This window comes from Prochlorococcus sp. MIT 1304 (assembly GCF_047305015.1).
GTDB classification, from domain to species: Bacteria; Cyanobacteriota; Cyanobacteriia; order PCC-6307; family Cyanobiaceae; genus Prochlorococcus_A; species Prochlorococcus_A marinus_E.
The window spans coordinates 804,592-1,257,900 of sequence record NZ_CP138974.1; the positions used below are offsets into that span (position 1 = coordinate 804,592).

The 453,309-nt window shown below is 31.5% G+C and carries 527 protein-coding genes, 10 tRNA genes, 3 rRNA genes, 1 other RNA gene and 4 pseudogenes (2 of these 545 cut by a window edge); 272 read left to right on the forward strand and 273 right to left on the reverse strand.

Annotated features, from left to right (window positions below; genetic code table 11):
* Positions 1-411: the 3' portion of a hypothetical protein gene (locus tag SIB45_RS04410; RefSeq protein ID WP_011862346.1), read on the forward strand. It extends 9 nt beyond the left edge of the window; only the last 411 of its 420 coding nucleotides appear in the window; its start codon lies beyond the left edge, outside the window; it ends in the stop codon at positions 409-411.
* 87 nt (positions 412-498) lie between these two features.
* On the opposite strand, the gene SIB45_RS04415 is transcribed toward SIB45_RS04410, so the two are convergent.
* From SIB45_RS04415 to psbB, 7 genes are all read right to left on the reverse strand, one after another.
* Positions 499-571 (reverse strand) — tRNA-Phe (locus tag SIB45_RS04415).
* Positions 572-662: 91 nt separating this feature from the next.
* Positions 663-1,892 (reverse strand): FGGY-family carbohydrate kinase, encoded by a 1,230-nt coding sequence (locus tag SIB45_RS04420; RefSeq protein WP_011862347.1) that lies wholly within the window; start codon positions 1,890-1,892, stop codon positions 663-665.
* A gap of 12 nt (positions 1,893-1,904) precedes the next feature.
* Complete coding sequence (gene metK / locus SIB45_RS04425; RefSeq protein WP_413682146.1) at positions 1,905-3,146, reverse strand: methionine adenosyltransferase; 1,242 nt, start codon at positions 3,144-3,146, stop codon at positions 1,905-1,907.
* Between the two features lie 134 nt (positions 3,147-3,280).
* Positions 3,281-4,372: a 30S ribosomal protein S1 gene (locus SIB45_RS04430; protein ID WP_011862349.1), complete on the reverse strand. Its 1,092-nt coding sequence runs from the start codon at positions 4,370-4,372 to the stop codon at positions 3,281-3,283.
* Between the two features lie 108 nt (positions 4,373-4,480).
* On the reverse strand, positions 4,481-4,960 hold the full coding sequence (gene nrdR / locus SIB45_RS04435) for a transcriptional regulator NrdR (RefSeq protein ID WP_011862350.1): 480 nt from the start codon (positions 4,958-4,960) through the stop codon (positions 4,481-4,483).
* A 99-nt stretch (positions 4,961-5,059) separates the two neighbouring features.
* Entirely contained in the window at positions 5,060-5,158 is a 99-nt protein-coding gene (locus SIB45_RS04440) for a photosystem II reaction center protein T (RefSeq protein ID WP_011131951.1), read from the reverse strand.
* Between the two features lie 23 nt (positions 5,159-5,181).
* A complete protein-coding gene (gene psbB / locus SIB45_RS04445) occupies positions 5,182-6,705 on the reverse strand; it encodes a photosystem II chlorophyll-binding protein CP47 (protein ID WP_011862351.1) in 1,524 nt (507 codons plus the stop codon).
* A 222-nt stretch (positions 6,706-6,927) separates the two neighbouring features.
* Between psbB and SIB45_RS04450 the strand changes: the two genes are divergently transcribed.
* The 4 genes from SIB45_RS04450 (at position 6,928) to SIB45_RS04465 (ending at position 9,033) form a co-directional block, all read left to right on the forward strand.
* Positions 6,928-7,290 (forward strand): 2Fe-2S iron-sulfur cluster-binding protein, encoded by a 363-nt coding sequence (locus SIB45_RS04450; protein ID WP_011862352.1) that lies wholly within the window; start codon positions 6,928-6,930, stop codon positions 7,288-7,290.
* Positions 7,291-7,394: 104 nt separating this feature from the next.
* Positions 7,395-7,547, forward strand: a complete 153-nt coding sequence (psbM, locus tag SIB45_RS04455; RefSeq protein WP_011817804.1) for a photosystem II reaction center protein PsbM — start codon at positions 7,395-7,397, stop codon at positions 7,545-7,547.
* An 11-nt stretch (positions 7,548-7,558) separates the two neighbouring features.
* Positions 7,559-8,428: a peptide chain release factor N(5)-glutamine methyltransferase gene (gene prmC, locus SIB45_RS04460; RefSeq protein ID WP_011862353.1), complete on the forward strand. Its 870-nt coding sequence runs from the start codon at positions 7,559-7,561 to the stop codon at positions 8,426-8,428.
* A gap of 23 nt (positions 8,429-8,451) precedes the next feature.
* A complete protein-coding gene (locus SIB45_RS04465; RefSeq protein ID WP_011862354.1) occupies positions 8,452-9,033 on the forward strand; it encodes an L-threonylcarbamoyladenylate synthase in 582 nt (193 codons plus the stop codon).
* 178 nt (positions 9,034-9,211) lie between these two features.
* Here the strand turns inward: SIB45_RS04465 and SIB45_RS04470 are convergent.
* The 6 genes from SIB45_RS04470 to ctpZ form a co-directional block, all read right to left on the reverse strand.
* Positions 9,212-9,283, reverse strand: a tRNA-Thr gene (locus SIB45_RS04470).
* A gap of 65 nt (positions 9,284-9,348) precedes the next feature.
* The gene (gene minE / locus SIB45_RS04475; RefSeq protein ID WP_011862356.1) at positions 9,349-9,684 is read right to left on the reverse strand and encodes a cell division topological specificity factor MinE; all 336 of its coding nucleotides are present in this window, start codon (positions 9,682-9,684) and stop codon (positions 9,349-9,351) included.
* A gap of 1 nt (position 9,685) precedes the next feature.
* On the reverse strand, positions 9,686-10,501 hold the full coding sequence (gene minD / locus SIB45_RS04480; protein ID WP_011862357.1) for a septum site-determining protein MinD: 816 nt from the start codon (positions 10,499-10,501) through the stop codon (positions 9,686-9,688).
* A gap of 111 nt (positions 10,502-10,612) precedes the next feature.
* Positions 10,613-11,275 carry a septum site-determining protein MinC gene (locus tag SIB45_RS04485; protein WP_011862358.1) on the reverse strand — a complete coding sequence of 221 codons (663 nt, stop codon included), beginning with the start codon at positions 11,273-11,275 and terminating at the stop codon, positions 10,613-10,615.
* 10 nt (positions 11,276-11,285) lie between these two features.
* Positions 11,286-12,542, reverse strand: coding sequence for an HD domain-containing protein (locus SIB45_RS04490; protein ID WP_011862359.1), 1,257 nt, complete (start codon positions 12,540-12,542; stop codon positions 11,286-11,288).
* A gap of 36 nt (positions 12,543-12,578) precedes the next feature.
* Positions 12,579-13,865, reverse strand: coding sequence for a carboxyl-terminal processing protease CtpZ (gene ctpZ, locus SIB45_RS04495; RefSeq protein WP_011862360.1), 1,287 nt, complete (start codon positions 13,863-13,865; stop codon positions 12,579-12,581).
* A gap of 70 nt (positions 13,866-13,935) precedes the next feature.
* On the opposite strand from ctpZ, the gene petB reads away from it, so the two are divergent.
* Positions 13,936-14,592 carry a cytochrome b6 gene (petB, locus tag SIB45_RS04500; RefSeq protein ID WP_011817812.1) on the forward strand — a complete coding sequence of 219 codons (657 nt, stop codon included), beginning with the start codon at positions 13,936-13,938 and terminating at the stop codon, positions 14,590-14,592.
* Between the two features lie 32 nt (positions 14,593-14,624).
* On the forward strand, positions 14,625-15,107 hold the full coding sequence (gene petD / locus SIB45_RS04505) for a cytochrome b6-f complex subunit IV (protein ID WP_002808353.1): 483 nt from the start codon (positions 14,625-14,627) through the stop codon (positions 15,105-15,107).
* Positions 15,108-15,109: 2 nt separating this feature from the next.
* Here petD and SIB45_RS04510 read toward each other — a convergent pair whose 3' ends face one another.
* Positions 15,110-16,549, reverse strand: a complete 1,440-nt coding sequence (locus SIB45_RS04510; protein WP_011862361.1) for a glycoside hydrolase 100 family protein — start codon at positions 16,547-16,549, stop codon at positions 15,110-15,112.
* A gap of 601 nt (positions 16,550-17,150) precedes the next feature.
* Here SIB45_RS04510 and SIB45_RS04515 point away from each other — a divergent pair.
* The 5 genes from SIB45_RS04515 (at position 17,151) to rrf (ending at position 22,234) form a co-directional block, all read left to right on the forward strand.
* A 16S ribosomal RNA gene (locus SIB45_RS04515) occupies positions 17,151-18,635 on the forward strand.
* Positions 18,636-18,760: 125 nt separating this feature from the next.
* Positions 18,761-18,834, forward strand: a tRNA-Ile gene (locus tag SIB45_RS04520).
* 12 nt (positions 18,835-18,846) lie between these two features.
* Positions 18,847-18,919 (forward strand) — tRNA-Ala (locus SIB45_RS04525).
* A 258-nt stretch (positions 18,920-19,177) separates the two neighbouring features.
* Positions 19,178-22,053 (forward strand): 23S ribosomal RNA (locus tag SIB45_RS04530).
* 64 nt (positions 22,054-22,117) lie between these two features.
* Positions 22,118-22,234 (forward strand): 5S ribosomal RNA (rrf, locus tag SIB45_RS04535).
* The 16S, 23S and 5S rRNA genes sit together here with 2 tRNA genes alongside, the layout of an rRNA operon.
* Positions 22,235-22,276: 42 nt before the next feature.
* On the opposite strand, the gene SIB45_RS04540 is transcribed toward rrf, so the two are convergent.
* From SIB45_RS04540 to SIB45_RS04555, 4 genes are all read right to left on the reverse strand, one after another.
* Entirely contained in the window at positions 22,277-23,155 is an 879-nt protein-coding gene (locus SIB45_RS04540; RefSeq protein WP_011862363.1) for a DNA-formamidopyrimidine glycosylase, read from the reverse strand.
* A 4-nt stretch (positions 23,156-23,159) separates the two neighbouring features.
* Positions 23,160-23,369, reverse strand: coding sequence for a photosystem I reaction center subunit IV (locus tag SIB45_RS04545; protein WP_011817817.1), 210 nt, complete (start codon positions 23,367-23,369; stop codon positions 23,160-23,162).
* An 80-nt stretch (positions 23,370-23,449) separates the two neighbouring features.
* A complete protein-coding gene (locus tag SIB45_RS04550) occupies positions 23,450-24,211 on the reverse strand; it encodes a LysM peptidoglycan-binding domain-containing protein (protein WP_011862364.1) in 762 nt (253 codons plus the stop codon).
* Positions 24,212-24,283: 72 nt separating this feature from the next.
* Positions 24,284-25,675 carry an aldehyde dehydrogenase family protein gene (locus SIB45_RS04555; protein WP_011862365.1) on the reverse strand — a complete coding sequence of 464 codons (1,392 nt, stop codon included), beginning with the start codon at positions 25,673-25,675 and terminating at the stop codon, positions 24,284-24,286.
* Positions 25,676-25,832: 157 nt separating this feature from the next.
* Here SIB45_RS04555 and SIB45_RS04560 point away from each other — a divergent pair, with 157 nt between their 5' ends.
* Positions 25,833-26,723: a GNAT family N-acetyltransferase gene (locus SIB45_RS04560; RefSeq protein ID WP_011862366.1), complete on the forward strand. Its 891-nt coding sequence runs from the start codon at positions 25,833-25,835 to the stop codon at positions 26,721-26,723.
* A gap of 71 nt (positions 26,724-26,794) precedes the next feature.
* Here SIB45_RS04560 and SIB45_RS04565 read toward each other — a convergent pair whose 3' ends face one another.
* Both SIB45_RS04565 and SIB45_RS04570 read right to left on the reverse strand, forming a co-directional pair.
* Complete coding sequence (locus tag SIB45_RS04565; RefSeq protein ID WP_041484658.1) at positions 26,795-27,043, reverse strand: DUF3104 domain-containing protein; 249 nt, start codon at positions 27,041-27,043, stop codon at positions 26,795-26,797.
* Positions 27,044-27,504: 461 nt separating this feature from the next.
* Positions 27,505-27,642, reverse strand: a complete 138-nt coding sequence (locus SIB45_RS04570; protein WP_011862368.1) for a hypothetical protein — start codon at positions 27,640-27,642, stop codon at positions 27,505-27,507.
* A gap of 364 nt (positions 27,643-28,006) precedes the next feature.
* Here SIB45_RS04570 and SIB45_RS04575 point away from each other — a divergent pair, with 364 nt between their 5' ends.
* Positions 28,007-28,441 (forward strand): hypothetical protein, encoded by a 435-nt coding sequence (locus SIB45_RS04575; RefSeq protein ID WP_011862369.1) that lies wholly within the window; start codon positions 28,007-28,009, stop codon positions 28,439-28,441.
* On the opposite strand, the gene SIB45_RS04580 is transcribed toward SIB45_RS04575, so the two are convergent.
* Positions 28,438-28,947 (reverse strand): alternative oxidase, encoded by a 510-nt coding sequence (locus SIB45_RS04580; RefSeq protein WP_011862370.1) that lies wholly within the window; start codon positions 28,945-28,947, stop codon positions 28,438-28,440. The genes SIB45_RS04575 and SIB45_RS04580 overlap by 4 nt on opposite strands.
* Before the next feature lie 155 nt (positions 28,948-29,102).
* Here SIB45_RS04580 and SIB45_RS04585 point away from each other — a divergent pair, with 155 nt between their 5' ends.
* On the forward strand, positions 29,103-29,243 hold the full coding sequence (locus SIB45_RS04585; RefSeq protein ID WP_011862371.1) for a hypothetical protein: 141 nt from the start codon (positions 29,103-29,105) through the stop codon (positions 29,241-29,243).
* A gap of 273 nt (positions 29,244-29,516) precedes the next feature.
* On the opposite strand, the gene SIB45_RS04590 is transcribed toward SIB45_RS04585, so the two are convergent.
* The gene (locus SIB45_RS04590) at positions 29,517-29,825 is read right to left on the reverse strand and encodes a hypothetical protein (RefSeq protein ID WP_011862372.1); all 309 of its coding nucleotides are present in this window, start codon (positions 29,823-29,825) and stop codon (positions 29,517-29,519) included.
* A 300-nt stretch (positions 29,826-30,125) separates the two neighbouring features.
* On the opposite strand from SIB45_RS04590, the gene SIB45_RS04595 reads away from it, so the two are divergent.
* Together SIB45_RS04595 and SIB45_RS04600 are read left to right on the forward strand one after the other, a co-directional pair.
* On the forward strand, positions 30,126-30,332 hold the full coding sequence (locus SIB45_RS04595) for a hypothetical protein (RefSeq protein ID WP_011862373.1): 207 nt from the start codon (positions 30,126-30,128) through the stop codon (positions 30,330-30,332).
* 90 nt (positions 30,333-30,422) lie between these two features.
* Entirely contained in the window at positions 30,423-30,713 is a 291-nt protein-coding gene (locus tag SIB45_RS04600; protein WP_011862374.1) for a TIGR03894 family protein, read from the forward strand.
* 11 nt (positions 30,714-30,724) lie between these two features.
* Here the strand turns inward: SIB45_RS04600 and SIB45_RS04605 are convergent, their stop codons facing one another.
* A complete protein-coding gene (locus tag SIB45_RS04605) occupies positions 30,725-30,928 on the reverse strand; it encodes a hypothetical protein (RefSeq protein WP_011862375.1) in 204 nt (67 codons plus the stop codon).
* A 115-nt stretch (positions 30,929-31,043) separates the two neighbouring features.
* Entirely contained in the window at positions 31,044-32,573 is a 1,530-nt protein-coding gene (locus SIB45_RS04610; RefSeq protein ID WP_413682106.1) for a phytoene desaturase family protein, read from the reverse strand.
* Between the two features lie 323 nt (positions 32,574-32,896).
* Between SIB45_RS04610 and SIB45_RS04615 the strand changes: the two genes are divergently transcribed.
* Positions 32,897-33,382, forward strand: coding sequence for a hypothetical protein (locus SIB45_RS04615; RefSeq protein ID WP_011862378.1), 486 nt, complete (start codon positions 32,897-32,899; stop codon positions 33,380-33,382).
* Between the two features lies 1 nt (position 33,383).
* On the opposite strand, the gene SIB45_RS04620 is transcribed toward SIB45_RS04615, so the two are convergent.
* Positions 33,384-33,563: a Nif11-like leader peptide family natural product precursor gene (locus tag SIB45_RS04620; protein WP_413682107.1), complete on the reverse strand. Its 180-nt coding sequence runs from the start codon at positions 33,561-33,563 to the stop codon at positions 33,384-33,386.
* A gap of 127 nt (positions 33,564-33,690) precedes the next feature.
* Between SIB45_RS04620 and SIB45_RS04625 the strand changes: the two genes are divergently transcribed.
* Complete coding sequence (locus tag SIB45_RS04625) at positions 33,691-34,008, forward strand: hypothetical protein (protein ID WP_011862380.1); 318 nt, start codon at positions 33,691-33,693, stop codon at positions 34,006-34,008.
* Position 34,009: 1 nt separating this feature from the next.
* Here the strand turns inward: SIB45_RS04625 and SIB45_RS04630 are convergent, their stop codons facing one another.
* Positions 34,010-34,402 (reverse strand): hypothetical protein, encoded by a 393-nt coding sequence (locus tag SIB45_RS04630; RefSeq protein WP_011862381.1) that lies wholly within the window; start codon positions 34,400-34,402, stop codon positions 34,010-34,012.
* A 4-nt stretch (positions 34,403-34,406) separates the two neighbouring features.
* On the reverse strand, positions 34,407-34,673 hold the full coding sequence (locus SIB45_RS04635) for a TatA/E family twin arginine-targeting protein translocase (protein ID WP_011862382.1): 267 nt from the start codon (positions 34,671-34,673) through the stop codon (positions 34,407-34,409).
* A gap of 473 nt (positions 34,674-35,146) precedes the next feature.
* On the opposite strand from SIB45_RS04635, the gene SIB45_RS04640 reads away from it, so the two are divergent.
* From SIB45_RS04640 to SIB45_RS04650, 3 genes are all read left to right on the forward strand, one after another.
* The gene (locus tag SIB45_RS04640) at positions 35,147-35,317 is read left to right on the forward strand and encodes a hypothetical protein (RefSeq protein ID WP_011862384.1); all 171 of its coding nucleotides are present in this window, start codon (positions 35,147-35,149) and stop codon (positions 35,315-35,317) included.
* 316 nt (positions 35,318-35,633) lie between these two features.
* Positions 35,634-36,083, forward strand: coding sequence for a peroxiredoxin (locus SIB45_RS04645; protein ID WP_011862386.1), 450 nt, complete (start codon positions 35,634-35,636; stop codon positions 36,081-36,083).
* Between the two features lie 68 nt (positions 36,084-36,151).
* A complete protein-coding gene (locus tag SIB45_RS04650; protein WP_041484661.1) occupies positions 36,152-36,424 on the forward strand; it encodes a DUF4090 family protein in 273 nt (90 codons plus the stop codon).
* Positions 36,425-36,522: 98 nt separating this feature from the next.
* Here the strand turns inward: SIB45_RS04650 and SIB45_RS04655 are convergent, their stop codons facing one another.
* Together SIB45_RS04655 and SIB45_RS04660 are read right to left on the reverse strand one after the other, a co-directional pair.
* The gene (locus tag SIB45_RS04655) at positions 36,523-36,867 is read right to left on the reverse strand and encodes a hypothetical protein (protein WP_011862388.1); all 345 of its coding nucleotides are present in this window, start codon (positions 36,865-36,867) and stop codon (positions 36,523-36,525) included.
* 229 nt (positions 36,868-37,096) lie between these two features.
* Positions 37,097-37,447, reverse strand: a complete 351-nt coding sequence (locus tag SIB45_RS04660; protein ID WP_011862389.1) for a hypothetical protein — start codon at positions 37,445-37,447, stop codon at positions 37,097-37,099.
* 90 nt (positions 37,448-37,537) lie between these two features.
* Between SIB45_RS04660 and arfB the strand changes: the two genes are divergently transcribed.
* The gene (gene arfB, locus SIB45_RS04665) at positions 37,538-37,966 is read left to right on the forward strand and encodes an alternative ribosome rescue aminoacyl-tRNA hydrolase ArfB (protein ID WP_011862390.1); all 429 of its coding nucleotides are present in this window, start codon (positions 37,538-37,540) and stop codon (positions 37,964-37,966) included.
* Between the two features lie 71 nt (positions 37,967-38,037).
* Positions 38,038-38,286 (forward strand): DUF1651 domain-containing protein, encoded by a 249-nt coding sequence (locus tag SIB45_RS04670; RefSeq protein WP_041484662.1) that lies wholly within the window; start codon positions 38,038-38,040, stop codon positions 38,284-38,286.
* Between the two features lie 254 nt (positions 38,287-38,540).
* On the opposite strand, the gene SIB45_RS04675 is transcribed toward SIB45_RS04670, so the two are convergent.
* Positions 38,541-39,389 (reverse strand): CPBP family intramembrane glutamic endopeptidase, encoded by an 849-nt coding sequence (locus tag SIB45_RS04675; protein ID WP_225866355.1) that lies wholly within the window; start codon positions 39,387-39,389, stop codon positions 38,541-38,543.
* A gap of 29 nt (positions 39,390-39,418) precedes the next feature.
* A complete protein-coding gene (locus SIB45_RS04680) occupies positions 39,419-39,616 on the reverse strand; it encodes a hypothetical protein (protein WP_011862394.1) in 198 nt (65 codons plus the stop codon).
* A gap of 1,209 nt (positions 39,617-40,825) precedes the next feature.
* Here SIB45_RS04680 and pip point away from each other — a divergent pair.
* The gene (pip, locus tag SIB45_RS04685; RefSeq protein WP_011862396.1) at positions 40,826-41,776 is read left to right on the forward strand and encodes a prolyl aminopeptidase; all 951 of its coding nucleotides are present in this window, start codon (positions 40,826-40,828) and stop codon (positions 41,774-41,776) included.
* Between the two features lie 23 nt (positions 41,777-41,799).
* On the opposite strand, the gene SIB45_RS04690 is transcribed toward pip, so the two are convergent.
* On the reverse strand, positions 41,800-41,973 hold the full coding sequence (locus tag SIB45_RS04690) for a hypothetical protein (protein WP_011862397.1): 174 nt from the start codon (positions 41,971-41,973) through the stop codon (positions 41,800-41,802).
* Positions 41,974-42,100: 127 nt separating this feature from the next.
* Positions 42,101-43,597, reverse strand: coding sequence for an FAD-binding domain-containing protein (locus SIB45_RS04695; RefSeq protein WP_011862398.1), 1,497 nt, complete (start codon positions 43,595-43,597; stop codon positions 42,101-42,103).
* Positions 43,598-43,683: 86 nt separating this feature from the next.
* Between SIB45_RS04695 and SIB45_RS04700 the strand changes: the two genes are divergently transcribed.
* Together SIB45_RS04700 and thiD are read left to right on the forward strand one after the other, a co-directional pair.
* Positions 43,684-44,307 (forward strand): TenA family protein, encoded by a 624-nt coding sequence (locus SIB45_RS04700; RefSeq protein WP_011862399.1) that lies wholly within the window; start codon positions 43,684-43,686, stop codon positions 44,305-44,307.
* A gap of 49 nt (positions 44,308-44,356) precedes the next feature.
* Positions 44,357-45,136, forward strand: coding sequence for a bifunctional hydroxymethylpyrimidine kinase/phosphomethylpyrimidine kinase (gene thiD / locus SIB45_RS04705; protein WP_011862400.1), 780 nt, complete (start codon positions 44,357-44,359; stop codon positions 45,134-45,136).
* Between the two features lie 18 nt (positions 45,137-45,154).
* On the opposite strand, the gene SIB45_RS04710 is transcribed toward thiD, so the two are convergent.
* On the reverse strand, positions 45,155-45,340 hold the full coding sequence (locus SIB45_RS04710) for a hypothetical protein (RefSeq protein WP_032515599.1): 186 nt from the start codon (positions 45,338-45,340) through the stop codon (positions 45,155-45,157).
* A gap of 182 nt (positions 45,341-45,522) precedes the next feature.
* On the opposite strand from SIB45_RS04710, the gene SIB45_RS04715 reads away from it, so the two are divergent.
* The 7 genes from SIB45_RS04715 to SIB45_RS04745 all read left to right on the forward strand — a co-directional run bounded on the left by SIB45_RS04715 (position 45,523) and on the right by SIB45_RS04745 (position 48,964).
* Positions 45,523-45,666 (forward strand): hypothetical protein, encoded by a 144-nt coding sequence (locus SIB45_RS04715; protein ID WP_011862401.1) that lies wholly within the window; start codon positions 45,523-45,525, stop codon positions 45,664-45,666.
* An 81-nt stretch (positions 45,667-45,747) separates the two neighbouring features.
* Positions 45,748-46,215 carry a cupin domain-containing protein gene (locus SIB45_RS04720; RefSeq protein WP_011862402.1) on the forward strand — a complete coding sequence of 156 codons (468 nt, stop codon included), beginning with the start codon at positions 45,748-45,750 and terminating at the stop codon, positions 46,213-46,215.
* A 70-nt stretch (positions 46,216-46,285) separates the two neighbouring features.
* Positions 46,286-46,663 carry a hypothetical protein gene (locus tag SIB45_RS04725; protein ID WP_011862403.1) on the forward strand — a complete coding sequence of 126 codons (378 nt, stop codon included), beginning with the start codon at positions 46,286-46,288 and terminating at the stop codon, positions 46,661-46,663.
* Positions 46,664-47,082: 419 nt separating this feature from the next.
* Positions 47,083-47,376, forward strand: a complete 294-nt coding sequence (locus SIB45_RS04730; RefSeq protein ID WP_144038812.1) for a hypothetical protein — start codon at positions 47,083-47,085, stop codon at positions 47,374-47,376.
* A gap of 130 nt (positions 47,377-47,506) precedes the next feature.
* On the forward strand, positions 47,507-47,854 hold the full coding sequence (locus SIB45_RS04735) for a hypothetical protein (protein WP_011862406.1): 348 nt from the start codon (positions 47,507-47,509) through the stop codon (positions 47,852-47,854).
* A gap of 44 nt (positions 47,855-47,898) precedes the next feature.
* Positions 47,899-48,183 carry a DUF3764 family protein gene (locus SIB45_RS04740; RefSeq protein WP_011862407.1) on the forward strand — a complete coding sequence of 95 codons (285 nt, stop codon included), beginning with the start codon at positions 47,899-47,901 and terminating at the stop codon, positions 48,181-48,183.
* A 478-nt stretch (positions 48,184-48,661) separates the two neighbouring features.
* Positions 48,662-48,964, forward strand: coding sequence for a hypothetical protein (locus tag SIB45_RS04745; RefSeq protein ID WP_011862408.1), 303 nt, complete (start codon positions 48,662-48,664; stop codon positions 48,962-48,964).
* On the opposite strand, the gene SIB45_RS04750 is transcribed toward SIB45_RS04745, so the two are convergent.
* The 5 genes from SIB45_RS04750 to SIB45_RS04770 all read right to left on the reverse strand — a co-directional run bounded on the left by SIB45_RS04750 (position 48,961) and on the right by SIB45_RS04770 (position 49,980).
* Positions 48,961-49,146 carry a hypothetical protein gene (locus SIB45_RS04750; RefSeq protein WP_011862409.1) on the reverse strand — a complete coding sequence of 62 codons (186 nt, stop codon included), beginning with the start codon at positions 49,144-49,146 and terminating at the stop codon, positions 48,961-48,963. The genes SIB45_RS04745 and SIB45_RS04750 overlap by 4 nt on opposite strands.
* Positions 49,147-49,173: 27 nt before the next feature.
* Positions 49,174-49,311 carry a hypothetical protein gene (locus tag SIB45_RS04755; protein WP_011862410.1) on the reverse strand — a complete coding sequence of 46 codons (138 nt, stop codon included), beginning with the start codon at positions 49,309-49,311 and terminating at the stop codon, positions 49,174-49,176.
* 225 nt (positions 49,312-49,536) lie between these two features.
* Positions 49,537-49,728 carry a hypothetical protein gene (locus tag SIB45_RS04760; RefSeq protein ID WP_025887487.1) on the reverse strand — a complete coding sequence of 64 codons (192 nt, stop codon included), beginning with the start codon at positions 49,726-49,728 and terminating at the stop codon, positions 49,537-49,539.
* Positions 49,729-49,816: 88 nt separating this feature from the next.
* Positions 49,817-49,888 (reverse strand) — tRNA-Thr (locus SIB45_RS04765).
* A 10-nt stretch (positions 49,889-49,898) separates the two neighbouring features.
* Positions 49,899-49,980, reverse strand: a tRNA-Tyr gene (locus SIB45_RS04770).
* Positions 49,981-50,082: 102 nt separating this feature from the next.
* On the opposite strand from SIB45_RS04770, the gene aroQ reads away from it, so the two are divergent.
* The 10 genes from aroQ to proC all read left to right on the forward strand — a co-directional run bounded on the left by aroQ (position 50,083) and on the right by proC (position 57,221).
* The gene (aroQ, locus tag SIB45_RS04775; RefSeq protein ID WP_025971782.1) at positions 50,083-50,523 is read left to right on the forward strand and encodes a type II 3-dehydroquinate dehydratase; all 441 of its coding nucleotides are present in this window, start codon (positions 50,083-50,085) and stop codon (positions 50,521-50,523) included.
* Positions 50,524-51,132: a tRNA-(ms[2]io[6]A)-hydroxylase gene (locus SIB45_RS04780; RefSeq protein WP_011862413.1), complete on the forward strand. Its 609-nt coding sequence runs from the start codon at positions 50,524-50,526 to the stop codon at positions 51,130-51,132. It begins immediately after the preceding gene.
* A 16-nt stretch (positions 51,133-51,148) separates the two neighbouring features.
* Entirely contained in the window at positions 51,149-51,904 is a 756-nt protein-coding gene (gene cobI / locus SIB45_RS04785; protein ID WP_011862414.1) for a precorrin-2 C(20)-methyltransferase, read from the forward strand.
* Complete coding sequence (locus SIB45_RS04790; protein WP_011862415.1) at positions 51,904-52,389, forward strand: DUF1823 family protein; 486 nt, start codon at positions 51,904-51,906, stop codon at positions 52,387-52,389. Before cobI ends, SIB45_RS04790 begins: the two co-directional genes overlap by 1 nt.
* Before the next feature lie 74 nt (positions 52,390-52,463).
* Entirely contained in the window at positions 52,464-53,837 is a 1,374-nt protein-coding gene (gene der / locus SIB45_RS04795; protein ID WP_011862416.1) for a ribosome biogenesis GTPase Der, read from the forward strand.
* A complete protein-coding gene (locus SIB45_RS04800) occupies positions 53,837-54,751 on the forward strand; it encodes an energy-coupling factor transporter transmembrane component T family protein (protein WP_011862417.1) in 915 nt (304 codons plus the stop codon). Before der ends, SIB45_RS04800 begins: the two co-directional genes overlap by 1 nt.
* Before the next feature lie 18 nt (positions 54,752-54,769).
* A complete protein-coding gene (locus SIB45_RS04805) occupies positions 54,770-55,036 on the forward strand; it encodes a PII-interacting protein PipX family protein (protein ID WP_011862418.1) in 267 nt (88 codons plus the stop codon).
* 3 nt (positions 55,037-55,039) lie between these two features.
* Positions 55,040-55,675 (forward strand): YggS family pyridoxal phosphate-dependent enzyme, encoded by a 636-nt coding sequence (locus SIB45_RS04810; RefSeq protein WP_011862419.1) that lies wholly within the window; start codon positions 55,040-55,042, stop codon positions 55,673-55,675.
* A 150-nt stretch (positions 55,676-55,825) separates the two neighbouring features.
* Complete coding sequence (locus SIB45_RS04815) at positions 55,826-56,401, forward strand: cell division protein SepF (protein WP_011862420.1); 576 nt, start codon at positions 55,826-55,828, stop codon at positions 56,399-56,401.
* A gap of 7 nt (positions 56,402-56,408) precedes the next feature.
* A complete protein-coding gene (proC, locus tag SIB45_RS04820; RefSeq protein WP_011862421.1) occupies positions 56,409-57,221 on the forward strand; it encodes a pyrroline-5-carboxylate reductase in 813 nt (270 codons plus the stop codon).
* On the opposite strand, the gene SIB45_RS04825 is transcribed toward proC, so the two are convergent.
* The 4 genes from SIB45_RS04825 to hpf form a co-directional block, all read right to left on the reverse strand.
* Positions 57,218-58,384: a glycosyltransferase family 4 protein gene (locus SIB45_RS04825; RefSeq protein WP_011862422.1), complete on the reverse strand. Its 1,167-nt coding sequence runs from the start codon at positions 58,382-58,384 to the stop codon at positions 57,218-57,220. The genes proC and SIB45_RS04825 overlap by 4 nt on opposite strands.
* A gap of 84 nt (positions 58,385-58,468) precedes the next feature.
* A complete protein-coding gene (gene recO / locus SIB45_RS04830; RefSeq protein ID WP_011862423.1) occupies positions 58,469-59,254 on the reverse strand; it encodes a DNA repair protein RecO in 786 nt (261 codons plus the stop codon).
* Positions 59,255-59,914, reverse strand: coding sequence for a deoxyribose-phosphate aldolase (locus SIB45_RS04835; protein ID WP_011862424.1), 660 nt, complete (start codon positions 59,912-59,914; stop codon positions 59,255-59,257). It abuts the gene before it with no gap.
* Positions 59,915-59,921: 7 nt separating this feature from the next.
* The gene (hpf, locus tag SIB45_RS04840) at positions 59,922-60,506 is read right to left on the reverse strand and encodes a ribosome hibernation-promoting factor, HPF/YfiA family (protein ID WP_011862425.1); all 585 of its coding nucleotides are present in this window, start codon (positions 60,504-60,506) and stop codon (positions 59,922-59,924) included.
* 44 nt (positions 60,507-60,550) lie between these two features.
* On the opposite strand from hpf, the gene lipB reads away from it, so the two are divergent.
* The 5 genes and pseudogenes from lipB to queA all read left to right on the forward strand — a co-directional run bounded on the left by lipB (position 60,551) and on the right by queA (position 66,370).
* Positions 60,551-61,201, forward strand: a complete 651-nt coding sequence (gene lipB / locus SIB45_RS04845; protein ID WP_011862426.1) for a lipoyl(octanoyl) transferase LipB — start codon at positions 60,551-60,553, stop codon at positions 61,199-61,201.
* A gap of 27 nt (positions 61,202-61,228) precedes the next feature.
* Positions 61,229-63,172, forward strand: a complete 1,944-nt coding sequence (locus tag SIB45_RS04850) for an AMP-binding protein (RefSeq protein ID WP_011862427.1) — start codon at positions 61,229-61,231, stop codon at positions 63,170-63,172.
* Between the two features lie 38 nt (positions 63,173-63,210).
* Positions 63,211-63,654: a YlqD family protein gene (locus SIB45_RS04855; protein WP_011862428.1), complete on the forward strand. Its 444-nt coding sequence runs from the start codon at positions 63,211-63,213 to the stop codon at positions 63,652-63,654.
* A 218-nt stretch (positions 63,655-63,872) separates the two neighbouring features.
* Positions 63,873-65,240 carry a dihydrolipoamide acetyltransferase family protein gene (locus SIB45_RS04860; protein ID WP_011862429.1) on the forward strand — a complete coding sequence of 456 codons (1,368 nt, stop codon included), beginning with the start codon at positions 63,873-63,875 and terminating at the stop codon, positions 65,238-65,240.
* Positions 65,241-65,246: 6 nt separating this feature from the next.
* Positions 65,247-66,370: pseudogene (gene queA / locus SIB45_RS04865) on the forward strand (tRNA preQ1(34) S-adenosylmethionine ribosyltransferase-isomerase QueA).
* Positions 66,371-66,372: 2 nt separating this feature from the next.
* Here queA and cysK read toward each other — a convergent pair.
* The 4 genes from cysK to rpsD form a co-directional block, all read right to left on the reverse strand.
* Positions 66,373-67,359, reverse strand: coding sequence for a cysteine synthase A (gene cysK / locus SIB45_RS04870; protein WP_002805805.1), 987 nt, complete (start codon positions 67,357-67,359; stop codon positions 66,373-66,375).
* 84 nt (positions 67,360-67,443) lie between these two features.
* A complete protein-coding gene (locus tag SIB45_RS04875; protein WP_011862431.1) occupies positions 67,444-68,913 on the reverse strand; it encodes a PLP-dependent transferase in 1,470 nt (489 codons plus the stop codon).
* Positions 68,914-68,916: 3 nt separating this feature from the next.
* A complete protein-coding gene (locus SIB45_RS04880; RefSeq protein WP_011862432.1) occupies positions 68,917-70,080 on the reverse strand; it encodes a trans-sulfuration enzyme family protein in 1,164 nt (387 codons plus the stop codon).
* A gap of 77 nt (positions 70,081-70,157) precedes the next feature.
* Positions 70,158-70,766 carry a 30S ribosomal protein S4 gene (gene rpsD / locus SIB45_RS04885; RefSeq protein WP_011817920.1) on the reverse strand — a complete coding sequence of 203 codons (609 nt, stop codon included), beginning with the start codon at positions 70,764-70,766 and terminating at the stop codon, positions 70,158-70,160.
* 95 nt (positions 70,767-70,861) lie between these two features.
* Here rpsD and yidD point away from each other — a divergent pair, with 95 nt between their 5' ends.
* From yidD to SIB45_RS04905, 4 genes are all read left to right on the forward strand, one after another.
* Complete coding sequence (gene yidD, locus SIB45_RS04890; RefSeq protein WP_011862433.1) at positions 70,862-71,098, forward strand: membrane protein insertion efficiency factor YidD; 237 nt, start codon at positions 70,862-70,864, stop codon at positions 71,096-71,098.
* A gap of 4 nt (positions 71,099-71,102) precedes the next feature.
* Entirely contained in the window at positions 71,103-71,405 is a 303-nt protein-coding gene (locus tag SIB45_RS04895; RefSeq protein ID WP_011862434.1) for a glutaredoxin family protein, read from the forward strand.
* Positions 71,406-71,414: 9 nt separating this feature from the next.
* Entirely contained in the window at positions 71,415-72,950 is a 1,536-nt protein-coding gene (locus tag SIB45_RS04900) for a UDP-N-acetylmuramoyl-L-alanyl-D-glutamate--2,6-diaminopimelate ligase (RefSeq protein ID WP_011862435.1), read from the forward strand.
* Between the two features lie 82 nt (positions 72,951-73,032).
* Positions 73,033-73,737 carry an SDR family NAD(P)-dependent oxidoreductase gene (locus SIB45_RS04905; RefSeq protein ID WP_011862436.1) on the forward strand — a complete coding sequence of 235 codons (705 nt, stop codon included), beginning with the start codon at positions 73,033-73,035 and terminating at the stop codon, positions 73,735-73,737.
* Positions 73,738-73,761: 24 nt separating this feature from the next.
* Here SIB45_RS04905 and SIB45_RS04910 read toward each other — a convergent pair whose 3' ends face one another.
* The 3 genes from SIB45_RS04910 to SIB45_RS04920 all read right to left on the reverse strand — a co-directional run bounded on the left by SIB45_RS04910 (position 73,762) and on the right by SIB45_RS04920 (position 76,016).
* Entirely contained in the window at positions 73,762-74,934 is a 1,173-nt protein-coding gene (locus tag SIB45_RS04910) for an aminotransferase class V-fold PLP-dependent enzyme (RefSeq protein WP_011862437.1), read from the reverse strand.
* 36 nt (positions 74,935-74,970) lie between these two features.
* The gene (locus SIB45_RS04915; protein WP_011862438.1) at positions 74,971-75,765 is read right to left on the reverse strand and encodes a methyltransferase domain-containing protein; all 795 of its coding nucleotides are present in this window, start codon (positions 75,763-75,765) and stop codon (positions 74,971-74,973) included.
* A gap of 77 nt (positions 75,766-75,842) precedes the next feature.
* Positions 75,843-76,016 (reverse strand): DUF4278 domain-containing protein, encoded by a 174-nt coding sequence (locus SIB45_RS04920; RefSeq protein ID WP_071813219.1) that lies wholly within the window; start codon positions 76,014-76,016, stop codon positions 75,843-75,845.
* A gap of 255 nt (positions 76,017-76,271) precedes the next feature.
* Between SIB45_RS04920 and SIB45_RS04925 the strand changes: the two genes are divergently transcribed.
* Positions 76,272-76,529, forward strand: coding sequence for a hypothetical protein (locus SIB45_RS04925; RefSeq protein ID WP_011375974.1), 258 nt, complete (start codon positions 76,272-76,274; stop codon positions 76,527-76,529).
* A gap of 20 nt (positions 76,530-76,549) precedes the next feature.
* Here SIB45_RS04925 and SIB45_RS04930 read toward each other — a convergent pair whose 3' ends face one another.
* On the reverse strand, positions 76,550-76,795 hold the full coding sequence (locus tag SIB45_RS04930) for a NifU family protein (protein WP_002805305.1): 246 nt from the start codon (positions 76,793-76,795) through the stop codon (positions 76,550-76,552).
* 70 nt (positions 76,796-76,865) lie between these two features.
* Between SIB45_RS04930 and SIB45_RS04935 the strand changes: the two genes are divergently transcribed.
* The 3 genes from SIB45_RS04935 (at position 76,866) to SIB45_RS04945 (ending at position 81,150) form a co-directional block, all read left to right on the forward strand.
* Positions 76,866-78,362, forward strand: a complete 1,497-nt coding sequence (locus tag SIB45_RS04935) for a malate:quinone oxidoreductase (RefSeq protein ID WP_011862439.1) — start codon at positions 76,866-76,868, stop codon at positions 78,360-78,362.
* Positions 78,363-78,417: 55 nt separating this feature from the next.
* Positions 78,418-80,226 (forward strand): translation elongation factor 4, encoded by a 1,809-nt coding sequence (gene lepA, locus SIB45_RS04940; protein WP_011862440.1) that lies wholly within the window; start codon positions 78,418-78,420, stop codon positions 80,224-80,226.
* A 168-nt stretch (positions 80,227-80,394) separates the two neighbouring features.
* A complete protein-coding gene (locus tag SIB45_RS04945) occupies positions 80,395-81,150 on the forward strand; it encodes an ABC transporter permease (protein WP_011862441.1) in 756 nt (251 codons plus the stop codon).
* Between the two features lie 2 nt (positions 81,151-81,152).
* On the opposite strand, the gene trmH is transcribed toward SIB45_RS04945, so the two are convergent.
* Positions 81,153-81,824 (reverse strand): tRNA (guanosine(18)-2'-O)-methyltransferase TrmH, encoded by a 672-nt coding sequence (gene trmH, locus SIB45_RS04950; protein ID WP_011862442.1) that lies wholly within the window; start codon positions 81,822-81,824, stop codon positions 81,153-81,155.
* A gap of 96 nt (positions 81,825-81,920) precedes the next feature.
* On the opposite strand from trmH, the gene SIB45_RS04955 reads away from it, so the two are divergent.
* The 7 genes and pseudogenes from SIB45_RS04955 to SIB45_RS04985 all read left to right on the forward strand — a co-directional run bounded on the left by SIB45_RS04955 (position 81,921) and on the right by SIB45_RS04985 (position 86,369).
* Complete coding sequence (locus SIB45_RS04955; protein WP_011862443.1) at positions 81,921-82,124, forward strand: hypothetical protein; 204 nt, start codon at positions 81,921-81,923, stop codon at positions 82,122-82,124.
* Positions 82,125-82,301: 177 nt separating this feature from the next.
* Positions 82,302-82,694: a thiol-disulfide oxidoreductase DCC family protein gene (locus tag SIB45_RS04960; protein WP_011862444.1), complete on the forward strand. Its 393-nt coding sequence runs from the start codon at positions 82,302-82,304 to the stop codon at positions 82,692-82,694.
* 2 nt (positions 82,695-82,696) lie between these two features.
* Positions 82,697-82,933, forward strand: coding sequence for a TIGR03643 family protein (locus SIB45_RS04965; protein WP_011862445.1), 237 nt, complete (start codon positions 82,697-82,699; stop codon positions 82,931-82,933).
* 3 nt (positions 82,934-82,936) lie between these two features.
* Complete coding sequence (locus tag SIB45_RS04970; RefSeq protein WP_071813202.1) at positions 82,937-83,068, forward strand: DUF2256 domain-containing protein; 132 nt, start codon at positions 82,937-82,939, stop codon at positions 83,066-83,068.
* The gene (locus SIB45_RS04975) at positions 83,065-84,555 is read left to right on the forward strand and encodes a cryptochrome/photolyase family protein (protein ID WP_011862447.1); all 1,491 of its coding nucleotides are present in this window, start codon (positions 83,065-83,067) and stop codon (positions 84,553-84,555) included. Before SIB45_RS04970 ends, SIB45_RS04975 begins: the two co-directional genes overlap by 4 nt.
* A gap of 105 nt (positions 84,556-84,660) precedes the next feature.
* Positions 84,661-84,840 (forward strand): hypothetical protein, encoded by a 180-nt coding sequence (locus tag SIB45_RS04980; RefSeq protein WP_011862448.1) that lies wholly within the window; start codon positions 84,661-84,663, stop codon positions 84,838-84,840.
* A gap of 213 nt (positions 84,841-85,053) precedes the next feature.
* Positions 85,054-86,369, forward strand: a pseudogene (locus tag SIB45_RS04985) (16S rRNA (cytosine(967)-C(5))-methyltransferase).
* 9 nt (positions 86,370-86,378) lie between these two features.
* Here SIB45_RS04985 and SIB45_RS04990 read toward each other — a convergent pair.
* From SIB45_RS04990 to SIB45_RS05000, 3 genes are read right to left on the reverse strand one after another with little or no spacing between them, the layout of a single operon-like run.
* The gene (locus SIB45_RS04990) at positions 86,379-88,148 is read right to left on the reverse strand and encodes a transglycosylase domain-containing protein (protein WP_011862451.1); all 1,770 of its coding nucleotides are present in this window, start codon (positions 88,146-88,148) and stop codon (positions 86,379-86,381) included.
* 1 nt (position 88,149) lies between these two features.
* Positions 88,150-89,097 carry a chlorophyll synthase ChlG gene (gene chlG / locus SIB45_RS04995; protein WP_011817939.1) on the reverse strand — a complete coding sequence of 316 codons (948 nt, stop codon included), beginning with the start codon at positions 89,095-89,097 and terminating at the stop codon, positions 88,150-88,152.
* Between the two features lie 8 nt (positions 89,098-89,105).
* Positions 89,106-89,330, reverse strand: a complete 225-nt coding sequence (locus tag SIB45_RS05000) for a DUF2862 domain-containing protein (protein ID WP_011375988.1) — start codon at positions 89,328-89,330, stop codon at positions 89,106-89,108.
* A 59-nt stretch (positions 89,331-89,389) separates the two neighbouring features.
* Here SIB45_RS05000 and hisF point away from each other — a divergent pair, with 59 nt between their 5' ends.
* On the forward strand, positions 89,390-90,160 hold the full coding sequence (gene hisF / locus SIB45_RS05005) for an imidazole glycerol phosphate synthase subunit HisF (protein WP_011862452.1): 771 nt from the start codon (positions 89,390-89,392) through the stop codon (positions 90,158-90,160).
* Between the two features lie 45 nt (positions 90,161-90,205).
* Positions 90,206-90,907 (forward strand): bifunctional demethylmenaquinone methyltransferase/2-methoxy-6-polyprenyl-1,4-benzoquinol methylase UbiE, encoded by a 702-nt coding sequence (ubiE, locus tag SIB45_RS05010; protein WP_011862453.1) that lies wholly within the window; start codon positions 90,206-90,208, stop codon positions 90,905-90,907.
* A gap of 5 nt (positions 90,908-90,912) precedes the next feature.
* Here ubiE and SIB45_RS05015 read toward each other — a convergent pair whose 3' ends face one another.
* Positions 90,913-91,374: a DUF721 domain-containing protein gene (locus SIB45_RS05015; RefSeq protein WP_011862454.1), complete on the reverse strand. Its 462-nt coding sequence runs from the start codon at positions 91,372-91,374 to the stop codon at positions 90,913-90,915.
* Positions 91,375-91,473: 99 nt separating this feature from the next.
* On the opposite strand from SIB45_RS05015, the gene SIB45_RS05020 reads away from it, so the two are divergent.
* Positions 91,474-92,223, forward strand: a complete 750-nt coding sequence (locus tag SIB45_RS05020) for a biotin--[acetyl-CoA-carboxylase] ligase (RefSeq protein ID WP_011862455.1) — start codon at positions 91,474-91,476, stop codon at positions 92,221-92,223.
* Between the two features lie 2 nt (positions 92,224-92,225).
* Here the strand turns inward: SIB45_RS05020 and SIB45_RS05025 are convergent, their stop codons facing one another.
* Positions 92,226-92,912: an ABC transporter ATP-binding protein gene (locus tag SIB45_RS05025; RefSeq protein ID WP_011862456.1), complete on the reverse strand. Its 687-nt coding sequence runs from the start codon at positions 92,910-92,912 to the stop codon at positions 92,226-92,228.
* A gap of 16 nt (positions 92,913-92,928) precedes the next feature.
* The gene (locus SIB45_RS05030) at positions 92,929-94,449 is read right to left on the reverse strand and encodes an NAD(P)H-quinone oxidoreductase subunit N (protein ID WP_011862457.1); all 1,521 of its coding nucleotides are present in this window, start codon (positions 94,447-94,449) and stop codon (positions 92,929-92,931) included.
* A gap of 176 nt (positions 94,450-94,625) precedes the next feature.
* Here SIB45_RS05030 and topA point away from each other — a divergent pair, with 176 nt between their 5' ends.
* Genes topA through SIB45_RS05055 form a run of 5 tightly spaced genes read left to right on the forward strand, consistent with a single transcriptional unit; the run spans position 94,626 to position 100,669 of the window.
* The gene (gene topA / locus SIB45_RS05035) at positions 94,626-97,232 is read left to right on the forward strand and encodes a type I DNA topoisomerase (RefSeq protein ID WP_011862458.1); all 2,607 of its coding nucleotides are present in this window, start codon (positions 94,626-94,628) and stop codon (positions 97,230-97,232) included.
* 7 nt (positions 97,233-97,239) lie between these two features.
* Positions 97,240-97,842 (forward strand): hypothetical protein, encoded by a 603-nt coding sequence (locus SIB45_RS05040; protein WP_011862459.1) that lies wholly within the window; start codon positions 97,240-97,242, stop codon positions 97,840-97,842.
* 20 nt (positions 97,843-97,862) lie between these two features.
* Positions 97,863-98,501, forward strand: a complete 639-nt coding sequence (locus SIB45_RS05045; protein WP_011862460.1) for a DUF2232 domain-containing protein — start codon at positions 97,863-97,865, stop codon at positions 98,499-98,501.
* Between the two features lie 11 nt (positions 98,502-98,512).
* Positions 98,513-99,670, forward strand: a complete 1,158-nt coding sequence (gene cobT / locus SIB45_RS05050) for a nicotinate mononucleotide-dependent phosphoribosyltransferase CobT (RefSeq protein WP_011862461.1) — start codon at positions 98,513-98,515, stop codon at positions 99,668-99,670.
* Positions 99,671-100,669, forward strand: coding sequence for a hypothetical protein (locus SIB45_RS05055; RefSeq protein ID WP_011862462.1), 999 nt, complete (start codon positions 99,671-99,673; stop codon positions 100,667-100,669). It begins immediately after the preceding gene.
* On the opposite strand, the gene SIB45_RS05060 is transcribed toward SIB45_RS05055, so the two are convergent.
* The gene (locus SIB45_RS05060) at positions 100,658-101,800 is read right to left on the reverse strand and encodes an aldo/keto reductase (RefSeq protein WP_011862463.1); all 1,143 of its coding nucleotides are present in this window, start codon (positions 101,798-101,800) and stop codon (positions 100,658-100,660) included. The genes SIB45_RS05055 and SIB45_RS05060 overlap by 12 nt on opposite strands.
* Positions 101,801-101,910: 110 nt before the next feature.
* Between SIB45_RS05060 and SIB45_RS05065 the strand changes: the two genes are divergently transcribed.
* Complete coding sequence (locus SIB45_RS05065; RefSeq protein ID WP_011862464.1) at positions 101,911-102,564, forward strand: riboflavin synthase; 654 nt, start codon at positions 101,911-101,913, stop codon at positions 102,562-102,564.
* Between the two features lie 10 nt (positions 102,565-102,574).
* Here SIB45_RS05065 and SIB45_RS05070 read toward each other — a convergent pair whose 3' ends face one another.
* The 4 genes from SIB45_RS05070 to coxB form a co-directional block, all read right to left on the reverse strand.
* Positions 102,575-102,928 carry an AbrB family transcriptional regulator gene (locus tag SIB45_RS05070; protein WP_011862465.1) on the reverse strand — a complete coding sequence of 118 codons (354 nt, stop codon included), beginning with the start codon at positions 102,926-102,928 and terminating at the stop codon, positions 102,575-102,577.
* 97 nt (positions 102,929-103,025) lie between these two features.
* Complete coding sequence (locus tag SIB45_RS05075; protein WP_011862466.1) at positions 103,026-103,628, reverse strand: heme-copper oxidase subunit III; 603 nt, start codon at positions 103,626-103,628, stop codon at positions 103,026-103,028.
* 6 nt (positions 103,629-103,634) lie between these two features.
* A complete protein-coding gene (ctaD, locus tag SIB45_RS05080) occupies positions 103,635-105,260 on the reverse strand; it encodes a cytochrome c oxidase subunit I (protein WP_011862467.1) in 1,626 nt (541 codons plus the stop codon).
* Entirely contained in the window at positions 105,257-106,060 is an 804-nt protein-coding gene (gene coxB / locus SIB45_RS05085) for a cytochrome c oxidase subunit II (protein WP_011862468.1), read from the reverse strand. Before coxB ends, ctaD begins: the two co-directional genes overlap by 4 nt.
* A gap of 263 nt (positions 106,061-106,323) precedes the next feature.
* Between coxB and SIB45_RS05090 the strand changes: the two genes are divergently transcribed.
* From SIB45_RS05090 to SIB45_RS05110, 5 genes are read left to right on the forward strand one after another with little or no spacing between them, the layout of a single operon-like run.
* Positions 106,324-107,250: a COX15/CtaA family protein gene (locus SIB45_RS05090; RefSeq protein WP_011862469.1), complete on the forward strand. Its 927-nt coding sequence runs from the start codon at positions 106,324-106,326 to the stop codon at positions 107,248-107,250.
* Complete coding sequence (locus SIB45_RS05095) at positions 107,247-108,248, forward strand: heme o synthase (RefSeq protein WP_011862470.1); 1,002 nt, start codon at positions 107,247-107,249, stop codon at positions 108,246-108,248. Before SIB45_RS05090 ends, SIB45_RS05095 begins: the two co-directional genes overlap by 4 nt.
* 39 nt (positions 108,249-108,287) lie before the next feature.
* Positions 108,288-109,304: an ATP-binding cassette domain-containing protein gene (locus SIB45_RS05100; RefSeq protein WP_011862471.1), complete on the forward strand. Its 1,017-nt coding sequence runs from the start codon at positions 108,288-108,290 to the stop codon at positions 109,302-109,304.
* A gap of 49 nt (positions 109,305-109,353) precedes the next feature.
* Positions 109,354-110,178 carry an ABC transporter permease gene (locus SIB45_RS05105; RefSeq protein ID WP_011862472.1) on the forward strand — a complete coding sequence of 275 codons (825 nt, stop codon included), beginning with the start codon at positions 109,354-109,356 and terminating at the stop codon, positions 110,176-110,178.
* A 7-nt stretch (positions 110,179-110,185) separates the two neighbouring features.
* Positions 110,186-110,743 (forward strand): hypothetical protein, encoded by a 558-nt coding sequence (locus SIB45_RS05110; RefSeq protein WP_011862473.1) that lies wholly within the window; start codon positions 110,186-110,188, stop codon positions 110,741-110,743.
* Positions 110,744-110,746: 3 nt separating this feature from the next.
* On the opposite strand, the gene groL is transcribed toward SIB45_RS05110, so the two are convergent.
* Entirely contained in the window at positions 110,747-112,492 is a 1,746-nt protein-coding gene (groL, locus tag SIB45_RS05115) for a chaperonin GroEL (protein WP_011862474.1), read from the reverse strand.
* Between the two features lie 132 nt (positions 112,493-112,624).
* On the opposite strand from groL, the gene SIB45_RS05120 reads away from it, so the two are divergent.
* Positions 112,625-112,804: a hypothetical protein gene (locus SIB45_RS05120; RefSeq protein WP_011862475.1), complete on the forward strand. Its 180-nt coding sequence runs from the start codon at positions 112,625-112,627 to the stop codon at positions 112,802-112,804.
* On the opposite strand, the gene fabG is transcribed toward SIB45_RS05120, so the two are convergent.
* Positions 112,805-113,554 carry a 3-oxoacyl-[acyl-carrier-protein] reductase gene (gene fabG, locus SIB45_RS05125; protein WP_011862476.1) on the reverse strand — a complete coding sequence of 250 codons (750 nt, stop codon included), beginning with the start codon at positions 113,552-113,554 and terminating at the stop codon, positions 112,805-112,807.
* A 92-nt stretch (positions 113,555-113,646) separates the two neighbouring features.
* Between fabG and ispD the strand changes: the two genes are divergently transcribed.
* Positions 113,647-114,318 carry a 2-C-methyl-D-erythritol 4-phosphate cytidylyltransferase gene (gene ispD / locus SIB45_RS05130; protein ID WP_011862477.1) on the forward strand — a complete coding sequence of 224 codons (672 nt, stop codon included), beginning with the start codon at positions 113,647-113,649 and terminating at the stop codon, positions 114,316-114,318.
* Here ispD and SIB45_RS05135 read toward each other — a convergent pair whose 3' ends face one another.
* Positions 114,319-115,188, reverse strand: a complete 870-nt coding sequence (locus SIB45_RS05135) for an LD-carboxypeptidase (protein WP_011862478.1) — start codon at positions 115,186-115,188, stop codon at positions 114,319-114,321.
* 9 nt (positions 115,189-115,197) lie between these two features.
* Complete coding sequence (locus tag SIB45_RS05140) at positions 115,198-116,106, reverse strand: 4-hydroxybenzoate polyprenyltransferase (protein ID WP_011862479.1); 909 nt, start codon at positions 116,104-116,106, stop codon at positions 115,198-115,200.
* 104 nt (positions 116,107-116,210) lie between these two features.
* Between SIB45_RS05140 and SIB45_RS05145 the strand changes: the two genes are divergently transcribed.
* Positions 116,211-117,806, forward strand: a complete 1,596-nt coding sequence (locus SIB45_RS05145) for a Ppx/GppA phosphatase family protein (protein ID WP_011862480.1) — start codon at positions 116,211-116,213, stop codon at positions 117,804-117,806.
* On the opposite strand, the gene SIB45_RS05150 is transcribed toward SIB45_RS05145, so the two are convergent.
* Genes SIB45_RS05150 through petC form a run of 5 tightly spaced genes read right to left on the reverse strand, consistent with a single transcriptional unit; the run spans position 117,799 to position 121,495 of the window.
* Positions 117,799-118,293, reverse strand: a complete 495-nt coding sequence (locus SIB45_RS05150; RefSeq protein ID WP_011862481.1) for a helix-turn-helix domain-containing protein — start codon at positions 118,291-118,293, stop codon at positions 117,799-117,801. The genes SIB45_RS05145 and SIB45_RS05150 overlap by 8 nt on opposite strands.
* 55 nt (positions 118,294-118,348) lie before the next feature.
* Positions 118,349-119,104, reverse strand: coding sequence for a precorrin-4 C(11)-methyltransferase (gene cobM, locus SIB45_RS05155; protein ID WP_011862482.1), 756 nt, complete (start codon positions 119,102-119,104; stop codon positions 118,349-118,351).
* Entirely contained in the window at positions 119,097-119,990 is an 894-nt protein-coding gene (lgt, locus tag SIB45_RS05160; RefSeq protein WP_011862483.1) for a prolipoprotein diacylglyceryl transferase, read from the reverse strand. Before lgt ends, cobM begins: the two co-directional genes overlap by 8 nt.
* Before the next feature lie 10 nt (positions 119,991-120,000).
* Complete coding sequence (gene petA, locus SIB45_RS05165) at positions 120,001-120,930, reverse strand: cytochrome f (protein ID WP_225866365.1); 930 nt, start codon at positions 120,928-120,930, stop codon at positions 120,001-120,003.
* Positions 120,931-120,958: 28 nt separating this feature from the next.
* Complete coding sequence (gene petC / locus SIB45_RS05170; protein ID WP_011862485.1) at positions 120,959-121,495, reverse strand: cytochrome b6-f complex iron-sulfur subunit; 537 nt, start codon at positions 121,493-121,495, stop codon at positions 120,959-120,961.
* 123 nt (positions 121,496-121,618) lie between these two features.
* Here petC and SIB45_RS05175 point away from each other — a divergent pair, with 123 nt between their 5' ends.
* Positions 121,619-121,936, forward strand: a complete 318-nt coding sequence (locus tag SIB45_RS05175) for a DUF3067 family protein (RefSeq protein ID WP_011862486.1) — start codon at positions 121,619-121,621, stop codon at positions 121,934-121,936.
* Here the strand turns inward: SIB45_RS05175 and tatC are convergent.
* The 3 genes from tatC to SIB45_RS05190 all read right to left on the reverse strand — a co-directional run bounded on the left by tatC (position 121,905) and on the right by SIB45_RS05190 (position 124,731).
* Positions 121,905-122,663 carry a twin-arginine translocase subunit TatC gene (gene tatC / locus SIB45_RS05180; protein ID WP_011862487.1) on the reverse strand — a complete coding sequence of 253 codons (759 nt, stop codon included), beginning with the start codon at positions 122,661-122,663 and terminating at the stop codon, positions 121,905-121,907. The two genes, SIB45_RS05175 and tatC, sit on opposite strands and share 32 nt — an antisense overlap.
* 77 nt (positions 122,664-122,740) lie before the next feature.
* Positions 122,741-123,001, reverse strand: coding sequence for a hypothetical protein (locus SIB45_RS05185; protein WP_011376025.1), 261 nt, complete (start codon positions 122,999-123,001; stop codon positions 122,741-122,743).
* A gap of 29 nt (positions 123,002-123,030) precedes the next feature.
* A complete protein-coding gene (locus SIB45_RS05190) occupies positions 123,031-124,731 on the reverse strand; it encodes an NFACT family protein (RefSeq protein WP_011862488.1) in 1,701 nt (566 codons plus the stop codon).
* A gap of 73 nt (positions 124,732-124,804) precedes the next feature.
* Between SIB45_RS05190 and gmk the strand changes: the two genes are divergently transcribed.
* The gene (gene gmk / locus SIB45_RS05195; RefSeq protein WP_011862489.1) at positions 124,805-125,359 is read left to right on the forward strand and encodes a guanylate kinase; all 555 of its coding nucleotides are present in this window, start codon (positions 124,805-124,807) and stop codon (positions 125,357-125,359) included.
* A gap of 14 nt (positions 125,360-125,373) precedes the next feature.
* Here gmk and psaJ read toward each other — a convergent pair whose 3' ends face one another.
* Positions 125,374-125,508 (reverse strand): photosystem I reaction center subunit IX, encoded by a 135-nt coding sequence (gene psaJ / locus SIB45_RS05200; RefSeq protein WP_011862490.1) that lies wholly within the window; start codon positions 125,506-125,508, stop codon positions 125,374-125,376.
* 28 nt (positions 125,509-125,536) lie between these two features.
* Positions 125,537-126,091 (reverse strand): photosystem I PsaF protein (subunit III), encoded by a 555-nt coding sequence (locus tag SIB45_RS05205; protein WP_011817979.1) that lies wholly within the window; start codon positions 126,089-126,091, stop codon positions 125,537-125,539.
* Between the two features lie 74 nt (positions 126,092-126,165).
* On the opposite strand from SIB45_RS05205, the gene tsaD reads away from it, so the two are divergent.
* From tsaD to SIB45_RS05220, 3 genes are all read left to right on the forward strand, one after another.
* Entirely contained in the window at positions 126,166-127,236 is a 1,071-nt protein-coding gene (gene tsaD / locus SIB45_RS05210; RefSeq protein WP_011862491.1) for a tRNA (adenosine(37)-N6)-threonylcarbamoyltransferase complex transferase subunit TsaD, read from the forward strand.
* 5 nt (positions 127,237-127,241) lie between these two features.
* Positions 127,242-127,421: a high light inducible protein gene (locus tag SIB45_RS05215; RefSeq protein WP_011862492.1), complete on the forward strand. Its 180-nt coding sequence runs from the start codon at positions 127,242-127,244 to the stop codon at positions 127,419-127,421.
* A 162-nt stretch (positions 127,422-127,583) separates the two neighbouring features.
* The gene (locus tag SIB45_RS05220) at positions 127,584-128,789 is read left to right on the forward strand and encodes a cation:proton antiporter (RefSeq protein ID WP_011862493.1); all 1,206 of its coding nucleotides are present in this window, start codon (positions 127,584-127,586) and stop codon (positions 128,787-128,789) included.
* On the opposite strand, the gene gltX is transcribed toward SIB45_RS05220, so the two are convergent.
* The 6 genes from gltX to SIB45_RS05250 all read right to left on the reverse strand — a co-directional run bounded on the left by gltX (position 128,790) and on the right by SIB45_RS05250 (position 131,628).
* A complete protein-coding gene (gene gltX, locus SIB45_RS05225; RefSeq protein WP_011862494.1) occupies positions 128,790-130,220 on the reverse strand; it encodes a glutamate--tRNA ligase in 1,431 nt (476 codons plus the stop codon).
* Positions 130,221-130,237: 17 nt separating this feature from the next.
* Positions 130,238-130,311, reverse strand: a tRNA-Asp gene (locus tag SIB45_RS05230).
* Between the two features lie 149 nt (positions 130,312-130,460).
* Positions 130,461-130,655 carry a hypothetical protein gene (locus SIB45_RS05235; RefSeq protein ID WP_002807701.1) on the reverse strand — a complete coding sequence of 65 codons (195 nt, stop codon included), beginning with the start codon at positions 130,653-130,655 and terminating at the stop codon, positions 130,461-130,463.
* A gap of 35 nt (positions 130,656-130,690) precedes the next feature.
* Positions 130,691-130,763, reverse strand: a tRNA-Trp gene (locus tag SIB45_RS05240).
* 53 nt (positions 130,764-130,816) lie between these two features.
* Positions 130,817-131,296 (reverse strand): 50S ribosomal protein L19, encoded by a 480-nt coding sequence (rplS, locus tag SIB45_RS05245; protein WP_011862495.1) that lies wholly within the window; start codon positions 131,294-131,296, stop codon positions 130,817-130,819.
* Between the two features lie 23 nt (positions 131,297-131,319).
* Entirely contained in the window at positions 131,320-131,628 is a 309-nt protein-coding gene (locus SIB45_RS05250; protein WP_011862496.1) for a PepSY domain-containing protein, read from the reverse strand.
* Between the two features lie 95 nt (positions 131,629-131,723).
* On the opposite strand from SIB45_RS05250, the gene map reads away from it, so the two are divergent.
* Positions 131,724-132,563 carry a type I methionyl aminopeptidase gene (gene map / locus SIB45_RS05255; RefSeq protein WP_011862497.1) on the forward strand — a complete coding sequence of 280 codons (840 nt, stop codon included), beginning with the start codon at positions 131,724-131,726 and terminating at the stop codon, positions 132,561-132,563.
* Positions 132,564-132,566: 3 nt separating this feature from the next.
* Here map and SIB45_RS05260 read toward each other — a convergent pair whose 3' ends face one another.
* A complete protein-coding gene (locus SIB45_RS05260; protein ID WP_011862498.1) occupies positions 132,567-133,286 on the reverse strand; it encodes an SDR family oxidoreductase in 720 nt (239 codons plus the stop codon).
* 154 nt (positions 133,287-133,440) lie between these two features.
* Between SIB45_RS05260 and SIB45_RS05265 the strand changes: the two genes are divergently transcribed.
* The 5 genes from SIB45_RS05265 (at position 133,441) to SIB45_RS05285 (ending at position 136,803) form a co-directional block, all read left to right on the forward strand.
* The gene (locus SIB45_RS05265; RefSeq protein WP_011862499.1) at positions 133,441-134,550 is read left to right on the forward strand and encodes a phosphotransacetylase family protein; all 1,110 of its coding nucleotides are present in this window, start codon (positions 133,441-133,443) and stop codon (positions 134,548-134,550) included.
* A 25-nt stretch (positions 134,551-134,575) separates the two neighbouring features.
* Positions 134,576-135,088, forward strand: a complete 513-nt coding sequence (locus tag SIB45_RS05270; protein WP_011862500.1) for a hypothetical protein — start codon at positions 134,576-134,578, stop codon at positions 135,086-135,088.
* A gap of 66 nt (positions 135,089-135,154) precedes the next feature.
* Positions 135,155-135,652 (forward strand): YajQ family cyclic di-GMP-binding protein, encoded by a 498-nt coding sequence (locus SIB45_RS05275; protein ID WP_011862501.1) that lies wholly within the window; start codon positions 135,155-135,157, stop codon positions 135,650-135,652.
* A 27-nt stretch (positions 135,653-135,679) separates the two neighbouring features.
* Positions 135,680-135,889 carry a hypothetical protein gene (locus SIB45_RS05280; protein ID WP_011862502.1) on the forward strand — a complete coding sequence of 70 codons (210 nt, stop codon included), beginning with the start codon at positions 135,680-135,682 and terminating at the stop codon, positions 135,887-135,889.
* Between the two features lie 110 nt (positions 135,890-135,999).
* Complete coding sequence (locus tag SIB45_RS05285; protein WP_011817992.1) at positions 136,000-136,803, forward strand: prohibitin family protein; 804 nt, start codon at positions 136,000-136,002, stop codon at positions 136,801-136,803.
* Between the two features lie 75 nt (positions 136,804-136,878).
* On the opposite strand, the gene hemL is transcribed toward SIB45_RS05285, so the two are convergent.
* Positions 136,879-138,180 (reverse strand): glutamate-1-semialdehyde 2,1-aminomutase, encoded by a 1,302-nt coding sequence (hemL, locus tag SIB45_RS05290; protein ID WP_011862504.1) that lies wholly within the window; start codon positions 138,178-138,180, stop codon positions 136,879-136,881.
* Between the two features lie 229 nt (positions 138,181-138,409).
* Positions 138,410-139,255 carry an exodeoxyribonuclease III gene (xth, locus tag SIB45_RS05295; protein ID WP_011862505.1) on the reverse strand — a complete coding sequence of 282 codons (846 nt, stop codon included), beginning with the start codon at positions 139,253-139,255 and terminating at the stop codon, positions 138,410-138,412.
* Positions 139,256-139,326: 71 nt separating this feature from the next.
* Between xth and SIB45_RS05300 the strand changes: the two genes are divergently transcribed.
* The 4 genes from SIB45_RS05300 to SIB45_RS05315 are packed head-to-tail and all read left to right on the forward strand — an operon-like array spanning position 139,327 to position 142,489.
* A complete protein-coding gene (locus SIB45_RS05300; RefSeq protein ID WP_011862506.1) occupies positions 139,327-139,611 on the forward strand; it encodes a hypothetical protein in 285 nt (94 codons plus the stop codon).
* A 40-nt stretch (positions 139,612-139,651) separates the two neighbouring features.
* On the forward strand, positions 139,652-140,251 hold the full coding sequence (locus SIB45_RS05305; RefSeq protein WP_011862507.1) for a hypothetical protein: 600 nt from the start codon (positions 139,652-139,654) through the stop codon (positions 140,249-140,251).
* 52 nt (positions 140,252-140,303) lie between these two features.
* Entirely contained in the window at positions 140,304-141,536 is a 1,233-nt protein-coding gene (gene larC / locus SIB45_RS05310; protein ID WP_011862508.1) for a nickel pincer cofactor biosynthesis protein LarC, read from the forward strand.
* Positions 141,533-142,489, forward strand: coding sequence for a hypothetical protein (locus SIB45_RS05315; RefSeq protein ID WP_041484664.1), 957 nt, complete (start codon positions 141,533-141,535; stop codon positions 142,487-142,489). Before larC ends, SIB45_RS05315 begins: the two co-directional genes overlap by 4 nt.
* Here SIB45_RS05315 and SIB45_RS05320 read toward each other — a convergent pair.
* The 4 genes from SIB45_RS05320 to SIB45_RS05335 are packed head-to-tail and all read right to left on the reverse strand — an operon-like array spanning position 142,486 to position 145,949.
* Positions 142,486-144,021: an ABC transporter permease gene (locus SIB45_RS05320; RefSeq protein WP_041484665.1), complete on the reverse strand. Its 1,536-nt coding sequence runs from the start codon at positions 144,019-144,021 to the stop codon at positions 142,486-142,488. The genes SIB45_RS05315 and SIB45_RS05320 overlap by 4 nt on opposite strands.
* Before the next feature lie 26 nt (positions 144,022-144,047).
* A complete protein-coding gene (locus tag SIB45_RS05325; protein ID WP_011862511.1) occupies positions 144,048-145,136 on the reverse strand; it encodes a CobW family GTP-binding protein in 1,089 nt (362 codons plus the stop codon).
* Positions 145,137-145,166: 30 nt separating this feature from the next.
* Positions 145,167-145,457 carry a 4a-hydroxytetrahydrobiopterin dehydratase gene (locus tag SIB45_RS05330; RefSeq protein WP_011818001.1) on the reverse strand — a complete coding sequence of 97 codons (291 nt, stop codon included), beginning with the start codon at positions 145,455-145,457 and terminating at the stop codon, positions 145,167-145,169.
* Positions 145,458-145,493: 36 nt separating this feature from the next.
* The gene (locus SIB45_RS05335) at positions 145,494-145,949 is read right to left on the reverse strand and encodes a secondary thiamine-phosphate synthase enzyme YjbQ (RefSeq protein WP_011862512.1); all 456 of its coding nucleotides are present in this window, start codon (positions 145,947-145,949) and stop codon (positions 145,494-145,496) included.
* 108 nt (positions 145,950-146,057) lie between these two features.
* On the opposite strand from SIB45_RS05335, the gene SIB45_RS05340 reads away from it, so the two are divergent.
* Positions 146,058-147,563: a carboxypeptidase M32 gene (locus SIB45_RS05340; protein ID WP_011862513.1), complete on the forward strand. Its 1,506-nt coding sequence runs from the start codon at positions 146,058-146,060 to the stop codon at positions 147,561-147,563.
* A 63-nt stretch (positions 147,564-147,626) separates the two neighbouring features.
* Entirely contained in the window at positions 147,627-148,214 is a 588-nt protein-coding gene (locus SIB45_RS05345) for an inorganic diphosphatase (RefSeq protein ID WP_011862514.1), read from the forward strand.
* Between the two features lie 6 nt (positions 148,215-148,220).
* Here SIB45_RS05345 and hemC read toward each other — a convergent pair whose 3' ends face one another.
* Together hemC and rpoD are read right to left on the reverse strand one after the other, a co-directional pair.
* A complete protein-coding gene (gene hemC, locus SIB45_RS05350) occupies positions 148,221-149,171 on the reverse strand; it encodes a hydroxymethylbilane synthase (RefSeq protein WP_011862515.1) in 951 nt (316 codons plus the stop codon).
* A 97-nt stretch (positions 149,172-149,268) separates the two neighbouring features.
* On the reverse strand, positions 149,269-150,453 hold the full coding sequence (gene rpoD / locus SIB45_RS05355; RefSeq protein ID WP_011862516.1) for an RNA polymerase sigma factor RpoD: 1,185 nt from the start codon (positions 150,451-150,453) through the stop codon (positions 149,269-149,271).
* A 323-nt stretch (positions 150,454-150,776) separates the two neighbouring features.
* Here rpoD and priA point away from each other — a divergent pair, with 323 nt between their 5' ends.
* Positions 150,777-153,053: a primosomal protein N' gene (gene priA, locus SIB45_RS05360; RefSeq protein ID WP_011862517.1), complete on the forward strand. Its 2,277-nt coding sequence runs from the start codon at positions 150,777-150,779 to the stop codon at positions 153,051-153,053.
* On the opposite strand, the gene SIB45_RS05365 is transcribed toward priA, so the two are convergent.
* The 3 genes from SIB45_RS05365 to SIB45_RS05375 all read right to left on the reverse strand — a co-directional run bounded on the left by SIB45_RS05365 (position 153,054) and on the right by SIB45_RS05375 (position 155,613).
* Positions 153,054-154,163 carry a DUF3153 domain-containing protein gene (locus SIB45_RS05365; protein ID WP_011862518.1) on the reverse strand — a complete coding sequence of 370 codons (1,110 nt, stop codon included), beginning with the start codon at positions 154,161-154,163 and terminating at the stop codon, positions 153,054-153,056.
* A gap of 3 nt (positions 154,164-154,166) precedes the next feature.
* Positions 154,167-155,018, reverse strand: a complete 852-nt coding sequence (gene argB / locus SIB45_RS05370) for an acetylglutamate kinase (protein ID WP_011862519.1) — start codon at positions 155,016-155,018, stop codon at positions 154,167-154,169.
* Between the two features lie 64 nt (positions 155,019-155,082).
* Entirely contained in the window at positions 155,083-155,613 is a 531-nt protein-coding gene (locus SIB45_RS05375; RefSeq protein WP_011862520.1) for a DUF2854 domain-containing protein, read from the reverse strand.
* Between the two features lie 40 nt (positions 155,614-155,653).
* On the opposite strand from SIB45_RS05375, the gene SIB45_RS05380 reads away from it, so the two are divergent.
* Positions 155,654-155,836: a hypothetical protein gene (locus SIB45_RS05380; protein ID WP_041484744.1), complete on the forward strand. Its 183-nt coding sequence runs from the start codon at positions 155,654-155,656 to the stop codon at positions 155,834-155,836.
* A 1-nt stretch (position 155,837) separates the two neighbouring features.
* On the opposite strand, the gene SIB45_RS05385 is transcribed toward SIB45_RS05380, so the two are convergent.
* On the reverse strand, positions 155,838-156,263 hold the full coding sequence (locus SIB45_RS05385; RefSeq protein WP_011862522.1) for a single-stranded DNA-binding protein: 426 nt from the start codon (positions 156,261-156,263) through the stop codon (positions 155,838-155,840).
* A 28-nt stretch (positions 156,264-156,291) separates the two neighbouring features.
* On the opposite strand from SIB45_RS05385, the gene cobK reads away from it, so the two are divergent.
* Both cobK and cutA read left to right on the forward strand, forming a co-directional pair.
* Positions 156,292-157,083 (forward strand): precorrin-6A reductase, encoded by a 792-nt coding sequence (gene cobK / locus SIB45_RS05390; protein ID WP_011862523.1) that lies wholly within the window; start codon positions 156,292-156,294, stop codon positions 157,081-157,083.
* A 13-nt stretch (positions 157,084-157,096) separates the two neighbouring features.
* The gene (gene cutA / locus SIB45_RS05395; RefSeq protein ID WP_041484666.1) at positions 157,097-157,402 is read left to right on the forward strand and encodes a divalent-cation tolerance protein CutA; all 306 of its coding nucleotides are present in this window, start codon (positions 157,097-157,099) and stop codon (positions 157,400-157,402) included.
* Positions 157,403-157,408: 6 nt separating this feature from the next.
* Here the strand turns inward: cutA and SIB45_RS05400 are convergent, their stop codons facing one another.
* The 4 genes from SIB45_RS05400 to SIB45_RS05415 form a co-directional block, all read right to left on the reverse strand.
* Positions 157,409-158,410, reverse strand: coding sequence for an adenosine kinase (locus tag SIB45_RS05400; RefSeq protein ID WP_011862525.1), 1,002 nt, complete (start codon positions 158,408-158,410; stop codon positions 157,409-157,411).
* A gap of 15 nt (positions 158,411-158,425) precedes the next feature.
* Positions 158,426-159,736, reverse strand: a complete 1,311-nt coding sequence (locus SIB45_RS05405) for an adenylosuccinate synthase (protein ID WP_011862526.1) — start codon at positions 159,734-159,736, stop codon at positions 158,426-158,428.
* An 81-nt stretch (positions 159,737-159,817) separates the two neighbouring features.
* Positions 159,818-160,255, reverse strand: a complete 438-nt coding sequence (gene psb27 / locus SIB45_RS05410) for a photosystem II protein Psb27 (RefSeq protein ID WP_011862527.1) — start codon at positions 160,253-160,255, stop codon at positions 159,818-159,820.
* A gap of 26 nt (positions 160,256-160,281) precedes the next feature.
* The gene (locus tag SIB45_RS05415) at positions 160,282-162,084 is read right to left on the reverse strand and encodes a proline--tRNA ligase (protein ID WP_011862528.1); all 1,803 of its coding nucleotides are present in this window, start codon (positions 162,082-162,084) and stop codon (positions 160,282-160,284) included.
* 173 nt (positions 162,085-162,257) lie between these two features.
* On the opposite strand from SIB45_RS05415, the gene SIB45_RS05420 reads away from it, so the two are divergent.
* From SIB45_RS05420 to lepB (SIB45_RS05440), 5 genes are all read left to right on the forward strand, one after another.
* A complete protein-coding gene (locus SIB45_RS05420) occupies positions 162,258-162,608 on the forward strand; it encodes a hypothetical protein (protein WP_011862529.1) in 351 nt (116 codons plus the stop codon).
* 96 nt (positions 162,609-162,704) lie between these two features.
* The gene (locus SIB45_RS05425; RefSeq protein WP_011862530.1) at positions 162,705-162,959 is read left to right on the forward strand and encodes a hypothetical protein; all 255 of its coding nucleotides are present in this window, start codon (positions 162,705-162,707) and stop codon (positions 162,957-162,959) included.
* Positions 162,949-163,503, forward strand: coding sequence for an inorganic diphosphatase (locus SIB45_RS05430; RefSeq protein ID WP_011862531.1), 555 nt, complete (start codon positions 162,949-162,951; stop codon positions 163,501-163,503). The genes SIB45_RS05425 and SIB45_RS05430 overlap by 11 nt, the downstream gene beginning before the upstream one ends.
* Complete coding sequence (locus SIB45_RS05435) at positions 163,500-163,853, forward strand: Spx/MgsR family RNA polymerase-binding regulatory protein (protein ID WP_413682108.1); 354 nt, start codon at positions 163,500-163,502, stop codon at positions 163,851-163,853. The genes SIB45_RS05430 and SIB45_RS05435 overlap by 4 nt, the downstream gene beginning before the upstream one ends.
* A 29-nt stretch (positions 163,854-163,882) precedes the next feature.
* Positions 163,883-164,542 (forward strand): signal peptidase I, encoded by a 660-nt coding sequence (gene lepB / locus SIB45_RS05440; protein WP_011862533.1) that lies wholly within the window; start codon positions 163,883-163,885, stop codon positions 164,540-164,542.
* Positions 164,543-164,595: 53 nt separating this feature from the next.
* Here lepB (SIB45_RS05440) and SIB45_RS05445 read toward each other — a convergent pair whose 3' ends face one another.
* Positions 164,596-165,924 (reverse strand): histidine phosphatase family protein, encoded by a 1,329-nt coding sequence (locus SIB45_RS05445; RefSeq protein ID WP_011862534.1) that lies wholly within the window; start codon positions 165,922-165,924, stop codon positions 164,596-164,598.
* A gap of 115 nt (positions 165,925-166,039) precedes the next feature.
* On the opposite strand from SIB45_RS05445, the gene SIB45_RS05450 reads away from it, so the two are divergent.
* The 4 genes from SIB45_RS05450 to tal all read left to right on the forward strand — a co-directional run bounded on the left by SIB45_RS05450 (position 166,040) and on the right by tal (position 170,756).
* Positions 166,040-167,401, forward strand: a complete 1,362-nt coding sequence (locus SIB45_RS05450; RefSeq protein ID WP_413682109.1) for a CPBP family intramembrane glutamic endopeptidase — start codon at positions 166,040-166,042, stop codon at positions 167,399-167,401.
* A gap of 85 nt (positions 167,402-167,486) precedes the next feature.
* Positions 167,487-167,915 carry a hypothetical protein gene (locus SIB45_RS05455; RefSeq protein ID WP_041484667.1) on the forward strand — a complete coding sequence of 143 codons (429 nt, stop codon included), beginning with the start codon at positions 167,487-167,489 and terminating at the stop codon, positions 167,913-167,915.
* Entirely contained in the window at positions 167,915-169,666 is a 1,752-nt protein-coding gene (locus SIB45_RS05460) for a peptidoglycan D,D-transpeptidase FtsI family protein (protein ID WP_011862537.1), read from the forward strand. Before SIB45_RS05455 ends, SIB45_RS05460 begins: the two co-directional genes overlap by 1 nt.
* A gap of 88 nt (positions 169,667-169,754) precedes the next feature.
* Positions 169,755-170,756, forward strand: coding sequence for a transaldolase (gene tal, locus SIB45_RS05465; protein WP_011862538.1), 1,002 nt, complete (start codon positions 169,755-169,757; stop codon positions 170,754-170,756).
* A gap of 24 nt (positions 170,757-170,780) precedes the next feature.
* Here the strand turns inward: tal and SIB45_RS05470 are convergent, their stop codons facing one another.
* The 5 genes from SIB45_RS05470 to SIB45_RS05490 all read right to left on the reverse strand — a co-directional run bounded on the left by SIB45_RS05470 (position 170,781) and on the right by SIB45_RS05490 (position 175,210).
* On the reverse strand, positions 170,781-171,914 hold the full coding sequence (locus tag SIB45_RS05470; RefSeq protein ID WP_011862539.1) for an NAD(P)/FAD-dependent oxidoreductase: 1,134 nt from the start codon (positions 171,912-171,914) through the stop codon (positions 170,781-170,783).
* Entirely contained in the window at positions 171,911-172,459 is a 549-nt protein-coding gene (gene frr / locus SIB45_RS05475; RefSeq protein ID WP_025954016.1) for a ribosome recycling factor, read from the reverse strand. The genes SIB45_RS05470 and frr overlap by 4 nt, the downstream gene beginning before the upstream one ends.
* Before the next feature lie 22 nt (positions 172,460-172,481).
* Positions 172,482-173,186 (reverse strand): UMP kinase, encoded by a 705-nt coding sequence (gene pyrH / locus SIB45_RS05480; RefSeq protein ID WP_011862541.1) that lies wholly within the window; start codon positions 173,184-173,186, stop codon positions 172,482-172,484.
* Positions 173,187-173,314: 128 nt separating this feature from the next.
* On the reverse strand, positions 173,315-174,007 hold the full coding sequence (gene cobO, locus SIB45_RS05485; RefSeq protein WP_011862542.1) for a cob(I)yrinic acid a,c-diamide adenosyltransferase: 693 nt from the start codon (positions 174,005-174,007) through the stop codon (positions 173,315-173,317).
* A gap of 33 nt (positions 174,008-174,040) precedes the next feature.
* Positions 174,041-175,210: a site-specific integrase gene (locus tag SIB45_RS05490; RefSeq protein WP_011862543.1), complete on the reverse strand. Its 1,170-nt coding sequence runs from the start codon at positions 175,208-175,210 to the stop codon at positions 174,041-174,043.
* A gap of 65 nt (positions 175,211-175,275) precedes the next feature.
* On the opposite strand from SIB45_RS05490, the gene hemH reads away from it, so the two are divergent.
* From hemH to SIB45_RS05505, 3 genes are all read left to right on the forward strand, one after another.
* The gene (gene hemH, locus SIB45_RS05495) at positions 175,276-176,451 is read left to right on the forward strand and encodes a ferrochelatase (RefSeq protein ID WP_011862544.1); all 1,176 of its coding nucleotides are present in this window, start codon (positions 175,276-175,278) and stop codon (positions 176,449-176,451) included.
* A gap of 137 nt (positions 176,452-176,588) precedes the next feature.
* A complete protein-coding gene (ilvB, locus tag SIB45_RS05500) occupies positions 176,589-178,352 on the forward strand; it encodes a biosynthetic-type acetolactate synthase large subunit (RefSeq protein ID WP_011862545.1) in 1,764 nt (587 codons plus the stop codon).
* A 67-nt stretch (positions 178,353-178,419) separates the two neighbouring features.
* The gene (locus SIB45_RS05505; protein WP_011862546.1) at positions 178,420-178,770 is read left to right on the forward strand and encodes a hypothetical protein; all 351 of its coding nucleotides are present in this window, start codon (positions 178,420-178,422) and stop codon (positions 178,768-178,770) included.
* A 6-nt stretch (positions 178,771-178,776) separates the two neighbouring features.
* Here the strand turns inward: SIB45_RS05505 and pgeF are convergent, their stop codons facing one another.
* The 3 genes from pgeF to SIB45_RS05520 are packed head-to-tail and all read right to left on the reverse strand — an operon-like array spanning position 178,777 to position 181,689.
* On the reverse strand, positions 178,777-179,559 hold the full coding sequence (gene pgeF / locus SIB45_RS05510; RefSeq protein WP_343287542.1) for a peptidoglycan editing factor PgeF: 783 nt from the start codon (positions 179,557-179,559) through the stop codon (positions 178,777-178,779).
* A gap of 22 nt (positions 179,560-179,581) precedes the next feature.
* Positions 179,582-180,487, reverse strand: a complete 906-nt coding sequence (locus SIB45_RS05515; protein ID WP_011862548.1) for a Tab2 family RNA-binding protein — start codon at positions 180,485-180,487, stop codon at positions 179,582-179,584.
* A complete protein-coding gene (locus SIB45_RS05520; protein WP_011862549.1) occupies positions 180,484-181,689 on the reverse strand; it encodes a S1 RNA-binding domain-containing protein in 1,206 nt (401 codons plus the stop codon). The genes SIB45_RS05515 and SIB45_RS05520 overlap by 4 nt, the downstream gene beginning before the upstream one ends.
* A gap of 66 nt (positions 181,690-181,755) precedes the next feature.
* Between SIB45_RS05520 and SIB45_RS05525 the strand changes: the two genes are divergently transcribed.
* From SIB45_RS05525 to folE, 6 genes are all read left to right on the forward strand, one after another.
* Positions 181,756-182,550 carry a creatininase family protein gene (locus tag SIB45_RS05525; protein WP_011862550.1) on the forward strand — a complete coding sequence of 265 codons (795 nt, stop codon included), beginning with the start codon at positions 181,756-181,758 and terminating at the stop codon, positions 182,548-182,550.
* A gap of 111 nt (positions 182,551-182,661) precedes the next feature.
* Positions 182,662-183,390, forward strand: coding sequence for an aldehyde oxygenase (deformylating) (locus SIB45_RS05530; RefSeq protein WP_041484747.1), 729 nt, complete (start codon positions 182,662-182,664; stop codon positions 183,388-183,390).
* A gap of 108 nt (positions 183,391-183,498) precedes the next feature.
* Entirely contained in the window at positions 183,499-184,539 is a 1,041-nt protein-coding gene (locus SIB45_RS05535) for a long-chain acyl-[acyl-carrier-protein] reductase (RefSeq protein ID WP_413682110.1), read from the forward strand.
* A gap of 4 nt (positions 184,540-184,543) precedes the next feature.
* On the forward strand, positions 184,544-185,551 hold the full coding sequence (locus tag SIB45_RS05540; RefSeq protein ID WP_011862553.1) for an acetyl-CoA carboxylase carboxyltransferase subunit alpha: 1,008 nt from the start codon (positions 184,544-184,546) through the stop codon (positions 185,549-185,551).
* Positions 185,526-186,260 carry an SDR family oxidoreductase gene (locus tag SIB45_RS05545; protein ID WP_011862554.1) on the forward strand — a complete coding sequence of 245 codons (735 nt, stop codon included), beginning with the start codon at positions 185,526-185,528 and terminating at the stop codon, positions 186,258-186,260. The genes SIB45_RS05540 and SIB45_RS05545 overlap by 26 nt, the downstream gene beginning before the upstream one ends.
* Positions 186,261-186,412: 152 nt before the next feature.
* The gene (gene folE / locus SIB45_RS05550; RefSeq protein WP_011862555.1) at positions 186,413-187,153 is read left to right on the forward strand and encodes a GTP cyclohydrolase I; all 741 of its coding nucleotides are present in this window, start codon (positions 186,413-186,415) and stop codon (positions 187,151-187,153) included.
* Here folE and SIB45_RS05555 read toward each other — a convergent pair.
* Positions 187,150-187,806, reverse strand: coding sequence for a phosphoribosylanthranilate isomerase (locus SIB45_RS05555; RefSeq protein WP_011862556.1), 657 nt, complete (start codon positions 187,804-187,806; stop codon positions 187,150-187,152). The two genes, folE and SIB45_RS05555, sit on opposite strands and share 4 nt — an antisense overlap.
* A 55-nt stretch (positions 187,807-187,861) precedes the next feature.
* On the opposite strand from SIB45_RS05555, the gene SIB45_RS05560 reads away from it, so the two are divergent.
* On the forward strand, positions 187,862-189,085 hold the full coding sequence (locus SIB45_RS05560; protein ID WP_011862557.1) for a site-2 protease family protein: 1,224 nt from the start codon (positions 187,862-187,864) through the stop codon (positions 189,083-189,085).
* Here SIB45_RS05560 and SIB45_RS05565 read toward each other — a convergent pair.
* On the reverse strand, positions 189,082-189,834 hold the full coding sequence (locus SIB45_RS05565; protein ID WP_011862558.1) for a lipoyl protein ligase domain-containing protein: 753 nt from the start codon (positions 189,832-189,834) through the stop codon (positions 189,082-189,084). The two genes, SIB45_RS05560 and SIB45_RS05565, sit on opposite strands and share 4 nt — an antisense overlap.
* A gap of 101 nt (positions 189,835-189,935) precedes the next feature.
* Here SIB45_RS05565 and psaM point away from each other — a divergent pair, with 101 nt between their 5' ends.
* The 3 genes from psaM (at position 189,936) to SIB45_RS05580 (ending at position 191,531) form a co-directional block, all read left to right on the forward strand.
* Positions 189,936-190,040, forward strand: coding sequence for a photosystem I reaction center subunit XII (psaM, locus tag SIB45_RS05570; RefSeq protein WP_025887817.1), 105 nt, complete (start codon positions 189,936-189,938; stop codon positions 190,038-190,040).
* 84 nt (positions 190,041-190,124) lie between these two features.
* Positions 190,125-190,472, forward strand: a complete 348-nt coding sequence (locus SIB45_RS05575) for a hypothetical protein (RefSeq protein ID WP_011862560.1) — start codon at positions 190,125-190,127, stop codon at positions 190,470-190,472.
* Positions 190,473-190,526: 54 nt separating this feature from the next.
* On the forward strand, positions 190,527-191,531 hold the full coding sequence (locus tag SIB45_RS05580) for an SDR family NAD(P)-dependent oxidoreductase (protein ID WP_011862561.1): 1,005 nt from the start codon (positions 190,527-190,529) through the stop codon (positions 191,529-191,531).
* 6 nt (positions 191,532-191,537) lie between these two features.
* Here the strand turns inward: SIB45_RS05580 and bchL are convergent, their stop codons facing one another.
* From bchL to SIB45_RS05600, 4 genes are all read right to left on the reverse strand, one after another.
* Positions 191,538-192,425 (reverse strand): ferredoxin:protochlorophyllide reductase (ATP-dependent) iron-sulfur ATP-binding protein, encoded by an 888-nt coding sequence (gene bchL, locus SIB45_RS05585; protein WP_011862562.1) that lies wholly within the window; start codon positions 192,423-192,425, stop codon positions 191,538-191,540.
* A gap of 189 nt (positions 192,426-192,614) precedes the next feature.
* The gene (locus SIB45_RS05590; protein WP_011862563.1) at positions 192,615-194,186 is read right to left on the reverse strand and encodes a ferredoxin:protochlorophyllide reductase (ATP-dependent) subunit B; all 1,572 of its coding nucleotides are present in this window, start codon (positions 194,184-194,186) and stop codon (positions 192,615-192,617) included.
* A 6-nt stretch (positions 194,187-194,192) separates the two neighbouring features.
* The gene (locus SIB45_RS05595; protein WP_011862564.1) at positions 194,193-195,449 is read right to left on the reverse strand and encodes a ferredoxin:protochlorophyllide reductase (ATP-dependent) subunit N; all 1,257 of its coding nucleotides are present in this window, start codon (positions 195,447-195,449) and stop codon (positions 194,193-194,195) included.
* Between the two features lie 157 nt (positions 195,450-195,606).
* A complete protein-coding gene (locus tag SIB45_RS05600; RefSeq protein WP_011862565.1) occupies positions 195,607-195,975 on the reverse strand; it encodes a hypothetical protein in 369 nt (122 codons plus the stop codon).
* Between the two features lie 97 nt (positions 195,976-196,072).
* Between SIB45_RS05600 and SIB45_RS05605 the strand changes: the two genes are divergently transcribed.
* Positions 196,073-196,843, forward strand: a complete 771-nt coding sequence (locus SIB45_RS05605; protein ID WP_011818055.1) for a hypothetical protein — start codon at positions 196,073-196,075, stop codon at positions 196,841-196,843.
* A gap of 24 nt (positions 196,844-196,867) precedes the next feature.
* Here the strand turns inward: SIB45_RS05605 and rdgB are convergent, their stop codons facing one another.
* Positions 196,868-197,452, reverse strand: coding sequence for an RdgB/HAM1 family non-canonical purine NTP pyrophosphatase (rdgB, locus tag SIB45_RS05610; RefSeq protein ID WP_011862566.1), 585 nt, complete (start codon positions 197,450-197,452; stop codon positions 196,868-196,870).
* 330 nt (positions 197,453-197,782) lie between these two features.
* On the opposite strand from rdgB, the gene SIB45_RS05615 reads away from it, so the two are divergent.
* The 8 genes from SIB45_RS05615 to SIB45_RS05650 all read left to right on the forward strand — a co-directional run bounded on the left by SIB45_RS05615 (position 197,783) and on the right by SIB45_RS05650 (position 204,768).
* Positions 197,783-198,094, forward strand: a complete 312-nt coding sequence (locus SIB45_RS05615) for a BMC domain-containing protein (protein ID WP_002807869.1) — start codon at positions 197,783-197,785, stop codon at positions 198,092-198,094.
* Positions 198,095-198,163: 69 nt separating this feature from the next.
* The gene (locus SIB45_RS05620) at positions 198,164-199,579 is read left to right on the forward strand and encodes a form I ribulose bisphosphate carboxylase large subunit (RefSeq protein ID WP_011862567.1); all 1,416 of its coding nucleotides are present in this window, start codon (positions 198,164-198,166) and stop codon (positions 199,577-199,579) included.
* 89 nt (positions 199,580-199,668) lie between these two features.
* Entirely contained in the window at positions 199,669-200,010 is a 342-nt protein-coding gene (locus tag SIB45_RS05625) for a ribulose bisphosphate carboxylase small subunit (RefSeq protein WP_011862568.1), read from the forward strand.
* 91 nt (positions 200,011-200,101) lie between these two features.
* The gene (locus SIB45_RS05630) at positions 200,102-202,396 is read left to right on the forward strand and encodes a CsoS2 family carboxysome shell protein (RefSeq protein ID WP_011862569.1); all 2,295 of its coding nucleotides are present in this window, start codon (positions 200,102-200,104) and stop codon (positions 202,394-202,396) included.
* A gap of 7 nt (positions 202,397-202,403) precedes the next feature.
* Positions 202,404-203,933, forward strand: a complete 1,530-nt coding sequence (locus tag SIB45_RS05635) for a carboxysome shell carbonic anhydrase (RefSeq protein ID WP_011862570.1) — start codon at positions 202,404-202,406, stop codon at positions 203,931-203,933.
* Between the two features lie 2 nt (positions 203,934-203,935).
* A complete protein-coding gene (locus SIB45_RS05640; RefSeq protein ID WP_002805244.1) occupies positions 203,936-204,187 on the forward strand; it encodes a carboxysome peptide A in 252 nt (83 codons plus the stop codon).
* Between the two features lie 17 nt (positions 204,188-204,204).
* Positions 204,205-204,453, forward strand: a complete 249-nt coding sequence (locus SIB45_RS05645; RefSeq protein ID WP_011862571.1) for a carboxysome peptide B — start codon at positions 204,205-204,207, stop codon at positions 204,451-204,453.
* A 75-nt stretch (positions 204,454-204,528) separates the two neighbouring features.
* On the forward strand, positions 204,529-204,768 hold the full coding sequence (locus tag SIB45_RS05650; protein WP_011862572.1) for a 4a-hydroxytetrahydrobiopterin dehydratase: 240 nt from the start codon (positions 204,529-204,531) through the stop codon (positions 204,766-204,768).
* Between the two features lie 6 nt (positions 204,769-204,774).
* Here SIB45_RS05650 and SIB45_RS05655 read toward each other — a convergent pair whose 3' ends face one another.
* The 3 genes from SIB45_RS05655 to gloB all read right to left on the reverse strand — a co-directional run bounded on the left by SIB45_RS05655 (position 204,775) and on the right by gloB (position 206,245).
* Complete coding sequence (locus SIB45_RS05655; RefSeq protein WP_011862573.1) at positions 204,775-205,002, reverse strand: DUF3136 domain-containing protein; 228 nt, start codon at positions 205,000-205,002, stop codon at positions 204,775-204,777.
* Positions 205,003-205,087: 85 nt separating this feature from the next.
* Positions 205,088-205,480, reverse strand: a complete 393-nt coding sequence (locus SIB45_RS05660) for a Rid family detoxifying hydrolase (protein WP_011862574.1) — start codon at positions 205,478-205,480, stop codon at positions 205,088-205,090.
* A gap of 24 nt (positions 205,481-205,504) precedes the next feature.
* A complete protein-coding gene (gene gloB, locus SIB45_RS05665; RefSeq protein ID WP_041484668.1) occupies positions 205,505-206,245 on the reverse strand; it encodes a hydroxyacylglutathione hydrolase in 741 nt (246 codons plus the stop codon).
* A gap of 40 nt (positions 206,246-206,285) precedes the next feature.
* On the opposite strand from gloB, the gene hisG reads away from it, so the two are divergent.
* The 3 genes from hisG to SIB45_RS05680 are packed head-to-tail and all read left to right on the forward strand — an operon-like array spanning position 206,286 to position 209,258.
* A complete protein-coding gene (gene hisG / locus SIB45_RS05670) occupies positions 206,286-206,924 on the forward strand; it encodes an ATP phosphoribosyltransferase (RefSeq protein ID WP_011862576.1) in 639 nt (212 codons plus the stop codon).
* A 10-nt stretch (positions 206,925-206,934) separates the two neighbouring features.
* The gene (locus SIB45_RS05675) at positions 206,935-208,728 is read left to right on the forward strand and encodes an ABC transporter ATP-binding protein (RefSeq protein WP_011862577.1); all 1,794 of its coding nucleotides are present in this window, start codon (positions 206,935-206,937) and stop codon (positions 208,726-208,728) included.
* Positions 208,728-209,258 (forward strand): GNAT family N-acetyltransferase, encoded by a 531-nt coding sequence (locus SIB45_RS05680; RefSeq protein WP_011862578.1) that lies wholly within the window; start codon positions 208,728-208,730, stop codon positions 209,256-209,258. The genes SIB45_RS05675 and SIB45_RS05680 overlap by 1 nt, the downstream gene beginning before the upstream one ends.
* Here the strand turns inward: SIB45_RS05680 and SIB45_RS05685 are convergent.
* Entirely contained in the window at positions 209,255-209,941 is a 687-nt protein-coding gene (locus SIB45_RS05685) for a TIGR04283 family arsenosugar biosynthesis glycosyltransferase (RefSeq protein ID WP_011862579.1), read from the reverse strand. The genes SIB45_RS05680 and SIB45_RS05685 overlap by 4 nt on opposite strands.
* A 5-nt stretch (positions 209,942-209,946) precedes the next feature.
* The gene (locus SIB45_RS05690) at positions 209,947-210,558 is read right to left on the reverse strand and encodes a TIGR04282 family arsenosugar biosynthesis glycosyltransferase (protein WP_011862580.1); all 612 of its coding nucleotides are present in this window, start codon (positions 210,556-210,558) and stop codon (positions 209,947-209,949) included.
* A gap of 188 nt (positions 210,559-210,746) precedes the next feature.
* On the opposite strand from SIB45_RS05690, the gene dnaA reads away from it, so the two are divergent.
* Complete coding sequence (dnaA, locus tag SIB45_RS05695) at positions 210,747-212,141, forward strand: chromosomal replication initiator protein DnaA (protein ID WP_011862581.1); 1,395 nt, start codon at positions 210,747-210,749, stop codon at positions 212,139-212,141.
* A 7-nt stretch (positions 212,142-212,148) separates the two neighbouring features.
* Here dnaA and SIB45_RS05700 read toward each other — a convergent pair whose 3' ends face one another.
* Positions 212,149-213,378, reverse strand: coding sequence for a glutathione S-transferase (locus SIB45_RS05700; protein ID WP_011862582.1), 1,230 nt, complete (start codon positions 213,376-213,378; stop codon positions 212,149-212,151).
* 52 nt (positions 213,379-213,430) lie between these two features.
* Here SIB45_RS05700 and gorA point away from each other — a divergent pair, with 52 nt between their 5' ends.
* A complete protein-coding gene (gorA, locus tag SIB45_RS05705) occupies positions 213,431-214,795 on the forward strand; it encodes a glutathione-disulfide reductase (protein ID WP_011862583.1) in 1,365 nt (454 codons plus the stop codon).
* 2 nt (positions 214,796-214,797) lie between these two features.
* On the opposite strand, the gene SIB45_RS05710 is transcribed toward gorA, so the two are convergent.
* On the reverse strand, positions 214,798-215,877 hold the full coding sequence (locus SIB45_RS05710; protein WP_011862584.1) for a calcium/sodium antiporter: 1,080 nt from the start codon (positions 215,875-215,877) through the stop codon (positions 214,798-214,800).
* 130 nt (positions 215,878-216,007) lie between these two features.
* Between SIB45_RS05710 and pyrC the strand changes: the two genes are divergently transcribed.
* The 5 genes from pyrC to trpA all read left to right on the forward strand — a co-directional run bounded on the left by pyrC (position 216,008) and on the right by trpA (position 218,750).
* Positions 216,008-217,057: a dihydroorotase gene (pyrC, locus tag SIB45_RS05715; RefSeq protein WP_011862585.1), complete on the forward strand. Its 1,050-nt coding sequence runs from the start codon at positions 216,008-216,010 to the stop codon at positions 217,055-217,057.
* Positions 217,058-217,156: 99 nt separating this feature from the next.
* Positions 217,157-217,242 (forward strand) — tRNA-Leu (locus SIB45_RS05720).
* A 78-nt stretch (positions 217,243-217,320) separates the two neighbouring features.
* Positions 217,321-217,554, forward strand: coding sequence for an NAD(P)H-quinone oxidoreductase subunit L (locus SIB45_RS05725; protein ID WP_011862586.1), 234 nt, complete (start codon positions 217,321-217,323; stop codon positions 217,552-217,554).
* Positions 217,555-217,558: 4 nt separating this feature from the next.
* Complete coding sequence (locus tag SIB45_RS05730) at positions 217,559-217,879, forward strand: DUF3007 family protein (protein WP_011862587.1); 321 nt, start codon at positions 217,559-217,561, stop codon at positions 217,877-217,879.
* Positions 217,880-217,907: 28 nt separating this feature from the next.
* Positions 217,908-218,750, forward strand: a complete 843-nt coding sequence (gene trpA / locus SIB45_RS05735; RefSeq protein ID WP_011862588.1) for a tryptophan synthase subunit alpha — start codon at positions 217,908-217,910, stop codon at positions 218,748-218,750.
* 82 nt (positions 218,751-218,832) lie between these two features.
* Here trpA and SIB45_RS05740 read toward each other — a convergent pair.
* Positions 218,833-219,190, reverse strand: a pseudogene (locus SIB45_RS05740) (AbrB family transcriptional regulator).
* 97 nt (positions 219,191-219,287) lie between these two features.
* On the opposite strand from SIB45_RS05740, the gene SIB45_RS05745 reads away from it, so the two are divergent.
* Positions 219,288-219,557 carry a YciI family protein gene (locus SIB45_RS05745; RefSeq protein ID WP_011862590.1) on the forward strand — a complete coding sequence of 90 codons (270 nt, stop codon included), beginning with the start codon at positions 219,288-219,290 and terminating at the stop codon, positions 219,555-219,557.
* A 196-nt stretch (positions 219,558-219,753) separates the two neighbouring features.
* Here the strand turns inward: SIB45_RS05745 and SIB45_RS05750 are convergent, their stop codons facing one another.
* The 4 genes from SIB45_RS05750 to hisIE all read right to left on the reverse strand — a co-directional run bounded on the left by SIB45_RS05750 (position 219,754) and on the right by hisIE (position 222,219).
* A complete protein-coding gene (locus SIB45_RS05750; RefSeq protein ID WP_011862591.1) occupies positions 219,754-220,074 on the reverse strand; it encodes a hypothetical protein in 321 nt (106 codons plus the stop codon).
* A complete protein-coding gene (locus tag SIB45_RS05755; protein WP_011862592.1) occupies positions 220,075-220,443 on the reverse strand; it encodes a YkvA family protein in 369 nt (122 codons plus the stop codon).
* A 35-nt stretch (positions 220,444-220,478) separates the two neighbouring features.
* Positions 220,479-221,402: a sigma-70 family RNA polymerase sigma factor gene (locus SIB45_RS05760; RefSeq protein WP_011862593.1), complete on the reverse strand. Its 924-nt coding sequence runs from the start codon at positions 221,400-221,402 to the stop codon at positions 220,479-220,481.
* A gap of 154 nt (positions 221,403-221,556) precedes the next feature.
* Positions 221,557-222,219 (reverse strand): bifunctional phosphoribosyl-AMP cyclohydrolase/phosphoribosyl-ATP diphosphatase HisIE, encoded by a 663-nt coding sequence (gene hisIE, locus SIB45_RS05765; protein WP_011862594.1) that lies wholly within the window; start codon positions 222,217-222,219, stop codon positions 221,557-221,559.
* 63 nt (positions 222,220-222,282) lie between these two features.
* On the opposite strand from hisIE, the gene SIB45_RS05770 reads away from it, so the two are divergent.
* Positions 222,283-222,753 carry a 6-carboxytetrahydropterin synthase gene (locus SIB45_RS05770; RefSeq protein ID WP_011862595.1) on the forward strand — a complete coding sequence of 157 codons (471 nt, stop codon included), beginning with the start codon at positions 222,283-222,285 and terminating at the stop codon, positions 222,751-222,753.
* A gap of 48 nt (positions 222,754-222,801) precedes the next feature.
* On the opposite strand, the gene SIB45_RS05775 is transcribed toward SIB45_RS05770, so the two are convergent.
* From SIB45_RS05775 to SIB45_RS05810, 8 genes are all read right to left on the reverse strand, one after another.
* A complete protein-coding gene (locus SIB45_RS05775; protein ID WP_011862596.1) occupies positions 222,802-225,384 on the reverse strand; it encodes an ATP-dependent Clp protease ATP-binding subunit in 2,583 nt (860 codons plus the stop codon).
* Positions 225,385-225,458: 74 nt separating this feature from the next.
* Positions 225,459-225,809, reverse strand: coding sequence for a plastocyanin (petE, locus tag SIB45_RS05780; RefSeq protein ID WP_011862597.1), 351 nt, complete (start codon positions 225,807-225,809; stop codon positions 225,459-225,461).
* Between the two features lie 60 nt (positions 225,810-225,869).
* A complete protein-coding gene (locus tag SIB45_RS05785) occupies positions 225,870-226,853 on the reverse strand; it encodes an NAD-dependent epimerase/dehydratase family protein (RefSeq protein ID WP_011862598.1) in 984 nt (327 codons plus the stop codon).
* 8 nt (positions 226,854-226,861) lie between these two features.
* Positions 226,862-227,902, reverse strand: coding sequence for a uroporphyrinogen decarboxylase (gene hemE / locus SIB45_RS05790; RefSeq protein WP_011862599.1), 1,041 nt, complete (start codon positions 227,900-227,902; stop codon positions 226,862-226,864).
* 125 nt (positions 227,903-228,027) lie between these two features.
* Positions 228,028-230,292 carry a 1,4-alpha-glucan branching protein GlgB gene (gene glgB, locus SIB45_RS05795; protein WP_011862600.1) on the reverse strand — a complete coding sequence of 755 codons (2,265 nt, stop codon included), beginning with the start codon at positions 230,290-230,292 and terminating at the stop codon, positions 228,028-228,030.
* Between the two features lie 59 nt (positions 230,293-230,351).
* On the reverse strand, positions 230,352-231,926 hold the full coding sequence (locus SIB45_RS05800) for a CocE/NonD family hydrolase (RefSeq protein WP_011862601.1): 1,575 nt from the start codon (positions 231,924-231,926) through the stop codon (positions 230,352-230,354).
* A 314-nt stretch (positions 231,927-232,240) separates the two neighbouring features.
* Complete coding sequence (locus SIB45_RS05805; protein WP_011862603.1) at positions 232,241-232,660, reverse strand: DUF4332 domain-containing protein; 420 nt, start codon at positions 232,658-232,660, stop codon at positions 232,241-232,243.
* An 11-nt stretch (positions 232,661-232,671) separates the two neighbouring features.
* A complete protein-coding gene (locus tag SIB45_RS05810) occupies positions 232,672-233,115 on the reverse strand; it encodes a DUF2518 family protein (protein WP_011862604.1) in 444 nt (147 codons plus the stop codon).
* Positions 233,116-233,230: 115 nt separating this feature from the next.
* Here SIB45_RS05810 and SIB45_RS05815 point away from each other — a divergent pair, with 115 nt between their 5' ends.
* The 4 genes from SIB45_RS05815 to SIB45_RS05830 all read left to right on the forward strand — a co-directional run bounded on the left by SIB45_RS05815 (position 233,231) and on the right by SIB45_RS05830 (position 239,468).
* A complete protein-coding gene (locus SIB45_RS05815) occupies positions 233,231-237,121 on the forward strand; it encodes a translocation/assembly module TamB domain-containing protein (protein ID WP_011862605.1) in 3,891 nt (1,296 codons plus the stop codon).
* Positions 237,122-237,185: 64 nt separating this feature from the next.
* Positions 237,186-238,496: a glutamate-5-semialdehyde dehydrogenase gene (locus SIB45_RS05820; RefSeq protein WP_011862606.1), complete on the forward strand. Its 1,311-nt coding sequence runs from the start codon at positions 237,186-237,188 to the stop codon at positions 238,494-238,496.
* 11 nt (positions 238,497-238,507) lie between these two features.
* Positions 238,508-238,870, forward strand: coding sequence for a dihydroneopterin aldolase (gene folB / locus SIB45_RS05825; RefSeq protein ID WP_011862607.1), 363 nt, complete (start codon positions 238,508-238,510; stop codon positions 238,868-238,870).
* A gap of 4 nt (positions 238,871-238,874) precedes the next feature.
* Positions 238,875-239,468 (forward strand): esterase/lipase family protein, encoded by a 594-nt coding sequence (locus tag SIB45_RS05830; protein ID WP_041484748.1) that lies wholly within the window; start codon positions 238,875-238,877, stop codon positions 239,466-239,468.
* Here SIB45_RS05830 and SIB45_RS05835 read toward each other — a convergent pair.
* From SIB45_RS05835 to SIB45_RS05865, 7 genes are all read right to left on the reverse strand, one after another.
* Positions 239,461-241,548, reverse strand: coding sequence for a M3 family metallopeptidase (locus SIB45_RS05835; RefSeq protein WP_011862609.1), 2,088 nt, complete (start codon positions 241,546-241,548; stop codon positions 239,461-239,463). The two genes, SIB45_RS05830 and SIB45_RS05835, sit on opposite strands and share 8 nt — an antisense overlap.
* A 13-nt stretch (positions 241,549-241,561) precedes the next feature.
* On the reverse strand, positions 241,562-243,103 hold the full coding sequence (locus SIB45_RS05840; protein ID WP_011862610.1) for an NAD(P)H-quinone oxidoreductase subunit 4: 1,542 nt from the start codon (positions 243,101-243,103) through the stop codon (positions 241,562-241,564).
* 79 nt (positions 243,104-243,182) lie between these two features.
* Positions 243,183-244,130: a homoserine kinase gene (gene thrB / locus SIB45_RS05845; RefSeq protein WP_011862611.1), complete on the reverse strand. Its 948-nt coding sequence runs from the start codon at positions 244,128-244,130 to the stop codon at positions 243,183-243,185.
* A 9-nt stretch (positions 244,131-244,139) separates the two neighbouring features.
* Positions 244,140-245,174 (reverse strand): glucokinase, encoded by a 1,035-nt coding sequence (locus SIB45_RS05850; protein ID WP_011862612.1) that lies wholly within the window; start codon positions 245,172-245,174, stop codon positions 244,140-244,142.
* Positions 245,175-245,184: 10 nt separating this feature from the next.
* Positions 245,185-247,101: a threonine--tRNA ligase gene (thrS, locus tag SIB45_RS05855; RefSeq protein WP_011862613.1), complete on the reverse strand. Its 1,917-nt coding sequence runs from the start codon at positions 247,099-247,101 to the stop codon at positions 245,185-245,187.
* Positions 247,102-247,104: 3 nt separating this feature from the next.
* Positions 247,105-248,121 (reverse strand): tryptophan--tRNA ligase, encoded by a 1,017-nt coding sequence (gene trpS, locus SIB45_RS05860; protein ID WP_011862614.1) that lies wholly within the window; start codon positions 248,119-248,121, stop codon positions 247,105-247,107.
* Positions 248,111-248,533: a hypothetical protein gene (locus tag SIB45_RS05865; RefSeq protein ID WP_011862615.1), complete on the reverse strand. Its 423-nt coding sequence runs from the start codon at positions 248,531-248,533 to the stop codon at positions 248,111-248,113. Before SIB45_RS05865 ends, trpS begins: the two co-directional genes overlap by 11 nt.
* A gap of 166 nt (positions 248,534-248,699) precedes the next feature.
* On the opposite strand from SIB45_RS05865, the gene SIB45_RS05870 reads away from it, so the two are divergent.
* From SIB45_RS05870 to SIB45_RS05890, 5 genes are read left to right on the forward strand one after another with little or no spacing between them, the layout of a single operon-like run.
* A complete protein-coding gene (locus SIB45_RS05870) occupies positions 248,700-250,034 on the forward strand; it encodes a YcjF family protein (protein WP_011862616.1) in 1,335 nt (444 codons plus the stop codon).
* 20 nt (positions 250,035-250,054) lie between these two features.
* Positions 250,055-250,954, forward strand: coding sequence for a metal ABC transporter substrate-binding protein (locus tag SIB45_RS05875; protein WP_041484749.1), 900 nt, complete (start codon positions 250,055-250,057; stop codon positions 250,952-250,954).
* Between the two features lie 3 nt (positions 250,955-250,957).
* A complete protein-coding gene (locus SIB45_RS05880; RefSeq protein WP_011862618.1) occupies positions 250,958-251,722 on the forward strand; it encodes a metal ABC transporter ATP-binding protein in 765 nt (254 codons plus the stop codon).
* A 12-nt stretch (positions 251,723-251,734) separates the two neighbouring features.
* Positions 251,735-252,607, forward strand: coding sequence for a metal ABC transporter permease (locus SIB45_RS05885; RefSeq protein ID WP_011862619.1), 873 nt, complete (start codon positions 251,735-251,737; stop codon positions 252,605-252,607).
* Complete coding sequence (locus tag SIB45_RS05890; RefSeq protein ID WP_011862620.1) at positions 252,604-253,776, forward strand: DUF4336 domain-containing protein; 1,173 nt, start codon at positions 252,604-252,606, stop codon at positions 253,774-253,776. Before SIB45_RS05885 ends, SIB45_RS05890 begins: the two co-directional genes overlap by 4 nt.
* Positions 253,777-253,782: 6 nt before the next feature.
* On the opposite strand, the gene SIB45_RS05895 is transcribed toward SIB45_RS05890, so the two are convergent.
* The gene (locus SIB45_RS05895) at positions 253,783-254,118 is read right to left on the reverse strand and encodes a DUF760 domain-containing protein (RefSeq protein ID WP_011862621.1); all 336 of its coding nucleotides are present in this window, start codon (positions 254,116-254,118) and stop codon (positions 253,783-253,785) included.
* Positions 254,119-254,163: 45 nt separating this feature from the next.
* Entirely contained in the window at positions 254,164-254,748 is a 585-nt protein-coding gene (gene lepB / locus SIB45_RS05900; protein ID WP_011862622.1) for a signal peptidase I, read from the reverse strand.
* A gap of 50 nt (positions 254,749-254,798) precedes the next feature.
* On the opposite strand from lepB (SIB45_RS05900), the gene menD reads away from it, so the two are divergent.
* From menD to SIB45_RS05920, 4 genes are read left to right on the forward strand one after another with little or no spacing between them, the layout of a single operon-like run.
* Positions 254,799-256,562, forward strand: a complete 1,764-nt coding sequence (gene menD / locus SIB45_RS05905) for a 2-succinyl-5-enolpyruvyl-6-hydroxy-3-cyclohexene-1-carboxylic-acid synthase (protein WP_011862623.1) — start codon at positions 254,799-254,801, stop codon at positions 256,560-256,562.
* 35 nt (positions 256,563-256,597) lie between these two features.
* On the forward strand, positions 256,598-257,455 hold the full coding sequence (menB, locus tag SIB45_RS05910; protein ID WP_011862624.1) for a 1,4-dihydroxy-2-naphthoyl-CoA synthase: 858 nt from the start codon (positions 256,598-256,600) through the stop codon (positions 257,453-257,455).
* A gap of 35 nt (positions 257,456-257,490) precedes the next feature.
* The gene (glgA, locus tag SIB45_RS05915) at positions 257,491-258,942 is read left to right on the forward strand and encodes a glycogen synthase GlgA (protein ID WP_011862625.1); all 1,452 of its coding nucleotides are present in this window, start codon (positions 257,491-257,493) and stop codon (positions 258,940-258,942) included.
* A 12-nt stretch (positions 258,943-258,954) separates the two neighbouring features.
* Complete coding sequence (locus SIB45_RS05920) at positions 258,955-260,328, forward strand: UDP-N-acetylmuramoyl-tripeptide--D-alanyl-D-alanine ligase (protein WP_011862626.1); 1,374 nt, start codon at positions 258,955-258,957, stop codon at positions 260,326-260,328.
* A gap of 1 nt (position 260,329) precedes the next feature.
* Here SIB45_RS05920 and glmU read toward each other — a convergent pair whose 3' ends face one another.
* Genes glmU through aroA form a run of 3 tightly spaced genes read right to left on the reverse strand, consistent with a single transcriptional unit; the run spans position 260,330 to position 263,939 of the window.
* Entirely contained in the window at positions 260,330-261,679 is a 1,350-nt protein-coding gene (gene glmU, locus SIB45_RS05925) for a bifunctional UDP-N-acetylglucosamine diphosphorylase/glucosamine-1-phosphate N-acetyltransferase GlmU (protein WP_011862627.1), read from the reverse strand.
* A 19-nt stretch (positions 261,680-261,698) separates the two neighbouring features.
* Positions 261,699-262,610, reverse strand: coding sequence for a tRNA (5-methylaminomethyl-2-thiouridine)(34)-methyltransferase MnmD (locus SIB45_RS05930; RefSeq protein ID WP_011862628.1), 912 nt, complete (start codon positions 262,608-262,610; stop codon positions 261,699-261,701).
* 12 nt (positions 262,611-262,622) lie between these two features.
* Positions 262,623-263,939, reverse strand: a complete 1,317-nt coding sequence (gene aroA / locus SIB45_RS05935) for a 3-phosphoshikimate 1-carboxyvinyltransferase (RefSeq protein WP_187146063.1) — start codon at positions 263,937-263,939, stop codon at positions 262,623-262,625.
* A 126-nt stretch (positions 263,940-264,065) separates the two neighbouring features.
* Between aroA and SIB45_RS05940 the strand changes: the two genes are divergently transcribed.
* The 6 genes from SIB45_RS05940 (at position 264,066) to acs (ending at position 270,604) form a co-directional block, all read left to right on the forward strand.
* Positions 264,066-264,794, forward strand: a complete 729-nt coding sequence (locus SIB45_RS05940) for a 2-phosphosulfolactate phosphatase family protein (protein ID WP_041484670.1) — start codon at positions 264,066-264,068, stop codon at positions 264,792-264,794.
* A gap of 30 nt (positions 264,795-264,824) precedes the next feature.
* Positions 264,825-265,652 (forward strand): carbon-nitrogen hydrolase family protein, encoded by an 828-nt coding sequence (locus SIB45_RS05945; protein WP_413682111.1) that lies wholly within the window; start codon positions 264,825-264,827, stop codon positions 265,650-265,652.
* Positions 265,652-266,737, forward strand: coding sequence for an N-acetylmuramoyl-L-alanine amidase (locus SIB45_RS05950; RefSeq protein WP_011862632.1), 1,086 nt, complete (start codon positions 265,652-265,654; stop codon positions 266,735-266,737). The genes SIB45_RS05945 and SIB45_RS05950 overlap by 1 nt, the downstream gene beginning before the upstream one ends.
* The gene (gene murI, locus SIB45_RS05955) at positions 266,734-267,528 is read left to right on the forward strand and encodes a glutamate racemase (protein WP_011862633.1); all 795 of its coding nucleotides are present in this window, start codon (positions 266,734-266,736) and stop codon (positions 267,526-267,528) included. Before SIB45_RS05950 ends, murI begins: the two co-directional genes overlap by 4 nt.
* A gap of 27 nt (positions 267,529-267,555) precedes the next feature.
* A complete protein-coding gene (gene sds, locus SIB45_RS05960) occupies positions 267,556-268,527 on the forward strand; it encodes a solanesyl diphosphate synthase (protein WP_011862634.1) in 972 nt (323 codons plus the stop codon).
* 94 nt (positions 268,528-268,621) lie between these two features.
* On the forward strand, positions 268,622-270,604 hold the full coding sequence (acs, locus tag SIB45_RS05965; protein WP_011862635.1) for an acetate--CoA ligase: 1,983 nt from the start codon (positions 268,622-268,624) through the stop codon (positions 270,602-270,604).
* Here acs and SIB45_RS05970 read toward each other — a convergent pair.
* Positions 270,601-271,323 (reverse strand): DUF1350 family protein, encoded by a 723-nt coding sequence (locus tag SIB45_RS05970; RefSeq protein ID WP_011862636.1) that lies wholly within the window; start codon positions 271,321-271,323, stop codon positions 270,601-270,603. The two genes, acs and SIB45_RS05970, sit on opposite strands and share 4 nt — an antisense overlap.
* 117 nt (positions 271,324-271,440) lie before the next feature.
* Between SIB45_RS05970 and SIB45_RS05975 the strand changes: the two genes are divergently transcribed.
* Positions 271,441-272,220 (forward strand): 3'-5' exonuclease, encoded by a 780-nt coding sequence (locus SIB45_RS05975; RefSeq protein WP_011862637.1) that lies wholly within the window; start codon positions 271,441-271,443, stop codon positions 272,218-272,220.
* Positions 272,221-272,250: 30 nt separating this feature from the next.
* Here SIB45_RS05975 and SIB45_RS05980 read toward each other — a convergent pair whose 3' ends face one another.
* Entirely contained in the window at positions 272,251-272,661 is a 411-nt protein-coding gene (locus SIB45_RS05980) for a hypothetical protein (RefSeq protein ID WP_011862638.1), read from the reverse strand.
* 98 nt (positions 272,662-272,759) lie between these two features.
* Here SIB45_RS05980 and hisS point away from each other — a divergent pair, with 98 nt between their 5' ends.
* The 4 genes from hisS (at position 272,760) to SIB45_RS06000 (ending at position 275,002) form a co-directional block, all read left to right on the forward strand.
* The gene (gene hisS / locus SIB45_RS05985; protein ID WP_011862639.1) at positions 272,760-274,040 is read left to right on the forward strand and encodes a histidine--tRNA ligase; all 1,281 of its coding nucleotides are present in this window, start codon (positions 272,760-272,762) and stop codon (positions 274,038-274,040) included.
* Positions 274,041-274,180: 140 nt separating this feature from the next.
* Complete coding sequence (locus SIB45_RS05990; RefSeq protein WP_225866356.1) at positions 274,181-274,330, forward strand: hypothetical protein; 150 nt, start codon at positions 274,181-274,183, stop codon at positions 274,328-274,330.
* A 2-nt stretch (positions 274,331-274,332) separates the two neighbouring features.
* Positions 274,333-274,632: a TIGR02450 family Trp-rich protein gene (locus tag SIB45_RS05995; protein WP_011862641.1), complete on the forward strand. Its 300-nt coding sequence runs from the start codon at positions 274,333-274,335 to the stop codon at positions 274,630-274,632.
* Between the two features lie 136 nt (positions 274,633-274,768).
* Positions 274,769-275,002 (forward strand): hypothetical protein, encoded by a 234-nt coding sequence (locus SIB45_RS06000; protein ID WP_011862642.1) that lies wholly within the window; start codon positions 274,769-274,771, stop codon positions 275,000-275,002.
* 47 nt (positions 275,003-275,049) lie between these two features.
* On the opposite strand, the gene SIB45_RS06005 is transcribed toward SIB45_RS06000, so the two are convergent.
* Positions 275,050-275,226, reverse strand: a complete 177-nt coding sequence (locus SIB45_RS06005) for a hypothetical protein (RefSeq protein WP_011862643.1) — start codon at positions 275,224-275,226, stop codon at positions 275,050-275,052.
* Between the two features lie 331 nt (positions 275,227-275,557).
* On the opposite strand from SIB45_RS06005, the gene SIB45_RS06010 reads away from it, so the two are divergent.
* From SIB45_RS06010 to SIB45_RS06020, 3 genes are all read left to right on the forward strand, one after another.
* Positions 275,558-276,616, forward strand: coding sequence for a chlorophyll a/b binding light-harvesting protein (locus SIB45_RS06010; RefSeq protein WP_011818131.1), 1,059 nt, complete (start codon positions 275,558-275,560; stop codon positions 276,614-276,616).
* Between the two features lie 93 nt (positions 276,617-276,709).
* On the forward strand, positions 276,710-278,098 hold the full coding sequence (locus SIB45_RS06015) for a sodium:solute symporter (protein WP_011862644.1): 1,389 nt from the start codon (positions 276,710-276,712) through the stop codon (positions 278,096-278,098).
* 36 nt (positions 278,099-278,134) lie between these two features.
* Positions 278,135-278,392, forward strand: a complete 258-nt coding sequence (locus tag SIB45_RS06020; RefSeq protein ID WP_011862645.1) for a hypothetical protein — start codon at positions 278,135-278,137, stop codon at positions 278,390-278,392.
* On the opposite strand, the gene SIB45_RS06025 is transcribed toward SIB45_RS06020, so the two are convergent.
* Positions 278,389-279,048 (reverse strand): glutathione S-transferase, encoded by a 660-nt coding sequence (locus SIB45_RS06025; protein WP_011862646.1) that lies wholly within the window; start codon positions 279,046-279,048, stop codon positions 278,389-278,391. The two genes, SIB45_RS06020 and SIB45_RS06025, sit on opposite strands and share 4 nt — an antisense overlap.
* 74 nt (positions 279,049-279,122) lie before the next feature.
* On the opposite strand from SIB45_RS06025, the gene SIB45_RS06030 reads away from it, so the two are divergent.
* Entirely contained in the window at positions 279,123-279,665 is a 543-nt protein-coding gene (locus SIB45_RS06030) for a GIY-YIG nuclease family protein (protein WP_011862647.1), read from the forward strand.
* On the opposite strand, the gene SIB45_RS06035 is transcribed toward SIB45_RS06030, so the two are convergent.
* Positions 279,662-280,369, reverse strand: a complete 708-nt coding sequence (locus SIB45_RS06035) for an SDR family NAD(P)-dependent oxidoreductase (RefSeq protein WP_011862648.1) — start codon at positions 280,367-280,369, stop codon at positions 279,662-279,664. The genes SIB45_RS06030 and SIB45_RS06035 overlap by 4 nt on opposite strands.
* A 5-nt stretch (positions 280,370-280,374) precedes the next feature.
* Positions 280,375-281,658 (reverse strand): lycopene beta cyclase, encoded by a 1,284-nt coding sequence (crtL, locus tag SIB45_RS06040; RefSeq protein WP_011862649.1) that lies wholly within the window; start codon positions 281,656-281,658, stop codon positions 280,375-280,377.
* Between the two features lie 225 nt (positions 281,659-281,883).
* Between crtL and SIB45_RS06045 the strand changes: the two genes are divergently transcribed.
* Positions 281,884-282,885: an SDR family NAD(P)-dependent oxidoreductase gene (locus SIB45_RS06045; protein ID WP_011862650.1), complete on the forward strand. Its 1,002-nt coding sequence runs from the start codon at positions 281,884-281,886 to the stop codon at positions 282,883-282,885.
* Here the strand turns inward: SIB45_RS06045 and SIB45_RS06050 are convergent.
* Both SIB45_RS06050 and SIB45_RS06055 read right to left on the reverse strand, forming a co-directional pair.
* Positions 282,856-283,887 (reverse strand): mechanosensitive ion channel family protein, encoded by a 1,032-nt coding sequence (locus tag SIB45_RS06050; protein WP_011862651.1) that lies wholly within the window; start codon positions 283,885-283,887, stop codon positions 282,856-282,858. The two genes, SIB45_RS06045 and SIB45_RS06050, sit on opposite strands and share 30 nt — an antisense overlap.
* A 78-nt stretch (positions 283,888-283,965) precedes the next feature.
* Positions 283,966-284,535, reverse strand: coding sequence for an isochorismatase family protein (locus SIB45_RS06055; RefSeq protein WP_011862652.1), 570 nt, complete (start codon positions 284,533-284,535; stop codon positions 283,966-283,968).
* A gap of 116 nt (positions 284,536-284,651) precedes the next feature.
* Here SIB45_RS06055 and SIB45_RS06060 point away from each other — a divergent pair, with 116 nt between their 5' ends.
* Positions 284,652-285,104 (forward strand): Fur family transcriptional regulator, encoded by a 453-nt coding sequence (locus SIB45_RS06060; RefSeq protein WP_011862653.1) that lies wholly within the window; start codon positions 284,652-284,654, stop codon positions 285,102-285,104.
* A gap of 6 nt (positions 285,105-285,110) precedes the next feature.
* Here the strand turns inward: SIB45_RS06060 and arsS are convergent, their stop codons facing one another.
* Both arsS and stpA read right to left on the reverse strand, forming a co-directional pair.
* Entirely contained in the window at positions 285,111-286,043 is a 933-nt protein-coding gene (gene arsS / locus SIB45_RS06065) for an arsenosugar biosynthesis radical SAM (seleno)protein ArsS (protein ID WP_011862654.1), read from the reverse strand.
* Positions 286,044-286,083: 40 nt separating this feature from the next.
* Positions 286,084-287,305 (reverse strand): annotated as a pseudogene (gene stpA / locus SIB45_RS06070) (glucosylglycerol 3-phosphatase).
* Between the two features lie 154 nt (positions 287,306-287,459).
* Between stpA and SIB45_RS06075 the strand changes: the two are divergent.
* From SIB45_RS06075 to SIB45_RS06090, 4 genes are all read left to right on the forward strand, one after another.
* Positions 287,460-288,968 carry a hypothetical protein gene (locus SIB45_RS06075; protein WP_041484750.1) on the forward strand — a complete coding sequence of 503 codons (1,509 nt, stop codon included), beginning with the start codon at positions 287,460-287,462 and terminating at the stop codon, positions 288,966-288,968.
* Positions 288,969-289,061: 93 nt separating this feature from the next.
* Positions 289,062-289,721 carry a hypothetical protein gene (locus tag SIB45_RS06080; RefSeq protein WP_011862657.1) on the forward strand — a complete coding sequence of 220 codons (660 nt, stop codon included), beginning with the start codon at positions 289,062-289,064 and terminating at the stop codon, positions 289,719-289,721.
* Positions 289,722-289,793: 72 nt separating this feature from the next.
* Positions 289,794-291,122 (forward strand): O-acetylhomoserine aminocarboxypropyltransferase/cysteine synthase family protein, encoded by a 1,329-nt coding sequence (locus tag SIB45_RS06085; RefSeq protein ID WP_011862658.1) that lies wholly within the window; start codon positions 289,794-289,796, stop codon positions 291,120-291,122.
* Positions 291,123-291,135: 13 nt separating this feature from the next.
* Positions 291,136-292,026 carry a homoserine O-succinyltransferase gene (locus tag SIB45_RS06090; RefSeq protein WP_041484751.1) on the forward strand — a complete coding sequence of 297 codons (891 nt, stop codon included), beginning with the start codon at positions 291,136-291,138 and terminating at the stop codon, positions 292,024-292,026.
* 5 nt (positions 292,027-292,031) lie between these two features.
* On the opposite strand, the gene SIB45_RS06095 is transcribed toward SIB45_RS06090, so the two are convergent.
* A complete protein-coding gene (locus SIB45_RS06095) occupies positions 292,032-293,597 on the reverse strand; it encodes a SulP family inorganic anion transporter (RefSeq protein WP_011862660.1) in 1,566 nt (521 codons plus the stop codon).
* A gap of 30 nt (positions 293,598-293,627) precedes the next feature.
* Positions 293,628-294,908 (reverse strand): FAD-binding protein, encoded by a 1,281-nt coding sequence (locus SIB45_RS06100; RefSeq protein WP_011862661.1) that lies wholly within the window; start codon positions 294,906-294,908, stop codon positions 293,628-293,630.
* Here SIB45_RS06100 and SIB45_RS06105 point away from each other — a divergent pair.
* Complete coding sequence (locus SIB45_RS06105) at positions 294,875-296,080, forward strand: sirohydrochlorin chelatase (RefSeq protein ID WP_011862662.1); 1,206 nt, start codon at positions 294,875-294,877, stop codon at positions 296,078-296,080. The two genes, SIB45_RS06100 and SIB45_RS06105, sit on opposite strands and share 34 nt — an antisense overlap.
* Before the next feature lie 379 nt (positions 296,081-296,459).
* Positions 296,460-296,717, forward strand: a complete 258-nt coding sequence (locus SIB45_RS06110; protein WP_011862663.1) for a DUF2811 domain-containing protein — start codon at positions 296,460-296,462, stop codon at positions 296,715-296,717.
* Here the strand turns inward: SIB45_RS06110 and SIB45_RS06115 are convergent.
* On the reverse strand, positions 296,704-298,344 hold the full coding sequence (locus SIB45_RS06115) for a GMC oxidoreductase (protein ID WP_011862664.1): 1,641 nt from the start codon (positions 298,342-298,344) through the stop codon (positions 296,704-296,706). The two genes, SIB45_RS06110 and SIB45_RS06115, sit on opposite strands and share 14 nt — an antisense overlap.
* Before the next feature lie 107 nt (positions 298,345-298,451).
* On the opposite strand from SIB45_RS06115, the gene SIB45_RS06120 reads away from it, so the two are divergent.
* Positions 298,452-298,925, forward strand: coding sequence for a pentapeptide repeat-containing protein (locus tag SIB45_RS06120; RefSeq protein ID WP_011862665.1), 474 nt, complete (start codon positions 298,452-298,454; stop codon positions 298,923-298,925).
* A 2-nt stretch (positions 298,926-298,927) separates the two neighbouring features.
* On the opposite strand, the gene SIB45_RS06125 is transcribed toward SIB45_RS06120, so the two are convergent.
* The 3 genes from SIB45_RS06125 to gloA all read right to left on the reverse strand — a co-directional run bounded on the left by SIB45_RS06125 (position 298,928) and on the right by gloA (position 300,476).
* Positions 298,928-299,320 (reverse strand): hypothetical protein, encoded by a 393-nt coding sequence (locus SIB45_RS06125; RefSeq protein WP_011862666.1) that lies wholly within the window; start codon positions 299,318-299,320, stop codon positions 298,928-298,930.
* Positions 299,321-299,322: 2 nt separating this feature from the next.
* Positions 299,323-299,820, reverse strand: a complete 498-nt coding sequence (locus SIB45_RS06130; RefSeq protein ID WP_011862667.1) for a VHS domain-containing protein — start codon at positions 299,818-299,820, stop codon at positions 299,323-299,325.
* Between the two features lie 266 nt (positions 299,821-300,086).
* Positions 300,087-300,476 carry a lactoylglutathione lyase gene (gloA, locus tag SIB45_RS06135; RefSeq protein WP_011862668.1) on the reverse strand — a complete coding sequence of 130 codons (390 nt, stop codon included), beginning with the start codon at positions 300,474-300,476 and terminating at the stop codon, positions 300,087-300,089.
* A gap of 133 nt (positions 300,477-300,609) precedes the next feature.
* On the opposite strand from gloA, the gene SIB45_RS06140 reads away from it, so the two are divergent.
* Complete coding sequence (locus tag SIB45_RS06140; RefSeq protein WP_011862669.1) at positions 300,610-301,044, forward strand: Tic20 family protein; 435 nt, start codon at positions 300,610-300,612, stop codon at positions 301,042-301,044.
* Positions 301,045-301,071: 27 nt separating this feature from the next.
* Here the strand turns inward: SIB45_RS06140 and SIB45_RS06145 are convergent, their stop codons facing one another.
* The 8 genes from SIB45_RS06145 to SIB45_RS06180 all read right to left on the reverse strand — a co-directional run bounded on the left by SIB45_RS06145 (position 301,072) and on the right by SIB45_RS06180 (position 304,795).
* A complete protein-coding gene (locus SIB45_RS06145; RefSeq protein ID WP_011862670.1) occupies positions 301,072-301,401 on the reverse strand; it encodes a hypothetical protein in 330 nt (109 codons plus the stop codon).
* Between the two features lie 7 nt (positions 301,402-301,408).
* Entirely contained in the window at positions 301,409-301,993 is a 585-nt protein-coding gene (locus SIB45_RS06150; RefSeq protein WP_011862671.1) for a hypothetical protein, read from the reverse strand.
* Between the two features lie 56 nt (positions 301,994-302,049).
* Positions 302,050-302,250, reverse strand: coding sequence for a hypothetical protein (locus SIB45_RS06155; RefSeq protein ID WP_011862672.1), 201 nt, complete (start codon positions 302,248-302,250; stop codon positions 302,050-302,052).
* A 226-nt stretch (positions 302,251-302,476) separates the two neighbouring features.
* Complete coding sequence (locus tag SIB45_RS06160) at positions 302,477-302,956, reverse strand: hypothetical protein (RefSeq protein WP_041484672.1); 480 nt, start codon at positions 302,954-302,956, stop codon at positions 302,477-302,479.
* A 26-nt stretch (positions 302,957-302,982) separates the two neighbouring features.
* Positions 302,983-303,366 (reverse strand): hypothetical protein, encoded by a 384-nt coding sequence (locus SIB45_RS06165; RefSeq protein WP_011862674.1) that lies wholly within the window; start codon positions 303,364-303,366, stop codon positions 302,983-302,985.
* Complete coding sequence (locus SIB45_RS06170; protein ID WP_011862675.1) at positions 303,366-303,962, reverse strand: hypothetical protein; 597 nt, start codon at positions 303,960-303,962, stop codon at positions 303,366-303,368. The genes SIB45_RS06165 and SIB45_RS06170 overlap by 1 nt, the downstream gene beginning before the upstream one ends.
* Positions 303,959-304,489, reverse strand: a complete 531-nt coding sequence (locus tag SIB45_RS06175; protein WP_011862676.1) for a hypothetical protein — start codon at positions 304,487-304,489, stop codon at positions 303,959-303,961. The genes SIB45_RS06170 and SIB45_RS06175 overlap by 4 nt, the downstream gene beginning before the upstream one ends.
* Positions 304,490-304,708: 219 nt before the next feature.
* A tRNA-Ser gene (locus tag SIB45_RS06180) sits at positions 304,709-304,795 on the reverse strand.
* A 362-nt stretch (positions 304,796-305,157) separates the two neighbouring features.
* On the opposite strand from SIB45_RS06180, the gene SIB45_RS06185 reads away from it, so the two are divergent.
* Positions 305,158-305,961, forward strand: a complete 804-nt coding sequence (locus tag SIB45_RS06185) for a prepilin peptidase (protein ID WP_011862677.1) — start codon at positions 305,158-305,160, stop codon at positions 305,959-305,961.
* A gap of 13 nt (positions 305,962-305,974) precedes the next feature.
* Here the strand turns inward: SIB45_RS06185 and SIB45_RS06190 are convergent, their stop codons facing one another.
* The 3 genes from SIB45_RS06190 to SIB45_RS06200 are packed head-to-tail and all read right to left on the reverse strand — an operon-like array spanning position 305,975 to position 310,145.
* Entirely contained in the window at positions 305,975-307,336 is a 1,362-nt protein-coding gene (locus SIB45_RS06190) for a type II secretion system F family protein (RefSeq protein ID WP_011862678.1), read from the reverse strand.
* 32 nt (positions 307,337-307,368) lie between these two features.
* Positions 307,369-308,442, reverse strand: coding sequence for a type IV pilus twitching motility protein PilT (locus SIB45_RS06195; RefSeq protein ID WP_011862679.1), 1,074 nt, complete (start codon positions 308,440-308,442; stop codon positions 307,369-307,371).
* On the reverse strand, positions 308,439-310,145 hold the full coding sequence (locus tag SIB45_RS06200; RefSeq protein WP_413682112.1) for a GspE/PulE family protein: 1,707 nt from the start codon (positions 310,143-310,145) through the stop codon (positions 308,439-308,441). The genes SIB45_RS06195 and SIB45_RS06200 overlap by 4 nt, the downstream gene beginning before the upstream one ends.
* A 170-nt stretch (positions 310,146-310,315) precedes the next feature.
* Here SIB45_RS06200 and SIB45_RS06205 point away from each other — a divergent pair, with 170 nt between their 5' ends.
* The 5 genes from SIB45_RS06205 to SIB45_RS06225 all read left to right on the forward strand — a co-directional run bounded on the left by SIB45_RS06205 (position 310,316) and on the right by SIB45_RS06225 (position 315,598).
* Positions 310,316-310,801 (forward strand): hypothetical protein, encoded by a 486-nt coding sequence (locus tag SIB45_RS06205; RefSeq protein WP_011862681.1) that lies wholly within the window; start codon positions 310,316-310,318, stop codon positions 310,799-310,801.
* A complete protein-coding gene (locus SIB45_RS06210) occupies positions 310,798-312,183 on the forward strand; it encodes a hypothetical protein (protein ID WP_011862682.1) in 1,386 nt (461 codons plus the stop codon). The genes SIB45_RS06205 and SIB45_RS06210 overlap by 4 nt, the downstream gene beginning before the upstream one ends.
* Entirely contained in the window at positions 312,174-312,899 is a 726-nt protein-coding gene (locus tag SIB45_RS06215; protein ID WP_011862683.1) for a hypothetical protein, read from the forward strand. The genes SIB45_RS06210 and SIB45_RS06215 overlap by 10 nt, the downstream gene beginning before the upstream one ends.
* 5 nt (positions 312,900-312,904) lie before the next feature.
* On the forward strand, positions 312,905-313,771 hold the full coding sequence (locus tag SIB45_RS06220) for a hypothetical protein (protein WP_011862684.1): 867 nt from the start codon (positions 312,905-312,907) through the stop codon (positions 313,769-313,771).
* A gap of 108 nt (positions 313,772-313,879) precedes the next feature.
* On the forward strand, positions 313,880-315,598 hold the full coding sequence (locus SIB45_RS06225) for a type II secretion system protein GspD (RefSeq protein WP_011862685.1): 1,719 nt from the start codon (positions 313,880-313,882) through the stop codon (positions 315,596-315,598).
* Positions 315,599-315,613: 15 nt separating this feature from the next.
* On the opposite strand, the gene SIB45_RS06230 is transcribed toward SIB45_RS06225, so the two are convergent.
* The 5 genes from SIB45_RS06230 to SIB45_RS06250 form a co-directional block, all read right to left on the reverse strand.
* Entirely contained in the window at positions 315,614-317,107 is a 1,494-nt protein-coding gene (locus SIB45_RS06230; RefSeq protein ID WP_011862686.1) for a type II secretion system protein J, read from the reverse strand.
* Positions 317,108-317,713 (reverse strand): Tfp pilus assembly protein FimT/FimU, encoded by a 606-nt coding sequence (locus SIB45_RS06235; RefSeq protein ID WP_011862687.1) that lies wholly within the window; start codon positions 317,711-317,713, stop codon positions 317,108-317,110.
* A 2-nt stretch (positions 317,714-317,715) separates the two neighbouring features.
* Complete coding sequence (locus SIB45_RS06240) at positions 317,716-318,291, reverse strand: hypothetical protein (RefSeq protein WP_011862688.1); 576 nt, start codon at positions 318,289-318,291, stop codon at positions 317,716-317,718.
* The gene (locus tag SIB45_RS06245) at positions 318,292-320,409 is read right to left on the reverse strand and encodes a hypothetical protein (protein WP_011862689.1); all 2,118 of its coding nucleotides are present in this window, start codon (positions 320,407-320,409) and stop codon (positions 318,292-318,294) included. It abuts the gene before it with no gap.
* A 68-nt stretch (positions 320,410-320,477) separates the two neighbouring features.
* On the reverse strand, positions 320,478-321,104 hold the full coding sequence (locus SIB45_RS06250) for a type II secretion system protein (protein WP_413682113.1): 627 nt from the start codon (positions 321,102-321,104) through the stop codon (positions 320,478-320,480).
* 301 nt (positions 321,105-321,405) lie between these two features.
* On the opposite strand from SIB45_RS06250, the gene SIB45_RS06255 reads away from it, so the two are divergent.
* Positions 321,406-321,843 carry a Tfp pilus assembly protein FimT/FimU gene (locus tag SIB45_RS06255; RefSeq protein WP_011862691.1) on the forward strand — a complete coding sequence of 146 codons (438 nt, stop codon included), beginning with the start codon at positions 321,406-321,408 and terminating at the stop codon, positions 321,841-321,843.
* A gap of 47 nt (positions 321,844-321,890) precedes the next feature.
* Here SIB45_RS06255 and SIB45_RS06260 read toward each other — a convergent pair whose 3' ends face one another.
* Genes SIB45_RS06260 through SIB45_RS06275 form a run of 4 tightly spaced genes read right to left on the reverse strand, consistent with a single transcriptional unit; the run spans position 321,891 to position 324,897 of the window.
* Positions 321,891-323,279: a hypothetical protein gene (locus SIB45_RS06260; RefSeq protein WP_413682114.1), complete on the reverse strand. Its 1,389-nt coding sequence runs from the start codon at positions 323,277-323,279 to the stop codon at positions 321,891-321,893.
* 4 nt (positions 323,280-323,283) lie between these two features.
* Positions 323,284-324,105: a hypothetical protein gene (locus tag SIB45_RS06265; protein WP_011862694.1), complete on the reverse strand. Its 822-nt coding sequence runs from the start codon at positions 324,103-324,105 to the stop codon at positions 323,284-323,286.
* A 52-nt stretch (positions 324,106-324,157) separates the two neighbouring features.
* Positions 324,158-324,643, reverse strand: coding sequence for a hypothetical protein (locus tag SIB45_RS06270; protein WP_011862695.1), 486 nt, complete (start codon positions 324,641-324,643; stop codon positions 324,158-324,160).
* Positions 324,644-324,663: 20 nt separating this feature from the next.
* Complete coding sequence (locus SIB45_RS06275) at positions 324,664-324,897, reverse strand: hypothetical protein (RefSeq protein WP_041484676.1); 234 nt, start codon at positions 324,895-324,897, stop codon at positions 324,664-324,666.
* A 191-nt stretch (positions 324,898-325,088) separates the two neighbouring features.
* On the opposite strand from SIB45_RS06275, the gene SIB45_RS06280 reads away from it, so the two are divergent.
* Positions 325,089-325,940: a hypothetical protein gene (locus SIB45_RS06280; protein ID WP_011862697.1), complete on the forward strand. Its 852-nt coding sequence runs from the start codon at positions 325,089-325,091 to the stop codon at positions 325,938-325,940.
* A gap of 28 nt (positions 325,941-325,968) precedes the next feature.
* Here the strand turns inward: SIB45_RS06280 and SIB45_RS06285 are convergent, their stop codons facing one another.
* The 3 genes from SIB45_RS06285 to SIB45_RS06295 all read right to left on the reverse strand — a co-directional run bounded on the left by SIB45_RS06285 (position 325,969) and on the right by SIB45_RS06295 (position 327,304).
* Positions 325,969-326,760 carry a type II secretion system protein gene (locus SIB45_RS06285; RefSeq protein ID WP_011862698.1) on the reverse strand — a complete coding sequence of 264 codons (792 nt, stop codon included), beginning with the start codon at positions 326,758-326,760 and terminating at the stop codon, positions 325,969-325,971.
* Positions 326,761-326,918: 158 nt separating this feature from the next.
* Positions 326,919-327,068, reverse strand: coding sequence for a hypothetical protein (locus SIB45_RS06290; RefSeq protein WP_011862699.1), 150 nt, complete (start codon positions 327,066-327,068; stop codon positions 326,919-326,921).
* 134 nt (positions 327,069-327,202) lie between these two features.
* On the reverse strand, positions 327,203-327,304 hold the full coding sequence (locus tag SIB45_RS06295) for a DUF4278 domain-containing protein (protein WP_011862700.1): 102 nt from the start codon (positions 327,302-327,304) through the stop codon (positions 327,203-327,205).
* 306 nt (positions 327,305-327,610) lie between these two features.
* Here SIB45_RS06295 and SIB45_RS06300 point away from each other — a divergent pair, with 306 nt between their 5' ends.
* Positions 327,611-327,805, forward strand: a complete 195-nt coding sequence (locus SIB45_RS06300; protein WP_011818162.1) for a hypothetical protein — start codon at positions 327,611-327,613, stop codon at positions 327,803-327,805.
* 5 nt (positions 327,806-327,810) lie between these two features.
* On the opposite strand, the gene SIB45_RS06305 is transcribed toward SIB45_RS06300, so the two are convergent.
* Together SIB45_RS06305 and nrdJ are read right to left on the reverse strand one after the other, a co-directional pair.
* Complete coding sequence (locus SIB45_RS06305; RefSeq protein ID WP_011862701.1) at positions 327,811-328,068, reverse strand: RNA recognition motif-containing protein; 258 nt, start codon at positions 328,066-328,068, stop codon at positions 327,811-327,813.
* Positions 328,069-328,156: 88 nt separating this feature from the next.
* Entirely contained in the window at positions 328,157-330,490 is a 2,334-nt protein-coding gene (gene nrdJ, locus SIB45_RS06310; RefSeq protein WP_011862702.1) for a ribonucleoside-triphosphate reductase, adenosylcobalamin-dependent, read from the reverse strand.
* Positions 330,491-330,623: 133 nt separating this feature from the next.
* On the opposite strand from nrdJ, the gene SIB45_RS06315 reads away from it, so the two are divergent.
* Genes SIB45_RS06315 through SIB45_RS06325 form a run of 3 tightly spaced genes read left to right on the forward strand, consistent with a single transcriptional unit; the run spans position 330,624 to position 333,715 of the window.
* Positions 330,624-331,331, forward strand: a complete 708-nt coding sequence (locus SIB45_RS06315) for a class I SAM-dependent methyltransferase (protein ID WP_011862703.1) — start codon at positions 330,624-330,626, stop codon at positions 331,329-331,331.
* Positions 331,332-331,351: 20 nt separating this feature from the next.
* Entirely contained in the window at positions 331,352-332,989 is a 1,638-nt protein-coding gene (locus tag SIB45_RS06320; RefSeq protein ID WP_011862704.1) for a peptide chain release factor 3, read from the forward strand.
* 51 nt (positions 332,990-333,040) lie between these two features.
* Complete coding sequence (locus SIB45_RS06325; protein ID WP_011862705.1) at positions 333,041-333,715, forward strand: CPP1-like family protein; 675 nt, start codon at positions 333,041-333,043, stop codon at positions 333,713-333,715.
* On the opposite strand, the gene hslO is transcribed toward SIB45_RS06325, so the two are convergent.
* Both hslO and SIB45_RS06335 read right to left on the reverse strand, forming a co-directional pair.
* Positions 333,710-334,618, reverse strand: coding sequence for an Hsp33 family molecular chaperone HslO (gene hslO, locus SIB45_RS06330; RefSeq protein ID WP_011862706.1), 909 nt, complete (start codon positions 334,616-334,618; stop codon positions 333,710-333,712). The genes SIB45_RS06325 and hslO overlap by 6 nt on opposite strands.
* The gene (locus SIB45_RS06335) at positions 334,608-335,255 is read right to left on the reverse strand and encodes an ABC transporter ATP-binding protein (RefSeq protein WP_011862707.1); all 648 of its coding nucleotides are present in this window, start codon (positions 335,253-335,255) and stop codon (positions 334,608-334,610) included. The genes hslO and SIB45_RS06335 overlap by 11 nt, the downstream gene beginning before the upstream one ends.
* Before the next feature lie 83 nt (positions 335,256-335,338).
* On the opposite strand from SIB45_RS06335, the gene SIB45_RS06340 reads away from it, so the two are divergent.
* From SIB45_RS06340 to SIB45_RS06350, 3 genes are read left to right on the forward strand one after another with little or no spacing between them, the layout of a single operon-like run.
* Positions 335,339-335,782: a DUF3531 family protein gene (locus SIB45_RS06340; protein ID WP_011862708.1), complete on the forward strand. Its 444-nt coding sequence runs from the start codon at positions 335,339-335,341 to the stop codon at positions 335,780-335,782.
* A 9-nt stretch (positions 335,783-335,791) separates the two neighbouring features.
* Complete coding sequence (locus tag SIB45_RS06345; protein WP_011862709.1) at positions 335,792-336,565, forward strand: 16S rRNA (uracil(1498)-N(3))-methyltransferase; 774 nt, start codon at positions 335,792-335,794, stop codon at positions 336,563-336,565.
* A gap of 6 nt (positions 336,566-336,571) precedes the next feature.
* Complete coding sequence (locus tag SIB45_RS06350; RefSeq protein ID WP_011862710.1) at positions 336,572-337,315, forward strand: TIGR00297 family protein; 744 nt, start codon at positions 336,572-336,574, stop codon at positions 337,313-337,315.
* A gap of 16 nt (positions 337,316-337,331) precedes the next feature.
* On the opposite strand, the gene SIB45_RS06355 is transcribed toward SIB45_RS06350, so the two are convergent.
* Positions 337,332-337,976: a GDSL-type esterase/lipase family protein gene (locus SIB45_RS06355; RefSeq protein WP_011862711.1), complete on the reverse strand. Its 645-nt coding sequence runs from the start codon at positions 337,974-337,976 to the stop codon at positions 337,332-337,334.
* Between the two features lie 49 nt (positions 337,977-338,025).
* Entirely contained in the window at positions 338,026-338,304 is a 279-nt protein-coding gene (locus SIB45_RS06360) for a hypothetical protein (protein WP_233119166.1), read from the reverse strand.
* Between the two features lie 16 nt (positions 338,305-338,320).
* Between SIB45_RS06360 and SIB45_RS06365 the strand changes: the two genes are divergently transcribed.
* A complete protein-coding gene (locus SIB45_RS06365) occupies positions 338,321-338,686 on the forward strand; it encodes a hypothetical protein (RefSeq protein ID WP_413682115.1) in 366 nt (121 codons plus the stop codon).
* A 28-nt stretch (positions 338,687-338,714) separates the two neighbouring features.
* On the opposite strand, the gene SIB45_RS06370 is transcribed toward SIB45_RS06365, so the two are convergent.
* From SIB45_RS06370 to SIB45_RS06385, 4 genes are read right to left on the reverse strand one after another with little or no spacing between them, the layout of a single operon-like run.
* Positions 338,715-339,527, reverse strand: a complete 813-nt coding sequence (locus tag SIB45_RS06370; RefSeq protein WP_413682116.1) for a PhnE/PtxC family ABC transporter permease — start codon at positions 339,525-339,527, stop codon at positions 338,715-338,717.
* 4 nt (positions 339,528-339,531) lie between these two features.
* Positions 339,532-340,272 (reverse strand): ATP-binding cassette domain-containing protein, encoded by a 741-nt coding sequence (locus tag SIB45_RS06375; RefSeq protein ID WP_011862713.1) that lies wholly within the window; start codon positions 340,270-340,272, stop codon positions 339,532-339,534.
* Positions 340,269-341,162, reverse strand: coding sequence for a putative selenate ABC transporter substrate-binding protein (locus tag SIB45_RS06380; protein ID WP_011862714.1), 894 nt, complete (start codon positions 341,160-341,162; stop codon positions 340,269-340,271). Before SIB45_RS06380 ends, SIB45_RS06375 begins: the two co-directional genes overlap by 4 nt.
* 12 nt (positions 341,163-341,174) lie before the next feature.
* Positions 341,175-342,353, reverse strand: coding sequence for a pyridoxal phosphate-dependent aminotransferase (locus SIB45_RS06385; protein WP_011862715.1), 1,179 nt, complete (start codon positions 342,351-342,353; stop codon positions 341,175-341,177).
* Between the two features lie 161 nt (positions 342,354-342,514).
* Here SIB45_RS06385 and SIB45_RS06390 point away from each other — a divergent pair, with 161 nt between their 5' ends.
* The 3 genes from SIB45_RS06390 to SIB45_RS06400 all read left to right on the forward strand — a co-directional run bounded on the left by SIB45_RS06390 (position 342,515) and on the right by SIB45_RS06400 (position 345,667).
* Positions 342,515-343,018 carry a uracil-DNA glycosylase gene (locus SIB45_RS06390; RefSeq protein ID WP_011862716.1) on the forward strand — a complete coding sequence of 168 codons (504 nt, stop codon included), beginning with the start codon at positions 342,515-342,517 and terminating at the stop codon, positions 343,016-343,018.
* A gap of 35 nt (positions 343,019-343,053) precedes the next feature.
* On the forward strand, positions 343,054-344,271 hold the full coding sequence (ispG, locus tag SIB45_RS06395) for a (E)-4-hydroxy-3-methylbut-2-enyl-diphosphate synthase (protein WP_011862717.1): 1,218 nt from the start codon (positions 343,054-343,056) through the stop codon (positions 344,269-344,271).
* A gap of 61 nt (positions 344,272-344,332) precedes the next feature.
* Positions 344,333-345,667 carry a S41 family peptidase gene (locus tag SIB45_RS06400; protein ID WP_011862718.1) on the forward strand — a complete coding sequence of 445 codons (1,335 nt, stop codon included), beginning with the start codon at positions 344,333-344,335 and terminating at the stop codon, positions 345,665-345,667.
* On the opposite strand, the gene nadA is transcribed toward SIB45_RS06400, so the two are convergent.
* A complete protein-coding gene (gene nadA, locus SIB45_RS06405; RefSeq protein ID WP_011862719.1) occupies positions 345,664-346,578 on the reverse strand; it encodes a quinolinate synthase NadA in 915 nt (304 codons plus the stop codon). The genes SIB45_RS06400 and nadA overlap by 4 nt on opposite strands.
* 163 nt (positions 346,579-346,741) lie before the next feature.
* Here nadA and SIB45_RS06410 point away from each other — a divergent pair, with 163 nt between their 5' ends.
* On the forward strand, positions 346,742-347,515 hold the full coding sequence (locus SIB45_RS06410) for a TIGR04168 family protein (RefSeq protein WP_011862720.1): 774 nt from the start codon (positions 346,742-346,744) through the stop codon (positions 347,513-347,515).
* 23 nt (positions 347,516-347,538) lie between these two features.
* Here SIB45_RS06410 and SIB45_RS06415 read toward each other — a convergent pair whose 3' ends face one another.
* On the reverse strand, positions 347,539-348,336 hold the full coding sequence (locus SIB45_RS06415) for a hypothetical protein (RefSeq protein WP_011862721.1): 798 nt from the start codon (positions 348,334-348,336) through the stop codon (positions 347,539-347,541).
* Between the two features lie 31 nt (positions 348,337-348,367).
* Between SIB45_RS06415 and SIB45_RS06420 the strand changes: the two genes are divergently transcribed.
* Positions 348,368-349,558, forward strand: a complete 1,191-nt coding sequence (locus SIB45_RS06420) for an SAM-dependent methyltransferase (RefSeq protein ID WP_011862722.1) — start codon at positions 348,368-348,370, stop codon at positions 349,556-349,558.
* Here the strand turns inward: SIB45_RS06420 and aroB are convergent.
* Positions 349,555-350,646, reverse strand: coding sequence for a 3-dehydroquinate synthase (aroB, locus tag SIB45_RS06425; RefSeq protein WP_011862723.1), 1,092 nt, complete (start codon positions 350,644-350,646; stop codon positions 349,555-349,557). The genes SIB45_RS06420 and aroB overlap by 4 nt on opposite strands.
* A gap of 125 nt (positions 350,647-350,771) precedes the next feature.
* On the opposite strand from aroB, the gene SIB45_RS06430 reads away from it, so the two are divergent.
* The 5 genes from SIB45_RS06430 to SIB45_RS06450 all read left to right on the forward strand — a co-directional run bounded on the left by SIB45_RS06430 (position 350,772) and on the right by SIB45_RS06450 (position 352,905).
* Positions 350,772-351,962: a 5-(carboxyamino)imidazole ribonucleotide synthase gene (locus SIB45_RS06430; protein ID WP_011862724.1), complete on the forward strand. Its 1,191-nt coding sequence runs from the start codon at positions 350,772-350,774 to the stop codon at positions 351,960-351,962.
* 17 nt (positions 351,963-351,979) lie between these two features.
* A non-coding RNA gene (ssrS, locus tag SIB45_RS06435) (6S RNA) lies at positions 351,980-352,164 on the forward strand.
* Between the two features lie 162 nt (positions 352,165-352,326).
* Positions 352,327-352,626, forward strand: a complete 300-nt coding sequence (locus tag SIB45_RS06440) for a DUF1651 domain-containing protein (protein WP_011862725.1) — start codon at positions 352,327-352,329, stop codon at positions 352,624-352,626.
* Positions 352,623-352,763: a hypothetical protein gene (locus tag SIB45_RS06445; RefSeq protein WP_011862726.1), complete on the forward strand. Its 141-nt coding sequence runs from the start codon at positions 352,623-352,625 to the stop codon at positions 352,761-352,763. The genes SIB45_RS06440 and SIB45_RS06445 overlap by 4 nt, the downstream gene beginning before the upstream one ends.
* Positions 352,753-352,905 (forward strand): hypothetical protein, encoded by a 153-nt coding sequence (locus SIB45_RS06450; RefSeq protein ID WP_011862727.1) that lies wholly within the window; start codon positions 352,753-352,755, stop codon positions 352,903-352,905. Before SIB45_RS06445 ends, SIB45_RS06450 begins: the two co-directional genes overlap by 11 nt.
* Positions 352,906-353,027: 122 nt before the next feature.
* Here the strand turns inward: SIB45_RS06450 and SIB45_RS06455 are convergent, their stop codons facing one another.
* From SIB45_RS06455 to SIB45_RS06470, 4 genes are all read right to left on the reverse strand, one after another.
* The gene (locus SIB45_RS06455) at positions 353,028-353,777 is read right to left on the reverse strand and encodes an NAD-dependent DNA ligase (RefSeq protein ID WP_011862729.1); all 750 of its coding nucleotides are present in this window, start codon (positions 353,775-353,777) and stop codon (positions 353,028-353,030) included.
* Positions 353,778-353,972, reverse strand: coding sequence for a hypothetical protein (locus SIB45_RS06460; protein WP_225866358.1), 195 nt, complete (start codon positions 353,970-353,972; stop codon positions 353,778-353,780).
* A gap of 42 nt (positions 353,973-354,014) precedes the next feature.
* Positions 354,015-354,272: a hypothetical protein gene (locus SIB45_RS06465; protein ID WP_025890613.1), complete on the reverse strand. Its 258-nt coding sequence runs from the start codon at positions 354,270-354,272 to the stop codon at positions 354,015-354,017.
* Between the two features lie 69 nt (positions 354,273-354,341).
* Entirely contained in the window at positions 354,342-354,578 is a 237-nt protein-coding gene (locus SIB45_RS06470) for a hypothetical protein (protein ID WP_011862731.1), read from the reverse strand.
* A gap of 193 nt (positions 354,579-354,771) precedes the next feature.
* Between SIB45_RS06470 and SIB45_RS06475 the strand changes: the two genes are divergently transcribed.
* Both SIB45_RS06475 and SIB45_RS06480 read left to right on the forward strand, forming a co-directional pair.
* The gene (locus SIB45_RS06475; protein WP_011862732.1) at positions 354,772-355,062 is read left to right on the forward strand and encodes a DUF1651 domain-containing protein; all 291 of its coding nucleotides are present in this window, start codon (positions 354,772-354,774) and stop codon (positions 355,060-355,062) included.
* A 2-nt stretch (positions 355,063-355,064) separates the two neighbouring features.
* Positions 355,065-355,298 carry a hypothetical protein gene (locus SIB45_RS06480; protein WP_071813378.1) on the forward strand — a complete coding sequence of 78 codons (234 nt, stop codon included), beginning with the start codon at positions 355,065-355,067 and terminating at the stop codon, positions 355,296-355,298.
* Between the two features lie 495 nt (positions 355,299-355,793).
* Here the strand turns inward: SIB45_RS06480 and SIB45_RS06485 are convergent, their stop codons facing one another.
* From SIB45_RS06485 to SIB45_RS06520, 8 genes are all read right to left on the reverse strand, one after another.
* Positions 355,794-355,976, reverse strand: coding sequence for a hypothetical protein (locus SIB45_RS06485; RefSeq protein ID WP_011862733.1), 183 nt, complete (start codon positions 355,974-355,976; stop codon positions 355,794-355,796).
* A 6-nt stretch (positions 355,977-355,982) separates the two neighbouring features.
* On the reverse strand, positions 355,983-356,180 hold the full coding sequence (locus tag SIB45_RS06490) for a hypothetical protein (RefSeq protein ID WP_011818197.1): 198 nt from the start codon (positions 356,178-356,180) through the stop codon (positions 355,983-355,985).
* Positions 356,181-356,279: 99 nt separating this feature from the next.
* Positions 356,280-356,534 carry a chlorophyll a/b-binding protein gene (locus SIB45_RS06495; protein WP_011862734.1) on the reverse strand — a complete coding sequence of 85 codons (255 nt, stop codon included), beginning with the start codon at positions 356,532-356,534 and terminating at the stop codon, positions 356,280-356,282.
* Between the two features lie 518 nt (positions 356,535-357,052).
* A complete protein-coding gene (locus SIB45_RS06500; RefSeq protein WP_187146064.1) occupies positions 357,053-357,226 on the reverse strand; it encodes a hypothetical protein in 174 nt (57 codons plus the stop codon).
* 96 nt (positions 357,227-357,322) lie between these two features.
* A complete protein-coding gene (locus SIB45_RS06505) occupies positions 357,323-357,535 on the reverse strand; it encodes a TIGR02450 family Trp-rich protein (RefSeq protein WP_011862736.1) in 213 nt (70 codons plus the stop codon).
* A gap of 181 nt (positions 357,536-357,716) precedes the next feature.
* Positions 357,717-357,926 (reverse strand): hypothetical protein, encoded by a 210-nt coding sequence (locus SIB45_RS06510; RefSeq protein ID WP_041484755.1) that lies wholly within the window; start codon positions 357,924-357,926, stop codon positions 357,717-357,719.
* A gap of 10 nt (positions 357,927-357,936) precedes the next feature.
* Positions 357,937-358,107: a hypothetical protein gene (locus SIB45_RS06515; RefSeq protein ID WP_011862738.1), complete on the reverse strand. Its 171-nt coding sequence runs from the start codon at positions 358,105-358,107 to the stop codon at positions 357,937-357,939.
* A gap of 60 nt (positions 358,108-358,167) precedes the next feature.
* Complete coding sequence (locus tag SIB45_RS06520; protein ID WP_011862739.1) at positions 358,168-358,374, reverse strand: hypothetical protein; 207 nt, start codon at positions 358,372-358,374, stop codon at positions 358,168-358,170.
* Between the two features lie 174 nt (positions 358,375-358,548).
* Between SIB45_RS06520 and SIB45_RS06525 the strand changes: the two genes are divergently transcribed.
* Positions 358,549-359,214 (forward strand): SDR family oxidoreductase, encoded by a 666-nt coding sequence (locus tag SIB45_RS06525; protein WP_011862740.1) that lies wholly within the window; start codon positions 358,549-358,551, stop codon positions 359,212-359,214.
* A gap of 533 nt (positions 359,215-359,747) precedes the next feature.
* Here the strand turns inward: SIB45_RS06525 and SIB45_RS06530 are convergent.
* The 5 genes from SIB45_RS06530 to SIB45_RS06550 all read right to left on the reverse strand — a co-directional run bounded on the left by SIB45_RS06530 (position 359,748) and on the right by SIB45_RS06550 (position 361,158).
* A complete protein-coding gene (locus SIB45_RS06530; RefSeq protein WP_011862742.1) occupies positions 359,748-360,002 on the reverse strand; it encodes a hypothetical protein in 255 nt (84 codons plus the stop codon).
* The gene (locus SIB45_RS06535) at positions 360,002-360,229 is read right to left on the reverse strand and encodes a hypothetical protein (protein ID WP_011862743.1); all 228 of its coding nucleotides are present in this window, start codon (positions 360,227-360,229) and stop codon (positions 360,002-360,004) included. Before SIB45_RS06535 ends, SIB45_RS06530 begins: the two co-directional genes overlap by 1 nt.
* 90 nt (positions 360,230-360,319) lie before the next feature.
* Positions 360,320-360,475: a hypothetical protein gene (locus tag SIB45_RS06540; RefSeq protein WP_011862744.1), complete on the reverse strand. Its 156-nt coding sequence runs from the start codon at positions 360,473-360,475 to the stop codon at positions 360,320-360,322.
* 16 nt (positions 360,476-360,491) lie between these two features.
* The gene (locus tag SIB45_RS06545) at positions 360,492-360,743 is read right to left on the reverse strand and encodes a hypothetical protein (RefSeq protein WP_011862745.1); all 252 of its coding nucleotides are present in this window, start codon (positions 360,741-360,743) and stop codon (positions 360,492-360,494) included.
* Positions 360,744-361,032: 289 nt separating this feature from the next.
* Entirely contained in the window at positions 361,033-361,158 is a 126-nt protein-coding gene (locus SIB45_RS06550; RefSeq protein WP_011862746.1) for a hypothetical protein, read from the reverse strand.
* Between the two features lie 535 nt (positions 361,159-361,693).
* On the opposite strand from SIB45_RS06550, the gene SIB45_RS06555 reads away from it, so the two are divergent.
* Together SIB45_RS06555 and SIB45_RS06560 are read left to right on the forward strand one after the other, a co-directional pair.
* Positions 361,694-361,930 (forward strand): hypothetical protein, encoded by a 237-nt coding sequence (locus SIB45_RS06555; RefSeq protein ID WP_011862747.1) that lies wholly within the window; start codon positions 361,694-361,696, stop codon positions 361,928-361,930.
* Positions 361,931-361,952: 22 nt separating this feature from the next.
* Complete coding sequence (locus tag SIB45_RS06560; RefSeq protein ID WP_011862748.1) at positions 361,953-362,195, forward strand: hypothetical protein; 243 nt, start codon at positions 361,953-361,955, stop codon at positions 362,193-362,195.
* Positions 362,196-362,215: 20 nt separating this feature from the next.
* Here the strand turns inward: SIB45_RS06560 and SIB45_RS06565 are convergent, their stop codons facing one another.
* Together SIB45_RS06565 and SIB45_RS06570 are read right to left on the reverse strand one after the other, a co-directional pair.
* A complete protein-coding gene (locus SIB45_RS06565; protein ID WP_011862749.1) occupies positions 362,216-362,407 on the reverse strand; it encodes a hypothetical protein in 192 nt (63 codons plus the stop codon).
* Between the two features lie 98 nt (positions 362,408-362,505).
* A complete protein-coding gene (locus tag SIB45_RS06570; RefSeq protein WP_011376267.1) occupies positions 362,506-362,817 on the reverse strand; it encodes a DUF3303 domain-containing protein in 312 nt (103 codons plus the stop codon).
* A 282-nt stretch (positions 362,818-363,099) separates the two neighbouring features.
* On the opposite strand from SIB45_RS06570, the gene SIB45_RS06575 reads away from it, so the two are divergent.
* From SIB45_RS06575 to SIB45_RS06630, 12 genes are all read left to right on the forward strand, one after another.
* A complete protein-coding gene (locus SIB45_RS06575) occupies positions 363,100-363,483 on the forward strand; it encodes a hypothetical protein (RefSeq protein WP_011862750.1) in 384 nt (127 codons plus the stop codon).
* A gap of 96 nt (positions 363,484-363,579) precedes the next feature.
* Positions 363,580-363,717, forward strand: a complete 138-nt coding sequence (locus tag SIB45_RS06580) for a hypothetical protein (protein WP_011862751.1) — start codon at positions 363,580-363,582, stop codon at positions 363,715-363,717.
* Positions 363,718-363,838: 121 nt separating this feature from the next.
* Positions 363,839-364,192, forward strand: coding sequence for a DUF1499 domain-containing protein (locus SIB45_RS06585; RefSeq protein ID WP_011862752.1), 354 nt, complete (start codon positions 363,839-363,841; stop codon positions 364,190-364,192).
* Between the two features lie 76 nt (positions 364,193-364,268).
* Complete coding sequence (locus SIB45_RS06590; RefSeq protein WP_011818220.1) at positions 364,269-364,400, forward strand: hypothetical protein; 132 nt, start codon at positions 364,269-364,271, stop codon at positions 364,398-364,400.
* Positions 364,401-364,583: 183 nt separating this feature from the next.
* Positions 364,584-365,639, forward strand: a complete 1,056-nt coding sequence (locus SIB45_RS06595; protein WP_011376270.1) for a potassium channel family protein — start codon at positions 364,584-364,586, stop codon at positions 365,637-365,639.
* A 54-nt stretch (positions 365,640-365,693) separates the two neighbouring features.
* Positions 365,694-366,047: a c-type cytochrome gene (locus tag SIB45_RS06600; RefSeq protein WP_011862753.1), complete on the forward strand. Its 354-nt coding sequence runs from the start codon at positions 365,694-365,696 to the stop codon at positions 366,045-366,047.
* The gene (locus SIB45_RS06605) at positions 366,048-366,200 is read left to right on the forward strand and encodes a hypothetical protein (protein WP_011862754.1); all 153 of its coding nucleotides are present in this window, start codon (positions 366,048-366,050) and stop codon (positions 366,198-366,200) included.
* A gap of 371 nt (positions 366,201-366,571) precedes the next feature.
* Positions 366,572-367,543 carry a phosphate ABC transporter substrate-binding protein PstS gene (gene pstS, locus SIB45_RS06610; protein ID WP_011862755.1) on the forward strand — a complete coding sequence of 324 codons (972 nt, stop codon included), beginning with the start codon at positions 366,572-366,574 and terminating at the stop codon, positions 367,541-367,543.
* 105 nt (positions 367,544-367,648) lie between these two features.
* Positions 367,649-368,596, forward strand: a complete 948-nt coding sequence (pstC, locus tag SIB45_RS06615) for a phosphate ABC transporter permease subunit PstC (protein ID WP_011862756.1) — start codon at positions 367,649-367,651, stop codon at positions 368,594-368,596.
* A gap of 6 nt (positions 368,597-368,602) precedes the next feature.
* Positions 368,603-369,496 (forward strand): phosphate ABC transporter permease PstA, encoded by an 894-nt coding sequence (gene pstA, locus SIB45_RS06620; RefSeq protein ID WP_413682117.1) that lies wholly within the window; start codon positions 368,603-368,605, stop codon positions 369,494-369,496.
* Positions 369,497-370,306, forward strand: a complete 810-nt coding sequence (pstB, locus tag SIB45_RS06625) for a phosphate ABC transporter ATP-binding protein PstB (RefSeq protein WP_011862758.1) — start codon at positions 369,497-369,499, stop codon at positions 370,304-370,306.
* Positions 370,307-370,699: 393 nt separating this feature from the next.
* Complete coding sequence (locus SIB45_RS06630) at positions 370,700-370,846, forward strand: hypothetical protein (protein ID WP_002808068.1); 147 nt, start codon at positions 370,700-370,702, stop codon at positions 370,844-370,846.
* Positions 370,847-371,032: 186 nt separating this feature from the next.
* Here the strand turns inward: SIB45_RS06630 and SIB45_RS06635 are convergent, their stop codons facing one another.
* The 9 genes from SIB45_RS06635 to SIB45_RS06675 form a co-directional block, all read right to left on the reverse strand.
* Positions 371,033-371,335 carry a hypothetical protein gene (locus SIB45_RS06635; protein WP_011862760.1) on the reverse strand — a complete coding sequence of 101 codons (303 nt, stop codon included), beginning with the start codon at positions 371,333-371,335 and terminating at the stop codon, positions 371,033-371,035.
* A 203-nt stretch (positions 371,336-371,538) separates the two neighbouring features.
* Positions 371,539-372,189: a ligase-associated DNA damage response endonuclease PdeM gene (gene pdeM / locus SIB45_RS06640; RefSeq protein ID WP_011862761.1), complete on the reverse strand. Its 651-nt coding sequence runs from the start codon at positions 372,187-372,189 to the stop codon at positions 371,539-371,541.
* Positions 372,190-374,676: a ligase-associated DNA damage response DEXH box helicase gene (locus tag SIB45_RS06645; protein WP_011862762.1), complete on the reverse strand. Its 2,487-nt coding sequence runs from the start codon at positions 374,674-374,676 to the stop codon at positions 372,190-372,192.
* Positions 374,673-376,313, reverse strand: coding sequence for an ATP-dependent DNA ligase (locus SIB45_RS06650; protein ID WP_011862763.1), 1,641 nt, complete (start codon positions 376,311-376,313; stop codon positions 374,673-374,675). The genes SIB45_RS06645 and SIB45_RS06650 overlap by 4 nt, the downstream gene beginning before the upstream one ends.
* Positions 376,314-376,315: 2 nt before the next feature.
* Positions 376,316-377,302 (reverse strand): ligase-associated DNA damage response exonuclease, encoded by a 987-nt coding sequence (locus SIB45_RS06655; RefSeq protein WP_011862764.1) that lies wholly within the window; start codon positions 377,300-377,302, stop codon positions 376,316-376,318.
* Between the two features lie 36 nt (positions 377,303-377,338).
* Positions 377,339-377,752: a hypothetical protein gene (locus tag SIB45_RS06660; protein WP_011862765.1), complete on the reverse strand. Its 414-nt coding sequence runs from the start codon at positions 377,750-377,752 to the stop codon at positions 377,339-377,341.
* Between the two features lie 84 nt (positions 377,753-377,836).
* Positions 377,837-378,118, reverse strand: a complete 282-nt coding sequence (locus SIB45_RS06665) for a translation initiation factor IF-2 N-terminal domain-containing protein (RefSeq protein ID WP_011862766.1) — start codon at positions 378,116-378,118, stop codon at positions 377,837-377,839.
* Positions 378,119-378,215: 97 nt separating this feature from the next.
* Positions 378,216-379,535, reverse strand: a complete 1,320-nt coding sequence (locus tag SIB45_RS06670) for a DUF2130 domain-containing protein (protein WP_011862767.1) — start codon at positions 379,533-379,535, stop codon at positions 378,216-378,218.
* Between the two features lie 131 nt (positions 379,536-379,666).
* Positions 379,667-380,035, reverse strand: a complete 369-nt coding sequence (locus SIB45_RS06675) for a hypothetical protein (protein WP_011862768.1) — start codon at positions 380,033-380,035, stop codon at positions 379,667-379,669.
* A 228-nt stretch (positions 380,036-380,263) separates the two neighbouring features.
* Between SIB45_RS06675 and SIB45_RS06680 the strand changes: the two genes are divergently transcribed.
* On the forward strand, positions 380,264-380,467 hold the full coding sequence (locus tag SIB45_RS06680) for a hypothetical protein (protein WP_011862769.1): 204 nt from the start codon (positions 380,264-380,266) through the stop codon (positions 380,465-380,467).
* A gap of 56 nt (positions 380,468-380,523) precedes the next feature.
* On the opposite strand, the gene SIB45_RS06685 is transcribed toward SIB45_RS06680, so the two are convergent.
* Positions 380,524-380,697, reverse strand: a complete 174-nt coding sequence (locus SIB45_RS06685; RefSeq protein WP_187146065.1) for a hypothetical protein — start codon at positions 380,695-380,697, stop codon at positions 380,524-380,526.
* A 138-nt stretch (positions 380,698-380,835) separates the two neighbouring features.
* On the opposite strand from SIB45_RS06685, the gene SIB45_RS06690 reads away from it, so the two are divergent.
* On the forward strand, positions 380,836-381,033 hold the full coding sequence (locus SIB45_RS06690; protein WP_011862771.1) for a hypothetical protein: 198 nt from the start codon (positions 380,836-380,838) through the stop codon (positions 381,031-381,033).
* Between the two features lie 22 nt (positions 381,034-381,055).
* On the opposite strand, the gene SIB45_RS06695 is transcribed toward SIB45_RS06690, so the two are convergent.
* On the reverse strand, positions 381,056-381,250 hold the full coding sequence (locus SIB45_RS06695) for a hypothetical protein (RefSeq protein ID WP_011862772.1): 195 nt from the start codon (positions 381,248-381,250) through the stop codon (positions 381,056-381,058).
* A 142-nt stretch (positions 381,251-381,392) separates the two neighbouring features.
* On the opposite strand from SIB45_RS06695, the gene SIB45_RS06700 reads away from it, so the two are divergent.
* Positions 381,393-381,575 carry a hypothetical protein gene (locus SIB45_RS06700; protein ID WP_011862773.1) on the forward strand — a complete coding sequence of 61 codons (183 nt, stop codon included), beginning with the start codon at positions 381,393-381,395 and terminating at the stop codon, positions 381,573-381,575.
* Between the two features lie 313 nt (positions 381,576-381,888).
* Here SIB45_RS06700 and SIB45_RS06705 read toward each other — a convergent pair whose 3' ends face one another.
* The 3 genes from SIB45_RS06705 to SIB45_RS06715 form a co-directional block, all read right to left on the reverse strand.
* Complete coding sequence (locus tag SIB45_RS06705) at positions 381,889-382,239, reverse strand: hypothetical protein (protein ID WP_041484756.1); 351 nt, start codon at positions 382,237-382,239, stop codon at positions 381,889-381,891.
* Positions 382,240-382,271: 32 nt separating this feature from the next.
* Positions 382,272-382,448 (reverse strand): hypothetical protein, encoded by a 177-nt coding sequence (locus tag SIB45_RS06710; protein ID WP_011862776.1) that lies wholly within the window; start codon positions 382,446-382,448, stop codon positions 382,272-382,274.
* A gap of 81 nt (positions 382,449-382,529) precedes the next feature.
* On the reverse strand, positions 382,530-382,967 hold the full coding sequence (locus tag SIB45_RS06715) for a hypothetical protein (RefSeq protein ID WP_011862777.1): 438 nt from the start codon (positions 382,965-382,967) through the stop codon (positions 382,530-382,532).
* 128 nt (positions 382,968-383,095) lie between these two features.
* Between SIB45_RS06715 and SIB45_RS06720 the strand changes: the two genes are divergently transcribed.
* On the forward strand, positions 383,096-383,365 hold the full coding sequence (locus tag SIB45_RS06720; RefSeq protein WP_011862778.1) for a hypothetical protein: 270 nt from the start codon (positions 383,096-383,098) through the stop codon (positions 383,363-383,365).
* Positions 383,366-383,625: 260 nt separating this feature from the next.
* Here the strand turns inward: SIB45_RS06720 and SIB45_RS06725 are convergent, their stop codons facing one another.
* The gene (locus tag SIB45_RS06725) at positions 383,626-383,904 is read right to left on the reverse strand and encodes a DUF2103 domain-containing protein (RefSeq protein ID WP_011862779.1); all 279 of its coding nucleotides are present in this window, start codon (positions 383,902-383,904) and stop codon (positions 383,626-383,628) included.
* 116 nt (positions 383,905-384,020) lie between these two features.
* Here SIB45_RS06725 and petN point away from each other — a divergent pair, with 116 nt between their 5' ends.
* Entirely contained in the window at positions 384,021-384,122 is a 102-nt protein-coding gene (petN, locus tag SIB45_RS06730) for a cytochrome b6-f complex subunit PetN (protein WP_011376303.1), read from the forward strand.
* A 143-nt stretch (positions 384,123-384,265) separates the two neighbouring features.
* Here the strand turns inward: petN and psb29 are convergent, their stop codons facing one another.
* Positions 384,266-384,919: a photosystem II biogenesis protein Psp29 gene (gene psb29 / locus SIB45_RS06735; protein WP_011862780.1), complete on the reverse strand. Its 654-nt coding sequence runs from the start codon at positions 384,917-384,919 to the stop codon at positions 384,266-384,268.
* 35 nt (positions 384,920-384,954) lie between these two features.
* Between psb29 and clpP the strand changes: the two genes are divergently transcribed.
* A complete protein-coding gene (clpP, locus tag SIB45_RS06740) occupies positions 384,955-385,542 on the forward strand; it encodes an ATP-dependent Clp endopeptidase proteolytic subunit ClpP (protein ID WP_011862781.1) in 588 nt (195 codons plus the stop codon).
* On the opposite strand, the gene ftsH is transcribed toward clpP, so the two are convergent.
* Entirely contained in the window at positions 385,539-387,452 is a 1,914-nt protein-coding gene (gene ftsH / locus SIB45_RS06745) for an ATP-dependent zinc metalloprotease FtsH (RefSeq protein WP_011862782.1), read from the reverse strand. The genes clpP and ftsH overlap by 4 nt on opposite strands.
* Before the next feature lie 107 nt (positions 387,453-387,559).
* On the opposite strand from ftsH, the gene SIB45_RS06750 reads away from it, so the two are divergent.
* On the forward strand, positions 387,560-387,769 hold the full coding sequence (locus SIB45_RS06750; protein ID WP_011862783.1) for an NAD(P)H dehydrogenase assembly family protein: 210 nt from the start codon (positions 387,560-387,562) through the stop codon (positions 387,767-387,769).
* A 1-nt stretch (position 387,770) separates the two neighbouring features.
* Here the strand turns inward: SIB45_RS06750 and SIB45_RS06755 are convergent, their stop codons facing one another.
* Entirely contained in the window at positions 387,771-388,988 is a 1,218-nt protein-coding gene (locus tag SIB45_RS06755) for a M16 family metallopeptidase (protein WP_011862784.1), read from the reverse strand.
* Entirely contained in the window at positions 388,988-390,232 is a 1,245-nt protein-coding gene (locus tag SIB45_RS06760; RefSeq protein WP_011862785.1) for a M16 family metallopeptidase, read from the reverse strand. Before SIB45_RS06760 ends, SIB45_RS06755 begins: the two co-directional genes overlap by 1 nt.
* A 41-nt stretch (positions 390,233-390,273) precedes the next feature.
* Here SIB45_RS06760 and SIB45_RS06765 point away from each other — a divergent pair, with 41 nt between their 5' ends.
* From SIB45_RS06765 to SIB45_RS06815, 11 genes are all read left to right on the forward strand, one after another.
* Complete coding sequence (locus SIB45_RS06765; RefSeq protein ID WP_011862786.1) at positions 390,274-390,999, forward strand: phycocyanobilin:ferredoxin oxidoreductase; 726 nt, start codon at positions 390,274-390,276, stop codon at positions 390,997-390,999.
* The gene (locus SIB45_RS06770; RefSeq protein WP_011862787.1) at positions 390,999-391,913 is read left to right on the forward strand and encodes an HlyD family efflux transporter periplasmic adaptor subunit; all 915 of its coding nucleotides are present in this window, start codon (positions 390,999-391,001) and stop codon (positions 391,911-391,913) included. The genes SIB45_RS06765 and SIB45_RS06770 overlap by 1 nt, the downstream gene beginning before the upstream one ends.
* Complete coding sequence (devC, locus tag SIB45_RS06775; RefSeq protein WP_011862788.1) at positions 391,913-393,085, forward strand: ABC transporter permease DevC; 1,173 nt, start codon at positions 391,913-391,915, stop codon at positions 393,083-393,085. Before SIB45_RS06770 ends, devC begins: the two co-directional genes overlap by 1 nt.
* A gap of 13 nt (positions 393,086-393,098) precedes the next feature.
* The gene (locus SIB45_RS06780; RefSeq protein ID WP_011862789.1) at positions 393,099-393,827 is read left to right on the forward strand and encodes a DevA family ABC transporter ATP-binding protein; all 729 of its coding nucleotides are present in this window, start codon (positions 393,099-393,101) and stop codon (positions 393,825-393,827) included.
* 18 nt (positions 393,828-393,845) lie between these two features.
* On the forward strand, positions 393,846-393,995 hold the full coding sequence (locus SIB45_RS06785) for a hypothetical protein (protein ID WP_011376314.1): 150 nt from the start codon (positions 393,846-393,848) through the stop codon (positions 393,993-393,995).
* Between the two features lie 61 nt (positions 393,996-394,056).
* The gene (locus SIB45_RS06790) at positions 394,057-394,968 is read left to right on the forward strand and encodes a glycosyltransferase family 2 protein (protein ID WP_011862790.1); all 912 of its coding nucleotides are present in this window, start codon (positions 394,057-394,059) and stop codon (positions 394,966-394,968) included.
* Positions 394,969-395,095: 127 nt separating this feature from the next.
* Positions 395,096-395,800 (forward strand): 30S ribosomal protein S2, encoded by a 705-nt coding sequence (gene rpsB, locus SIB45_RS06795; RefSeq protein ID WP_011818259.1) that lies wholly within the window; start codon positions 395,096-395,098, stop codon positions 395,798-395,800.
* Between the two features lie 44 nt (positions 395,801-395,844).
* Positions 395,845-396,501: a translation elongation factor Ts gene (gene tsf / locus SIB45_RS06800; protein WP_011862791.1), complete on the forward strand. Its 657-nt coding sequence runs from the start codon at positions 395,845-395,847 to the stop codon at positions 396,499-396,501.
* Positions 396,437-397,588, forward strand: coding sequence for a hypothetical protein (locus SIB45_RS06805; RefSeq protein ID WP_011862792.1), 1,152 nt, complete (start codon positions 396,437-396,439; stop codon positions 397,586-397,588). Before tsf ends, SIB45_RS06805 begins: the two co-directional genes overlap by 65 nt.
* Positions 397,589-397,609: 21 nt before the next feature.
* Entirely contained in the window at positions 397,610-400,066 is a 2,457-nt protein-coding gene (recG, locus tag SIB45_RS06810; protein WP_011862793.1) for an ATP-dependent DNA helicase RecG, read from the forward strand.
* A gap of 57 nt (positions 400,067-400,123) precedes the next feature.
* A complete protein-coding gene (locus SIB45_RS06815; protein ID WP_011862794.1) occupies positions 400,124-400,807 on the forward strand; it encodes a M15 family metallopeptidase in 684 nt (227 codons plus the stop codon).
* A gap of 3 nt (positions 400,808-400,810) precedes the next feature.
* Here SIB45_RS06815 and SIB45_RS06820 read toward each other — a convergent pair whose 3' ends face one another.
* On the reverse strand, positions 400,811-402,598 hold the full coding sequence (locus SIB45_RS06820) for an NADPH-dependent assimilatory sulfite reductase hemoprotein subunit (RefSeq protein WP_011862795.1): 1,788 nt from the start codon (positions 402,596-402,598) through the stop codon (positions 400,811-400,813).
* 87 nt (positions 402,599-402,685) lie between these two features.
* On the opposite strand from SIB45_RS06820, the gene glyS reads away from it, so the two are divergent.
* Positions 402,686-404,848: a glycine--tRNA ligase subunit beta gene (gene glyS / locus SIB45_RS06825; RefSeq protein ID WP_011862796.1), complete on the forward strand. Its 2,163-nt coding sequence runs from the start codon at positions 402,686-402,688 to the stop codon at positions 404,846-404,848.
* On the opposite strand, the gene chlP is transcribed toward glyS, so the two are convergent.
* On the reverse strand, positions 404,829-406,169 hold the full coding sequence (chlP, locus tag SIB45_RS06830) for a geranylgeranyl reductase (protein ID WP_011862797.1): 1,341 nt from the start codon (positions 406,167-406,169) through the stop codon (positions 404,829-404,831). The genes glyS and chlP overlap by 20 nt on opposite strands.
* A 113-nt stretch (positions 406,170-406,282) precedes the next feature.
* Here chlP and SIB45_RS06835 point away from each other — a divergent pair, with 113 nt between their 5' ends.
* From SIB45_RS06835 to ccsB, 5 genes are all read left to right on the forward strand, one after another.
* The gene (locus SIB45_RS06835; protein ID WP_041484680.1) at positions 406,283-406,996 is read left to right on the forward strand and encodes a D-alanyl-D-alanine carboxypeptidase family protein; all 714 of its coding nucleotides are present in this window, start codon (positions 406,283-406,285) and stop codon (positions 406,994-406,996) included.
* 129 nt (positions 406,997-407,125) lie between these two features.
* Positions 407,126-408,922, forward strand: a complete 1,797-nt coding sequence (gene typA, locus SIB45_RS06840) for a translational GTPase TypA (RefSeq protein ID WP_011862799.1) — start codon at positions 407,126-407,128, stop codon at positions 408,920-408,922.
* An 11-nt stretch (positions 408,923-408,933) separates the two neighbouring features.
* Entirely contained in the window at positions 408,934-409,302 is a 369-nt protein-coding gene (locus SIB45_RS06845; protein WP_011862800.1) for a DUF309 domain-containing protein, read from the forward strand.
* Between the two features lie 85 nt (positions 409,303-409,387).
* Positions 409,388-410,116, forward strand: coding sequence for an LPS export ABC transporter ATP-binding protein (lptB, locus tag SIB45_RS06850; protein ID WP_187146068.1), 729 nt, complete (start codon positions 409,388-409,390; stop codon positions 410,114-410,116).
* Between the two features lie 111 nt (positions 410,117-410,227).
* Positions 410,228-411,157: a c-type cytochrome biogenesis protein CcsB gene (ccsB, locus tag SIB45_RS06855; protein ID WP_011862802.1), complete on the forward strand. Its 930-nt coding sequence runs from the start codon at positions 410,228-410,230 to the stop codon at positions 411,155-411,157.
* Positions 411,158-411,178: 21 nt separating this feature from the next.
* On the opposite strand, the gene rpe is transcribed toward ccsB, so the two are convergent.
* A complete protein-coding gene (rpe, locus tag SIB45_RS06860) occupies positions 411,179-411,937 on the reverse strand; it encodes a ribulose-phosphate 3-epimerase (RefSeq protein WP_011862803.1) in 759 nt (252 codons plus the stop codon).
* 187 nt (positions 411,938-412,124) lie between these two features.
* Here rpe and glpX point away from each other — a divergent pair, with 187 nt between their 5' ends.
* The 7 genes from glpX (at position 412,125) to SIB45_RS06895 (ending at position 419,075) form a co-directional block, all read left to right on the forward strand.
* A complete protein-coding gene (gene glpX / locus SIB45_RS06865; protein ID WP_011862804.1) occupies positions 412,125-413,126 on the forward strand; it encodes a class II fructose-bisphosphatase in 1,002 nt (333 codons plus the stop codon).
* A gap of 18 nt (positions 413,127-413,144) precedes the next feature.
* A complete protein-coding gene (locus SIB45_RS06870) occupies positions 413,145-414,455 on the forward strand; it encodes a glutamyl-tRNA reductase (protein ID WP_011862805.1) in 1,311 nt (436 codons plus the stop codon).
* Positions 414,456-414,585: 130 nt separating this feature from the next.
* On the forward strand, positions 414,586-415,881 hold the full coding sequence (locus SIB45_RS06875) for a glucose-1-phosphate adenylyltransferase (protein ID WP_011862806.1): 1,296 nt from the start codon (positions 414,586-414,588) through the stop codon (positions 415,879-415,881).
* A gap of 95 nt (positions 415,882-415,976) precedes the next feature.
* Positions 415,977-417,395, forward strand: a complete 1,419-nt coding sequence (gndA, locus tag SIB45_RS06880; protein WP_011862807.1) for an NADP-dependent phosphogluconate dehydrogenase — start codon at positions 415,977-415,979, stop codon at positions 417,393-417,395.
* A complete protein-coding gene (gene pgl / locus SIB45_RS06885; protein ID WP_011862808.1) occupies positions 417,383-418,120 on the forward strand; it encodes a 6-phosphogluconolactonase in 738 nt (245 codons plus the stop codon). The genes gndA and pgl overlap by 13 nt, the downstream gene beginning before the upstream one ends.
* 30 nt (positions 418,121-418,150) lie before the next feature.
* The gene (locus tag SIB45_RS06890; RefSeq protein WP_011862809.1) at positions 418,151-418,699 is read left to right on the forward strand and encodes a CIA30 family protein; all 549 of its coding nucleotides are present in this window, start codon (positions 418,151-418,153) and stop codon (positions 418,697-418,699) included.
* Positions 418,689-419,075, forward strand: coding sequence for a hypothetical protein (locus SIB45_RS06895; RefSeq protein WP_011862810.1), 387 nt, complete (start codon positions 418,689-418,691; stop codon positions 419,073-419,075). Before SIB45_RS06890 ends, SIB45_RS06895 begins: the two co-directional genes overlap by 11 nt.
* Before the next feature lie 21 nt (positions 419,076-419,096).
* Here the strand turns inward: SIB45_RS06895 and ilvD are convergent, their stop codons facing one another.
* Genes ilvD through SIB45_RS06910 form a run of 3 tightly spaced genes read right to left on the reverse strand, consistent with a single transcriptional unit; the run spans position 419,097 to position 421,731 of the window.
* On the reverse strand, positions 419,097-420,770 hold the full coding sequence (gene ilvD, locus SIB45_RS06900) for a dihydroxy-acid dehydratase (RefSeq protein ID WP_011862811.1): 1,674 nt from the start codon (positions 420,768-420,770) through the stop codon (positions 419,097-419,099).
* A 23-nt stretch (positions 420,771-420,793) separates the two neighbouring features.
* A complete protein-coding gene (locus SIB45_RS06905) occupies positions 420,794-421,084 on the reverse strand; it encodes a hypothetical protein (protein WP_011376338.1) in 291 nt (96 codons plus the stop codon).
* A 29-nt stretch (positions 421,085-421,113) separates the two neighbouring features.
* Positions 421,114-421,731 carry a uracil phosphoribosyltransferase gene (locus tag SIB45_RS06910; protein WP_011862812.1) on the reverse strand — a complete coding sequence of 206 codons (618 nt, stop codon included), beginning with the start codon at positions 421,729-421,731 and terminating at the stop codon, positions 421,114-421,116.
* A 63-nt stretch (positions 421,732-421,794) separates the two neighbouring features.
* On the opposite strand from SIB45_RS06910, the gene SIB45_RS06915 reads away from it, so the two are divergent.
* The 5 genes from SIB45_RS06915 (at position 421,795) to purQ (ending at position 424,613) form a co-directional block, all read left to right on the forward strand.
* The gene (locus SIB45_RS06915) at positions 421,795-422,307 is read left to right on the forward strand and encodes a pentapeptide repeat-containing protein (RefSeq protein ID WP_011862813.1); all 513 of its coding nucleotides are present in this window, start codon (positions 421,795-421,797) and stop codon (positions 422,305-422,307) included.
* A 9-nt stretch (positions 422,308-422,316) separates the two neighbouring features.
* Positions 422,317-423,381: a GTP-binding protein gene (locus tag SIB45_RS06920; protein WP_011862814.1), complete on the forward strand. Its 1,065-nt coding sequence runs from the start codon at positions 422,317-422,319 to the stop codon at positions 423,379-423,381.
* Between the two features lie 46 nt (positions 423,382-423,427).
* The gene (locus SIB45_RS06925) at positions 423,428-423,592 is read left to right on the forward strand and encodes a hypothetical protein (RefSeq protein ID WP_011862815.1); all 165 of its coding nucleotides are present in this window, start codon (positions 423,428-423,430) and stop codon (positions 423,590-423,592) included.
* A 99-nt stretch (positions 423,593-423,691) separates the two neighbouring features.
* Positions 423,692-423,946: a phosphoribosylformylglycinamidine synthase subunit PurS gene (gene purS, locus SIB45_RS06930; RefSeq protein ID WP_011862816.1), complete on the forward strand. Its 255-nt coding sequence runs from the start codon at positions 423,692-423,694 to the stop codon at positions 423,944-423,946.
* Position 423,947: 1 nt separating this feature from the next.
* Positions 423,948-424,613 (forward strand): phosphoribosylformylglycinamidine synthase subunit PurQ, encoded by a 666-nt coding sequence (gene purQ / locus SIB45_RS06935; protein WP_011862817.1) that lies wholly within the window; start codon positions 423,948-423,950, stop codon positions 424,611-424,613.
* Between the two features lie 48 nt (positions 424,614-424,661).
* Here the strand turns inward: purQ and fba are convergent, their stop codons facing one another.
* From fba to hisA, 16 genes are all read right to left on the reverse strand, one after another.
* Positions 424,662-425,735, reverse strand: coding sequence for a class II fructose-bisphosphate aldolase (fba, locus tag SIB45_RS06940; protein WP_011376344.1), 1,074 nt, complete (start codon positions 425,733-425,735; stop codon positions 424,662-424,664).
* 92 nt (positions 425,736-425,827) lie between these two features.
* Positions 425,828-426,925, reverse strand: coding sequence for a Gfo/Idh/MocA family protein (locus SIB45_RS06945; protein WP_011862818.1), 1,098 nt, complete (start codon positions 426,923-426,925; stop codon positions 425,828-425,830).
* Positions 426,926-426,927: 2 nt separating this feature from the next.
* Positions 426,928-427,323, reverse strand: a complete 396-nt coding sequence (locus tag SIB45_RS06950) for a hypothetical protein (RefSeq protein ID WP_011862819.1) — start codon at positions 427,321-427,323, stop codon at positions 426,928-426,930.
* 1 nt (position 427,324) lies between these two features.
* Complete coding sequence (gene accD, locus SIB45_RS06955; protein WP_413682118.1) at positions 427,325-428,206, reverse strand: acetyl-CoA carboxylase, carboxyltransferase subunit beta; 882 nt, start codon at positions 428,204-428,206, stop codon at positions 427,325-427,327.
* Positions 428,207-428,346: 140 nt separating this feature from the next.
* Positions 428,347-429,243 carry a phosphoribulokinase gene (locus tag SIB45_RS06960; protein ID WP_011818291.1) on the reverse strand — a complete coding sequence of 299 codons (897 nt, stop codon included), beginning with the start codon at positions 429,241-429,243 and terminating at the stop codon, positions 428,347-428,349.
* 89 nt (positions 429,244-429,332) lie between these two features.
* Entirely contained in the window at positions 429,333-430,406 is a 1,074-nt protein-coding gene (gene leuB, locus SIB45_RS06965; protein ID WP_011862821.1) for a 3-isopropylmalate dehydrogenase, read from the reverse strand.
* Between the two features lie 28 nt (positions 430,407-430,434).
* On the reverse strand, positions 430,435-431,469 hold the full coding sequence (gene lpxD, locus SIB45_RS06970; RefSeq protein WP_011862822.1) for a UDP-3-O-(3-hydroxymyristoyl)glucosamine N-acyltransferase: 1,035 nt from the start codon (positions 431,467-431,469) through the stop codon (positions 430,435-430,437).
* A 19-nt stretch (positions 431,470-431,488) separates the two neighbouring features.
* Positions 431,489-432,571 carry a glutamate 5-kinase gene (gene proB, locus SIB45_RS06975; RefSeq protein ID WP_011862823.1) on the reverse strand — a complete coding sequence of 361 codons (1,083 nt, stop codon included), beginning with the start codon at positions 432,569-432,571 and terminating at the stop codon, positions 431,489-431,491.
* Positions 432,568-433,062 (reverse strand): YqeG family HAD IIIA-type phosphatase, encoded by a 495-nt coding sequence (locus SIB45_RS06980; RefSeq protein WP_011818295.1) that lies wholly within the window; start codon positions 433,060-433,062, stop codon positions 432,568-432,570. The genes proB and SIB45_RS06980 overlap by 4 nt, the downstream gene beginning before the upstream one ends.
* 5 nt (positions 433,063-433,067) lie before the next feature.
* The gene (locus SIB45_RS06985; RefSeq protein WP_011862824.1) at positions 433,068-433,604 is read right to left on the reverse strand and encodes a DUF3727 domain-containing protein; all 537 of its coding nucleotides are present in this window, start codon (positions 433,602-433,604) and stop codon (positions 433,068-433,070) included.
* A gap of 26 nt (positions 433,605-433,630) precedes the next feature.
* Positions 433,631-434,092 (reverse strand): Holliday junction resolvase RuvX, encoded by a 462-nt coding sequence (gene ruvX / locus SIB45_RS06990; RefSeq protein WP_011862825.1) that lies wholly within the window; start codon positions 434,090-434,092, stop codon positions 433,631-433,633.
* Positions 434,089-435,144 (reverse strand): hypothetical protein, encoded by a 1,056-nt coding sequence (locus tag SIB45_RS06995; RefSeq protein WP_011862826.1) that lies wholly within the window; start codon positions 435,142-435,144, stop codon positions 434,089-434,091. The genes ruvX and SIB45_RS06995 overlap by 4 nt, the downstream gene beginning before the upstream one ends.
* The gene (locus SIB45_RS07000; RefSeq protein ID WP_011862827.1) at positions 435,145-436,311 is read right to left on the reverse strand and encodes a hypothetical protein; all 1,167 of its coding nucleotides are present in this window, start codon (positions 436,309-436,311) and stop codon (positions 435,145-435,147) included.
* 10 nt (positions 436,312-436,321) lie between these two features.
* Positions 436,322-436,870, reverse strand: a complete 549-nt coding sequence (locus tag SIB45_RS07005) for a thylakoid membrane photosystem I accumulation factor (RefSeq protein WP_011862828.1) — start codon at positions 436,868-436,870, stop codon at positions 436,322-436,324.
* Between the two features lie 14 nt (positions 436,871-436,884).
* Complete coding sequence (locus tag SIB45_RS07010) at positions 436,885-438,501, reverse strand: DUF3685 domain-containing protein (protein WP_011862829.1); 1,617 nt, start codon at positions 438,499-438,501, stop codon at positions 436,885-436,887.
* A gap of 79 nt (positions 438,502-438,580) precedes the next feature.
* A complete protein-coding gene (hisA, locus tag SIB45_RS07015) occupies positions 438,581-439,348 on the reverse strand; it encodes a 1-(5-phosphoribosyl)-5-[(5-phosphoribosylamino)methylideneamino]imidazole-4-carboxamide isomerase (RefSeq protein ID WP_011862830.1) in 768 nt (255 codons plus the stop codon).
* A 92-nt stretch (positions 439,349-439,440) separates the two neighbouring features.
* Between hisA and SIB45_RS07020 the strand changes: the two genes are divergently transcribed.
* Complete coding sequence (locus tag SIB45_RS07020; RefSeq protein WP_011862831.1) at positions 439,441-440,361, forward strand: NAD-dependent epimerase/dehydratase family protein; 921 nt, start codon at positions 439,441-439,443, stop codon at positions 440,359-440,361.
* Here SIB45_RS07020 and SIB45_RS07025 read toward each other — a convergent pair.
* Entirely contained in the window at positions 440,335-440,874 is a 540-nt protein-coding gene (locus SIB45_RS07025) for a CDP-alcohol phosphatidyltransferase family protein (protein WP_011862832.1), read from the reverse strand. The two genes, SIB45_RS07020 and SIB45_RS07025, sit on opposite strands and share 27 nt — an antisense overlap.
* Positions 440,875-441,058: 184 nt before the next feature.
* On the opposite strand from SIB45_RS07025, the gene SIB45_RS07030 reads away from it, so the two are divergent.
* Positions 441,059-441,670 carry a PCC domain-containing protein gene (locus SIB45_RS07030; RefSeq protein ID WP_011862833.1) on the forward strand — a complete coding sequence of 204 codons (612 nt, stop codon included), beginning with the start codon at positions 441,059-441,061 and terminating at the stop codon, positions 441,668-441,670.
* A gap of 10 nt (positions 441,671-441,680) precedes the next feature.
* Here the strand turns inward: SIB45_RS07030 and SIB45_RS07035 are convergent, their stop codons facing one another.
* From SIB45_RS07035 to nth, 3 genes are read right to left on the reverse strand one after another with little or no spacing between them, the layout of a single operon-like run.
* Positions 441,681-441,869 carry a hypothetical protein gene (locus tag SIB45_RS07035; RefSeq protein WP_002805798.1) on the reverse strand — a complete coding sequence of 63 codons (189 nt, stop codon included), beginning with the start codon at positions 441,867-441,869 and terminating at the stop codon, positions 441,681-441,683.
* A gap of 26 nt (positions 441,870-441,895) precedes the next feature.
* Positions 441,896-442,555 (reverse strand): SDR family oxidoreductase, encoded by a 660-nt coding sequence (locus tag SIB45_RS07040; protein ID WP_011862834.1) that lies wholly within the window; start codon positions 442,553-442,555, stop codon positions 441,896-441,898.
* A 36-nt stretch (positions 442,556-442,591) separates the two neighbouring features.
* Entirely contained in the window at positions 442,592-443,245 is a 654-nt protein-coding gene (nth, locus tag SIB45_RS07045; protein WP_011862835.1) for an endonuclease III, read from the reverse strand.
* 95 nt (positions 443,246-443,340) lie between these two features.
* Between nth and SIB45_RS07050 the strand changes: the two genes are divergently transcribed.
* Positions 443,341-444,399, forward strand: coding sequence for an ABC transporter ATP-binding protein (locus SIB45_RS07050; protein WP_011862836.1), 1,059 nt, complete (start codon positions 443,341-443,343; stop codon positions 444,397-444,399).
* Between the two features lie 243 nt (positions 444,400-444,642).
* The gene (locus tag SIB45_RS07055; protein ID WP_011862837.1) at positions 444,643-445,197 is read left to right on the forward strand and encodes a ferritin; all 555 of its coding nucleotides are present in this window, start codon (positions 444,643-444,645) and stop codon (positions 445,195-445,197) included.
* Here SIB45_RS07055 and SIB45_RS07060 read toward each other — a convergent pair.
* Together SIB45_RS07060 and SIB45_RS07065 are read right to left on the reverse strand one after the other, a co-directional pair.
* Positions 445,183-445,473 (reverse strand): hypothetical protein, encoded by a 291-nt coding sequence (locus SIB45_RS07060; RefSeq protein WP_041484681.1) that lies wholly within the window; start codon positions 445,471-445,473, stop codon positions 445,183-445,185. The two genes, SIB45_RS07055 and SIB45_RS07060, sit on opposite strands and share 15 nt — an antisense overlap.
* Positions 445,474-445,477: 4 nt before the next feature.
* The gene (locus SIB45_RS07065) at positions 445,478-446,065 is read right to left on the reverse strand and encodes a Crp/Fnr family transcriptional regulator (protein WP_011862839.1); all 588 of its coding nucleotides are present in this window, start codon (positions 446,063-446,065) and stop codon (positions 445,478-445,480) included.
* A gap of 151 nt (positions 446,066-446,216) precedes the next feature.
* On the opposite strand from SIB45_RS07065, the gene SIB45_RS07070 reads away from it, so the two are divergent.
* Positions 446,217-446,405: a hypothetical protein gene (locus tag SIB45_RS07070; protein ID WP_041484682.1), complete on the forward strand. Its 189-nt coding sequence runs from the start codon at positions 446,217-446,219 to the stop codon at positions 446,403-446,405.
* On the opposite strand, the gene SIB45_RS07075 is transcribed toward SIB45_RS07070, so the two are convergent.
* From SIB45_RS07075 to SIB45_RS07085, 3 genes are all read right to left on the reverse strand, one after another.
* A complete protein-coding gene (locus SIB45_RS07075) occupies positions 446,398-447,186 on the reverse strand; it encodes an ABC transporter ATP-binding protein (protein ID WP_011862840.1) in 789 nt (262 codons plus the stop codon). The two genes, SIB45_RS07070 and SIB45_RS07075, sit on opposite strands and share 8 nt — an antisense overlap.
* Positions 447,187-447,290: 104 nt before the next feature.
* Entirely contained in the window at positions 447,291-448,613 is a 1,323-nt protein-coding gene (locus SIB45_RS07080) for a Rieske (2Fe-2S) protein (RefSeq protein WP_011862841.1), read from the reverse strand.
* Between the two features lie 157 nt (positions 448,614-448,770).
* Complete coding sequence (locus SIB45_RS07085; RefSeq protein WP_011862843.1) at positions 448,771-448,965, reverse strand: hypothetical protein; 195 nt, start codon at positions 448,963-448,965, stop codon at positions 448,771-448,773.
* Between the two features lie 367 nt (positions 448,966-449,332).
* On the opposite strand from SIB45_RS07085, the gene SIB45_RS07090 reads away from it, so the two are divergent.
* The gene (locus SIB45_RS07090; protein ID WP_011862844.1) at positions 449,333-449,674 is read left to right on the forward strand and encodes a hypothetical protein; all 342 of its coding nucleotides are present in this window, start codon (positions 449,333-449,335) and stop codon (positions 449,672-449,674) included.
* A 22-nt stretch (positions 449,675-449,696) separates the two neighbouring features.
* Here SIB45_RS07090 and SIB45_RS07095 read toward each other — a convergent pair whose 3' ends face one another.
* From SIB45_RS07095 to SIB45_RS07105, 3 genes are all read right to left on the reverse strand, one after another.
* Complete coding sequence (locus SIB45_RS07095; RefSeq protein ID WP_011862845.1) at positions 449,697-449,879, reverse strand: hypothetical protein; 183 nt, start codon at positions 449,877-449,879, stop codon at positions 449,697-449,699.
* Between the two features lie 334 nt (positions 449,880-450,213).
* A complete protein-coding gene (locus SIB45_RS07100) occupies positions 450,214-450,510 on the reverse strand; it encodes a hypothetical protein (protein ID WP_011862847.1) in 297 nt (98 codons plus the stop codon).
* A gap of 93 nt (positions 450,511-450,603) precedes the next feature.
* Positions 450,604-450,753 (reverse strand): hypothetical protein, encoded by a 150-nt coding sequence (locus SIB45_RS07105; protein ID WP_011862848.1) that lies wholly within the window; start codon positions 450,751-450,753, stop codon positions 450,604-450,606.
* A 76-nt stretch (positions 450,754-450,829) separates the two neighbouring features.
* Here SIB45_RS07105 and SIB45_RS07110 point away from each other — a divergent pair, with 76 nt between their 5' ends.
* The 4 genes from SIB45_RS07110 to SIB45_RS07125 all read left to right on the forward strand — a co-directional run bounded on the left by SIB45_RS07110 (position 450,830) and on the right by SIB45_RS07125 (position 452,695).
* Complete coding sequence (locus tag SIB45_RS07110) at positions 450,830-451,237, forward strand: hypothetical protein (protein WP_011862849.1); 408 nt, start codon at positions 450,830-450,832, stop codon at positions 451,235-451,237.
* A gap of 127 nt (positions 451,238-451,364) precedes the next feature.
* A complete protein-coding gene (locus SIB45_RS07115; RefSeq protein WP_011862850.1) occupies positions 451,365-451,679 on the forward strand; it encodes a hypothetical protein in 315 nt (104 codons plus the stop codon).
* A 404-nt stretch (positions 451,680-452,083) separates the two neighbouring features.
* On the forward strand, positions 452,084-452,257 hold the full coding sequence (locus SIB45_RS07120) for a hypothetical protein (protein ID WP_011862851.1): 174 nt from the start codon (positions 452,084-452,086) through the stop codon (positions 452,255-452,257).
* A 258-nt stretch (positions 452,258-452,515) separates the two neighbouring features.
* Entirely contained in the window at positions 452,516-452,695 is a 180-nt protein-coding gene (locus SIB45_RS07125) for a hypothetical protein (RefSeq protein WP_011862853.1), read from the forward strand.
* A 32-nt stretch (positions 452,696-452,727) separates the two neighbouring features.
* Here SIB45_RS07125 and urtE read toward each other — a convergent pair whose 3' ends face one another.
* A protein-coding gene (gene urtE / locus SIB45_RS07130) for an urea ABC transporter ATP-binding subunit UrtE (protein ID WP_011862854.1) crosses the window boundary here: on the reverse strand, positions 452,728-453,309 show its 3' portion. The gene runs 129 nt beyond the window's last position; the window shows 582 of its 711 coding nt (coding positions 130-711); the start codon falls outside the window, past its right edge; its stop codon occupies positions 452,728-452,730.

Sequence of the window (453,309 nt, forward strand, 5' to 3'; positions counted from 1 at the left end):
TATAAGAATAAAGTTAATTTAATATTTATTCGAAATAGCTTTGGTTTAGTTCTTTCGATAATCGTTTCTTTGAGTATCTCAATAAAACAATCAAATGCTTTGCCTCATGAATGGGTTGGAGTTCCTAAAAGTGAATATGGAGAACAGTTATGGGATAGACGAAGTATTAAAAGAAATGAGGATGGTTCTGTGAGAGTATTGAGTAAATTTATTCCCAAAACAAAAAGTGAAATTACTAAGGATATACTCTATACAATGGATATAAATTGTTTTGAAAAATCATTTAGAGATGTTGATGTCTCCATAGATGAAATGAATAGTAATTTCAATGATTTGGCTGATTGGCAAGATCCAAATGGAGATAAACTGATTTTGGGTGTTATAGGTCAAGTCTGCAGAGTAGAAAACTAAAAATTTCAAATTGTAAAAATAAAATAAAAAATGAAGTTTCTACATACCTAGAAAACATAAAACCCTTCTTAGAAATGTTTTTAAAGGTGCCAGGACCCAGATTTGAACTGGGGACACGGCGATTTTCAGTCGCCTGCTCTACCAACTGAGCTATCCCGGCTCTAACCTATATACTTTAAATTACGATGTGTAGTTTGTGAAACCCTTTTCATTAAAAATTTTATATCTTCATCAAATATCCCCAAAAACTATTATTTTGCATTGATCGCTAATAAGGCAGTTCCAAATGAAGTAGTTTTATTACATGAAACTATTGGTATATTTATAATTTTTTCTCTTATTTTCCTCCATTGTGGGTTTTTTGAACCTCCTCCAATAGTAATAATTTTTTTTGGAAGTGAACCTGTTAGTTCGCCTAGTTTTTCCCATCCTTTCAGTTCGATCTTGGCTAGCCCCTCGAATAATGCATGTAAATAAAGTGAGTCGCTTACTGGCCTTGGATCAAGTATCGGCTCTAAATTAGCATTATTAACAGGAAATCTATCTCCTTTACTATTAAGAGGTAAAAGATTTAAAGAAGTATTTTTCGATGGATTAATTTGTCGACTAAGTTCCTTTATTTCTAAATCAGAAAAGAACTTAGACAAGACACCGCATCCAGCATTTGATGCTCCTCCACATATCCAATCATCGTTAACTCTATGGATTGTAATGCCCTGTTTTTTTATAGGGTTATCAATAATTTTTTTTATCACAATTGTTGTTCCTAAAACTGTGAGGCCATCTTCTTTACCTAACCCTGCGGCTATTAAAGCTGCATTAGAGTCAGTGGTGCCTGAAGTTAATATTAATTTTTTATTTAAATTAAATCTCTCTGCTAAATCAGAGTTTACTTGTCCAATAATTTTTCCACTTTTTATTATTTGAGGTAGACATTTTTGCCATGAAGTATTGAGATAGCTCTTTGGCCACGATTCTTTTTTTAGATCCCAACCAAGTTTTAGATTATTACCTTCTTCTCCATGAGTCCAATCTTTTAATAACCAACCAGTGATCCAATCAGATTGATGTCGTAAAAGTATATTTGTCCCATATTTATCTAATAGTTTTAATGCTTTAGCAAGACTACTGTATGGAGTTCGCAGGTGATCTTCTCCAGAAGTTAAGGATTCAAGAATGATCTTATGTTCAATACATGCTTGGTAGTAAGGTATTGCTTCTCCTATCGGATCTCCTCGCAAATTGGATGCAATTAAAGTTCCTGAGGTGCCGGAAATAGCCAATTTATTAAGGTTAATTTTTATCTCAATAGGTAAACTAATTAAGAGATTTTCACAAGAATTTATCCAAGAATCTGGATTTTCAAAGCTGTATGAATAAGGAACTGAATTTGAATATACTAATTTCTTATGACGATTAATTATTGATATTCTTGCACCACTCGTTCCAAAATCTAACCCTCCATAAAAATTATCAGGCATAGAAAAAAATATTTATAAAAAGATTTTGGAAGCCTCTGCTAATTTGGCTGCTTTTTCTTCTACATTTTCCCAAGGTAGCTCAAGATCTCTTCTGCCAAAATGCCCATAGGATGCAGTCTTTCTAAAAAATTTTCCTCCCATTTTTTTTGGTAGATTTCTTAAATTAAATTCTTTTATTATTGCTGCAGGTCTTAAATCAAAGTGCTCTTTAATTAGCTCAGTCAAATTATTTTGTGAAATAACACCAGTATCAAAAGTTTCTACGAGAATGGAAATTGGTTTTGCTACTCCAATTGCATAACTTAATTGTACTTCTGCTTTTTTTGCTAATTTTGCCTTAACTATACTTTTAGCTACATAACGTGCTGCATAAGCGGCTGATCTATCTACTTTTGTGGGGTCTTTACCAGAAAATGCCCCTCCTCCGTGTCTTGCATATCCGCCATAAGTATCTACAATAATTTTTCTGCCAGTCAGCCCAGCATCTCCTTGAGGCCCGCCTACGACAAATTTTCCCGTGGGGTTTACTAGAAATCTTGTTTTACTAATATTTGGTTTAATTTCTAAATCTTCAGTAGCAGGAATTACAACATTCTTCCATAAATCTTCTTTTATTCTTTGACGAATTTCTTCTTCATTTGTTACGCCATCAATCTCAGAATTATGTTGAGTTGAAATTAAAATCGTATTAATAGAGACTGGTAACCCTTTTTCATAATTAATGCTTACTTGAGTTTTCCCATCAGGGAGTAGATAATTAAGGACTTCTTCATGCCTTACTTTGGCAAGTTGAATAGCTAATCTATGAGCTAGGCTAATAGGTAAGGGCATTAATTCAGGCGTCTCATCGCACGCATAGCCAAACATTATGCCTTGGTCACCAGCTCCGGTATTATCTTCCAAATCATCGTTAATATCATCTGCGTCGTTTACGCCTTGTGAAATATCTGGTGATTGCTCGTCAAGTGCTACTAAAACAGCACAACTATTTGCATCAAAACCACCCGCTCTATAGCCTTCATATCCAATTTCTTTAATTACATTTCTAACAAGTTTTATGTAATCGACTTTTGCTTTTGAAGTTATTTCTCCAGTAAGTAGACAAAGACCAGTGTTAACGACAGTTTCGCATGCAACTCTGCTTTCTGGATCTTCTGTCAATAAAGCATCTAAAACTGCGTCACTAATTTGATCACATATTTTGTCAGGATGACCTTCAGTTACGGATTCAGAAGTGAAAATGAAATCACTCATTTGCAATTAATTTTAAAAATTAGATTTCATCTTAAATTAAACTATCGTAACAAATCAATTATTGTAAATTAGAAAATTGTATAAAATAATGAGACTTTAGTTCCGATATTTGTGAACAAAAGAAATAAGTGAATTTATTCTGCTTCATTTGACGCTGTGGGAATCTCTTCAATATCGTCAGTTTGTTCAAATAACATTTGTTTGTATTTCGCAGCCATTTCTTCAGCTTTACTAAAAACTTTTTGAGGGTCAGTTAGCATATCTCCTGGTTCAGGCTCAAGTGCTTTAGTAGATAATGAAATACGTCCTCTTTCTGAATCAAGGTCAATTATCATAACTTTCATTTGGTCATTCACATTTAAAACATTATGAGGAGTCTCAATATGTTCATGACTAATCTCAGAAATGTGCAATAGACCACTAACTCCACCAATATCAATGAAAGCTCCATAAGGTTTAATACCTTTTACATTACCAACAACAACTTCTCCTACCTCAAGTCGGTTCATCTTTTTCTCAACCAAAGCTCTTCTATGACTTAGTACTAATCTATTTCTCTCTTCATCAACTTCAAGAAACTTTAAAGGTAAATATTCACCTTCTAAGTCATCTTTGATTTTTCGAGCACTTATATGTGAGCCTGGGATAAAACCTCTCAAACCTTCTACCCTAACAAGTGCCCCGCCTCTGTTTGTTGCAAAAACTTCAGAATAGATAGTGGCATCTTCTTTTTGGAGTTGTCTAACCCTTTCCCATGCTCTTTGATATTCAATTCTTCTAATGGAGAGAGCTAATTGGCCATCTTCATTTTCTTCGCTCATTATGAAAAATTCTCTACTTTCAGAAGGCTGCAAAACATCATTAAGTCCTTCAACTCTATTTATTGAAACCTCCTGAACAGGCATAAAAGCAGCTGTTTTTGCCCCTATATCTATCATGGCCCCTTTGGGTTCTAGAGCAAAAACGGTGCCTTTAACTAGATCGCCAGGCTTAAAGTTATAGTCATACTTACCCAAAAGTGATGCAAATTCTTCTTGTGTAAATCCTGCATTGTCAAAGTCAGTATTTGTTCTGCTAGAGGAAGAATCTGCTGAAGGTATATCGCTCTTTTCGAATGATAAATCCTCCTCATTTTGAGAGGCTGCATCATTATCTAACTCAGACGAATTTTTAATTTCTTGATTCTCAGAAAGTTCTTTAATGGTTTGAGAAGAATTTTCGTTCATTTGTTGTATCGCAGACTACCTAAGGTAGTTAGAAAGGAATGCTACTAGCCTGCAAACCAATAGCATAAGCATTTGTGATATGTATTCTACACTTTAAGATGCTGAATTTTATGAAATTGAAGCTAATTGGTTTTTTGAACTTCCTTTTAAAGATTCAAGAGTAGAAATAAAATCTTTTACCCCATTAAATTTTCGGTATACTGAAGCATACCTTATATAGGCGACTTCATTCTCTTTCCTAAGATTTTTAAGTATAAGTTCTCCTATTTGTGAAGATTTAATATCTTTGTTAGTGTCTTGAACGATTTGAGATTCAATTCCATCTACGAAATTAATAATCGCTTCACTACTGAAGTTAGTCTTTTCGCAAGCTCTTGAGATTCCAGTAAATAATTTTTGTTTATCAAATAATTCTCTACTACCATCTTTCTTTAAAACCGAAACTGGCATCGATTCAACTCTTTCATAAGTTGTAAATCTAAAGCTGCAGTTTAAGCACTCTCTTCTTCTTCGAACACTTTTACCACTATCAGCAGATCTTGATTCCAAAACTCTGCTATCTGTGTTTTGACAGGTAGGACACTGCATGTGGTGAAATAAGCTGCACTTTAACTCTAATAGTAGAGTAATATCTTAATTATGAAAAGTAAAAAAAAACCTCTTTAACAAGAGGTTTTTTTTCAGAGTTCATTTTCTATCGAATTTAGGTGGGTCTCTAAAGGCGACAGCAAAGAACAAGGTAACAACTGCGAGAGTTAGAATAAGAACGTAAGCAAAAGCTTCCATAAGATTAAGTAATTAAGTTTAGTTTAAACCCTTCCTGGGATTCTTCTTGTGGTTTCGTCACCAAGTTTCTTGAATAAACCAAATTCAACTTGGTCTCCAATCTCAGCATCAATACCAGCAAAGGAATTTCTGTAAAGAGTTCTTGAAGCATGCCACCAGTGACCAAATAAGAATAGCAATCCGAAACATAAATGTGCATATGTAAACCAGGCTCTTGGAGAACTTCGGAATACGCCATCAGATTTATATGTTTCTCTGTCAAACTTGAATGCTTCTCCAAGTTGAGCTTTTCTAGCTAACCTTTTAACTACTGCAGGGTCTGTAAATGTTTGTCCATCTAGGTCTCCTCCATAGATAGTTGCAGTTATACCAGTCTGTTCGAATGAATACTTTGCTTCAGCTCTTCTAAATGGGATATCTGCTCTTACATTACCTTCTTTGTCTTCAAGAATGACAGGGAAGTTTTCAAAGAAATTAGGAATTCTTCTAACTTCTAATTCGTTACCTTCCTTATCTTGAAAAGCAATGTGACCTTGCCAACCAGTTGGTAATCCATCACCATTAACAAGAGCTCCAACTCTAAATAGTCCTCCTTTAGCTGGACTATTTCCAACGTAATCGTAGAAGGCTAATTTTTCTGGAATCGATGCATATGCCTCTGATTTAGTGGCACCATCATCTATAGCAGCTTGCACTCTTCTATTGATTTCAGTTTTGAAATAGCCTGAATCCCATTGATATCTGGTAGGACCAAAAAGCTCTACCGGAGTTGTTGCTGAACCGTACCACATTGTTCCGGAAACAACGAAAGAAACAAATAATACAGCAGCCAAAGCACTAGCTAGAACTCCCTCGAGACTTCCAAGTTTTAGTGCTCTATAAAGTCTTTCTCCAGGTCTATTGGTGATATGAAAAATACCTCCAATAATACCCATAAGTCCTGCTGCAATATGGTTCGCCACTATACCTCCAGGATTAAAAGGATTAAATCCTTCTACTCCCCAGGATGGAGCCACAGGTTCTACGTGACCAGTTAAGCCATAAGGGTCAGAAACCCAAATCCCAACGTTTGCACAATGAAAAGCTCCAAAACCAAAACAGGTTAGTCCTGCTAGAAGGAGGTGAATCCCGAAAATTCTTGGCAAGTCAAGAGCAGGTTCACCAGTTCTTGAATCTTCCCACAAATCTAAGTCCCAGTATGTCCAGTGCCAAATAGAGGCCAACATTAATAGACCACTAAATACTATGTGAGCTGCGGCAACCCCTTCGAAACTCCAGAATCCAGGATCAACTCCAGTAGCACCGGTAATATCCCATCCGTTCCAACTACTTGTGATACCTAGTCTTGCCATAAAAGGCATAACGTACATCCCCTGTCTCCACATTGGATTGAGAACAGCATCAGAAGGATCAAAAATGGCTAATTCGTAAAGAGCCATTGAACCGGCCCAGCCGGCTAATAATGCAGTATGCATAAGATGCACAGCAAGTAGTCGACCTGGGTCATTAATAACTACTGTGTGAACTCGATACCAAGGCAATCCCATCGGTTAATTTCTAGTAACTATGCTGTATAAACAGCTAAACATCACGATAGTAAGGGTTTTTTAGTCTTTGAGGGATTTTTGTAAATAAATTTATTTTCTTGCAAAAATTGGGCAAATCAATTAGCAGAACTAAGTTTATAAGGAATTTTTGGCTAAAAACTGTTAATATTTTGGTCACAATTCTCAAAGTAAAACGCCAAAATAAGAAAAATAACTAAAAAAATGGCAACTATCAGATTTATTCGTGAGGATTTAGAGGTCCAATGCAATCCGGGTGAAAATTTAAGGGAACTTGTTATGAGAGAGAATTTACAGCTTTATGGATTAAAAGGTATTTTAGGTAATTGTGGAGGTGCTGGACAATGCAGTACTTGTTTTATTTCTGTTGAAGGTGGAAATAAAAATTCTTTGAGCCCTCTTACATCTGTTGAAGAAGAAAAACTCAAAAACAGACCAGAAAATTGGCGCCTTGCTTGCCAAACATTAATAAAATCATCCACAGTAATCTTAACAAAACCACAATCCCCCCCCTCAAATTTGGAAGAATTAAAAAAAATTAGTGAAAATAAAAAATTACCTCGCTAAATTGTTTAAGACTGTTAATCAGTTTATGAAATTTGTTTATTTTTCCACTTTATACCGAGTTATACGTCTATAGTCTTATTACTCAATATAGAACTACCAACTAAATGGAAACAACTAATTTTGGATTCGTAGCTAGTCTTTTATTTGTAGGGGTGCCAACAATATTCCTAATAGGTTTATTTATTTCTACACAAGATGGAGAAAAATCAAGCTTTTACTCTGACTCTAGTAAAGGTAGACTTGGACCAAAACGCTAATGCTTTTATAAATGCTTTGCATTTCTGTAAAAGAATTTTTATTTTGGAAAAAAAAGCAACTTTCTAAAGGAGGTGATCAACAATCCTTTGCTGTTTTACTTGATTGTATAGGCGGTGTACCGATTAGTGATCTAAACTTGATAACTATAAATCCTAGTGGAAATTTACATTTAAAAAAAAATTTAGAATTTTTAGAATCTGTTTGGGATGATCATTTATTAAAATCATGTCCAATTCAATATCTCTGTGGAATAACTTTTTGGAGAGACTTAAAGTTGAAAGTTACAAACAAAGTACTCATTCCTAGAGCGGAAACAGAGCTAATAGTTGATATCGTCTTCAATATATTTCAAAAGAAATCGGAAAAATTATTTTTTGCTGAATTAGGAACTGGTTCAGGTGCCATTAGTATTGCTTTGGCATTGGCATATCCACTAAGCGAGGTAGTAGCAACGGACATAGATCAAGATGCATTAGAAATAGCCACTAAAAATTTTATAAATTCTTCTAAACAATCAAATTTGAAATTTTATTGTGGAAATTGGTGGTCACCTCTTGAATGTTTTAAAGGAAAAATAGACCTCGCTATTTCAAACCCGCCATATATTCCTAGAGATACTTATGAAAAATTACCCAAAGAAGTTAAAAATTTCGAACCTAAAGTTGCTTTATTAGGCGGCGAAGATGGTTTAGAACATTTCAGGGAAATAATACAAAAAGCACCATTGTTCTTAAAAGATAATGGTTGGCTAATTTTAGAGAATCATTTTGATCAAAGTGAAAAAGTGAAACAACTACTTATTAAAAATAAATTTACATCAATAGAAATTGTGAAAGATCTATCAGGTATTGGTAGGTTTACCATTGGAAGATATAAATAAATTAATAAGGGTTCATAATCTAAATGAATTTAGTAGACTGCAAATCTGCCTTGAAGACGCTTAATAGTGGTTTGCCTATAATTTTTCCAACAGATACTTTACCCGCAATTGGTTGTTTACCAAAATTTTCAAATATTATTTATAAGTTTAAAAAAAGAGATAGAAACAAACCCTTAATTCTTATGGGATCAGAATATAAACATTTAATTGATTATGTTCACGAATCAGCTAAAAAAGATTACGAAAATATAGCTTCAAAATATTGGCCTGGGGCTCTTACAATTGTTGTCCCTGCTTCAGAAAAACAGACTGTAAACCTCACCAGCAATGATCTTACTATTGGGTTGAGAATCCCAAATTCTTGTATAGCAAAGTCTCTTTTGAGAGAAACAGGACCATTGTTAACTTCAAGTGCAAATATTTCAGGTTTTAAAGGATCAATTACAGCTGAAGGTATTGCTCTAGACTTCCCTTCTGTAAAAATTTATGGCCCTATCCCCTGGGAAAAAAGTAGTGGAAAAGCTAGTACAATTATATTTTGGAAGAAAAGTGGAAATTGGAGACTAATTAGAGAGGGAGAAGTATTAGTTAAGGAATTACATTAAATGTTTGTATTATTATTTTTTGTTTTATTAATTCAATTTTTAACTTATTGGATATTTGAACCACTTGGATCTTTTTTAGAGTATTTTCTCGAAATAAGATTGTTGCCTATAATTGCTCTGATAGGTTTGATTTTTTTATTTTCAGCAAAGAATATTGAACAGAATTAAATTAATAAAATGCCGGCTAACAGATTTGAACTGATGACCTTCGCTTTACAAAAGCGCTGCTCTACCACTGAGCTAAGCCGGCGATCTCTTCATCTTACAATTAGGGAGGGTCAATTATCAGTATTTTTTTAGCTTTTTTTAAATTTATTACTTTTTGATATCTTTATTAGCTTTATCAGTTTTATCAGTTTTTTTAAACTTTATTTCTCCGTCAATAGTTCTTTTGATTGGTAAATTTGCTACTAGTGCAGTCATTCTGTCTTCAGTTTCTAAACTTACTGCCACCTCTTCAAAATCAATCTCAACATATTTAGCGACAACATCGAGAATTTCTTTTCTCATTTTATCCAAAAGATCAGTTGTTAAAGAACTCATATCAACTCTGTCGTGAGCAAGTACAAGTTGTAATCGTTCTCTTGCTGTGTTGGCGCTAGCCGTTTCTCTGCCTAATAATTTGTTTATAAGATCTCTGAGTGTCATCATTTTAAAAAACCTTTGTTTGCATTAATCTCATGAATTTATCTTTTAGACTTTTACCTTCATTTTTTGGGTCAATAATTGGTACATCCTTTCCTGTCAGTCTTTGAGAAACATTCAAATAACATTTTTTTGCAGGAGATCTACCATCTGTAAGTGTCAGTGGTTCTCCTCTATTTGTACTTATAATTACTTGCTCATCTTCTAGAACAATACCTAACAAAGGTAAAGAAAGTATTCCCTGGACATCATCGATAGATAGCATCTCTTGGCTAGCCATCATGTTGGGACGAACTCTGTTTATTACAAGCTGAATAGGCTTAATATCAGAAGTATTGAGAATTCCTATTACTCTATCGGCGTCGCGTACTGCAGATAATTCTGGGTTAGTAACCACAATGGCTTCTTTGCAAGCTGCAAGAGCGTTTTTAAAGCCATCTTCGACGCCAGCAGGACAATCTACTAAGACAAAATCAAATTTCTCACTAAGCAGTTCACTAATTTTCTTCATATCTTCGGGCTTCATCCAATCCAACATCCTTGGATCTCCAGCGGGTAGAAGAGCAAGATTAGGTTCCTTTTTATGTCTAACCAGCGCTTGGTCAAGACGACAATTCTTGTCAAGAACATCTTGAGCTGTATAAATGATGCGATTTTCTAATCCAAGAAGAAGATCTAAATTTCTCAAGCCAAAATCAGCATCTAATACAGCGGTTGTGGCTCCGCTATTAGCAAGAGCTATGCCTAGATTTGCAGTTAAAGTGGTTTTACCAACCCCTCCTTTACCTGAACAGATTAATATTGTGCGAGTATTTTTCCCCACGGTTTTTAGGATTTTACAAATAATAAGGCCACTTGCAGAAAGTTAAATATTTTAAAGATTAAGTAATTCTTAAATTTATAACTTTTAAATTAATTTATTGCAAATCATTGATTAATTTTTAGTTTTGATTATAAGTGGTTTGATCAATATGGTTTGTTTTTCTATGACTGCAATTTCTGGGTAAAAATTATTGGGCTTATCCTTTGGTCCAATAGCTATTACATCTGCAATTCTTAATTGTAAGGGATTTAAATAAAGTGATGAAATAGAGGCACTTTTATTTCCACTTTTCCCCGCGAATGCGACCCCTAGTAGTTTACCCCAAACGTAAATGTTTTTTTTGGCGGAAACTATTGCTCCTGGATTAACGTCTCCAATTATGCATAGGTTTCCATTTGAAGATATTCTTTCACCCGATCGAACTGTTCCTTCGTGAAGAATTTCGTCTTTGTTTTTTAACTTAAATAAAATTAACTTATTTTGAATCTCTTGCTCTTTACAAAAAGTTGAATCTATTTTTAAAGACTTTCCACTTAATATTGTATCTCTATTATTTGAGTAAATATTTAGGGAACTAATGTTAATTTTGTCAAAATGATTTTTTAATTTAGATAGTTGTTGAGCACTTATTGATTCATTGACTGCGAAAATATTTACTTCTAAAGGTTCCTTGATGGAAGAAAAACTTTTGAAAGTTTCATGGATATTATCTAAATCTAATAAAGAAAAAATTTTTAAATATTTACTGCTCCTATTTTTTAAGACAATTTCCATGGAATTAAATCTAGGAGTTGTTTTTCATTAATGAAATTTCATTTTCAATTTCATTTTTGATCATACCTGGATAAATAATTAAAGAGCTTTCCTCAGATCTCATTAAAGTTTTTATTAATGCCGAACTATTCTCTAATGCACTTTGATAAGTGCCGTCCCATATTTTTAATGCATTATTAGATTCAAAGCCTTTAAAAGACCTTTCTTTAATTCCGCAAAATATTTTTGAATCAAAACCATTCTTATCGCATAATTTTGTAGCAAATGCAAGGATTTTTAATCTATCCATTTTACATAAAAAACTTATGTCTGATGCCTTTAATAAATCTCTGTCAATAAACATTTTGCATAGTGTAGAAAGTGGCTCAAAAGATTCATCTTTCCATCTAATCAAATGATAATAAAAGGTTACATCATCATTTCTTATGAAATCATCAAAATCAACCTTTGAAGGTGAAAAAATCCATTTATGTAAATAATCATCTAACCAAATTTTCTTTTCATCATTATCTTTTACTGTGTGTAATATTTTTTCCAGAATCCATGTTGATATTTCGTTTATCCTGTGATTATAAATTGTTCTATACATTAAGTTTCTTAGTACAAGGAAATGCTCAATAGCGATCACTCCTTTTGGTTTGATTCCGATATTTCCATCAGGTGAAAAGGTAAGAGCTGAAATAATTCTTTCTAAATCTACTAACCCATAATTAATACCTGTGTTGTAACTATCGCGTAAAAGATAATCGAGACGATCGCAATCTATCTCACTACTTATCAATGTTTTTAAAGGTTTTGAGAATAATTGCTTTGATTGAAATAATTCACCAATTTTTCTCGGTAATTCGTTGTCATACTTTTTGAGGATTGAATTTATTGGATTATATTTTGTAACTAAGTTTTCAGACCATTGTTCGTGATTATGTTTGAATATTGTTTCACTGGTATGGCTTAAAGGTCCATGACCTAAATCATGTAATAGAGCTGCTCCATAAAGCACAAATTTATTTTCACAAAATGAAGATTTACTTTCAATTAGTCTCTCATAAATTTTTCTAGCTATACAAAAAACACCAATTGAGTGAGTAAATCTACTCGATTCTGCACCATGAAAAAGTAATGATGCAGCTCCTAGTTGTTTTATTCTTCTAAGTCTTTGAAAAGCCACTGTATCAATTAATTCCATAATCATTAATTCTTCTGGCTTTCCTGCATCAAATACTATTTCTTTATGAATTGGGTCATGAAAAACTCTTTTAATACTCATATTTTTAAGATTTTTTATTTTTAATCTTTATCCATTTCAAGATTTAATTTCTTCATTATTTAATTCAATAGTTTGAACTGAAACTTCTTCTTTTTCTAGAAGCGACCCCAAAAATAATTCTGCATTTTTCACCCATTTATCATCAGTACTTCCATAATCATTTGCATCAGGGAGATCTAGTAATTTGTCAGGAGTCATACCCTGGCCTTGAATATTATTACCTTTGGGGGTTAAGTAACTGGCTACTGTTATTGCAATACCACTATCTTCTCCCAAACTTTTTAGGGATTGAATTAAACCTTTGCCATAAGTTTGCTCTCCCATAAGAATAGATCTCTCATTATCTTGTAAAGAACCAGCAAGTATTTCACTGGCACTTGCAGTACCTTTATTTACTAAAGTCACCATTGGTCCATCAAAATATGTCTCTTTTTGAGAAATAATTGCATCTTTAATTCCATTTCTATCTTTTGTCTCGACTACAGGTTTCTCACTTAATAATGAGTCTGCAACTGCTATACCAGAGCTTACTAGTCCCCCTGAATTATTTCTAAGATCCAAGATTAAGCCCTCAACATCTTTCTCTTTCAACTCTTGAAGTGCCTCTTCAACTTTTTTGGGTACGCTTTCGCTGAATTGAGTTATCCTTAAATATCCTATTGTGTGAGAATCGTCTCTTAATCTTTTTGTTCTAACTGGTCTTAGATCTACTGACCTCCTCTCTAGATCAACTTCCCTAATTTCTCCTGATTCAGAAGATAATTCAACTAAAACTTTTGTCCCTGATTCACCTCTTAACCTAGAGGCAGTGCCCGCAAGCCCTAATTTTTCTGATGAGATTCCGTCAACTGTCTCTATCAAGTCCCCGCTTATTATCCCAGCTTCTTCAGCTGGGGAACCCCCAAGAGTAGAGATTACTTTAACTCTATTGTCATCATCTTCACCTAATTGAAGCCCAACCCCATTAATTTCACTACCAAAATTACTTGATTTCAGTAGCTCATAATCTTTTGGGCGTAAAACTCTGGTGTAGGGATCGTCTAGAGGTCTTAACATGTCTTCAATTGCGGAATAAGCCTCTTCACTTGTTTCAATTTGTTTCTGTAATGTTTTTTGTCTAATTCTTTTCCATTGGATTTCATCAAACTTTTCTGGATCATAAAACCCTTCGTTTACTAAGGTCCAAGCATCAAGTACTAATTGCCTGCTGTCACTGAGAGCATTCACTCTTTCAACCAATAAGAGATTGATAGAAAAAACGATGATCATTAATGCAGTGATGAAAGTTTTGAATGTTAAAAGTTTGTTAAAAGATGCATTCATTGGGTTAAGTGTTAACACCAAGTATAAGAATTTTAAGTAAGCTCTTTATATCAAAGCTAATTTTTTTTGGATGGCTAATTCTTCATCTGTTTATGATTGGTTTCAAGAAAGGCTTGAAATCCAGGACATAACTGACGACGTAACTTCCAAGTACGTACCCCCTCACGTAAATATTTTTTATTGTTTAGGAGGCATAACTTTAGTATGCTTCTTAATTCAATTTGCAACAGGTTTTGCAATGACTTTTTACTATAAGCCAACAGTTACACAAGCTTATAGTTCAGTAAGTTATTTAATGACAGATGTAAGTTTTGGATGGTTAATAAGATCTGTACATAGATGGAGTGCATCAATGATGGTTTTGATGTTAATCCTTCATGTCTTTAGGGTTTATCTTACTGGGGGTTTTAAAAGGCCAAGAGAATTAACTTGGGTTACAGGAGTTGTAATGGCAGTCATAACTGTCGCTTTTGGAGTTACAGGTTACTCTCTTCCTTGGGATCAGGTAGGTTATTGGGCAGTTAAGATTGTTTCAGGTGTTCCCGCTGCAATACCAGTTATTGGCGACTTTATGGTTGAACTTCTTAGGGGAGGAGAAAGTGTTGGCCAATCCACTTTAACCAGATTTTACAGTCTTCACACTTTTGTATTGCCATGGTCATTAGCTGTTTTCATGTTGATGCATTTTTTAATGATTCGTAAACAGGGTATTTCAGGTCCCTTATAAACTTTTATACTTAAAACATTACAGGCTTACTTATGTCTACGTTAAAAAAACCAGATTTATCTGATCCAAAATTAAGAGCAAAATTAGCGAAAGGTATGGGTCATAATTATTATGGTGAGCCAGCTTGGCCAAACGATTTACTATATATTTTTCCAGTTGTTATTCTAGGTACGATTGCTTGTGTAGTGGGATTAGCAGTTCTTGACCCTGCAATGCTAGGAGATAAAGCAAACCCATTCGCCACCCCTTTAGAAATACTCCCCGAATGGTATCTTTACCCAGTTTTCCAAATACTAAGGGTAGTCCCTAACAAACTTTTGGGTATTGCACTGCAAACCTTAATCCCACTTGGATTGATGATTTTACCCTTTATCGAAAACGTTAATAAATTTTCTAATCCATTCAGAAGACCAATAGCAATGTCCGTTTTCTTGTTCGGAACTTTTTTAACTATATACCTTGGTATTGGAGCATGTTTGCCAATTGATAAATCACTGACACTAGGATTATTTTAGGCTTAAATCTTAAACATATCCAGATCGTTATAATCATTCCTTAAAAAATGATTCATTAATAAAAATCCAACTATTGTCCAGGTTTGATAAGTTCTTGATTGTTGTCCAACCCAAGTTCCTGTAGGCCCATCAAAATATTCTGCCCATTCTTGCTTAGGCAATTGATTAAGTTGACACCAGTAGGATTCTTCTATTAAAGATTTCATCTCTTCCATGAGAATCACATCATCAGAACCGTAATTTTTTTGATGCAATAGAACGGCTGCACCAAAAAACCAAAGTAAACTTGGCCAATGACCACCATTATGGTAACTCCAAGGCCAATTCTTTGGATCCGATCCGGTTTTATTTTGCCATTCTTCAACATCCATATGAGGATGACAAATTCTCATGGGCATTTGAGCCATCAAATGCTGTCTGTTATGCAAAACTAATCTAAATAAAGCTCTTTGTTCCTCGGGAGGCAGTACTCCGAACATACATGCTAGAGAATTACCTAAACTGTAAAATCGAAAGTCAGGTCTTCCTGTCCTAATATTTCCTATTAAGTAGCCACCTCTATTCTCTAACCAATCTTGTAGCCATGATGGAACTACTTGAGGTTGAACGTTAAATTCATTGAAGTGTTGATCATCTCCATACTGCTCAGTTGGCCTTCTTCTTAAAATTTGCATTGTTTGGCTGGTAACCCAATAATGCTTTAAAAGAAAACCTCCTAAATCTTTAACCCATTGATTTGTGAGAATTAGTCTTTGGTCTAAAAGTCTACTGACATGATCTGCTCTACTTAATTCCATAAGGTTTATGCAACTTTTTAAACATCCATGAAGTAAAACTTCAACTTCTAAAGGTGCCCCCCATACATCCATAGGTCTATCGATCATAAATGCGCAATCTGGAACAAAAAGTACTGGAGTACCCTCAAATGTTGGATGTAGAACTAGATCTAGTAGAAGTTGAATACCTCTTTGAACACTTTGACTTTTTCCGAAGGCATAATCGCCGCTTTTATTGACATAATACCAACATAAAATGGGCCACCATAAACTTGCATCTGCTGAAGTAATCCTCCCGATTGACCTTTGACCATAGTCTCCAATGAGCTTTCCATTTTCTTCAACGAAACTAGTAGGAAATACACCACGTGTTTGATAATTAGTGCTTTGTAACTCTAGACATAAACTGAGGAATTTTTTGACAATTTCATAACGCTTTTGTGTAATGAGATAAATCATTACAGGAACATTATCTCTTAAAAATATTTCTCCATAATTTAACTTTTTATTTTTTGTTGGGTGTTCCAGTGCAGCAACACTTCCCACTAACTCACCTGATATTTCAACTAAAGTCTTTTCGAAGTGTTTTTTTGCATTTGTTACAATTTTCTCCTCATCAGAACTTGGTCTTACTCTTAAATTTTTTTGACTAAATCTCTCTGCCATTTCATTTATATCCCTTTATTTAAGCCTAGTTGTTTAAGGAGACTTTGAACAAATAAAAAATTAATAAAAAATTTTTGTATAAAAGGTTGCACAATTACAGTGGGATGGTTTAGTATTTTCTTCTGGGCAAAAATATTGTTTTTGCATTATTCAAGCAACTACCTTAAATCTGATTTTTGGTAAATGAGTGAGTTTTTTGAAAATTTGATTTCGATCATTATTTTCAGCCAGAAGAAGGGTTTATCCTTCTAAATGAGTTATACACTTGTTGTTTAACTCTGCACCTAGAAAATTTAAAAACTTAGGAACTGATGCTTTTATTGCGTCAAAGATAACTAAATTTGTTTTAGTTGTCTCAAGATGTATATGCAATAAAGGTGTGAGGTCCCGTCAAGAATATATTTAAATGTCATCAATTGCTAACTTTTGGCTTTGATGCAAACGGATCTGAGATCTTGGAAAGTCACTTTAGAAATATTTTTAATGTGCACTCAATGTAATCCTTAGAATTTAAGGAGGCTGAATCTGAATATAAAAAAGAAGTTTTTATTTGGATAAAGCAATTCAATTTGAGTAGATTTATCTACAAAAGGATTTGAACACAACGGAGAGTTTGATCCTGGCTCAGGATGAACGCTGGCGGCGTGCTTAACACATGCAAGTCGAACGAACCTTCGGGTTAGTGGCGGACGGGTGAGTAACGCGTGAGAATCTGCCCTCAGGAGGGGGATAACGGTTGGAAACGACCGCTAATACCCCATATGCCTACTGGTGAAATGAATTTCGCCTGAGGATGAGCTCGCGTCTGATTAGCTAGTTGGTGAGGTAATGGCTCACCAAGGCTTCGATCAGTAGCTGGTCTGAGAGGATGATCAGCCACACTGGGACTGAGACACGGCCCAGACTCCTACGGGAGGCAGCAGTGGGGAATTTTCCGCAATGGGCGAAAGCCTGACGGAGCAACGCCGCGTGAGGGACGAAGGCCTCTGGGCTGTAAACCTCTTTTCTCAAGGAAGAAGATATGACGGTACTTGAGGAATAAGCCACGGCTAATTCCGTGCCAGCAGCCGCGGTAATACGGGAGTGGCAAGCGTTACCCGGAATTATTGGGCGTAAAGCGTCCGCAGGCGGCTTTTCAAGTCTGCTGTTAAAGCGTGGAGCTTAACTCCATCATGGCAGTGGAAACTGAAAGGCTTGAGTATGGTAGGGGCAGAGGGAATTCCCGGTGTAGCGGTGAAATGCGTAGATATCGGGAAGAACACCAGTGGCGAAGGCGCTCTGCTGGGCCATTACTGACGCTCATGGACGAAAGCCAGGGGAGCGAAAGGGATTAGATACCCCTGTAGTCCTGGCCGTAAACGATGAACACTAGGTGTCGGGGGAATCGACCCCTTCGGTGTCGTAGCTAACGCGTTAAGTGTTCCGCCTGGGGAGTACGCACGCAAGTGTGAAACTCAAAGGAATTGACGGGGGCCCGCACAAGCGGTGGAGTATGTGGTTTAATTCGATGCAACGCGAAGAACCTTACCAGGGTTTGACATCCTGCGAACCTCTTAGAAATTTGAGGGTGCCTTCGGGAATGCAGTGACAGGTGGTGCATGGCTGTCGTCAGCTCGTGTCGTGAGATGTTGGGTTAAGTCCCGCAACGAGCGCAACCCACGTTTTTAGTTGCCAGCATTTAGTTGGGCACTCTAGAAAGACCGCCGGTGATAAACCGGAGGAAGGTGTGGATGACGTCAAGTCATCATGCCCCTTACACCCTGGGCTACACACGTACTACAATGCTACGGACAAAGGGCAGCAAACTCGCGAGAGCTAGCAAATCCCATAAACCGTGGCTCAGTTCAGATCGTAGGCTGCAACTCGCCTACGTGAAGTAGGAATCGCTAGTAATCGCAGGTCAGCATACTGCGGTGAATACGTTCCCGGGCCTTGTACACACCGCCCGTCACACCATGGAAGTTGGCCATGCCCGAAGTCGTTACTCCAACCCTTGTGGAGGAGGACGCCGAAGGTGGGGCTAATGACTGGGGTGAAGTCGTAACAAGGTAGCCGTACCGGAAGGTGCGGCTGGATCACCTCCTAACAGGGAGACAACAAAATGTTTAATATTATTATTTTGTCACCTTAGGTCGATCGGTATCTCACGTTTTTAATTTATTAAGAATTTCATTTCCTAAGTTTTTCTAGGTCACACCCATTATTTTTCCTGGGCCATTAGCTCAGGTGGTTAGAGCGCACCCCTGATAAGGGTGAGGTCCCTGGTTCAAGTCCAGGATGGCCCATATCTCTATGTTGGGGGTATAGCTCAGTTGGTAGAGCGCCTGCTTTGCAAGCAGGATGTCAGCGGTTCGAGTCCGCTTACCTCCACTGATTACCACCTCTTCCATAACCGGTAGAAAGGAAATGTTTTGAGTTGTGATCAAATTCTGAAAGAATCTAGCTTCCTAATGAAATCATTAAGATGCTGGACTCATTGAATTAATTTCATTGTTTTCAGAGAACCTTGACAACTGCATAGATTATTTTTAAAGACAATAAGCATCTTTAATGATGCAGATTTATTATTTGTGCGAATGCATTAAATAACAATTCTATTAAGCTGATGCTTCAATTTTTGAAGTTATTGGTCAAGCTACAAAGGGCTCACGGAGGATACCTAGGCACACAGAGGCGATGAAGGACGTGGTTACCTGCGATAAGTCTCGGGGAGTTGGAAGCACACTTTGATCCGGGAATTTCCGAATGGGGCAACCCCATGTACGGCCAACTGAATATATAGGTTGGTGCGAGCTAACCCAGCGAACTGAAACATCTTAGTAGCTGGAGGAAGAGAAAGTAAATAACGACTCCCTCAGTAGCGGCGAGCGAACGGGGAAAAGCCCAAACCGATAGTCTTGACTATCGGGGTTGTGGGACAGCAATATGGATCAACAAGTCTAGAAGAAACGTTTGAATGGCGTGCCACAGAGGGTGAAAGCCCCGTAATCGAAAGATAAGTTGACCTAGCTGTATCCCGAGTAGCACGGAGCACGTGGAATTCCGTGTGAATCTGCGAGGACCACCTCGTAAGGCTAAGTACTACTGTGTGACCGATAGTGAAACAGTACCGCGAGGGAAAGGTGAAAAGAACCCCGGGAGGGGAGTGAAATAGAACATGAAACCGTGAGCTTACAAGCAATGGGAGCCCGACTAATCGGGTGACCGTGTGCCTGTTGAAGAATGAGCCGGCGACTTATAGGCACTGGCGGGTTAAACCGGAAATGGTGGAGCCACAGCGAAAGCGAGTCTTAATAGGGCGTTTGTCAGTGTTTATAGACCCGAACCCTGGTGATCTAACCATGGCCAGGATGAAGCTTGGGTGATACCAAGTGGAGGTCCGAACCGACTGAAGTTGAAAATTCAGCGGATGAGCTGTGGTTAGGGGTGAAATGCCAATCGAACCAGGAGCTAGCTGGTTCTCCCCGAAATACGTTGAGGCGTAGCGTCTAGTGCTCCAGCAGGGGGGTAAAGCAACCATTTCGGTGCGGGCTGCGAAAGCGGTACCAAATCGATATGAACTCTGAATACCCTGTGTGTAACTAGGCAGTCAGACTGTGGGGGATAAGCTCCATAGTCAAGAGGGAAACAGCCCAGACCGCCAGCTAAGGTCCCAAAATTAACGCTAAGTGATAAAGGAGGTGGGATTGCCCAGACAACCAGGAGGTTTGCCTAGAAGCAGCCATCCTCAAAGGAGTGCGTAATAGCTCACTGGTCGAGCGATCCTGCGCCGAAAATGAACGGGGCTAAGCGTTATACCGAAGCTGCGGATAAATTTATTTATGGTAGGGGAGCGTTCTATGTAGGGTGAAGCGTTAGCGTAAGCGGACGTGGACAGCATAGAAGTGAGAATGTCGGCTTGAGTAGCGAAAACATGGGTGAGAATCCCATGCCCCGAAACCCTAAGGGTTCCTCCGGCAGGCTCGTCCGCGGAGGGTTAGTCTGGACCTAAGGCGAGGCCGAAAGGCGTAGTCGATGGATAACAGGTCAATATTCCTGTACCAGATGTGTTTTGAGAAGGGGGACGGAGAAGGCTAACCAGGCCAGATGTTGGTTACTGGTTCAAGCGTTCGAGGCTTTGAGAGATGGAGAAAACATCTTGAGCTAAGGCGTGAGTACGAGCTGCTACGGCAGCGAAGTTGGTGATGTCATGCTTCCAAGAAAAGCCCTATACTCGTTAAGACACAAATGCCAGTACCCGAAACCGACACAGGTGGGGTGGTAGAGAATACCGAGGGGCGCGAGATAACTCTCTCTAAGGAACTCGGCAAAATGGCCCCGTAACTTCGGGAGAAGGGGTGCCAGCGAGAGCTGGTCGCAGTGAAGAGGCGCAAGCGACTGTTTACCAAAAACACAGGTCTCCGCTAAGTCGCAAGACGATGTATGGGGGCTGACACCTGCCCAGTGCCGGAAGGTTAAGGAAGCTGGTTAGCTTTTAGTGAAGCTGGCGACTGAAGCCCCGGTGAACGGCGGCCGTAACTATAACGGTCCTAAGGTAGCGAAATTCCTTGTCGGGTAAGTTCCGACCCGCACGAAAGGTGTAACGATTTGCGCGCTGTCTCGGAGAGAGGCTCGGCGAAATAGAATTGTCTGTGAAGATGCGGACTACATACACCCGGACAGAAAGACCCTATGAAGCTTTACTGTAGTTTGATATTGTGCTCGGGCTCTGAATGCGCAGAATAGGTGGGAGACGTTGAAATAGTGCTTGTGGGTACTATTGAGTCATCGGTGAGATACCACTCTTTTAGAGCTAGGGTTCTAACGCTTACCCGTTATCCGGGAAGCGGACAGTATCTGATGGGCAGTTTGACTGGGGCGGTCGCCTCCTAAAAGGTAACGGAGGCGCACAAAGGTTCCCTCAGGCTGGTTGGAAATCAGTCGTTGAGTGCAAAAGCAGAAGGGAGCTTGACTGTGAGACCTACAAGTCGAACAGGGACGAAAGTCGGTTTTAGTGATCCGACGGTTCTGCGTGGAAGGGCCGTCGCTCAACGGATAAAAGTTACTCTAGGGATAACAGGCTGATCTCCCCCAAGAGTTCACATCGACGGGGAGGTTTGGCACCTCGATGTCGGCTCATCGCAACCTGGGGCTGAAGTCGGTCCCAAGGGTTGGGCTGTTCGCCCATTAAAGCGGTACGCGAGCTGGGTTCAGAACGTCGTGAGACAGTTCGGTCCATATCCGGTGTATGCGCAGGAATATTGAGAGGATTTCTCCCTAGTACGAGAGGACCGGGAGGAACGCACCTCTGGTGTGCCAGTTATCGTGCCAACGGTAAACGCTGGGTAGCCATGTGCGGAGTGGATAACCGCTGAAAGCATCTAAGTGGGAAGCCCACCTCAAGATGAGTATTGCCATGGCTTAAGCCAGTAAGGTCACGGGAAGAACACCCGTTGATAGGCTCTACGTGGAAGCTTGGTAACAAGTGCAGCGGAGGAGTACTAATAGACCGAGGGCTTGACCAAATAAACTTAATTTATTGTTTTTAATTTATAGAGTATTCTATGCAGTTTTCAAGGTTCACACTATCCTGGTGTTCATGGCGATGTGGAACCACTCCGATCCATCTCGAACTCGGTTGTGAAACGCTTCAGCGGCGAAAATATTTAGGGGGTAGCCCCTTGAGAAAATAGCTCAATGCCAGGTAAAATATTTAAAAGGGTTTACTCTTCTTGAGTAAGCCCTTTTTTATTTTTGGCAATTAGGACACCAATGGGTACTTCTTCCAGTAATTTTTTGTCTCTCAATTAAATTTCCACATTTACGACATTCTCTTCCAGTTCTCCGATAGACATTTGTCTGCAAACCAAAATTCCCATTCTCTCCTTCCAAGTCCCTAAAATCGCTAAATGTCGTCCCGCCAGAACCTATACTTTTTTTTAATACAATTACAATTGATTTTTTGAGCTTGATTAATTCATTCTTCTTTATTGTGCGAGCTTCCCTAAAAGGTGAGATGCCAGCAGAGTATAAACTTTCATCAGCATAAATATTACCTATGCCTGCAACTATTGTTTGATCTAATAAAATAGCTTTTATAGATTTTGTTCTTTTTGAAATAGCTTCCTTAAGATAATTTGCATTAAAGTCTTTAGAAAATGGTTCTGGTCCTAATGAACCTAATCCTTTAATTACTTTGTTTATGGATAGGTCTTTATTAATCCACCACATTTGACCAAAACTTCTTACGTCAACGTACCTAAGCTCATTATTATTTTTATCAAAAAATCTTATTCTTGTATGTTTACAAGGATGAGTTGAGTTTTCAATAAATTTGAAGTATCCAGTCATTCTTAGATGAACTACAAGAAATCCATTATTTTGTGAATTTTCTAGAGGAAATTCAGTATTCTCATTTTGAACTTCTTTTAATTGAGCAATTAAATATTTTCCTCTTCTATCCCATTTATAAATAAGTGAGTTCTTAAGTCCTTTAATGAATTCTTCTTTGTTTGATGGGTATGCGACAGTTGAATCCCTACAAACTTCTACTTTTTTAATAATAAAATTATTAAGTTTTTGCTCTAAACCTCTGCGAACAGTTTCTACTTCAGGTAATTCAGGCAATTATTTAAGCTTTCTCTAATTCACTTTCAGCGAAATTATTTGTATTTGCTCCACCGTCTGTTCCGCTTATTCCAGCGTAATTTACTTTATCGAATCTGACTACACAGTTATATTTAATACCTGAGGTGTCAACTGAAGCAACTTTACCTATTTCATTGTACCAATATGATTCTGGTCTTTTTACTCTTACGAGATCACCTCTTGAAATTGCCATTACTATTAATTTAACTTTTTGTAGAATAGCTCATCATTAATATTCTTAGACAAATTATTCACACATATTAATTAAAAGTTTTAACAAAAATCATTTATTAAATTATTTTCGAATTCTTCTTTAGCAGGCTTACTTCCCCTCCATTTTCTGCCAGGTATTCTTACATCTAATTCATTGGCATCACAATTGATTGAAAGAATCAGTTTTTTATTTTCTTGATTTAGTACGTTTAAAACTTTTCTACCTTTTATATCTTTATATGATTTACTTTGAGTAATTATAGGACCATAAATTTTTTTATCTGACTCAAGATATTCACTATTTTTTTTATTTTCGGTTGTTTTATAATTTTCTGAATTATTTGTGTTCTTTTTTATTATTATGAGCTTTTGACCAACCTTTATTGAATCAGGATTGTTGAGATTATTAAGCTCTATAAGATCTATTACTTTTAAATCATATTTGTTTGATATCTCAGTAAGATTTTCACCGATTTGAACAATATGATAATTATTTATTAAATCTGATTGTTTTGTAAGATTTTCAGTAGATTCGGAGATAATAAGATTTTGGCCAACAAAGATGTAATTTTCATCTTTTAAGTTATTCAATTTAATAATTAAATCTTTATTTATTGAATAGAATTTTGAAATACTTGATAATGTATCTCCACTTTTTACAACATGAATTTTTTTTATTTCATTTTCTTCTTCAGAAATTGATTCTTTTTTAGCAATATTCTCAATTTTATTTTTTGCTGAAAATATCTGGTCTTCTGATTTTATCAATGAGTGATTAAAAAAATTAATAAATATGGCAATAATTAAAAATGCAAATTTCATAAAACTCACTATTTATTTAAAGATAATCTTTAAATTTAAAATCGCTAGGTTTTTGAAAACAATTTAAGTAATTTAAATCTGAAAAATAAACTTTAAAAATTTCTTTACTCTTTTGTAGGGAGGATACCGCAGATTTGAATCAAATAAAAAACCCTTAAAAGTAATAGATTTCTGATTTGAAAAATTTCGAAATCCCTCTTCTCCATGAAATTTACCAATACCACTTTGCCCAACCCCTCCAAACGGTAAATTTGGAATAAGGACTGGTAACATTACATCATTTATACAAATTGTTCCTGAGCTAGTTACTTTTGAAATATGATTATGGATTTTTTTATTTCCTCCAAATAAGTAGATTGCTAATGGTTTTGATGTTTGACTAATCTGTTTTAAAACTAATTCCCTATCATTGATTCCAATTACTGGAAGTAGTGAACTGAATAATTCTTTTTGCAAAATATCTGTTTCGTTTAATTTAGTTCTCAAGATTGTAGGAGATATTTTCAAATTTTTTTTACTAAAAGTCCCTCCGAATAAAATTCTTTTTTCTTTTTTATATTGTTTGAGAATTTCTACAGTTGAAGTAAATTGCTTTTTCTCTAATTTTGATAAGTTTTCGGAAATAATTGGATTATCTCCGTAAAAACTTACTATGCATTTCTTTAATTTTTCTATAAAAATATTTTCAATTTCTTTATCTACAAAGATATGATTCGGAGCCATGCAGGATTGACCAGAATTAAAAAATTTGCCCCATACAATTCTTTTAGCAGCCACTTCTAAATTTGCATTCTTGAAGATAATTACAGGATTTGTTCCGCTTAACTCAAGAGTAAGTGGAGTTAAGTTTTTTGAAGCTAATTTCATTATAGATTTTCCAGTTTCAGTACTTCCTGTAAAAAAAATGTGGTCAAAATTTTGTTCAATTAATTTTATGGATTGCTTATAATCACCTTCTACTGTCATGAGGACATCTTTACGAAAATATTTAATAGTAAGCCTTTTAATAAGTTTTGAGGTAGCAGGACATTTCTCTGATGGTTTTATAACTGCAGTATTTCCTGCTGAGAAAATATTTACCAATGGCTTTAAAACATAAAGTAATGGATAATTATAAGGACCAAGAATTAAGACACACCCAAGAGGTTCATAAATAACTTTGGAGGATGATGGAAATAGATAAAAAGGTGTATCAATCTTTTTTGGCCGCATCCAAGAATTGAGTTTCTTTTTTATGAGTGAAATTTCTTCTTTCACTAAAAGGATTTCTGAAAGCCCTTCGATTTCAGATTTACCTAGATCAACAAAAAGTGATTTTATTATCTCTTTTTTATTTTCATCCAGAAGTTTAGAAACTATATTGATATGTTTGATCCGCCATTTTATATCTTCAGTTTTACCAGTCAGAACTGTTTTTTTTAATTGATAAATGTCTTCTAAATGAAATTTATCAGAAATTTTCATTTTATACCTTTGAATATTATTAAATATATCAGAGGATAAATTGTAAATAATTAAGGTTTTTAGCCAATTAAATCAAAGTGAATATTTTATGAGAAAAAATCAAATTTATTAATATTGCCTTTTAAAAATTCAATTTTTTCTTGGTTAGTATATTTCTATGAGGGAAAAATTTTCAATTAGATTGATATCTAAAAACGAAATACCAGAAGTCACAAACTGGGCAAGATTAGAAGGATTTTCCCCTGGAATGGATGACGTAACAATCTATAGAAACACAGATAAACAAGGGATATGGGTAGCTTGTCTCGACAATAATCCTGTAGGTTCTATTGCGTGTATAAAATATAATTCCTCTTATGGTTTTATAGGCTTATTTATCGTTAAAAAAGAATTCCGAAATAATGGATATGGAGTGAGGTTATGGAAACATGCACTCGAATATTTGAAAAATGTTGATTGTATTGGTCTTGAGGCTGCCCCAGATAGATTGAATGATTACGCAAAGTGGGGGTTTAGAAAATCTTCTATTACAAATCGATGGAAATTAAATGGTTCTCAAGATTTGCCATCGAGAAATTTCTATAAAGATCAATTTCATTCTTTTAAAGTTGTCCCGAGTAATAAAATTTCCTCTGAAGCGGTCTTAATTTATGATGATCAAAGAGAACCTAGTCCCAGACCACATTTTTTAAATGACTGGTTGAAAAATTCTCATGGTAATGTCAGTGCAATTGTCGATAATAATGGAATGTGCCATGGATTTGGCAGAATAAGACCTTGTGTATTGGAGAATAATGAGCAAGGCTGGAGAATAGGACCTCTTTTAGCGGATACTCCACCACTTGCTGAATTGTTAATAAGGGAGTTGGTTGGTGATTTAGATGCCCAAATTTTATTGGATTGCTCTAATCTAAATCCGTATGCAAATTATCTTTTATCAAGTTTGGGATTTGAGGAAATATCAAAAACTTACAGAATGTATAAAGGCATTCAACCTCCCTGCCCGATGAATCAAGTATACGGACTTGCCTGTTTGGAACTGGGTTAATTCCATTAAAGCGAGCATTTTGCCCTTTGTTTTTGTAATACTGGAGAAAGTTTGCTTGATTATCCATAAGCTTAACTTTCAGAGGGTTTCAAAATTTTTTCTACAATATCAGCGTTGATTATAGTGATCTCTCCATTATCAATATTGGCAACTTGAAACAAGGTCCATGAATTTGGATTTCTAGCTCCTCCAATACAGTCGATAACATGACCGACCCAGTAATTTTTATTCTTTTCATTAGTATTTTCGCAATTTTCTTTTTTAATTGCGACATAATCACCAGGCTTAACGAAAAGAAACTCAGGAGTCGCTGAGCTCATAATAAATAAATTATAGTACATAAGTACTATAGTAAGTTATTAGCTTTGTTGCCGAGCTTTGAGTTATTTAGCAAACTAGGTTAAATTCAAAAATAAAATGGAATCAACTGAAATTGCTATATTTTCAACATTATTGGGGTTAATTTTAGCTTTAACTGACGCTTATATAGAAAGAAATATTCCTGGATAATACTTCAAATACTTTTTTAAATCAAATAAGATTTAAGCTGATCTAGTATGTCGGCACGGTTGGAAACCAATTTTGTAAAAACTAAATATATTAACCCTCCCATCGCGAGTCTTCCGTTGAATTTCTCTAACTGCTTAAGTTTCCTGAACAAATTACTTTTGCGGTTAAACAAAATTTAAAGGGTATTGGGAATAAAAAAGTATTGATTACTTCAAAATTAAAAAAATTTTTAAAAAATTAATAGAAATATTATTTCAAGTAAGAATTAAATTTAAAGCCAAGCTTCTTTCATCTCAAGATAAAGTCTCTCGCTCTCAGCAGAATTAATTTTGCTGTCTGAATAGGATTGCTGCTGCTGCTGCTGCTGCTGCTGAGCTGAATTAGTATTAGAATCTTGGACTTGGCTCATTAGAGGGACTAAATATTTGTGTTTATTCTCTCATATTTAGAGCTTTTTTTGTCAACTTAAATTCTTAAATTTTATTTAAATTTTCTGTGTTTTTAATTTCCCTGTTTTGAGTGAAGTTATTTCGCTACAGTAGTTTTGTTATACAGGAATTTAACTTCCCAATATACAATTCCTAGAAAGATAGCACTTGCAATAATAATTTCAGAAATGGCTAACATTTTATCTCTCAATAACTAATTTAATTTTGGTATCAATTTACACAAAATGCAATAGGTACTAATTACATTTAAGATTTTAAAAAATCTGATTTAATAAAATAACGCGTCGAAATAATATAAAATTTAAGTTAGATAAAATTCATTTTGTGGGAAATTTCATAAATCATACAACTCTTATACCTTTAATACCTTTAGTAACCTCTATATTTATTTTTATTTTATTGGTAAGTTTTAACAGAACAACTAACAGGTTAACAAAACCAATTACTGCACTGGTTTCATTATCTTTATTAAGTTCTGCTTTTATAAGTTCATTTGACTATTTTAAGAAAATAGAAGAAGAACTAGTTTTATCTGAATTTCTCAAATTTTTTGAAGAAAAAAATTTAGTTATACATCTCAATTTAGTAAATGAAAAAATTATAATTTTTTTCTCATTCATAATGATATTAATTATTGGAATATCTTTTTATAAATTGCCTAGAAAAAAAGGTTATGTCTCATTAATGATTAGTTTAGGATTAATATCTTCCTCTGTGATGCTCTCAATATTGCTAATAGATTTCTCAGCACTAATCTAAACGGTAGTAAGCATTGACAAGGCTTCGTTAAGTTCTTGAACATGATTTAATTCATCTTGAGCAATTTCTTTTATTTTTTGATCATTTGGATTATCTATTAAATATTTGGAATAAGTTTCAAATGCATGTTCTTCGATTTTTATGTTGACATCATAAGCATTAGCCGGAGAGATGAAATAATAAAAAACCATTATCCAGTAATAGACAAGCACAAGGTGTCTCGCAAAAAATCTATCAATCCAGAACCTATCTCCTCCTCTTTTCTCCATTTCTTTAAGATGCTCAGTTTCGTTAATAGCTTGATAAAAATGTTCTTTCATTAAAATCATTGTTTTTTCATTTTTAATTCCTAGGGATTCCTTAAAATGCAGAACTGAAAGGAATGCAAAATAAGGTGATCTAGCTATTACTTCTAAAACCCAAAATCTTTGTAAAGATCTACCAGAGTATATGAAATCTAAGAATTTAACAGTACCGTTCAAAATCAAAGAATTTAATTTCTTCATGAATTTTGTTTTTCTTTAAGTATAATTACTTAGCTACTTGGTGGCCATAATGTATTGAAGTAATTAACCAAAAATTAATATTTATAGTCTAAAAATTGTTTCCTCCATTGAAATAATTTTTTTTCATGCATTAATTGGATAGATAAAAATTTTATATGACAACTACTGAAAAAATTGCAAATGCCAAAAAGAGGATTGATGAATTAGAAAGGCTTATAAAATATTGGAATGATTTAGACCATGATGAGGCAAAAATGGTAAATTTTACAAGGAAGATTGAAAATAAAGTTGCTTAGATCGTGATGATTAAGGGTTATTAACTTTATCTACTTAAAGTGATTTAATATATTTGAGGTTCAGAATATTACTGAATTTATAAGTAGAGCAATTAAACCTATTCTCAAAAACGGCAAAGAGGAAATAATCTAAAAGAAAAATTTAGATGAAAACCTTTTCAAAAAAATATTTAGTTCCGATTAAATTTATACCATGGATGTTTTGGGTATTCATATCTTTTATGAGTATATATTTGTGTAAGATAGCCTGGGTAAATTGAATAATGATTGAAACTAGCTTCTCCTTAGCCAACCAGGAGCACCGCCAAACCAATCCGATATATCATCTTCATTTGGTTTGAAATGATTTTCTTTATCTAGTCCATCTATCCCAAATGATTGTAAGAGGTTATCAATACCTCCATCATTTTTTGTACCATTCCTTCTAAAGCTGTTAGCTTTTTTCAGCCAAAGAGAAATTGTCGAATTATGGTGTGCGTATTTCTCCACATATATCCTTTCTTCTAATGTAATTGATTTATCTTGAGCAATTCTTTTAATTATTCCTTGGATCTTTAGTCTTTTTTCATTACTAAGGAGCATTTTTTATTAATTAATTATTCTTTTTATAGGAAGGATTGCTGAATATATCTTGTCAATGTTAATTTCAACAAATTAACTATTCTAAAAGGTATTTAAGCGAGAAAAGTCTTAAGACACTAAAAAAAAGGATCAATAAGTTACTAATGATACGTTTATTCATTTATCAAACTTATAATTCCTGCAAAATAGATAAATAAAATTAATCCAATCATAAGGAAACTTTGAAATTAAGATAAGTGGATCAAGCTGTTGCATTATAGTAAAATTGTACTATTATTAGTACAGATGTATTATTAAGATATGAAAGTGATTTCATCTTCTCCTTATGCCCCTTTTAATTCCAAAGAGTGGAATTCTTTAATAAGCAAAAATGCAAAGTTTGAAAATACTCCAATAAAGATTCAAAAAAAATTTTATCGAACTTTTACCCTAAAAAAGATTAAAAAAGATCAACTTTTGCAAGAGAAGAATGATTTGCATCAGCAAATGCAACTTGTATTCGGATAGAAAAATATTAACTAACAATCTTTTTATTGAATATTATTTTACGAGATCCAATTTTTTGTTAGATTAGTAGAAATACAAGAAGGATTTAATTTGGCTCTAGATCGAGAACTTTTAAAAGAAGTTACCCAAGAACTTTGGAATACCGTAAAAAAACTAAGACCTGAAATAGATCGGCAAACTCGACTTCAATTAGTTTTAAAGGCCTTATTAACTATTGGAGATTTGCCAGATCAAATGCAAGCTGCCATGGTCGTAGGTGTTTGCGCAGAAATGGATAAGAGTGATATTGCTAATGATGAAACTAATTCACAAACTAAAGATTCAAGCGTAGTTGATAACCCCACAGGCAGAAAAGTTGTTAGAAGAAGTTCAGCTAAATAAACCTTAAACGATCAGCCTTTAATTTTCTTTGATTCGTTTTTATTAAGTCTATTGAATATGTAATATGAAATTACAAGTAAGAGGGGAACGAATATTGAATGTAAAGTCATCATTAATTCTGTTTGGCCCATTCCTATAAGATTTGACTCGTTTGGAAGTTGTTCTGACCAAGTGCCAACTAAATGCCATGCTTGAGGAATTGATAAGAAAAACATATAGGAGCTATAAGTTAAGTTTATGTTCAGATAAAGATTATCATTATTGAACGTTTTTGCTTTCTTTATTCTTATTTCTTAACTAAGTGATCTAGAGTTATAAAACGAAATTGATTCATAAATTTATTTTCTTAATAAGAGTTTTAAATTCTTTTTTACCAATAATTTTTTCAGCTGCGTAAGCACCACTTGCTGAAACGGCAGGAATTCCAATACCTGGAAATGTACTTGCACCGCAAGTAAATAAATTTTTCACTGGAGTTTTGCAGCCTGGGAAAAGACCTTTTGCTGCAGATATTGCAGGACCGTAACTACCGCAATGGGTATTGGTGAATTTTTTATGGGTTATTGGGGTTCCTAGCATCTTTAAATCAATCCTTTCATCTATGTCAGGAATGAATTTTCGCACCGCATTAAGGAATATTGAACATCTTTCTTCTTTCAAATTTCTATATTCTAATTCCTTCGGATTTAGGTTTTCCCAAATTTCCCATGGTTCATTTGCGGGAGTATAGCCATGAAGAACATGTTTCCCTTTAGGAGCCATATTCTTATCTAAAACAGATGGGATTGAAAATACAGCTATATTTCTTTCTGCGGTTATACCTTTTTCCCATTTATCAACATGTATTGCATGTATTGGCAAATCTTCAAGACCATCAGCATCAAAACCTAGATGTATATGAAGGAAAGAATCACATTTATTAGGGTTCAAAACTTTTGTATTCCATTTTTTTGAAATTTCATTTGGAATTAACTTTTTTAAATTCCAAACATCAGTATTCGTGACAACAGAATTACAACTATAGCTAGACCCATTATCGAGAGCTATACCTGTCGCAAAATTTTTATTGAAGTTAATTGTCTTTACTTTCGAAGAGAGAATTAATTCTCCTCCATTTTTTTTAAATCCATTAATTAAGGCTTTTACGATAGATTCACTACCTCCTTTAGGGTATTCAAGGCATGAATTTGGTTCAAACCATTCGTTAAATAAAGTAGCCATCGCTGCTGTATTTGTATCATGCATTGACATACCACTTATCAAAAAGCTCAATAAATCAACCCAATTTCTCAGAAAAGGATCCTCTAGATGATTATTTACTAATTTCCCAAAGCCCTTATTAATTTTTGGTATTTGCTTGATATTAGGTAAAAATTTTGAGGTTAAATTTATTAGATCTAAGAAATTTATTGATTCGGGACAAAATGAGAGTAAAGGTATTTCATTTATTATTTGGCTAAGAGGTTTTATTCCGGAAATAAATGATTCCCATTCTTTAACAGATTTCTCACCTCTTAAAGTTTTAATTGTTTGTTTAAAGGGTTCTTCCCCCACATTAAGATTAAAATTACCTTCTGGGACAATTACTCTCCAGCCTTTGTATTGAAATAGTTCAACTTCTTCATCAAGTAATTTAAGAATTTGCCCTAAGGGATTAGTCGTCGGCCACTTACCTATTCCACTCCACAATGAAGGACCTGATTCGAAAGTGTAACCTTTCCTTTGGAAACTGTGGGCAACACCTCCCGGTCGGGTATGTGCTTCACATATAAGTACCTTTTTACCTGATAAAGCGAGAATCGAACCGCAACATAATCCTCCTATTCCACTACCAACTATTACAACATCATACATTTCCATTAAATATTTGCTTTACTCTTCTAGAAAACTAATTTTTTTTAAACAAATGTATTAGTTGAAGTTGTAATACTTAGTACAACAGCTAGGAAGAATATGTAAGGAACTGCTTTAAGAGGTATGTATCCTTGACTTTTAGAAATAAAATCCATTAACTTAGTTACTTTATGTAAACATAATAACGAGATCTTGTTCCTTATGTGTGCCAAAAAATTATTTTCTTGGAAATATATTGAAACAAAGAAATCTTTTTGGAGAGATTTTTTTAATTAAGAACATTTTTTGTGAAGTTATCTTAGTATTTGATACTCAGATTAAAATCTATTATGAGAAACTTTCCTGATATTAATGAAATAAAGCTATTAGAAAAAAATTCTCAAAAAAATGGTAGCGGAATAGTACATGAGGAATTGTTAGGAATATGGAAGTTCAAGTATGTATGGGGGAAGGAGTCAGATGAAATCAAAAATATACCTAGTTCGATTCTCCAAGTATTGTCGGCAACACTCGAATTAAAAAGTAAAAATAAAGAGGATCAAATAAATTTTGAAATAAAAAATTCAATTAATTTCGGATTATTAAATATTACCTTTATAGGGAGGGCAGAATTAAAAGGGCTTAGACCTCTATTGGCGTTTTATTTTGAAGAATTGAAAATTAGTATTAGTAATCTACCAATATTTAATAAGAAACTAAAAAAACCAGAAGATAAAAAAATGCCTTTTTTCTCACTTGTAGGAATTAGCACTAAAGATAATTGGTTATGTGCTAGAGGCAGGGGTGGAGGGCTTGCAATATGGGTTAAGTCTTAATTTAGTGGTATTCTCCTGGATGATCTACCTTTCTTACAGTAACTTTTTCAACTTTTTGTCCATTAAATCTTAAAAGATCATCTCCTGAAAAGTCATAACCTAAGCGTTGTCCTAACAGGGCTACATCATCTGCTGTAGATAATGAAGTAACCTTCATTTTTAAGTCTTCATCGGATTGCATCTTAATTAAAAATTTTCTTATTTCAGAAAAACTCATTACTAGAATTTGATTGATTGATGTGAAAAAATTTTATAAAATCTTTTTCTTAGTAAGAACGAGATAAATAGATAATCATTATACTATTTTTATGACTTACTTATTCCTCTATATAGTTGGTGTAATTTTAATATGGTGGACATATCGTGTTGGTTGGCTTGAGGCGGTCAAAACAGTAGTTAAAGTTATAGTTCCCTCAGTGCTTATTATTTTATTTAACATTAAAGCCGGAAGATTACTTTTCAAAAGTCCTTTAGTCGGTTTATTAAGCGCTTTGCCTACTTCTATTTTTATTTTTAGAGGTTCATTGCCTTTAGTTAGTTATATTAATAACTGGATTGAAAATAAAGTGAATAATTATGATGATTCGGAGGTTATAGATACTGATTCCGTACCCTTAGATGATTAATTTAATCAAATCCAAGAAATAATTCTTTGTGTACAACAAGTACATCAAATAAAGTTGTTCCATGAATAGGACTTAATGGGATCTTATCTATATTCAATGCTTCTGCACAAATTAAATGAGCATCCCATTTTGTATCGTGATCACTTATTTCAATTGACCACTCAATTACTTTTTTGAAATGATCTGGCATCTCTGAACCAATTTTTCTGCAAATTTGACATAGAACTGACAAAAGAGGAGGTTTTGATGGCCTTTTTAAATCTTTAATAAGACTTGGTTGTGTAAAAACACTTGTATAGCGGATGTAGTCTATTAATTCATATTCTTCTTTAGTAAGAGCTGCTTTATCTAATGCTCTTTCAAATTCGTATATGGGGGTTATGGGCCTATCCAAGATATTAGTTGTTGCTGTTTTCTGAATCTATTTTTTCTTGATTAATTTCATTGCTTTGATTGCTTTCTATAGATTTAGGAGATTCATCTTTATCTTCTTCTTTCATAACTTGATCGATTTCATTTTGAAATTCATTCGACGCTTTTTTAAGACTTTTCAAAGTTTTACCAAGCTGTTTTCCTAATTCTGGAAGCTTTTTTGGACCAAAAATTAAAAGAGCTAAGATAAGTATTACAGTAACTTCAGGTAAACCTACACCAAAAATATTCATAGCTGATAACTATTTAACTAATTAGGAAATATACTTTTAAATATAGTCAAATCATGTAAAAATTTCATTCTCTGAATAGCTTTATTAATATTAAAAAATTTTGAAAAATATTATTGTTATTAATACTCCTTTAAAGAAAACTAACCAAAGTAATTGATAATCACTCAATTTAAATTTTTTTTGGTACCAATTTATAAAAGTTTTATGTTTATCTATTAATTTTTTCATTTTCACCGAGATTATTTATTACTATCACTAATTTTATCTTAATTTCTTTTATTGTTATTTTATAGAAATCCTAGATCCAACTCAAATTGGATTATTCTATTAAAGTTTAATCTTTTTCTGCATTAATTTTTTCTAAATTATTGAACTATTCGCTAAATATCTACTATTTTAAAAAAATGAAGTACTTGTTTATTGTTTTTTACCTAATTTTTCTTATTTATCCAGCTGAAGCCGTTACCACAAAAATGTTTAAAGTATTGGATACGTGTGCGAGATATCGACTCGGTGAGGTTAATGCTAAAGAGGCTATAGAAAAACTAAAATTAAAATTAACTAATTCTTCCACTAGTCAGCCAAAGGACTTAGTAAAAAAATATTGCTCAGTATTTACTCCAAATGAAAAAATTGAATTTTAATCTTAGCAATACATATTTAATTATTCTTTCTTTGAATAATCTTTAGCTTTGTTTCTTATTTCTTTGACTTTTTTAAAATTAGTTATTTTTAAGTTAAAAATAACTCCCAAAAAAAGGATAAGAAATAAAAAAATATAAATTATTAATTCCATATTATTGAATTAATAAATTCACCATAGTTCAATTCACCATAGTTTATTTCAATAATTTTTTAGTATCTTTTAAAACAAAAAAACTTACTTTAATATCAGTTATTTACTTAATGGCCACAAAAAAAACATATTAACCTCTAATATGGAACTTTATAAGAATCATTGTGCAGATTGGAGATAAAATTCCAGAATTTTCTTTACTGGATCAAAATGGAGTTAAAAGATCAAATAGGGGTTTAAAAAATCCCCTTGTTTTGTTTTTTTATCCAAAAGATGATACTCCTGGTTGCACTATAGAAGTTTGCGGATTTAGAGATAAATATGACTTATTTAAAGTATTAGGTGCACAAGTTTGGGGAGTAAGTAATGGAAGTACTTCAAGTCATTTGGCATTTGCTAATAAAAATAAATTACAATATCCATTACTTTGTGATACGAATGACTCTCTTAGGAAAACTTTTAAAGTTCCTAAAGTACTAGGTTTTATGGATGGTAGGGTAACTTACGTTATTGATCGCAAAGGGACAGTTAGGCATATTTTTAGAGATTTATTGAATGGTCCTGAACACATTAAAGAGGCTATTAGAGTACTTAAGGAAATTCAAAATCAATAAATTATTATTCTAATAATTTTAGATTAATAAGTTTTGTTTTATTATAGTTTCAGCTTTTTTTTAAATATATGAAGAAAATGGGAATGCAGGCTGTTGATCTTGCTATTCAAAATGGAGTGGATCTTGACGGTACTCCAATCCCTCAAAAAATGCTAGATCTATACAATAGAATTATGGATGAGGAGAATAAAAGACAAAGGAGTGGTGTTAAAAAATCAATGAGAAATAGATGCGTTAAAACGGGTTCTAAGCATTTTAATAAAGAAACATTGAATCAATTATTAATAGACTCGGGATGGGAAGGTCTCAAGGAAAAGGAAATTTTATTTTTTTATGACTAAAAAAATTTTTAAATTATCTTAGGATATATATGGTAAATTTTATTTAAATTAAAAAACTGAGAAATAATAAAATATTTTTTTAGATCTAATTTTTTGAATTATTTAAACCATCCTTTTTTGTTAGTGGATATTATTTTCTCTTTTTCAGCTTTTGTTTTATTACTTGCTTTTTTGAAAGCCAAGTTGGCTTCTATAACTGTGACTATTGATATGAAAAAAAGACCAGAAATTCCAATTATTTGTTCAAATTGAGAAGGTTCTGAAGCACCTTGTAAAAAAATACCTGAAGCGAACCATACAGTACTAGCAGTGATGGTAAAAAAATAGGGTTTCCATCTTCTTTGATATAAGTAACCCGATCCTAAACCAGGAAAAAAATTTAAAAAAGATGCTACCCACCCTTTTGAAGATGCAAGTATTTCGTCTCTTGAGGGATAAGACATCTATGTTAGGTATTTATTAAATGTGAATTAATATAAGCAAAAGATATTGCTGCACAAATTAACCAACTAAAGGGTAAGAACATTCTTATTTTTTCTTTATTGTTGTTCATTTTTTAATTATGGAAAATATTTTTAAAATCTGTGGATTTAATAGATACTTTAAAACTATAAGAATTAAAAAAGACGGTTTTTAACCGTCTTTGAAAAAAGTAATTTCTCTAAAAATAAATTATTTATCTTTTGAGGCTGAGAGTACTTTAAGTTCTTTTTTTACTTCTTTTTCTCTCTCTTCAAGATGTTTTAGTTGAGCTTTAAAAGCATCTTCAAGTCTTACTTTTTGTGTTGTAATTTCATTAAGCTCTTCTTGATGTTGGCTTTTCTTTAACTCCTTCATTTCACTATCAGAAATAACATATACAGGGCGATATGAAGGTGTTTCAAAAAGAAGATCAAACATTGAATACATAAGTGACCTCTGAATTAGTACAAATTCAATATCTAATAATTCTTTGGAATATGAAAGGATAAATACCGAAGATATTGATACGGCAAATACACCGAATTTCGGTTTACCTAACATAACCGCCCAGTATTTACCGATCGAATTTTAAGGTATGTTTTAAAGTAATAATGAAATTATTCTAAAAATCCAAATCCCAAAGAACTAAAAATGGATTTAAAAATTACTAAAACGTTAGTAATCCCATCCAATGAAATTAAGTGGCGATTTTCCAGATCCTCCGGTCCTGGAGGACAAAACGTAAATAAAATTGAAAGTAGAGTAGAGATTATTTTTGATTTAGATGATTCCAAAGTATTAAATGATTATCAGAAAGAAATTCTTAAGAGAAACTTGAAAAATAAATTAGTAAATAATAGCTTGCGTTTAGCGGTTCAAGAACACAGAAATCAATTATTAAATAGGCAGTTAGCTTTAATAAAATTTAGTTCAATCATAAAAAATGCCTTAAATAAATCATTAAAATTAAGAAAATCTACACAACCAACTAAAGCATCACAAAAGAAAAGAGTTGAGGTTAAGAAAAAACGTGGTGCATTGAAAAAAAGTAGACAAAAAGAAAAAATATATCAAATATGAATCAACTAAATAAATATTTTTCTCGCAGATTTTAATCAAACATGTGATAAATTTAATTTTATTTTGGTTTATTGAATTCAACTAATGATTTCTGGTTAATTGACTCCAATTTTGTAGGTGTGATGCGTTTCTACAAAGATAAAGATCATTCAGATAAATCTATTGATTATATGTTTATTGAAGAAGGAATTATTATGGGAATTCATGGAGAAAATCCTCCATTAATGAAAACTAGAAAAAAAATTATCATAGAAGAAGCAAGATTATTGTGGCAAAAATTGTTAAATGAAGGTTGGCAAAAAACTAATAAAAAATGGTGAGTAAATTCTACAAAAACTTTTTTAATTTCAGAAAATAAATGACCCTTTAGGGTATAGCCTGGAAATTTTTTCTTGTTGTAAATATTTCTTTTTTTTGATGTCTTTTTCATATCTTCTCAACATCATTAGATAGTTTGTAACTCCAAAAATTATTAAAAATACAATAAATCTTATTCCTGCCTCAAAGTTCATATGAGTATTAAGCTTTATTTTAATCTGACAATTACTAATCAAAAATCAATCGGTATTTATATCTAATTTAAGCGTCTATTAAAAATCTTTATTGATTTTAATGTGTAAAAAAAACACAACAAAAGTAATATTAAAATTGCACTAAAGCTTCCGATTGGGTTTGGAATATTTTGTGTAAAAGGCCCTGCTAAAAAAGAAGGTGTATTTTCTTTGAATTCTATTAATCCGTTATTTAATAAAAACCAAATACCAACAAGTCCTCCATGAATTCCGATGGAATTCCATAAAGAACCTTTATCTCTAATTTTTACTAATGATAGAAATATCCCAAGTAAAATAAATCCCAAACGTAATCCTACTATGTTCCAAAATACCTCATTTGATAAATTATGAACGAAGCTAAAAATTATAGCTTGTAAAGATATTGATATTTTTGTGCTATATTCAAATTTTAATTCTTCTAGTAACCAGCCTCTAAAAATTATTTCTTCTGCGAATCCAACACCTAATCCCAGGACAATAGAATTTAACAATATTATTGGTGAGAATTCACCTATCCAAGAAATATAATTTTTTTGCAATAGTGGTACCAGAATTAGAATTATTAAAACTAAAGCAAATAAAATACCTTGAGAAAAATTGAAAAAGTTTTTTAAGAATTTGTCTTTTGTTATCCCAAGAAGTATCCAAGCACTAGATTTGTTTCGTTTGATATAAAACCAATATGGGAGTAAAAAGATAAAAAGTAAGAAAGTAATAATAGTACCAATTAAGGATAAATTTTCTTTTTCAAAATTAAACAATAAAAGTGGCTGAGACAAAGCCCAGCCAATGCCATAAAGAATAGGAATAAAAAATATAGTGGATAAAATTCTTGGTCTTAATAGAAAAAAACTTCTAATTAGCATCATTACATTTTTCATTTTAGTTTGAATATTAATTAACCCCAGCCATTGTCTCTTATTATTCTAACTACTTGTTCAAAAAGTTTTAGCTTTTTCTTTTTACTATACTTTATGTTTTTTGAAAGATTAGATAAATCTTTATAAAATTGCCGAGTTATTTTATCTTCTTTATCACTAGGCCATAGTAAGTCTGAGCCCGCTTCATATTCTTCTTTATATCTTTCTTTAATCAAATGTTTTTTTTATATCCTAATAATTTAAATTTTACTTATTGCAAATGCTTAAAAGTGATGTTTATTAAATTTGTGTATTTATTTAAAATTTATGCTGATTAATCTTTCAACTTTAATTTTTACATTATTATCTCCATTGCTTATTTTTGCAGTAATAGTATCTGTTTACTTATTTCATTAGGAAGTATTTATCAAATAAACTTAATTAATTTAAGGGTGTATTATGCCAACTTTTTCTAATACAAATGATAAAACTGCAATTACTGTCATTAGTGTTAAGATCTTGTTCTTTTTGATGAAATCCATAATGAATATTAATAATCTATTTATTAAATTCTTATATAGAATAATAAATATTTAAAATCATTATATCAATTACGATGGAGCCAATATATTAGGGAGATTTAATTCCCTCAATTGCTTCTTCTAAAAAGATTATTGAAAAATATTATAAAGGAAAAAGAAGGGGAATTTTATAAAGAACTTATTGGCCTAGATTTTAATTATCCTGATTGGTAAATATGCTTACTAAAAATAACTTTTGCCTTGGCAGATTGGATTAGAGAGTGGCGTAAGTGCAGTTATAACAATCATTCTATTTATGAGTGTGTAAAATTTGTTGAGTGGAAAGTGGAAGATTATAAACTTTCTGATATTGATAAAGTAATATTTGAATTTATTTTGCTTTAGGAATCTGAATGAATAAGGATTATAGACTTTAATTTTTATATTTATCTTTTAAAAACAAAGGGTCATTAATATCCTCTTACAAATTAAGAAAAAAGTAAATCAGCATATTTACGGATTTACTGAAAATATAAAAAGGAGTAATTTATAAATGTTGAGTTCGGAGGCAATCTAAATGATTGATAGTCCGCCTGAAATTTAGCAAATTCCAAAATATAGGAAGCGTATTCCTGAGAATGGGATTATTCGAAAATTCAAGTTCAATCAATTAGTCTGATAAGACTTCGCTTTATAATTACTAGCGACAAAAGGGACTGAAATTATCGAGAGAAATCCCCGAATTCACGTATTCTAGGTTTATGAGTAAATAGACTTTAAAATATGTAATTTTATATCCTGTTAGAAGGAAATCAAATATCAAAAAGGACTGTATCCCCAGTCCTTTTTTTTTAATAAATTACTTCTAAACTAGACTTTTTTTTCGATAGTATGGATTTATTAAGTGTTTAAAAATATTTCACAATGAAAGATCAAGTCTTGTTTCCTAAAATTGAAGTTCGTGAAAAGGGTTTTTTACAAGTAAGTGATATTCATACGATTTATTGGGAAAGATCAGGCAACCCAAATGGTAAAAAAATACTAGTTATTCATGGAGGCCCAGGAGGAGGAAGTCAACCAAGATATAGAAGATACTTTGATCCAGATAAATTCGATATTATTCAATTTGACCAAAGAGGTTGCGGTTCTTCAACTCCTTTCTCAGAATTAAAAGAAAATTCGACTAATCATTTAGTTGAGGATATTGAGAAATTAAGGATTTTATTAAAAATAGATAGTTGGCATTTGTTTGGTGGATCTTGGGGCTCAACACTTTCACTTATATATGCAATTAAAAATCCCTCTAGAGTTATAAGCTTAACTTTGCGAGGAATATTTTTATGTAGAAAGTTTGAATTATTGTGGTTCTATCAATATGGTGCAAGTGAGATATTCCCTGATGAATTTGAAGAATATATTTCTGTGATACCAAAACAAGAAAGAAATGATTTGATAACTTCTTTTTATAAATATCTAACATCATCAGATGTAAATCTTAGATCAAAAGCAGCAGCAGCTTGGACAAAATGGGAACTCTCAACAAGTCATTTAATAAATAAAAAATTTGATTTTGATAAGTCTGAAGTTAATTCTTTTTCAGATGCCTTTGCAAGAATCGAATGTCATTATTTTATTAATAATATTTTCTTAGAGGATGATTTTATTTTGAAAAATATAAAAACAATAGAATCGATTCCAACAAAAATAATTCAGGGTAGGTATGACGTTGTGTGTCCTGTTAGGAGTGCTTGGGATCTAAATAAAAAATTAAAGAATTCTGAATTAATTATTGTTGATGATGCTGGTCATTCAATGAGTGAAAAGGGCATTACTAAAGAATTAATAAAAGCTATAAAAGGAATTCAAAATCTCTAAAAGAGAAAATATTCCTTTAAAAATTAAAGGCCATTATCTTCAATATTTTGTGCAATACTCCTAAGAAGTTCGACGATATCAGAATCTTCGCATTGAGTATCTTCTTTGAGCAAAATGCATTCATCTCTAATACTTACATTAGTACTCCACCATATACCAGAACTATTGGTATCGTCCCATTGAAATCTTTCAGACATAATTAATAAAATCTAATAAATACATTAAAGCTTGCATTAGTTCATCGTGGAATTATTTATTTAATTTCAAAATTTAAAAAACTTTCCTAGGCGATAAAAGGAAACTGGAAATTTCTGACAATAAAATTTAGAAATCTAATTTCAGTTCGTATTGTTTTTCCTTTTCCTTAGAAACATTTTTTTTATTATTTATGTTTTTTCTAGGCCTTTTTCTTGAGCCATGCTTTAAATAAATTTCTTTTGAGATATCCCAATATCCATCCTTTTTAGTGATTTCCTGAATTTTCTTCTTTGCAGTTCTAGTGCTAATTGGGATGTCAATTATTGGTCTTATGTAATTAATTTTTTCATATTCTTCTTGATTAAATATAGATAGTAGCCATGGTTCATGAATGAAATTAAGTGATATATCTTTTAATTCTGGTATCCATTTTTTTATAAATTTACCTTGAGGATCATGATCTTTTCCCTGCTTAATAGGATTATAAATTCTATTCGTATTTATAGACGTAGTTCCAGATTGCATTTGGCATTGGTTCCAATGTATTCCAGGCTCATAATCTACAAATTTATTTGCTAATTCAGAACCTGAATCTTGCCATGGTAGCCATAAATTATAGCTAGCAAAAGACATTAACATCGCTCGCATCCTGAAGTTAATCCATCCATTGAAATTTAATGAACGCATACATGCATCTATAAAAGGAAAGCCCGTATTACCTGAACTCCATGAATAAAGTAATTCATTATTTTTTTCTCTAATATTTTTAAAAAAAGGATGGTATTCCCTAAACTCTAGTTCTGGTTCACTTTCAAGTTTCTGAATAAAATGACAATGCCAAGTTAATCTGCTTTTTAACATCCTAGAATTATTGTTTTTTGATATATTTGCCCTTTTAAAAATTTCTTTTAATGAAATGCATCCCCAACAAATATATGGGGATAGTCTTGTACAACTATCAAATGATTTTTCTGGGCTAGATATATCTTTTGAATAAGAATCTAATTTATTACTAAAGAAGTATTGCATTCTCTCTAAACCTTTCTTTCTTCCACCTTGCATTCTTCCTGGACAAGTTTCTTTTTTAAAGGAAAAAATTTTGTCTGAGGGTATTTCTCCAATATTTAAGTTAATAGAATTAATTCTTAATGGTGCTTTAAGTAAGTTTTTTTCAGAATTTTTTTGCCACTTTTTAGACCAATTATTCCTATCTAAATTTCCTCTGAAAACTGAAAATTGTAGAAATTCCTTCCAAATAATATTTTTACTTAAAGCCCATTCCCTTACTTTTTGATCTCTTTTATAAGTAAGCCAATCTCCGGTTTCTTGATGGCTATATAAACCTTTGATCTTAAATTTTGAACTAATTTCATCAAATATATTAATAACATTCCCAGTCCTAATAATTAATGGTTGTCCAATCTCAGCAAGTGCATTTCTTAAATCTATTAAACTTTCTTTGCAAAATTGCCATTGTCTATCTGAATGAGTATTTTGGTTCCAAATATCTAACTCAATAATATAAATAGGTAAAATATCATTATCTTTTATAGCCTCACAGAGAGCTTCGTTATCAAAAATTCTTAAATCTTTCTTAAACCATAAGATATTTATTCCTTTCATAATTTTTTCTTTTAATCCTAGAAAAATAAGATTAAGTTTGTAGGTAAAAAATATAAAAAATTTTAGAATAACTAAAAATCAAAAAAATGAAAATAACAAAAAAACTTTGGGAGGATAATTATGAGATTGCTTTACTAAGTTTAAATACAAAATTTGTTCAAGGTTTAAAGAATGGAAATCTCCCTAAAAATATATTTCAAGAATATTTAGCTCAAGATTATTTCTTTTTAGAGACTTTTGCTAAGGCTTATGGTCTTGCTGTTTCCAAATCAAAAGATAAGTACTCAATAAGGAAGTTAAGTGAACTGTTAATGGGCGTTTCAGAGGAGTTAATACTTCATGAAACGTATGCAAAAGAATGGGATATTGATTTCTCTAATAACTATATAAAAAAAGCTACTAAAAATTATACAGATTTTCTTGATGATACTTCCAAAAGACTCAGCTCCGTTGAAATAATGTTTGCAATGACTCCATGTATGCGACTTTATTCTTGGATAGGAAAAAGTTTGTATGAGGAGGATTTTGACATTAAATATAAAAAATGGATAATTACTTATTCTGATGAGAGCTTTGAAAAGCTAGCAGATTCACTAGAAAATCTTATTGAGACTAATAAAGAAACATATGATATTAAACAGGCCAAATATTTATACAGGAGAGCTATGGAATTGGAGTTAGATTTTTTTAATGCATATTCAGATTTCTGATTTAAATTTAAATGTACTTATAGTACTTTCAAAAACAAGTTAATAAATTATGTATTCTAAAATTGCACTTTCAATAGGCGGTAGTGACTCCGGGGGTGGAGCAGGCATACAGGCTGACTTGAGAACTTTTATGGCCCTCAAAGTACATGGATGTTCTGCTATTACATGTATTACCGCACAAAATAGTATAGAGGTTACATGCGTTCAACCAGTAGAGAAGAATACTTTATTAAATCAGTTAGATACTTTATTTGCTGATTTTGGTATTGATGCCTTAAAAACTGGAATGTTATTAAATGAAAGTATAATTAATGATACTGCTTCAAAATTAAATACATACAAAATAACCAAAATTATTGACCCAGTAATGGTGACAAGAACTGGTTCTAAATTACTGGAAGATTCTGCTATTAATGCTTATAAAAAACTCTTATTACCAATTGCTGATTTGGTAACTCCAAATATTTATGAAGCAAATCTACTGTCTGGTTTAGAAATAAGGAGTAAAGAAGATATCGAAAATTCAGCGAGAAAAATTATTGGTCTTGGAGCTAAAGCGGTACTTATAAAAGGTGGCGGTTTAAAAGATATGAAAGGGAAGGATTTTTTCCTTGACTTAAATGGTAGAAAAGAGTGGCTATTTAATAATTTTATAAATACAAAAAATACCCACGGTAGCGGCTGTACTTTGAGTGCTGCTATTTGTGGTTACAAGGCTTTAGGTTTTGATCTATTTGATTCCATACAAAAAGCGAAATTATTTGTTGAGAAATCTTTAGACAATTCTTATAAAATAGGCTCTGGCCCTGGTCCCTTAGGCCATCATTAATTATTTATAGAAGTGGAGTTAGAACCACCATTTTCTGTAGGGCTTTTTTAAAAATAAGATTTCTTCAGTCTCCCATCCTCCCTCCAACCACTCAAGATGCTCAAGTAATAAAGACTCACTCTCCCTTTTGCTTAGTTGCCCAATTCTATTAGCAATACCATCGAACCTTACTTTCATCAATTCCTCAATCTTGATGTTATTCATAGGTTAAATAATAAATTTTTTCTACTCTTACTTGTATACATTTTCTTGTCAACGATTTAATTTTATTTGTTTACTAGCAGTTCTTAAATATGTATTAAAGATAACTTTTTAAAATAGATAGTAATTAAGACTTATTCACATAGATTTAATTAAAGACTAATTTATATAAAAATACTTTAACTATGAATAAAGAAGAAACATCAAAGCAAAAAACTATTTTAAATGTAGGCTATTGTGAAACGACCTCTGAATGGCTCAATAGAATCATTACTGAATTGGCAGATGAAAATAAAAATTTTGTAGATTTGTCAGTTATTTGTGCTTAATTTTTTAGAAAATATAGTTTATTTTCATTTTTTTTCAGTTAGCTTTTAAGTATAAGAGAAATTTAAAAGATATTTTTTGATGTGAATTCTAATAAAAAAAATATAGAAATAATTAAACAATTCAATTTATCTCCTCATCCTGAGGGTGGATGGTTTAGAGAGATAGTAAGGAGTGAGAATTCTCTAATAAGAGAAGATGGCCAAAGTAGAAACTTTATTACGGGAATTTATTATCTTTTGGAGAGAGATGCAAAAAGTGCTTGGCACAGAGTAAAAAATGCTGATGAAATTTGGATTTATTTAAGGGGCGATCCTCTGAATTTATGGTGCCTAGATAATGATAATAAGTTAATAAGAAATTTAATTTTAGATTCCAATAATCCAGTAGAAATGATCCCATCTGGATATTGGCAAGCTGCAAAAAGTACAGGCGAATTTACTTTAGTGAGTTGTTGTGTTGGCCCTGGCTTTGATTTTAAGGATTTTGAATTACTCAGAAATACAAATCATACTTCTAGATTGGATAAAGCAATTAATGATCTTATTTGAGACATTTTTTTGTTTATATTTTTGAAATTATCCTCTAGATTTATAAGGCTACTCAATCAATCTATATTTAATGAATCAAAATTCTGTCAAAACAATTGGTATTTATGATGAACCAAGGAAAGATTCATACTTAGTGTATGTAAATCAGGCTGATGGATTAAAAGGCATCCTTAATAGGGATTTTGATGAATGGTCGAATTTTGATAGTTGGGAAAGTATTTCAGTTCAGCAATGGATTTTTTCAAGAGCTTTAGAGGTTTTCAGAGGTAAGAAAATTGATATTAAATGCGACTGTTGTGAACATAATGATTTAATCCCAAATGATTTTGAGAGTATTAAAAAAGAAAAATGTTTTGGCAAAAAAAGTGCTTTCATGATTGAAAAAGTTGTAGATGAAATTGTATTAGCTAAGGCAAGAAGAGAAAGTGATGGAACATATTCTGCGTAAGATTCATAAATATCTATGGAGTGAAAAATCTTTTATTTAAAAGTGAAAATTATCAGAAGAGCCAATCGTTAAATTTCTAGTGGACATCTTATGGAACTTATAGTGTACCGAATCACTGAACTCCTTTTCATCTGAGTAATTCACAAGATCCACTGGGTCGATGTTTTCATCGAACCATGCATCATATTCAATATGGTTTGGTTCAGCAAAATAACTCATATCCAATTAATAGCTTTCAAAAAACATATAAACGGTACAAGCGATACCAAATTAACATTCTTAATTTTTAGATAATTCATATTTTTAACTTTTTCATAAAGATTAGTTGCTAGAAAGATAGAAGAAATATCTATAAATTAATGTCTCTAGATACAACCATGGTTTCTATCCATCCCCACTTCACAATCAAGGATGGGAAGATGGACCAGTGCATAGCTCTTTTAGAAGAAATTTTGGTACTGACAAAAGCTAATGAACCTGACTGTCTTTTTTTTAATATCACTTCTTGCGGTTCAAATAAGGCTTATGTAAGAGAGGCATATAAAGATGGTGCCGCCGCTTTATTTCATCTCAAAAATATGGGACATATGATTCCCAAGCTTTTTGAAGTGTCAGATATTACTGTGCAGGTCCAAGGCCCCGCCAAGGAGATTGAACCCTTGAAGGAAATACTGCCAGACGCTGATTTCTACGAAGCAATATCTGGATTCTGATTTAGGTTGTATACATTGACAGTCGATCGCTAGGGGCTTTTAGCCCCCTTTTTATTTAGGAATTCAAAATAAATTAATCTTCCCTTTACTTATATCAAGTAACTATATTATCAGCTCAAATATTATTTTTATGGCATCAACTTTTTATATTGTTCATCATGAATTTAAGGCAGGAAAAGCCGAAAAATGGTGGGATACAGCTTATGCGGCAATGTCACCAGGTGGTGGATGGGATGATGCGGTAGCAGCTAATAAAGAAAAAGGATTTTTTAACCATTCTGCAAATGCCGTAACTAAAACTGGTCCTGTATATTGTTTTTGGGAAGTAAAAGAGGGTATTTCAGCTGAGGAGTTTCAAGAGTTTATAGACGGCCCCTCTGGACCAGGTTTCGGACAAGATGCTCTGATGAATATCTGTAAACCAATTGACATATCATTAATGAATGGACAAACACCTTATCCACCAGTTTTTTCTTGATTATTGACAGTCGATCTAAGATAAGAAGAAATTAGCCTTTTGTTATGACTATTGAAACTACTGTTTTCACCTTTAAACTTTCAAATACATTTGAGGAGTGGGTAAAAATGTTTGATAGTCCAGAGATAGATGAATTTCATAAAACGGTAGGACTTACTCCTCTATATCGTGGCAAAAGTTTAATTGATCCAAAAGAAGTTATTGTTATTCATCAAGCTGAAGAAGGTGTGGCTAAGCATGTTTTTTCAGATCCTGAAACCATTAAGAATATAGAATCTGGAGGACATATTTATAGCACAACGAAAATCACAAGTTGGGTTTCTGATTAGTCGAAAAAGTAACTATGCAAATTTATACAAGTTTAATGCGGAACAGGAGTCCCATATAAGATCTTTAAAAACTAAATTAGGATATAGCTGATTTTAGGATAAGAGTATTAAGTAATTAGTTCGACTAAATTATTAATAAGAGTCTGAGTGCAAGCGGTAACCACAAGCATAGAAGAAGCATTAGTAAAAGAGTAATAGCATGGATATTTGGAATGTAATGCTCTTTTAAAATTTGTGTTTTCATAATTTATCTCGCCTTCTTAAGTTTGATTTCTCTTCTGATAAGCAACGCTATTACCACAACACACATGTTCATTAGAAATACGTCTAATGGCATTTTCTAAAAAAGTCTCTATTTAATTAATAGCAAGATTATTGATCTACGAATCAAGAGATGATTACAAATGTTTATTGGCTTAATAAAAAGGAATTTAAAATTAAATTTATGCTTAAATATCTCAATTCACATAACTATTAAATGGCTTATTCAGAAACAAGAATAGTAATAGGCGGTCTAGCTCATGTACCTGTTCTTATTTTTATAGCCAATTTTGTTAAAGGTAAGTTTGGGATTAAAACTGAAGAGACAAAAGATACTGTAGTCAAAGGAGAGCCAGTTAAAATTATTGGGGTAAAAGATACTGTAGTTAAAGAAGGAAAAGCAGAAGCTATAAAAGAAATCTCTAGTAAGCTGGACAGTATCGAAAAGAAGGCTGATAAACTTTATGAAAAGGTAAAGAAGAAAAAAAAGGATAAGAAGAAGAAAAAAAAGAATAACTAGATTGAGATCCTATCAAGCACTAATATGTCTTGAGCTTGGATTGTATCTCTCTTATCTTCATCTTCGGGATCTTTATAAGATTCAATTTCAGCTTGAATTTTTCTCTTGTAAACTCCTTTGATATAGTCCATTTCTCTTTTGTCTTTGTCCAGAATTGAGAATGGTGATCTTTTTAAGTTCATAACTTTCTCCTAAAAAAATAAATTTAATCAGCTCCAGTTTTTATCAGATTCAACAAAGCTATCCAATGTTTGCTGATTCCTGATTTCTTCTTCAAGAAGTTCTTCTTCTGATCTTTCTTCAATCTCAGATTTATAATCTTCTTTTAGTGTGGATTTCGTAGACATTTGCTCATGACGACTACATCTATGTTCTAACTAGTTAGAGAAGCCATTCGACTAATAAATATGTACGGTTTGAGGTACTCCCATATACGGATAAAAGATCAACAATTTAATTTAAATATGGATAAAAAGTATGAAATTTTGATCAATTTTTGCCTTTAAGAATCATCAATAAAGGTAGACCAATAAGCATCAAACTCCCATCAATTAATAAAAAAGTATTCAGGTTCATTTATCCATTCCTTCTGGGGTATCCCAATTTAGAAAAATCCCTTTTTTAATTGGTTGTCTTTTCATATCATCCATCTCTTTTCTGATTTTGTTGTAGTAGGCCAACTCCTCTGGATCATCAGAACCAAGACCATAATTCATGATTGCTGCAATATATATTTTGTGCATCCGGTATGACGATAGTGGCATTACTAAAAGCAAATTATTTTAAATATATTTGAATTCTAGTTAAAATGCTTATCTACGAGATCTCAGTTATATTAATCAATTGCTCAAGTGCCCTCGTCGGGACTTGAACCCGAGACCTCTCCCTTACCAAGGGAGTGCTCTACCGCTGAGCTACAAGGGCAATTTTAAAGTGGGCCGGGTTGGATTTGAACCAACGTAGGCAGAGCCAGCGGATTTACAGTCCGCCCCCTTTAACCACTCGGGCACCGACCCCCACTATTTGAACTTATCAGTTAATGGACACTTTGTGTGAAATTGTTTTGGTTTTTTTGTTTCTTTCTAGATAGCATTTGTAAAGAAAAGACTTTATTGATGATGAATATTTTATTGATAAATGGACCAAATCTTAATCTTTTGGGCACTAGAGAACCTGAAATATATGGTAATAAAACATTGAGTGATATAGAAAAAGATTTAACTAAAGTTGCTAAAGAAAAAAGTATTAATCTTGAATGTTTTCAAAGTAATCACGAAGGAGAAATAGTAGATAAAATTCAGGAGTCTGTAAAAAGTATCCAAGGTATTCTTATAAATGCTGGTGCTTTTACTCATACCTCGATTTCTATTCGTGATGCTTTAATTGGATCGAAAATTCCTTTTGTAGAGTTACATATTTCAAATATTTTCAGTAGAGAAGATTTTCGTAAAGAATCTTTTCTTACAGATAAAGCTATAGGAATTATTAGTGGATTCGGCATATCAAGTTATTCCTTAGCTCTTGAAGGAATTATTGGATATTTGAGTATTAAAGATTAAATGCTAGTCGATTTTAAAAGGCCCACTTCTCATATTAAATATTTATCGTCATTTACCTCAGATGAGTGGATCAAACTCGCATTATCTAATCCAATAGATATTCTTATTGACCATGCTCATTGTGAAAGAAAAGCAGCAGGAGTAGCTATTCAATTGATGTTTAGATATCCATCAGAACCAAATCTGGCAGAAGTTTTAAGTCCAATAGCGAGAGAGGAACTAGAGCATTTTGAAAAAATACTTTATTTTTTAAAGGATCTTGGACATTCTCTTGAGTCCTTAAAACCGCCACCATATGGAGCTGAGTTGTCCAAGAATATAAGAAAGGAAGAGCCCAATAGAATGCTTGATAGTTTCTTAATAGCAGGACTTATTGAAGCAAGAAGTCATGAAAGATTAAGCTTGCTTGCGTTGAATTATGAAGATAAATCGTTTAAATCCCTTTATGAGTCTCTGCTAGAGAGTGAGGCAAGGCATTTTGGAGTTTACTGGAAACTAGCGCAAACTAAATTCTCTAAAGATCAAACTTTCAAAAGGTTAGAGGAATTGTCTGAAATTGAGTCAGCAATACTGGCTGAAACTTTTATATTGCCAAGGGTACATAGCTAAAGTTAATAAAATAAAAATGATAATAAAAAAGTTCTTAAGTTTACTTAATCCATATAAAACTGATTTACCAACATTCACCATCGTTGGTGTAGGTCCTGGAGATCCATCGCTTTTAACAATTGCTGCTGTAGATGCAATAAAAAAAGCGAAAGTTATATTTTTTCCAATAGCAGATGATAATAAAAAGAGTTTTGCTGCGGAAATAGTCAAGAAATACACCAAATTTAAAAAAAATATCCCTGTCATCTTTCCAATGGCTAGGAAGGATTTTGATCCTGATGAAATATGGTCTAATGCTGTAGAAAAAATTGTGAAATCCATACAAAATGGCGAATCAGTTGTTTTACTTTGTCTTGGAGATACTTCACTATTTGCAAGTTCTTCTAATATCTTGAGGTTAATAAAAAATAATCATGCTGAAATTATTACCAAAACAATACCTGGTATTTCCTCTATTTCAGCGGCAGCAGCTTTGAATGATTTTGATTTGGTAAAAAAAGGCGAGACATTGATCATCAAAGAATGCCCTTCTTCAGAATCTGAATTAACAACCCTAATTAGGGAAAGTAAGGAAAAAAAAATGGTATTGGCCATTATGAAAGTTGGCAAAAGATGGAATTTAGTAAGGGAAATTTTAAAAAAAGAGGATATCATCAATACGACATTAATAGCTTTAAGTGTTGGAATGCCTGATCAAATTATTCAATATGCATCACAATATAATAAGGAATTTATGCCTTATTTTTCTTTGATTTTGATAAGGTTCGATTAATGTATAAAAAAGAAAAATTAGTTGAAAATAAATTTACATGGCCAATATGTAAGGATCTATTATTTCTTGTTCTCGAAGATAGGGTTAGTGATGTTTTTGTTTGTGAATTGGTTTGGGAAAGACTTTTTTATACTAAAGAACTATCTATAAATGATTGGGCCTTTAGCGCATTAACTCCTTCTTATTGGTCAGAAAAATTTGAAAAAGCTCCTCAAATCATTTCAGAGCGACCAGCCTCAATACATTTGACTCGATCAATTCCAAAAGAATATAAACAGGGATTGAAAAATTTTCTCAATTTTAAAGGTTATAGGATTAATGAACTTTATCCAAGAAGAACTAGAAGAGCGACGGCTGTAAATTGGTTGATTTATTGGGCGATTGAAAATGATTGTTTTTCAAAAGATAGTGGATTAATGCCAAGTCCTAGTTCACCCCCTGTTAATCCAGTTAAGGGACATTTTGGCGATCCACAAATTAAATAAGTTTTTTTGAAAAAGGTAAATGATTCTATTAAAGGTATAGTTGTAATAGATACTACTTTCTTTGGAGAGAAGAATTGATTCTTCCTACAATAGCAATTATCGGAAGACCTAACGTTGGGAAATCTACCTTAGTTAATCGTCTTTGCCAAAGTAATGATGCAATAGTATTTGATAAGCCAGGTGTTACAAGAGATAGAACTTATCAAAATGCTTCATGGGGAGGTAAGGAATTTCAAATAGTTGATACTGGAGGTTTAGTTTTTGATGATGATAGTGAATTTCTCCCAGAGATAAGGACACAAGTTTTCTTAGCTCTAGAAGAGGCTTCACTCGCGTTACTGGTGGTAGATGGGAATCAAGGCGTTACTGATGGTGATTTATCAATAGCAAAATGGTTAAGAAACTCAAGTTGTAAAACAATTGTTGCTGTTAATAAATGTGAATCGACTACTCTAGGAATATCCCTAGCTTCAGAGTTCTGGAAATTAGGATTGGGCGAACCTAACCCTGTTTCAGCTATTCATGGCTCAGGTACTGGAGATCTTTTAGATCTCGTTATTGGCGAACTTCCTGAAAATAATATCCAGGATGATGAAGAAAAGATAATGATGTCTATTATTGGTAGGCCTAATGTTGGTAAATCTAGTTTGTTAAATTCAATCTGTGGGGAAAAAAGAGCAATAGTTAGTGATATTAGTGGTACGACAACTGATTCAATAGATACGCTCATTAAAAAAGGTGATAATCATTGGAAAATTATTGATACTGCAGGGATTAGAAGAAAGAAAAATGTTAAATATGGGACTGAATTTTTTGGTATTAATAGGGCTTTTAAATCTATAGATAGAAGTGATGTTTGTGTTTTAGTTATAGATGCTATTGATGGAGTAACTGATCAAGACCAGAAGCTGGCTGGGCGCATAGAAGAACAAGGCAGAGCTTGCATAATTGTTGTTAATAAATGGGATCTTGTAGAAAAAAATAGTTCAACAATTTACCAAGTAGAAAAAGAACTTAGATCTAAACTTTATTTTTTACATTGGTCAAAAATGATTTTTATATCTGCCCTAACTGGTCAAAGGGTTGATAATATTTTTGAGCATGCTCTTAATGCTGTAAATCAACATAGAAGAAGAGTTACAACATCTGTAGTTAATGAAGTACTTAAAGAATCAATCAGTTGGAAAAGTCCTCCAACGAAGAGAAGCGGCAAGCAAGGTAGGCTTTATTACGGTACTCAAGTAAAGAACAAACCTCCCACTTTTACTCTTTTTGTAAATGACCCTAAATTATTTGGAATAACTTATAGAAGATATATTGAAAAACAAATTAGAGTAAATTTAGGCTTTGAAGGCACACCCCTCATTTTACTTTGGAGAGGAAAACAGCAAAGAGCTTTAAATAAAGAAGTCGAAAGAGAAAATATTGAGTTAATTCAAAAAGATTAATGAATTTGCTAACCAAATTTTCTGTTGGTCAATACGTTCATGGTAATAGAAGTTGGCTAAGAATTATAGATAGTAGATTAAAAATAATTATTGTAATGATATTTTTAATCACTCCAATCTGGGCAGGTCCAATATGGAGATTAAGTTTAGTTGGTTTTTTACTATTAGTTACTTTTTTAAGTTTATTGCCATCTAGAGTATGGTGGCGATCATTATTTTTTCTCTCATGCTTGTCACTTTTAATTGGATGTATATCAATTCTTGCCTCTTCTGATATTCAATCTCTTGATGGCTATTTGAGAAATCCCAATGAGTTGCAAGTAGTACTGGAGACCCAAAAAGAATGGAATATTTTGCAAATTCCTTCGCAGAAGATATGGTTTATTAATTTTGGTCCCTATAACTTATCAAGAAAAGCCTTTGAACTAGGAATAAAAACCTCCACTTTGATATTTACCGTTATTCATAGTGTGAATTTGATGCTTTTGACCACATTGCAGGAAGACATTGTATGGGGATTAAGTTGGTTTATGTATCCCTTAAGAAAGATTGGATTGCCAACTAGTAAGTGGCTGTTTCAGTTGTTAATTGCATTACGTTTTATTCCTCTAGTGCAGGAAGAACTTCAAAATATCATTAAATCAGTGTCAGTTAGATCAATAAATTTTCGTAATTTAGGATTAAAGAAATCTTTTAATGTTTTGTTAATCTTAGTGGAGAGGTTATTTCAAAATATTTTTCTGAGAATCGATCATGGAGCAGAATCATTACTTTCAAAAAAAAATATTATTATTAAAACCAACAGATTTAGAACTCTTTATCCTTCAAAATCACTCAATGTAATTGTTAATACATTATCGATTTGTTTTATTTGCATAGCAATTTTTCTTAGAAAACTGTATGGTGCATTATAAATAACACAATATTTAGGTTTGAGTTCTGAGCGTTATTTAAACCATCCAACATTTGGTATGTTATACCAAGTCTCTCCTGAAAATGATGGGAGAGATATTTATGCGACTTTATATGCTCAAAAAATGTTTTTTTTGGTAGAAGTTAGACAGAGAGAAGTTTTTTTTGAAGTTATACCTTACTTAGATGCTCGTAATCAGGCGGAATTAAACCTTCAAAAAGCTAGAAGAAAAGGATCTGAAGAACTATCTAAATGGGATAATTTATTTACGCAAACTTTCTTATAAAATGTGAACCCTGCAAATTATTTAGAAATAAAAAATAAAATTCCTTCAAATGTAAATATTCTTGCGGTAAGTAAAGGATTTAAAAGTCAAGAAATCAAGACTATTCAAAATATAGGTCAGAACGATTTTGGTGAAAGTAAGGTTCAAGAGGCGCTTGAAAAACAATTAACCTTAAAAGATCATAAACAAATAAATTGGCACTTTATTGGAAGAATACAAAGTAATAAAATAAGAAAAATAGTTCAAAATTTTAAATACATTCATTCAGTAGATTCATTTGAAAAATTGCAAAAGATTTCTAATATTTCACGTGAAGAGAAGAAAAATCCATTAATAATGTTGCAGGTTAAGTTGAGTGATGACCCTACCAAAGGAGGCTTTAATCCTGAATTTTTAATAATGAAATGGAGGGAAATTCAAGAGTTGAAAAATATTTCATTAACCGGTTTGATGACTATCAATCCTAAAGGACTTAGCTCTAAAGAAAATTCAGGCTTGTTCAAAAAATGTCGTGCTCTCGCTGATTCACTGCAACTACCAGATTGTTCAATGGGGATGTCTGGTGATTGGGAGGAAGCTATTGACGCTGGATCTACTTGGTTAAGATTAGGATCATTGATTTTTGGAGGTAGATTCTAATTAGTTATTTTTTTATAAAAATCTTATCTATAAACTTGCAGTTAAGTTCAACTAACGTTATTTAAGTATAGGTAGTTTATTCATTTAAAAAATGGATCTATTACTTAAGGTTCTTAAACCTTAGTAATCAATTTCAAGAGGATTTAAAAGGTGTCACTTATTTCTAGATTAAAGGCAGTTGTTGCAGGGGATGAGTATCTCGAGGATGATTTTGATGAGTTGGATTATGCTTCAGAGGATGAATTAAATGATATTAATAATTTCAAACAAAATCCAAAGAATGCAAATGCCCTTGCAAATTCCAATCCATTCGATTTTATGAATAACAACAGATCATCAAAAGTAGTTGGTATGCCTGGAATCTCAAATTCATCCTCAGAAGTAAGCTTAATGGAACCAAGAAGTTTTGATGAGATGCCTCAAGCGATACAAGCATTAAGAGAAAGAAAAACTGTAATACTAAATTTAACTATGATGGATCCTGATCAAGCTCAAAGAGCGGTTGATTTTATTGCTGGGGGCACATATGCAATTGATGGACATCAAGAGAGAGTCGGTGAAAGTATTTTCCTTTTTGCTCCAAGTTGTGTAAATGTAACTAGTTCTTCCCCAGAAGAAGCTTCTCCTTCTTCTGTATCTACGGAAAAAACACCACAATATAGTTTGGGCAAAAATACAACCCCTGAACCAGCATGGGGTAATTCTAAATTAAGTGCTTATTCATGATTAATCTGTGACAGATAAAATTGCGGTAATTGGTTTTGGAAATATTGCAAGTGCTATAGTTACCCCTCTATTAGATAAAAAATTAATTCAGCCAGAAAATGTTTTTTGTGTTGTAAATACTGAAAAAAGTTTAGAAAAAATAAAAAATAATTATAAACATAATATAAACGTTTATAAATCAGGTTCTAAAGAGTCAAAAATAATTTGGGATTGTCAATATAAACTTCTTTCGATAAAACCCCAACAATTAAATTACATAAGTGAGGCCTATCATATAAAAAATAAGGACAATTTAATAGTTTCTATTCTTGCCGGAGTTTCAATAAATAGACTTGCTCAAAAGTTTCCTAATCATAAATGTGTGAGAGTGGTTACAAATATTCCAATAACTATTGGAAAAGGTTTAACAGGGATTTCTTGGGGTAAAGAAATCACAGAAGATCAGAAACAATTTACAAAAAAATTATTTGAAAATACTAGTAAGATTTATGAATTTACTGAAGATTACCTTGATATATTTTTAGCTTTAACTTCATCAGGTCCTGCAATTATTGCTTTAATTATAGAAGCATTAAGTGATGGAGGATTAAGCGGGGGATTACCAAAAATAATTTCAGAGGAACTTGTTATGGAAATGATACTAGGGACTATTTGTCTAATAAAGGAAAAAAAACTTACTACTTCTGAGCTTAAAAATTTAGTAACCTCTCCGGGTGGAACAACTATTTCTGCTTTAAGGGTTTTAGAAAAAAAGAGTGTAAGGTCAGCATTAATTGAATCAATAGTTTCAGCTAGTAATAGAAGTAAAGAGTTTCGTTAGGTTTTATAATTATCTTTTAAGTTTGTATAAACTTTTTCAAGTGAATTTATATTTTTAGTAATTGTATATCTCTCAAGTACTCGTTCTCTAGCTTTTTCACCAAGATCTTTTGTAAATGACGGATGTTCCACAAGAATTGGGATTATAGTTTTCAATTGTGCAGCCACATTATCAGTTGAAATTACTATTCCTGCTCCTTTATCTAAAACTTCGCCATCAGCTCCGGCATCGGTAGCTACACAAGCTGTACCAGCAGACATTGCCTCTAAAAGTGATAATGATAAACCTTCTACTAAGCTTGGTAAGAAAAACACCTCTGCTATTTGCATTATTGCTATCCTAGTTTCTAAATCTAATTCGGCACCCCACCAAATTAATTTCTCATTACCCAGGTTAGAAAAACTATTTTGAAGTGTTGGCTTCATTGGTCCATCACCAACAATAACTAATTTGCAATTATGAGTTTTTGTTTGGCGCCAAGATCTTAAAAGTGCCTCAATATTTTTCTCATTTGCAATCCTTCCCATATATAAAAAGATTCTTTCGTTTCCAAGTTTGTTTTTTACTTGAGCATATTTTTTACTTTTTTCGTAAAAAGGTTTCCAAATATTTTCATCAACGCCGTTTGGAATAATTATTTGTTTTTCTTTAGGTACTCCTAATTTCTCAAGAACATTTTTTTGAGGTTCAGAAAAAATAATTATTTTATCGAACTTTGCTAAAGAGGGAGCATAAAGTTGATATGTTAATTGTTGAGTGCTCGCAGTTAGATTTCTATTTTTTGCATCAAATGGTGGATGAAATGTTCCTATAAGAGGAACATTAATTTCATTACAAAGCTCTGGAAGTCTAAAGTCTAAAGGAGATAAAGTTAGGCTTGCATGTACTATGTCAGGTTTTAATCTTTCCAATGATAGCCTTAGCTCTTTTTCTGCCCTTGGCGAGGGTATTGTATAAACTTGAGATTTAATTAAATACGGGAGACTTACATCAGGATCATTTGCAAGAAATAATGGGTTTGATGAATTTGAACTAGAGGGATTGTCGAAATGAATAAAACTAATTTTATGCCCTCTGGCCTTTAATTCCTTAGTAGTTGAATTACCGTAAGTTACATTTCCACAAAAAGGGGATTTTTTCCCTAACCAGGCAATATGAACCACACTAATTGAATTAACTATTTATTAAGTTAACAGGCAAAGGCGCCATGATCATATTTTTTAAATTTTTAATGCTTCATGAAAATGCTAACTATATATTTCTCTCAACATTTTTAGTGAAGATAGCTCCTTCTCTAATTGAGTAGAGATCCATGTCTCAATAATAAATAATATTTTAAGCCAGACTTTTTTGGGACCCAACAACTCTCCATTAGATTTTATTGGTAATTCTGGGAACAGAAGTCTCTGTAATAGAGCAACTTCAGATGCATTTATTTTAAGATTACTTTGGGGATCTTCTATGAATGAAAACCCTTCACTTGGTAAAAAATAACAACTCCATTCCCAATTTCCTATAGGTGGAATAATAGGTTCTCCAGTTTTACAACAATGATGAATTGGTAAATTAATACCCCCGATGGCTAATAGATGGATTAAAGATTGAATACTCATTGAGAGCATTTTAATATCTTCTTCTTGAGACTCTTTAAATAAATAAATCCTATCAAGATGTGCAAGAACACAAGATAAATAGTCTTGTTGCTTGTCATTATTACCTACTAATAGAAATGTTAATTCAGTTATTGCTTGTGCGGCTGCAAGACATTCAATATTTTTCCCTAGACCAGAATAGCTTTTTAATATTTTAATTTGACGTACAGATTTAAGATTTCTTTTCCCAAAAATCTGCAGACCTAAATATGTTAAAGGAGTAGCTGCGGCTAGACTACTTTTAGGACGCCTAGCACCAGGTACAGCTAATCTAACAATCCCTTGCTCATCAGTAAGGATAGTTATTAATCTATCATTCTCGCCTAATGGAGAAGCTTTAATACAGAGACCTTTTAGTCTGCACTCACCAGAACCAGACATTTAAATAATTTTTACTTCTTCAAAAATTTCAGAAAAATTGGAAGTTCCCACGCAACTAATTCCATTATCAAACAAATCAATTACTTGCGTCAGTTTTTTTATGCCACCTACAACTTTGATTTGATTTTGAGAGCCTGTTATTTTTAGTATTTCGCGGACATCATTGGATGTAAGAGGAGATCCAAACCCGTCCCCGAATTGAAAATTTTTTATTCCTAATTCCAAACATATTTCTATCGCATTAATAAAAACTTCTTCTTGTAGTTTTGATTTATTTATGATTATTGAAACTGGTAATCCGGATAATTTAACTTGCTCAATTTCAGCAGCGAAAGTTTCTAAATTTTTTTTGGATAAATTGATAAAGTTTGGGATATATTCAATCCCTTTTGCACCCTTATCTTTTGCAAAACAAACTAATTCTTCAATAAATGAAACTGGTAAATCTGCTAAAGGGTAAGAAATAAGTGCGTTTATATCCGCACTGTAATTGTCCAAACAGTTTTTAAGATCAGTTAAATAATTTAGTGAAGTAGAAATATTTTTGATATTGTATTTTCTTATTAAATCGCAATTCACAGAGAAATCTTCCCATGATAAATAAGGGTTAATAATAATCGCATGAATTTTCTTGTTTAATTCATATTCAATATTGGGCATTTAAAACTTATTTAGATTGAATCAGTCCATAACCTCCATGATTCCTTTTATATATAACTTGAAGTTCATTATTTTTCTTGTTTCGAAAAACATAAAAATCATGATCAATTAGATCTAATTGTTTTCTTGCTTCGTCTGATGAAATTGGGGTCATTTCAAAGTATTTATTTTTTATAGATGGTTCAGGCAGACTTGCTTCAGTTCCTTCTTTAAAAAAAGCTTTATCTAAAAAATTTGATTCCATACTTTCAATTGGTAAAGAATCTTTATTTTTAAATTGTTTATTATGAATTGTTTTATTGTTTCTTTCTTTGTATTTGCGTAATTTTCTACAAAGTTTATTTGAAACTAAATCAATGCTTGAGTATAGATTTTCAGTTTTTTCTTCAGCTCTAATTACGGTACCATTTGCAAAAATAGTAACTTCCGCAGTTTGGAACGAGACTCTTGGATTCTTTTCAATTGAAAGGTGTATGTCAGCTTCTTTAACGATATCCTTATAGTGATGTGTTGCTTTTTCTATCTTTGCCTCAGTATATTCTTTTAATGCTCCAGTGAGCTCAAGATTCTTTCCATGGATTAAAATTTTCATAACAAATCTAAAAATATTTACTTACTTTCTAAATCTACTTAAATATGGATAATAGAACAGCAATAATTAAACAACCTGATAATATTTCTTCTTTTCATGATGTTTATAAATTACAAAAAGAATATCAGGAGGCATTGATTTTAGATAATTCTAACCCTGATTTTATTTGGATAGGGGAGCATCAACTTTGTTATACATTGGGGAGAGGATCTAATTACGATAATTTACTATTTTCTCTAAATGATGCTAAATATGATGTTTTTAAGATTGATAGAGGCGGTGAGGTAACTTGTCATATGCCAGGACAATTAGTAACGTATTTGGTTTTAGATTTGAAAAATTTTAATAAAGATTTAAATTGGTACTTAAGAAAAATTGAAGAAATTATTATAAAAATCCTTGGAGCTTTTAATATAGATTGTCACTCTAGAAAAGGGTTTACTGGTGTTTGGATAGGAAATAAGAAAATCGCATCAATTGGAATTGGGTGTAAAAAATGGATTACGATAAATGGATTTTCAATCAATATTGACTGCGAATTAGAAAACTTTAATAAGATTGTTCCTTGCGGAATAGAAAATTGTCTTATGGCAAATATGATTGATTACAACAAAAATTTAAATATTCAAGAAGTCAAGAGAATTGTTAAAAAAACCATCGAGGAAGAATTTAATTTTGATTTTATATCAAAATAGAAATTAAAATTTCAAAATCAATTTAATATGGGTGATTTAGCGTATTGGCCTGCAGCCAAACCACTTTCCAAAAAAAATACATTTGCCAAAAATAGAGATTTTATTAAGAACCTTGATCATATAGATCAAATTTGGGAAAAATTAAAATTTAAATGTGCTGATACTTTAGCTGTTTGCGATTTAAGAGGGAAATACAAAGAAAAATTTTCTTATTCTGAGCTGGCTGATTTAATAACAAAAGTCTCTTTTTCTTTCGAAAATTATGGTTTAAAAAAGGGGGATGTAGTTACTGTAATATCTGAAAATTCTCCAAGATGGCTAGCAGTAGATCAAGGCTTAATGCGTTTAGGAGCTATAAATGCAGTGCGAGGTATTAATTCTCCTTCAGTAGAATTAGACTATATTATTGGGCACTCTAATTCAGTCGGACTAATAGTTCAATCTAAGGAAATTTGGCTAAAGTTAAACAACAAAGAAGAATTAAAAAAAAGACTGAAATTTATAATCAATTTAGAAGATGAACAATTTGAAAGTTTAATAAGTTGGAGTACATTCATAAGTTCAGTAGAAAAAGAAAATTCACAAAATAATAATCTTGAAAAATTTAATCCAGAAATTGATGACGTCGCTACCATTCTTTACACTTCTGGGACGACTGGAAAACCTAAAGGTGTGCCTTTAACTCATGCAAATTTTTTACATCAAATAATCAATTTAGCCTATATCGCTGATCCAGAACCAGGGACCTCTGTATTAAGCGTTTTGCCTATCTGGCATTCTTATGAGAGAAGTGCTGAATACTTCTTTTTTTCATGCGGTTGTACTCAATACTATACAATTCCAAAATTTCTTAAAGATGATATTACACAAATAAAACCCGTTGTCATGGCTACTGTACCGAGACTATGGGAAGCAATACATGATGGTTTTTTTCAGGCTTTGAAAAAAATGCCTTCCAAAAAGCAAAAACTTATTAAGTTTTTGATAAGTAATAGTTCGGTTTTTAAAAGAAGTCTTAGAAAGATAAGAAATATAGATATAAATCAAATAACTTTTAAATCAAAAATCCCCTTACTGGGTTCTGTTATTAGCCGATACCCTTTACATAAATTGTCTACTATTTTTTTATGGCCGAATATTCTTAGACAACTATGCGGAGAAAAACTGAAATTTCCTATTAATGGTGGAGGTGCATTGCCAGAACATGTAGATCTTTTTTTTGAATCTTTAGGTGTAGATGTTTTGGTGGGATATGGACTCACAGAAACTAGTCCAGTTTTAACTTGCAGGAGAAGAGAATTAAATGTTAGAGGATCATCTGGGCAGCCTCTTTCATTTACTGAAATCAAAATAGTGAATGATGATAAAAAAAAGATTCTGAAGTTCAGAGAAGTCGGGAAAATTCTTGTTAGGGGGCCGCAAGTAATGAGAGGTTATCTTAATAATGAAATAGCTACAAATGATGTTTTATCCAAGGATGGTTGGTTTGATACTGGTGATTTAGGTTTTCTAATACCAAATGGTTCTCTCTTTATAACCGGAAGAGCCAAGGATACAATAGTGCTATCAAGTGGTGAAAATATAGAACCGAATCCCCTAGAGACTGAAATTCTTAGTTCAGAATTTATTAATCAGATTCAATTAGTAGGACAAGATAAGAAATGTTTAACAGCTCTCGTAGTTCCTAATGTTGAATTGGTTAAAAGCAAGTTTTTGGAAGAAGACCTTTCAAAATTAAACCTGAATAAGAAAATTGGTACATTTTTCAAATCACAAATTAATAATTTGCTTAAAAGTCGTTTAGGAGCAAGATCAGAAGAACAAATATTAGATTGTTATTTTGTTGATGCCTTTACTCTAGAAAATGGGTTATTAACACAAACTCTTAAACAAAAAAGAAAAGAAATAGAAAAAAAGTATTCATTACAAATAGAAAATATGTATGAAAACAAATTTAGTAAGAAAATTTGATTTGTTCTATCTATATTGAAAAGGTAATTTAATTTTTTATGGAAACAAAAAACTCAATATCTATAAAGCGCTCAATAGCTATTAAAGCTGTAGTTACACCAACTTGGAAGGAAGATGCTGAAAAAGAATTAAGTAAAGCAATTTCAAACATTGATCAGCAATTATCGCAACTGGAGCAAGAGGGGCAGCAAATAGTAAATAATATTAGAACCCAATCGGTTAATCCCCTAGATCCAAGAGTTCAAGAACAGGTTAGTCAGGTGCAACAACAAGTCGCAGCAAAACGAAATGAAATTGAAGAACAAAAAAGAAATCTTCTTCAACAACAGAGTCAAGTTCGCGAATTAAAAATGGACGAAATTGTTGATCAAGGGCAAGTGGATAGTTTCTGTGATGTCACTGTGGGAGACAATCTTATTGAAAAAATGCAAGTATCGATTACGGTTAAGGATGGAGTTATTCAATCTATAGATAATAATTAAAGAGAAGATTTAGTATTTTTGATAAATATAAGTAAATCTTAATTTCGAAAAGTTTTAAATTCTAATCGACCTAAATTATTACTTTCTTAAGTTTTAAGAGTTCCCACTGTGAACATGATTTCGTATAATTAAAACAAGAGTTTAAAGGGTTCTTAACCATAAAAACTTTAGGAAGTTTGGTAGAAATCCCTTGAAACTTATGCAATAACAATTTTCTTATGTCTCACGAAATATTCATGCCTGCCTTGAGTTCTACTATGACGGAGGGCAAGATTGTGGAATGGTTGAAAAATCCAGGAGATAAAGTTGAAAGAGGTGAATCTGTCTTGGTTGTTGAATCTGACAAGGCAGATATGGATGTTGAATCTTTTCAAGATGGATATCTTGCGGCTGTTTTAATGCCTGCTGGCAGCACTGCACCAGTGGGAGAGACTATTGGCCTTATCGTAGAAAATGAGGATGAGATAGCTTCTGTTCAAGAACAAAATAAAGGAAATCAACCCGAAGTTTCTAGTTCGGATCAACTTGAATTGGTAAGCAATAAAACTGAAGAAAAACCTGTAGTTCAAAGTGAAATTGTTGAAAAACAAGAAAAAGAAGTCGTATTAATGAATGAAAAGGCAGCATCATCTTTTAACAGTGATCAAATAAATGCTGCTACGAGTAATGTTTCTTCGAGGGTGATTGCATCTCCAAGAGCTAAAAAACTTGCCTCTCAAATGGGTGTTGATTTAGCAAAGGTTCATGGATCCGGACCTCACGGAAGGATTCAAGCCGATGATATTTTAAAAGCTAATGGCCAACCAGTCTCTATACCATGGATAGGTGAAGGTGGTTCTCCTGCAAGTATACCTGGTGCAAATTTGGGAGTTGAAAGTAAACCAGAAACTTCAGGAAATAGTTTTGGTAATCCCGGAGAAATAGTTCAATTTAATACTCTTCAAAAAGCGGTAAATAAAAATATGGAATCTAGTTTAGATGTGCCATGTTTTAGGGTGGGTTATTCCATTAACACAGATAAATTAGATAATTTCTACAAAAAAGTAAAACAGAACGGAGTTACTATGACTGCTTTACTAGTAAAGGCAGTTGCAAAGACACTAAAGAAACATCCTCAAGTTAACTCAAGTTTTTCAGAGAATGGAATTTCTTATCCAGAAAATATAAATATTGCTGTTGCTGTTGCGATGGAAGATGGTGGACTAATAACTCCAGTTTTAAAAGAACCATGCAATACTGATTTATTTGAATTGTCTAGGGAATGGAAAGATCTCGTAAAAAGATCAAGATCAAAACAATTAGAACCTGATGAGTACTCTACGGGAACCTTCACTTTATCTAACCTTGGGATGTTTGGAGTTGATAGATTTGACGCAATTCTTCCTCCAGGTACCGGTGCAATTTTAGCCATAGCTTCATCGAAACCAACCGTTGTTGCTAATAGTGATGGTTCAATATCTGTTAAAAAAATAATGCAAGTAAATCTAACAGCTGATCATAGAGTGATCTATGGAGCTGATGGAGCTTCATTCTTAAAAGACTTGGCTTCCCTAATTGAAGATGAGCCAGAGACTCTTGTCTCCTAAATTTAATTGATTTCTCAAATTAATAATGAAGAAAGAGATTATAAGCTTGAAGCTTATGATTATTTACTTGATCCTTCATTAATTGCTAGTAAACCTTCTGCAATTAGGCATGAATCAAGATTGATGATAGTTAGAAATAGTTTTTTAGAAGAAGACTGTTTAACTAATAAATTTACCAAGAATCTTTTAGATGAATTTAGAGAAGGGGATCTTGTAATTGTAAATAATACTAAAGTTATGAAAGCTAGGTTAAAGGTTGAATTAGAAAATAAGACATTAGTCGAATTATTAGTTTTAGAAAGATCCCATGAATGTATTTGGTTATGTCTGGCAAAGCCAGCAAAAAAGTTAAAAATAAATAGAAAATTAAAATTAAAATCTCCATTAGCACAAGATATTAATTTGATTGTTGATGGAGTTGATGAAGAAACTGGAGGGAGATTTATTAAATTTCCGGAAAATATAACTTGTCTCAATTCAATGAATGAACTTCTTGATAAATACGGAGAAATCCCTCTTCCTCCTTATATAAAAAATTCCGAAGAAGAATCTTTTCATGAGAAAAGTTATCAAACTGAGTATGCAACAAATCCGGGGGCAGTTGCTGCACCAACAGCTGGTTTACACTTAAGCAAAAGTCTTATTTCCAATCTAAAAAAAAAGGCGTAATAATTTTACCGATAACTTTGCACGTGGGTTATGGAACATTCAAACCAATTGATCAAGAAGATTTAAGTAACTTAAAACTTCACAAAGAATGGGTAAGTGTTAATAAGGAAGTAGTGGAGGAAATAAAAAGAATAAAGAAAACAGATAGAAAAATAATTGCTATTGGTACAACTAGCGTAAGAGCTCTTGAAAGTTGTTATTCTCACGAAATTAATGACTTTATTCCCATAGCTAAATACGTAGATTTAGTAATTAAGCCAGGTTATGAATTTAAGGTAGTTGATGGATTATTAACTAATTTTCATCTCCCTAAAAGTTCATTATTACTTTTAGTAAGTGCAATGATTGGTAGAGAAAGATTATTAGATCTGTATAAAAAAGCCATAAAAGAAAAATTTAGATTCTTCTCTTATGGCGATGCGATGTATATTTCACCAGATTCACTACTGGAGAAAAAATAGATTTAGGCTTTGACTGGTTCTTGAATGATTCCGCTTGGAACTTCAGTAAACATAATTGATGATAAATACCTCTCTGCTAAATCAGGTAGAACAACTACAATTGTCTTCCCCGCATATTCATCTTGTTCAGCTAATCTAACAGCGGCAGCAGCGGCAGCCCCACAAGATATTCCTACTAATAGACCCTCCTCTTTAGCTAACCTAAGAGCCATCTCAATTGATTCGTCATTTGTTACTTGTTCGACCTTATCAACAATTGATAAGTCAAGGTTCTTAGGAATAAATCCTGCTCCAATTCCTTGGATTTTATGTGGTCCGGATTTAACCTCTTCTCCATTCATTGTCTGTGTAATAACAGGACTGTGTGATGGTTCTACTGCTACAGAAGTAATATTCTTACCCTTCTCTTGCTTAATGTATCTTGAAACTCCTGTAATTGTGCCGCCAGTTCCAACCCCTGCAACTAGGACATCAATTTCACCATCGCAATCATCCCAGATTTCTGGCCCAGTAGTTTTGAAATGAATTTCAGGGTTTGCTGGATTATCAAATTGACCTGGCATGAAATATTGAGAAGGATTACTTTCTGCAATTTCTTTAGCCTTAGCTATTGCTCCAGGCATACCTTTAGATGCCTCTGTTAAAACAATTTCAGCACCCAACACTGCCATAACCCTTCTTCTTTCAATTGACATGGATTCTGGCATTGTAAGGATTAGTTTATAACCTCTTGCTGAAGCAGTAAAAGCTAGAGCTATGCCTGTATTTCCAGAAGTTGGCTCAACAATAGTTTTGTCTTTTGTAAGTTTCCCACTTTTCTCGGCATCCCAGATCATGTTTGCGCCGATCCTACATTTGACACTATAAGCGGGGTTTCTACCTTCAATTTTTGCAAGTACTGTAGCTTTCGCGTTTTTAGTAACTGATTTTAATTTTACTAATGGAGTGTTTCCAATAGCAAAACTGTTGTCCTCATAAATTTTTGCCATTTATATATTGAGAAAATATATTTTAATACTAACTATTATTCAGAAAAAGAGTATATAAGTTTCTATACGGTAAATACTAGGAATTTAGAAATTATTTAGTGCTTCAGAAAAGGTTTTCCATAATTGATCTTGGTCTTCTAATCCAACTGATACTCTAATAAGGTGCGAGGGTATACCAAAACTTTCAGCCCAATCCAACTCGTCATAATGAGCTAGTAAAACATAAGGACAAACTAGAGTAAATTTTGTACCTAAACTAGGTCCTTTAGATACTTTTAGAGAATCATAAAAATTTTTAGCTTTGTTCAATCCTCCATTTAATTCAAACGATAATAAGCAGCCGTATCCCCCATTAGAAGTAAGTAAAGAATTAAAATTTGGACAATTTTCAGGATGGAAAATATTTTTAATCTCGCTATGATTCTCTAATCTTTTTTTTAATTCTAAACATGCTTTATTTTGTTCAAAAACTCTTTGATTTACATCTCTACTAACTTTCTCTAGATAAACTATATCTCCATCGGAAAGTATTGGAATATTAATCTCGTTTAATGCATTTCTAAACTGATCAATCCATTTGCTTTTTGGATTTAGTATTAATGATCCGGCAAGAATATCACCACTACCTGAAAAAATTTTTGTAAGTGAAGTAAAAACTATATCTGCATGTTCTGTGGAATTTATATTTAAATTCGAACCAATTGTATCGTCAACAATTAAAGGAATATTTAGCTTTTTTGCAATTTTTGAAATTTTTTTAATGTTTACACATTTGAGCATTGGATTACTTGGAAGTTCAATAATTAATGCTGATGGATTTATTCTTTTGATTTCTAATTCAATATCCGCGCAATTTTCTTCTGTAATTAACTTTGCTCCGTGAAAGATTTTCATTGGTAATTTAAGTACATCTACATATGGAAAACCAACTTGGAGTGTTGGTTTAGCTGGAAATAATTTATATATGATTTCTAATGATGTATGCAATGCAGACATTCCAGATGAAGTTAAGTGAATATCATTAGAGTCAATTTTTGTAGATTTAGAAATTCTATTTTTTATTATTTGAGAACATTCATTTACGTAAGATTTTGGAGGGCAATCTTCAAGACCTAGTTCTATAGCGGCAGCTCTTGAAGATAGACCAAGACCAGTATGTTGCCAAAAATATTTTGCATAAATACTTCCTTCTTTTTCAGTTATTAAGAAAGCTAAATTATTTCTTTTTTCTATTAACGAGAATTGTTCAGAAGTATTTCTATCAATGTATTTTTTAGCTTTAAAAGCTATTCTTTCATTCGGATATGGCCAGATACTTTTATTGTTGTAGTAATTTTGTTTTTTTACCTTTTCGCATAATCTTTTCACTATGGGGTTTAGCCCGAATCGTGGGTAAATGGACTTCAATAAATTTATGCATTCTTGATCTTTTTCCTCGTAATTTATTACATCATTCCAAGTTGGTAATGCTACAGAAACAGCATGAATACTATCAGGAATTGCATATCCCAACTCTAAATTTTTCCATATAGGTTTTTTAAGTAAATCTCTCAATTTTCAGAATTTATTTAAAGCAAATAAAATGTCCGAGATTAAATCGTCTGTATCTTCACATCCAATTGATAATCTGATAAGAGCATCATCTATCCCTAGTAGATTTTTTGTTTTGTCATCAACAGAAGCATGAGTCATCGTTGCAGGGTGACAAATTAAACTTTCAACTCCTCCAAGGCTTTCTGCTAGAGAGAAATATTTGAGAGATTTGCAAAATTTAAAAGTATCCTCTTTATTTAAGTTTAATTTTAGGGTGATCATTGAACCTCCAGATTTCATTTGCGATTTTGCTAAATTAAATTGCGGATGTTCTTGATTAAAAGGGTAAATTACTTTACTAATAATTTTATGATTACCTAATTCTTCAGAAATAAATTCTGCACTTTTAGTTTGTTGTTCGATTCTTAAAGGAAGAGTTTTTACTCCTCTCGTAATGAGCCAACTATCAAAAGGAGATGGTTGAAGCCCTAGAGCTTTTTGAGAGAAAAGCATCTTACTATTCCATTCCTCATTATTTGTAAGTACTGCTCCGCCAAGTGCGTCACTATGTCCATTAATGAATTTTGTGGTGCTTACAAGCGATAGTGTTGCACCAAGGTCCAATGGTTTTTGAATAAGAGCTGTAGAAAATGTGTTGTCTACAACTACTGGTATTTCGAGTTTATTCGCTTCATCACAAATCGCCTTAATATCGAGTACCTTCAAAAGTGGATTAGTTGGACTTTCTAGCCATATCAAGTTTGGCTCCAATTTTGAAATCTTTTTGACGTTATTTTCGTTTGTAAAATCTGTGTATAAAACTTCTAGTCCAAATTTCTTGAAAACTTTTTCGAACATCCTCACTGTACAACCATAGAGATTTGACTCGCAGAGTACCTTGTCACCTGATTTCAGTGTTGATGAAATTGCAGTTACCGCGCTAATTCCAGATCCAAAAACTGTACAGTATTTAGATTCTTCTATTAATTTAAGGATGTTTTCTAGAATTCTAAAGTTTGGATTGCCTGATCTTGTGTAGTCGAAATTATCTTTATTTCCATGTTTGAAAGTAGATGTAGAAAAAATAGGAGGCATAACGCATCCAGTTTCTTCTGCAAATGTTTTCCCATGGTGAATAGATAAGGTCTTAACACCTGGCTTTTCTATATTATTTTCCTTATTTCCCATTATTTTTAAAAATAAGAATTAAATTAAATCTCTCTTTTTTTTTAAAGAGAGATTTAATAATCCAAAGAAAAGTAGTATTAAACTTTTCTTGAATAATATTCAACAACTAGTAGTTCGTTTATTTCAAGAGCTACCCACTCTCTATCGCATTTCCCATTTATTTTTCCCGTTAATTTAGGCTTGTCTAAATCAAGATGAGGTGGGACATTTGCTAAGCCAGGGAATTCTATATTACCTTCTACAAGTTTTTTGCTTGCTTTGTTTTCTTTAATTCCGATTACATCGCCTGATTTGCATTGATAACCAGCAATATCAAGAACCTTTCCATTAACGGTTACATGGCCATGATTTACTAATTGTCTTGAGCCTGGAATGGTACCTCCAAAACCTAATCTAAAACAAACATTATCAAGTCTGTTTTCTAAAAGTCTTAGTAGGTTAGTACCTGTAGATCCTTCTTGAGCTCTAGCTTTTTTCACATAGCGTACTAGTTGTTTTTCAGAAACTCCATAATTAAACCTAAGTTTCTGCTTTTCTTCTAGACGAATTGCATATTCTGATCGCTTGCGACGGGCTTGGCCGTGCTGACCTGGAGGATTAGACTTCTTTGAAGCTTTCCTGGTGAGACCTGGTAGTTCTCCCAAGCGACGCGTAACCCTTAATCTGGGGCCGCGGTATCTTGACATAATTTTAAATTAAATAGAAAATTGCAATAAATTGGATAATTGATTAAATTCAATTAAACTAATTACTACTGGAATTATTATTTTACATCATTAAAGTGTTCAAAACTATTAATAAATCAATTACTTCTATACTTCTTTTATTGATTTCGTTTTATCAAAAGTGGTTTTCTCCTTTTTTTGGACCAAGATGCAGATTTATTCCAAGTTGCAGCTCTTATGGATATGAGGCAATAACTAGACATGGTCCTTGGAAGGGAGGGTGGTTAACTTTAAAAAGATTAAGCAGATGTCATCCTTTAACTCCCTGTGGATGTGACCCTGTGCCTGACTAAATGAATGAAAATATTTATTTTTGTTAGGCAGGGATGTTGCCTTTGTGATTCATTAAAAAACAAACTGGCAAAAATAAATCTTAATGAGTTATTCCCTAATCTAGAGGAGCTTGAAGAAATTGATATTGATAGGGTCGATTTATATAAAGATAAATATAAAAGATATAATTATGAAGTACCTGTTATTGCAGTTGAAAGAATTAGGTCCGAGGAGATCATAGAATTGCCTCGCATTTCTCCAAGATTAAAAGATGATCAATTAAAGAATTGGTTTCAAAAAAATATTAGTAACATTCTGGAGAAATAATTTTTTTATATGAGATCTATAAAATTATTTAAACTTTTAAATTTGGTAGGAATTATTCCTTCGTTAAATCTTATCGATCAAGAAATCAATAATATTTCTTTTAACTCTAAAGAAGTACAAAAAGGAACTTTATTTTTAGGAATGCCTGGTTTAAATGTTGATGGAGGAAAATTTTGCATTGAGGCAATTGAAAATGGCGCGGAGGCTGCCATTATTGGGTCTGCTGCAAAAGAGAAAATTGGATCTTTTGATCGAGAAAGGATTTTGGTTATTGAGGATAATTTAGATTATATTTTTGGTCAAATTGTCGCTGAGTTTTGGAATAGGCCTTCAAGAAAACTTAAACTTATTGGTGTTACTGGTACAAATGGAAAAACGACAATTACTTTCTTATTGGAATATCTTTTAAAAAAATCAGGGAAAAAGACTGCATTATTTGGGACCTTATTTAATAGATGGCCTGGCTTCTCAGAAGTGGCTTCTCATACAACTGATTTCGCCGATAAACTTCAAAAGAAATTAAATGCTGCTGTTGAGGCAGAATCTGAATTCGCGATATTAGAGGTAAGTTCTCATTCTATTGCTCAAAAGAGGATATCAGGTTGCGAATTTGAGGGGGCTATTTTTACTAATTTAACTCAAGATCATCTTGATTATCACTCAGATATGGAATCTTATTTTCAAACAAAAAGAAAATTGTTTTTCCCACCTTATTTAATAGAAAAGGATGGAATTTCTGTATTAAATCACGATGACCCTTGGATATCTAAATTATCATCTGATATTGAAAAAAGATCTTCATTAGTGTCTACAAAGATTACTGAAAGTGAATTTGAAAATGATGATTTTTTTTTCGTAACAGATAAAAAATTTACTGAAAATGGCTCAACCTGCATTTTTCATACACCCAAGGAAAAAATTCAACTTTTTGTTCCACTTGTTGGTGAATTTAATTTAATGAATGCGATTCAAGCAATAACAATTTTGTATAAACTTAATTTTTCTTTAAAAGATCTATCAAAGTTAATACGATCTTTCCCGGGCGCTCCTGGGCGAATGGAGAAAATAGAAATTGATAATGATGACGTTGCAAGATCACTTCCAACAGTAATTGTTGATTATGCCCACACGCCTGATGGATTGAAAAAAGTTTTGCAATCAATTAAAAAACTTTGTAAGGGGAAACTTATTACTGTTTTTGGCTGTGGCGGAGATCGAGATCTTGGTAAAAGGCCTTTAATGGGATCAATAGCTGAAGAGTTTTCTGATCAACTTTTTATAACTTCAGATAATCCAAGATCAGAAGAACCCCAAAAGATAGTAAATGATATTTTGATGGGTATAAAAAAAAGAGAAAAAATAACAATTGAAATTGATAGATTTAAAGCAATAAATGAATCTATTAAATTTGCCAATAAAAAAGATATTGTTTTAATTGCAGGAAAAGGACATGAAGACTACCAAATTCTCAATGATAAAGTTATTAATTTTGATGATAGAAAAATAGCTTATAAATTATTAAAAGAAAAAAATAAATCTCAATAAAATTTCCTAATCAAATAAGAAAGATCTTTACGCAAATCAAAAGAAAAGTTTCTTAGAATTAATGGAGTTATTTTTAAAAAAAATGAAAGGCTTAGCCTTAGTTGTAGGGGCAGGTGGAATTGGAACACAATTAGCTAGAGATCTGAATGAAAGTGAAAAAGATTTAGATGTTGTTTTGTGTGGAAGAAAAAGTGAATTTAATCCTTTTTGGGAATTAGATATAGAGGATTCTCAATCCCTTTTGCAGTTAAAAAATAAAATATCAAATCATCCTTCAAAATTAAGGCTAGTTGTTAATGCTACAGGTAGACTTCATACTGATTCTCTTCAACCAGAAAAAAGATTACAACATCTTGATAAAAAAAATATGATGGAAAGTTTTTCAATAAATGCCTTTTCTCCTATTTTATTAGCGAAAGCGATTGAAGAATTTATACCAAAAGATGTTGAGTTTAATTTTGCAAGTATAAGTGCAAGAGTTGGTAGCATTGGAGATAATCAAACTGGAGGATGGTATTCATATAGAGCTGCAAAATCTGCGCAAAATCAGTTTTTTAAATCTTTAAGTATTGAATGGGCTAGACGTTTCCCAAAGGCTACTATCACATTGCTTCATCCAGGAACAGTAGATACTGATTTGTCTAGACCTTTTCATAAATTTGTTCCAGAACATAAATTATTTAGTAAAGAAAAATCTTCCCAATTCTTGATCAATATTATTAAAAATCAATCACCAGAATCTACAGGCAAATTTATTGCATGGGACAGCTCGGAGATACCTTGGTAAACTAAATTTTTTATCAAAAGATCTTTAAGTCAAATTTTTTATTTCTCTAGCAAGTAAATCAATCTCAGCTTCTGTAGTCATTTGATGTACGCATGCTCTAAACCATTTTGGATCTTCTAAAACTCTTATCCAAATTTTTTTTCCTCCTAGTTCCTTCACGAATTTATCCTTATCTTTAATATTTTCGATATTAAAACTAACAATACCATTTAAATATTTTTTTTCTAAAACTAATTCAACACCCTTTGATTGATTTAATTCATCCCAAAGTTTTCCACTTAATCTTTTGATATTTTTGTTTTTTTCTTTTTCATGGCAGTCTTTATCCAAAAGATCTAAAGAATTCCGGAGTCCAGCAAGTAAAGGAATACAAGAGGTAGCTATTTCAAATTTCCTTGCATCATCATGAAAAAGATTATCTGAAGGCTCATAAATGCCTTGTTCTTTTTTTAATGATTTCCAACCAATTATTGTTGGATCTGTTTCATGAATAAATCTATCTGAGACATAAATGGCACCAAGTCCTTCTGGTCCACATGCCCATTTATGAGAAGTTATTGAATATAAATCAGAATAAAAAACTTCTTTTTCAATATTTATGTGCCCAAAGGTTTGAGCACCATCAACAAGTAAATAAGAGTCTTCTCGATTATTTTTTAATTCGATAGAAATTTCTTTTAAAGGAATTTTATATCCAAAGTTCCATAAGATATGAGAAATAATAAGGATCTTAGTCTTACTATTTAGATTTTTCAAAATCTCTAAAATTATATTTTCGTCGTTTAGATTTTTAATTTTTTGGATTGGAAAAATTTTGAATGTTAATTTATTTCTTCTGCAAAATTCTCGACTTGCAGCCACTACTCCAGGATGTTCACAGTCACTTATTAACAACTCTTCTCCCTCTTTCACTTTTATTCCCCAAAAGGGCAAAATCATACCGGAAGAGATGTTTTCGGTAAAAGCTACATTCTTTGAATTGACACCTAATTTTTGCGCAATGATTCTTTTTGTGGTCAATATTTCTTTGTAAATAAAAGGCCACATATTATTGGTAAATGGTCCTAAATCTTGGATAATCTCCCAAGTTTTAACTATTGCGTCTAGAGAAGATTTTGGTAATGGTCCTTGACCGCCATAGTTGAAATAATACTTATTTTTTAATGCGGGTATTTGATCTCTTAGATTATTTATCATGGAAATTTATATTATATTTTCAACTCTTGAATTTTTTTAAATATTGCCCACTAAAGTTACTGTTCTAAATTCAATATCCTCAATTACTTTCCAAGGTTCAGCACTCCTCTCTACAAATTTTAAATTTTTAAATCCTAGTTCTTTAAAATCACTTATAAACTCTGGCTCATACCATGCTCCACTAATACATCCTGTCCATAAATCGTGATCATTTTGCAATCTTAAAGGAACTTTTTTGTTAGAGACGATATCGCTAATTGCAATTCTTCCATTATCGTTTAACACTCTTTTTATGTTATTTAGTAGGTTATTTCTAGATTCTGGACTTACCAAGTTTAAAACGCAATTACTTAAAATAATATCAACTGATTTATCTGCGATTAATGGATTTAAATTTTTATCTAACTCATCAAGTTTTTCAATTGAACCTTCTAGAAATTCTGTATTGTTGAAACCTATATTTTTTGTAACTTCTTTAGAGGCTGATCTTGATAAAGAAAGCATGTCAGGATTCTGATCAACTCCAATAACTTTCCCTTCTTTCCCAACAATTTGGGCACAAATGAAAGCATTTTTGCCGCTACCACTCCCAAGATCTAAGACTATATCATTTTTTTGAACATATTTTGTTGGATCACCACACCCATAGTCTCTTTCTATAACCTCTTGAGGAATTGCTTCAAGTAAAACGGGATTAAACCCAACTGGTGTACAAAGACAACTTTCTTTTTCTTGTGCGGCTGAACCATATCTTTCTTGAATCGCATCTTTATGATCGAATTGATTAGATGCTTTATTCGATGTGTTTGTATTACAGCAACTTTCAGACATATTTTTTAAAGGACTCTTGATAAATATAGCCAAAAAAAAAGCCCCTGAAAAAGGGGCTTTTAATTTGTTTAATTAAATTATTTAGTGTAATTAACACCTCTGTAATTTAATTCTGCTTTTTCATTACTTGAAGAAGCGTCATCCATTCTGTTGGTGTATACGTTTCTTCTGTAGGTAAGTTCAACAAGTTGCTTTTTAGCAGCTTCTTTGTTTTGAACGTAGTTTTTACCTCTGTAAGTTAAAGTAGTCATGTTTCGATGTGACAACACGGCCATCCCCCGTTCCATGGTATGACTCGAACTGCGCCCTCAAATGAGGGTGAACGAAAAAGTAGCAATTGCTACCAAATTATTATAAGCGTATTTTTAACTGCATGTCTATCTTTTACAAATAGAAACGAAGATTTAATGTTTTTTTAATTATTATCTTAGGTAAATTTTTTTATAAATAGTCTCTAAAAAGGATTATGTTTATATTTGGTTTAATCTTCATTTAACTATTTATTTATGACAGGTTTTTTATATTTCTTGGGAAATACTTTAAGGTGGCCAGTGTTAAAGCCAAAAGAATTTTTTTCACTACATGCTTATTTTTCAATTATTTATTTGATAACTTTTACTTTAAGTAAATATGATGTAAGCCAATCAAATTTAGTTTTTACTTTAGGAATTCTTGCACCTCTTTTAATCGCTATTGGTCAAGGACTTCCAATTGATTGCCTTGATATGGAATCATCTTTGTTGAAGGAATTAAAAACTAAATAATATATTTCAGTTAAAAATTTTTATAAAACTTGGACAACTTCGCTTATTTCAGGAATCATTTCTTTTAACTTTCTTTCAATACCCATTTTGAGAGTCATAGTGCTGCTTGGGCAACTACCACATGCTCCTTGAAGTCTGACTTTGACAATTGGACCATCTATCTCTGCAATCTCTACATTACCTCCATCAGAAATTAAAAAAGGTCTTAGCTCGTCAAGGACTTTTTCTACATTTTCGTTTGTCAGCGAGAGTGTTTCAGTACTCATAATTTTGGATTAACTTTATAATAAGCCTAGAAAGAAATCTGATTAATTGCAAAAAAGATAATTTTCTGTTGTGACTTCATCTAAAAATCCCACTAATGACAATAGCTACTTTGATGCAGTCTTAGTAGGAGGAGGGATAATGAGTAGTACTTTAGCCCTCCTGATTTCAGAAGTTTTACCAGATATAAAATTTCTTATTATAGAAAAATTAAATGCTCCAGGAAGTGAAAGTACTGGCGCTTTTAATAATGCAGGTACAGGACATGCGGCTAATTGCGAATTAAACTATACCCCTTTAGATGAAAAAGGAAATTTAAAAATAGATAAAGCGCTCTCAATAAATCGTTCTTTTGAAACATCCATGTCTTTATGGGCATCATTGTATGAAGCAGGGAAAATTGATATTAAGAAGTTTCTAAAATTTATTCCTCATATTAGCTTTGTGTCTGGTCAGGATAATATTTCTTTTTTAAAAAAAAGATTTCAGAAAATGACCGAAAATCCTGAATTTATCGATATGGAATTTTCTTCATCTTTTGATGAAATTTCATCATGGGCTCCTCTAATAACAAAAGATAGAAATCCATCTACTCAAATTGCAGCTACCAGAATAGGAAGAGGAACTGATATTAATTTTGAGGCTTTAACTAAAGAGTATTTGTCTTTAGTTTCCTTAAACAAAAATGTTGAAATTAGATACAAAACAGAATTAGTAGATTTAAAGAAAATTGATAAAAAACAATGGGAACTAGAAATTAGTTCTGAAGGTAGAAAAACTTCAATTAGAACTGGCTATGTTTTTCTTGGTGCTGGTGGAAAAACAATTAATTATTTACAAAAATCAAAAATTCCAGAAGCAAAAAGTTATGGTGGATTTCCTGTTAGTGGGAAATGGCTTATTTGCGAGAAAAAAGATCTAACAGAAAAACATAACTCAAAAGTTTATGGTAAAGCTGATATTGGATCGCCACCAATGTCTGTACCTCATCTAGACACTAGATGGATTGATAATAAAAAACTTCTTTTATATGGACCTTTTGCTGGATTTACAACGAAATTTTTAAAACAAAGTTCATATTTTGACTTATTTAGTTCAATTAAAAAGAATAATATTTTTTCTATGTTAGACGTTGGTTTCAAGAATAATGATTTAATTAATTACTTAATATCACAATCATTAAAGAACCATAACTCAAGAGTTGAAAATTTAAAGAATATGATGCCTTCAGCTAATTCGTCTGATTGGTATTTAAAGAATGCTGGGCAAAGAGTCCAAATAATTAAAAAAACTGAAGCTGGTGGTTCTTTGAAATTTGGAACTGAGATTGTGAATTCATCTGATGGATCATTATCTGCTTTGTTAGGGGCATCTCCCGGAGCAAGTACTGCGGTCTCAATTATGGTTAAGGTTCTAGAAAAATCTGTCTTTTTTTTAAACGACAAGCATAATCTTCAGAAAAAAATAAATGACTTAATCTATCCAGAACTATCGGACTCTGAAAATAATAGTACCTTCATAAAAGACATCAAAAAAAGAAATAATTCCATTTTTGGTTTCCATCCATAATTCTAATTAGCTAGTATTAATCAAGATGTAATAAGAGGAGAATTTTTCTTTCTATATGACTGATATATCGGTTTCAAAAATTAGAAATTTCTGCATAATTGCTCATATTGACCATGGTAAATCTACCCTTGCAGATAGGTTGCTCCAAGATACTGGTACTGTGCAGCAAAGGGATATGCAAGAACAATTTTTGGACAGTATGGATCTTGAAAGAGAGAGAGGAATTACTATCAAGTTACAAGCCGCTAGGATGAAATATAAAGCTGATGATTCTCAAGAATATGTTTTGAACTTAATAGATACTCCAGGGCATGTTGATTTCTCTTATGAGGTTAGTAGATCTCTTCAAGCTTGTGAAGGCGCCTTACTTGTTGTTGATGCAAGTCAAGGAGTAGAAGCTCAAACCTTAGCTAATGTTTATCTTGCCTTAGAAAATAATCTTGAAATAATTCCTGTTTTAAATAAAGTAGATTTGCCAGGGGCTGATGCTGAAAAAATAAAACAAGAAATTGAGGAAATTATTGGACTTGATACATCTAATGCAATAAATTGTTCAGCAAAAACTGGAGTTGGTATTAAAGATATTTTGGAAGCAATCGTAAGAAGAGTACCTCCTCCTCAAGATGAAATTAAACTACCTACGAAGGCACTGATTTTTGATTCTTATTATGATCCTTACAGGGGAGTTATTGTTTATTTCAGGGTGATATCTGGGTCTCTAAATAAGAGAGAAAAAATATTATTAATGGCAAGTAAGAAAAATTACGAACTAGATGAGATAGGAATAATGGCGCCTGATCAGCAGCAAGTTGATGAATTACATGCAGGAGAAGTTGGTTATTTAGCTGCTTCTATAAAATCAGTTGCTGATGCGAGAGTGGGAGATACGATTACTCTTTTAAATTCACCTGCCAATGATCCTTTGCCTGGATATAAGACAGCAAATCCTATGGTTTTTTGTGGCTTATTCCCGACTGATGCTGATCAATTCCCAGATTTAAGAGTATCACTAGAAAAATTACAATTATCTGATGCAGCTTTAAAATATGAGCCCGAAACTAGTAGCGCAATGGGCTTCGGATTTAGGTGCGGATTCCTAGGACTTCTTCATATGGAGATTGTTCAAGAAAGGTTAGAAAGAGAATATGACTTGGATCTAATCGTAACGGCACCATCAGTTATCTATAAAGTTAATTTAAATCATCAGGAACATATCTTTATTGATAATCCTTCTACAATTCCTGATCCACAACTTAGAGAATCAATAGAAGAGCCTTATGTGAAAATGGAAATTTATGCTCCCAATGAATTTAATGGAACATTAATGGGTTTATGTCAGGAAAGAAGGGGAGTATTTATAGATATGAAATACATAACAACAGATCGAGTTACCTTGATTTATGAAATTCCATTAGCAGAAGTTGTTACAGATTTCTTTGATCAAATGAAAAGTAGAACCCAAGGTTATGCATCAATGGAATATCATTTGATGGGCTATAGAAAAAATGACCTTGTTAGATTAGATGTTCTAATAAACTCAGAAAGAGCAGATCCATTAACTTCGATTGTTCATAAAGATAAGGCTTACGGAATTGGCAGAAGTTTAGTTGAGAAATTAAAAGAACTTATTCCAAAACAACAATTTAAAATACCTATTCAAGCATCAATCGGTAGCAGGATTATTGCAAGTGAAAGCATAAGTGCTTTGCGAAAAGATGTTTTATCTAAATGTTATGGAGGGGATATTTCTAGGAAAAAGAAACTTTTAAAGAAACAAGCCAAAGGTAAAAAGAGGATGAAGGCAATGGGTAAAGTTGAAGTCCCTCAAGAAGCTTTTATGGCAGTCTTGAAATTAAACCAGTAATTTCTTTTAATTTAAAATTTATAGCTATTTATTTTTTAAAGAATTGGGTATATTTCATTTATATCTTTAAAAAAGATTTTGGATATTAACTCATTTTATCGTGTCGGCTCAAATATCAGAAAAGCTGGGTTTCTAATTGTACTTTTTTATCTTCTTGTCGTTTTAATAATGAAATTTTTAGAGGCCAATAATTTTTTTGGCTATTCATTTTCAATGTTAAGCAATGATATCTTTGCCCCTCCTTCTCTTAATCATTTTTGTGGCACAGATAGATTAGGAAGAGATGTTTGCTTAAGAACTTTGCAAGGATCATCATTAGCGATAGAAGTTGTATTCTTAGCTATTCTTTTTTCATTAAGTTTGGGTTTGCCATTGGGATTATTAAGTGGATATTTTGGAGGTTTTTTTGATAAATGCTTATCACTAATAATGGATACAATTTTTTCAATACCTGTAATTTTGCTTTCAGTTGTTGTCGCTTTTGTATTGGGTAAGGGTATCCTTAACGCGGCTTTGGCATTGTGTATTGTTTACTCTCCTCAGTATTTTAGATTAATCAGAAATCAGACAATATTGGTTAAATCCGAAACTTATGTGGAGGCAGCTCAAGTTGCAGGAGCTGATGTTAAAAAAATTATTTTTAAATATATTCTCCCAAATGTAATAACACCGTTGCCTATTCTGCTTACCCTAAATGCTGCAGATGCTGTTTTGGTATTAGGAAGTTTAGGATTTTTAGGCCTTGGCGTTCCTGCAGATGTCCCAGAGTGGGGAGGTGATTTAAATCTGGCTCTTGCCGCTTTACCTACAGGTATCTGGTGGACGGCTTTGTTCCCAGGTTTGGCAATGTTTTTTTTAGTTTTAGGTCTTTCTTTTATAGGAGAGGACCTTGAAGAAATTTTCGATAGTCAAAATTCTGAATAAATTTAGTTATCTGTAATAGGATCAAGTTCTCCGTTATCATTCAACTTTGGATATTCTTTAGCTGATTTTTTATACACTGCAGCTAATTCTGGGTAACACCATTCAAAAAGTGTTTTTTGATATTCATCCATGTTTAATCCTTCTCCATTAGCTGGCAATATACCTTTATTTTTTCTTTGGCGAACAGCTTCAAATAATAATATTGAAGCAGCAACTGAAACATTCAGAGATTGAACCATACCTCTCATTGGTATAAAAATTGATTGATCAACCATTGATTTAAGTTCATTACTTAGTCCCCATTTTTCTGCTCCTAAAACAAAACATGTATTTTGAGAATAATCAAAATTTCTATAATCTACTGATTCACTATTAAGAGTTGTTCCATATAATTTAAAACCCTTATTCTTTAAATCAGATATTGCCGTGATAGTGTTTTCATGATTATTCAGTTTTACCCATTTTTGACTTCCTTGAGCGGTACTATTAAAAGTCTTAACGGCATTCGTTTTGCTAATAAAATTTGCTTCGAAAACTCCTGCTGCATCACATGTCCTTAATATCGCAGATAAATTATGTGGTTTATTGACATCCTCAACTAAAACAGTCAAGTTTTTCATTCTGCAATCTAAAACACTTTTGATTCGTTCAAATCTTCTTGGCAAAATTGACATTTATAATTTTTTCACACTTTAAAATTATATTCAAAAAATATTGATTACCTATTAAATCTCTTGGTTTATAATATTTTGGTAGTTTAAATTAACTCAATGGCATACATAGAATGGGACTATACAGTAATAACAAGTATGGTAGAAAAACAAGGGTGGGATTTACCTGATCGTGAATCGGAAGAATGGAATAAATTTAAAGATGAATTAGGAGAAAAAATGAGAGGTGTTGGACTTATTTTTGAAAAATATTGTAAATTTACTCCTGACGTAGGTGAAGGAGTTCATCTTCTAGATGATTGATCATAAATAATTTTAAACCATTGATGTATCCCTTAATCAATGGCTTATTAATTAATAAGATAATATAATTTCACTAAATTAGAACTGGCAAATATTAAGGCTTTATAAAGCTTGTATTCAAAAAAAAATTTTTTATTCCACAAAAAAGTTATTTAATTTCTATATTTGAATAAAAATATGAAAAATAAATTAACCTTCTTATTCGATGGTGGTTGTCCACTTTGTTTGAGAGAAACAAATTTTCTTAAAAAAAGAGATACCTCAAATCAAATTGCATTTGTAGATATTAATAGTAAAGATTATGATCAAAGTCTTTTTAATAACATCTCATATTCAGAAGCTATGTCAAACCTGCATGGGATTACTGAAAATGATGAAATTATTAGGGGATTAGACGTACTTGCATATTCTTATGAATTAGTTGGTTTAGGCTGGGTTTATTATCCCTTGAAGATTAAGCTCTTATCTCCATTATTGAGATTGGTTTACAGATATTGGGCAAAATATAGACTTCAAATTACAGGTAGATCCGATATTGAAAAACTTTGTACCTCACAATGTGAACAATAAATATGGAAAGTATCGATATAGACAGAGTAATAGAAATGTGCTGGGAAGATAGAACACCCTTTGAAGCTATCGAGTATCAATTTGGTTTAAAAGAGGAAGATGCGATAAAAATTATGCGTCAAAATCTTAAACCCAAATCTTTCAAAGTCTGGAGAAAGAGAGTTTCGGGAAGAAATACAAAACATATGGCCCTTAAAGATTCAACTAGATTTAAATCTACTCATAAAAGAAAATTATAAATTTTGAAAAATCTTTCTACTAAAACTTGTCCTGTTTGCAATAGGCCGTTTGAGTGGCGTAAAAAATGGAAAAACTGTTGGGATGATGTTATCTACTGTTCAAAAAGGTGTAGTAACAGGAAGTCGCAAAGATGAAACAAGTATCAATTATTTTCCCGAATCAACTTTTTAGAGAAAGCCCAATCTTAAAAATAAATTGTGAAGTTTTGATTTTGGAAGACTCATTATTTTTTGGAAATGATAAATTTCATAAATTAATTAATCATAAAAATAAGTTGGTTTTTCATAGAGCATCTATGCTCGCTTATAAAAATTATTTAGAAATATCTGGCTTTAAAGTTTTATATATCGAAAACAAGAATAATGTTTCTACAGTTGATTACTTATCGGAATTTATTAAAAATAAATATCAGAAAATAAATCTCATTGACCCTCATGATTTTTTAATATTGAAGAGGATTAATAATTTTGTCGAAAGTAATAATTTAGATTTAAATATTTTACCTTCTCCTATGTTTATGAGCCGTGAAGATTTAAAAGATTTATTTGTATCAAATGCAAAAAAACCTCTTATGGGGAGATTTTATGAGAATCAAAGAAAGAGCCAAAAGATATTAGTTAATCCTGATGATACACCTGAAGGTGGTAAATGGAGTTTCGATGAAATGAACAGAAAAAAATTACCAAAAAAAATAAATATACCCGATACACCTAAATTACAAAAAAATAAATTTGTAGTTAATGCAGAAAGGTCATTAGCCAATTTTGATATTGAGTTTATTGGTGAAAGCAATAACTTTTTATATCCAACTAATTTTGAAGAGGCAGATGAATGGTTAAATGATTTTTTTAAACATAGATTTTTTTTATTTGGAGATTATGAGGATGCTATTTCTAAGGAAAATTCTTTTTTATGGCACAGTTTACTTTCTCCTCTTTTAAATAGCGGCTTATTAACACCAGATGTAGTAGTAAATAAAGCATTACTTTTTGCAAAAAATAATAATGTTCCTATCAACTCTTTAGAGGGTTTTATTCGTCAAATTATTGGATGGAGAGAATTTATTTGCCTCGTCTATAAAAAGTACGGAACAAAGATGCGAAACAGTAATTTTTGGAATTTTGAAGAGAAGCCAATTCCAAAATCTTTTTATCAAGGAAATACAGGAATTGAACCTGTAGACGTTGTTATAAAAAATATTATTAAATTTGGTTATTGTCATCATATTGAGCGGCTAATGATTGTTGGCAACTTTATGCTTTTATGTAGAATTCACCCCAACCAAGTTTATAAATGGTTTATGGAAATGTTTATTGATTCGTATGATTGGGTTATGGTCCCAAATGTTTACGGAATGAGTCAGTTTAGTGATGGTGGAATCTTTTCAACAAAGCCATATATATCAAGCTCTAATTATGTAAAAAAAATGTCTAATTTTAAAAGCGGCCCATGGTGTGAAATATGGGATGGCTTATTTTGGAAATTCATTAAAGATAATGAAAGCTTTTTTAGAAAGCAATATCGTCTGGCAATGTTAACTAGAAATCTCGATAAAATGTCAGAGGAAAAATTAAATAATCACCTAAAAACGGCCGATAAATTTTTAAGAGATATTCAATAAATTAAGGGTAATCATCTACAGTTGGCTTTGAAAAATTAAAAGAATATTATGTTATGAAGAAATATTAAGTACGGATGTTAGCTTAGAAAAAATTAGATTTATCTAATGGAAATTGGAACACTTTTTTTAAAAAGTAATTCGACGGGAATTATCACTTTTTCTGAATTAGATTGGATAACTACCCATCAATCTAATTTTACTAGGTTGGAGGAAGCCATAGCAATTAAATTAGGCAGAAAGCTTGATGCAGGATCTATCAATATTGGTTTCCGTTTGAAATCCTGAATAAGTTTTTATTTTAATAATGAAGTATCAAAAAGAGAAAAAAATATTTTTTCGGGAAAGAATCCATTCTTTAAATATCTTTCTTTTTTTAGGATTTAATCTTTCACTTATTTCTATCTTAGGTTTTATTTGGTTTAATTCTGTAATTGAAAAAGTAGTTTAAATTTTTAAATTTTTTGTATATTAAAGTTATCTTTAAAAATTAATTATATTTTGAGCATAGGATATTTACAAAGAAAGGCAGCTTGGGAAATTTTATTAAAAGTTAGTTCTGGTGATTTTTCTGATCATGCTCTTGAAAAGGTTTTAAAAAATTATCAATTTAATCCTCTTGATATAGCTTTTATTACGGAATTATCTTTTGGATGCATAAGGTATAGAAAATTTCTTGATCTTTGGACGGATCACACATCAAAAATTACTCATAAAAAGCAGCCTCCAAAGTTAAGATGGCTTCTACATATAGGTTTGTATCAACTATTGAAAATGGATAAAATCCCATTTCCTGCTGCTATTTCTACCACTGTAGAAGTAGCTAAAAAAACTGATTTAAATGGTTTAGCGGGAACTGTAAATGCGATATTGAGAAATGCATCAAGAAAATTAGAACAAAAAATCTTTCCGGAATTATCTTCTGATAGAAAAGAAAGAATTTCATATCTTGAATCATTTCCATTATGGCTTGTAAAGGATCTTTATAAATGGGTCGGCAATAGCGAGGGTGAAAATATCATTAAGGCATTAAATAAAAAACCATCAATTGATTTGAGAATTAACAAATTAAAAACTAATTTAGATAACTTTTTGAAAGTACTTCATGAAAATAAAATTGATGCTGAAATTATTAAAGATTTACATAATGGAATTACTTTAAAATCTAATCCAAGATCTATAAAAAATTTACCAGGATATAGTGATGGACTTTGGACAATTCAAGATAGATCTTCTCAGTGGATAGCTCCTCTCTTGAATCCAAAACAAGGTGAAAAGATTTTAGATGCTTGTGCAGCTCCAGGAAGTAAGTCTACCCACCTTGCAGAATTAACAAATGATAGTTCTGAAATCATTGCCGTAGATAGATCGGCAAAAAGATTGAAAATACTGCAATCAAATTTAGAAAGGTTAAATTTGAAATCTGTTAATACCCTTAAGGCTGATGCTACGAGTTTGATTGAATTAAATCCTAAGTTTATATCTTATTTTGATAAGATTTTATTAGATGCTCCATGTTCAGGCATTGGAACTCTTTCCAGGAATCCAGATTCTAGATGGTCTTTAAGTAAAGAAAAAATAAAATCTTTAACTTTATTGCAGGAAAAACTTTTGGACAGTATTTTCCCTCTTTTGAAAAAAGATGGTACTTTAGTTTATTCAACTTGTACAATTTGTCCCGATGAAAATAATCTATTAATTGAACGATTTATTGAAAAAACAAAACTTTAAAATTGGTTAGCGAAAAGCAAATTTTACCTAGCTTGGATTACCCTGGCGATGGATTTTATTCTGCAATAATTTCTTATAAATCTTAAAAATATAATTTATTTTTTAATTGGAATTTTATAAATTTCAGATATGAACTTCTTCCATAAATAAGCTGCATTCCCACTAGATAATTCAGATTCCTTGTTATCGTCGTAACCTATCCAGATCCCTGTTGTAAGGTTATCAATGGAACCAATAAACCAGAGATCTTTATTTCCATCAGATGTTCCTGTTTTCCCATAAATTTTCTTTCCTTTAATAGAGGCTGCTTTTGAAGTGCCTTCCTTTACAGAATTTTGTAGAAGTTTATTTAATTTCTTGTTTATTTTTAAATCTAATATTTTCTTGGAAATAGATTTATTTTCCCAAATAGGTTGTTTTTTAAATGATTCTATTTTTTCTATGATTTCAGGGCTTTGAATTTTCCCATTATTGTTTATTGCAGAATATGCATTTGTGATGTTTAAAAGATTATCTCCGTAGGCGCCAATAGCTAATGCTGGGAATTCCTCAAACTCTTGCTCGTATCCTAGTCCAAATGAATTCGCTAAATTAATAATATTTTTTAAGCCGATTTTTTTTGTTATTGATATTGGAACGATATTTGAGGAACTTTTAAATGATTCAATCAAAGATATTGAACCTCTATAGTCTTCTGAAAAATTTTTTGGACAATAACTTTCCCAGCATGTTGGTAAGTCTTCAAATTTATCGCTTAATTTTATTCCTTCTATTAATGCAGCAGCATAAGGAATTATTTTAAAAGTAGAAGCTAAAGGTCTTACAGATGTAATCACTCTATTGTATTCATTAATTGCTGGATTTTTGCTGGTTATCATTGTCCTGATTAGTCCTGTGTTTGATTCGATAGATAACAGACCAAATTCAAGTTCTTTAGGACCTGCGTACCTTGATATTTTTTGGCCTTTTTCTTGCCAATCTTTGTTGATAGAAGATTTAATTCTTAAAAACTTATAATCATTTTTACTTCCAATTTTTTTATCTGTTTCCTGAAGAATAAAGTTTATTAGTAATTTATCATCTAAAAAATTATCAGCTGTTTGATAATTTAACTTTATTTTTTCTTTAATAGCCTTATTCTTATTTGTATGAGAAATATATCCATCAACATACATTGATTCAAGAACTTTATTTCTATTTTCAATAGCTAGTTCTAAATTTTGATAAGGTGAATAAATTGATGGAGCTGGAGCTAATCCTGCAATTAATGCGATCTCTGATAATGTCAATTCTTCTATAAATTTTCCAAAATAAACTTGGGCAGCCTCGTCTACCCCGTATGCTCCTGATCCTAGATAAATATTATTTAAATATAATTTTAAAATTTGATTTTTGTTATATCTAAATTCAAGTATGAGTGATATAAATATTTCTTTGATTTTTCTTTGAAAACTTAGATCATTATTTAGAAAAAGTAATCTAGCAACTTGTTGTGTAATCGTACTTCCTCCCTCTTTGACATAACCACTTCTAATATTTTGGAAAAGGGCACGTGAAATACTTTTTAAATCTATTCCATTATGTTTATAAAATCTTTTATCCTCAGAAGATATAAAAGAATGTTTAATAAAAAATGGAATTTTATGATGATTATTATCTATTTCAAATTTGCGGCTTAATTTGCTTAGTATCTTATTATCAGAAGATGATATTACGTAAGAATATTTGGTTTCCCGAGACTTTTTATTTTTAGAAACGTCAAATTTTAAGGTACTAAATATTAAACTAAAAAAATAAAAAGATATTCCAGAAAAAATTAATATTGGAATTATTAAAACAAAAGATTTGAATTTAATCTTTTGCACCTTAAGCAACTAAAAAACTATGTCCTATTGCTAAGGCTGTAACTAACATTCCAGTTATAAGGAATGGTTGGGCACTTGCTTGATATTTGACATCAAACTTTAGAGGATCTCTTAGTAACCACATATCTTGAAATGTAATTTGTGGAATTACCAATAAAACCAAAATTACAGAGGCTAAATGTTGTCCAATAATGACTAATACGACAACCATTGCTAATTGAAAAATATCAATCAGTCCTGCACTTATTCTACTTGCATTTTTAATCCCAAATACTACTGGTAGAGAATTCAAGCCTAGCTTTGAGTCTCCTTCAACACTTTTGAAATCATTAATAACAGCAATCCCAAGTCCTGAGAGGCTATAAGCAAGTGTTAGTATCGCTGTCACGATGGTTAATTTCCCAAACAAGGCTTGTCCTGCCCACCAAGGTAAAGCTATATAAGATGCTCCTAATGCATAATTTCCAAGCCAACCATTCTGTTTTAATTTGAGTGGTGGAGCAGAATATATATAACTAACAAAGGAACCTCCTAATGCCAAAAGTAAGACGGAGGGGAAGCTGTGCTTAGCATATAAATCTAATAGAAAAGCAACTATTAAACCCGCTATAAGTAATACCCAGATTTGTATTTTTACATCTTTAATTGAAATTTTCCCAGAAGGAATTGGTCTATTTGGTTCATTAATTGCATCAATTTCTTTATCAAAAAAATCATTTATGGTTTGGGTATAACCAGCCAGAAGAGGTCCACTCATCAACATACATGCTAAGGAAGCTAGAACATTACTAAATGTCCATTCAAAATTCCCACTTGCAGCTGCTCCACAAATAACTCCCCATATCAAAGGGATCCACGTTATGGGTTTCATTAACTGTATACGGAGTTTCCATATACTTGATGTTTCAGAGGCACCCTTAATTCCTAAGAGTTGTTTTGGATCATTCACTTTATTCTTTAACCTTTCTCAATTTCTTCTGGGAAAAACCAATTTTGCTCACCATTCTGAAATTTTGCGGTGATTCCAATACTTCTGCCGTCTGTCATTTTATAGCCTGTTATTACGGCTTTAGGATTCGAGGATATTTGATCGATTAATTTAGCTGGTAATCTATCTTTTACTTTGTTAATGTTAATTTTTATTTTACTACCGATTTTGGGTAATAATTTTGTTTCAGCCATAAGAGGTAAAATGGAAGCTATTATGCAAGATTAACAGCATTTGGACAATTTTTACTAAAATGGTAGCTCTTCGTTTAATTCCTTGTTTAGATGTCGCCCATGGCAGAGTGGTTAAAGGTGTAAATTTTGTTAACTTGAGAGACTCAGGCGATCCTGTTGAATTGGCTTGTAGGTATTCTGATGAGGGCGCAGATGAATTAGTATTCTTAGATATAAGAGCTAGTGTAGAAAATAGAAATACATTAGTTGACCTTGTCTCTAGGACCGCAAAATCAGTAAAAATCCCATTTACAGTAGGTGGAGGAATAGATTCTGTTGCTTCAATTAATGATCTTTTAAGAGCTGGCGCGGACAAAGTGAGTTTGAATTCTTCTGCTGTTAGAAATCCAGATTTAGTTTCTAAAAGTTCTAGAGAATTTGGTAATCAATGTATTGTGATAGCAATTGATGCGAAAAGAAAAATTAACAAGACTGATGAATGGGAGGTATATGTAAAAGGAGGGAGAGAAAATACTGGAATAGATGTATTAAGTTGGGCAAAGAAAGTTGAGGAGTTAGGCGCAGGGGAAATTTTGCTTACTTCAATGGATGGTGATGGTACGCAGAATGGATACGATTTACATCTGACTAAATCTGTTGCCAATATTGTTAATCTCCCAGTGATTGCTTCTGGAGGAGCGGGTTGTTTAGAAGATATCTATGATGTTTTTATTGAAGGCAGGGCATCTGCCGCACTTTTGGCATCATTACTTCATGATAGGAAACTTTCTTTAAGAGAAATAAAGACTTTCCTCCTCGACAAAAAACTTCCAATTAGACCATGTGAATAAAAAATTTAATTTAATACCAAAAAGAAATAATTTAAAAATTTAAAAATGAAATTCACAAAAACTATCGAAGTCAAAAATATATTTAATAAAATTTCTTATAAATATGACTTTTTAAATAATCTATTAAGTTTTGGGCTGCACAGATTATGGAAAAGGAAATTAGTTAATTTATTGGAACCTTTGAATGGTGAAGATTGGGCTGATTTATGCTGTGGAACTGGAGATTTAGCATTCTTAATTTCTGAGAGAGTTAGTCCAAGGGGTTCAATTACTGGGATTGACAGTGCAGATGATATCTTAAATATTGCAAAAAATAAATCACAGTTTAAAAACAATAAATTTATTAAGTGGGAAATTCAAGATGTATTGGAAATTAATGATTATTCAAAAAAATTTGATGGGATTTGCATGTCATATGGACTTAGAAACTTGAATAATGTTGAAGAAGGAATAAAAAAAGTTTTTGATCTTTTGAAGGATAAGGGAAGGGCAGGATTTTTGGATTTTAATCACTCAACAAGAAATTCTTTATCCAATATTTTTCAGAAAATTTATTTGAGATTAATAGTAGTAACCATTTCGCGGCTTTTTAATTTAGGTCCAGAGTACGCATATATTGAAAAAAGTATTAGTAATTTTCCAAAGAAAAATGAACTTATAAATATTGCTAGGGAAGTTGGATTTAAAAAAGCTGAATATAGGACTATTTGGGGGGGGCAAATGGGAATACTAATTTTAACTAAATAAAGAATTTAGTTTTTTATTTTTCTCCAACAAAAAGAACACTTTCCCCATCTTTTGATTTCGCCCTCAGGAGTAGGGGAATTACAAAGAGTACAAATACACATATTATTTTGATTGATTCTGCTTGGATGCTTTGCCCAAACTATCTTTGCATTAGTAGCTTTGATATTTTTATTTTTAGTTTCATAATTTTGTATTATTTTTATTTCATTCAAAGTTATTCCAATTTTCTCGATTCTTTCTTTTAATTTATGCTTGTTATAGATTAAAGCTTGACGCCACTGTGGATGATTTACTGCAATAGTAAGTATTTTTTTTTCAATATTTAATGGTTTGCATTCTTGAAATAGTTCTAGGCCTATTAGGTTCTTCCAGTTTTCATTGATTTTAGAGAGTTTATCTAAGTCTCCGCAGGATTTTTTGAAATTATCAAGACAATTTTTTAATGGATGTGGATTCCTTCTATTCACTATTGGCAAATACTTTTTGTCCAATTTGTAAAATTTGCTTATTAAGACTAAAGTTAATCTAATCTTTAAAAAGATGCTCGTTGTTTTAATAAAGAATTTGTGAAAGTTATTGGACCTGCAGCTAAGACAGTTTTTTATTTAAAAAAAATTCAGGGTCAACATCCAACCTGGACACTTCATTACAAAATAAAATGTAAAAGTACCGAGGATGAACTGACAAACTTGCTTGAATATTCTGAAATAAAGAAAAACCAGCCAGTAGCGATAATTGCAAGAGAACAGTTCTCAGGGTTTGGCCAAAATTCAAAAACTTGGGTTTCTCCAAAAGGCGGGATTTGGTTAAGTGCAGCTTACCCACTATTTTCAAAGGAATTTGAATGTCAAATATTTAATTTGTCTTTAGGAATTAAGTTATGTGAAATGCTTAGACAAGAGAATATAAATGTTTGTTTGAAATGGCCAAATGATATTTTTTTTGGTTCAAAAAAGTTGATTGGATTTTTACCAAGGGTGGTAACAAGGGGCAAAAAAATTATCTATGTAAGATTAGGACTTGGCATGAATGTTTTAAATTTCACCCCATCAGAAGGTATTTCATTATCAAAAGTACTTCAAACTAAGAATATTAATCAACACTATTGGACAGCCAAAGTTCTTAAGGCTTTTTATGATTCAATTGAATGTAACAAGAAAAAAGAATATGTAATTAAATCTGCAAATAAGTTTCTTACTAAAAGTTTTTTACCTAGTGGTTATTGTCCTGATTCATGGAAAATTAAAGATATTGATTCGAATGGGAATTTAAGAATTAAAAATGAAACTCAAATGAAGGTAATTAGAAGGTTTTGAATTTAATTAACTTTTAATTCAACTATTCTTCCATCCTTAAATTTGGCAATTTTTTTTGCGCGATTTGCAACTTCATCTTCATGCGTAACTAAAACTATAGTTATTCCAGATTCATGCAGTTTGTCAAAAAGATCTAATACATCTTCAGTGGTTTTTGAATCTAGTGCTCCAGTAGGTTCGTCTGCTAACAAAATTGCGGGGTTATTGATAATAGCCCTCGCAATAGCAACTCGTTGTTGTTGACCTCCGGATAATTGGTTTGGGCGATTATTCATTCTTTCTGAAAGGCCAACTTTTTTTAGGGCATTCTTACCTCGCATTAATCTTTGCTCAGGTTCAATACCAGCATAAATCATTGGCAAAATTACGTTCTCAAGTGCAGTTGCATCTGAAAGAAGATGAAATTGTTGAAAAACGAAGCCTAATTTTTGGTTACGTATTTCGGCTAACTCATCATCAGATAAATTCTCAACAGGGATACCATTTAATTTGTAAACACCTTCAGAGGGTCTATCTAGACATCCAATAATATTCATGGCTGTACTTTTGCCTGAGCCACTTGCTCCCATTACAGCTAAATAATCACCTTTATAAATTTCTAAATTTATACTGTCTAAGGCTTTAACAGTTAGATCATCTTTTCCATATGTTTTAGATATTTTTTCTAAACTTGCGACTTTCTTAGACATTTATTGAAAAATTCTTCTAGGAAATATTATTTGCTGCAGCAATAACATCTTGTAGGAAAGGAGTTTCTGAAACTGCTGTGTTAGCTAATTTAAAAAGAGGATTAGAGAGGATTCCTCCAAGAGCAGTTACCGCAACGCAAGTATAAAGTGCAACTCTCAAGGGAGGCAGCCCCGCAATTCCCCAATTAACTTCAGGATATGATTTGACTATTTCAGAAGCTTCCTGTGGTTCTTTAACTACCATCATTTTGATCACTGAAATGTAGTAATAAATGGATATAACTGAAGTTACTAATCCAACGATTACCAATAGATACTGATGATTTGCCCAACCTGCAAAGAACAAATATATCTTGCCAAAAAATCCTAACATTGGAGGTAAACCTCCAAGAGATAGAAGACAAAGGCTTAAGCCTAATGTAATGAGAGGATCTTTTTGGTAAAGTCCTGAGTAATCAAGAATCCTATCAGAACCAGTTCTTAAAGAGAAAAGTATTACACATGAAAATGCCCCCAAATTCATAAACAAATATGCTGCCAAATATAATACAGCAGCTGATAAACCATCTTGTGTTCCAGATACTATTCCAATCATTACGAATCCAGCTTGACCAATAGAACTGTAAGCTAGCATCCTTTTCATTGAGGTTTGAGCTAGAGCTACAACATTTCCTAGAGCCATGCTCAAAATGGCCAAAATAGTAAATAAAAGTTTCCATTCCTCATCGAAAGAAGAGAAAGTAGTGCTTAATATTCTTATTGCGAATGCAAACCCTGCTGTTTTCGAACCAACAGATAAAAAAGCAACTACAGGTGTAGGTGATCCCTCATATACATCAGGAGTCCATTGATGAAAAGGAACAGCAGCTATTTTAAATGCAACAGTTGATAAAACAAATACAAGAGCTAAAGAGGTAATGAATGAAGGCTTATTGATAATCTCTAAACCAATTGTTGTTAAGTTTGTTGAACCACTTAATCCATACAGAAAAGAGGAGCCATACAAATAGACTGCAGCTGCAGCTGAACCAACAAGTAAGTATTTTAAAGCTGCTTCTGAACTTCTTGGATCTCTTTTGAGATAACCAGAAAGTAAATAGCTCGCTACTGATAGAGTCTCAAGAGATATAAATACACTTATAAGGTCAGTAGATCCACACAGAAGCATTGCCCCAAGAGTTGCCGAAAGAACTATTGCTGCGAACTCTCCAATAGGGCTTCCACTTTGCTCTGTATAACGCCAGCTTATGAGTAAAGAAACTAAAGTTGATAAAGCTATTATTGCTCTAAATGCTATCGCTAAATTATCTGAATTAAAGGACCCAAGGAATGCGCTTTCTACAGGATTATTCCATTGCAAGGTCAAACTAAGAAGAGAGCTCCCAATTGATAAATAGCAAATTGATGGGGCCCATTTTGATGCAGTTTTTTCTCCAGCTAAATCTACAAGAAGTGTTCCAACAATACCTAGTAAAATAAAAGCCTCTGGAATTATGGCTTGAGCATTTAAATTAATTGTAAAGATTTCGTTGGGCACTTTATTAAATTGGATTAAATTAGATGTTTGATTGTAAGGGTCTAAGAGTTAATCTTAACTTGATTATAATTTGTGGGTATGATTTTTGAAATTTTTCAAAAGAAATTACTTGAAAAAGCTTCAAATAATCATAATATGCCTTAACTGAACTAAAACACCAATTTTTGAAATAAACCTTGGATCACACACTTGTTATTGTTGAAAGTCCCACCAAAGCAAAAACTATAAGAAAGTTTTTGCCTTCTAACTATGAAGTTCTCGCTTCAATGGGACACGTAAGAGATCTTCCAAAAGGAGCTGCTGAAATACCTGCTGCGGTTAAAAAGGAAAAATGGTCAAGGATAGGAGTTAATACAACAGAAGATTTTGAACCACTTTACATAGTTCCTAAAGATAAGAAAAAGGTTGTTAAAGAGCTGAAAGATGCTTTGAAAGGTGCTACCCAACTATTACTGGCAACTGATGAAGATAGAGAGGGAGAGAGTATTAGCTGGCATCTTCTGCAAATACTGAAGCCTAAAATACCAACTAAGAGAATGGTTTTTCATGAAATTACAAAAAAGGCAATTAATAAAGCTTTAGATCAAACAAGAGAAATTGATATGGAACTTGTTCAGGCTCAAGAAACCAGAAGAATCTTGGACAGGCTTTTTGGATATGAATTATCTCCTTTACTTTGGAAGAAGGTAGCCCCCAGATTATCTGCTGGTCGGGTTCAATCAGTTTCTGTAAGGCTTCTTGTTAGAAGAGAGAGAGAAAGAAGATCCTTTAAAAAAGCTAGTTACTGGGGAATTAAAGCTTCCCTAGTAAAAGATAATATAACTTTTGAAACTAAATTATTCAGTTTAAACGGTCAACGAATTTCTAACGGTTCCGATTTCGACGAACAAACCGGTAAATTAAAAGAAGGGAACAAATCTTTAATAATTGGAGAAGAACAAGTAAATGACTTATTGAAGACTTTTTCCTCTGAGGATTGGTTAGTCTCAAAAATCGAAAAAAAGCCATCCACTCGTAAGCCAGTTCCTCCATTTACAACAAGCACATTACAACAAGAAGCAAATAGGAAGCTTCGTTTGTCTGCAAGAGAAACTATGAGATGTGCGCAAGGGCTATATGAGAGAGGTTTTATAACGTATATGAGAACTGATTCAGTTCATCTCTCCGAACAAGCCACAAGAGCTGCTAGAGAATGTGTTAGTTCTATGTATGGAAAAGAATATTTATCTAACTCACCAAGACAATTTAATTCAACTGCAAGAAATGCTCAAGAAGCTCACGAAGCTATTAGGCCTGCAGGTGAGGTATTTAAAACACCAAAGGAAACTAATCTAACTGGTAGAGATTTATCACTTTACGATTTAATTTGGAAAAGAACTGTAGCTAGTCAAATGGCTGAAGCTAGGCTAACAATGATTAATGCTGAAATTAGCGTAGGGGATGGAATATTTAAATCGAGTGGGAAAAGTATTGATTTCGCAGGATTCTTCAGAGCTTATGTCGAGGGAAGTGATGATCCAAGTTCATCCCTTGAACAACAAGAAATTATTCTCCCAAACTTAACAACTGGAACATGTCTTGATGTTACGAAGAAGGAATCTACTTTTCATGAAACTAAACCTCCTGCAAGATATACAGAGGCCGCATTAGTTAAAGTTCTTGAAAAAGAAGGGATTGGAAGACCTTCTACCTATGCCAGTATTATTGGGACCATAGTTGATAGAGGTTATGCGAATATATCTTCCAATACTTTGGCTCCAACTTTTACAGCTTTTGCTGTTACTGCTCTATTAGAAGAACATTTTCCTGATCTTGTTGATACTACTTTTACTGCAAAAATGGAATCTTCATTGGATGAAATATCTTCAGGAAATCTTGAGTGGCTGCCATACCTAGAAACTTTCTATAAAGGTAAAAATGGTTTGGAGGTAAAGGTTCAGAAAACAGAGGGTGATATTGATGGTAAAGCTTATAGACAAGTTGATTTCGAAGACCTTCCTTGTGTAGTAAGAATAGGCTCTAACGGACCTTGGCTAGAAGGTACAAAAATTGATGAATCTGGTAATGAAATTCAGGCGAAAGGTAATCTTCCAATGGATATTACTCCTGGAGATTTAGACATAAAGCAAGTTGATCAAATTTTAAGTGGCCCATCGGATCTTGGCACTGATCCAAAAACTGGGGAAAAAGTCTTTTTAAGATTTGGACCTTATGGACCTTACGTACAATTGGGAAATAATGATCAAAATAAAGCTAAACCAAGAAGAGCTTCATTACCTAAAGAGTTGAAAACTGATGATCTAACTCTAGATGAGGCTCTTGTACTTTTAAGCTTGCCTAGATTGTTAGGAGTTCATCCTGAAGGAGGAGTTGTCGAGGCTGATAGAGGAAGATTTGGCCCCTATATCAAATGGATTAAAAATGAAAATGAATCTGAAAACAGATCCTTAAAGAAAGAGGATGATGTTTTTACAGTTGATATAGAACGAGCATTAGAAATTCTTGCGATGCCAAAAATGGGTAGAGGTGGTCAAGAGGTACTTAAAGACTTTGGAAAACCGAAAGAATTTAAAGAAAAAATTCAAATATTAAATGGAAGATATGGGGTCTATTTAAAATGTGGTAAAACCAATGTTTCGATTGCCAAAGATACTGACATAGAAAAATTTACCATAGATGACGCAGTATCTCTTTTAGAAGAAAAACTAAAAGATAAAAAAGGTTCAATTTTAAAAAAAACAAAGATTAGTAATAAAAAAACTACCAGGAAAAAGAAAAGTTAGAAAAAATATGATTTTAAAAAAAAAAGAATTTTTTTTATTAATTTTTTTAATTTTCTTGCAATCATGTTCTGGAGGGAGGATTGGAAATTTTCTTGAGAGTAGTTTTAATGATTTAGAAAAAACAAGCAAAAATGAAGATTTACAAAATAACTTATTAAATAAAAATGATATAAATTTAGAAAAAGAAAACAAAAAATTTGATGATAAAAAAGATAAAAAAATTAAAAGGGTAGAAAAGCCAAAAAATGTTCCAGAAAATAAAAACGATATAAATTTAGAAAAAGAAAACAAAAAATTTGATGATAAAAAAGATAAAAAAATTAAAAGGGTAGAAAAGCCAAAAAATGTTCCAGAAAATAAAAACGATTTAAATTTAGAAAAAGAAAACAAAAAATTTGATGATAAAAAAGATAAAAAAATTAATAATCTTTCAAAAAAAAGAAAAATTGAGCTTCAATCTTACAAAATAATATTGATTTTAAAAGATGTAGATCCAAAAGATCCCACGGAAGAGTTGAGTTCCATATTGAGTAATTCTGAGGTAAATTTTGAAATAGAAAAGATTGAACGTATCTTAGATTCCAAAAAAAAAAGTATGAATAAAAATTAATTAAAAATATTCAACAAAAAATGAAAATAACAACAAAAACTGAAGCATTAAATATTGTCGAGACCTCTTATTTAGCATCTCTTTCGTCTTTATTATGGGTTGCACTATATTATCTGCCAATTGGGGGAGCTTTATTAAGGTTGATTTTACCCCTCCCAATGATTTTATTGCACTTGAGAAGAGGAACTAAAATTGCATTGGAAGGACTTTTAATACAATTTCTACTTTTATTCATAATTATGGGTCCTGTTAGAGGAACTTTATTTTTATTTCCTTATGGGATTTTGGCTTTTTGGTTAGGTTGGTGTTGGGTTAAAGAAAAGAGTTGGAAACTTAGTTTAACTGGGGGAGTTGTTACAGGAACCCTTGGCTTTTTAATAAGAGTAATAGCATTATCTACGTTGGTTGGAGATAATCTTTGGGTGTTAATTACTAGAGCGAGTTATGGTCTAATAGAAAAGTTAATTGGATTATTTAATTTACCTTTATATCCTTCAATTTTGAGTATACAACTAGGTGCAATTTTATTAATAATTTTTCAAGAAATAGTTTATGTTTTAACTGTACATGTAGTTGCCTATTCTCTGTTTCCTAGATTTAAATTAACCATCCCAGAGCCTCCAAGATTGTTAAACAGCTTAGTTGATTTTAATAATTAAAAAAAGTAAGAATGTACAGTACAGAATTAGGGATAAATTTTTTTGGTAATGAATCCAATAAAAAAAGACAACTCAATAAGATAGAAATACTAAAAAAGAATATTAAAAATTTAAAAATATTTCTTATAATCGCTGGGACTAATACATCTCAAATTCCAGGAATTTCCGCAGCAGGTATTAATCCAAAATCGAGGAGAACAACTGCGCTCGCAGATGCTGAATTTTTGCTTGAGGGTGCTTCAAAAGGTCATAAATATAAATTGCCTCTTCTCAATGCAGGAGTAACTCCGGCCCTAATCAGTCATGTTTGTTCAAAGCTTATAAATGCTTATCCAGTTATTGTTCCTCTGGGAATAGGAGTAAAGCCTTATTTTAATCATTTGGTTGTAGAAGATAGAAATTTGGGCCCATCAAATTGTCTTACTACTGGTAAATCGATGACTAAAGAGAGAGTTTTAAATCTCTATGAAAAAGGTCTTGCTATAGGAAAATCCTTAAAACAACCAGTTTTAATTTCTGAGTCTGTACCGGGGGGCACTACAACTGCTCAGGCAGTAATGGAAGCTTTTGGTTTGCAGGTATCTAATTTAGTAGGGAGTAGTTTATTTAAAGCTCCAAGAGAACTAAGAAGACAAGTAATTAAAAGAGGACTTTTAAATGCGCATTTCAAGGCTGATTCCGACTCTTTTGATGTTGTCGCGGCAGTAGGTGATCCTTTCCAAGCTTTTTCAATGGGTCTATTAATTGGTGCCAGGTTAGCAAAACAACCTGTAATATTGTCTGGAGGAAGTCAGATGTTAGCAGTCATTCTGCTTGTATTAGAATTTTTAGGTGAAAAAAATAAAGATGAATTTATTGAAGATGTTTTTATTGCGACAACTGGGTGGCTTGTGAAAGATAATTCTCTAAATGATTTAGTAAATCTAATTAATGAAAAATATGATGTCAAATTATTAGGTTTAGCCAGTCCTTTAAATTTCAAATCTTCAAAATACAAAGAATTGAAGGATTATGAATTAGGTCATGTAAAAGAAGGTGTAGGTGCTGGTGGAATATCATTGCTTGCTTTCTTAGATGGATTTAAAAATGAAGAAATAGTTTCATTGTGTCAACAAAATCTGGAAATGATGAAGGGCCTAGGTCAAATTTCTTTAGAGAAGGATTGCTGAATGTTTTCAAAATTTCCAACCAGAAGAGAATTTTTAAAATGTGGTAAGCTTTCGCTTTTATTTTTCTTATACTCTTGCAGTAATCTACCTAATAAAGTAAAAATTGCATTACAAAATTCTTTTTATCCAGAATCTTTTAAAGATACGATTCCAAAAGATTGGAAGCAGGAAAAAATTAATTTTGAAAATATTCAGCTACAAAAAAATAGAAACACAATTTTCAATTCTGACTTTACTTTAATAAATGATGGATGGATTTCTAGTATAGATTTTTCAGAATTTGAAAAAATAAATGAATATGCACTGTTCGAAAATTTGGATAAGAGATCGATAGATTTTTTGGGAAGTTTTGATCAAAATCTGAGGAGTAAATTATTTCCTATTGGCGTAGTACCCTATACAATCATCATTAAAAATAATAAAGAATTAATAACTTCAGCAAGAACATCTTGGGATTTTCTTCTTTCTGAAAAATTAACTGGGAAAATTATTTTTCCTCAAAGTCCCAGAATAATATTGTCAATTGCTCAAAAAATTAATTCATCTAATTCTTTAAAAAAACTCAAAAGCCAAGCTATGTTATTTGATGATAAAAATATGCTCAATTGGTTGATTAATTCTGATGCTATTGTCGCAATAGTTCCTTATAGTCTTTGTTCAAAATATTTAAAAATAGACCCAAGGCTTTCTTTAGTTTTCCCTAGCCAAGGCGTACCTTTGATGTGGCATTTTCTACTTAGTCGATCAAATCTAAATAATGCAATATTAATGAAATGGATTAAATCTTTAGAAAATAAATCAATTGTAGATAAATTAGTAAGCCAGGGTTGGTTTCTTCCATTCAATAGTGATTATTTGCAAAGTAAATATAAAACTGAAATGCTCCCCATCTCAGGACCTTCTGAGAAATGTTGGGAAAATAGTTGGTCTTTCCCTGTTTTAACAAATGAACAAAAAATTAATCTTAAAAATATCTGGAATGAGTCCTTATCCCCATAATCTTTTTGAAGGATTTTCAATTAATAAGTTATGAGTTTCCTTTAATAAATTTGGTATATCTAATTTACTAGGACATTTAGGAACACATTTATTACATTCTTGACAAAATGAGGAATTTTTTTCTTCCCACCAGTGGCCAGCTTTTCCTATTAAATTGTATCTTTCTTTTGCAAATTCTAATTGGCCATAACCAACAGATATATTTCTTAAACGAAGTATTTCAGGAATAGGCACTTCATTTGGACATGGAAGACAAGATCTACATTGTTCACATTTGGTTGAGTTTAATCTTTCATTAGAAACTTCCTCAATTTTATTAAGGGCGCTTTTTTCAAGTTTTGTAAGCTTCTCGAATGAGTTTCTAAGTTTATGCGCAAATTCAAAATCTTTTTTGTTTGTCGCCCCCAAGGATAAAGTAGTAATGCCTTTTGCGAGAAGAAATCGATACGCTAATTCTAATGGATGAAAAGGCTTAGAGGCCTCTATCAAAATATCACTTGGAGAATACAATCTACCGCCTTTATCTGCAGGTGATATTGCTAAAACTCCCATACCTTTTTTTATAGCTTCCTCTGCTAAAGCAATCTTAGATTGATCTAAATAATGTAAATGAAGACTACAAAAAGTAAAAACTTCACAGTTAATTGCATCTTTAATTAGTGAATAACTTCCGTGAGAACTAAAACCGACTTGATCAACTAGTTCCTTTTCAAGTATCCAAGAAATGAATTTCTTACCCTCTCCAGAAAGAACCCAATCTAGATGTTGTTTTAAGTTGAGTCCGTGAATTGCAAGATTATTAATTTTCTCGCGATTTAAATTTTTAAGAGACTTTTTAAAATTATTTTTTAAAAAGTCAAAATCACCCTTTGGTAAAACTTTGGAAGTAATCACCCAATTTTTTTCTTTTATATTCTCTTCTATTGCTAATTTTTTTATTGAATTTCCAATAAGTGATTCAGCATCACCATAAGAGGGTGCTGTTTCTATGTGGTTAATTCCTACATAATATGCATTTTTTATTATGCTATACATTTTTTCGAGACTTTCAGTTGATCGCATTGTCCCCAAAGTGAATAAGCTCACTTTCGCCCCTCTACCAAATGATCTTTTTTGTGAATTAATAATCATCTAAATATGATCAATTTCTTTTTTTTACTCTTTAATTTATTTATAGTTGAAAATGATTTAAAGTAAATTAAAGTAAATACAAAATTTTGCATAAATATTTTTTTTAAACTATGTTTACAGGAATAATTCAATCAATTGGAAAACTAAGACAAGAAAAAAATATTTTAGAAATTGAAATTCTAGATAATTTATTTGATATGGCAATTGGTGACAGCATAGCTGTTGATGGAATTTGTTTGACAGTTAAAGAGATTTTTCAAAATAAATTTACTGTTGATGTTAGTGAGGAGACATTAAAAAAAACAACTTTAGGAGTAAAGTCTAACCTAAATCAGATTGTTAATTTGGAGCCCGCTCTTAGGGTGTCTGACCGTCTAGGAGGGCATATAGTCAGCGGACATGTTGATGGCCTTGGAATAGTTGAGAATATAGAAAAATTAGAGAAATCTTGGCTCTTATCAATAAAGTGGAAAAATAATAATTTTTCAAAATATGTAGTTAATAAAGGTAGTATTTGTGTAAATGGTATAAGTCTTACGATTGCAAAATATGAGCAGGAAGGAGCAATATTTACTATTGCGATAATTCCTCATACTTGGCATAAAACAAATCTGAATAAATTAAATATCGGTGACAGCGTAAACCTTGAGGCAGACGCATTAATTAAATATGTAGAGAAATTACTTTTATTTAATAAAAATAGTAATCAAGATCTATCTTCTAATAATATTTCTTCCGAGTGGCTTAAAGAAAACGGTTGGTAAAATATATTTTTTAATTTAATGGAATCAGATAAATTGTTTTTGATTCTTTTTTAAGATCGATTTTAAATTCTTGACCAGGTTCTAGACCTAATTTTTTGGTGTAGGCATGACCAATTAATAGATTCCCATTGCCATGAACTTTAGTTTTGAATTCCGTCTGTCTGCCTCTTGAAGCTCTATTACCATTTTTACCCTGACGACCATTTCCTATTTTGTAACCCTTAGCTTCAATAAGCGCCCTATAAAAACTTTTTCTTAAGATTCTTCCACTAGGACCTACGTACCCACAACTTTTGGCAATCTCATCTTCAGATTTTTTACTTAATAATTTTGCTTTTTCAAGAAGTTCTTTTCCTTCTAGCATTATCTGACAAATTTCTAATTATATATTCTTACTAAAAAGGAGAACTGTGGCAATACAAATTAATAAAAAATATATTTAATTTTTAAAATATATTTTTTTATAAAAGATACAAAATAATAAATAAAATAACCCATATTCCATCTACAAAATGCCAGTACAATTCAACAGCTTCCAAAGGGAACATATTTTGACTTGTTAATCTTCCGCTCTTGATTCTCGATTGCCAAGCAATAATTAAAATCATTAAAGTTCCTAAAGTGACGTGTAATCCATGAAAACCAGTAAGAGCATAAAAAGTACTTGCAAATAAATTATCGGTTAATCCAAAAGGTAAATGAAAATATTCAAATAATTGACATATTAAAAATATAATTCCAAGAAAAGCAGTAAAAAATAACCATTTTTGGGATTCAGAGTTTTTATCTTTTAAAAGTGCTTTGCCGGCTTTATGGAAAGTTGCACTACTAACAAGTAACAAAATTGTATTGAGTGTAGGTATTGGGAGTTCTAATTCATAAATAGCACCATCAGGTAATGGATTTACTGCTTTGTATGTTAAATAAGCAGCAAAGAATCCAGCAAAAGTCATTCCATCCGCAATTAGGAAAGTTATAAGACCAAACATTCTGAAGTCTTCATGTGTTTCGTTGACTTCAGAATTATTTTTTTGAATTTCTTTTGAGCTATCAAGAGTTGTCATATGTTTTTATTTTAGTTCAGAAATTTCCTTACCATAACCATAGGGTTCTTCAACTAATGGAGCTTCTCCTTCCCAATTTTCAACTGGAGGTGGAGAAGATGTTAACCACTCAGGTGTAAGAGCATTCCAAGGGTTATCTCCAGCATCTTTTCCATTTCTCACACTAAGGAATACATTAATTAAAAAAGGAATTGTACTTATAGCCATCAAAAGAGCCCCAAGGCTACTAATTTGATTAACGAACTGGAATTGAGGATCATATTCTGCAACTCTTCTTGGCATTCCATTTAAACCAAGCCAATGTTGAGGAGCAAAGCACAAGTTAAATCCAATAAAAGTAATGATAAAATGTAAAATTCCTAATTTTTCATTGAGCATTTTTCCAGTTACTTTGGGGAACCAATGATAAATTGAAGAGAAAATAATGAAGACAGTCCCTCCATAAACTATGTAATGAAAATGGGCGACAACAAAATAGGTATCATGTACGTGAATATCGAAAGGTACCTGTGCCAAAGCAACTCCTGTAATACCTCCAAAAACGAAATTTATAATAAATCCACAAGAGAATAACATTGCACTATTTATGGAAATTTTTCCTCCCCATAATGTTGCAACCCAATTAAAAAATTTTATACCCGTTGGAACAGCGATAAATGCTGTGGCAATTGTAAAGAACAATCTCATCCAAGGGGGCGTTCCACTTGTAAACATGTGATGCGCCCAAACAACTAGACCTAAAACTACTATCCCCATTATTGAAAAAACCATTGTTGTATATCCGAAAAGTGGTTTTCTAGCATGTACAGGAAGTATTTCACTAACTAAACCAAAGGCTGGAAGGACCATAATGTATACAGCTGGATGAGAATAAAACCAAAATAAATGCTGATAAACTACGACATTGCCTCCTAAAACAGGATTGAAAAACCCAGTATTAGCAATGATATCGAAGCTAAGAAGAATTAAAGTGCCTGCTAAAACAGGAGTTGACAAAACAACTAATAGACTTGTTCCAAGCATTGCCCAACAATACATTGGCAATTGCATTAGTTTTAATCCTGGCCTTCTTAATTTGATAATGGTGGCTATAAAGTTTATTCCACCAAATATAGAACTGCCTCCAAGTAATAGAACGCTCAGAATCCAAATAATTTGTCCAGATTGAGGAGTAGTTATGCTTAAAGGTGGATAAGCCGTCCATCCAGCCTGAGCAGCACCCTCAACAAAATAGCTTGCTACCAACATCAAACCTGAAGGAGGAATTAACCAAAAAGCTACGGCATTTAATCTTGGGAATGCCATATCTCTCGCGCCTACATAAAATGGAATTAAATAATTTCCAAAAGCACCGTTTACTACTGGCACTATCCAAAGGAATATCATTATTGTTCCGTGTAAAGTTAAAACTTGGTTATAAACATCTCTTGGCATGAAATCAGACATTGGACTGGCTAGTTCAATTCTTATAGCGCTCGCTAAGCTTCCTCCTATTAAATAGAAGAGGAAACCACAAACCAAATATTGTATCCCAATTACTTTATGATCAAGGCTAAAACTAAAGTATCTAAGCCAGCCTTTAGGTTGAAGGCTTTCATTATTAGTTTTTTGTGGATCAATTGATATTGTCATAAATTTACCTCAGGTTTTTTATTTTTGTTAAACCATTCGTTGTAATCAGATTCTTCTTCAACAATTATGGAGGCTCTCATCCCTCCATGATATGGGCCACATAATTCTGCGCAAATTATCGGATATTTTCCTACTTTTGTAGGAGTGAAATTTAGAATAGTAGGTTGCCCAGGAATAATATCCTGTTTAATTCTGAACTCTGGCACCCAAAAAGCATGAATGACATCTTTGGATTCCATCTTCATTGATACTTTTTGATCAACAGGAACGTGTAGTTCTCCTGATATGAAATTGCCCTTGGGATAATTGAATAGAAATGCAAATTGCATAGCTGAAACTTCAATTGATAAATTATTTATTGCTATTTCATTATCAGAAGTTTGACTTATTCCAGCCCATATTTTTTCAGAATTAGAACTCATCATTTCGTGGTTATGATTTAGTTCTTTCATACCTCCCATTCGATCGTAGATGTTGTAGCTATATAAACCTATTAACAAAACAATTATTGAAGGAATAATTGTCCATACAATTTCTAAGCTTAAATTTCCCTCTAAAGCTATACCATCACCTATCTGATCATTTCTTTTCCTAAATCTAAATAAGCTATAAATAACAGCTATTGTCATTCCTATAAAAATAATTAATCCAATGATGAAAAGAATTTTAAAAAGTTCATCGTAAATTGGTGCATTAATACTTGCTTCCGTTGGGAGCAAATTTACATTAAAACCAATCCAAAAAGATATAGCAAAAACAAGTGAAATAGTTAGTATTAAATAAATGTTTTTATTTAACAATTGATCTCAAAAAATATGTTTTTATATTTTCAAGATATTCAATTTTTTTAATCCTGCATCCTTTGTTAATAGAAAAACATTTAAATTCACAACTTCTTAAGATTTAGGAAATAAAAGACGTATTATTAATAACTTTTTAGAGTTAATTGTCAGGGAAAAAAGATTAAATTAGAAAATTATTTTTTAAATTAAACATATTAATTTTTAATTAATGTTTGGTTTTTGAATCTAATTTATTATGCAAAATAATAGGTTTTATCCATTTGATTAATAACCAATTATATAAATCAAAATATCTGACAATTTTTAAAAGGTTGGGAAGTCATAGTGTATTTGCACTTATCGCACTAATCGTAATTGGAGGTGCTACGAGAGTCATGGAGGCAGGACTTGCCTGTCCAGATTGGCCATTATGTTATGGATCTTTTTTGCCTTTTAAACATATGAACCTAAGAGTATTTCTAGAGTGGTTTCATCGTCTAGATGCTTTTCTGGTTGGAATATTAATTCTTTTTAAATTTACGCTTTCAATTATTTGGAAAAATGAAATTCCAAATTGGTTACCTAAAACTTATTCATTATTACTTTTTCTCGTTATTGTCCAAGGATCCTTTGGAGCTTTAACAGTAATAAATCTGCTTGATTCATATACTGTTACTGGCCATCTCTTAATAGCTTTTCTACTTCTCATTACAACAATTTCAATAAATCAAAATTTAGAAAATGACTACATTGAAGAGCCTTTAATTTGGTGGAGATTATTATTTTTTGTTCCTCTTTTACTTACTCTGATTCAATCTTTTATTGGCGTAAGGCTTTCATCAACCTGGTCAGCGCACATTTGCTTATCTTTTAATAAACAATGTCTAATTCTAAATACACATAAATTATTTGCTTTTCCAATTGCTTTCTCAATTTTATTGATTATTGCTATTGCAATTTATAAGAGAAGTTTGCTTGATGAAAATTGGAAATATCTCACAACACTTATTTTTCTCTTGTTTTCCCAAATTACTTTGGGTGTTTTAAGTCTTAAAACAAATTTAAATGAACCTATTTTTATTATCGGTCATCAACTTAACGCCTCTTTATTTATTGCGATATTAACAACATTAATTTTTAGAAATCCTTTTACCAAAAAAAGTCCAAACCACTCCCTTAATCCCCAAACGGTTGGTATCAACTCATGAACAGTAGTAACTTAGAAAACTTGAACTATAAATCTTCAATTAGGGATGAAGTTGTACCTTCAAGAAAAAGATTAACTTTGCCGCCCTGGCTTGAAGTAGCGAAACCTAGATTAATCCCACTTTTACTGGCTACAACTTTGGGAGGAATGGCTTTAACAGAAGAATGGCCTTTGTCTTCCCCAAAACTTATCTGCACTTTGGGAGGGGGCGCTTTGGCAGCAGCAGCAGCAGGAGCTCTTAATTGCTTGTGGGAAATGGAATTAGATAAGCGTATGACAAGAACTAGCAAAAGAGCCTTACCAGCAGGAAAGTTGTCATCTCAGACTGTATTTTTAGCCGCTGTATCATGTACTTTGGCAGCTTCGATGCTTTTAGTAAGTGGTGTAAATTATTTGGCTGCGGGTTTAACTCTTCTTGGTTTATTTAGCTACGTAATTTTATATACAGTTATTTTGAAACCTCGTACAACAAAAAATATTGTTTTCGGAGGAGTTGCTGGTGCGATACCGCCCTTAGTTGGAGCGTCTGCTGCCACAGGGCATGTAGGACTTAGTGGTTGGTGGTTGTTTGGTTTAGTAATGTTATGGACCCCAGCTCATTTTTGGGCACTTGCAATTTTGTTGAAGGATGATTATGCATCTGTTGGTATTCCTATGCTTCCTTCTGTTAAAGGATCTGTTTTTACTGCTAAAGCTATTTCTCGTTACGGATGGGCAACAGTTTTAATGAGTATTATGGGAGTCTTTGCTTTACCTGAAGGGGGTCTCTTATACGGAATTATGTTATTGCCGTTTAATGGAAGACTTTTGCAATTAATAAATGAATTAAAGAAATCTCCTGATGATCTTTCAAGAGCAAAGTCTCTTTTTAGGTGGTCTATTCTCTACATGTTTGGCATTTGTCTTTTGTTATTAATTTCCAGGACCCAACTATCCGTAGAATTTGAGCAGCAATCTATGCAAATATTTTTATCTATTGTATCCCTGCTTAGTAATTAAATTAGATGTAAAATGTTTTTTAAGTAAATAGTAAGTTTGATGAATTATATAAAAGTTAAAGGGCTCTCAAAATCTTATTCAGATATCAATGCATTAAAAAATTTATCAATGGAAATTCAAGCTGGCACATTATTCGGAATACTAGGTCCAAATGGTGCTGGCAAATCAACACTAATAAAAATACTCGCTACTTTAATAGAGCCTGATAGTGGAGAAGTTTTTATAAATAATATTAATCTGATAAAAAATTCCAGGAAAATTAGAGAATTAATTGGTTATGTTGCCCAAGACATTGCACTTGATAAAATATTAACTGGACGAGAGCTTTTGGACTTTCAATCAGATTTATATCACATCAACAAAAATAAAAAATTTGAGAGGATAAATCAATTAATAGATCAATTAGAAATGAATGATTGGATTGATCGTAAGTGTGGAACTTACTCAGGGGGAATGAAAAGAAGAATAGATCTGGCAGCTGGACTTTTACATTTACCCCAAGTATTAATTTTGGATGAACCTACAGTTGGTTTAGATATTGAAAGTAGAAATATTATATGGCAACTTTTGAAAGATTTGAGAAATAATGGAATGACCATTATTTTAAGTAGTCACTATCTTGATGAAATAGATAAATTGGCTGACAGATTAGTGATAATTGATGATGGAAGAGTTATAGCAAAAGGGACTCCTGCAGAGCTCAAAAATAAATTAGGAGGAGATAGAGTAACTTTGAAAGTAAGAGAATTTAGTAATCAGGAAGAAGCAAAAAATATATGTAAAATTTTATCTTCAATAGATGGAATTAGTCAGATTATCATAAATGAAGCTCAAGGTTTCTCGATAAATTTCGTAGCAAATAAGCAAAAAGATTTACTTACGAAGCTAAAAGTGGAATTGGCCTTCTCAAAGTTTGAAATTTTTTCTCTTACCCAAAGTCAGCCAAGCTTGGATGATGTATATCTTCAGGCAACTGGGAAAACATTATTGGACGCTGAAATTTCTATGGCAGGGAAAAGAGACTTTAAAAAAGAATCAAAGCAATCCATGCGATAAAAAAAACTTTTGGTTAACTAACTATAATGAATAGTAATTACTGCTAATTATGGAATTACAACCGTATAATTTATTTTTTTTATATCAAGAAACATTTGCCTTAACAAAGAGATTATTTATTCAATTAAAAAGGAGACCATCAACTCTTTTAGCAGGAATATTACAACCAATAATTTGGCTTTTTTTATTTGGGGCATTATTTTCTAAAGCTCCTGAAGGTTTTTTACCAGGAGTTGATTCTTATGGGAATTTTTTAGGAGCAGGACTTATTGTTTTTACTGCTTTTAGCGGAGCCCTAAACTCTGGTCTTCCTTTAATGTTTGATAGAGAGTTTGGATTTCTTAATAGATTACTTGTGGCTCCTTTAACCAGTAGATTATCCATAGTTTTATCTTCTTTTTTTTACATAACAATTTTGAGCTTTGTTCAGAGTATTGTAATAATGATTGTTTCATACATTTTGGGTTATGGATGGCCTAACCTATATGGTTTAGGAATTGTATTTACAACACTAATTTTATTAGTTCTTTTTGTGACATCAATAAGTTTATGTTTAGCGTTTGTTTTGCCTGGACATATTGAACTAATCGCTCTTATATTCGTAATAAATTTACCTCTTTTATTTGCGAGTACTGCTTTAGCTCCAATCTCTTTTATGCCAAATTGGCTGGGCTGGTTGGCTTCATTAAATCCATTAACTTTTGCTATTGAACCTATTAGGACTGCCTATACACAAACTATGGATTTAGAATTAGTGGCTTTACATGCCCCATATGGTGATTTAACTTGTAAGAGTTGTATCTCGATTTTATTTTCTTTAACAGTTTTTTCCTTGATTATTATAAGGCCTCTGTTAAATAGAAAGTTAAATTAGAAATTTTATGCTTTTAAAAAATCATTTAATAGAAGTTTTTAAACAAGCTTCTTTAGAAAATAATTTTTTGCTTAAAGAAAATGTTGTTCTTAAGTGGGTCCATAGATTTGGGATTGATTCATTAAATGATTTATTAATCCATAGTTCACTACAAAAAGAAAATCAGCGTGAAGAAGAAAATCAAGAACATATATCCTTAATTGACGAAGTGCATGAAGAAAATCAAGAACATATATCTTTAATTGATGAAGTGCATGAAGAAAATCAAGAACATATATCCTTAATTGACGAAGTGCATGAAGAAAATCAAGAACATATATCTTTAATTGATGAAGTGCATGAAGAAAATCAAGAACAAATTAAGCTTGAATTATCAAAAACTTTTGAAAATATTGAAGAAAAAAAGAGGGAATTAAATGACTTGGGAACCGCTAGCATCAATGAAATATCAAGCAAAAATCAAAATTCTAATAAAATAAATCAATTTACTGAAAATCCAAAATTACCCCTACCTTATATTAAAAATTTAAGAAAGTGGATTAACAACGATAAAAAAGCTAGTTAGCTTCTACATCATACCTGGCATTCCCATGCCACCCATACCTGGCATTCCCATGCCACCCATACCTGGCATTCCCATGCCACCCATACCTGGCATTCCCATGCCACCCATACCTGGCATTCCCATGCCACCCATTCCTCCCATTGGATCTGCACCTGGTCCTCCAGGGCCTGCGGCTTCAGGCTCTGGAATGTCTGCCATCGCAACTTCTGTTGTGAGGAGCATAGCTGCAATAGATACTGAATCTTGAAGAGCTAATCTTATTACTTTGGTTGGATCTAATATCCCTGAATCTTTTAAGTCCTCATATTTTCCTGAATTAGCATTAAAGCCTTTGTTAAGTCTTTTAATTTCAGCGACAACTACATCTCCATTAAAACCAGCATTTTTTGCTATTTGTTTGGTGGGTTCCAAGAGGGCTTCTTTGACTATATTTATCCCTGTTCTTAAATCATCTGTAGATGTTTTACTTAAATTTAAAAGGTCATCTGATATTTCAATTAGAGTTTGTCCTCCTCCAGAAACAACACCCTCTTCAATAGCAGCTTTCGTAGCATTAAGGGAATCTTCGATTCTCAATTTTTTATACTTCATCTCTGTTTCTGTGGCAGCTCCTACTTTGATAAGAGCTACTCCTCCAGCTAGTTTGGCTATCCTTTCATTGATTTTATCTTGATCATACTCAGATTCAGTTATATTAACTTCTCTCTTTAATTTCTCTACTCTCCCTTTAACTAAATCTTTAGTGTCTTCGAAGGCAACAATTGTAGTTTTGTCCTTTGTGATAGTTATTTTTTTTGCTTTACCTAAATCGTTAATCGATACTTTATCAAGTGTCATCGATTTATCTTCGCTAATTAACTTAGCCCCTGTAAGAATTGCAATATCTTCGAGGGCAGCTTTTCTTCTCTCACCAAATAATGGAGCCCTTACGGAAGCAACATTTAAAACCCCACTATTCTTATTTAAAACTAGAGTAGTTAAAGCCTCTCCTTCGATATCTTCAGCAAGAATTAGAAAAGGTGAGCCTGACTTCTGAATTTCTTCAAGTATTGGAACTAGATCAACTAAAGTTGAGATTTTTTGATCAGTTATTAATATTTTTGGATTTTCAAGTTCACAAACTTGTCTTTCTTGGTCCGTTACAAAATATGGAGAACTATAACCTCTATCAAAAGACATACCTTCAGTTATATCTAATTCTGTTTCTAATGATTGCGATTCTTCGACAGTTATTACACCATCTGAAGTAACAATATCCATTGCTTTCGAAATTATAGATCCAATTTCTTCATCACCTCCAGCACTAACTGTTGCAACTTTTTGGATGTCAGAACCACTTAATGAAATACTTTTGGAACTTAATTTTTCTAAGACAAAAGATAGGCCTGCCTCCATACCTTTTTTTAACTCCATAGGGTTTGCGCCAGAGGCAATATTTTTCAAACCCTCCTGAACCATCTTCTGAGTCAAAATGGTTGCTGTTGTTGTTCCATCACCAGCACTCTCTTTTGTCTTGGATGCAACTTGTTCTATTAATTTCGCACCTAAATTAGAGATGGGGTTTTCAATCTCGATCTCTTTAGCAACTGTAGATCCATCTCTTACTATATCTGGCGAACCAAATTTCTTCTCTATTACAACGTTTTTTGCTTTTGGCCCAATAGTAACCTTTACTGCATTAGCTACGAAATTCACACCTTTTTCTAGCGCTTCTCTTGACTCATTAGAAAAACTTAACTGTTTGGCCATGTTTACTCGATCTTTATTCCTATTCTAATCTCCCATAGAATCATTTTTAAGGGATATTTAATTAAGTGGGGAAAGCCGAATTTCTTTTTAATGAGACATACAAATTAACTCAAATAAGAGTATCTTTAAGTTATGGAAGAAACAAATAATCTTATTTTTACTCTTACCGCAATCCTCGCGATTGCTATGACACTAATATATTTTCCTTTAAGATTTTTCTTGACATTAACTGCTAGAAGTAGAAGGCTAAAACTTTTACAAAAAATTAGAAGGTTAAGAGATGAATTGGGCCAGCCTTACGAAAGTACATAATTAAATACTCATACCTCCGTCTATACTGATTGTCTGACCTGTAATGTACCTTCCTGCATCACTTGAAACTAAAAATGAAACTAAGTTTGCAATTTGAGTACAACTTCCTAATTTCCCTAAAGGAATAACTTTAAGTATCTCTTCAGTATTAAGTTTTTCAGTCATTTCTGTTTCTATAAAGCCTGGAGCTATTGCATTTACGTTTATACCTCTTGAAGCAAATTCTTTAGCGCAAGTTTTGGTGAATCCAATAACGCCAGCTTTGGCTGCAGAATAATTTGCTTGACCGGGATTACCAATTATTCCAACAACAGATGAAATATTTACGATACTACCACTCCTTTTTTTCATCATAAATTTTGAAGCATATTTTGTACAAAGAAAAACCCCTTTTAAGTTTGTATTTAATACATCATCCCATTGTTCCGATTTCATTCTCATCAATAGTCCATCTCGAGTAATACCAGCATTGTTAATAAGAATATCAATGGAGCCATTAACTTTTATGATTTCTTCAAAAGCTGAACTGACAGAATCCTCTCTTGAAACATCGAATTTTAATTTATGAGCTTTACCTCCTGAATTTTTTATTGAATTTACGACTTCTTCAGCTTTTTCATCAGAAGAAGAGTAATTAATAAAAACTTCTGCTCCAAAGCGACTTAGTTCTAAAGCAATTTCTTTACCAATTCCTCTGCTAGCTCCAGTGATTAAAGCAACTTTGCCTGATAATGAATCTGTATTGGACATTATGAAATTTAATAATTTTCAATCGTAGTACTATTTGTGTAAAGATATTGCTTTTATTTATAATTGTCTAGAAAATATTAAGACCTTCTATTGTGCACTTTTTAATACCAGCTGCAGGGAGCGGTAGCAGAATGAAAGCTGGAAAAAATAAATTACTTATTGATTTAGAGGGAGAGTCTTTGATTTATTGGACACTTAAATCTGTATTTTCTGCAAGCTCAACAAATTGGGTTGGAATAATTGGGCAACCGAAAGATAAGAATTTATTATTAAATTCAACAAAGGATTTTGCCCATAAAGTTCATTGGATTAATGGTGGTGACACTAGACAACAGTCAGTTTTTAATGGGTTAAAAGCGCTGCCAAAAGATGCTGAAAAAGTGTTGATACATGATGGTGCTAGATGTCTAATTAATCCTGAATTGATAGACCTTTGTGCCAAGCAATTAGATGAAAATGAAGCAGTAATTTTGGCTACTAAGGTAACTGACACAATAAAGATTGTTGATAATGAAGGTTTTATTAAAGAAACACCAGATAGAAATTATTTATGGGCAGCGCAAACTCCTCAGGGCTTTTTAGTAGATAGATTAAAAAAAGCTCATAAGATGGCAATTGATAAAAACTGGAATGTCACAGATGATGCCTCACTATTCGAAATGCTTAATTGGAAAGTGAAGATTATTGAAGGAACTTATTCAAATATAAAGATTACATCTCCTATAGATTTAAAAATAGCAAAACTTTTTGTGAAGAACCCCTAGTTAAAAAGGTGAATCGATACTAAGAATGCCATCATCACCATTTAAGGTGGCTTCGTATCCTAAAGGAATGCAAGCATTTCCCGATCTGTGGCCTATTGGGAGGTCAAAAAGAATAGGAAAGTCAAACTCTTGGAGTCTTTCAATAATGCAGTTTTTTAGTAAATCTTTCCATTCAAGGTCGCTGGAATCATTAGAAAAACTTCCGAATCCAATGCCAGCAATTTCAGTAAGTGTTTTAGTCATTCTGAGGTAAGTCAACATGCGATCAATTTTATAAATATCTTCATTAATATCTTCAAAAATTATTATTTTCCCTTTGCAATCTGGAAAGTGATCAGTACCAATTAAAAAAGTAGCAATAGTTAAGTTAGAAACTATAATTTCTCCTTTAGCTTTCCCACCTCTTAAAGGAATTCCTCGTATGTCCGCAACATATCCCTCAAAAAGTAAATTTCTTAATCTTTCAAGACTCCACTCTGGCTCTTTGAAAAGGCCAGTAACCATGGGACCATGAATAGAACCTATAAATCCTTGAGAATATTTAGATAGTAGTAAAGAACATGTATCTGAGAATCCAAGCATTAAACCATGTTGCCAAGAAGGGTTTTTTTCTAATAGTCTTGATGAACCCCACCCACCTTTTGCAAAAATGATTAGCTTACTATTTTGTGCTTTTTCCAGTTCTTCGAATCTAGTTAAATCATCACCAGCAAAATAACCAAATTTTTTTGATAGAGAATTATTTTCATTAATTTCTAAGCCCCAGTTTTTTAAGATTTCTATACCTTTTTGAAAATTTTCGTCTTCATCAATAAAGGAGCCCGGAGCTAAAATATCTATTAGATCTCCTTTTTTTAATCTAAAAAACATATTTAGAATTTATGAGGCAATAATAATTCCTAATAAAAGGACCCCTCCATAAATTGATTGATTTTTGAAGTGATTCCCAATATTTTTTATTGATTGCTTTTCCTCAGGAAATACTTTCAGTATATCTCTCTGCATTAAGATTGACGTTGTAAGCCAAATTGGCCAAAAAATAAAATCCATTTGATTAATAAATCCGCATAATGCGAGAAAACAAGAAGTTAAAAAATAGCAAATTTGAATAGTTATTCTTGTATTGTTCTGGAGGTTAACAGCGGAACTATTTATTCCAATTTTGATATCATATTTTTTATCTGCTAAAGCATAAATCGTGTCGAAGCCAAAAGTCCAAAAAATGGTAGCTAGCCAGCAAAATAATAAAACAATACTATTTAAATTGCCTTCATTTGCGGCCCAGGGAATTAAGACTGCAAAACCCCAGCATATGGATAAGATTAATTGAGGATATTTAAACCATCTTTTGGCAGAAGGATAAATTAAGATAATTGGTAAAGCTACAAAAGCAAGTGAAATAGAAAGGGTTCTTCCAGGCTGAGGTAGTGACAAAGTTAAAAAGAAGCTACATAAAATTAAAAAGAAAAGAATTGAATAAGCTGTTTTAAGACCGATTTTATTTGCAGCTAGAGGTCTATTTTTTGTCCTAACAACTCTTTGATCAATTTTTTTGTCCCAAATATCGTTAACCACGCAGCCTAATCCACTTACTAGTAGTCCTCCCAGTATTATTCTTAGCAACATTAAAAATTTTGGATTTGCTTCTGGGGTTAAATATAAACTCCATCCAGCAGGAATAAGTAAGATCATTCTGCCAGTCGGCTTATTCCACCTTAATAATTCAAAAAAAGTACTTAATTTAATTTGTCGATTTTTGTTTTGCATATGATCTATTGTATATTTCATAACTTTAAATAATCTTACTAGGATTAAATGATTTCTATTATTTAATAATCAATGTTGGGTATATTTATTAATGGATTAAAGATATCTTCGTCTTATAAAAAGAAATGATACTAAAACAAGATTTAAGATATTTTCAAGAAAAACAAATATTAGTAGCTTCTATTGACATTGGAACTAACTCTACACATCTCTTAGTAGCAGAAATTAATCTAGAATTAAAATCATTTTCAATAAAATTTACCGATAAATCAACCACTCGTCTTGGAGAAAGAGATGAGGATGGTAATCTTACTGAAGAATCAATCCAAAGGGCATTAGTTACTCTTAAGCGATTTAAGGAATATTGTAAAAGTAATGGAGTAAAACAAATAGTAACAGCTGCAACAAGTGCAGTTAGGGAAGCTCCAAACGGTCAAGATTTTATTAGAAGAGTTCTTGATGAAACTGATATTCAAATAGAAATGATAAGTGGTTCCGAGGAAGCCAGATTAATTTACCTTGGTGTTCTTTCTGGTATGTCTTTTGAAGATCAGTCTTTTGTAATCATAGATATTGGAGGAGGATCTACAGAATTAATACTTGCAGATAAAAAAGATGCTATAGCTCTTACCAGTTCGAGAATTGGTGCTGTAAGACTTAAAAATAATTTTTTAAATAAAGGGTCTATAACTTCAGAAAGATCGAGTTTTTTAACAACTTTTATTAAAGGATCTTTAGAACCATCTGTTCGAAAAATAAAGAGTAGATCTAAGGGAGATAAGCCTTTATCTATGATTGCAACCAGTGGCACTGCAACCTCATTGGGAAATTTGATTTCAGATGATTTGGGAGAATCTAAACAAAAGTTGCATGGTTATAAATTTAAAAGGGAAAATTTACAAAATGTATTGGAAAAACTAATTAAATTGCCAGTTTCGGAAATCAAAAAAATACCTTCATTAAGTGAGAGAAGAGCAGAAATAATTGTTCCAGGAGCATTGATATTAAACACGGCAATGGAGATGTTGAACTTTAATGAATTAACCATAAGTGAGAGGGCGCTTAGAGAGGGTTTGGTTGTTGATTGGATGCTTCGTAAAGGGATAATAAAAAACGAGTTAAATATTCAAAGCAATATTAGAAAAACAACAATAGTTCATCAGGCCAGAAAGTTTGGCGTAGATAATACAAGAGCTGATAAAGTTATCGATATTGCCTTTCAAATCTACGATCAGACTAAAAATATCTTTCATAGCGATAATGACCCTAAAGCTAAAGAACTTCTTTGGGCAGCTTCTAATCTCTATAATTGTGGGAAATACGTGAATGTTGGTTCATATCACAAACACTCTTGGTACTTAATAAAAAATTGTGAGTTGTTGGGATATTCTGAAGCAGAAACAAATATTATTGCTTCAATTGCTAGATACCATAGAAAGACCCTACCAAAGAAAAGACATGAGTCTTGGCAAAATTTAATATCCAAAGAAGATAAAACATTAGTTCTCGAAATGTCATTGATTTTGAGACTAGCAGCATCTCTTGATCAAAGACCTGACAAGGCGATCTCCTCAGTTCAAATAAAATTGCAGGGAAATATTCTTACATTTGAACTTTTACCTTTAAATAGAGACCATGATCTTCTTCTTGAAAAATGGAACTTAGGATTATGCCGTAATGTAGTAAAAGAACTAAAGAATTTGGATTTAAAAGTTATTTAGTTTTTTTAATAATTTCTTGTTTTGGAGTTTGATTCTGTGAAGACTCTGAAAATAAATTGAAAATTAAGGACGAGGCGAAAAGTCCTAGAAGGCCTGAAATTACAATAAATGTCCAAAACCCTACTGGACTTAGATCCTTAGATTGTCTAGTTTTATTCGTTTTTTTAGCAACTTCTTCAACTATTTCGTCAATTTTTATCTCTTGCTTTTCTGTCTTGAATTCATTCATTATAAATTCTGTATCAAGTTTCAGCTTCTGTGAAATTCTACGAACCATTGCTTTGACAAATACTTCTTCAGGTAGTTCTTCTTCATTACCTTCTTCAATGGCTTTAAGTTGATGAGATCCAATTTTTAAATCAGAAGCCAATTCTTCAACAGATTGCTCCCTACTTAACCTTGCCTCTTTAATAAAATTTCCAATTCTCTTTAAAGAGGATTGTTTTCTTTTGGTATTGTCTTCTGGGTTAGATTTTATTTCTTTCAAAGTTATTAAATTTTTACTAATTATAGTAATTAATATTTTTCTATCAACTTTAAGATTATTTATTCCTAAAGAGATGCTTATAAGATGGATTATAAAGATTAGATCTTTTTTGAGAATTATTAATTGCTGGGCTAATTATGTAAATGGTTGTTCTAATTAGTTTTTTCTCAATAGAAAATTTTTCCATATCTTTTAATTCTATTAATGATGTCCAACCATCATCCCAAGATACTCTAAATCCAACAATCACTTTAGTCTCTGGAGGGTAAAACTCTAGTAAAGTTTCTTGAGATCTTTTCACATGCCTAGCACTTAGATAAAGACATATAGAGGAATTGTGTTTCGCAAGATCTTTCAGAGATTCTTTTTCGGGCATGCCTGTTCGCCCTCCTGCTCTAGTTAAAATTATTGTTTGTGTTACGTCAGGGATTGTTAATTCAGCCTTATGATATGCTGCAGCAACTTGAAAAGCACTTACTCCAGGAACAACCTCGATTTCAATTTTTTCGGTTTCTAAAATTTCTATTTGCTCTCTAATTGCTCCAAAAAGGCAAGGGTCTCCATCATGCAACCTTACAACAGTTTTCCCTGCCTGAAATTTTTCTATCATAATTGAGGTGATCTGCTCTAAGTTGAGCGAACTCGTTTTTATTTTTTCAGAACCTTCTTTCGAAAAATCTAAAATCTTTTCAGGTATTAGAGAATCAGTCCAAATAATGACATCTGCAATTTTTATCTTTTTTAATGCTTTTAAAGTTAATAATTCTGGATCGCCTGGACCAACACCAATAAAGGAAATTTTATTATCCATTCTTTCTATTTTTCCCAATATATGTTCTCAATCTTAAAAAAAATATTCCAATTAATCCAGAAGAAAATAGAAAAATACTTATAAATTGAGCCATCCTAATACCTCCATCACAGAAAGGCGGAAGTCCACCAATGCATAGTGGGTCAGTTCTTAAACCTTCAATCCAGAATCTTCCAAAGCTATAACATATCAAATAAAGACAGCTAATAAAGCCAGGCCTGAAAAAATCTGTTTTATTTTGTTTATTAAAAATTAAAATAAGGAAGATGAAAACTAAGAGATTCCACAATGACTCATAGAGAAAAGTAGGATGAAAAAATTCGTAATTAATAAATTCTAAAGGCCTATTTTGGATAGGAATAAATAATTTCCAAGGCAAATTTGTCGGGATACCAAAGGCTTCATTATTGAAAAAATTGCCCCACCTTCCTATGGATTGTCCAAGAATAATTGAGGGTATTAAAATATCTATAAAAGTTTTTAAATGAATTTTTTTTGACTTGCAAAAAAAGATAATAGATATTAAACCTCCAATTAGACCTCCATGAATTGCTATGCCTCCTTCCCAAACTGCAAGAAAAGAAGGTATTTTTATGGCGTTATTAAATAGTTCTAAAGAAGTAAAAAAGTTCTCTCCACTATATTGCCTCCACTCAAAAATTACGTAATAAGCTCTCGCTCCAATTATTGAAAAGATTATTAATGATGGAAGTATTTCACTAATGTACTCTGGGTTAATATTCCTTGCCTTTGCAAGTTTTTTAGAAATAAATAGACCTATTAAGACTGAAACCGAAATAAGTAATCCATACCATCTAATAGTTATAAAGCCTAAATTTAAAAAAGTTTCTCCTGGAGATTGTATAAAAGCTTGAAATGTAAGCATCTAAGGAAAGTTAGATACCCTCTGCTGCTTGCACTTTTTCTACTTGTTTTTTCTTCAATACTAAAAGTATTTGTGTTAGTCCTACACCAATGAAGAATGCAATCAATCCAATAACTCTATAAGGGCTCTGAAGTACAACCTCAGCATCTAATTGTCCGAAGCCGCCAACGTTGGGATCATTAGTAAGAGGGTCACCTGCATTAATTTTGTCTTGTGCTTTTACTATAAGTTGAGGACCAACAGGTACTGCTTCAGTAGTTATCTCACCATTCTCTTTTTCTATATTGACCTTATAACTACCATCTTCAATTGTTTCTATTGAATTTATAGTTCCTGAGGAGGAAGAAGTGAAAACTACATTATTGCTTTTGTCTCCAGTTGGATATACCTGACCTCTACCTCTATTGCCTCCAATATGTAAAGAGTATTTCCCATAGTGATATTCTTTATTAGTGGATGGATCAGGGGAAAGTACAGGAAAAACGATTTCTTTATTAGTATCGCCAGGTAGAGGTCCGACAACAATAATATTATCTTTCTCTTCACTGTAATTAGTGAAATAAACCCCTTCTGTCTCCTTTTTGATTTCTTCAGTCCATCTTTCTTGTGGAGCAAGTTTAAACCCATCAGGCAGCATTACAACAGCGCCAACTTGTAATGGGACTTCAGAACCATCAGCACCGATCTCTTTTAAGTCATTTTTGTAGGGTATTTTGACAACAGCTTTGAAAACACTGTCTGCTCCAACAGATTGTGGAACCTCTGCAATTGTAGGCATCTGAGCTAGATGACAATTTGCACAGACTATCTTACCTGTTGCTTCTCTTGGAGATTCGTAGTTTTGCTGAGCCCAAAATGGATAAGCAAAAGTGATCTTTGGATGAAATACAATGCTCGAAATGAACAGCAGAGTGCAGATAAATAAACTTGTTTTTTTCATGATTTGATTTTTAAGACCTTTCATTTTTTTATGCCCACCATGGATTTTCATTAGTTCTAAAGTCAGTTTCTGACCATTGTTTGACGAGTACAGCATCATCTTCAATATCGACATGCGCTAGAGCTAAAGATAAAGGAGCAGGCCCTCTTACTACTTTCCCATTTGTATCGTACTGACTGCCATGGCAAGGGCATATAAATTTATTAGCACCACTATCCCATGGGACAACGCAACCTAAATGAGTACAAATTGCATTTAAACCAAATTCTCCTATTTCCCCAACCTCATTAACTATTAAGTAAGTTGGATCGCCCTTGAGACCCTGCACCAGACTTCTGTCACCTGCTTGATGGGTTGCTAACCAGCCTGTCTTAGTTATCGGATTCCCTAATTCATCTTTAGCAGAAGTTCCACCACCACCACCACCTGCTCTTAAAGGCATGAAATAATTTGCTACGGGGTAAAGGGCTCCTAACGCTACACCAGTTGCAGTACCAAATGTAAGAAGATTCATAAATTGCCTTCGCCCCATTGAAGGGACATCATTGGAACTTAATTGAGTCATTCGCTACTTGGTTCTGTTATTTATTAGTTATTATGAAGCAAATTGTTCAATTTCTGTTGTAAATAGATAGGACTTTTAATAATTTAAAGTAAAAATTTAGGAAGTCTTAATTAATTGATTTATATGAACCCATTGCAAGTAGATGAAGTTATCCATTATTTGATTCATCGCTGGGGAAAAAAATATGATTTTAGACTCTTTAGAAGAGGAAAATTTGTTTATTTTCAAATGATGTGGGGATTTCTTGGGCAGGAATCATTTCCTTTAAGTGAAGATGAATATAAAAAATCGATAGCTGATAAAATCGAGATTTTAAATAGATGTGGTTATTCAGAAGAAGTAAGGGAATGGCTAAAGAAAGTCAATGCTAAGCCAAGGTTAGGTAGAGCTGTCAGCTTGCAATTAAATCTTAATGAGAAGATGAAAGAGTTTTTGACTTAAGATTTTCTGATAAGTAAGTTAATCCAGTACCCACAAAAAATAAAAAAACAATCGATATAGAAAGCAATGACATTGTCAATGGGTCTGTTGAAGGGGTAATCACTGCAGATAAGATTGCGGAGGAGATTACAACTACCTTCCAATTCGAAATCATTTTTTCTGTTGTGATTATTCCAAGAGAACCAAGAATAAATTGTAATACTGGCAATTGAAAAGCTATTGCAGTGCTAGACATTAATAAAAGAACAAAATCAAAATATCTTTCTATAGACCAAGTTGGTTCAACAATATCAGCACCGAAACTAATGAAGAAATTTATTGCTGCAGGGACTAATATCCACCATGAAAAAATCAATCCTAAAAAAAATAGAAGACCTGAACCAAAAACTGCAGGCAAAATAAGGCTTTTTTCTTGTTTTGTTAAACCAGGGGAAATGAATAATATTATTTGATAAAAGATATAAGGCATAGAAACTATCAATCCACTGTAACCTGCAACTTTAATAGCGACAAATAAAAACTCTCCTGGAGCAAGTTGTAGTAAATGAATATCACCAGCTGGAATTTCTAAAAAAGATATTAATGGCTTTATAATTAGAAGACTAAAAAATATTGAAATCAGTATTGAATAAATTGAATTTAGTATCCTTTGACGAAGCTCCTCTAAATGATCACTAAAAGTCATCGAATCTGATAATTTTTTTTCACTTTGACCTGTATCTCTCATTAATATTTGAAAATTGTTTAAGAAAAAGGTTTAAAACTAGTATTGTCAAAGTACAATTTATTTTTCGATAAATTTAATTATTTGCTTAATTTAGGATTTGTTGGATCTGGTAATAAGAAAGGAGGGGCATCATTTAAAGATGATTCACCATAAGTTTCATATTCTCTATATCCACCCATTTTCCCATTCGTTTTCATTAAAGCGCTTACGAAGGCAAGTAGTAAGAAAACAGTAGGAGCTCCAATTATTAATGCAGCACCAAATAGATATCCAACAATAAATTCTGGAAAACTATGATTTCCTAAAAATTCATGAGTGCCTAAAAGAAAATCAAACATTTAGATTTAAAAATTTTTTTTATTATAAACTAAATTACTGTTTTAAGATTTTTTTTAATGTAATCTTCTCCTCTTGTAGGATTTCCCCAAATAATTTCTCCATTTTTAAAGGAAACGCAACCTGGTCCTCCGTTTTTGATTTTTTGTAAATCTTTAATCCTTACTAAATTAATTGGAACTTTAATGTTTCTTTTTGCCTTACTAAATAAAGCAGCTAAATCTGCAGCTATTTGAAGATCTTGTTCAGATGCTACTTGAGATGAAGACTTCAAAACTACATGACTGCCTGGTGATTCCTGTGCATGAAACCATAAATCGCCTTTTTTTGAGAATTTAAAGCTTATTAAATCATTTTGCCTCATATTTCGCCCTACCTGAAGCTTTAATCCTGTGGGAGTGTCAACTTGAATTGGTGAAGACTCTATCTCATATGTACTTTTCTGATCTTCTCTTTGCTTCTTGATATTGATATTAAACTCGTTACAAATTTCTTCCATAATTTCTTCTAGAAGTTTGATTCTCATAGAAAGTTTTTCATGATTTAAAGAATTTAAATTTTCTAGAAGCGTTGTGAATTCGTCTAATCTCTCTATATTTGTTTTGTAAATACTTAATCTTTCTTTTATTAATTCTCTAGATCTCTTTAGTTTTTTTGATTTTTTATATAGTTTTTGTCCCTTTATAATGTCTTGTTTTTTAATTTCATGTGAGGCAAATATATTATCAGCTTTTTCTTTATATTTCTCGTAGTTTTCTGATTTTGTCAGAAGATCAGATTGAATATTTAAATTCTTTTTCTCAGTATTGGACTGTTTAAAAATTATCCCTTCAATTTTCTTTTCCAATAATTCAAGTTTTTTTTGTTTCAGATGATAATCATAATAATTTTCTAAGCTTGTGCATAAATCTTTTTTATTTTCGAAATTAATTTCCTTATCAAAAAACCAAACGCAATAAAAATCTTTGTTGAATATAGAAAAATTAAAGTTATTGTTTTTAAACCTGTTTATCCAAATCTTCCAATTTTTAAATATCTCCTTTAAGTCTGAGTTGCTAATGAAATCAATATTTTTTCCCATTATTCCTGAATTAACAGTTGCGCTAACAAACTCTAATTGTTTTGTGAGGATAGGGCTTACTCCTTGATAGGTATTTATTAAACAGTATTTCAAAGACTCAGGTACTATTGAAATTGAGTCTTTCCATGATTGAAAAGACTCATCTTCTCTAGGTTGTTTTTTGAGATTGACTGGAGGGCCAGAATAAATTGATCCTGTTGAAATTGTTCTAAAACTAGATTGACTTGATTTAATTTGTTTACCAACGGCAATTATTTTATGTTTATTATCCAGATAAAAAATATTACTATGTTTTCCCATTAATTCAAAAATTAAATACTTATTAATTTCATCTCCAGGTTTTTTCGCAAAACTAAATTTAATAACTCTCTCGAAATCATCTTGATCAATCGAAATTAAAGCCATATACTTTAATCCGTATCTTATTTGTTTAGAAAGTGTGCTTTCTCTCCCAATCTTTTCTGGCTTATTTATCTTTAGTATTCTTGGGGAGTCTCCATTCCATGAAACTTCTAACCATGTTTGAGAATCAACTCCTCTAAAACATAATTGAATTGTATTAGGCTCTGGTTGTTGGGCAGTCTCAAACTTTGTAGGTAAGATGTTCTTTGTCAAATAATGCAAGACAGATCTAATAGATGTAATATCCATTATCTGTGGAACACCTTTCTGCATTATTCCTTTTTAATTCACAAGAAGTTTATTTTACTGTAAAAAATTTCATATGAAAAATCAAAAAAAACTTATTATCCTTACTGGACCCAGCGGGGTAGGTAAAGGAACAGTTGTTAAAGAAATATTATGTAAAGAAAAAAATTTTTGGCTTTCTATATCTGCAACTACTAGAGAACCTAGAGAGGGAGAGAAAGACGGAGAAAATTATTATTTCTTAAACCAAGAAAAGTTTAAAGAAATGATTGAACAAAACCTTTTCCTTGAATGGGCTCAATTTGCTGGAAACTACTATGGAACGCCTTTGTCTTCAGTTAATGAGAAAATAAAAAAGGGATTTACCGTACTTCTTGAAATTGAAGTAGAGGGTGCAAGGCAAATAAAAAATAAGTTTCCTAATTCACAGTCAATATTTTTGCTTCCTCCGGATAAAGAAGAGTTAGAGAGAAGAATAAGAAATAGAGGTACAGAAAAAGAAGAGGCAATTAAAAAAAGACTCTCAAGGGCTAATTATGAGATTTCAGCATCAAATGAATTTGATTTTGCATTAACAAATCACAATGTTGATGAAACAGCAAAAAAAATAATCAAGTTAATAAAAACTTGATTATTTTCTATTTATCAACTCATTGGATGGAATAATAAATCTGGGAAAAACCTATTAAATTCAATAATTATTCCAGCTGTAAGGCTTAGCCAAATTGCTGCTACGACTGGAGCAGATCTGACAAATTTTGTGTTTAGAATTTTGAACATTTGTTTTATGAAAGTTTTTTAAGGATGTTTAGCGAGGACCATTAAGTGTAATGTTGTTATCTTTCTCTCTTAAATCTCCATTTCTACCTTGTTTATTAGCAAGAAGAGGCCATTGGGCTCCTTTTACAAGACATTTTCTGGCTAAGTCCAGATCAATAATGATCTCAAGATCTGCTGGATTCTTAGTCTTTTTTGATTCAATGAGATACTCTCTTCCTGACCAACCTATAATTCCAGCAATGTAAATGAATAATACTCCCGGAATAAGTAAATCTCCTTCATGACCTCTATTTAGAAGGGCCCCCCATGGCTCAAGAGGAGGTCCAATTATTAAATGAGGAAGACCATCATCTCCGCATGATGCTTTTCCATATCTTTCAAATCTTGCTATGTCTTTTTGAGTAGTTGCAGAATTTGCTCTCTCAATGAATTTAGGATTTTCAGAGCATTTTGTGAGGGCTGAAGCGGTATATTCTGTGCTAGCTCTATCTGCGTTTAAGGCAGGACCATTTGCAGCTAGAGCAATTGGAGTAATTCCGAGGAACAGAAAAACTGAGGTTATGATTGAAAAAAAGAATTTCATAAGTTGCAATCTTTAATTCCTTATAGTGTATTAAGTAAGAAATTAATATTAAAATAGAACAAGTTGAATCAAAAATGCATAAAGTTTTAGCTATTGAAACAAGTTGTGATGAGACATCTGTCTCAATAGTTTCTAATATTGGCGATACTTTCAGAATACATTCAAATATAATTGCCTCTCAAATTGAAGATCATTCAAAATGGGGAGGAGTTGTGCCTGAACTTGCAGCTAGAAAGCATTTAGAATTATTACCTTTTGTTTTAGAGAAGGCTCTAGAACAAGCAAAAATTAAAATTGAGGAAGTCGATTATATTGCGTCAACTGTAGCTCCTGGATTAGTTGGTTGTTTACGAGTTGGATCTATAACCGCAAGATCACTTTGCATGTTACATTCAAAACCATTTTTGGGAATTCATCATTTGGAGGGTCATTTATCTTCAATTCTATTTTCAGAAAACTATCCAAAGAAATCTTTTCTTACATTACTTGTTAGCGGCGGGCATACTGAATTGATAAAGGTAGATGATAATAGGGGGATGCAAAGACTTGGGAAAAGTTTTGATGATGCTGCTGGAGAAGCCTTTGATAAAGTTGGCAGACTATTAGGTCTTGGTTATCCAGGAGGACCGGCAATTGAAAAGATTGCTAAAAATGGGGACCCAATGAAATTTAATCTACCAAAATGTAGAATCTCTGATAAAAAAGGTGGATTTCTTAAATATGATTTCTCTTTTAGTGGTTTAAAAACTGCCGTATTAAGATTAGTTGAGAGAATAAATTTGGCTGGGAAGACCGTTCCAATTCCAGATATTGCTGCAAGTTTTGAGAGAGTTGTGGCAGAGGTCTTGGTAGAGAGAACAATAAAATGCGCAGAAGATCATAGATTGGATAATGTAGTTGTGGTTGGGGGAGTGGCTGCTAACAATACATTAAGAAAAATGATGATTAGTGAAGCTAGTAAAAAATCTATTAAAGTTCATTTAGCTCCTCTTGATCTTTGTACAGATAATGCGGCAATGATTGGAGCGGCGGCTTTGTTCAGAATCAAATTTAAGGATCATTTAAGTAACCTTAAATTAGGTGTCGCAGGAAGACTATCAATTGAACAAGCAAATACCCTTTATGAAGAAAACCCTCCTTTCTAATTTCAATGAACAAACAACCTCCTAAAATCGAGATTAAAGAGACAAAAAACTTAGTTGATAAAAAGGAATTGAATTTGTGGAAAAGAGGTTTTACCCCTCAAGCTGAAATATGGAATGGAAGGATGGCAACTGTTGGTATAGGAATTATTTTCATAATTATTGCTTTGATAAGCCAGTTTTCTTAATAAAAATAAAATTAATTTTCTTAAAAGTATTTTTGAAATAATTTTTTAAAATACTCTTGTTAAATCGATGAATTAAATTAAAAACTATTGTTTTTATTGGACTAGAGATAAGATTATTGATTTAATCAAAATAATAAATGTTTTTATTATTTGTAATTTTATATGACGCCTGAAAGGCTTGGATTACTTTGGGGGATAACTGTATTTGCAGGGGCTTGCGCTCGATTATTTTCTTCTTTTACAGGATTCCCAAGTGTTGTTCTTTTATTGCTTTCTGGATTATTAATTGGAAGATCAGGATTGGGACTTGTTGAACCTTTAGATCTCGGGCAAGGACTTGAAACTATTGTGGGACTCTTGGTCTGTTTGGTTCTTTTTGAAGGGGGATTGAATTTAAAACTGCCTGAGGGGAATATAAGAAATACTGTTTTAAAAATTTCATTGGTAAGACTTTTTATTTCATTATCAGCGGGAATTTTCATTGCTCATTGGCTGGCTGGCCTCTCATGGCAGGTCGCAGGAATATATAGTGCCATAGTTCTAGCTACTGGACCAACAGTTGTCTCTCCATTAGTGGAACAAATAAAATTAGCTTCCCCACTCTCGGAAGTTTTAAAAGCTGAAGGGTTGCTGCTTGAACCAATTGGTGCAGTACTAGCATTACTGCTTTTAGAATTGACTTTAGGGGATCTTCGTGGGATTAACGATGTATTTATAGCATTAATGCAAAGATTAGGGGGAGGAGTTTTAATCGGATTAAGTGCAGGATGGTTACTATCAGAAATTTTAAAAAAAATAAAAAATGAAGCCTCATTTGGTATAGAGCTTCAAGTTACCCTTGGATTTATTTTCCTTGTGTATGGAATTTGCGAATATTTTTTACCAGAATCAGGCTTGCCGGCTTCAGTCGCGGCAGGTTTTATTGTAGGCAAAAGAGAAGTTATAGATAAGGAGAGATTGGATAATCTAATAGGTGAATTAGCTCAATTAGCAATAACAGTTCTTTTCCCTCTTTTGGCCGCTGACGTTTCTTGGGGTGAATTAAGTCCGCTAGGCTGGGGAGGGGTTGTTTGCGTTTTTATGTTGATGGTAATTGTTCGCCCTATCTCTATCTGGATAGCAACAATAGGGAGAGACTTGAACTTAAAAGAAAAAATATTTTTAGCCTGGTTAGCCCCAAGAGGTATTGTTACTGCGGCTGTAGCTTCTCTTTTTTCTATCAGATTAGAGCAGGCTGGTATCCTTGGGGCTGGCCGTCTACAAGGTTTAGTTTTTCTTACTATTTTGATGACAGTAGGAATACAAGGACTTTCAGCTAAACCTTTGGTAAATAGACTTAAATTAGGCCAAAAAAATAATTTTGATTGATTAAAGACATCTTTCAATTCGAGTTCTATCAGTTTTACTTTCTGCGAAAAGCTCCCAACTTTGAATTAAATCTGGCCCACTGAGAGATCCAAAAAAGGCTACTCTTAGTGATTTCATTAATATCCCTTTTTTAATATTATGCTTTTTTGAGATTTCGTTTATTATTTCTTTGGCTTTCTCTTTATTTAGTTTTATAGTATTTTTCTCAATTAAATAATTTAAGATTAGTTTTAAAGATAATTTGCTTTCCCGGATTTCCAGAAAATCTTGACCTTCTTTTTGAATTGTAGGTATCAAGAAAAATGGTTTTGATTGATCAATTGAATCTTTTAAAAGAGTCATAGAGTCTCTAATCAAAATTGCTAATTTATTAGCCCATTCTTCAGATGGCGGCTTCCAACCATTGTCGTCCCAGTATTTTCTCATGATCTCAATTAACTTAATTGATTCAATATTTTTTATATATTGAGAATTAATCCAGTTGAGTTTTTCCCAACTAAATTTGGCTCCAGCTTTATTTATTTCTGATAAGTCAAAAATTTTAGATATCTCTTCAAGAGAAAGTATTTCTCTGTCGGCAGATTTTGGAGACCAACCTAAAAATGCCATATAGTTCGATAGGGCCTCAGGTAAATATCCCATTTCTCTAAATTCGTCGATTGAAGTAACGCAATCTCTCTTAGATAATTTTTTCCCTTCGCTATTCAGTATTAAGGGTGTATGCGAAAAAGTTGGTAAATTAAAATTTAATGCTTTATAAATCAATATTTGTTTTGCAGTGTTCGAGATATGGTCTTCACCCCTTACAACGTGAGTAATATTCATGAAATTATCATCAACTACTACTGCAAGATTATACAAAGGATCACCAATCTCATATCCCTTAGCCCTTCTTGATAAAACTAAATCACCGCCCAAATCCTTACCTTGCCATTTGATTTCGCCTCTTATCTGATCTATCCATTTAATTTCAATTTTTTCATCAATCTTAAATCTTATTACCGAAGTCCGCCCTTGGGATATGAATGTTTCTATTTCTTCTTTTGAAAGACTTCTGTGTCTATTATCATGCTTTGGAGGTAATCCTTTCTTTTTTTGTTCTTCTCTTAATTCAGATATTTCATCTTCTGATGTAAAGCACCTATATGCAGCTCCACATTCCAATAGTTTTTTGATATAACTTTTGTGAATCGAAATTCGGTCACTTTGCTTTATAGGTTCTTCATCCCATTTAAGCCCAAGCCATTTCAAGCCTTCTAATATATTTTTTGTATATTCAGATTTAGATCGAAGAAAATCTGTATCTTCTATTCTGATAAGAAATTTTCCACCTATTTTTTGTGCATACAACCAATTGAATAGTGCTGTTCGTGCTGTCCCAATATGAAATAAACCCGTTGGACTCGGGGCTAGTCTTAAACGTTTTTCCAAATTTCTTTTAGAAAAAACGGGACCGACGGGATTCGAACCCGCAACTTCCGCCGTGACAGGGCGGTGCTCTAACCAGTTGAACTACGGTCCCAGAGTTTTGTTCTAAATTTATTTAGAACTTCATTCTTAAAATTATCAGATCATAATACTTAATTTATGGGGTTGTAATAAAAAAAATTTATTAATTTGAGGATTTACAGAAATAATTAGTCTTTTAACTGCCTTAGTGTAAACAACTATTTATTTCTGAGGTCTAAAACCAGCAGGTTCTATCAACCTAACTTGATTGCCTCTAGCAGTAAATTCTCTGCCTTGGTCACTTTGTACGACAACTCTCCCACCAGACTTAACTCTGATAACTCTTGCACGAACCCATCCTAAAGCCGCTGATTCGAGGACTTTAACTACGTCCCCGGGTTGAAGATCTAACTCCATCTTATGAAAAAATGATTTACATAATGTTGATCAAACGCGTCGTGGAGGACTTGAACCCCCGACATCAGGTTTTGGAGACCTGCGTTCTACCAACTGAACTAACGACGCATTTAAATAATTATAAGCGTCTTTGTGACCAATAAGTTGATTAATTTACAACTTTATCGATCAAAGCGTTGTTTTACGCGAGTAGCTTTTCCTACTCTATCTCTCAGATAGAATAACTTAGCTCTTCTTACTTTACCTCTACGTTCAACTTTTAGAGAGGCAACCTGTGGACTATGTAGCATAAATACTCTTTCAACACCTATACCCTGAAAAATTCTTCTAACTGTAATAGTCTGGTTAATTCCTCCATGTCTTTTTGCTATGACAACGCCTTCATAAGGTTGGACTCTTTCTTTATTACCTTCTGTAATTTTCACACCAACTTTAACAGTGTCCCCAACATAAATTTCAGGTAATTCTTTTTTTAATTGTTCGTTCTCAAATTCCTTAATAAGATTGGATGCGCTTAAGGTTTGCGTAGTCTCAGAAACCGTATTTTTTTCTTTTTGTTCAACTGCCACATCAACTGATGCTCCAGCTTTAATACCGGTTTCTAAATCCTTCTCTTGTTTCTCTTTGGCCATTTTGGTCATTATTATCCTACAAGTTCTATATCTTAACCTTTTGACTCGCCTTTAGTAACCTTTTTGGTAAATGAAATTGTTTTTGAAAACATTTGGAATCCTGTGACGAGCATCCATAAAACTCCAAGGGAATTAAATATTACGTATATAAGTTCTCCATTATCTCCAAGCCATTCGCCCTCATGGAGAGACATTAACCAATGAACTTGTTCTCTAGAGTAACCCAGTAAATCTTTTGAAACCCTATAAAGAAGACCTGTAATTGAAGATATAAATAAGGGAAGAAAAATCCAGGGCGCCAAAGCCTTATGAAATTGCCTAGAATTAAATAAAGTTTTCATTTTCGTTTCTTTCCCATTGTTATTGATAGATTTAAGATAGCCAAGATCATAAAGGCTATTTTGAAGATATTTACCTATTACTATTATTTATTCCAATGAGACATTTTGCAGATCTTTTGTTAAATAAAAATAATTCCAAAGCTAATGATCAAGTCCCCTTTATTCAGAGGAGAAGAGGAATTGAAATAAAGTCGTCACGGGAAATAAATTTGATGAAAAAATCTAGCAGAATTGTAGCTACTGTTTTGAGAGAAATTAATGACTTAATTAAACCTGGAATGAGTACAAAAGATTTAGATGATTTCGCAGAAAAGAGGATAAAAAGTTTTGGAGCTGTCCCAAGTTTCAAGGGCTACCATGGTTTCCCTTCTAGTATTTGTTCTAGTATTAATAATGAGGTTGTACATGGTATTCCAAGTAAAAATAAAATAATTAAAAATGGTGACTTGGTTAAAATTGATACAGGGGCATATTTAGATGGTTTCCATGGAGATAGTTGTATATCAATTTGTGTAGGAGAAGTTAGTCCAAAGGCTCAAAAACTTAGTGATATAGCTTTTAAAGCATTGTATGCGGGGCTTTCGAAAATCAAGGCAGGTAATACACTTCTAGATGTGGCTGGGGAAATCGAAGACGTTGTTGTAAAAAATGGCTTTAGTGTTGTAGAAGACTATACAGGTCATGGTGTTGGACGAAATCTTCATGAAGAACCATCGGTATTTAATTTTCGGACCAAAGAATTGCCTAACGTTGTCCTTCGCGAAGGAATGACATTAGCGGTTGAACCCATTGTTAATGAAGGGACTAAATTTTGCAAAACACTAAATGATAGATGGACCGTAATAACAAAAGATGGAAAACTATCAGCCCAATGGGAGCATACAATAGTTGTTTTAAAAGATGGTATTGAAATATTGACAGATCGAGATTTTTAGGAACTAAGATTTATATTTATAGATAATTTGGCAATATAAAAAATTAAAAAATTCTTTCAATGGGAAAATTACATAAGTTAAAGGGTTTGGACTAATTATTACTAAATAATTTTTTGAATTGGCTAAATCATAAATTTTTTTTGAAACAAATTTGGGACTCATTATTCCTAGAGGATTTAATTCTGATTTAAAAGGCCCTAAGATAATTTTTTTAATTATTAATTTTTTCTTTGTATTTTTGTCCAGTAGATTTTTTTTGAAAGAAACTAATTGACCAATAAGGGATTTACTAATCTCATATGACGGATTTAGGGCGGGTAATATTTCTGCTTCAGATGTATTTATCCAAATCTCTTTTTTTATTTGTGAATCATTGCTTAGAGCAATATCTTCAAATAAATTTAGAAATTTGAATTTGCTTAATGCATTTATCTCAATTGAGTTTTCATAATTAGAATTTTCTCTACTCAAATCATATACACCATGGTTCAAAATTAAAATGTCTATATTCTCTAATTGTTTTTTTAATGACGACTCCTTCCCACATTCCCATTTAATCCATTCATTTGGAGATTCAAGATTTATTTCATAATTATTTTTACTATGAGTAAATCCAATCACTTTATACCCTTTTTGACGAAACAACTTTGTCAATTCTTTCCCTAGCGCACCTGAGGCTCCAGTAATCCCTATGGTTTTTTTGTTTTTGGTTGGATTTATCATTTTGCTTGATTTTTATGAGATACCAAAGAATTAAAATAAATTTACCAAAAAAAGATTATTTATTTTTTTATTTGATTAAAACTCATAAATAAATATTTGTTTAGTTCTGAAAAAAATATTATCTTAAACCTATTAATAAATAATTTACTAAATTATGAGCGATATATTATTAATTGGCTCATGTGAGCCATTTAGTGGTAAGTCTGCAATGGTTCTTGGGATAGCAAAAAAACTTTTACAGAAGAAAAAAAAAGTACGCATTGGAAAACCTTTAGCAACGTGTATTGAACTTACAAATCTTCCCTCAATGTCTTATGAAGGATTAATAGATGATGATGTGAAGTTTATTGGATCAACTTTAAATATCGAAGAGGAGAATTTAATTTCTTCAGTAGGGTTATTGGATAATATCTCAGCTGAAAAAAGAATCTTCAATAAAGACTTACTCCCAGGAAAAGGTTTTGATCAGATTGAAGGATTGGTCAATGATGATTTTGAAGGTCTTAATATTTTAGAGGCAGCAGGAAGTCTTCATGAGGGTATGATTTATGGCTTAAGTCTCCCGCAACTAGCTAGGGATTTAGATGCGAAAGTTCTAATTGTGAATTTATGGGAAGATTGTAAAAGTGTGGATGCATTACTTGATGCGAAAAAACAATTAGGTGAAAAATTGGCTGGAGTTGTATTAAATGGAGTTTTGACGCAAGAACTCGAAAAAGTAAAAAATGAAATAATACCCTCTCTTAAAGATCTGGATATTGAAGTGTTTGGAGTGATGCCTAAATCACCACTTCTTAGAAGTGTCACTGTAGGTGAGCTTGTAAGAAGACTAGATGCCCAAGTAATTTGTTGCCCCGAAAAAGATCAATTGCTTGTTGAAACATTAAGTATTGGTGCAATGGGGGTAAATTCTGCAATGGAATTTTTCAGGAGAAGACGTAATATGGCTGTAGTTACTGGAGCTGATAGAACTGATATCCAACTTGCTGCTTTGGAGGCTTCGACTCAATGCCTTATTTTAACTGGTTTAGGAGATCCTTTGTCACAATTAATTCATAGAGCGGAGGAATTAGAGGTGCCAATTTTAAAAGTGGAATTAGATACTCTTTCCACAGTAGAAATTATTGAACAAGCTTTTGGTCATGTCAGAATACATGAATCAATTAAAGCTTCTTATGCTATTCAATTAGTTCAAGAGAATGTAAATCTAAAAAGAATTCTCGAAAAGATAGATTTTCCCTGCAATTTTTCAGATAAATGCTAATTTCAAATATAGGAACTTTATTATTTTGAGTCGCTCTTTAGATCTACCAGCAACTGAAGGAGTTGATACCTTAGCTCAAGAACTTGCAAAACTCCAAGATAATGGGAAAAGGAAAATTGCTTTTTTGGGTAGTAGGCACGTACCGGTTGTCGATATTCACTTAATTGAGTTGATAGCAAGGTCCTTAGCAGAAGAAGGTCATAATATCCTAACTTCTGGATCTCAAGGTGTTAATGCAGCTGTTATTCGAGCTGTCTTAGATATTAATCCATCATTATTAACTGTTTTATTACCCCAAAGTCTTGATAGACAAATACCTGAAATAAAGGATCAACTTGAGAGGGTTATGCATTTGGTTGAAAAAAGTGAAAATGATGAATTACCTCTGCCACTAGCAAGTAGTCTTTGTAATCAAGAAATTATTTCTAGGTGTGATCAATTAATATGCTTTGCCTTCCACGATAGTGAAACTTTGCTAAATAGTTGTAGATGCGCGGAAGAAATGGGCAAAGTGGTTAGTTTGTTATTTTTTGATTAAATTAACCAATTTCCCCTTATAAAAAGATGATTTATGCTAATAATATTTAGCATTTAAAAATTTACTATGGCAGAAAGTTTTTCATTTGATGTAGTTTCTGATTTTGATAGGCAAGAATTAGTCAATACTTTGGATCAAGTTAAAAGGGAAATTTCTCAGCGTTATGATCTGAAGGACACAGACACTTTGGTTGATTTAGATAAGGAAAATATTTTTATAATCACTAATAGTGAGCTAACGTTAAATGCTGTCAATGACATAATTAGACAAAAGGCAATAAAAAGAAACTTATCCTTAAAAATATTTGACTATGGGGATATTGAAATAGTGAGTGGTAATAAAATTAAACAGACAATTTTATTAAAACAAGGAATTAAACAAGAAATTGCAAAAAAAATCAGTAAAAATATTAGAGATCAAATTAAAAAAATTAATGTCAGCATCAATGGAGAAACACTCAGAGTTGCTAGTAAGAGCAAAAATGATCTTCAATTGGCAATTAAGATTGTTAGTGAGTTAGAGGAGTCTTTGAATATTCCTCTAAAAGCTAATAACTTTAGATAAGATCTTTAGTAAGGATATTTTAAAAATATGGCAGATTATTCAGATTCTCTCATTAACTCATTGATTAAGAATGTAAAAGAGTACCCTCGTTTTTCAAAAGAAGAAATAGAGAAATTTTGTTGGATGGCGGTCCATGAGCATAAGCATGGTGTATTACCCTCCGAATATGATATCAGGGAGATAGATGAAGATCTTTATTTGGAACTTTTGCAAGAATTTAAATCAAATATCCATTAATTAAAATCTATATTTAAACTTACAATTATTAAAAAAATATTTTAATTAAATGTCTTACTAATGCACTAATTAGTCTATTTAAATATGATTGATTAAAAGAATAAAATTTAATGTCAACATCCTTTAAAAATGTTACACCAACAGGTCCTGGTGGGACAGCAACACTACTGATTGTACTCTCTTTTACTGGCTTTCTTTTGCTCACCCAATCATTATTTGTTGTACCTTCTGGACAAGTTGCAGTTGTTACAACACTAGGGAAAGTAAGTGGCCCCTCTAGGAGAGCTGGTTTAAACTTTAAACTTCCATTTATTCAGTCTGTATATCCATTTGATATAAAAACTCAAGTTCAACCAGAAAAATTTGAAACGCTAACCAAAGATCTTCAAGTTATTAGAGCTACGGCTACTGTTAAGTATTCAGTAAAACCTAATGAGGCAGGAAGGATCTTCGCAACAATTGCAAGCAGAAATAGCGATGTTTATCAGAAAATTGTTCAGCCATCTTTGCTAAAAGCTCTAAAATCAGTCTTTTCTCAATATGAGCTGGAAACAATTGCTACTGAATTCGCAGTAATTTCTGAAAAAGTTGGCGACACCGTTGCACAAGAATTAAATTCATTCGATTATGTAGATGTTAAGAGTTTAGATCTTACTGGATTAGAGATTGCTGAAGAATATAGAGCTGCGATTGAACAAAAGCAAATAGCTGGTCAGCAATTACTAAGAGCAAAGACTGAAGTTGAAATCGCTGAACAAGAAGCTCTTAGATATGAAACATTAAATAGAAGTCTCGACGATCAGGTCCTTTTTAAATTATTTCTCGACAAATGGGATGGTAGTACACAAGTTGTTCCTGGCCTACCAGGTTCAGAGGGAGGTAGTCCTCCAGTAATAGTTGGTGGTAGGAGATAATTACTTAAAAATAATCTTTGTATAAGTTTTAATCATTTATTTATTTTTCTTTCTTTAATGAGTATGAGTAAATGACTATTTTTTTATCTCATTGAAAGATTCGTCAAAAGCCTCGATAGTTTTATCAATTTCTTCTTCGCTGTGAGCTAATGATGTGAAGCCGGCTTCGAAAGGACTTGGAGCTAAGTAAATTCCTCTTCGGAGCATTTCTCTGTGCAACTTACCAAAAAGTTCGGCATCATTTGTTTTAGCTTCATTAAAGTTTCTAACTGGCCCATCACATAAGAAAAAACCAAACATAGCACTTACACTTCCACCATTAATAGCTATACCGTTATTTTCTGCAGATTGAATTATTCCTTCAATTAATCTAGAAGTTAATGAATCAAGTTTGTCGTATGTACCTTCTTGTTTGAGTAATTCAAGAGTTTTTATCCCAGCAGTCATTGCGAGTGGATTACCGCTCAAAGTACCTGCTTGGTAAACCGGTCCTGCAGGAGCCACCATTGACATTATTTCTTTTTTACCTCCGTATGCACCAACAGGTAGGCCTCCACCAATTACTTTCCCGAGGGTGGTTAAATCAGGAGTTACACCAAACTTTTCTTGTGCGCCTCCATAACTTATTCTGAATCCAGTCATTACTTCGTCAAAAACTAATAAGGACCCATTCTCAGTTGTTAATTCTCTTAATCCTTCCAAGAATCCAGGTTCCGGAGTAATAAATCCAGCATTACCAACGATAGGCTCAAGGATAACCCCCGAAATGGCATCAGGATTTTCAGAAAATAATTTTTTTACTGCTTCAAGGTCATTGTAGGGAGCAGTAAGTGTGTTAGCAGTTGTCGTCCTTGGAACACCTGGAGAATCTGGTAAACCTAGAGTGGCTACACCTGATCCTGCCTTCACCAAAAACATATCTGCATGACCGTGATAGCAACCATCAAATTTAATAACTTTATCTCTTCCAGTAAATGCTCGCATAAGTCTCAAAACTGCCATGCATGCTTCAGTTCCACTATTAACAAATCTAACCATTTCTACGGAAGGTACTGCATCAATGACCATTTCAGCAAGTTTGTTCTCTAGAACGCATGGAGCACCAAAGCTAGTACCTTTCTCAATTGCTTCATGTAATGCTGTTATAACTTCAGGGTGGGCATGTCCACATATAGCCGGTCCCCAACTACCTATATAGTCAATATATCTATTTCCATCAATATCCCAAGCGAAGGGACCTTTGACTCTATCAAAAACAATTGGCTGGCCTCCTACAGACTTAAAGGCTCTTACTGGAGAGCTTACTCCTCCAGGCATTAGTTCTTGGGCAGCAGAAAAAATTTCTTCTGATTTGGTGTAATTTAATATGTCAGTCACGATTTAGCTAAATGATGTTTTGAGAAAAATCTTGTCATGTTCTAAATTAGAAATAAGTAAAAATTTTGTCAATCAGATTGAAATTCTACATTATGATATTTTTATTGCGATAGTTTGGATTGTAAATTATTAATTTCAAAAGAAAACTCTATAAAAACATATTCTATTTTAGATAACTCTTTATTAATAAGCGTTTCCATGCATTTAAGAAGAGATTAAATTTATTTTTTTATATTTCGAAAAAATTATCCTCATCCTCAAAAAAATCTTCATTTATACCGTTTAAGTTAAGTTCTATCATTACAGGGGCATGATCGCTTGGGCGTAAATTACCTCTTGGTGAGCAGTCTATGACACAACTTTTAAGTTTTGATGTCAGTTCTTTGCTGATATATATATGGTCTATTCTCCAACCCTTATTTAATTCAAATCCGTTATTACGGTAATCCCACCAACTCCAATGGCCTGTATTTTGTTCAAAAATTCTGAAAGAATCTATTAATCTTTTTTTCAATACATTTTTTAGTGCATTTCTCTCTATCTCAGATGCCATAATTCCTCCTTCATATTTCTTTGGATCATGAATATCCAAGTTAGATGGAGCAACATTAAAATCACCCATTAGACAAATTAATTCTCCTTTTTTTTCTTGTTCATCCAAAAATGAAGATAAACAATTTAACCAATTAATTTTGTAGGCGAACTTACTAGAATCTAGAGAGGAGCCGTTTGGAACATAGACATTTATTATTTTTATCCCATTAATATCAGCAGAAATTAATCTTTTTTGATCTAGGAAAATTTCGGAATTTTGATTAGACTCTGTACAACCGTTGAATCCTTTTTTGACATTTTCTGGCTTTATTTTTGAAATAATAGCCACACCGTTGTATGATTTTTGTCCGTAGATCTCTAATGAATAACCTAATTTTTCAAAAGGTTCAACCGGGAAATTATCATCCATCACTTTTGTTTCTTGCAAACATAGAATATCTGGATTTACTTGATTAATCCAATCAATGATTTGTGAAAGTCTGGTTCTTATTGAGTTAACATTCCAAGTTGCTATTAACAAATTTCTACCAAATTATGTAAAATTAAGTTAGCAGAAAATTTTGACATTAAAGAATTTTGAAATTAAATAAAATGAAAAATAATGTATGCAAAAGCCTGCAAATACCAATAACTTTCGTAATATCTTTTATTTTGTTAACTTCCTTAAAGGGTGATTACCTAAATGCAGAAGATTTATTTGGAAAATTAGAAATTGAAAACTCAACTAAAACCGATGAGGATAGTTTAGGTCTTCCAACCAATCCTTTTGAAATCGTAGAAATGATTCGAAGACAAAATAGTATGAATGATGCGACTAATCCTTCTGATGCTATTGACGATGCGTTAAAGTCTTTCAATAGTTTGGAGGAAGAATAAAAATTCTAATACGATAAATTATTATTTTCAAAATTTTAATATGTTAAAAAACCCTATACCAAAAGTTACTAACCAATTACAGCACAGAGCAATCGGTATTATTAATGGTAAATTTACACCTCATGTTAGTGAGCAACTAAATAGAGGCTTTTTGATTGACAATAAAGGCGAAAAAATTGAAACAGTAGTACTAGGTAAAGCATTATCACTTTTAAAAAAGCATATTGATTTAAAGAAAAGCTATTATTGGATTGTTTATCCAAAGAATAAAAATACTCAAAACTTACATTTACAGGTTGCAGGTATCTGGGATCCCTATCAATTGAATGACTTCCCAAATGATTCTTCAAAAACTAACTTCTCTAAATTACTAGAAGAATTAGATCTAAAAGATAATTATTTTTCTGTTCGAGGAGAATTAGTTTTTGTCAACACTCAAAAGAAAGAAATTGTTATTAAGATCAGCCCAGTTCTAAAGTTAAAAAAATTAAAAAACAAAAATTTTAAATTAGTCATTAAAGGAGAACTTTCTCTTGAACTTCTTCATAGCTTTGTAAGTCTAGATATCAACAGAGATGGGAATTCTTTGAATTTAATAAATTACGAAGTGATTGAAAAAAATCTTTCTGAAAAAAACTAGAATGAAAGTTTATTATTCAGCATAATTTTACCAGTCAAGAAATCTTTAATTTATGGAAGATGTTTTTATTGAATGTTCTCCTGGTATATCTGGAGATATGTTGTTAGGAGCTTTTTATGATTTAGGGGTGCCTAAAGAAGTTATTGAACAACCACTTATTGATCTTGGATTAAAGGATTTATATCAAATAGACTTTAAGGAATCAAAAAGTTGTTCAATCCGAGGCATAAAAACAAAGGTTGAGAGTATTGATTGTAGTCCTATCAAAAGAACTTGGAAGAGTATTAAGGAACTTATATTAAATGGCCACTTGGAAGAAAATTTAAAAAAAATAATTTATGGAGTATTTGAATCTTTAGCAATTGCCGAAGGAAAAGTTCATGGCATTAAATCTGATGATGTCCATTTTCATGAAATTGGAGCTATAGACTCATTGGTGGATGTCATTGGAGTATGTGCTGCATTGAATTACTTAAATCCCAAGAAGGTCTATTGTAATGAACCAATTTTGGGGAAAGGCTTTGTTCAGACTGAACATGGTAAATTATCTGTACCAGCTCCTGCTGTAATAGAGCTAGTAAGACAAAAAAATATCAAGGTCTTATCACACTGTAACTCAATAGAGGGCGAACTCTCAACACCAACTGGCATCGCTTTACTTGTTAATCTAGTCGACTACCCAGAACCTCCTTCAAGGTATTCTATTAACTCTTACGGAGTAGGTATTGGGAACCTAAAATTTCCATTCCCTAATTTGGTAAGAGTTTATAAAATTACCTCATTTAATAATGCTTCTTTTAACGATAATGAACAAATTAGTCCAAAGCGTGAAGAGATAATTATTCAAGAAGCATGGATTGATGACCAAACGCCCGAAGATATATCTAATTTTGTCGAGAAACTTAGAAACGAGGGAGCTTATGACGTTTCTTACCAAGCTATTAATATGAAAAAAAATAGAATTGGATTTTCTATTCAAGCAATCTTGCCCATAGAGAAAAAAGAATTTTTTAGGCGATTATGGTTTGATTATTCCAATACTATTGGGGTTCGTGAAAGGACACAATATAGATGGATATTACTTAGACGAAGAGGAGAATGTTCAACGATTTTTGGAAATATAAAAGTAAAACAAACTTTGAAACCAGACGGATCAATTATTATGAAACCAGAAAATGATGAGGTCTTAAGATTAAATTTAGAACATAAAATATCAACTTACGAAATAAGAAAAATAATAAAAGAATCAAGTAAAAAATTTAGAGCATTTGAAAATTGGAAATGAGATTCAATATAAGTAAGCAACTACAATTGAAATTCATTAAAAAAATTAATTTTGGAAATTTAAAGAGTATTTTCTTTATTTCAAGCTTGTTATATTTTTGCATCTATTTTTTTGATAATATGGATCAAATTTCGTTTGGTATCAATTTAGAAAGAAATGGAATTAATCTTTTCTTATCATTTTTATTTTGTGTTTTAAGTATTTACTTGAACGCTTATGCATGGAAATATATTGTTAAATGGTTCGGGAAAGAATTTAAAAGTAATAACCTTATCTCTTTTTATGTTTTAACCAATATTCTTAAATATGTTCCAGGAGGGATTTGGCATTTTGTTGAAAGATTTAATTTTATAAAAAAAATAAGTAATCCACAGATTGCTTTATATTCGACGCTCATAGAACCTTATTTTATGTTGAGTGGATCTTTTCTCTTGGCATCGCTTGGATTGATTTTTTCACCACTTTATTTTTTTTTAATTTTTCCTTTAGTATTCTTAAATAGGAAATTAATTTATCTTATTTTAAAAAGAATAGGGTTTCTTAAGGGAAAAGTATTTGAGGTTCTGAGACTTCCAAATTCAAAGAACTTTTATGCAAAGAGAATAAATATAATTTCTTTTTTCCCTACTAGAGCTTTATTACTTGAAATTGGTTTTGTTTTATCTAAATTTGTTGGTTTTTATATTTGCTTAAATACTTTTTATACAACTAATAATCTGAACAGTATATTTTTGTTAGTAATTTTTTCTTTGTCATGGTCTTTAGGCTTGGTAGTCCCAACAGCTCCAGGAGGAGTTGGAGTTTTTGAGGCTTGTCTCCTTTTTTTGGTTGGTAAAAGTATTCCACAAAATATAATTCTCATTAGCTTAATTTATTTTAGAGTTATATCAACCTCTGCGGATTTGTTGTTAAGCTTGCCTTTTTTAATAAGAAAACTCTCCAAAAAAATTTAGTTTTTTTCTAAACTTGGTACCAATATAATTGATGCAATAAGGCCTAAAGTCATTATAAAAATGGCTGGTAATATTGCCTCTACCATTCTTTCATCTCCAGCATATTGATATATTCTCACAGATAATGTATCAAAATCGAATGGCCTTAAAATAAAGGTTATGGGTAATTCTTTTATAGTGTCTACAAAAACTAAAAGTGAGCCTACAAAAATTGGTCCCTGGAGAAGTGGTAGATGAATTCTTTTGATAACTCCCAGCCAATCCTCTCCTAATCCAAGTGCTGCTTCATCTAGACTAGGGGAGATTCTCTCAAGACTTGAATCAATTGAACCCTTTGAAATAGTTAGAAATCTGACAAGATAACCCCAAACTAATAAGCAAATAGCAATGAAATTAAATTTTGAAGAAGAAATGCTTATTAAAGATAAAGCTAATACAGTTCCTGGGATTGCGTAACCTATCCCTGCAAGATTTGTTATTAGTCCTAGTAAAAAGCTTTTATTTGGACGTCTGGCTAGTGAAATCATTAAGGAGAATAGCATCGTTATTAATGCAGTAAAAAATCCTAGACTTATGGTCCTGAATGATAGGGTAAGCAATTCTATAGACAACCCTTTTTGAATTTGATCTATATTGAGCAGAACCCAAAAACATGGAATTCCAAAAGAGAAAATTGGAGGAAATAAAGATAAGGTTATTGCTAAAAGAGCTCTAGTTTTTTTTAATTCCCACCCTTGAGAATCTCTTGATGCAGGATTCTCACTCCACCTCTTTGATTTTCTTCTAGAGAATTTTTCAAAAATAATTAATGTAAAAATTATAAATAAGGCTACCAAAGATAGTCCAATAGCACTTTTTGGATTTCCATCAATTATCCAATTTTCAGCTATACCTGTTGAAATACTTGGAATGTTTAGTAATGCAAATGTACCTAACTCATTCATTACTTCCATACACATTAAACTAATTCCTGTTATGAGCGCTGGTAACGCCATTGGAAAAGCGATTTTAAAGAAGCTTCTCCAGGGCCCAACTCCCAATCCTCTACTAGCATTGATTTGATTTACTCCAAATTTATTAAAACTTTCGTTGGCAAGAATAAATACATATGGATAAGTAGAAATTGAAAGTATTAATACCCCCCACCATAAACCTGTTACTTGATACCCAAAGATACTTCCTAAATCCTGTAAAACAGCTGTTATTAGGTAGGCTGGGGCAGCTAAAGGAATTAGCTGACAAATACGGAGAACTTTTCTGAACTTAAAATCGCAATTTGAAAGCAACCATCCATTTAAAGTGCCTAATCCTCCTCCAAAAAAACTTGTGAGTACCAAAACTTTTAAAGTTTCTAATACCTCTTCTCCTCCAGCAATACCCAATGAAAAATTCCCACTTATAACATTTAAAAATCCTTCAAGAAGAAAATTCGAGATTGGAATGATTACTAAGAGTGCAACAAAAAACGAAGTAAAATAAAATAGTTTTAATTCAGTTAATGCTTTTTTAAATCCTTTAATAAGTACTTTCAAAAATTAATAAATCCTAATACGAAAATTTAATCTGAGCTAAATCTACACGATGAAAGTTGATTCTTAATAGTTTGATGATCTAAGTTTCTTCCAATTAATACTATCTTATTAGATTTTTCTTTTGTCCATTCTTCATCATCTAGAGAAAATCTTTTTCCAGATAGGTGAAAAATATGTTTTCTTTCACTTTCTATAAACCATAATATTCCTTTTGCCCTAAATACATTTTGTGAGATTTGATTATCTAAAAAATATTGAAACTTCCTTAAGGAAAATGGTTCATATGTTTCATAAGAAACTGATGTAAACCCCTCTATACTATTAATCAAATCGTGAGAATGAGAAGAGTGATCGTGAGAATGAGAAGAGTGATCGTGAGAATGAGAAGAGTGATCGTGAGAATGAGAAGAGTGATCGTGAGAATGAGAAGAGTGATCGTGAGAATGAGAAGATTGGTCGTGTGAGTTTTCTTTTACATCTTCTTTATCCTTATCGGATTGAAAATTATCTGTTTCAAATAGACCTACACTCATTATTGTTTGTAATCCAACTTCACTATTGGTTGATCTCAATATCCTTGGTTCTTTTTTTATTTTATTTATAAATTTTTCGATTTTCTTTAATTTTTCTTCATTGACTAAATCACATTTATTTAGAAGAAGGATATCTCCGTATAAAATCTGAGAATAGGCGACACTTGAATTATTAATTTCAAAATCAAAATTTTCTCCATCAATGACAGTGATTATCGAATCTAATCTTACTTTTTCTCTAAGATCACCAGCCGCAAAAGTCATAGCTACTGGCAATGGATCTGCTAATCCAGTTGTTTCAACAATCAAATAGTCTAATTTTTCAGCTCTTTCTAAAACTTTGGATACGGTATTTAATAATTCGCCATTGATAGAGCAACATATACATCCATTATTTAATTCGATCATATCTTCTGAGCCTTCTATTATTAAGTCATTATCTATTCCGATCTCTCCAAATTCGTTGACTAAAACAGCTGTTTTAATACCAACTTGATTTTTTAAAATATGATTCAGAAGTGTAGTTTTGCCAGAACCCAAAAATCCACTAATAATAGTAACTGGCAATAAATTTTTAGACATTTTGAATAGTTTGAAAACAAGTTTATATTTTTATTGATCGAAAATTTTGTTGATTTCCGAAGCTAATGTTTGATCCAGATTCGTAATACCTCCTAGATCATGTGTATTTAATTTAATTATTACTTTTGCATAAACATTCTCCCAGTTAGGATGATGATTATATTTTTCACAGATTAAGGCAACCTTAGTCATAAAAGCAAAGGCTTCAATGAAATTAGCGAAGTTAAATTCTCTTTGGATTTGTTTAGATTTAATTTCCCAGCCAGGTATTTTGACAACTAATTCGTTCAATTCTTCATCTTGCAAAATGTAGGGTTCCATTAAATAAGAAATCTGACTTATTACATTATAAATATCTTACTTTTTCTCACCAATTATATGTACATTTATGATTCTTTCCTTTTGATCAAATCGATGTTCCCATAAATAAACTGCTTGCCATGTGCCAAGCATAATTTTGCCGTCTTGAAAACTCAAAGATAAACAAGTGTTAGTTAGGGATGTTTTAATATGTGCTGGCATATCGTCAGCCCCTTCTTGATAATGTTTATAGGATATTTCTTCTCTATTTTTTGATAAGGTTAAGTAGGAATCATAGGGAACTATCGATTGCATATACTTTTTTAGGTCCTTCAGTACATTTGGATCTGCGTTCTCATTAATAGTTAAACTGCAACTTGTATGAAGTGAAGTAAGATTTAAAATTCCTGAATGAAAATTATTTTTTTCAACACATAAATTTAAATCATGCGTGATATCAATAAAACCCTCTCCATGGGTTATGAATTTTAATTTTGAAAATATTTGTTCCATATAAGTTAAAACTTAATTAATCAATATCCTATTATGGATAAAGATACATGTTTTACTGCAGACATTAAAATTTTTATCTTAAGATAAATTTAATTTCCATTTAAATCTTTGGCTGAAACTCATTGGAAAAAGCTGGGTGCTTACCTTAAAGAAACACAAATATTAGGTTCAATCCAAAATACACTTTATTGGGATCAGAATACTGGAATGCCAAAAAAAGGGGCTTATTGGAGGTCTGAACAACTTACTTATATTGCAAAAGTATTGCATGAAAGAAATTCTTCCGAGGAATTTTCTAATCTGATACAATCTGCAAAAAATGAACTAGCAGATATTGAAAGAAATTCCGATAATCAACTTTTCATAAAAGATAAAGAAAGAAATATTAGTCTTTTATTGAAGGAATTTAATAGAGAAAGAAATTTAGATCCTAAATTAGTTGAGTCTTTAGCAAAGGCAAAATCTAAAGGATATGAAAGCTGGCAAGAAGCTAAGGAAAAATCAGATTTTAAAATTTTTCTTCCTTTCTTTGAAGAATTAGTTAAATTGCGGATTGAAGAGGCAAAGCAAATATCTATTAAATGTTCACCTTGGGAGACATTAGCCCAACCCTTTGAGCCTGAATTAAATTTGAAATGGTTGAACAAAATTTTTCAACCTTTGAAAGAAACCATCCCAGGCTTGATTAGAGGACTTAACAAGTCCCAAAAAAATCAATGGGATTTAAGTCCAGAATCTCAAAAAAAATTATGTTCTAAATTACTTGACGAGTTTGGAAGAGATAGAGATCTCGTAGTTGTTGGACAATCTCCCCATCCTTTTTCGATTACATTAGGGCCAAATGATTTTAGGATCACTACAAGAATTGTTGAAGGTGAACCATTATCAAGTTTTTTAGCAACCGCGCATGAGTGGGGGCATTCTATTTATGAGCAGGGTTTGCCATCACAAAGTCATCAATGGTTTGCTTGGCCTTTAGGTCAAGCAACATCTATGGGTATTCATGAAAGTCAATCTTTATTTTGGGAAAATAGAATAGTTAAATCCAAATCTTTTTCAAAAAGATTTTTTAAAAAATTTGTTTCGGCTGGATGTTCTCTTAATAATTATTTAGAACTATGGAAATCTATTAATCATTTGGAAGCAGGATTAAATAGGGTGGAAGCGGATGAATTGACTTATGGCTTACACATATTAATAAGAACCGAACTTGAAATAGATTTAATTGAAAGAGGGTTACCTGCTGAAGATATTCCAACAGAATGGAATAAAAGATATGGTGAACTCCTAGGAATTAAACCATCTAATGATTCAGAAGGTTGTCTTCAAGATGTTCATTGGAGTGAAGGGGCGTTTGGATATTTCCCCTCATATTTGTTAGGACATGTTATAAGTGCGCAAATATCTTCTCAAATGGAAAGAGAAATAGGTTTGATTGACAACTTAATTGAAAATGGTGAATATCAAAAGATCATCTTTTGGTTAAAAAATAATATACATAAATATGGCAGATCTGTTAATTGTATGGAGTTGGTAAGAGCTGTAACTAATGAAGAACTATCGCCAAACTATTTTATTAATCATTTAAGGTCTAAAATAAATGATTTTTGCTGAAACATTACTTTTAAAGAATTTGGTTAGGTGTGAGGATGTAAGATAAACAAAAATAATTTCTTGATGGCAAATCTAAATCAGCCCCCAAGCAGGGTTACCCCAAATTTATTGCACATACTAAATGCTTTCACTGATAGCTCAAATACAATAATAAACTCTATTGTTGAATTGAACTCCAATACCATAAATAAATATGAATTAATTACAGAAACGGGCCATCTTAAACTTGATAGGGTAGGTTATTCATCACTTGCGTATCCTTTCGCTTATGGATGTATTCCAAGGACATGGGATGAAGATGGAGATCCACTTGATGTAGAAATTGTTGGAGTAACTGAGCCTTTGATACCGGGATCTATTGTGGAAGCAAGGATTATTGGGGTGATGAAATTTGATGACGGTGGAGAGGTCGATGATAAGGTAATAGCGGTTCTCGCAGATGATAAAAGAATGGATCATATCTCAAGTTATGAAGACCTTGGAGATCATTGGTTAAAAGAAACGAAGTATTATTGGGAGCACTACAAAGATTTAAAAAAACCAGGAACATGTACTGTCAATGGTTTTTTTGGGATAGAAGAAGCTGTTAAAGTGATTAAAGATTGTGAAGAGAGATACAAAAAAGAAATTGATCCTAAATTAGTAAATTAACTAATTTTATTTTTCTCTAAATTTTTCAAATATTTCGCTTAGTATTTCTTCGGCACCTTGCTGCTTTAATTTTTTAGCTAGTTCTTTTCCTATTTCTTCGGGATCATTAATATTGCCAATATGTTGATCTTTAATAAGCCTTTCTCCATCCAGAGATGCAACCATACCAGTAAGGCAAAGTTTTTCATTCTGAATATTACTATTCACACCTATTGGGACTTGGCATCCACCTTCAAGCTCTCTTAAAAAAGCCCTTTCTGCTAGACATCTTTGACTGGTGGGTTTATCTTCTAAAATATTTATAATTTCTAAAACTTTTTTATCATCAGATTTACATTCAATGCCTAGTGCTCCTTGGCCAACGGCATGAAGGGAAATTTCGCTTGGGATAATCTGGTGAATTCTTGATTCAAAGCCTAATCTCTTTAAGCCAGCGGCCGCGAGAATTATACAATCAAATTCTCCTGCATCTAATTTTTCAATTCTTGTAATAACATTACCCCTGATGTCTTTGAAAATAAGATGTGGGTACTTATTTCTTAATTGTGCAAGTCTTCTTAGAGAGCTTGTTCCAACAATCGAACCTTCAGGTAAGGTTTCTAATTTATAACAGTCATTTTTTTTGTTTACTACTAAAGCATCTGCAGGATCCTCCCTTTTTGTAATGCATCCTAATTTAAGGCCATTGGGCAAATTGGTTGGTAAATCTTTCAGAGAATGTACTGCTATATCAGCATGGCCCACGAGCATTTGTGCTTCAAGTTCTTTTGTAAATAAGCCTTTGTCGCCTATTTTTGCTAGGGCTACATCAAGGATTTTGTCACCTTGAGTTGCCATAGCTTCTATAGATACCTCTAAATTGGGAATATTCCTTTCTAGTTGATCTTTAACCCATAAAGTTTGAACCATTGCTAGCTTACTTCTTCTACTAGCTATTTTTAGCTTAAAATTAGTCATTAAATATTGTTTTGAGTTTGAATAAAAAATTAAGTCGACTGTATTTTAAGCTATTACTTTGCCAGTTTTAAAAGCTGAATAATATACTTAACTTTTTTTATTTTATATATTCTTTTAAAACCCCATTTCGATTTGGATGTCTAAGTTTTCTTAGGGCTTTTGCCTCTATTTGTCTAATTCTTTCTCTCGTCACATCAAAAATTTGGCCAATTTCTTCAAGAGTTTTCATTCTTCCATCATCAATTCCATATCTCAATCTGAGAACATCTCTTTCTCTTGGACTAAGAGTGGCTAATACTCCTTCCAAATCTTCTCTTAGTAAAGTTTTAGATACATCTTGCTCTGGATTTTCTATATCAGCCTCTATAAAGTCTCCTAGTCTTGAGTCTTCTTCTTTCCCTATTGGAGTTTCTAAAGAAATAGGAAGTTGCGCACTTTTAGCTATAAATCTTAATTTTTCGATTGTCATTTCCATACTCTCAGCGATTTCTTCTTCACTAGGTTTCCTGCCAAATTCTTGACTAAGAACTTTTGTGGTTTTTTTAATTCTGGATATTGTCTCGTATAAGTGAACTGGCAATCTAATAGTTCTACTTTGATCCGCAATTGCTCTTGTAATAGCTTGGCGAATCCACCAAGTTGCATATGTAGAGAACTTATAACCTTTTTCATGGTCGAATTTTTCCGCTGCTCTAATTAGACCCAAACTTCCTTCTTGGATTAAATCTTGAAATGATAAACCTCTGTTCATATATTTTTTAGCAATTGAAACAACTAATCTTAAATTTGATTGAACCATTTTTTCTTTTGCTCTCCGCCCTAGGAGCAGTCTTCTTCTAAATTTGGGAAGAGGCATATCTATTAACTCGGCCCATTCTCTTACAGATGGGAAATGCCCTTTTTCTGACTCATATTGAGTTGCTAGCTCTTCTAATTGGAGTAAGTCAGCAATTTTTCTTGCAAGCTCAATTTCTTCATCTGGTCTTAAAAGTCTAATTCTTCCGATTTCTTGGAGATAAACTCTTATTGAATCTTCAGTATAGATACCTTTTGGCCCAAGTTTTATATTCCCGAGCCCTTTATCTTCTTCTTCAGAATCACTAAATTCATTATTGTTATTTTCAATACTGCTTTCGTTTAACTCAGCAGATGTTTTTAAGGGTTGGCTATTTTTATTACTATCTTCTTCAACTACGGTTTCTAAATTTGTATTAATTTTTTTATTGATCTTTTTTTTGGAACTGGGCTTGGAATTCTTTGATTCTGCTGCGACTGGACACATAATAGACTCCTTTCTACGGTGAATTTAACTAGATAAAATTTTATTTAGGGCTAATTTGAACATTTAGTAGTAAAGTTCCCCTTAGTTTTTAAAAAACATTTTCACAAAATGAGAATAAGAAAAGTTTTCTAAATTGTTGAAAAATTTAAATAGTGCTATAGATTACCTAAAGTAAAAAGTCTTGGGATTTCTCAGACAGGCAGACCATTTTTTGAATTTTCAGTCAATGATCAAAGCTTCATGTCTCCCTTAAGAGCAGGATACTTACAATGTGCAAAAAACACTTTGTGGAATGTTCAACAATCCAATACTAAGAAAAAGTTTTGAAGCCGGCAAGTAATCAATTATTAAATATCTCCTACAAATTGGAAATTTTGCTTGATATAGGTAGTAGTAATGAAAACTTTTACTATTTAGATGGAAATAATCTTGGCGCAGAAGTTGGAGATATTGTAAGCGTGAGACTAAGAGGGAGATTATTGAATGGGTTGGTGATTTCGAAAAAAGGCTTTTCGACAATCAATAATGATGAAGCAAATATTACCGGAGGTAAAAGTATAAAATATTTGTTTGTTGAAAGTATTTTGCATAAAAAAATAATTGATGAATCTTGGAGAGAATGGATAGATTCCCTAGCTTCTTTTTATATGGTTAGTAATTTAAAAATGTTTAAAACTGCATTTCCTCCTGGTTGGATTGGTAAATATAAGAATTTTTCTAAAGGTTTAAAAGATCAAATATGGATTGAAACTAAAAAAGAATTTGATATTAAGAAAAATGGATTAACCAAAAAAGAATTTTTTTTAATGAATACTTTGTCTGAAAAAGGTAATTGGCAAAGTGAACTAATAAAGTCTGGTTTTAATTACACGCTAATTAATTCAATGGTCAGTAAAAACTATCTTGTTAAATCTAAAAGAAAAAAAAATATAAATAGTAAATTAAATTCCTTTTTAAATGATCATATTGCAACTAAAAAACCAAATCTTACAAATGAGCAAAAAATTGCATTTCAAGAATTTCTAACAATGGAACCAGGAGATGTATTACTTCTATGGGGCGAAACAGGTTCAGGTAAAACAGAAGTTTATATGAGAATTACTGAAGATCAATTTCTTAAGAAAAAAAGTTGTTTGTTATTAGCCCCCGAAATTGGACTAATTCCTCAACTTATTGATAGGTTTAGTCGGCGATTTAATAATGTCGTTTACGAATATCATAGTAATTGTTCTCCCAATCATAGAACTTTAGTTTGGAAGAAAATTATTAATGCTAATGAACCATTAATAGTAATAGGAACAAGGTCGGCAGTATTTCTTCCAATCAAAAATCTAGGTTTAATAATAATGGATGAAGAACATGATGTTTCTTATAAACAAGATAGTCCTATGCCTTGTTATGACGCGAGAGAAATTGCTATTGAAAAAGTAAAAAGGAATTCTGCAAAGTTAATTTTTGGGAGTGCAACCCCATCAATGAAGACTTGGAAAAAGTGTATTTTTGGAAGGGATTTTAAATTGGTAAGAATGATTGAGAGGATATCCAGTAATAAGACTCCTGAAATAAAAATTATTGATATGCGGGATGAGTTCAAGAAGGGAAATATAAAAATATTTTCCAATGAATTATTACAATTGCTTCCTCAATTACGGTTAAAAAAAGAGCAAGCAATAATTTTGATCCCTAGGAGGGGGCATAGTGGATTTTTAAGTTGTAGAAATTGCGGATATTTAATAAATTGTCCCAACTGTGACGTTCCTTTATCAGTTCATCTCGGATCACAAGGAAAAAAATGGTTACGCTGTCATTGGTGTGATCATAAATCGAGATTGATCAATCGTTGCCCAGATTGTCATTCAACTGCTTTTAAACCTTTTGGAATTGGGACACAAAGGGTAATAGAGTTTTTAAATGAAGAATTTCCTGACTTAAGAGTACTTCGCTTTGATAGAGATACAACCTCAGGAAAGGATGGACATAGAGATATTCTTTCAAAGTTTTCTAAAGGCGATGCTGATATTCTTGTAGGAACTCAGATGTTGGCAAAAGGTATTGACATTCCCAATATTACTCTTTCAGTAGTTATCGCAGCAGATGGATTGCTTCACCGCCCAGATATTTCGGCAGAAGAAAAATCATTACAATTGTTTTTGCAAGTAGCTGGAAGGGCAGGCAGGGCTGAAAAAAAAGGAAAAGTAATTTTTCAAACATATAAACCTAACCACCCGGTGATTTCGTATCTTCAGAAAAGAGATTATGAAAGATTCTTAATTGAAAACTCGAGATTGAGAAAGGAAGCCAATTTATTTCCATTTTGCACGATTTGCCTTCTTAAATTATCAGGTGATAATTATGAATTAACTGAATCAATTGCAATAAAATTAGCGAAATACCTACTCAATTTTTGTGAGAAAAAGAACTGGAAATTAATTGGTCCCGCTCCTAGTTTAATTGCTAAAGTCGGTAAAAAATTTAGATGGCAGATATTAATACATGGTCCGGAAGGAACAAAGATACCTTTGCCTGATAGATCAATATTATGGAAACTTATTCCAAAAAATGTTTTTTTAACAATTGATGTTAATCCAGCAGAGTTGTAATTACTTTGATGGAAGTTGAGGCAAATCTGTACCTAATTTAAATCTATAGAATCTTAATAAATAAGCTAATACTGTAATCATTAAAATAGTAGATATCCCAATCAAAAGTTTGTTCATGTTCCAGAAAGAAAATTCAAGACTATTTATCTGCCCTTGATTTAAATTCCAAATTATTAGATTTTTGGTGATTTCTAAATTTAAATTATTTTTATTAGTAAGGGTAACTTTATTAGGGTGAACAATTTTGAAAATGAGTTCTAAATTTTCAACACCTTGGATAGAAGTTAGATCCAAATCTAACCTGTAAAAGTATTTTTTAAAAAATATGAAGTTTTTTTGATTAGTATTAATATCTATATTTGTTGATCCTCCTGCTAACTCTCCAGCTGTGTTTTGGGTGATTTTAAGTACTTGCTTTGTATCTTCTAGATTGAGATTTTTATGTTTCAAAGAAAAGGCTGATTCGTCTTGTTTAATTTCTGCGTCAGGGAAAATATCTTTCATCTTCTCTTCAAATTTTAATTGCCAAGGAAATTTCTTTATGTATTTACTTTCTATCACTAAATTATTGGTTATTGAATCAAGTTCGCTAAGATCAAGGGTATCCTCAACTTTAACGCAGCCACTTAAAAGGGGAATCAATAATAATAGTATTAAAACAATGATCAGTGAAAAACCTTTTTGAAAGGGTTTTGTTTCACCAGTAGGAGTCTCAGTTACATTAATAAATTTCTTTTTCTTGAATACTTCTTTTTTTTTGCGTAGTGAGTTAAGAGATTTTTTATTAAGTGATGGGTTGCTTTCAAACTGAACGTTCCAATTCTCTGGCTTTTTAATGTCAGGAGAGTCTATAACTTCCATCAAATATTTTGCATTTTCTCTCGTCTTATTATCGTAAGATTTTAGAAGTTCTTTACAAAGTTTTTTAGCTTCCTCCTTTTTATTGATACCACAAAGAGCAGTAATTAAGATTGTTCTTAAATTCACTCCCTCTTTACTTGACAAAGGAAATGATTCGATTAAAGGTAAAAGAAATTCAATACAATAATGATACTCACCTTTTGCTAAAGCAAGTTCTACTGTTTCTAAAACTTGCTCATAAGTTTTCATAGTTTAAGCGACTATCATTGTCCCTATTCCGGTATTTGTAAAAATTTCAAGAAGTAACGAATGTTGTACTCTTCCATCAATGATGTGAGCAGCTTTGACTCCTTGAGCTAAAGCCCTAATGCAGCATTCTGTCTTTGGAATCATACCTTCAGTCACAATTTTTTTATCAATTAAATCTCTTGCCTCTTTGAGATTCGTTTTTTCGACAAGACTATTTTTATTATCTTTTTCTTTTAAAATCCCTTGAGTATCAGTAAGAAGAATAAGTTTTTCCGCACTTATTGCAGCAGCAATTTCTCCAGCAACAAAATCTGCATTAATGTTATGTGAAATCCCCTCCACTGTTGATCCAATACTTGAAATAATAGGGATATATCCTTTAGAAATAAGAGGATCTAATATTTCAGGATTGATTTTTGTGACCTCACCCACTAACCCATGGCTCCCATCTCCTAGTTCTCTTGATTGAATTAAGTTGCCATCAAGACCTGATATTCCCACTGCTAAGGATCCAGTTTTATTAATGCCTTTTACAATTTGTTTGTTAACTCTACCCATTAGAACCATCTCGACAATTTCCATTGTTTTTTGATCAGTAATTCTTAATCCATTTTCAAATTTAGGAGATATTTCTAATTTCTTTAACCAATTATTAATCTCGGGTCCACCTCCATGAATTACTATCGGACAAACCCCCACAGTTGATAAAAGTGCTATATCTCTAAAAAAAGCATTTTTTAAATCATCATCCTCCATAACAGAACCGCCATACTTGATAACAATTTTTCTGCCTGAGAAACTTTGTATATATGGAAGTGCTTCACTTAATATTGATACTCTTTGAGAATCATTCATTATTAAAAATCATTAAAACTTGATTGAATTGAGAAGTTAGGTTTTTACAAATATATCCCTATATTCAATAAAAGAGAATAAAATCAAATTCTTTTTTATTATCGTCGATAATAAATTCTGATTCAAGACCTTTGACGAAAAACCTGTTTAGTCTTTCTTGTTTTTCAATCCATTTTTCTAGAGGGACAGCATTTAATTCGAAACGCATTCTGAGACCATTTTTTTCTTCTTTTGTAATTTCTTCTATTTCTTTAAGTTGAGGGGGATTATCCTCGTCCCACAAATTTAACGACTCTAATGACGATTCAAGATGAGCTTTTATCCCATATCTCCATCTTGTAACATCTTTAACTAGTGCTGTTAGTTCTGTTGGTCTATTAAATTTATTTGTCGCAAAATTTGTCTTGTCAAACAACTCCACAGGAGGTATTTCGGAAGTCTTTAAACCTAATCCAATTAGAAAAATAGGTACTCCATAAAAGAAAGTAGGTACACTTAAATTTACTGAGTCTGTAAAATAAGCAGTCATGCCAACAAAAGCTAATATACCCCCAACTGTTACGATTAAGTTTCCAGGCGATAGGTATTTCTTCATTTGAATTAGTAAAATGAGTTTGTATGGTCTAACAAGTATTATGCAAGATCCTAACACTGCAAATCAAGAAGATTTAATTTTTAAACTTGATCAAGATAGAGCGTGGCTATTAGAAAATCTTGATAAGGGTCAATGGCCAGAAATTAGAAAGGAACTTGCCGCGCTTGAAAGAAAATTAAGCAAATTTATTATAAGTGTTCAAGAAAATAATGTTGATGTTTGATTTAAAAAGGTATTTCGTCAACTTCGGGTACTAAAGGTGAGCTATCCCAACTGGAGTTTTTAGTGCTTTCTTTATTTTCAAATGACTCATTATTTTCTTTTTTATCAGACTTAGAAAAATCAACTGTCGATATTTGATGAATCTTTGAAGCTGTTAGTTCTGGTTGCTTTTCTTTCGTTCCGTCTTTTCTAGTAACAGAATTCATCTTTAGACGTCCCTCAATAACAATATTTTGCCCCTCCTTTAGTTCATTCACCATTTCTTGGGCAATATTTCCCCATCCTACGATCTTGAGATCTCTTGTTGGATCTTCACTACGTAATCCTTTAAAATTAACAATCATTTCTGCAATTGGAGTTTGGTTTTCTTTGGTATACCTCATTTGGGGAGCGCTATTAATGACCGCCTGAATTAAACAATGATTCATTACTTACTATTTAATTAAAGACATACTGATGCAGAATCAAGGAAATTGCTATAAAAATGTTTGGATCCTATCAGGAACTTCGGATGGACCTATAATAGCTAATAGGCTTCTTGAACTTAATTATTCAGTCTTTGCAAGTGTTTTAACTTATAAAGCAGGGCAAGCTTATATTGAGAATCCAAAGTTACATATCATTACGGGGAAATTAAATAATAAAGATCAAATAATTAATTTCATAAATAAAAATAAAATCACATGCGTTGTCGATGCTACTCATCCGTTTGCCGTAATAATTTCTAAAAATCTTAATAATGCATGTAAAGAGATTAATACACCGCTTTTACTATTTGAGAGGAAATCTCTAATAAATAACACTAATAATTTTTCTTATATTAATGATTTAAAGGATATAAATAACGTTGATAATAAGAATATTCTTCTTGCAATAGGATCAAGATTCCTTAACGATACAGCTAATTATTATATGAATTGTAAAGCAAATGTATTTACAAGGGTACTTCCAACTTATGAAAGTATAACTAAAGCTTTTGGATCATGTATAAAAAATTCAAACATAGCGATACTTGAACCGAGTAAAAATAATAAAGGCATTTTAGAAAAAAAACTTTGTGATTTTTGGGAGATAGATTATGTTTTATGCAGAGAATCTGGAAGTTATTCTCAGAAAAACTGGGAGAGTATAGTTTCTGGAAGTAAAATGAAGTTATTTTTGGTTAAGAGGCCGAAAGTTAAAAATGATTATTCTTACTCTTTTGATCAATATCACAATTTGATAAATCACATAATTAAAAAATATTGATGTTTAATTCATTATGGAAGCATTAGTTATGATCACAACTGAATCAAGTAAAGGAAATGCTTTGCGAATGGCTAAATTACTAATACAAAATAAACTTGCAGCTTGTGTTTCGATAAAGCAAATTTTTTCAATTTATATGTGGGATGATGAAATTGAAGAAACTAAAGAGTTTGAAATCACAATAAAAAGTAAACTAGAATTTAAAGATCGTTTAATTGATTTCGTAAATAAAAATTCCACATATGATGTCCCTCAAATTATTTACAAAAAATACCAAGCTGAGTTGAAATATTATGATTGGTTGAATAAGACTATTTGATTAAAACTATTTTATTAACTCTTTAAGATCAATATCCGATCTAGATCCTAATTGCGTAATTATTTGCCCCGCACAAATTGAAGCTATCTCTCCGCATTTTTTGAGGGACCAATTGTTTATTAATCCATGGATAAATCCTCCCGCATAGATATCTCCTGCTCCTGTAGTATCAATAATCTTGCCTTTCGTTATTGACTCTATTATTTCAACATTATTTTTGTTAACTATGAGAGAACCATTGCTTCCAAGAGTTACTATGACTAATTCACATAAGGAAGAAAGGTCTTCTTGGCAGTTTGCTAATTTATCATTTTTAAATAGACTTAACACCTCGGATTCATTACAAAAAACAATATCTACATATTCATAAATTAATTCCAAGAAACTCTCACGATGTCTATCTACACAAAACGAATCAGACAAAGAAAGTATTATTTTTGTATTAGATTGTTTTGCAATTTGGGCGGCTTTAATAAAAGCTTTTTTAGCTAATTCGCTGTCCCATAAATATCCTTCTAAATATAAGTATTTACTTTCCTTAATTACAGTAAAGTCAATATCTTTTGGTTCAAACTCTACAGATGCTCCTAGGTAAGTGCACATAGTTCTTTGTGCATCAGGTGTAACCAAAATGATTGAATGAGCTGTTGGAGCACCTTCAATAGTTGGTGGAGTATTAAATAAAGTTTTACTTTTTTTTATATCGTCAGAAAAGAAATTCCCAAATTGATCATTTTTTACTCTTCCTATAAACTGCACATAATTGCCCAATTCTGCTAAAGAAACAACGGTATTTGCTGAGGACCCACCTGAAATTTGTTTGCTCACTTTGCAATTTTCTAACAATCTCTGAGATTCATCAGAATTAATTAGATTCATTGATCCTTTATCAAGATTATTTATCTCAAGAAACTTATCTTCAATATTTACAATAATATCTACTATTGCGTTGCCCAGACCAATGAGATCAACTTTTTTATGTTCAGAATGTCTAAAGGATTCCTTCATTAATTTGGAACTAAATTACCTTAGCAGTGCTCTTTTAGGACCATGTATAGGGTCTTCAATTACTATAGTTTGATCTCTATTCGCCCCCAACGAGACAATGGCAATTGGAACCTCCATTAATTCAGCTAAAAATCTTAGATAATTCATGGCATTCTCTGGGAGATCAGATAGTTTTCTGCAATCTGCAGTTGAACATTGCCAACCTTTTAATTTTTTGAAGATTGGCTTACATTTTTTTAATTCATCTGAATTTGTAGGAAAGTAGTCTATTTTCTCTCCATCGAGATCATATGCAATGCAAACCTGAATCTCATCTAATTCATCTAACACATCAAGTTTCGTAACGGCTAAACAATCAAGACCATTCACAGATACAGCATATTTACCAATAACTCCATCAAACCACCCACATCTTCTCCTTCTCCCAGTAGTGGTTCCAAATTCACTGCCTCTATCGCAGAGTTGATCATTAATACTTCCTTGTAATTCAGTTGGGAATGGCCCTTCACCTACTCTTGTGGTATAAGCTTTTGCGACACCTATGACTCTATCAATTAAAGTTGGACCAACTCCAGCTCCAATACATGCCCCACCTGATATAGGGTTTGATGAGGTAACAAAAGGATAAGTCCCATGGTCTAAGTCAAGTAGAGTCCCTTGAGCGCCTTCGAAAAGAATATTCTTCTTGTTTTTTGAGGCTGCATGGATAGTCCTCGTACAGTCAACAACATGTTTTGATAATCTTTCCCCATAGTCAAGATATTCTTCAACAATATCTTCTAATTTAAGTGGTTTAATGCCATAGATTTTTTCTAGTAGACCGTTTTTTTCTCTTAATGGAATTTCAATCACATCACTTAGCCTTTCCTTATTGAGCAAGTCTCTTATCCTAATGCCATTTCTTTGTGATTTATCCGCATAAGTTGGGCCAATCCCACGACCTGTTGTCCCTATTTTGTTTGAACCTCTATCAGCCTCCATCGCTTCATCTAATATTCGGTGGTAGGGCATTGTTACATGTGATGTTGATGAAATTTTTAACCCTGAGATATCAATACCATTATCAATTAACATGTCAATTTCTTTAAGCAAGATTTTTGGATCTACAACAGTTCCCGAACCAATCAGACAAGAAGTATTTTTATAAAGTATCCCTGAGGGAATTAAATGTAATTTTAAGACTTTATCGTCTACGACTATCGTATGACCTGCATTTACTCCACCTTGATAGCGAACGACAACATCGGCCGAACGACTAAGTAAATCCGTTATTTTACCTTTTCCCTCGTCACCCCATTGGGCGCCGATTACAACAACATTGGCCAATTTTAGAAGAGCATTATTTTTGTGCGAATATTTAATATATTCAAAAATCTTGTTTTACTTTTAAAAAGTAAATGAATTGTATCAACTTTCTCTTAGAACCATTTTTTCAGCAAGAGAAAATTCTTTGCTTAAACGCTCCTTAAGTTTATCTGGTAAAGGTCTACTTGCAAAGTTTTTGTAATGACCTGCCATAGCATTTAATGCTGTTTGCATTGTGGTAAATGATTGCGTTTTATTCACCATCCCTCTATTTCTATATCTGGAAATATAGTCAGTTATGAGTGTAAGAGCCTCACTCCTTATTTCATCTTTGTTTGGAGAATCTTTCGGAGTATCAACAGCTGATTGTAATGTTTTAACAACTGAAATTGTATCTTTTGTGTAGTCACCTGTCATAGCGGTTTTTGCAGCTATAGAAGGGGAACTAAATAGTGTAAACACAACAATTAAGGATATTGCAAAAGATATAGCTTTGGAAAGATTCTTAAAAAATAATTTTGATGTCCATTTCAGTAACATAACTTTGCTCCCAAAAAAAATAAGCCTCAAGACTTTTTATTGTACATTATTTCAGATTCGGAAATAAATGTTTCTAACAATTTATCAGTACTAATTTTAATCTTAGTATTATTTGTTCTGCAAAAAAGTTCTACTTCTTTATTAATAGAATCTCTGCCAATAATTACCTGAAAAGGAATACCAATTAATTCCGCATCTTTAAATTTCACTCCAGCCCTATCGTTTCTATCATCTAGAAGGACATCAATTTTATTAATTAAAAAGTTGTTGTAGATTTGCTCAGTAAGATCACTTTGAATAGGATCTTTTAGGTTTGTTGGGATAATAATCACTTCAAAAGGAGAAATCTGGATAGGCCAGCAAATTCCTTTTTGATCATGATTCTGTTCGATAGCAGCTTGAGCTATTCTTGTCACTCCTATTCCGTAACAACCCATCCATAAATTTTTTAACTGACCGTCCTTATCAGAGAACTTTGCATTTAATTTTTCACTATATTTCTGACCTAGTTGGAAAATATGTCCAATCTCGATACCCTTTTTTTCTTTAAGTTCTTCATCATCATCAATGCTTATTTTATCTCCTTTTTTTGCATTTCTTATATCCCCAATTAGATAGTTTTTTGAATTAAAAGAAAATTCTTGAAAAACTTTATGGAAATTAACTTTATTCCCACCACTTATAAACTTTGAAAGGTCACTTGCAGAATGGTCAATTATTCTTGTCCATTTTTTCTCCCAATTAGAACTAGCTTTAATAGTTTTATTATCTAAATCTGGCCCAATAAAACCTAAGGGTAAATCAACTAGATTTTTTTCGATAGTATTTTTGTCTTCAATCTTTTTAAGATTAAGGAGATTGAAGTGATGAAGTTTATTGATTAAGTTAAAAAGCTTTACTTCATTAATGTGTTGATCGCCTCTTACGCATGCAAGAATTGGGGCATTAAATTCATTTTCGAACTGTGCAAGTAATATTACTACTTTAATAATCTGACTTGGGTCTAAATTGTTATTATCACAAACTTCTTGGATTGTTTTTTGATTAGGCGTTTCCAACCACTCTGCAATATTATCTTTTAGTGGAATAGGTTGAGAGGGTAGAGAAACAGCTTTTTCGATATTGGCAGCATAAGAACCACTTTGAGTGAACAAAATAGAATCTTCCCCAGCATCAGCAGTGACCATAAATTCTTTAGATGAAGCACCGCCAATTGCTCCACTATCAGCATCAACCCCTACTGTCTGCAGTCCACAAGATTCAAAAATATTTTCATAAGCATTGCCCACCTTTTCATAGAAAGAAGCTAGATCGTTTTCTGAAGAATGAAAAGAATAGCCATCTTTCATTATGAATTCTCTACTTCTCATCAATCCAAACCTTGGCCTTATTTCATCTCTAAATTTTGTCTGAATTTGGTAAAAACATTGAGGTAATTGCTTATAGGAGTTGATGGTCTCTGATGCAATACTCGTGATCACCTCTTCGTGAGTTGGTGCTAAACCAAATTCTTTACCTTGTCTATCTTTGAGATTAAACATTATTCCTTCACCTGCGGTATATCCTTCCCACCTTTCACTTTTTTTCCATAAATCTGCAGGATGAAGTTGAGGTAATAGCAATTTTGTACAACCAATACTATTAAGTTCTTTCTCTATTATTGCGGATATTTTTTCAACAACTCTAAGCATTAGTGGCATGTATGCATAAATACCACTGTTAACTCTGCGAATATACCCAGCTTTTAAGAGTAATTGATGTGAAATAATCTCAGCTTCAGAAGGTGTGTCACGAAGTGTCCCCAGAGGAAATGAGGTTGTCACGCGCATACAGAAAAATCCTTAATAAAATTAATTTTATCAATTAAGGTGAAAAAATAATTTAAAGTGTCTTGAGTCCCTCAACACGGCTAGTCTAAGAATATTCTTTCTGCTAACTTCTTCAGTAATGAAGTTCAAACTCTTTAAAAAGTTCATTACAACTTAATCATTTTCTTAAGTTTATGGAAAATATAGATTCCAATATTTCTAGTGAAGAGGAATTAGTAGGTATTGATGAAGTTCAAAAATTCCTTAATAGATCAAGAGCTTCTGTCTATAGGTATACAAATACAGATTTAAGAAATCTAAACCCTAGTTTTAATCCAAGAAAATTAAATCCCGAATTTAGGACTGATCAAAAAGACCCTCTCAAATTCCATCCTAATGAAGTTGCAAGATTTGCAAAAGATATTTTAAGAATAAAGGAAGTCACTGTAGAGGTCTTTAATACACCTTCATCCGCTGCTCAAAATATACTGGCGCAAATATTAGACGAACTAAAATCTATTAGGTCTTTGCTAGAAAAAGAGTAATTAAAAAGTCGCCAATCAATGTTTTGATTTATTGACATTTTGAATGTAGGATAATGTTGTTTAATTATCTCCTTAATCTTTACTAATTAAGAGTTCTTGAGTTACACGAAATCAAAGCAGTTTATTCAAAGTAAATCAAGCGAAGAATCCTCCAATGGTTCTGCTCGAAATGATTTTGAAAGAGATGATGATGACCCCTTAAGTATAAGGAGTTTATCCATAACATCTTTAGGTATGATTTTTGCCTTTTTGACAATTTTTTTACCTTCAATAAGCATTTTAATTGGTAGACCTTTATCTCAAGGTAACGAGATAATTCATAATCACGATTTTAAAAAAGATGGACCTTAGTTCAATACCTCCATCTCCAATGAAGGGAATAGTGAATATTGTTGTTGAAATACCTGCAGGTAGTAGGAATAAATATGAATATTGCTCTGAAGCAGGAATAATGGCCCTAGACAGAGTATTACATTCTTCAGTGAGGTACCCTTTTGATTATGGTTTTATCCCAAATACCCTTGCTGATGATGGAGCTCCCCTTGATGCAATGGTGATAATGGACGAACCTACTTTTGCAGGTTGTCTAATAAAAGCTAGACCTATTGGAGTTTTGGATATGCATGATTGTGGAGCATATGATGGAAAACTTTTATGTGTGCCTATGGCTAATCCTAGGCAGGCTAATATAGTGAGTATTAATCAAATTGCTCCTAATCAGCTTGAGGATGTTGCAGAATTTTTTAGAACAAGTAAGGGACTCGATGGAAGAACAGTTCAAATTGATGGTTGGAGGGATTTTGATGTAGTTGAAAATTTGTTGAAAAGTTGTATGCCTCTAAAAAAGAAAAACTTTAAAGTACTTAAGAAATCAAATATTAGTAAATTAAATTGAAAAAGATAATTTTTTATAGTTATTTAAAATGCTCTACGTGCCGAAAAGCTGCAAAGTGGCTTGAAAGCAAAGATTTTGAATTTCAGTTAATTGATACTGTAAAAGAACCGCCACTTGTTAATTATTTAAATCTAGCCTTAGAACAATACTCTGACGATAAGAAAAGGATTTTTAATACAAGGGGTAAAGCCTTTAAAACTCTTAATCTTGATATTGATCGTTTGTCAAAAGAAATTATTCAACTTCTTTTAAGTGATGGTAAATTAATAAAAAGACCATTTTTAATTTACGAAGGAAAAAAAGTAATTTTAGGTTTTAACGAAATTGAATATGCAAAAGATTTTATATAAGTTTAGAAAATCAAGCTTTTATTAATCCTATGACTGGTTCCATAAAAAGTTTTTTAAAAGAATGGGGTCTACTAATTTTATTAACTTTTTTTGTTTCTTCTTGTAGATCATTTTTTGCAGAACCACGTTATATCCCTTCTGGTTCAATGCTCCCAGAATTACAAATAAATGATAGGTTAATTATTGAAAAATTTTCGCTAAGAAACTCTTTACCAAAAAGAGGAGATATTGTTGTTTTTAACTCACCTTACTCGTTTGACAAAAAATTAATTTCATCAAGAGCTAAGCCCTTACCAAAAAAAAGATATTGTTTTTTTATGAGTTTTCCCCCAATGTCGTTTATTCCTGGTTTAAGGGATCAAGCTTGCGATGCCTATATTAAAAGAGTGGTAGCAATTCCAGGAGAAATTGTAAGTGTAAACTCTAATGGTGAATTAATAATAAATAATAAATTAATTCCTGAACCCTATGTCTCTTATAAGTGCTCATTATCCCTTTTTAATAAATGTGGTGAATTTGAAAATATAAAGGTGCCAGAAGATCATTTTTTAGTTTTAGGTGATAATAGGGCAAATAGCTGGGATGGAAGATATTGGCCTGGAAGTAAATTTCTTCATAAAAAAGAGATAATTGGTAAAGCATATTTCAGATTTTGGCCTCTTAATCAAGTTGGCTTTTTCAGTAAATAAAGCCTTTTTTCTGACTCTGACTTCATCAAAATAAATTTTTAACAAGGCTTATTTTAAAGTGCCCCTGAAGCAGTTGAATCAAGTATTCCCCCTAGGTGTGTTGTAATGTTAAGAGCGCTAATTACAGGAGGCTTATTGGGATCATTAAAAAGGTCAATTATAGTTATGCCGCCATTACCCTGTTTTATCATCCAAATATTTGAATAATTAATCCCAAGGATTTTGCAAATTAAAGTTTTATTGACTGCATCATGAGCAACCAGAAGGCTAAGATCATTATCCTTTTGAGAAAAACAAATCTTTTCAAAAGCTTCTACGGACCTTTCTGATACATCTTTTATAGATTCACCTTCAGGCATAATTACTTTTTCAGGTTTATCATGCCAATTTTTTAATAAAACGGGCCACTGTTCTCTGATTTCTGCTTCCAGTTTACCCTCCCATAATCCATGACTAATTTCTACAAGTGAATCTATTCTTTCTATTTTTAAATCTTTCCTATTTTGAAGGATTATTTGTGCAGTCTCATAAGGTCTTTCCATTGAACTTGAAAATGCCTTATTGAAAGAAATATTTCTCAAATATTCAAAAGTCTTTCTAGCTTGGTCTTTCCCGTTTTCATTTAAAGGAATATCAATTTGGCCTTGAAATCTACCTTCTTTGTTCCAGTTAGTTTCACCATGCCTTATTAGAAATATTCTGGAATCTCCAATTTGATTCGGAATATTTTTATTCAGATGGGAAGTTTGATTTAAGCATTCAATTTGGGTCTTAAAAGAGTTATCTTCCTTTGAAATATTGAGTATAGATAAAGAGGCATTTTCTAATCTTATTTTCCTAAAACCTTGCTTAGGCTTTCCTAATAAAGAGAGGATTAAACATCTGAGAATCGCATTATGTCCTACAACTAAAATATTTGCACCATCTTTATCTTGATAAATTTTTAAGATATTTTCTACAAAATTTGTTGCTTGAAAAAATAACTCTTGAATTGGTTTATAAGTTTTATTGTCTTTTCTTTTTAAGATTAGATTTTCCGGATCACTTTTCCATATAGGGTAAATTTCTGGAAATTTCTTTTTTATTTCATCAATTTTTAGACCAGACCATTCACTAAGATCTACCTCTAGCAAATTATCATCGAATACAATATCTTGGTCTTTAGTGAAAGTCTTTTTAATTGTTTTTGCAGTCTCCGCCGCTCTCACAAGTGGAGAGGAATAGATTTTATCGAAGTTTATTTTTGATAATGCTTTTCCTGCTTTTCGGGCTTGTTCGTATCCTTCATCAGTTAATAATGAATCGTCTGTTCTTCCTTGAATTAATCCTTTTGCATTGAAACTGCTTAGTCCATGCCTAACTAAAACTAATCGTATAGCCATTATATAAATTTGAAGATTAAGATAATTTAATCATCTCATGGCGTGATTAAAATAGATACAAAATATAAGGAACTTCAATGATAACTAAGTATAGTTTCAATAATATAATTTATTTATGATCTTTAAAAATATTTCTAAGTCAAAACTCACTTTAGCTTTTATTTCTATAGTCATAACTTTTTTTGTATGGCAACAAGGCTTAAGAGATAGTTTAAATAGACCATCTGTCACATTTGATATTAGTCAAAAAGAGCAAGAAATTGCTGAATTATCTCTCCAATCAATACCTGTAAATCTAAAAAAAATTTTTATCATTAATGATCCTGTTGATCAAATAAATAAATCACTCTCTGATGTCTCATTTGAAGAGCTAACAGAAAGGAATAAATTAATTCGAATAATTACTTCAGAATTAAATGATCCTAAAATCTATAAAAATATATCCAAAGATTTTGAAAATAAAAACTTTAAATTTCTTATTGATGAGATAGAAAAAAAATCTAATAATAATTCATATAAACCGAGTCCTGATACATTTGATTTATTTAAAGGTGATAGATTTTTATATCACCTTTTAAGCCGGAAATTTGATTTTGACGATAGTGCATTAATAACAAAATCATTTTCAAGCAAAATGTTTTTAAAGATATTAGCCATAAGACTGATACCACTTTTTACAATACTTATTGGCTCTATTCTGGCTTTAAAAATATTATGGACAACCATAGCTTTGAAAAAGTTTGGTTGGAAAGAAATTAAATACTTAGATTTAGAATTAATAGATATGGTTTTACTAATTGCAGGTGGATTTGTTGTTTTAGGAGAAGTGGTATCACCTTTGTTTTCGATCAGTTTGGTTGAACTTTTCTCTAGAAATATCTCTAATGAATTGTCTCAATCCTTAAAAATTTTCTTTGGATATCTTTTCATGGCTATTCCTCCATCAGGGATAGTTTATTATCAAATAAAATCTTTGAATGGTGAATTTAATTTTAAAAAGGATTATTTACAGTTCAATTTCTTGCCCATAAAATATGCAATTATTCAGGGTATTAAAGGTTGGTTAACAATTGTTCCTTTTGTTTTATTGATCTCTCTAATTATGAATAGTCTGATCGATAATCAAAATGGTAGTAACCCTTTGCTGGAAATTGTTCTTAATAATAATAATTACTTATCATTTTTTCTATTATTTTTAACAACAACTCTTCTAGCTCCTCTATTTGAGGAGATTATATTTCGCGGTATTTTACTACCAACTCTCTCAAGAAATTTTGGAGTAATTTCGGGCATCATAATTTCAGCCTTTATCTTTGCATTAGCCCATTTAAGTTTGGGAGAAATGCCGCCACTATTTGTTCTAGGAATTGGATTAGGAATCACAAGAATTGCTTCAGGGAGTTTGTTCTCTTCAGTGATTATGCATTCTTTATGGAATGGATTGACCTTCTTAAATTTGTTCTTATTGAGGACATAAAGAATTTAATTTTTTACTTGCGAATCACACAAAAAGATGTTTATTTAATTAGTAATACTCTTTTCATTTAAAAAATAAATCATTGATGAAACCTTATGGGAATCAACTTAATTTAAAAAAAAAAGTTCCATATGAAGGTAAAAAAGATTCCGAAAAAATATCAATAATTAATATCAAATTAGTACATCAAATTTTCGACACCATTAATATCTCTCTATTGGTATTAATTTTTGCCTTATTTTTCTTATCTTTTGATAGCCAAAGGAAATGGTCAAATACATATAAAATCTTATCTAAAACAAGAGCTATCAATAATAATCTCATTGATTATATTTCTAAAATTGAGGAATTTTATATTAGTGAACTTGAGTCTCTCAACATTTATAGAAAAACCAAACCTGAAGATTTAATTTATATAGATAAACTTACTGAAAAAAAAGAAAGTACATTTAAGAAAAATTTAAATACCTTCATTGAAGGTTTTAGTGATAGCAAATATCAGAGGGGATATTGATGAAAAAATACAAAAAAATTGTTCGTCTAATTCCCCTTGATCAAAGAAGATTTAAATTTCTCTATATTTTTAGCTTACTGTTAATTTTTTGTTTGTTTGGTAGGTTAGTTAAATTGCAAGTCTTTAACGCCTCTGATTTGCAAAGGAAAGCTAGATTAATACAATCTTCTAAAACTAACTCCTTAAAAAAAAGGAGATCAATCGTTGATAGAAATAATAGAGTAATTGCCTACGATAAACCGCTCTATAAATTATGGGCCCATCCAAAATATTTTAATTTTCCTGGTGATTCAATTAACAGAGTTCGCAGTATTGAAGAAGTTACAGAAAAATTGTCACCTATATTGGGTATTAATGATGAAATACTCTTGAGGAAATTTAATAATAAAATGAGTGGTATCAAACTTTTGGATAAAATTGCGGAAGAAAAGGCAGAAGAAATCAAGAACCTTCAAATAAGCGGAATTGATTTGTTTAAATATTCTCAGAGATATTATCCACAAGGGGAACTTTACTCTAATATTGTCGGTTTTGTTAATGATGAGAATGTAGCTTCAGCAGGTTTAGAACTACATTTAGATAATCAAATTAAAGTTTTCAATAAAAGTAATTTAATAAAAAGAGGAGGAGATGGAACTCCTCTACCGGATAATTCAGCACCAGGTGATTTTATTTCTGATTACAAAAGTTTAGGCCTAACTATAGATTCAAGATTGCAGAAAGCTTCATACAATGCTTTATCAAAGCAAATAAGCAAATGGAAAGCAAAGAAGGGATTTGCAATAGTTATGGATGTTAATGATGGTCGGATTCTCTCTTTGGTTACAGTCCCATCATATGATCCAAATAAATTTTGGCAGTATGATTCTGAACTCTTTAGGGGGTGGTATTCTCAAGATTTATTTGAGCCAGGCTCAACTTTTAAACCTATTAATCTTGCCTTAGCTTTAGAAGAAAAAGTCATCCAGAGAGATGGAGTAGTTGAAGATACTGGAGAGATTAATGTTGGAGGATGGACACTTTCTAATTGGGATAAAAAAGGTAATGGATACATTGACTATCCAAAAGTTTTGCAGGTTTCAAGTAATGTTGCGATGGTAAAAATAATGCAAAATTTAGACCCCACAATTTATTGGGATTGGCTAAAAAATTTAGGTATAAATAAAAATTTAGAGACTGACTTATTTGAATCAACTGCTGGCCAACTTAAGAGAAAAGATTTATTTGTAAATCAATCAATTGAGCCTGCTGTCACTTCTTTTGGTAAAGGTTTCTCAATCTCGCCACTTAAATTGATTCAACTTCATGCGGCTCTTGCAAATGGAGGTTTTGAAGTGACGCCTCATGTGACCTCAACTTTCAAAGAAAGATTTAATAAAAATCCAAAAAAACAATTTTTTTCAGGCGAGGTTACTAAAACTGTTCTTGAATGGATGGAGAGCGTAGTCGATAAAGGAAGTGGATCTGGAGTAAAAATCGAAGGTTATAGGATAGCGGGGAAAACGGGCACTTCTCAAAAAGCCTTAAATGGTTCGTATACAAGCAAAAAAGTTTGTAGTTTTGTCGCAACCTTACCAGTTAATGATCCAAAATATGCTGTCCTTGTAGTCGTTGATGAGCCATCTAAATCATATGCATATGGTTCAACTGTTGCAGTACCAGTTGCGAAAGAAATTATCGAGACTTTGATAGTAATTGAAAAAATACCTCCTAAGATTAAAGATCATGGAATGATTGTTAAAAAACCCTAAAATTTTCCAATTTTATAAATTTTTAATTCACTATCTGATGAATTCATGAGGAATTAAAGCTAGTTTGTATATATATGACTACCTAGACATGAAATCAATTTTAGAACAATTGTCCTCAATGACCGTTGTTGTTGCTGATACTGGAGATTTAGATTCTATAAAAAAATTCCAGCCAAGAGATGCCACCACGAATCCATCGCTGATACTTGCTGCTGCTAAGAATCCTGATTATGTGAAATTAATTGATAAATCTTTAGAAAGTTCAGAAAATGCATTGCCCCAAGGATTCACCGAAATTGACTTAATTAAAGAAACAGTTGATCAAGTTTCAGTATTTTTTGGAAAAGAAATATTGAAAATTATTTCAGGGCGTGTATCTACAGAAGTTGATGCAAGACTGAGCTTTGACACCCAAGCTACGGTAGAAAAAGCGAGAAAATTGATCAATCTTTACAAAAATTTTGGAATTGAAAAGGAAAGAATTTTGATCAAGATTGCTGCAACTTGGGAGGGAATTAAGGCAGCTGAAATTTTGGAAAAAGAGGGTATTAAGTGCAACTTAACTTTACTTTTTAACTTCTGCCAAGCGGTAACTTGTGCCAATGCAAAGATAACTCTAATTTCTCCTTTCGTTGGCCGTATATTGGATTGGCATAAAGCAAAAACTGGCAAAACTAGTTTTGTTGGCGCTGAAGACCCTGGTGTTATTTCGGTTACGCAAATATATAAGTACTTTAAAGAAAAGGGATTCAAGACAGAAGTGATGGGAGCAAGTTTTAGAAATCTTGATGAAATAAAAGAATTAGCAGGTTGCGATCTTTTAACAATTGCACCAAAATTTCTTGAGGAGCTGAAAAAAGAAAAAGGAGAGTTAGTTAGAAAATTAGATGTAAGTACCCAAATAAATCATTCCATTGACTACGAATTTGAAGAAAAAGATTTCAGATTAAGCATGTTAGAAGATCAAATGGCAAGTGAAAAGCTTAGTGAAGGCATCACTGGATTCAGTAAGGCTATAGAAGAATTGGAAGAGCTGCTACTAAAGAGATATTCAGAAATTAAAAATCATAAATTGATTTCTGCTAACTAAATTTAAGTTTGAATTGAAAAAGAATTAAGACTCACTTTTTGTTAAAAGTCTTTTGATAACTCTTTTTGCGATATCTTCATAACTAATTTCACCTGATAATATTTGAGCAATACGTTTAGGTGCTGTTTTTCTTTTGACACCTAATTGGTATCCAGTTCTGGGAAATCTATAAAATACCTGGGCTATTCTCCTCCCCCAAGCCATAGATTTCCCCCAAATGTTGTTAATTTTTTTCGTATAAAGATTTAAATTGTCCTCTTTTCCTGATAGGCACTGATCTATATATTCTGCAGCATAAAAACTACTAATCAAAGATGGTCTAATTCCTTCAGCTAAAAATGGATCACATAGAGATGCTGCATCTCCAACCGCTAGAACTTTGTCACCATTAATTGAGTGGAAGCCATTCCATATTCTCAGTTTCTTACTAATGACTTTATTAGGAAAATCATCAAAACCGAAGCTTCTGATTACTTGTTTATTTATAGCCTGATTTTCTAGGAGACCATTATTTATAAAAGTACCCAAACCAATATTTAAGCTTTCTCTTAGGGGGAATGCCCATGCAAAACCATATTTTATAAATCCAAACTCAAATCTAACTGCATCTCTAGGTATTTCACCTAGCCCTTTCAATCTTAATGAGATTGTGTTCGCAAATTTCGGTTTTCTTGGCCCTAAATGCAAATGACTAGCCCATTTCGATTGGGACCCATCTGCAATCACAAGAAATTCTGCAATATATTTTATTTTGTTGTTGCAAGTAATTTCCCATTTATCATTTTTTTTTATGATTTTTTCTATCAATAATGGTCTTATTATATGAGCTCCATTACTCAAGGACTCATCAAGTAATAATTGATCGAGCTTCTCTCTTTTAATAATCCAAAATGGGGATTCACCAGTAAGATCAGCAGTTACATTATCTGAAGCCTTCCATCTGAATTCAACATTCTTAATTTTTGATTCTATGGAATCTTTTATATCTAAAGGAAGAAACCTTTGCATTGAAGACGCCATCCCGCCTGCACATGCTTTGTAATCTTGAAATTTTTCTTTCTCGATAATTAAAACTGAATATCCTTTCTTTGATAGGTTAAGAGCGGTGGAAGATCCTGATAAACCTCCACCAATTATTACGACGTCAAATCCGATCAAACTTTTAGAATTTCCTTTTCTTTTTCAGACAATTTAGTTTCTATTAAGGCAATATATTTATCAGTAATTTTCTGAATTTCAGATTGATTATCTCTCGATTCGTCAATTGAAATAAGACCATCTTTTTCGTCTTTTTTCTCTTTATCAACAGCATCTCTTCTGATATTTCTCAAAGCTACTTTCCCTTCCTCTGCATATTTAGAGGCCAATTTACAGAATTCTTTTCTTCTTTCCTCTGTTAAGGGAGGAACATTTATTCTTATTACTTTACCATCGTTATTTGGAGTAATACCTAAATCACTCATGGAAATAGATTTCTCAATCGCTTGTAAACATGAAATATCAAATGGTTGTATTGAAATCGTTTGTGAGTCAACAGTGCTTATTGTGGCAAGTGATTTAATTGGTGTTTCTGCTCCATAATACTCAACACTTACTCTGTCTAGCAATGAAGCATTAGCTCTGCCAGTCCTAATTGTATTAAAGTTTCTTTGAGTGGCTTCAATACTTTTATTCATATTTTCTTGAATTTCTTGTTCTTTCATAATAAAAAAAATTAAATAAGCTTTAACTAATTAATGAACCTATAGGATCCCCATCAACAGCTTTAGAAATGTTCCCTTTTTTGAATATATCAAATACCATGATAGGAATATTGTTATCTTTGCATAGTGCAATTGCAGTACTATCCATTACTGCAATTTCATCGCTAAGAACTTGCTGATAACTAAGAGAGGAATATTTTTTTGCATCTTTAAATTTATTAGGATCACAATTATATACTCCATCAACTTTGGTCGCCTTCATAACAACTTCAGCATTTATCTCCGCTGCCCTAAGAGCCGCTGTAGTATCAGTTGTGAAAAATGGATTTCCGCATCCACCTCCGAAGACCACAACTCTCCCTTTTTCAAGGTGTCTCATAGCTCTTCTTCTGATATAGGGTTCGGCAATTTCCTGCATTTCTATTGCAGTTTGAACTCTGGTTGCAACTCCTACCCTTTCTAAGCCATCTTGAAGTGAAATAGCATTCATTACTGTCGCAAGCATTCCAACATAATCAGCTGTAGCTCTATCCATGCCATCTGCAGACCCTTTAAGCCCCCTAAAAATATTCCCGCCCCCAACAACTATTGCAAGTTGCACATTATTTTCGACTACTTTTGAAACATCCTCTGCAATTGACTGGACTATAGCAGGATCAATACCATAAGGTTTTTCACCCATTAGTGCTTCACCACTAAGTTTTAAGAGAACTCTTTTGTAAGCCATTCAATGATTGTACTTTTAAGACCTTAGCAAGTAAATGCACCAAATTTATTTTTTGTTCAGAGATTGCTTGCGTCTTTAAACATTTCTAAACTTGCCTAAAGAAAATTTTAAAAAATAATTTACTTCAACTAAAATTCAACACACTTTTGTGCTTTTATTCCTTGTTCTTTAAATGGATGTCTTATTAGTTTCATCTCTGTAACTAGATCAGCGTAATTGATAATTGAATCAGATGCTCCCCTTCCAGTTAAAACAATATGATTTTTTCTATTATTTAAGCTTTTTAAAAAAGTGATTATTTCTTCGGGTGCAAGATAACCAAGTTTTGTCGCAATATTAATTTCATCAAGAATGATAAGTTTATAAGATTCGTTTTGGATGTATTTTTTGGCTAATTGCCACGCCTCTTGAACTAATTTTTCATCTCTTATTCTGTCTTGAGTTTCCCAAGTAAATCCCTCTCCTAATGAATGCCAAGATAGGTTTGAAGAAAAGATTTTTAGTGCTTTTTCTTCTCCAGTGGTCCAGCCTCCTTTGATAAATTGAATTATTGCTACTTTATAGCCATGCCCTATCGTCCTTAGAGCCATACCTAAAGATGCAGTTGTTTTGCCCTTGCCATTCCCTGTAAAAACAATCAATAACCCTTTTTTTGTTTTTCTAATTTGTAGTCTCTCTGATTGAATATCTTTTCTTTGCTGCATTCTTTTTTTATATGAGCTCTCATCGCTATCCGGTGATAATTTACCTCCCATTCCAAGTTTATTTGCTTGATTATCGAGGTTAAATATTTTCTCGGAAGATGAAGGTTTTTCTTGCATATGACCCTTAATTTATTTAATTATTATAAATCTTTAAATATTTTTAACTCTTTTCACTTTTAAAAGTGCATTATTTACTGCCTGTTGTTGATCTCTTTTTGTAATCCAGTGATGATAAGTTTGAGTATGTAAACTAACCGAATGTCCCATCATTCTGGCAGCCACCGTATCAGGTAAATCATAAAAAATTGTTCTTACTGCCCAAGCATGCCTTAGATCATAAGGTTTTATTTGCAATGAGTAACGCTTAAACTGATCTGTAATTTTTTTTCCAATATTTTGTAAGGTTGTAACTTTAAGGTCTTTATTAATGTTTGGTAAAAGTTCTGGATTATCCCCAAGTTTTGATAATTCGAACTTTTCCACCCATTCAGGATGAAATGGCCAAACTTGATGTTCTCCAGTTTTAGTCGTAGGCAAAACTCTTATAATTTTGTCCCCAAAATTAGTAAGAGAACTTAAATCACAAAAAAATACTTCATGATTCCTTAATCCATATGTAGCCATCAGACCAAAAACAAATTTCCAAGACTCGTTTGGTATCCTCTCCCACAGTTTCTCTATTAATTCGTCTTTAGGAAGATCCCTAAATCCTGCTTTGTTCAGACCATATCCTCTAGAATTTAATTTCCAATCTTCTGGTAGTTTAATGTCCAAAAACTTAGCCAAAACACTTAAAGAAGTAGCGCATTGTTTCCTACTTCTGGTACCTTCCTTATAACTTTCAAGTGTTTTTTGAAATATTTTTTCTAAAGCTGCATTCTCATAGTCATTGTAAATATTTAAAATTCTTTTCATATATGGTTTGTAAGAACTTCTCCAAGTAGTTTTTCTAGTGCTTGTTCGAAAATCACTTTTATTTTCTTTAAAAAAAAATTCCTCAAATTGATTTAATCTTTTTGGGAATTCAAAACCATCTTTTTTTTCCTTTTTATAAGGTTTGCCTATCCAATTAATCCAATCAAATTGATTCAATTCCAATTGCAAATTGATTAATTGTAATTTTTTTTTAGCTTCCTCTAATCCTGAAATATCAGCCTTTAAGCCAAGAGATATTCTTTGAATTTTAAAGTTATTGTTATCTTCTTTGGAGGGTAATGAACCACGAATATTTAATTTCTCTCCTCTTTTCTCAATTTTAAGCTTGCTGCCTTGAGTAGCAAATTTATCATTGACATTATTAATTTCCTGAATTACGTTCATTTACTTATATAATTGACCATATAATGACGTTTTTAATGTTGATTTTCAATCTCCATAAATCTTAAATGGTTAAAATAGGCGTCTTACTAATGAATTTAGGAGGGCCTGAACGCATTACTGATGTCGGCCCATTCTTATACAATCTTTTTTCTGATCCAGAAATTATCAGGACACCTTTCCCTGTTTTTCAAAAGCCCCTAGCTTGGTTAATTAGCACGCTTAGGAGTACTACATCACAACAGGCCTACCTTTCCATAGGTGGAGGTTCACCTATCAGAAGGATAACTGAACAACAAGCAAGAGAATTACAATCTAAATTAAGGGAAAAGGGATTTAATGCTACTACCTACATTGCTATGAGGTATTGGCATCCTTTTACCGAATCAGCAATTGCTGATATGAAAGCAGATGGCATAGATCAAGTTGTTGTAATACCCTTGTATCCGCATTTTTCGATAAGTACTAGTGGTTCGAGCTTTAGAGAATTAAAAAAATTGAGAGATTCTGATGATGAATTTAAGAAGGTTCCAATGAGATGTGTAAGGAGTTGGTTCAGTCAATCAGGTTATTTAAAGTCTATGGTTGAATTAATTTCTGAACAAATTTCACTTTGTGAATCACCTTCAAAAGCCCATATATTTTTCACTGCTCATGGAGTTCCTAAGAGTTACGTAGAGGAAGCTGGAGACCCTTACAAACAACAAATTGAAGATTGTTCCTTATTAATAATAAATGAGTTGGAAAAATGTTTAGGGTATAGTAACCCTCATACTCTCTCTTACCAGAGTAGAGTTGGTCCTGTTGAATGGTTGAAACCTTATACAGAAGAGGTATTGGCGGATCTTGGAAGGTCAAATGTTAATGATCTAGTTGTGGTTCCTATAAGTTTCGTTGGAGAGCATATCGAAACGTTGCAAGAAATTGATATTGAATATAAAGAAATTGCTGAAAAAGCTGGTATTAAAAACTTTCGGAGAGTTAAGGCTCTTAATACCCATCCTACTTTTATTGAAGGTCTTAGTGATCTAGTGATTTCCTGCTTGGAAGGGCCTCTAGTTAATATTGAGGAGGCTTCTCAGTTGCCTGAAAAAGTTAAACTTTATCCTCAGGAGAAGTGGCAATGGGGTTGGAATAATAGTTCAGAGGTGTGGAACGGAAGGGTTGCAATGATTATTTTTCTTGTGCTTTTTATTGAACTTATTTCAGGCTCTGGACCTCTACATAAATTAGGCATCTTATAAGGAAAAATTGATATTCATTTGAAAATTTTAAATTTTTTAAAAGATTTTTTTTGAATATATTTCTGACATTACATTTCTAAATGAGGCAAAAGTATTTAATTGAGTTTAATATTTATATTAAATATTGAATTTCTTTAGTGACCCTTACTTCGAGATCCTTTTCACAGGGTAGTTCAAAACATGAAAATCCAGTTTGGATAACTGGTGCAGATGCACTAATGGATTCTTTAAAAATTCATGGAGTAAAAGTTATATTTGGATATCCTGGCGGAGCCATATTACCAATATACGACGCTGTTCATAAGGCAGAACAAGATGGTTGGTTAAAACACTATATGGTTCGGCATGAACAAGGTGGTTCACATGCGGCTGATGGATATGCAAGATCTACTGGTGAAGTAGGAGTATGTTTTGGAACCTCAGGCCCAGGTGCAACAAATTTGGTAACTGGAATTGCTACTGCGCAAATGGATTCAGTCCCTCTAGTTGTAGTTACAGGTCAAGTCCCAAGACCTGCTATAGGAACAGATGCTTTTCAAGAAACTGATATTTTTGGTATAACTCTTCCAATAGTGAAACATTCATGGGTAATAAGGGATCCTTCAGATATCGCGAAAGTAGTTTCTGAAGCTTTTTTTATAGCCTCATCTGGAAGGCCTGGCCCTGTTTTAATTGATATACCCAAAGATGTAGGTCAGGAGTTCTTTAATTACCAAAGAGTTTTGCCAGGTGAGATTATTCCAAAAGGATTTAAAAGGAATGGAGAAATTAATGATTGCGATATCAACAAAGCAATTAAATTAATAGAAGATTCTAAAAGACCTCTTCTATACGTAGGAGGTGGGGCTATATCTTCAGGAGCTCATGATGAAATAAAAACTTTGGCAAAGAATTATCAAATACCAGTTACCACAACCTTAATGGGAAAGGGTGCTTTCGATGAAAAAGATAATTTATCAGTAGGAATGTTAGGAATGCATGGAACTGCTTATGCAAATTTTGCTGTTACAGAATGCGATCTTTTAATTGCTATTGGAGCTAGATTCGATGATAGGGTGACAGGTAAATTAGATACTTTTGCACCTAATGCAAAGGTGATTCATATAGATATTGACCCGGCAGAAGTTAATAAAAATAGGCGTGTAGATGTTGCAATTGTTGCTGATGTTTCAAAAGCTGTTCTGAAAATTAATGAACAATCTCTAAAAAACAAATTTACTTGCCAGACGAAAAACTGGTTAGAAAAAATTGATTTTTGGAAACATAAACACCCTTTATATGACCCGCCTAAAGAAGGAGAAATTTATCCTCAGGAAGTTCTTTTAAAAGTGAGGGAACTTTTACCAGAAGCTTATATAACTACAGATGTAGGACAACATCAAATGTGGGCTGCTCAATATCTTAGGAATTCTCCAAGAAAATGGATTAGTAGTGCAGGCTTAGGAACTATGGGTTTTGGATTGCCAGCGGCAATTGGAGTAAAAGCAGCCTTACCTAATTCAGATGTAATTTGTATTGCAGGAGATGCAAGTGTCTTAATGAATATTCAAGAATTGGGAACCTTATCTCAATACGGTCTAAAGGTGAAATTGATTATTATTAATAATCGCTGGCAAGGGATGGTAAGACAATGGCAAGAAAGTTTCTATGATGAAAGATATTCCTCATCTGATATGAGTTGTGGAGAACCTGATTTTGTAAAACTTGCTGAGTCTTTTGGGGTTAAAGGATACCTAATTTCTGATAGAAAAGAATTACAAAATGACTTAAAAAATGCGTTTGATCATGACGGACCTGCCTTGATTAATATCCTTGTCAGAAGAGGTGAAAATTGTTATCCAATGGTTCCTCCTGGGAAAAGTAATGCTCAAATGGTTGGATATGTTAATTGTGAAGACTAATTTTTTTAAAATTCATCATTTTAAAAAATTAACTTTAAGATAATTTAAAAACTTAGATATTTCTGAATTGAAAAAATTATCAAAAATTTTAATTATAATCTCTTTGATTGTTTTTAATCCTTTAATAGTAAACTCGGCCGAAATTCTTCAAATTAAAAGTTCAAATACTATTTTGGTTGGGGATCAAAATAGAAATTTAACTATTGGATTATTTTGTGTAGATGTAAATGAAAATGATGAGATTGAAGCAACTAATCTACTTAAGAGTGAATTCCCAAGGGGGAGTAAAGTGAAAATAAAGCCTTTTGGTTTCAAAGAGAATGTTTTGTTAGCCAAAGTTTTTAATATTAAAGGTACTAAGGAGATGACGGAATTATTGGTCGCTAAAAACTTAAGTAGTGAAATTTGTCCAAGTTAATTATCTTTATGAGCAAATAAGATTCCATTGTCTCGAGATTGTTTTGCTCCTTCTATAGGAATAAAATTCATTATTGAATTTGTACGTGCATAAATTTGAGATGTCTATATTTGTATGAGGGATGTTCTCATTTAAAAGTTGTCTATAGGCAGTTCTTTTTAGATCAAGTTGATTTAAATTTTGCTCTCTGAAGTGATTTGAATCACTAAAACAATGATCATTTTTAATTTTAGTCAAGTTGACAGTTATGTTTTTGTTTTCGGCCTTTCTATAAAATTCTTGGAGTGTAATTTTATCAACTAGATAATGTTCCTTAGAAATCGCTGGTCCTATCGCAACAAGTAAGTTATCTCTAGATGTCCCAAAAGAATCGAAAATTTTTACCAGATTTTTTATTATTTTTTTTTCTAAACCTTTTCTTCCGCAATGCAAGGTGGCTACATTTCTTGTACTTTTATCGGCAAAAAATATTGGCATACAATCAGCTGTGTAAACCCATAAGTTTTGCCTGCATTTGTTGCCAATAAGACCGTCTGCATCAGTCTTAGTTCCTTTTTGCGAATGAGATCCAAACACTATTGCATTACTGTGAATTTGATTGGAAAAACAAGTTATTGAATTTTCATTAAAGTGATCCCCTAATAATTGAAGAAATTTCTCAGAGCAAGACTTTGTGAAGTATGCATGTTTGAAATTATTTTGTCTAAGAATAGGTGATGAATAATACTCAAATTTTTTGTTTTGAATATAAATTTCATCTTTTGAGAAATATATTTCTTTGTAAGGAATTGTTCCCGCTCCTAAGCTGAATTTATGAAATTAATTCAATATCTCTTAAGATCCAGAATCCTGCAAATTTTTCGATAAACGGCGTTGACTGTATGGAAATAAATTGATAACCAAAAGAATTTTTTTTATTCTCTAAAAACTTTGTATTTAAAATGTTTGCATCTTTTTCTGGTAAATCAGTTACAAGCCACTTATCATCTTCTGAAGCTTCAAGTATGAGTTGGTTCTTATTTACGACTAATTTAATAGGTTCTAAACAACTAAACCATGCAGAAAGTGCCAAAGATCTATCTTTGCTAAAAAGTCTTAATCCTGGAATTAAGTAATTATCATCTATGTCTTGCTGAATTGGGAAAATATCTCCAAATTCCATAGGCCAATTTTGTGCTGATTTTAATTCACCAATGGATATTTCAGAGATAGTCAAAGCATCACCCCTTACTGCTTCTGGTAAAGGTGTGGGAGGGTTTTCCATTTTAGAAGTAAAAGTGGGAGCTAATACACCTCTTACATAACCTTTTTCCTTTGGATAAATCTCTTTTTCAAGAAATTCGATTCTATCTAATAAATTGTAAGTTCTTCTACTTACAATAGCCTCAATACTTACGGCATCTAGAGATTTCTTAATGATCGATTTCATTGACGACCTCCAGAATCGAACTATAGAAGGCTTCTCCCACCCTTGTTTTTTTGCTTCACTTATTGCTTCATTTAGCGCCCTTGTAAGCCACACTGAATTAACTTCATTGGCAGGGCATTTTTTATTCCAAAGAAAAACATCTTCTGTCTTATAACTTCTTGTAGAGCAAATAATTAATTCCCACCTTTTTTTTCCATTTGATTCAATAATCGGCCTTGAGTAAAAGTCTAATTCCCAATCTGAAATTTTTGATTTAAGACCTGACTCCATTTTTTTTTTAATGTTCATTTATCTTGTTCTTTTTTATCGAAGAGTGCTTTAGTTTTTAGTGCTCTCTCTGTGGCTTCTTGCATAACTTTTTGCTTATCAATAATTAATTCTCCCGCAGAGTTTTCTAAGAGTGCTGTATTGAGACCAATACGACCTTTTTCGAGGTCTATTTCAGATATTAAAGCTTTTATCATTTCCCCTTCTCTAAAAACTTCTCTTAGAGAACGAATCGATCCATTTGTTAGTGAAGATTGATGAAGAAGTCCACTAGCTCCGCCTAAATCTATAAAGAAGCCATATGGTTTTACTGCTAAAACTTCTCCTTCAATTAATTGACCTAATTCTAAACTTGTAAGTTTAGAGACTAATGATGCTTTCTTTTCAGAGAGAACTAATTTTCTGGATTCTGGATTCACCTCAAGAAACGCTACTTTTAGAGTTTTGCCAACAAAAGATTGATAATCTTGACCATCTTCAAGTTGAGATCTTGGAATGAATCCTCTTAATCCATCTACATCACACGTAAGCCCACCTCTATTAAATCCATTAATTAAAACGTTAATTAATTCTCCATTTTTTGCGGAACTTGATACTTTCTCCCAACTTTGCCTGAGAATTAATGCCCGAGCGCTCACTGTTACCATCCCATCAGCATTTTGTTCTTTGATAACCAAAACTTCCATTTCAAGGCCTATAGAAAACTTTTCTTTAAAGTTAGTAATGACACCCAAACCACATTCTTTTTTGGGCATATAACCAGGTGCTTTTCCGCCAATGTCAATATATAGTCCATCACTTTCGATTGCTATAACCTTACCTGAAATTGTTTCTCCTGTAGCCCCGATTGGCTCATTTGCATTTAAAGCCTCCAAAAAAGCACTTTCATCAAAATCGAATTCATCAACTGTTCTTTCTGAATGAAAATCTGGGTTTTGCTCAGAAAAATTAAGGGGTCTATTTAAGTCTTGTTGAGTTGAATTTTGTAGAGAAATATCAAAATCCTTGGTGTTTTCATAATTCTCCTCAATTTTTTTTACTGAATCATTTTTAATGATTTGCGGTTTGATTGCGATATCTTCTTTTTTAATTTCTTCTTGCGAATTGGAGTGCTCAATATCTATTTTTTGAGTATCTTTCTTGCTTATGTGAAGTACCTGAAGAGGTTTTTTATTGCCCTTTGGTTCGATATTATCTTGGGCATTTTTATTACTGACTCCCATCGTAGGTAAAATAAGAATAATTAATTATTAACATACTCTAAATGTTAGTACTCAAAATTAAAATTAATGAACTTTAAACCAATACCTAATAAATTTGAATATTTAAATTGGCAAGAAATTGAGTGTGTTGCAAAAAACAAAAGATCAACTGTGATTTGGCCATTCGGCGCTGTTGAGCAACATGGGCCGCATTTGCCTCTTGCAACAGACAGTATTTTTGTTGATGAAATTATCAGTGAAGTTTTTAAATTATTTTCTGCCGATATTCCATTAAAAAAACTTCCAACTCAATATATTGGTTTTTCTCCAGAACATAAGGGTTTTGCTGGGACAATTTCACTTTCCTCAAATTTAATAACTTCAATGATAAAGGAAGTCGGAAGTCAATTATCTGAAATGGGTTTTAAAAGATTGATACTAATTAATGGACATGGAGGGCAAATTTCACTATTAAATACAGCTGCAAGAGAGTTAAGAAGTGTCGCACCAGGGATGGCGGTTTTTCCCTGTTTCTTATGGAGTGGTGTGAATGGATTGAGTGAATTGTTAACAAAAACTGAGATTGAGGATGGGCTTCATGCTTCTTTAGCTGAAACAAGTTTGATGCTGGCTTTGAAACCAGAACTAGTAGGTGATGACCGCCCAAATGAGGGAAATAAAGTAGAGATCCCTAAAGGTTGGAGTCTAGAGGGCAATGCGCCTACCGCTTGGCTTACTGACGACTTCAGTAAATCAGGGGTTATTGGAGATAGTAGAGGGGCAAATGAGTCTTTAGGGAAAAATTTAAAGGAATTATTGATTAATCACTGGTCCGAATTGATTATGAATCTGATGCAATCAGATTGGCCAAACAATTCTTAAATCATCTTAAGTAAAAAAAGTGACTTAACAATTGAAACTATTTTCATGATATTTAAATAAATTCTCTATAATCGTGTAATATTCATGCATAATGAGCTAAAGATTACTGACATGCAAACTCTAGAATCAAATAAAAAAACTATTGAAGAATCGACTAATTCGATTTCTTTAGATTTGCCCGACTTCACTACAGATTCTTATAAGGATGCATACAGCAGAATAAATGCAATTGTTATTGAGGGAGAGCAAGAGGCTCATGATAATTACATTTCAATAGCAACTTTAATTCCAAATGAGTTAGAGGAGTTAACTAAATTGGCGAGAATGGAAATGAAGCATAAAAAAGGCTTTACTGCATGTGGAAGAAATTTAGATGTAGTAGCTGATATGGAATTTGCAAAAAAATTCTTTTCTAAATTGCATGGTAATTTTCAAGTTGCTCTTAAAAAAGGAAATGTAACAACATGTCTTTTAATACAAGCTATATTAATTGAAGCATTTGCAATTTCTGCTTATAACGTCTACATAAGAGTTGCGGATCCTTTTGCAAAAAAAATAACAGAGGGAGTAGTTAAAGATGAATATCTCCATTTAAATTATGGTCAACAGTGGCTTAAAGAGAATTTATCTACTTGTAAAGATGAATTAATGGAAGCAAATAAGGTTAATCTTCCCTTAATCAAAAAGATGTTAGATGAAGTAGCAGATGACGCTTCAGTTTTAGCTATGGACAGAGAAGAATTAATGGAAGAATTTATGATTGCTTATCAAGATACATTGATGGAAATAGGTTTAGATAATAGAGAAATTGCAAGAATGGCTATGGCAGCTATCGTCTAATTACCTTTCAAATTAATTAAGGATTTTAATAATTAATCAATACTATTTAAGTAGTTACCTCTGTGCTATTGTTCATAACATCGTATAGAAACCATTTATAAATTTTAAATGTTTGGGTTAATAGGCCACTCAACCAGTTTTGAAGATGCAAAAAGAAAGGCTTCGATGCTAGGATTCGATCATATTGCTGATGGAGACTTGGATGTTTGGTGTACTGCTCCTCCTCAGCTTGTTGAAAATGTAGAAGTAAAGAGTGCTACTGGAATATCTATCGAAGGTTCTTATATAGATTCGTGCTTTGTTCCTGAAATGCTTTCTAGGTTTAAAACCGCCAGAAGAAAAGTTCTCAATGCTATGGAACTAGCTCAGAAAAAAGGGATTAACATTACCGCTTTAGGAGGATTTACTTCTATTATTTTCGAGAATTTTAATCTTCTTCAGCATAAACAAATTAGAAATACATCATTAGAGTGGGAAAGGTTTACTACTGGAAATACTCATACCGCCTGGGTTATTTGTAAGCAACTAGAGATAAATGCGCCTCGCATTGGGATTGACCTCAAAAAAGCAACTGTTGCTGTAATTGGTGCTACAGGTGATATTGGTAGTGCTGTTTGTAGGTGGCTTATCAATAAAACTGGGATTTCAGAACTTCTTATGGTAGCAAGACAACAAGAACCACTAGCTTTGTTACAAAAAGAATTAGATGGTGGCACCATAACAAGTTTAGATGAGGCATTGCCTCAGGCTGATATTGTTGTGTGGGTTGCAAGTATGCCTAAAACCATTGAGATTGACACTGATAATTTAAAAAAACCATGTTTAATGATTGATGGTGGATATCCCAAAAATCTTGATGAGAAATTTCAGGGTGAAAATATTTATGTTTTAAAAGGAGGGATAGTAGAGTTTTTCAATAATATTGGTTGGAATATGATGGAACTTGCGGAAATGCAAAACCCTCAGCGAGAAATGTTTGCTTGCTTTGCAGAAGCTATGATTTTAGAATTTGAAAAGTGTCATACAAACTTCAGTTGGGGAAGAAATAACATTTCCCTTGAAAAGATGGAATTTATTGGAGCAGCTTCTTTAAAGCATGGTTTTTCAGCAATTGGACTTGATAAACAGCCTAAAGTATTAACTGTCTAAAATTATGGCTAAACGTTACCTCCTCGATTTTGAAAAGCCTCTTGTTGAACTTGAGAAGCAGATAGAGCAAATTAAAGAACTAGCTCGAGATTCGGAGGTAGATGTTAGTCAACAGCTTCTACAGCTTGAAACCCTAGCGGCTAGAAGAAGAGAAGAAATCTTTAAATCTCTCACACCTGCTCAAAAGATTCAGGTAGCTAGACATCCTCAAAGGCCAAGTACTTTGGACTTTGTTCAAATGTTTTGTGATGATTGGATCGAATTACATGGAGACAGAAATGGTGGCGATGATATGGCACTAATTGGGGGGATAGGTTCGATAAATAATAGACCAGTATTGATGTTAGGACATCAGAAAGGAAGGGACACAAAAGAAAATGTAGTAAGAAACTTTGGGATGGCAAAACCAGGAGGTTACAGAAAAGCTCTTAGATTAATGCAGCATGCTAATAGATTCTCTTTGCCAATTCTTACATTTATTGATACTCCTGGAGCCTATGCTGGTTTAAAAGCTGAAGAACATGGTCAAGGGGAAGCGATTGCAAGAAACCTTCGAGAGATGTTTGGATTGAAAGTCCCAATTGTGGCTACTGTCATTGGAGAAGGAGGTTCAGGAGGCGCACTTGGAATAGGTGTTGCAGATAGGTTACTAATGTTCGAACACAGTGTTTACACAGTTGCTAGTCCTGAAGCATGTGCATCAATTTTGTGGAGAGATGCTGCGAAGGCACCAGAAGCTGCATCAGCACTTAAAATTACAGGTAAAGACTTACTCAAATTGGGGATTATAGATGAGGTATTACCAGAACCTTCTGGTGGGAATAATTGGGCTCCTTTAGATGCTGGCAACACACTAAAAGAGGCTATTGAGAAACACCTTAACGCTTTACTGAAAATGCCTGAAGACGAATTAATTGAGGAAAGATACAAAAAGTTTAGGGTTTTAGGTAAATTTATCGAAGCAAATAATATTGAAGAGATTTATAGTGAAATCCCCCAAAAAACTGAATAAATTGAAACTAGCTTTTATAACGGGTGCTACGAAAGGTATTGGTAAATCTACCGCAATTACTTTTGCTAATGCTGGCTGGGATTTAATTTTACTTTCCAGGAATATGGATTTAATGGAGAAACTAAAGAGCGAACTATTGAATACTAAATCAAAAATTAACCTAATTAAATGTGATTTATCTAATTCTCTAGAAATAGAGCATTGTGTTAAAGAAGCAATTGAGAAATATGGGTGCCCTTCAGTTTTGATAAATAATGCCGGTTGCGCATTTAATAGCCCTTTAGTTGAAATGGATTTAGGTCAATGGGAAAAAACTATTCAAATAAACCTCACAAGTGTTTTTCAAATTTGCAGCGCAATAATCCCTCAAATGAGAAAGAATGGTGGTTTAGTGATTAATGTTAGTAGTCATGCCTCATATAATGCATTCCCCCAATGGGGAGCTTATTGTATTTCAAAATCTGCATTAGCGATGTTTACTAAATGCCTGAGGGAAGAGGAGAGATCTAATTCAATAAGAGCTTGCACAATAACTTTAGGTTCAGTAAATACTCCTCTTTGGGACTCGGAATCTATCAATGCTGATTTTGATAGAACTTCTATGCTCTCCTCAAGCGAAGTATCAGATACTATTCTCTATATGGCTCAACAACCTGAGTCACAACTGATTGAAGACTTAACTTTAATGCCCTCTGGTGGAGCCTTTTAAACATTCTGTTTATTTGCTTAATCTTAAAATAGTGATTTTTTTTAGTGCTATTTCAACCCGATTGAACAAGAGAATGTGATATAGTATATGAGCAATTAAGCTTTGGAAGATACAGTAAATTAAGTTGCATACAATTTTCTGTTTAAAATTTTATGACCTCTACATTACCCAACGATAATATTAGAAACTTTGACGACCAGATTACTAATAAACTAATTTCTGAAATTATAAGAGACAGAATTAAGAATTCTGGGAAAAGATTCAGTGCCAATGATAATATTTCTGACTTTATAAATCCGGGTGAATTAGAAATTTTAGAAAAAGAAGTAGCCTCAAGAGTCAAAGACTTACTTAAGTCCCTCGTAATTGATGTCGAAAATGATCATAATACTCAAGAAACTGCTGAAAGAGTTTCAAAAATGTATTTAAATGAAGTTTTTAAAGGTAGATATCATGAACAACCTAAAGTTACAAGTTTCCCAAATGACAAAAATCTTGATGAAATTTATACAGTTGGCCCAATTTCTGTCAGATCTGCATGCTCACATCACTTAGTTCCAATTCTAGGAGAGTGTTGGATAGGTATTAAACCCGGGAATAAAGTCATAGGACTTTCAAAATTTGCTAGAGTTGCCGATTGGGTTTTCTCAAGACCTCATATTCAGGAAGAAGCTGTAATGATCCTTGCAGATGAAATTGAAAAACTATGTGAGCCTAAAGGTTTAGGCATTATTGTAAAAGCCCAACATTATTGTATGAAGTGGAGGGGAGTCAAAGAACCAAATACAAGCATGATTAATTCTGTTGTTAGAGGCGATTTTAGACACGATTTAAGTTTAAAACAAGAATTTTTTGAGCTTGTAAAACAACAGTCCGCTACTAATAATTATTAAATTCCTTTTAAAAACTTAAAAATATTTTCTGTTTTTTTAATATCTTTATAACCGGGGGATATTTCAATACTGCTTGAAATATCTAGTCCATCTGGTTTGATTTCAGTAAGGATTTCATCAATCCATTCAATTGATATTCCACCTGCTAACCACCATGGTTTGTTGAATTGCAGATTCTTTAGATAAATAGAATTTATTTTTTTCCCTGAACCTCCATAAGTTTCTTTATTCCAAGAATCAAGTAGTATCGCATCTATAAAATCTTCAAAAGGTTTTATTTTATCTATGTCCTCTTCCGTTTTTATTCTGAAAGCCTTCCATAGGCCTATATTTGGAATGTATTTCCTTATTTTTTTGCAATAATCAATATCTTCATCTCCATGTAATTGAATGATAGTTTCGCTTGGTTTGCCTAAGAAGTTTTTGATAATTAAATCTATCGGACAATTTTGCACAACAGTTACTCTATCGATTTTTGGATAAAAATTTTCTAGGGTTTTAAATATTTTTTTCTTAATTTCAGCTGATACATACCTTGGAGATTCTTCAACCGAAATAATGCCAATAGCATTCGCTCCTAATTTGGCGACTTGAAGAGCTTGTTCTTCAGAAGTTAGTCCACAAATTTTAACTAAAGGATTAGTCTTGGGCATATCATTATCCTGCATGTAAGATTAATATTATTGCTAAATATAGCGGAGATTATTTTTGAGAAGTTGGCAAATTTTTAAAATATGGGGAATTCCCTTTAAAGTTCATCCCTATTGGTTTGTTATTCTCTTTTTATTCTCATGGAGTATAAGTAATCAGATCAATTTATCTTCTAGCGATATCTACAATAATAAAGAAGCTTGGATAATAGGGTTTTTAACTTCTTTTTTCTTATTATCTTCAATTATTTTTCATGAGGTTTTTCATACTTTTGTTTCACTCAATCAGGGTGTAAAAATAAAAAAAATCACTTTTTATTTTTTAGGAGCAATTTTACAAATAGATAAGTATTGTCAAACTGCTTTAGGTAATATAAAAATTGCAATTGTTAGACCTCTTTTATGTTTCGCTACAGCATCTATTCTACTTTTAATTAGTAATAACAGTGCATCTCAAGAACAAATAGCAGTTAATGTAATTTCAAGAGTAGGTATATTTAATTTATTCTTAGGCTTCTTAAATTTGATTCCAATTGGTTCTTTAGATGGAGGGAATTTATTAAAAAGCATCATTTGGCATTTCTCAGGGAGTAAAAATAAAGGAAGAAATTTCCTCAATAAAGTAAATTTATTATTATCTTTTTGTGTTTTATTTTTTGGGATAATTTGTTTATTTAGATTTAACTTTTACTTTGGTTTCATTCTTTCTTTTTTGGGCTTGTTTGGAGTTAATTCTTCAAAATCTGAAAGTCAATTTATAAAAATTGAAAACATACTTAAATTTAGTAAAGTTTCTGAGATCAAATTAAAGCCTTTGAGGAAAATCGAATACGATGCAAATTTCTCAGAATTTAATAAATTAATAAAAAATAAGAAGGATGCATCGGATAAATATTTTTTTGTTACGAATAATGGTAGATGGACCGGTTTTGTTGATGATAATATTTTAAAAGCTGTTTCCTTAAAAAAATGGGAACGGAACTTTGTTGGAGATTTTAAGAAACCAATCGATAGTTTCGAAAGTGTATCTTATAACGATAAATTATGGAGAACTATAGAAAGACTTGAAGAAACAAATGAAGGTTTTTTATTAGTTCTCAATGCTGCAGACATCCCTTTGGGGATTATTGATAGGTCAAAAATTGGAAATTTTGTATTGAATAAATTAGGTTTTAATTTGCCTTCAGATATTGTTAAAAAATTAAACTTTAAAAATAATTACCCCTTAGGAATTGAATTGCCGAGAATAATTACTTCAATGAAGCAGAAAGGAGATCTTTAATAATTCTTGACATTAAATTTTCTATTTTTATTATCTATGGCAATATTTCTGAAATTTATATTTGATTTATTTTTCAGGAATGAATTTCTCAAATGTTGAACTATTTCATCATTTGTTAGTTTTAGATTTAATTTTGGTGGAGCTTCTTCTTTGAATAATTTGAACCACAAATCTCTTGAAGGATTTGTTTGAATTTCTCCATGTTGAAGGAATGCACCTTTCTTACGAAATTGAGCACTACCTATTCTCTTAAACCCATTTTGATCAACTAAATCGGAAATTAATGAAGTCCCAAAACAATTTGTTCTAATGCTTGATTTTCGTAAATTACCATATTGTAAGTTTAGACCTAATTCTCTAAAACTTTTAATTAACCAATTATTAACCATTTCATAACTTAAGAATTTATAGTAAGTTTTTTTAAATGTTAATGCATATGTTATGCCTCCTGAATGAAGAACAGCACCCCCTCCAGATGGACGTCTAACAATATTAATTTCCCCATTTGACAATAAATTTTTCCAATGAAGAGGAATTTCCTTTTGGTGATAGCCAATTGAAAGCCAATCTCCAGTCCAATAGTAGAACCTCAATGTGAGAATTATTTCAGGATTCGAAATTGTCTGATCTAAAGAATTTAAATCTAAAGCCATTTGATCAAATCCAGGTAAATTATTTGTTGAAAAAATTAAAGCCTGATTTTCAATTCCCAAAATTAACTTTGTAGGTTTATTTATGATAATTTTCAATAAATTTTTTCTTTCAAATTGTTAATTACGTAACATCATTTTGTAATAGTGTTTCAAATCTTCTCTTTTAGGTGGAGAATATAGAAAATAATTTTTTTACCATGGAGCCAACTCAAACAATAAATCTTATTGCATTAAGCCTCATAGTTGTTATGCATGCAGGAGTTTTAGCACTAAGACTTGGAATTAGTTTAGGTAGGAACTAAAGTCTATTAGAAAATTTAAAATTTATAAGGTAATAATAAAGTAAGACTGAATTAATTTATTCAGTAAAATATCAACTACTTAATTTGTCAAATTCTTTTTATAAAAATAGTATTTTCTCCAAAAAATATTTAGGTTCTATATCTATAAAAAGACAACAGAAACAGGATAATTTTGTATTATTGATTTTTTTAATTATAAAAATTAGCTTTTCACTTTTAGCAATAATAAGCCTTATTAAGCTTGGCTATAGTTCTAAAGTAAGGCTGACCAGACTAAGGGAAATTGAAGACTCATTTTTATACGAAAAATATAGATTTAATACTTTAACAGATAAGTTTGATGATTTATTCTCTTCTAAAGGAGAGCAAAGATTTATGAAGGATCAGGATCAAATAATTTCTAGAGACATTATCAGGGTAATATGGCGTTGATAAGGATGATCTTGAATCATTCTTCTTTTCATTTTTCTATTAACTTTTTTGCTAGTGAGTAAGAACATTAAGGGTTTAGTCCTCATAACAGGAACAACTTCAGGAGTTGGATTAAATACTCTAAAACCTCTTTTAAGATTTGGGTGGGAGGTTATAGCTGTTAATCGATCAAATAAAAGAGCCATTAAAATAGCTGAGGAATCTTTGACAAAAGAGGAAGTTAAAAATGTTCACTTTATAGAAATAGATCTCTCTAACTTGGATGATGTGAGAAAAGGTTGCGATGAAATATTAGAAAGATTTAAAAAACCAATAAATTCTCTTATTTGTAATGCAGCAGTTTATAAACCAAGACTAAAGAGACCTGAAAGATCTCCTCAGGGGTTTGAGAACTCTATGGCAGTAAATCATTTTGGACATTTTCTTATGATTAATCTTCTTATGGAAAATATTTTATCTTCAGAAAGAGAAATTGTTTTAAATGGAAAATCTACTTTATTCAAGCCAAGAATTACAGTATTAGGTACTGTTACAGCTAATTATTCAGAACTTGGAGGAAGAATCCCCATCCCTGCCCCAGCTGATTTGGGAGATTTGTCAGGATTCAAAAATGGTTTTTTATCCCCTATAAGTATGGCGAATGGAAAGAAATTCAAACCTGGTAAGGCTTATAAAGATAGTAAACTTTGCAATATGGTAACCGTTCAGGAATTATCAAAAAGGTATCCTGCAGAAGAAATTATTGTAAATTCGTTATATCCTGGATGTGTCGCTGATACAAAACTTTTTAGAGATACGCCTTGGTTATTTAGGTTTCTTTTCCCTATATTTCAAAAATTCATAACGAGGGGATATGTGTCACAAAGATTGGCAGGAGAGAGAGTAGCTAAAGTAGCAACTTATAAAGAATTTGCTAAACCATCAGTCCATTGGAGCTGGGGAAATCGTCAAAAAACTGGCAGAAAAGCTTTTTCTCAAAAGTTGTCAAAAAGAATAATTGATGCAAATACCTCTAAAAAAACTTATGATCTTACAAAACTGTTGGTCGGATTAGATTAATTTAGATTAATCAAATCCTAATAAATCAAAAATTTCTCTATCTTTAAGTGGATTGCCTTCTAAAGGTTCCACCTTTTCAAGCATATTTTTAGCAAGAGATAAATATTCATTTTGAACTTCAATAACATCTTCAGTTGGTTCCATTTCAAAAATGGTGCATTTTTTTAGTCTTGATCTTCTAATGGCATCGACATCTTTGAAGTGGGCCATAGTTTTTAAACCTGTTCTTTCATTGAACTTATCAATTTGGTCTGTATCTTTTGATCTATTTGCTACTACCCCACCTAATCTGACTTTATAATTTTTTGCTTTTGCTTTAATTGCAGAGACTATTCTGTTCATAGCGAATATTGAATCGAAGTCATTAGCAGTAACAATAAGACAGTAATTTGCATGTTGTAATGGAGCTGCAAATCCCCCGCAAACGACGTCTCCAAGGACATCAAAAATAACAACGTCAGTATCTTCTAATAAGTGATGTTCTTTTAATAGTTTTACTGTCTGACCGGTTACATATCCCCCGCACCCTGTCCCAGCAGGAGGACCTCCACTTTCTACGCACATTACGCCATTAAAACCTTCAAACATGAAATCGGTTGGCCTCAGTTCTTCGCTATGAAAATCTACCTCTTCAAGAATATCGATAACTGTAGGAACCATTTTGTGTGTCAAAGTGAAAGTGCTATCGTGTTTCGGATCACATCCAATTTGTAGAACCTTTTTACCTAATTTTGAGAATGCCGCAGAAAGGTTTGATGATGTAGTCGATTTTCCGATGCCACCCTTCCCATATACGGCAATAACTAAAGCCCCTTCTTCAATATTTATTTTTGGATCTTGCTTTACTTGAACACTTCCTTCTCCATCAAGAGGTCTATTTATAGTACTTGTCATTTAAAGCTTAAAACACATTATTATTTATATTCTTGCAGCGCAAATACACATGAAATATGTTTCTAAACAAATATGTATTTAATTGTATTAAAAATGTGATATATGTTCTTATAACTGAATTTTCAGGATTAAATCTATTAGATTATGAGTGAAAATACTCATGACTTAATTATATTTTATTAGTAAAAACTAACTGAAATATGCTTTGGCATCATAAAGAGTTTCATCGCTTATCTCTGGGATTCCCCTCAAGATTGCGTATTTTTCAGTATTTGTTTTAACTTTACCTCTTACAAAAAATGGAACTTTTGTTAATTCAGCTCTACCAGATTCAGTCCAGATAATTTCCTCTTTACTATTTTTTTCTTTTTTCTCGTCAGAATTTAAAATGTTATTTTTGTTTGTCGCTGTATGCCCTAAATGGCTTTGATGACCATCAACAAACTCAAAGTCATGTTTGAACATATCAATAAGATGCTCTTCTAAGCCCATCATTAGGGGATGTACCCAGTCATCAAAAATCACATTTGCTCCTTCCCATCCCATTTGTGGGCTATATCTTGCAGGAACATCTTGAACATGCATTGGAGTACTAATTACTGAGCATGGAATGCCGAGTCTTTTTGCACTATGCCTTTCCATTTGGGTCCCTAAAACTAGTTCAGGGGCAGCCTTTTTCATGGCATCTTCCACTTCTAGATAATTGTTGGTTATCAAAGCTTCTACATTTAGATCTTTTGCAGTAGCTCTTACTTGCCTGGCCATCTCCCTGCTGTATGTTCCAAGACCCACTACTTCAAAACCCAATTCTTCTTTAGCAATTTTGGCTGCTGCAATTGCATGTGTTCCATCACCAAAAATAAAAACTCTTTTACCAGTTAGATAATTAGAGTCAACTGATTTTGAGTACCAAGGAAGTTTTGATTTATTTTCTAATTCTTCTTTATTCGTTAAAGGAAGATCTAATTTTTCATGAACTTCATTTATAAATTCAATTGTATTTTTTATTCCAATAGGAATAGTATTCGTATATTCCATTCCAAAGTTCCGTTTGAGCCACTCACATGAAGCTTCAGCAATTTCTTGATAAAGACAGATATTTATTTCAGCATCAATTAGTCTTTCAATATCATCAGGACTAGCACCTAGTGGAGCAACTACGTTTGTATCAATACCTTGTTCCGAAAGTATGCGTTGGATTTCGATTACATCATCTCTGCATCTAAATCCCAGTAATGAGGGGCCAAGTATATTAACTTTTGGTCTCCTACCTAATTCCTTCCACCTGAAGGGACTTATTTTATCTGAAAAACTTACTTTATCTTTTAAAAGGGTTCTTGTTAATTGATAAAAGGTTTCTGAGGCCCCCCAATTTTCTTTCTTGCTATAAGCAGGTAATTCAAGATTCACAATCGGCATATCAAACCCCATCCCTTTCGCAAGAGCTCCAGGTTGGTCTTGGATAAGTTCTGCTGTACAACTTTCTCCAACTAAAAGAGTTTTTGGTTTAAATCGTTCTACGGCTTCCTTAATATTTTTCTTAACTAATTCTGCAGTATCTCCTCCTAGATCTCTAGCCTGAAAAGTCGTATATGTAACTGGGGGCCTTTGCCCTCTTCTTTCAATCATTGTAAAAAGAAGATCTGCATATGTATCTCCTTGAGGGGCATGAAGCACATAATGTATATCTTTCATTGACGATGCAATTCTCATAGCACCAACATGTGGCGGTCCTTCATATGTCCATAGAGTTAATTCCATAGTTTTTTAATGCGTTACTAAAGTTTTTGAAGTTAGTATTTGATTCCTTTTTAAAGGTTTGGAAAAGAGACCAGCCAAATCTGCGGCTTGATCAATTCCGTGAATTGGACTGAATACCATTTCTATTGACCACTTAGTACTAATCCCCTCCGCCTCAAGAGGGTTAGCTAGACCCATTCCACAAACTACTAAGTCTGGATTAGAATTTCTCACCCGATCTAATTGTTTTTCTACATGTTGCCCTTCAACAATTTTTGTATTATCAGGTAATAAATTAATCTCTTCTTTCATTAAATCCTTATTTAGGTAAGGGGTGCCTACCTCTATGAGATCCATTTCGCATTCATTATGCAAAAATCTTGCTAAAGATATCTCTAGTTGCGATTCAGGAAGAAGAAACAATCTTTTCCCTTTAAGTATTTCTTTGTGAGATTCCAGAGCAAGTTTTGCTCTTTTTATTAAAGGCGAAATAATTTCATGAACTTTAAGTTCACCAATTTTGAAAGCTTTCGCTGCAGCTAAAAACCATTGAGTACTTCCTTCGATACCAAGAGGAAATGGAGCCGAAATTATATCACAACCACGATGTTTTAGATCTCGAACGGTATCACTTAAATAAGGCTGAGTTAATAAAACTTTTGTATTTTTGCCAATCTTTGGTAATTCTGTTGATTGACGAGGTGGGAAGCTTTCAATATTTGAAATTCCTAAATTTCTAAAAATCTTTTTAAACCTATCCTCTACATTATTTGCAAGAGTCCCAACTAATAATAATTTCTCCTCATTTGATGACTCCATTAATGGTATTAAAGCTTTTAAGGCGCCATCCTCTCCTTGGGTAAAAGTTGTTTCTATCCCACTGCCAGAGTAATTAACGAATCTCACTTGACCTAAAAATCTTTTATTTAATTTCTCTGCGACAGTGGCAAGATCTAATTTGATTACCTCACTTGGACAAGATCCAACTAGAAAAAGAGTTTTTATTTCTGGTCTTCTCTCAATAAGATCATTTACCACTCGATCTAATTCTTCATGAGCGTCAGCAAGACCAGCAAGATCTTTTTCTTCAAGAATAGCCGTCCCAAATCTTGGCTCAGCAAAAATCATAACTCCAGCAGCACTTTGAATTAAATGAGCACACGTCCTTGAGCCTACAACGAGAAAAAATGCATCCGGCATTCTTCTGTGGAGCCAAACTATTGAAGTTAACCCACAAAAAACTTCCCTAGGCCCCGTTTCCTTCTTAAATTCAACTTTACTCATTAAAAATTTTCGAGAGCTTATATTTCAAGCTTGCATAAACTTTTTAATTTAAGAAAGTAATTAATAAGTTCTCTTACAAAACGAACACATTTAAAAAACTTATATGAATGTTTAAATACTTAAATGGAAATTATGAAAAAAACTTTTGGTGCATATTTTAATTTCTGTAGAAGGAATTTCCTTGACTTGTTTTTGAAATCTTCCACACATTTCTAGCTATTTTCGTTGCTAATAATCCTGCTCTTTCCAACTTAGATTTTCCGGGCTTTGCCCCAATTAAAGCAGTCACTTCTGAAGTGGTTAAAGGGGCCCCAGTATTTATAGCTAATTGCGTTAACTCCAATCTATCTCTAAGGTTTTTAAGATTTACTTTTTCAATTTTATCTTCTTCTAACCAACTAAAAGATGGGTCTTTCTGAGATAGTTTTTGCATCAAGCTTAGGCTAACTAATCCGAGAGTTTGATCAGGAGTTAATTCTTTTTCAGTACCAGAAACATTTGGTTCTTTTTTTTGAGAAGTTCCCATAGAAATGCATATCTTTTACTTGAAGTTATCGTTTTGTTGAAAGCATGCAAGTAAATTTAATAGAAAAAATGAACCATTATCCGTTATAGTCTCGTGAATGGAACCAACTTCTAGTTTAAACAGAGGAGAACGAAAAAAAGGTAGTTCTCTTGTCACAGGATCTGAGGTGCAATCTCAGGCCAGTGGTGCAAGCTGTTTTATTACAACTGATTCAGAAAAGTCTTTGGTATCCAGACAAGCAAGTCAAGTTGAGCAGATTGAGTTGAGAACATATGTTTTTTTGGATTCTCTTCAACCTCAACTAGCTGCATATATGGGAACGGTTAGTAGAGGTTTTTTACCTATACCTGGAGATTCATGCCTTTGGATGGAAGTTTCACCTGGGATGGCAGTGCATAGAGTCACTGATATTGCCTTAAAAGCTAGTAATGTAAGACTTGGTCAGATGATTGTTGAAAGAGCATTTGGTTCTCTTGCTCTTTATCACAAAGATCAAAGTACTGTTTTACATTCTGGGGATGTTGTTCTAGATGCTATTGGAAGTGAAGTTAGAAAAAGAACCAAACCTTCAACAAGTTGGACAGAAGTTATTCGAGCTATTACTCCAGATCATGCCGTTTTAATAAATAGACAAAACAGAAGTGGATCAATGATTCAATCTGGAATGAGTATGTTTATATTAGAAACTGAACCGGCTGGGTATGTCTTAAAAGCAGCTAATGAAGCAGAAAAAGCATCAAATATCACTGTTGTAGATGTAAAGGCAGTTGGCGCTTTTGGTAGATTAACTTTAGCAGGGAAAGAAGGAGATGTAGAAGAAGCGGCAGCTGCTGCTATAAGAGCAATTGATGAAATTTCAAATTATTGAGAAATTTTTATTTAGACCTTTTTTTTAACTTAAACCTATCTCTTTTTTTAAAAAAGGTGACATAATTTTTGCAGCTTTACCTCTACTACCTAATTTATTTAGTTGTGATTGTGAGAGCTCACCGTAAACACAATTAGCTTCTTTAACCCAAAAAATAGATTCGAACTCCCCATTAGGATATTTGGGTTTCTTAAGAATTTCTCCCCAACATATTCCTGTTGTATCTTTAACTAAGTTTCCTGAGGGATCGCACAAAACCATACAACTTATAAATCTTGCACTCCTATAAGGACTATCAGAAAGTTCATTAATTAATTTTTTAATTTTCTCATCATTATTTTTGGCATATCGAGCAGAATAAATTCCTGGTCGACCATCTAAAACATCTACTTCAAGACCCGAGTCATCAGCTAATGCCCAAGTTTTTGTCTCTAGAGAAGCTGCCTTGGCTTTAAGTAGTGCATTCTCAAAATATGTTTTCCCAGTTTCTTCGACACTTAAATATTCTGGTTGCTTCTCAACCTTTAAAGACAAAACATCCAGCATCTCTGAAATTTCAGATACTTTTCTTTGATTGCCACTCGCAATAGTTAGAACTGGAAGGTTCAAAATAATATAAAAAAAATTTATTGTGAATATTATCTTACTTCAAAGCTTGATACGGAGACAGGAAAGGTTGAACATTCCACACCTGTGTAGACAGGGCCTGCCTCGTACGGAAATAACATAATGTAAATTTTTTCTTAACACAACAGTATGTTTTGATGCACTAACTAATTTCCATAAGTATTGACATATCAATAATACCAAGGGTGATAAGTTTAACTTATGAATGATAGAAAAAACATTAATGGAGATTTTGTCGAAAACGCTTGACTTATAAGTACTTAATGAAGCATTCTTCGAATTGAACATTCCACATTTAGTATTTAGTAGACAATGGCTACAGAAACAATGGGTATCGCTCTCGGCATGATCGAGACACGCGGACTTGTACCTGCAATCGAAGCAGCAGACGCAATGACAAAGGCAGCAGAAGTTCGCCTTATTGGTCGTGAATTCGTTGGTGGCGGTTATGTCACAGTATTAGTTAGAGGTGAAACAGGCGCAGTTAACGCAGCTGTAAGAGCTGGTGCTGATGCTTGTGAAAGAGTTGGTGACGGTTTAGTTGCAGCTCACATTATTGCTCGTCCTCATAGAGAAGTTGAACCTGCTCTAGGTAATGGTGAATTTCTTGGTCAAAAGGACTAATTAAATAAAGCAAGATTTATAAATTTTGCAAAATAATTATTTTCCCTACACAGACCTAAATTTATCCTTATGAGTAAGAAGTATGACGCAGGGGTAAAGGAGTACAGAGATACCTACTGGACTCCAGAATATGTACCCCTAGACACCGATTTACTAGCCTGTTTCAAATGTACAGGTCAAGAAGGTGTCCCAAGAGAAGAAGTTGCAGCAGCTGTTGCCGCTGAATCTTCAACAGGTACTTGGTCAACAGTTTGGTCCGAGTTACTTACAGACTTAGAATTTTATAAAGGACGTTGTTATCGAATCGAAGACGTCCCTGGAGATCCTGAAGCTTTCTATGCTTTTATTGCATATCCTTTAGATCTTTTTGAAGAAGGCTCAATTACAAACGTATTAACATCTCTTGTAGGAAACGTTTTTGGATTTAAAGCTCTAAGGCATCTACGTCTAGAAGATATTAGATTCCCAATTGCTTTCATTAAAACTTGCGGTGGTCCACCAAACGGAATCGTAGTTGAAAGAGATCGACTTAACAAATACGGAAGACCTCTACTTGGTTGTACCATCAAACCTAAATTAGGATTATCTGGTAAAAACTATGGTCGAGTTGTATATGAATGTCTTAGAGGCGGTCTTGATTTAACGAAGGATGATGAGAATATCAATTCTCAACCATTCCAACGTTGGAGAGAAAGATTTGAGTTTGTTGCAGAAGCAGTCAAGCTTGCTCAGCGAGAAACTGGAGAAGTTAAAGGTCACTACCTAAATTGTACTGCTAACACTCCTGAAGAACTCTATGAAAGAGCTGAATTTGCAAAAGAGCTAGATATGCCAATCATCATGCATGATTATATAACTGGTGGTTTTACTGCAAATACTGGATTAGCTAATTGGTGTCGTAAAAATGGCATGCTTCTGCATATTCATAGAGCTATGCATGCTGTTATCGATAGACATCCAAAGCATGGTATTCACTTCAGAGTTCTTGCAAAATGTTTGAGACTATCTGGAGGAGACCAACTACATACTGGAACCGTGGTTGGAAAACTAGAAGGTGATCGTCAAACAACTCTTGGTTATATTGACAACTTAAGAGAGTCATTTGTTCCTGAAGATAGATCAAGAGGAAACTTCTTTGATCAAGATTGGGGTTCAATGCCTGGAGTATTTGCAGTTGCATCAGGTGGTATCCATGTTTGGCATATGCCTGCACTTCTTGCGATCTTTGGGGATGATTCTTGTCTTCAGTTCGGTGGAGGAACACATGGTCATCCATGGGGTTCAGCTGCTGGAGCTGCAGCTAACAGAGTTGCTTTAGAAGCTTGTGTAAAAGCCCGTAATGCTGGTCGCGAAATCGAAAAAGAGAGTAGAGACATTCTTATGGAAGCTGCTAAGCATAGTCCTGAATTAGCTATTGCTCTAGAAACTTGGAAGGAAATTAAGTTCGAGTTTGACACTGTCGACAAGCTTGACGTTCAGGGTTAATTCAAGTTTCGAAATTGAGGAGATTAATTCTCCTCAAAATTATTAAAATCTCGTTTTTACGAGTAATTTCATTCACATTTTGATTAATTATGCCTTTCCAGAGCACAGTAAGCGACTATCAAACAGTTGCAACCCTGGAAACATTCGGTTTCTTACCACCGATGACCCAGGAAGAAATATATGACCAAATTGCGTACATAATTGCTCAAGGTTGGAGTCCAGTTATTGAGCATGTTCATCCAAGTGGATGTATGCAAACTTATTGGTCTTATTGGAAACTCCCATTCTTTGGGGAAAAAGATCTTAACTTGATCGTGAGCGAATTAGAGGCATGTCATAGAGCATACCCTGATCATCATGTAAGAATCATCGGATACGATGCTTACACTCAAAGTCAAGGAACAGCTTTTGTAGTTTTCCAAGGACGTTAAAGCTACTTATCGTAGTTAATATCTTTCTCCAAAAAAATTTTTGGAGAAAGTTTTTCAAAAAAGTTTTTAAAGAATTTCAAACTTGAAGATTATGTCAAAAAAAACCAGTAGAGAGATTGCACTTGAAAGAAGAAAGGCGATGAGTGATAGCGGTAAAAAAGCTGCTGCTTATTCTTCAACTACCAAAGATAGAGTTAGATCTTCTCAAGATATAAATATTTCTGGGACTCAGTCTTCTCCTAATAATCATAATATTTCAAAACCAGCTACAAAACATATTCCAAAAACTCAAGTAAACAGAAATTCTTCAACAAGTTTATCTAGTAAAGAGTTAGTAATAGAGAGAAGAAAAGCAATGTCTACCCATGGAAAATCAGCTATAACTTCATCCGATAGAACACGTACTGATGTTAAAAAAGAAAGTCCTGTAAACATAGTTAATTCAACTATAAATAAAAATCAAGAAAGTCAGGATTCAACTAGTACAGGATCTAAGTCCCTCAAACCCAGCGTTAAGAGAAGAATTAATCAGAAGAGAAAGCCTATTACTAATACAAGTAGAGATATTGTTTTAGCGAGAAGAGAAGCTCAATCTAAGCATGGTAAATCAGCAACTAAACAAAATACCAGTGCCGCTTCTTTGGCTAGAAGGGGTGATCCAGATTTAAGTAGTAGAGAAATTTCTCAAAGAGTGAGAGAGTTAAGAAGTAAAACTGGTGCTACAGGCAAAAAAGGTAATGGTAAATGTAGACCATGTGGTCCAAATAAAAATGGCTCCAAACAAAATATTGCAGATGCTAGCTGGAAAGTTGGTAAAAGTGAAACTGATTCAGGTCAAATAGTGACTGGAACACAAGCCAATAGATCTGTAAAAACTACAGGTAATGAAGCAAGTACATGTAGAACAGTTACAGGCACCCAATACATGGGAGCGGAAGTTGTTGATCAATTTTGTCAAGATAGACCAAGTTATAAACAACCACTTAGATCTACTGTTACTGCAACAACATCAGGGAATAAAGTGACTGGGAATGAAGTTGGTAGATCTGATAGGGTCACAGGCGATGAGCCAGGGACTTGTAAAAACCTTACAGGTACTGAATATGTATCTTCTAATCAATCACAGAAGTATTGTGGTGATGTTCCAAAAAATCCTTCAAAGGTTAAACACAGTACTACAACCGATGGATTAAAAGTATCTGGATCACTTCCTGGTAGATCAACCTTAGTTACTGGAGATGAATCAGGTTCTGGACATCAGTTAACTGGAGATCAATATCTTGGTTCTGAGCCAAATCCAAAAGGCAAAGCATTTGAAAAAGTAGGTAGCTACAACACTCTTAATGGGAGTAATGTAACTGGTACAGGGGTTGGAAGATCAGACCATATGACAGGCAATGAACATGGGAGTTGTAAGAATGTAACCGGCGATGAGTATATAGGATCTCAACAATACGAGAAGTTTTGCGGTTCAAAACCAAAACCAGAAGCTAGAAAAGTAGGTTTAAGCCTTTCTTCAAAGTCAAATTTAATAAGCGGCACTATGACGGGAAGATCAGAAATAGTAACTGGAGATGAACCAGGTTCATGCAAAGTGTTAACAGGAACACCATACGCAGGCTTAGATCAGATTAAAGAGAATTGTAATACTGAAACTTCTGAAGATATGAAATCAAGAGCAACAGTTAATTCTGGAAATAATTCAAATGCCAGACTTACAGGACAACAACCAGGAATTGGCGGAGTAATGACAGGTGCTAAGAAAGGTGCTTGTAAAAACCTAACAGGGACTCCTTATGTTGGTGGAGATCAGTTCTCACAAGCTTGTGATAATCCTCCAAATGATACTGCTTATGCTAATCCGGAAAAATCAGCAGGTAACACTTGGAACGAATTCTCTGTTAAATCACCATCAAGAGATAAATATTCTGAAAAAAATACTCAAGGTGTTACTGGCAATGAATATGAAAATGGTTCAAAGGTAACAGGACCTTTTGATATGGCAGTTGATAAGGTCACTGGTACTGAAAAATTTAGATTTGAACCGAATAAAAATATTACTTATAAACAAAAAATGGAAATTGAAGAGGCAGACCGTGCTGCAAAGACACCAGAAAAAAGAGTCGCATCAAGGATTACTGGTGAAGGACAATCAGTGGGAAACGTAACTGGTGATGATTGGGATCGCGGTGATAAGGTCACAGGCACAGAGGGAGCTTCTTCTAGGAAGCGAAATCCATCAAGAGCAGGATTCATGAGTGCAATGCCCCCTATGGAAATAAAAAGAAATGAGGAAACAGAAAAACCAGATTTCTTGATAACCGGATCTAGTGGTAATACTCGTGAGGGACAACTTGTTACCTTTTCAGGTGGTGCAAGAGGTTAACTAAATAATGCCTTTAAGAGGACTGGCTAAAGCCAAGAACTTCACATTGGGGCCAACCGCTCCAATGAAAACTTTTACTGAAAATATACATATACAAACTAAAGATTCAAATAATTTACGAAATTCTGGAAAGTCTCATAAATTAACCAATAATATTCAAAATGAAAATCTATTTAGGTATGAAAGCAAAATAAAAAGTGATTTTGACGAAATTGTTCCAACTCTCAAGGAAATTGCCCGAATTCAACATCACGAAGATTTTATAAATAAAGCTCAGAAAATATCAAGAAAAAATTTGGGAATAGATTTACCCCTCCATGTATTAGATAAATCTTGGGTTAAACCTCTTGATATGAGGGCTTTATATGCATGGTGTGCTTTCAAACAGCATGATAAACTTAGCGACAATTTTTTTAATAATGATCCACTTGAAGGTGCTGCTGGAAGTAGGGATGCGGAAGACTTTGAAAAATTTCTCTTAGATTGTGGAATACATTTACTTGATATAACTCCTTGTTCAGATGGAAGATTAGCTCATTCAGTTGCTTATGTAATGAGAATACCTTTTAGTTCAGTAAGAAGAAGATCTCATGCTGGAGCACTGTTTGATATTGAAAATACCGTTAATCGATGGGTAAAAACTGAACATAAAAGATATAGAGAGAATGTTCCTAATGAAGCTCATAAAGATACCAGGTACTTAAAAGTTGTAACTTATCATTTCAGTTCAGTAGATCCTTTGCATCAGGGATGCGCAGCTCATGGGAGTAATGACAAGTTAGCTGCAGCAGAAGGTAGAAATAAATTATATGCTTTCAAAGAGGCTGTAGAGAATAGCTTTTGCTGCGGAGCTTCTGTGGATTTAATGTTAATTGGACTTGATACAGACACTGATTCATTAAAAATACATTTATCAACTAGTGATGGCGGTATAGATTTAGAAAAAACCATTTCTACATTAGAAATTTATAATTCAACAATAAATTTTTCAAAAGAGGATGCAGAGAGAGAAATTTGCCAGACAATTTCTAAGCAATCTTCAAAAGATAAACTTAGTGGACTGGAAAAATTTACGTATAAATTAATTGTCAATAATATTTCTCAAATTGATTATGTTAAGAGTTTTCATAATGGTTCTTATGAAGATATTGGACATGCAGAGAGGTTTATTGGAGTAGGCATAGGTTTCAAAGAAGTACATCTCAGGAATTTAACTTATTTTGCTCATTTAGATACAGTCGAAGAAGGTGCTCCAGATTTAGATGTAGGAGTGAAGATTTTTACTGGATTAAATGTTTCTCAAGATCTACCTATTCCGGTAGTGATAAGATTTGATTACTCTGGAAAAGTTCCCGGAGCAAAAGAGAGGGCAATAAATGATTGTGAAAGAGTTAATAATGCGATATCAATTAGATATAAAAATTTAGTTGATCAAGGTTTGTTACATACTTGCTCTACTATTAGAGATAGGGACAACATTCATTCCGCCCAAATTATTGGAATGTCTTTAGATAAAAAAACAGAGGAGGCTCACTAATTATGTTAATTTGCAAGGTTGTAAAACCACTTGTCTCAACCAATAGGATTCCTGGTTTTGAACATAAACATCTGCAGGTTGTATTAGATGGATCTTCTAATAAAGTTGCAGTTGATGCTGTTGGCTGTAAGCCAGGAGATTGGGTTATTTGTGTTGGAAGTTCTGCTGCTAGGGAAGCAGCGGGAAGTAAATCTTATCCAAGCGATTTAACGATTGTTGGAATAATTGATCATTGGGATCCTGACAAGTCTTAAAAAGGAGGATGTAAATTGTGGAAATTATGAAGGTATTAGGAAGGATGGTATGCACTCAAAGGGTCGCCGGCTTAGGTCACATGAATTTACGAATTTTAGAAAATAATAAAGGAAAGAAATTAGTTGCTGTTGATCCTGTTGGAGCTAGAGAAGGTAACTGGGTTTTTACCTCTAGTGGCTCCGCCGCTAGATTTGCATGCCCTAATCCAGAAGTTCAAACCGATTTAACAATTGGCGGTATTATTGATTATTGGGAGAATGACTAAGGATTTTAACTTTATAAAATTTATTAAGAAACTATGTTGAAGGTATATTGTAATTAGTCTTGAATAAAGAATGTAATGTGGAATAAAAGAGAATCACCTTTGAGGATTGAAAAAAGATTTCAATTTGATCAATACTCCAAAATTAGTAAATTCATGGGGGAAATTGAGAAATTATGTAAAGAAAGGGATATCTATCCAAATATCAGCTTCGGTAAGAATTTTGTAAGTCTTTCAATATTTTTAGAAAATAAAGAAATATCAGAAAAGGAAAAAAACTTTTCAATGTATATTGATAAATTATATTTAGAAGATTAGTCCTTTTTAATAATTATTTGGCTTTGCAATATCTCTTTTGATTAAAGCCATTAAATATGTTGGTGCTTTATATCTACCAGGTAAACATCTATTTAAAGTTTCAAGATGACTCCAACACACTGTCTTTTCAATATCTTTAACTGAGTTTCCTTTTAAAATTAACAGTCTAAGAGCTTTGCAAAATAAAGGATAACCTGCTTCTAGTTCATCTATATTAAGCTTTGCTGCTGACATAGATCAAGGATTAATTATCAACTAATAATCTATACAACTATGGTGCACAATTGGTTCATATTTCAAATTTCTCAATAATTAGAAATTAATCTAGAAATGCGATGCAATCTATTTCAACTAAAACTCCTTTTGGTAGGGATGAAACTTCCACACAGGCCCTTGCTGGAGGATTCTCAATATTAAAAAAATCACTATATACTTTATTGACAATTTGAAAATTACTTAAGTCCGTTAAGTAAATAGTTGTCTTTATTACATCATCTATTTTGGCTCCACCAGCTTTAAGAACTTCTGCGAGATTTTTTAAAACTTGAAAAGTTTCCTTCTCTATATCACCTAAACATGTTATTTCATTTACAGCTGGGTCTATAGCAATTTGACCAGAACAATAGATAAAATCCCCAGCTTTTATTGCTTGATTATAAGGTCCTACTGGATCTGGAGCATTTGATGTTTTAATTACTTGTTTGGGAGCCATTTGTTTAAGAAGATACCTATCAATTTAAACCCATAAATCTTTATTTGCTCTTAAAAAAGTAAATTCTTCTAAATTTTTTGCTCTTAAGAACAGGTTTATTTTCATCTCTTCATCAAGTAAAAATGGAATTGTCAATTTATTAAGAGAAAGTTTTTTTTCAACTTCCGAAAGTTTATTCTTTAAATCTTGATCTTTTGGCTTGAGATTCAACGCCCACAATATATTTGACTTTGTATATTCATGTGCACAATATATGAGAGTATCTTTTGGTAAAGATTTGATTCTTTCTAGTGAAGAATACATTTGTTGATAAGTTCCCTCAAAAATTCTGCCACAGCCGCCAGAAAATAATGTGTCACCAATAAAAAGAACAGGGTTCTCCCCATTCAAAAAGAAGGCAATATGTGAGCTTGTATGTCCTAATACTTCAATTATTTTTACTTCTTCACCTAAAATATTCAAAGTTTCTCCATCTTCTACAGATACATTTTGAAAAGGGATTCGCTTTTTTTCTTTGGAGGAAGCAATCACCTTTACATTTTGCCATCTTTCAATAAGAGGCTTAGTCCCTCCAATATGGTCTGAATGATGATGAGTTTGTAAAATAGCTTTTAAGTGTAAATTGTTTTCATCTATATATCTAATTACTGGTTCGTGTACTGATGGATCTATAACTACAACTGATTTATCTTTTACCCATAACCAAATAACATTATCATTTAAAACTCTTAGTCCGATTATATTTTGAGCTTTATTAAATTCCATTGTTAACTTAGAATGAAGAATCCTTGGAAGAAATTGATCTATGTTTACTATAGCTTTACCAAAAGGAGCTCTGTTAAAAGATTCAATTTCAACTTTTAAAAGAGCTGGGTTAGATTTCTCTGATGCATTGGAGAAAAATAATAGATCATTAACTTTCGAATCAAATTGCAAACGGGCTAAAGCTTTATTGGTAAGGAATGGAGATGTTCCTGTTTATGTAAGTTATGGCCAAGCTGATTTGGGTATTGTTGGGTATGACGTTTTACGAGAATCTGAATTAAAAGTTGCAAAGTTATTAGATTTAGGATTTGGAGGCTGTCATATGTCGTTGGCAGTTAAGAAAAATAGCAATTATTTAAAACCAACTGATCTCCCAGCGAATTGTAAAGTAGCAAGTAAATTTATAAAGACAGCAAGATTTTATTTTGAAGAATTAAATATTCCTGTAGAAATTGTTCATTTGACAGGATCCGTGGAGCTTGGTCCTATTACAGGTATGGCAGAGGCAATAGTTGATTTGGTGGCAACCGGAAAGACTCTTAAAGAGAATGGTTTAATTAAAATAGATGATCTTTTCTACTCGACTGCGAGACTAATAGGAAACCCTTTATCTATGAGGTTAGATGATAATCATCTCAGAGATACGATTTTATCAATAGAATCTACTAACGATACATAAAAAAAGCTTAATGTTTAGTGATTTTAGAAGGATTAAAAAGTTAGGTAAATATTTAACTAAAGATAAAAAAACAATCTATCTAATCTTGATAGTATTGTTACCTGTTTCTTTCTCTGGAGCTATACAACCGTTATTAGTTGGTCAAGCGATTACCATTCTCAAAAATGAAACTACAGATGTATGGCTAAGTAAAACTTTTTTTGGGCAGTCAATTAATGCCATAATCCTAACTTTATTTATAACTGTTATTTTTAGGTTGGTTTTGCAAGGATACCAAACCTACAATATCCAAGCCGTGGGTCAACGTTTGACAGCAAGGATAAGAAGAGAACTTTTTGATCATTCAATATCTTTATCCCTTAGGTATCACGATAAAATGCCTGTAGGGAAATTATTAACGAGATTAACAAATGATGTTGATGCTTTGGCTGAGGTTTTTGGTAGTGGGGCAGTTGGAGTTATTGCTGACTTTGTAAGTCTTATAGTAATTTCTTTGACAATGCTTTCAATTGATAGAGGGCTTGCCATTTTACTATTGTTAACTCAGATTCCTGTTTCATATTTCATTATTTGGCTTCAAAAACGCTACAGAAAGGCCAATTATCAAGTGAGAGAAGAGTTATCTCAACTCAACTCTGATTTTCAAGAGAATCTTCAAGGTCTAGAAGTCGTTCAGATGTTTAGGAGAGAGGCTTTTAATAGTAAGAAATTTTCTAATACAGGAGTTGCTTACAAGAAAGCAGTAAATGGAACTATATTTTATGACAGTAGCATTTCAGCATTTATAGAGTGGATTTCTCTTGCCGCAGTTTCCTTGGTTTTAGCAGTTGGAGGGTATCTTGTTACTTCTGGAAATATTGGTTTAGGGACATTAACTACTTTCATTTTATATTCTCAAAGGCTCTTTGAACCTTTAAGACAACTTGCAGAGAGATTTACTCAGATTCAAGGAGGCCTTACAGCTGTTGAGAGAATAAATGAGTTATTGGATGAAGAAATTCAGATTCAAGACTCTATTTCTGCAAGAAATTTTGCAAAAGATGCTCAAACTGCCAATAAGAAATTTACGGGTAAGATTGAATTCAAGAATGTTAATTTCTCCTACAAAGAGGGAGAGCACATACTAAAGAATTTATCTTTTTTGATCAATCCTGGAGAGCATGTGGCTTTCGTAGGGCCAACTGGTTCTGGTAAAACAACCATAATTAGATTGTTGTGTAGATTGTATGAACCTCAATCGGGTCAAATTTTAATCGATGATATAAATATTAAAGATATTCCTATCGCAACACTAAGAAACATGTTGGGAGTTGTTCTACAAGATACTTTCATCTTTAGTGGAAATGTTGCTGATAATTTGAAACTAAATGCGAATATAGATAATCTTGAATTAGAAAATCTTTGTAAAGAATTAGGATTAACGGGTTTATTAAAAAAATTGCCAGAGGGTTTGAACACTTTTCTTAGAGAAAGAGGAGGAAATCTTTCCTCAGGAGAAAGACAACTTCTCTCAGTAGCTCGAGTAGCGATTAGAAATCCTGTTATTTTAATAATGGACGAAGCTACAGCGTTTATGGATCCATCTACAGAAGCCACTTTGCAAAAAGATCTTGAAAGGATTCTTACAAAAAGAACAGCACTAGTAATAGCTCACAGACTCGCGACTATTGAAAGTTCTGATAAGATTTTAGTCTTAAAAGGAGGATCATTAATCGAAGAGGGAACTCATATTGAATTGAGAAAGAAAAAGGGTTTATATTTTCAGCTTTCTGAGCTTCAAGAAAAAGGATTTGCGAATTTTTAATGATTTTTAGAAAACAAGGATCATCAATAAAAAAATCAACCAGTTTATCGAGAGAACAGCTGATAGATATTTATGGTTTAAATTCTTATGAATTTACTCAAAAAAATAAAGAAGAAATATTTATATGTAGTAAAAGTAAAGATTTAGATCTCATAGAACTAGATCAGCTTTTACAAACTGTTGGCTGGAGCAGAAGGCCTATTAGGAGAGTTAAAAGAGCTTTGGATTTTAGCATTTTGGTAGTTGGGTTATGGCGTCATGATAATAAATTTCCTAGGCTAGTAGGATTTGCAAGATGTACTGGGGATGGAATTCTAGAAGCAACAGTATGGGATGTAGCTATTAATCCTGTCTATCAAGGACTTGGACTGGGGAAAGAATTAATGAAATATATTTTGAAAGAATTAAAAAATATTGGTATTTCTAAAGTTACCCTTTTTGCTGATGCTGAAGTAGTAACATTCTACAAAAGACAGGGTTGGATATTAGAACCAAGAGGTACCAAATGTGCTTTCTGGTACGCAAATTAATTATTTTTGTAGTAGTCAGAATATATAGATTTTATCGATTCGCCCTTTAACCATCTTCTTCTTAAGTTCCAGTTCCTAAGTGCTTGCAGAAAAATATTTGTTCTTTCCCATTTCCTTGAACTTATAAAGATTGGTAAATTTAATTGTTTTAAATCTTTTTTATTTTTTAATCTTCTTAAAAAATCTACGTCTTCCATTAAGGGTATCTTTCTAAAACCATTATTCTTAAAATAATTAGTTTTATGAATAATTAAACCTTGATCGCCATAAGGTTGTTTGAAAAATTTACTTCTTAAATTTACAAGAATTTCGAGGACTCTAAAAATCATCTTTTTATGATTAATTTTAAATTTAAAATAGTAAATATAATTCTTGTCTCCCTTTAAAACTGAATTTATTTTTCTAAACCAATCATGAGTTAATCTTGTATCGGCATGTAAAAATATGAGCCACTCTCCTTTTGCATTCTTAGCACCAATATCTAGTTGTAAACCTCGATTTTTTTCATTTGATCGATATACTTTCGCCCCATATATGTTCGCCACATCAATTGTTCTATCTTCACTACCACAGTCAACAATAATAATTTCTCCCTCTTTATACGTAGTCAACAAGTCTGAAAGTAATAATGGTAAATTATTAGCTTCATTGATAGTTGGGATAATAATTGAGATTTTAAACAAATTGATTAATTTCTATTCTCGATATCAAATATTGTATCTATATCTATTTTTTTATCTAAAAACTCATATTTCAATTTTATAGACGCAAAATTATCAATTGTTTTTTTAAGAACATTTTCTGATCCCCACTTAATGTTAATAAAAGGTAAGTTTAGATGCGATGACATTATTTTTTCTGATAAACCAATAAGCCAATATCCTCCATCATTAGATGGTCCTAAAATAAGATCATTATGTTGTAGCTTTCTTAGAGTATTTAATAAATCTTGATGACATAAATCAGGAAGGTCAGTACCAATAAAAATAATATTTTTGATCTTATTTTGTGTACAAAATTTTTTGTTTATAATAATTTGCCTTTTCATTTTTTCTCCCAGACAGCCTTTCCCCTGTAAATTAAATCTTTTTATACCTAATTGTTTAGACCATCTTTTGCAATTTTTTTCCCCCAAACCAGATATAGCTATAGAAATATCAATTAGTTTAGTTTTTTGGAGAGATTTGGCGACTGAAATAGTGTGTTTTGTTATCACACTTTGTATTTTTGCCGAATTACTTTTACCTATATCTTTTGATAATCTTGTTTTGCATCTTCCAAAAGCATGCCATTTTGCCATGATAATAAGTAATGCTTTATCCAAAAATTTATTGCGATTATAAATAATTATATGCCTATAAAAAATAAAATTTTTTTAGAGGTTTGTATCATGGTTTGTTAAGTAATTTTAAATTTGTCGTGATCTTGTGATTTGATAATGGCCAATTATTAAATTCCAACTAGATTAATAATCTAGAGAATAAAATTTTGCAAACAATTAATCCTATTTGGGCGGAAGTTCAACAATCACTGAAAAAAACTTTAAGTAAGCCTTCATTTGAGACATGGATAAGGCCTGCTAAATTTAATTGTTTTGAAAATGGCTTATTGACTTTAATCGCTCCAAATACATTTTCCAGTGATTGGTTAAGAAAGAATTATTGTCAAACTATCGAAAAGGCTGCAAAAGAAATATGCGGCCATGATGTAAAAGTTGTTTTTAAATCTGAAAAAAATATAAGCAGAGATTCAACAAATAAAGAGAACCTAGATGATCAGATTGTGAATCATAAAACAAAATCATTTCCTAATAATAGTCAAGAAATTTCTTCAAAAAATAGATCCAAAAATCCCAACGGTCTAAATTTACGTTACGTCTTTAAAAGATTTGTTGTAGGTCCAAATAGTAGGTTGGCTCATGCAGCGGCTTTAGCAGTTGCCGAATCACCCGGGAGAGAATTTAATCCCTTATTTATTTGTGGTGGAGTAGGTCTCGGTAAAACTCATTTAATGCAAGCAATAGGCCATTATCGAGTAGAAATAGATCCAGAGGCAAAAGTTAAATATGTATCTACAGAAACTTTTACTAATGACGTTATTAGTGGTATTAGAAGAGACGGAATGACAGCTATTCGAGATAAATATAGAAATGTAGATTTGATTTTAATAGACGATATACAGTTCTTAGAAGGCAAAGAGTATACACAGGAAGAATTTTTTCATACTTTTAACGCTCTTCACGAATCAGGAAGTCAAATAGTAATCGCTAGTGATAGACCTCCAAATCAATTGTCTGGAATTCAGGAGAGATTAATTTCTAGGTTCTCGATGGGCATGACTGCAGATATTCAACCACCTGACCTTGAGACAAGGACAGCAATCCTTCAAAAAAAGGCAGAACAAGAAAGTATGAGTCTACCAAGAGATTTAATTCAATTTATAGCAGGAAGATTCACTTCGAATATTCGAGAATTGGAAGGAGCATTTACTAGAGCTGTTGCATTTGCATCAATAACAGGCTTGCCAATGACAGTTCAATCAATTGCTCCAATGCTTGATCCGAATAGTGTTGGAGTAGTTGTCAGTCCAAAACAAGTTATTAATAAAGTGTCAGATTTCTTTAAAGTTTCTACTGATGAATTGATTAGCTCAAGTAGGAGAAAACCAGTAAGTCAAGCTAGGCAAATAGGTATGTATCTTATGCGACATGGAACGGATTTAAGCCTACCAAGAATTGGAGATGAGTTTGGGGGCAAAGACCATACAACGGTTATGTATGCTATTGAACAAGTTGAAAAAAAATTGTCTATTGATCCTAATATTGCAAGTCAAGTTCAAAAAATAAGGGATTTGCTTCAAATAGATTCAAGAAAAAATTTATAGTTTTACTTTAACTAGAGATAAAATTTCTAGGATCTTGATCATATCTATGCCTGAAAGGTATATTATCTATTTCATTAATATTACTAAGCGATTCAATTTTATTTAATGATTGCCTTAATAACCTTGCTGAAATAATTGGCATATCTCTTGGAACTGAAACTCTATTTTTTAAGTATCTTAGAGAGATTCCTGAAAGTTTTTTAGGGATTAATACTTCGCCTGTGATCATATGGCTCAAAGCTGATCTCAATGATTCGTCAAAGGATTCTTTATTGTATGGATTTACTTTTAGTAAATTTTCTTTATGCTTTATCACTCTTTTAAGAGCAATTGTTGCATAATATTTTGAGTCATAATTTTGGTTTAATTCATAATTACCTAAACCCTCACCAGTATCTATTAACTTTGAGAAAGTAATCTGTTGTTCATTGCTTTCTTTATAGCATCCTCCCATTTGTGGGGGTAAATCATGAGAGTGAGTATGGAAATCTCCTTGAGTGCCTCTATAAGCACTTGTCCCCTCAAAAAGGGTAAGCCAGTTATCTACATGACGATAATTAGATCTTAAATTAAACCCTTTATAATAAATAAGTGAAGCGTTCATTCTCTCCATATAGGGAATAAAAATTATATCTCCAACACCAGGCTCTACATTACCCGTGTTAGAAACTGATGGATCAACAAATCCTGATTTTGAGCTACTTAAGATTTCATCGAGTTTAGAAATGGATTCTTTAAATCTTTTTTTTCTAAAGGAGTTATCTATAAAATTAAAACTTTCTCGGCAGAGCCAATTACACCAGGATCTAAAAATTTCTCTTTCTAAATTTCGAATTTTGATAAGGTGACTAGATGTAATAAAAGATCCAAGTGCTCCAAATTCATTTTCTAAAAAAGCTATTATATTGTCGCTTTCAGTTATAACTTTCCCTTTAAATTCAATTGCAGGTAATTTTCCCGATCTGACTTTTTCAAGGAACCAACCTTCTTTTTGGCCGTAGCAAAACATATTTATTTTCTGGACTCTGTATGGAATTTTCTTAAATTCAAGCCATAACCATATCTTCTGACAGTAAGGACACCAAGAATGCCTATCCCTATAGAGGGTAACTAATACATCATTTTCACTATGCCCAAATAATCTTAAATTTGCATAGGAATTATTTATACCATGGACTCTATCAAGATCTTCAACTTCAAATTTATTTAAATCATCCCATGACAAAATCCCATTCATTATTTGAATTAAAGCTATAAACTAACGTTATAATAATTGATTAAAAAAAGTCTTGGAATTTGAATTTGATTTAATTGTTGTTGGCGCTGGATCTGGAGGACTCGCTGCGGCTAAACGTGCGGCTAGTTATGGAGCAAAAGTCGCAATCATAGAAGCAAATCAAATAGGAGGAACTTGTGTGATAAGGGGATGTGTGCCAAAGAAATTAATGGTTTATGCAGCCAAAAGTAAAAAAAATATGGATTCTTCTGAAGGATATGGATTAAAAAATGAAGGTATTAATTTTGAATCAAATATTTTGTTGAAGAACGTTAGAGAGGAGGTTTCTAGATTAAGTAATTTACATAGAAATTCTTTAAAAAAGTTGAATATAACTATTTTTGAAGGCTTAGGAAGATTTATTACTCAAAATGAATTAGAAATTATTTGTTCAAACACAAAGAAAATTAAAAACAAAATAAGTTCAAAAAAAATTCTTATTTCAGTTGGAGGTAAACCAAAGAAATTAAATATTCCTGGAATAGATTTGGCATGGACTAGTGATGATATTTTTGAATTAGAAAAGTTTCCTAAATCATTATTAATAGTGGGAGGTGGATATATTGCTTGTGAATTTGCTTCTATTTTCAGAAATTTAGGTACAGAAGTAACTCAATTAATAAGAGGTAAACATTTACTTAATGGTTTTGATGAGGATCTTTCTCTATGCCTAGAGGAATCACCTACTTTTACTGATATCAAAATAATCTCCAATGCTCAATTGAAGTCTATCGACAGAGTAAATGGAAATTTGGAATCGACCTTAGAATCGGGGGATAAACTCCTAACTAATAATATCCTTATTGCTACAGGAAGAGAACCAAATCTTTTGCCTTTAAATTTAGATTTTTTAAATCTAAAGATGGATGGCCAATATTTAGATGTTGATGAACTTAATCAAACAAGCAATGCAAATATTTTTGCAGTCGGCGATATCATAAATAAACCAAACTTAACTCCAGTAGCAATAGAACAAGGGAGAGTTTTTTCAGATAATTTTTTTAATGACCAAAAAAGAAAGGTAAATTATGAATATATTCCTAAGGCCGTTTTTACTATTCCTGAAATTTCAACAGTTGGCTTAAGTGAGAAAAGAGCTAAAGAGATTTACTCTGAAAAAAATATAAAAATTTTCAAATGCAAATTTACCCCTATGTCTAATACCTTTAAAAAGAATAAATCAAAATGTATGTTGAAGATTGTTGTTCATAAGCTAACTGACAAAGTACTGGGATGTCATATGTTTGGAGAAACATCATCTGAGATTATTCAAATGGTATCAGTTTCATTAAATGCAGGAATAACAAAAAAAGATTTTGACATTACTATGGCTTTGCACCCAACTATCTCAGAAGAATTTGTGACTATGTATGGATAATATTATGAATTAGAAAATTTTAATTTTTCTTGAACTATCAGAAACACTGTAAGTAAAGCAAAATAAATAAATAATCCTATCCTTAACTCAGAAAGGAAGTTAAATCCATTCAGGAAAAGAATCTTATCGAGAATGTAGAAAATATAAAGGTTAAGCAAAATAAATCCTTCAATTCTGGTGATTTTCCCTTTGCTCCAGAAAATTGGTAAACATGCAAAGGTAGTTAAAACCATAAAAGGTAAGTCAACTTTTATTAGACTTTGTTCAATTACTAAACCTTTAAATCCTGAAAAAATACTGCAACTTCCAAGGATAAGTAGTTGATTGAGCAAATTGCTTCCTACTACATTCCCAATCGCAAGATCTGTTTTACCTTTAAATGCAGCAATTATTGAAGTTACTAATTCTGGTAAAGATGTCCCAGTTGCTACGATAGTTAAACCGATAACAATTTCATTTACACCCAAAAGATTAGCAAGCGTTTGAGAACCATTTACTAAAATATTTGAACCAAAGCTTAAAAGAAATATTCCCAATATTAACTTTAGTAGGATATTAAGCTTCCCTTTATAGTTATCCGTTAATTCTTCTATCTCTGGTTCAGCATCTTTTGTCTCCTCCCCTTTCTCATTCATGGTGTTGATTTCCCATAATGTATTTAAGATTAAACAAAATATTAGAAATATCCCTGCTTGCAATGTTAATAAGCCTGTTGATGACATAGCCCAAACTGCAGATGAAATTGCCATTAAAAGAGGCACATCCCTCCTAACTATTCTGCTTTTTACCTTAAGAGGTGTTATCAATGAGCTTATGCCCAAAACAACGAGAACATTAAAAATATTGCTTCCAATTACATTGCTTGCCGCAAGCGAATCACTGCCTTTAAAAATTGAACTTAAACTTACTAACAACTCAGGAGAGCTTGTTCCAAAAGAAACAACTGTTAAACCAATTACTATTTGAGGTATTCCTAAAATTAAAGATAAAAATATAGCTCCTTGGATGAATAACTCTCCTCCCGCAAAAAGTAGAACTACGCCTAAAACTATTTCTATTATTGGAAATAAAAAATCATTCATATTTAGGCTTTAATTAAGATAATAAAAATTCTCATAATTGATTAGTAAATTGATTAATAACTATCCTCGAATATCTATAATTTATTGTCAATTTTAATTTGCTGTTAAAATTGATTAAATAGAAAAAATTTTGAAGACTTTAACCATAATAAAACCTGATGATTGGCATTTACATCTAAGAGAAGGTCTTGTATTAAAAAATATCATTCATTTTACTTCAGAATATTTTGGGAGAGCCATTGTCATGCCAAATACTAAAGTTCCCATAACATCAATTAAAAGCGCTATTTCTTATAAGAAATCTATTATTGAAGCGTTGCCAGAAAGTTCTAAGTTTAAACCCCTAATGACAATGTATCTTACAGATGAAACTGATAAAGGAGAATTAATAAATGGTTTTAAAAATAATGTCTTTTTTGCTGCAAAATTATATCCTGCTAACGCTACAACAAATTCCAGTCATGGAGTAAGGAAAATAGAAAATTTATATAAGATCTTTGAATCAATGCAAGATTCTGGAATGCCTCTTTTAATTCATGGGGAAGTGACTGATTCTGAAGTAGATGTATTCGATAGAGAAGAAGTTTTTATAGACAAAGAACTCTCTCAAATCACTAAAAGATTTCCAAAATTAAAAATCGTTTTAGAACATATAACTACCTCTTATGCAGTGAATTTTGTTAAGGAAAATAATATTGGAGCAACTATCACTCCGCATCATTTACATATCAATAGAAATGCAATGTTTTTTGGAGGTTTAAATAGTGATTTTTACTGCTTACCAGTTGCTAAGAGGGAAAATAATAGACTTGCTTTAAGAAAAGCTGCAACAAGTGGGGAAAAATGTTTTTTCTTGGGAACTGACTCCGCTCCACATCTTAGGAAGTGGAAAGCTTTTTGTGGATGCGCAGGTATTTTTAATTCACCAGTTGCAATAGAAAGCTATTTAACGGTATTTGAAGAGGAGGATGCTCTAGATAATTTTGAAAAGTTTGCAAGTTTGAATGGCCCTAATTTTTATAATGTGCCCCCAAATAAAGAAAAATTAAAATTAGTGTCTAGACCTAATAAAATTAAAGAATTTATTGATGTTATTCAAGAAAAAAATACTGTAGGACAAATAAAACCATTTCATGCAGGTGAAACTTTACAATGGCAAGTGGAAGGGAAATTAATTTAAAAAATTAGATTTAATCTAAGAATCAAAAGTGTAAATTTTCCAATTTTTCTTGGATAAATGGGTAGCTTTCGGCTACGATTAGATAGCGCAAATTCCTTCGGGAGTGTGGCGGAATTGGTAGACGCGCCGGACTTAAAATCCGTCGAGCGATTTAGCTCGTGGGGGTTCAAGTCCCCCCACTCCCATTATTTAATTATTTATTTTTAGTTCTGACGATAACTTTCAATAGTTGTTATGTTTTAACTAAGCAACCATAAATCAAAATGGAAAGTATTTTCAATAATTCATTCGCTACTTTAATTGCATATATTGGAATTATTTCTACTTATTTATTGGTTATTCCATTATTACTATTTTACTGGATGAATAATAGATGGAATATTATGGGCAAATTTGAAAGATTAGGAATTTATGGCCTCGTATTTCTTTTCTTTCCAGGTTTAATTTTATTTTCTCCATTTTTAAATCTCCGACTAAAAGGAACTGGTAAAGGGTAAATAATTGACTAAAGGTAAAGTTATACAAATAGGTTTATTTATTTCATTAATAGGATTAATTAGTTATAAATTTGCCCCCCAAATTGGTATCGACAATTTTACAGCCACTACTCTATCAAGTTGTATCCTGATTTTGATTGTTATTACTTGGGTAACATCTTATGTTTATAGAGTTGTAAATGGAAAAATGACTTTTATGGAACAAAGGAAGCGTTATAGAAAAGAGTATGAAAAAGTTGTTAATGATAAACTAGAAACCAAATTCAACGCATTGCCAAAGGAAGAGCAGCAAAAATTAATGCAAGATCTAGAGAAAAATCCATAAATTTTTTATAGAAAAATATCTAAAAATTATGAAAGACAACAAAATGCAAATTACTAAAAATGAATCTTTATCTAAGGTAGATGAGAAGTTTTTTGACTTAAAAAATAATAAAAAATTAGCTTTGATGCCTTTTATAATGGCTGGTGATCCCAATATTGAAATCACGTCTGAGATTTTATTAAGGTTACAAGAAAACGGGGCTGACCTTATCGAATTAGGTATACCTTACAGTGACCCACTTGCAGATGGACCTATTATTCAAGTGTCGGCCTCTCGCGCCTTAAAGTCAGGTACTAGCCCGAGAAAAGTTATTAAACTTTTAGAGTCTTTAAAAGGTAAATTAAATATTCCCATCATCCTTTTTTCTTACCTAAATCCATTACTATGTTTTGGCTTTGAAAAGTTTTGTGAGATGGCATCTAATGCTGGAGTTTCAGGACTAATAGTTCCTGATCTCCCCCTAGAGGAAGCTTATAAATTTTCTAAAGTAGTTAGCAATCATTCTATGGACTTGATTTTATTGGTAGCTCCAACTACTCCTTTTGAAAGAATGAAACAAATATCTAATCATACAAAAGGCTTTACTTATTTAGTAAGTGTCACAGGTGTCACTGGTGAGAGAAATAAAATGGAAAATAGGGTAGAAAATCTTATTGCTAAATTAAAAGATGTAAATAGCAATCCAATTGCTGTTGGTTTTGGAATATCCACTCCAGAACATGTTAATAAAGTTCGTGAGTGGGGAGCAGATGGAGTAATTATTGGGAGTGCATTTGTAAAACGAATTTCTAGTTCAAGTGAAAAAGATGTCGTCGATCATGTTGGTGAATTTTGTAAGGAAATGCGTTTAGCTGCAGATCAAAAAAAATAAATACAAAGATAGTTTATTTATTAAAAAACCAAATTATAGAAAACTAATTAAAAATGATATATCCAAATTATTTTTGCTGTCTTTAAGATTCTTCTGTAGGTAATAATCTGATTTGTTTTTTTTCCAAGCTTAATTTCAAATTCATCACCAGCCTTTAAATCTAAAAGTGCTGTATATGCTTTCCCAATCAAAAGATTTCCGTTTCCTTGAACTGTTGCAATATAACTTAGCTTTCTTCCTCCTTTCCCAATACCTGCAACTCCAGATTCACCAAGATTGACTCCTTTTGCTTCTAGAAGTGCTTCATAAAATGCTGTAAAATTTAGACGTTCACCTCCATTTTTCTTAGTGGAAACGTATCCACAGGCGCGAACTAGGTCAGATTTGCTAACATCACCAAGTTCTTTAACTTTTGCAAGGAGATCGCTTCCAGTTAGCATAATTAATTAAAAGAAAGTTGTATTAAATAACATAGCAATTTGTATGTAATATATGCAATTATTAATTATGTTTTTACTCTATTATTTATCTTTAAAAATGGAAAAGTTTGTAGTTTTTGGAGAGTACTGTGAAGATGCCATTATTAAAAGGGGCCCGTTTCGTGAACAACATCTAAATAGACTTAAAAACTTAAAAGATCGAGATATTCTAGTTACATTAGGGCCAACTAAATGTACCAAATATTTGTTTGGAATTTTTAATGCAAATGATGCAAATGAGTTGAAAGATCTTATTGAGGATGATATATATTGGGAAAAAGGTATATGGATTAATTATGATGTTTATCCTTGGATTCAGGCATTTTAAATATTATTTACGAAAATATTTTTAGCAATTATTCATTATTAATTTAAAAAAATTAATTTAAATAAAAATACATAATATTTTTGTTTTAATAATTTAATTATTTATCATATTTAGGAATTAAAACGATATTTATTTAAAGGTTATTTTTTATATGTGATTTATTATTTTAACTAAAAAATAATATTTTAAATAATATTTATTCACAAGTGTCGTGAGTTATCTGATTTACTAATGAGTCGAGATCTAATTGATTATATGGTGATTTTTGCTTTTTCTCTGGATAATCATTTTTGAAATTGTTTAACCAATTTTGTTCAATCCTTATGAGATTTTTTGCAATATTGAACATACCGCCTTTTTTATGTAATTCTTTAATCTTAAGAATAATCTCAGAGGTTCTGCTCGATTTAATATTTAATTCATTTGCTAAATCTTTTTGATTAAATCCATGAGATTTCAACCAATCCTTAATAAAGGAGATAAGTTCTCTTTCTTCCTGTTGAGATAATTTACTCATTTAATAAAAAGGGAATAACTTATTAAGCTTGGTCTCTGCTCTCGCTCTAATTGAAGGAGTCATATATTTGCTCCATATACTAAGTACGGCTGTGAGGGCAACAAAATCATCACTAAAACCAACTAATGGCATAAAGTCAGGGAAAAGGTCAAATGGCATAATTAAATAAGCTAGGGCAGCCATTAAGGAAACTCTTACTTGTGCTGGAGTAAAAGGATCTATAGCCATCTCCAAAACCTCTAGTGCAGGCTTTGCAATTGTTCTTCCTGCTTTAATAAGAATCTTGATAATGATATTCTCATCAAATGTTGAGCTTTCTAAAACTTCAGCATCATAAATTTTTTCTTTGTTTTTGTAATTCTCTGTCATCCTTATCTATGGAATTTAGATTTTTGATTGAATTTTTAGCTAATACTATCAACCAGCCCATTCTGTATTCCTGCTTTTCTAAGTTTTCTTAAAGCACGTTGAACGACTTGTCGACAATATTCCCTGCTACAACTCATATGCCTTGCAACTTCAGCTAAAGTTCTCCATTCGTTAGAACCATCTAAACCAAATCTTAGACTTACTATTTTTCTTTCCTTTTCAGTTAAATTTGCTTTATCTAATAACTTCCAGGCTGAGGCTGTCCTTTCGGCTAATTCGGCTAATTCCATTGGTGGAGTTTGATCACTTGGAAGAATATCAACTAGCTCAGAGGGATCTGACTTTGATTTGACAGTACCTTGGAGACTAACAGTAATGCTTCTCAATTCACAGGAAAGAAGTTCATCAATTTCTTCCTTGGTGATTTTCATCTCTTCAGCTAGCTCATCAGTCGAGGGTGGAATGCCCTTAAGTTGCATAAGTTTTGATTTTGCTGATCTTAATTTTGTGAGTTTTTCATTAATATTTACAGGTATCCTGATAGTTCTACTTTGAGTTGATAATGCTCTATTTAATCCTTGCCTGATCCACCAATAAGCATAGGTGGAAAATCTATGCCCCCTAGAGGGATCATATTTTTCTACAGCCCTTGTAAGACCTAATGTTCCTTCCTGAATTAAGTCCAGCAGTTCTAGTCCCTTGCCTTGATATCTCTTAGCAAGGTTAACTACTAGTCTTAAGTTGGCGGTTATCATCTCATTTTTTGCCTTTTCACCAATTTTGATCTTTTTCCTTTCTGCTTCGGAATATTCACAAGCGGGCCCTTTGCCACCTGCTTCTTGACATCTATTAACAAGCACAACCATTTCTTGGACTTTTCTGCCCATAGTGAGTTCTCTCTCCGGCGTCAAAAGTTGATGCCGACCTATTTCACCAAGAAAATCGCTTAATGAACTCACGATTTACCTCTTTGTTGATATATTCAACTTATAGTTAATTCAGTGATAAGCCATACATGTAATAATTAATTAATAATTAATTAATAATTATTAATTAATTATTTTATATTTTTCCCTCATATTTTTAGATTTAAAAAATTAAAATCTCTGAATTTTAATTATTATTTCTTCTTGATTCTAGAACAGCAAGTACATCTCTCCAGTTAACTCCCTTGTGCATAAGAGCTACCTGTAAATGATAAATTAAATCAGCAGCTTCATTTGAGATTGAATTTTTATCATTATCTTTGCAAGCCATTATAAATTCTGCAGATTCCTCTCCTATTTTTTTTAAAATAGTGTTGCTACCTTTTGTTAAAAGATGATTTGTGTAACTTTTTTCCGATGGATTTATTGATCTTTCGTTAATTGTATTAAATAATTCAGAGCAAATATTTGAGAAGGGAGTTGTTTTTTTCTCTTTTTTATCACTTTGATTAATTTTGATTTCGTTGAAAAAACAACTTTTTTCGCCAGTGTGACATGCTCCTGAACCATTTTGTTCAATCAAAAGGATTAGTGCATCATTATCGCAGTCGAATCTTATCTCCTTAAGTATTTGGGTACTTCCACTTGTAGCTCCTTTTCTCCAAATTTCGGATCTTGATCTACTCCAATAATGAACGTTTTTGGTTTCAAGTGTCATTGTCAAAGATTCTTTGTTCATCCAAGCAAGCATAAGAATTGATCCGTCAAGCCAATCTTGTGCTATTGCAGGGATTAATCCATAATTATCAAAGCGTAGATCCTCTATCGAAAAATTAGTTGAATAAGTCATTATGTTGGCTATGTTAAATCCTACTCAATGTGTTTTATTAAAAATTATCCTAACAGTTAATTGATGTATATTCATTCTCTGAAATTTTCATGCAGCAAAAGTTACGAGGATTTTCCCTGTTCACATAGGCAATGGCGCCATGAAGGTCACTGCAGATTTGTGCATGGATATTCAAGATCATTCACCTTTTGGTTCACTGCAAAAAAATTAGACCTAAATGGGTTTGTTGTCGATTTTTCAAGTTTAAAGCCCCTAGAAAATAGACTAAAGGAGCAATTTGACCATACTTTTCTAATAAACAAAGATGACCCTTTGCTGAATTACTGGGAACAATTACATGACTTAGATGCTTTAGATCTGAGAATTATGGATAATGTGGGAATGGAGTTCACCTCTAAATTAATTTGGAGATGGGCTAATGAATATTTACAGGATAAGGATAATGGCAGAACATGTTGTTGGAAAACAGAATCAAAAGAAAATAAATCGAATAAAGCAAGTTATGAGAAAATTCCTGATTGGTTCAAATCTTAGATTAAAGTTGTTAATTGTAAATTCATATAGGATTCTTTAGTTAGAGATTTAATCAACATTTATCTCTCCATTAACCAGATAAATATTAATCTCGTCTTTATTAAGGTAATGATTATTCAATATATTATTTGAAATTTTTGTCTCAATTTGTTTTTGAATAATTCTTTTTAAAGGTCTTGCACCATAGGCATGATCGAAACTATTTTCGACAAGTTGGTTAATTGCTTCATCCGTAATTTTGAATTTTAAGTTTTTTTTGTTAAGTCTTTTTTCTAAATGTTGAAGCTGGATTTTTGCAATTTCTTTTATGTCACTTAATTCTAAATTATTAAAAATAACTATTTCATCAAGTCGATTTAAAAACTCAGGCTTGAAAAATTTTTTAATTTCATTATCTACAACTTTTTTAATTTCATTTTTATCTTCTTTTCTAACTGATAAATCATTTATTGATTGACTTCCTAAATTACTTGTGAGAACAATGATTGAATTTTTGAAATTGATTGTACGACCTTGACCATCAGTAATGATTCCATCATCAAGAACCTGTAAGAGAATATCTAAAATATCTTTGTGAGCTTTCTCTATTTCATCTAGGAGTATTAATGAATAAGGATTTTTGCGTACAGCTTCAGTTAGTTGGCCGCCTGATTCGAAACCTAAATATCCGGGAGGCGCACCTATGATTTTGCTCACAGAATGCTTTTCCATATATTCAGACATATCCAGTCTTGTAATTGAAGAATTTGAATCGAATATTATTTTGGCTGTTACTTTACTTAGCTCTGTTTTCCCAACACCAGTTGGACCTAAAAAGAGAAAACTGGCTAATGGCTTGCTTGGATCATTTAGACCAGTCCTTGATCTCTTAATGGAATCTGCAACAGCCCTAATTGCACAATCTTGACCAATAATTTTTTCTTTGAGGATTGACTCGAGGCTCAAGAGTTTATCTTTTTCTGACTGGTTTAAGTTCTGTACTGGAATAGAGGTCCACTTTGAAACAACTTCTGCAATATCATCAAAAGTTACCTCTTGTCTTAAAAGACTTGTATCTCCATTTTTTTGCGAATTTACTAGAGACTCGCTTTTTTCTTTCAATTTTTTTTGCAAAGAATTTAAAGTTCCAAATTCTAATTCTGCTGCTTTGTTTAGGTCAAAACTCCTTTTGGCTTGATCTATTTGCAATTGAACAGATTCAATTTCTTCTTTTATGGTGCTAATCTCATCAATTTCGTCTTTTTCTTTTTTCCATTTAGCGCCTAATTCGGCCTGTTTATCTTTAAGAGATAAAAGTTCATGATTGATTTTTTCTAATCTTTCTACAGAAAAATCATCTATTTCCCTTTTTAAAGATAATTTTTCCATCTCAAACTGCAGAACTTTTCGATCAATTTCATCAATTTCTTCAGGTTTGGAAGTTATGACCATATTTAATCTTGAGGCTGCTTCATCAATTAGATCTATTGCTTTGTCAGGAAGAAATCTATCGTTAATATATCTTTCGCTAAGGGTTGCAGCTGCAACTAAGGCATTATCAGAAATTCTCACACTATGATGGACTTCGTATCTTTCTCTCAATCCTCTTAATATTGATACGGTATCTTCTATTGAAGGAGCATCAATTTTTATTTTCTGAAATCTTCGTTCTAGAGCAGGATCTTTTTCTATATTTTGTTTGTGTTCATTAATAGTTGTAGCACCAATACATCTAAGTTCTCCTCTCGCAAGCATTGGTTTTAATAGGTTGCTTGCATCTAAAGAACCTCCGCTAGCACCAGCTCCAACAACTGTATGAATTTCATCAATAAAAAGAATAATCTTTCCGTCTGATTCTTTCACTTTCTTTAGAATATTTTTTATTCTTTCTTCAAATTCTCCACGATATTTTGCCCCAGCTATAAGTGAGCCCATATCTAATGAAATTAGTTGCCTATCTTGTAGTGCAGAAGGTACATCGCCATTAATTATTCTCTGAGCTAACCCTTCAACAATGGCCGTTTTGCCAACCCCAGGTTCTCCAATAAGAACAGGGTTGTTTTTTGTTCTTCTACTCAATATTTGGATTGTTCTTCTAATCTCTTCATCCCTACCAATAACTGGGTCTAAAATCCCATCTCGTGCAGATTGAGTTAGATCAATACCATATTTTTCCAAAGACTCATTAGAACTATTAAATTCATTTTTTACTGCCGGATCTGACTTCATTTTCTTTATAATTTCAAGAAATTCTAGAATACCTTTTTGATTTAAAATTTGAAATCCATATTTGTTATCATAAGCGAAACCGTAAACTAAGTATTCTGTTGATATCACTACATCATTTAATTTATTTTTAATATCATTCGCCTTTAAAAATATTTTGTGAAGAGTATCACCAATATATAAATTATCTTGTTTATTTTTCATTTTTGCCTTCGCATTTAATGAAGAAATTATTTCCCTCTCAAGATTCTTTAGATTTATATTATTTTTTATTAAAATATTTTTTGTAATATTGTCCTCTTTTATAAGAGTTAATAATAAATTATCAGAGTCTACGTTTTGTTGATAATTTTTATAAGCAATTTCTTTGGCAAAAATAAAATAGTTCCAAGCAGAATTTGAGAATTCGCTTGGAACTATTTTCATCAATCAAAATTTGAATATGATGGTAATAAATATTCAGTCAAAAAGAGTTTTTAAAAATTTAGAAGATTTAAGATTTATTCAACAACAACTTTACCTACCATCCCAGCGCCTCTGTGTGGCTCGCAATAGTAATCATAAGTTCCAGGAGTATCAAATGTTTCTTCCCAAGACTCTCCTGGAGCAAAAGCTAGGTCCGCATGACTTAATTCCTCATGCCCATCAAAAACAGCATTGTGAGGGGCAAGTTTATTATTGACGAATTTAACTGTGTCACCAGCGCTAATGGTTACTGTACTTGGTTCAAATGCAAGCATTCCAGCATCTGTTCCAAGTTTTACTTCAACAGTCTTAGCCGAAACTGATGAAATACCTATACCTAGAGTTAAAACTATTGCAAATAACCCTGCAAAGATTGAACGTAACATAATAAAAATTTTGCTTATCTATACATATTACAAGGCTTTGGTAACCTAACTGCGAGAATTTTAATTGTTATTACAGCTTGGTAACTTTGATAACCTTAAAATATCATTCAGTGACTTGGCATGACTTTTAAGTTTAAAAGTCTCAGGATTAGTGATGGGGACATGATTAAAGTCATATTTTTTGATACTGAAGTTATCCCAAGGAGTAGTTTGGATGGGAAGAATTCTTAATAAAATTTTTAGAATTTTTTTTGTAAGCGGTATCGCAAAAAATCTCCTCATATTATTTCTTTTTAACAGTGTAATTATGGCATCATCAATTGAAATGAATTTTTGACCAAGCACATATTTTCTAAAGCCTTTGTATTGCTCTTCTTTGTGATTTTTAATTAGAAACCCGCAAATCTGGGCGATATCATTTGCGTGTATAAAGTGAAATTTAGAATCGAGTTTTAAAAATCTTGCTAACCAAAGCCATTTCCCAATTTCTTTCAATCCACTAGTTAAATAACTCACAGGATATTTACTTTTTTTTCCAAGATTCCCTCCAAAAACCAAGGTAGGGAAAACAGCGAATGTTTTTTCTGCAAATGAGCTTTCTCTTAGTCTCTGGAAACATTCATATTTTGTTTGAATGTACTCTGTTCCATAAATCAATGATTCCCTCATTAATTCTGTTTGGGTATCAAGAATACTAGCTGTTGAAAAATAAATAATCTTTTCTAACTTTTCAATATCAAGCATTTTTAGTAATTCTTCAAAAGCTTTAATATTTACTTCATAGGCTCTTTTTGGATCTCCCCAAGCTGTAGCAGTATGTATTAGGTAATTAATTTGACTAATTTCCTTTTTATACCTATTTGATTCCCTGATATCGCACACCATTAACTTTACTTTTTTATTTTCTTGAACAGAAATTGGTAACTTACTTTTGTCTCTTACCATGAGATAAAGCCTGAATTTTGTGTTTTTCAAAAACCAATCAACTAAATATTGGCCAACACATCCATTAGCGCCTGTTATTAATAAGTTTTTATATGCCAAGATTTTGACTAGTAAGTGAGTTTTTTCCCATGTTCAAAAAATGTTTGAGCATTTTCTTCTGGAGTCCCTGGTAAAATCCCATGACCCAAATTAAGAATATATTTCCTATCTTTAATTTTATTGAAAGTATTATCTATCCTTTCTTTTATTGATTCTTTGTTCCCGAATAAAATGCCAGGGTCAACATTACCTTGAATTCCAATCCCCCTGGGGATTCTTTTGCAAGCTTCTTCAATATCTACTGTCCAGTCTAATGAGATTATATCTACACCAGTTTTTGCCATTCTTTCTAGCACACCAGCACTTCCTGAAATATAAAGAATTATTGGTGTTTCAGGGTATTCCGCTTTTACAATTTCAACAACTTTTTTTTGATACGGCCCAGCAAAGATATCGTAATCTTGTGGGCTTAGTTGACCTGCCCATGAATCAAAAATTTGTACTACTTGCGCACCAGATTTTATTTGATATTTAAGATACTCACCAATAGATTTTGCAAAATGATCAAGGAGTTTATGTAGTAAATCTGGTTTATTAAAAGCCATTGATTTTATTAAAGAATAATTTTTACTGCTTTTACCTTCAACTACATATGCAGCAAGAGTCCAAGGTGCCCCAACAAAACCTAAAACTGTTGCCTCATTATTCACATCTTTTTTTAGTGAAGTAAGAACTTCACCAACAAAACTTAAACTCTCACTTGGACTTAATTCTTTTAAATTTTCTACCTGATTAAGAGTTCTTATTGGGTCCTCAATAATTGGACCTTTACTTTCTATTATTTCAAAATTGATGCCCATCCCTGGAAGAGGTGTAAGAATATCTGAAAAAAGGATCACACCATCCGGTTTGAAAGCATGAAAAGGCTGCATAGAAATCTCATATGATAGTTCTGGATTCTCAGACCTTTCTCTAAAACTTGGGTAACGCTCTCTTAAATCTCTATAGATTTTCATATATCTTCCTGCTTGCCTCATCATCCATACTGGAGGTCTATTTACTTTTTTACCTAATGCGGCAGAAAGAAGTAGCGGTAAATTTTCACCCATTTTTCAATTCGATATGCTGTAAAAAAAAATTTTTTAAAAATTCCAACTTAGAAATCTTACAATGCAAAGCATATCAAAAGCGTTATGTGAACATTTATATGAAGTACTAAGTTAAATTAGCCTTATTATTTTTCTGATTGATGTTTGAAGATACTTACGCTTAATGGGGGCAAAGCTAGTTCTAGAGCATTTTGATAATCATGAATATTGTAATTTATAGTGTCTTTACCTCCCATATTTCCTTTGTTACTCCCCCCATATCTTGATCCATCTGAATTAAATATCTCTTTGTAGAATCCTTCTACAGGAACGCCTATTTTATATGAACCATGGGTATTAGGTGTAAAGTTGGCAACAATAACAAGCCATTCATTGGTATCGCTTTCTCTTCTCATAAAACTTATTACCGAATTAGATTTGTCATTACAATCAATCCATTGGAATCCATAAGGATCAAAGTCGTTTTTCCATAACGCAGGTTCATTTTTATATAGTTTATTTAAGTCATCAATCAAGTTTCTTATTCCTCTATGAGGCTCAAATTCTAGTAATTCCCATTGCAGATCATCCCAAACATTCCATTCTTGCCTTTGTCCAAATTCCATTCCCATAAATATCGTTTTTTTACCAGGGTGGGTCCACATATAAGTTAGTAAGGCTCGAGTATTTGCATATTTCTTCCAGTCATCGCCAGGCATTTTGTGCAATAGATGACTTTTTCCATGGACAACTTCATCATGACTGAGCGCAAGCATAAAGTTCTCTGTATAGTTATATGTTATTGAGAAAGTTACACTATTTTGATGGAATTGCCTAAACCAAGGATCTATCTCGAAATAGTCGAGCATATCATGCATCCATCCCATATTCCATTTTAGATTAAATCCTAATCCCCCCATATCTGTTGGTTTGGTTACCATTGGCCAAGTTGTTGATTCTTCAGCGATAGAGAGTGCACCTGGGAAATGTTGGAAGAGTACATGATTAGCCTGTTGAAGAAATTTAACGGCTTCTATATTTTCATTCCCACCATTTTCATTGGGTATCCATTCTCCATCTGGGCGTAAATAATCTCTATATAACATTGAAGCTACAGCGTCTACTCTTATGCCATCAATATGAAATTCTTCAAACCAATAAACGAGATTGGCTACTAAGAAATTTCTTACTTCGTTTCTGCTGTAATTAAATATTAAAGTTCCCCATTCTTTGTGTTCACCTATTCGTGAATCCCCATGTTCGTAAAGATGACAACCATCAAAAAATGCTAAACCATGCTTATCTTTTGGGAAATGACCAGGCACCCAATCAAGAATTACACCTATGCCCTCTTCATGGCATTTATTAACAAACTCCCTAAATTCATTTGGGGTGCCAAATCTACTTGTTGGTGCATACCAGCCTGTAACCTGATATCCCCATGAACCATCGAAAGGATGTTCAGATATCGGCATAAGTTCAATATGAGTGAATCCTCTCTCTTTTACATAAGGGATAAGTTTTTTGGTTAATTCTGGATAAGTTAATAATCTTGTTCCAGGTTTTAAATCAGCTGCAGGCACTGGGTCTCTTGGTTCACCATTGTCATCAAGATATTTGTTATCTGTTGATTCATGGAGCCAACTTCCTAAATGCATTTCATAAACTGAAATTGGCTTGTTAATTTGACTAGAAGAATCTCTATTTGAAATCCAAGAACTATCACTCCAATTAAAGTTTTTCAATTTTGAAACTATTGAACCATTTTGAGGCCTAACTTCATGTAAGAATCCGTATGGGTCGGCCTTTTCATAAATATGACCTTGTTGTGTTCTTATTTCATATTTATATTTATCTCCTTCTTTCATCATTGGCATGAATAGTTCCCAAATCCCCCCTAATCTTTTTTGCATTGGATTATGTCTTCCATCCCAAGAATTTATGTCTCCAATTATCGAGATTGATTTTGCATTTGGAGCCCAAATGCAGAACATGACACCTTTTTGATTTTTGTCCTCAATTAGATGTGCTCCCATCTTTTCCCAAATATGATGGTGATTACCTTCTGCAAAAAGATGCCTATCAACTTCTCCCATCCACTCTTCTCTATATGACCAGGGATCATGTTGCGTATGTGTGATACCTCCTCGTGAAATATTTATTTCGTAATTAGAATTTGGATTTTCCGGCAAGATTGCTTCAAAAAGCCATTTATGATTTATGCTTTCTGCTTTGTAGGTCTTATCTTTAAAATTTACTTTAACTTCATCAGCTTCAGGCACCCATACCCTTATTACCCATTGTTCTTCGTAAAAATGAGGACCTAATATTTTTAATGGATTATCATTGCAACAATTTTCTAAGTTGATCGCTTCTGATTTAATCCAGTCTGCTTGAATTGTCTCGATCATGACTGGTAGATGTTAAGGATTAATAATATCAAAAGATTAACCAAAAAAATGATTATTTATTAAAAAAAAGGAGTCATTTTCATAAATGTTTTATTAAGGCTAAAACTTAGAGTAATAACTCTATGATTTGCTGAAGGGGCTCCAACATTTCCCTCCCCAAATCCAGGATTAACTCCAATAGCGGGATAAGCTGCGGCAGATATAGATAAGCGAAGTTTGCTATTTTTAATCAAACAAATATTTGTTGGCTGCATTGTTATTTGATAAATGCATTCTTCACTTATTTTGGAGTTTTTAACCCTTAAGAAACCGGTTGAAAATTGATTCACCTTTTCATTAACTTCTTCAACTAGAGATAAAGCAAGGCAGATATCGAAATTAGGCTGATCACTTTTTACTTGGATTTCTAATGTGGGAACTCCTCTTAAATATTGATCTTCTTCAAAAGGATTGGTTTGAAAAACACCTACATCCAGGCGTTTATCAATAATGCTTCTATTAAAGTTTCCTGGATTAGGGCCTAAATGACCACCGTCAGATGGAGCAGGTCTCCATGGGTCATTAACAATTGTGAACCATCCTGATCCTTTTGAATTTATGGTCAGATTTCCATCTTCAACCTCTACGTTTGCTGTGCCATCGCTTTTGAGCCCAAAAATAAATTCAGGGTGAAATTTATTATCTAATTCTTCCCATTTTTTTAATGAAATATTCCATATTTTTTTCTCGTGTTTAAAAATCGTAGAATTTAATTTCTCATCTGATTTTAAATGCTTATCAAAAAATTTTAATAAAGATTCTTGTGATCCCTCCCACCAACTTAGATGTGTCGCATTCCCAATAATAATCTCTGGGTTTCCACCAGCTTCTTTAGATTTTTTATAGAGATCAAAGGCACCTTTTAAATGTGGATCCCAAAGTCCTCCAATAATTAACATAGGTTGTTTGATCCATGTTGAAATTGGTTTGAATTCTTCAAATGGGAGAGCATTATTTAAATTTTTAAGCCATTCCAAAACAAAGCTATTAGGATCATATTTTTTTAACGTATCAATTCCTTCCCTTAAATAACTTTTATTTTCTAAGGCTAATGTTATCTTTTCCCATTCAAGCAATTTATTTTCTCTTTTCATTTTTAGTGCTGCAATTTGAAGTCCCCATGCAATATTGTTATGCCACCAATATGCTCCTCCATCTGAACACCAATGGTCCTTAATATTCATCCCAGTCATTGCTGGAGATAAGCAATCGGGCGGCTTTGAATTTAATTCACCAGTCAGTTGAGTCAATCCTTGATATGAAAAACCATATAAGCCAAGTTTCCCATTACATTCTTTTAGAGACCTTACCCATTCATGTGTTTCTGAAGTATCGCTAGCTTCTTGAGAAAAACCATTAAAAACTCCTTCTGAAGAACCCATACCTCTAACATCTTGAATTATTACCATATACCCTTTGGAAACCCACCATTCTGGGTGAGAATAGGTAATAGTTGAAGCTATTTCCCTTCCATATGGTTGTCTCATCAATAATGCAGGCCATGGCCCTTTACTATTAGGTAACCAAATCCTTGATATAAGTTTTACTCCATCTCTAAGAACTAGAGACTTGTCAAACCATCTTGAACCAGACATTTAGGATTTAGATAATGTCTGGGCAGTGCAGCCCAATTACGTAAATAGAAAAGATCTCCGCGTTAACGGGAGTTAACTTTTTTTTATTTGATACATACTCTATAACTTTATCTGAACTAGCTGAAATGCCTTTTGAATTAAACTCTCTAAACTTATTACATAAATTCTTAGCTTCGTTTGGATTCTTTTTTACAGTTTCCAATAAGTTAGATTGACTTAAAACAGGGTATAAAGAGCTGGAAAACAAAAATAAAAAAAATAACAAAGGTTTCATTATCACTGCCTTTTTTTAAATTCTACATTAAAAAATTTTTTTATCCAAGATTTCCAATAGATTTGTCGATTTGACTAGCTTTTTTAATCCATTCTTTTAAGAGAGTAAAAGTTGTGCTTGTCTCAGTTTTTACTCTAAGAATTCTTTCTAATCTACCAATTTTCCGTTCTAATTCGTAAGGGGTAGATTGTGATAATGATTTAAGAGAGGAAATACCGCAATGTAAAAGTAGATATGCTTGCGGTGGAGAAATTCCAATTTCTTTTTTAAAAATGGCTATAGCTCTAATTTTCTTTAGATTATTCAATGTACAAAGTGAAGATTTTCTTTGAATCTCATTTATATCTAAGTCCGAAAGATTACTTAATTTTTCAAAGTCAGTTAGATTATTTTGAATAAAAAAAGATTTCTCATGTCTAAAATTAGTTGGCAAAAAATCTAAAAAGGTTTTACTTCCCATTTTTCAACAGACTAATTCATTTTGACATTTTTCTGAACTTCTCCAATAACCACTGGTTTACTTACACCATCTGAAATTTTTTCAATTTTTCTTATCTTTATTTTTACATCCGCACCAGATCTGCTTCCTTTCCTTAAGTTTTCAGATAATTGTTCTAAGGTTGGTTCGATAGATTCTTCTGGAAAGTCATCATTTGCTTTAGCAATAATCAAATCGAACCCATTGTCATAAACAATTGGAACATATTTTGCACCTTCTATTGCAACCTTTTCGGAGTAACTTTGTATAAATGCCCAACTACTCAAAGAAAGCAATAATGAAAAGATAGTTGCGCCAATTATTCGAAATTTGAAACCAAAATTAAATATAAAAGCTGCTATTGTACAAATAAAAAGAAATATTCCAAAGAATCCAAATATTTTGGGTGTGTTCTCTAATAGTTCAAAAAAAGACATTTAGTGGCTTTGACCTGATTAATTTCTTATATTTTGTAAGCCTACTCTATTTTTGGGCTCTAACTTGAAAAAAATTAGATCTTTAAATCTAAATACTAAGATACTTTTAGCAGGGATGCTTTTACCCTTAGGTTTTTTAAGCTCTATTTTATTAAATAATTTTTTAAAAGAAACTTATAGTTCTAAGAAATTAGAACTAGAAAAAAGTATTGAGAATCTTTTAGATAAAAATGTTGATTTAGGGGATTATGAAGGGCTTAGATTTCTGGGTATTTCTTTGGGCAATTCAAAAATTAATGATAAAAAAAATATAGATTCTGAAATTAAAGCTAACAATGTATATGTGGGCATTATGCCTTTAAGATCTTTTTTAAAACAAAAATGGATTGTAAAAATAAGTCCTAAGGAAGCCGCTTTAAATATAGATAGAGATTTTTTTAAAAGGGAAAAATCCTATGAAAATGATCGAATTACAAAAAAATCACAATCAAATTATGAATTGAATTTTAACTTAAGCAAATATTCAATTCTAAATCTTAAAAAATCAGGATTAAAAACAAAAGTAAAAGGTAACGTCATTTATAAGTCGAGTAATAGAGAAATTATTGCAAATGTAAAATCAAATTTTGATGAAAAAGGTTTTTTAAAATTTAAATTTAATACAAAATTAAATAAAGACTTTTTATCTCTTGAGTTATTTTCAAGGGGTTTAGATCTTGATAATTCTGAATATATTATTGGTAATAGAAAAATTAGTTTTAAAAAAGGAAATTTTAAATCTAATTTTAAATTGATTAAATTACCAAATGAAACCTTTTGCAAAGGAAGATTTTCTTTTACTAATTTAAAAATAAAACCAGATGATTTCGCAGAGAATATAGATTCAGATTCAACTAGGTTTTTGTGTAAAGATAATAATTTAATTGGTAATTCAGAAAAATTAAATTATGGAACGTTAACTTCGAATTTTAATCTAAATATTCCATTTAATAGAAGTTCAAATATTATTGCTCTAAAAGGAAGTATTGGATACATTAATAGTCTTAATCCAGATATCCAATTATCAGGTAATATCCCCTTTTGGTTTGATAGAAGAGGTATTAATTTTGGTGATATAGATACTAGTTTTAAAATAAATAGAACTCAATTATCTAATTTAAATATTTTCCGAAAAAATGATATTAGAGGGTTCATTACTGCTAAAGGAGAATTAAAAGGAAATATTACTGATCCTGATATTTCGATAAACTTTAATCTTGATTATCCACACTTTAAAGGGATCCGCATTAGAGAAACATGGGAGGGAGATATTAAAAATGATAAAAATTTATTTTTATTAAATATGAAGGCCAAAAAGTCTCCAATACCATCATTTTTAACTATTAAATTTGATTCTGATCTTAAGTTAGATAATTTATCTTTCAGTAGAATTTTTAATTCAAATAAAGGAAGCATTGAAGTATTTAAAGAGAATAATAGTTATGTTTGGAAAGCTAATAATTTTCCTCTTGATGAACTTGAATTATCTATAGACAAAATTCAATTCGATAGAATTGATGGAATTATTAATGGTGAGGGATCAATTTCGTCAATCCAGTCATACTTTGATGGGCGAATTGCTTGGAGTTTAGGCAAATATGGGAATATTAATTTAGCCAATTCATTATTTGATTTCCGCGTCAAAGATAATTCTTTTTATATAAACTCTTCATTGTATCCAATTGATGGAGGAATAATTGAAGTCGAATATGATTCAAATAACAATAATTTAATTAATACACAACTCACCAATATTAGTACTAGTTGGACTATCCTAACTGCTTTTGATATTTTTAATTTTGATAATAAAAAAGATATTCCCATAAGTAAATTTAATATTTTGGATGATTTGGAAATAAATAAAGATAATAAATCATTAAAAGAGAGGATCGATTTTATAAAAAAACTTAAAGAAAGTAATAATGAATTTGAGGATAAATTTAACTTAAAAAAATATATAAGTAAATTCAAAAGTAGATATGATGGAAACTTAACTATCAAGGGCGATAGACCACTTAACTATAAATTAAATGCAAGATTAAATGGTTATCTTGATGTTCCTAAAGATAAGAATAAAAATATCAAAGAGGAATTTGCTATTGATTTGGAGGGAGGATTATTAAGGGGCAAAGGTTCTTTAAAAATTGAAAATCTTCCGTTGAGCTCTGCAAATATCTTTTTAAATCAGCCAAGAGATTTTATGGGAGGTTTGGATATCAATTTATTCTATGATTTGGACAAAAAATCTTTCTCTAGTGAAATTTCTACTAATAATTCATCAATAAAAAATAATGAAATAGTATTTGATAAAGGATTTATTGAATTCACTAATTCTATTTTTGATATTGATTTATCCTTGCTCATAAATGATTCCAAAACACCTCTTAATATCAAAGGTGAAATACCTATTGATAGATCTGATAACTTAGATCTAAGGTTGTTTGGTAATGGAAAACTTTTTGAATTAATAGAAAATTTTACTGATGAATTCTTTACTTTTAAGAAAGGTGACTTGAACATTAGAATGATAATAAAAGGAACTCTAAATAAGCCTATATTGAACGGATTTATTGCGATTAAAGATTCTGAAGTTGATCTCTACAACAATATAATCAAAGATATTAATAGTTCGATAATTTTTGATTTTGATTCGGCACAAATTGAGAATCTTGAAGCAATCTCTGAAGATTCCGGAAAATTTTTAGTAAAAGGTTTTATGCCTTTTTATCAAAATGATCCTAGAAAAGGAAGGATTAATCTTAAGACGAATAAATTTAATATAAAAACAGATAATTTAAATTTTTTATTAGATTCAGATTTGGATTTAACTGGATCATTTGAAAGTCCTATTTTGGGCGGTTCAATATCTTTTAATAATGGATTTTTTAATTTTAACAGTACCAATCAATCTAATAAAAAAGATAATAGTAAATTAAAAGAGGATAAAAAAGAATGGCCGGAACTCTTTTGGAATAATAATGAAAATATTGAAATAATTTCAAATGAAACAATCTTGAATTCAGTTCTTTTAGGAGAAACTTTGCCTAATTATTTGGATAATTTGTTTTTTGATAACCTTGTTTTGAAACTGGGACCAGAATTCAAAGTTCAATATTCAGAGATGGTTCAAGCTTATTTAAATAGTATTGTGGACCTTAAAATAAATGGTGGAGTAGGAAAAGATTTAAATGTTAGTGGTCTTATTAAGTTAGAAAAAGGTATAGCGAATCTATATACTACGCCATTTAAACTTGATAAAAATAAGGAAAACTATATTACATTTGCATCAAGAAGTGGTGTTGTTCCTTATATTATTTTTTCTCTAGTTAGTAAAGTTCCAGATTCTATAATTCCTATAAGTGAAAATAATAAAGATTCAAACATCTCAGGTGATCTTGATGTAAATGCGACTTCTAGTGGTTTTGGATCATTTGGGATTGGCAATTCAAGGCTTATCAAAATTGAAGCATCTTATGAAGGGTTTTTAGATCAATTATCTTTTGCTGATGAAAATAAAAGAATCCAATTAAGAAGCACGCCAAGTTATAACAGATCACAAATAATTGGTTTAATTGGAGGGAATTCTGCAAATTTAATAAATAGGGCATTTATTTCTCAACTTAATAATGCTGATGCATTTAGTGAAAGATTTCAATTATCTCTATATCCAGCGTTAATAGAAAATAATGATTCATTAAATAATATTTTTTCCAATGAGAATTTAGATATAGAGAATGATGGTCAATCATCTTCTAATGAAGAATTTTCTTCTCAAGCTTGGGTGGCGGAAATAGGTCTTGATATTACTGATGCGATAAATTTTGCCTTCCAAACCGTTCCAGGTAGAGATGATATTTCACCTTTAGGAATTTTGACTTTTCAGGCAAATCCAAACTTAGAATTATTAGGTTCTTATGATTCCAATGGGGAATGGAAAAGTCAAGTTCAATTATTTTTTAGATATTAACTCAGAAAAATTTACTTTAAAGAATCGTTAATTTGAATTATTATTAGATTAGCTAAAAAATATCATGGCTAATATCTTTGAAGTGCCTAATCCAGGTAATGATCTTCTAGAAAAAGCTGATAAAGTTCGTTTGGCATCAATAAAAATAAGTCAGACTGAAAATATAGATCGAATTAAAGCCTTAAATTTTATGGCTGATTGTCTAGAAAAAAATTCTAAAGAAATATTAGAGGCCAATAGTGCCGATTATTCAAGTGCAGAAAAAAAAGGTATTTCTAGGGCTTTACTTTCTAGATTAAAGCTTTCAAAAGCAAAATTAAATTCAGGAATTGAAGGAGTAAGAAAAGTTGGAGAATTGGCTGATCCTGTAAATCAAATTCAAATAAAAAGAGAGCTTTCAAATGGATTGATCTTAGAAAGAAAAACTGTGCCAATTGGAGTCTTAGGGGTTATTTTTGAATCAAGGCCAGATGCCGTGATGCAGATTAGTTCTTTAGCAATAAGATCAGGTAACGGAGTAATTCTAAAGGGCGGAAGTGAAGCCAATTTAACAAATACTTCAATAGTGAAAGCATTGCAAGAAGGTTTAGATGAATCGGGTCTAGATAAAAACGCAATATGTTTACTAACAAGCAGAAAAGATAGTATGGCGATGTTAAATCTTGAGAAATATATTAATTTAATAATTCCAAGAGGAAGCAATGAATTGGTTAAATTTATTCAGGAGAATACAAGAATTCCTGTACTAGGCCATGCTGATGGAATTTGTCACTTGTTTATAGATATTGAGGCCAATCTAGAGATGGCTTTATCAGTCGCTTTGGACAGCAAAATTCAATATCCTGCAGCATGTAATGCTATCGAAACTTTATTAGTCCATAAAGATATCGCACCAGCTTTTTTAGAAAAAGCCATCCCTTTGTTTAATTCTAATGATGTTAAATTAATTGGAGATAGGAAATCAGTTGAATTAGGATTAGAACATGAGGCTAGTGCAGAAGATTGGCAAACTGAATATTTAGATTTAATTCTATCTATTAAAATTGTTGATGATCTTGATGAAGCAATCATACATATCCAAAAATATAGTTCAAAACATACAGATGGAATAATTACTGAAAATTTAAAGACTGCCAATAGATTTATGAATGTAGTTGATAGTGCGGGTGTTTTTCATAATTGTTCTACAAGGTTTGCAGATGGATTTAGATATGGATTCGGTGCAGAAGTTGGGATATCAACTCAAACTCTTCCACCAAGGGGACCTGTAGGTCTAGAAGGTTTGGTAACTTATAAATATTTTCTAAAAGGTGATGGGAATATAGTTGATGATTTTTCATTAGGAAAAGCTATCTATACACATAAAGATCTTTAAAACTTTTAAAGATGGAAACTTTTTTAAAAATTGAGAATATTAAACTTTGGGCTAGGGTTGGCGTTCTTGATGAAGAAAGGGAATTAGGGCAACTATTTATTTTAGATATATTTTTGTGGACTGATTTTGAAAATTGTACAGTAAATGATGATATAAAAAAAACAGTTGACTATTCAAAATTAGTTCAAATTTTAAAAGATCAATCAAAGAAAATATATTGTTTCACAATCGAAAAATATTCAAACTCAATTCTAGAAATCATTGATAAGGAATTTAAGCTTTCTAAAATTAAAATTATTTTGACAAAATGTAATCCTCCAATCACAGGTTTCGATGGGAAAGTTTCAATAGAAAGAATTCTTGAAAATAATTAAAGTATTGAAAAAAAGAAATCCAATTATATTGATTCATGGTCTTTGGAATACTTCAAGTATTTTTTCTTCTATTACGTCAAAGCTTGATGATATTGGCATAGAATATTTTGCCCCAACTCTTAAGCATTCATTTGGAATGACTTCAATTCTGGATTTAACTAATAAATTAAACGAATTAATTTTAGAGAAATATGGTTTAGAAAAAGAAATAGATATTTTAGGATTTTCTATGGGAGGAATAATTGGTAGGTACTGGCTTCAAAAATTTAATGGATGTAAAAGAACAAGGAGATTAATATCTATAGGTTCCCCTCACAAAGGAACTTTGATGGCTCAATTAATACCTAAATACCCTTTTAGAGGAATATCAGAAATGAAAATAAATAGTAAGTTTTTAAGGGAGCTCGCAAATAATGATTTTTTACTTGATAATATTGAGTTTATAAATTTCTTTACTTATTGGGATATGATGGTTTTTCCTGGCTGGTGGACAAATTTAAAATTTGGGAAAAAAATATCAGTAAAAGTTTATAAACATAGAAATCTGGTAAGAAACAAATCAGTCGTTGACAAAATAATCGATGAAATTATTATGTAGCTCCAGATAGACCCAAGTGTCTTATTAAAGAATCTGTTTGTGGCTCTCTTCCCCTAAATAATTTAAATATATCCAATGGAGGTAAGCTTCCACCCAGACTAAGTATCGTATCTTTAAATTTCTTTCCTATTAATTTTAAATCTTCAGAGTTTTCTAAATCAGCCTCTTCAAACATTGAAAATGCATCAGCACTTAGAACTTCAGCCCATTTATATGAGTAATATCCTGCAGAATATCCTCCTGCAAATATATGACTAAAACAACAAAGAAATTGATCTTCTTGAATTGGTTCAATAACAGTAGTTTGTTTCGAAATTTCTCTTCTTATTTCATCTGCTGTTTTACCTTCGTTTTTATCAATACTACTGTGTAATCTGAGGTCTGTTATTGCAAAATGTAGTTGTCTAAGAGTCGCCATTCCACAATTGAAAGTTCTATTCTTTAGGAGCTTCTCAAAATTTTCATCGGATAATTTTTCTCCTGTTTTATAGTGCTTAGCAATATTCAACAGTGTGTTTTTGTGGAAACACCAGTTTTCCATGAATTGACTTGGAAGTTCGACTGCATCCCATTCAACATTATTAATACCAGCTGCTTGAGGAAGATTTACAGTGGTAAGCATGTGTTGAAGACCATGACCAAATTCATGGAACAAAGTCTGAACTTCTTCAAAACTCATCAAACTCGGTTTATCTTTTGATGGTGGAGTCTGATTACAAACGAGATAAGCTACAGGAAGGGTCTTTTTACCAATATTGTTTTTATTCAAACATTCATCCATCCAAGCCCCTCCTCTCTTTGATTCCGGCCTAGAGTATGGATCCAGGTAAAAAGATGCTATTTTCTTATCTTCTTTATTGAGGATATTAAAAAATAAAACGTCATCATTCCAAAGAGGCGCCTCATCAGTTGCCTCGACAACTTGAATTTCAAAAAGCTTTTCACTTAATTTAAATAAACCTTTCAAAACATCATTTAGTGGGAACCAAGGTCTCAAGGACTCTTGATCCAAATTGAGCTTTTCCTTTCTAAGAAGTTCTGACCAATAACTAATATCCCATGGCTCGATATTCTGTGATTCTGAAAACCCATTAGCTTTAGAAAACTTATTAAGGGTTTCTAATTCAATTTTTGCGGTTTTGAATGCTGGTTCTCTCAATTCTTCTAAAAGGTTTTCAACATTTTTAATTTCTTTCGCCATTTTCGTTGACAAACTTAGTTCTGCCCAACTTTTATAACCGAGAAGATTAGCTTGTTTAGTTCTAAGAGATAATATCTCTTCAATGATTGGAGAATTATTTTTTTCTCCTTGAGATGCCCTACTAACGAATGCCTTATATAGTTTCTCTCTAAGGTTACGGTCGGTGGCATATGTCATGTATGAAGTATAAGTTGGGATATCTAGACTTAATTTCCAAGGACCATTTTTGATATCGACTTCTTCATCTTTTTTTAAGTGGTTGTGTGCAGAAAATGCCATTAATTCAAGTACGCGTTCCGGAAGACCATCAACTTCAGATTTTTTATTTAATATTAAAAACCATTTATTAGTCGCATCGAGAACATTATTGCTGAAGTCTGTTGATAGTTTTCCAAGCTTTTCTGAAATTTTGTTGAATTCTTCTTGATCATTCTTTTGCAGTGAAATGCCTCTATGTTGCATCTCAAGAATTTCTTTATCTAAAATTCTGTTTTTAATTTGATCAAAGTTATTAGTCTCTTTAAGCTTGACTAAAGAATTGTAAATTATTTTACTTTGTCCGAATTTATTACTAAAGCTTATAATCTCTGGAAGAAATTTTGAATAAATTTCTCTCAGACTTTCAGAATTATTTACTGCATTTAGGTGGCTTATTACTCCCCAACTCCATCTAAGGATTTCATTGACTTCATTTAAGGGATTTATTACATTTTCCCAACTTAAATCATTGTTAATCAAATAGTTAGATAAATTTTTCTCAATGTTTTCAAAATCTTCAGCTATCTTTTTTAGTACTTCTGGGAATTGTATACTTATGATTTCGGGAGTAAATTTTTTAAATTCTGGTAATTCTCCATATTTAAAAATCGAGGTATCCATTTATTTAAGTAATCTAATTAACTAAAGTTGGTATTAATCCAACCAACTTAGCTAAAGTGAGCTGCTGACTGAGAGCATTCGTTGAAGATTCGTATAAATTTATCGCGATTTTTGGCCAAAAACCTATAACCAAAGTAGGCAATAATAAGCTGAACCCAATCGTCAATTCTCTACCATTCATCTCTTTAACTGTAGCTAACGCAGGAATTCTAGGTCCAAAGAATACTCTTCTACACATTGATAGTAGGTATATTGGCGTTAGAACTAAACCTATGGCTGCAATAAGAATAGTGATCGATCTAAATATAGAACTGAAGCCTTCTTGGCTAGTGATTCCTAAAAATACGGTTATTTCACTTATAAATCCGCTCATCCCAGGAAGGGCTAGAGAGGCCAAAGAACTTGCCAAGAAAAAAGCAAATGTTATTGGCAAAACCTTTGCCAAACCGCCCATATTTGGTATCGAAAGAGTATTTGTTCTTTCATAGAATGAGCCCGTAACAAAAAACATAGCTGCAGCTATAAGTCCGTGACTAATCATTTGGAGCATTGCTCCGCTTATACCTAAAGCATCTACTGCTCCAATCCCTAATAGAACAAAACCCATATGACTAACAGAGCTACAAGCAATTCTCCTTTTAACATTATCTTGAGCAAATGCATTAAGAGCTCCATAAATTATATTAATGATTCCAAGAATAATAAGCGCAGGTGCAATTTGAAGATGTACTTCAGGTAGTATTTGAACATTGAATCTTAAGAGGGCATAACCTCCCATTTTTAAAAGTATTCCAGCTAGTAACATTGAAACTGGAGCATTAGCCTCACCATGTGCATCGGGTAACCAAGTATGTAATGGAAAGATAGGAAGTTTTACTCCAAAACCAATTAAAAATCCTAAATATGATAATAAAGCTAGGCTGCCCGTTACATGTTTATTGGTTATATCGGTAATATTTAAAGTAAAAGTATCACCACTCAAAGCAAGTGCTAAACCACTTATGAGTATTAATAAAGAAGCTAAAGCTGTATAAAGAATAAATTTTGTGGCTGCATATAATTTCTTTTTCCCTCCCCAAATAGCAATAAGAAGATATACCGGAACCAACTCAAGTTCCCATGCTAAGAAAAATAATAGGAAGTCTTGAGAGAGGAAAACTAATGCTTGTGCTGAGGCTTGCACTAATAAAAGAGCAAAGTATAGATTAGATTTTTTCTTAATTTTCCAACTTGCCGCAGCTGATAAAAATGTAATTAACCCACTCAAAGCTACTAGAGGAGCAGATAACCCATCTACGCCAAGAGACCACTCTAAACCTATTGAGGGCAACCAAGAAGCTCTCTCTACAAGTTGTAAGGAGCTATCTGAAGTATTGAATTTTTGAAAAAGGACGCCAATTATTAATAAAAAATCTATAAATAAAAAACTTAATGAGATATTTCTAGGGAGTGTATTATCTTCTCCTTCTTTCGAACTCAAGAAAGGCATTATTATTGCCCCAATTAAAGGCAGTAAAACAACAGATGATAGCCAGGGAAAAGATTCTAAATTCATTTATGGAATGAATAATTTTTTTATTCTAGTTGAAGTTGTACTAGCTTGAGACTATAACATTAAAAATGCCTAAGTAAAACTACTTACCAGAGATAGTGCTAAATTGGCTGCCTGTAGTTTGAACGTTTAAGAATGGTGCTCTGCTAGCTACACCTGACATTTCCCATGCCTTAACCATGGCTTGACTGACGTTTTTACCATTTTCTTTTTTACACAAAGCTAAGATACTTGGTCCAGCTCCACTAATTGCGCATCCTAGAGCACCTGCATTTAGTGCGGCATCTTTGACTTCTAGTCCGCCTTTAATAAGTTTCCATCTATACGGTTCATGTAACTTATCAAACATTCCCTCTTTTATGAGTTCCTCATTTCCTGTCTTTAATCCATTTAGTAACAAAGTGAGTGCCCCCATATTTGTCACTGCATCAGATATAGGTACATTCCTAGGCATAACCTTTCTTGCTTCACTTGTGCTTAGACGAATTGCAGGTATTGCTACAACAGCTTTAATTGAGTAGTGCCATTCACATCTAATGATTCTCCATCTTTGAGAAGAAGACCTGGCTGTTAAACATAGCCCACCAAGCAGAGAGGGCACTACATTATCAGGATGACCTTCTATATCAATGGCAAGTTCAAGGAGTTTTTCTTTGGACAACGGAGAGTTCATTATTGCATTTGCTCCGATTAGTCCAGCAACTATTGCTGTAGCACTACTACCAAGTCCGCGTGCAGGGGGCACTGCTAACTTAACCCTTGCTTCAAGTGCAAAAGGATCCATATTTGCGCTCTCCCACACTTTCTGAGCTGCTCTAAAAACTAAGTTTTCAGGTCCTCCTCTTAAATGATTACCATCTGTACTTTCCATTATTAAATCAAATCTATCTCCACCACCTTCAATTCTTGTAAAAATAAATTCATTATATAAATCTAATGCTGCTCCAAGACAATCGAATCCAGGCCCTAAATTGGCAGTTGTGGAAGGCACTGTTACCCTTATTTTTTTACCTACTTCAGGAATAGACATTTTTTGTTTTTAAGTTTTTAAAAGCATTTTTGCTCTGCAGGCTGCACTAAAAAGTCCAAACTCTTCATCTAAAATTACTTTTATAGGTATTGTTTTAAGAATATCTTTTAATCTTCCCTTGTCGAAAAATTGTTTTAAAAATAAGTCTGATTTAAAGTTTTTGAAATGTTTTGACGCAGTTCCTCCAGAAATCCATAATCCACCAAAGCACAATTCTTGAAGAGCAACATCTCCCAATAATGAGGCATAAGCGCCTAACCAAATCCTCTCAACTTCAATCATTAGCTGATCACCTTCTTTAGAAAGATTACAAATTTTTTCAGGTAGTTCTTTTCTCGCAGCATCAAAAATTTTAATTTTTTTTAAATATTTTTGTAAAGGATGGTTTTGGGCATCAGGTTTGCTTAGCCTCCATTCGGCAATTCTTGATAAACCAGTGCCGCTAACAATTCTTTCACAAGATATCCTTTCAACTTTTAGGTAATTCTTAAGCCAAATTTTCAAATCCCATTCTAATTTTGACTTTGGGGAGTACTCTACATGACCACCTTCACTAGCTAAAACTTTTACCTTTTCCCCTGATATTATTCCTCTTGCAATCCCTAAGCCAGTCCCCGCTCCAACAATGACATGCAAATCATTATTAGTATCTTCAGAATTGGATCCATTTTGGATAGTAGAATATTGATTTTTTTTTAAAAAAGGTATTCCATAAATTTGTACAGCGAAATCATTTATTAGCTCGCAGTTTTTTAAATTAAATTTGTTCTGTAAATCATTTCCAGAAATATTCCATGACAAGTTAACGATTTTTGCGTTGTTTTTAGATAAAGGACCAGCTACAGCGAAACATGCAGAAGAAGGATGAGTAATATTCTTGCATTCTTTTTTGATAAAGTCTTCTAGGATTAATTCAAAAGAACCCCAATCAGACGATATATATTTCTTTTTAAATATTAACTTAGGCGGATTATTATTTATTTCTTTTTTGAAAATTCCTAATAGAACCTTTGTACCTCCTAAATCACAAGCAAGAAAATTCATATATAAGAAATTATTCTGTTCTCCCTTTTTTTTCTATTAATTCATCCATTAATTTGAAAAGATTTGGTAAATTGAAAATTCCTAAATTTTTTCCATTCAAAGCTCTTAAGGCGACTGAATCAATTTCCTCTTCTTTATCACCAATAACTGCAATTAAAGGAACTCTGCCAAGAGTTGCCTCTCGTATTTTATATCCTATTTTTTCATTCCTAATATCAACTTTTGATCTATAACCATTATTATTTATTAATTCATTAAACTTTAAACATTTTTCAATATTTCTATCAGTAATGCTTAACAAAATTATTTGATATGGCGCAAGCCAAATTGGGAATTTTGCCTCATATTGTTCAATTAAGATTCCTATAAATCTTTCAAAGGATCCTAAAATTGCTCTATGCAGCATAACTGGATTTCTTTTTTCATTGTCTATATCTACATAAGTTGCATCTAATCTAATAGGCATTGAGAAATCAACCTGGATAGTTCCGCATTGCCAAACTCTACTAAGACAATCCTTTAACGAGAATTCTATTTTTGGACCATAAAAAGCACCTTCTCCAGGTTGTAGTTCCCATTTAAGATTCTTATTATCGAGCGCTTTAGTAAGAGCCTCTTCTGATTTATCCCAAATATCTTCACTACCTACCCTTTTTTCAGGACGTGTTGATAATTTTATAATGATTTCATCAAAACCAAAAGTTTTATAAACTTCGAAAACAAGATCTATGAAGGTAGATACCTCTTCTTGAATTTGCTCTTCTGTACAGAATATGTGTGCATCATCTTGAGTAAAGTTTCTTACTCTCATCAAACCATGTAGTGCACCTGAGGGCTCGTTTCTGTGACAAGAACCAAATTCAGCAAGACGAATTGGTAAATCTTTATAACTTTTTAAACCTTGATTAAATACTTGAATATGGCATGGACAATTCATTGGTTTAATCGCATATGTTCGATTTTCTGATGCAGTAGTGAACATATCGTCTCTAAATTTCTCCCAATGACCGGATTTTTCCCAAAGAGATTTATCAACAGCTTGTGGGGTTTTGATTTCTAAATAATCATTTTTTTTGAGTATTTCTCTTATGTACTTTTCAAGTACTTGGTAGATTGTCCATCCATTTGGATGCCAAAAAATCATTCCTGGAGATTCTTCTTGTATGTGAAATAGTGAATGTTTTTTACCAAGTTTTCTGTGATCTCTTTTTTCCGCTTCTTCAATTCTTGTTAAATAATCTTTGAGTTCTTTTTCTTTTGCCCATGCAGTTCCATATATTCTCTGTAATGATTCATTCTCACTATTACCTCTCCAATATGAACCTGATAATTTAAGTAATTTAAAGTGTCTCAAATGTCTAGTGTTAGGAACGTGAGGCCCTCTACACATGTCGATGTATTCTTCGTGCTTGTATAAATTGATGAGACCTTCTTCAGGAATTTCTTCAATTATTCTTAATTTAAAAGTCTCATCTCTTTCTTTAAAAGTTTTAATTGCCTCTTCTTTAGAAACTTGTAAAATTTCAACGTCATAGTTTGTTTTTATTAATTTATTAATTCTATTTTCGATTTTTATTAAATCTTCAGGAGTAAATCTGTATTCAGAGAAAATATCGTAATAAAAACCATCTTCGATTACAGGCCCAATCGCCATTTTTATATCAGAGTAAATTTGTTTAACTGCATGACCAATAAGGTGAGCGAAAGAATGCCTTATTATTTCAATTCCTTCTTTATCTTTTGATGTGATGATTACAACTTTGGAATCTTTATTTATAGGAATTGTTGCATCAAGAAGAACATCATTTACTCTTCCAGCAATTGTTGCTTTAGCTAATCCAGCGCCTATACTCTGGGCAATTTCTAAAATAGTTACAGATTTTTCGAAAACCTTCTTTGAACCATCAGGCAAGGTAATTATTGGCATAATTTATTTCTCCATTTCAAAAAATCCCAATTTTGATTTAACTCTTTTTAAAGTCTGATTCGCTAAATCTTCAGCTTTTTCCTTCCCTTCATTAAGGATTTTACTTAGTTGATAGGGATCATTCATTAATAATTTATATTTTTTCTGAATAGGTTCTAGTGATTCAATAAGTTGTTCGGTAATTAATTTTTTAAATGTCCCCCATCCAGTCTCTAAGAATTCATTTTCACATTGAGAAATTTCTTTGCCAGACAATATTGAATAAATCATCATAAGATTTTTAGATTCTGGTCTCTCAGGGTTGTTAAATTCAATTCCAATAGAACTATCACTTTTTGCTCTTTTGATTTTTTTTGTGATTATTTCAGGAGGATCTAATAAGTTAATGCGACTGCCCTCATTAGGATCACTTTTACTCATCTTTTTTGAACCATCAATTAAACTCATTATTTTTGAACCATTCTTCATGATGATTGGTTGAGGGATCTTTAAAATATTTTTATCCTTACTAAATCTGGCATTAATTCTCTGTTGTGCAATATCTCTCGCAAGTTCAAGATGTTGTTTTTGATCCTCACCTACTGGTACGAAGTCAGCATCATAAAGAAGGATGTCTGCAGCCATAAGTATTGGATAGTCAAATAATCCAATAGATACATTATTACCTTGTTGTATGGATTTTTCTTTAAATTGAATCATTCTTTCCATCCAATTTATTGGGGTCATGCAATTTAATATCCAACAAAGTTCTGAATGCGCTGAAATCTGACTTTGGACAAAAATTGAGCATATATTGGGATCTATCCCACAAGCGACGTATAAAGCCGCTGTAGAGAAAGTGTTTTTAGATAATTCTTTGGGATTATATGAGGCTGTTATTGCGTGCAAATCAACTACACATAGAAATGTTTCATATTGCTCTTGAAGCGTAACCCAATTATTTATGGCCCCAAGCCAATTCCCAATATGTAAATCACCAGTTGGTTGAACTCCCGAAAGAATTCTTTTTTTATTTGCCATCCTCTTCTACTTCGCTAGATTGGATCTCTTCAGTTGATGCACTTTTTACAGGTCTCGCAAAAGGATCAGGTGCTGTTTTTGTCTTTTCTTCATAAGAATTTTGTGATTGTCTACTAGGAGAAGAGTTTTTATTATTTTTTGCATATTCTTTGATTGATTCAATCAATTTTTCGTCTTTGATCATTTCGCTAAGTGTTCTAACAGAGAAACCCAGAACCGCAACGGTAGATCTTAATTGAAAGGTCTCTTGTATTGATTTAACAGCTTTCATTTCGTTATCACTCAATCTTATGCGGAATCCTCCTCCATCTCTTCTGCCGCCCGATCTATCTCTGAAATTAGATCTTTCATTGTTAGAACGCCCTCTGTAATTTTCTTGTCCAGGATTATTGCTGAAATTTGAATTAGACATCTTAATGTTTCTTAAGTTATTTAAATAGTCTATTAACTTAGCATCTTGTTATGCAATAAGTCTTTTTTAAAAGGCTTAAATTTTTATCTTTTGATTAACGACTTATGAAATTTTGCTTTTCTCATTCACAACTTGCATTAAAATAAAATTAGAAAAATAAAGTATTGTGTTTGATATTAGTAAAGACAACCTTTTAAAGGATTTAATAAAGTTTCCAAAAAAAAATCTTCTTATTATTTTATTATTGTTAGGTTTTGGGGAATGGTTTGTCAGTGACTTAATTCATTTTGCAGGAGGCTCAGTAGGATTTTTTTCGTTGTGTTTGGGGGGATATTTTTACTTGAAGAATGATAAGCCTAAATTTAATGAGCCAAATAATTTAGATGGTTGGATAAATCTATGTAATGAAGATTTAAATTTTTTTGAAGAACTTGAAGCAACAAATGAATTAGAAAAACAGAATTCAAAAAGACAAAAAACACTTGAATCTATTCTTAATAGATGTGAAAAAGAAAAAATAAGTTGCATTGGACAAAAAGATTATCAAAGTTTTCAATCTGTTTTGAAAAGTAATTTCAAAGCAGATAAGTTTGACTTTGTTTTATACAAAAAACTGCCTAAATACAATTCTTCTCAAGTTATACCAGAAGAAGCTTTGAAGAGTGATGCAATCTTGTATTTTATAAACTTGCCTTTGTCAGCAAATGATTTTTTGTGGTTGGAAAAGTTTCCTAAAAATATGCCAATCTGGTTGGTGGCTTTAACTTCCAACCAAATAGAAGCCAAAAATCAGATAGAAGACCTAAAGTCTCAAATTTCAAGTGACTTTATAAACAAAATCATTACTTTTGATGTGAATAAGAGTGAAATAACAAATATACCTTTTTCTTTAAGGAAGTTTTTCATAAGTTCATCTAAAAATATTGAAAATACAAAAAAAAGGCTCTTGAAAGAACTTCATGCCGCTTGGCAATCTGAAATTGAAGGTATAAGAAGAATGCAGTTAAAAGGTATACAAAGAAAAAATCAAATTCTTGTCGCAACAACTGTTTTCTTATCTCCTATCCCATCAATTGATGTTATGGCAATGACAGTATTAAATTCTTTAATGATTAAAGAAATTAAGTCTATATGGGGATGTAATTGGTCTCCTGAAATTTTAGATAAAGTATCCAAAGAGATTTTAAAGACTGCAATTGCTCAGGGAGTTATTGAATGGAGTGGACAGACTCTAATTGGCATAACAAAATTACATGGCCCAAATTGGCTTGTTTCTGGAACATTTCAGGCTGTCAGTGCTGCTTATTTAACAAGAGTTGTATCAAGTTCTTTGGCTGATTTTATGGCAATAACAAAAGGAGTAGAAGAACCTGATTTGGATTTTATAAAGAAAAATTCTGAGAAAATAGTTGAAGAAGCTTTTGAAAAAGAAAAAATAAATTGGAAAGGATTTATTTCTGATCTTAGAAAACCACTTATAAAACTATCTTTTAATTCATAATCTTTGGATGAATGTTAAATATGAAAAAAAATATTCTTTTTTTAAGTTTGATAATTCTGCTTTCTATTGCTTCAGGCTCATGTAAGAGAATATCAAATAAAAATGAAACTAAAGAAGTAATACTGGCAAGTTTCACTGTTTTGGCGGATATAATTAGTAATATCGCTAAAGATGATTTTATTGTTAGATCAATAACGAAACCTGGAGTTGAAGTTCATGGCTACCAACCAACTCCAAGCGATTTGGTAAATGCCTCTAGTGCTTTTGTTTTTATTGATAATGGATTTGGATTTGAATTATGGGCTGAAAAATTTGTTTCTAATTTAAAAGTTAAAAGAATTACTGTCGCGGAATATTTGGATCCTATTTTTATAAGTGAAGATTTTTATAAAGGGAAACCCAATCCTCATGCCTGGATTTCTCCAAAAAGAGGGATTCTATACGTAGATATTATCGTGGATTCTTTATCAGAATTGAGGCCATCCAAAAGGACATTATTTGAAGAAAATGGAAAAATTTATAAAGATAAACTATCTAAAATAGATAAAGAATTCTCACTTTTTATTAATAACTTAAATAAAGACAGGAGGTATCTAGTAAGTTGTGAAGGGGCTTTTTCGTATCTAACAAATGATTATGGATTAAAAGAAGTTTATTTGTGGCCAGTTAATGCTGAGAGTCAAATTACTCCCAAAAGCATGGCAAGAACAATCTCGCTTGTTAAAGAAAAAAATGTTCCATCTGTATTTTGCGAAAGTACTGTAAGTAACGAATCTCAAATGGTAGTTGCAAACGAAACTGGGGCTAATTTTGGAGGAAGTCTTTTTGTTGATTCATTATCTGATGATAGTGGGCCTGCAAGTTCCTATATGAAAATGCTTGAGCATAATTTGGAATTGATAAAAAAAGGGCTTTTTTAAATTATGGAAACAATCAATTATCAAAACTTTAGGATTGAGGCAGAGAATATTTGTGTAGATTACAACGGCAAGGTGGCTTTGTATGATGCCAATTTAAGATTGAAACCTGGCCAGATTTGTGGGTTAGTAGGGATGAATGGGGCTGGCAAAACAACTTTTTTTAATGCTTTAACTGGCTTTGTAAATATTTCAAAGGGAAAAATTAGAATAAATGGAGAGTCTGTAAGATCTGCTCAAAAAGATCAGACAATTGCTTATGTTCCTCAAAATGAGGGAATTGATAGTCAATTTCCAATAAGTGTTTGGGATGTAGTGATGATGGGAAGATATGGTTCTATGAATATTTTTAGGTCTCCTAGAGAGTCTGATGTTCAGGCGGTTAAAGATGCTATTGAGAGAGTTGATCTTACTGATCATTTATCTACACCTATTGGAAACTTATCTGGAGGTCAGAGAAAACGAACTTTTTTAGCTAGAGCAATTGCGCAAAGAGCTTCAATATTACTTCTTGATGAGCCTTTTTCTGGTGTTGATATAAGAACTGAGAAACTTATCTCGGAATTATTTATTCAATTTAAAAATGAGGGGAAAACTATATTATTATCAACTCACGATATGATTCATGTCCGTGAATTTTGTGATTTGGTTCTTCTAATAAATAAAACTGTTGTAGCTTACGGAGAGACATCTGAAGTGTTTACCCCTGAAAATATTACAACCACTTTTGGGGGGATCTCACCTGATTTCTTGTTTGGACCTGAATCCTAAATTTTAAATTATATGGAGCTCTGTTCTTTTTTAACTTTAGATTCATTCATAACAGATCCTTTAACTCATGAATTTATGAGAAAAGCACTTCTTATGAGTTCACTAGTTGCAGCTGTTTGTGGTTTCCTATCAAGTTATTTGACTCTTAAAGGATGGGCTTTAATGGGAGATGCAGTGTCACATTCAGTAATGCCTGGTGTTGTGGTTGCTTATGCATTAGGTCTTCCTTTCTCATTAGGGGCATTTATTTTTGGAGTTGGGTCTGTAGCATTAATAGGGTTTATTAAGCAGAAATCTAGAGTAAAGGAAGATACTGTTATTGGTTTAGTATTTACTGGATTTTTTGCTCTTGGAATAGTATTGGTTTCTAAGATTAAAAGTAATATTGATCTGCACTCAATTCTTTTTGGTAGCCCATTAGGAATATCACTTTCAGATGTAAAACAAACTATATTTATTTGTTTATTGGTAGTGATCCTCTTATCAATTTTTAGAAAAGATTTAATGCTTTATTGTTTTGATCCTAGGCATGCAAAAACAGTTGGGATTAATGTATTTTTTCTTCATTATTTACTCCTCACATGCTTATCTTTGGCAGCTGTTGTTGGCTTACAGTCTGTTGGAATTATTTTAGTAGTTGCAATGTTGATTACACCAGGGGCTACAGCATATTTACTTACGGATAAGTTTGATAATATGACAGTAATTTCAGTATTAAGTGCAATTATCTCAAGTCTTATAGGAATCTATGTTAGTTTTTGGTTTGATCTTGAAACAGGTGGATCAATTGTATTGGCGCAAACTTTTATTTTTTTATTTGCTTTTTTATTCGCTCCAAGATATGGAATATTTAAGTTAAAGAAACTATTTGCTGGGTATAAATGATAGCGGTGGAAGAAACTTTAAATAAAAAATGGAGTTGGTGGCCATTATTCCCCTTATATCCTTATGGAAAAAAGAAAACAATTTTTAGAGAATTAATCCCTGATCAAATATGGTCCTTGGAACAAATACAGGGACTTTATTATGTTGCTGTTCCAATAAGAATGACTGTAATAAAGGTTGATAATGGATTGATGCTAATAAATCCATTGCCTCCGACAAAAGAATTAATAAATGAGTTAGAAAAATTAACTGCGATTCACGGCAAAGTAAAAACAATAATTTTACCGAGTGCCTCTGGACTAGAACATAAAATTGGACTGCCAGCTCTTTCAAGAATTTTTAAAGATGCAGAAATTTGGCTTTGTCCTGGACAATGGAGTTTTCCCATAAATCTACCATTAGATTTTTTAGGAATTCCATCAAAAAGATCAAGAATACTGTTTGAGGAAGGTACTCCATATACAAACTCCTTTAAATGGTCTTCATTAGGACCATTAAATTTAGGACTTGGAAGATATCAGGAGATAAGCTGTTTCCATTACCCTACGAAAACTCTTCATGTAACAGACGCAATAGTTGGAATAGACTCCAAACCACCTGAGATATTTAATTTTGATCCAACTCCACTTCTTTTTCATTCTAGAGAGAGAGGAGATGAACCTTTGATTGACACCATCGAACAAAGAAAAAAAGGATGGAAAAGGTTAGTCTTATTTTCATCTTTTTTGAAACCAGGAAAATTAAATATTCCACCTTTAAAAGAAATATTTAATTATTCATTCAAAAAAGATCTTAGAAATTGGAGATCTCATTTCGGTATTTATCCCTTTTTATGGGACGAAGATTGGGAATCCTCTCTTGTTGAAATAATGGGTAAAGATACTCCTAAAATTCAAATTGCACCAGTTTTACAAAAATTAATTTTTCCGCGTTCAAAAGAAGTATTACTTAAATGGCTAGAAAATATAAAGTCTTTTGAAGATATGCAATATTTAATTCCAGCTCATTTTACGGCACCAATAAAATTTACAATAGAAGATTGTCAAAAATTAATTGATGAAATTAATTCCCAAAAGTGGGATAAACTTCCTGAGGATAATAAATTTTTGATGAGTTTATATAAAAAATTGTTTGAACTAGGAATAATTCCGGAAGAAGTAAATCTTTAAAAACTATTATTCTTCAATAGACATGTTTTCATCATTTTTGAGTGTTTGTTCCAGCTCTTTTCTTTGCTCCATTTGTCTTAAGAAATATCCTGTCATCATTGCAGAAGATAATAAATTAGCAATGTTCTCTTTTGAAGATGTTATTTTTACATCAAATTGATCTGAAGGAAGCATTCCAAGAAGACCTTGAACATTATGTCTAATAATTTCTTGAATATCTTCACTAGCTGATTTTGCTACTCTTTGAAGAACTTCTGGGGATTGTTTTTGTAAATATTGAATTAAATCATTTTCATCGTTTGGATCATTATTTTCAGTAGCAAGAAATTCTGGATTAAACATTTCTACAGCTTCAAGATATAAAAACCCTACAACATCAAGTACCCATTAATCTAAATTATTAAGGGCAGGGAACCGAATAGGTCCAATTTTATTAAAAGGCCAATATCTAAAAATAGCTTTACCAATAACTTTTTTATAGGGTAAAAACCCCCAAATATGTGAGTCCATACTATTATTTCTATTATCTCCCATCACCCATAATGAGTCTTCTGGAACAATAAAAGGCCCAATAGAATAGTTAATATTTTGGTCAAAAAAGTAATTTCTTTGGGCGATATCATTTAAGTAAAGGTTACCGTCTCTAACTTCTACCTTGTCACCTGGGGTTCCAATTACTCTTTTTATTAGTGCAGTATCTGCCTCATAACCAGCATTAATTAATTGTTCCGGAACGTTAAAAACAACTATTTTATTTTTTAATTTTGCAAGATTTGATTTGGATGTGATTTTAGGGGTTAATTTTTCAACAAGAATTTTATCTTGTATTTGAAGAGTTGGAAGCATGGAACCGGATGGGATCCATCTTGGCTCTATAACCTGCCATCGTATAATTAAAGCTATAGATATCCAGATTAAAAGATTTTTTAAATCCCTTAGTATTGAATTTCTTTTTTCTTGAGTTGTAGACATTTTTTATTTAATTCAGTTATGAGGAAAATCCCAAAGCATTTATGTAAATTATGACATCATCTATTGAATGCCAAAATTTTCTTAGAAGTTTACAACTTTTGAATCTTCTTATAAAAATAGGAGTTCAAAATTTAATACTATGTCCTGGTAGTAGATCAGCACCTTTAGCAATAGCTGCTGGAGAATTAAATAAATTAGGAATGGTAAATATTTTTAATTCAATAGATGAGAGATCAGCGGGATTCCACTCTCTTGGGATTTCTGCCGCATCAGGTAATCTTTCTTTAGTTATTACAACTTCTGGGACTGCGGTAAGTAACTTATTGCCAGCAGCAGTTGAGGCAGATCGATCTTGTAAAGGTGTTATATTTCTTACTGCCGACAGACCCTTAAGATTAAAAGATTGTGGCGCTAACCAAACAGTAAATCAAGAAGATTTTTTGAGTTCAGTGTGTAGAAGTGTTTTAAGTACAAATCTAAATGGACTTCATGAAACGCAAGAAAATGAAATCTTGAATTTAGTTCGAATTACTGAGAAACAAATATCAACCTTCCCTGGTCCTATTCATTTAAATATTCCTATTGATAAGCCTTTAGATATTTCATTTTTGAATAAAAAAAATGTTTTAGAGGTTTTTAAAAGAATTTATTTAAAGAAACAATATGTCTTTCAAAAAGTTGAAATAAAGTCTGATAAAAACAAATTCTTAGAAATTTCAAAAATTTTTAATTTAGATGAATCTGGCATTATTTTGGTAGGTCCCTATCAAGGTTCAGTAAATGACTTATCTTCTTTCAATAAATCTTTAGAACAATTACAAGAAATTACTGGTTGGCCAGTATTTGCTGATCCTGTTTCAGGAGTTTATTCTGATTTGAGAGGATTAGTTGTAAATTGGGAATTAGTCTTAAGAAAACATAAGAATCTTATTAAATGTAAACAACTTTTAAGGCTTGGTCCTATGTCATCTTCAATTGATTTAGAGAATTTTCTAATAAAGTTTGAAGGTATACAAATTCTTATAAAAGAAAAAAATTATAGAAAATTGGACCCTATAAAAAAATCATTTGAATATGATTTTGGGCTATTAAATTTTACTTCTATATTGCTAGAGGAATTATCATTTAATGAAAAAAACAAAAAGTCTCTTACTCCGTTAGCTCTAGATCTCATAGAGGAAGGTAAGCAAATTAAAGATATTTTAAAAGACGAAATTATTATTGATAATAAAATTACTGAATATAAGCTTGCAAATCTTGTTCCAAAGCTTTGGCCAGCTGAACATCCAATAATGCTCTCCGCTAGTAGCCCGATTAGAGATTGGCTTACTTTTTCTGAGAATGGTACTTTAACAAGAAATTGTTTCAGCTTTAGAGGAGCTTCTGGAATAGATGGTACTTTATCTCTTGCATTAGGAATTTCTAGAATTAAAAATCCTTTACTTCTCGTGACTGGGGATTTGGCTTTTGTTCATGATATAAACGGTTGGCTAATTGAGAATTCAGTCGACATGAATTTAACAATTCTTCTAATAGATAATAATGGTGGAAATATATTTAATCGTATTTATAAAAAAAATTTAAAAGAAGATGAATTTAAAAAACTATTTCTTATGCCTAAAGAAATAAACTGGTCAAAACTCTCAGAGAGCTATCAAGTAAAATTTAAAAGTGTGTCAAATTTTAAAAAATTACGAGAGGCATTCGATTGGAGCATTTCTATCCAGAAATCTGTAATAATTAAAGTTGATATTGATCCAGAAAATGAAATTTATGAAAAAAATGCCCTGCTAGAAAAAATAATTGGCAGTTAAATTCATTTCTTTCTATCTTTAAATAATTAGTATTCATGAAAGTATTACCTGGTAAAACAAGCTTAAATTGGACAGAATACAAATCTTATGAGGATATATTGTTTCATAAATCAGATGAGGGAATTGCGAGAATTGCAATTAATCGCCCTGAAAAAAGAAATGCATTTAGGCCACAAACTGTAGATGAACTCATTAACGCATTTAATATCGTAAGAAATGATGAAAATATTGGAGTAGTTCTTTTTACAGGTGCGGGACCTGACAAGAGAGGTATTTATTCTTTTTGCTCTGGAGGCGATCAGAGTGTAAGAGGTGAAAATGGATATAAAAATGATGAAGGGAAGCAGAGGTTAAATGTACTTGAACTTCAAAGATTAATAAGAAGTTTGCCTAAAGTAGTTATTGCCTTAGTTCCTGGTTTTGCAATTGGAGGAGGTCAGGTACTTCATTTAATTTGTGATCTTAGCATTGCCGCAGAAAATGCAATTTTTGGTCAAACAGGTCCAAGAGTTGGTAGTTTTGATGCTGGATTTGGATCTAGTTATTTGGCAAGACTCGTTGGTCAAAGAAAAGCAAAAGAAATTTGGTTTTTATGTAGAAAATATAATTCGAAAGAAGCATTAGAGATGGGCTTGATAAATGCAATTACAAAGATTGAAGAATTAGAAGCTGAGGGTGTAATCTGGGCAAGAGAGATTTTACGTAATAGTCCTACTGCTATTCGTATTCTTAAGGCTTCATTCAACGCGGAGAATGATGGAATTGCTGGTATTCAAGAATTATCTGGATACACAACTCAATTATTTTATTCGTCTGAAGAAGCTCAAGAAGGTAGAGATGCCTTTCTCGAGAAGCGTCCACCAGACTTTTCTGAATATAAGTGGACACCCTAGTTTATTCTTCAAAAGACCTTTTTAAATAATTATCAATGAGAATTCTTCTTGCCGCTGCTGAATGTGCTCCAATGATCAAAGTTGGAGGTATGGGAGATGTGGTTGGATCATTACCTCCATCTTTGATAAAACTTGGTCATGATGTAAGGGTGATAATTCCAGGATATGGGAAATTGTGGAGTCTTTTAGATGTATCGAATGAACCAGTCTTTAGAGCAAATACAATGGGGACTGATTTCTCTGTATATGAAGCAAAACATCCCATACATAATTATGTAATTTACTTAGTGGGTCATCCAACATTTGACTCTGACCAAATATACGGAGGCGAAAATGAGGACTGGCGTTTTACATTTTTTGCTAGTGCCACTGCAGAATTTGCCTGGAATTGTTGGAAACCCCAAGTTCTCCATTGCCATGATTGGCATACTGGGATGATTCCTGTTTGGATGCATCAGGACCCCGAAATTAGCACTGTCTTTACAATTCATAATTTAAAATATCAAGGCCCTTGGAGATGGAAACTAGAAAAAATGACTTGGTGCCCTTGGTATATGCATGGAGACCACACAATGGCTGCGGCCATGTTGTATGCAGATAGAGTAAATGCTGTTTCGCCGACTTATGCAGATGAAATTAAAACCCATGAATACGGGGAAAGTCTCGAAGGATTACTTAACTATATTTCAGGTAAATTAAGGGGAATTCTTAATGGCATAGATCTTGATGAATGGAATCCAGCCAAAGATTCAGTTTTACCCGCAAAGTTTAGTATTAATAATTTAGAAAATAGGCAAGAAAATAAGAAAATTCTGCAGAGAGAAATGGGTCTTGAAGTAAATCCTAAAAAATATCTCTTAGGTATGGTTAGTAGGTTAGTTGATCAGAAAGGGGTTGACTTACTTCTACAAGTTTCAAGAAGACTTTTAGCCTATACAGATTCTCAAATAGCTGTTTTAGGGACTGGAGATAGATATTTAGAGTCTGGATTATGGCAACTGGCATTAGATTACCCAGGAAGATTTTCAGTATTTCTTACATATGATGATTCTTTATCAAGACTTATATATGGCGGATCTGATGCATTCTTAATGCCCAGTAGATTTGAACCATGTGGTATTAGTCAACTCTTGGCGATGAGATATGGCTCTATTCCAATAGTAAGGCGAGTTGGAGGTTTAGTTGATACTGTTTTACCTCATGATCCAGAAAATAATAGTGGTACAGGTTTCTGCTTTGATCGTTTTGAACCTATAGATTTTTATACTTCTTTAGTAAGGTCTTGGGAAGCTTTTAGGCATAAAGATAGTTGGAAATTGCTACAAAAAAGAGCAATGAGCCAAGAGTTTAGTTGGCAAAGATCAGCTCTTGAATACGAAATTATGTATAAGGATGTTTGCGGAATAAAGGAACCATCACCAGATGTTGCTGAAGTTGAGAAATTTTCTTATGGACAATCAGCTGATCCATCTTTAAAAAAAGTATGACTTAAATTCTTAATGGATTTCTCTTTTTTTGAAATAAAAGATGTTTTGGGTGATATTAAAAATCTGGGCGAGGGGGGAATAGATTCTTTAAATTTCAAGAATATATGTATTGATAGTAGAACTTGTTTGAAAAATGATCTTTTTATAGCTATCAAGGGTAAAAATTTTGACGGACATAATTTTCTTCCAGACGTTTTAAATAAAGGGGTTAAATCAGTAGTTATAAAAGAAGGTATGCAGAAATTACTTCCTGATAATTTTCCTTGTTGGGTTGTTAGTGACACTTTAAATGCATTTCAAAAATTAACCTTGCTCAAAAGAAAAAAATTAAGTATCCCTGTGGTTGCCATAACTGGTTCAGTCGGTAAAACAACTACAAAAGAAATGGTTGGTGAGGTTTTAAATAAACTTGGAAAAATTAAATTATCCCATGCAAATTTTAATAATGAGATTGGGGTTGGTCTCACTATTCTTGCTACAGATAAAGAAGATAAAGTTTTGGTCCTTGAGATGGGAATGAGAGGTCTTGGACAGATCGAAAATTTATCTAAATATAGTAAACCCGATATTGCAGTAATTACTAACATTGGGACAGCACATATTGGATTGTTAGGCTCTAAAAAAAATATTACTTATGCTAAGTGTGAAATTAGTAAATTTTTAAATCCCAAAGGAGTTGTAATAATACCAGCTAATGATTTACTTCTTGAAGAAACTTTAAGAGAATACTGGAAAGGTAGGGTAACAAAAGTAGAACTTCTTAATATAGAAAATCAAAATGACAGTTTTAAGAAAGATAATAATTTGCGAGGATTTTATAATCCCTCTAATAAAACAATCTTAATCGAAGAAAATATCTTTGAAATTTCATTTGAGGGATTTCACAATGCTTCAAATTTCCTATTGGCTTATGCAGTTGCCAAAGAGCTAGGCATTGATTTTGAAAGTTTTAATAAATTTGATTTTGTAAGTTTAGGTGGAAGAAATAAAATTCTTAAATCAGTAAAAACAACAATATATGATGAATCATATAATGCTTCGCCAGAGTCAGTAAAAGCATGTATTAAAACCCTCCTTGAAAAACCGAGAAATAAATTTTTCATATTTGGAAGTATGCAAGAATTGGGAGAAGAATCTGAAAAATTTCATAAAGAAATATTCAACTTAATAAATAATTCAGACATAGAAAAGTGTTTATTTATTTGTGATAAAAAAAATAAAAAAATTTACACCAATTATCTCAAAGATAAGAAAAAATTTTTAGTTTTAAATAATATTAAAGATGTACCTAAAGAGATAAACAAATCCACAAAAAAAGGTGATTCTATTCTTATTAAAGGGAGCAGAAGTTGGCAACTTGAAAAAATTATTGAATTAATCAATTAGATCAGGATTTCTTTCTTTCCCAATTTTCTATATTTACTTGCTGAGTTCTTGAGATTGCTAATGAATTATCTTTTGAGTCTTTTGTGATCACTGAACCAGCTCCTGTTGTAACTGATTCCCCAAGATTTATTGGCGCTACAAAAACTGTATTTGCACCAATGCTGGAATTTTTACCAATTTTTGTTTGATGTTTTTTCTCGCCATCAAAATTTGCAGTAATAGTACCTGCTCCAATATTTGTAGATCTTCCAATAATAGAATCGCCAATATAACTTAAATGGTTTACTTTAGATTCTTCCTCTAATTGACTATTTTTAATTTCAACAAAATTACCTATTTTGCTAAAGGAAGATATTTTGGAATTAGGTCTTATATGACTATAAGGGCCAATTTTTATATAATCCATTATCTGAGAAGCATAAACAGTAGAGTTTGAAATTTCACAATTTAATCCCACATAAGAATTCTCAATAAAAGTATTTGGTCCGATAATGCAATGACTTTTTATTTTTGTATTTCCTCTTAGATGTGTATTCGCCTCTATAATCACATCCTTACCAATTTCAGCTTCTTCACTAATTGAACAACTTGCTTTATTAATAAAAGTTACCCCATTAAGCATATGCTTTTCTTTAATTGAATTCTGCATATTTTCCTCGCATTCTGATAGTTGAATTCTGTTATTAATCCCTTGAAGCTCTCCATTATCCTCTACCTCGAGGCTTAAGGAATTTTTTAGCATAGATATGGTATCTGTTAAGTAAATTTCTTTTTGATTATTATTACTTCGCAAGGTATTAATTATTTCTGACAATTTACCCCAGTTAAAACAGTAAACACCCGCATTTATTAATCGGTTTTCTCTTTCTAGATCATTGCAATCTTTTTCTTCAACAATTCTCTCTATAAAATCTCCCTTTAAAAAAACTCTGCCATATCCGTGAGGATTTCTTTTCTTTGTAGTAATTAAAGAAACATCGGCATTTTTTGAATCGTGTAAATATAAAAGCCTTTTTAAAGTACTAGGCCTAATGAGTGGCACATCGCCGTTAAGGACTAAAAGTTTTCCTTCATGTTTTTTTACTTCTCTACAAAGTATTTGGATAGCATGACCGGTTCCTGATTGAGGTTCTTGAATAACAATATGAATTTTTTTTTCGTTTGAAATTGACTTTTCTACTTCTTTTGATTTGTGTCCAGTAATTACGAAAATTTGATCAGGTTTTAATTCCACACATGAATCAATTACTCTTTGTAGAAGACTTTTGCCAGAAATTTTATGTAAAACTTTTGGCAATGAGCTTTCCATCCTAGTGCCCTTGCCTGCCGCTAATATCGCAACACTTAACATGTTTATTTGAAATCCCTATTTAAATCTTACTCTTAACGGATAACTTCGTCATTCCCCACTTCTCTCTCCATTTATTTGTAGATAATAGATTTGAAAAAAATTGCTCATCCAATCTTCTCTTGATTATATCGTCTTTGCTTGAGTTTAAATCTTGATCTCTATATGGAATACTTGCTTTAGTTAAGAGATGTTCCTCTTCCATTAAAGATAACTTTTCAAAATTGAAATTAGGTTTTAATTTTTTGTTATTAAATTTTGGTATCGCAACAGTTCCCTGACTCCAAAAAATTCTATTTTTAATACTTGGCTTAATAGTAAAAATTTCTAATCCAAGATTTCTTAAAGTTTTTCTTACTGCCGCTGATGAAGAATAAGTTATTAAATAACCTTGAGAATTAAGATTTTCTGAGACTTTAGATAAAAATTCCATTGTCCATACTTGTGGGCATTTTTGAGGAGAAAAACCATCTAAATAAATCAGATCGAATTTAATAGAGGAAGGAATAATTTTGATTTTTTCTCTCGCATCACCCCACAACACACTGCATTTAAAAAATTGATCCTCAAAGTAATCTTGTCGATACATTGATTCAAATATTGTTTTGACTTTTGGATCCCATAATTTAAGAAAAGATTCATTTCTCAGCGAATATTCAAGTGGCTTTTTATCAATCTCCAACGCATACAAATTTAAATACGATTTTTGTTTAATTAATTCATCTAATAAAGAAGCGGAATTGTATCCTAAACCAAAACATATATCCAATACATTAAGAGATTTACCCTTAAATCTTTGTAAATTAGAAGTAGATGTAAATTTCAACTTTGTTTCCTCCAATGCGCCCAATAAACTATGGAAGTTCTCTTGAAAAAACAAACTTCTTAATGAGTAACTACCATCTTTAGTTAAAATTTCTATTAATTCAGACAAAAACTTTTTAGGCTAGTTAGTTAGTTTGGCAAGCTCTTCCCAAAAAGTGGGATACGAGACGCTAGCTGCATCTGCTCTCATGATTTTTGAGGTACCTTTGGCAAGCAGTGAAGCAATAGCAAGACTCATTGCTACTCGATGATCTGTCTCACTATCTACCTCCGCAGAATGAAATTTTGATTGCCCATTAATAATTAACCCATCCTCTTTTTCTGTTATTTCAGCACCGAATTTTTGTAACTGTCGTGCCATGACTTTTAATCTATCTGTCTCTTTAACCCTTAATTCTTGTGCATCCTTAATTTCAGAAACTCCATTACAAAAACAAGCAGCCACAGTAAGGATAGGAATTTCATCTATGAGTTTTGGGAGAATATCTCCTTCAATAATGAATGATTTTAAATTATTTGAAGTCTTTACTTTTATAGATCCAATAGGTTCACCAGCAATAGTCGATTTATCTAAAATCTCATAATTGCAACCCATTGAATTCATAATATTTAAAATCCCTGTTCTAGTGGGATTTAATCCGACATTCTGAATTAAAACCTCTGAATTTGGAACAATAGATGCAGCAATCATCCAAAAAGAAGCAGAGCTTATGTCTCCAGGAATCAATATTTTCTGGCCAATTAAACTTCCCCCTGACTTGATAACTACATTTCTTCCAAATTCCCCTCTGATAGTGATGTCTGCTCCAAATGCTTTCAACATTCTTTCAGTATGATCTCTTGAAGAGGCTGGTTCAATAACAGAAGTGGTTCCAGAAGCTTTGAGGCCTGCCAATAAGATTGCGGATTTTACTTGAGCACTCGCTACTGGAGTTCCCATAACACATCCTTTTAGTTTATTCCCATTAATTGAGATTGGTGCTTTGTTCCCTTTTTCTCTACCAAAAATTTTGCCACCCATCAATGATAATGGTTTACCCACTCTCCCCATTGGCCTTTCATTAAGAGAAATATCACCAGTTAAGATAAAATTCTTGCCTTCTTGACCGGCAAGTAACCCCATTAATAATCTCATGGTGGTTCCCGAATTCCCGCAATTGAGAATCTCTTTGGGCTCTTTTAATCCATTAATACCCAATCCTGAAATCGTAAAAGGCTTATCTTTTTTTATTTCTGGTATATTTACACCTAATTTTCTAAGACAATCAGCAGTTGAAAGGGGATCTTCAGAATATAAAAACCCCTCAATAGTCGTTTCACCCTCAGCAATACTCCCAATTATTAAAGCTCTATGAGAGATGGATTTATCTCCTGGTACTTTTATTTTTCCTTTTAAATTAACTCCACCTTTAATTGTGCGGATATTATTCATTTTCAATTTAAATACTTGATAAGATTTCTGTAAAAACAAATTAGTTCTATCTTATCAATAAGTTTGTTTTTAAAAAAAAATAATCAAATTAAGTAACTGTTTTCTATAATAATTTTAGAAAAGGAACTAATCATTAATCTCACTTATTATCACGTTGCAAAGGATGTTCCGGAATTTAATCCTGATATTGCAGTTGTAATTGATGTTTTAAGAGCTACAACCACTATTTCTTGGGCTTTAAATAATGGAGCCGATTCAATACAAGTCTTTGCAGATTTAGATCTATTGAAAGAGTCTGCAATCAAGTGGCAAGCTGATGAGAGACTAATGCTCGGAGAGAGAGGTGGCAAGAAGATTGAGGGCTTTGATTTAGGAAATTCTCCTTTATCAGTTACAAAAAATGTTGTTAATGGTAAAAGACTTTTTATGAGTACGACTAATGGGACTAAGTCATTGGAAAAAGTTCAAAATGCCACCCATTTGTTTGCTATGGGACTCCCAAATAGAAAAGCAGTTGCCGAAAAAATCATTTCATTAAAAAGAGAAAATGTTTTAATACTTGGGAGTGGTTGGGAAGGGTCATATTCACTTGAGGATTCTTTGGCTGCAGGTGCTTTGGCCTCATACTTTAAACAGAACTGTGATTTTGAAATTAATATCATAAACGACGAATTACAGGCTGCTTTAGCACTCTGGGATTTTTGGAAAAATGATATTTTGAAATGTTTAAAAACAGCAACCCATGGCAAAAGATTGACAAGTCTTGGAGATTATGAGGATGATTTAAAATGTTGCTCTGAACTTGATTGCTTAGATATTGTTCCAGCTCAAGTTGAAAGAGGTGTGATTCGTGCCTCATGATTTACGAATTGGTTCACTAGGAGTAAAGTCTTGACTGATTTTTTGGTAGCTGCATTGCAAATTACAAGTACTTCAAATGTTGAAGCGAATTTCATTGAAGCAGAAGAACAGATTGAATTAGCTGCTAGAAGAGGTGCTGAGTTAATTGGATTGCCCGAGAATTTTGCTTTTTTAGGAGGAGATGATGAAAAACTTAGATTAGCTTCGGAATTGTCAGAAAAGTGTGCAAATTTTCTAAAAACTATGTCACAAAGGTATCAAGTATTTCTTTTGGGAGGGGGTAATCCTGTCCCTGCTGGTGATGACAGTCATACTTTTAATAGATCAGCACTATTTGGTAAAGATGGACAGGTTTTGGCAAAATATGACAAAATTCATTTGTTTGATGTTGATTTGCCAGATGGAAATTTATATAAGGAATCATCCACTATTTTATCTGGGAAAGAGTATCCGCCTGTTGTAGATATTCCGGGCTTATGCAAAATAGGATTATCAATTTGTTATGACGTTAGATTTCCTGAACTCTATAGATATTTGTCTTCAAATGGTGCAGAACTAATTATGATTCCTGCAGCTTTTACAGCATTTACTGGAAAAGATCATTGGCAAATCCTATTACAAGCAAGAGCAATTGAGAATACTGCATATGTAGTCGCTCCAGCTCAAACTGGGATTCATTATGGGAGAAGGCAAAGTCATGGCCATGCAATGGTAATTGACCCTTGGGGTACAGTTTTATCTGATGCCGGAAAAACTCAGGGAGCTGCAATAGCTCCTGCTGATAAAGAAAGAGTAAAGAAAATAAGGGAGCAGATGCCAAGCCTTAAACATAGGAAAAATAAGTTGTTTTCAAAATAATGATAAAGTTTTTAGATAATAAACTTTTTCGTTATTTATCCGTTTTTTTATTTTTAAATTCTTTAATCCTTCCAGTTAAATCGTCAAGTGCTCTGGCGGCGTGGGTCCTAAAGAATAATGGGGTTTTAGAATTAAGAACTAAATCAAATACAAATTTAAAAGCATACTTTCAGAAGTCTAACCAAATATCTGGGGATAGATTCTGGGTAGATTTTCCAGGAGAATTAAAAAATCCCAGAATAATAAAAGGTAATGGCCCTATTAAAGAAATTAGATTAGGTAAACCAAATAAGGGTAAAACAAGATTAGTAATTGAATTTAAAGAAGAAACTTATTTAGAACCTTTGACTTGGAAAATGGTTGGCTTAGATCAAAATAGATGGAGAATCAAACTATTTAACCCAAAATATTCATTTAAAAAGATTGGCGAAGGTTTAGTTGAAAAGAAAAGAGGAAATATCAAAGCAAATCAAAATTTTATTCATAAGAAGAAAAACAATTATGGTTACTTGAAACTACCAGAGGTAAAACGAAACAAGTTTGAGGTTGTAATCGATCCAGGGCATGGAGGACCTGATCCAGGAGCAATAGGCATTGGTGGTATTAGAGAAACAGATGTTGTTCTAGAGGTTTCAAAAATAGTTAAAAATTTACTTTCTGAGAAAGGTGTCAAGGTTAGGTTGACTAGAACAAATGAAGTCGATTTGGATTTACCTCCAAGAGTTTCCATTGCTAATAATACGGATGCAGATATCTTTGTAAGTATTCATGCAAATGCCTCAAGAGGTAAAAGAAGGGACATAAATGGATTGGAAACCTTTTATTACAGAGGGTGGAGAGGAAGGTTACTCGCAAAAAGAATTCAAAAACAAATCTTAATAGTTTCCCCTGGAAGTCCTGATCGAGGAGTTAAACAAGGTCGATTTTATGTGATTAAAAATACTAGGATGCCTGCAGTACTTGTAGAAATTGGATTTTTAACGGGAAGATTAGATGCAAGAAGGTTAGAAAAAATAACGCATCGAAAAAGATTAGCCTATGCAATTGCAAAAGGCATCCTCGAATATCTTGATAAAGTAGGGTGAAAATTAAAGTAGGTATATTTGATAGCGGAATAGGTGGTTTTACTATCCTTAATTCTTTACTAAAAATACGTAAAGATGTAGAAGTTTTTTATTTGGCGGATACAAAAAGAATACCTTTTGGGAACAAAGACTCCAAAGAGATAAGATTAATTGCAAAGGAGATTTGTACTTTTTTTGTTGATAAGAATCTAGATGCACTTTTAGTTGCTTGTAATACTACAAATGCTTGTGCGCTTGATATTCTTGAAGATAATCTAAAGATTCCTTGTTTTGACCTTATAAACTCAGTATCGGAATTAGTTGAAAAACAAATAATTGGTGTCCTAGCAACTTCAACAACTGTTCGATCATCGTATTATGAAAAAGCTATAAATACTAAAAAAGAGAATACGATAATATTGCAACAAGAATGTCCAAAATTTGTATCGGAAATTGAAAAAGAAAAATTAAATCTTGATAAGTTAAATAGTCTTTCAGACTTATACTTAAGACCACTAATAAACAAAAATATTGAAGAATTAATACTTGGATGCAGTCACTATCCTTTGATTTATGACATATTAAGAAAAAAATTAGGTCCAAATATAAAAATTATTGATCCATCGATAGGATTAATAAAAAAATTTAATGAATCTTTTGCTATTCCAGAAACTGAGCGCTGTGAGAGTATTTCTTTCGAAAATGTAAAATTTTTTGTTACTTCAGAAAGAGATAATTTTTCCAATAAAGTAAAATTTTGGCTTGGAATTAATAAAGAAATTAGGGTTGTTAACCTCCGAAGTAATGTTTGATTCCTTAATATATAAGAGAGGTCAATCATGAATACAGTAACAGAGCTACTACAACCAGTTGAAAATGATCTTGATGATCTTATTCTTGAACTGAAAAATCTAATAGGAGCTGGTCATCCAATTCTTCAAGCAGCAGCGGAACATCTATTTAGCGCTGGAGGAAAAAGACTGAGGCCGGGAATTGTTCTGTTAATTTCAAAAGCTATATCTCCGGAATTTTGCTTGACAACCAAACATAAAAGGCTTGCTGAAATAACTGAGATGATTCATACAGCCTCATTAGTCCATGATGATGTTGTTGATGAGGCGTCTACAAGAAGAGGAGTAGATACAGTTCATAGTAGATTTAATACCAGAGTAGCTGTTTTGGCGGGTGACTTTTTATTTGCTCAAGCTAGTTGGCACCTAGCAAATCTTGACAATGTAAATGTAGTTAAATTACTTAGTAGAGTAATAATGGATTTAGCAGAAGGCGAAATTAAACAAAACTTAAATAGATTTGATTCAGCTCAATCTTTTCCCAAATACATCAATAAAAGTTATTGTAAAACAGCATCATTAATAGCAAATAGTTGCAAAGCAGCTGGAGTTTTGAGTGGGATTAATGACGAAAACTTAACCTCGCTTTACGATTTTGGCAAAAATATTGGTTTAGCATTCCAAGTTGTAGATGACATTCTTGACTTTACTGGAAATGATAAACAACTTGGAAAACCTGCTGTAAGTGATCTTGCTAGTGGTTATCTTACCGCCCCAGTTTTATATGCCTTAGAAGAAAATAAACAATTGTCAGTTCTTATAAACAGAGAACTTGCTGAAAAAGATGATTTAGATAATGCTCTTAATATCATAATGAACTCTAAAGCTATTGAAAGTTCAAGAAAACTAGCTGAGGATTTTGCAATGCTCTCTAAAGAGGCTATAGTCTGGCTTCCTGATTCAGAATATAAAAGAGCTTTAATGGCTCTTCCAGAATTTGTTCTAAGCCGCATTTATTAGATCTATTAGAAATAAATCTTTGAGCTAAATTAATATTAAAATTTTTGATAACCTTAATCTTTTCGACTAAATTTATTAAGCATAGATTTATTTAATGACATTAGATAAAAAAAATTCAATCAATAACATACTTGAAGAAAAGAGAATTTTTCCTCCGTCAAAAAAATTTGCAGAAAACTCAAATATTAGTACTCAAGAAGAATTACTAAGTCTAAAAAAACAAGCATCAGATAATCCTATTCAGTTTTGGGAATCTTTTGCAAAATCTGAATTAGATTGGTTTGAGCCATTTCAAACCGTGTTAGATAACGAAAATGCTCCCTTTTTTAAATGGTTCAAAGAAGGGAAACTCAATATTACATATAACTGCTTAGATAGACACATTAAGAGAGGTCTTGGAGGAAAGACTGCACTTATATGGGAAGGCGAACCCGGAGATAGCAAAAAATATACTTACGAAGAACTTCTAAAAGAGGTATGTAGAGCAGCTAATGCATTAAAAGCAATTGGTGTAAAAAAAGGAGATTTGGTATGTATTTATATGCCGATGATTCCTGAAGCGATGTTTGCGATGTTAGCTTGTGCAAGAATTGGCGCACCTCATTCAGTTGTCTTTGGAGGATTTTCTTCAGAAGCTTTAAAAGACAGGTTAATTGATGGAAATGCAAGATATGTTATTACTGCTGATGGTGGTTTTAGAAAAGATAAAGTGATTGAACTTAAGCAAGCAGTTGATGCTGCAATTGAAAATGGGGCAGATAAAGTTGTTGAAAAAGTTGTGGTTGTTCAACGAACCAAAAAAAACATTTCGATGGTTGATGATAGAGATCTATGGTGGCACGAATTAGTAAAAGATCAAAAAGATCAGTGTGAACCAGAAATAATGAGTAGCGAAGATAGACTTTTTATTCTTTATACTTCAGGCTCTACTGGAAAGCCCAAAGGTGTAGTTCACACTACAGGTGGTTATAATCTTTGGTCCCATTTGACATTTAAATGGATTTTTGACTTAAAAGATGACGATATTTACTGGTGTACTGCTGACGTTGGTTGGATTACAGGTCATAGTTACATAGTTTATGGGCCTTTATCTAATGGTGCTACAACCTTAATGTATGAGGGAGTGCCAAGGCGCTCAAATTTAGGGGCTTTTTGGGAAATTGTTCAAAAATATAAGGTTTCTATTTTTTATACTGCACCAACTGCAATAAGAGCATTTATGAAGTCTGGGCGTGAAATACCTGATAAATATAATTTGGAGAGTCTTAGACTTTTGGGTACAGTTGGAGAACCAATTAATCCTGAAGCATGGATGTGGTACAAGGATGTTATTGGTAAAGATAAATGCCCTATTGTTGATACTTGGTGGCAAACTGAGACTGGTGGTGTGATGATAAGTCCCTTGCCTGGAGTAGTTGCCACTAAGCCAGGTTCGGCTACTTTCCCTCTGCCAGGAATCGAAGTTGAAATCGTCGATAAGGATGGAGATAAGGTTAAAGAAAATGAAGGTGGCTATTTAATTATTAAGAAACCATGGCCAGGCATGATGAGAACAATTCACGGAAACTCAAAAAGATATTTGGAGAGTTATTGGGAATATATTTCCTTTAAAGGAGAAAAAAATGTTTATTTTGCTGGAGATGGAGCACGCATTGATGAAGATGGATATATATGGATTATGGGAAGAGTTGATGATGTCATAAGTGTCTCAGGACATAGGTTAGGGACAATGGAAATAGAATCTGCTTTGGTGAGTCATAAATCAGTTGCAGAGTCTGCAGTCGTTGGCAAAAAAGATGATTTAAAAGGTGAAGTGATAGTTGCTTTTGTATCTTTAGAGAAAGACGTGAACGGTTCTTCAGAATTAGTAGAGGATCTAAAGAAACATGTTGTTAATGAAATTGGAATTATCGCAAAGCCTGAAAAGATTATAATTTCTGACTCTCTTCCGAAAACACGTAGTGGAAAAATTATGAGGCGAATTTTAAGATCTTTAGCTGGTGGAGAAAAAATTAGCGGTGATATAAGCACTCTTGAAGATAGTTCTGTTTTGGAAAAGCTGAAAGAATTATCCTAATCAGATTCATCAATTAAATTGGAAATTTTTTTTATAGTATTTCTTTTGAATTCATCATCGGCCCAGTCTCCCAAAAAATTTTCCCTTAGTCCTGCGCTTGCAATAATAGTGTGTGTACCTTTTAACATTACTCCCTTTGAATTATCTTCTTTTCTTGCTTTCAGACAAGAAAATAATTTATCTGTTTGATCTAATTCATCTGAGTTAAATTTTATGAGGAAGTTATTTTTTTGATTATATGTTTTTTCAATTAATCGCAGAGTTCTTTCAGGGCTTGGGCTGAATTCACTGTTGAATTCTAATTTTCGAGAAATTTGTTTCAATAATGGAATGGATTTATTAGCACTGAAGTTGTTAAAACTTATTGATATGAATTTTTCGCAGTTTCTTCCACCATCAGGAGAAATTAGATGAAGTTTGCAGCCTAGACTATGACCAATTCTTATTGAAGGAATTGATGTTCCTATTCTTTTTGATAAAGATATTCGACAATTCTTGAAATCCCTCCATGCTTTAATAGCAAGTTGTTGGTGATCAAATTGTGGAGTGTATTTATAAGCATGTACTGCATAGTTTTTATTAATTAAACTGTCTATGAATCTTTTATAAGTTAAATCTGGTTTAGAAGCTAGATAACTTCCACCAATAAATTCTACAATTTTTTTAGGATTTGAAGGCCAATAACAAAAATTATTAAATTGATATTTTGTAAAAGTCATCTTTCATAAACAAAGAATGTTTCAAAAATTATTTTCTAATCATGTTTCTTAATTTATATTAATTTAAGAGAAATTTTTATTAAATGCGTCAAGATAAATAAAAGTGTTTTCAGCTAATTGGAACTACCTAACAAAAAAGAATTAAATCAATTGGATATTCTTCAGGATCAAGTTATTAGCTTTCCCTCTGAAGATAGTGTTGCTAATCATAATAAAAAAATTGAAAAAATTTTAATTCTTGATACAGAAACAACAGGTTTAGATGAAAATAAAGATGAAGTGATAGAGATAGGTTGTATTTTGTTTGATGTATCGTTTAAATGTGTACTTTCACAGGTCTCATTTTTATTCCCAGTTAATAATAATAAAGCAGAATATGTTAATGGCATATCTGCAGAAGTAACTAATATCTCTCAACCGTGGGAAGATGGATTGAATTTCTTTTTAAAACTTGTTGATAGTTCGGATTTCATTGTCGCGCATAATGTAGAGTTTGATAAGAAATGGTTTGGGAAAGGAAGATTACCTAAGCTTAATAAAAAATGGATATGTAGTTTAGAAGATATTAATTGGTCTTTTCAAAAATCACTAAAAAATAGACCCTCAGTAACTGATCTAGCTTTATCTTTTTCAATACCAGTTTGGAATTTACATAGAGCTTTATCTGATTGCTTTTACATATCTGAAGTCTTCAAAAAATGTGATAATTTAGAGGAACTTTTACTTAAAGCTACTGAACCGAGGTTTTTATACAAGGCGCTTATTAGTTACGAAGATAGATCTTTAGCTAAAAATGCTGGGTTCAGATGGAACAGTCCTGTGCAGGGAGCTTGGTCAAGAAAATTAACTACTGATGAGGCAAAAAATCTTGATTTTAGAGTTGAGATTTTGAGTTAATATTTATTTAATTTTTGACTAAGAAAATATTTAGTGCATCTTACAAGGCATCCATTTATCACCCATTTTATGTGCTCCAATACATCCGTATTTTGAAGCAGCCTTTTCAGCCTCTTGTTTAGTGTTAAATAGATCTGACATCATATTTTCCTTATTTGAATTTGAAATTTGTTTGGAATGATTATGAGAATTAGGTGAATACTCCCATATCCCCATAGTAGTAACACCGGCAGAGATAATTCCCATTCCGACTACTGATAAATTGACTATTCCCATTGCGACTGCACCAAAAGAAAATACACCCATTGGGACTACCCCTATACTAATTACTCCCATTGGCACTATTCCTATTGAAACTATACCAAGAGGTGCAATTCCAAAAGCAATTTTTTTTGGTTTTGTACCGCAATGTTGATTCTCTTTACTTTTATTAATTCCCAATAGTTTTTCTAAATGTTAAATTAAAATTGTCTCACAAAATAACCAATCAAAGATTAATTTCTAGATGAATTAAAAATTTTGAATTATTTTTTAGAACTTTGAATAACTTAAAAAACCTAAGAGGAACAGTAGACCTATTTCCTGATCAATTAATAAAGTGGCAAAACGTTGAAAGAATTTTATTAGAACAGCTTTCTAGAGCATCCATCAAAGAAATAAGAACACCAATATTGGAAATGACCGAATTATTTATAAGAGGAATTGGTGAAGGAACAGATGTTGTTAGCAAGGAAATGTATACATTTCTTGATAGGGGGGAGAGATCTTGCACTCTAAGACCTGAAGGAACAGCCTCAGTTGCACGAGCGTTAATACAAAATGGAATATCGTCTAATCCTCTTCAAAAACTTTGGTACATGGGTCCTATGTTTAGATACGAAAGACCTCAAGCAGGCAGGCAAAGACAATTTCATCAATTAGGTGTTGAGTTTATAGGACATGATTCAGTTAGAAGTGATGTTGAAATTATTGCTTTAGCTTGGGATATCTTAAGTAAATTAGGAATAAAAGAACTCAATCTTGAAATAAATACGTTAGGTGATACTAATGACAGATCAAATTTTCAAAAATCTTTTTTAAAATGGTTACAAGCAAATAAAGATTCTCTAGATTTAGATTCTCAGAATAGAATTTCTAAAAACCCTTTGAGGATTTTGGATTCAAAGAATATTCAAACTAAAAAAGTTCTTGAAAATGCACCAAGATTATCTAATTTTTTATCTGAAAAAAGTCATAGCAGATATTTAGAATTAAAAAGACAATTAGAGGTTTTAAACATACCTTATGTAGAAAACTTTAATCTTGTAAGAGGTTTAGATTACTACACTCATACAGCTTTTGAAATTACTAGTGGGGCTCTGGGCTCCCAAGCTACAGTTTGCGGAGGAGGGAGATACGACGATTTAATAAAACAAATGGGAGGGCCAAACACTCCTGCAATTGGTTTCGCTATTGGTTTAGAAAGATTAATTTTACTCGCAGGAAAAGAGCTTGAAATTCCAAGAAATACTGATATCTATATCATTAATAAAGGCTTAATTGCTGAATCATTCGCAATGGATTTATCTAGAAAATTAAGAAATTACGATTTGTTAGTTGAGTTAGATTTAAGCGGAGCCTCATTCTCTAAGCAATTTAAAAAGGCAAATAAACTTAAATCTAAAAGTATTATTGTTATTGGTGATGATGAGGCAGTTAATGGGGAATTTATTATAAGGCTCTTTGGTCAATCAGGTAATGGGAATAAAGAGGAGGTTATATCTTTTGAGAATGATATTAAATTAGAAAATTGGATAAATAATAACTTACTTTTAAAGTGATGTTCTTGAAGATAGTGATAATTTTTCTTTTTATATTTATTTTTTTTAATTTAAGGAATTTTCTTAAATTAAATAAAAAACAAAAAGTTTTTAATTCTAAAAAAATAACAACTTTCAATAAAAAGAATCTTAATAATTGGATGAATTTAACTAAAAAAGAAAGATATAACTTATCAAAACAAGATTCTCTAAACTACATGGATAAAAGAAAGCTTTTATTAGACGAAATTAGAAATGAATATAAGAAAATATCTAGAAAAAATTCTGAGGGGAACATTAAGAAAAAATAATTATGGAAAATTACTGGACTTCTAATAAAAACATAAAAGGATTAAGACATTTTGTTTTAGTAAATGAGACTAAAGAAAAAGGAAATATTAGTTTTTTAATGGTTTCTGTCCTTGATTCTGAAATTAACTTAAAAACTACTTATGAAGAATTAATAAATAGTGGAAATTGGCACAAGGGTTGGATCAATCTTTCAAAGCATCAATCGATTACAGAAGAATACGTTAACTATAAATCCATCAATAAAGGAAAGGGTATCGATGAGATATTCATTAATGAAGATTCTTTATTTAATATTTCATGATTTGATATAAATCTTTCAAATCTCTTTTCTTTGTAAATACTAGGTTTTTTGTGACTTAATAATTATTTAAAAGTTTTACCCCTTTCAAAAAAATAAAATTAACGTTATCAAGGATTAATAATATTTACTTAATTCAATGTTAGGGGATATGTGGAGCTCATCTGAGTTGACCTCGGAAAAACTAGGAATAACTGAAATTAAACTTTCTTTTTTACGGGAAAATGGAATACTCAAGCCTGGGATTCATTGGAAAAGCTCTCCACTCGGTCAGAAAAAACCTTGGAAACCGAAAGCGCTTTACAATATAAAAAAGTGCAGAGAAATAATTAATAAACTTTATTCTGAAGAAAACCATAATATTGCAGCCTAAAAATGATATATATTCCTGATTAATTTTTGGGAAAATATATAAGATATTTATTCGATTAGATTCTCATCCTTGCAATCAATAAGAGTATTTTGCAAAGTTGGATATAAGTTAATCATATCTATATATTGTTTCGATTTTCTGTAAGATTTTGCAGCCTTTTTGTAATGAACTTCAGATTTCATTTCTAGTGAAAATTTTCTAGAAGACTCTTGAGAAGTAGTCATAATATTAGATGTCTTATTCCTTATTTAATAATTTTTTGAAAATGAGGCAATAACCACCACGGTGTAATGAAACAAAACATCGTTGTAATGTCAGCAAAATGAAATTTATTCAACTTATTTGAATTTAAAAATACTGGTTTATTTGATAGAACTTATATCTCTGAGAATAATTTTTCTTCATTAAATCTACCTTCTTTACTCTTGTCTTGCCCTTCGAATTATTTTTCTTTAGTAATAGTTAGGATTACTAACCTTTACAATTTTGTTATGAATTCAACTGTTTGGTGAAATATAAAGTATTCTCAAGACGTTTAAGCTAATCAATTCCTAAATGCAAACCTATGGAAATCCAGATACTACCTATGGATGGTGGGCTGGTAATTCAGGTGTAGCAAATCGCTCAGGAAAATTCATTGCTGCTCATGTAGCTCATGCAGGATTAATTGTTTTCTGGGCGGGTGCATTCACCCTTTTTGAACTTTCACGATTTGACCCAAGCGTCCCAATGGGTCATCAACCTCTAATCGTTCTTCCTCACCTAGCAACTCTTGGAATAGGGTTTGATGCTAATGGTGTTGCGATGGGAGATACTAAACCTGTTCTAGCGATAGCAATAGTTCACTTAGTTTCTTCTATGGTTTTAGCAGCCGGAGGACTTTTACACTCTTTACTTCTTCCTGGAAATCTAGAAGATTCTGATGTAGCAAGAGCTAGAAAATTCAATATTGAATGGGATAATCCAGACAAATTGACATTTATTCTTGGTCACCATTTAATTATTCTTGGTTTCGCAGTTATCGCTTTTGTTGAATGGGCAAGGGTTCATGGAATTTATGATCCAGCTATTGGTTCTGTTAGACAAGTTGAGTATGAATTAAATTTGGCCAAAATTTGGAATCACCAAACAGACTTTTTGACTATTGATAGCCTTGAAGAAGTAATGGGAGGCCATGCTTTCCTTGCTTTCGTTGAAATCACAGGTGGTGCTTGGCATATTGCTACTAAGCAAGTTGGTGAATATACCAAATTTAAAGGTAAAGGACTTCTCTCAGCAGAAGCTGTTCTATCATGGTCACTAGCTGGAATCGGCTGGATGGCTATTATTGCAGCCTTCTGGAGTGCAGCTAACACAACAGTTTATCCAACTGAATTCTTTGGTGAACCACTTGAATTGAAGTTTAGTATTTCTCCTTATTGGGTAGATACTGTTGATCTTCCTGATGGTGAGTACACTTCAAGGGCATGGTTAGCTAATGTTCATTACTATTTTGGATTCTTCTTTATTCAAGGTCATCTATGGCATGCTTTAAGAGCACTAGGCTTTGATTTCAAGAGAGTTACAAATGCTATCAGTAATATTGATAGTGCAACAGTTACTCTTAAAGATTAATTTTCAAATTTTCTTACCAATATCAAAAGGCTCCTCTTACCGGAGCCTTTTTTATTTGAAAAATTTTGTTTATTAATTTAGATTTAGAGTTATATGTTTTTGAAATCATTGAATATTTTTTCGATACAGAATAAAGATATTTTTTCAAATTCTCTATTGATAAGTTTTTTTGGATTGTTAATTATATTTTTTTTGTTGATTTTTGGAAGGAAATTTAAACTAGCTGTGCAACTAGAAAGATTTGGATTGCCGATAGCAGTCATATCAGGAATCTTAGGTATATCTATAGGCCCATTTGGTGCGATACACTTTTTACCAAAAGAAACAATAAATGTTTGGAGTAATTTTCCTACTCCTCTTTTATCATTAGTCTTCGCAACTTTAATGATGGGAAGACCTATACCGAATATAAATGGTTTAGTTAAACCTATTTTTAATCAATTTCTATTAGCTCTTTCACTGGGTTTCGGACAATTTTTTGTCGGTGGCCTTGTTGTTAAATATTTGCTGCCTCCATCTATGGACGCAAATCCTCTAATGGGTTGTTTAATAGAGGTAGGTTTTGAGGGAGGTCATGGTGCTGCATCAATAATCGGTGAAAGTTTTAATAAACTAGGTTTCCCAAATGGCTTAGATCTTGGTTTGGCTATGGCAACAATGGGTCTTTTATCCTCTTCAATATTGGGTAGCATATTCATCTTCCTAGGAAGAACTTTAGGTCTTTCAGATACTGAGGAAATTCTTGAACAAAAAGATACTCTAAAGGAAAAAAATAAGACAGGAATTTTTGCGGATTTAAGAATTTTTATAATAAATCTTGGATTCTCTGGTTTGGCAATTTCTTTTGGTATTTTGCTACTTAAATTTTTAAGGTATATTTCAAGTTCTTTTGGAGATTTTTCGAAGGAAATTATTTTTTCACTACCAGTATTCCCTTTTATTCTTATAGGTTCGCTCCTCATAAGATATATTTTAGAGAAAACCAAAAATACAGAATTTATTTCAAATATTCTGCAAAGGGAGATTGGTATTTTATCCACAGATTTGTTGATTTTTACAGCTATGGCGAGTTTAGATATCGCAGTTGTTTTTGATAATTGGATACTTATTTTAGTGTTTACTATTTTCGGTTTATTTTGGAATTTAATCTGCATTGCTTATTTCGCATACTTTATTTTTGATGATTATTGGTTTGAAAAGAGCTTGATAGAGTTTGGGAATTCTACAGGTGTAGTAGCTTCTGGGTTACTTCTTTTAAGGCTTGCAGATCCTAAAAATATTTCTAAGACTTTACCAATTTTTACGTCAAAACAGCTTTTCGCTCAGTTAATTCTTTCTGGGGGACTATTTACAGTTCTTGCACCATTAATGATTTCTAAAATTGGGTTAGATTATTGGACAGAAATTTGTGCCCTAATTACATTCGCAATTCTCTTTATTGCATTGATTTTTAATAAAGTAGAGATGAAAAAGTTTCAATAAGAACCCTAGAATAGTATTAGCCTAAATTTTATTTTAATGTCATTTACTCCCTACGATATTCCACCTCAAGAAAATAAAGGGAAGTGGTTTAGGAGTCATTTACTCGGAAGGGAAATTGAACTAGGAGAATTGTATAGTCTTGGATCAAATGATTTAGATTTGCTAATGGCGGAGACTGCAGAAATTAGAAGCGATCTTGATTTTAAGGAAAAAAATATTGGAAAATTTAGGACTGCAGGATATTTTTTGGAGTTAGCAAGAATAATTGAAAAAAGAAAGTTGTTAGAAAGTTAATTAAAAGGAAAATAATTCTTTCTATAATTTGGTTCCCATAATTCGTATTTATACATTAAGGTTTTAAATTCTTTATTTTTCTCAAATAAATCTAGCCAGTTTTTTATCGAGGGTTCAAAATAATTTATCCTTTTTTGACTTTCACAAGCAATTCTAAATTGTCTTACAAAAGGCCAAACAGACCAATCAGCGATTGTGGGGCTATCTCCAAAAAAATATTTGTTTTCTGCAAGTAGTTCGTTCCATCTCTTTATAAATTTCATAGCATTTGTGAAATGAAATTCTTCATCACTATCTTTATATCTAGTTGCATATTTAAATCGATCTAAATGATATTTGAATTCGTTATCGTTTTCATTAATTATTTCAAAAATATCTTCCTTTTTGTTCTCAGGAAAATAAATTAATTTAATGTTTTCCTTTTTCGACTCTGAGAGAGCCCACAGGATAATTTCAAGACTTTCTTCAATAACTTCACTATTTTTTTTTATAAGAATTGGAACCGTTTTTGTCTTTGAATTATTTAAAAAATCTGGAGGTTTATTTTTTAAATCTATTTCTCTAATCTCTACTTTTATTTCGCAAATTAACAGGGCCCATCTTGCACGAATGGCATATGGACATCTTCGAAATGAATATAAAATATCGTTTTTCATATTGTAAAAACTTTTAATTTCCCTAATTCTTTTAGTATTATCTAAGTAGGAACAGTTTTAATTTTACAACGCAAATGTCGGGATATGTTTACCTTATTAGAGTAGGAGATCTTTATAGGATTGGGAAAACGGATAATCTTGAAAAGAAAATTAAAAAATTAAAGCCAGATGAATTATTAACATCAATTATGACTAAGGAGCCAGAAACTCTTGAGGCAAGATTACTAAGAAAATATAAGTCGCAAAGAATCCCTGAAACTGGTTATTTAAAGCTTTCGAAAAGACAAATTAGAGAATGTAAAAAGCAATTTGAATTAAAGGGTAGCTTGCCTCACACTTTAGATGCTGAAGTTTCCATAACTCTTTTTGCATCTTTTTTATTGTTTTCATTAGGTTTTTTTATTTTTAATTATTTAAATTTTGGATTTGTAAGATCTATATCTTATTCTTTCGGAATGGCATCTCTACCAATGGTTATATTATTTGTTACAGGTAGTTTTGGGGGATACTTTTCTGAAGATTTATCTCTTTTTTCATTATTAACTAATCGAATAAAAGGTTTATTTATTGCAATTGCAATGCTTTCAATGGCTTACTTAATTTTTAATTTAGGTTAAATTTCATAGTTACAATTTAAGGCGATTTCAAATGGAACTGATTGGGTAGGTAACTTAAGAATAGTTGAGCATATTTCAGCAATATCCTCAGGTTGTGTCATGCTTGATTTGTCTAAGGAAGAAATATTTTGGGCCATTTTTGTATTAACCCAGCTTGGGCAAATTGCGGAAATCCTTATATTTTCATCCCAACCTTTATTTTTCATCGTTTGGCATAATCCCATCAAAGCAAACTTTGAAGAAGAATAAGCGGCTAAATCACCTTTGGATCTTTTCCCACTCATTGATACTAAAACAATAATTCTTCCTCTTCTAGAGGTACATAAATGATCCCAAGAAAGCTTACATAAATGCCAAATTGCCAAAAAATTGATATTTAATGTATTTAAAATATCTTCTTCATCACCATCTTTGTATAAGAAAGGAACTTTCGATAATACTCCAGAGCAATTTATTACTGAATCAAATCCTCCAAATTTATCTACGGTATTCTTTATCCAATTTTCGGCTGTAATTTTTTTTAAAGCATCATAGTGGTTGATTAGAATTTTCCCTTCTGGCCATTTTTTTGGATCAATAGCGCTTCCTTTTAATGATTCTAAATCTCTTATGCCAAGACTAATTCTATTGCCTTCTTTTAATTCTTTATGTGCAATATTTAGTCCAATACCTCTACTGGCTCCACTTATTAATATGGTTCTCATTTTAACTATATGTTTGGAAATATTATCCTAAGTAACATTTTAAATTCTCTTCCATGCATAATCATAAGACCCTTCTTTACACTCCATGGAGCCTTTATAAACATTACGCACATCGCATACACAATCTCTTTTAAAGAAAGAGTATCAGTTAGAAAACCATACCATTGATTTTTAGGTAGTTGGAAAAAACTTCCAAAAAATTCTCTCAACAGTTTCTCGTCAAACCTCATGAGTTTTTCTAATCCAAATTGGTAAAGTGATTTCTTCCTAATTAATTCTTTTGACCATAAAGTTTCCCAACCTTTTCTAGCAATATGATAGGTACTTAGATTTTTGTTTTTAATTGCTTCTGAAACTGCCTTAGCGACAAGTGGAGCTCTTCTTAAAACATTACCAATTAAATATCCAGATGCAGGATGAACCATTGAAGCAGCACCACCGTATCCAAGTATTTGTTGTTTGAAATCTGGGATTGGCATATTCATAGGAAGAAATAAGCCAAGCTCTTCGTGTTGCATGCTTGTGATTGATATATTTCGATAAGAAAGCCTCTTCTCTAGTCTCTCTTTTAAATTTTCCATTGTTAGAGGATTTACTAAACCAAGAGATGTCTCTTCTAGAAAATATTTCCCATCCCCCATATCCATGGCATAAAGAAAAGTTGGCGGTTCTTTTTTTTGCTCATCGTTAAGATGGTCATTTCTATAGTCCATTAATACAAACTGCCCTTTCTTAAGTGGAGGTTTACTAAAATTACCTACTATCCCATAACAAGTTTGGACAGCTAAGGGACCACATGATTTTAATTTTAGAAAAACAGGATCATACCCTGTTGCATCTACTACTAATCTTGCAGAGTAAATTTTGCCATCTTTTGTAGTTACTGTACTTTTGTATTTTTCAAAATGTATTTTGTTGGCAAAGCCTTGATGCCATTTAATAAAAGACTTATTGCATTCATTAAACCAATAATTGTGGAGTTTCTTCTTATCAAATAATCCATAATCTAGTGAATGTTCCGTGGCTTTATTTTCGTCGTCCTGCTCTTCTAAAGCGCCATGCCCAAAAAAACTTACAGTATTCTTCCATCTATATTCAAGTAAATCCTGAAGCCCGAGTTGATCAACTTCTTTCCCCCAAATGCCATATGTATTTGGCCAAGGCTCATCTGGTCCATTTGGAGAAAGCACTTCAACATCTAATTTTTCCTTACCTAAAGCTGAGGCAATAGCCATACCTGCAGGCCCTGCACCCAAAACAAGAACATCTGGCATATTTTCTTTTGACATTAAATATAAATCTTATGATTAAAGAAATTTATGGAACAAATTATTACCTCTGCGCCTAGAATTATATTTTTCATCCAATACTTGTAATGAGAGTAGATTAATAATAATCAAATTACTCAAATACTAGTGACTAAGTTTTCAGTGTTTTAACAATAATTTATAAGATTACAAAATAAAAAAAAACTTTATTTATTTTTTTATCATAAAAAAAATATAGGAATTTAAATGATTAAAAATAAAAATATTTTAATTACTGGAGGTAATTCAGGAATAGGGCTTTTTGCCATTATTAATTTACTGAAGACGAAAAATATTTTATATGTTGTAATAAAAAACGAATTTAGAAAGAATGAATTTCTCAAAAAAATCGAGAAATATTTTGATAAAAATTACCTTAGTAAATTTTTAAATATTATTGAAAATTGTGATCTTTCAGATCTAGATAATATTAAAAAAATTAAAGATTACTTTATTAGTAAAAAGATTTTTATAGATATTCTTGTTTTAAATGCAGGATTGCAATATACAGGCTCTTTTTACCCTAAAGTATCAAAACAAGGCATAGAACTAACTTTTGCGGTAAATCATCTTGCACATTTTTACTTGGTAAATGTCCTAAAAGATTTTATTAGAGATATAGAAGAATCTAGAATCATTATTACATCATCAGATGTACACGACCCCAAAAGTTCAGGTGGCAATATAGGAAAGAAAGCGGGACTTAATAACCTAGTTAATTTAAGAAAAAAAGTAACTGGGCAATTTTTAAATTTTAACGCTGATGAAGCTTATAAAAATAGTAAGTTATGTAATATTTTGTTTGCTAAAGAACTCGAAAAAAAATTAAAAATTTCCTCTAGTAAAATTTCTGTAATTACTTGGGCTCCTGGTCTAGTAATACCAAATGATGATCTCGGTTTTTTTAGATATAGTAAGCGCTTTAATCTCTTTGGGTATTTAATTTTTTCTAAAGCTGCAAAAAATATTTTAGGAATTTCTGAAAGTATAGAAAATGCTGGTAAGATACTTTCTGAAATTGTTCTTGATTCAAATTTAAATAATATTGGTTACGTTCATTTAAGTAATAAACTTATATCTTTTAAGAAACATAAATTAGTTGAAAGTAAGGTTAGTGATGAGGCAAATAATTCTGAGTTAGCTTCAAAACTCTGGATTTTAAGTGAAGAGATTTGTAGATCATTTGGCTTTGTTACTTTCAATATTTAAGGTTTGTGTTGGGAATGCAAACTCTATATTATTAAACGCAAATTCCTCAATAATTCTTAAATTTATAGATTGTTGCGCTTCCATTGCGGCGAGATAATTATTTGTTGGGATGTAATAAACAAGTTCGAAATTAAGACTGAAGTCTCCGAAATCTGTGAAATGACATCTATCAAAAGAAGCATCTTTTGTCTCTTCAACTATTTTTTTAATTATTATTGGAATCAATTTCATAAGTTTTGGAGAGGTTTCATAAACTACTCCCAATTTATGTACTAACCTTCTTTTTTCCATTTGTGCGTAATTTGAAATTATTCCATTTGTTAGGGCGCTATTACTCATTACTATTACTTCTCCATTAATACTTCTTATCCTTGATGATCTTACTCCAACTCTCTCAACCATTCCGAGGACTCCATCAGATTTTATAAACTCACCTTTTTGAAAAGGTTTATCAAGCAAAATTGTTATATATTCAAAGAACTCCTGAACTGGATCTTTCAAAGCTAGTCCTGCTCCAATACCTCCTGCACTTAGTAAAGCCCAAATAGCAGTCATTTGAACACCTATATTTTGTAAGAAAAAAATTGAGCCAATAGTCCATGTTAATGCTTTTATCAATGGGGTTAGTGAAGATACCATCGAACTAATTGAGGAATCATTAATTTTCGAGGTCGTTTCTGTTAAAGATCTTATTAAAACTTTGTTGAGAGCTTTTATGATGATTATTAATATAAATAATTTCAAAATATTCAATATGACAGAGATGAAAGTTATTTCATCAGCAAAAAAATAGTCAATTGAAAAATAAAATGATAGGAGGAAACCTATAGGTTTTATGATTCCAGAGATCACCTCAAAAATAAAATCATCGAAATTTGTTTTTGTTCTTTTGGAAATCTTTTTAAAAAATATTTTTGAAACTTTTGAAATTATTATCGACAATAAAGTTCCAATGAAAAAAATAGATATTGCCAGAAGGAAGTTTTCAGTAACTAATTTCATATTCAAATAAACCCTTAAATTTTATCTTTAATAAAATTTTAAATTATCTCAAAACAACAAGCCAGTCTTTATTTTTCTTTAACTCATTATTATGTTTCTAATTTCTTTAAATTCTTCTCTATCCGCAGTTTTGCATAATTCAAAAATTATTGATTCAGTTGTTGTTAAGATCGCCCCACTCTGAGTCATTCTTTGTAAGGCTATTTCATGATCTACTCTACTTCGACTTCCCATGGAATCTGATATGAGAGTAACTTCAAATCCTTTTTGTAAACAATCTAAGACTGTTTGTTGAATACAAATATGCGTTTCGATCCCACAAACTATCAAATTAGTAATTTTCTTATCTTTAAGTTCTTTTAAAAAATCTTCTATTTTAGCTAGGCTGAATTCCATTTTTTCAAATTTTCTAAATTCTGCTATTGGTGATAATTCAGGTATCGTTACTCCCAATTTGATTGGGTTCTGTTCAGATATAAATATGTTTTCTTCTAAAATTTGGTAAGCATTTGTAAGCTTTTTAATGTTTTTGATTATTGAATCCTTATTAAAAATTGGTCTTATTATTTTTTCCTGAATATCAATAATTATCAAGGCGTTTACTTTCGATGATAATTTATCAAAAGAGATTTCTTGATCATTCATCATTTATGTATAAAGATACATTTAACATAATATTTTGAAGAACTTTAGTAAACATTTTAAATCAATAAGTTGTATTACTCTCATCTAGAGTTATTATTGAGAATAGCAATGGGTTAATTTTGTCATTATCCTCTCAATACAAAGTCATCACATCTCCTCTTGGTGATGGATTACATAAAGATGGGAAGAGATTAACTCCTCAGAGGCTAAAAGTTCTTAATTTATTTGAAAATATTGGCTCTGGGAAGCATCTTAGTGCTGAAGAGGTTCATGAAAAGTTAGTTAAAACAAGCTCCAAAGTTTCATTAGCAACAATTTATAGAACTTTAAGACTTTTAGTGCAAATGGGGTTGCTTCATGAATTAGAACTCAGTGAGGGTGGACACAGATATGAATTGCTTAGTAACGACACACCTGATCATCATCATTTGATTTGCATTAGGTGTGGAAGAACAGAAGAATTCGAAAATGACGAGGTTTTAGAGGCAGGCAAAATTGCAGCAAAAGTTAATGGTTTTAAACTAATTGAATCCTCTTTGAATGTAAGAGCTATTTGTCCTAATTGCATTTAGCAAGTTTCAACTTAAAGTCCCTCCACAACTTGACCCTGCACCTGCAGTGCAAGCAAAACAATGTTCTTTTACAGCTACCCCGTAGTCAAAAGTAAATGATTCATCCAATAGATCAAAAAGTGTCTTTGGTCCTTTATTCTCTCGGAAATTTATCTGTTGGTTAAAGTCACAGTCATAAATTTCTCCTAGCCAATTTACGCTAATTGTCTTTTTACACATAAGATTTTCTAAATTTTTTTCATTAAAATTTTCTTTTAGTAATTTGTAATAAGTATTTAGTTTCCCTTCTCTTCTAAGAAATTCTTCATATCTATTTATTGGCATATTAGTTATTGTGTATAAATTATTAAAAACGATGTTGAATTTTTCGAATAGAATTTCTTTATAATCCTTCTCCAATATTTCCTGAGAAGGAGGAAGAATTGGGCTTACAGGATTGTAAACAAGATTTAATTGTAATCCATTTTCTTTCTTTCCATATCCTAGATCATTAAGAATTTTAATGGCATTAATACTTTTTTCAAAAACGCCAAAACCTCTTTGAAAATCAACATTATTTTTTTCATAACATGGTAGCGAAGCAGTAACTATCACTTTATTTTTTGCAAGAAATTGAGGAAGATCTTCATAACCCTCTTCAAAAAAAATTGTCAAATTGCACCTATCAATAATATCAACTTTTTTTGTGCTTAAGCTGGTTATTAGGTTTTTAAATTCTGGGTGAAGTTCTGGCGCACCACCTGTAATATCTAAAGTCTTGATTTTATATTTTTCAATTATCTTTGGAATAAGAGATATCATTTCATTGGACATTTTTTCAGTCCTTAGGGGACTCGAATTGACATGACAATGCTTACAAGCCTGATTGCATTTATAACCTATGTTAATTTGCAATGTTTCTATAGGTTCTTTATATATTGAAGGGAATTTTTCTTTCATGAATCTATTATTTATAAATTGTCATTAGAAAATAAAAAAGTCAACTATTTTTTTTAAAGTTTGACCTCTCATTAGCAAGTTCAATAAACCAACTTATGTATTCTTTGGGACCATTTTTAAAAACTATGTCAAATTTTAAGTTGTCATGAACATCACTAATCCCTTTGAAACCAGTTTTTTTTGTAGAGGGTCTTTCAACTTCACCAGAACTACTATCTACAAAAATTATTTTATTCTTAATCCCAAATTCATTACCTAATATTTGTATTAATTCTAGAAAAGACCTGTCACTTCCTCCTCTTGAATAACTTTTTTCATCATTATTTTTTTTTGATGTGACTGTATCACCAACTCCAACAATCAAAGGCATATCTTCTTTTTGAATAGTTCTTTTGCATAAATCAATTTTTCCCACAACAGAATTTGGAGAGTTTCTAAAGTTAAAATTTCTTCCAAAAGGAGCTTTACCAGTTTTATCCGCAATAAATTTATTTAAAAGAAATAAAACTCCAGAATCTTTAACTGCTCCTTTAATAAGTAATTGTATGTCTGTTGATCCGATATCATCTTGAGAGGAAAGTTTAATTGTTTCTCTACCATTTTTATTACCTAAATTTGGTGAAATATGAAGGAAAAATGAGTTTTTGAGGCCTTCGGATTCAGCTTTTAAAATGATTTCATTCATCATTTTTTCAAAACTAATTTGAATAAGCTTTCTTTTATCAGAATCTTCATGAACTAAATCAAATAGACTATTGAAATTAATCGTTGGCGAGAAGCGTGTTTCACATATCGATTTTACTGCGTGAAAATTGATATCATCTTGGCTAAGTTCAGGAAAAATATTCTTAACTATATAATTAAATTTTGGTCTAATTAAACTAGGTACTTTAGATAAAAAACTTAGTTCTTTTTCTGAGACTCCTTCAAAACTTATTTCACCATTACTGTCTTGATACTCTACTCCACAGGCAGCTAAACCTCTTAAATATAGTTCTTTGTTTTTAGGCTCAGTAGTGCTCCTTAAACTCCTCTCTATTATTCTGTTAACTCCTCTTGGACCTTCATGTTCCCCGCAAGTTAATACAAAGAATTCCTCGGCAAATTCTTTTACTGCATAGATATATTTTGATTCTAATTCTCTATTCATTGGATCTTTAACTAAAGGGATACAAACTCCGTCAATGTCTTGAATAAATAAGATATTTTTAGAAGAAATTAATTGTTTTTTTTTCATTTAAATTACTTACCATATATTCCATATTTATTATTATTTTCTTTTAATTTTCACTCATAAATTATAAATTAAAAAACTGAATTTTTTCAATAAATAATTTGCTATGGTCAAAAATTGCTTTAATGTAGAAAAATATTGGTATGGGTAAGAAATTAAAAAATTATCAAGAGTTTCCAAAAATGAAGAATAATTTCGTAGAAAACATCAAAGATGAAAAATATTTTTATTCATTGATTGAAGATGTAGAGAATAGCAAAGTTGGATTTTACAGTGTTGGTTTATATCCTGCATCACTAGCATACAACTGTGCTATGCATGGAAAATCAAATAATATTCTCTTGGCTCCTAGGGAAGATAGAGATTTGTTAGGTGCTTTCTCGAAAGATGTTATTTCTGGTATGGATAATGAGATTATTGAAAAGATTAAGAGAATGGGAAATTATTCTTCAGAGGGAAAAATAAAGTCTTTTGATCTAAATGATCTTCTATTGAAATGTGAGATAGTTATTCTTGCTTCAAATAGTAATCACATACAAGATGATGTTAAAAATGCTTTAGAACTCAGAAAAAATTTAAAAAGGGAAAATGTGGTCCTTGGCTGTCTAGTCGGTTCTTTTTGTATTGATAATAAAAATAAAAACCCTTTTATTCTTTGTAATAAATATCCAAATTTAGCTTTTTTTACAGGGTTTCATCGTCACGGAGCTTTAAGAAATCCTAATGATAGTTTTACTGCAAATTTCTGCCATCCTAATGCGCTAACAGCATTAATAGGCGCACGCATTTTGAATCAATTATCACCGAAAATTCAAGTTTCTCCTGGTGTTCACAATATTGAATGTCAATATATAAAATCAATAAAAAATATCTCATCAATTTTTGCAGGTTTTGTAAATAACTTTCATTCCGATAAGCCAGGAATGCTTCCTACCATTAATACGATTTTGTTAACTCAATGTTTAGACCAGGCCGCATCAGTATCAATAAAAGTTAGAAAAAAAAATAAATTAGAGAATAAATATCTTTCATTAAAAGAACTTGGTTATGGTGAAGAAATAATTAGTGCAAGGGAAATAAATAATGAAAAATTTTGTGAAAAAGGAGATTATACTTTTTCTCAATTAAATGCTGTTAAGGCTGATGTCTTAGGAAGTATGACTCTACCAACTGAAGGAAAACCAACACGGAATTTTCAAGCAGGACAAGTTTTATCAGATATGCTTTTGCAACTCAACAGATGTCCAAAAGATGTCTCAGAATTTGTAAATTGGTGTAATAAATACTCTCTCAGTCAAGGAGGATTAGAAGGTCTAAAATCTTTAAAATTTTGGCCAGACATTTATAAAGAATTCAAAATTAAAAATAACAATTGTTCAATGATTAATCTGATTTATTTATGCTTTAATGCTAATTCAGAAGAAAAAAAAGAAATTTATAAGGTTTTAATTAGTTCAGAAGAAATAACTAATTTTTGCCAAGAATCTGTGAAATCAGAATTATCTTTCGAACTAAATGAAAAATTAAAAGGAGATTATCTTTTTGATGATATTGAAAACTTTTATAAGAAATTATTTACTAACAAAGAGCAAAACGCCCTTAAAACAAATAAATATAGTAATCAAATTTCTAAAAAAAATCCTAGTTATATCAATGTATTGAAAATTATTAATAAATATTTTAATAATTGATTATTTTTATAATTTGCTAGAAAGTAAAGTTCTTAATTTATTTACTAATCTTGATTGCAGGGTTAGAATTACTATGGTTTAAAAAGGTTTTTTTTGAAAAAGGAATTAACTCATCGTTCTCATGAACTTAAAGCTCTTGGTTGGAATCAAGAAGACTTAACAAGATACGAAGATTTGTGGGAATACAGTCAAAGATGGGGATTAATAAATTTAGAAAGAGAAGACAGACAGTTTTTAAAGAAGGCAGAAAAGTTACTCCCAAAGATCCAAAATAAAAAGATATCCGTTAAAAAAACTATTGAAGAAAAATCTTATTATCAATGGTTAAATTTTTACCTCGATGAAATTAATACTTTTAGTAATTCTAATCTCCCAAAAAAGAAATATGGTGTTTGGACACTCTTAATTGAAGAGGAAATAAAACTTCTTAAGGAATTACAACCAGTTATGGGTCTTCCTGATACTTTAAAAGCTAAGAATCTATTCGAAAATAGAAAAGAGCTTATAAATAAAGCTTTTAGCGAATTTGATGCTAAGAACAATGATAAGTGTTTCAATTTTGATGAGGTTCTTAACAACTCTGAAAAAGATGTAGGTAAGAATTGGAAGTCAATTACTGAAAAAGATCCTGAGGCTAATAAAACTTTTCCAATAATTGATTCTGCCAATATTGAGAAACTCAGATCTGTGATAAAAGAGGATTTGAGTTTATATATGAAAGATAATTACCCCTCATTAAAAAAGGATTTATAAATATTTATCTTTTTTTTGTTTTTTTTTGGAACTTTTTTGAGTTAAATAGATAATAGGATCATTTAAAAAATTTTGAGCAACCAAAAATTCGAGACGCTTCAGTTACATGCAGGCCAAGTGCCTGATCCAACTACAAATTCTAGAGCAGTTCCCATTTATCAAACTAGTTCCTATGTTTTTGATAATGCCGAGCATGGCGCGAATCTTTTTGGATTAAAAGAATTTGGAAATATTTATACTCGACTTATGAATCCCACCACAGATGTCTTTGAAAAAAGGATGGCAGCTTTGGAGGGAGGGATGGCAGCACTTGCAACATCCTCAGGGCAAGCTGCTCAATTCTTAGCAATCGTGAACTGCATGACAGCGGGGGATAATTTTGTCTCTACATCTTTTCTATATGGTGGGACCTACAATCAATTCAAAGTACAATTTCCAAGATTAGGAATAGAAGTTAAATTTGCAGATGGTGATAGTATAGATAGTTTTAGAAATAAAATTGATGATAAAACAAAAGCAATATATGTCGAATCAATGGGAAATCCTAGGTTCAATATTCCAGATTTTGAGGGACTCTCTGCTTTGGCGAAGGAAAATGGAATTCCTCTAATAGTGGATAATACCCTTGGTGCTGGTGGTGCTTTAATAAGACCAATTGATTTTGGAGCCGATGTTGTTGTAGAGAGTGCAACGAAATGGATTGGTGGACATGGAACAAGCATCGGTGGGGTTATTGTCGATGCAGGAACCTTTGATTGGGGAAATGGTAAATTCCCTCTAATGAGTCAGCCAAGCGCTGCTTATCATGGACTCGTTCATTGGGACGCATTTGGTTTCGGTAGTGATATCTGCAAATCTTTGGGAGTACCTGATAATAGAAATATAGCTTTTGCTTTGAGAGCAAGACTTGAATGCCTTAGAGACTGGGGATCAGCTCAAAGTCCTTTTAATTCGTTTTTGCTTTTGCAGGGTTTGGAAACTCTAAGCTTAAGGATAGAAAGACAAACTTCTAATGCTCTTGAATTAGCAAAATGGTTAGATTCTAATTCTAATGTAAGTAGTGTTAATTATCCTGGCCTAGAATCTGATCCATATTACTCAAGTGCCAAAAAATATACTACTGGAAGGGGAATGGGTTGCATGCTTATGTTCTCTCTTAATGGAGGTTATGAAAATGCAGTAAAATTTATTGATTCCTTAAAATTAGCGAGTCACCTTGCTAATGTAGGTGATTCAAAAACTTTAGTAATTCATCCGGCTTCAACTACTCATCAGCAATTATCTGAAGAAGAACAATTATCTGCAGGCGTTACCCCCACGATGGTAAGAGTTTCTGTAGGAATTGAACATATTGATGATATTAAAGCCGATTTCGAACAAGCACTTTCACAAATCACATAGGAAAGGAGATTTATTGGCTTTAATAATTCCTGGTAATTATCACAAGATTAGTGATGTTGAGAAAAATCATATATCTTGGATCGAACCAGAATTGGCAAAAAGACAGGATATACGTCCTCTTAGGATTGGTATTTTGAATATTATGCCTCTTGGTAAGCAGTATGAATTTAACTTGCTACATCCACTTGGTTTATCTCCTCTTCAAATAGAGCCTGTTTGGATAAAGCTTAAAACTCACTCTTATAAGACATGGGATCTTAATCATCTAAATAATCTATACGTTACTTGGGAAGAAGCAAATAATCCAGAACCGTTAGACGGAATCATAATTACTGGGGCACCTATTGAGCACTTAGCCTTTGAGGATGTTAATTATTGGGATGAATTTGTGAAAATTGTAAATGAAGCTAGAACTTCTTGTGCGAGTACTCTTGGATTATGTTGGGCGGGCTTTGCTCTGGCTTATTTGGCAGGAGTTGATAAGCAAGTTTTTGATAGGAAATTATTTGGGGTATTCCCTTTAAAAAGTCTTGTTCCAGGACACCCTTTGATGGGTACACAAGATGATGAATTTATATGTCCTCAAAGTAGATTTGCAGGATTACCAGATTTAGAAATGGAGAAGGCCCAAAAAGAAGGGAAATTGAATTTGTTGGCTTATGGAGAAAACGTCGGATATACAATATTTGAATCTATTGATCAAAAACAACTTATGCATTTAGGTCATCCTGAATATACGGTGCATAGAATTATTAGTGAAATTGAAAGAGACAAAGAAAAGGGAGATGTTCCTCCTCCTAAAAATTTTGATCCAAATAGTTCAAAAACCGCTTGGAGATCGCATAGGAATTTGCTTTTTCAGCAATGGCTTTGGTTTTGTTATCAACAAGTTAGTCTTAATTAACTTTCTTAATGAGCACTTTCAATACCGCCTAGTCTTTCAAATAAGTTAAGACTTTCTTTATTTAATCCTACAATTTCAACTTTAGAACCACCATTCTGGAACTTCCTTATAATTTGCTCGAGAGCAATAACGCCACTTTGATCCCAAATATGAGCTAAAGACATATCAATTACGATATTTTCAGGATGTTCATAAATATCAAATCCTTGTAAGAAATAAATTTTACTTACAAAAAATAATTGTCCTTTTACTTTGTAGGTAGTCAAATTATTTTCTTTAGATCTTGAAATAGTTATAACTTTTGCTACTTTTCTGCTGAAAAGAATTGCAGCTAAAGCAACTCCTGCAATAACTCCAAGTGCAAGATTATGAGGTTTTGTCAGCATTGTAACTGCAAAAGTCATAAGCATTACTGCAGTATCACTTTTAGGTATCTTTCTAATATTTTTTAATCCATTTATATCTGCTGTACTTATTGCGATGGTTATCATGATTGCTACTAAAGCTGCCATTGGTATTGCTCCAATCCAAGACTTCAAGAGGATAATCATTATTAGTAGAGATATACCTGAGGAGAGAGTTGATAATCTAGATTTACCACCATTTTCAGTATTCATAACAGATTGCCCAACTAGGGCACATCCAGCCATTCCACCAAATAAGGATGCCACAATATTTGCGATTCCCTGTCCTCTTGCTTCTTTATTTTTATTAGAACTTGTATCAGTTACATCGTCTAAAATGTCTTGAGTTAAAAAGGTTTCCATTAAACCCACGAGAGATATTGCAAGTGAAGTCGGTAAAATAATTCCTAATGTTTCAAGACTAAAAGGTACTTTTCCATTTTCTATTGATCCAAAAGGAAGAGAAATACTTGGTAATCCATCAGGTAATTTACCCAAATCGCCTACTGTTGGGACATCTAGATTCAAGAATATGCTTATGAGAGTAATTACTACTATCGCGATAAGTTGAGATGGGACTACTTTTGTGATTTTTGGAAGCCCATAGATAATTATTAATCCTAGGATTACAAGAATCCAAACTACTGGGATCTGAGAGTTAACTGGATATTGACTCAAAGTTTGTTCAATTAATCCTTTTGATTCTTTAATACCTATTCCTAACTGAGGTAGTTGTGCCTGAAATATTAAAAGCGCCAATGCATTTACAAATCCACTTAATACTCCCGTTGGCACGAATCGCATTTGGTAGGCAAGTCTTAAATATCCCCAAAGAATTTGGAAAATTCCAGTTAATATTCCAGCTGCAATAAGATATGGGACTCCTAATCCAGGAGCTTGTGATTCTCCATAAGCAACAAGTCCAGTCATCAAAAGAGCTGTTGAACCTGTAGCTGAAGTGATCATCCCCCTTCTTCCTCCAACAATCGCAATTGTTATAGATAAGCAAAATGCACCAAAAAGGCCAACTTTAGGATCTACACCAGCTATCCCTGAAAAAGCAATTGCTTCTGGGATCATTGCAAAAGCAACTACTAAGCCAGAAAGAATATTTGACTTTGGATCATCTAACCAATTTTTAGATAAATATCTTGAGAAATTTGACATTTTAAGTTTATTTATAATTAAGAAGTTACCTCATAAAGGAGGCAAAATACCTTGTGGGTCAAAAATATTCTTTAAAGTTTTTAATTCATTCATTCTGTTTCCAAAAGCTAATCTAATTTCTTCCTCATGAGAATCCAAATGATTATGCAATTGGGCTAAGTGAATATTTGGATAAAACCTTTTTAGCTTGCTCCACGATTTATAAATCCATTCCAGAGCGACTTCTTTTTCTTGAAGATCATTTTTTTTCCATGATGCATATATCCATGGTTTCCAAGTGCTTTTTCTATGAACAAAAAAGCTTGAGCCATGATTTAACTTTTTAGTTTTGCAACCTAATTGTTGAGAAGCAACATAACAGGAATTATTAGGTTTATTTTCCATTATTTCGTCCATACATCTTATGAAAATTGGGATATCATTTTTTAAATCTTCTCCAAGAAGACTAATTACCTCAGAATGGTTATTTGCATTCAGCTCATACAAATTCAATTCCTTTGGGTAGAAATTTATTTTGTTAAAGTTCTCATAAATTTGTTTTTCTAGAGAAGGAAATTTGTCAAGAAGCATTAGGTATTTTTCTGTTTTTTTATCCTCTAAATTATTTTTGAGTTCAGCAAAAATATATATATAAATTTTTTGGGCATAAATCCATTGAAGACTAATATTTTCTGGGAATTCCTCTGATAGTTTTATTATTTCTGTAAGTTCATTTAGATTTACAAATCCTTCAATAACCTTAATTGAATTAGATTGGATAGTCTTAAGTTCTATTTCGGTAATAATTGAAAAGAAGGGTGCTGCGCCTTTAATTCCTTCCCAAATCAATTGTTCTTCATTATTTATTTGATTTTTTTTTAAAGAAATAAATGTGCCATTACCCAAGAAACCTTTTATTGATTCAATATTATCAATGGCTAATCCGTAGGTTCTACTGAGCGGGCTTACTCCACCAGTAAGTATATAGCCTGCTCCAGGTAGTTTAGAAAGTCCGATTGGAAAACTTCGATTATGTTTTTGTAAATAATTTAATAGATCCCCCATTATTACACCACCTCCAATTGTTACTAAATTGGTTTTTCTATCTAGATGAATTTTGCTGTGATTTTTTCTTAGATCAAGAGTTGTAAAACCATTTTTTGCACAGCTAGAAGTTGTACCTCCACTACACACGCAAAGGTGCTCGAATTTTTCGTAAGAATAGTTATCCTCATTAAATAAGGATTCATCCACGTCATAAATTAATTTCTTTAATTTTGCATCCTTTGAGTTGATATTTGGAACTTCAAGCAAGTTATTATTATTTTTCACTACAAGATATTGTTCTTTACTATTATGGTATAAGTAATAATTTGAATTTGGATAATTTAGATTTGAAGTTAAATAATCAAGTCGCGATACTTATCTGTGGACATGGGAGTAGAAATAAACTAGCCATTACTGAATTTCAAGAATTAACTAATTTCATCCAAAAAAGATATCCAAACTTTTTAGTTGAACATGGTTTCTTGGAATTTGCTAAACCTTCGATTGTTGATGCTTTAGACAAGTTAAAAGATCTTTCTATAAAAAAAGTAATTGCAATACCAGCAATGCTTTTCGCTGCTGGCCATGTAAAAAATGATATACCTAGCCTGCTTATGAATTATTCAAGTAAAACAGGAATTGAAATAATTTATGGAAGAGAACTAGGTATTAATAATTTAATGATTAGTGCAGCTTGTGAAAGAGTAAAGGATGTATTTAGACAAAATAATAATCTAAAACCTGTAGAATCATTATTAGTTGTTGTGGGTAGAGGCTCTTCTGACCCAGATGCGAATTCCAATGTTTCAAAAATAACGAGAATGATCGTAGAGGGTATTGGTTTAGGGTGGGGGGAAACAGTTTTTTCTGGAGTAACTTTCCCCCTTGTTGAACCTGGCTTGAAAAATGTTGTAAGACTTGGTTATAAAAATATAATTATTTTCCCTTATTTCCTTTTCTCAGGTGTCCTTGTTACAAGAATAAAAAGGCAAAGTGATTTAGTTGCGATTAATAATCCAAATATTTCATTTATACATGCAAAATATCTTTCGTCACAGTCTTATGTGGTCGACACTTTTGTAGAAAGGATCGAAGAGATTCTTAATAACGAAGGTAATAATTTTATGAATTGCTCAACTTGTAAATATAGATCAAATTTATTTGGCTTTGAAAAAGAAGTTGGAATGGTCCAAGAAAGTCATCATGACCATGTAGAGGGCTTGGGTATCAGCTGTGAATTATGTGATCCTGAATGTAATGGTGCTTGTGAAATACAAAATCAAATCCCAACTAATAATCAAGAAAAATCAGACAAAGGAGGAGGTGATTGCTTAGAACATGAACATGTAGAGGCTCATCAACACGAACATAATCACCATCACCATCACCATAGTATTTATCCAAATTCAAAACACCCTTTAGGCCCTGTCACGCTTCGCTTGCCTAATAAAGACTAAATCTTAAGAAAATCCGTTGAAATTAATGAATCACCTGTCTCTTTCTCGACTTAGTCTTAATAGACTCAGTATATATAAGTATTATTAATATATAATCGTCAAAGTATTTTAAGCTAGATTTTCCACAATTTGCAGGTTGTTTTCCACGTCCAAATCCACACTGGACTAGAAATGGCAGTATTTTTCAAAAAAAACAGGACTTCAACATTATTGTTGACTTTTTTTTAAGAACTATTCAATTTCCTTATTTGAAAAAGAGGTTTTTTAAAAACCTACTTATAACATGAGTCTTATTTGATAATTTGAAAAGTTTACCTGAAGATTATTGTTGATATTTTTAGAGAAAAATATCATTATTGTTGATGTAGAAAATAAATTTATGGATCAAATCAGCCAAACAAATTTAACTGATAAGAAACTCGTAGAGTGCTCTTCAAATAAAGTCTCATTAGAAACAGAGCTTTCAGAAACTCTTTATAACACGATGAAAGATTTCGTATTAAGTAACCCGACTTGGGATCAATATAAGCTTATAAATTCAGCATTAGCTACTTTTCTCGTTCAAAACGGTTGTACAGATAATTCTGTCTCAGAAATTTATTTAAATCAATTATTTACACCCTCTAAGTCTTTTTAATATTTAAACAGGCTCTTCTACTCAAGGCCATCATTGTAAGTGTGGGGCTTTGCCAAGATGATGTGGGCCAGCATGCTCCATCTAGTACCAGTACATTCTTACATCTCCACAATCTATTAAATTTATCAACTACGCTATTTTCTTCATTTAACCCCATCGGTGCTCCCCCTACCTCATGAATATAATATCCAGGAGGAGGAGGACTATCTGAAAGTGCTATCAAATTTTTTGTAAATAAACTCCCTAGTGGAATATTCATTAGTTCATCAATATTTTTTATTTTCCCATTTGCAGCTTTGACTGATCTTTGTATTGTTTTTTCCATATGTTTTGCCATATTTAACTCATTCTCGCTCCATTCGAATTCAATGTAGGGAATTGGTATTCCCCATTCATCTGTTTTTCTTGAGAGAGAAACTGAGTTTTTCTCTCTTGGAAGGACTTCACCATGGGCGATAAGAAAGCCAATGGATTTGTTTACGTCTTTTTGTAAAAATTTAGGTATCCCTAATCTATCAATTGCCCCCCAGATCCCATAACCTCTATGGAAATTTATGTCATCAATTTCTGGCAAATTTGAACCAAAAGGAATAAAGAAGCTGCCTGCTCCAGAAAGATCGGGAGGATTATCTAGTGATTTATCTGAGTTTTTTGCTTTTGGGACTGAAAAAAATCTACATATAGATATGTGATCCATTAGATATTTACCTAATTTCCCAGAATTATCTTTAAACCCTGAGGAATTTGATTTGTATTCTGAGTTTAATAGTATTCTCAATGTTGAAATTGTTGATGCGCAAAGAAGAATCAAATCACAATCCAATACTTCTTTGTATCCATTTTCTAGGTTTACAATCGTTAGTTTTGAGGCAAGCTCTGTTATCTTGTTAATCTCAAAAGACTCCACTAGGTAATTAGAGATTATTTGTACATTTCCAGTATCTAAAGCTTTTTTAAAAGAGCTTCCTAAGCTAGAGGACTTGGGCCAATTTTTTTCTTTTACAGATGAATTACGGTCAAATCCTCTTGATTGGATAAATGGATAGTTTAATTTTGATTTAACTTTGCTGCCAAAAACATTTTCGTTTTCTGTAAGAGGAATCTCACCAATATATTTACCGTTTGGGACCTCCTTGATATCATCTTTTCGGCCATAAATTCCGCAGAAATTTTCAATAAAATCATAGTGCGGGGAGATTTCTTCGTACGAGATAGGCCAGTTTGGCCCGAATCCGTCTTTTTTAGCTGGATGAAAGTCTTCTGAGGAAAGTCTTAAAGTTATGCCTCCCCAGGTTAATGATCTCCCCCCAAATTGTTTACCTTGTGTCCAAAGAAATGGCTTTTTTTTTGGGAAGTCATAAGGATGCTTCAATTCATTTGAATATAAGTCAGGATTATTTTTCCAATAACCAGGATGTTGGCACTGATTGGCATTTTTTTTTGTTATTAGTCCTGATAATCTTTTTAATGTACTTTTTGGCTCATGATTACTAGCTTCATCCCTTTTAACTTGAGGCCCTGCTTCTATTACTAAAACTTTGATCCCTTGTTCTGCCAATGTAAGTGCTGCTATTCCTCCTGTAGCTCCAGAACCAACAACAATTGCATCATAAGGACTTATATCCAAAACCTATTTCGTGATTTGCTATTTCAATAAATATAGCATTCAGTAAATAATTAATTTTTAGATTTCAGCTTAAGAAGTTAGAATTTATTGAAATACTACCCAAACAAATGAGATTTATAATTTTAACTTTTTTAATAGTTGTTTTAACCCTCCCTTCTAGAAGCTTCGCTGCGCTGGATTATGGTAAACAATCTTTGGTAGGGGCTGATTTTTCTGGATCTGATTTAAAAGGAGCAACTTTCTATTTGACTGATTTACAAGACGCAAATTTGTCAGGTTGTGAGCTCCAAAATGCGACTCTTTATGGAGCAAAATTGAAAGATACTAATTTAAGTAACTCCAACTTAAGAGAAGTAACTTTAGACTCGGCTGTTTTAGATGGAACAGATTTATCAAATACTAACTTGGAGGATTCTTTTGCTTATAGTACTCAGTTTGAAAATGTAAAAATACAAGGCGCAGACTTCACAAATGTTTTTTTGCCAAAAGATATTATTAAGAAATTTTGTGAAAGTGCTACTGGAACTAATCCATTTACAAATAGAGAAACCAGAGAAACCTTAGAGTGCGATTACATTTAAATTTATGCATATATAAGTTCTTTTTTAATTTTTCTTTGTTTATAAAGTGATCTCCCAACAGGCCAACCTAAAATAGATAAATGTCTCATTAAAGAGCTTGAGTATTTGAAATAAAAATTGTCTGAATATTTGATGCCAATTTCACTTAGAGTGGTTATTAATAAAAATAGATCTTTCTTTTTGCCTTTTTTCATATCCAATAATATCAATGGCCCACTTGATAATTTTTTTTCTACAACCTTATCATTTTCAGCAAAACCAATTATAAGTGAATTTAATGCATCAGAATAAAGAGTATAAATTATTCCATCTTTAGATTTATCTAAAGATGTATCTACATTAAATCTTGATGATATTAATGTTCTGTATCCTTTAATGATTTTTCTGTTATTCATAATTATTTGATTTCATCCTGAGCTAATTCGTATTTCTCCAATAGATTGTTTACTTCTGCTAGTGCAATCCTCTTTTGACAGGCCGAGTCATATCTATTTACTGCTATTGAAGGTATTGAACCTTTGCTTTTCATTTCCCTTATACCAGTTTCTAAACATTGAAAAGCAACACTTGATAGATCTCTTCCTTCTGCTGCGGCCCAAACTTTCAAAAGATAAGTAAGATTTGAAGGCACTGAGATCTGAACTTTGTTTGAATTTGAAGTATTTAATGCAATATCATCGAGACTAATTTCTTTAGAGGAAATAGTTTCTTTAACCTTTTTCTTCAAAAATTTTACTTGGCTTATAGCGTTCTCTTTATTCTTTATTTTTTGTTCTATTTCAAATAACTCTTCTTCAGAATTAATTAAAGCTTCTAATGCCCATTTAGCATCATCTTTCGCAACCGCGGTTCTATCAAGCCATTCATCTCTTATTTTTGACCAATTACTAGGCATAAACTTTATAAGCTAATTCTATGATATATAAATCTATATAGATTGTCTATATATTCTAAATAGAATAAGTATAGATTGTTTAAAGTTTTAATTTTATTTTTAATAATTCCTCCTCTTAGAAATAATCTTTTACAATAAATGAAACTGCAGAATCCTTCCAATGTGATCTTAGAAGTATTTTTTCGCTAATTGATAACTTTATATTTGATAATTCAGACTTTTTAAATTTTAGTTATTTGTTTATTTAATTAAAAACTTCTGAGCTTTTAATCTCTTTCAATAAGTTCAATTTTATAACCATCAGGATCCTCAACAAAAGCCAAGACAGTAGTACTATTTTTCATTGTTTTAGGTTTAGTTGTTATTTTACAACCATTTTTTTCTAATCCTTGGCAAATTAGATGAATATCTTTTACTCCAATAGCTATATGACCATATTTATCTCCAAGCTCATAGTCTTCAGATTTTTTGTCCCAGTTATAAGTTAATTCAATTACTGAGTTTTCTTTTTCTGAGCCATAACCAACAAATGCCAAAGTGAATTTTCCATGAGGGTAATCCTTTTTTCGCAATAAATTCATTCCTAATCTATTGACGTAGAAATCAATGGATTTATCTAAATCTCCAACCCTCAACATTGTGTGTAGGATACGCATTTTGAATAATAAACCTGAATCAATTATCTAATATTTAACAACCATCTGCCAAAGTTGATTTTTTCGAAAGTAAGTCTTTTTATTAAGTTCAAAAAATTAGGTTAAAATATGAATACGAAATTTCAATAATATATTGAATCAGATATTCCAAAGACTCTCATCAGTATTTTTGTATACTTTGCCATTAAAGGCATCAATACCTTTTGGATATTATTTGTTCTATAAATATTCATTTTTAAAAATACTATTATTACTAACTTTTCCGATAGCAATAATTGAAAAATCTTTGCCTTTTGGTAGTTTTTTATTATTTATAATTTTGTTTGCTGGAATAGTAAGAAATCCAAATGTTTCCTATTTCGTAAGATATAACGCATGCCAAGCATTACTTATTGATATTGCTTTGATAATAATTTCATATCTCTTGAGAATATTTCCCATAGTTGAATTAGGCTCAATAATTTTTATATTTACACTATGTATTTTTATTTATTCTATTTCTCAATGTATTTATGGAGTTGAACCTGAAATACCCTTAATTAGTAAATCTGTAAGAATGCAAATTTAAAAAGATTTATAGATTTACTGACTTTCTTCAGCACTCATTCAGAATAGATTCCCATCTTTGTTGACTTGCCTTTATTGCTTGCATTGGTGGATTAGCTCCCTCTATTTCAAAGGCTTTAATTAATGATTTATTAGCTAATAGCCCTAATCTTGCTGCCTCTCTTTGCCTAGAGCATACTTTTTTTCTTGATCCCTCTTTTAGGTTATTTTCGATTTCTTTAAGAATCTGGCTAGCTTCATTCGATTTAGAATAAAAATCATTCATGTAAACATCAAGTGCAGTATCAGCAAAGTTTTCAACTGGAGTGATTATTGTGACTAAGTACACTATAAAACTTGCAAATAAAAATATTTTCATAAGAATTTTAAGTAAATTTTTTGTCCGATCTCTTCAATACTAAATAAAAGGTAAGAACGCTAATTGTTCCAGATGGGCCTATTAAAATATGCCAAAATTGATCGCCACTAATCGAGAGCCTTGTGCCAAAGAAAGTCGTAAAAATAATACCAAATATTGGGTAAAGAATAAAAAGCCAATCTTTAAAAACTCTTTGCCAATTAATAATTAGAAGGATACTTATTATTACTTGAAAAAGGAGAGCAATAGTTTTATCAAATAAAAAATATGAGATTATTGAACATAAAGATATGCAAAAATTAGTTTTTTGAATAATTCTATTTTTTAAAACTGATATTGATAAAAATGTTAGACCTAAAGATAGGAAAGAATAAAATAACCAATTAAATAAAGAGGAATGATCTACATAAATCCATGATGTTTGGGTATGATCTATCATTTCAGAAATCGAAGCCAATCCTAAAAAAATAAAACCGAAAGGTATTAATTCGTTCTTGTGAATGTGTTTGAAATTATTGATCGATCTTATTCCTAATAATATTGGGATGATTGCCGCCTGAAAATGGGCTAATAATAAAATTGAAAAAAACAAAATAAATTCTCAAACTCAATTCATCTGAAATTTAAATATAAAAAATCATTTTCAGGTTATCTCAGTAGGGATAGATACCATTGCCCGATTACTATGATCAATATTGTAAGAACAAAAGGGAAAGCAGGATATCTTGTCTGAAAATTAGCTGGAGGCCAAGGAGACCAAGATATTAATCTACCTTGAGGTTCATTTGAAATAATTTTTTTGTTCGATTTTTTGGATATTAGATTATCTGTGGCAAATCCTTTATTCATAGTCCAAATAAAAGATATCTTAACAAAGACGTACCAAAAGGGCGTTTTATTATTCGGTTGAATTTCAGTTTCGTTTTATTAAGGACGGAGGGGGTGTGATTTTCATTCAGCCCTAATGATTGTCTATGACTGCCTATGGCGATATTTTTTGAATTAGATCAACTAAATCCCCCAGTAAATCCCCCAGTAGATTTTCCCTTTATTTTTGAAAGATTTAAGCGTTTCATTAGTATCCAAATACATCATCACATTTATTTTTTGGGAGATCAAAATGATGAGTGTGCCAAAACTTTTTAATTTTAACTTCAAAAGAATCAGTATTTTTAATGATCTTATTTCTTTTTAGTTTCTTTGTAATTTCCTTCAAGAGAACAAGCATTCTTGTTTCTGTTTCTTCCCTTGTTAATGGATCTCTGTATATAGAGGCTCTTATATTCTTTTTCTTTAACAAAAATTCATTGCAGTACTTAGTGTAAAGTTTTGATCTTTTTTTTGAGATTGAGTCTTTAATTCTCTTCTCTTCATTTTCAAGTCTTATCTTTTTCTCTTTTTTTTCTCGTTGGACCTTTCTTTCTTTTAGGCAAGCTTTATATGATAGCTTTGCACTAAATTCATTTCTTTCAAAAGAAGCTACATCTCTACAATATTTCTTATCTTCCTCATATGCCCCCCAGGCGAATAAATTAATAGGAAAAAGAGCCTGCATTGTTAAAAGGGTAATGACTAATAAATTTATCCGCATTGCTTATCTTCTCCAGTTATGCAGTATCTTTTTGACTCACTATTCAGACGTTGTTGACAGGCAATTGTCATTAATGGCTTAACTGTTCCTTGCCCAAAGAATTTGTTTTGATAGTGATAACAAATACTCCCTCTTGCTTTTCTCCATTCTTCCCAAAGTTGGTCATTATTTAATTCTTTTTTTAATTCCCAATCTGACTTTAGTAATCTCTCTACCTCACATCTTGTATATTCTGGAGTGGATCCAGTCTCTACACATTCAAATGGATAGTTTTCAAAGTAACTTTCTTTCCACCTTTCAAAATCTTTATCCTCAGCATTTACCTCTATAGGTAAAGCGAAAGCAGCTAGCAGTGAGAGTAGTAAGTATTTCATTAATTACATCTAGGTTTATTCTTCCATACAGGAGAATCACAATTTATATTTCCTTTCTTTCCTTTTTTTGTGGATTCTAAAGACCAATCTTCTATTAGATCGTTATCGTAAGGATTTAGATTTTTGTCTCTACCGTGAGTATCTTGTGGACCTTGGCTGTTTGGGAAACGGTAATTAGGTATAGGCTTTGCATCTTGTGACTTAAAACGAACAATTGCTTTTCCAAAATCTCTACCTGCTTTTTTATTTGAAAAAAGGAAAAGAGCAATTTTCTCATTATTATTAGATGAAAGATATCTTATGTAGTAATAATATTCTGCGGGCTGAGAACTCCAACCTGCATAACCTTCTGTCTCTCTTCTTACCGATATGAATTGGGATCTATCTATTCCTCCTTGTCCTTCTACCCACATTGAGCGACCCTGAAATCTTACGCGGCATTTATTTTTTATTTGTCGACACCAAGCATCGTGATAACTTTTTGGTCCACCAGACTCTATATCCTCTCTAAAGTCTGCATCTCCAAAATCAGATTTTACTGGAAGCACTATTGAGCTAGATACTAATAATAATAATAAAATAGATTTTTTAATCATCTTGCATCAATACACATCGTAAAGAAAAAACGATTTCTACCTGCAAAGCCATCACTAGACTCAAGTTCTAATTCTGCTTCTTGGCATCTTTCCATACTTTTAAAAGGTATTTTATGAATTGCATTACCTCCCTGACTGACGCTGGATCGCATTACGAGCCATATATTTGCATCTGAATTAATTGAAGAATCTAAGGTTTTCAAAGCTTCTTCCCTTGCATTTTTTAAATCAATTAAAGCGTTATCTTTATTAGCTTTTAATTCATTTATGCTACCTAATCTTAACGAGTCTAATTCTTTCAAAAGGTCAGATTTTGTTGATTTGATTTCGTTTAAAGTTTCTTTTCTTTCTTTTTTTAATTCGATTAATGTCTTGGATATTTCAGACTCTGCATCAGTTTGTTTTTTAAGAGTACTCCAAACTTGACTTGATGCTAAAACAACAATTCCCAAAGTTCCAATGACAGAAAGAGCCTTGTAAAAAAAATTATTTGACATTAGATCTATAAAAAGACGCTTATTGCCCATATCTTAGTTCGACCTTAAGATCGAATTCAATCCCCCAGTAATTTTTAACAAATCCCACAGTAAATCCCCCAGTAAATGATTGACTCTATCTGATTGTTTATGGAGGTCTATGACAAGGCTAAGTTTCTATAATCTTTTAAATTTGGCTTTATATCTAGGTTTAAAATAATTCTGTCTGCCTGTGGTGGAATATGACACCCTATGCAGGTTTTCTAAATACGGAGGGGGTGGGATTCGAACCCACGGTGCCCTTGCAGACACGCTAGTTTTCAAGACTAGAGCCTTAAACCACTCGACCACCCCTCCAGGCAAAAATATTTAAATTTTGACTTTTTAATTATATCAAAAGAAGGTTGAATTTCTGGAAAAACATGAACTCATTCTTGTTATAAAAATCTTCAAAAATTTTAATAATTTGGATTTTATTAGTTGTTTGATTTTTTAGGCAACTTTAAAAATAAAAAAAGTTTGATATTGATTAATTGCCTATGAAGTAAAAACCAAAATGATCGTGTCACATAATCATTTTTTTATTGGCAATTAATTAACAAAATTGGCAACAAAACTAAAACATCAGTTGAGACATTAATTTGTTATTTACAAATAAAAATAGTAGAATTTTTTGAGTTTATTTCTAAAGCTTTCAGCTTCACTATAAGGATTATCAAGTGGAAATAATATTGATATATTTGTTTGTAATTGGTTGTTGTATAGGAAGCTTTGTAAATGTAGTAATTTATAGATTACCTTTAAATCAATCAATAGTTTATCCCAATAGTAGATGTCCGAAATGTAATTCAAGAATTAAATGGTTTGATAATATACCAATAATAAGTTGGCTTTTATTAAGAGGTAAATGCAGAGCTTGTAAGAATAAAATAGCTTTTTTTTACCCTAGTATTGAATTATTTATAGGCATTTTATTTTGTCTTAATCTATACTCTCAGCCAACAATTTATAGTCAACAACCTACAAATTTAATTATATTTTTGGGATGTATTTTTAGTGTAATTTTATTTACCTTAGCAATATTAGATTTTAAATATTTTTGGCTTCCGCAAGTTCTTACTTCAGGAGGTTTTGTTTCAGGAATAATTACCTCTTTATATATTGATCTTAGCAATGATCTCTATCAATTTAATTATGTAATTTATACATTACTTGCTTCTTTATTAGGTTTTACATTTTTTAATTTATTAAGTCGTATAGGTAAAAAAATTTATAATAAACCCGTAATTGGAGGAGGGGATGCGAAACTAGGTGCCATGATTGGTTCTTGGTTAGGTATACAGGGATTATTTATATCTATATGGTTAGCATTTATATCGGCTGGTATTTTTGTGATTGTAGGTTTAATTTTTAAAAAAATAAAAAGGAATCAAAAAATACCTTTTGGGATTTTTTTAGCTTTGTCTGGATTGCTTGTTTGGTACTTTGGCAATGAGATATTTTTAGATATATTATTTTTATAAATTATACAAGGATTTACCCCACAGTAGACATCATACTGAACATAGGTAAATACATAGCAATTAGAATGATTCCTACAAAAACAGCTACGAATATAATCATTAAAGGTTCCATTATTGAAGTTAAGCTTTTGACGCTTGAAGAGACTTCATCTTCATAAAAATCAGCTAGTTTTGTAATCATTTCACTTAGCTCACCTGTCTCTTCTCCTATCCTAAACATTGATGTAAACATTACTGGAATTACGGACTCTTTATCAAAAGCTTTGTGCATGGGATTACCTGCTTGGATATCGTAATAAGCATTTTCTATGATCCTGGTAAAAATCCTATTTTTCAAAGTTTTCTTAGCGATTGTTAAAGACTCTAAAATTGGAACCCCTGCACTATTTAATGAAGATAAGGTTCTTGAAAAATTTGCTAAACATGATTTTGTTACTAAGTCTTTTGTGATAGGTAATTGGAGAAGAGTTTTGTCATACCACCAAATAACTGAAGATCTACTTGATAAATATTTATAAAAAAGATAAATAGCAAACCCAGATGGAACTGCTTTGAAATAAAATTCAATTGTTCTTAGTTGATCTGATAAGTTAATTAAAAATTGAGTAATCCCAGGCAATGGGGCCCCTGATTGATCATAAATATCTACAAAAATTGGAATAACAAAAAGCATCATTATAAAAACTATTACTACTGTAAGTATCGCTATAGCTGAAGGATATGCTAAAGCGCTTTTTATCTGACCCTTGATTTTTGCAAGACTTTCTAATAATTTTGCTTGGCGATCTAAAGTGTTTGGCAATAATCCAGCAGTTTCTCCGGCGCTTACAAGCGCTCGATACATTTCATTAAATACTTCTGGATATTTATCTAACATTTCAGACATGGTGGAACCTTTGCTTATGCCTGAGGCTATCTCTTTAAATGAGTATCTTATGGATATATTTTCAGATGTATCTGCAATTATGTTTAGGGATTCTAATAAAGGTAACCCTGTTCTAATCATCGAAGAAAGCTGTTTTGTTGCAACTGCTAAATCTTTTATTGGAGGACTTTTTAATTTTCTTCCCTCCATTAACCTTGGCTTTAATATCTTTTTTTTATTTCTTAGTGAAGTCATGTCACCCTCGATAAATTCTTTTCTTTCTTGTATTTTCAATTCGACGTAAGTTTTCAAAATTGAAAGTTTATTTTTTTCTTTTTTTCTTAAATTTTGATTTTTTGCAGGTATAGGTATAACGTTTTTATATTTTTGAGTGATTCTCGCGTTTTTATGTTCTGGAATTCTATTTGGATTATTAAGCACTTTTCTTTTATGCCTAGCTTTTTGCATAAGCCTTCTTAATTTTGCGTTTTCGATGTATCTATAATCCACAATTATTTTGTAGTATTTAAGTTCATATCAATTTATGTTGGCATCTCAGAATTAATTTCTTCAAGCAAACCTTTCAAAACATTTGGCCTATTACATTTATATAAGGCTTCGTCAGTGGTAATTGCACTTTTAGATACAAGTTCAGATAAACATTGTTCTAAAGTTTGCATTCCAAATTTTCCTCCTATTTGTAGTTGAGAATAAACTTGCGATGCTTTTGCTTCCCTAATTAAATTAGCAATAGCATTATTGTTAACTAATATTTCTGCTGCTAGGCATCTTTTATTATCAATAGTTTTACATAATGTTTGCGAAATTACACCAATTAAAGATGAAGATAGTTGAACTCTAATTTGCATTTGCTGAGATGTTGGGAAGACATCAATTATTCTGTCTATTGTTTGAGAGGCTGATGCCGTGTGTAAAGTCCCTAATACTAAATGGCCAGTTTCTGCTGCAGTAATGGCTAAGCTTATTGTCTCCAGATCCCTCATTTCACCAACTAATATAATATCAGGATCTTCTCTTAGTGCTGACCTTAATGCATTTGAAAAGGAAATAGTATCTTCTCCAACTTCTCTTTGTCTTACTAAACAATTTTTATTGTTATAGATGAATTCAATTGGGTCTTCAATAGTTAATATGTGGTGTGCAAAATTTGTATTAATCCAGTCAATCCCACTTGCTAGTGTCGTCGTTTTCCCAGATCCAGTTGGACCAGTTACAAGCATTAAACCTCTTGGTCTACTTAAAAGTTGTTGAACACTATCAGGGAGACCTATTTTTGAAAAACTTGGAATTTCAGTATTGAGTGCTCTCATAACACATGAAATCTTACCCCTGTCTATAAATATGTTCATCCTAAATCTCGCAATCCCCTCTAAGCCATAACTACAATCGAGTTCTTTTTCCTTATCAAATTTTGCAAGCTTTTCATTGCCTAAAATTTGAGTAAGATCTGCTCTCAATTCTTTACTTGTATATTGTTCGCTTGATGCTGGTAAAATTTGTCCTTGAATTCTAAAAAAAGGATAGCTGTCTCCTGTTAAATGCAGGTCAGAACCATTTCTTTTTACTAACTCTGACATGAGATTAGTTAATTTCATAATTCTTCAGATTGAGTGTCATTGAGTAAGCAAACACGTTCAACTTCTTCAATTGTAGTAAGTTCATTTCTTACTAAATCCATACCATATTTTAGTAAACTTCTTCCATTTTTTTCAAAAGCACGTTCTCTTATTTGATCTGCATTGGATTGCTTCATTATTAAATCTCTAATCGAGTCATTAACTTTCATTACTTCATAGATACCAACTCTTCCTTTATAGCCACTTCCGTTGCATACGGGGCAGCCTTTATTTGTTTTGTTTAAGAATCTTGCTTTTTCTACTCCTAAAGAAAATGCTAAATGATTTTCATGTGCGTTTATTTTTTTTAATTCACTACAAGATTTGCAAACTTTTCTAACTAATCTTTGACCAACAACTCCTATGATTGAGGCCCCAATAAGATAAGGTGGGATTTCCATTTCAGCAAGTCTTGTAATTGCTGTTGCAGTATCATTAGCATGCAACGTTGTGAAAACCATGTGACCAGTTAATGCCGCTTCCATTGCGGCTTGAGCTGTTTCTTTATCTCTAGTTTCTCCCACTAAAATAATATCTGGGTCTTGCCTCATTAAAGACCTTAAAGCTCTCGAAAAATCAAGTCCCTTTTCTCTAATTACTTGAACTTGATGAATGCCATCAAGTGTATATTCTACTGGGTCTTCAACCGTACTTATATTTACTCCTGGTTTATTAAGGTCACTCAACATAGAATATAAAGTTGTTGATTTGCCGCTACCGGTCGGTCCAACTACAATCACAATTCCATATGGAGATTTAGACATATTTTTTATTAAACTTAATTCATCATTTTCTGTAATTAATTTTGAAAGGTTAAGTACAGAATTATCACTCTCAAGTGCCCTAAGCACAACTTTTTCTCCCCATCTTCCAGGCAATGTGCTTACTCTAAAGTCAGATCTTCTTCCTCTTAACAGACATCTTATTCTCCCATCTTGGGGTAACCTTTTTTCAGATATATCTAGCTTACTCATTATCTTAATCCTACTAATTATTGGGTTTACATGTGATTTTGGAAACGCAAAAGCCTCTTTTAAAACTCCATCAATTCTATATCTTATCCTTAAGCGATCCTCTAAAGGTTCTGCATGAATATCTGATCCCTTTAATGTGAAACATTTACTTAAAATTGAGGCTACACCGGCAATTACGGGATCATTAGATGCAGTAAGTTCTTCCCCAAATAAAATATCATTATCCATTTCTGAATCGTCACCAATATTTGCCTGAGCCAACTTAATAAGTGCTTCATCATTAGCATCATCAATTAGTTCTATGTCCTCATTAATAGAGGATTCATTTGAGTTTTGAATATTGTATTGAATACTCTCTGTGTTTGACTCTTCAAAATAATTGATATATTCATCATTAAGTACATTTTCTTCTACATCATTAATTTTTTCTAAAGTTTGATTTTGATTTGAACTTTTTTGAATTTTTTCAACTGATGTGTCATGATTATTCTCAAACCAAGTTTCCCATTCTAAAGATGTAATTTGTTTTAAGGAAACTTTTAAATTATATTCACTTTCAATAGTTTTGATAACTTTTTTTACTTTAATATAATCTAAATTCATTGCTCCTAAATCTAAAGTTTCCTCGCCAATTTCAATAACTATTATCCCTGCATCTTCACATAATTCAGGCGTGAGAAATTTACTTATTTCATTAGTATCAATCATATTTTTTCACTATGAATTGTTTTTGAGAGCTGAAAAAATTTAATACAAAGAAATCCTAATTTAAATATAGACATATAATAAGGATTAATAGTACTTTATTTCAAAATGAAGCTATAATTTTTATTAGTCGTCTAGATAAATATATTTTTCAACAGTTTTTTTTCGGATCAATGAAAAATTTTCTTTTTGAAACACTGAATAAAAATATTTTATTAATAATATTGGCTTATTTGTTTTGCCAAGGATCAATTCTTAATGCACAAGAAAAAAAAATACATTCACTTCCCATAAAAAAAGAATCTATACAACCCGATAAATCTACGAAAGATCTCATTCCGATGCCCTCAGGAGATATCAATACTTCTTCAACCAAAGTTAATTTCAATAGAAATCCTTTTCAAGAACCTTTAAAAACTGAATTTCCAACAATAGAAAATTTATATTCAACTTTAAAATTCAGAGGATTAGCACATTCAGATAATAAGCTTTTTGCCATCATTGAAACAGACAGTAATCAAAAATTTTATAAGGTTGGAGATTATCTTGATAATGGATTTGTGATTCAATTTATTTCATTAGATAATGTAACTGTTGATATCTCAAATGGATCTAAAAATTACAGACTTTCTTTAGTAGATATTGAGAAACTAATATGAAAAAGAACAAAACATCTACTTTTAAGAAGTTTATAAATAAAATTGGGCAATTTAAATCTATTAATTATCTATCAAAGATAAAATTTACTAAATTAAAATCTTTTTCTTTTCTTTCTGAAATCTCAAAGAGAAAAAGATATAAAAAAATTCTAGAAAAGCTAAATCAATTTAAAGATCTTGAAATTACAAATAAAAAAGAGAAGAATATCAAAAAATCCAACCATGCCAACTCTTCCATTTTAAAAACAAAGATTTTTAAGAAAATAATTGAAAAAATTAATAAATTAGAAAATCTTAAAATTAAGATCCAAAAATACAACAAGTCTCACAATTCTGGAAATATTCTGAAACTAGAAACTTTAAGAAATGATTTTCTGGAAGTATTTGATAGGATTAAAAATTATAAATTTTCAGGAAGCAAATTTAAATTAGCAAAAAATAAAAACAACGAAAGATATCAGCAAAAAATTGGTGTTGCATTTTATGGGGACCATAATTTAATTATTGTTAGTGCCAATATTGACTTAAATAATAATATAAAAATAATTGCCTTAAATGAAATCCCAGTTCCAAGCAATGTGATTGGGGACTCCTTAGTAGAAGATACGAACGAATTGGCCAATATTTTACTGGACTCTCTAACTCTTTTAGAACTTTTAGAATCGCCATTATTATTAGTTTTATCAAGTTCCTTTTTTAATATTCATACTTTCAATACCTCTGATTTAAAACAGATTTCACAATCTGACAAAAAGGTTGAATCTAAGAGTCCATATTTACCTGCTAATACACTTGTAGATTTTCTCAGGATGAACGATGTTAAAATTAAAAATGGATTGGTACGAACTATTTATGCAAAAAAGGACTTTATTAAGAGTTGGACAGATACGTTAGAGATAGTTAATTTACCAATAATTGGTTTAGTGCCTGCATCTGTGCATGTATTTGATTCTATAACTTCAAAAATTACAGAGGAAATTACTGTTTTATTAGATATTGAATCTTCAGAAACAACTTTATTAATAGGAAGTAATTTAGATAGATTAAATTCCTATAAATTACCATTTGGTTATTCCCTATACATCACAGATAATTTAAAAAAATCTAGCAAAAGTTATTTTGAAAGAGCTTTAAATTCAGTAAAATTAATAATGAAAGATTTAAATCAAGAATTACCTTTAAATATATTTGTAATGGGAAAAGGATTAGATAAATTATTAGATTCTGAAATTAATCTACCAGAAGGTTTTAAATCTATATCTAATTTGAACTTGGCTAATTATTTATATAAACCTCAAACAATGCAAATCCATGAAATAGGTTCTAAATCTATTGAGAATAGTCTCTATTCTTTAATTTCAATATTGTCATCATGCGTATAAAATATAACTTTGCCTTTAAAAATTCCAAATTAAGTCCATGGCAAAGGCCTGCTCCTCCTAATTTACTAGTTACAGATGCCAGCATAGATAAAAAATTATTTTTTCTTTACCAGGAGTTTAATAAAAATGCAGAAATATTTTATCCATCATCATTAATTTTAATTTTAAGCTTTGTTATCTACCTAATTAATATATTCCCAACTTTAACAATAAAAAAATTTGAAGCTGACCATAATCAATACTCACTTATTTCTTCAAAATTATTAGATTTAAATTCTTCAAAACAGCGTTATAAAAAAAATTTAAATAATTTAGAAGAATATTTTTCTCAGTCGACAACATCATATTTATTTGCATTTTATCTGCAGAATTCTGTACCTAAGGGAGTAAAGATTAATAGTTATTCCTTTAGCGATAATGGCTTTGATATTAATTTGAGTTCCTATAGTTTAGATTCAATAAACGAATTTATTACCTTGATTATCGAATCTCCCGTCATCAATAAAAAAAGTGTAACTATTAATCAAATTAACCGCTTAGAGTCTAATTCCAATAAAGGGGAAAAAGTCAGCACGATCTATGATTTGGAAATTTATGGTCAAACAGCAAAAATTGATATAAAAAAACGTGAGGATTTATATAGAGAATCAAATGCGAATGGTTTACTTAGAAAGTTACAAAGATTTAATTATTTAAAATCACTTTTAAGAGGTTGATTAAAGTGAAATTGCAAAATTATAAAAATCTGTTTTCTGGATTAACAAAAAAAATTAAAGAATTCGATATTAATTCATTTTTAGAAGAAATAAAAAATTTAAGTATTGATGATTTAAAAAATATAAACTACAAAAGGTTATTTTATGATATTCGTAACTCTCAATATTTAAAACCTACAATAGGAATTTTTAGTGCCTCAATAATAACAATTTTAATATTCATACCCTCTGTAGAGACAGTTACTGAATCCTTCAAGAAAGCAAAAAAATACAAATATGAATCAAAAGATTTACTAAATAAAACCTCTGAACTAAAAAACAAATCTCTTAAATTCGAAGAAATAAAAACAAAAGTTACTGAAATAAATTCTTCTTTTATTAGTAAAGAACAAATTATCTTTATTACTCAACTATTAAATGAAACTGCAAAGAAGACAAACGTTAAAATTAATTCTTTCTCCCCTATAGTTAGAAAAGAAAGTTCAAAATTATGTAAAGTTTCAACCTTTCAAAAAAAATCTGAGAATTTTAAATCAGTAAAAAAGAAGCCTAAATTTCAAAAAAAAGGATTGATAAACGATAATTATTTTGAAGTAACATTTAAATCAGATTATTTAGATATTATTCAATTTCTAAAAGAAATTCAATTATTTGATGTTAATGTAACTCCACTTTGCATAGAGGTTAATTCTCAACAAAAATCAACATCCATTTCTGAAAAAAATAATGAATATGATTCATTAATTATCCCATTAAGTAAAGGGGGAAAACCATTAATTTCACAAGATGATGTAGATAAGATTAATGTAACTTCCGAATCAGGAAATGTTGAAACAAAGTTAGTTTTAAAAATACCTTCTTTTAATAAATAAATTTGATTTATTATTTAAATCTTTTAATAGTTACCAACTAAGAAGAACAAATTTTTTTGTTGATTTTAACCTATGTTGCTATTATTATTAGTAATTTAAGAAAATATCTTGCGTATTAATAGAAAGTCTCTTAAAAGATCGTTTTCGCTATTTGCACTTACTTCTTTATTAAGTGCTAGCGCAAATTCTGCGGAAAATGTTTCTTTTAATAAATTTAATCCCAAGAAAATTGTCACTCAAAATATTCTTCTTAATTACCCTAAAGAATTTTTAAATGAGGATAAACTTTTTCAAAATCAAAATTATTTATTGTCCTCTTTAATTTCTAACCCAAATTTATTAGAAATTGAAGGACCCTCTGTCTCATTAGTATTTAAGCAAGCTAAAGCAAAAGCAATTTTTGAATATCTCGCTGAAATAGGAAATTATGGTTTTGTATGGGTTAAAAATAGTCCTAATAAAGAGAATGATGTAGATAATCAGAGATTAATTTCGATGACCTTAAACGATGTAAGTTATAAAAAAGCTATTAATTCATTGTTATTGGCAAGTGGTTTGCAAGCAAAATTGCATAATAATATTCTTTATGTAGGCCCTAACGTAAGAAATACTGTTTTTGATACAAGAAGCACTGATGTTTATCAGTTGAATCAGATAAGTGCCAGCTCAGCTGCTGATTATTTAGCAAATTTAGGAGCTAGTGTTACAAAAACATTCACGATTACAACATCTGTTACTTCTGGAGCCTCACAATCTCAGGCAGTTCAAGGAGCCTCAACATCTTCTACTACTACTGATCAATCAGAAACATCAGTTAAAGTTTATGGCGCAACTATTGGCCCATTAGTAGGCTTAATTGCGACTACTGATGAGCGACTTCAAACAGTAACAATGGTTGGCGAAAAATATCTTATTGATTTAGCTAATGGATTTTTACAGAAATTAGACATTAAACAAAAACAAGTTGCATTAAGCGTCAAAGTCCTTGATGTAAATATGTCAGATAAGAATTCATCCATGAAAGATTATGGAGGTAAATTAGACGATGCATTTATAATTGGTAGCCAAGGAAAAATTAAATCAGCATTTGGAAGCTTTTTACCAGTTTTCCCTGAAGGAAATTCTACAGATGCAACCACCAATCCAGGAATTAACTCAAGTCAAAGAACAACTAATTTTGATAACAAATCTTTTTTTGGTTTGTTAGAAGCAAGTATTGAAAATGGAACTACAAAGGTTTTAGCAAGTCCAACTCTTTTACTAAGTGAATCATCTGGTTCGGCAGGAGATGGAAGTAGTATAGGTCGAAAGGTTGGCAATGAGGGTTTTGTTGAGATTGGGGATAAGGTTCCTGTAGATGCAACAAAAGGCGATGGTGGTTCTTGTACTTATAGTTTTGAAACTGTGGGAGTAAAATTAGGTGCGAAAATCCTAGGTATTGATCAAAATGATTATGTTACTTTTACAATGACACCTATTGTTACTGGAATTTCAGGTAGTTTTAATATTGTTGGATGTGGTTCAGTTTCAAAGATTAATAATAGGAGACTTGATACTGGTGCTATACGGATAAAAGATGGCGAAACATTAGTTCTTACTGGTGTTATCCAAGAAACTGATATAGATACAACTTACAAATTACCATTACTTGGAGATTTACCTTTATTGGGGGGTTTATTTAGATCAAAACAAGCTTCAAAAGATAAAAGAGAGCTCATTATTTTAGTAACTCCAAAAGTTCTGGAAGACAAATCATCCAATATTGCAGATTATAATCTCGAATTTAAAAACAAAGATGCTACAAATTTAATTAATCAAATTAAGTAACGAAAATTAATTAATCTATTTGATATGGACGCAGAAGGATTCAGGACCTTTTGAAAGAGATCCTAACCAGTCATTGGCAAAAATATTTTTTGAACTCTCGCAGAAATTATTATAAAGAGATATGCTATCGATTACTAAAGCACCTATTGCAGATTTACTCCTTGTGAGTTGATTATAATCATCAATAATTTCTTCAAAATTTCCATCTTCTCTCCCTACGCATGGTTGCAAGATCGAAGCTTTTATTGTTGAAGGCTTCCATGCACTTAAGATTATTAGTTGTCCTATATATTCTGATTCTAACGATCTACAAACATCTTCCCAGGGGTTAATAGCTGTTTCTACTTCCGCTGTTAAATTATTTAAGAAACTAAAGGCAGCAATTTTATTTTCAGAAGTAAGTGCTTGAGGTCCATCTTCGAATAAATAATTTGAAGAACCGTTATTAGATATTATTTGAATATATATTTTATTTTCTTCTGAAAGATTATTAGAAGAAGGAAGCTTATTAATATGTTGTTTCAAGCTATTTATTGTATATTCGAATAAATTTTTACCATTAATTGTTGGAGATATTAATTCTGGCTCATCAATTTGTTCCCAACTTCCATCAATTACTTGCCCATTCAGGTGAAGATAATCTTCATTCATAAAAAATGAATTATCTATTATGTAAGTAACTTTATTAGATTTTAGACAAATCCCCATCCAGCAACACTGGCTACCAAAACAAAAAGAAGATAGTTGTTCATTATTTGGTTCATTTTGGTAAATGTTTATTTGATTCTCATCTTGAATAGATGTAAAACCTCCTATCGATGCTATTGATCTTATTTCATTTTTATCAATCCCTTTTTGAAGATCACTTGCTTCAATTTGAATTTCAATTGCTTTTTTAAACTCGTCTATACAGAAGGAAATCCCTTTAACTGTTTTGATGTCTCCCCATTTATTAGGACAAGAGATTTTTTTATAATTGGTAGAATCAGTAATTCCATCTAATAATGTGGTTTCTTGAAACTGGATATATGAGGGTGAAATATAATAACCGCTTTCATTATATTGAGGTCCATATCTTATAAGAGAAAATGGTTTTTTTTCGTTATTTGAGCTAGCTCTCAATGAATAGACAATTGGACATTCAACTTGATTTAAATTAAATTGACCTCCCTTCGGATCGTAATCGCTTCTGACTAAAGCTTGATCTGGAAGATTTATACCAAAAAGAAATTGGCTATCATCTGGGAAAGTACAGTTTTGATTAAATTGCAGAATTTCTGTTTCATTATCAATTATTCTTTTGCTTGCCTTGACCTCATCTAAAATAAAATCCAAAGTGTCGTTAATTCTTCCATTCAACCCCATTTGAGTCTCGTCTATTTTGTTTCCTTTTAATGCAATTTGTAATAATGAAAACCCTACGCCTATTGCTGTAACAGAAATTGCACCTGCTATTATTAGCTCAATTATGGAAAATCCATCTTTTTGGGGCATTTTAATATTCATCATTTAAATAAATTCGCATTTGTCTTTTGTGAGAATATTATTGCTATCTTTTTGACTTACTTCCATATTATTTGTAATCCAATCATCCTCAATAAATTTTCCTTTTACAATGTGACCTGTTGGAGATTGTATAACAAGACAATTCAGCATTTTTACTCCTGAATTATAGTATTTAGATCCAATTACAATGACAATTGATTCGTCGGAACTGATTCTTCCATTTGGCGTAATTAAAAATTCTTTATTTACAACTTGAAAAATAGAATTATTTAATGCTGGAGCCATATTATTTATCGTGGTATTACGATCGGTACATGTTACTTCGTAGCCATAGTATTTTTTATCATTAAAAACTCCATTAGCCCCTATTCTGTTTATATCAATCGAGCAACTCGATCCCCACCTCCTAGCATCTAGCTTTATAACACGAAAATATTCTTTTAACTCTCTTGTGTAAGAGTTTACTTTTTCAGTCCTAATCCAATTTAGAAAACTTGGGAATATTGCACCGGATAAAACACTCATCATTCCAACTGTAATTATTAATTCTACGAGAGTAAAACCTGCATTATCATTTTTTATCTTTTGTATGAAAAAATTTAGATTCATTTTTAAATTATTTGTTCGCACCAACTATGTGCTTCGGCAGTTAAATCAATACTTAACCAATGTTTATTTTCTGATCCCCATTCAACCCTATAGTTGAGAGTTCCAATGGAATTATTTAATGATTCATTATCTATAGGTGAAGATATTGAAAGCTCTCTAGTTATTAAAACTTTATTTCCAGTAAATACTTTACTTCTCTCTTCTCCTGGACGCCAAGATTGAATCATCTGTCCTGATGAATTTGATTGAGTATTCCAACTGGGTAAATTAATTATATTTGATGCTATTTCATCACATTCAAATTTCGAAAATTCATATTTACCATCATTTTGACTATAAAATAAACTCCATAAGTCTAATTTTAGCCTTTCTATATCTCTTTCAATTTCTTTATTGACTGAGCGAATAAGATTTGAAGAATGAACTGTTCCTAGTCTTAAAGAAGAAAAATATACTCCATAAGTAATTATTCCAGACAGTAAAGTTATACTTAAAATTGCATCAACCAGTCCGAATCCATAATCATATAATCTATTACTTCGACAAAAAACTAACTTTGGATTCTCTTTTTTCTTCATTTAATTATTTTTAAAGTCTCTTAAGGTATCCCATAAAATAATTGATTTACCTCTGTAGTATTTTATTCCCCAATTAAAATTATTACCATGCCATGAAACTAATTTATCTATGAAGTCTTTTGAGAATTCCCAATTTTTTTCTCCGCTGCCATCAAAGCAAAGATTCTTTACCCAAACCGCCCCGGAAAAGTTTCTTTCAAAGTTTTCATTAGTTTCTTTTACCTCGATATCAAATGCATTTAACCAACTATTTGCGAATGAGTTTTCATCTAAATTGTTTCCAAGATTTATATCATTGAAATTATTTTTAGGATCTAGTATCGCAAATGCTCTTGGATAAGAATATTGAAGATTTGAACTGTTCAAACGATTAATATTTAATTTCTGGAAACTTCTTAAGTGGTAATTTGAGGTTGCATTATCAAAGATTAAAAATACATTATTAGTTGCAGTATTAAATAATGTACCTGTTGGAATATTTTCAACTTTCTGACCTATTCCAACTATTTCTAGATTATTCCCATTTCTCTGATTCCCTCCATATGGAATAAGTGTTAAATCAGAATCCAATATTAAATTCGTAATGTTACCTTCAATCGAATCTTCTTTAGTACTTGAAACATAACCATAAGAACCCCTTGAGGTAACTATCATACTTGAATTATTATTCTGAATCCATACACTTTTTTGTTTATCAGAAATAAAAGTAGTTTTTGGGCCATAAATAAATGCTCCAAATTTCTGATTGGAGTTTTCTCCTGTTTTATCAATTAAAAAGCTATGTCCAGGCAATCTATCATTGTCTATTGGATAACCAATATTAGTGTAAATATGATTATTCTTTAGAGTTATTCCGCCTTCATTACTATCTCTATTGCATACAAGTTTATTTATTTTGGAGTTGTTTCTTTGCTTAAATAATATTGTTAAATTTTCTGGCTTTCCAGTCCCACATGATTCCGATCCATTTTTATGACAAAAAATCCCTTCATTACTGATATCGATATCACCCATAATTTCCAGAATTATTTTAGATGAATCCGTTGTAGATACTTCGAATTTTGATCCTGGCCCTCTAGCAAAAAGTGAATATATTCTGAATGTTTTTTGAGGTGAATTTCCAGCACTTAATTTACAACTTGAATTATTTTCTTCATATCTTTTTTGGGTACATATTAATGTCCCAATATCAATTACGTTTTTTAATCTAGGTTGTTTTGGTAAATTTAATGGTTGAATCCAAATTCCTCCATTACCGTTAGCAGGTAATGATGCATTTTCTGCCATTGCCAATTCCTGAAAATCTTGACATTCATCATTATTATTAATATTCATCCTCCAAATAATTGAACCTTTCGCCTCATTAAAAGGAGTAATATTAAGATTTCCTATAAAAAGGGAATCTGTTTTATCGGAATTATTTTCACCTGCCGAAAAAAATCCAAATCCTGTTTCTGAAGTTTCGCTGTTAACTTGAATGTTTACTCTTAATTTGTTTGATCCAGAAATACTATTAGTATCTTTTGGGATTGATAAACCTTCTATTAAAATAGAGTTAATGCCGGAGTCTTCTGTTCCTATATATTTAGTAGAAATTAAATCGAATGCCTGATCGAAGTCTCTTTTTGAATTAGGGAGTGTGTTTCCTACATAATTTGAATTTCTAAAAAGGTTTTCTACTACTTGCTTTTCATTCGCCCACGAATAATTTTCACTTGGAATACAGACAGGTGCTTTTTGTCTACCATTGCAATTCTCCTCCTCATCACACCAACTATCATCGGCCCAATATTGATTGGTTGGATCAGAAATATTTAGAGATTCACATTCTGCAGCTTTTTCTGAACAATTATCTACTAACCAGAAATAATTAAATAATCGCCCTTCAGAATTATCGTTAAATAATGCTCTGAGTTTGGTAATTCCAGAATAAGATGAGGCTTTGGCCAAAAGTTCTTGTCTTGTTATTTTTGAGCCAGTCAAACTTAATATAGATGCGGCCATTAAACCGCTTACACCAACCGCTATTCCAATACCTAGGATAAGTATCTGAGGTATTGCGAAGCCTTTATTATTCTTTCTAGATCTATTGCTTGAAACTTTCTTTGAAAAACGCATTTTCAAATTAGTGAGTGCAAAATAAAAAATATAATAATATTACTTGAATTAAATTTAACTTACCCTAATCAACACTCTGCATCACTCCAGTCGGTCAATCTTCCTCTATCTGCTGCTTTTGCAGTTTTTTCGTACACTTTTGAAGTCGCATCGACTGGGTTATAACATCCAGTGACAGCACTACCATTATTTGCATATGCACCACCATTTGGTTGTGCTCTTACCTGAAAAACAGTATCTCTATTAACGTCGGCGGTTTGAAATTCAATCAAATAATTACCTGATGTTGAATAAAAAGAAGTTGCTGTTCCTGGAACTTCTACAGGGTCAGTTCCTTTACAAACTTTTCCACCTTCAGTTTCCATACCAGTTTGATTACATCTTTGAAATCTAGCATACTCTTCTATGTCCCCTGCATCAGTAGGTAAATCACCATATTCTGTTTGAAATGCTGTGGCAGCTTTAACTAGAGCAGCTACTATGCCTGTTGCCTCTTTTTGTTTTGCTTTATCGGCAGCAGTCATAAATTGAGGGATTGCAATTGATGAAAGGATTCCAATCATCATCACTACTACAATTAATTCTACAAGTGTGAAGCCCTCTTCATCTTTTAATTCTCTTAATGAAGTTAGGTTCTTGATTTTTTCAAACCTGATTTTTGGAGACAGAGCTCTAACAAAAAAAGATTTAACCATTCCTAAAAAAATTATTATCTAATTTCAATAATACTTATTATTTGAAAACATGACAATAAAGTAATTAATAATTGCCTAATTAATGTTTTTTGATTAATGATCTTCAAGAAGTATTGGGAACTAATTCATGATAAATTTATTAATTATTTATAAATTAAGTTTTTTTAAATCAATGAGATAATTAAAATTTTGATTATAAAAACATTCATTTAAAAATGTGCAACTGAATAATATACAAAAAATATCTTTATTGAAAAGATTAATTATTTGTAAACAACTTGGCTACTCAATAAATGAGCTAATGGTTGTTATTTCTATCATTGGTGTTCTTGCAAGTATAGTAATTCCTAACTTTAGACCTGCAATAGAGTTCATAGAAGTTTTGATTGCAGAAAAGCATCTTTTGAAAGCAGTTAAAGAGTGTCAATTAGGATTAATTAATTATGATATCAGCCCTCAATATACTTTGCCTGTAAATGAAGTTAATTTAGGAATTTTTAAAAATAATAAATTTACTTTTTCACATACTGGAATCGGTGGAGATTGTTCTCCTGAATTCGGAGGTAATCAACTTAGAGTTTCAAGAATTGATATCAATTCTGAAAATATAATTTATTCTTTAATCATTAATGTCAAAACTGGCGAGAAATCATCAGAAGGTTCCTTGCCTGATTGGCTCGATTGGTGGGACGGTAAATCATCAAATTTGATTCCTGATGACGATATGCTTTTAGATTAATCTACAAAATAAAAAGTTTGTTTTATAAAAATATATTTATCTAATTTTTATCTTATCCAGGGTGGAATAGGTCCAGAATCTACTTCATCCTCATTAAGTTCAGAAAGAGAGATTTTGTCTTTAGATTTTTGCGTTTTATTTATTAAATTAATTTCCTCAATTTTTTTAGTGATATTTATTTGATTTAATGAATTATCTTCATTTGTTTTTTCATTTGTTTCGATATTATTTCTAACTTTAGGGTCTAAACTGGAGTCATTAAGAGAAGAAGAAGAAGTAGTAGTAGTGGTAGGAGTAGAAGTAGAAGTAGAAGTAGAAGTAGAAGTAGAAGTAGTAGTTGGGTCGCCAGGTTTTTTGGGGTCTATACATTCAGGATCATTTGGATTTAGATCGCAAGGTTCTGGTGTGTCTATACATTCAGGATCATTTGGATATAGTTCACAAAAATCAGGCGGCTCTATACATTCAGGATCATTTGGATTTAGATCGCAAGGTTCTGGTGTGTCTATACATTCAGGATCATTTGGATATAGTTCACAAAAATCAGGCGGCTCTATACATTTAGGATCGTTTGGATATATTTCACAAAAATCAGGCGGCTCTATACATTTAGGATCATTTGGATATAGTTCACAAAAATCAGGCGGCTCTATACATTTAGGATCGTTTGGATATATTTCACAAAAATCAGGCGGCTCTATACATTTAGGATCGTTTGGATATAGTTCACAAAAATCAGGCGGCTCTATACATTTAGGATCGTTTGGATATAGTTCACAAAAATTTGGAGGCTCTGTACATTTTGGATCATTAGGATATAGTTCACAAGAAGCGCTAGCAATTTTTGTTTCAACTCCACAAGTTATGTAATTCTTAGAACCTCTATCAAGCTTTTTTGATGAATATTCTTTTAGAAGAGATATTCCACTTATCGGACTGTAACATCCTATTACTGCACTTCCTTCTTCCGCAAATAAACCACCATTTGGATTGGCCTTTACGAGAAACATTGATCCTTCATTTTCTATTTCACCAATTCTTAATTCGACCTTATAATTTCCTGATGGCGAGAAAAATATTTCATCTTGTTTTTCAACTTTTGTTGGCAATGAATTTCTGCAAACAATATTCCCCTTCTCTTCTGCTTGATTAGCGATACATTTTTGAAAATTTGCGAATTTAGATAACTGCCCTATATCTTTTGGTAAAAATCCATAAATGCCATAATATGATTGCGATGATTTGAGCATCGAATTGACAATTAAACTTGCTTCTTTTTGCCTTGATTTGTTTAACGATGTTTTTAAAGGAGGAACTATTAGTCTCGCAGTTAATCCAAGAAGAGAAACAACAATAATAAACTCTAGGAATGTAAATCCTTGTTCGAAAAATGATTTTCTCTCAAATTTCTTTTTACGAAGATTTTTTTTAATCAACTTATTATTGAGCTTCACTTATATATCTTGTTTTAAATTTAAAAGGTGCAATGGAAATTGATGTTACGGCAGATCCGTTTCCATAAACTTCTAAATTTTTCTCTAAATTTAGACTGAAATATCCTTCTGCATTTTGATTTAAATTAACTATTGGAGATAGCTCAGAAACAAAAAACATATATTTCGTTCTATTTCCAGAAGCTTCAATAAAGTTTGAATCCATTCCTATTCCGGTCATTTTAAATCCGTTATATTGAAGATCGCATCTTGAGGTAGTACCTCCGTTATTTACGCAATACTTATTATCGATATTTTTTTCTCCTCTCCAATTAGTAAGCTTCGTATTAAATTCTTTGGGAATTGATATATTACTTTTTGATTGGATGACTTTTGTAGGCCCTTCTTTGCTAGTAGCCCAAAAATAATTGCCAGATTTATACTTACCAGAAACAGTAAAGTTATTCTTAAATATTATTGATATAAAACTATATCCACCTTTTTTAATATTCATATCTTCTGAAAGATAAAATTTCTTATTTTCATTGAGATCATTTTGACTAGAAAGCTCACTATTTAATAAATTTATACATTTTGCCCCACTAAAATCGGGAGAGCTTCGATAATTTGGGAAAGGATTACTTTGACACACATCAATTCTTCTGATTGTTGCTTTAAATGAGTTAGCTCTAATAAGGCATGCAGTTTTTCGGGGAATAGCACCATTACAATTTAAAATTCTTGCTGATGAATAAACAGGTTTATTAAAATTCCATGCAAGAAGAATAAAATAACCAATAAATAAATTTAATATCGATATCTTTCTCATAATTAAAAGTTCTTTAGGTGAATCTTTTTAAAATTATGTCTAATAACAATGATTAATATCTTATACCTAATTTAGGATCAATCCAAATGCATTTACCTCTCTTTACAACATATTCGCCATTTTTATTTTTAAATATACTTCTTGCTGTTAATGTTTTTAAATTAATTATGTTTAGATTTTTGATGAACTTTTGATTTTTATTTAAGTCTTTGTAGTATTCAATCTTAGTTATCAGTAAATTATTTTTTTGAATTACAGAAAAAATCTCACTACTGTTTTCGATAAAAATACCTGATTCTAATCTTTCACTTATTGGTAAAAACTCATCTTTAATTTCATCATAGTAATGTAAAAAACCAGTATTTATATTAAAGACATAATCATTATAATTTTTTTCTTTGAAATTCAATTCGCATCTTAAAGCTTGAAAATCTTCAAATACTATTGGAGTATTTTTTGAACATCCAATTATAAAAAATAAAAAAAATAAACATAATTTATTTTTATTTATTAGTTTCGAAGAATTGTATCTATTCAATTTTTCAATAATTTAGAATTTTAAGCTACCTTATATGATTCATTTATTTTATTCCAACCTTCCTTCTGAAGTATTAATAGTTTTTTTTGTGCTCTTATAGTTGTCAGTCTTTTCTTAAATATTAACTGCTTATTCTCTGATTTAATAATTGCCCAATAAATAATAAATCCTTCATTAAAAGGGTTATTAAAGTCCCTTTCAAAAACCACTAATTTACTCTTGTTTTTATTAACTAATGAAATTTCGGGATACATCACAATTTAGAGTATCTTAATTCAGTTAACAACCTCATCTCCATGTGTCAAGTGAAATTACTCTTGGCATCTAATAATTAGTTCTTTATTCTTTTTTTTTTAATTCAATAAATAAGGCTTTGACTTTATATGATTTTAAAGATTTAATTTGCATAACAAAAATTTAAAAGCCTAATAATTTTATCTAGCAAATGATTCATAGGAAAATTCTATTTTTAATTATCTTTATAAATTTTCTGCTTGCATCATGTGCATTAATTAAACAAGATATTAAAAAAAATGATGTCAAAAAAATAAAAATATCTGAAGAGAAGAAAATAGCAAAAGTTGTTGAGGAAAAAGATCCCAGAGACTTAAAGGAAGAATTAAATTTTCCTGAGGAAAATATTAAAGAAGTTAAACTAACTAAAATCAAAATAAATAATAATGAAAAAGTTGAAAATATTGAAAAATTAAAAAAAGATTTTTATCTAAACTTTGCTTTTGGCTATTCAAATTTAGAAAATTATGATGTTTATAATACTTCCACAAATAGAGCAATATGGGATGATAGGTACACTGAATTAGGTCATACTATTGAGATAGGTTTAGGTTATGACTTTGGGAAAATAAGAACAGAAATATCATATGCTCGAGAAAATGGAAGATTTGATGAATACCTTACTTATTTTGACAATAGTATTACTAAAATTGGAAATGAAAGAGGGAAATTGCATAAAGATTTTTACATAGTAAATATTTACTATGATTTCAGATCTAAAAAAAAAATCACTCCATTCATTGGCTTAGGAACTGGATTTGTTAATAGTGTTCAAGATTCAGCTCCTTTTATTCCTGAATATGTAAGACAAGCACTTGTTTTACAGTTAAAAGGAGGTTTGAGTTATGAGTTTTATGATAAAAATGTCATGTATCTAGAAGGATTCATTAGGAATGCAAAATCTCACACAACAAACGATGGCTTGGGTACACCTTATATCTACGAAGCTAAAAAGGGATTTGATTCGTCAGGAATACAAATAGGATTTAGAAGAATTCTTTAAAATAAAAATTTCTATGCAATATATTTAATTATTCAAACCTAAAACATTGTGAGGGATTTCTAGGGTTCCAGTAAATACATTTAGGTCTTGCTTCTTCAGCTAATCTAGCCTCTTCAGCTAATCTTTCTTCTTCAGCTAATCTAGCCTCTTCAGCTAATCTAGCCTCTTCAGCTAATCTAGCCTCTTCAGCTAATCTAGCCTCTTCAGCTAATCTTTCTTCTTCAGCTTTTTTAATTTGAAACACTGTAAAACAAGACATAAAATCTTTTTCTCCAACGTTGAAAGATGAATATTCTTTAATGTTTGATATTCCTCCGATTGGGTTAAAGCAACCAGTTACACTACTACCTTTATCTTGATAGCCCATTCCATTTGGAATTGCTCTTACTTGAAAGATAATATCAGAATTATTTATTTCAGTGGTTTTGAGTTCAACTTTATAATTTCCTGATGGAGAGTAAAAATAGTTTTCACTACCGTCTATTGCGGCAATAGTATTTGGATTACAAACTTCGCTACCTTTTATCGCAACTTCTTGAGAGATACACTTATGGAAAGATGCAAATTTACTAAGCGGTTTTATTTTAGTTGGTAAAAATGATGTCAATGAATAATTAGCTTTTACTGCTTTAAGTACACTATTAACTATTAGAGTCGCTTCTTTTTGCCTTGCTTTATTAATTACAGCCCCAAACAACGGAAGAGATATACTAAAAGTTAAGCCAATAATTAAAGTTACGAGTAGAATCTCAACAATCGTATATCCTTGTTCTTCTCCGCATAAAGTATTTTTTTTAGGAAAAAAGATTTTTTTAACCATAAATCTAACAAACCATACCAAGCATCTCACTTTATATTCTTTTGTCTAGCTGCATATAAAAAAGACTTATATCCTGCTACTTAGCTATATAAAAATAGTTTAAAAAAAATGTAAGAGTTTTATATATTTGATTTAAAAAAAAATTAACTATAGAGAATTTAACCAAAATTAACATTTTCTTGAAATAAACCAAATAAGTTATTCCCAACTATTGCGGTGATTATTAATACGAATGCAACTATAGCGAAAAGAGCACTAACATCTTTTATATCATAAGGTGCTTTGAATAAGGGTTTCTGGTCTGCCATGGTTATTAAATCTATAAGCGCAATTTAATCATATTAGTTTAATTCTTGTGAGAAGTATTAAATAGTTATTTAGTCTTAAGGTTGGACAAAAAAAAAGCCACTAAAAGTGGCTTTTTCTTTTAATGGTTAAAAAACTAGCTTGTGTAAGCCTTTCCTCTATAAGTTAGTTCATTGTGCTGCTTTTTAGCTGCTTCTTTGTTTTGGACGTATTTTTGTCCTCTGTAAATAAGAGTCATTTTTTAAGCTCCGGTTTCGCTTAAGTCCCCGTTCCATGGCTTAAGTCGATTTGCGGCTTGCTATACGCAAGTTGAACGTTTTGGTAGCGGTTGCTACAAATTTATAATAACATTCATTGAAATTATTTGTCTAGGTTTTTAATAAATAAACTTAATATATGAATGATAGATTAGGTTTCTGCTAAAAATATTTATACATTTTTTTTATGTAATTACTTACAGGTTACATTTTGTTCGTTTTTGACAAGTATTTTTTATTTAATGAACTTTTAAATGTAAAATTCTTAAGATTATAAAATTTGTTTTATGTTTTCTAGAAGCAAAAAACCTACAGTAAAAAAATCTGCAATAGTTGAAGAGACTCCATTATTTGCTCAATTATTACCATTCGCAAACAGAATGAATGATAAGGTCCAATTGGTAAATGCTTTGGCTTTTACTTTTATTATGGGATTCTCAATTTTTGGAATTGCTCTATGGAAACTATCAGGGCTGACCTAAATATTTTATTTTTGCAAAGCATCAATTTTTGATTCTTTGTTTTCAATTATGGTTATTAACCATCTAGAGGCTAGCCCTCTGGATATTGATCTATTTTTTAGAAATCTACATATATATACGTGTAGATTTTTTTCGTTTTTGGAGTTAAATTTTTCCTCAAAATCTAAGATATCCTCTTCTGATGTTCTTTTTCTTAGCTCGTCCACCAATGCATGACTGGAGGAATCGTTAAAGAAGTTCCCAATATTTAAGCTTAATGTCATAAATAATTTATGTCCCTATTTAAGAGGTAGCCATAAATTAAATTTTTAAAAACTAATTTATATTTTTTATTTACAAATAACTTAATATCTAGTCTTTTGGTTTAGCTAGAGGAAGCAGGCACTTATCTGAATCACAACCTGCTGGTCCTGCTTCAGATAGTTCTCCAACATCATATTTATTCAAAGCGTCAAAGAAATCGTTATTAACTTTCCTTTCTATAACTTTATTTTGCAATGATATATATTCCTCTTTACTAATTGGTTCAAAAGGTAATCTCGGGAAAGTAGCGTTGGCACTAAATCGAGCTAGCAATGCCGCTGAAATATATCCCTCATTATTTTCTATAGCATTATGTATAGCCTTAGCTAGATCCTCTATTTCGTTTTCTCTAAATTCTACTGTTGCAGAGGTATTATGCTCTGTGTAAAATTTTTGCACTTGCATGTAAAAATCAAATTGAGCTAATGCTGAGAAATTATTTATATCTATTTGGTCCGCTCCGTCTATATTTGCCCAACTAACTTCTGTAGGGATTTCAACTAACCATTCTGTGCATCTAGGATCAAATGGATTATCAAGCAAGCAGCCATTTTCATCTTTATCAGATTGAGATGGAACAACTGAGTAACCATAATCCATGCAAGCTAAAGCAATTGGATCATTTTTCCTGAAAGTTATTCTTCTAATGAATCTTTGAGCTTTTGGCGGATGCCAACCTGGAGCTGCCCCAGTTAGAAGACTTTTAGTCCCAGCTGGCTGAACAGTTGTGCATCGATTTGGCCTTCTTAGATTATGTTTATCACAATATTCCCATACAGTTTCTTTTACTATTTTTCTCCAAGAATCTAAGAATTTAGCTTCTTTTTCTTTGAATGCCTTCCCTTCTTCGCTATTAGGCCTTCCTGCTTCCCACCACTTCAACCATGGCGTCCCAAAAGCATGTACACAGAAGTCAAATAGTCCTGTAAAACTTACCCCAACAATAGGGTCATATTCTCTACTTTTTCTGTAACGCTCAACTTCAAATTCATGATTAAGTAAGCATGCTACGGAAAGAGCTGCGGCTTTAAAAGCTTTTTTTTGCTCTTCAAAATCTCCCGGATCAATCTGATTTAAATGAACTTCAGCCAAATTACAGTGGAAATCATTTCCCAAGATCTCCCCGCAAGGGTTAAGTCCATATCTACTCATCCTGTGGTCTAACTCTTCTTCTGAAAATGGACCATAACTACTATTTATCCAATTTCTCGCTTCATCCTTACCTTGTTCTGAGTAAATTTCAATAAATTCCTTTCTCAATTCATCATCTTTGAGAATATCTGCATTTGACCTTGCGATTGCCTCTGGAGCAAATTGAATAGCTCCCTCACCTGAATGGAATTGTTTTGTAACTGCATCCAAAACAGTTTGGTAAGTTGGTTTTGTATGGTAAACCCTAGTATGATTAGCCATCCTGAGAGCATCTTTTTCAGGATCTATTCTCCAATTACCATTCTCATCTTGACTCCATAAATTTTCTTTTGCCGATGCTGCTTCCTTATCATCTGAAGCAAATTGTCTCATCCCAGCGCTTCTTCTTATATTCCCAGCAACTATGGTTACCGCAGCTTCATCAATTAATAAACAACACTCCACTGTACTTAATTTCCTGCCAATTGCCTTTCCAAGAAGTGATGCGACTCTGGAGTAAAGATCTTTCAATTTGATAGGATTTGCCATCCCACCAAAACCTTTTAATGATTCTCCAGCAGGCCTAATATCTTCCAAATCAATATAAACATCAATTTCTCTTTCAAGATTTTCATTACTTGATGCCTCAAGAAGATATTTGTAGCTATCTACCCATCCTCTTCTGCTATCTCCAACTTTGATATGAAGGTCTTTCCCTTTGATTTCTAATGATGATTTTTCTTTCCTTTGATTTATAGGAGTTATTCCAACTTCACTAACTGATTTGATATTTATTTTGTTTATTACCGTAGGTAAATTGTTTATAAAATGAGGCTCAATTATTGCCCCTGTACCACATCCCATCATTGCTAAGTCCATCATCAAAGCAAAGGCTTCCCAATCAATTAAGTTTGTAGAAGTACAGTTATATGCCCCAGAGAAATTTTGGTTTTTATTAATCCAAGGAGTCCCTCCAATCCATAACCATCTCCCTGAAGGTTGGGCTTTTTGGTTGCTTTGCATCTCTCTCATTAGGATCAATTCTTCATCAGAAAGTTTTCCTAATTCTTTTAAGCCTGATAAATTCCTTTCACCTACTTCGCTCCAGTTCTCCCTTTTGCCAGAGATAGTTTTCCTACTGTAAGATCTAAAAAAAACAGGATAAGCAGCTGGAGCAGTCTTTGGAAAATCATCTTTTTTAAGATTATTGGAATTGCTCTCTGAAGAAGCTTTATTTGGTGCAACAGTCACGATAAAAAAAATGTATGTAAATAACCCGTACTGGAAGAATAACTCTACCTGTGGCGTCTGCAACCATTCTTACCACTATTTAACGGTTTGTGTAGAATTATGTTTAATATGAAATCTTTGTTAAAGAAAAGATATGGAAAGAGTTCCGGAACCTGAATTAATGGAAGAAAAAGAGCAGGTAATTTCTTATGATGAAGCTGATTTCTCAGAAGGGGAAGTTAATCTAATTAATCAGATAGATTATTATCTTTTAAAAAAAAATATTCTTTTAGGTGAAAAAGATTTAATAGTTGATTTAGGATGCGGCCCAGGAAATATTTCTGAGAAGTTAGCAACAAAATGGCCTAATACTGAAGTCGTTGGCATAGATGGTTCTAAAGAGATGATTTTGAGGGCAGAATATAATAAAAAAATTTCTAATGATCCGAAAAAATTAAAAAATTTACGATACATTTGTTCTGATATTAAAGATATTAGATCAAATGATTTTTTACTTAAAAAAAGAATTAGTTTACTTGTAAGTAACAGTTTGATCCATCATATTACCAATCTTGAAGATTTCTTCAACACCATAAGAAGTTTGTCTAGTAACATCACTGTGAATTTTCATAAGGACTTAAAAAGGCCATTAGATGAAAAGTCCGCTCTAGAGCTCAAAGCAAAATGTTCAACTAAATATAATTCGATTTTAACTAATGATTATTATGCCTCTTTAAGAGCTTCTTATACTTTCAAAGAGTTAAAAAATTTCACTTTGGAGAATGATCTATCCTCTTTAGATGTTTTTGAAGACGGTGATAATTATTTAATAGTCTATGGTAATGTTTTAAAAACTAATTGAAAGGCCCTTATAGTAAATAAATGAGCTTAGGTACTAAAATTCTAAATAATAAAGACATACTGGAAGCGGTAAATAAAAGAAGAAATTTTGCTATTATTTCACATCCGGATGCTGGGAAAACGACTCTTACTGAGAAGCTTCTTTTGTATGGAGGTGCCATTCAACAAGCAGGAGCCGTAAAAGCTAGGGGTAATCAGAGAAAAGCAACCTCAGACTGGATGGAACTTGAGAAACAAAGAGGTATATCTATAACATCAACTGTATTGCAATTTGAATATGAAAGATCAGTAATCAATCTATTAGATACACCAGGACACCAAGATTTCTCCGAAGATACTTATAGAACATTAGCTGCTGCTGATAATGCAGTTATGTTGGAAGATGCTGCTAAAGGACTAGAACCTCAAACTAGAAAATTGTTTGAAGTTTGCAAGATGCGAAAAATACCAATATTTACTTTCATAAATAAAATGGATAGACCAGGAAGAGAACCATTTTCTTTACTTGATGAAATTGAATCAGAACTTGGATTAAATACCCTACCTATAAACTGGCCAATTGGGAGTGGCGAAGAATTTAGAGGGGTTATTGATAGATTTTCGAGAGAGGTGATTTTATTTGATAAAGCAGTGAGAGGGAAACAATCGAATGAGAAAAGATTAAGTCTTGAAGATAAAGAGGTATCAAAATATGTAGAGAGAGATTTACTTGAAAACTCACTTGAAGAATTGGAGGTTCTTGATGAGGCAGGATCTAAATTTGAAAAAGAAAAAGTTTTCAATGGCTCTTTAACCCCAGTTTTCTTTGGATCTGCCATGACTAATTTTGGCGTAAGGCCATTTTTAGATAGTTTTTTAAAAATGGCACAAAAACCAACGTCAAGAAATAGTAATAAAGGGGATATTGAACCTGCAAGCGATGAATTTAGTGGGTTTGTTTTTAAGCTTCAGGCAAATATGGATCCAAAGCACAGAGATAGGGTTGCTTTTGTAAGAGTTTGTAGTGGTAAATTTGAAAAGGATATGTCAGTTAAACATTCCAGAACTGGGAAAACAATTAGATTATCAAGACCACAAAAAATATTTGGGCAAGATAGAGAAGTAGTTGATGATGCCTATCCTGGAGATGTTATTGGTTTAAATAATCCAGGGATGTTTTCTATTGGAGATACTCTTTATACTGGTACTCATCTGGAATATGAGGGCATACCATCCTTTAGTCCTGAAATATTCAGCTGGCTAAGAAATCCAAATCCCTCAGCATTTAAAAATTTTAGAAAGGGTGTTAATGAACTTCGAGAAGAAGGTGCAGTTCAGATTCTTTATGACTTTGATGAGAGCAAAAGAGACCCCATACTCGCAGCCGTTGGTCAATTGCAGTTGGAGGTAGTAACTCACAGATTAAAAAGTGAATATGGTGTAGATGCAAATCTTGAAGCAATGCCATATCAATTGGCTAGATGGATTTCTGATGGATGGCCAGCCATTGAAAAACTAGGCAGAATATTCAACTGTAAAATAGTTAAAGATTGTTGGAATAGGCCAGTTATTCTTTTCAAAAATGAGTGGAATCTAAATCAATTTGTTGAAGACAATAATCAATTAAATTTAAACAAAGTTGCGCCCGTTGTTAGTGGAGTCGAACCAATTGTTTTATAAAGTCTTAATGGATTATAAAATTAGTTAATCTGTTAGTATTGGTAAAAAATTTTGGATTTAAACAGTAATAAAAATAATAACGAAAAATCACCTTATGAAATTTTAGGTGTAAAAGAAGGTGCTGCTTTTGAGGATATTCAGAAGGCTAGAGATAATAAAGTTAAAGAGGCTGGAGAAGATTTAATTTTAAAAGCGAAAATAGAGTCTTCCTTTGATCAATTACTTATGGGGAGTTTGAAAGCCAGACAATCAGGAAATGTAAGCTATGAAGCTGTAAGTGCTTCAAAAAAAGAAAAACAAATTAATCAATTTACTAATAATAATTTTCCACTGCTTTCTAAAATAAAAAATTTAAATAATAACTCTAAGAACTTAAGTCAATATAGTTTGCCAAAAATAACGCCTCCTTCATTTGATAATCTTTCAATAAAAATATCTGTTGGGTTATTATTTTTAATTTTGTTATTTATTAGTCCCGACTCTAATAATAGACTTTTACTTTCCATCTCAACATTAATACTTACCTATACTCAAATTAAATCGGGGAAAAGATTTATAGGTTCTCTTGGTTGGAGTGTTACCTTTCTTTCGATAGGATTAATATTTGGTGGATTACTTGAAAATAATTCTTTCATTCAGGAAATTTCAAATAATTCTCTATCGATACAAAAAATTCAAAGTATTCCAGCCATGGTTATTTTATGGCTAGGCGTAATTTTCTTATGATTGATTTTCTATCATCAATTTAATTTCTTCATAATTTATAAGATATTTATTCTTACAAAATTCACATACTAATTCTGCATTGCCATCTTTCTTGAGGATGTCCTCCAACTCGCTCTTATCAAGCATATTCATTGCATTTAAACTTCTTTGTTTAGAACACTTGCATTTAAAACTAACTTCTTGTGAACGAGCTTTTTCAGATATTGATTCATCGTCGATATCAGGAAATATTTTTTTTATCAAGGAAAGAAGATTATCTTTTGATTGAAATAGATCTTCGCTAAAAGAATTTACTTCTTTACATCTTTCTTCAAGTAGTGAGACTAGTAAAGGGTCAGTATCTTTTTTAGGTAAAACTTGAGCTAATAATCCACCACTACAAATAATTCCTTGATTTTGAATTTTTTCTCCAATAAATACAGCAGAAGGAGTTTGTTCTGAATGATATAAATATGAAGCTAAGTCTTCTGCAATATTCCCATTTACTAATTCAACTGTGCTTGTAAAGGGTTCTCCAATTCCGCTATCTCTAATAACATTTAAATATCCAGTACCTAATGCTTTTGTGAAATCAAAAGAATATTTATTACTATCTATTTTGACTAGATCCAATTCTAAATCAGGATTTCCTACATATCCTCTGACTTTACCGTCTCTACCTGCATCAACCAGCAATCCCTTCAAAGGTCCGTCAGAACGTACTCTTAGGGTTACTCTTCCATGCATTATCTTCATTGAACTTGCTAAAAGCAGTGAGGCACTAAATGCTCTCCCTAAGATGCAGGTGGTTAGATAAGAAAGATCGTGTCTTTTTTTGGCTTCTAGGGAAGATTCTGTTGTTAAGACAGCAACTAATCTTATTCCACCATTTGCTGCAGTGGCTCGTACTATCCTATCCTGCATGATTTTCTTTCATAAAATTTTTGATTTTCCCTTTTTCCAAGAATAATATCCTAGAAGTAATTCCCTCAAACATTTCAGGTTCATGAGTAACAATAATAATTGTATTTTTATTTTTTAAATCAAGAATTAAATTCTTCACATCATTCCTCATTGAATAGTCTAATCCAGCAGTAGGTTCATCAAGTAAAAGAATTGAGGGGTTTCTAAGAAGTTGAACTGCTACAGCTAATCTTCTTTGTTGTCCGCCACTTAGTTGTTCTGGTGGTTGGGTCAGATTAATTTTTTTCAAACCAACTTTATTCAAGACTATTTCTATATTTTTTTCTCTTAAAGATTTATGGCCTATTTTTAGTTCCTTCCCAATGGTTGTACCTATAAAGTATCTTTCAGGAAATTGGAATACTACTCCACAAAACCATCTTCTCTGTCTAGAAGATAAAATTTTATTCTTCCAAGTAATTTCCCCTTTTTGTGGATTTGTTAATCCGCTTATTATTTCAAGTAGTGTTGTTTTCCCAGAACCACTATTGCCACAAATTAATATGATTTCATTTTCATGAACTTTTAAATTTAAATTGTCTATAATTTTTCTTTCACCAGTTTGGGGTTGATAAGATATTTCTTTTAAATCAAGCATTATGAATTAAGTTATAGGTATGAATTTTAATCTAGTAATAACTTACTTATAATAGCTATAGATCTAAAAAGCTATTAGTCAATATGAATATTATTTTTAGAGAAGTTGATCCTTTTAATTGTTGGATATGGATCAGGTTTTCAGAATCACCAACTCAAGATGAAAAAAATTATTTAGATGGTGTTTTTGATAGTTGGTACGTTTTAGGAAGGTTAGGTGGATTTAATTCTGAAAATTTGCAAACTCATGAAGAAGGTTCTGATCTAAGTTGGATGTCCTATGATAATGATCAAAAAAACGCATCTCTTCCAGCCTTAATGCATAATTTAGGAATTATGGAATATCAAAACCTATGGGGAAGATGTTGGGTTGATTTTGGGACTTCAGACTCCATTTCAATAGATATATTAATTAATTCTTTAAATGAGATATCAAATAATTATGTAAAAATTGAAGATTTAATTATTGGGGGTGAAAATAATGATTGGGCAATTGAAGAACATGAAGATTTAGTTTTCAAAGATTAAGTGTTTTAGATGGAAGACTTCACAAGATTAATTATTTCCCATGAAAGAATTGAAAATATTAAGAACAATAATTTAAAACTAAATAAAGAAGAGACTCATTATATAAACAAAGTAATGAGGATAAAAAATGGCAAAGAAATTTTTATAGCTAACGGAGAGGGTTCATTATGGAAAGCTATAAAAATTAAAAATGATTGTTTAGAAATAGGTCAATTAAAAAAACCTTACTTATTTCAAGAGCAAGAAATTCACTTGTTAGGCATAGCTGTTGTTATACCAAAAAGTGGTTTTGAGGATATTTTAAAAATGTGTACTGAAATCGGAATTGACTTTATACAGCCATTATTTTCAGAAAGACAGGTAAACAAAAATTTAAATTTTTCTAGAAAACTTTTGAGATGGAATTCAATTATTAATGAAGCAGTTGAGCAAAGTGAGAGATTATGGAAACCATCTATTTTAAATGGTATGGATATTGTTGAATGGCTAAAAAGTAGAGACAATCAAGAAAGAGTTTCAATTTCAATAACAAGAGAAGAAACACTATATGACTTAAATCAATGGTTAAGAAAACAACAAGAATTTGTAAATAGAAGAGGAGGTATTTTTTGGAACGTAATTGGCCCTGAAGGAGGATGGTCCTCAAAAGAAATTGATTTTTTTAATAGAAAAAATATTGCCTTTGTTAAACTGTCTGACACTATCTTAAGAACTTCAACGGCTAGCATTAACGCATCATCAATTCTAAATCAGTGGAGAATTGATTTAAAATTAAGGAATTAGATAAATATGGATATAATTAAAAATCAATTTTTTATAGGTTTTTGCATTAATTTCATTTTGATTTATATATTTTGCAAGATTCCTTTGATGACAAAAAGTGGTTGGATAAGTGCAGGCATTTTAGGCACAATTTTGTGGGGATGTTTGTCTTGGCAAGGATGGATGTCAGTTGTAATTTATTTATTATTTGGATCTCTCGTTACCAAAATAGGTTTTAAATTTAAAAAAGAACAAGGAATAGCTGAAAAAAGAGGTGGGAGGAGAGGTCCTGAAAATGTATGGGGCTCTGCAGCTACAGGATTATTTCTTGCCATTATGACCAAATTTAATGCTGCCAACGTCGTAATGTTTAAAGTAGGTTTTGCTGCAAGTTTTGCTGCAAAGTTGGCAGATACTTTTGGCAGCGAAATTGGAAAAAGATTTGGTAAAGACACATATTTAATTACTTCACTTAAAAAGGTTGAAAGAGGAACTGAAGGAGGAATAAGTTTAGAAGGAACATTAGCTAGTTTTTTGGGATCAATATTTATGGCTTTTATAATGCTTCGTCTATCAATTATTTCTACAAAATATCATTTTATAGTTGTTGTAGTTTCTGGATTATTGGCAACACTTACCGAAAGTATTATTGGTGCTAAATTTCAAAACAAATATAAATTAAGTAATGAATTGGTAAATGCTATTCAGACAAGTATTGCTTCTTTTTTTGCTATTTTTGCTCTTGTTTTATATTCATATTTTATAAATTAGAAATATTTGGGAAGCCTTAGGATTCCTTCCATTTTGTAAGAGTTTCCCAGCTCTTAAGTCTTTGGAAAAGCCAGAAATGACCTTCGGAATTTAGATGAATTCCATCATGCGTAATCCAATTTTTACTCCTTTTATCAGAGTACATTTCTCTAAAAGTAGGAAGAAATGGAACATTCTGATTGAGGCATACTTCCTCCATTCTCCTTTCATAAGAATTACAAAAATCATTTGAGTACCATAGACATCCTGCGAAAGGCATTTTGCTTTCGTCAACTGGTGTCAAACCAATAACAAATACATTTGTTTGAGAGTTCATTTCATTAATTAGCCTCTCTAATCCATATTCAAATCCATCTATATCTAATTGATGTCTTCCATTTATCTGACCAATTGCTGCAGTGTCGTTAAGACCTACATTTAGTAGGATTGCTTTAGGTTTATTTCTTCTCGTTTCTCCTCTAGATGACCATTCTTTTTCCCATCTAGATGAAACTTTTTCTATCCCATCTCCCCTAACGCCAAGTTGATAAATAACTGGCCCATTTTGGTTATTACCCCAATCTTTTCTAAGCCTCTCACACCATCCGCCACCCTCATTATCTCCCCATCCATAAACTGAGCTATCTCCAATTACAACAAGCTGTTTTGGTAAACTAATCACTATAACCGGAAAAAAATAATTACTTGATTTAACAAATTATTCCTACAAATCAAGTTAAACTATTTTTGATTTTACCATTTATTAATTCTCCAACTATCGCGATGGAGCTATAAGCTATCAAAACTATTGTGACTTCTTGCCATGCGAAGGAACTTAGTGATTCTTGCAATTGCCAACCTAGACCAACACTTCCAATAACCCCAACAATTGCAGTTTCTCTAATAATGATGTCAGATCTATAAGCACAATATGCTAAGTAACTTTTTGCTTGTTGAGAAAATAAACCTAAAAGCCAACTAGTCTTTTTTGAGATTCCTAGAGATTTCATTGCAATATAATTTTTCTTGTCTTGGCTATCTAGATTTGTAAAAAGTAATTTGCTAGTAATACCAGCATTGTGGAGACCTAATGTTAAAGCTGCTAAAGATAAAGAAGGATTATTAAAAGTTAATAGAGTTAGAATTATTACAGGTGTAGGTATTAAACGTAATAAAAATGCAAAAATTTTTATAAAAATTTTAGAACTATTATTGTTAAAAATTCCTATTACTAATGGAGGTAAACTAATTGCAATTCCTGTTGATAAAAGACTTAAAATTATTGTTTCTAATATAAGTTTTAAGAAATCAAATAATCCTAAATCTGAGCTTGATTTAAATAATGAACTAACGGAATTAAAATTTTCGATATTATTATTAAAAATAAAATAAAGAAAATATGAAAAAGAAAATAAAATTGTTATGAAAAAAACTGCAATAAAAAAATAGATAGGATTTTATTTGTAGTATTAAATTTTATTTTTTTGAATATTAATCCAGAAAGAATTATCAAAATTGCTAAGGACCATAAATAAGTCCATAACTCTCTAAAATTCAAAGTTTGGAAAGATAAAAAAATACTGGTACCTATTCCTCCAATCCCAAAAAATCCTAAAATCACCGTACTTCTTATTGAACACTCTAATCGATATAAACCAAAGTTTTTAAATGTATTTATTATTGGATTCCATATTAAAGTTAGTAAAGAAGAAAATTTAGGTGCATTTATTTGATTTATAGATTCAAAACTTTTGTAGTCAATAGTTTCTAATTGTTCAGCAAAAACTTTTGAATTTACAGCAATATAAGGTATACATATAGCTATTATTCCTATCGAAAAATTTATTCCATATATTTGCATTAATAGTATTCCCCAAACCACTTCGTGTATAGATCTAATTATTGTTAGAAAAAACCTTACTATGCGGTAGAAAAAATTTGGAATATTAAAGATTTTATAAAAAATATTTGAGGAAATTATTCCAAAAATTGCTCCAAAAATAATACTTACTAACCAACTAAAAAAACCAATTAAAATAGTTTCATTTAATCGCTTAATTACGGTAATAATAATTTCATTATCGATCTTGGGATTAAATGCAGAAATTAAGAATTCTTGGAATAATTTAAATCCTCCAAAATGAATATTGTTTATTAATTGATACCCTAGAGGTATGCATACCAAAATTGGAAGAAAAGATAATGAGGTATAGTTTAATTTTAATTTGTTCAACTAATTAATATATTTTCTCTAAATGAATCTTCTTTAAGTTATTTCTTTTGATATTGAAAAAAATTTTACCATCCCTTATTCCAATAACTTTATCGAAATCGTTCAGCAAATCTAATCTATGTAATGCAACTAATGCGGTCTTTGGGGATTTTTTTGTTTTATTTTTATCTACATTCTCTAGCAGAAGGTTTTTAATTGTTGTTATCAATTTGGGATCTAGATTATTAAAAGGCTCATCTGCAAGTAATATATTTGATTCTTGAATTAATGATCTAGCTATAGCCACCCTTTGTTTTTGCCCCCCAGATAGTTTTCTGATTTTTTTGTCGTAAATAGAGTTATGAAGTCTACATAATTTCATATATTTATGCGCCTTCTTAAAAGAACTTATATTTAGTAAATTTTTAAAAGCGAAATAAAAATTGTTTTCCGCTAGTAGTCCACAATTAACATTTTGTTCTGCAGAGAGATCTTCTATTAATCTTAAATCTTGCCAAATAGTTGTTATTTTACTTTTCTTCTTTCTATCTAATTCCTCGAAACTTTCATTGAATAATTTAACCTTACCTTGAGTTGGCTTTATAGTGCCATTAAGTACTGATATAAGTGTAGTTTTTCCTGAACCGCTTTTACCTAAAAGTGCAATTTTTTCCCCAGAATTTATTTTTAAATTTATTTTATTTAGGATCAGATCATTTTTGTATTTATAAGATATATTTTCTAATTCTAAGACAGTATTATTCATCTAATTTTATTTAATTTCCTCCCGATTTCCTCTATATTTTTATATTGTTTTGATTCTGCCTTTATAAATCTTTTTGCATTAAACATATCTAATATCTGTTTATGTGATTTTTGCTTTATATCTAAATTTAGAATTACTGATTTAAGTTCTTTTGTAAACCCCTCCCCGAATCTATTTTCAAGATCACCTTGAGCTACCCAATGATAGTCAACATATTCTGGTGTGATCCAGAATAATTCTAAATTACTTGTTCTTTTGGGATTATTTTTAAGATTGTTTTCCCAAACCTGTTTATTTAAAGCTCCAGCATCAAATGCCCCACTATTAACTAAAGCTATAGTGGCATCATGACTCCCACTAAAACCTGCTTTTTTCCCTTTAAAATGTTTAATTTCTACCCCTGCTTGATTTAAAAAATATTCTGGCATTAATCTTCCAGAAGTTGAGTTTTCAGAGCCAAAAGTAAATCTTAAATTCTTTAGTTTTTTAAGTCCTTTAATGTTTGAAATTGAGTTAAGTTCTAAATTTTTGTTTACTACAAAAACACTTTTAAATTCCTTATCGATATCTCTTTGAGCTATGACAATTGAATTAGGTGTTTGTAATCTTGCTTGAACTCCTGATAAACCTCCAAACCAAACTAAATCTAAATCTTTAGTTCTAAATCCAGTTACTGCTGCTATATAATTAATAACAGGAATGTATTTAACTTCTACATCAAGTTGTTTGGATAATTCTTTTGAAAATAAATTAAATCTTTTGTCCAAAACATCTTGGTTTTGATCAGGTATTGCTCCAACTTTTAAAACTTTGGGATTTGAAAATACAGGTGATGAAAAAACAGAAAATAATAGAGATGAACTTACAAGGAAATACTTTAAATTAAACATAACTTAGTTAAATTAATAGTATTCAGAGATTGCTTTTTCAATCCTCTGAAGTCCATCTTTTATTTTAATTTCTGAAGCTGCACAAGATATTCTTATACATTGATCAGCTCCAAAAGCTTTTCCAGGTACAACAACTAATCCGTAATCTTGAAGAGCTTTATTGCAGAAATCAACAGAAGTAATTGAGGAGTTGGGTAATTTTGGAAATGCGTAAAATGCTCCATTAGGTTCTTCAATATAAATCCCATTTATATTGTTAAGGCCCTCATAGAGAATTCTTCTTCTTTGATCATAATGGCTATTTATCATTGAGAAAAACTCATTATTAATTTTTAAAGCCTCTAAAGCACCTTTTTGAACAAAAGAGCAAACATTACTTGTACTTTGACTTTGTAATGCTGAGGATGCTTTGATTACATCTTTGGGGCCTACTAAATAACCTATCCTCCAGCCAGTCATAGCCCATCCTTTAGCAAACCCATTTATTATAAAAATTCTATTTTTTAAGTCATTTGCTAATGAAGATAAACTGTAGTGTTTAAATTCTTTTTTAAGGATTAGTTCGTAAATCTCATCAGAAAGAATATTGATATTTGGATTTTCTCTAGCTAAATCGGCAATTTGTAATAATTCTTCCTTTGACATAACTCTTCCAGTGGGGTTATTAGGAGAATTGATAATTATAAATTTAGTTTTTGAAGAGATTTTAGACTTCAAATCTTCTATATTTATTTTGAATCCATCTTCTGCAGAAGAATTTGTAAAAATTGGCTTCCCACCCGCCAATCTAACCATCTGGGGATAACTTAACCAATATGGAGAAGGAATAATAACTTCGTCTCCAGTATTTAACAATACTTGGAAAAGATTATATATTGCTTGCTTGGCACCATTTGTGACCATTACATTTTCAAATTCATAATTTAAATCGTTTTGAATTTGAAGTTTATTTGCAATTGCTTTTCGGAGATCTAAATTCCCCGCTGCGGGCCCGTACTTTGTAAATCCATCAAATATAGCTTTACTTGTAGCCTCTATAACTTCTTTTGGGGCATCAAAATCAGGTTCACCTGCACTTAAATTGCAAATATCTACTCCTTCTGCAGATAATTGATTTGCTTTAGCACTTATCTGCAATGTAAGAGATGGCTCAATTGAAAGTGCCCGATCAGATAAATTAACTTGACTCATTGACTTATGACTTTTCAAATATGACTTTTAATAATGACAAATGCATAAATTAAGAATAAATAAAACTATCACACTATGGTTTAATTTAGTTCATTTTCTTAATCTATTTTATTTTCATGTTTTGAGTTCTTAAGATAAAAATATTTAAAGTTTTATTTTCAGTGAAAAGGTTAGTAATTGGGAGAGGTAGTGTATTTGCAGATTTGTTAATAATTGGTGAGGCACCTGGAGCACAGGAAGATTTAGAAGGAAAACCTTATGTAGGTAAATCTGGTAAGTTATTAAACGAATTATTGATACAAGCTGGGATTGACTATAAGAAGGATGTTTATTTTTGTAATGTAATTAAATGTCGTCCACCAAATAATAGAAAACCCACTGCTAGAGAAATAAATATTCATAAACCTTGGTTATTACAGCAAATAAAGCTAGTTGATCCAAAATTTATATTACTTACAGGTTCTACTGCTATGAGAGCTATTTTAGAAGTTAAAGATCCTATAAGTAATTTAAGAGGTCAATGGATTAAACAAGATGGGAGAGAAATTATGATAATTTTTCATCCATCTTATTTGTTGAGATTTCCTTCAAAAGAAATTAATAAACCTTACCATCTAACTTTGAAAGACCTAGAGAATGTAAGTGATAGACTATATGCCGTATAATTTAGTGAAAACCTTTTTGAATATCAAGAATTTTAATGTCATTAACTCAATCAAAAGAGGTTAATAGTCTCTCCAAAAGATATTCAACTCATATTGAGAGAAGGATAACTAGAACAGTAATGGTGGGTGATGTAGCTATTGGAAGTGATTATCCAGTAAGAGTTCAATCGATGATAAATGAAGATACAATGGATGTCGAAAATGCTTACTTAGCTATCAAAAGACTTCATGATGTGGGTTGTGAAATTGTAAGGTTAACTGTTCCTTCCTTAGCACATGCCAAAGCAGTAGGAGATATAAAGGCAAAATTATTAGAAAATAATATCAACACCCCCTTGGTGGCCGATGTTCACCATAATGGTATGAAAATTGCAATGGAAGTTGCAAAACATGTTGATAAAGTAAGAATTAATCCTGGATTGTTTGTTTTTGAAAAATCAGACCCTGCTAGAACTGAATATACAGATGAGGAATTTGAAACTATTAAGCAAACAATACTTAAAAGATTTACCCCTTTAGTTGAAGTTTTAAAGGCTGAGAACAAAGCTCTAAGGATTGGAGTTAATCATGGGTCTCTATCTGAGAGGATGCTTTTTACTTATGGAGATACGCCATTAGGAATGACAGAATCTGCGATGGAGTTCGTCAAAATATGTGATGAGCTTGATTTTCATAACATAATTATTTCTATGAAAGCTTCTAGGGCTCCTGTTATGATGGCAGCTTATAGAATGATTGCAGATAGGCTTGACTCAGAAGGATATAACTATCCCTTACATTTGGGAGTGACCGAAGCTGGTGATGGTGATTATGGAAGGATTAAAAGTACTGCTGGAATTGGAACGCTTTTAGCAGAGGGATTAGGAGATACCATCAGGGTTTCCTTAACAGAAGCTCCAGAAAAGGAAATACCAGTGTGCTATTCAATTTTGCAATCTTTAGGATTAAGAAAAACAATGGTTGAATATATCAGTTGCCCTAGTTGTGGTAGAACACTTTTCAATCTAGAAGAAGTTGTAGATAAAGTTAGGACCGCCACCTCACATTTAACGGGTCTAGATATAGCAATAATGGGATGTATTGTTAATGGGCCAGGAGAAATGGCAGATGCTGATTATGGTTATGTTGGAAAAGGTAAAGGAACTATTGCCTTATATAGAAGGAAAGAAGAGATAAAAAGAGTACCTGAAGATGAGGGGGTTAATGCTTTAATCCAACTTATTAAGGATGATGGGAAGTGGATTGATCCTTAAGGATTTGTCAAAATTTTGAATTATAAATAAATTCTTTTTATAATAAAAAATATCGAATTAATTGAAGATAAGAAAATTGCTTAAAAAAAAATTTATATTTCTGTTTGCGACATCCTTTTCTGGACTATTCTTAAATAGTTTTGCAGAGGCAACAGTTTTAAATAATAGTTATAAAGAAGTAATTGATCATGTTTGGCAAATTGTATATAGAGATTTTCTTGATTCAAGCGGCAAATTTCAAAAGTCCAATTGGATTAATCTGAGAAAAGAAGTTTTATCAAAAACATATTCAGATAGCAATGAAGCATATGATGCGATTAGAGATATGCTTTCTAACTTAGATGATTCTTATACAAGATTTTTAGAACCTAAGGAATTTAATCAAATGAGAATCGATACCTCTGGTGAATTAACTGGAGTTGGTATCCAAATAGTTAAAGATAAAGAATCTGATGATTTAATAATTATTTCTCCCATAGAGGGCACCCCTGCCTTTGATGCTGGAATTAAAGCTAGAGATAAAATATTATCCATAGATGATATTTCTACTGAAGGTATGAATATTGAGGAGGCCGTGAAATTAATAAGGGGGCAAAGAGGTACTAAAGTAAAGCTTGAAATTCTTAGAGGTTCTCAATCCTTTTTTAAGACTTTATCGAGAGAAAAAATTGAAATAAAATCTGTATCAAGTAAAGTCAATCAAACCAAAAATGGCTTATTAATTGGCTATGTAAGAATTAAACAATTTAATGCAAATGCATCAAAAGAAACTAGAGATGCTATTAAGGATTTAGAAACAAAAAAAGTCGCAGGATATGTTCTTGACTTGAGAAGTAATCCAGGAGGTTTATTAGAATCAAGCATTGATATCTCAAGGCACTTTATTAACAAAGGAGTAATAGTTAGTACAGTAAGTAAAGATGGTTTAAAAGAAACAAAAAAAGGAAACGGACAAGCTCTAACTAAAAAACCCCTAGTTGTACTGGTTAATGAGGGTTCTGCTAGTGCTAGTGAAATAGTTTCTGGTGCAATAAAAGATAATAAAAGAGGAAAATTAGTTGGAAAAAAAACGTTTGGTAAAGGTCTAGTTCAATCTATGAGGACATTAGTTGATGGTTCAGGATTAACTGTTACAGTCGCCAAGTATTTAACTCCGAACGGTACTGATATAAACAAATCTGGAATTATTCCAGATATAGATGTAAAAATGAATATCAACCCTATTCTCCAAAGAGAGATTGGAACTAGAAAAGATAAACAATATAGAGCTGGTGAAAAAGAGCTAATAAATATAATTAATAGAAAGAATCAGATAAGCGAATTTAAGCCCGACACTGCAAACCTTAATGCTTTCCTAAAAATTAATAAGGAAAATAAAATATTTTTATTAAATTAATTACTCATATCCAGCATTCTCTTTATTGGCACATAGGCTCTTCTTATTATTTCTGGGTCTAGTTCGATAGACGGGGAATTGTTTTTCAAACAATCAAGAATTTTTTCTAAAGTATTTAATTTCATATATGGACACTCGTTACATTTACAACCTTCTACATCAGGAACTTCAATAAAAATTTTATTAGGTTCTTTCTTTTTCATTTGATGAATTATTCCAGGTTCAGTTAGTACCATGTAAGTTTTAGATGGATCTTTACTTACGAAATCAAGCAGCTTGCTTGTTGATCCAATAAAGTCTGAGAGAGTTAGTAAATTTTGACTACATTCAGGATGAGCAATTACTTTTGATCCTGGATTTTGATATTTTAATTTTAAAAGTGCTTCTTCACTAAATGATTCATGAACAATGCAGCTGCCAGGCCATAATTTAAGATCTCTTCCTGAATTTTTCTGTACCCATCTCCCAAGGTTCTGATCTGGTGCAAATATTATCTTTTTATTTTCAGGTATCTTTTTAATTAATGAGACTGCATTACTGCTTGTACATATCAGATCACTTTGAGCTTTTACTTCTGCAGTGCAATTTATATAACTTACGACATAGTGATCTGGATTTTCTTCCCTGAATTTTTGAAATTTATCTGAAGGACAATCGTCTGCTAATGAGCAACCTGCGTCAATATCTGGTAATAGGACTTTTTTATTAGGGCTAAGTATTTTTGCAGTTTCGGCCATAAAGTGCACACCGCAAAAAATTATTATATCTGCGTCATTATTTGCAGCCTTCCTAGATAGATCTAATGAATCGCCAATAAAATCTGCAATTTCCTGAATCTCTGGAGCTTGATAATAGTGTGCAAGAATGATTGCATTAGCTTTTCCGCAACGCTCCTTTATTTCAGAAATCAAATCCTCTTCGTTTTGAACTGATTTCTGTTTTGCAGTAGAAGTTATACTGGTCAGGATTTAGAATATCTCTAAATAGATTATATGCCTTTAAACAGAAAAAATTCTGACAAATTTAAAAATTGCTATTGTTGGTGACTGTCATGGTCAATGGTCTGAATTAGACTTGAAAGTTTTATCGATTATCAACCCAAATATTGTTTTATTTGTTGGTGATATTTCTGATGGAAGTGTCAAAATAATTAAAAAAATCAATGAGATCAAAATTCCTACTTTTGTGATTTTGGGAAATCATGATAGAGGGAAAGATTCTACAGGCGAAACTCTTTCAAAGCAGATACGTGTTCTTGGTGAAAAATATTGTGCATGGGATTTGAAAGTTTTTAATAATCAAATAAATTTATTGTCTGCTAGACCATGTAGTTCTGGCGGCGGCTATTATCTTTCAAAAGAAGTTAAAGGCGTTTATGGACCTATAACCGAACAAGATTCAATAAATAAAATTATCAAATGTTCAGAAGAGACTATTGAAGAAATACCTCTAATAATTATGTCGCATGCTGGTCCTTCGGGTTTAGGTTCAGAACCTAAAAGCATTTGTGGGAAAGACTGGAAATCACCCTCTTTAGATTGGGGAGATAGAGATTTGTCTGCTGCTATTTCTCAAATACAAAAGAGAAGAAAAGTTGATCTTGTAATTTTTGGTCATATGCACAACCGGCTAAAAAGAAATCTTGGTTTAAGAGAGATGTTTAAAATTGATAGCAAAGGAACAATTTATTTCAATACTGCTGTAGTACCAAGATATAAAACTGATGAAGATGGGAAATTGCTAATTAATTTTTCATGGATTGAGTTTGAAAATAAGGAATTAAGGCATGTTTCTCATCGATGGTATTCAGAATCTGGTGAAATACGTGAAGAAGATAAATTTTTTTAGGATTAGATTTTTTTGTTCATATTTTAAGTATTTTTGGGCTTTTCATATCTTGAAAATAAAGTTTGAGACAAGATATAACCTGCAATTCCTGCGGCTGTAAAAGCTAAACCATTTTTAAATAAAGGTAATAAATCATTCGTTCTGGATATTATAGGTGCCAAACCAAAAATTCCAAATAACATTCCCCATAAGGGAGAAAGAAGAGCTAAAAATCCAATTGATATGACTTGACCTTCTTTTCTTGGAGCAGATGCAAAACCTGCTACTAAACCTCCAAGAATAGATGTACATAAAGTCCAAATATATTGCTCTTTGGGTAGGCCAGGGACAACTTGGCATCCTCCTCTTTCGAGGCAAATCTTTACTGAATCAATTGCATCTAATACTGCACCATCCTCACCGTGATCTTTAACATAGTATTGGTTGCCAAATCTTGTTTGAAGTTCAACCCAAAATAACCTTGGCATAAAATTAAAATAAGCCTCTCCTACATTAAAGTTCAGCAAATTTCCCCCTCTAGGATCCGCAACTATCAACAAACTTGTCTCATCTAAATCCCAATAGTCCTTTATTGCACTACCAGGTGAACTTTCAAACTGAGATAAATATTTAATTTTCCACCCACTTTCAGTTTCTAGATTGTTGAGCTTTTCCTCTAAAGATTTTTTCTGATTAGGGCTTAATGTTTTAGCTAAATCAATTACAGGTGTTTTTTCTTCTGGTAAGAGATTTGGATTATTTATAGCGAAAACGGGTTTATGTGAAATTAAAACTAATATAGATAGAAATATTCCTAATAAATAGTTAATCTTTGAAGGCATAAATAAGTTTTGTCTTTTTATATTTTCGCCGATGAATAGCTTACCCGCGAATAATCCAGATTGGTTAGTAAAAAAAATAATAAAAATGGGTGGGACTATAAGTTTTTATGATTTTATGAATTTCGCATTAAATGATCCTATTAATGGTTATTACGGCAGCGGTAAAGCTGAGTTAGGTGTTCGAGGAGATTTTGTCACATCACCAGCTTTATCTGATGATTTTGCTTTTTTGGTTGGTAAACAAATAGAAGATTGGTTGATTCAGTTCAAAAATAGTTTTTTATCTAATCAGAAATTAGCTGTAATTGAATTTGGAGCAGGAGATGGAAGCTTTATGAGTGGGTTAATTAAATATTTTTTAGAAAATAACAAGAATTTTTTGGAAGGAGTTTCTTTTGTAATTATTGAACCTAATGAAGGGATGGTAGAAAAACAAAAAAATAAATTGGAGGAATTTTTGAACTTAGGTATTGATATTTTATGGAAAGGTTTGGATGAAGTAGAGGAAAATAATATAAATGGAATAGTTCTAGCAAATGAGGTTTTGGATGCTTTGCCAGTAGAAAGAATAACCTTCGCAAAGGGAAAATTAATTCGACAAGCAGTTTCTATAGACAAAAAATCTCATAAATTATTTTTTGATAAAATGCCAATTACACGTGAATTGGAAAAAAGTTTTGAACTTGCTAAAAGTGAGTTGGGAATAACTATTCCACCTGCAGATGCTCTTGAAGGATGGACGACAGAATGGCATGTAGATAACTCAAAATGGTTAGAAGCAATTTATGGGAAAATAAATAATGGTATTTTATTGATAATTGATTACGCTAAAGAAGCTAAAAAATACTATAACTCTAAGAATTCTGATGGGACGATAGTTTCATATGAAAATCAAAAAATGAAGAATAATGTCCTAGATTCTCCTGGAAATTGCGATTTAACATCTCATGTGTGCATAGAAACTTTAATTAATGATGCTGAGAATCTTGGATTTAATACTGATGGAATAACTAAACAAGGCGAGGCTTTGTTGGCGCTTGGATTGGCAGAGAGACTTTATGGGATTCAGAAAGAATTTAAGGAGGATTTATCAAATGCTCTTTTAAGAAGAGAGGCATTACTTAGACTCGTAGATCCTGTTTGTTTAGGTGATTTCAAGTGGTTTGTTTTTAAAAAGTTTAATGAGAAGAAAATGAATATAAATTCAACCTGCTTGCGTTAAGAAAAAAATTTTAAAAATAATGAATCTTCTACGTCATCATATATATCAACAGCACCAATTTCTTTCGGTAATATAAATCTCATTTTGCCATCACGAACTTTTTTATCGCCCATAAGTATTGTTAGAACGTCTTCTTTATTTATTTTGGGGATCTCGGTAGGAAGATCGTAACTCTCTAATAGAATTTTCTGCCTTTCTAATTCTTCTTTAGACCATAACCCCTTCTCAATTGCTATTTTACCTGCAATATTCATACCAATTGATATTGCCTCACCATGTAGAAATTTGCCGTATCCACATAAATTTTCAATAACGTGACCAAAAGAATGACCATAATTCAATATTGCTCTAACACCATTTTCATGTTCGTCTTGAGAAACAATATGAGACTTTGTTTTAATTGAACTATTAATTATTTTAATTAGATATTCATTTTTGAGATTTATAAGTTCATTTTTGTTTTTTTCAATTTCTAAGTATTTGAAAAGTTCTTTATCTCTTATTACTCCGTATTTTATTACTTCGGCCATGCCTGCACTAAATTCTCTTTTGGGCAAACTTTTTAAAGTTTCTGGATCAATAAAAACTGCTTTAGGTTGATTGAAAGCTCCAATTAAATTCTTACCTTTTGGATGATTTACTCCTGTTTTTCCTCCCACAGATGAATCAACCATTGATAATAATGTTGTTGGAATCTGAATATATTCGATACCTCTCAGCCAAGTCGCAGCTGCAAAACCACTTACATCTCCAACAATTCCTCCTCCAAGGGCAATAATTATTGAATTTCTATCTAAGCCAAATTCAAATGCTACATCATATATTTCACTTAAGGTTTTTAAGTTTTTATATGATTCTCCAGCCTTGATAAGGACCATTTTGGCCTGAAATTTATTATCTTTTAAATTATTTAAAAATTTTTCTCCATATAAGTTTGATATTTCTTCATTTGAAATCACAAGTATTTTTCTATTCTTTGTTATTCCAATTTTTAAAAGTTCTTCGCTGATATTATTCAGTATCCCTGCTTCTAGAGTTACTTCATATGACTTATCACCTAATGGGACTAATATTTTTCTCTTATTCACAATTGATTACCTAGTTAAAATTTATAAATATTTGGTATTAAATACTTTATATATTAGCAAAATCTAAGCTCTAGATCCTTAAAAATTCAGTTGTTAAGAATTAGAAATGGTAATAAAATCATGCTATGAGTTTAAAAAAAAATATAAACGATTTTAAGAAAAATTATTCCCTGGGAATAATTGGAGGTGGTCAATTGGCTTTGATGTTAACCGAGGCAGCAAAAAAAAGAGATCTTGAAGTATGTGTGCAAACAAAATCTTGTGATGATCCTGCTGGGTTAAAAGCAGATCATGTCATAGAAGCTGATCCTTTAAAGATAAGAGGTAATAAATCATTAATTAATGAGTGTGAAAAAATAATTTTTGAAAATGAATGGATAAAAATTGATAAATTAAATTTAATTGACAATAAAGATATTTTTGTTCCAAGCCTTAATGCAATTAAGCCATTAGTAGATAGGTTTTCTCAAAAAAAATTAATAGAAAGAATGAATATTCCCTGCCCAAAATGGATAAGTATTGAAGATTTTAAAAATCTCTCGGATCAGGAAATCAATAATTGGACTTTTCCTCTAATGGCAAAATCAAATAAAGGTGGATATGACGGCAAAGGGAACAGAAAAATAAAGACAAAAGAAGATTTAGATTCTTTTTTAAAAGAGAACAATTCTAATGAATGGTTAATAGAAGAATGGATAGAGTATGAAAAAGAACTGGCTCTTGTTGGTTCGAGAGATAGGACCGGTAAGATAAGATTCTTTCCAATAGTTGAGACGTTCCAATCAAACCACGTTTGTGATTGGGTTCTTGCCCCTGGAACAAATGAATATGATTTGAACTTATTTGCAATAAATATTTTCTCTTCAATAGTCAATGAACTTAATTACGTTGGAGTTTTAGCTATTGAATTCTTCTATGGAGATAATGGTCTTTTAATTAATGAAATAGCTCCTAGAACACATAACTCAGCTCATTTCTCTATTGAAGCTTGCACTTCAAGTCAGTTTGATCAATATGTTTGCATTTCTTCTGGGATAATGCCACCTGAAATTAAAATGAACTGTGAAGGTGCAATTATGATAAATTTACTGGGTTTAAAAAAGAATTTCCCAATCTCAATGGAAACCAGAATTAAAATGTTATCTGAAATTGAGGGTTCTAATATTCATTGTTATGGCAAATCTCGCGAAATTCTGGGAAGAAAAATGGCTCACATCACATTTTTATTAAATGGTAAAACGCATTTAGAAAGATATGATGAAGCTCAAATTTTATTAACTATGGTAAGAGACATTTGGCCATCTCCAAATGCATAAAAAAATAAGTTAGAGTTAGATTACTGGATCTTTGGTTAAGTTCTTCTTTATGTGCTCTGATCTGACTCTCTTTCGACATGAGGAGACTGTCGTGATGCGGTAGTAAACCGATCTTGTAATCGGAAACGAAAGCCCACTTTGAATCCTCTTCTGGCATTTCCAGGTCGATGCAGCAGAGAACTGACGGGGATCCGGTATTACCTATCAAAATGCCTGTTATAACAGGTTTTTGGTGGGTATTTTATTTTTTTGGAATAACTGAGCTGTTTTAATTTTCTATAAGTGCAAATAATTTATTTGCCAAAATACTTGACGTTCCATTTCTAATGCATTTATATTAATAGTACACATGTATTACTGAGTAATGACTTTAGGAGGAGCTAATGTTTGGACTAATTTTTCTTACGGTTATCGTAATGAGTCCCCAAGTGGTTGGTTGCTTAGCCCAGACCGCACCAGATTAATTTTATTTATAAGGAATAAAAAATCTCCAAGAAATAGTATGAGGATTTTTGCTCATACATATTATGCCAATGATCTTGGTGAGCCAATGGCAATTAAATCATCCACTCAAATGTATTTGGATAATGCTTGGGATAAATGGCATGACCTTCAACTAGAAGGTTGGACTTTTGAAGAACTTGAATTACCTGAATCTGTATGACTAACTTAAATCCAATCAAAAAGAAATTATCAAAAGTAGATAGAAAGATATCTATGCAAGACCCATCTAAATTATTAGCAGAATTTTTTAATGGTGTTGTCATTGAACTTGATGAAGAATATAAATATGACTCATAAAGAATTGATAGATCAAGTTTCCGCAAATTTATTTAAACAAAGTGGAAAGTTAGAAAGCAGAAGATCTTGGTTGGCAATGAGAAATTATCTTGAACAATTAGATACCGAACAACTTAAATCCATGCTTAAGGACCATGGATAATTAAAAACTTTATTTAGTTTTTATTTTTTTCTTAATTCTTAGAAAACCATAAGTTGCAAAGCCAATCAAAAACATATCCAAGTAAATATGCCAAGTAGGAAAAATCTGGTGTATTAATTCCATTAACGTTTTATTGCCACCTGCCAATAAGGATAATCTAAATTTGATTTTTCTCTAATCAGTTGTAATTTTCTAGAATTTATTTTTACTACTATTCCATCTGTTGGATATTCACTAAAAAGCTTCCCTTCTAACCATCGTTTTCTAAATACTTCAACTTGGCTCGTAAAGTTGCATGAAATATCCTGAGGGATCTTGAAGCCAAGCTTAGAAAGACTCTTTTTGGACTCATATTGGTTAAGTGTTGAATTAAGTATTTGAAATGCGCAGAAGCTAAGACTTTGAGAAAATCCTTCTTTAGCTCTTAGAAATCCAGAAGCGATTCTCTGGGAGATATTTGGACTTTGGTTAGGTGCGTATAATTCACCTCTAACTTGAAGAACTCCTTGTAAAGGGAGATTATTGGGAATGTCTTGGATTTTAATAAGTTTACTAGTAACATCTGTTCCTTTTCTTGAAATTGCTTTTTCCAATGTTCCATCCCTATATTGCAAAGCAACAGCACAACCATCAATTTTTGGTTCAATTAATAATCTGGTATCTGCTAATAATCCTTTCAAAAATTCATCTATTGAATCCTTTTCCAATGAAGGTAAAACTAGTTTATTTTTCTTTTTAAAGTAATCACAATTAGGGTTTGTTCTCAATAAATTTTTTTCAAGTTGGTCGAACTGCTTATCAGAGATTAAAGCATTACCGTTTCTATAATTATCGTCATACCATTCAATTCGTTCTTCTAAATAAGTCTTCATTTAATACGATGGCTTAAGTTTTTGGATAGTTATCCAACTTGGTTTATCCATAATCCATTTTTCTCTATCTTCATATTTAACAGTCCATAAAAGAAATGAAGAAATTTCTTTTAGAGTTATGCCAACCAAATATCTTGTTTTTTGACTTATTGATATAAATCCAGATAATAATATTAATAAAATAAGTTTAAGCATATTTTTAATCATTTAAAAACTCAGAGTAATTTTGCGAACTTTTTAATTAATGCAATTCTTATAACCTTCAATCTTTGCTAGTTCATCAATATTTAAACCTGTTTCTTCTAGTAAAGTTTCTCCTATATCGTCCTTATTAAATTTAGTTAAAGCTCCTTTAGTAGAGTACTTAATACATTGGTTTTTGTATTTTGCTTCTTTGACAACAGGAGATAAATAAAAACCAAACAAGATGATAAAAGCTCCATAGGTTACAACTTTTCTATGGTTTTTCCACCATTCATAAAATTTATTCGACACGAAAAATAAATGACTTTTTTCTATTTTAAATTGACTGTCAACAGATTACTTTAGAAATTTCAGGATTGGTTAATTTATTGTTTTTTCATTAATAGATTTAACCCAAGAATAATATCTTGATTTTCTAATCCTTTGCTCTTTCGAGACTAATCTATCCGCAGATTCTAGGGGTGATTCTCCTTTCTCAACTTTTGTTGTAATAGAAATACCAAAACCTTTTGCTTCAATTTTTGCAATGCCACCCTCTAAAAAAAATAAGAAAGACCAACCTTTATTCCATCCTAAATAGAAGGGATTTCGATACATTGCATTTTTTTTGGAGATACTCTTTCAATGATATTTTCCTTTTCAAGGAGTTACTTGTATTCACTATTACCAAATAAGAATTTTACGGCTGATTATTTCTAGAAAGTAATTTTAGTATTTAAATGATTAGCAGAGGAATACTTGACGTCTACGAATAGTACATTTATATTATTAGTACAAACGTATTATCCTTATGACTTCAGGAGTCGCTAATGTTCGGACTTATTTTTATTGTGGCAGCTTTATTGACCCCCCAACTGGCTGGTTATTTAACAAAAAAAGTGGTTTATTAATTTTTTTTGAGAGTTATAAGAAATCTGTATCTAATAACTTAAAAGTATATACTCATCTTTTCTATGCAAATGAATTAGGTGAACCAGCCCAAATTAAAAATTCAAGACTTCATTCTATTGAGTGCGCTTGTGAAACATGGAATGAATTAATTTCAGGAGGTTGGCAAATTGTTACTAATAAATTCCAGTAATAATGATCAATGTAAATCCGTCAAAATGGGAATATCTAAAAGAATCTACCCTAAAACGAAAACGAACAAAGATTTGTATTACTTGCAATCACTTTCGCTACAGCACTACAGAAACTTTTGCTACTATCTTGATCTGTCCAAAATACGAAAAACGCATACCACAGGGTGATCATTTACTTAAAGGTTGTGAGTATTGGCAAAAAAATAGGACGATATTTTCTCTTGAAGTATCTTAATTATTCTCTAAATAAACTTCTCTAGCTAGAGATATTTAATTATGTAAACAAAGCATTATTTTATACAACTTAAAAAATTATTTTTAAGTAATTTTGAAACATGATTCAATTCTATTTTTCCATATTTTTATTAGTTGTGCTTACATTTTTTGCACTTTTACTGGATGCACCAGAATTGGCTTCTTTAATTCAAACATTTTAGTAAATAATAAATCAGCATTTTTACTGATTTACCTTCTTCACAGGTAAGGAGTAAGTTTAACTTGTTGAATAGGAGGGATCTTATGATTGACAGTCCACCAGAGGAGTTTAATTATAAAATTTAAATCTAAATAAAACTAATGCTAAATCTGGAATGAATCTTCTATTTGAGATTCATTCCTTTTTAATTACTTTCTAAAAAATGTAAATTATCAATAATTAATTTTAAAAGTAAAAAATCTATTCATTTTAAAATGATTTAGGCCAAAGTCTATTCTTAGATAGTGGCTAACTTTACCTGAATCCAAAACCATTTTTTTGTTCTTCTTTTTCTTCCCATTCATTAATAATTAGTTTTAGTAAATTTTTAAGTTCTGAATTCGAAGCATCAGTGTCTTTTTGAAGATTTATACAAATGTTTTTTATTTCCTCAAAAGCATTATCAATTAATATTGTTTTTTGATCTGGATTAGCCATAGAATCTTAAAATGCTCCATTACAGTTGAATCCACTGCAGTTAATAACCCTAAAAATATTCATTACAAAGTTGTGGAATCTTTCATCATAAAAAAATGCCCAGGTTGTAAATATAGCAAATCCAGAAACAGCAAAAGCAGCATATTGAAGCCAATGTATTCCATAGCTGTCCAATCCATTTTTATCAAAATCAGAATTACTCAATTGCCTTTTTACTTATAATAAAAATTTTTTTTTAAAAAGGAGAGATTTTTTTGAACGAAAGATTTATTTTTTTCTTTAAGACATTAACTTATTGATGTTTTAAATAAAACCAGGTATTATCCACCCAAAAAAACCGTAGTTTATTATCAAAGCTAAAAAACCAATCATAGCTAATCTCCCATTTGTTATTTCAGCATTTTTCCAAAATTTACCCATGTAGTTTTTAATTTTTTTCGAATTTCTATCTATCAAATAATTTGGTTCTAAAGGTTCCTGCAATCTTTTGATTGCGTATAAGGAAAATTGAATTGTAATTGCGATGATAACAACTATAAAACTAGTAAGTGCATCCATTTTTAGATTTCATTTGTGATCATTTAGTAAGCCAAAAAGTGAATGACATTTGTAAGTATCCAACATTTCCTAATTCCGCTTTATTGTCAGAGGAAACTTAACTTGAATTATTAATTAATGTAACATATTTAAAAAAAATTAGTATGAATTCTTACTTTTTCTTAGGATTTCAGATTTTAAAGAACTTTAATGTTACATTTATGTGTCAGATTTCCAAGAGTAGTCTTTATTAAATTGCAATATTAGATCTAAAGACTTTTCTCTAAGTTAGATAGAGTATCGAAATTTCTATAGGAATTTATTTTCAATATTATTTATTTAAATTAATTTTTAGTAACTAGAAATTATTATTTTTGTTTGATTTCTGGAAGGTAAAATTTATTGCCTAATGTATAACCAATTGACATAAGTACGAACCCGATAAGTTGAGGTAAATGAGAATTTGCAAGAGAGATTTTTTCAATCATTTCTCAATCTATAAAATAATATATTAATAAAAAAATTTTAATTGTGTAAATCTATTTTTTTTTGGATTCTTTAATTTCCCCAGATTTTTTTAGTGAATTAACAAGTCTTTCATTTTCTGTTTTTAAATTTTCTAATGCAGATTTTGTGAATTGTTCTTTAGCCTCAAATTTTGCTGAACTTATAACTTTTTTATTAGGCAGTTTTTTCTTCGGTTCTGACTTCATATTAAACAAGTTTTAAAAAGCTTAGAAGTTATTTTTTTGTATTAGGTATTATTTTTTACAGTTTACTGGTTAATAATATTTGTTTACATAAACAAATTAAACTTTATCTTTTGGGAGCCTTAACCATCCAGTAGTCCATTCTGATTTAAGTTTTGCCCATGAAATCCTTTTAATATCTTTTTTATTTTTGGTAGGAAAAATATCAACCCACCTATCTTCATTTTTTCCACCATAAGCTTTAACTTGAAAATGCCTATTTCCATTTATAGTTTTTGGTGCTGTCCAACACAAAGTAGGAGGCCATTTCATGAGAAATTTTAGAACTTATAAAAACTAAAGGTTGCTTTGCCCTGTCAAAACCAAACCATAATATGCAATCGTACCAATAATCAGCACTATACCTAGTATCCTAATAATCATGATTTAATATTTTTAAATTCAAGTTATCTTAAAGAAGTTTTATAAATTTGAGTTGAAGATTTAATATTTTCTAATTTTTCTTTTTTTTATTTCTAACTAACGAGTGGCAAGATTCAGGATGCCATTCATTTTGTATCTTGCCAATAAAATCATAAATAAATGAATCCGGACATCCAGTTTTTTTTTGAAGTTCTGAAAGTTCTTCTTTAATGAATTCATATACACTCGTTATTACCCCTAAATTTTCTTCTTGGGAGGGAGCCCATTTTTTATTCTCCATTAACTTTTTTTCAATTATTTTCCACAATATCGTAATAGGTTATGTCTCCATAATCAGCATCTGAACAACAAATATCTCCATATAGTTCCTCTAACAAATCGTACGCATCTGAATATTTATCAAAACTTTGAGTTGTTAATTCGTCATCTTTCCCATCAATTCTAATTATTTTGTAGGTCATTTTTTACTTAGATGCAAAAAGTATTTTTTGATTCATTAGATCATTTTATAAGTAAAAATCTTATTTAGGAGTATTTGTTGGGTAAAGCTTCTGAATTTTATTTTTCTGAATTTCTATTTTTCTTCTTTCATATTTTTTTGCCATTATTTTTCTGATAAATAATTGTGGGATAAGCCAAACTAATGCAATAGCTATAGCCATGAAAGCGGGATTTCTCCACGTTAACCTAATAATCTCTTGTATAAATTCTTGATTGATAATTTCCATACATTAAATTTTGATGATAAAAATATCTTTGCTTTTTTTATAAAATCTTTTAAATTTCATAACCCATCATAACCTTTAAAAAATCTAGTAAGGAATTTTATAAATTTTTTCTTTTTCTAGTTCTTTTTCTTTATATATTTGAGTTTAGATTAATTTTTATTTTTTAGTTTAGAGATGTCGACTTATCTAATTACAGGATCAAATAGAGGTATTGGATTAGAACTATGTAGGCAAATTCATAAGAGGGGAGATAATGTAATTGCAACGTGTAGGAAAGCTTCAAAAGAACTTAGGGATTTAGGTGTGAGAATTGAAGAGAATATAGAAATTTCTTCTTATGAGTCGATAACAAACTTGTGTAAAAAACTATCTGGAGTTAATTTAGATTGCATAATTCATAATGCAGGAATTTATGAATTTAATTCTTTTGAAAACTTGGATAAAAAAAGTATTTTGCGGCAATTTGAAGTCAATGCATTGAGCCCAATATGTATGACTCAATCACTTAAACATTTTTTAAAAAGATCTTCTAAAGTTGCTTTTATCACAAGTAGAATGGGATCTATTGAAGATAATACATCTGGAAGTTCTTATGGTTACAGGATGTCTAAAGTCGCTTTGTCCATGGCAGCAAAATCACTTTCTGTAGATTTATCAAAAGAAGATATTTATGTAGCTATTTTGCATCCTGGGTTAGTGAGTACAAGAATGACTGGCTTTACAAGTAATGGAATTAGTCCTGAAGAATCAGCAAATGGCCTTTTAAAACGTATAGATTCTTTAAATAAAAATAACTCGGGTTCGTTTTGGCATGCCAACGGAGAAGTTTTACCTTGGTAAAATCTATATTTTTATTTTTAAGAGGGTTATATTGTTAATTTGTTAAAAAACTTTTAAATTTTTAACGAATTTCTTTCTTTGTTTAATTCTTTTAGTTATCTTTAAAAAAACATTAGTAAAGGAGGTGATTCATTGTCGTATCTACCGAAAAATGCGGTTATTAAAGGGGCCGTGAATTCAGTATCTTCATCACATTTATCGGTCTCTTTTTCTTTGATTAAGAAAAAAGGTTTTATAATCAATAGATTTATATAAATCAGTTACTTAATATTTAAAAGCTCTGCATCTCGTGAAGTTGCAGAGCTTTTTTTATGAATTTAAATAGTCTTTTAAAATTTACTCTATCTTTTTTGGCCGAAGTAAATTAAGGCTAAAAAAGATAAAGTGCTTACCAAAGCAATTAAGTACCATCCAGTTGAGGAGTTGCTAGTTACTTCGGTCATTTATTTTGATTCATCGGAGGAATTGATTATTTGAGTGAAAATCACAATTGATATCATTAAAAAAACTAAAAGGATGTAAGTTACGTTCATTTATAGAAAAATGCTAATTATCAAAAAAATTATTCCTAGAACTACCGTAAGAATGGCTCCATCTACTAACAAGTCTTTCCATGTATAACTTTTAAGCATCCTAGTTTTATCTTCTTCACTCATAAGGTTCTTTAACCACGTCCAATCTAAAAGCTGTGTCAATGCAACACCAAATATTAAATGACCAAACAAAATACCAATTAGATCAATTCTAGAAATATTTTTAGTGAGACTTGTAATAATAAAAAAGTCCACTAGCTTTTTTCTTTATTAGATAAGGCACCACCTTCTTCTTTGTATTTTTCCCAAGCTTCGCTTATTTTTGCTTTAGAGAAATTTTGTTTTCCCTCAGAGAATTTATTTTTGAGGTTATTTAAACTATTAGTCAGTTCTTTTTTTGTTGGTTCATCAAGAAAGTTTGATGTTAATTTCCATAAATACCAGCTACTAGCTAGAAGAAGGATTAATCCGAGTAATTGCATATTAGTTTTTTACCATCCTACAACTTTTCAAATGGTTTCGATAAATTAATTTATTTAATACCTGCAGAAATTTTTTGACTTAAATAAAAATTAAAACTTTAACCAGTGGAAAAATATTCTATCCAGCAGCCATATAGTTAGACCCCCTTCTAGGAAAGCTAACCAATACATCCCATAATCAGAAAATCCCATTTGTTTTTTTACTGTTTTTATTAATTTTTTGTGAGCTTGAATGAGATCTTTCATGAACAATCAAATATTTTTAAACCTGCTGAATTTCTTTAACTAAAAAACCCTTCCCATAGCAGGATAGACATGTTTTAGTCTCATCTAATGAAATTCTTAGAAAACCCGCTCCATTACATCTAAAGCAATTTACTTTAGTGTTTGAATAGATTTTTGATTTAATTTTAGCAGCACGATTTAAGTAAGAAACAGTTTCTTTACGACCGTTTGCTTTGGCGGCTTTGTTTAAAAGCTTTTTGTAGTTGACTTTTAGTTCTTGGATATTCATCTTTTATAGAAACTATGATGCGAATACAGGAAAAGTAAATGTTTAAATAATTTTGAAAAATTTTTCTCGTTTATATTTCTAATACGATCTCTTACTGAGATTTAAATAATATAACTAGGATTTGGTTTATATGTTTACTATCTGGAGTAATTAGATTGTATATTTAATAGAAATTTTATATTTAACAAACTAAAACTTTTCTGGGTGATCATATAAGAGAAAAATTCTCGTCTTTGAAAGGAAGCTTAAATAATTGATTGTTTAAAAAGTATTTAAAAGCTCTAGTACATCATCCAGCCTTTTTTAGGTTTTTAACTAAAAAATCATTTTCATTAGTAAGAACTTCAAGCTTAGATTTTTCCAACTCTTTTTTGATTTCGGGATTTAAATCCTTTTTTGCCTCGTTTAGATTCATAGGATTTTTGCCTAAAATTTATTTAAAAGACATTTGAGATCATAGTGATCCCAAAAAAAAATTGTGGATAGTTTTTTAAAAAAAGAAGACTATATTTTATTTTGCACATAGAAATTCAAATTTAATCAACATATTGTGGAAAACCCTGTTGAAAAACGCTTAAAAAGTGGATAACTCTTCGGGAGCATTATCAAAACTAGCTTTTCAGGAAAACTTTTTAAGTATTAATACTTCATCAAAAAAAATAAAATATAGTTTAAAAAGTAACATAATCTCTTGTTATAACTATGGGATCATTACTTTTAATAAAAAGATTATTTATCTATACGAGAAGCTCATGTTGATAAAAAATTCTGAAAGTTTTTTCTTAATGATGTATCAAATTGAAAATTAAAGTGAAGAAAAATCAATCTAAACTTGAAATTTTTAATTTTTGTCATAGCTGATTAAAAATTGATTAATTCGGTTTTCTCTATGCAAATATTTCTCGAACTAAAACTTAATCAAATAAATTTAATTAAGTTAATTATTCAAAATGACAGAAGAAAAAAAGGATTCAAAAAAATGTTCTGGAAAGAAAAACATTATGTTTGCTTATGGTTTTATACAACTGGGATCTAGTTTTGTATCTGCAATAGCTTTAGCTGCAATAGCTTTTGGATTCTGTTCATTAAAAAAAGAGTCTAAACTTTTCAATGAATGTGTTGCCGAAATTATTGAAGATGGTGGTACCAAATCAGAGGCGGTAAGGTATTGCAATGGGGGCAATTAAAAGCCTCTCACAGAAAAATTAAATGGATTCGACAAGTGATTTGATTATCGACTCATTAAAAGAGGAACCAATTGGAGAAACTAATCACTTTATTTGGTTCATAACAGATATTGGTATTGCTGCCTTATTTAAAAGAGAGGAAAACTTCGAAACTTATAATTCTAATGTCGATATTGAAGCAAATATAATTGGTTTGGATATAACTAAAGAGGAAAAAGAGTATCTCAAAATAAAAGAAAGACAGCTCTTCTTGTTTTATTCATAATCTAGGATTTAGTTCTTGATTTAATAGGATGGCTCAAGGTGAAAATTAGGCTCTTTAATATTATTATCGCTAATTAATTCGTAGGTAAGCTCTTTATTTAGGGCATTTATATAAGATGTATAAAGTTTCCCCCAAACAAATTCAAATTCATCTTTACTTAAATTCTTGAAAAGAATTTCTCCTTTGAAGTAAATGTGATAAGAATCATTCATTATGGAAAATTAATCTTATTCTTTTTAACGCAGTTATATTTGTATGTAGTATTAGGTGCTACTAAAAAGAAATTTATATTTAGAAGTTAGAAATACTTTTAAACCATCCTTGTATTCATTTTTTGTTTTTTGAATAATCCGACTGTCTCATCAAGATCCATACACGGCTGAATGCTTATATCCATTAACCTTCTCCAGGGATGCCATTGCTTCCAAATTGTCTCAAGAGAATCTGCACTCACTACAGAATGTCCAATCCCATTTTGAACCATAAAAATCCAAGAATGAACCTCATAGTTTTCAGGTCTGTTTTGGGGACCACCCGATTCGTACCAATTAATTAGCATTTCTGCCCCTTCTTCTTGATCCTCTCCATCTGTAAATTCGTAGGAAATCAAATACCTTTGCATATAGATTATTATTAAATCTCTAAACTATTTTAACTCTAGATTTAGATATTGCCTCCCAATTTAATTAATGCTATGAAGTTTATAGAAATGATTGTTTTAAATGATCGAAAGATTTGGGAAAATTAAAAAAAATATTTTCACTAATTTATCTTTTATAAATAAGACAATCTTGAAGTATTTTCAAAACCATGATCTGTTCGTATAGCTCCAATTAACAGATAAAATTTGATACTTTTTAAAATACCCTAAATTAGTTACCATATTTGTACTGTACAGATACCAATGATAGATAAAAAAGATCAAAGAAATCCAATTGATAATTTAGAGTATGAAAAAGTTTTAGAAGAAGAAATATTTAATTCGTACGAAAGTAAATTTCAGAAAGATACTGAAGAAGATATTAAAAAGATTAAATTCTACAGACTTAAAAGAACTCCATTAGAGATACTAAATAGGTCATTTTTCTTTTTCTTTATTGGAAGTTTTCTTTTCTCTTTGTTTTTAGCTTATTCAGAAAGTAAGTTGTGGTTCATACTTTATGTAATAAGTGCATTGTCATGTGTTTTCTATACTCCTAATAGGAAAGCACTTAAAGAATTAATAGCAGCTTGGCCAAATATAGAGGATCTCATTAAGGGGAGGAGTTTGTGGAGAAAAGGCAAGTAAATAGATTATGAAACCTTTAAATGCATTTAAAAAGTGGTTATTAAATATTCTTGTGCCATACATAGAGGGCACCAACAAGAAAAAAGAGGATAAAAAATGAGTTTAATAAAGGTTGGAATTATTGTTGAAATATTTTTGTTTGTGGGAGTTTTTTTATGGGTTAGGAAACTAAATAGTAAACAAAATAGGCAACCATCTCTATCAAAAAAAACAATAAAAAATCTCAAATTTTAGAATTTTGATCACAAAATAAGGATTCTTTATAAAGAGATCAAATTTATGGGAAAAATCTTTACTTATTTTCTCTCACTTTGTGTATGAAATCGGTTAGAACATCTATATCGTTTTAAAAAATATGGTTTCTTCCATTCAAGGTCTTGCTCCAATTACTAACCCATTAAATAGTGTCTTAATTGAAAAAAAACTAATAAATGTTGATCAGAAGTTTATTCAACTTGTTTCTCTGGCAGAAGGTTTACCTCGAACAGAAGTTATTGAAAGTGGAAGGAATTATTGGAGAGGTGTTTGTAGAAGCTTAATTTTTAGATTTCCTGATGACCTTGAAATTTTAAAGCTTGATGTAAGAAGTTATATAGATAGATCAAAAGGAATCATTCAAATAAGATCTGCAGCAAGATTAGGGCAATCAGATTTAGGCGTTAATCTAAGAAGAGTGGAATACTTGTTTAATCAATTAGAGAAATTTTAATTAATCTGTTTTTATAAATTTAAGGTTCTTTTTACTAAATAGTTGTGCTTTAATTCATAAGAATGTTTGAATTGCCATGGTAAAGATAATCTTAGTTGGAATAATTGTAGCGCTTGTATATTCTCAACCTGATCTTCGTCTTACAGTCGCTGATTGGTTAAAAGCAGCTTCTGATTTTCTTATTGAATCAGTACAAGTAAAACCTTGAATTAATTTTTAATGAAGTATTAAAAAAGACCTGAAACAGTAATCATTTGTTTAATGCATATAGCTACGAAAATAAATATTATTATCCTGCTTAATATATATTTCACTTAAACAAATAAATAGTTTTAGGAACATAATAGAAAATTTTTTTGAAATTTTTGAATAGTTAACGATAATAAGGGATATGAAGCTTAGATTATTTGAGTTCTATTTTATTAAAGACTATTTAAGGCCTTGGTTTGGTCTTATTTATTCTTTATTCTTTCTGTTTTTTTTAGGTGCAATTGGCTATCGAATAACAGAGGGATGGGAATGGAGTGATTGCTTATGGATGGTTCTGATCACAATAACCACTATTGGTTTTGGAGAAGTTCAACCTTTAAGCCCTGAAGGCAGGATAGTAACTGTTTTAGTAATCGTAGGCGGATTGATCTTTATTCAATTTACCTTTCAAAAAGCTGTTAGATTATTCGAATCCGGCTATTTTCAAAGAGTAAACGAATTACGTTTTAAAAGACTTCTTAGAAAAATGGAAAATCATGTAATTTTGTGCGGATATGGGAGGGTAGGTCAGGAAATATCTAACCAAATAAAAACGCAAAATATTCCAATTATTGTTGTTGAGAGCGATGAAGATAGAAAAAAGATTGCTGAAGAAAATGGTTTAGAAGTTCTTTGCGCTGATGCAACTCTTGACGAGACTTTAAAACTAGCAGGATTAGAAAAATGCAAAAGTTTGGTCGTCACTTTACCTAATGATGCTGCAAATTTATATGTAGTTTTGAGTGCTAAAGGGATAAGAAGTTCTATAAGAGTAATTGCAAGAGCTGGAACTGAAGAAGCCGCAAGTAAATTGAGATTAGCTGGAGCAAGTATAGTCGTAAGCCCTTATATAGCTGCAGGAAGAGCAATGGCATCAATGGCTTTAAGACCAATTGCTATTGATTTTCTAGATCTACTTGCAGGAAGTGAATGTGAAATTGAAGAATTTGAATTAAGTAATGATATTAGTCTTTTTGAAACAGCAGAGAAAAGATCACTTTCTGAACTTGGAATAGGTAAAAAAAGCGGTGCAAAAATATTAGCCATTAAAGAAAATGAAAAGTTGTTCACTAATCCTGGAGGTAATTTCATACTTCAACCAGGTCAAGTATTAATAGCCTTTGGTAGTAAAGAACAGCTAAATATTTTGAATGGTCTGTTAGGTAATCTTGTTGTAGCAGTAGAGCTATTAAAGTAGATAGATCGAGATTCAGAATTAATTGCTAAATTGATTGTGGGTGGAAAAAATCAAATGAAAATATTTAAATTTCTATTTGTAATTCCTTTAATAACTTTAATAATTATTTTTCAAACCTCTTTGCAAAATAGATATCTAATGGCTTCTGATATTAGAGATGGAGAAACAATTTTTAGAAATGTCTGTGCAGGCTGCCATGTAAGAGGTGGATCAGTCGTTCTCAAAGGTTCTAAATCATTAAAACTTTCCGACCTTGAAAAAAGAGGAATAGCAGATGTAAATTCAATAACAATAATTGCGAATGAAGGGATTGGTTTTATGAAAGGTTATAAAAATAAATTGAATGATGGAGAAGATAAGGTTCTTGCACAATGGATTATTCAAAATGCAGAAAAGGGTTGGAAGTAAATGAAAAGAATACTTCTTGCATCATTTTTATTTCTATTAGCTGAATATTCTTTTGCTGAGGAATTAATTAATTACACAATTACATCTGATTCTCAAACAAATACTTTAGAAGGTGATTTAGAGGCCAAGGGGAATGTAGTTATTAAGAAGTAGTAATGGAAATTTTGAGGCTTATTCGGACAAGCTTTCTTATGATAAGGATGGAAAATTTCTAAAACTTACAGGAAATGTATCTGTAAAAAACTTAGAATCTGAAGGAATATCCATTGAAGAAACATCTGGAGATGAGTTGATTATATTTACTGATAAAGGACTTTATGAATTCAAATCTCAAAATAAAAATAGAGTAAAAACAAAAATTAAATTCTAAATAAAGAGTTGATATTTAATTTCTAGCTGATCTCTTAATGCAGAGATATACATAATTATTATTTATATCAAAATAATTTGATTAATAAATCTTGAAATTTTTAAATTAACTTTTGGCTGTAATTTATATTTGACATTATTATTACTCATTAAAAGTGGGCATTTTCAAAAAAGTCCTTATTTTATCTTCTGCTATCTCATTAGTTCTCTCTCAAGAAGCGATTGCTTCAAAAAGATTGAGCGGAGCAGGTGCTACATTTCCCTCGAAAATTTATACTAGGTGGTTTTTTGACTTAGCCAAATCTGGTGGACCAAGGGTTAATTACCAAGCAGTTGGTTCGGGCTCTGGAAGAAAAGCTTTTATAGACCAAACTGTAAACTTTGGTGCATCAGATGATCCTATGAAAGATTCTGATATAGAGAAAGTAACTAGAGGACTAGTTCAAATACCTATGGTTGGTGGAACTATTGCTTTTGGTTATAACTATGATTGCGATTTGAAACTTACACAAGAGCAAGCAGTACGAGTTGCAATGGGTATGGTTAAAAACTGGAAAGAATTAGGTTGTAAATCAGGAAAGTTAACTTGGACCCATCGTTCTGATGGTTCAGGAACTACTAAGGCTTTCACAAATTCTATGGAAGCATTTTCACCAACATGGACTTTAGGAACTGGTAAATCAGTAAAGTGGCCAGCAGGCGTTGGAGCAAAAGGTAATGCCGGTGTTGCAGGTGTAATTCAAAACACTCCAGGCGCAATTGGTTATGTAAATCAGTCATATATTAAAGGTAATGTTAAGGCTGCTGCGATTCAAAATCTTTCAGGTGAGTTTCTAAAACCATCTGCAGAGGCAGGAGCTAAGGCTCTTAATGGTATTACTTTAGATGAAAATCTTGCGGGTAAAAATCCTAATCCAACAGCAAAAGGCGCGTACCCTATCGCTTCATTGACATGGATACTTGCTTACGAAAAAGGTAATGGTAGAAACACTAAAGCAATAAAACAAGCCTTTAATACATTATTAAGTGATGAGTATCAAGATAAGGCTTCATCCCTTGGATTTATTCCCTTAAAAGGGAATATCCTTTTAAAATCAAGAGCTGCCGTTGAAAAAATAGGTAGTTAAATTTTTTAATAGATGTCAAATTATCATGACTTTCATATACCTTTAAGTCCTCTTAAAGTCTTTTACAGCATTTAGTAGTAGATTTATAGAGATATTCTTTTTTTAATGGAAGAGAAATTAACTCTTTTCAAGAATCGTAAAAGATTCGGTATCGAAAAAAATATAGATATTATCTTCAAAAATACTGCCCTAGTCTTGTCTAGTTTCGTAGCAATAATACTTTTAGGAATTATTTTAGTAGTCTTTTTTCAGTCATTTGAATCCTTTTCAAGGTATGGCTTGAAGTTTTTAATAACCTCTGAATGGAATCCTGTAAAAGATGAATACGGAGCTTTTACCGCAATATATGGCACATTAGTAACCTCATTTCTTTCGTTATTAATAACTATCCCTTTGGGCGTTGGAACTGCAATATTTATTACTGAGGACTTTGTACCGAAAGTTTTTAGAGAAATAATAGGTTCTTTTGTTGAATTATTAGCAGCAATTCCATCAGTTGTATTGGGACTTTGGGCAATATTTGTTATGGAACCTTTTTTCAGAGCCTTTTTTGTCTTTTTACATAATTTCTTTGGTTGGATACCTTTATTCAGTACAGAACCTACAGGCAGGAATTCTTTGTTAGCAATATTGATTTTAGTAGTAATGCTTTTGCCAATAGTGACTTCCATTGCAAGGGATTCACTTAATCAGGTTCCTAAAAAGCTAAGAAATGCGGCTTATGGAATTGGAGCTAGTAGATGGAAAACAATATTTTCAGTAATTTTGCCGGCAGCATTATCAGGAATTATGGCAGGTGTTCTATTGGCTTTAGGTAGGGCAATGGGAGAAACAATGGCTGTGACAATGATTATTGGTAATTCAAATGCATTTAGTTGGTCTCTATTATCTCCTGGTTATACCATTTCCTCCATGCTCGCAAACCAGTTTGGTGAGGCTGATGGAAGTCAGGTTTCATCACTCTTTTATGCGGCTTTTGTACTTATGATCCTTTCTTTAGTAGTAAATATCTTTGCGCAATGGCTAGTTAAGAAATTTAGTCTCAAATATTAGATAATTATGAATTCACTCTATTACCAGAAAAGATTATCAAGAAATATAGGAGATAGATTCTTTACTTCTTTATCAGTAATTTGTGCGTTGATAGCAATACTTCCTTTAATTTTTCTAGTGACTTATATCCTTATTAAAGGTGGATCTCAAATTACACCCGAACTATTTACTTTAGAACCAAATCCCCCTGGAGATGATTTAGATGCAGGAGGTATTAATCCTGCATTGATCGGAACATTAATAATAACTACTATTGCTTCAATTATCGCCATTCCAGTAGGTGTTGGTGGTGGAATATATCTAGCTGAATACTCTAAAGGCGGAGCTTTTTCAAGATTTATTAGATTCGGAGTTAATGTTCTTGCGGGAGTACCTTCAATAATTGCGGGTGTCTTTATTTATGTCTTAATCGTCTCTACAAAAATTTTGTTTGGAAGTATGTACAGCGGTTTAGCTGGAGGTATGGCGCTTTCAATATTGATGTTGCCTACTGTGATCAAGACCACTGACGAAGGTTTAAAGTTAGTTCCTAACGAATTAAGATATGCGTCTCTTGGTGTAGGAGCAAGTATGTATACAACAATATTAAAAGTTACTTTGCCCTCTGCCTTTAGGTCTATTGCTACTGGCGTTGTGCTCGGAATCGCAAGAGCTGCAGGTGAAACAGCCCCTTTGATCTTTACGGCTTTATTCTCTTACTACTACATAATAGGCTTTGGAGATTTGTTTTATGAGATGGGTTCTTTGGCTGTATTGATATACAACTTTGCTCTTGAACCTTATGATGCACAGAATAAATTAGCCTGGGCAGCTTCCTTTATTCTTGTTTTGTCGATACTATCAGTAAATATATTTTCAAGGATATTAGCTGCTTTTACTGAGAAAACTAAGAGAGTATAAATGATTAAAACTAATAAAAAAATACCAAAGAATATCATTTTATCTCTTGAGAACGTATCTATTAGCTATGGAACTTTTGAAGCCGTAAGAAATGTTTTTTGTAATTTTAAAAAAGGAAATATAACCTCTCTTATTGGACCTTCAGGTTGTGGTAAATCAACTGTTCTTAGATCCTTAAATAGGATGAATGATCTGATCCCTAATTGTTCGTTAAAAGGGACTGTCCTTTTTGATGGAACTAATATTTACGACAAAAGAGTAGATCCAGTTGAAGTAAGAAGAAGAATTGGAATGGTTTTTCAGCAGCCTAATCCTTTTCCGAAATCTATTTACGAAAATATTGCATTTGGGGCAAGAATTAATGGCTTTACTGGAGATATGGATGAATTAGTAGAAAGTTCACTAAAAAAGGCTGCTTTATGGGATGAATGTAAGGATAAATTAAATGATAGTGGGTACTCGTTATCTGGCGGACAACAACAAAGATTATGTATTGCTAGAACTATTGCTATTGAGCCTGAAATAATTCTAATGGATGAGCCATGTTCTGCATTAGATCCAATCTCTACTTTAAAAATTGAGGAGACAATGCATGAACTTAAGAAGAATTACACAATAATAATCGTTACTCATAATATGCAACAGGCATTAAGAGTCAGTGATATGACTGCATTTTTTAATGCTATTGAATATGAAGATGGTGATGGAGGAAAGGTTGGTTATCTTGCAGAATTTAATTCAACAAAGAAAATTTTTAGCTCTCCAAAAGAAAAAACCACCCAGGAATACATATCTGGTAAATTTGGCTGATGTTAAATCTTTACTTTTAAAAGAAAAAATTTTACCTTTGAGACAGTCAAGGGGTAGACAAACAGTATAAATACCTATATAGTTATTTCGAATTAGTAAGTTTATCGTTGAAAAACTACCCTTTTCTCCCTTTTTTGATTTTTGCAGGGGCTCTCATAACAACTGCAACTATAGGACTACCTGTATTTACTTCATAATTTAAGAGTATTTCTATTTCAGGTAATCTTATGTTTTCAATAATAAATAAAGAATTAATTGGAAGTCCTCATAAAACCTTAATAAAGGAAAATTTATTTGACTTTATAAAAAAAAGAGAGAATATGAATCTGTGTGGGAGTGAAAAATCTGTATTAAAACCATTTTTAAAAGTGGTTAATTTCTAATTTATTTATCATGGATAAAACTAAAGAACAGTTAGAAAAATTAAGAGAAGTAGCAGAAGCATCTCTTACAAAAACGGATGAACTTCAAAAAGTTCTTGCTCAAATTGAAGCTTTAATGTCTAGAGAAGAATCACAAACATTATCAAAGAAGAAATAATTACTTAAAAAAATAATTTTAGGTTTTGTACTTTTAATTACACCTCTACAAATCCATTGTAGTTATTAATTGGATATGCAGAACCCGTTCCAAAGTTTTCTGTTAGGTCTCGAGGTCTTACCTTCTTTAAGTAAAAGACCTCTTTAATTTGTTTGTTTTTTTATTATATTTTTATAACCTGCTTATTTAGTTGATTATTTTATAGATTTCTTTCAAGCAGACATTTACATCGAAATATTCAGTATTTACAACCTCTAATCCTGTTTTTTCTGTAACTTCAACAGTTGCATTACATTCGTCTTGTTTAAGAGCCATATAACTAGGCTTTATCTCTTCAATATCTAATTCAACACTTGATTCGGTTTCTTCCTTATATTGCTCCATTACTAGTGTAAGTGCTTCTATTTCAACAGAAAAATTATCATTTGCTTTTGCTCCAAATGGCATGAAAAGAAATGGAAATAAAATCAAGGATATTAATTTTTTCATTTCTATAAAATGTGTTTATTTTTTTTATAACGTGGATTGTCTGCTAAAGAAAGGGTCATTAGCTGTATAAATTTTTTATTATCTATTTCTACTAGTAGAAATTGATTAATAGACTCAAAATAATAGATAAATAAAATAAACGAGACTTTTAAGTATAAATTGCTATATCTAAATGAAAATTTAAGTCACTTCAATAGGATTTTTTAAGGTTTTATTTCGATAATTTCTTCTTCAGAAACAATTGCCCATTTTTTAAATGACTTTTTGCAGGGATATCCTCCTGTTAAGTCTCCAAATGCAGGTAAAAATAAAGTATTTTTATTCTTATCCATTGCAAAACACCTAAATGATAATTTATCCCCATTGTTTTTTATATAGATTTTTGGATGATAATGTCCACAAATGTTCAATGTTTTATTTTCGCCTAAATCAACTGGTTCATGACTAAAAGTGATATTTTTAGTTTTTCTAATATCAAAAATTTTAATATTTTTAATATTGCAACCTACATCGTGATTTCCTAGGACTAGTTCAACGTTAGTTTTAAGTAGTTCAGGAAGATCCTCAACTTTTTTTTGAAGAATTTTATCTATTGAATATTTGCTATGGAATAAATCTCCTAATATTATTAACTTTTCAGGACTATATTTTTTTACTATTTTTTTTATTCTTGCAAAATTGTTTTTATCTGAATTATTAGTAAGAGGTATACCATTTTGCTGAAAATACTCAGCTTTCCCAAGATGTATATCGCATATTAATAACTCTTTTGTTTCCGGTAGAAATAACGCCCTTGAAGGAAGCATCTCCAACAATGTATCTTCCCAACAAAATTTAAAAGAACTTTTTTTCATTTAATCACTATATTTTTTTATAAGTTTTTCTACTCTTTTTTCTAATGGCTCATTGCTTAAAGTATTTTTAAGTCTTTCAACTAGTAAAGGGAAAGCAAAAGGAGTTGGAGTTTTTATCTCGTTTAGTAGCATTTTTAAATTTTTTAATCTTTCTAATGATCTAGATATTCTTTTATTTTCTAATTGATATTCTTTAACTTCTTGATGCGATTGTTTTATCAAAAGATGACCTTCTTCATATTTAGTAAACACATCGTAGAAAAGACTTGAACTTATTTGAAGTTGGGAAGAAGTTTTTGTTTTGGTTGGATTATTTTGATTTACTAGTCCACTTATTTGGGCAATATTTTTAAATCTACGCTTTGTTAATTCTGAAAAATTAATTGCATTTTCTAGATCTTCTTCTAATTTTTTGTTATTCAAAAAGTAATCAGCTTCTTTTTTTATTATGGAAAAATCATAATCTTCTGCAGTAGTTAAGCTGAATCCAAAATCATTAGCAGTAATACTAAATGTAGATTTTTTTAATTTTGCCAATCTCAAAGCCCATAAAAATGCAATTCCTTCATTTACAAATTTGCCATCAAGTGTAAAAACAAAAAGATTTGATAAATCCTTGGTTTTATATATTTCTATAAGGAATTCGTCTTTCTTTGGAATATTTGAAAGAACTTTTTGTCTCTTCAATATTGGGCGTAATGAATTGAGTTCAGGATTTAAGCAATCATGATTTTTTAGTTCGTTGCATATATCTATTTCTTTTCTCAAACTCTCACAAAGTAGATCTGAAATTGCCATTTGACCTCCAACCCATGCAGGAATTAGAGAACTTTTTTTGGTTGATTTTTTAACGTATAAAATCATATCTCTTATTCTTACAAAATGAAGCATTTTGCCGGCAAAGTAAAATGTATCTCCGGGATTTAATTTTGAAGCAAAATTCTCTTCTAAATTACCTAAGGATTTACCTTTCATATATTTGACATTCACAAATTTGTCACTTGTAATTGTCCCAATATTAAACTTATGCATTCTTATTAAAGATTTATCTTTTACAAAATATTTAAAGTTTTCATTATTATTTTGTGCTTCTTCTTTAACTATCTTTTTATATTTTGGATATGCTTTAAGACATTTGCCTCCATATTCTAAAAAGTCAATACACCAATTCCAATCTTTATCTTTTAAGTTTCTATAACTCCAGCAATTTTTAATTCTTTCTTTCTCAATTTTGGGATCAAAGCCATTTCCACATGCCAAACTTATTAGATGTTGTAGAAGCACATCATAAGATAATTCAGGAAGTCTAATTTCCTCAGATATACCACTTTTTATTATTCTTCTCATTGCACTAATCTCTAATAATTCTAAAGAATTAGTAGGCATAAAAATTATTTTTGATTTTCCACCTGGTCTATGAGCACTTCTTCCCGCTCTTTGGATAAGTCTAGCTAAATTCTTTGCACTACCAATTTGAACTATTTGATCTACAGGTTGAAAGTCAACTCCTAAATCTAACGAGCTGGTGCAGACTACCCATTTTATTAATCCGTCTTTAACCCCTTCTTCAACTCTTTTTCTATCTTCTTTATCCAGGGAGCCGTGATGAAGTGCAATTTTGTCATCCATCTCTGGGAGAAAAAACTTAAGACATTGATACCATCTTTCAGATTGATTTCGGGTATTGGTGAATAATAAGGTGCTTTTATTTTTATCTAGGATTTTTAATAGTGAAGAATGACTTCTAATCCCAAGATGCCCACTCCATGGAAAGGTAGTTTCCTCCTCTGGTAAAACACTTACAATTTCGATCTCTTTTTGAATATTTGTACTAATAATTTTGGGTTTAATAGCGCTCATCCCAACTATTGCTCTTGCTGCTTCTTCAACATTTCCAATAGTTGCAGACATTGCCCAAATTTGTAAATTTTTTATATTACCTCTTAGCCAACTTAAAGATAACTCGCACTGGTTTCCTCTTTTACTACCCATTAATTCATGCCATTCATCAATAATTATTGATGATAAGTCCTTGAACAGATTATTAGATTCTTTATTAGAAAGTAAAAGAGATAAAGACTCTGGAGTTGTAATAAGAATATTAGGTGGTTTAGCTAGTTGCTTTTTCTTTTCATATGGGGTTGTATCCCCGTTCCTAATTTCAACAGTGATTTCTTTATTAAAATGAAAAGCTGCTAGTTGTATTGAATTTTTTAGATCTCTACTTAGTGCCTTTAAAGGGGTTATCAATAATATATTCACACTTTTATTATTTTTGGGATCTTCTATCTTTGATAGAGGTCCCATTAATGCAGCATAAGTTTTGCCGCATCCAGTAGGAACTTGTATTATTCCACTCTCTCCATTTAAAAATGCTTCCCAAGATTCGATCTGATAGGGTATTGGCTCCCATCCATTTGTGGAGAAAAACTGTTTAATTTTAGAAATTAAATTATTTTGCTTATTATTTTTCGTAATATTTTTCATGATATTTTTTTCATTAGTTCATAAGCATTCTCTAAGCTATCTGCATCTTTAATTTTTTTATCTTTTCTCCATTTTGTTATTCTTGGAAATCGTACCGCTATGCCTGATTTATGACGATTAGAAATTTGTATTTTCTCAAAAGATATTTCGAATACCATTTCTGGTTTTAACGATCGAACAGGACCAAATTTTTCTATTGTATTTTTTCTTATCCATTTATCTAGCTCTTTAATCTCAATATTCGTTAACCCAGAATATGCACTTGCAAATTTAATTAATTCTTTGTCTTTCCATAATGCAAAACTGTAATCTGTATACAGACCAGCCCTTCTACCGCTACCGCCCTTAGCGTAAATTAGAACAGCATCCAGTTGCATAGGATCAACTTTATATTTCCACCAAATACCTTTCTTTCTACCAGAGGAGTATATAGAAGTCTTTTTCTTAATTATTAATCCTTCAGTATTATTTTCTCGAGATTTTTCTTTATAGGCTAAAGCATCAGGCCAATCTTTTGGAAAGATTAAATCACATATTTTGAAAATATCAGAGATATTATTCTCAGTTTTAATTTGCCATTTTGAAAAATATTTTTCTAACTCAATTCTTCTATTTTCTAATTTAATTTCTCTTATATCTCTCCCATTAATCTCTAAAAGATCATAAGCAATAAAAATAATTGGATATTTTATTTGGATTGATTTAGTAGGAGACTTTCTATTTATTCTTTTTTGAAGTAAAGAAAAATCAAAGGCAATTTGTTCTTTAAAATTCCAAACTAATAATTCCCCATCAAGAACAAAATCATCTTTTATATTTGACATTTTCTCTACTAATTCTGGGAAAGATTCATTTACTAATTCTTGCCCTCTTGTCCATAACGAAACATTGCCTGATCTTTTAATTAATTGCATCCTTATACCGTCGTATTTCCATTCAAATTGAAAATCATTTATTGAATTTTTGAAGATTTTATCTTCAATAGTATTTGCTAGAAGAAATGGAAATGGTTTGGAATTTAACTCTTGAAGATTGATATTCTTGTTAATTAAAAATTCATATGAATCAATTGAAGGTTTAAAATCACCCATCAACCTATGAGAAATAATCTCTTCCTCAATATGAGTTAGTTTTGATATCGATTTTGTAATTAATCCGATAGAGACTCCTACTCTAAAAGTTCCTGTAAGAATTTTATTAAAAATTAGATGGTTATCTTCAGGTAATTTTTCCCAAAGATTTTTAATTTCTAAATTTTTCTGCTCGTCATTCAGTTTTGATAATTCAGGTATTGTTTCGCTTAGTAATTCAGTGAGACTTATATTTGACAATTTCTTTTTTCTAGAATTAGTTTTATTTTTAAGTAATAATGTTATTACCTCAGCAGAATCACCAACTTTTAAATAACATGTATCAATTAACCATTGAGGATATTCATATATGTGAGAAAAAAGATTTTTCAAATATCTTCCACTAATAAATCTCTTATTACTTTTTCCAGTTAGCAAATATATTGCCCATGAGTTATCTATTGGATCATTAGATAAAAAATAATTCTTTAAAACTTCAATTTTATTATTTGTACTATTAATTGAATCTAGATCGCCAAATAATTCTGAAAACTTTTTTAAGCTCATATTTATTTTCCAAATAAAAGGACATTTATTGATTCCTTTTCAACTAAATATTTACTTAAGGCTTCACTATCTCCATGATGAAAAAATACATTTTTTGCTTCAGACTTTTTTACTACTTCCAGAATTCCATCCCAATCCGCATGATCAGAAATTGCGAATCCTTTATCATATCCTGATCTTTTTCTTAGAGCTCTTATTGACATCCATCCACTCGCGAAAGCTGTTTGAATGTTTTTGAAATTTTTTAAATAAGAACCCTTACTTAAAGATGGCGGTAATAATATTAGACTTCCTTTAAGTTCATCTATCTTTTTTTTATTTTCAATTTTTATAGTATCTTTAATCTTAATTCCAAGTTCCCTATAAATATTGTTCATTTTGTGAATACTTCCATGGGAATAAATATTGCCCTTAAAATTTGTTTGACTAATTTCGTTTAACAATCTCTGAGCTTTTCCCAGTGAATAGCAGAAAAGTAAAGAAGTTTTTTCTGGTGAATTAGTTATCCATTTTGAAATATCATTTGCTATTTTATTTGATTCATCCCACTTAAATATTGGCAAACCAAAAGTACATTCGCTTATTAAATAATCAGTTTTTACTATTTCATATTGTTTGCAAGTCTGATCTTTTTGAAGCTTAAAGTCACCTGAAATTAGCCATTTTTCATCAGCAAAAATAAACCTTATTTGACTAGATCCAAGGATGTGGCCGGATGGATGAAAAGAAATATTAATGCCATTTATCTTAAATTCTTCTCCATATTCAAAAGTCTTAATTTTGATATTATCTCCAACTCTTTCTTTAAGAATTATCGCAGTTTCCTTAGTAGAAATGTATTCTTCACAGCCAAATGTAAAGTGATCAAAATGAGCATGAGTTATTAATGCCTTTTTTACTGGCTTGCTTGGATCAATCCAAATATCAGCAAGTTCACAATAAAGATTTCCGTCTTTATATCTAATTAAATATTCTTGATTAGTTCTCATAACTTACATCTCTTACAATGAAGTTAATTTAGCTAATTATGCCCACGCTTGTTTTGATAAAGCTATGGCTGAAATTGTTAGTAAAGCAATAACTACAAATTTGTTACTCCAATTAATCATGAATGAACTAATTTTGTTGAGAGAAACTCTATTAGGTGGAACAATCTTTTTTTTATTCATAATGTGATGATTTTCATTATTTTCTAAGTAATTTAAATTTTTAATCTTATTTATTAATTTAGATTCGCAAGTTGAGAGTTTTTCTACTTGATTTAATAATTCAATATCTTCTGGCCTTAATAAAGAATTTAATTCTTTAATTTGTCTTTCGTTTTTAATAAGAAATTCATTTACTATCTTATCTATCTCCAACCCCTTCTTTATATTTAAAAGAATCTCATCTCTTTCCCAGGATTTTTCAAGAGTATTTAAAATTTTACTTATGCTCATTTTAAGTATTTTTACTTATAATAAATTATTATTTTTTTCTTCTGTGGCTTATTCTTTTAAGTTATTAGAAAAAATTATTTTTATTTAAGATTTTCTAATAAGTCTATTTGCAAAATATTTTATCTTTACCTTTTCTACAATTTTTTTTGGACTACTTTTAGTTTTAACTTTATTTAAATTGATCACTTCATCTGACACATTTTTGCCCGTTGCAAAATAATTTTTAATTTTTTTTAATTCTTCTTCATTTAATCTTTTTGTCGCACCTTTTGCGTTTATTCCTAGTTTCTTGCAGGCTAATAATATTCTATTACTATCGACATTAAGATCTTTGGCAATACTGAAAATAGGAGTGTTGATAGACATTATTTTCTATACTATGAAATTTATTATTTATAGTATATTTATAAGTTATAAATAAAATATATTTTTAATTATTATTAATTTTAAAAACTTTTTTTAATTAGGCTACTTCATCTTCAAAATCATTTAAATCATTAAACTTCTTCTTCATGGTTGGATTATTTCTAGTTAATTTCTTTACTGTCAAATCTTGAGATTTGCTGTCAGCAGATAAAAGATGTTTTTTTGAGAGAACTAAAGCCTCTTTAGTCTTTTGTAAATGGGTTATTGATTTATCAATTTCTGAAATTGCATCATTAAATCTATCCTGGGCAAGTGAAACATTTTTACCAACTGCATTTTTGAATTGCTCAAGTGTACTTTCAAAATTAGTTATGTCAAAATTCTCACGTTTCATTAAATCAATTTGTGATTTGTATTTTAAGGTTTCCATAGATGCATTTCTTAGCAGAGAAATAATGGGCAAGAAAAATTGAGGTCTTATGACATACATTTTTGGGAATCTATGAGAAACATCTACTATCCCTGCATTATATAGTTCACTATCTGGTTCTAGAAGCGATACGAGTACTGCATATTCACAAGATTTTTGTCTTCTATCTTTATCTAATTCTTTAAAAAAATCTTCGTTTTTTCTTTTATTAGTGCCATTTAAACTTTCATTCTTCATCTCAAACATTATAGATACTACTTCAGTTTTATTTTTATCAAGTTCTCGAAATATATAGTCGCCTTTACTTCCAGAAGTAGCATCATTATCCTTTTCGAAATATGAGTTTTTAAAAGCAGAAGCACGATTAAGATTAAATTGGGTTTCGCAATGTATTTCTAATGTTTCTCCTACCATCTTTGTAGATAATTTAGATTTCATTTCTCTTAACTCCTGAATAGTCAGGTCCCTTTCACTAATTTTGTTTTTATACTTTTCTTCAATTAATTTTTCATTAATTGAATGTTCAAGCCTCATCTTTTCAATGGAATTTATTAATGATAAGTTCTCTTTTTCTAAATTATTAACAGCATCACTAACTTTGTTTTTTAATGATAATTCTGAAATTAAAGTCTGGTTTTTGATTTCATCCTTTAAATTGATTAATTCATTATTCAGTGAGTTAATTTTATTTGTTGCTTGATTTTTTAAATCATTAAGAGCATTTGTTTTCTTTTCTTCAGCTATTTTTAATTTAGATTCAAGATTATGTATCTCAGAGTCTTTAATACGATTTTGCTCTATTAACTGTATTTTTAATTCTCGTTTTAAAATTTCCAAAGCTTTTTTATTATCTTCCTCAGCCAGAATAAGTCTTTCTTTTATTTGTTTGTTAAATTCCTCGTCTTTTATCTGAAGAAGTATTTCTTCAAAGCTGCTGGGATCAATTCGGAAAGTTTTGCCGCATGAAGGACATTTAATATCTTTCATTTTTTAATTACAAAATTAATATTAGAGAAGATTTAATATTCAAATTATTTAAAAAGAATATTATTCCTGACTAAGAATAAACAAGGATTCAATGTTATGCATTAAAAAATAAGATAATTACTCAATAAAAGTCATATTAATCCCGATTCCTTAAGAATATTTATTTTATTTGCTAATTCAATATCTGCAGAAGATATTGAGCGGTCTAAAGTTTTGTGAGTTGAAACTGTGTAGCCACTATCATCAACAAATTCGTCTTCAGTATCTTTTAAATGTGCATTCTCATTATGGAGATCTTTAAAATTATCCGACTTGTATATATTAGACTTACTGGTATTACTATATCCAAAATTCGCAATTCCTCTGGCATCTAGTGCTTCCTCAACTAATATTCCAACTACCTTAGATCTACTTATAGATTCGCTCTTGGAAATTTCATCGATAATTTCAAGTACTCTTTTTCTAGGGAGATATCCTATTCTTTTAACTTTACTTTCCATGAGCCTATATATATGTCAATATTGTAACACTTCTGTCAAATCTAATCTGATTTTGATTAATAGCACTTATGTATAAATTTAAATGATGAGATTAAAGTATAATTTTAAAGAATACTCATACAAAGTTATTTCTCAAATAGAAATGCGGATAGCTTTATATGCTTTTTCTAAATACTCTTTCAGATATGGTCGGATTTCTGAAATTTTCTTAATTTAATTCCAAATATTATGAAAGATAAACTATATGATAATGCTGATAGCTTTGCAATGTCATTTGATGAGAAATGGGAAAATATTGATTGCGATGATACACGATTAAAGATTGATAAGGTATTTGCACTTTTGTCAGACCACCCTTTTTTATTATCTAATCCGGAAAATGCTAGAAAAATGGCTGAATTTAGGATATTTTCATTAAAAAAATTTCAATAATTATTTTAAATTTTTTTAAAATTAATTATTTAAAATTATTCTTAATTAATGAAGATTTAAATAGTTGGTGAATTAAAAAATCCCTTACTGTATAAAAATATTATTATTCCAATAATTGGACCTATCCCAAAAACAAAAAGAACTAATTTTGCAGAATTTTTTGTTTCACCTAATTTTTGATCTTTAAGATTTGAATTAGTTCGAATTTTTTTTGATGTTTTCTTTTTCATGAGTGGTATATTACTACATGGCAACTTTAAAGGATTCTGATTTGTTATAGAGCTCGAAATAATTTTTTCAATTTAATAAAATAAATACTGGAATCAAAAAAAGACCGTGATGTATAATATAAAGACTATAAAGCAAATATGAGTGCAACTAAGAGAGAGGAAGTATGTTCTCACCTACGATATATAAGGTTGGAGCTTAGAGAGATGCATCAAATGCTTATCAAAGAAGACTTAATGCCAGATCTTAATGAGGCAAAGGAAGTACATGCACAACTCGATGCTTTATTGAATTTGTTGTCAGAAAAAAGAGTAAAAAAGATAAAAAGCCAATTTTGAAATTATTTTTTATTAAATAATTTTAAAGATAATTTGTAGCTGATTCTATTTTTTTACGATTATCATGCATTTTTTCCAATTTATTGTAAATTTCTTTAATTTGGATTTGAATTAGATCAGTTGAATTTATATTGCTTAAGGCATCTAATGCGGATAAGAGGCTTTCTTTGGCTTCAATTAAATGTCTACATTCTTTACTGCCTGCTTCGTATGACATAAGATTTATTTAAAAAATTTATTATCTCAAATATATTAAATATTCTTCCGTATTGCTTGATACTCTTATTAAATCAACGCCTTATATTGTAATTCTCAATACAGAACAAGTGATTAATTTTACTAATATTTAATAAAAACTAATGCAAGAAAATTTCAATGATTATGAATTCTGTATTAAGTTGGCTTTAGATAATGCAAAAAAAAGAATTAATTTACTTGAAGAATCCAATAAAAAATGCGTTATGGAAGAATATAGGGAATGGCTTAATGATGGTTTAAATAAACATACAATTTTACTACTGAGAGATGATCCGATTATATAAAAATGATGTAAAAATATTTTCTAATTCTTTGTACTCGATGTAACCCTAAATAAAAAATAAAGACTTCCAATAAAAATTAATGCTAAAGAAATAGTTAATAAAGAAAAATTATCCATACATTTATTAAATAAAAAATTAATTTAACTATAGCAGTATAATTAAGTAGATCTTAGATTTAGTCCTTTTTAAGAAGAGAAAAAATAAATTCATGTAAATCTTCTTTTTCTAAAAATATTTTTTTTCTCTTATAGGTTTTTAATTTATTAAAAATTAAATCAACTAACTGTTCTGATTTTGGAGTCATATATTAAATTTATTTTTCTATTAAATAAATTTTCTCTTTACCTATTCTATCTGGCTTTGTTATTTTACATCCTTTATCTTTTTCCATATTACAATCTTTTGTGGCAGGAACAGATTTCCAAGTGCAAATTTTTTCTTGGGAATCTTCTTTTATAATATTCCATCCATCATCTAAGTATTCTGAAATACCGTCCTCTCCACAGGAAAACTTTATTTCCATTCTTTTCTTTTCTGAACTAGAAATCTCATTAATATTTTTTTCCAAATTTTTTCTTTGATTCTCTTTATTGATTGATGTCCTACAAGAACTTATGAAAATTGCAATTAAAATTACTTGTAAAAATTGTTTAATTAAGTTCATTTCTTTAACTTTTGATAACTCCAAATTATAGTTTATTTTGATTCTATTAATCTTAATAGTTTATCCATTTTATTCATCAAAAATTTTACATCCTCTGGCTTCGGCAATATTAATTCCTCTGTAACTTCCAAATGCATTTTCTTTAAGTTTTGCCTCAAATCTTTTAAATGCATTTTTACGTTTTCCTTCTTTTGCTTTGTATCAGTCATAGAATTAAAATTTAATCTTTATTAAACTTGAAGTTACTATCATAATATTGGAATGGTTATTAATAGAAAATAATTTAAGATTTAATTTTTTAAATTTTCTATTTCATATATTTCTTCGCCACCATAACAAAAATTTGTAGATAGCATTTTTAATTCCCTATTATTGATTTCAATTATATTTTTATTTTTAATAATATAATTTTTGGCAATAGATTCACAATCTAATTTGTTTTTTGCATGTTTAATAACTGGATAAAAATATGCAAATGTAGTAATTACAAACAAAGATGTTATTAATGATTTTTTATCATTTTTAATAAATTCTTTAGAAGATTTTTTTGCTTTTAATATTTTTATTAGTAATTTATCTGGCAATCCTATTTGAACAAACAATAACTCTACCCACCAAGGAAGATTCTTATCTGTCTTTTTCTTGAATTTTTGGGAACTATTCATTTTTTGGGCCTCATAATCTTGCTTTCTAACCTCTTTAGAATTAGTTGTTTCTTTTTTACTCATATCATCGAATGATTTATTTGGAATGTAGAGGTTTTATTTTGATTTGGAAACTATATTTTTATTTTATAAGTTTTAATTTAATTTATCTATGAATTTTAGTATTGTTAATTTGTATTTAAAAACTTTAAATGATAAAAAAAAGAAGGAAGTTAAATAAAGATTTTGAGAGAAAAATATATTCATCAAAAAAAAATGTCGAATTAGTATTGGCGAAAATATATGATATCGATGATGAAGATATACAAAAAGAATATATGAGCGCTTTTAACAAAGTGGTCTACTTTTATGATGAATTAAAAGAAGATTATGAACTTCAAGGATTTACTGATAATTCAGAAGAACTTCTTACAAACTATAAAAATGCTTTTAATCTTTTCGAATCAGAATTTGAAATTTAATTTCAATTTCTAATTACCGTTTGTAAGGTTTGACAGGAATTTCAATTAGGTTACCTTTTTGAAGATCAGATCTTTTCTCTTGTAAATTTTTTATACAGAAGGATACCCTTTTCTCCTTTGCACAAAATCTTTTTATTTGGAAGTCAGAGAGTGAGAATGATTTATTACTAAATGAAAAAAAGGACAATAAAAATATTGAAAAATTTAATAAAAATTTCATTTATTCTCTCCAGGCAATTTCCTAATTATCTTAAGTTTAATTATTTTCTATTATAAAAATCTAAAATTTTTTTTAGTTCATCTTTACTTAAGTCTGTTGAAATAAAAACTTCTTGGGCAGTTTTACCCTTTCTTGCGATTGCTTTATAACCATTTATAGTTTTCACTGACAATCTAATTATCAATTTAGAAGATCTTCCCCTGGCTCTTGAAATAACAGCTGGAGTTATTGTCTTGATATTAATATCCAGCGCTAACTTTTGGAGTATTGGAATTAGACCTTCTATATTTGAACTATGATTTAAAACTAATCTTCCCAATTTAGATTTTTGTTTATTCTATTGAGAAAATTATGTTTCTGAGAAATTAACTTTGGCTTAAAAATGAATAAAAAATTTTAAAGTTCTGTTATATTTATATCAGCGATTTAAATTTAATGATCTTTCAAATAGGTTGGGCAGCATTGGCTGCAATTTTTACTTTTTCAATTGCCATGGTCGTTTGGGGAAGAAATGGTGATGGTTCTATTGATATATGAATTCATTTTTAACAAATGAAGTCTATCTAATTGAATTTCTTACCCTAACATCGTTCGTTTTACTCATATTTATAACTTTCGCTGTAATTTATATATCCTATGTCTCTTGGAAAGATAAAAAAAGATTAAAAAAATAAGTATTATTATTTTTGTTCTTTTTTCTTATCTTTAGTCTTGAGTTCTTCAATTAATTCTTTTGCTTGTTCCATTTTTGATATGCTGCTTTTATAAATTCCGATATCTTTCTCTGCTTTATTAGCCGATAAGTTTAATTTTTCAAAGATGTCAGAAATGATCTTATTTCTCCCTGACTCTTCTTTCTCTTTGAGATCTTGGGCGCTTGAAATTAATATATATATAGCTAAGTTCAAAATCCTTGAGGGATAAAGTTTAGAATTGCTTTTTTCTATTAACAATTTCAAAATATCATTAGATGTTTTATTTTTGAATTCCTTTTGAGATTTCTGAGATATTTCATTAATTTCCTTCGCTTCAAAATTTGTAGAACTGCATAAAGATTCAAAAAGTAGATCCAAGTGTTTATTTGGTTGATATCCTTTCATTAATTCTTTGAATGTTTCGGTGAGACCGATACAAAAGAGATACTCTTGCGTAAATTCATTTTGATGGTTTAGAAGATTAAGTTCGACAAGTATTTCATCAACTATTCTTTTATATAAACCTGGAATGACGTAAGGGAATTTTTCATGGAATAACCTTTTGCTATCTGAAACAGTCAATTTTTCTTTCAATTTTTTATATGTAAACCTTAATAAGGTTAGCGTATGTTGACTCAATATCGTTAATATCTAATAAACAAATAAATATTATTATGATCCCTTTAGTATTAGAAGAATCTGGCGGAAGCGAAAGAGTCTTTGATATTTATTCGAGACTATTAAGAGAGAGAATAATCTTTTTGGGAGAACAAGTTACTAGTGAAACTGCTAATAGAATTGTTGCTCAATTATTGTTTCTTGAAGCAGAGGATCCAGAAAAGGACATTTATATGTACATAAATTCTCCAGGCGGGTCAGTCTATGATGGATTGGGTATCTTTGACACAATGCAACATGTTAAGCCTGATATACATACGGTTTGTGTAGGATTAGCAGCTAGTATGGGTGCATTTTTGCTTGCGGCAGGTACTCAAGGTAAAAGAAGCAGCCTTAGACATTCAAGAATAATGATTCATCAACCACTTGGAGGTGCTAGAGGTCAGGCCAGTGATATAAGAATTCAAGCGGATGAAATTCTGTTTTTAAAAGAGCGTCTTAATACTGAATTATCAGAGAGAACTGGAAAAGATTATGACACAATCAAAGAAGATACTGATAGAGATTTTTATATGTCACCAAACGAAGCTGTTGAGTACGGTTTAATTGATTTGGTTCTAGATAAGAAACCTATTAAGGTCTAAGTTAATAATTGAGGTGTTCTCTCTTTCTTTGGGATTTTAGTGAACTTGGAAAGAATGTTTACAAATTCTTCACCATCTAATGTTTCTTTTTCGATTAATAGGTCAACTATCTTATCCATAGCTTCTCTATTTTTGTTAACTATGTCGTAGGTTTCTTTATAACATTCCTTGACCATTACTCTAACACTTTCGTCAATTTGTTTAGAGATTGAATCAGATACTTCACTTCTAGTCATTAAATCTCTACCAACAAATACTTCTTGATTACCACTTTCTAAAGCTATCGGACCTAAATTACTCATTCCAAATCTGGTAACCATCTGGCGGGCCATTGAAGCAACTTGTTGGAAATCACCTCCCGCTCCTGTTGTAATTTCACCTTTTCCAAAAACCACATCTTCTGCAGCTCTTCCTCCTAAAGCACCCATTATCCTCGCCTTTAGTTGAGCCCGGCTAACAAGAGTCTGCTCATCGTCTGGGGTAAACCAAGTTAATCCTTTAGCCTGACCTCTTGGAATAACTGTAACTTTTTGAACAGGATCGTGAGCTTTTACAAGTGAACCTATGAGAGCATGACCCACCTCATGATAAGCAATTAATCTCTTGCTTCTACCATCTGTTAATGGAGAACCTTCCATTCCTGCAACAATTCTATCTACAGAGTCGTCAATCTCTGAAATACTGATAGAGTCTTTTCTCCTTCTTGCGGTTAATATAGCAGCCTCATTTAATAAATTTGCTAAATCTGCTCCAGTAAATCCTGGCGTCCTTCTAGCAATGCTTTCAAGTGTTAAATCTCCATCAAGTTTCTTATTCCTAGCATGAACTTCCAATATTGATAGTCTGCCTTTTATATCAGGGGCGTCTACAGTTACCTGTCTGTCAAATCTGCCAGGCCTCATTAGAGCTGAGTCTAAAACGTCGGGCCTGTTTGTGGCTGCAATTATTATTATTCCACTATTACCTTCGAAGCCATCCATTTCAGTAAGTAATTGATTGAGAGTTTGTTCTCTCTCATCATTACCACCACCAATACCAGCACCTCTTTGCCTTCCAACAGCATCGATTTCATCAATAAAAATTAAACAAGGACTATTTTCTTTAGCTTTTTTGAAAAGATCTCTAACTCTACTAGCACCAACACCAACAAACATTTCAACAAATTCAGAACCTGATAATGAGAAAAATGGTACACCTGCTTCGCCTGCTATTGCTTTTGCTAAGAGGGTTTTACCAGTACCAGGAGGTCCTACCAATAGAACTCCTTTCGGTATCCTTGCACCTACAGAAGTAAATTTTTCTGGTTTTTTCAGAAAAGTGACAACTTCTTGCAAATCCTGTTTAGCTTCATTAACACCTGCAACATCATCGAAAACAACACCTGTTTCAGCTTCCATCGCAAATCTCGCCTTTGTCTTTCCAAATTGCATCGCTTGCCCTGGACCTCCAGGCATACCATTCGACCTCCTAGCTAACAAAATTAAACCTCCAATTAAAATAGCTGGGAAAAGTAAATTACCTAAAATTCCTAATGCAGGAGGGGCTGTTTTAACTGGATGCACATCAAAACTGATTCCCTCATTTTTTAAAATGTTTATAAGTTCTGGTGTTAAGCCTGGAAGATCTACACGCAACCTTTGAACTTTATTATCTAAATCAGAATCTATTGTCTCTATAACTGCATTTCTGCCTCCCTCAAAAATATCAACAGACGTAACTCTTCCTGAATTAATGTAATCTAAAAATCTGCCGTAACTAACTCTTGCTACTGCAGAATTCCTGGGTGCAACGGTAGTTCCATTAGATTTAAGTGCATCAACATTGCTTGAAGATAAAAATTGGTAGGAAAGTGCAATTACTAAAAGTATAGGTAAAGCCCATAAAATTAATGTTTTAAATTTCTGGTTCATTAATTTGTAGAAAGTCTATTCTAAGATTCTAGAATGAATCAATGCATTTCGTTGATATTTTCGCTAACTTTATGCTTATACTACTTTTGTAAGTATCCTATTTATAAATGAAATTTGAGATCAAGGATAAGGTTAAATTAATTGCTCCAGTCTCTTACTTGAAGACTTCAGATAATATGCCGATGTTAAGACCTCCTGATTTAGTGGCAATTGATGAAATAGGAGAAATTCTATCAATCAAATCTCCAGATACTGTTGAAGTAAGGTTTAGAAGAGGTTCGTTTTTGATCGATATTGATAAGATTGAGAAAAAATAACTCAAAAGTTCTGCTTCCAACTTTTAATAATTTCTAAACATATATTCTTACTACCAGAAATACTCAGAAAAGGTTTTGAAAAATATTTGTTTGTTAATTTAAGAATATCTAATGAAGATATTTCGTCTATTTTAGAATTTAAATCACTCTCAGAAATTGGGGTAACACCATAACTAATTAACTGTATCTTTCGCTGTAAAATTTCATCTAGTGATTGATTTCCCAATAGAAAAGAACCTTTTAGTTTTTCTTTAGCCAATAGTATTTCATTATCAATCAAAGGATTTAAAAGTAAATCTTTCCATAAAGTTGATAAAAGTTCAAAAGCAAAAAGGGCTTTTTTATTTGATACTGATAAATATACTAAAAATGGAGCATTCCTTCTCCTAACTGGATAATAAACACCTAAATCGTAAGTGATCCCATTTTTTTCCCTAAAAAGTTTAAATAAAGCAGCGCTCATTCCATAAGATAGATACGACTCCAAAACCTTAAGAGGCAAATATTCACTACTTTTACGAGAGCAAGTTTGGTTGCCAAACATTATTATTGTTTGATTTGAATTATTATTATTGAAATCAAATCGATTGTTTGGACTTAAATCATGATTTAGAGGTCTAAATTTTTCTACTAAGGGTTTTTTGTCTAATTTTTCTATACTTACTCCATCTATTTCTGAATTATTTGAAATCAAATACTTATCTCGACTTTTGAAATTTTTAAATTCCAGCAAAACATCTTCATATGTAATCTTTGAGACATCATTTTCATTGCCATTTGTATTAAAGGCATAAGGATGATTTGAGTAAACAATTCTTCTCCATTTTTCAAAACAGATATTAAATGGATTCTCTTTATCCTTTTTTAAAAAATCAATAGAGGATTTTTTTACTTTTTCAAATTCTCTTTCTAAGAGTGTTGGTTTATTAATTATTAAATCTAATAAGGGGAATAATTTGCTGAAATGTTCATTTAGGGATTTAATGCTTATTGAAATACCATCTTCAAATACTTCTTGATTTAATTCTGCTCCGTAGGACTCAATATACTCTGAAAGAGTGAAATTATTAAAACCCTCACATCCTCTGGTAAGTAATGAACTAAGGATCTTGTTTATACCTTTTTTGCCAACACTATCCGCATCACTCCCTCCTTTAATCCAAATTGAAGCAGTTGAAAAATTCCTTTTTTTAATATTTAAAAAATATCTTTCTAACATTAGCGAGGTGATGCAACCAAAGTGAATTTTTCTTCACGGATATAATTAGTGATCTCCTCGAAATTATCCAAATCACTCCAATAATTTAAATGACTTTCTAAATTATTTATTGAAGAATTTCTTCCCCAAAGATGTTCATTTCCAAAGAATGAAGAAAGTTGTGTAGATGTCTCTAAATTAAAAATATAATTACTTTTTACAATATTTATTGCTTTTTTTATTTCATCCAAAGTCAGGACTCTAGAATTTGAGATCTCATCAATTGTTTTATTAATTTGCTTTTCTACTAAATCAATATCTTTGGACTCACAACTTGCTTCCATTATAAATAATCCGCCTAATTCTCCAGCATTTACATCTACATATACCGATTCAACAAGATTACTATCTTCTTTTAAAATTTTAACTAATCTGCTGTTTCTTCCAACAGAGAGTATTGATGCTAAAATCTCAAGTCCAATAATATTTTTTTGATTATTGAGGTTTGGGATAAACCAAGCCATAAATATTCTTGAAAACTCTAAATTATCAAACTTAACTGACTCTCTACCTTTCCTAATTTTTAAAGAAGGTTTATTCTTTAGATTTATTGAATTTGGAGTTTTATTTATTCCAGATAAATCACTTTTTTGAAAAATTTTATAAATATCTTCTGAGAGATTTCCAGCAATTGCAATACAAATTTTTTCGGTAGTGTAATGTTTGGTATGAAATTTAATAAGGTCATTTATCTCCAAGTTTTTAATACTATGTTCAGTTCCCAGAATCGAATTGCCATAAATAGGATTTAGCCAAATCCTTTTCAAAAAATAATTAAATAATCTTTCTTCAGGCTGATCATTTTGTTGTTTTATTTCATCAATAACTACCCCTTTTTCTTTTATAAATTCATCAGGATTAAAAACTGGAGCAACAACAATATTTGTCAAAAGAGCTAGTGATTCTTTAAAGTTATTGGGTGGAACAAGGACATGGTAATGTACATCATCATAACCTGTTGAAGCGTTACTTAACCCCCCTAGTGATTCAATTTTATGGTCAAACTCACCTGGCATTATTTTGTTAGATCCTTTAAAAATCATATGTTCTAGAAAATGAGCAGTACCGTTTTTATCAACATCCTCAAATGAAGAACCTGCTTTGCACCAAATATCAATGCTTATAAGCGGCAATTCTTTATTATCCACAAACACACATCTAGTTTTGCTTGAATGGGTGTAGTAGTTAACATCTCCTAAGTTCATTTAGGTTCTCTCTTTAAATTCTATTTTGGTACTTTTTAGCCTTGTTGTCTGAATCTTTAACTAAAACAAAATTAACTGACCCTCTTATTTTGGACTTATTACAAAATATTAGAAAGCATAGATCTATGCTAGAGGACCTTAAGAGTATAAAAATTGATCCAAATTTAACAAACATTATATCTAATGAAATAGGCAGAGAACTCTATATTGAAAATGAATTTCATAAAGCAAAAGGATTTAGAAAGTTACATATTGAAGTAGCAGAATTTTCAAAAAATCTCAGAATATTACATTGCGTTTTTTTTCCTGATCCAAAGTTTGATATTCCAATTTTTGGGATGGATTTGGTAAAAATAAATGATATAGTTTCTGCTGCCATTGTTGATTTATCCCCGGCATCGCAAAACCAAGCTTTAAAATACGAAAAATTACTTTCTGGAGTTGATAAAAGTTCTTTTACCTCTTTGAGAGAGATTCCTAAATGGGGGCGGATTTTTTCTAATAATGTATTTTTTGCTTCCTTAAGAAATAAATCTGAAAAAAATGATTTTTGCAGTGTTGTAGATCAATACCTCTCTATTTTGATCAAATTAAGTAAGAAAGCTAAACCAGAATTTAATGAGGAAATTATCCAAGAGAGAATAGATTTTCAAAAAAATTATTGTGCGCAACAAATGAAAAATGAAAAGACTAGCATGGTGCTCTTAAAATATTTTGATGAAAAATGGGTCAATAACTATATAAAAACGGTACTCTTCGATTTTTAATGAAATTAAAAATACTTAAAAATTTATTTTTTTATTTACTATTAATTATGCCATTATCTTTTGGGGTGATTTCCTGTTCAGGCAATAATAAATCTAGTTCAAAATTTAAAGAGGAAATAATTTCAGATTTCATACCGCCCATTACAGCTGTTGCAGCCCTTGGTCAACTTTCTCCTTCGGGAGAGATTAGGCAATTGGCAGCTCCAATAAGTCAGTTTGGCTCTTCACCTAGAATTGTCGAAATTTTAGTAAATGAAGGAGATTTCGTGAAAAAAGGTGATATCTTGGCAATCTTTGAAAATAGAGAAAAGTTAATTGCTGATCTTGAAAGGAATGAAAATCTAATTAAAACTATTAACGATGAAATTTCCCTCAAAAAAGATCAAATTCAAAGGTATGAACTAGCTTTGAGCAAAGATGCATATTCTTTTGTAGAGTTTTCACAGAGAAAAGATGAATTATTAAAATTACAAAAACAGAAAATTAATCTTATCGGAGATCAAAAAAATATCGAGATAGATCTGTTTAATTCAAAACTAAGGAGTCCAATAGATGGTTTTATCCTTGGAATAAATACGAGAGTTGGTGAGAGGCCTAAAAATGAAGGGATCTTGGATATTGGTTCGAGTCAAAAAATGGAAGCTTTGATAGAGGTTTATGAATCTGATATTGATAGAGTCTTTATCTCTCAGAATGTTGAAATGAGTAGTGAAAATGGTGGTTTCCAAAAAAATCTTAAGGGAAAGGTTATTAGGATTAGTCCTCAGGTAAAACAAAGAAAAGTTTTATCTACTGATCCAACAGGGGATGCTGATTCGCGAATTATCGAGGTACTAGTAAAACTTGATCAAGACTCTATAGATATCGTTCAAAACTATGCAGGAATGAAAGTGATTGCAAAATTTATTCCTTGATGAGTTTTTCTTTTTTAAAATTTAGAAAAATACCATTAGCTTGGTTGTTACTAACTAGGCAACCATTAAGGCTAGCAGTTGCCATAGCTGGAATCAGTTTTGCAGGGATTTTGATGTTTATGCAATTAGGTTTTAGAGATGGTTTATTTGATACAAGCGTAACTATTCATAAACTTCTAGATGCCGATCTTGTTTTGATAAGTCCCAGATCAAAAAGTTCTATAAGTATGAGTGGATTCCCAAAAAGAAGGTTAATTCAGACTCTCGCAGTAGAAGATGTTGAAAAGACTGCTCCCGTCAATCTTAATTATTTACTTTGGAGAAACCCCGAAAATCTCAAAACTAGATCAATACTTGCATTAGGTTTTAATCCCTCGGATTCACTTCTTTTAGATGAGGGATTCTCAAAGAAAGCTTATAAATTGAGAAATCCATCAAGAGTTCTTTTTGACAAACTATCTAGACCTGAATTTGGCCCAATTGAAGAATGGTTCTTATCTGAAAAAAAAGTTGAGACTGAGGTTGCTGGAAAAAGAGTTATTGTTGAAGGACTTGTAGAGTTAGGACCATCTTTTGGTGCAGATGGTAATTTGATTACTAGTCGAGAAACCTTCTTAAGACTTTTTCCTGCTAATCCTCCTGGAAGTATAGAAATTGGTTTGGTAAAGCTAAAAAAAGGGTCTGATCCTGAATTGATTTCAAGGATATTAAATAACTCACTCCCAAATGATGTAAGGGTTCTTACAAAAAATCAATTTATAGAATTTGAAAAGAATTATTGGAAAAATAGTACTGCAATAGGTTTTATTTTTAGTTTGGGAGCATTGATGGGTTTTGTTGTAGGGTGTGTGGTTGTTTATCAAATTCTTTATAGTGACGTTACAGATCACCTCCCAGAGTACGCCACTTTATTGGCAATGGGGTATAGACTCAAGTCCCTTTTCTTTGTAGTAGCTAGAGAGGGGTTTTTGTTAGCATTGTTCGGTTATTTACCTGCTTATTTCTCTGGTCAAATACTTTACTCAGTTATAAGAAGTTCTACTAAGCTCCCAATAATAATGGACGCAGAAAAAACTATTTTAATTTTTGTATTAGTTTTAGTTATGTGTATGGGTTCCGCCGCTGTTGCGATGCGTAAATTAGTTGACGCTGATCCTGCCGAAATTTTTTAACACTTGAAGATAAATGGTTAAAGCTAATAAATCAAAAAATAATGTTAAAAACCTTAAAACAGTCTCAATAAATAATTTGAGTCACTTTTATGGAAAAAATGAGAATAAAAAACAAGTTCTCAATGACGTTTATTTAAATATTGACAAAGGGGAGTTGGTTCTTTTGAAAGGACCTTCTGGATGTGGTAAAACGACTCTTTTAACATTAATTGGGGCCTTGAGAACCTGTCAAAGTGGAGATTTAACTGTATTAAATAATCAGTTAAATGGAGCATCAAGGAAAACTCGTCAGATTCTTAGAAGAAGTATTGGAATGATTTTTCAAGGTCACAATCTTCTAAGATGTTTAACAGCAGAACAAAATGTCCAGATGGGCGCCGATTTAATAAAAGGTTTAACATATTTGCAAAGACGTGAAATAGCACGGAATTGGTTGTCAGCAGTAGGATTAGAAGAACATCATAAAAAGTTGCCAAATGACTTATCTGGTGGGCAGAAACAGAGAGTCGCAATTGCTCGAGCTTTATCTGCTAACCCAAAACTTTTATTAGCTGATGAGCCCACTTCTGCTTTAGATAGCGTCACAGGAAGAGAAATAGTAACCCTTTTAAGGAAACTAGCAAAAGAGCAAAATTGTTCTGTACTTATGGTCACCCATGATCCAAGAATTTCTGATATGGCTGACAGGATATTAAATATGGAAGATGGTAAAATATATAGTGCTCATAGTGAGCTAATATAATTAAAAGTTAAAAATTTTATGTCTAAGAGAAGGAATCTAAAAAAAGAAAAGCAGGAACGTAATAGAGCCTATGCTAGAAAATTCAAAAAAAGAAAATTAAGAACTGATGGAAGACCTGATGGTGGAAACGTTACAGGTACAGCAAATAATGGCGGTGCAGCTGATTAGGGAATATCTTATATTTTTATCTTTTGGAGTTCAATATAATATGCATATTTAAGACATAATCATGAATGTAAGTATTGTTATACCGACTTACAATAGATTACCTATATTAGAGAAATGTCTATTTGCGCTTGAGAATCAAAAATTAAATACAAATATCAGTAACTATGAAGTAATAGTAGTTGATGATGGATCAACTGATGGTACAACCACATGGATAAATAAAAACAAAGCTAATCTCCCACACGTTATTCTATTTCAGCAAGAACATGGAGGGCCTGCACTTGGAAGAAATCTGGGAGTAATTAAATCAAAATATGAAATTATTATATTTATTGATAGTGATCTTATTGTTTTAGACAATTTTATAAATTGCCACGTAGAAAAATTACATGCCTCTTGGAGAAAAAATGATAAAAAATGTTTTACCTATGGTTCAGTAGTCAATACATCTAATTTCCTAAATCCTCAGAGTGAAAAACATAAAATAATGGACACTTCTTTTGCATACTTTGCTACTGGGAATGTAGCGATATCAAAAGAATTGATTTTAAGTGTGGGATTATTCGATACTTCTTTTAGTCTTTACGGTTGGGAGGATTTAGAACTTGGAGAAAGATTAAAAAAAATTGGGACAAAATTAATTAAATGCCCAAAAGCAGTAGGTTTTCATTGGCATCCGCCATTTAATTGCGAACAAATAGATTCATTAATAGCTCAAGAAAAAGAGAGGGCAAAAATGGCTTTAGTGTTTTATAAGAAACACCCAAATATAAGGGTTAGATTTATGATTCAATTAACTCCTCTCCATAATTTACTTTGGCAAATTCTTTGCTTTGGAGGACTAATCAGTGTTGATAGAATCCTTCCTTTATTAAGATTCCTAGTAAATATAAGAAGAAATAGACTTGCTCTTGAGATACTAAGGATACCTCTTAATATGGTTTACATTAAACAGTTAACTAAATCAAGATAAAAACTTTTAGAAATACACATCACTTGCTACAATAACAAAAATAATTTCACACATCTGACAGTTTCGGGTGAATTATTAATATTAATTCCCCGTCAGATGGAGGCTAACCCGAAACCCCTTTTTAATTATGGCTGTTGTATCACTATCAGAAATGATGGAAGCTGGTGCTCATTTCGGGCACCAAACTAGACGTTGGAATCCCAAGATGTCTAAGTATATATATTGCGCGAGAAATGGAGTTCATATTATTGATCTTGTAAAAACAGCATTGTGTATGAACAATGCATATAAATGGACGAGAAACGCTGCAAAAAGCGGTAAACGTTTCCTATTTGTTGGTACAAAAAAACAAGCATCAGACGTAGTAGCTCAGGAAGCTACGCGCTGCGGAGCTGCATATGTAAATCAAAGATGGCTTGGAGGGATGTTGACTAATTGGACAACAATGAAAGCTAGGATTGAAAGATTAAAGGATCTAGAAAGAATGGAAAGTAGTGGTTCAATAGCAATGAGGCCCAAAAAAGAAGCTGCAGTATTAAGGAGAGAACTTGAAAGATTGCAAAAATATTTAGGTGGACTAAAGGGTATGAGAAGATTACCAGATGTAGTTGTATTGGTTGATCAGAGAAGAGAATCTAATGCAGTATTAGAAGCTAGAAAATTAGATATCTCATTAGTATCAATGTTGGATACAAATTGCGATCCGGATTTGTGTGAAGTTCCAATTCCTTGTAATGATGATGCCGTTAGATCTGTACAACTTATTTTAGGAAGACTTGCAGATGCTATAAATGAAGGTAGAAAGGGCTCTAATGCCGAAAGAAAAAATTAAATTCAAATTTAAAACTTACTATCCACTATTTTTTATTACTTCAAATGGGAAACATTACAGCAAAACTTGTAAAAGATCTTAGAGACAAAACTGGCGCAGGAATGATGGACTGCAAAAAAGCACTTAACGAAACAGAAGGAAATCTAGATAAAGCTTTGGAATGGTTAAGAAAGAAAGGTATAGCTAGTGCTGAAAAGAAATCGGGAAGAGTAGCGGCTGAAGGTTCAATTGGTAGCTACATACATACTGGATCAAGAGTCGGAGTTTTACTAGAGTTAAATTGTGAAACTGATTTCGTTGCTAGAGGTGATATATTCCAATCTCTGTTGAAGGATGTCTCGATGCAAGTAGCCGCATGCCCAAATGTTGAGTATGTATCAATTGATGAAATACCAGAAGAAGTTGTGGAAAAAGAAAAGCAGATTGAAATGGGTAGGGATGATTTATCTGGAAAACCAGAACAAATTAAAGAAAAAATAGTTGAAGGGAGAATAGCAAAAAGACTTAATGAGCTTGTATTGCTTTCACAACCCTACATTAAAGATAGTTCTCTGACAGTTGAGGATCTTGTTAAACAAGCAGCTGCAAAAATTGGCGAAAATATCAAAGTAAGACGCTTTACAAGATATACATTAGGTGAAGGTATCGAAAAAAATCAGATCGACTTTGCTGAAGAGGTCGCATCAATGCAAACAAACTAGTCACTTGAATGATTTGAATAATTTCAATAATTACATAGATAAATATAAAATTAATTCTCAATTAGATAGAGCAGACATACAAAAAAGAATATTAACTAGAAATATCCATAGGGAATATGAACTTTATCTTAATCTAGTAAGAGATCTACTTTTCATCTCTGTAGAAAAAGGCCTTAATCAAATATATAGTTATCCAACAATTAATGATAATTTCTTAAATGAAAATGAATTCTATAGCCTTTTTGAAAAAAAAATAAGTAAATTAATATTTACGAATTTGCCCTTTTTAACAGTAGAACAATTAAAGATAAATAAAATTGAAAAAAATATAAATAAGGAAATTAATTTTACTATTTTTGATGGGTGCACAAAAATAAAGGATGTTCAAAAAGAAAAATTTCAATATGAAGATGGTTTTCAATTAAAAGAACCCACTCAGTTCGAGATTACTGAAGACTTTTCAAATCCTTCTGAATATTATCAAGCTGATTATAAAGATTTCGTATCACTTGATTTAGATAATTACGACCATAATGCCTATTTATCTAGTAGCAATATTACTGAAAATTTAGGAGTTGAAAAACAATTTATCTCCTCGCTACTTGAATTATTAGGAGAAGGAAAGTTTGAGAAACTAAGACATACAGAAAAAGACAATATCAATCAAATGGATATATCAACCAAAAATCAGATTCCTAAAATTTTTGATTTAATAGATAAGTCACTGGAAAATTTACTAATGAATCTTTCCTATGAGATTAATCAAGAATTATTTAAGGCCAATCTAATAAAAAAGATGATATCCAAAGATTCCTTTGATTACTTAGTAGGCAAAAATTTGATGATAAAACATCCATATCCTTTTATTATTAATTTCGAATTCAACTTAAATCGTCAGCTATTAAACGGCAATAATCTTCCGAATATTATTTTTATTAATATATCTACTGTTGAGTTAGAGTTTAAAAATTTAAATCTTTCTATTCAAAGGAATAAAATAAATGAGCTCAAAAATCAATTTCAGCGTTTGATTAAAAAAGAGACTTACTGGAGGCAAAAACAAATAACTTTGAATAAAATACGTTGAAAAAATAACTCTTTTTCAAATGTGACTTTTAGTGGGAATAATAATAAATTAATTAAAGAATGGATAAGAACTCTTCAAAAGTCTCTTACTATTGAAACTGAAAATAAATTCATTAACACTTTAGGAAGAGAAAGATATTTTAATGATTATTTGCATGAATCATTAAAAAAACTAGATAATCTAAATCTCTCAGACGAATATTTAAGAATATTTTATGAATTTTCTAAAAAATATAGTGAATATAATAAATTAGATGAAAATCAAAGAAAAAGGTTAATTATAGATACAAGAAAAAATCTTTATAAACTAGGCAAAACTCAAGAAATAGAAAGTTCTAATATTATTTCTAATAAAGTTTTTCTAAATAAAGCTGATTCAAGTTTGTCTTTTGATTCAGATATTTCATTAATAAAAAATGTAGGAAAAGTTTATAAAAATAAGCTTAATGAATTAGGGATATTTCATATAAAAGATCTAATTAATTATTTCCCACGAACATATCTAGATTATACAAATAGAGTCAAGATAATAAATTTAAAACCAGATAATTTATACACGTGCATCGCAAATGTTAAAAGATTTTATATTCATAAGAGTAAAAAAAATAGTAATTTATCAATAATGAATATTGTGGTTTATGATGAAACGTCTTCAATAAAGGTTACAAAATTTTTTTTAGGAAGAAGATTTAGATCTTACTCCTTCTTTACATCTCAAAAATCTTTGTATACTGCTGGCACCAAATTAGCAATTTCCGGTAAGGTTAAACTGACAGAGTATGGTAAAACTTTTGTAGATCCGCAGATTGAAATTCTTAAGGATAATAATGACAATTATAATTTCTCAGGCAAAATATTACCCTTGTATTCATTAGGTGAAGCATTATCAAATATGAGTTTTATAAAACTTATGAAAAAGGTACTAATTTATGCAAAGCAATATCCAGAAATTTTAAATAAGAAGCAACTTGATTCATTATCTTTATTATCAAAAGGAGAGTCTTTGATTAATATTCATTTTCCACCAACTCAACAGGCACTTATTGAGTCAAAAAAACGTTTGGTTTTTGATGAGTTATTTCTACTTCAAATAAAATTCCTACTTAGAAAAAGAAAGACGAATAAAAATGTAACTTCCCAACAATTACCTCAAAAGAAATCTTTATTAAAAGAATTTTTAAATAATTTTCCTTTCGAATTAACAAAATCTCAAGAAAATGTTTTAAATGAAATTAAGAAAGATTTATCTAATCCCGTACCAATGTCTAGATTGCTTCAGGGAGATGTGGGAAGTGGTAAAACCATAATTGCAATTGCGTCTCTTTTACTTGTCATTGAAAAAAACCTGCAAGGTGCATTTATGGTCCCAACTGAGGTATTGGCAGAACAGCATTATAAAAATTTATTAAAATATTTGAACCCTCTTTTAGTTTCTGTTGAACTACTTACTGGGAATACTCCTCAAAAAAAGAGAAAAGAAATTTTCTCTAATTTGAACAATGGATTAGTTGATATCCTCGTAGGTACTCATGCATTATTTGAGGATAAAGTCATCTTTAATGCATTAGGAATGGTCGTAATTGATGAACAACATAGATTTGGAGTTACTCAAAGAAATAGATTACTAAACAAAGGAGATAATACTAACTTGTTATCAATGACAGCAACACCAATTCCAAGAACTCTTGCGCTTTCCATTTATGGTGATTTAGATGTAAGTCAAATTACGGAACTCCCTCCTGGGAGAGTTCCTATAACTACAAAAATAATTTCAGAAGATAATTTAACTAACTTGTTCAAAATTGTTGAAGATGAGATTAATAAGGGAAAGCAAGCTTATGTGATTTTGCCACTTATTGAAGATTCAGAAAAAATGAATTTAAGCTCCGCAAAGAAAACATTTAAATATTTATCAGAAGAGGTCTTTTTTAACAAGAAAGTTGGATTATTACATGGCAAATTAAGTTCGCAAGAAAAGAACGAAGTGATTAATTCTTTTTTAAAAAATGAAATTAATATTTTGGTTTCAACCACTGTAATTGAGGTTGGCATTGATGTTCCCAACGCCACAATTATGATTATTTATAATTCGGACAGATTTGGCTTGTCCCAACTACATCAATTAAGGGGGAGAGTTGGGAGAGGATCAACAAAATCTTTTTGTTATCTGGTAACCTCCGATAAAAATGGATTAGAAAATAAACGACTTTGTGTTTTGCAAAAATCTAATGATGGCTTTTATATCGCTGAAAAAGACTTGGAGCTTAGAGGACCAGGCCAGATTTTAGGATATAGACAATCCGGATTGCCTGATTTTGTACTGGACAATTTACCTAACAATAAATTCCTTATTGATAAGGCTCGTGAAGAAGCTATTAAGATTGTTAGTGGTGATCCTGATTTAAAAAAAAATATTGTTTTAAGGAATATACTTATTGATAATTCTGATAATAAATTCATTCATGATTTCTTAAATTGAGAACTATCATTGTAATTTTTGATATATATGTCACTATAAATCAATTGCAAATTTCAATTGAAAATTTGGAATAAAATACCAATTAAAGATAATGGAGATAAATTAATAGCTATACCTAGCTGCCTAAAGTTTTTAGATCCCCACCCTTACTTTCATTTAGGAGCCCCTTACAAAGATAAAACTTCTATTTGGAAATTAAGAAAGGAGGTTGTAAATAGATTAGTAAAAGTAAATGATTATTTGATATCAAAGAGTAGTTTTAACCTTTTAATTTATGACACTTGGCGACCTTTGGAAGTCCAGGAATTTATGTTTAAAAGAGCATTTTTATTAGAGTGTGAAAAATCCGATATTGATATTTCTTTTGAAAATATAAAATCTTATCCATCTATTTTAAAAAAAGTTGAAAAATTTTGGGCATATCCTTCTCGTGACACTAGGTGTCCCCCCCCACATTCAACTGGGGGTGCTTTGGATGTTTGTTTTTCAGATAAAGACGGAAATCTTGTTGAAATGGGAAGCATGGTTGATCAAATGGATGAGACCTCAAATCCATATTTTTATGCAAACATAAAGAATGAAGGAGCAATTATTTGGAATAGTAGAAGAAACTTATTAAGGGAAATTATGACTAAATTCGGATTTGCTCAACATCCTAATGAATGGTGGCATTTTAGTTATGGTGATCAATTATGGGCTTGGAAAAATAAAAAAGCAAATGCCCTTTATGGAAAAATTTAAATTCTATTGATTTTCATTTAGTAAATTTAATATATAATTTTCATCTTGAGTATTTATAAAATCTCCGAAATCCAAATCCAAATTACTCTTCCAATTATCAAATAATGGTTGTAGAGTTTTTTCTAAATCGTTAAGTTCCATTCTTTGTAAAAATGGTTTAGCAAGCCTTTGTAGATTTTTACTTCCCCCCAACCATAATTGGTATTTGTTTTGCCCACTACCAACAAGTGCTAATTCGGCCATATAAGGCCTGGTACATCCATTCGGACATCCTGTCATTCTAAATAATATTGTCTTTTGTATTTTTAGATCTAAAAGTAAATTTTCAATCCTTTTTAGTACATCAGGTAATATTCTTTCAGCTTCAGTCATTGCAAGACCACAAAGTGGTAAAGCAGGACAAGCTAAAGCGTGTCTTTGTATTTCATTAATGTTATCTAAATTTTCGTATCCAATTTTTGAAAGAGAATTTTGAATTGCGCTTTTGTTTTTATTGGCGATATTACAAAGTAAAATATCTTGATTAGGTGTGAGTCTTAAATCTAAATTATATTTTTTAACAATACTCGAGATGGTATTCTTCTTCTCTCCAGATAATCTTCCCGATAATAATGGTAAACCTACGAAATGGGAGGTTTTATTTTGTTTATGCCAACCTAGGTAATCAATAAGAGCCTTATCAGGTTCTTTTCTAATTTTTTTAATTTCTTTTTTGAAATATTTATCAGAAAGTATCTTTTTGAACCATTTAATACCTTTTTTATGAAGAAGATATTTCATTCTCGAATTTTTTCTTGATTTTCTATCACCATAATCTCTTTGAATAGCCACAATGCTTTGTATTAATTCATAAACATCAGGTTCTTCAACATATCCAAGTGGATCTGCAATTCTGGCAAAGGTCTCCTCATTATTATGTGTGCGACCCATACCACCTCCAACATAGAAGTTGCACCCTTCTAAGTTTCCATCTTTAGAAGTAAAGGCAACTATTCCTATGTCATTAGTAAGAAGATCAACAGAATTGTCCCCAGGAACTGTCACAGCACATTTGAATTTTCTCGGTAAATAAGTTGAACCATAAAGAGGCTCATCTTTTATTCCACTAAAAACATTATCTTTGAATTGGAGCTTCCTAATTGCTTCAATATCTTTGTCAGGCTTTATGGTGTACTCTAAATCTCCGTCAGCCCAAAGCTCTAAGAAAGTGCCTTGGCCAGCCATTGGGGTGAGAAGATCTGCAACTTTTTTTGCCAATGCTCTTGCAATATTATATTCTGGCGAGTCAAATGGAGCCGCAGGTGCCATAACGTTTCTATTAATGTCTCCACATGCAGCTAATGTGGAGCCCATTGAATTTACTATTGTTTGAATTACTTCCTTCAGCTTCTCCTTTCTGATTCCATGCATTTGAAAGGCTTGTCTTGTAGTGGCCCTAAGTGTTCCATTACCTAGTTTGTCAGATAATTCATCTAATGCTAAAAATAATTTCCCAGGGACTTCACCACCCGGATTTCTTAACCTAAGCATCATTTGCCAATCTTTACTTTTGCCCGGCCTTCTATTTTCCCTGTTATCTTGTTGATAACTACCATGAAATTTTAATAACTGGACTGCATCATTAGTAAAATGATCACTTTCATTGACTAATTCTGTAGCAAGTGGCTCCTTAAGGAATTGGCTACTTTTCTTAAAATTTTCAAATTTAGAGACTTCTAGTCCATTTGCTAAACAAACAGTCTCTTCCTTTGCAGAATCTTTTTTCTTTTTTACTTTCTCAACCTTGATCAAAGGACCAAAACATATCTCTTTTTATACATTAGCGAAAAGCTTATTTAACTGGTAGTAAATTATAGTAAGAATAGTCATATTTTTTTCTTGTCTAAATATTTACTTGAGATAGGAACAGAAGAGTTGCCCGCAAAATTTTCTTATTCTGTTCTAGAGCAATTTAAATCTCTAATAGAATTTGAATTGGATAAAAAGTTAATCAAATTCGAACATATAGTTGTTACCTCCACACCAAGGAGGATAGTTCTACTTCTCGAAGGTTTAGTTGATTATGCAGAAGATAAAATAATAGAAAGGAAAGGGCCTAAAGCAAATTCAGCTTATTTAAATGGATGTCCTACTAATGCTGCTTTGGGATTTGCTAATAGCTTAGATATAAATGTTGGTGAGCTAGAAATAAAAAATACGGAAAAGGGTGATTTTGTATTTGGAAAGAAAATTGAGAAAGGACTATCAACAAAAATTTCTTTGTCTTCGATTATCCCAAAATTAGTAAAGAGTCTTCAAGGCGCTCGATTTATGAAATGGGGGGCCGGGAACATGAAATTTTCAAGACCAATTAGGTGGATTGCCTCTATTTATAATGATGAAATTCTTGATTTTGAATTTGATGAATGTGATCCAAAAATCAAAATAAGTAATAAAACAAAAAGTCATAGGCTAATCAATGAAGTTTTAGAAGTTCAGAATCCTGATGAATTTTTTGAATTATTGAAACGAAATAGAGTAATAGCTATTCGAAAAGAAAGAAAAGAAAAAATTGAAAGTTTAATAAATCAGGCATCTAAATCTTTAAATCTGGAACCTGACCTTTCAGAAGGATTACTAAATGAACTTACTGATTTAGTTGAATGGCCAGACTTAATTATTGGCAAATTTAGTAATGAATTTCTTGATCTTCCTGTTGAAGTCCTCTCAACAGTCATGAAAATTCATCAGAGATACGTTCCTCTTTTATTGAAAAATGAAAGTTTTTCTAAACTAGATTTAAGCTCTGAAAAAAATATTAGTACAACTTTCTGCGTTATTTCAAATGGTCTTGAAGAATCAAATAATAATATTGCCAAAGGTAATGAGAAAGTATTAAGGGCAAGGTTTTCAGATGCAAAGTTTTTCGTAGAAAGTGACAAAAAAGTTGCTTCAATCGAAAGAAATGAAAAGCTTAAATCTGTTTCATATTTGAAAGGACTTGGAAATATATTTCAGAGGGTAGAAAGGATAGAGGAAGTTACTAAAAAAATTCTTAAATTTTTAAATGATAAGTCTTTAGAAGAAAAAAAAATAATAGAAGCTGCTAAATACTGCAAAAACGATTTATGTAGTGAAATTGTTTTCGAATTCCCTGAGCTGCAAGGAATAATGGGTGCTAAATATCTTAAATATGAGGGATTTAGTGAGGATGTTTGCTTGGCTGTCGCTGAACATTATTTACCTTCTTTTTATAAAGATGCTTTGCCCTCCACAAAATATGGTGCAATAGTTTCCATAGCAGATAAGGTCGAAACTTTAATAAGTATATTTATTTCTGGTAAACGTCCCAGTGGATCATCTGATCCTTATGCTTTAAGAAGAAATTTGAATGGAGTTATTAAAATAATTTGGGATTACGAATTTGATTTGCCTTTAGATAAATTATTTAACGAACTTATTGATTTTTGGAAAATCGCATTTCCGAATTTAAACTTCTCAAGAGAAAAAGTTTTTAATGATTTAAATGAATTTTTAGTTCAAAGAATTGTTAGTCATCTAGAAGAAATATCACTAAGTAAAGAATTAATAAGGGCCGTTTGCTCTTCTGATGAATTATCTAAAAAAAGAGTATTGAATATTGTTGATCTTAAAAATAGGATTAAATCTATTATGGATTTTAATGAAAAGGAAAATTTTGTTGAAATCCAGAAGGTAATTACTAGGGCAAGCAAATTAGCTAATAATAGTGATCTTTCAACAGACGTTCTCGCTACAAGAGATTATGTAAACACAAAACTTTTTGAAAAGGATTGCGAATTGAAAGTTTTTGAATTTATTGAAGAATTAGAAAAACTTTTTTCAGAAGATTATTGCAATTATTTGGAACTTCTAAATTTGTTTGAGATTAATGTAAATACTATCGAGGATTTATTTGATAATGAAAAAGGAGTCCTAATAATGTCAGAGGATTTAAAAATAAGAAATAATAGACTCAATTTGTTGAGCTTAATTAGAAATTATTCTCTAAAAATAGCCGACTTTACACTTTTGAACTCTTAACTTTAATGCCTCCCTTTATCGAATAATTTTCTAGCATTTTTTCTACTTCTTTATTTTCCCTGACGGCACTATCAACGGGTTTATATTTTAAAGGCGCTAAGGCTTTCCCTCGTAAAATCGAGCCAAGTGTAAGCATTGTAATTTTTAGTTGCTGTAATGGCTTCATGGAGACAACTTTTTTGTATAAATAACTATCAAAAGTAAGTCTTTGCACATCCATGTCATCACACATCTCAACAAAGGCTTCTCTTGCAGAATCATTTCTGTAGAAAATATTTTGGAGGATTTCTAGCACCTTATAAGTTGTGCCATATTTTTTATCCCACTTTTTAAGATAGTTTTTTAAATCTTTTTCTGATGGAATTACTTGACCGTTTTTTGATGCTTCAACAATTTCCTCAGCACACATTCTTCCACTTTTTGCAGCAAAATAAATACCCTCTCCAGAACTTTTTGTAACATAGCCAGCTGCATCACCAACCAATGCCATTCTCCCAACTACTCTTCTTGGCCTTGGATGCTCAGGGATAGGGTGTGCTTCTACCTTAATTACTTCACCATTAACAAGTCTTTTCTTTGCCCGGTTTCTTACACCCTCTTGAAGTCCTTTTATTAATGACTGATTCTTTTGCATGGTTCCAGTTCCTACAGCAACATGATCATATTTAGGAAATACCCACCCATAAAAATCAGGAGAAACATCAGTTCCGACATACATTTCAGCAAGATCTTCGTAGTAACTCATTTCTTCTTTAGGGAGTTTAATTCTCTCTTGAAATGCAATCGCAACTTTGTAATCCCCTGCATCCATAGCTTTTGCCACTCTACTATTAGCTCCATCAGCACCGATTAAAAGGTCAACAGTAAGTTCCTTAAGTTCTCCTTTTTTATCTCCATTCGTGAAATCTGAATAGGAGAGTTTATATGGCCCTTGATTATTATCACCAGTATGAATAGAAGTAACTAATCCATTTATTAGTGTTGCCCCAAGATCTGATGCTCTATTACGCATAAAAGCATCCATAACTTCCCTTCTACACATCCCAATAAATTCATTATCGCTTTTCCCATAAACTCTATCTAGACTTATGTCTACCTCTCTATTTGATGGAGATATCATTCTCATATGCCTTACTTTTCTATCAATAATTGACTCAGGCAAATCAAATTCTTCTACCATACAAAGAGGTATAGCTCCTCCACATGGTTTCGCATTATCTAATTTTCTCTCGAAGAGCCAAGTTTTTATTCCAGCTTTAGCAAGTATTTCTGCAGCACATGAACCACTTGGACCTCCACCAATAACAGCTACCCTCAACATATGAAAAAAAAATAATACTGTATATAAAAACTACATCTTTTTTGCTTATAAAAGTGCATTTCTTAAAATAATAGTTAATATCGAAATATCTTTTCCAAATTCACTTCTAAATATTGGAACTAAAAAAAGATATCGATCAATTTGATTTACCACTTGCTAAAAGAACTTACCTAAATAGCCCAAATTCATCATTATTAAAAAAATTTCTAATATTTTCTCCATTTCTTTTTCTTATCTTTTCTGTCGTTGCATTGCGATTTATTAGAAATGTAGAATTAATGCCTCTTAATAATCTCAAATCTCAGGTTGAAAGAAATCATGATGCCAGAATTTTAGGCCACCTTCCCTACAACGAAGCTCCTAAAGAGAAACTAGTTTTAATTGAGCCTAATATTGAAGTTCATATGGATATGCGCGATTCTCTACTAAAGATGAGAGAAGAAGCCAAAAAGGATGGTATATATTTGATCTTCTTGAGTGGTTATAGATCAATAAATTTGCAAAAAGATATCTTTTATTCTTTAAAATCCATTAGAAATCAAGAAGCGGCAGAAAGAGCTAGAGTTTCAGCCCCCCCAGGGTATTCTGAACATAGTACAGGTTTTGCAATCGATATTGGTGATGCTAATCAGAGGGAGACAGACTTTGAACCAGACTTTGAAAATACTGATGCCTTTAGATGGCTAATAAAAAATGCAGCTAAGTTTCACTTTAAGTTATCGTTCAACAAAGATAATAAATATATAGATTACGAACCCTGGCATTGGAGATATGAGGGGTCAATTGAAGCATTAAAAGTTTTTGAAAGCTCAAATAGAAAATTATAAATCTAATTGATTAATTTAATTATTCAATTAGATTATTTTTTTCAAAGTCTTAAAAAGAAAATTTTCATAATAAGCATACTTTGAGTTAGCCTTAATAAAGTCAAACTTCTATTTATATAAATTCTATAAATGTCATCTTCGATAAAAGAAATTAGAAATGTTGCAATTATTGCTCACGTAGATCATGGCAAGACAACGCTTGTAGATGCATTGTTATCTCAATCAGGAATATTTAGAGACAATGAAGTTATCCCTACATGTGTAATGGATTCAAACGATCTTGAAAGAGAAAGGGGGATAACAATTCTCTCAAAAAATACTGCAGTTAACTATAAAGATACCAGAATTAATATTATAGATACACCTGGACATGCTGATTTTGGAGGAGAAGTTGAGAGGGTTTTGGGAATGGTTGATGGTTGTCTGCTTATTGTTGATGCAAATGAGGGACCTATGCCTCAAACAAGATTTGTTTTAAAAAAAGCATTAGAAAAAGGACTTAGGCCTATAGTCTTTGTAAATAAAATTGATAGACCACGAGTAGTGCCAGAACTAGCAATTGATAAGGTCCTTGATTTGTTTTTGGAATTAGGAGCTGATGATGATCAATGTGATTTTCCTTATCTTTTTGGGAGTGGCTTATCTGGTTTCGCAAAAGAAGAGATGGAATCTAATAGTGACAATATGATGCCTCTTTTTGAAGCTATTATAAGACATGTTCCTCCTCCAGTAGGTGACTCTAATAAGCCTCTTCAGCTACAAATAACTACCTTGGACTATTCTGATTTCTTGGGCAGAATAGTAATTGGAAAGATCCACAATGGAACTATAAAAAATGGCCAACAGGCTAGTTTAATTAAAGAAAACGGAAAAACTATTAAAGGTAAGGTTAGTAAGCTTTTAGGATTTGAAGGATTACAAAGAATTGATATAAATGAAGCATTTGCAGGAGATATTGTTGCTGTTTCTGGTTTTGATGACGTCAATATTGGTGAGACCATAGCATGTCCCGATTCTCCTCATCCTCTCCCATTAATCAAAGTTGATGAACCTACCTTAAATATGACTTTTGTTGTCAATGATTCACCATTCGCGGGAAAGGAAGGGAAATTTGTTACCAGTAGACAATTAAAAAATAGATTGGAGAGGGAACTTCTAACAAATGTTGCCCTAAGAGTAGAAGAAACTGATTCTCCTGACAGGTTCTCAGTTTCAGGAAGAGGAGAATTACATCTAGGGATATTGATTGAAACCATGAGAAGAGAGGGTTTTGAGTTCCAAATATCACAACCTCAAGTAATTTTCAGAGAAATTGATAACGTTGAATGTGAGCCTATAGAGACTTTGGTTTTAGATGTGCCTGAAGTATCTGTTGGTTCTTGCATCGAAAAACTTGGATCTAGAAAGGCAGAGATGAAAAACATGCAGACAAGTTCAGATGGTAGAACTCAATTAGAATTTCTTGTTCCATCAAGAGGATTAATCGGATTTCGTGGGGAATTTGTAAGGATAACCAGAGGTGAAGGCATCATGAGCCACTCATTTTATGAATATAAACCTAAAACAGGAGATTTTGAAACCAGGAGAAACGGAGTCCTTATAGCTTTTGAAGAAGGTGTTGCCACATTTTATGCATTAAAGAATGCTGAAGATAGGGGAGTCTATTTCATTAAACCTGGAGTCAAAGTTTATAAGGGGATGATAATTGGAGAGAATAATCGACCGCAAGATCTTGAGTTGAATATATGTAAAACTAAGCAGTTGACTAATATGAGGTCTGCAGGAGCAGAAGAACTTGATACTTTGCAGTCACCTGTTGATATTACCCTTGAAAGAGCACTCGAATATATTGGTCCAGATGAAATGCTAGAGGTAACACCAGATTCAATAAGAATGAGAAAAATTAATAAAAAGAAAAAAAATTAATTATTAGTTTCATGAATGAAGAAAGTACAAAAAGTTTTAAAGATTCCCTTTTTACTGCTTTAACTCTTTTTAATAATCATGAATGGTATGAGGCTCATGACGCTTTTGAAGAAATATGGAATTTAGTCGATGGTGACGAAAGACAAGTTATCCAGGGAATTTTACAAGTATCTGTTTCTCAGTTTCACTTAAGTAAGGGTAATTTAAATGGAGCTACTATTTTGCTTGGAGAGGGTTTAGGTCGAATAAAAACTAGAACCAATATTAATTTAGGGATTGATCTTGAATCTTTCTGTAGATGCTTGGAAGATTTATTAAGGAAATTACAATATGAAGAGCTAGTAAATGAGAAAGATGTGCCTTCTTTGAAACCTCTTTGATAAATATGAATATTACTTTATCTTCAGTTAAATTTCTATTTCTTTTTTTTTAAGAAAACAAGAGAACTAATCGATCTCAATGAAAATGTACCTAAAAATTCATAATGTATCACTTTCAATTAAAGGAAAATTAATTGTAAATGATGTTTCCATAACTGTTAATCCAGGGGAAGTTGTAGGTTTGATAGGACCTAATGGTGCAGGGAAAACCACCACTTTTAATCTTGTAGTTGGGAATATAAAACCTGATAAAGGTGGAATATTAATGAATGGTAAAAATATTACCAATCTTTCTCTCCCAATTAGATCAAGACTTGGGTTGGGTTATTTAACTCAAGAAGCGAGTATATTTAGAGACCTCACTGTAAAGGATAATATAGATTTGGCTTTGAAGAATTCATCCTATAGCAGAGCAGCAATTAGAAATAGAAGAGAAGAACTAATTAATGAATTTAATTTGAATAATTTTGTAGATAGTTATGGTTATCAACTTTCAGGTGGAGAAAGAAGAAGGTGCGAAATAGCTAGAGCTCTCTCTGTAGGAAGAAAAGGGCCTAAATATTTATTATTAGACGAACCTTTTGCGGGGATTGATCCTCTTGCTGTTAATGATTTAAAGAAACTAATTCTTAAGTTAAGTAATGCAGGAGTAGGTATTCTTATTACAGACCATAATGTAAGGGAAACCCTTCAAATTACTAATAAATCATATGTATTAAGTGAAGGGAAAATTTTAGCTAACGGATCATCAAGTGAATTGGCTGAAAATCCAATAGTTAAGAAGTATTATCTAGGAGATAATTTCAAACTTTGAAATGCTTTTAAAAAAAATTAAAACTTTATTATTAAATATTTACTCATATAAAGATGATTTTAATTATTATTTGTTTGTCATTGAATATTAAAACTTGAGAAATTTCTAGAAATGATACTAGATAATTTTTTTAAAAATTTAATATATGAACCAGTTTCAGTTTTAGGTCTTTTAGTTTTTTATTTTTTATTAATTAACTTACCAATTTCTTTGGGTGCAGTTTTTAAAAAAAAATCTTCTTTTGCTGTAAGACTTATTACGATTTTAGTGAACTTATTAATAACATTACAATTACTTTTTAGGTGGTCAATTTCTGGGCACTTTCCTATTAGCAATTTGTATGAATCTCTTTATTTCCTTGCTTGGGGTATCACATTAGGTCAACTGTTGGTTGAAAGAGAATACCAAGCTCCAATAATTCCCTCAATTGCTATACCTATTGAGTTGCTTATTGTGTCTTTTGCTTGTTTTGTTTTACCTGAGGATTTGAAATCATCATCCAACTTAGTTCCAGCTTTAAGGTCTAGTTGGTTAGTAATGCATGTTAGCGTCGTAATGCTTAGTTACGCAGCATTAATAATAGGTTCTTTACTTTCAATGTCCGTTTTGTTTATTAATAAAAATAAGCCGCTTCAAATTAGAAGTAGTTCTACAGGTATAGGAGGATTTAAACTTTCAAACAGTTATCCTGTAAATGATTTAGTTGAATCTATTGAATTCTCTCACTCAGAAGAATTAGATACATTAAGTTATCGTTCTATATTAATAGGTTTTGTTCTTTTGACTCTTGGTTTGATATCAGGTGCGGTCTGGGCTAATGAGGCCTGGGGTACATGGTGGAGTTGGGACCCAAAAGAAACATGGGCATTTATCTCATGGTTGTTTTATGCCGCTTATCTGCATATGAGAATAAGCAAGGGTTGGCAAGGACGCAAGCCAGCATTATTAGCATCTACAGGTTTTTTAGTTGTTTTAGTATGTTATTTAGGAGTTAATTTTTTAGGAATAGGGTTGCATAGTTATGGATGGATATTTGGATGATTTCTTAATCATCCAGAATATTTATTGAGGTTCTGAAAGAACATCCCCTTTTTGTGCTTCTTGTGCAACTTTTCTCAAGTCATCACATCCTTCTTTTAATGTTGGGTAAGCAAACATTCCGCTACCTGCAATAAAACAATTAGCACCAGCATGGGCACATTGTGAAATAGTCCAATTTGCTTTTATCCCACCATCAACTTCAATGTCGACATTTAAGTTTTTTTCGATAATAAAGTTTCTTATTTCTCTGATTTTATTAAGCATTGTTGGTATGTAAGCTTGTCCTCCAAATCCTGGATTAACTGTCATAACCAAAACATGATCAACCATATCCATAATGTTTTTAATCATTTCAAAAGGAGTATGTGGGTTTAAAGCAACAGAAGGAGATCCTCCTAGATCTCTTATTCTCCCGAGAACTCTATGCAAATGAATATTTGCTTCGGCATGAGCTATTACTACTCCTGGTTCACCATTCGCCCCTTTTGTGGCGTTTACGTAAGATTCAAGCATAGTTTCACAGTTGTATTGGCTCACCATTAATTGTGTTTCAAAAGGGACATTGCAATATTTCCTGCATGCAGCAATCATTTCAGGACCGAATGTAAGATTTGGCACAAAATTCCCATCCATTACATCAAATTGAATTCTATCTACCCCAGCTTCCTCGAGCTCTTTCACACAAGCCCCCATATTTGCCCAATCTGCTGGTAAAACTGAAGGAATTATTTGAATTGGTCTATTAACACCAGCTAAAATTGTTTGATTTGACTCAGTCATTTAATTTTTAAAATATTTAATAAAGATACTATATTTAGTTGTTTATTCCTAATTTCAAGTCACGGCCTGATAAAGTATCACGTGTAAAGAGTTAAAAAAAGCTTACTAGCATAATAATTCTCATAAAAAATGTCATTTTTTATGAGATCATACTCAAAACCTTTAAGAAAATCCTCAAAATTTAATTGTGAATCAAACTTTAATTCAAGAAATTCTCGAAGTTGTCGAGCAAGCAGCTATTGCCTCAGCAAAACTAACAGGACTTGGTCAAAAAGATGAAGCTGATGCTGCAGCTGTAGAAGCAATGAGATTGCGAATGGGCAAAATTGAAATGAAAGGGAAAATTGTTATTGGAGAAGGTGAAAGAGATGAAGCACCTATGCTTTATATAGGTGAAGAAGTAGGCAGTGGAAATGGCCCAGGGGTTGACTTTGCAGTAGATCCTTGTGAAGGAACAAATCTTTGCGCTAATAATCAAAGAGGTTCTATGGCGGTTTTAGCTGCCTCTGATACGGGTGGTCTTTTCAATGCGCCTGATTTTTACATGAACAAATTAGCAGCGCCTCCCGCGGCCAAAGGTAAAGTAGATATTAGAAATTCAGCTACTGAAAACTTGAAGATACTAAGTGATTGCTTGGGCCTTTCTATTGATGAGCTTACTGTAGTTGTAATGGATAGAACTAGGCATAAAGATTTAATTAAAGAGATTCGAGGATGTGGTGCCAAAGTACAACCGATTTCTGATGGTGATGTTCAAGCTGCGATTGCATGTGGTTTCGCAGGTACTGGAACACATTGCTTGATGGGTATAGGTGCAGCCCCAGAGGGTGTTATTTCAGCTGCTGCAATGAGAGCTCTCGGTGGACACTTTCAAGGACAACTAGTTTATGATCCAGCAATAGCTCAAACCTCTGAATGGGCTGATTACACAAAAGAAGGAAATATAAAACGTCTTAATGAAATGGGCATAACAGATATAGATAAAATCTATGAAGCGAATGAATTGGCATCCGGAGAAAATGTTGTTTTCGCTGGAAGTGGTATAACTGATGGCTTATTATTTGACGGAGTTAAATTTGAAAGGGATTGTGTAAGAACAAGTAGTTTAGTTATTAGTACGTTAGATAGTACTGCAAGGTTCACAAATACTGTCCATATAAAAGATGGTGCTAAGAGTATCAGCCTTTAAAAATTCACTTTTAATTTTATGCATATTGTTGTCGTCGGACTGAGTCATCGCACGGCACCTGTCGAAGTGCGTGAGAAGTTAAGTATTCCTGACCAATCCATAACAGAGTCATTGAAAGCATTAAAAGCTTTCTCTGATGTATTAGAGGTATCAATTTTAAGTACTTGTAATAGGCTGGAAATATATGCGCTAGTAAAGGATAAAAATACTGGAATTTCATCTATTAAAGAATTCATATCAGAATATTCTGGAATTATTTTTGACGATTTAAATCCACATCTTTTTTGCTTTAGACAGGAAGAAGCAGTTTTGCATTTGATGAAAGTTTCGGCAGGACTTGATAGCCTCGTTTTGGGTGAAGGACAAATCCTTTCGCAGGTAAAAAAAATGATGAGATTAGGTCAAGAGAATCAATCTACTGGACCAATACTTAATAGATTATTAACTCAATCAGTTAGTACAGGTAAAAAAGTAAGATCCGAAACAAATTTAGGAACTGGAGCCGTGTCAATCAGTTCGGCAGCGGTAGAACTAGCACAATTAAAAATTGGACAAGAAAAAGGTTTCGATAATCTTGTAAGTTTGGAATCAGAAAATGTTCTTGTAGTTGGCGCTGGAAGAATGAGTAGGCTTTTAATAACTCATTTAAAATCAAAAGGATGTCATAAACTTATCCTTTTAAATAGAAATATTGATAGAGCTTTAAATCTTGCTCAAGACTTCCCTGATTTAGAGATTGTTTGTAAAGGTTTAAACGAATTAGAAGAAAACATATCATTATCTTCGCTTGTTTTCACCAGTACTGCTTCTGAAGAGCCAATTATTGATCTCACAAAAATTGAAAAAATAAATTTGAGTAATAGACTTAAATTTATTGATATTGGTGTGCCGAGAAATATATCTAATGATGTCAAACAACATGAATTTGTAAAATCATTTGATGTTGATGACTTACAAGAGGTCGTTTCAAGAAATCAAGAATTTAGACAGAAAATAGCAAAGGAAGCGGAATCTTTAGTAGAAGAAGAAAGGATCATTTTTCTAGAATGGTGGGCAAGTTTAGAGGCCGTTCCAGTAATTAATAAACTTAGATCAGATTTGGAGTTAATTAGAAAGGAGGAATTACAAAAAGCACTAAGTAGAATGGGACCAGATTTTTCGGCTCGAGAAAGAAAAGTTGTGGAAGCTCTGACTAAAGGAATAATTAATAAAATACTTCATACGCCGGTCACCAAGTTGAGAAGTCCTCAATCAAGAGAAGAAAGACAAGTTTCTTTGAAAATCGTTGAAAAATTGTTTTCTTTGGTAGAAGAGGATAAAAATAACTAACTTTTTTCTATTTATATTAAGTTTTTCCAGTGATTTATCGAAATACCTTTGTAAACTGACCATTTGTATTTCTAAATATGCCCATAATCAGTTACTTTAGGTAGTTGTATATCTACCTCCATTTGATTGAATGAAGCGTGTGTTGGCCATAATCCTCGGAGGAGGAAAAGGTTCTAGACTTTACCCTCTAACAAAAATGAGGGCTAAACCTGCTGTGCCATTGGCAGGTAAGTATCGTTTGATAGATATTCCGATAAGTAATTGTATAAATTCAGGCATTAAAAAAATGTACGTATTGACCCAGTTCAATAGTGCATCTCTTAATAGACATATAGGAAGAACATATAATTTAAATGGCCCTTTCGGCCAAGGATTTGTGGAGGTTTTAGCGGCACAACAGACTCCTGATAGTCCGAAGTGGTTTGAAGGTACTGCTGATGCCGTAAGAAAATACCAATGGTTATTTCAAGAATGGGATGTAGATGAATATTTAATATTGTCAGGTGATCAACTGTACAGAATGGACTACAGTTTATTTGTTCAACATCATAGAGATAATGGTGCTGATTTAACTGTTGCAGCTTTGCCTGTTGATGAAGCTCAAGCAGAAGGTTTTGGCCTAATGAGAACCGATGATTTAGGAAATATAAAAGAATTTAGTGAAAAGCCCACTGGAGAGAAGTTGAAGGCAATGGCAGTAGATACTTCAAAATTTGGATTAAGTAAGGAGTCAGCTGCCGAAAAACCATATCTAGCCTCTATGGGTATTTACGTTTTTAGCAGAAATACTCTTTTCGATCTTCTAAATAAATTTCCTAATTATACAGATTTTGGTAAGGACATAATTCCAGAAGCTCTCAATAGAGGTGATACTCTTAAAAGTTATGTATTCGATGATTATTGGGAAGATATTGGAACCATTGGGGCATTCTTTGAGTCAAACCTTGCATTGACTGAGCAACCAAAACCTCCATTTAGTTTTTATGATGAGAAATTTCCAATTTATACTAGACCTAGATTTTTACCCCCTTCTAAGCTTGTAGATGCACAAATTACTGATTCAATTGTTTGTGAAGGTACAATCTTGAAGTCATGCAGTATTTTACATTGTGTTTTAGGGGTAAGAAGCAGGATTGAAAGTGACTCAGTTCTTGAGGATACTCTTGTTATGGGAGCCGATTTCTTTGAATCCCCTGAAGAGAGGTTTGAATTAAGAAAAGGGGGCGGAACGCCTCTTGGAGTAGGTGAAGGGACTACTGTAAAAAGAGCAATTCTTGATAAGAATACAAGAATTGGTGATAATGTCGTGATCATTAATAAAGATCGAGTAGAAGAAGCAGATAAGCCAGAATTAGGCTTCTATATCAGAAATGGAATTGTTGTAGTAGTTAAAAATGCAACTATTGCAAACGGAACTGTTATTTAAATCTTTTCCATCATTTTTCGCTGACATAAGTATTTTTTTTGAGCAATTTTGTTGAGTTGCAGGCACACTATATTTATTGAGTTTTTTAATTTTTTATGTCCAAGGCACATTTTGGTTTAATAGGTCTTGGTGTTATGGGCGAAAATTTAGTTCTTAACGCAGAGAGAAATGGATTTTCTAGTGTAGTTTTTAATAGGACTTACTCCAAAACCGAGGAATTTTTACAAGGTCGTGGCCTTGGAAAGAATATTGAAGGAGCTGAAACTCTTCAAGAATTTGTTAATAAGCTAGAGAGACCTAGAAGAATTCTAATGATGGTAAAAGCTGGGCCCGCAACAGATGCTGTCATTGATAATATTTCTGGATATCTCGAGGAAGGAGATTTATTAATAGATGGCGGCAACTCTCAATTTAAAGATACAGAAAGAAGGGTGAATACTCTTGAAAGTAAAAGTTTTGGATACATTGGGATGGGAGTCTCTGGAGGTGCTAAAGGAGCTCTAGAGGGCCCAAGCATGATGCCCGGTGGAACTAAGGCTTCATATGATGCAATAGAAAGCTTATTAACAAAAATGGCTGCCAAAGTTGAAGACGGACCATGTGTCGCATATGTTGGACCAGGAGGCTCAGGTCATTTTGTAAAAACTGTTCATAACGGAATTGAATATGGAATTGAACAAATACTTGCAGAAGCTTATGACCTTATGAAGAGAGTCAAAGGTATGAATGGACAGCAGATGTCAGAGGTATTTGGTATTTGGAATAATACTGATGAATTAGCTTCTTATCTTGTTGAGATAACAGAGATTTGTCTAAATACAAAAGATGAGATAACTGGAGATGATGTCGTGGAAAAAATATTAGATAAAGCTGGCCAGAAAGGTACAGGGTTATGGACTGTTGTAAGTGCTCTAGAACTGGGGGTATCAGTCCCAACTATTTATGCATCTTTAAATGCAAGAGTAATGAGTTCTTTAAAAGAGCAACGTAGTGAGATTGAAAAAACTATTCCATCTAAAGAGATAGAAGATTTTGATTTAGGAAATATATCAGATGGAATGAAACCTTTATTTGATGCTGTAGTCCTTGCCACAATTGCTAGCTATGCCCAAGGTATGGATATTTTAAGAGAAGCATCTGCAGTATATAACTATGGTTTAAATATGCCGTCAATTGCTCAAATATGGAAAGGTGGTTGCATAATTAGATCAAAATTATTAAGTAAAATTCAAGATGCCTATAATAAAGACCCTAATCTAAAAAATTTAATTTTTGATGATTGGTTTAATAATGAAATTGCGACAAGATTAGATAACTTAGCTAAAGTAGTCTCTCTATCCACAAAGGCAGGTATACCAGTGCCATGTTTATCCAGTACTTTAGATTATTTAAATAGTTATAGAACCAATAGACTTCCTCAGAATCTCGTTCAGGCAATGAGAGACTGTTTTGGCTCTCATACATATGAAAGAATTGATAAGAAAGGTAGTTTTCATACTGAATGGATGAAATGATTGAAAAGGTCAAAAATGGATACACCATAAATTTATACAAAGACAAATTAGAACTATCAACAGCTGTTTTTAAGTTTATTGAAAGTCATATTATCCATACTTTAAAAAAGAAAGACAGGTTCAAATTTTGTGTAAGTGGAGGTTCAACTCCTAAATCTGTTTATAAGCTTTTATCAAAAAGTGATCTTAGATGGGATATGGTTGATGTCTTTTTAGGGGATGAAAGATGTGTTGATCCAAATTCAGAATTGAGTAACTCGTTAATGTTGAAGAATTCATTGTTAAAAAATTTTGGATCGAAAGCTTTTTTTTATGAAATTTTCAATGATTTAAATGCTGATGATGAAGCTACAAAGAATCAATTTGTTTCTAAATTATTTGAAAAATGCGGATCAAACCCTCCAACTTTTGATTTAACATTATTAGGTCTCGGAGACGATGGTCATACAGCCTCACTATTTCCTTATCAAAAAAATAATAATGTAGATGATTTTGTTATTTTTAATGATGGTAAAGGTTTAAAAAGAATTTCACTAACTCCAAAGGTTCTATCAGCCTCATCAAAGATTGTATTTTTAGTAAGTGGAGCTTCTAAAAGAATTGCTCTTGAGAGGTTATTAGATGAAAAAGAGTCACCAGATAGAACACCATCAAAATTAATAAAATCTATTAATCAAATTTCAATATTTTGTGATCTGGAATCAGCAAAAGAATTAGAAATTTAGTTAAAGTCTAGTAATAATTAAAAATATTCAATGAGTAAGAAAAAATTTTTATTTCAGAAAAAAGAGTTCGATGGTTGGAAAACATTAAATGATACTGTTATGGGCGGATCAAGTTCAGCTTTTTGTGAAATTTCAAATTCGGGTTTGATATTAAAGGGTAATATTGTCGAGAAAGCAGGAGGATTTGTTAGCTGTAGATCGTCTATATATAAACCTTCTTTAAATGTATCTGAGTATTCATCCTTTGAATTAAATATTGATGGACAAGGAAGAACTTTTAAATTTGCTGTCGCTTGTGAAGATGATCTACTAGGACTAACTGAATTTATTCCGGGTGGACTTAGATGGATTAAATCATTCCCAACAAAAAAATTCGGGACAACAAATGTTCAAATTCCTTATAGTGATTTAAAACCTTCAGTAAGAGCTAATAAAGTACGTTTTCCATTTAAATTTAAGCCATCTAAAATTAAAAGATTGCAACTACTACACTCTAAGTTCGGTGATGATGGATTACTTAATAATGAGTTTAAACAGGGTTCTATAAAAGTTTTAATTAAATCAATAAGTGTTATTTGAAAATCCACCAAAAAATATAGAGAGCTTAATCGCTAAGTCAGCAGATTTAACAAATAAACCTTTTGTTCATTCTGTAGTAAAAATAAATGGTGAATACGAATTCGAAAATGAAGATATTGATTTAACAGTTAATATCTTATGTCGAGATAAAGAAGGTAAAAGATTAGAAATTTATGATCTTGAATTAGAACTTTTTAAATCAAACAAAGAGTTGGTTTTAGTAATCTCTAAGCTTAATTTCCCTGATGAACCAATATTATGGTGTGGAGTTAAAACATTATGGATGGATAGCAATAATGGAAAAAAATGCAACTCACCAAAATACAGCGCTAGATTGGAAAATTTAGCAAATAGGATAAAAAGTTTTATTGATTAAGAAAATAAAATTTGAACTGATTTATAAATCAGTAACAGCCCCTAAACTTGATGTGCTTACTATTCTCGAATATTTTGAAAGAATTCCTCTTTTGTATTTTTGAATAGGTTTTACCCAATCTTTTTTTCTTTTTTTTAATTCTTCGTCAGATAAATTCACTTCAATTAGTTGTTTTACAGCATCAACGGTAATCAAATCGCCTTCTTTTATTAGAGCAATGTTTCCGCCAACAGCCGCCTCTGGAGCTATATGACCAACAACCAGACCATATGTACCGCCGCTAAATCTCCCATCGGTAATCAGAGCTACTTTCTCTCCGAGCCCTTGACCAACAATTGCAGATGTTGGAGCCAACATTTCTCTCATGCCTGGCCCTCCTACAGGGCCTTCGTTTCTTATGACAACAACATCACCAGCTTTGATATCGTTATTTAAAATCGACTTTAAACAATCCTCTTCACTTTCAAAAATCTTAGCGGGACCTGTTAATACAGGGTTTTTTACTCCGCTAATTTTGGCTACAGAACCTTCGCTCGCTAAGTTACCTTTTAATATCGCTAGATGTCCTTTTTTGTAAAGAGGGTCATGTATGTCTCTTATGACATTTTGATTTGTTGGAGGCTTATCTGGAATATTCTGTAAGTATTCTGAGATGGTTTTGCCTTCAATGTTTTTGCAATCGCCATGAATTAATCCTGCATTCAAAAGAATTTTCATTACTTGTGGAATCCCACCTGCTTTATGAAGATCGACCGTCACATATTTACCACTCGGTTTAAGGTCACAAATAACGGGTACTTTTTGTCTGATTCTCTCGAAATCATTAATGTTGATATCTATTCCTGCAGTATTCGCAATAGCCAAGATGTGCAATACCGCATTTGTTGACCCACCAATTGCCATAATTACTGATATTGCATTTTCAAATGCTTTCTTAGTCATTAGGTCTAGAGGTCTTATATCTTTTTTTATTGCAGAGACTAATATCTCAGCACTTTTATCTGCACTTAGTTCTTTTTCAAGATCTTCAGCAGCCATAGTGGAACTGTGAGGAAGACTTAACCCTAATACTTCAATAACCGCAGACATTGTATTAGCTGTAAACATTCCTCCACAGCTTCCAGCACCAGGAATACAATTTTTCTCAACTTGGATAAGCCTTTCTTCAGTAATTTTGCCTGATGTTAATTGACCAACAGCTTCAAATGCACTAACAACAGTTAGATCTTCTCCATACAATTTCCCAGGCTTTATTGTCCCTCCATAAATGAAAATTGAGGGAATATTCATTCTTGCAATCGCAATCATGGCACCCGGCATATTTTTATCACATCCACCTATAGCAAGTACTCCATCCATACTCTGAGCATTACATGCTGTTTCAATTGAATCAGCAATAACTTCTCTTGAAACTAGGGAATATTTCATGCCCTCTGTTCCCATAGAAATTCCATCACTTACTGTTATAGTCCCAAACATCTGAGGCATCCCACCTGATCTTTTTATTGATTCTTCAGCTTTTAGAGCTAACTTATTTAAACCCATGTTGCATGGTGTTATTGTGCTGTATCCATTTGCAACTCCAATAATAGGTTTATTGAAATCTTCATCATTAAATCCAACAGCTCTTAACATCGATCTGTTAGGTGATCTTTGAACACCTTGGGTTATTGCAGATGATCTGAGTTTATTCATATTATTTGAGAACCTTTTTTATTCTATTGCCCCAACTCTTCAAGTTGCTTCCTTACATCTGCAATTGCAGAATTAAGTTGCTCAACTTTCTTTTCCAGATTCTCTCCTTCAACTTCATTTATATTTTCATTTGAATCAATCGCTTCTGATCCGTCTTGAATTCTGGAGGAATACATCATTGCTTTTTGTTTTTTTTCCTCCTTTCTTTTGTCTGCTTCGGATATTAACCACCAAGCTAGACCTGCTGCTCCAATAAAAGCACCGCTTATTAATGATAAAAGATTATTTGAAGACGAATCTCTGTATTCAGACATTGGTAAGTTATTTACTCCTATATTCTATATTAGTTCTTATCTTGAAATATAGTACTTAAACGCGATAGAGGATTTCCAATCCCCGGGACTAATAATTGTGTTTTTTCGTCTTCCTCATCTATACAAGAAGTGTAAATTACCTGATTAGGGAGTAATTTCGCAATTTCATTTAACCCTTTATTTGAGCAAATAGCAGTTATTAAAAGAATCCTATTTGAATCAACACCTAATTCCTTTAATTTAATTAAAGTTTCTAATGTTGCTGACTTTGTCGTTATTTGTTCTGAATAAAATATAACTCCTTCATTTGATTCAATAGTTTTAGGAAGTTCTCCTAATGAAAGGGTTGAATTAGGAATTACTTCTTTAGATCCAAACCAAAGAGATAACCCTTCGGGCAACATTGCGAGCACTTTTATTGGATAATCATTATTAATAAAGAATCCATCTGCGTCTCCATTATCAGTATTTACTATTTCTTTTTTATATGGCAGCCAATTACGTAATGCTTCATATGTAAGCCATTTCCCTAATTGCTCATATCCTGTAGAGTACAAAATATTTGGAGTATTTTTTTCTCGCAATATTGAAAGCCAATGTTTTATTAATGGATGAGGAGGAACAATAACCTTTAGTGACATTGCCATATATTTTCCTTTAAGATACTCTTACAAACTTTAAATACTTAAGCTCTAAAATACAGTCTTATTATGATTAAATCAATTGTTTTCCCCTCACTAAAGAATGCATTAATTACTTTGTTATTCGTTGGAATTTTATTTTTTAATTCTGTAAATTCAGCATGGGCTAAAAGACCTCCTGAGATTAGAAACCAGCAAGACCTTAATTTAGAGCCAGATATGCATGGTCAAGATTTAAGCGGCAACGAATACGTTAAGTTTGATTTAAATGGGTTTAATTTCAGTGAAAGTAATTTAGAAGGGGCGGTGTTCAATAATAGTAAATTGCAAAACTCAAAGTTTACTGGAGCAAATTTAAGAGATGCACTAGCTTATGCAACAGACTTTACAGATGCTGATCTTTCAGATGTTAATTTTACTAATGCTCTATTAATGGAGAGTAATTTTGAAGGCGCAAAAATAGATGGTGCAGATTTTACTGATGCAGTTCTAAGTCGTACACAACAAAAACAATTATGTGCGATTGCCAATGGCACAAATAGTTCTACAGGAGAGAGTACAGAATACAGCTTAGGTTGTTAATCATCAAAGATGAAAAAAAAAATTCCAGTTATTGTTGTTTCGGGATTTCTTGGTTCAGGTAAAACAACTTTTCTAAGATATCTATTAAAAGAGAGTAATAAAAAATTTGGTTTAATAATCAATGAATTTGGTGATGTTGGAATTGACGGTGATTTGATTAAAAGTTGTGATAAATGTGATGAATCTGAAGACGACTGCGTTATCGAATTAAACAATGGATGCTTATGTTGCACTGTTCAAGATGACTTTGTTCCATCAATAAAAGCTCTCCTAGAATTTAATCCTCCTATCGAATCAATAATTATCGAAACAAGTGGGTTGGCACTACCAATTCCCTTAATTCAAGCACTTAACTGGCCTGAGATTAGGTCTTCCATCTACCTTGATGTTGTTGTTGGTATCGTTAATGGAGAATCAATGCTAAATGGTTCCCCAATTAATGATTTAAATAAAATAACAAAACAATATAATGAGACAGATAAAATTGATCACAACGCCACTATAGATGAACTTTTTGAGGAGCAACTAGAAGTTTCTGATATCGTTTTAGTCTCTAGATCAGATATCTTAAATGATGATCAGTTTGACGTTGTAAAAAATAAAATTCAAGGAAGTCTAAATTCATCTACACCAGTCCTTAAATCCAAGAATGGCAAAATTGATTTAAATTATCTATTTGATTTTAATTTTAAAAAAGAGACTTATAAAGAATTTTTAACGGAAGAACATGACCATAATCATGTTGAGCTTGTATCAGATTCATTTAAATTAAATTATTTCCTTGAAAAAAATGACTTTGAAAAGGAGATGTCAAAAATCTTGGATGAATTAAACATTCTTCGAATAAAAGGACGTATTTGGATACCAAACAAATCATTGCCTTTACAAATACAAATTGTAGGAAAGAAAATTAATACTTGGTTTGAAGAAGCTCCAAACAATTGTTGGAGACCAAATGATAATGCTGGGCTTGAATTAGTAATAATTTCCTTTGATGAAAAATCTATACAAACTTTCAATAAAAAAATTAAAGAGAAATTTAAGATTTTAAGTGACCCAAAAATAGCAATTTGACTTTATAGTTACTTGTCGGGATACTTACTTCAGTAGACAGCCCAAGATGGAAAATTCAAAAATTGCTTTAAAAGAGATAATCTCTGAAGAAGTTTCTTCAATTGATAAAATAAAATGTTCAAAATGTGGGGGGTCAGGAAATTTTAAAACACCTGAAAATTCAAGAAAAACTTGCTTAGTTTGTTTTGGTAGAGGCTACATAGACATTTAATAACTCAGAAAACCTTATGGAAAAAAAATATTTGTTTATTAATCAATAGTACTTTTTATTAAAATTTAAACTAATCTTCTAGTAGAAATTAATTTTTAATTGGACCAATTTGCTGTAAAAGTTTTTGTAAGACTAAGACCCTCAGTTTTAGATCCAGCAGGGGAAGCTACTAAATCTGCCTCTATAAAACTTGGAGCCGAGGGAATAAAATCATTACGGATAGGAAAAATGATTGAGGTAAAAATAGAAGGTGATGGTGAAAACGAAGTAAGAGAAAAAATTGATTTATTGTGTGATAGGTTATTCGCAAATACTGTTATTGAAGATTACGAGTATTCACTAGAAAAATTATAAGATGGATAATTTTACTGTAGGAGTTGTTGTCTTCCCTGGTTCTAATTGTGATCGTGACGTTTCATGGGCATTGGAAGGTTGTTTAGACATAAGAACAAAATACTTGTGGCATGAGTCATCAGATTTAAGCGATGTAGATGCAATAGTTTTACCCGGAGGATTTAGCTATGGTGATTATTTAAGATGTGGAGCAATAGCGAGATTCTCTCCATTAATAAATGCTTTGGATGACTTTGTGAAAAGTGGAAGAAGAGTTTTAGGAATTTGTAATGGGTTCCAAATTTTGACAGAATCAGGCTTTTTGCCTGGTGCCCTTACTGCAAATAAAAATCTTAATTTCATCTGTGATGATGTTGAACTTGATATTGTTTCTTCAAAAGGAGGTTGGTTCAATGATGGAGGTGAAAAACAAACTATTAAGTTACCCATAGCGCATGGGGAAGGAAGATTTCATTGTGATTCTGATACTTTAAAAAAACTTGTAGATAATGAATTGATCGCCTTGAGATATAAAAATAATCCTAATGGCTCCTCATTCGATATCGCAGGCATAACTAATGAAAAGGGTAATGTTCTTGGTTTAATGCCTCATCCAGAACGAGCATGTGACGAGACAATTGGTGGGACTGATGGTCTCTTTACATTAAAATCATTAATATTGAAATAAAAAAGACCCCCAATTTTGGGGGTCTTTTTTATTTAATATGGGAAGAAATTAGACAGTAGCTTTTACTTTTGGATCTAAATCACCTTTAGCGTAAAGATCCGCAAAGTAATTGGTGCTGTTTTGCTTGATCTTACTTGCTTGACCTTCGCACCAGAACTGCTTGTATCTATCAAGACAAACTTGCTTCATGTATTTTCTAGCAGGCTTGTTGAAATGTCTTGGGTCAAAGTTTGCCTTATCAGCAAATGCTGCCTCTCTAACCGCGGCAGTGAAAGCAAGTCTGTTATCGGTATCAATGTTGACTTTTCTAACTCCATTTCTTATTCCCTCTTGAATCTCTTCAACAGGAACACCATATGTTTGAGGGATTTCACCACCATATTTGTTAATGATATCCAACCATTCCTGAGGAACTGAACTAGATCCATGCATTACAAGATGGGTATTTGGGAGTGCTTTATGAATTTCAGCAATTCTGCTTATTGCAAGAACTTCTCCTGTAGGTTTTCTTGTGAATTTATAAGCACCATGACTTGTACCTATAGCAATAGCTAATGCATCAACTTTTGTTTTAGCAACAAAATCTGCAGCTTCTTCAGGATCAGTCAAAAGCATATCTGTAGAAAGTTCACCTTCAAAACCATGACCATCTTCAGCTTCTCCTTTCCCTGTTTCTAATGAACCTAAGCAACCTAATTCTCCTTCAACACTAACCCCAACTGAATGAGCAAAATCTACAACTTTTTTAGTAACTGCAACATTATATTCGTAACTTGCGGGTGTTTTTGCATCTGCCTCTAGAGAACCATCCATCATTACTGATGTGAAACCATTTATTGCTGCTGAATAGCATGTTGATGGCTCATTGCCATGGTCTTGGTGCATTACAACTGGAATATTTGGATATGTTTCTGTAGCGGCAAGGATTAGATGACGTAAGAAAATTTCTCCTGCATAATTTCTTGCCCCTCTTGAAGCTTGGAGGATAACTGGACTATCAGTTTCATATGCTGCTTCCATGATTGCTTGAACTTGTTCAAGATTATTAACATTGAAAGCTGGAATACCGTAACCATTCTCAGCAGCGTGATCTAAAAGTAGTCTTAGTGGAACGAGGGCCATAATTAAAATAAGTTAGATGCTATACAAAGCACTTGTTTCCGCGAGTTTAGTACAAAGAGGGATCAAATGTCACGTAATTAGATATACAAAATCTATATTTTTATATTTAACCCGCTCTTCGACGATTCTCTTATAGCTTCGCAAACTTTATGACTTGCAAGTCCCTCGCATAAGCCTGGAATGATAGGTGTTTTATTAAAAATACTCTCAGCCCATAAATTTTGAATTCTCAAAACTGGAGCTATTCTCCCATCAGTCCATGTTTTTTCAAAATTAAAACTTGAATCTGCAGTTAGATTTTGTATTTTATTTTCGTTGTTTGAATATTTTAAATTAAAACCATGTACATAATCTTTTTGGTTTTCGCTTTTAAGAATTAGTGAACCTTCGCTTCCATATATTTCTAAACTAAATCCTCTACCATTTTTAGAAATTGATGATAAAGATACCTGACATGGAATAAGATTCGAGCTGTAGTTTGATATTTCTATATTGGCTAAACATACATCTTCACTCGTAACATCATTTAAATCAGATGAATTAGGTAAAGGTCTTTTTTTTATTGATGTTGCTAACTTGCCAGACACGTTTATTGCTTCTCCAAAAAACCAATTCAACATATCGAATGCATGAGTACCTAAAGCGCCAATAACTCCTCCACCTTTTTCTTCCAAAGAATACCAATCCCAAGCTCTTTTAGGATCGGATCTGCTCCCCATTAGCCAATCTAATTTGACTAAATATATTTCTCCTAAAATATTTTCATCAATAAGTTTTTTTGTCTGAAGGAAAAGAGGTACTGCTCTATATTCAAAATCAACACATACGCTTAAATTATTAATTAAAGATATTCTCTGAAGCTCTTCAATTTCTGAGGAGGATAATGAAACGGGTTTTTCTAGGAGCAAATTTTTATTATTCTCTAGAGCTTGTTTTGCTAACTTAAATCTTGATTCAGGAGGGGTGGCAATTATAATCCCATCAATTTCCGAAGATTTAACTAAGTCTTCCCAATTATGAAAAAAATCTAAGCCTGTTTCTTTTTCTAATATCGATTTTTGCTTTTTCTCGTAATGATAAATAGCTACAGGAGTTAAGTAATCAGACTCTTTTAATGCCTCTAAATGAACTTTTTTCCCAAACCCTAATCCAGCGATTGCTATTTTTAATTTTTTATTTTTAGTATTCATTCTTATCCATTATTAATAAACTCTGAACAGCTATTTTCAATAACAACATCTATAAGTTCATCATTATTAGAAGTTTGCCATTTTGAATTGAATTGTGGAATTCCATTTATTGAAGTATCTTTGAACTTTTTCTCATTGCAATTAATTCTCATTACATAAAGTGATAACTCTCCATCATCATCAGAATTAGTTGGATTCTTAAAGAACTTTGTTAATACACTTATTTCACCATTTGGGAGCGGCTTAATACTTCCTTTATCAAGCCATTCTTTCCCATCATCATTCTCTTTTAGTAGCACCCATTCAACATTTCCTATCGCATATGAATAGGAAGCAAAGTTTAAAATAAAAAGTAAAAAGCTTAAATAAAAATAAAATAAATTAGAAAATATTTTCATTTTATGTATTTGCTTCTGCAAGTTCTTTTACTCCATGGATTTTTAAAATCTTAGCCAAAGTAGTCTTGAGATCTTTCCTTTTCACTATTACATCAACAAAACCATGCTCAAGAAGATATTCAGCTGTTTGAAAATTATCAGGTAATTTTTCTCTTAATGTTTGTTCAATAACCCTTCTTCCCGCAAATCCAATAAGTGCTTTAGGTTCTGCCAAAATTAAATCACCTAACATTGCAAAGCTTGCTGTTACTCCCCCAGTTGTTGGATGAGTTAGTAAGGGCATATAAAGAAGATTTTTTTCTTTGTGCTTTTTTAGTGCTCCAGATATTTTTGCCATTTGCATGAGACTTAACATACCTTCTTGCATCCTTGCTCCACCTGATGCGCAAACAATAAGAATAGGAAAATTTTCTAAAGTTGCTCTTTCAATTATCCTTGTAATTTTTTCACCAACCACTGAACCCATGGATCCTCCCATAAATCTAAAATCCATAACAGCTAATGCTAAAGGCATTGAATTTACAGAACAGATACCCGTTACGACTCCATCTCTTAGACCTGTGCCTGCTTGACTTTCTTTAATTCGATCAGCATATGATCTTCTATCTTTAAAACCTAAAGGATCTGTAGGACTTAGTAAACTATCAAACTCTTCGAATGAATTTTTGTCAGCAATTATATTTATCCTTTCATCGCTATTTATCCTATTGTGGTGTCCACAATTACTGCAAACATTGAAATTTGAAATTAGGTCTTTTCTATAGGCTACTTGAGAACATTCTGAACATTTAACCCACAAACCATCTCCCTCATCAGCATCTTGCGAAACTTTTCCAACAAATTGATCTTTACGCCTTGTGGCAAACCAGTCGATTAATGACACAACGTTTCCTGTTTTTTCTATTTAAATCTAAATAAGGTACTTTTATCAAGAAAGATATATAAAAATTTGATATCCTCTAAATTAAAAACTCCTCAAAGTAACAAATATAATGATTTGAGTTGATAATCGAAAATTAATTCTTATTTATTTTTCTCCTCAATCATTTTATGAATTATTGGAGTGAGAATTAGTTCCATTGCGAATCCCATTTTCCCTCCATTTACAACGATACTTGTGGGACTTGACATAAATGAATCATTAATCATTCCAAGCAAATATTGAAAATCAATCCCCCATTTCTCTCTTGCCCCTTTTCTGAAATGTATGATCACAAAACTCTCATCAGGAGTTGGGATATTCCTGCATATGAAAGGATTGGAAGTATCAATTGTGGGAATTCTTTGGAAATTAATATCGGTTTTGCTGAATTGAGGACAAATGTGATTTATATAATCAGGCATTCTTCTCAATATGGTATCCACAATGGTTTCAGCTGAGTACCCTCTTTCTGCATTATCTCTATGAATTTTCTGAATCCACTCTAGATTAGTTATCGGAACAACACCAACAAGTAAATCAGCATAAGATGCCACATTATATCCATCACCTTCTACCCCGCCATGCAAACCTTCATAAAAAAGTACGTCTGTTCCCTCCGGAATATCTTCCCATGGAGTGAATTGCCCTGGTTCTAAGGATGTCCCAAGTCTTGTATTGTGTTCTTCCGCTTCTTCAAGACTATGTAGATAATATCTTTTCTTCCCTCCCCCAGTTTCACCATAGATTTTAAAAAGTTCTTCTAGCTTGTCAAAAAGATTAGCCTCTGGACCAAAGTGAGAAAAATTTTCGCCTTTTGAAAGAGCCTCTGCCATAGCTTTTTTCATAGGCATTCTTTCAAACCTGTGGTAACTATCACCTTCTACAACTGCAGGAACTATATCTTCTCTAGCAAAAATATGCTCAAAGGCCCTTTTTACTGTACTTGTTCCTGCTCCTGAAGATCCTGTTACAGCGACTACTGGATGACGTTTTGACATTTTTAAAAAATATTATCTATTGATTCTGACAGGTCATATGCCAACTTTATGTTTTACTTAAAAATATTTTTTTATTTATTAATTTTTTTTTAAATTTCATTAATTATTTTATCTCCGATTTCACTGCAAGATAAAACTTCAGTAGACCCATCAGCTAAATCTGCTGTTCTAAATCCTTTTGATAAAACTTTATCAATGGCAGTTTCTAAATTTTCTGCAGCTTCTTCTTCATTTAATCCAATTTTTAACATCATGGATGCAGATAAAAGCATTGCAATAGGATTAGCTATGTTTTTACCAGCTATATCAGGAGCCGAACCATGAACAGGTTCAAAAACGCCTGGGCCATTATTGTTTAAAGAAGCAGATGGAAGCATACCAATAGAACCAGTTAACATTGCGGCTAAGTCGCTTAAAATATCTCCAAATAAATTACTAGTTAAAATCACATCAAATTGACCAGGATCTCTAACTAATTGCATTGCTGCATTATCAACGTACATATTGCTTAGAGATATATTTTTGTCTTTTGAGGTGATATTTAAAACTGTATCTCTCCACAATTGACTAACCTCAAGAACGTTTGATTTATCAACAGAACATATTTTTTTATTTCTTTGGTTAGCAATTTTTATTGCTATTTCGGTTATTCTTTCTATTTCATTCGAATCATAAACCATAGTATTGAAAGCTTTTGGTATTTTTGTATTTGTTATGTGGCCTCTTGGTTTTCCAAAATAAATTCCTCCTATTAATTCTCTCACGACAATAAGATCTACATGCTCAACGATTTCTTTTTTTAATGAACTTGCATCTAATAGAGATTTTCTTATTTTGACAGGCCTGATATTTGCGAAAAGGTTTAGGGCAGATCTTAACTTTAGTAACCCACTTTCTGGCCTTAATTCTCTTGCAAGAGAATCATATTTAATATCTCCAACACATGCTAAAAGTACTGCGTCACTTTTTTTACATTGATCTAGTGTCTCATCTGGAGCAGGAGTACCATATTTTTCATACGCTATCCCTCCAAATAATTTTTCAATAATCTCAATATCGAAGTTATGATTTTTTGAAAGCTTTTTTAAAACTTTTTTTGAAACTTCTGAAATCTCTGGTCCAATTCCGTCTCCTGATAATAAAACAATCTTATATTTCTTCATTTAAATTTTTGTTTAATAGAACAATAAATTATTGCTTGTCTAATTGTCTAAGTTTTTTTGCTAATTCTGGTAATTTTTTAAAAATACTTGAACTCCTTAGCCATGATTTATTTTCCATCGCGGGGAAACCACTTATTACCTTGCCATCTTCAATGTCACAATGGATTCCGCATTTTGAACTCGCAATGACATTATTACCAACTTTTACTCTATTATTGACTCCTACTTGCCCTGCCAAAATAACACCATCTCCAATATTTGCGCCTCCAGCGATACCAACTTGAGCTGCAAATGCACAATTCTTTCCAATTTTTACGCCATGACCTATTTGTATTAAATTATCCAACTTTGTTCCCTCATCAATAAAAGTAAATCCAACTGCGGGTCTATCAATACAACAATTAGTTCCAATTTCTACAAAACTCATTATTTTTACACCACCTTTTTGCGGCATCTTTACCCATTTGCCATTTTCAGGAATAAAACCAAATCCCTCTGATCCAATAACAGAATTTGAATTAATTACACAATTATTTTTTAGAGTGGTATTTTCGTAAATAACACAATTAGGATGAATTATATTATTATTTCCTATTTGAACATTGCCTAAAATTGATGATCCAGGAAGAATATGATTATTGTCTCCAATTATGGTATTTTCTCCAATATAGACATTAGGTCCAATATGGCAATCTGCTCCAATTATTGCTGTTTTATCTATAACTGCTGAAGCATGAATTCCTGGTTTGAAATTGATAGTTTTATATAAATAATCCAATACTTCTGCAAATGCAATTCTTGGATTTTTAACGATTATGTTAGATATATTGAGTTTTTTTAGGGCACTAACGATTTCATCGTTGTTAGTAGTTATTATTGCTGAGGCTTTAGTTTGATCTAATTTTTCTTTAAGGATATTATTTTCCTCTAAAAAAGATATTTGATGTTTAACTGCAGCATCTAATGAGGCAGCATCATCTATGTTTAAATCTTCGAAAATATTGGCACTAATAAAATTTGAATTTCCTTTTTTTATTAGATCAACTAAATCACTTAAAAGCATTTTTCAGTTTTAATTTTTTCTAAGAGAGAGCAAGAACATCTCTATGAACGACAATTATCGAGGAGTTGTTATTTTCTTTATTATTTAAGATACTTCTTAATTTGTCGCTACTTATTGATACTAAACCTTTTGCAACTTCTTTATCATTTGTATTTACGATTTTAACTGCCTGATTAATCGTAAAGTTTCCTTCTACATTCTTAACACCAACCGCTAAAAGTGAGGCACCTTTTTTTTTAATTGCAAAAGAAGCGCCATCATCTAAAGTAATTTTCCCTACTGTTTGAATTGCGTGTGAAAGCCAACTTTTTTTGTTTCCAATAGGTTTTTCTACTGGATAAAATAAAGTTCCAATTTTATTATCATTAAATATTTCAATTAAGTTTTTTTTATTAGTTCCATCAACTAGTTGGACTTCGACTCCTCCTTTTGTTGCTATTTCTGCAGAAATTAATTTTGTAGAAATTCCTCCTGTTCCCCATTCATTATTTGAGTTTTGAATATTTTTATCTTTAATTTCCTTTAATTCACTATTATGAACTTCTTTAATAGGTTGCGCATCTTTATTATTACGTGGATCTTTTGAGTATAGATTTTCAATATCGGTTAATAAAATAAGCTTGTTAGCATTTATAGCCAAGGCAACTAAAGCAGAGAGGGTATCATTATCTCCATATTTAAGCTCTTCATTTGCTACGGTATCATTTTCATTTACTATTGGAATAACATTCAAATCGATTAATCTTTTTAAAGTTTTAGAAGCGTTATTAAAGGATTCTCGTGAATTAAAATCAGCTTTAGTTATTAAAATTTGAGCAATATTAAGACCTAATTTATTAAATACTTTATCGTATAAGGACATTAAATTAACTTGACCTACTGCAGCAGTAGCTTGAAGGGTACTTAAATCATTTGGTCTTGTTTTAATATTTAACTTTTGGCAACCTAATCCAACGGCTCCACTAGTTACTAAAATTAACTTGTTTCCTTTTGAAAGAAAACTTGTAAAGGATCTGGAAAGGTTTTCAATAACTTCTTCTGTAGATGTTTCCTCTGTTCCTCTTAAAATACTAGTACCAATTTTTATAACCCAAGTTTTCATTTTATAAAATGAGAAATTAATTTTTCTATTGTCAAAGTTAAATTAAATTTTATAGGCAGGCCATCTCTATTTAATCTCTTAACTAATATTGTTTTTATATCACATCTATTCCCAACAATAATATCTGTAAAAATTCTGTCGCCAATAATGGCTATATTTTTTGGCTCTCTGCCAATTTCTTTGATAGCAGACAAAGTTACTTTTTTTCTAGGTTTTGATGCATTGTATTTATAACTTAAATTTAATTCTTTCGCTATTTTTTCGATTCTTTTTTTTGATGGATTATTACTTATTAGATATAAGGAGAAAAGTTTTTTAGATTCTATAATCCAATTTTTTACAGCTTTTGGGATCATATTTGATTTTCTATTTACTAGAGTCCCATCCACGTCTAGCAATAAAGAATTAATTCCTTTTTTTTGCAACTCAGATTGAGAAATATTATATATTGGTAAGTTTGAATCCCAATTGATATTTAGGATAGATCTCATTTATTTTAAGAACTACTTTTTTCAAGCTCAGTTTCAATCAAAGGTTGAATTTTATCGAACTCATCATCTTCAACTAATAAGGCACCTTTGTCTTTTAATTTACCAACAATAAAAAAAGGATCTAGTGGTATATATAAGCCATATTCTTGGTCTAAAAGATTAAAGTTAACTAGCAATTCATAACTCTCACTATCATCATCGACGTAATCTTCTTCTAATTCATCGTAAATTGGTTCTTCAAGTTCTCCTGATACTGTTAATGTAACTGCTGATCTGACAAGTCTTAAATCATGTTCTTGAAGGACTGCTTCAGCATTTTTTAGTATTTGTTCATTTTTATCTATTTTCTCAATTAGTTCAGGTTCATCTTTTTCATTTATCTTAAAAAGACTTACTGGTGTATCAACTGGCGTTAATAAAGCATATTCTTGGCCTTCAACACTTACTAATTGTTCAAGATAACAAAATAGCTCGTTTCCATTTGAGTCATTTAATAAAAGAGTCTGTGCATCATAATTATCATTTGAATTGGCTTCTTTCATTTAAAAATTATCTATCCTTTTTAATACTAATCTTTTATCTGACGTTTACCAGCTATTTCTTCTAATTCAGGACCCTCTTCGATCCATTGTTCAAGTATTATTTTTGCTGAAAAACTATCAATTAATCCGGATTTATCTTTTTTTATTCCAAATCTTTCTGAAGATTCCCAAGTTGAACTATGTTCGTTGACATAAGAAAATGGAAGCTTTAATTCATTTGAAAGTAATTGACCGTAATTTTTACAGTCAATAGCTTGAGTGGTCATTTTACCTTTCTCATCTAGCGGAATACCCACAATAAAACCAGTCAAATTAAATTCATTTATATAATTTCTAATGATTTTAATCTCTTGATTATTTTCAAATCGTTTTACTGCTGGAAGTATATTTGATGTTATGCAGAGGGGATCACAATAAGCTAATCCTATTCTTTTGGAACCTATATCCAAACTCAAAATTGATTTGGGCTTGGGTTTGCAAAATTTCACTTTGTTTTTAATGGAAAAGGAGATGGATATGGATTACCTTGTGGACTTAATTTTTCAATGATTGATTCCAAAGATTGATTTATTTTATTTACTTGTTTGGCTTCATTCTTAATTATTGTGTTCCTAATAAGAATTATTTCTTGATTTTTTTCTTTGATATTACACTCTTCAAGAAAAACATTTAATTGAGAATTTTCTTTATAGGTTTTTAAATATGAAACAGGTGATTTTTCAAAAAATCTTTTTATAAATTCTTTTAAAATAGAATTGAATCTCTTATCCCAATATCTACTAATAGTTAAAGTATAAATTTCTTCATTTTGATAATTAATATCTTTTAAAATTGTACATAAAACTGAATTTTCATATATTAAGGCACCACTTTTAGAATTATTTCTTTTAAGAATGTCGTCTTGATCAAAATCTAAAATATTTCTTATTAAGGGAGATTGATTTGATCTTATGAAATTAACTATTTTTAATATATTTTGTTTATTAATGTTTTGGAATTCATTAATTAATGCATAAGAATTAGTATTTTGCTTTATGGATTTATTTAGATCATTTCCATCCCAAAGGATTATCTCTCCTAACGGTTGAAAGCCTAATTCCCTTGAGGTTGATATTAGGTCAACATTATTTATATCAGCATTAATTATCCAACTTGAAGTTTTTATGTCTGTTATTGAGATAGATTTTTTTATCAATCCTAAAGTTAATTGTTTATCTGTTAAAGAACACTTGTTGTTAATCAACTTGGGCTTAGATATTTTTAAGCAAGTCTCTTTTTTGTTTAATGGAAAAATATTCAAATAACCAATAATTTCGTTTCCGGATATAGCAATTATGCATTTATTTTTATTTTTCTTAAGATTATTTAAAAAAATTTTTAAGTCATCAAAGGTGTTTATAATTGCCATCTTTAAAAACCAATTATTCAATTCCTTATTTTTTATATCTATTAAAAGATTTATGTGCCTTATATGGAGTTCTTCAAAAGTTACTTCAATTCCTTTTTTAGATAGAAAAGAATGAGAAGTATCTTTTTTCATTTACTTTTTTTCTCTTATTAATACTATAGGGGTTTTTTCATCTCCATTGCCAGCTGGATTAGATATTAAGTTTCTTTTGAGGATTTTATTTACTGTTTTATTTGAACTAGCTAAGACTTTTACACCTCCAAGATCATTAACATCGACTACAGCAACATCTATATTTAGACAGTTCGAGACTTCCTTACAAAATAAATCCGCATTGAGAGGACCCATTACTATACTCTTGTCGTAAGGTGTAACTGTACCGCTTATATCATCGATGAGAGATGACTCTGAACCAGTTAACCTATAAAACATACCCTTAATCCCAACTAATTTGAAGAGATATCCAACAAATAGTGCAAAGGTAATTCTTGTGACTCCGATTCTATTTATTAATAATTGCATCCCGCAAGCTGTTGCGAGACTGCTTGTAGGGTGAAAAAAATAACATAAAGCTTTCGAAAATAAACTATATTTTAAATTTTGAGGGGAAATATATCTATTTTGCATAATCGCTAGCGGACTCTCACCGATAGTTAAAATATCATTTTCTTCTATAATTCCTTTACAGTATTCAATCACAGTATTTACTGGGTTATCAAAGCAACCAAGTAAATCAGTTTTAATAGCAAGTGCTTTATATTTATTATTTATTGGAATTTCAAAAACTTCTTTCGGCCTTTGTTTTTGACCATCTAAATTAATTAAGAAACAATCCTTATTATTTGAAATACCAAAATGTCCATAGTTCTCCCAACATATTTTTAACCATAGATATTTTATTTTTTTTCTAAAATTATCATTGCTAAATTTATATATGATTCTTACAAATAATTCTGAATTTGACTTGATAATTGTTGTTGGCCAGTAATTATTTAAATTCTTAATTTTATTATTTTCATATATGTAAATATCTTGTTGATAATTAAAATTTTGGCAATATTCGTTACCTTTACTTTTAAAACAATCTAACTCAAAATTTATATTAGAAACCATAGTCTCTTTAGTTTTACTTTTATTAGTTATTTTTAAATCAATAATTAATTCGTTTAAACCATCCTTTTTTTTGATTTTGTAATTTATAGGTACCAGATTTAACTTTGATTTGGGTGAGTTTTTAATATATAAATCTGAAATAATTAAAAAAATTAAAAGAACTAGGAAGATATTTATTAATATCATTTTTTTTTAATTAATTTTTGTTTTTATTTTTTTTTTCAGAAATGATACTGTTGTATTCATTAAAGCTTTCTACAGAAAATGTCGTTTCTTCTATATCAATTCCCTTTAGTTCTCCAATAACTTTGTTTAATTCATCGATATTAATCATTCCATTTTTATCAAATTTAACTTCACCATCACTATTTAAAATAATGGTTTGTGGAATTAATCCGTTCCAATAATAATTAGGTTCATTTATAAGATCAGACTTTTCTTTATCCTGTAATTCATCAGTAGTTAGAGCAATGATATCTATATTATTTCTCCATATCAAATCTAAACCGGATATTATCGGAGCCATAGCTTTACTATCCGAGCTGTCGTCAAGATAAAAAAATAAAACTGCAACTCTTTTATTTTTTAATGATTCCTGAAGAGTTGTCTGGGGAGGAACTATAGCCCCATTACCTGCGTATATTGGGAAAATGTTGCCATCATAACTATCAGTATCTCTAGAGGCATTTGCTTTAAATGGGCTTAAGAAAATTAATGCTATCAGGATCCATTGAATTATTTTCATTAAAGTTTAATAACTTACTTTGAACTTGATCTTCCTAATCCTTGAAGGATTCCTTTCCCCACTAAACCGATAGCTTTACCAACGACCTTTGTAAGGAAAGTTACGAAAAGATTACCGATATATTTTACAGCAACTTCTAACTGCGGTGCTACGGCATCTCTTATCTCAACTAACAATGTAACTTGTTTTTGTAGCCATTCTAGATTCTCTAATTCTTTCTCCCTATTTTCATTTTTAAAGTAACGGGTAAATTTTTTATCGATAATATCAATATATTCTCTTTTACTCTCATACAAGTAGATAGGCATATAAATATAGTCATGCCAGCGATTGTAGTTATTAATATTATTTCTAAATCTTTCAAAATTTCTTGTCGATTGTAATTCGGGATTTATAAGTACAGTTCTTAATTCAGGCCAAGAAGAACAAATATTAAAGATTTCAGAAGCTAATAAATTACAGTTCCTTATTGTCCAGTTTGAAATAATATTTTCAAGGATCAAAAATGATTCTGTTTCATATAGAGGGAGTAATTTTCCATCATAGTCAAGAGCTTCATTTTTAATAATTGGCTCAATAAACATAATTGATTCATGTGATTCTCTATCTATCTCTTCGCAACTTACCTCACTATAAATAAAATCATTTATTGAAATAGATTCGCCTCCTTTTTTTAATCGAAAATAACTGTCTGTAATATTTGAAATTGTATTAACTTTAAGTTCTTTTATAAGAGAATTTAAATCATCTTTAAAATCTTTCTCCTTATAGTTTTCCTTAATATTTTTGACTAAATTATCTAACTCATCTAACATTTTGCAAATTAGTCGCGAAATGAATTCTTTCTTTATTCCAGAGAGAATTATTGATGAATTATTAAATTCAACCTGTAAGTTGGTTGAGCTATACCTTTCTTTTAGTCTATCTAAAATCAAATTCCATATTTCTGCGGTGTTTTTATCTTTAATGAAAACAGTGTTCTTATTTTCAAGATTAATTTTATTTTCAGTGTAAACTGCCTCTGTATAAAGTTCTAGTGAATTACCCCATAAGAAAATTAGAAAAGATTTTGCAGTAATAAGTTCTCTTAATCTTCCTTTTAAAATGAATTTATAAAATTCTGGTGTTGAATCAGAGTTGACATATTTGAATATATAGTTAATTTCAGAATCTATTTGTTTAAGACCTGAAGTTAGAATTTTTTGACTAAAAGAGAGAGGCTTATTTTTGTTTAATTGAACTAGGGAATTATTTTCAATATCAAATACCCTTCCTCCGTTTAAAATGGTATCAATAGATTCAAGAACTTTTTCTGCACCGGGATTTAAAAGAAAACCTTCAGCATTTAACGATGGAGGGGTATTTGCTTCATAAACAAATTCGCCTGAGAGAATTATAAGAAACTTTGACTCATCATATTTTTCTCTTAATTTCAGTAATTCTAACCTTATAAGATCTTCTGATTGGAAATTAAGAACATTCCATATAACTAACTCCGGAGTTTTATCACCTGTTCCATTATTAAAGTTAATGTCTAAATTTTGGTCTAGAGATGTTAACTTAAGCGATAAAGATTCTGCTATTAAGCTTGGAGCAATAATCAATATCGATTTTTTTGAAATTAATTCCAAGACTAGATTTCTTATCTCTTATACAAAATTAACTAACAATTACTGCAAACACCAGCCTTAAATCAATTTTTATACTCTTTTAGGCGTAGTAATTTCTGTTTAAATCAAAGTCATTTAATCTCTCTGATGACAATACATTATTAGCTTCTTTTATCGTGAATTTATTTTCATATAGAGCTTTACCTACAATTACTCCAAAAAGTCCAGAGTTTTCAAATTTTACTAAGGATAATAAATCAGAAATTGAACCAACACCTCCTGAGGCTATTACTGGAATATCTGTAATTTCAAGTATGCTTTTTATGAATTCTTCATTTGTCCCTTCTAACGTCCCATCTGTATTTATATCTGTAACAATAAAACTAGCAATTTTAAATGAAGAAAACTCTTTTACTAGATCTGTGGCAAAAATATTAGATTGCTCAAGCCAACCCCTTGTACTAACTTTTCCATTTTTTGCATCTATTCCAACAATTATCCTTCCAGGATATTTATTTGATAAGTCTTTAACTAGTTCTTTATTTTCTATTGCAGAGGTTCCCATGATAACTTTCTCAATACCATAAGAAAATAATTGTTCTATCCTTTCTTGAGACCTTATCCCCCCACCTATTTGAATAGGTATGTTAACTGTTTTTGCAATCTTTTTTATTGATTTATCGTTTGTTGGGGATCCAGTTTTTGCAGCATCCAAATCAACTATATGTATACATTTTGCCCCTTCGCTTTCCCAAAATTTAGCTTGCTCATGAGGCTCTTTGGTAAAGTCTTTTCTTTTATTAAAGTCGCCTTTAAAAAGCCTTACGCACTTACCATTCATTAAATCAATTGCTGGTATTAGGTTCATAGAATCGTCCTTTTCATTAATTACTTATTAGTAGTACCATTCAATATGTAATTCTATTTAAGATTACTACTTCAGTTAAATATTTTTTGAATATGAAAATTCTTGTAATGGGTGGCACTAGATTTGTAGGCAAGTCTTTGGTTGGAAAGTTATTAAGTAAAAATCATGATATTGATATTTTCACGAGAGGTAATAAAAGTAATCCTGAAAAAACAAATTTAATTAAGGGTGATAGAAATAATTCAGAAGATATCGTCAAGCTAAGAAATAAAAAGTATGATGTTGTTTATGATATTTCTGGACGAGAATTAGAGCAAACTAAACTTCTTATAGGAAATTTAGATAACTCTTTCCAGAGATATATATATGTCAGCTCTGCAGGGGTTTATAAAGATAATTTTGAACTACCCTTATCAGAAGAGGATCCAATTGATCCAAATAGTAGGCACAAAGGAAAGTTTGAGACAGAAAATTGGTTGATAAACCAAAAAATTCCTTTTACAAGTTTTAGACCTACTTATATTTATGGACCAGGAAATTATAATAAAATTGAAAATTGGTTTTTTGAAAGGTTATTCACTAAAAAATCTATACCAATACCTGGTGATGGGTCTTTGATTACTCAACTAGGCCATGTTTCCGATCTAACTGATGTAATGATTAGGTGCATGAATTTTGAAAATTCTAAAAATAATATTTACAACTGTTCAGGTGAAAAAGGAGTTACAATCAAGGGTTTAATTTATTTCTGTGCGAATGTTCTTGGGTTAAACAAAAATGAGATTTCTTTAAGAACATTTGACTATCAAAAATTAGATCCTAAATCTCGAAAGGGATTCCCAATTAGATTAAATCATTATCAGACTGATATCTCTAAGATTAAACGTGATTTAGAGTGGGCGCCAACTTTTGATTTACTTAATGGTTTAAGGGATAGTTTTGTGAAAGATTTTAATAATAAAAAGAGTGAGGAGTTTGATGAAAATTCAGATCATATTCTTTTTGATTCTTAAATAACCTAATAAAGTCACAAAAGTCAGGATGAATCCAAACCAATAAAAAATTAAAGCCAAATTATTTAATAAACTTATTTTTAATGGTGTAAAGAAGGAGATTACTGAAATAAAAAAGAAAAATGTTTTAATTTTACCTAACTTAGATGCTGGCAAACCGTCTTTTGTCGAGTTCCTTAGGCTGGAGATAATTAATTCTCTAAAAAAAATTAATGACAAAGACCAAAAGGGTATAATATTATTTTTACAAAGGAAGGTTAAAGGAATTAAATAGAATACTTTATCGCTTAGGGGATCAAGGATAGCTCCTAATCTGGTTTTAAGATTAAATTTCCTTGCAATTAACCCGTCAAGATAATCAGTCAAACCTCCAATAATAATCAATATAAAAACATAAACAGGCCTGTTAATTTCTAAAAAAAGTATTAATGGAAATATAAGGAAAAGGCGAGATATCGATAGTAAGTTGGGAATATTTAATGCCAAATTTTTGAGATTTTTTTTTAATAGCAAAATATTTTAGGTATATAAAAAATATATTACACTCTCAACAAGCTTAAATTTTTAGTAAAAAATTTAAAAGCGTTTTAATGCTAGATTTTAAAATCTAATTTAAATCTGAATCCTAAATTTTATAAACTCAACTTCTTTTTATGATTGATGATGTTTTATATTAAAAAATTATTCGTTATATCTAATGCAGCCTCATAGCCTAAAGCTATCTCCAGAATCTGATTTGATAAATTCAATTAAAGAATATTCTTTATCGAATAATTTATACGGGTATGTTTCTGGAGTGGTTGGTAATCTTAGAACAGTTTGTATTCAATGCCCAGGTAATCAAGTGATAAATAAATTTGAAGGAAATCTAGAGATAGTTTCTTTAAACGGGCATTTTCATAAAGGAGATGTTCATTTACATTTGAGTTTTGCAGATGAGGGATGTAATGTGTTTGGCGGGCATCTTGAGGAGGGATGTATTGTAAAAAAAGGTACTGATATATTATTACTTTCCTTTGAGCAGAAAATTATTAATATCTCAAATCATGATTTAATCACTAATGAATCACGTGTAAAAGCATATATTTTAAAGGATTGTCCTTGGTCTAAAAGAGCAATTAGGCTGCTTAATTCTTTATCTATCCCTCATGAAGTTACTTTAATAGACAATGATGAGAGCTTTCAAAAAATAATGGCTCAAAGTAGCCATAATACTTTTCCTCAAATATTTTTAGATAATAAATTTTTTGGAGGATATGATGCACTTTCTGAACAAGCAAAATTGGATAACTTAATTTCATTTAAGTAATCTAATTTTTTTAACTATCACGATTAGTAAGCTTTTCAGCAACTAATTCGTCCTCTAGCTGCTTTATTAATCTTGATACAAGACTTTGAAATTCTGGTTGACACCCTTTAAATGCAGCTTTATGTCTTATTGGCTCATTTCTAGTTCTTAAATCAGTAAGCATTAATTGCAAAGCGTCAATTTTGGGATTTATTTTCATAGTTTTAATTTATATATTTACATCTTTTAAATCATTTGCATAGCTTTTTTAAAAGATATCTTTTTATTATCATTCGAACTTGTAACTTCTATTAATTTATTTATGGATTCTTTGTTTTTTAAAGAATCTATGCAACATTCCGCAACTAATCTTCTAGGGATTGATCCATTAAATTGAGTATCCTCTTTTGAATAATTTATATTTTCTGATTTAATATCTTCATTTTCCTTTAATCCTCCAGGTCTAATAATAGTCCATTCAAAATTTGAATTTCGTAGAAAGTTTTCACCTATTTTCTTCCAAATAAGAATTAAACCAAATAAGTTTAATGGGTGAAATAATTTACCAGTACAAAGGGAACTAACTAAAATAACCCTTTTAATACCAACTCTTTTGCAACTCTCTAATTGCCTGTATACGCCTAATGCATCAACCTTTGCAGGACCCGTTAAATCTAATGATGCTCTTGCTCCAGTCGCAATTACCAAAGCATCAATGTTTTTTAAAGCTTTATCAAGTTCTCCTTTTTTGTCTAATGAAACCCTAATTGTTTCTAAACTCTCTAGTCCTGCTGTGACTTTTGAATTTTTTCTAATGATTTGCCTTACTTTATATCCATTTTTAACTGCTTCTTCGGAGATTCTATATCCTGTTTTGCCCGATGCACCAGTAATTGCAATTTTCATGGTTAAAAAAACTAATTTAAATATTATATAAATTTCTTAAGGCTTTTTACATATAAATTTCTTTTTTCTTTTGGGATAAAGAGTGCGACACAAATAACATTTTGTTCCATCACAGCCTCTTGCTGTGCAATATTCTCTGCCATAAAAGATTATTTGCAAATGTAAGGTATTCCAATCATTAACAGGAAATATTTTTTTTAGGTCTTTTTCTGTTTGAACTACGCTATCTCCATTTGATAGCCCCCATCTTTGTGACAACCTGTGTATGTGAGTATCGACAGGGAACGAGGGTATTTTAAACACTTGAGACATTACAACTGAGGCTGTTTTATGACCTACCCCTGGAAGAGATTCAAGTTTCTCAAAAGAATTTGGGACCTTACCATTATGCTTTTCAATCAATAGTTTAGATAAGTTAAAGATGTTCTTTGATTTTTGATTAGATAGACCTAAAAATTTTATGTATTCGTAAATGCCATTAATACCTAGCTGGATCATCTTTTCTGGATTATCTGCAACCTTAAATAACCTTTTTGTTAATTCATTAACTTTCTTATCTGTTGATTGAGCACTTAAAACTACGGCGACTAGAAGTGTATATGCATTTGTATGATCAAGGGGTATTGGAGGCGATGGATATAACTTTTTAAGTTCCTTGCGTATTATTTCTGCTCTTTCAGACTTTCTCATTAAATTTGAAGTTTAAATGGTGTATAAAATTATACAAGGGATATTTTAGGTGAATATTTTCTGCTAACTTAATATATTTAAATAAGAATAACTTAGTGAAAAATGATGCGTTAATAATTGATGATTTGCATCATAAATATGATAAGCAAGAATGTTCAAATTGGATATTAAATGAAATTAACCTGAAAATTGAAAATGGCGAATTGTTAGGGTTGCTTGGTCCTTCTGGTTGCGGTAAAACTACTCTTTTAAGATTAATCGCAGGGTTCGAATATCCCTCTAAAGGGCGGATCTCTCTAAATGATAAGGAAATTTCAAGTAGGAAAAAAATTCTTAGTCCTGAGAAAAGAAATATTGGTATGGTTTTTCAAGACTATGCACTTTTCCCTCACTTGACTGTTTTGGAAAATGTAATTTTTGGTTTGAAAAACAAAAAAGACAGATCTAGAGTTGATTATTTATTAAATGTTGTTGGTCTTGATAGTTTTGTTGGAAGGTACCCACATGAACTGTCTGGAGGCCAAAAACAAAGACTCGCAATTGCAAGAGCTCTTGCTCCAGGCACAAATTTTATTTTATTAGATGAACCTTTTTGTAGTCTTGATATGCATGTCAAACTAAAGTTGAGAAGTGAACTCCCTAACATTCTAAAAGGTTGTAATGCAAGCGGATTGATGGTTACTCATGATCCTGAAGAAGCGATGTCAATTTGCGATAAAGTCGCCGTTATGAAGGATGGGAAAATACATCAAATTGATACACCAATTAACCTTCTAAATAATCCCAAGACCATATTTGTTAGTAGTTTTATCTTGGGCAATAATATTATTAATCTTAAAAAAAATGGTAATTCATATAGTTCTTGTTTAGGTGAAATAAATTGCTCAGAGTATTTGAAAAATACGAATATCAAAAATATGTCAATTTCGCCTAAATTTATTTCAATTAAAAGATCAGAATCTGATGATGCGATTGTTATATCTAAAGAATTTCTTGGAGAATATCTTATATATAAAGTATTTATTAATGGAAACATATTAAGGGTTAGAACTGATATTAATAATCTCCTTAATAATGGTGATAAATGTACTCTTTCAATTAATAAAAATAGTTTTTATTTTTTATATCCTGGGGCATATAAGGAATATATATAGACTTTTTTTATAGGCAATTACACTTGCCCCCCTTCCAATTAGAGCATTTTTTCTTTTTACATTTCTTTTTTTTACTTTTATATATTTTATTAGTTAATAGCAGTTCAGAAAAACTGTACTGTAAATTCATTTATAGTATTGAGATTGATTTTCATTATCATATTATTTAATTTAATTTAAAGGATTAGTTAATTACTAATTTATACAAAATGTTGTATTATTTAGGTAGTTTCTTATTGAGCAATGAAGGAAAATAATCTAAAAATAAAGAAATTAGTTAATTTTGGTCCATCCGGAAGAGCTGTTGCACAACCAATTGACAATAGTTTATTGGATAATATTTTTGAACATCTAACAATGGAAAGATATGCCAATGTTCAATATTTTTCCATATACCTCTGGTTTCAAGAACGAGATTTAAATGGATTTGCTTCTCATTTTCTAAGTGAATCAAAAGGTGAAATGGAACATGCACAGAAATTTGCAGATTACTTAATCGCAAGAGGACAAAGTGTAAAACTAGATGAAATTCCCGCACCAGTTCAAGATTGGGATTCAATAGAGGATCTAATTTCTTATTCTTTCAACATGGAGGCTGATTTAACTTCATCTCTGCAACAACTATATTCTATTTCAGAAAGAATTTCAGATACAAGAACAAACGTATTTTTAGATCCAATCATTGATGCTCAAACAAAATCAGAGGATGAATTCGCAAACATACTTGGTAAAGTAAAGTTTGCTTCTAATCAACCTTCTGCCATCTTATTAATAGATAGTGATTTAAAGAAAAAATAAATTACTTTCAAATTTATTTTCATTCAATGTCCTTTTCGTTAATTCAATAAGTAAAATAGAAAAGTTAATTTTCTCAGTATTATTTTTATTTAAAAGCTCAGCTATTTTATAAATCTCATTAACTCTTTTAAAAATATTTTTGTTTTCAGAGAATAACCTTCCCTTCAATGCTTTATTTTCTGTATTTTTGTAGGATTGCTTGATATTTCTGAGTCTATTTGATAGAACTTCAACTTCCATTAACAAGTTGTTAGTAATTGATTGTGATTCCTTCATATCTTTATAGCGGTGATGTTTCAATAAAAGAAGGAGCAACACTGACTGTTTGGGTTCCTATAGGAGCTATTAATAACTCAGATGATCTTAATTTAGAAATTAATCTTGTTGATGTTACTCGTGTAGAACCGATTAATTCACCAATCCTTTCATGAGTTAGCCTAAAAGGTAACTCACACCATTGACCACATCTTCTGCCCAGACGATTTACTAGTATTGAAAACAAAGCTTGTAATCGCTGTTCTGCATTTCCTAAGTGTCTAATCCTGAGAAGTTGTAAAGTCCATTCATTTACTGCGTCGAAACCAATATTCTCATCAATATTTACATTGCTGTGAAAAGACAAATCTGTTAGTGCTTCAACGCAGACACCTTCGCTACATAAAAGATCAGTTCTTAATTGATCTCCTGATTGTAAAAATGCGAGTGTCATTCCTTCAGTTTCTTCGCAAGGACAATAAACTCTTGCAATTCCACTTTCAACTTCTAGGCATGTGCCTTTTGGTCTTGATGAAGGGTCTATTAAAACGGATTGCCCAGTTATTATCCTTACTGACTTTGACGGAGATTCTCCATAAGCATGGAAATTCATTAAAAAACTGATAATGAGAATTATTATCAATTATGCACTATAAATTCACTTATTGCAATAGATTCTCATTATCATGCCATCTTTGAAGTTTTTCTTTACATAGTATTTAGGAATATAATTTAAGTAGAATGGTAAATTTTTTTTATTTTAGATGAGTGTAAAAAGAGTTTGTTTTAATTGCGGAAGTTCTTCATTCGTTTCCGACAGATCTTTAGGAGGTAAGATTGTTTGTTCTAAATGTGGATCTTCTTCATTTAAAAATAAATCCTCTTCATTTTTAAAAAGTAAAAAATTAGTATTTCTTGTTATTGCGATAGCTATATTTATAGTTGTTATTTAGATAATCTGTTTATATTCCAAACTCCATTATTATTAGTTACCTCTACTTGAATACCAAATAACTTATTAAGATTTTCACTATTTATAACCTTATTTTGATCTCCATCAGCGATTATTTTGCCTTCTTTTAGCATTATGACCCGGTCATAAATTTTTGTAATCGTTGAAATATCATGAGTGACGCATAAAATTTTAGTTTTTAATTTTGATAATTCATTAACTTTATCAATTACAAAAAACTTTGATTTATAATCTAAATTTGAAATTGGTTCATCTAAGATTAAGATTTCAGGCTTTTTGATTAATGCCCTTGCAATGAGGGAAATTTGTTTTTCTCCATCTGATAAATAGGAAAAATTCTTTTTAGATAAATTAGAAATATTCATTTTTTTGATGATTCTTTCAACCCTATAAGAATCTCTTTCAGATTTATTTTCTATGTAACAATATCTTCCATGTAGCCCACTTAAAATTAAATCAAAAACTTGTAAATTTGGATTTATTCTATTTTTTATATCATTATTTACGGTACTTATTTTATTTCTTAGTTCCCATAAATTTATAAGTTCTTTGTTAAATATCTTCAGTTTCGATTCACTAGCTACTACTGGATATATGTTCCTATTAATTATTTCAATTAGGGATGATTTCCCTGAACCATTTGGTCCAATTAATATTACATTTTCTGAATACGCTATCTTTAAATTTAAATCTTTAAATACTCTAAAGCCATTTTTAAAACAATTTATATTTTTTGCCTCAAACCAAAATTTATTAACCACTAAAACTTATTACTCCAGAATATAATCAATTGAATCGAACTTAAAATAAATATAAATAGATAAAGCCAATTCAACCATGAAGGTCTATTTACTTTCTTCATAAATTATATTATTAACATGAAAAATATAAGCGGAGCAGCAAATCTTACGATTGTTTTTCTAATAATATCTATATTATTTGCAATTTCTAACTTCTTTATCTCAGGAGGATATTTCAATATCACTTTGTCATATACATCAAGATTTTGGGTTTTGTTATTATTTTTCCATGGTTTATCATTATCTTCAGACCTCTTGTACCACTTCCAAAAATAATTTATTATTCTATCTTCTCCCAATAATTTTATTTCATCCTTACTAATAAATCCCATATCGTGATTATATGTTTGTGTTTTTAAAATCATATAATCCTCATCAAATATCTTATAAAAAATCTTTCTTTGAGTCTCTTTAAATAATAAGAGGTTATTAAGTAGTTTATTTTGTAGAAATTTCCTATAGTGTCTTACTATTACTCTTGCTTTGTTTTTTCCTAGAGGAATATGATCTAAAACTTGTAAATATCTTGATGAGGAAGGATCACCTTTGTAGATTAATATCCTTCCTGGAGGTATGTATTTTATCCGAATAAATTCTTTTGTAGGGTCATTCTTGTAATAATAAATACTTTCAATGTATTTGGGATTAATATTAATTTTCTGGTTAAAACTAACAAGTACGTTTTTATTCACATCTTTATCAGGAATTGTATCGCCATGAACCCAAAAGATATGAAGAATATCTAGGTGATTTTCAATAATCCTTGACCAATCACATTTAAAGTCAACTAATACCTCCTCAAAGACATAATCCTTATGTGCAAATCCATTTTCATATAATTCGTAGTTACTTACAGGTGTATCTTCATTTATGTTATTTAAATCAGTCTCAGATTTTTTAGAAAAATGTACAAAAATATATCCATTTTTTTCTGAGGTTTTGTATTGAGATAAATGAATTCTTTTAGCGTAGTTATCGTAGTTATTATCAACTATATGGCGACATGTTATTCTGTCGAGATTTTGGCAACTTCCTCCAGATGAAAACTTAGCTCCATGATATGGGCAGGTTATTACTCCACCTGATAATGTTCCTCCAAAAAAGGAGGCTCCTCGGTGTGGACAAATATTTTTAATACACCTTACGTTTTTATTTTCATCTCTATAAAGAACAAGCGGCTCATCATAGAGTGAAAAATAATAAAGCTTATTTTTTTTTAGTTCTTTAGAGGGACAAATTGCATACCAACCAAATAAACCTATATTTAATTCTTTTTGATTTTCTCTAATATCAAACGAGTCAATTTTTACTACCGTTCCTTTTTTAAATGGCTTAAGAACGGTATTAAAGTCTTTTGATTTAAAAAAATTAATTTGTCTGTTTTCCATAAATTAATTTCTTTTTTAAATGACTGTTTATCTTTCGGAACTATAACCCAAGTAAATAATCAATTTCTTATAAAAAGAAAATTCTCTATTATTTGTAGCAATAATTATGGATCTATCGAAAAATATTGAGTCTCTGTCGTATCTATGTATCTTTATTTCATGATTTTTGTATCTTTTGTGATTCTTTCAAATTTTTTATGTAATCAATAGCATCATCAATATTATTGTGGAAATTACATTGACCTAAATAACAACCTATAAATCTTAAAAATTTTCTCTTTCCACCACTAATTTCATATCTATGTATTGTTCCGCCATCTATAGGAGCATAAATAAGTTCTGGTAGTGCCATATTAATTTTGTATTTAATACTTAATAAAACAATAATTCATGTTCAAATACATTTCCATAGCTCAGTCCATATATTTAATAATTAATTTACTTATTTTGGGATAATTATTTATTGAATAACCATGTATTATTTGTTATCTATTAATTATTGATATGGATTTTTTTTATGTCGAAAGCATTTAGGCGTTTTTTAAAAAAACTACCAAAAAAAATTCAAACTATAAAATATTCATTTAGAGAGTTTTTATCTTCAAAAATATGAAATAGCTATTGTTGTTAATAAATTTTTTAATTTTTATATTTTTAATAAAACATGGTCGGCAGAGTTAAATTATAAACTATATTAAACTTGCAATTTATCAAATCTTATGATCATAAGAGTTTTTGCGATATTCATTTTTACTTTGCTTATTCTATTTAGTAGTCCAGTTTACTCATTAGATACTTCTTCTAAAACTCTTGAAAAGTATACTAAAAAGATTTCTAACAAGTTCACTAGAACTTACTGCAACACTACCAAATTCGGTATTTCTTATGAAGGAGCTTTGGCTTTTGCTATTGGTGAGACTAATAAGGAATTTAAAAATAATAAACTCAATAGTTTGATAGATTATTCTCTTCTAAAAAATTCAATAGTTAATGATTTAGAAAATAATTGTCAGGTTTATGATTTTGAAATTAGTAATTTAGAAAATTTAAAATTTAACTAGAAAAATGTAAATTGTTAAAGTTTTATTTTTTACCTATCCAATCATTAGGCTTCTCCATCATCCATTCGAAAACCCCCTTAGCATCAAGGTTTTTAGAGGCATAAACAAATAAAATTGGAAATATTAAAATTACTGTGCCAATAACTACTAACTCTATTTTACCGATCCCCATCTCAGTTACTGTTAAGGCAAAATAATGAATCATTATCGTTATTCCATTAAAATTTATATCTAAATAATTTACAAAAAATTTTAATTATTTCACTTCTTTATAAAAAAACTTAATTTTTTATAGTGAAATATTTGTATAAAGTACCTATTTTATTGAGTTAGACTTTTTAATAAATTTAATAATATACTTTTGTTAGATGGTTATGAATCATGGAATAATTTTTTTCACACCTGTTATTGCAGTATTGGTTGGATTTATAGTTTTTACAATTTTAAAAAAGAGGAAGAGATCAGCAAAAAGTATTTACAAATTAATAGATGATTTAGAAAAAAAATACATATATTAATCTTTTTTTTAGTAAAAAAGATTAATCAAATTCTATACCAACTTCTTCTTTTAAATCTCTCTCCAAATCTGGTAGATGGGGTTCAACCCAATGATCTTTGTTATCAATACCAGCTGCATTTACATAATTCATAATGTGTTGATCCACTTGCTTGTAAAGATCATGCAAATTTAAATCCATACGAATATCATGTGCTATTTCAGAGACTTGTTGTTCTGTTAGACAATGATCAGGATGGAGTAAATCACAACATGGAATTCTCTTCTCAATCAATTCATTTAAATTGATTTTTATTTCGTAATCTTGATGTACAGTCATTGATTTTATATCTTTTTTATTATTCTAATTATGTTTACGGTTTTGTATATCTTTAGTCAAGAAACAAAGTTCTTTAGTACCAATGCAGTAACTTTAGATAAATAGATCTTCCAAATCTTTATACAAATCATCATTCTCTTTTTGGTTTTCTGAAGTGCTGTGGTGATCTATAGAAAGTTCTTTTTTTGAGCTGTAGAAAAGATATCCAAGGGCTCCTAGAAGTAAGGTTGCTGGTAAGATCATTAGTATTTTATTGACTTATAACGAATATAGTGCAACACTTATGACAGTCAAGTGCTGAACTTTAATTAATTTTTAAATGCCTACCAAGAAAAAAAGAGTTGGTTTTATTCCTAGAGATGATGTTATGAGAATAATTGATAAGTTGAGCATAGAGAACAATCTAAGTAACTCTAAAATAATAAGTATTTTGGTGGAAGAAGCACTTTCTATAAGAGGTATATTTAATAGAAAAGATGGTAAAGCAATTCAAACACATCAGCTAAATAATGATAATAAAAAAGGGTTATCTGATAATTCTGATGTCTTTATAGATAATCAAAAATACTCAATTAATAATAACTTAGGAAATAATTTAATTCCTAGTAAATCAACCCATTTAAATGAGGAGAATCAGGAGAATCAGGAGGCTTTTGACTTGCAAACTTATAAAAAGTTTTTATCATTCTTAAAATTTCAGGAAATGTTGGATAAATATAATACTTAAAAAGGTGTTGCTAAGTGATACACTGTGCGTTAGGTTTAATATGTATTTATAGGAGATTCGCAAATTAAAATTATTTTTCAACATTTCAAAAACTTAAATTCAATTAATCTGTAAAATATTTATTCCTATGAATTCATCTCTCCCAGTTCTATCTGTAAATCTACTCCCTCCAGACAAGCTATATTGTAATTTTAGTTATTGGAGCACTTTGTTCTCTCAGGATATGCAAATTTTATGGGATAGAGCGCATGGGGTACCTTTAGAAAAACTGCCAAAAGGAGTTTCTGATATGATTTTTCCTTATTTATTGCTTGCACTCTCAGACTATAAGACATCGCAAATAAATAAGATGGATGGAATAGGATTAGACAATCTATTAAGCCTTTGGTTTGATAAGTACTTATTAAATAAAAATGGTTACTTCGAGCTAATTAAAAAATAATATTTAAAAATTAGCTATTAATATAGAAATTTATTGCTATAAAATTTATTACGTTTGAAAAGATTTTTAAAGTGATTCTTTCCTAATTTGCACATCAATAAATAGTCTTGCTATAAATATATTAAAGTTTTGATGATGCATTCTTTAAATTTCTTTTTAGCAAATATGTGTAAAATTTTTTGATAAAAAAAAATCAGGAGCGATATAAAATTAAGAAAAGCGAGATAAATGAAATTTAATTCTAAAACTCTAAGCTTGATATTAAATCTGTTATTTTTTTTATTTATATTTATTATTTAATTTTTTAGTCTTTATTAATTTACAAAAAATTCAAAAATTAATGTTCAATTTTGGTTGACTTTTATTGTTAATGCGATGATAATGGCAAAAATAAATTTTTAGTTGTGAAACTTTTTTCAGATACTTTTGATGATTTTGTTGATGATCTTCTTTTATCCGACGTTAATTTGTTAAAAGGGGAACTTGATTTTCTTCTTATGCAACATTTATTTAATTCTATAGATTTGAAGCTTATAAATAATAATGAAACTATAGATGCCGAATCATTGGCTGCTTAATTTTTATGAAATTTTTTTATGAAAAGTTTTGGGTACCAGTTTTTGGTCATATCTTATCTAAATTTGTTTTTTTAATAGAAGGTAAAAAGCAGGACTCTAAAAATAAAAAAAAATAAATTAATTACTTTTTTTCTACATTAAGTATTTTTAAATACACAATCTATGTGAATATATTTTGATAACAACAAAAGTAGTGCTTTAATTTTACGAACATATGCATGGTTGAAATATAACTAAATTGCTTTTTAGCAAATTAAAATGAACAAAAATATTATGTTGAAGCCATATACAGTGCATTACCGTGATTTTCAAAATATAAGATTAGAAAATTGTTTTTATGCTTCTGATGCTTACGAGGCTAGAACACTAGCAATGGAATTTAATAAGTATATTAATGAACATCCAAACAGTATTGACCTTATAAGATGCGAACAATGAATAAAAGTTTTTATTAATCAAGAATAATTTTTTTAAACACTTAAGAATTTATCTATAACTGCTTGGCTCAACTCACTAGTATTTCCGCTGGCAACAATACCTCCTCGTTGCATCGCATAATATCTATTGGCTTGTCTTACAAAATGCAAGTGTTGTTCAACTAATAAAACACCAATTCCCGTATCTTTAATTATCTGATTGATTGCATTTTCTATGTCTAAAACTATATTTGGCTGAATACCTTCTGTTGGTTCGTCAAGTAATAGTAGTTTAGGTTTGCCTAGTAATGCTCTAGCAATAGCTAGTTGCTGTTGTTGTCCACCACTGAGATCGCCTCCTTTCCTTTGTAGAAAATCTTTTAAAATTGGGAAGAGATCATAAATAAATGGATCTATTTTCTTATTCTTAGATAATCCACCTGGCAGCGACTCCATTCCTAGCATAAGATTCTCTTCAACTGATAGGTATGGAATAATTTCTCTCCCTTGAGGAACGTAAGCCATTCCTTTCCTCGCCCTCTGATGAGGTGCTTTTCTATTGATATTTTCGCCAATCAAATAAATATCGCCTTTTTTTTGTCTTAACAAACCAATAAGTGATTTCAATAAAGTTGT

What these genes read in the sequence shown, in the direction of transcription:
- SIB45_RS06050 (WP_011862651.1), bottom strand. Translation starts at nt 283,887, where the DNA reads ATGAAATTAGTTACTGAAAACTTCCTTCTGGCAATATCTATTTTTTTC.
- minE (WP_011862356.1), bottom strand. Translation starts at nt 9,684, where the DNA reads ATGATGACACTCAGAGATCTTATAAACAAATTATTAGGCAGAGAAACG.
- SIB45_RS05335 (WP_011862512.1), bottom strand. Translation starts at nt 145,949, where the DNA reads ATGGAACAAATATTTTCAAAATTAAAATTCATAACCCATGGAGAGGGT.
- SIB45_RS04640 (WP_011862384.1), top strand. Translation starts at nt 35,147, where the DNA reads ATGTTTAAAGTATTGGATACGTGTGCGAGATATCGACTCGGTGAGGTT.
- hslO (WP_011862706.1), bottom strand. Translation starts at nt 334,618, where the DNA reads ATGCAGGATAGGATAGTACGAGCCACTGCAGCAAATGGTGGAATAAGA.
- SIB45_RS06350 (WP_011862710.1), top strand. Translation starts at nt 336,572, where the DNA reads ATGGATATAATTAAAAATCAATTTTTTATAGGTTTTTGCATTAATTTC.
- SIB45_RS05535 (WP_413682110.1), top strand. Translation starts at nt 183,499, where the DNA reads ATGTTTGGGTTAATAGGCCACTCAACCAGTTTTGAAGATGCAAAAAGA.
- acs (WP_011862635.1), top strand. Translation starts at nt 268,622, where the DNA reads ATGACATTAGATAAAAAAAATTCAATCAATAACATACTTGAAGAAAAG.
- SIB45_RS05045 (WP_011862460.1), top strand. Translation starts at nt 97,863, where the DNA reads ATGAAAATAACAACAAAAACTGAAGCATTAAATATTGTCGAGACCTCT.
- SIB45_RS05640 (WP_002805244.1), top strand. Translation starts at nt 203,936, where the DNA reads ATGTTAATTTGCAAGGTTGTAAAACCACTTGTCTCAACCAATAGGATT.
- SIB45_RS05075 (WP_011862466.1), bottom strand. Translation starts at nt 103,628, where the DNA reads ATGACAACTCTTGATAGCTCAAAAGAAATTCAAAAAAATAATTCTGAA.
- SIB45_RS06345 (WP_011862709.1), top strand. Translation starts at nt 335,792, where the DNA reads ATGGAAGACTTCACAAGATTAATTATTTCCCATGAAAGAATTGAAAAT.
- SIB45_RS04465 (WP_011862354.1), top strand. Translation starts at nt 8,452, where the DNA reads ATGAATTTAGTAGACTGCAAATCTGCCTTGAAGACGCTTAATAGTGGT.
- SIB45_RS05840 (WP_011862610.1), bottom strand. Translation starts at nt 243,103, where the DNA reads ATGAATTTAGAATCTTTTCCCTGGCTATCATCTGTTGTTTTACTGCCT.
- SIB45_RS05590 (WP_011862563.1), bottom strand. Translation starts at nt 194,186, where the DNA reads ATGGAATTAACTCTATGGACATATGAAGGACCGCCACATGTTGGTGCT.
- lipB (WP_011862426.1), top strand. Translation starts at nt 60,551, where the DNA reads ATGGATAATAGAACAGCAATAATTAAACAACCTGATAATATTTCTTCT.
- SIB45_RS05105 (WP_011862472.1), top strand. Translation starts at nt 109,354, where the DNA reads ATGGAATTACAACCGTATAATTTATTTTTTTTATATCAAGAAACATTT.
- SIB45_RS07100 (WP_011862847.1), bottom strand. Translation starts at nt 450,510, where the DNA reads ATGACTGTACATCAAGATTACGAAATAAAAATCAATTTAAATGAATTG.
- cobM (WP_011862482.1), bottom strand. Translation starts at nt 119,104, where the DNA reads ATGGATAATAAAATTTCCTTTATTGGTGTTGGTCCAGGCGATCCAGAA.
- SIB45_RS04715 (WP_011862401.1), top strand. Translation starts at nt 45,523, where the DNA reads ATGAATAAAGAAGAAACATCAAAGCAAAAAACTATTTTAAATGTAGGC.
- SIB45_RS04860 (WP_011862429.1), top strand. Translation starts at nt 63,873, where the DNA reads ATGTCTCACGAAATATTCATGCCTGCCTTGAGTTCTACTATGACGGAG.
- petE (WP_011862597.1), bottom strand. Translation starts at nt 225,809, where the DNA reads ATGTTACGTTCAATCTTTGCAGGGTTATTTGCAATAGTTTTAACTCTA.
- SIB45_RS06685 (WP_187146065.1), bottom strand. Translation starts at nt 380,697, where the DNA reads ATGAAAAAGAAAACATCAAAAAAAATTCGAACTAATTCAAATCTTAAA.
- SIB45_RS05515 (WP_011862548.1), bottom strand. Translation starts at nt 180,487, where the DNA reads ATGAACATTAAAAAAAAAATGGAGTCAGGTCTTAAATCAAAAATTTCA.
- SIB45_RS05920 (WP_011862626.1), top strand. Translation starts at nt 258,955, where the DNA reads ATGGATTTCTCTTTTTTTGAAATAAAAGATGTTTTGGGTGATATTAAA.
- thrB (WP_011862611.1), bottom strand. Translation starts at nt 244,130, where the DNA reads ATGTCTATTCCTGAAGTAGGTAAAAAAATAAGGGTAACAGTGCCTTCC.
- SIB45_RS06695 (WP_011862772.1), bottom strand. Translation starts at nt 381,250, where the DNA reads ATGTCATACGAAGCAGGCAGTAAAGAATGTAGACATTTAATTGAAGCC.
- SIB45_RS05775 (WP_011862596.1), bottom strand. Translation starts at nt 225,384, where the DNA reads ATGAAAATAGTTCCAAGCGAATTCTCAAATTCTGCTTGGAACTATTTT.
- psb27 (WP_011862527.1), bottom strand. Translation starts at nt 160,255, where the DNA reads ATGTTACTGAAATGGACATCAAAATTATTTTTTAAGAATCTTTCCAAA.
- SIB45_RS06320 (WP_011862704.1), top strand. Translation starts at nt 331,352, where the DNA reads ATGAGCTTAGGTACTAAAATTCTAAATAATAAAGACATACTGGAAGCG.
- SIB45_RS05710 (WP_011862584.1), bottom strand. Translation starts at nt 215,877, where the DNA reads ATGAATGATTTTTTATTTCCAATAATAGAAATAGTTTTAGGCGTAGTT.
- SIB45_RS04750 (WP_011862409.1), bottom strand. Translation starts at nt 49,146, where the DNA reads ATGAACTTAAAAAGATCACCATTCTCAATTCTGGACAAAGACAAAAGA.
- petD (WP_002808353.1), top strand. Translation starts at nt 14,625, where the DNA reads ATGTCTACGTTAAAAAAACCAGATTTATCTGATCCAAAATTAAGAGCA.
- SIB45_RS06785 (WP_011376314.1), top strand. Translation starts at nt 393,846, where the DNA reads ATGTCTAAGAGAAGGAATCTAAAAAAAGAAAAGCAGGAACGTAATAGA.
- SIB45_RS05100 (WP_011862471.1), top strand. Translation starts at nt 108,288, where the DNA reads ATGAATTATATAAAAGTTAAAGGGCTCTCAAAATCTTATTCAGATATC.
- pip (WP_011862396.1), top strand. Translation starts at nt 40,826, where the DNA reads ATGAAAGATCAAGTCTTGTTTCCTAAAATTGAAGTTCGTGAAAAGGGT.
- SIB45_RS07055 (WP_011862837.1), top strand. Translation starts at nt 444,643, where the DNA reads ATGAAGGAAAATAATCTAAAAATAAAGAAATTAGTTAATTTTGGTCCA.
- SIB45_RS05445 (WP_011862534.1), bottom strand. Translation starts at nt 165,924, where the DNA reads ATGGCTATACGATTAGTTTTAGTTAGGCATGGACTAAGCAGTTTCAAT.
- lpxD (WP_011862822.1), bottom strand. Translation starts at nt 431,469, where the DNA reads ATGCTTTTAAGTGATTTAGTTGATCTAATAAAAAAAGGAAATTCAAAT.
- SIB45_RS05205 (WP_011817979.1), bottom strand. Translation starts at nt 126,091, where the DNA reads ATGAAATTCTTTTTTTCAATCATAACCTCAGTTTTTCTGTTCCTCGGA.
- SIB45_RS04725 (WP_011862403.1), top strand. Translation starts at nt 46,286, where the DNA reads ATGAATCAAAATTCTGTCAAAACAATTGGTATTTATGATGAACCAAGG.
- SIB45_RS04700 (WP_011862399.1), top strand. Translation starts at nt 43,684, where the DNA reads ATGAAAATAACAAAAAAACTTTGGGAGGATAATTATGAGATTGCTTTA.
- SIB45_RS05315 (WP_041484664.1), top strand. Translation starts at nt 141,533, where the DNA reads ATGAGATTCAATATAAGTAAGCAACTACAATTGAAATTCATTAAAAAA.
- SIB45_RS04590 (WP_011862372.1), bottom strand. Translation starts at nt 29,825, where the DNA reads ATGCTCCTTAGTAATGAAAAAAGACTAAAGATCCAAGGAATAATTAAA.
- SIB45_RS04440 (WP_011131951.1), bottom strand. Translation starts at nt 5,158, where the DNA reads ATGGAAGCTTTTGCTTACGTTCTTATTCTAACTCTCGCAGTTGTTACC.
- SIB45_RS06605 (WP_011862754.1), top strand. Translation starts at nt 366,048, where the DNA reads ATGAAAAGAATACTTCTTGCATCATTTTTATTTCTATTAGCTGAATAT.
- SIB45_RS04955 (WP_011862443.1), top strand. Translation starts at nt 81,921, where the DNA reads ATGGCATACATAGAATGGGACTATACAGTAATAACAAGTATGGTAGAA.
- prmC (WP_011862353.1), top strand. Translation starts at nt 7,559, where the DNA reads ATGCTTTGCATTTCTGTAAAAGAATTTTTATTTTGGAAAAAAAAGCAA.
- SIB45_RS04450 (WP_011862352.1), top strand. Translation starts at nt 6,928, where the DNA reads ATGGCAACTATCAGATTTATTCGTGAGGATTTAGAGGTCCAATGCAAT.
- SIB45_RS06495 (WP_011862734.1), bottom strand. Translation starts at nt 356,534, where the DNA reads ATGGATGCACTTACTAGTTTTATAGTTGTTATCATCGCAATTACAATT.
- gndA (WP_011862807.1), top strand. Translation starts at nt 415,977, where the DNA reads ATGTCCAAGGCACATTTTGGTTTAATAGGTCTTGGTGTTATGGGCGAA.
- SIB45_RS06230 (WP_011862686.1), bottom strand. Translation starts at nt 317,107, where the DNA reads ATGATGAATATTAAAATGCCCCAAAAAGATGGATTTTCCATAATTGAG.
- SIB45_RS06205 (WP_011862681.1), top strand. Translation starts at nt 310,316, where the DNA reads ATGAAAAATTTTCTTTTTGAAACACTGAATAAAAATATTTTATTAATA.
- SIB45_RS06570 (WP_011376267.1), bottom strand. Translation starts at nt 362,817, where the DNA reads ATGCAAAGGTATTTGATTTCCTACGAATTTACAGATGGAGAGGATCAA.
- SIB45_RS07125 (WP_011862853.1), top strand. Translation starts at nt 452,516, where the DNA reads ATGAACAAAAATATTATGTTGAAGCCATATACAGTGCATTACCGTGAT.
- SIB45_RS05525 (WP_011862550.1), top strand. Translation starts at nt 181,756, where the DNA reads ATGAACTTTAAACCAATACCTAATAAATTTGAATATTTAAATTGGCAA.
- SIB45_RS06075 (WP_041484750.1), top strand. Translation starts at nt 287,460, where the DNA reads ATGAAGAATAATTTCGTAGAAAACATCAAAGATGAAAAATATTTTTAT.
- SIB45_RS07000 (WP_011862827.1), bottom strand. Translation starts at nt 436,311, where the DNA reads ATGATATTAATAAATATCTTCCTAGTTCTTTTAATTTTTTTAATTATT.
- SIB45_RS05820 (WP_011862606.1), top strand. Translation starts at nt 237,186, where the DNA reads ATGGCTAATATCTTTGAAGTGCCTAATCCAGGTAATGATCTTCTAGAA.
- SIB45_RS05605 (WP_011818055.1), top strand. Translation starts at nt 196,073, where the DNA reads ATGGAACCAACTTCTAGTTTAAACAGAGGAGAACGAAAAAAAGGTAGT.
- SIB45_RS06155 (WP_011862672.1), bottom strand. Translation starts at nt 302,250, where the DNA reads ATGAATAAAGGATTTGCCACAGATAATCTAATATCCAAAAAATCGAAC.
- argB (WP_011862519.1), bottom strand. Translation starts at nt 155,018, where the DNA reads ATGAATGATTCTCAAAGAGTATCAATATTAAGTGAAGCACTTCCATAT.
- SIB45_RS05770 (WP_011862595.1), top strand. Translation starts at nt 222,283, where the DNA reads ATGTATATTCATTCTCTGAAATTTTCATGCAGCAAAAGTTACGAGGAT.
- SIB45_RS06875 (WP_011862806.1), top strand. Translation starts at nt 414,586, where the DNA reads ATGAAGCGTGTGTTGGCCATAATCCTCGGAGGAGGAAAAGGTTCTAGA.
- SIB45_RS06420 (WP_011862722.1), top strand. Translation starts at nt 348,368, where the DNA reads ATGAATAGCTTACCCGCGAATAATCCAGATTGGTTAGTAAAAAAAATA.
- SIB45_RS05175 (WP_011862486.1), top strand. Translation starts at nt 121,619, where the DNA reads ATGAACCCATTGCAAGTAGATGAAGTTATCCATTATTTGATTCATCGC.
- SIB45_RS06585 (WP_011862752.1), top strand. Translation starts at nt 363,839, where the DNA reads ATGGTTTCTTCCATTCAAGGTCTTGCTCCAATTACTAACCCATTAAAT.
- SIB45_RS04975 (WP_011862447.1), top strand. Translation starts at nt 83,065, where the DNA reads ATGAAACAAGTATCAATTATTTTCCCGAATCAACTTTTTAGAGAAAGC.
- SIB45_RS05815 (WP_011862605.1), top strand. Translation starts at nt 233,231, where the DNA reads ATGCTTTTACCCTTAGGTTTTTTAAGCTCTATTTTATTAAATAATTTT.
- gloB (WP_041484668.1), bottom strand. Translation starts at nt 206,245, where the DNA reads ATGGAATTTAATAAAGCTCAAAATATAATCGGACTAAGAGTTTTAAAT.
- SIB45_RS04755 (WP_011862410.1), bottom strand. Translation starts at nt 49,311, where the DNA reads ATGTCTACGAAATCCACACTAAAAGAAGATTATAAATCTGAGATTGAA.
- SIB45_RS05275 (WP_011862501.1), top strand. Translation starts at nt 135,155, where the DNA reads ATGGCAGAAAGTTTTTCATTTGATGTAGTTTCTGATTTTGATAGGCAA.
- SIB45_RS04545 (WP_011817817.1), bottom strand. Translation starts at nt 23,369, where the DNA reads ATGGCAATTTCAAGAGGTGATCTCGTAAGAGTAAAAAGACCAGAATCA.
- SIB45_RS04485 (WP_011862358.1), bottom strand. Translation starts at nt 11,275, where the DNA reads ATGGAAATTGTCTTAAAAAATAGGAGCAGTAAATATTTAAAAATTTTT.
- SIB45_RS05055 (WP_011862462.1), top strand. Translation starts at nt 99,671, where the DNA reads ATGTTTTCAAAATTTCCAACCAGAAGAGAATTTTTAAAATGTGGTAAG.
- SIB45_RS05455 (WP_041484667.1), top strand. Translation starts at nt 167,487, where the DNA reads ATGAAACCTTATGGGAATCAACTTAATTTAAAAAAAAAAGTTCCATAT.
- SIB45_RS05280 (WP_011862502.1), top strand. Translation starts at nt 135,680, where the DNA reads ATGGCAGATTATTCAGATTCTCTCATTAACTCATTGATTAAGAATGTA.
- SIB45_RS05885 (WP_011862619.1), top strand. Translation starts at nt 251,735, where the DNA reads ATGGAGCTCTGTTCTTTTTTAACTTTAGATTCATTCATAACAGATCCT.
- SIB45_RS06295 (WP_011862700.1), bottom strand. Translation starts at nt 327,304, where the DNA reads ATGACTCTTATTTACAGAGGACAAAAATACGTCCAAAACAAAGAAGCA.
- tsf (WP_011862791.1), top strand. Translation starts at nt 395,845, where the DNA reads ATGGGAAACATTACAGCAAAACTTGTAAAAGATCTTAGAGACAAAACT.
- SIB45_RS04690 (WP_011862397.1), bottom strand. Translation starts at nt 41,973, where the DNA reads ATGTCTGAAAGATTTCAATGGGACGATACCAATAGTTCTGGTATATGG.
- ctaD (WP_011862467.1), bottom strand. Translation starts at nt 105,260, where the DNA reads ATGACAATATCAATTGATCCACAAAAAACTAATAATGAAAGCCTTCAA.
- SIB45_RS05950 (WP_011862632.1), top strand. Translation starts at nt 265,652, where the DNA reads ATGATAAAGTTTTTAGATAATAAACTTTTTCGTTATTTATCCGTTTTT.
- SIB45_RS06520 (WP_011862739.1), bottom strand. Translation starts at nt 358,374, where the DNA reads ATGGAAATTATCAATCAAGAATTTATACAAGAGATTATTAGGTTAACG.
- tatC (WP_011862487.1), bottom strand. Translation starts at nt 122,663, where the DNA reads ATGAGAGATACAGGTCAAAGTGAAAAAAAATTATCAGATTCGATGACT.
- SIB45_RS06650 (WP_011862763.1), bottom strand. Translation starts at nt 376,313, where the DNA reads ATGAGCTTAAAAAAGTTTTCAGAATTATTTGGCGATCTAGATTCAATT.
- lepB (WP_011862622.1), bottom strand. Translation starts at nt 254,748, where the DNA reads ATGTCTACAACTCAAGAAAAAAGAAATTCAATACTAAGGGATTTAAAA.
- chlP (WP_011862797.1), bottom strand. Translation starts at nt 406,169, where the DNA reads ATGTTGAGGGTAGCTGTTATTGGTGGAGGTCCAAGTGGTTCATGTGCT.
- SIB45_RS04960 (WP_011862444.1), top strand. Translation starts at nt 82,302, where the DNA reads ATGAAAAATAAATTAACCTTCTTATTCGATGGTGGTTGTCCACTTTGT.
- SIB45_RS06750 (WP_011862783.1), top strand. Translation starts at nt 387,560, where the DNA reads ATGAAATTTGAGATCAAGGATAAGGTTAAATTAATTGCTCCAGTCTCT.
- SIB45_RS06715 (WP_011862777.1), bottom strand. Translation starts at nt 382,967, where the DNA reads ATGAGTAAAAAAGAAACAACTAATTCTAAAGAGGTTAGAAAGCAAGAT.
- SIB45_RS06980 (WP_011818295.1), bottom strand. Translation starts at nt 433,062, where the DNA reads ATGAGATCTATCCTAAATATCAATTGGGATTCAAACTTACCAATATAT.
- SIB45_RS04695 (WP_011862398.1), bottom strand. Translation starts at nt 43,597, where the DNA reads ATGAAAGGAATAAATATCTTATGGTTTAAGAAAGATTTAAGAATTTTT.
- SIB45_RS06705 (WP_041484756.1), bottom strand. Translation starts at nt 382,239, where the DNA reads ATGAACTTAATTAAACAATTTTTACAAGTAATTTTAATTGCAATTTTC.
- SIB45_RS05800 (WP_011862601.1), bottom strand. Translation starts at nt 231,926, where the DNA reads ATGTCTGGTTCAAGATGGTTTGACAAGTCTCTAGTTCTTAGAGATGGA.
- SIB45_RS06175 (WP_011862676.1), bottom strand. Translation starts at nt 304,489, where the DNA reads ATGGGCAATAAGCGTCTTTTTATAGATCTAATGTCAAATAATTTTTTT.
- SIB45_RS04925 (WP_011375974.1), top strand. Translation starts at nt 76,272, where the DNA reads ATGACAGGTTTTTTATATTTCTTGGGAAATACTTTAAGGTGGCCAGTG.
- psaJ (WP_011862490.1), bottom strand. Translation starts at nt 125,508, where the DNA reads ATGTTCAAAATTCTAAACACAAAATTTGTCAGATCTGCTCCAGTCGTA.
- SIB45_RS06160 (WP_041484672.1), bottom strand. Translation starts at nt 302,956, where the DNA reads ATGCAGGCTCTTTTTCCTATTAATTTATTCGCCTGGGGGGCATATGAG.
- SIB45_RS06790 (WP_011862790.1), top strand. Translation starts at nt 394,057, where the DNA reads ATGAATGTAAGTATTGTTATACCGACTTACAATAGATTACCTATATTA.
- SIB45_RS04650 (WP_041484661.1), top strand. Translation starts at nt 36,152, where the DNA reads ATGAAGAAAATGGGAATGCAGGCTGTTGATCTTGCTATTCAAAATGGA.
- SIB45_RS06920 (WP_011862814.1), top strand. Translation starts at nt 422,317, where the DNA reads ATGAAAAAAAAAATTCCAGTTATTGTTGTTTCGGGATTTCTTGGTTCA.
- SIB45_RS06015 (WP_011862644.1), top strand. Translation starts at nt 276,710, where the DNA reads ATGTTTTTGAAATCATTGAATATTTTTTCGATACAGAATAAAGATATT.
- SIB45_RS06680 (WP_011862769.1), top strand. Translation starts at nt 380,264, where the DNA reads ATGAAAGATAAACTATATGATAATGCTGATAGCTTTGCAATGTCATTT.
- cobI (WP_011862414.1), top strand. Translation starts at nt 51,149, where the DNA reads ATGATAATAAAAAAGTTCTTAAGTTTACTTAATCCATATAAAACTGAT.
- SIB45_RS05650 (WP_011862572.1), top strand. Translation starts at nt 204,529, where the DNA reads ATGTGGAATAAAAGAGAATCACCTTTGAGGATTGAAAAAAGATTTCAA.
- SIB45_RS05620 (WP_011862567.1), top strand. Translation starts at nt 198,164, where the DNA reads ATGAGTAAGAAGTATGACGCAGGGGTAAAGGAGTACAGAGATACCTAC.
- SIB45_RS06020 (WP_011862645.1), top strand. Translation starts at nt 278,135, where the DNA reads ATGTCATTTACTCCCTACGATATTCCACCTCAAGAAAATAAAGGGAAG.
- lgt (WP_011862483.1), bottom strand. Translation starts at nt 119,990, where the DNA reads ATGCTTACATTTCAAGCTTTTATACAATCTCCAGGAGAAACTTTTTTA.
- SIB45_RS05745 (WP_011862590.1), top strand. Translation starts at nt 219,288, where the DNA reads ATGGAAAAGTTTGTAGTTTTTGGAGAGTACTGTGAAGATGCCATTATT.
- arfB (WP_011862390.1), top strand. Translation starts at nt 37,538, where the DNA reads ATGGATTTAAAAATTACTAAAACGTTAGTAATCCCATCCAATGAAATT.
- SIB45_RS06515 (WP_011862738.1), bottom strand. Translation starts at nt 358,107, where the DNA reads ATGACCTACAAAATAATTAGAATTGATGGGAAAGATGACGAATTAACA.
- SIB45_RS06665 (WP_011862766.1), bottom strand. Translation starts at nt 378,118, where the DNA reads ATGTCTATCAACACTCCTATTTTCAGTATTGCCAAAGATCTTAATGTC.
- SIB45_RS04745 (WP_011862408.1), top strand. Translation starts at nt 48,662, where the DNA reads ATGGCTTATTCAGAAACAAGAATAGTAATAGGCGGTCTAGCTCATGTA.
- leuB (WP_011862821.1), bottom strand. Translation starts at nt 430,406, where the DNA reads ATGAAGAAATATAAGATTGTTTTATTATCAGGAGACGGAATTGGACCA.
- SIB45_RS06690 (WP_011862771.1), top strand. Translation starts at nt 380,836, where the DNA reads ATGAGTGCAACTAAGAGAGAGGAAGTATGTTCTCACCTACGATATATA.
- rpe (WP_011862803.1), bottom strand. Translation starts at nt 411,937, where the DNA reads ATGACTGAGTCAAATCAAACAATTTTAGCTGGTGTTAATAGACCAATT.
- SIB45_RS04605 (WP_011862375.1), bottom strand. Translation starts at nt 30,928, where the DNA reads ATGTTTTTCTTATCAATTCCTCAAGCATGGCATTTAGTTGGCACTTGG.
- SIB45_RS06950 (WP_011862819.1), bottom strand. Translation starts at nt 427,323, where the DNA reads ATGAAAATATTTTCTAATTTATTTTATTTTTATTTAAGCTTTTTACTT.
- SIB45_RS06910 (WP_011862812.1), bottom strand. Translation starts at nt 421,731, where the DNA reads ATGGCAATGTCACTAAAGGTTATTGTTCCTCCTCATCCATTAATAAAA.
- SIB45_RS06485 (WP_011862733.1), bottom strand. Translation starts at nt 355,976, where the DNA reads ATGGCTAATCCAGATCAAAAAACAATATTAATTGATAATGCTTTTGAG.
- SIB45_RS06250 (WP_413682113.1), bottom strand. Translation starts at nt 321,104, where the DNA reads ATGGTTAAATCTTTTTTTGTTAGAGCTCTGTCTCCAAAAATCAGGTTT.
- ccsB (WP_011862802.1), top strand. Translation starts at nt 410,228, where the DNA reads ATGATACTAGATAATTTTTTTAAAAATTTAATATATGAACCAGTTTCA.
- ftsH (WP_011862782.1), bottom strand. Translation starts at nt 387,452, where the DNA reads ATGAACCAGAAATTTAAAACATTAATTTTATGGGCTTTACCTATACTT.
- SIB45_RS06510 (WP_041484755.1), bottom strand. Translation starts at nt 357,926, where the DNA reads ATGGAGAATAAAAAATGGGCTCCCTCCCAAGAAGAAAATTTAGGGGTA.
- SIB45_RS06055 (WP_011862652.1), bottom strand. Translation starts at nt 284,535, where the DNA reads ATGATGAATGATCAAGAAATCTCTTTTGATAAATTATCATCGAAAGTA.
- SIB45_RS05805 (WP_011862603.1), bottom strand. Translation starts at nt 232,660, where the DNA reads ATGGGAAGTAAAACCTTTTTAGATTTTTTGCCAACTAATTTTAGACAT.
- SIB45_RS06010 (WP_011818131.1), top strand. Translation starts at nt 275,558, where the DNA reads ATGCAAACCTATGGAAATCCAGATACTACCTATGGATGGTGGGCTGGT.
- ispG (WP_011862717.1), top strand. Translation starts at nt 343,054, where the DNA reads ATGTCATTAACTCAATCAAAAGAGGTTAATAGTCTCTCCAAAAGATAT.
- SIB45_RS05460 (WP_011862537.1), top strand. Translation starts at nt 167,915, where the DNA reads ATGAAAAAATACAAAAAAATTGTTCGTCTAATTCCCCTTGATCAAAGA.
- fabG (WP_011862476.1), bottom strand. Translation starts at nt 113,554, where the DNA reads ATGTCCAATACAGATTCATTATCAGGCAAAGTTGCTTTAATCACTGGA.
- SIB45_RS05635 (WP_011862570.1), top strand. Translation starts at nt 202,404, where the DNA reads ATGCCTTTAAGAGGACTGGCTAAAGCCAAGAACTTCACATTGGGGCCA.
- SIB45_RS04625 (WP_011862380.1), top strand. Translation starts at nt 33,691, where the DNA reads ATGACTTACTTATTCCTCTATATAGTTGGTGTAATTTTAATATGGTGG.
- SIB45_RS06335 (WP_011862707.1), bottom strand. Translation starts at nt 335,255, where the DNA reads ATGCTTGATTTAAAAGAAATATCTTATCAACCCCAAACTGGTGAAAGA.
- hemC (WP_011862515.1), bottom strand. Translation starts at nt 149,171, where the DNA reads ATGACTAATTTTAAGCTAAAAATAGCTAGTAGAAGAAGTAAGCTAGCA.
- SIB45_RS06560 (WP_011862748.1), top strand. Translation starts at nt 361,953, where the DNA reads ATGGATTCGACAAGTGATTTGATTATCGACTCATTAAAAGAGGAACCA.
- SIB45_RS05265 (WP_011862499.1), top strand. Translation starts at nt 133,441, where the DNA reads ATGAGCGATATATTATTAATTGGCTCATGTGAGCCATTTAGTGGTAAG.
- SIB45_RS07065 (WP_011862839.1), bottom strand. Translation starts at nt 446,065, where the DNA reads ATGAATTTCCATGCTTATGGAGAATCTCCGTCAAAGTCAGTAAGGATA.
- SIB45_RS04510 (WP_011862361.1), bottom strand. Translation starts at nt 16,549, where the DNA reads ATGGCAGAGAGATTTAGTCAAAAAAATTTAAGAGTAAGACCAAGTTCT.
- SIB45_RS06960 (WP_011818291.1), bottom strand. Translation starts at nt 429,243, where the DNA reads ATGTCAAAACGTCATCCAGTAGTCGCTGTAACAGGATCTTCAGGAGCA.
- SIB45_RS06035 (WP_011862648.1), bottom strand. Translation starts at nt 280,369, where the DNA reads ATGAGAACCATATTAATAAGTGGAGCCAGTAGAGGTATTGGACTAAAT.
- recO (WP_011862423.1), bottom strand. Translation starts at nt 59,254, where the DNA reads ATGTCTGGTTCTGGTGAGTGCAGACTAAAAGGTCTCTGTATTAAAGCT.
- SIB45_RS06575 (WP_011862750.1), top strand. Translation starts at nt 363,100, where the DNA reads ATGATAGATAAAAAAGATCAAAGAAATCCAATTGATAATTTAGAGTAT.
- SIB45_RS06660 (WP_011862765.1), bottom strand. Translation starts at nt 377,752, where the DNA reads ATGAGCATAAGTAAAATTTTAAATACTCTTGAAAAATCCTGGGAAAGA.
- SIB45_RS05060 (WP_011862463.1), bottom strand. Translation starts at nt 101,800, where the DNA reads ATGATTATTAATTCACAAAAAAGATCATTTGGTAGAGGGGCGAAAGTG.
- petC (WP_011862485.1), bottom strand. Translation starts at nt 121,495, where the DNA reads ATGACTCAATTAAGTTCCAATGATGTCCCTTCAATGGGGCGAAGGCAA.
- SIB45_RS06275 (WP_041484676.1), bottom strand. Translation starts at nt 324,897, where the DNA reads ATGTATCCCGAAATTTCATTAGTTAATAAAAACAAGAGTAAATTAGTG.
- SIB45_RS04420 (WP_011862347.1), bottom strand. Translation starts at nt 1,892, where the DNA reads ATGCCTGATAATTTTTATGGAGGGTTAGATTTTGGAACGAGTGGTGCA.
- SIB45_RS06555 (WP_011862747.1), top strand. Translation starts at nt 361,694, where the DNA reads ATGACAGAAGAAAAAAAGGATTCAAAAAAATGTTCTGGAAAGAAAAAC.
- SIB45_RS04635 (WP_011862382.1), bottom strand. Translation starts at nt 34,673, where the DNA reads ATGAATATTTTTGGTGTAGGTTTACCTGAAGTTACTGTAATACTTATC.
- SIB45_RS06905 (WP_011376338.1), bottom strand. Translation starts at nt 421,084, where the DNA reads ATGTCTGAATACAGAGATTCGTCTTCAAATAATCTTTTATCATTAATA.
- pdeM (WP_011862761.1), bottom strand. Translation starts at nt 372,189, where the DNA reads ATGAAAAAAAGTTCTTTTAAATTTTGTTGGGAAGATACATTGTTGGAG.
- hisG (WP_011862576.1), top strand. Translation starts at nt 206,286, where the DNA reads ATGTTTACTATAGCTTTACCAAAAGGAGCTCTGTTAAAAGATTCAATT.
- SIB45_RS06525 (WP_011862740.1), top strand. Translation starts at nt 358,549, where the DNA reads ATGTCGACTTATCTAATTACAGGATCAAATAGAGGTATTGGATTAGAA.
- SIB45_RS05850 (WP_011862612.1), bottom strand. Translation starts at nt 245,174, where the DNA reads ATGAATTTTCTTGCTTGTGATTTAGGAGGTACAAAGGTTCTATTAGGA.
- SIB45_RS05530 (WP_041484747.1), top strand. Translation starts at nt 182,662, where the DNA reads ATGCAAACTCTAGAATCAAATAAAAAAACTATTGAAGAATCGACTAAT.
- SIB45_RS04610 (WP_413682106.1), bottom strand. Translation starts at nt 32,573, where the DNA reads ATGGAAATGTATGATGTTGTAATAGTTGGTAGTGGAATAGGAGGATTA.
- SIB45_RS05145 (WP_011862480.1), top strand. Translation starts at nt 116,211, where the DNA reads ATGATACTAAAACAAGATTTAAGATATTTTCAAGAAAAACAAATATTA.
- SIB45_RS04835 (WP_011862424.1), bottom strand. Translation starts at nt 59,914, where the DNA reads ATGCCCAATATTGAATATGAATTAAACAAGAAAATTCATGCGATTATT.
- lptB (WP_187146068.1), top strand. Translation starts at nt 409,388, where the DNA reads ATGTACCTAAAAATTCATAATGTATCACTTTCAATTAAAGGAAAATTA.
- SIB45_RS06460 (WP_225866358.1), bottom strand. Translation starts at nt 353,972, where the DNA reads ATGCTTAAACTTATTTTATTAATATTATTATCTGGATTTATATCAATA.
- cobT (WP_011862461.1), top strand. Translation starts at nt 98,513, where the DNA reads ATGTACAGTACAGAATTAGGGATAAATTTTTTTGGTAATGAATCCAAT.
- tsaD (WP_011862491.1), top strand. Translation starts at nt 126,166, where the DNA reads ATGCATAAAGTTTTAGCTATTGAAACAAGTTGTGATGAGACATCTGTC.
- SIB45_RS05690 (WP_011862580.1), bottom strand. Translation starts at nt 210,558, where the DNA reads ATGGCAAAATGGCATGCTTTTGGAAGATGCAAAACAAGATTATCAAAA.
- menB (WP_011862624.1), top strand. Translation starts at nt 256,598, where the DNA reads ATGAAAGTATTACCTGGTAAAACAAGCTTAAATTGGACAGAATACAAA.
- SIB45_RS05070 (WP_011862465.1), bottom strand. Translation starts at nt 102,928, where the DNA reads ATGCTAGAAGGAAAAGAACTTCTTGAAAAAGCAAAATTATTAAGTAAA.
- SIB45_RS06340 (WP_011862708.1), top strand. Translation starts at nt 335,339, where the DNA reads ATGAATATTATTTTTAGAGAAGTTGATCCTTTTAATTGTTGGATATGG.
- SIB45_RS06280 (WP_011862697.1), top strand. Translation starts at nt 325,089, where the DNA reads ATGATTCATAGGAAAATTCTATTTTTAATTATCTTTATAAATTTTCTG.
- folE (WP_011862555.1), top strand. Translation starts at nt 186,413, where the DNA reads ATGACCTCTACATTACCCAACGATAATATTAGAAACTTTGACGACCAG.
- SIB45_RS04585 (WP_011862371.1), top strand. Translation starts at nt 29,103, where the DNA reads ATGACAACTACTGAAAAAATTGCAAATGCCAAAAAGAGGATTGATGAA.
- rpsB (WP_011818259.1), top strand. Translation starts at nt 395,096, where the DNA reads ATGGCTGTTGTATCACTATCAGAAATGATGGAAGCTGGTGCTCATTTC.
- SIB45_RS04555 (WP_011862365.1), bottom strand. Translation starts at nt 25,675, where the DNA reads ATGAAAATTTCTGATAAATTTCATTTAGAAGACATTTATCAATTAAAA.
- SIB45_RS05615 (WP_002807869.1), top strand. Translation starts at nt 197,783, where the DNA reads ATGGCTACAGAAACAATGGGTATCGCTCTCGGCATGATCGAGACACGC.
- SIB45_RS05680 (WP_011862578.1), top strand. Translation starts at nt 208,728, where the DNA reads ATGATTTTTAGAAAACAAGGATCATCAATAAAAAAATCAACCAGTTTA.
- SIB45_RS06470 (WP_011862731.1), bottom strand. Translation starts at nt 354,578, where the DNA reads ATGTATCGAAATCCCTTCTATTTAGGATGGAATAAAGGTTGGTCTTTC.
- SIB45_RS04800 (WP_011862417.1), top strand. Translation starts at nt 53,837, where the DNA reads ATGAATTTGCTAACCAAATTTTCTGTTGGTCAATACGTTCATGGTAAT.
- psbM (WP_011817804.1), top strand. Translation starts at nt 7,395, where the DNA reads ATGGAAACAACTAATTTTGGATTCGTAGCTAGTCTTTTATTTGTAGGG.
- SIB45_RS04740 (WP_011862407.1), top strand. Translation starts at nt 47,899, where the DNA reads ATGACTATTGAAACTACTGTTTTCACCTTTAAACTTTCAAATACATTT.
- SIB45_RS05595 (WP_011862564.1), bottom strand. Translation starts at nt 195,449, where the DNA reads ATGAGTAAAGTTGAATTTAAGAAGGAAACGGGGCCTAGGGAAGTTTTT.
- petN (WP_011376303.1), top strand. Translation starts at nt 384,021, where the DNA reads ATGATCTTTCAAATAGGTTGGGCAGCATTGGCTGCAATTTTTACTTTT.
- SIB45_RS07095 (WP_011862845.1), bottom strand. Translation starts at nt 449,879, where the DNA reads ATGATTCATTATTTTGCCTTAACAGTAACTGAGATGGGGATCGGTAAA.
- SIB45_RS05065 (WP_011862464.1), top strand. Translation starts at nt 101,911, where the DNA reads ATGTTTACAGGAATAATTCAATCAATTGGAAAACTAAGACAAGAAAAA.
- SIB45_RS05110 (WP_011862473.1), top strand. Translation starts at nt 110,186, where the DNA reads ATGCTTTTAAAAAATCATTTAATAGAAGTTTTTAAACAAGCTTCTTTA.
- SIB45_RS07020 (WP_011862831.1), top strand. Translation starts at nt 439,441, where the DNA reads ATGAAAATTCTTGTAATGGGTGGCACTAGATTTGTAGGCAAGTCTTTG.
- SIB45_RS07115 (WP_011862850.1), top strand. Translation starts at nt 451,365, where the DNA reads ATGAATTCATCTCTCCCAGTTCTATCTGTAAATCTACTCCCTCCAGAC.
- trpS (WP_011862614.1), bottom strand. Translation starts at nt 248,121, where the DNA reads ATGGCAAATAAAAAAAGAATTCTTTCGGGAGTTCAACCAACTGGTGAT.
- petA (WP_225866365.1), bottom strand. Translation starts at nt 120,930, where the DNA reads ATGAAAAAAACAAGTTTATTTATCTGCACTCTGCTGTTCATTTCGAGC.
- devC (WP_011862788.1), top strand. Translation starts at nt 391,913, where the DNA reads ATGAGTTTTTCTTTTTTAAAATTTAGAAAAATACCATTAGCTTGGTTG.
- rplS (WP_011862495.1), bottom strand. Translation starts at nt 131,296, where the DNA reads ATGACCAAAATGGCCAAAGAGAAACAAGAGAAGGATTTAGAAACCGGT.
- SIB45_RS07105 (WP_011862848.1), bottom strand. Translation starts at nt 450,753, where the DNA reads ATGATCTTACCAGCAACCTTACTTCTAGGAGCCCTTGGATATCTTTTC.
- SIB45_RS05095 (WP_011862470.1), top strand. Translation starts at nt 107,247, where the DNA reads ATGAACAGTAGTAACTTAGAAAACTTGAACTATAAATCTTCAATTAGG.
- SIB45_RS06915 (WP_011862813.1), top strand. Translation starts at nt 421,795, where the DNA reads ATGATTAAATCAATTGTTTTCCCCTCACTAAAGAATGCATTAATTACT.
- SIB45_RS06305 (WP_011862701.1), bottom strand. Translation starts at nt 328,068, where the DNA reads ATGACATTAAGCTTAAATATTGGGAACTTCTTTAACGATTCCTCCAGT.
- SIB45_RS05300 (WP_011862506.1), top strand. Translation starts at nt 139,327, where the DNA reads ATGAAAAATAATGTATGCAAAAGCCTGCAAATACCAATAACTTTCGTA.
- thiD (WP_011862400.1), top strand. Translation starts at nt 44,357, where the DNA reads ATGTATTCTAAAATTGCACTTTCAATAGGCGGTAGTGACTCCGGGGGT.
- SIB45_RS04945 (WP_011862441.1), top strand. Translation starts at nt 80,395, where the DNA reads ATGAAATTTTTAGAGGCCAATAATTTTTTTGGCTATTCATTTTCAATG.
- SIB45_RS06675 (WP_011862768.1), bottom strand. Translation starts at nt 380,035, where the DNA reads ATGGAAAGTAAAGTTAAAAGAATAGGATATCTCCCTAGAAAAAGAGTA.
- SIB45_RS06450 (WP_011862727.1), top strand. Translation starts at nt 352,753, where the DNA reads ATGACTCATAAAGAATTGATAGATCAAGTTTCCGCAAATTTATTTAAA.
- SIB45_RS05135 (WP_011862478.1), bottom strand. Translation starts at nt 115,188, where the DNA reads ATGTTTTTTAGATTAAAAAAAGGAGATCTAATAGATATTTTAGCTCCG.
- SIB45_RS04980 (WP_011862448.1), top strand. Translation starts at nt 84,661, where the DNA reads ATGGAAATTGGAACACTTTTTTTAAAAAGTAATTCGACGGGAATTATC.
- glmU (WP_011862627.1), bottom strand. Translation starts at nt 261,679, where the DNA reads ATGTTAAGTGTTGCGATATTAGCGGCAGGCAAGGGCACTAGGATGGAA.
- psaM (WP_025887817.1), top strand. Translation starts at nt 189,936, where the DNA reads ATGGAGCCAACTCAAACAATAAATCTTATTGCATTAAGCCTCATAGTT.
- glgA (WP_011862625.1), top strand. Translation starts at nt 257,491, where the DNA reads ATGAGAATTCTTCTTGCCGCTGCTGAATGTGCTCCAATGATCAAAGTT.
- SIB45_RS05600 (WP_011862565.1), bottom strand. Translation starts at nt 195,975, where the DNA reads ATGGGAACTTCTCAAAAAAAAGAACCAAATGTTTCTGGTACTGAAAAA.
- petB (WP_011817812.1), top strand. Translation starts at nt 13,936, where the DNA reads ATGGCTAATTCTTCATCTGTTTATGATTGGTTTCAAGAAAGGCTTGAA.
- SIB45_RS06045 (WP_011862650.1), top strand. Translation starts at nt 281,884, where the DNA reads ATGATTAAAAATAAAAATATTTTAATTACTGGAGGTAATTCAGGAATA.
- SIB45_RS06925 (WP_011862815.1), top strand. Translation starts at nt 423,428, where the DNA reads ATGGAAAATTCAAAAATTGCTTTAAAAGAGATAATCTCTGAAGAAGTT.
- nrdR (WP_011862350.1), bottom strand. Translation starts at nt 4,960, where the DNA reads ATGCAGTGTCCTACCTGTCAAAACACAGATAGCAGAGTTTTGGAATCA.
- SIB45_RS07005 (WP_011862828.1), bottom strand. Translation starts at nt 436,870, where the DNA reads ATGAAAATAATTCAATGGATCCTGATAGCATTAATTTTCTTAAGCCCA.
- SIB45_RS06415 (WP_011862721.1), bottom strand. Translation starts at nt 348,336, where the DNA reads ATGCCTTCAAAGATTAACTATTTATTAGGAATATTTCTATCTATATTA.
- cobK (WP_011862523.1), top strand. Translation starts at nt 156,292, where the DNA reads ATGCAGAATCAAGGAAATTGCTATAAAAATGTTTGGATCCTATCAGGA.
- SIB45_RS06200 (WP_413682112.1), bottom strand. Translation starts at nt 310,145, where the DNA reads ATGATTGATACTAATGAAATAAGTAAATTTCTCACGCCTGAATTATGT.
- SIB45_RS06500 (WP_187146064.1), bottom strand. Translation starts at nt 357,226, where the DNA reads ATGAAGTCAGAACCGAAGAAAAAACTGCCTAATAAAAAAGTTATAAGT.
- SIB45_RS07110 (WP_011862849.1), top strand. Translation starts at nt 450,830, where the DNA reads ATGCCTACCAAGAAAAAAAGAGTTGGTTTTATTCCTAGAGATGATGTT.
- SIB45_RS05675 (WP_011862577.1), top strand. Translation starts at nt 206,935, where the DNA reads ATGTTTAGTGATTTTAGAAGGATTAAAAAGTTAGGTAAATATTTAACT.
- SIB45_RS05865 (WP_011862615.1), bottom strand. Translation starts at nt 248,533, where the DNA reads ATGTCTAATTCAAATTTCAGCAATAATCCTGGACAAGAAAATTACAGA.
- SIB45_RS06475 (WP_011862732.1), top strand. Translation starts at nt 354,772, where the DNA reads ATGACTTCAGGAGTCGCTAATGTTCGGACTTATTTTTATTGTGGCAGC.
- SIB45_RS06120 (WP_011862665.1), top strand. Translation starts at nt 298,452, where the DNA reads ATGAGATTTATAATTTTAACTTTTTTAATAGTTGTTTTAACCCTCCCT.
- SIB45_RS06290 (WP_011862699.1), bottom strand. Translation starts at nt 327,068, where the DNA reads ATGGCAGACCAGAAACCCTTATTCAAAGCACCTTATGATATAAAAGAT.
- purQ (WP_011862817.1), top strand. Translation starts at nt 423,948, where the DNA reads ATGGATAATTTTACTGTAGGAGTTGTTGTCTTCCCTGGTTCTAATTGT.
- SIB45_RS05375 (WP_011862520.1), bottom strand. Translation starts at nt 155,613, where the DNA reads ATGAAGAAATACCTATCGCCTGGAAACTTAATCGTAACAGTTGGGGGT.
- groL (WP_011862474.1), bottom strand. Translation starts at nt 112,492, where the DNA reads ATGGCCAAACAGTTAAGTTTTTCTAATGAGTCAAGAGAAGCGCTAGAA.
- SIB45_RS05415 (WP_011862528.1), bottom strand. Translation starts at nt 162,084, where the DNA reads ATGCGCGTGACAACCTCATTTCCTCTGGGGACACTTCGTGACACACCT.
- SIB45_RS05890 (WP_011862620.1), top strand. Translation starts at nt 252,604, where the DNA reads ATGATAGCGGTGGAAGAAACTTTAAATAAAAAATGGAGTTGGTGGCCA.
- SIB45_RS04965 (WP_011862445.1), top strand. Translation starts at nt 82,697, where the DNA reads ATGGAAAGTATCGATATAGACAGAGTAATAGAAATGTGCTGGGAAGAT.
- cobO (WP_011862542.1), bottom strand. Translation starts at nt 174,007, where the DNA reads ATGCAAGAAAAACCTTCATCTTCCGAGAAAATATTTAACCTCGATAAT.
- SIB45_RS06170 (WP_011862675.1), bottom strand. Translation starts at nt 303,962, where the DNA reads ATGATTAAAAAATCTATTTTATTATTATTATTAGTATCTAGCTCAATA.
- SIB45_RS05540 (WP_011862553.1), top strand. Translation starts at nt 184,544, where the DNA reads ATGGCTAAACGTTACCTCCTCGATTTTGAAAAGCCTCTTGTTGAACTT.
- SIB45_RS06125 (WP_011862666.1), bottom strand. Translation starts at nt 299,320, where the DNA reads ATGAATAACAGAAAAATCATTAAAGGATACAGAACATTAATATCATCA.
- larC (WP_011862508.1), top strand. Translation starts at nt 140,304, where the DNA reads ATGGAAGATGTTTTTATTGAATGTTCTCCTGGTATATCTGGAGATATG.
- SIB45_RS05345 (WP_011862514.1), top strand. Translation starts at nt 147,627, where the DNA reads ATGGCAAATCTAAATCAGCCCCCAAGCAGGGTTACCCCAAATTTATTG.
- sds (WP_011862634.1), top strand. Translation starts at nt 267,556, where the DNA reads ATGAATACAGTAACAGAGCTACTACAACCAGTTGAAAATGATCTTGAT.
- SIB45_RS06595 (WP_011376270.1), top strand. Translation starts at nt 364,584, where the DNA reads ATGAAGCTTAGATTATTTGAGTTCTATTTTATTAAAGACTATTTAAGG.
- SIB45_RS05895 (WP_011862621.1), bottom strand. Translation starts at nt 254,118, where the DNA reads ATGTTTAATCCAGAATTTCTTGCTACTGAAAATAATGATCCAAACGAT.
- SIB45_RS04920 (WP_071813219.1), bottom strand. Translation starts at nt 76,016, where the DNA reads ATGACTACTTTAACTTACAGAGGTAAAAACTACGTTCAAAACAAAGAA.
- folB (WP_011862607.1), top strand. Translation starts at nt 238,508, where the DNA reads ATGGAAACTTTTTTAAAAATTGAGAATATTAAACTTTGGGCTAGGGTT.
- SIB45_RS06630 (WP_002808068.1), top strand. Translation starts at nt 370,700, where the DNA reads ATGGATAAAACTAAAGAACAGTTAGAAAAATTAAGAGAAGTAGCAGAA.
- SIB45_RS04910 (WP_011862437.1), bottom strand. Translation starts at nt 74,934, where the DNA reads ATGATAAATAATCTAAGAGATCAAATACCCGCATTAAAAAATAAGTAT.
- ilvD (WP_011862811.1), bottom strand. Translation starts at nt 420,770, where the DNA reads ATGAATAAACTCAGATCATCTGCAATAACCCAAGGTGTTCAAAGATCA.
- SIB45_RS06110 (WP_011862663.1), top strand. Translation starts at nt 296,460, where the DNA reads ATGGATCAAATCAGCCAAACAAATTTAACTGATAAGAAACTCGTAGAG.
- SIB45_RS04570 (WP_011862368.1), bottom strand. Translation starts at nt 27,642, where the DNA reads ATGAGCCAAGTCCAAGATTCTAATACTAATTCAGCTCAGCAGCAGCAG.
- hemH (WP_011862544.1), top strand. Translation starts at nt 175,276, where the DNA reads ATGGTTAAAATAGGCGTCTTACTAATGAATTTAGGAGGGCCTGAACGC.
- SIB45_RS06890 (WP_011862809.1), top strand. Translation starts at nt 418,151, where the DNA reads ATGAGTAAGAAAAAATTTTTATTTCAGAAAAAAGAGTTCGATGGTTGG.
- SIB45_RS05990 (WP_225866356.1), top strand. Translation starts at nt 274,181, where the DNA reads ATGAATTTAACTAAAAAAGAAAGATATAACTTATCAAAACAAGATTCT.
- SIB45_RS05430 (WP_011862531.1), top strand. Translation starts at nt 162,949, where the DNA reads ATGGACCTTAGTTCAATACCTCCATCTCCAATGAAGGGAATAGTGAAT.
- SIB45_RS07070 (WP_041484682.1), top strand. Translation starts at nt 446,217, where the DNA reads ATGAGTGTAAAAAGAGTTTGTTTTAATTGCGGAAGTTCTTCATTCGTT.
- SIB45_RS05880 (WP_011862618.1), top strand. Translation starts at nt 250,958, where the DNA reads ATGGAAACAATCAATTATCAAAACTTTAGGATTGAGGCAGAGAATATT.
- SIB45_RS06535 (WP_011862743.1), bottom strand. Translation starts at nt 360,229, where the DNA reads ATGCAATTACTCGGATTAATCCTTCTTCTAGCTAGTAGCTGGTATTTA.
- SIB45_RS05305 (WP_011862507.1), top strand. Translation starts at nt 139,652, where the DNA reads ATGTTAAAAAACCCTATACCAAAAGTTACTAACCAATTACAGCACAGA.
- SIB45_RS04660 (WP_011862389.1), bottom strand. Translation starts at nt 37,447, where the DNA reads ATGTTAGGTAAACCGAAATTCGGTGTATTTGCCGTATCAATATCTTCG.
- SIB45_RS04780 (WP_011862413.1), top strand. Translation starts at nt 50,524, where the DNA reads ATGCTAGTCGATTTTAAAAGGCCCACTTCTCATATTAAATATTTATCG.
- SIB45_RS04895 (WP_011862434.1), top strand. Translation starts at nt 71,103, where the DNA reads ATGAAAATATTTATTTTTGTTAGGCAGGGATGTTGCCTTTGTGATTCA.
- trmH (WP_011862442.1), bottom strand. Translation starts at nt 81,824, where the DNA reads ATGTCAATTTTGCCAAGAAGATTTGAACGAATCAAAAGTGTTTTAGAT.
- SIB45_RS04430 (WP_011862349.1), bottom strand. Translation starts at nt 4,372, where the DNA reads ATGAACGAAAATTCTTCTCAAACCATTAAAGAACTTTCTGAGAATCAA.
- hisIE (WP_011862594.1), bottom strand. Translation starts at nt 222,219, where the DNA reads ATGACTTATTCAACTAATTTTTCGATAGAGGATCTACGCTTTGATAAT.
- cutA (WP_041484666.1), top strand. Translation starts at nt 157,097, where the DNA reads ATGGAAGCATTAGTTATGATCACAACTGAATCAAGTAAAGGAAATGCT.
- SIB45_RS06670 (WP_011862767.1), bottom strand. Translation starts at nt 379,535, where the DNA reads ATGAAAGATATTAAATGTCCTTCATGCGGCAAAACTTTCCGAATTGAT.
- SIB45_RS06265 (WP_011862694.1), bottom strand. Translation starts at nt 324,105, where the DNA reads ATGAGAAAGATATCGATATTAAATTTATTTATTGGTTATTTTATTCTT.
- cysK (WP_002805805.1), bottom strand. Translation starts at nt 67,359, where the DNA reads ATGGCAAAAATTTATGAGGACAACAGTTTTGCTATTGGAAACACTCCA.
- SIB45_RS05140 (WP_011862479.1), bottom strand. Translation starts at nt 116,106, where the DNA reads ATGAAATATACAATAGATCATATGCAAAACAAAAATCGACAAATTAAA.
- SIB45_RS06445 (WP_011862726.1), top strand. Translation starts at nt 352,623, where the DNA reads ATGACTAACTTAAATCCAATCAAAAAGAAATTATCAAAAGTAGATAGA.
- SIB45_RS05810 (WP_011862604.1), bottom strand. Translation starts at nt 233,115, where the DNA reads ATGTCTTTTTTTGAACTATTAGAGAACACACCCAAAATATTTGGATTC.
- SIB45_RS04490 (WP_011862359.1), bottom strand. Translation starts at nt 12,542, where the DNA reads ATGAGTATTAAAAGAGTTTTTCATGACCCAATTCATAAAGAAATAGTA.
- SIB45_RS06645 (WP_011862762.1), bottom strand. Translation starts at nt 374,676, where the DNA reads ATGAAAAATATTACGAAAAATAATAAGCAAAATAATTTAATTTCTAAA.
- SIB45_RS07085 (WP_011862843.1), bottom strand. Translation starts at nt 448,965, where the DNA reads ATGGCACTACCAGAACTTATTTATGCTCCTATAGATGGCGGAACAATA.
- proB (WP_011862823.1), bottom strand. Translation starts at nt 432,571, where the DNA reads ATGAAAACTTGGGTTATAAAAATTGGTACTAGTATTTTAAGAGGAACA.
- SIB45_RS05520 (WP_011862549.1), bottom strand. Translation starts at nt 181,689, where the DNA reads ATGGGAGTCAGTAATAAAAATGCCCAAGATAATATCGAACCAAAGGGC.
- tal (WP_011862538.1), top strand. Translation starts at nt 169,755, where the DNA reads ATGAAATCAATTTTAGAACAATTGTCCTCAATGACCGTTGTTGTTGCT.
- SIB45_RS05025 (WP_011862456.1), bottom strand. Translation starts at nt 92,912, where the DNA reads ATGTCTAAGAAAGTCGCAAGTTTAGAAAAAATATCTAAAACATATGGA.
- SIB45_RS05365 (WP_011862518.1), bottom strand. Translation starts at nt 154,163, where the DNA reads ATGAAAACTTATGAGCAAGTTTTAGAAACAGTAGAACTTGCTTTAGCA.
- SIB45_RS06025 (WP_011862646.1), bottom strand. Translation starts at nt 279,048, where the DNA reads ATGAAAAACGATATTTTATATTCATTTCGAAGATGTCCATATGCCATT.
- typA (WP_011862799.1), top strand. Translation starts at nt 407,126, where the DNA reads ATGTCATCTTCGATAAAAGAAATTAGAAATGTTGCAATTATTGCTCAC.
- SIB45_RS07080 (WP_011862841.1), bottom strand. Translation starts at nt 448,613, where the DNA reads ATGGAAAACAGACAAATTAATTTTTTTAAATCAAAAGACTTTAATACC.
- SIB45_RS05235 (WP_002807701.1), bottom strand. Translation starts at nt 130,655, where the DNA reads ATGGAGTTAGATCTTCAACCCGGGGACGTAGTTAAAGTCCTCGAATCA.
- SIB45_RS05400 (WP_011862525.1), bottom strand. Translation starts at nt 158,410, where the DNA reads ATGAAGGAATCCTTTAGACATTCTGAACATAAAAAAGTTGATCTCATT.
- SIB45_RS06030 (WP_011862647.1), top strand. Translation starts at nt 279,123, where the DNA reads ATGTCGGGATATGTTTACCTTATTAGAGTAGGAGATCTTTATAGGATT.
- SIB45_RS04760 (WP_025887487.1), bottom strand. Translation starts at nt 49,728, where the DNA reads ATGCCACTATCGTCATACCGGATGCACAAAATATATATTGCAGCAATC.
- SIB45_RS07040 (WP_011862834.1), bottom strand. Translation starts at nt 442,555, where the DNA reads ATGAAAATTGCAATTACTGGTGCATCGGGCAAAACAGGATATAGAATC.
- ubiE (WP_011862453.1), top strand. Translation starts at nt 90,206, where the DNA reads ATGAAATTCACAAAAACTATCGAAGTCAAAAATATATTTAATAAAATT.
- SIB45_RS05185 (WP_011376025.1), bottom strand. Translation starts at nt 123,001, where the DNA reads ATGTTTGATTTTCTTTTAGGCACTCATGAATTTTTAGGAAATCATAGT.
- SIB45_RS04675 (WP_225866355.1), bottom strand. Translation starts at nt 39,389, where the DNA reads ATGATGCTAATTAGAAGTTTTTTTCTATTAAGACCAAGAATTTTATCC.
- SIB45_RS05835 (WP_011862609.1), bottom strand. Translation starts at nt 241,548, where the DNA reads ATGGATACCTCGATTTTTAAATATGGAGAATTACCAGAATTTAAAAAA.
- SIB45_RS04855 (WP_011862428.1), top strand. Translation starts at nt 63,211, where the DNA reads ATGGAAACAAAAAACTCAATATCTATAAAGCGCTCAATAGCTATTAAA.
- SIB45_RS06380 (WP_011862714.1), bottom strand. Translation starts at nt 341,162, where the DNA reads ATGTTTAATTTAAAGTATTTCCTTGTAAGTTCATCTCTATTATTTTCT.
- pstB (WP_011862758.1), top strand. Translation starts at nt 369,497, where the DNA reads ATGATTAAAACTAATAAAAAAATACCAAAGAATATCATTTTATCTCTT.
- hisA (WP_011862830.1), bottom strand. Translation starts at nt 439,348, where the DNA reads ATGAACCTAATACCAGCAATTGATTTAATGAATGGTAAGTGCGTAAGG.
- lepB (WP_011862533.1), top strand. Translation starts at nt 163,883, where the DNA reads ATGACTGGTTCCATAAAAAGTTTTTTAAAAGAATGGGGTCTACTAATT.
- SIB45_RS06700 (WP_011862773.1), top strand. Translation starts at nt 381,393, where the DNA reads ATGCAAGAAAATTTCAATGATTATGAATTCTGTATTAAGTTGGCTTTA.
- SIB45_RS05190 (WP_011862488.1), bottom strand. Translation starts at nt 124,731, where the DNA reads ATGGATATTACATCTATTAGATCTGTCTTGCATTATTTGACAAAGAAC.
- SIB45_RS04930 (WP_002805305.1), bottom strand. Translation starts at nt 76,795, where the DNA reads ATGAGTACTGAAACACTCTCGCTGACAAACGAAAATGTAGAAAAAGTC.
- SIB45_RS04620 (WP_413682107.1), bottom strand. Translation starts at nt 33,563, where the DNA reads ATGCAATCCGATGAAGACTTAAAAATGAAGGTTACTTCATTATCTACA.
- SIB45_RS04790 (WP_011862415.1), top strand. Translation starts at nt 51,904, where the DNA reads ATGTATAAAAAAGAAAAATTAGTTGAAAATAAATTTACATGGCCAATA.
- SIB45_RS05385 (WP_011862522.1), bottom strand. Translation starts at nt 156,263, where the DNA reads ATGAATCATTGTTTAATTCAGGCGGTCATTAATAGCGCTCCCCAAATG.
- SIB45_RS06385 (WP_011862715.1), bottom strand. Translation starts at nt 342,353, where the DNA reads ATGAGTCAAGTTAATTTATCTGATCGGGCACTTTCAATTGAGCCATCT.
- SIB45_RS06005 (WP_011862643.1), bottom strand. Translation starts at nt 275,226, where the DNA reads ATGACTACTTCTCAAGAGTCTTCTAGAAAATTTTCACTAGAAATGAAA.
- psbB (WP_011862351.1), bottom strand. Translation starts at nt 6,705, where the DNA reads ATGGGATTGCCTTGGTATCGAGTTCACACAGTAGTTATTAATGACCCA.
- SIB45_RS06580 (WP_011862751.1), top strand. Translation starts at nt 363,580, where the DNA reads ATGAGTTTAATAAAGGTTGGAATTATTGTTGAAATATTTTTGTTTGTG.
- pstA (WP_413682117.1), top strand. Translation starts at nt 368,603, where the DNA reads ATGAATTCACTCTATTACCAGAAAAGATTATCAAGAAATATAGGAGAT.
- SIB45_RS06505 (WP_011862736.1), bottom strand. Translation starts at nt 357,535, where the DNA reads ATGAAATGGCCTCCTACTTTGTGTTGGACAGCACCAAAAACTATAAAT.
- SIB45_RS06430 (WP_011862724.1), top strand. Translation starts at nt 350,772, where the DNA reads ATGAGTTTAAAAAAAAATATAAACGATTTTAAGAAAAATTATTCCCTG.
- SIB45_RS06215 (WP_011862683.1), top strand. Translation starts at nt 312,174, where the DNA reads ATGCGTATAAAATATAACTTTGCCTTTAAAAATTCCAAATTAAGTCCA.
- SIB45_RS04730 (WP_144038812.1), top strand. Translation starts at nt 47,083, where the DNA reads ATGGACCAGTGCATAGCTCTTTTAGAAGAAATTTTGGTACTGACAAAA.
- SIB45_RS06545 (WP_011862745.1), bottom strand. Translation starts at nt 360,743, where the DNA reads ATGAATATCCAAGAACTAAAAGTCAACTACAAAAAGCTTTTAAACAAA.
- SIB45_RS05555 (WP_011862556.1), bottom strand. Translation starts at nt 187,806, where the DNA reads ATGCCCAAGACTAATCCTTTAGTTAAAATTTGTGGACTAACTTCTGAA.
- SIB45_RS06240 (WP_011862688.1), bottom strand. Translation starts at nt 318,291, where the DNA reads ATGAAGAAAAAAGAGAATCCAAAGTTAGTTTTTTGTCGAAGTAATAGA.
- SIB45_RS06300 (WP_011818162.1), top strand. Translation starts at nt 327,611, where the DNA reads ATGTTTTCTAGAAGCAAAAAACCTACAGTAAAAAAATCTGCAATAGTT.
- hemE (WP_011862599.1), bottom strand. Translation starts at nt 227,902, where the DNA reads ATGGGTGAAAATTTACCGCTACTTCTTTCTGCCGCATTAGGTAAAAAA.
- SIB45_RS05995 (WP_011862641.1), top strand. Translation starts at nt 274,333, where the DNA reads ATGGAAAATTACTGGACTTCTAATAAAAACATAAAAGGATTAAGACAT.
- SIB45_RS05660 (WP_011862574.1), bottom strand. Translation starts at nt 205,480, where the DNA reads ATGGCTCCCAAACAAGTAATTAAAACATCAAATGCTCCAGATCCAGTA.
- trpA (WP_011862588.1), top strand. Translation starts at nt 217,908, where the DNA reads ATGAAAGACAACAAAATGCAAATTACTAAAAATGAATCTTTATCTAAG.
- SIB45_RS06210 (WP_011862682.1), top strand. Translation starts at nt 310,798, where the DNA reads ATGAAAAAGAACAAAACATCTACTTTTAAGAAGTTTATAAATAAAATT.
- SIB45_RS05120 (WP_011862475.1), top strand. Translation starts at nt 112,625, where the DNA reads ATGGAAGAAACAAATAATCTTATTTTTACTCTTACCGCAATCCTCGCG.
- SIB45_RS05380 (WP_041484744.1), top strand. Translation starts at nt 155,654, where the DNA reads ATGCAAGATCCTAACACTGCAAATCAAGAAGATTTAATTTTTAAACTT.
- SIB45_RS05260 (WP_011862498.1), bottom strand. Translation starts at nt 133,286, where the DNA reads ATGATAAATCCAACCAAAAACAAAAAAACCATAGGGATTACTGGAGCC.
- SIB45_RS07035 (WP_002805798.1), bottom strand. Translation starts at nt 441,869, where the DNA reads ATGAAAATAAATCCCAAAATTGACGCTTTGCAATTAATGCTTACTGAT.
- rpoD (WP_011862516.1), bottom strand. Translation starts at nt 150,453, where the DNA reads ATGTGTCCAGTCGCAGCAGAATCAAAGAATTCCAAGCCCAGTTCCAAA.
- thrS (WP_011862613.1), bottom strand. Translation starts at nt 247,101, where the DNA reads ATGCCAATAATTACCTTGCCTGATGGTTCAAAGAAGGTTTTCGAAAAA.
- aroQ (WP_025971782.1), top strand. Translation starts at nt 50,083, where the DNA reads ATGAATATTTTATTGATAAATGGACCAAATCTTAATCTTTTGGGCACT.
- SIB45_RS05215 (WP_011862492.1), top strand. Translation starts at nt 127,242, where the DNA reads ATGAACAAACAACCTCCTAAAATCGAGATTAAAGAGACAAAAAACTTA.
- SIB45_RS06845 (WP_011862800.1), top strand. Translation starts at nt 408,934, where the DNA reads ATGAATGAAGAAAGTACAAAAAGTTTTAAAGATTCCCTTTTTACTGCT.
- SIB45_RS07090 (WP_011862844.1), top strand. Translation starts at nt 449,333, where the DNA reads ATGATCATAAGAGTTTTTGCGATATTCATTTTTACTTTGCTTATTCTA.
- gmk (WP_011862489.1), top strand. Translation starts at nt 124,805, where the DNA reads ATGAAAAATCAAAAAAAACTTATTATCCTTACTGGACCCAGCGGGGTA.
- map (WP_011862497.1), top strand. Translation starts at nt 131,724, where the DNA reads ATGAGACATTTTGCAGATCTTTTGTTAAATAAAAATAATTCCAAAGCT.
- SIB45_RS04565 (WP_041484658.1), bottom strand. Translation starts at nt 27,043, where the DNA reads ATGAGCTCAGCGACTCCTGAGTTTCTTTTCGTTAAGCCTGGTGATTAT.
- SIB45_RS04560 (WP_011862366.1), top strand. Translation starts at nt 25,833, where the DNA reads ATGAGGGAAAAATTTTCAATTAGATTGATATCTAAAAACGAAATACCA.
- nth (WP_011862835.1), bottom strand. Translation starts at nt 443,245, where the DNA reads ATGAGAAAGTCTGAAAGAGCAGAAATAATACGCAAGGAACTTAAAAAG.
- clpP (WP_011862781.1), top strand. Translation starts at nt 384,955, where the DNA reads ATGATCCCTTTAGTATTAGAAGAATCTGGCGGAAGCGAAAGAGTCTTT.
- fba (WP_011376344.1), bottom strand. Translation starts at nt 425,735, where the DNA reads ATGGCCCTCGTTCCACTAAGACTACTTTTAGATCACGCTGCTGAGAAT.
- SIB45_RS04880 (WP_011862432.1), bottom strand. Translation starts at nt 70,080, where the DNA reads ATGGGAAATAAGGAAAATAATATAGAAAAGCCAGGTGTTAAGACCTTA.
- SIB45_RS06360 (WP_233119166.1), bottom strand. Translation starts at nt 338,304, where the DNA reads ATGAAATCTCTAGGAATCTCAAAAAAGACTAGTTGGCTTTTAGGTTTA.
- SIB45_RS06130 (WP_011862667.1), bottom strand. Translation starts at nt 299,820, where the DNA reads ATGCCTAGTAATTGGTCAAAAATAAGAGATGAATGGCTTGATAGAACC.
- SIB45_RS06440 (WP_011862725.1), top strand. Translation starts at nt 352,327, where the DNA reads ATGACTTTAGGAGGAGCTAATGTTTGGACTAATTTTTCTTACGGTTAT.
- SIB45_RS06480 (WP_071813378.1), top strand. Translation starts at nt 355,065, where the DNA reads ATGATCAATGTAAATCCGTCAAAATGGGAATATCTAAAAGAATCTACC.
- SIB45_RS06455 (WP_011862729.1), bottom strand. Translation starts at nt 353,777, where the DNA reads ATGAAGACTTATTTAGAAGAACGAATTGAATGGTATGACGATAATTAT.
- SIB45_RS04850 (WP_011862427.1), top strand. Translation starts at nt 61,229, where the DNA reads ATGGGTGATTTAGCGTATTGGCCTGCAGCCAAACCACTTTCCAAAAAA.
- SIB45_RS06235 (WP_011862687.1), bottom strand. Translation starts at nt 317,713, where the DNA reads ATGAATCTAAATTTTTTCATACAAAAGATAAAAAATGATAATGCAGGT.
- SIB45_RS06195 (WP_011862679.1), bottom strand. Translation starts at nt 308,442, where the DNA reads ATGAAATTAACTAATCTCATGTCAGAGTTAGTAAAAAGAAATGGTTCT.
- SIB45_RS06720 (WP_011862778.1), top strand. Translation starts at nt 383,096, where the DNA reads ATGATAAAAAAAAGAAGGAAGTTAAATAAAGATTTTGAGAGAAAAATA.
- SIB45_RS06540 (WP_011862744.1), bottom strand. Translation starts at nt 360,475, where the DNA reads ATGAAAGATCTCATTCAAGCTCACAAAAAATTAATAAAAACAGTAAAA.
- menD (WP_011862623.1), top strand. Translation starts at nt 254,799, where the DNA reads ATGACATCATCTATTGAATGCCAAAATTTTCTTAGAAGTTTACAACTT.
- SIB45_RS06710 (WP_011862776.1), bottom strand. Translation starts at nt 382,448, where the DNA reads ATGACTGATACAAAGCAAAAGAAGGAAAACGTAAAAATGCATTTAAAA.
- SIB45_RS05490 (WP_011862543.1), bottom strand. Translation starts at nt 175,210, where the DNA reads ATGAACGTAATTCAGGAAATTAATAATGTCAATGATAAATTTGCTACT.
- SIB45_RS05330 (WP_011818001.1), bottom strand. Translation starts at nt 145,457, where the DNA reads ATGGAACCCTACATTTTGCAAGATGAAGAATTGAACGAATTAGTTGTC.
- SIB45_RS04905 (WP_011862436.1), top strand. Translation starts at nt 73,033, where the DNA reads ATGAAAGGCTTAGCCTTAGTTGTAGGGGCAGGTGGAATTGGAACACAA.
- SIB45_RS05970 (WP_011862636.1), bottom strand. Translation starts at nt 271,323, where the DNA reads ATGACTTTTACAAAATATCAATTTAATAATTTTTGTTATTGGCCTTCA.
- lepA (WP_011862440.1), top strand. Translation starts at nt 78,418, where the DNA reads ATGACTGATATATCGGTTTCAAAAATTAGAAATTTCTGCATAATTGCT.
- gloA (WP_011862668.1), bottom strand. Translation starts at nt 300,476, where the DNA reads ATGCGTATCCTACACACAATGTTGAGGGTTGGAGATTTAGATAAATCC.
- SIB45_RS06375 (WP_011862713.1), bottom strand. Translation starts at nt 340,272, where the DNA reads ATGAATAATACTGTCTTAGAATTAGAAAATATATCTTATAAATACAAA.
- SIB45_RS06550 (WP_011862746.1), bottom strand. Translation starts at nt 361,158, where the DNA reads ATGAATCTAAACGAGGCAAAAAAGGATTTAAATCCCGAAATCAAAAAA.
- SIB45_RS06945 (WP_011862818.1), bottom strand. Translation starts at nt 426,925, where the DNA reads ATGAATACTAAAAATAAAAAATTAAAAATAGCAATCGCTGGATTAGGG.
- SIB45_RS05700 (WP_011862582.1), bottom strand. Translation starts at nt 213,378, where the DNA reads ATGAATGGGATTTTGTCATGGGATGATTTAAATAAATTTGAAGTTGAA.
- SIB45_RS04550 (WP_011862364.1), bottom strand. Translation starts at nt 24,211, where the DNA reads ATGAAATTTGCATTTTTAATTATTGCCATATTTATTAATTTTTTTAAT.
- glgB (WP_011862600.1), bottom strand. Translation starts at nt 230,292, where the DNA reads ATGATCGAGACAATTCAAGCAGACTGGATTAAATCAGAAGCGATCAAC.
- SIB45_RS04615 (WP_011862378.1), top strand. Translation starts at nt 32,897, where the DNA reads ATGAGAAACTTTCCTGATATTAATGAAATAAAGCTATTAGAAAAAAAT.
- SIB45_RS06095 (WP_011862660.1), bottom strand. Translation starts at nt 293,597, where the DNA reads ATGTCAAATTTCTCAAGATATTTATCTAAAAATTGGTTAGATGATCCA.
- rpsD (WP_011817920.1), bottom strand. Translation starts at nt 70,766, where the DNA reads ATGTCAAGATACCGCGGCCCCAGATTAAGGGTTACGCGTCGCTTGGGA.
- SIB45_RS06000 (WP_011862642.1), top strand. Translation starts at nt 274,769, where the DNA reads ATGTTAGGGGATATGTGGAGCTCATCTGAGTTGACCTCGGAAAAACTA.
- bchL (WP_011862562.1), bottom strand. Translation starts at nt 192,425, where the DNA reads ATGACAAGTACTATAAATAGACCTCTTGATGGAGAAGGAAGTGTTCAA.
- SIB45_RS05325 (WP_011862511.1), bottom strand. Translation starts at nt 145,136, where the DNA reads ATGTCTAAAAATTTATTGCCAGTTACTATTATTAGTGGATTTTTGGGT.
- SIB45_RS07060 (WP_041484681.1), bottom strand. Translation starts at nt 445,473, where the DNA reads ATGAAGGAATCACAATCAATTACTAACAACTTGTTAATGGAAGTTGAA.
- SIB45_RS04915 (WP_011862438.1), bottom strand. Translation starts at nt 75,765, where the DNA reads ATGTCTGAAAGTTGCTGTAATACAAACACATCGAATAAAGCATCTAAT.
- SIB45_RS06245 (WP_011862689.1), bottom strand. Translation starts at nt 320,409, where the DNA reads ATGCGTTTTTCAAAGAAAGTTTCAAGCAATAGATCTAGAAAGAATAAT.
- crtL (WP_011862649.1), bottom strand. Translation starts at nt 281,658, where the DNA reads ATGTCAAAAGAAAATATGCCAGATGTTCTTGTTTTGGGTGCAGGGCCT.
- SIB45_RS04710 (WP_032515599.1), bottom strand. Translation starts at nt 45,340, where the DNA reads ATGAATAACATCAAGATTGAGGAATTGATGAAAGTAAGGTTCGATGGT.
- SIB45_RS06590 (WP_011818220.1), top strand. Translation starts at nt 364,269, where the DNA reads ATGGTAAAGATAATCTTAGTTGGAATAATTGTAGCGCTTGTATATTCT.
- pgl (WP_011862808.1), top strand. Translation starts at nt 417,383, where the DNA reads ATGGATGAAATGATTGAAAAGGTCAAAAATGGATACACCATAAATTTA.
- hisF (WP_011862452.1), top strand. Translation starts at nt 89,390, where the DNA reads ATGGTAGCTCTTCGTTTAATTCCTTGTTTAGATGTCGCCCATGGCAGA.
- SIB45_RS05630 (WP_011862569.1), top strand. Translation starts at nt 200,102, where the DNA reads ATGTCAAAAAAAACCAGTAGAGAGATTGCACTTGAAAGAAGAAAGGCG.
- SIB45_RS05750 (WP_011862591.1), bottom strand. Translation starts at nt 220,074, where the DNA reads ATGAGTAAATTATCTCAACAGGAAGAAAGAGAACTTATCTCCTTTATT.
- frr (WP_025954016.1), bottom strand. Translation starts at nt 172,459, where the DNA reads ATGAAAGAACAAGAAATTCAAGAAAATATGAATAAAAGTATTGAAGCC.
- SIB45_RS06655 (WP_011862764.1), bottom strand. Translation starts at nt 377,302, where the DNA reads ATGAGAACTAATCAAGAATATTTAATTAGATATAAAGACGGAAATCTT.
- SIB45_RS05725 (WP_011862586.1), top strand. Translation starts at nt 217,321, where the DNA reads ATGGAAAGTATTTTCAATAATTCATTCGCTACTTTAATTGCATATATT.
- SIB45_RS06285 (WP_011862698.1), bottom strand. Translation starts at nt 326,760, where the DNA reads ATGGTTAAAAAAATCTTTTTTCCTAAAAAAAATACTTTATGCGGAGAA.
- pyrH (WP_011862541.1), bottom strand. Translation starts at nt 173,186, where the DNA reads ATGGCTTACAAAAGAGTTCTCTTAAAACTTAGTGGTGAAGCACTAATG.
- SIB45_RS06870 (WP_011862805.1), top strand. Translation starts at nt 413,145, where the DNA reads ATGCATATTGTTGTCGTCGGACTGAGTCATCGCACGGCACCTGTCGAA.
- SIB45_RS05450 (WP_413682109.1), top strand. Translation starts at nt 166,040, where the DNA reads ATGATCTTTAAAAATATTTCTAAGTCAAAACTCACTTTAGCTTTTATT.
- SIB45_RS06995 (WP_011862826.1), bottom strand. Translation starts at nt 435,144, where the DNA reads ATGAAAAAAGATACTTCTCATTCTTTTCTATCTAAAAAAGGAATTGAA.
- SIB45_RS04595 (WP_011862373.1), top strand. Translation starts at nt 30,126, where the DNA reads ATGAAAGTGATTTCATCTTCTCCTTATGCCCCTTTTAATTCCAAAGAG.
- SIB45_RS04900 (WP_011862435.1), top strand. Translation starts at nt 71,415, where the DNA reads ATGAGATCTATAAAATTATTTAAACTTTTAAATTTGGTAGGAATTATT.
- SIB45_RS06165 (WP_011862674.1), bottom strand. Translation starts at nt 303,366, where the DNA reads ATGAAATACTTACTACTCTCACTGCTAGCTGCTTTCGCTTTACCTATA.
- SIB45_RS06770 (WP_011862787.1), top strand. Translation starts at nt 390,999, where the DNA reads ATGAAATTAAAAATACTTAAAAATTTATTTTTTTATTTACTATTAATT.
- SIB45_RS06565 (WP_011862749.1), bottom strand. Translation starts at nt 362,407, where the DNA reads ATGAATGATTCTTATCACATTTACTTCAAAGGAGAAATTCTTTTCAAG.
- SIB45_RS06635 (WP_011862760.1), bottom strand. Translation starts at nt 371,335, where the DNA reads ATGAAAAAATTAATATCCTTGATTTTATTTCCATTTCTTTTCATGCCA.
- SIB45_RS06985 (WP_011862824.1), bottom strand. Translation starts at nt 433,604, where the DNA reads ATGAAAGAAGCCAATTCAAATGATAATTATGATGCACAGACTCTTTTA.
- SIB45_RS05220 (WP_011862493.1), top strand. Translation starts at nt 127,584, where the DNA reads ATGACGCCTGAAAGGCTTGGATTACTTTGGGGGATAACTGTATTTGCA.
- SIB45_RS06145 (WP_011862670.1), bottom strand. Translation starts at nt 301,401, where the DNA reads ATGAAAATATTTTTATTTGCAAGTTTTATAGTGTACTTAGTCACAATA.
- SIB45_RS06755 (WP_011862784.1), bottom strand. Translation starts at nt 388,988, where the DNA reads ATGTTAGAAAGATATTTTTTAAATATTAAAAAAAGGAATTTTTCAACT.
- ctpZ (WP_011862360.1), bottom strand. Translation starts at nt 13,865, where the DNA reads ATGAATGCATCTTTTAACAAACTTTTAACATTCAAAACTTTCATCACT.
- SIB45_RS07030 (WP_011862833.1), top strand. Translation starts at nt 441,059, where the DNA reads ATGCAGCCTCATAGCCTAAAGCTATCTCCAGAATCTGATTTGATAAAT.
- SIB45_RS06760 (WP_011862785.1), bottom strand. Translation starts at nt 390,232, where the DNA reads ATGAACTTAGGAGATGTTAACTACTACACCCATTCAAGCAAAACTAGA.
- SIB45_RS05040 (WP_011862459.1), top strand. Translation starts at nt 97,240, where the DNA reads ATGATTTTAAAAAAAAAAGAATTTTTTTTATTAATTTTTTTAATTTTC.
- SIB45_RS05420 (WP_011862529.1), top strand. Translation starts at nt 162,258, where the DNA reads ATGGAAAATATAGATTCCAATATTTCTAGTGAAGAGGAATTAGTAGGT.
- SIB45_RS06315 (WP_011862703.1), top strand. Translation starts at nt 330,624, where the DNA reads ATGGAAAGAGTTCCGGAACCTGAATTAATGGAAGAAAAAGAGCAGGTA.
- SIB45_RS06255 (WP_011862691.1), top strand. Translation starts at nt 321,406, where the DNA reads ATGGTTGTTATTTCTATCATTGGTGTTCTTGCAAGTATAGTAATTCCT.
- SIB45_RS06600 (WP_011862753.1), top strand. Translation starts at nt 365,694, where the DNA reads ATGAAAATATTTAAATTTCTATTTGTAATTCCTTTAATAACTTTAATA.
- SIB45_RS05655 (WP_011862573.1), bottom strand. Translation starts at nt 205,002, where the DNA reads ATGTCAGCAGCAAAGCTTAATATAGATGAACTAGAAGCAGGTTATCCT.
- hpf (WP_011862425.1), bottom strand. Translation starts at nt 60,506, where the DNA reads ATGAAAATTTTAATCCATGGAAAGAATCTTGAGCTCACTGGAGCATTA.
- SIB45_RS05285 (WP_011817992.1), top strand. Translation starts at nt 136,000, where the DNA reads ATGTCAACATCCTTTAAAAATGTTACACCAACAGGTCCTGGTGGGACA.
- SIB45_RS06780 (WP_011862789.1), top strand. Translation starts at nt 393,099, where the DNA reads ATGGTTAAAGCTAATAAATCAAAAAATAATGTTAAAAACCTTAAAACA.
- SIB45_RS05250 (WP_011862496.1), bottom strand. Translation starts at nt 131,628, where the DNA reads ATGAAAACTTTATTTAATTCTAGGCAATTTCATAAGGCTTTGGCGCCC.
- SIB45_RS05875 (WP_041484749.1), top strand. Translation starts at nt 250,055, where the DNA reads ATGAAAAAAAATATTCTTTTTTTAAGTTTGATAATTCTGCTTTCTATT.
- SIB45_RS04735 (WP_011862406.1), top strand. Translation starts at nt 47,507, where the DNA reads ATGGCATCAACTTTTTATATTGTTCATCATGAATTTAAGGCAGGAAAA.
- SIB45_RS04580 (WP_011862370.1), bottom strand. Translation starts at nt 28,947, where the DNA reads ATGAAGAAATTAAATTCTTTGATTTTGAACGGTACTGTTAAATTCTTA.
- SIB45_RS05000 (WP_011375988.1), bottom strand. Translation starts at nt 89,330, where the DNA reads ATGGCTGAAACAAAATTATTACCCAAAATCGGTAGTAAAATAAAAATT.
- SIB45_RS05625 (WP_011862568.1), top strand. Translation starts at nt 199,669, where the DNA reads ATGCCTTTCCAGAGCACAGTAAGCGACTATCAAACAGTTGCAACCCTG.
- SIB45_RS05755 (WP_011862592.1), bottom strand. Translation starts at nt 220,443, where the DNA reads ATGACAGAGAATTACAAAAACAAAGAAAAAATTTATGATGCTGAAGTT.
- pstC (WP_011862756.1), top strand. Translation starts at nt 367,649, where the DNA reads ATGGAAGAGAAATTAACTCTTTTCAAGAATCGTAAAAGATTCGGTATC.
- SIB45_RS04655 (WP_011862388.1), bottom strand. Translation starts at nt 36,867, where the DNA reads ATGTCTTATCCCTCAAGAGACGAAATACTTGCATCTTCAAAAGGGTGG.
- metK (WP_413682146.1), bottom strand. Translation starts at nt 3,146, where the DNA reads ATGAGTGATTTCATTTTCACTTCTGAATCCGTAACTGAAGGTCATCCT.
- arsS (WP_011862654.1), bottom strand. Translation starts at nt 286,043, where the DNA reads ATGAAAGAAAAATTCCCTTCAATATATAAAGAACCTATAGAAACATTG.